General features: G+C 64.0%; 404 protein-coding genes, 7 tRNA genes, 3 rRNA genes, 6 pseudogenes and 5 riboswitches (2 of these 425 only partly in view). Of the genes and pseudogenes, 220 read left to right on the top strand and 200 right to left on the bottom strand.

Features of this window, described 5'->3' with window-relative positions:
* Together ABD742_RS20045 and ABD742_RS20040 are read left to right on the top strand one after the other, a co-directional pair.
* On the top strand, positions 1 to 255 hold the 3' end of the coding sequence (locus ABD742_RS20045) for an ABC transporter ATP-binding protein (RefSeq protein ID WP_234754942.1). The gene continues 432 nt to the left of window position 1, outside the view; only the last 255 of its 687 coding nucleotides appear in the window; its start codon lies beyond the left edge, outside the window; the stop codon is at positions 253 to 255.
* Positions 256 to 257: 2 nt separating this feature from the next.
* On the top strand, positions 258 to 1,784 hold the full coding sequence (locus ABD742_RS20040) for a DUF6297 family protein (RefSeq protein WP_234754946.1): 1,527 nt from the start codon (positions 258 to 260) through the stop codon (positions 1,782 to 1,784).
* Between the two features lie 94 nt (positions 1,785 to 1,878).
* Here the strand turns inward: ABD742_RS20040 and ABD742_RS20035 are convergent, their stop codons facing one another.
* The 6 genes from ABD742_RS20035 to ABD742_RS20010 form a co-directional block, all read right to left on the bottom strand.
* Positions 1,879 to 2,808, bottom strand: a complete 930-nt coding sequence (locus ABD742_RS20035) for a hypothetical protein (RefSeq protein WP_234754941.1) — start codon at positions 2,806 to 2,808, stop codon at positions 1,879 to 1,881.
* Between the two features lie 158 nt (positions 2,809 to 2,966).
* Positions 2,967 to 4,223 (bottom strand): tRNA guanosine(34) transglycosylase Tgt, encoded by a 1,257-nt coding sequence (gene tgt, locus ABD742_RS20030; protein ID WP_372460992.1) that lies wholly within the window; start codon positions 4,221 to 4,223, stop codon positions 2,967 to 2,969.
* Positions 4,224 to 4,352: 129 nt separating this feature from the next.
* Positions 4,353 to 5,078, bottom strand: a complete 726-nt coding sequence (locus tag ABD742_RS20025) for an SRPBCC family protein (RefSeq protein WP_234754940.1) — start codon at positions 5,076 to 5,078, stop codon at positions 4,353 to 4,355.
* A 61-nt stretch (positions 5,079 to 5,139) separates the two neighbouring features.
* Positions 5,140 to 6,210: a DUF6707 family protein gene (locus ABD742_RS20020; protein WP_234754939.1), complete on the bottom strand. Its 1,071-nt coding sequence runs from the start codon at positions 6,208 to 6,210 to the stop codon at positions 5,140 to 5,142.
* Between the two features lie 89 nt (positions 6,211 to 6,299).
* The gene (locus tag ABD742_RS20015) at positions 6,300 to 6,839 is read right to left on the bottom strand and encodes an NUDIX hydrolase family protein (RefSeq protein WP_234754938.1); all 540 of its coding nucleotides are present in this window, start codon (positions 6,837 to 6,839) and stop codon (positions 6,300 to 6,302) included.
* 304 nt (positions 6,840 to 7,143) lie between these two features.
* Positions 7,144 to 7,818, bottom strand: coding sequence for a VOC family protein (locus tag ABD742_RS20010; RefSeq protein WP_234754937.1), 675 nt, complete (start codon positions 7,816 to 7,818; stop codon positions 7,144 to 7,146).
* Positions 7,819 to 7,878: 60 nt separating this feature from the next.
* Here ABD742_RS20010 and ABD742_RS20005 point away from each other — a divergent pair, with 60 nt between their 5' ends.
* The gene (locus ABD742_RS20005) at positions 7,879 to 8,484 is read left to right on the top strand and encodes a YdeI/OmpD-associated family protein (protein WP_234754936.1); all 606 of its coding nucleotides are present in this window, start codon (positions 7,879 to 7,881) and stop codon (positions 8,482 to 8,484) included.
* 2 nt (positions 8,485 to 8,486) lie between these two features.
* On the opposite strand, the gene ABD742_RS20000 is transcribed toward ABD742_RS20005, so the two are convergent.
* Together ABD742_RS20000 and ABD742_RS19995 are read right to left on the bottom strand one after the other, a co-directional pair.
* Positions 8,487 to 8,996, bottom strand: a complete 510-nt coding sequence (locus ABD742_RS20000) for a hypothetical protein (protein ID WP_234754935.1) — start codon at positions 8,994 to 8,996, stop codon at positions 8,487 to 8,489.
* On the bottom strand, positions 8,993 to 10,204 hold the full coding sequence (locus tag ABD742_RS19995) for a glycoside hydrolase family 76 protein (protein ID WP_234754934.1): 1,212 nt from the start codon (positions 10,202 to 10,204) through the stop codon (positions 8,993 to 8,995). Before ABD742_RS19995 ends, ABD742_RS20000 begins: the two co-directional genes overlap by 4 nt.
* A 110-nt stretch (positions 10,205 to 10,314) precedes the next feature.
* On the opposite strand from ABD742_RS19995, the gene ABD742_RS19990 reads away from it, so the two are divergent.
* Both ABD742_RS19990 and ABD742_RS19985 read left to right on the top strand, forming a co-directional pair.
* Positions 10,315 to 11,106, top strand: coding sequence for an SDR family NAD(P)-dependent oxidoreductase (locus tag ABD742_RS19990; protein WP_234754933.1), 792 nt, complete (start codon positions 10,315 to 10,317; stop codon positions 11,104 to 11,106).
* Entirely contained in the window at positions 11,103 to 12,365 is a 1,263-nt protein-coding gene (locus ABD742_RS19985) for an acyl-CoA dehydrogenase family protein (RefSeq protein WP_234754932.1), read from the top strand. Before ABD742_RS19990 ends, ABD742_RS19985 begins: the two co-directional genes overlap by 4 nt.
* 132 nt (positions 12,366 to 12,497) lie before the next feature.
* On the opposite strand, the gene ABD742_RS19980 is transcribed toward ABD742_RS19985, so the two are convergent.
* The 3 genes from ABD742_RS19980 to ABD742_RS19970 form a co-directional block, all read right to left on the bottom strand.
* The gene (locus ABD742_RS19980; RefSeq protein ID WP_234754931.1) at positions 12,498 to 12,830 is read right to left on the bottom strand and encodes an L-rhamnose mutarotase; all 333 of its coding nucleotides are present in this window, start codon (positions 12,828 to 12,830) and stop codon (positions 12,498 to 12,500) included.
* Positions 12,831 to 12,896: 66 nt separating this feature from the next.
* On the bottom strand, positions 12,897 to 14,291 hold the full coding sequence (locus tag ABD742_RS19975) for an MFS transporter (protein WP_234754930.1): 1,395 nt from the start codon (positions 14,289 to 14,291) through the stop codon (positions 12,897 to 12,899).
* A 221-nt stretch (positions 14,292 to 14,512) separates the two neighbouring features.
* Positions 14,513 to 15,613, bottom strand: coding sequence for a LacI family DNA-binding transcriptional regulator (locus ABD742_RS19970; RefSeq protein ID WP_234754929.1), 1,101 nt, complete (start codon positions 15,611 to 15,613; stop codon positions 14,513 to 14,515).
* Between the two features lie 169 nt (positions 15,614 to 15,782).
* Between ABD742_RS19970 and ABD742_RS19965 the strand changes: the two genes are divergently transcribed.
* Genes ABD742_RS19965 through ABD742_RS19955 form a run of 3 tightly spaced genes read left to right on the top strand, consistent with a single transcriptional unit; the run spans position 15,783 to position 19,020 of the window.
* A complete protein-coding gene (locus tag ABD742_RS19965) occupies positions 15,783 to 16,952 on the top strand; it encodes a Gfo/Idh/MocA family protein (protein ID WP_234754928.1) in 1,170 nt (389 codons plus the stop codon).
* Positions 16,952 to 18,166: a dihydrodipicolinate synthase family protein gene (locus tag ABD742_RS19960; RefSeq protein ID WP_234754927.1), complete on the top strand. Its 1,215-nt coding sequence runs from the start codon at positions 16,952 to 16,954 to the stop codon at positions 18,164 to 18,166. The genes ABD742_RS19965 and ABD742_RS19960 overlap by 1 nt, the downstream gene beginning before the upstream one ends.
* A 14-nt stretch (positions 18,167 to 18,180) precedes the next feature.
* Positions 18,181 to 19,020 (top strand): sugar phosphate isomerase/epimerase family protein, encoded by an 840-nt coding sequence (locus ABD742_RS19955; protein WP_234754944.1) that lies wholly within the window; start codon positions 18,181 to 18,183, stop codon positions 19,018 to 19,020.
* Between the two features lie 79 nt (positions 19,021 to 19,099).
* Here ABD742_RS19955 and ABD742_RS19950 read toward each other — a convergent pair whose 3' ends face one another.
* The 3 genes and pseudogenes from ABD742_RS19950 to ABD742_RS19940 all read right to left on the bottom strand — a co-directional run bounded on the left by ABD742_RS19950 (position 19,100) and on the right by ABD742_RS19940 (position 24,117).
* Positions 19,100 to 20,851, bottom strand: a complete 1,752-nt coding sequence (locus tag ABD742_RS19950) for an IS1634 family transposase (RefSeq protein ID WP_344788433.1) — start codon at positions 20,849 to 20,851, stop codon at positions 19,100 to 19,102.
* A 217-nt stretch (positions 20,852 to 21,068) separates the two neighbouring features.
* Positions 21,069 to 23,161, bottom strand: a pseudogene (locus ABD742_RS19945) (DUF6807 family protein).
* A gap of 119 nt (positions 23,162 to 23,280) precedes the next feature.
* On the bottom strand, positions 23,281 to 24,117 hold the full coding sequence (locus tag ABD742_RS19940; RefSeq protein ID WP_234752309.1) for a DUF1684 domain-containing protein: 837 nt from the start codon (positions 24,115 to 24,117) through the stop codon (positions 23,281 to 23,283).
* 292 nt (positions 24,118 to 24,409) lie between these two features.
* Here ABD742_RS19940 and ppc point away from each other — a divergent pair, with 292 nt between their 5' ends.
* Together ppc and ABD742_RS19930 are read left to right on the top strand one after the other, a co-directional pair.
* Positions 24,410 to 27,208, top strand: coding sequence for a phosphoenolpyruvate carboxylase (ppc, locus tag ABD742_RS19935; RefSeq protein WP_234752311.1), 2,799 nt, complete (start codon positions 24,410 to 24,412; stop codon positions 27,206 to 27,208).
* Between the two features lie 194 nt (positions 27,209 to 27,402).
* The gene (locus ABD742_RS19930; RefSeq protein WP_059388561.1) at positions 27,403 to 27,708 is read left to right on the top strand and encodes a hypothetical protein; all 306 of its coding nucleotides are present in this window, start codon (positions 27,403 to 27,405) and stop codon (positions 27,706 to 27,708) included.
* Positions 27,709 to 27,727: 19 nt separating this feature from the next.
* On the opposite strand, the gene ABD742_RS19925 is transcribed toward ABD742_RS19930, so the two are convergent.
* The gene (locus ABD742_RS19925; RefSeq protein WP_234752313.1) at positions 27,728 to 28,351 is read right to left on the bottom strand and encodes a DedA family protein; all 624 of its coding nucleotides are present in this window, start codon (positions 28,349 to 28,351) and stop codon (positions 27,728 to 27,730) included.
* 57 nt (positions 28,352 to 28,408) lie between these two features.
* On the opposite strand from ABD742_RS19925, the gene ABD742_RS19920 reads away from it, so the two are divergent.
* Entirely contained in the window at positions 28,409 to 28,936 is a 528-nt protein-coding gene (locus ABD742_RS19920; protein ID WP_234752315.1) for an O-acetyl-ADP-ribose deacetylase, read from the top strand.
* A gap of 28 nt (positions 28,937 to 28,964) precedes the next feature.
* Here ABD742_RS19920 and ABD742_RS19915 read toward each other — a convergent pair whose 3' ends face one another.
* The 3 genes from ABD742_RS19915 to ABD742_RS19905 all read right to left on the bottom strand — a co-directional run bounded on the left by ABD742_RS19915 (position 28,965) and on the right by ABD742_RS19905 (position 32,381).
* Complete coding sequence (locus ABD742_RS19915; protein ID WP_234752317.1) at positions 28,965 to 29,405, bottom strand: SRPBCC family protein; 441 nt, start codon at positions 29,403 to 29,405, stop codon at positions 28,965 to 28,967.
* A 227-nt stretch (positions 29,406 to 29,632) separates the two neighbouring features.
* Positions 29,633 to 30,580, bottom strand: coding sequence for an RluA family pseudouridine synthase (locus ABD742_RS19910; RefSeq protein ID WP_234752545.1), 948 nt, complete (start codon positions 30,578 to 30,580; stop codon positions 29,633 to 29,635).
* A gap of 55 nt (positions 30,581 to 30,635) precedes the next feature.
* A complete protein-coding gene (locus tag ABD742_RS19905) occupies positions 30,636 to 32,381 on the bottom strand; it encodes an alkaline phosphatase family protein (RefSeq protein ID WP_344788825.1) in 1,746 nt (581 codons plus the stop codon).
* Positions 32,382 to 32,532: 151 nt separating this feature from the next.
* On the opposite strand from ABD742_RS19905, the gene ABD742_RS19900 reads away from it, so the two are divergent.
* Entirely contained in the window at positions 32,533 to 33,165 is a 633-nt protein-coding gene (locus tag ABD742_RS19900) for an ArsR/SmtB family transcription factor (protein WP_234752321.1), read from the top strand.
* Complete coding sequence (locus tag ABD742_RS19895) at positions 33,158 to 33,850, top strand: SRPBCC family protein (RefSeq protein ID WP_234752323.1); 693 nt, start codon at positions 33,158 to 33,160, stop codon at positions 33,848 to 33,850. Before ABD742_RS19900 ends, ABD742_RS19895 begins: the two co-directional genes overlap by 8 nt.
* Before the next feature lie 98 nt (positions 33,851 to 33,948).
* Here the strand turns inward: ABD742_RS19895 and ABD742_RS19890 are convergent, their stop codons facing one another.
* A complete protein-coding gene (locus ABD742_RS19890) occupies positions 33,949 to 34,524 on the bottom strand; it encodes a TetR-like C-terminal domain-containing protein (RefSeq protein ID WP_234752325.1) in 576 nt (191 codons plus the stop codon).
* Between the two features lie 92 nt (positions 34,525 to 34,616).
* Between ABD742_RS19890 and ABD742_RS19885 the strand changes: the two genes are divergently transcribed.
* Positions 34,617 to 35,111, top strand: coding sequence for a DUF4188 domain-containing protein (locus ABD742_RS19885; RefSeq protein ID WP_234752326.1), 495 nt, complete (start codon positions 34,617 to 34,619; stop codon positions 35,109 to 35,111).
* Positions 35,112 to 35,216: 105 nt separating this feature from the next.
* Here ABD742_RS19885 and yczR read toward each other — a convergent pair whose 3' ends face one another.
* Positions 35,217 to 36,701, bottom strand: coding sequence for a MocR-like transcription factor YczR (yczR, locus tag ABD742_RS19880; RefSeq protein WP_234752328.1), 1,485 nt, complete (start codon positions 36,699 to 36,701; stop codon positions 35,217 to 35,219).
* Between the two features lie 59 nt (positions 36,702 to 36,760).
* Here yczR and yczE point away from each other — a divergent pair, with 59 nt between their 5' ends.
* On the top strand, positions 36,761 to 37,381 hold the full coding sequence (gene yczE, locus ABD742_RS19875; protein WP_234752330.1) for a membrane protein YczE: 621 nt from the start codon (positions 36,761 to 36,763) through the stop codon (positions 37,379 to 37,381).
* 99 nt (positions 37,382 to 37,480) lie between these two features.
* On the opposite strand, the gene ABD742_RS19870 is transcribed toward yczE, so the two are convergent.
* The 10 genes from ABD742_RS19870 to ABD742_RS19825 all read right to left on the bottom strand — a co-directional run bounded on the left by ABD742_RS19870 (position 37,481) and on the right by ABD742_RS19825 (position 50,522).
* Complete coding sequence (locus ABD742_RS19870) at positions 37,481 to 38,407, bottom strand: Fpg/Nei family DNA glycosylase (protein ID WP_234752332.1); 927 nt, start codon at positions 38,405 to 38,407, stop codon at positions 37,481 to 37,483.
* 11 nt (positions 38,408 to 38,418) lie between these two features.
* Positions 38,419 to 43,446 carry a DNA glycosylase AlkZ-like family protein gene (locus ABD742_RS19865; protein ID WP_234752334.1) on the bottom strand — a complete coding sequence of 1,676 codons (5,028 nt, stop codon included), beginning with the start codon at positions 43,444 to 43,446 and terminating at the stop codon, positions 38,419 to 38,421.
* A 58-nt stretch (positions 43,447 to 43,504) separates the two neighbouring features.
* Positions 43,505 to 44,143 (bottom strand): DUF4232 domain-containing protein, encoded by a 639-nt coding sequence (locus tag ABD742_RS19860; RefSeq protein WP_234752336.1) that lies wholly within the window; start codon positions 44,141 to 44,143, stop codon positions 43,505 to 43,507.
* A 105-nt stretch (positions 44,144 to 44,248) separates the two neighbouring features.
* A complete protein-coding gene (locus ABD742_RS19855; protein ID WP_234752337.1) occupies positions 44,249 to 44,977 on the bottom strand; it encodes a YcnI family copper-binding membrane protein in 729 nt (242 codons plus the stop codon).
* Positions 44,978 to 45,063: 86 nt separating this feature from the next.
* Entirely contained in the window at positions 45,064 to 45,687 is a 624-nt protein-coding gene (locus tag ABD742_RS19850; RefSeq protein WP_234752339.1) for a hypothetical protein, read from the bottom strand.
* Positions 45,688 to 45,751: 64 nt separating this feature from the next.
* On the bottom strand, positions 45,752 to 47,005 hold the full coding sequence (locus ABD742_RS19845; RefSeq protein ID WP_234752340.1) for a hypothetical protein: 1,254 nt from the start codon (positions 47,003 to 47,005) through the stop codon (positions 45,752 to 45,754).
* A 72-nt stretch (positions 47,006 to 47,077) separates the two neighbouring features.
* Positions 47,078 to 48,277 carry a cation:proton antiporter gene (locus ABD742_RS19840; protein WP_234752342.1) on the bottom strand — a complete coding sequence of 400 codons (1,200 nt, stop codon included), beginning with the start codon at positions 48,275 to 48,277 and terminating at the stop codon, positions 47,078 to 47,080.
* A 39-nt stretch (positions 48,278 to 48,316) separates the two neighbouring features.
* A complete protein-coding gene (locus ABD742_RS19835) occupies positions 48,317 to 48,712 on the bottom strand; it encodes a hypothetical protein (RefSeq protein WP_234752344.1) in 396 nt (131 codons plus the stop codon).
* Complete coding sequence (locus ABD742_RS19830; RefSeq protein WP_234752547.1) at positions 48,705 to 49,277, bottom strand: SRPBCC family protein; 573 nt, start codon at positions 49,275 to 49,277, stop codon at positions 48,705 to 48,707. The genes ABD742_RS19835 and ABD742_RS19830 overlap by 8 nt, the downstream gene beginning before the upstream one ends.
* Positions 49,278 to 49,370: 93 nt before the next feature.
* Positions 49,371 to 50,522, bottom strand: a complete 1,152-nt coding sequence (locus ABD742_RS19825; RefSeq protein WP_234752346.1) for a sulfite oxidase — start codon at positions 50,520 to 50,522, stop codon at positions 49,371 to 49,373.
* A gap of 482 nt (positions 50,523 to 51,004) precedes the next feature.
* Between ABD742_RS19825 and ABD742_RS19820 the strand changes: the two genes are divergently transcribed.
* The 3 genes from ABD742_RS19820 to ABD742_RS19810 all read left to right on the top strand — a co-directional run bounded on the left by ABD742_RS19820 (position 51,005) and on the right by ABD742_RS19810 (position 52,656).
* On the top strand, positions 51,005 to 51,607 hold the full coding sequence (locus ABD742_RS19820) for a DUF1214 domain-containing protein (protein WP_234752348.1): 603 nt from the start codon (positions 51,005 to 51,007) through the stop codon (positions 51,605 to 51,607).
* Between the two features lies 1 nt (position 51,608).
* Positions 51,609 to 52,262, top strand: coding sequence for a DUF1254 domain-containing protein (locus ABD742_RS19815; protein WP_234752350.1), 654 nt, complete (start codon positions 51,609 to 51,611; stop codon positions 52,260 to 52,262).
* Positions 52,263 to 52,350: 88 nt separating this feature from the next.
* Entirely contained in the window at positions 52,351 to 52,656 is a 306-nt protein-coding gene (locus ABD742_RS19810) for a hypothetical protein (RefSeq protein WP_234752352.1), read from the top strand.
* 173 nt (positions 52,657 to 52,829) lie between these two features.
* Here ABD742_RS19810 and ABD742_RS19805 read toward each other — a convergent pair whose 3' ends face one another.
* Together ABD742_RS19805 and ABD742_RS19800 are read right to left on the bottom strand one after the other, a co-directional pair.
* On the bottom strand, positions 52,830 to 53,471 hold the full coding sequence (locus ABD742_RS19805; RefSeq protein ID WP_234752354.1) for a dihydrofolate reductase family protein: 642 nt from the start codon (positions 53,469 to 53,471) through the stop codon (positions 52,830 to 52,832).
* A gap of 88 nt (positions 53,472 to 53,559) precedes the next feature.
* Positions 53,560 to 54,444, bottom strand: a complete 885-nt coding sequence (locus ABD742_RS19800; protein WP_234752356.1) for a methyltransferase family protein — start codon at positions 54,442 to 54,444, stop codon at positions 53,560 to 53,562.
* A gap of 208 nt (positions 54,445 to 54,652) precedes the next feature.
* On the opposite strand from ABD742_RS19800, the gene ABD742_RS19795 reads away from it, so the two are divergent.
* Positions 54,653 to 55,126, top strand: a complete 474-nt coding sequence (locus ABD742_RS19795; protein ID WP_234752358.1) for a MarR family winged helix-turn-helix transcriptional regulator — start codon at positions 54,653 to 54,655, stop codon at positions 55,124 to 55,126.
* On the opposite strand, the gene ABD742_RS19790 is transcribed toward ABD742_RS19795, so the two are convergent.
* The 10 genes from ABD742_RS19790 to ABD742_RS19745 form a co-directional block, all read right to left on the bottom strand.
* Positions 55,123 to 55,395, bottom strand: coding sequence for a hypothetical protein (locus ABD742_RS19790; RefSeq protein WP_234752360.1), 273 nt, complete (start codon positions 55,393 to 55,395; stop codon positions 55,123 to 55,125). The two genes, ABD742_RS19795 and ABD742_RS19790, sit on opposite strands and share 4 nt — an antisense overlap.
* Before the next feature lie 406 nt (positions 55,396 to 55,801).
* Complete coding sequence (locus ABD742_RS19785; RefSeq protein ID WP_234752362.1) at positions 55,802 to 56,584, bottom strand: SRPBCC family protein; 783 nt, start codon at positions 56,582 to 56,584, stop codon at positions 55,802 to 55,804.
* A 21-nt stretch (positions 56,585 to 56,605) separates the two neighbouring features.
* On the bottom strand, positions 56,606 to 57,457 hold the full coding sequence (locus tag ABD742_RS19780; RefSeq protein ID WP_234752364.1) for an FAD binding domain-containing protein: 852 nt from the start codon (positions 57,455 to 57,457) through the stop codon (positions 56,606 to 56,608).
* Positions 57,454 to 59,823, bottom strand: coding sequence for a xanthine dehydrogenase family protein molybdopterin-binding subunit (locus tag ABD742_RS19775; protein WP_234752366.1), 2,370 nt, complete (start codon positions 59,821 to 59,823; stop codon positions 57,454 to 57,456). The genes ABD742_RS19780 and ABD742_RS19775 overlap by 4 nt, the downstream gene beginning before the upstream one ends.
* Positions 59,820 to 60,332 carry a (2Fe-2S)-binding protein gene (locus ABD742_RS19770; protein WP_234752367.1) on the bottom strand — a complete coding sequence of 171 codons (513 nt, stop codon included), beginning with the start codon at positions 60,330 to 60,332 and terminating at the stop codon, positions 59,820 to 59,822. Before ABD742_RS19770 ends, ABD742_RS19775 begins: the two co-directional genes overlap by 4 nt.
* A 90-nt stretch (positions 60,333 to 60,422) precedes the next feature.
* Positions 60,423 to 61,589, bottom strand: coding sequence for an XdhC family protein (locus ABD742_RS19765; RefSeq protein WP_234752369.1), 1,167 nt, complete (start codon positions 61,587 to 61,589; stop codon positions 60,423 to 60,425).
* A complete protein-coding gene (locus ABD742_RS19760) occupies positions 61,582 to 62,715 on the bottom strand; it encodes a vWA domain-containing protein (RefSeq protein WP_234752370.1) in 1,134 nt (377 codons plus the stop codon). The genes ABD742_RS19765 and ABD742_RS19760 overlap by 8 nt, the downstream gene beginning before the upstream one ends.
* Positions 62,716 to 62,719: 4 nt before the next feature.
* Positions 62,720 to 63,616 (bottom strand): AAA family ATPase, encoded by an 897-nt coding sequence (locus tag ABD742_RS19755; RefSeq protein ID WP_234752372.1) that lies wholly within the window; start codon positions 63,614 to 63,616, stop codon positions 62,720 to 62,722.
* A 43-nt stretch (positions 63,617 to 63,659) separates the two neighbouring features.
* Complete coding sequence (moaA, locus tag ABD742_RS19750; protein ID WP_234752374.1) at positions 63,660 to 64,697, bottom strand: GTP 3',8-cyclase MoaA; 1,038 nt, start codon at positions 64,695 to 64,697, stop codon at positions 63,660 to 63,662.
* 109 nt (positions 64,698 to 64,806) lie between these two features.
* The gene (locus ABD742_RS19745) at positions 64,807 to 65,493 is read right to left on the bottom strand and encodes a DUF2848 domain-containing protein (RefSeq protein WP_234752375.1); all 687 of its coding nucleotides are present in this window, start codon (positions 65,491 to 65,493) and stop codon (positions 64,807 to 64,809) included.
* Positions 65,494 to 65,640: 147 nt separating this feature from the next.
* Here ABD742_RS19745 and ABD742_RS19740 point away from each other — a divergent pair, with 147 nt between their 5' ends.
* Positions 65,641 to 67,032, top strand: a complete 1,392-nt coding sequence (locus ABD742_RS19740; protein WP_234752376.1) for an MFS transporter — start codon at positions 65,641 to 65,643, stop codon at positions 67,030 to 67,032.
* Between the two features lie 77 nt (positions 67,033 to 67,109).
* On the opposite strand, the gene ABD742_RS19735 is transcribed toward ABD742_RS19740, so the two are convergent.
* On the bottom strand, positions 67,110 to 67,766 hold the full coding sequence (locus ABD742_RS19735) for a GntR family transcriptional regulator (RefSeq protein ID WP_234752377.1): 657 nt from the start codon (positions 67,764 to 67,766) through the stop codon (positions 67,110 to 67,112).
* Positions 67,767 to 67,798: 32 nt separating this feature from the next.
* On the opposite strand from ABD742_RS19735, the gene ABD742_RS19730 reads away from it, so the two are divergent.
* Positions 67,799 to 68,593, top strand: a complete 795-nt coding sequence (locus tag ABD742_RS19730; RefSeq protein ID WP_234752378.1) for a carbon-nitrogen hydrolase family protein — start codon at positions 67,799 to 67,801, stop codon at positions 68,591 to 68,593.
* An 11-nt stretch (positions 68,594 to 68,604) separates the two neighbouring features.
* On the opposite strand, the gene ABD742_RS19725 is transcribed toward ABD742_RS19730, so the two are convergent.
* The 3 genes from ABD742_RS19725 to ABD742_RS19715 form a co-directional block, all read right to left on the bottom strand.
* Positions 68,605 to 69,144: a DUF2087 domain-containing protein gene (locus ABD742_RS19725; protein WP_234752380.1), complete on the bottom strand. Its 540-nt coding sequence runs from the start codon at positions 69,142 to 69,144 to the stop codon at positions 68,605 to 68,607.
* Positions 69,145 to 69,249: 105 nt separating this feature from the next.
* Positions 69,250 to 71,703, bottom strand: a complete 2,454-nt coding sequence (locus ABD742_RS19720) for a glycoside hydrolase family 32 protein (protein WP_234752382.1) — start codon at positions 71,701 to 71,703, stop codon at positions 69,250 to 69,252.
* Between the two features lie 1,641 nt (positions 71,704 to 73,344).
* Entirely contained in the window at positions 73,345 to 74,517 is a 1,173-nt protein-coding gene (locus tag ABD742_RS19715; protein ID WP_234752384.1) for an acyltransferase family protein, read from the bottom strand.
* 318 nt (positions 74,518 to 74,835) lie between these two features.
* On the opposite strand from ABD742_RS19715, the gene ABD742_RS24415 reads away from it, so the two are divergent.
* Genes ABD742_RS24415 through ABD742_RS19685 form a run of 5 tightly spaced genes read left to right on the top strand, consistent with a single transcriptional unit; the run spans position 74,836 to position 77,617 of the window.
* Positions 74,836 to 75,957 carry a methylated-DNA--[protein]-cysteine S-methyltransferase gene (locus ABD742_RS24415; RefSeq protein ID WP_372460948.1) on the top strand — a complete coding sequence of 374 codons (1,122 nt, stop codon included), beginning with the start codon at positions 74,836 to 74,838 and terminating at the stop codon, positions 75,955 to 75,957.
* Positions 75,954 to 76,688 (top strand): 2OG-Fe(II) oxygenase, encoded by a 735-nt coding sequence (locus tag ABD742_RS19700; protein WP_234752386.1) that lies wholly within the window; start codon positions 75,954 to 75,956, stop codon positions 76,686 to 76,688. Before ABD742_RS24415 ends, ABD742_RS19700 begins: the two co-directional genes overlap by 4 nt.
* Complete coding sequence (locus ABD742_RS19695) at positions 76,685 to 76,966, top strand: Ada metal-binding domain-containing protein (RefSeq protein WP_234752388.1); 282 nt, start codon at positions 76,685 to 76,687, stop codon at positions 76,964 to 76,966. Before ABD742_RS19700 ends, ABD742_RS19695 begins: the two co-directional genes overlap by 4 nt.
* Positions 76,930 to 77,109, top strand: coding sequence for a hypothetical protein (locus ABD742_RS19690; protein WP_234752391.1), 180 nt, complete (start codon positions 76,930 to 76,932; stop codon positions 77,107 to 77,109). The genes ABD742_RS19695 and ABD742_RS19690 overlap by 37 nt, the downstream gene beginning before the upstream one ends.
* Positions 77,110 to 77,164: 55 nt before the next feature.
* On the top strand, positions 77,165 to 77,617 hold the full coding sequence (locus ABD742_RS19685) for an ester cyclase (RefSeq protein ID WP_234752393.1): 453 nt from the start codon (positions 77,165 to 77,167) through the stop codon (positions 77,615 to 77,617).
* Positions 77,618 to 77,792: 175 nt separating this feature from the next.
* Here the strand turns inward: ABD742_RS19685 and ABD742_RS19680 are convergent.
* Positions 77,793 to 77,882, bottom strand: a tRNA-Ser gene (locus ABD742_RS19680).
* A 116-nt stretch (positions 77,883 to 77,998) separates the two neighbouring features.
* Here ABD742_RS19680 and ABD742_RS19675 point away from each other — a divergent pair.
* The 3 genes from ABD742_RS19675 to ABD742_RS19665 are packed head-to-tail and all read left to right on the top strand — an operon-like array spanning position 77,999 to position 80,692.
* The gene (locus ABD742_RS19675; RefSeq protein ID WP_234752396.1) at positions 77,999 to 79,024 is read left to right on the top strand and encodes a zinc-dependent alcohol dehydrogenase; all 1,026 of its coding nucleotides are present in this window, start codon (positions 77,999 to 78,001) and stop codon (positions 79,022 to 79,024) included.
* Between the two features lie 2 nt (positions 79,025 to 79,026).
* Positions 79,027 to 79,422: a 6-pyruvoyl trahydropterin synthase family protein gene (locus tag ABD742_RS19670; RefSeq protein ID WP_234752398.1), complete on the top strand. Its 396-nt coding sequence runs from the start codon at positions 79,027 to 79,029 to the stop codon at positions 79,420 to 79,422.
* A 49-nt stretch (positions 79,423 to 79,471) separates the two neighbouring features.
* Positions 79,472 to 80,692, top strand: a complete 1,221-nt coding sequence (locus ABD742_RS19665; protein WP_234752400.1) for a DNA glycosylase AlkZ-like family protein — start codon at positions 79,472 to 79,474, stop codon at positions 80,690 to 80,692.
* Between the two features lie 23 nt (positions 80,693 to 80,715).
* Here the strand turns inward: ABD742_RS19665 and ABD742_RS19660 are convergent, their stop codons facing one another.
* The 3 genes from ABD742_RS19660 to ABD742_RS19650 form a co-directional block, all read right to left on the bottom strand.
* Positions 80,716 to 80,994, bottom strand: coding sequence for an acylphosphatase (locus tag ABD742_RS19660; protein WP_234752401.1), 279 nt, complete (start codon positions 80,992 to 80,994; stop codon positions 80,716 to 80,718).
* Positions 80,991 to 81,377, bottom strand: coding sequence for a VOC family protein (locus ABD742_RS19655; protein WP_234752403.1), 387 nt, complete (start codon positions 81,375 to 81,377; stop codon positions 80,991 to 80,993). Before ABD742_RS19655 ends, ABD742_RS19660 begins: the two co-directional genes overlap by 4 nt.
* Before the next feature lie 69 nt (positions 81,378 to 81,446).
* The gene (locus ABD742_RS19650; RefSeq protein WP_234752405.1) at positions 81,447 to 82,403 is read right to left on the bottom strand and encodes a LysR family transcriptional regulator; all 957 of its coding nucleotides are present in this window, start codon (positions 82,401 to 82,403) and stop codon (positions 81,447 to 81,449) included.
* A gap of 105 nt (positions 82,404 to 82,508) precedes the next feature.
* Between ABD742_RS19650 and ABD742_RS19645 the strand changes: the two genes are divergently transcribed.
* Positions 82,509 to 83,672, top strand: a complete 1,164-nt coding sequence (locus ABD742_RS19645) for a TDT family transporter (RefSeq protein WP_234752407.1) — start codon at positions 82,509 to 82,511, stop codon at positions 83,670 to 83,672.
* A gap of 159 nt (positions 83,673 to 83,831) precedes the next feature.
* On the opposite strand, the gene tadA is transcribed toward ABD742_RS19645, so the two are convergent.
* A complete protein-coding gene (gene tadA / locus ABD742_RS19640; RefSeq protein ID WP_184740910.1) occupies positions 83,832 to 84,341 on the bottom strand; it encodes a tRNA adenosine(34) deaminase TadA in 510 nt (169 codons plus the stop codon).
* 23 nt (positions 84,342 to 84,364) lie between these two features.
* Here tadA and upp point away from each other — a divergent pair, with 23 nt between their 5' ends.
* Positions 84,365 to 85,000 (top strand): uracil phosphoribosyltransferase, encoded by a 636-nt coding sequence (gene upp, locus ABD742_RS19635; protein WP_234752409.1) that lies wholly within the window; start codon positions 84,365 to 84,367, stop codon positions 84,998 to 85,000.
* Between the two features lie 103 nt (positions 85,001 to 85,103).
* Here upp and ABD742_RS19630 read toward each other — a convergent pair whose 3' ends face one another.
* The gene (locus tag ABD742_RS19630; protein WP_234752411.1) at positions 85,104 to 85,811 is read right to left on the bottom strand and encodes a TetR/AcrR family transcriptional regulator; all 708 of its coding nucleotides are present in this window, start codon (positions 85,809 to 85,811) and stop codon (positions 85,104 to 85,106) included.
* Between the two features lie 101 nt (positions 85,812 to 85,912).
* Here ABD742_RS19630 and ABD742_RS19625 point away from each other — a divergent pair, with 101 nt between their 5' ends.
* The 3 genes from ABD742_RS19625 to ABD742_RS19615 all read left to right on the top strand — a co-directional run bounded on the left by ABD742_RS19625 (position 85,913) and on the right by ABD742_RS19615 (position 88,637).
* Positions 85,913 to 87,382, top strand: a complete 1,470-nt coding sequence (locus ABD742_RS19625) for an MFS transporter (protein WP_234752413.1) — start codon at positions 85,913 to 85,915, stop codon at positions 87,380 to 87,382.
* A 145-nt stretch (positions 87,383 to 87,527) separates the two neighbouring features.
* Positions 87,528 to 87,905: a VOC family protein gene (locus tag ABD742_RS19620; protein WP_234752415.1), complete on the top strand. Its 378-nt coding sequence runs from the start codon at positions 87,528 to 87,530 to the stop codon at positions 87,903 to 87,905.
* Positions 87,906 to 87,959: 54 nt separating this feature from the next.
* A complete protein-coding gene (locus tag ABD742_RS19615) occupies positions 87,960 to 88,637 on the top strand; it encodes an HAD-IA family hydrolase (RefSeq protein ID WP_234752416.1) in 678 nt (225 codons plus the stop codon).
* Here ABD742_RS19615 and ABD742_RS19610 read toward each other — a convergent pair.
* The 13 genes from ABD742_RS19610 to ABD742_RS19550 form a co-directional block, all read right to left on the bottom strand.
* Positions 88,572 to 89,639: a LacI family DNA-binding transcriptional regulator gene (locus ABD742_RS19610; RefSeq protein WP_234752418.1), complete on the bottom strand. Its 1,068-nt coding sequence runs from the start codon at positions 89,637 to 89,639 to the stop codon at positions 88,572 to 88,574. The two genes, ABD742_RS19615 and ABD742_RS19610, sit on opposite strands and share 66 nt — an antisense overlap.
* The gene (locus tag ABD742_RS19605) at positions 89,636 to 90,913 is read right to left on the bottom strand and encodes a neutral/alkaline non-lysosomal ceramidase N-terminal domain-containing protein (protein ID WP_234752419.1); all 1,278 of its coding nucleotides are present in this window, start codon (positions 90,911 to 90,913) and stop codon (positions 89,636 to 89,638) included. Before ABD742_RS19605 ends, ABD742_RS19610 begins: the two co-directional genes overlap by 4 nt.
* Complete coding sequence (locus tag ABD742_RS19600) at positions 90,910 to 92,073, bottom strand: N-acetylglucosamine-6-phosphate deacetylase (protein WP_234752420.1); 1,164 nt, start codon at positions 92,071 to 92,073, stop codon at positions 90,910 to 90,912. Before ABD742_RS19600 ends, ABD742_RS19605 begins: the two co-directional genes overlap by 4 nt.
* Positions 92,070 to 92,834, bottom strand: a complete 765-nt coding sequence (locus ABD742_RS19595; RefSeq protein WP_234752421.1) for a sugar isomerase domain-containing protein — start codon at positions 92,832 to 92,834, stop codon at positions 92,070 to 92,072. The genes ABD742_RS19600 and ABD742_RS19595 overlap by 4 nt, the downstream gene beginning before the upstream one ends.
* Entirely contained in the window at positions 92,831 to 93,580 is a 750-nt protein-coding gene (locus tag ABD742_RS19590) for a 6-phosphogluconolactonase (protein WP_234752422.1), read from the bottom strand. Before ABD742_RS19590 ends, ABD742_RS19595 begins: the two co-directional genes overlap by 4 nt.
* Complete coding sequence (locus ABD742_RS19585) at positions 93,577 to 94,842, bottom strand: AGE family epimerase/isomerase (protein WP_234752424.1); 1,266 nt, start codon at positions 94,840 to 94,842, stop codon at positions 93,577 to 93,579. Before ABD742_RS19585 ends, ABD742_RS19590 begins: the two co-directional genes overlap by 4 nt.
* Positions 94,839 to 96,371 carry a sodium:solute symporter family protein gene (locus ABD742_RS19580; protein ID WP_234752425.1) on the bottom strand — a complete coding sequence of 511 codons (1,533 nt, stop codon included), beginning with the start codon at positions 96,369 to 96,371 and terminating at the stop codon, positions 94,839 to 94,841. The genes ABD742_RS19585 and ABD742_RS19580 overlap by 4 nt, the downstream gene beginning before the upstream one ends.
* Positions 96,372 to 96,567: 196 nt before the next feature.
* A complete protein-coding gene (locus ABD742_RS19575) occupies positions 96,568 to 98,688 on the bottom strand; it encodes an ArnT family glycosyltransferase (RefSeq protein ID WP_234752426.1) in 2,121 nt (706 codons plus the stop codon).
* 6 nt (positions 98,689 to 98,694) lie between these two features.
* Positions 98,695 to 100,755: an ArnT family glycosyltransferase gene (locus ABD742_RS19570; RefSeq protein ID WP_234752427.1), complete on the bottom strand. Its 2,061-nt coding sequence runs from the start codon at positions 100,753 to 100,755 to the stop codon at positions 98,695 to 98,697.
* Positions 100,752 to 102,122 (bottom strand): bifunctional glycosyltransferase family 2/GtrA family protein, encoded by a 1,371-nt coding sequence (locus ABD742_RS19565; RefSeq protein WP_234752429.1) that lies wholly within the window; start codon positions 102,120 to 102,122, stop codon positions 100,752 to 100,754. Before ABD742_RS19565 ends, ABD742_RS19570 begins: the two co-directional genes overlap by 4 nt.
* Positions 102,123 to 102,281: 159 nt before the next feature.
* Complete coding sequence (locus tag ABD742_RS19560; RefSeq protein ID WP_234752430.1) at positions 102,282 to 103,037, bottom strand: aggregation-promoting factor C-terminal-like domain-containing protein; 756 nt, start codon at positions 103,035 to 103,037, stop codon at positions 102,282 to 102,284.
* Positions 103,038 to 103,039: 2 nt separating this feature from the next.
* Positions 103,040 to 103,213: riboswitch (cyclic di-AMP (ydaO/yuaA leader) on the bottom strand.
* A gap of 164 nt (positions 103,214 to 103,377) precedes the next feature.
* Positions 103,378 to 104,856: a sensor histidine kinase gene (locus tag ABD742_RS19555; protein ID WP_234752431.1), complete on the bottom strand. Its 1,479-nt coding sequence runs from the start codon at positions 104,854 to 104,856 to the stop codon at positions 103,378 to 103,380.
* Between the two features lie 12 nt (positions 104,857 to 104,868).
* Positions 104,869 to 105,609 (bottom strand): response regulator transcription factor, encoded by a 741-nt coding sequence (locus ABD742_RS19550; protein ID WP_234752432.1) that lies wholly within the window; start codon positions 105,607 to 105,609, stop codon positions 104,869 to 104,871.
* A 336-nt stretch (positions 105,610 to 105,945) separates the two neighbouring features.
* Between ABD742_RS19550 and ABD742_RS19545 the strand changes: the two genes are divergently transcribed.
* The 3 genes from ABD742_RS19545 (at position 105,946) to ABD742_RS19535 (ending at position 109,028) form a co-directional block, all read left to right on the top strand.
* Complete coding sequence (locus tag ABD742_RS19545) at positions 105,946 to 106,818, top strand: hypothetical protein (protein WP_234752564.1); 873 nt, start codon at positions 105,946 to 105,948, stop codon at positions 106,816 to 106,818.
* A 663-nt stretch (positions 106,819 to 107,481) separates the two neighbouring features.
* Positions 107,482 to 108,351 (top strand): winged helix-turn-helix domain-containing protein, encoded by an 870-nt coding sequence (locus ABD742_RS19540; protein ID WP_234752433.1) that lies wholly within the window; start codon positions 107,482 to 107,484, stop codon positions 108,349 to 108,351.
* Positions 108,352 to 108,497: 146 nt separating this feature from the next.
* On the top strand, positions 108,498 to 109,028 hold the full coding sequence (locus ABD742_RS19535) for a SixA phosphatase family protein (RefSeq protein WP_234752434.1): 531 nt from the start codon (positions 108,498 to 108,500) through the stop codon (positions 109,026 to 109,028).
* A 23-nt stretch (positions 109,029 to 109,051) separates the two neighbouring features.
* Here ABD742_RS19535 and ABD742_RS19530 read toward each other — a convergent pair whose 3' ends face one another.
* Positions 109,052 to 110,011 (bottom strand): LysR family transcriptional regulator, encoded by a 960-nt coding sequence (locus tag ABD742_RS19530; protein WP_234752435.1) that lies wholly within the window; start codon positions 110,009 to 110,011, stop codon positions 109,052 to 109,054.
* A 72-nt stretch (positions 110,012 to 110,083) separates the two neighbouring features.
* On the opposite strand from ABD742_RS19530, the gene ABD742_RS19525 reads away from it, so the two are divergent.
* On the top strand, positions 110,084 to 111,025 hold the full coding sequence (locus tag ABD742_RS19525; RefSeq protein ID WP_234752437.1) for an EamA family transporter: 942 nt from the start codon (positions 110,084 to 110,086) through the stop codon (positions 111,023 to 111,025).
* Here ABD742_RS19525 and ABD742_RS19520 read toward each other — a convergent pair.
* The 12 genes from ABD742_RS19520 to ABD742_RS19465 form a co-directional block, all read right to left on the bottom strand.
* Positions 110,998 to 111,567 (bottom strand): hypothetical protein, encoded by a 570-nt coding sequence (locus ABD742_RS19520; protein ID WP_234752438.1) that lies wholly within the window; start codon positions 111,565 to 111,567, stop codon positions 110,998 to 111,000. The genes ABD742_RS19525 and ABD742_RS19520 overlap by 28 nt on opposite strands.
* Positions 111,568 to 111,629: 62 nt before the next feature.
* Positions 111,630 to 112,286, bottom strand: a complete 657-nt coding sequence (locus tag ABD742_RS19515; RefSeq protein ID WP_234752551.1) for a TetR/AcrR family transcriptional regulator — start codon at positions 112,284 to 112,286, stop codon at positions 111,630 to 111,632.
* A 2-nt stretch (positions 112,287 to 112,288) separates the two neighbouring features.
* A complete protein-coding gene (locus tag ABD742_RS19510; RefSeq protein WP_234752439.1) occupies positions 112,289 to 114,325 on the bottom strand; it encodes a YhgE/Pip domain-containing protein in 2,037 nt (678 codons plus the stop codon).
* The gene (locus ABD742_RS19505) at positions 114,322 to 115,041 is read right to left on the bottom strand and encodes an ABC transporter ATP-binding protein (protein ID WP_234752440.1); all 720 of its coding nucleotides are present in this window, start codon (positions 115,039 to 115,041) and stop codon (positions 114,322 to 114,324) included. Before ABD742_RS19505 ends, ABD742_RS19510 begins: the two co-directional genes overlap by 4 nt.
* 75 nt (positions 115,042 to 115,116) lie before the next feature.
* Positions 115,117 to 116,577 carry a dihydrolipoyl dehydrogenase family protein gene (locus ABD742_RS19500; protein WP_234752441.1) on the bottom strand — a complete coding sequence of 487 codons (1,461 nt, stop codon included), beginning with the start codon at positions 116,575 to 116,577 and terminating at the stop codon, positions 115,117 to 115,119.
* 61 nt (positions 116,578 to 116,638) lie between these two features.
* A complete protein-coding gene (locus ABD742_RS19495) occupies positions 116,639 to 117,325 on the bottom strand; it encodes an N-acetylmannosamine-6-phosphate 2-epimerase (protein ID WP_234752442.1) in 687 nt (228 codons plus the stop codon).
* A 30-nt stretch (positions 117,326 to 117,355) separates the two neighbouring features.
* The gene (locus tag ABD742_RS19490; RefSeq protein WP_234752443.1) at positions 117,356 to 118,315 is read right to left on the bottom strand and encodes an ROK family protein; all 960 of its coding nucleotides are present in this window, start codon (positions 118,313 to 118,315) and stop codon (positions 117,356 to 117,358) included.
* A 562-nt stretch (positions 118,316 to 118,877) separates the two neighbouring features.
* Positions 118,878 to 119,795, bottom strand: coding sequence for a dihydrodipicolinate synthase family protein (locus ABD742_RS19485; RefSeq protein WP_234752445.1), 918 nt, complete (start codon positions 119,793 to 119,795; stop codon positions 118,878 to 118,880).
* Positions 119,796 to 119,832: 37 nt separating this feature from the next.
* A complete protein-coding gene (locus ABD742_RS19480; protein WP_234752447.1) occupies positions 119,833 to 120,639 on the bottom strand; it encodes an ATP-binding cassette domain-containing protein in 807 nt (268 codons plus the stop codon).
* A complete protein-coding gene (locus tag ABD742_RS19475) occupies positions 120,636 to 122,810 on the bottom strand; it encodes a dipeptide/oligopeptide/nickel ABC transporter permease/ATP-binding protein (RefSeq protein ID WP_234752449.1) in 2,175 nt (724 codons plus the stop codon). Before ABD742_RS19475 ends, ABD742_RS19480 begins: the two co-directional genes overlap by 4 nt.
* 2 nt (positions 122,811 to 122,812) lie before the next feature.
* Entirely contained in the window at positions 122,813 to 123,769 is a 957-nt protein-coding gene (locus ABD742_RS19470) for an ABC transporter permease (RefSeq protein WP_268819332.1), read from the bottom strand.
* 135 nt (positions 123,770 to 123,904) lie between these two features.
* A complete protein-coding gene (locus tag ABD742_RS19465) occupies positions 123,905 to 125,545 on the bottom strand; it encodes an ABC transporter substrate-binding protein (protein WP_234752450.1) in 1,641 nt (546 codons plus the stop codon).
* Between the two features lie 362 nt (positions 125,546 to 125,907).
* Here ABD742_RS19465 and ABD742_RS19460 point away from each other — a divergent pair, with 362 nt between their 5' ends.
* Positions 125,908 to 126,636: a FadR/GntR family transcriptional regulator gene (locus tag ABD742_RS19460; RefSeq protein ID WP_234752452.1), complete on the top strand. Its 729-nt coding sequence runs from the start codon at positions 125,908 to 125,910 to the stop codon at positions 126,634 to 126,636.
* A 318-nt stretch (positions 126,637 to 126,954) separates the two neighbouring features.
* Here the strand turns inward: ABD742_RS19460 and ABD742_RS19455 are convergent.
* Positions 126,955 to 127,028 (bottom strand) — tRNA-Arg (locus ABD742_RS19455).
* Between the two features lie 283 nt (positions 127,029 to 127,311).
* Here ABD742_RS19455 and ABD742_RS19450 point away from each other — a divergent pair.
* The 3 genes from ABD742_RS19450 to ABD742_RS19440 all read left to right on the top strand — a co-directional run bounded on the left by ABD742_RS19450 (position 127,312) and on the right by ABD742_RS19440 (position 132,660).
* Entirely contained in the window at positions 127,312 to 129,138 is a 1,827-nt protein-coding gene (locus tag ABD742_RS19450; RefSeq protein ID WP_234752454.1) for a phosphoenolpyruvate carboxykinase (GTP), read from the top strand.
* A 269-nt stretch (positions 129,139 to 129,407) separates the two neighbouring features.
* Positions 129,408 to 132,035, top strand: a complete 2,628-nt coding sequence (locus tag ABD742_RS19445) for a PEP/pyruvate-binding domain-containing protein (RefSeq protein ID WP_234752455.1) — start codon at positions 129,408 to 129,410, stop codon at positions 132,033 to 132,035.
* A gap of 1 nt (position 132,036) precedes the next feature.
* Entirely contained in the window at positions 132,037 to 132,660 is a 624-nt protein-coding gene (locus tag ABD742_RS19440) for a TetR/AcrR family transcriptional regulator (protein ID WP_234752457.1), read from the top strand.
* Between the two features lie 48 nt (positions 132,661 to 132,708).
* Here ABD742_RS19440 and ABD742_RS19435 read toward each other — a convergent pair whose 3' ends face one another.
* The 4 genes from ABD742_RS19435 to ABD742_RS19420 form a co-directional block, all read right to left on the bottom strand.
* A complete protein-coding gene (locus ABD742_RS19435) occupies positions 132,709 to 133,869 on the bottom strand; it encodes a globin domain-containing protein (protein ID WP_234752459.1) in 1,161 nt (386 codons plus the stop codon).
* Positions 133,870 to 134,023: 154 nt separating this feature from the next.
* Positions 134,024 to 134,473, bottom strand: coding sequence for an RrF2 family transcriptional regulator (locus ABD742_RS19430; protein ID WP_234752461.1), 450 nt, complete (start codon positions 134,471 to 134,473; stop codon positions 134,024 to 134,026).
* Positions 134,474 to 134,497: 24 nt separating this feature from the next.
* A complete protein-coding gene (locus ABD742_RS19425) occupies positions 134,498 to 134,950 on the bottom strand; it encodes a hypothetical protein (RefSeq protein WP_234752463.1) in 453 nt (150 codons plus the stop codon).
* A gap of 26 nt (positions 134,951 to 134,976) precedes the next feature.
* Positions 134,977 to 136,395 (bottom strand): phosphomannomutase/phosphoglucomutase, encoded by a 1,419-nt coding sequence (locus ABD742_RS19420; protein ID WP_234752465.1) that lies wholly within the window; start codon positions 136,393 to 136,395, stop codon positions 134,977 to 134,979.
* Positions 136,396 to 136,519: 124 nt separating this feature from the next.
* Here ABD742_RS19420 and ABD742_RS19415 point away from each other — a divergent pair, with 124 nt between their 5' ends.
* Complete coding sequence (locus tag ABD742_RS19415) at positions 136,520 to 138,691, top strand: RecQ family ATP-dependent DNA helicase (RefSeq protein WP_234752466.1); 2,172 nt, start codon at positions 136,520 to 136,522, stop codon at positions 138,689 to 138,691.
* Positions 138,688 to 140,127, top strand: coding sequence for an MFS transporter (locus ABD742_RS19410; protein ID WP_234752468.1), 1,440 nt, complete (start codon positions 138,688 to 138,690; stop codon positions 140,125 to 140,127). The genes ABD742_RS19415 and ABD742_RS19410 overlap by 4 nt, the downstream gene beginning before the upstream one ends.
* Positions 140,128 to 140,381: 254 nt before the next feature.
* On the opposite strand, the gene ABD742_RS19405 is transcribed toward ABD742_RS19410, so the two are convergent.
* Both ABD742_RS19405 and ABD742_RS19400 read right to left on the bottom strand, forming a co-directional pair.
* Positions 140,382 to 140,469 (bottom strand) — tRNA-Ser (locus tag ABD742_RS19405).
* Between the two features lie 140 nt (positions 140,470 to 140,609).
* On the bottom strand, positions 140,610 to 142,871 hold the full coding sequence (locus tag ABD742_RS19400) for a prolyl oligopeptidase family serine peptidase (protein ID WP_234752470.1): 2,262 nt from the start codon (positions 142,869 to 142,871) through the stop codon (positions 140,610 to 140,612).
* A 59-nt stretch (positions 142,872 to 142,930) separates the two neighbouring features.
* On the opposite strand from ABD742_RS19400, the gene ABD742_RS19395 reads away from it, so the two are divergent.
* Complete coding sequence (locus ABD742_RS19395) at positions 142,931 to 144,934, top strand: FAD/NAD(P)-binding protein (protein WP_234752472.1); 2,004 nt, start codon at positions 142,931 to 142,933, stop codon at positions 144,932 to 144,934.
* A 138-nt stretch (positions 144,935 to 145,072) separates the two neighbouring features.
* On the opposite strand, the pseudogene ABD742_RS19390 reads toward ABD742_RS19395, so the two are convergent.
* From ABD742_RS19390 to ABD742_RS19380, 3 genes and pseudogenes are all read right to left on the bottom strand, one after another.
* Positions 145,073 to 149,571 (bottom strand): annotated as a pseudogene (locus tag ABD742_RS19390) (ExeM/NucH family extracellular endonuclease).
* Between the two features lie 280 nt (positions 149,572 to 149,851).
* Positions 149,852 to 150,631 (bottom strand): VOC family protein, encoded by a 780-nt coding sequence (locus ABD742_RS19385; RefSeq protein ID WP_234752474.1) that lies wholly within the window; start codon positions 150,629 to 150,631, stop codon positions 149,852 to 149,854.
* A 138-nt stretch (positions 150,632 to 150,769) separates the two neighbouring features.
* Complete coding sequence (locus ABD742_RS19380) at positions 150,770 to 151,648, bottom strand: undecaprenyl-diphosphate phosphatase (protein WP_234752475.1); 879 nt, start codon at positions 151,646 to 151,648, stop codon at positions 150,770 to 150,772.
* A 109-nt stretch (positions 151,649 to 151,757) separates the two neighbouring features.
* Between ABD742_RS19380 and ABD742_RS19375 the strand changes: the two genes are divergently transcribed.
* Positions 151,758 to 152,414: a potassium channel family protein gene (locus ABD742_RS19375; protein WP_234752476.1), complete on the top strand. Its 657-nt coding sequence runs from the start codon at positions 151,758 to 151,760 to the stop codon at positions 152,412 to 152,414.
* 136 nt (positions 152,415 to 152,550) lie between these two features.
* Here ABD742_RS19375 and nirB read toward each other — a convergent pair whose 3' ends face one another.
* Positions 152,551 to 155,172: a nitrite reductase large subunit NirB gene (nirB, locus tag ABD742_RS19370; protein WP_234752478.1), complete on the bottom strand. Its 2,622-nt coding sequence runs from the start codon at positions 155,170 to 155,172 to the stop codon at positions 152,551 to 152,553.
* A 279-nt stretch (positions 155,173 to 155,451) separates the two neighbouring features.
* Between nirB and nirD the strand changes: the two genes are divergently transcribed.
* Positions 155,452 to 155,826, top strand: coding sequence for a nitrite reductase small subunit NirD (gene nirD, locus ABD742_RS19365; RefSeq protein WP_234752479.1), 375 nt, complete (start codon positions 155,452 to 155,454; stop codon positions 155,824 to 155,826).
* A 185-nt stretch (positions 155,827 to 156,011) separates the two neighbouring features.
* On the opposite strand, the gene ABD742_RS19360 is transcribed toward nirD, so the two are convergent.
* Positions 156,012 to 156,099, bottom strand: a tRNA-Ser gene (locus ABD742_RS19360).
* Between the two features lie 114 nt (positions 156,100 to 156,213).
* Here ABD742_RS19360 and ABD742_RS19355 point away from each other — a divergent pair.
* From ABD742_RS19355 to ABD742_RS19320, 8 genes are all read left to right on the top strand, one after another.
* Entirely contained in the window at positions 156,214 to 157,197 is a 984-nt protein-coding gene (locus ABD742_RS19355) for an NAD(P)H-quinone oxidoreductase (protein ID WP_234752480.1), read from the top strand.
* 35 nt (positions 157,198 to 157,232) lie between these two features.
* Positions 157,233 to 157,814 carry a PadR family transcriptional regulator gene (locus ABD742_RS19350; protein ID WP_234752481.1) on the top strand — a complete coding sequence of 194 codons (582 nt, stop codon included), beginning with the start codon at positions 157,233 to 157,235 and terminating at the stop codon, positions 157,812 to 157,814.
* A gap of 34 nt (positions 157,815 to 157,848) precedes the next feature.
* Positions 157,849 to 158,337, top strand: coding sequence for a GNAT family N-acetyltransferase (locus tag ABD742_RS19345; protein WP_234752482.1), 489 nt, complete (start codon positions 157,849 to 157,851; stop codon positions 158,335 to 158,337).
* On the top strand, positions 158,334 to 158,987 hold the full coding sequence (locus ABD742_RS19340) for a bacterial proteasome activator family protein (RefSeq protein WP_234752484.1): 654 nt from the start codon (positions 158,334 to 158,336) through the stop codon (positions 158,985 to 158,987). The genes ABD742_RS19345 and ABD742_RS19340 overlap by 4 nt, the downstream gene beginning before the upstream one ends.
* Before the next feature lie 8 nt (positions 158,988 to 158,995).
* Complete coding sequence (locus ABD742_RS19335; protein ID WP_234752485.1) at positions 158,996 to 159,448, top strand: hypothetical protein; 453 nt, start codon at positions 158,996 to 158,998, stop codon at positions 159,446 to 159,448.
* 117 nt (positions 159,449 to 159,565) lie between these two features.
* Positions 159,566 to 160,405, top strand: a complete 840-nt coding sequence (locus ABD742_RS19330) for an aldo/keto reductase (RefSeq protein WP_234752487.1) — start codon at positions 159,566 to 159,568, stop codon at positions 160,403 to 160,405.
* A 381-nt stretch (positions 160,406 to 160,786) separates the two neighbouring features.
* The gene (locus ABD742_RS19325) at positions 160,787 to 161,854 is read left to right on the top strand and encodes a matrixin family metalloprotease (RefSeq protein ID WP_234752488.1); all 1,068 of its coding nucleotides are present in this window, start codon (positions 160,787 to 160,789) and stop codon (positions 161,852 to 161,854) included.
* A gap of 196 nt (positions 161,855 to 162,050) precedes the next feature.
* Complete coding sequence (locus ABD742_RS19320) at positions 162,051 to 162,575, top strand: adenylyl-sulfate kinase (RefSeq protein ID WP_234752554.1); 525 nt, start codon at positions 162,051 to 162,053, stop codon at positions 162,573 to 162,575.
* A 14-nt stretch (positions 162,576 to 162,589) separates the two neighbouring features.
* Here ABD742_RS19320 and ABD742_RS19315 read toward each other — a convergent pair whose 3' ends face one another.
* The 3 genes from ABD742_RS19315 to ABD742_RS19305 all read right to left on the bottom strand — a co-directional run bounded on the left by ABD742_RS19315 (position 162,590) and on the right by ABD742_RS19305 (position 170,330).
* Positions 162,590 to 163,072, bottom strand: coding sequence for a DUF7793 family protein (locus ABD742_RS19315; protein WP_234752489.1), 483 nt, complete (start codon positions 163,070 to 163,072; stop codon positions 162,590 to 162,592).
* A gap of 501 nt (positions 163,073 to 163,573) precedes the next feature.
* Entirely contained in the window at positions 163,574 to 164,695 is a 1,122-nt protein-coding gene (locus ABD742_RS19310; protein WP_234752491.1) for a hypothetical protein, read from the bottom strand.
* Positions 164,688 to 170,330, bottom strand: coding sequence for a VWD domain-containing protein (locus tag ABD742_RS19305; protein ID WP_344788790.1), 5,643 nt, complete (start codon positions 170,328 to 170,330; stop codon positions 164,688 to 164,690). The genes ABD742_RS19310 and ABD742_RS19305 overlap by 8 nt, the downstream gene beginning before the upstream one ends.
* Positions 170,331 to 171,726: 1,396 nt before the next feature.
* Here ABD742_RS19305 and ABD742_RS19300 point away from each other — a divergent pair.
* From ABD742_RS19300 to ABD742_RS19290, 3 genes and pseudogenes are all read left to right on the top strand, one after another.
* A pseudogene (locus tag ABD742_RS19300) lies at positions 171,727 to 172,245 on the top strand (transposase); the annotation flags it as partial.
* A gap of 575 nt (positions 172,246 to 172,820) precedes the next feature.
* Entirely contained in the window at positions 172,821 to 174,284 is a 1,464-nt protein-coding gene (gene ltrA / locus ABD742_RS19295) for a group II intron reverse transcriptase/maturase (RefSeq protein ID WP_234752498.1), read from the top strand.
* 116 nt (positions 174,285 to 174,400) lie between these two features.
* Positions 174,401 to 175,201: pseudogene (locus ABD742_RS19290) on the top strand (ISL3 family transposase); the annotation flags it as partial.
* 322 nt (positions 175,202 to 175,523) lie between these two features.
* On the opposite strand, the gene ABD742_RS19285 reads toward ABD742_RS19290, so the two are convergent.
* Positions 175,524 to 175,736: a hypothetical protein gene (locus tag ABD742_RS19285; RefSeq protein WP_234752500.1), complete on the bottom strand. Its 213-nt coding sequence runs from the start codon at positions 175,734 to 175,736 to the stop codon at positions 175,524 to 175,526.
* A 195-nt stretch (positions 175,737 to 175,931) separates the two neighbouring features.
* Between ABD742_RS19285 and ABD742_RS19280 the strand changes: the two genes are divergently transcribed.
* Both ABD742_RS19280 and ABD742_RS19275 read left to right on the top strand, forming a co-directional pair.
* On the top strand, positions 175,932 to 176,390 hold the full coding sequence (locus ABD742_RS19280) for a DUF805 domain-containing protein (protein WP_234752502.1): 459 nt from the start codon (positions 175,932 to 175,934) through the stop codon (positions 176,388 to 176,390).
* 106 nt (positions 176,391 to 176,496) lie between these two features.
* Positions 176,497 to 177,648, top strand: a complete 1,152-nt coding sequence (locus ABD742_RS19275) for a hypothetical protein (RefSeq protein WP_234752503.1) — start codon at positions 176,497 to 176,499, stop codon at positions 177,646 to 177,648.
* A gap of 200 nt (positions 177,649 to 177,848) precedes the next feature.
* On the opposite strand, the gene ABD742_RS19270 is transcribed toward ABD742_RS19275, so the two are convergent.
* The 5 genes from ABD742_RS19270 to ABD742_RS19250 all read right to left on the bottom strand — a co-directional run bounded on the left by ABD742_RS19270 (position 177,849) and on the right by ABD742_RS19250 (position 180,986).
* Entirely contained in the window at positions 177,849 to 178,964 is a 1,116-nt protein-coding gene (locus tag ABD742_RS19270; RefSeq protein ID WP_234752504.1) for an acyltransferase family protein, read from the bottom strand.
* A gap of 298 nt (positions 178,965 to 179,262) precedes the next feature.
* The gene (locus ABD742_RS19265) at positions 179,263 to 179,916 is read right to left on the bottom strand and encodes a hypothetical protein (RefSeq protein WP_234752506.1); all 654 of its coding nucleotides are present in this window, start codon (positions 179,914 to 179,916) and stop codon (positions 179,263 to 179,265) included.
* A gap of 144 nt (positions 179,917 to 180,060) precedes the next feature.
* Complete coding sequence (locus tag ABD742_RS19260) at positions 180,061 to 180,360, bottom strand: hypothetical protein (RefSeq protein ID WP_234752508.1); 300 nt, start codon at positions 180,358 to 180,360, stop codon at positions 180,061 to 180,063.
* A gap of 68 nt (positions 180,361 to 180,428) precedes the next feature.
* A complete protein-coding gene (locus ABD742_RS19255; RefSeq protein ID WP_234752510.1) occupies positions 180,429 to 180,761 on the bottom strand; it encodes a hypothetical protein in 333 nt (110 codons plus the stop codon).
* Between the two features lie 78 nt (positions 180,762 to 180,839).
* Entirely contained in the window at positions 180,840 to 180,986 is a 147-nt protein-coding gene (locus ABD742_RS19250; RefSeq protein ID WP_234752512.1) for a hypothetical protein, read from the bottom strand.
* A gap of 94 nt (positions 180,987 to 181,080) precedes the next feature.
* On the opposite strand from ABD742_RS19250, the gene ABD742_RS19245 reads away from it, so the two are divergent.
* Positions 181,081 to 182,007, top strand: a complete 927-nt coding sequence (locus ABD742_RS19245) for a hypothetical protein (protein WP_344788783.1) — start codon at positions 181,081 to 181,083, stop codon at positions 182,005 to 182,007.
* Between the two features lie 221 nt (positions 182,008 to 182,228).
* Here the strand turns inward: ABD742_RS19245 and ABD742_RS19240 are convergent.
* Positions 182,229 to 182,301: transfer RNA gene (locus ABD742_RS19240), tRNA-Thr, on the bottom strand.
* Between the two features lie 222 nt (positions 182,302 to 182,523).
* Between ABD742_RS19240 and ABD742_RS19235 the strand changes: the two genes are divergently transcribed.
* Positions 182,524 to 183,267 carry an HAD-IA family hydrolase gene (locus ABD742_RS19235; protein ID WP_234752516.1) on the top strand — a complete coding sequence of 248 codons (744 nt, stop codon included), beginning with the start codon at positions 182,524 to 182,526 and terminating at the stop codon, positions 183,265 to 183,267.
* A gap of 184 nt (positions 183,268 to 183,451) precedes the next feature.
* Positions 183,452 to 184,291 (top strand): endonuclease domain-containing protein, encoded by an 840-nt coding sequence (locus tag ABD742_RS19230; protein ID WP_234752518.1) that lies wholly within the window; start codon positions 183,452 to 183,454, stop codon positions 184,289 to 184,291.
* Positions 184,292 to 184,416: 125 nt separating this feature from the next.
* Here ABD742_RS19230 and ABD742_RS19225 read toward each other — a convergent pair whose 3' ends face one another.
* From ABD742_RS19225 to tmk, 3 genes are read right to left on the bottom strand one after another with little or no spacing between them, the layout of a single operon-like run.
* On the bottom strand, positions 184,417 to 186,024 hold the full coding sequence (locus ABD742_RS19225; RefSeq protein WP_234752519.1) for an alpha/beta hydrolase: 1,608 nt from the start codon (positions 186,022 to 186,024) through the stop codon (positions 184,417 to 184,419).
* Positions 186,025 to 186,073: 49 nt separating this feature from the next.
* Positions 186,074 to 187,222, bottom strand: a complete 1,149-nt coding sequence (locus tag ABD742_RS19220) for a DNA polymerase III subunit delta' (RefSeq protein WP_234752521.1) — start codon at positions 187,220 to 187,222, stop codon at positions 186,074 to 186,076.
* Positions 187,219 to 187,899: a dTMP kinase gene (tmk, locus tag ABD742_RS19215; RefSeq protein WP_234752523.1), complete on the bottom strand. Its 681-nt coding sequence runs from the start codon at positions 187,897 to 187,899 to the stop codon at positions 187,219 to 187,221. The genes ABD742_RS19220 and tmk overlap by 4 nt, the downstream gene beginning before the upstream one ends.
* Positions 187,900 to 188,037: 138 nt before the next feature.
* Here tmk and ABD742_RS19210 point away from each other — a divergent pair, with 138 nt between their 5' ends.
* Together ABD742_RS19210 and ABD742_RS19205 are read left to right on the top strand one after the other, a co-directional pair.
* Positions 188,038 to 189,222 (top strand): trans-sulfuration enzyme family protein, encoded by a 1,185-nt coding sequence (locus ABD742_RS19210; protein ID WP_234752525.1) that lies wholly within the window; start codon positions 188,038 to 188,040, stop codon positions 189,220 to 189,222.
* Positions 189,223 to 189,232: 10 nt separating this feature from the next.
* Positions 189,233 to 189,571 (top strand): DUF2516 family protein, encoded by a 339-nt coding sequence (locus tag ABD742_RS19205; protein WP_234752527.1) that lies wholly within the window; start codon positions 189,233 to 189,235, stop codon positions 189,569 to 189,571.
* Positions 189,572 to 189,694: 123 nt separating this feature from the next.
* Here the strand turns inward: ABD742_RS19205 and ABD742_RS19200 are convergent, their stop codons facing one another.
* Positions 189,695 to 190,507: a class I SAM-dependent methyltransferase gene (locus ABD742_RS19200; RefSeq protein ID WP_372460951.1), complete on the bottom strand. Its 813-nt coding sequence runs from the start codon at positions 190,505 to 190,507 to the stop codon at positions 189,695 to 189,697.
* A 143-nt stretch (positions 190,508 to 190,650) separates the two neighbouring features.
* Between ABD742_RS19200 and ABD742_RS19195 the strand changes: the two genes are divergently transcribed.
* Positions 190,651 to 191,397 carry a phosphoglyceromutase gene (locus ABD742_RS19195; RefSeq protein ID WP_234752528.1) on the top strand — a complete coding sequence of 249 codons (747 nt, stop codon included), beginning with the start codon at positions 190,651 to 190,653 and terminating at the stop codon, positions 191,395 to 191,397.
* A 72-nt stretch (positions 191,398 to 191,469) separates the two neighbouring features.
* Here ABD742_RS19195 and phoU read toward each other — a convergent pair whose 3' ends face one another.
* Positions 191,470 to 192,123, bottom strand: a complete 654-nt coding sequence (gene phoU / locus ABD742_RS19190) for a phosphate signaling complex protein PhoU (RefSeq protein WP_234752529.1) — start codon at positions 192,121 to 192,123, stop codon at positions 191,470 to 191,472.
* Positions 192,124 to 192,329: 206 nt separating this feature from the next.
* Between phoU and ABD742_RS19185 the strand changes: the two genes are divergently transcribed.
* The gene (locus tag ABD742_RS19185; RefSeq protein ID WP_234752558.1) at positions 192,330 to 193,535 is read left to right on the top strand and encodes a sensor histidine kinase; all 1,206 of its coding nucleotides are present in this window, start codon (positions 192,330 to 192,332) and stop codon (positions 193,533 to 193,535) included.
* The gene (locus ABD742_RS19180) at positions 193,532 to 194,212 is read left to right on the top strand and encodes a response regulator transcription factor (protein ID WP_059388662.1); all 681 of its coding nucleotides are present in this window, start codon (positions 193,532 to 193,534) and stop codon (positions 194,210 to 194,212) included. The genes ABD742_RS19185 and ABD742_RS19180 overlap by 4 nt, the downstream gene beginning before the upstream one ends.
* Positions 194,213 to 194,319: 107 nt before the next feature.
* Here ABD742_RS19180 and ABD742_RS19175 read toward each other — a convergent pair whose 3' ends face one another.
* The gene (locus ABD742_RS19175; RefSeq protein ID WP_234752560.1) at positions 194,320 to 194,895 is read right to left on the bottom strand and encodes a hypothetical protein; all 576 of its coding nucleotides are present in this window, start codon (positions 194,893 to 194,895) and stop codon (positions 194,320 to 194,322) included.
* Between the two features lie 295 nt (positions 194,896 to 195,190).
* Between ABD742_RS19175 and ABD742_RS19170 the strand changes: the two genes are divergently transcribed.
* From ABD742_RS19170 to rlmB, 5 genes are all read left to right on the top strand, one after another.
* A complete protein-coding gene (locus tag ABD742_RS19170; protein WP_011690592.1) occupies positions 195,191 to 195,673 on the top strand; it encodes a CarD family transcriptional regulator in 483 nt (160 codons plus the stop codon).
* A gap of 177 nt (positions 195,674 to 195,850) precedes the next feature.
* Positions 195,851 to 196,633, top strand: a complete 783-nt coding sequence (gene ispD, locus ABD742_RS19165; protein WP_234752530.1) for a 2-C-methyl-D-erythritol 4-phosphate cytidylyltransferase — start codon at positions 195,851 to 195,853, stop codon at positions 196,631 to 196,633.
* A 23-nt stretch (positions 196,634 to 196,656) separates the two neighbouring features.
* Positions 196,657 to 197,166 carry a 2-C-methyl-D-erythritol 2,4-cyclodiphosphate synthase gene (gene ispF / locus ABD742_RS19160; protein WP_372460954.1) on the top strand — a complete coding sequence of 170 codons (510 nt, stop codon included), beginning with the start codon at positions 196,657 to 196,659 and terminating at the stop codon, positions 197,164 to 197,166.
* 57 nt (positions 197,167 to 197,223) lie between these two features.
* Positions 197,224 to 198,687, top strand: coding sequence for a cysteine--tRNA ligase (gene cysS / locus ABD742_RS19155; protein WP_234752534.1), 1,464 nt, complete (start codon positions 197,224 to 197,226; stop codon positions 198,685 to 198,687).
* Positions 198,688 to 198,766: 79 nt separating this feature from the next.
* Entirely contained in the window at positions 198,767 to 199,762 is a 996-nt protein-coding gene (rlmB, locus tag ABD742_RS19150; protein ID WP_234752536.1) for a 23S rRNA (guanosine(2251)-2'-O)-methyltransferase RlmB, read from the top strand.
* Positions 199,763 to 199,887: 125 nt separating this feature from the next.
* Here rlmB and ABD742_RS19145 read toward each other — a convergent pair whose 3' ends face one another.
* Positions 199,888 to 200,700: a carbon-nitrogen hydrolase family protein gene (locus tag ABD742_RS19145; RefSeq protein ID WP_234752538.1), complete on the bottom strand. Its 813-nt coding sequence runs from the start codon at positions 200,698 to 200,700 to the stop codon at positions 199,888 to 199,890.
* Between the two features lie 280 nt (positions 200,701 to 200,980).
* Here ABD742_RS19145 and glgX point away from each other — a divergent pair, with 280 nt between their 5' ends.
* Entirely contained in the window at positions 200,981 to 203,089 is a 2,109-nt protein-coding gene (glgX, locus tag ABD742_RS19140; protein ID WP_234752539.1) for a glycogen debranching protein GlgX, read from the top strand.
* A 96-nt stretch (positions 203,090 to 203,185) separates the two neighbouring features.
* On the opposite strand, the gene glgP is transcribed toward glgX, so the two are convergent.
* The gene (glgP, locus tag ABD742_RS19135; protein WP_344788772.1) at positions 203,186 to 205,804 is read right to left on the bottom strand and encodes an alpha-glucan family phosphorylase; all 2,619 of its coding nucleotides are present in this window, start codon (positions 205,802 to 205,804) and stop codon (positions 203,186 to 203,188) included.
* A gap of 131 nt (positions 205,805 to 205,935) precedes the next feature.
* On the opposite strand from glgP, the gene ABD742_RS19130 reads away from it, so the two are divergent.
* From ABD742_RS19130 to ABD742_RS19085, 10 genes and pseudogenes are all read left to right on the top strand, one after another.
* Complete coding sequence (locus ABD742_RS19130) at positions 205,936 to 208,014, top strand: alpha-1,4-glucan--maltose-1-phosphate maltosyltransferase (RefSeq protein ID WP_308193869.1); 2,079 nt, start codon at positions 205,936 to 205,938, stop codon at positions 208,012 to 208,014.
* Between the two features lie 5 nt (positions 208,015 to 208,019).
* Entirely contained in the window at positions 208,020 to 209,816 is a 1,797-nt protein-coding gene (gene treS, locus ABD742_RS19125) for a maltose alpha-D-glucosyltransferase (protein WP_234752541.1), read from the top strand.
* A gap of 1 nt (position 209,817) precedes the next feature.
* Positions 209,818 to 213,504, top strand: a complete 3,687-nt coding sequence (locus ABD742_RS19120; protein ID WP_234752543.1) for a 1,4-alpha-glucan branching enzyme — start codon at positions 209,818 to 209,820, stop codon at positions 213,502 to 213,504.
* 496 nt (positions 213,505 to 214,000) lie between these two features.
* A 16S ribosomal RNA gene (locus ABD742_RS19115) occupies positions 214,001 to 215,522 on the top strand.
* Positions 215,523 to 216,124: 602 nt separating this feature from the next.
* Positions 216,125 to 219,262 (top strand): 23S ribosomal RNA (locus ABD742_RS19110).
* Between the two features lie 170 nt (positions 219,263 to 219,432).
* Positions 219,433 to 219,549 (top strand): 5S ribosomal RNA (rrf, locus tag ABD742_RS19105).
* Together the 16S, 23S and 5S rRNA genes form the textbook arrangement of a ribosomal RNA operon.
* A 510-nt stretch (positions 219,550 to 220,059) precedes the next feature.
* Entirely contained in the window at positions 220,060 to 220,554 is a 495-nt protein-coding gene (locus ABD742_RS19100; protein ID WP_234751353.1) for an SRPBCC family protein, read from the top strand.
* A pseudogene (locus ABD742_RS19095) lies at positions 220,445 to 220,993 on the top strand (GNAT family N-acetyltransferase); the annotation flags it as partial. The gene ABD742_RS19100 and the pseudogene ABD742_RS19095, both read left to right, overlap by 110 nt.
* A 54-nt stretch (positions 220,994 to 221,047) precedes the next feature.
* Positions 221,048 to 222,466: an FAD-binding oxidoreductase gene (locus ABD742_RS19090; protein WP_234751603.1), complete on the top strand. Its 1,419-nt coding sequence runs from the start codon at positions 221,048 to 221,050 to the stop codon at positions 222,464 to 222,466.
* Positions 222,467 to 222,599: 133 nt separating this feature from the next.
* Positions 222,600 to 223,901: an MFS transporter gene (locus tag ABD742_RS19085; protein ID WP_234751355.1), complete on the top strand. Its 1,302-nt coding sequence runs from the start codon at positions 222,600 to 222,602 to the stop codon at positions 223,899 to 223,901.
* A 202-nt stretch (positions 223,902 to 224,103) separates the two neighbouring features.
* On the opposite strand, the gene ABD742_RS19080 is transcribed toward ABD742_RS19085, so the two are convergent.
* The 6 genes from ABD742_RS19080 to ABD742_RS19055 form a co-directional block, all read right to left on the bottom strand.
* A complete protein-coding gene (locus ABD742_RS19080) occupies positions 224,104 to 225,327 on the bottom strand; it encodes an amidohydrolase family protein (protein ID WP_234751357.1) in 1,224 nt (407 codons plus the stop codon).
* Positions 225,328 to 225,351: 24 nt separating this feature from the next.
* Positions 225,352 to 226,374, bottom strand: coding sequence for an ABC transporter ATP-binding protein (locus ABD742_RS19075; RefSeq protein WP_234751358.1), 1,023 nt, complete (start codon positions 226,372 to 226,374; stop codon positions 225,352 to 225,354).
* Positions 226,375 to 226,382: 8 nt separating this feature from the next.
* A complete protein-coding gene (locus tag ABD742_RS19070; RefSeq protein ID WP_234751359.1) occupies positions 226,383 to 227,429 on the bottom strand; it encodes an ABC transporter ATP-binding protein in 1,047 nt (348 codons plus the stop codon).
* Entirely contained in the window at positions 227,426 to 228,427 is a 1,002-nt protein-coding gene (locus ABD742_RS19065) for an ABC transporter permease (RefSeq protein ID WP_234751360.1), read from the bottom strand. Before ABD742_RS19065 ends, ABD742_RS19070 begins: the two co-directional genes overlap by 4 nt.
* 83 nt (positions 228,428 to 228,510) lie before the next feature.
* Positions 228,511 to 230,235 carry an ABC transporter substrate-binding protein gene (locus tag ABD742_RS19060; RefSeq protein WP_234751361.1) on the bottom strand — a complete coding sequence of 575 codons (1,725 nt, stop codon included), beginning with the start codon at positions 230,233 to 230,235 and terminating at the stop codon, positions 228,511 to 228,513.
* 42 nt (positions 230,236 to 230,277) lie between these two features.
* The gene (locus tag ABD742_RS19055; protein WP_234751362.1) at positions 230,278 to 231,321 is read right to left on the bottom strand and encodes an ABC transporter permease; all 1,044 of its coding nucleotides are present in this window, start codon (positions 231,319 to 231,321) and stop codon (positions 230,278 to 230,280) included.
* Positions 231,322 to 231,494: 173 nt separating this feature from the next.
* On the opposite strand from ABD742_RS19055, the gene ABD742_RS19050 reads away from it, so the two are divergent.
* Positions 231,495 to 232,166, top strand: a complete 672-nt coding sequence (locus tag ABD742_RS19050; RefSeq protein ID WP_234751363.1) for a GntR family transcriptional regulator — start codon at positions 231,495 to 231,497, stop codon at positions 232,164 to 232,166.
* Between the two features lie 9 nt (positions 232,167 to 232,175).
* Here ABD742_RS19050 and ABD742_RS19045 read toward each other — a convergent pair whose 3' ends face one another.
* The 4 genes from ABD742_RS19045 to ABD742_RS19030 all read right to left on the bottom strand — a co-directional run bounded on the left by ABD742_RS19045 (position 232,176) and on the right by ABD742_RS19030 (position 237,266).
* Positions 232,176 to 233,585 (bottom strand): DUF4032 domain-containing protein, encoded by a 1,410-nt coding sequence (locus ABD742_RS19045; protein ID WP_234751364.1) that lies wholly within the window; start codon positions 233,583 to 233,585, stop codon positions 232,176 to 232,178.
* Positions 233,586 to 233,684: 99 nt separating this feature from the next.
* Positions 233,685 to 234,767 (bottom strand): ABC transporter ATP-binding protein, encoded by a 1,083-nt coding sequence (locus ABD742_RS19040; RefSeq protein ID WP_234751365.1) that lies wholly within the window; start codon positions 234,765 to 234,767, stop codon positions 233,685 to 233,687.
* Between the two features lie 194 nt (positions 234,768 to 234,961).
* Entirely contained in the window at positions 234,962 to 235,786 is an 825-nt protein-coding gene (gene otsB, locus ABD742_RS19035; RefSeq protein WP_234751367.1) for a trehalose-phosphatase, read from the bottom strand.
* A complete protein-coding gene (locus ABD742_RS19030; RefSeq protein ID WP_234751368.1) occupies positions 235,776 to 237,266 on the bottom strand; it encodes an alpha,alpha-trehalose-phosphate synthase (UDP-forming) in 1,491 nt (496 codons plus the stop codon). Before ABD742_RS19030 ends, otsB begins: the two co-directional genes overlap by 11 nt.
* 179 nt (positions 237,267 to 237,445) lie before the next feature.
* Between ABD742_RS19030 and ABD742_RS19025 the strand changes: the two genes are divergently transcribed.
* Both ABD742_RS19025 and ABD742_RS19020 read left to right on the top strand, forming a co-directional pair.
* Positions 237,446 to 238,324, top strand: a complete 879-nt coding sequence (locus ABD742_RS19025) for a DsbA family protein (protein ID WP_234751369.1) — start codon at positions 237,446 to 237,448, stop codon at positions 238,322 to 238,324.
* A gap of 242 nt (positions 238,325 to 238,566) precedes the next feature.
* Positions 238,567 to 238,640: transfer RNA gene (locus ABD742_RS19020), tRNA-Thr, on the top strand.
* Positions 238,641 to 238,729: 89 nt separating this feature from the next.
* Here the strand turns inward: ABD742_RS19020 and ABD742_RS19015 are convergent.
* The 4 genes from ABD742_RS19015 to ABD742_RS19000 form a co-directional block, all read right to left on the bottom strand.
* Positions 238,730 to 239,944, bottom strand: coding sequence for a site-specific integrase (locus ABD742_RS19015; protein WP_234751371.1), 1,215 nt, complete (start codon positions 239,942 to 239,944; stop codon positions 238,730 to 238,732).
* Between the two features lie 25 nt (positions 239,945 to 239,969).
* Complete coding sequence (locus ABD742_RS19010; protein WP_234751373.1) at positions 239,970 to 240,182, bottom strand: helix-turn-helix domain-containing protein; 213 nt, start codon at positions 240,180 to 240,182, stop codon at positions 239,970 to 239,972.
* Positions 240,183 to 240,294: 112 nt separating this feature from the next.
* Positions 240,295 to 243,969, bottom strand: coding sequence for a MobF family relaxase (gene mobF / locus ABD742_RS19005; protein WP_234751374.1), 3,675 nt, complete (start codon positions 243,967 to 243,969; stop codon positions 240,295 to 240,297).
* A 513-nt stretch (positions 243,970 to 244,482) separates the two neighbouring features.
* On the bottom strand, positions 244,483 to 244,695 hold the full coding sequence (locus ABD742_RS19000; protein WP_234751376.1) for a hypothetical protein: 213 nt from the start codon (positions 244,693 to 244,695) through the stop codon (positions 244,483 to 244,485).
* Positions 244,696 to 244,772: 77 nt separating this feature from the next.
* On the opposite strand from ABD742_RS19000, the gene ABD742_RS18995 reads away from it, so the two are divergent.
* On the top strand, positions 244,773 to 245,447 hold the full coding sequence (locus ABD742_RS18995; protein WP_344788762.1) for an HAD family hydrolase: 675 nt from the start codon (positions 244,773 to 244,775) through the stop codon (positions 245,445 to 245,447).
* 217 nt (positions 245,448 to 245,664) lie between these two features.
* Positions 245,665 to 246,309 carry a hypothetical protein gene (locus ABD742_RS18990; protein ID WP_234751380.1) on the top strand — a complete coding sequence of 215 codons (645 nt, stop codon included), beginning with the start codon at positions 245,665 to 245,667 and terminating at the stop codon, positions 246,307 to 246,309.
* 184 nt (positions 246,310 to 246,493) lie between these two features.
* On the opposite strand, the gene ABD742_RS18985 is transcribed toward ABD742_RS18990, so the two are convergent.
* Together ABD742_RS18985 and ABD742_RS18980 are read right to left on the bottom strand one after the other, a co-directional pair.
* A complete protein-coding gene (locus ABD742_RS18985; protein ID WP_234751384.1) occupies positions 246,494 to 247,270 on the bottom strand; it encodes an AbiU2 domain-containing protein in 777 nt (258 codons plus the stop codon).
* 227 nt (positions 247,271 to 247,497) lie between these two features.
* Positions 247,498 to 248,136, bottom strand: coding sequence for a hypothetical protein (locus ABD742_RS18980; RefSeq protein WP_234751385.1), 639 nt, complete (start codon positions 248,134 to 248,136; stop codon positions 247,498 to 247,500).
* Between the two features lie 342 nt (positions 248,137 to 248,478).
* Here ABD742_RS18980 and ABD742_RS18975 point away from each other — a divergent pair, with 342 nt between their 5' ends.
* Positions 248,479 to 249,012: an ankyrin repeat domain-containing protein gene (locus ABD742_RS18975; protein WP_234751386.1), complete on the top strand. Its 534-nt coding sequence runs from the start codon at positions 248,479 to 248,481 to the stop codon at positions 249,010 to 249,012.
* A gap of 89 nt (positions 249,013 to 249,101) precedes the next feature.
* Here ABD742_RS18975 and ABD742_RS18970 read toward each other — a convergent pair whose 3' ends face one another.
* The 6 genes from ABD742_RS18970 to ABD742_RS18945 all read right to left on the bottom strand — a co-directional run bounded on the left by ABD742_RS18970 (position 249,102) and on the right by ABD742_RS18945 (position 254,340).
* Positions 249,102 to 249,521, bottom strand: coding sequence for an SMI1/KNR4 family protein (locus tag ABD742_RS18970; protein WP_234751387.1), 420 nt, complete (start codon positions 249,519 to 249,521; stop codon positions 249,102 to 249,104).
* A 180-nt stretch (positions 249,522 to 249,701) separates the two neighbouring features.
* Entirely contained in the window at positions 249,702 to 250,607 is a 906-nt protein-coding gene (locus ABD742_RS18965) for a hypothetical protein (RefSeq protein ID WP_234751388.1), read from the bottom strand.
* A 1,056-nt stretch (positions 250,608 to 251,663) separates the two neighbouring features.
* Positions 251,664 to 252,146, bottom strand: a complete 483-nt coding sequence (locus tag ABD742_RS18960) for a hypothetical protein (RefSeq protein ID WP_234751390.1) — start codon at positions 252,144 to 252,146, stop codon at positions 251,664 to 251,666.
* A complete protein-coding gene (locus tag ABD742_RS18955; RefSeq protein WP_234751392.1) occupies positions 252,143 to 252,547 on the bottom strand; it encodes a helix-turn-helix domain-containing protein in 405 nt (134 codons plus the stop codon). Before ABD742_RS18955 ends, ABD742_RS18960 begins: the two co-directional genes overlap by 4 nt.
* A gap of 553 nt (positions 252,548 to 253,100) precedes the next feature.
* Positions 253,101 to 253,772, bottom strand: coding sequence for a recombinase family protein (locus ABD742_RS18950; RefSeq protein WP_234751394.1), 672 nt, complete (start codon positions 253,770 to 253,772; stop codon positions 253,101 to 253,103).
* Positions 253,723 to 254,340 (bottom strand): hypothetical protein, encoded by a 618-nt coding sequence (locus tag ABD742_RS18945; RefSeq protein WP_234751396.1) that lies wholly within the window; start codon positions 254,338 to 254,340, stop codon positions 253,723 to 253,725. Before ABD742_RS18945 ends, ABD742_RS18950 begins: the two co-directional genes overlap by 50 nt.
* Positions 254,341 to 254,511: 171 nt before the next feature.
* Here ABD742_RS18945 and ABD742_RS18940 point away from each other — a divergent pair, with 171 nt between their 5' ends.
* Together ABD742_RS18940 and ABD742_RS18935 are read left to right on the top strand one after the other, a co-directional pair.
* Positions 254,512 to 256,023 carry an AbiJ-related protein gene (locus tag ABD742_RS18940; protein ID WP_344788756.1) on the top strand — a complete coding sequence of 504 codons (1,512 nt, stop codon included), beginning with the start codon at positions 254,512 to 254,514 and terminating at the stop codon, positions 256,021 to 256,023.
* 883 nt (positions 256,024 to 256,906) lie between these two features.
* Positions 256,907 to 257,806, top strand: a complete 900-nt coding sequence (locus ABD742_RS18935; protein WP_234751400.1) for a hypothetical protein — start codon at positions 256,907 to 256,909, stop codon at positions 257,804 to 257,806.
* A 161-nt stretch (positions 257,807 to 257,967) separates the two neighbouring features.
* Here the strand turns inward: ABD742_RS18935 and ABD742_RS18930 are convergent, their stop codons facing one another.
* The 3 genes from ABD742_RS18930 to ABD742_RS18920 form a co-directional block, all read right to left on the bottom strand.
* Positions 257,968 to 258,120 (bottom strand): hypothetical protein, encoded by a 153-nt coding sequence (locus ABD742_RS18930; RefSeq protein ID WP_234751402.1) that lies wholly within the window; start codon positions 258,118 to 258,120, stop codon positions 257,968 to 257,970.
* Positions 258,121 to 258,242: 122 nt separating this feature from the next.
* On the bottom strand, positions 258,243 to 258,404 hold the full coding sequence (locus tag ABD742_RS18925) for a hypothetical protein (protein WP_234751404.1): 162 nt from the start codon (positions 258,402 to 258,404) through the stop codon (positions 258,243 to 258,245).
* Between the two features lie 699 nt (positions 258,405 to 259,103).
* Positions 259,104 to 260,042, bottom strand: coding sequence for a hypothetical protein (locus tag ABD742_RS18920; protein WP_234751406.1), 939 nt, complete (start codon positions 260,040 to 260,042; stop codon positions 259,104 to 259,106).
* Between the two features lie 464 nt (positions 260,043 to 260,506).
* Here ABD742_RS18920 and ABD742_RS18915 point away from each other — a divergent pair, with 464 nt between their 5' ends.
* Both ABD742_RS18915 and ABD742_RS24410 read left to right on the top strand, forming a co-directional pair.
* Positions 260,507 to 261,013 (top strand): GNAT family N-acetyltransferase, encoded by a 507-nt coding sequence (locus ABD742_RS18915; protein WP_344788753.1) that lies wholly within the window; start codon positions 260,507 to 260,509, stop codon positions 261,011 to 261,013.
* A 252-nt stretch (positions 261,014 to 261,265) separates the two neighbouring features.
* Positions 261,266 to 261,505 (top strand): GNAT family N-acetyltransferase, encoded by a 240-nt coding sequence (locus ABD742_RS24410; RefSeq protein WP_425547588.1) that lies wholly within the window; start codon positions 261,266 to 261,268, stop codon positions 261,503 to 261,505.
* A gap of 134 nt (positions 261,506 to 261,639) precedes the next feature.
* Here the strand turns inward: ABD742_RS24410 and ABD742_RS18910 are convergent, their stop codons facing one another.
* From ABD742_RS18910 to ABD742_RS18900, 3 genes are all read right to left on the bottom strand, one after another.
* Positions 261,640 to 262,806, bottom strand: a complete 1,167-nt coding sequence (locus ABD742_RS18910) for an alkaline phosphatase family protein (protein WP_234751409.1) — start codon at positions 262,804 to 262,806, stop codon at positions 261,640 to 261,642.
* Positions 262,807 to 262,940: 134 nt separating this feature from the next.
* A complete protein-coding gene (locus tag ABD742_RS18905; protein WP_234751410.1) occupies positions 262,941 to 265,001 on the bottom strand; it encodes a phosphocholine-specific phospholipase C in 2,061 nt (686 codons plus the stop codon).
* Between the two features lie 124 nt (positions 265,002 to 265,125).
* Complete coding sequence (locus tag ABD742_RS18900) at positions 265,126 to 265,983, bottom strand: phosphatase PAP2 family protein (protein WP_234751411.1); 858 nt, start codon at positions 265,981 to 265,983, stop codon at positions 265,126 to 265,128.
* A gap of 107 nt (positions 265,984 to 266,090) precedes the next feature.
* Here ABD742_RS18900 and ABD742_RS18895 point away from each other — a divergent pair, with 107 nt between their 5' ends.
* Positions 266,091 to 267,701 carry a phospholipase D family protein gene (locus ABD742_RS18895; RefSeq protein WP_234751412.1) on the top strand — a complete coding sequence of 537 codons (1,611 nt, stop codon included), beginning with the start codon at positions 266,091 to 266,093 and terminating at the stop codon, positions 267,699 to 267,701.
* Positions 267,702 to 267,748: 47 nt separating this feature from the next.
* On the opposite strand, the gene ABD742_RS18890 is transcribed toward ABD742_RS18895, so the two are convergent.
* The 3 genes from ABD742_RS18890 to ABD742_RS18880 form a co-directional block, all read right to left on the bottom strand.
* Positions 267,749 to 268,054: a hypothetical protein gene (locus ABD742_RS18890; protein WP_234751413.1), complete on the bottom strand. Its 306-nt coding sequence runs from the start codon at positions 268,052 to 268,054 to the stop codon at positions 267,749 to 267,751.
* Positions 268,055 to 268,654: 600 nt separating this feature from the next.
* Positions 268,655 to 270,055, bottom strand: coding sequence for a dihydrolipoyl dehydrogenase family protein (locus ABD742_RS18885; RefSeq protein WP_234751414.1), 1,401 nt, complete (start codon positions 270,053 to 270,055; stop codon positions 268,655 to 268,657).
* The gene (locus tag ABD742_RS18880) at positions 270,052 to 271,293 is read right to left on the bottom strand and encodes an amidohydrolase (RefSeq protein WP_234751415.1); all 1,242 of its coding nucleotides are present in this window, start codon (positions 271,291 to 271,293) and stop codon (positions 270,052 to 270,054) included. The genes ABD742_RS18885 and ABD742_RS18880 overlap by 4 nt, the downstream gene beginning before the upstream one ends.
* Before the next feature lie 78 nt (positions 271,294 to 271,371).
* Between ABD742_RS18880 and ABD742_RS18875 the strand changes: the two genes are divergently transcribed.
* Complete coding sequence (locus ABD742_RS18875; protein ID WP_234751416.1) at positions 271,372 to 271,845, top strand: GNAT family N-acetyltransferase; 474 nt, start codon at positions 271,372 to 271,374, stop codon at positions 271,843 to 271,845.
* A gap of 74 nt (positions 271,846 to 271,919) precedes the next feature.
* On the opposite strand, the gene ABD742_RS18870 is transcribed toward ABD742_RS18875, so the two are convergent.
* Entirely contained in the window at positions 271,920 to 272,543 is a 624-nt protein-coding gene (locus ABD742_RS18870; RefSeq protein WP_234751417.1) for a PadR family transcriptional regulator, read from the bottom strand.
* 205 nt (positions 272,544 to 272,748) lie between these two features.
* Here ABD742_RS18870 and ABD742_RS18865 point away from each other — a divergent pair, with 205 nt between their 5' ends.
* Both ABD742_RS18865 and ABD742_RS18860 read left to right on the top strand, forming a co-directional pair.
* On the top strand, positions 272,749 to 273,228 hold the full coding sequence (locus tag ABD742_RS18865; RefSeq protein ID WP_234751418.1) for an SRPBCC family protein: 480 nt from the start codon (positions 272,749 to 272,751) through the stop codon (positions 273,226 to 273,228).
* An 8-nt stretch (positions 273,229 to 273,236) separates the two neighbouring features.
* On the top strand, positions 273,237 to 273,524 hold the full coding sequence (locus tag ABD742_RS18860) for a YciI family protein (RefSeq protein ID WP_234751420.1): 288 nt from the start codon (positions 273,237 to 273,239) through the stop codon (positions 273,522 to 273,524).
* Between the two features lie 512 nt (positions 273,525 to 274,036).
* Here the strand turns inward: ABD742_RS18860 and ABD742_RS18855 are convergent.
* Positions 274,037 to 274,651 (bottom strand): PepSY domain-containing protein, encoded by a 615-nt coding sequence (locus tag ABD742_RS18855; protein ID WP_344788748.1) that lies wholly within the window; start codon positions 274,649 to 274,651, stop codon positions 274,037 to 274,039.
* 99 nt (positions 274,652 to 274,750) lie between these two features.
* Here ABD742_RS18855 and ABD742_RS18850 point away from each other — a divergent pair, with 99 nt between their 5' ends.
* The 5 genes from ABD742_RS18850 to ABD742_RS18830 all read left to right on the top strand — a co-directional run bounded on the left by ABD742_RS18850 (position 274,751) and on the right by ABD742_RS18830 (position 278,419).
* Positions 274,751 to 275,158, top strand: a complete 408-nt coding sequence (locus ABD742_RS18850) for an amidase family protein (protein ID WP_308193853.1) — start codon at positions 274,751 to 274,753, stop codon at positions 275,156 to 275,158.
* A 59-nt stretch (positions 275,159 to 275,217) separates the two neighbouring features.
* The gene (locus ABD742_RS18845; protein WP_344788746.1) at positions 275,218 to 276,867 is read left to right on the top strand and encodes an ATP-binding protein; all 1,650 of its coding nucleotides are present in this window, start codon (positions 275,218 to 275,220) and stop codon (positions 276,865 to 276,867) included.
* Positions 276,864 to 277,535, top strand: coding sequence for a response regulator (locus ABD742_RS18840; protein ID WP_234751424.1), 672 nt, complete (start codon positions 276,864 to 276,866; stop codon positions 277,533 to 277,535). Before ABD742_RS18845 ends, ABD742_RS18840 begins: the two co-directional genes overlap by 4 nt.
* A gap of 87 nt (positions 277,536 to 277,622) precedes the next feature.
* A complete protein-coding gene (locus ABD742_RS18835; RefSeq protein ID WP_234751425.1) occupies positions 277,623 to 278,105 on the top strand; it encodes an SRPBCC family protein in 483 nt (160 codons plus the stop codon).
* Positions 278,102 to 278,419, top strand: a complete 318-nt coding sequence (locus ABD742_RS18830) for an ArsR/SmtB family transcription factor (RefSeq protein WP_234751427.1) — start codon at positions 278,102 to 278,104, stop codon at positions 278,417 to 278,419. Before ABD742_RS18835 ends, ABD742_RS18830 begins: the two co-directional genes overlap by 4 nt.
* Before the next feature lie 20 nt (positions 278,420 to 278,439).
* On the opposite strand, the gene ABD742_RS18825 is transcribed toward ABD742_RS18830, so the two are convergent.
* Positions 278,440 to 278,754 (bottom strand): hypothetical protein, encoded by a 315-nt coding sequence (locus ABD742_RS18825; protein WP_234751429.1) that lies wholly within the window; start codon positions 278,752 to 278,754, stop codon positions 278,440 to 278,442.
* A gap of 117 nt (positions 278,755 to 278,871) precedes the next feature.
* Between ABD742_RS18825 and ABD742_RS18820 the strand changes: the two genes are divergently transcribed.
* The 9 genes from ABD742_RS18820 to ABD742_RS18780 all read left to right on the top strand — a co-directional run bounded on the left by ABD742_RS18820 (position 278,872) and on the right by ABD742_RS18780 (position 286,987).
* Positions 278,872 to 279,690 carry a COG4705 family protein gene (locus tag ABD742_RS18820; RefSeq protein ID WP_234751430.1) on the top strand — a complete coding sequence of 273 codons (819 nt, stop codon included), beginning with the start codon at positions 278,872 to 278,874 and terminating at the stop codon, positions 279,688 to 279,690.
* A 148-nt stretch (positions 279,691 to 279,838) separates the two neighbouring features.
* The gene (locus ABD742_RS18815; protein ID WP_234751431.1) at positions 279,839 to 280,999 is read left to right on the top strand and encodes an extracellular solute-binding protein; all 1,161 of its coding nucleotides are present in this window, start codon (positions 279,839 to 279,841) and stop codon (positions 280,997 to 280,999) included.
* Complete coding sequence (locus ABD742_RS18810) at positions 280,996 to 281,958, top strand: ABC transporter permease (protein WP_234751432.1); 963 nt, start codon at positions 280,996 to 280,998, stop codon at positions 281,956 to 281,958. The genes ABD742_RS18815 and ABD742_RS18810 overlap by 4 nt, the downstream gene beginning before the upstream one ends.
* On the top strand, positions 281,958 to 282,821 hold the full coding sequence (locus ABD742_RS18805; protein WP_234751433.1) for an ABC transporter permease: 864 nt from the start codon (positions 281,958 to 281,960) through the stop codon (positions 282,819 to 282,821). Before ABD742_RS18810 ends, ABD742_RS18805 begins: the two co-directional genes overlap by 1 nt.
* Before the next feature lie 49 nt (positions 282,822 to 282,870).
* The gene (locus tag ABD742_RS18800) at positions 282,871 to 283,932 is read left to right on the top strand and encodes an ABC transporter ATP-binding protein (protein WP_234751434.1); all 1,062 of its coding nucleotides are present in this window, start codon (positions 282,871 to 282,873) and stop codon (positions 283,930 to 283,932) included.
* Positions 283,929 to 285,476, top strand: coding sequence for an inositol monophosphatase family protein (locus ABD742_RS18795; protein ID WP_234751435.1), 1,548 nt, complete (start codon positions 283,929 to 283,931; stop codon positions 285,474 to 285,476). Before ABD742_RS18800 ends, ABD742_RS18795 begins: the two co-directional genes overlap by 4 nt.
* Positions 285,457 to 286,308, top strand: coding sequence for a DUF6454 family protein (locus tag ABD742_RS18790; protein ID WP_234751436.1), 852 nt, complete (start codon positions 285,457 to 285,459; stop codon positions 286,306 to 286,308). Before ABD742_RS18795 ends, ABD742_RS18790 begins: the two co-directional genes overlap by 20 nt.
* Before the next feature lie 56 nt (positions 286,309 to 286,364).
* Complete coding sequence (locus tag ABD742_RS18785) at positions 286,365 to 286,541, top strand: hypothetical protein (protein ID WP_234751437.1); 177 nt, start codon at positions 286,365 to 286,367, stop codon at positions 286,539 to 286,541.
* A gap of 143 nt (positions 286,542 to 286,684) precedes the next feature.
* Positions 286,685 to 286,987 (top strand): DUF4193 domain-containing protein, encoded by a 303-nt coding sequence (locus ABD742_RS18780; protein ID WP_028266109.1) that lies wholly within the window; start codon positions 286,685 to 286,687, stop codon positions 286,985 to 286,987.
* Between the two features lie 123 nt (positions 286,988 to 287,110).
* Here ABD742_RS18780 and ABD742_RS18775 read toward each other — a convergent pair whose 3' ends face one another.
* The gene (locus tag ABD742_RS18775; RefSeq protein ID WP_234751438.1) at positions 287,111 to 288,562 is read right to left on the bottom strand and encodes an HNH endonuclease; all 1,452 of its coding nucleotides are present in this window, start codon (positions 288,560 to 288,562) and stop codon (positions 287,111 to 287,113) included.
* Between the two features lie 571 nt (positions 288,563 to 289,133).
* Between ABD742_RS18775 and ABD742_RS18770 the strand changes: the two genes are divergently transcribed.
* Positions 289,134 to 289,679: an AMIN-like domain-containing (lipo)protein gene (locus ABD742_RS18770; protein WP_234751439.1), complete on the top strand. Its 546-nt coding sequence runs from the start codon at positions 289,134 to 289,136 to the stop codon at positions 289,677 to 289,679.
* Between the two features lie 87 nt (positions 289,680 to 289,766).
* Here the strand turns inward: ABD742_RS18770 and ABD742_RS18765 are convergent, their stop codons facing one another.
* The 5 genes from ABD742_RS18765 to ABD742_RS18745 form a co-directional block, all read right to left on the bottom strand.
* Entirely contained in the window at positions 289,767 to 291,332 is a 1,566-nt protein-coding gene (locus ABD742_RS18765; protein ID WP_234751440.1) for an APC family permease, read from the bottom strand.
* A gap of 286 nt (positions 291,333 to 291,618) precedes the next feature.
* Positions 291,619 to 292,005, bottom strand: a complete 387-nt coding sequence (gene fliW, locus ABD742_RS18760; protein WP_234751442.1) for a flagellar assembly protein FliW — start codon at positions 292,003 to 292,005, stop codon at positions 291,619 to 291,621.
* On the bottom strand, positions 292,002 to 292,889 hold the full coding sequence (gene flgL, locus ABD742_RS18755) for a flagellar hook-associated protein FlgL (RefSeq protein ID WP_234751444.1): 888 nt from the start codon (positions 292,887 to 292,889) through the stop codon (positions 292,002 to 292,004). The genes fliW and flgL overlap by 4 nt, the downstream gene beginning before the upstream one ends.
* Before the next feature lie 3 nt (positions 292,890 to 292,892).
* Positions 292,893 to 294,314, bottom strand: coding sequence for a flagellar hook-associated protein FlgK (flgK, locus tag ABD742_RS18750; protein ID WP_234751445.1), 1,422 nt, complete (start codon positions 294,312 to 294,314; stop codon positions 292,893 to 292,895).
* A 66-nt stretch (positions 294,315 to 294,380) separates the two neighbouring features.
* The gene (locus ABD742_RS18745; protein WP_234751446.1) at positions 294,381 to 294,881 is read right to left on the bottom strand and encodes a flagellar protein FlgN; all 501 of its coding nucleotides are present in this window, start codon (positions 294,879 to 294,881) and stop codon (positions 294,381 to 294,383) included.
* A gap of 300 nt (positions 294,882 to 295,181) precedes the next feature.
* On the opposite strand from ABD742_RS18745, the gene ABD742_RS18740 reads away from it, so the two are divergent.
* The 16 genes from ABD742_RS18740 (at position 295,182) to ABD742_RS18665 (ending at position 308,206) form a co-directional block, all read left to right on the top strand.
* Positions 295,182 to 296,048 (top strand): flagellin N-terminal helical domain-containing protein, encoded by an 867-nt coding sequence (locus ABD742_RS18740; RefSeq protein WP_284982081.1) that lies wholly within the window; start codon positions 295,182 to 295,184, stop codon positions 296,046 to 296,048.
* Positions 296,049 to 296,165: 117 nt separating this feature from the next.
* Entirely contained in the window at positions 296,166 to 297,545 is a 1,380-nt protein-coding gene (gene fliD / locus ABD742_RS18735) for a flagellar filament capping protein FliD (protein WP_234751448.1), read from the top strand.
* A gap of 12 nt (positions 297,546 to 297,557) precedes the next feature.
* On the top strand, positions 297,558 to 297,998 hold the full coding sequence (fliS, locus tag ABD742_RS18730; protein ID WP_234751449.1) for a flagellar export chaperone FliS: 441 nt from the start codon (positions 297,558 to 297,560) through the stop codon (positions 297,996 to 297,998).
* A complete protein-coding gene (locus tag ABD742_RS18725; protein ID WP_234751450.1) occupies positions 297,988 to 298,284 on the top strand; it encodes a hypothetical protein in 297 nt (98 codons plus the stop codon). Before fliS ends, ABD742_RS18725 begins: the two co-directional genes overlap by 11 nt.
* 133 nt (positions 298,285 to 298,417) lie before the next feature.
* Positions 298,418 to 298,759: a flagellar basal body rod protein FlgB gene (locus ABD742_RS18720; protein ID WP_234751452.1), complete on the top strand. Its 342-nt coding sequence runs from the start codon at positions 298,418 to 298,420 to the stop codon at positions 298,757 to 298,759.
* Positions 298,759 to 299,151: a flagellar basal body rod protein FlgC gene (locus ABD742_RS18715; RefSeq protein ID WP_234751453.1), complete on the top strand. Its 393-nt coding sequence runs from the start codon at positions 298,759 to 298,761 to the stop codon at positions 299,149 to 299,151. Before ABD742_RS18720 ends, ABD742_RS18715 begins: the two co-directional genes overlap by 1 nt.
* The gene (gene fliE, locus ABD742_RS18710) at positions 299,151 to 299,492 is read left to right on the top strand and encodes a flagellar hook-basal body complex protein FliE (protein ID WP_234751454.1); all 342 of its coding nucleotides are present in this window, start codon (positions 299,151 to 299,153) and stop codon (positions 299,490 to 299,492) included. Before ABD742_RS18715 ends, fliE begins: the two co-directional genes overlap by 1 nt.
* Entirely contained in the window at positions 299,492 to 301,126 is a 1,635-nt protein-coding gene (fliF, locus tag ABD742_RS18705; protein WP_234751455.1) for a flagellar basal-body MS-ring/collar protein FliF, read from the top strand. The genes fliE and fliF overlap by 1 nt, the downstream gene beginning before the upstream one ends.
* The gene (gene fliG / locus ABD742_RS18700; RefSeq protein WP_234751456.1) at positions 301,123 to 302,151 is read left to right on the top strand and encodes a flagellar motor switch protein FliG; all 1,029 of its coding nucleotides are present in this window, start codon (positions 301,123 to 301,125) and stop codon (positions 302,149 to 302,151) included. The genes fliF and fliG overlap by 4 nt, the downstream gene beginning before the upstream one ends.
* Positions 302,141 to 302,755 carry a FliH/SctL family protein gene (locus tag ABD742_RS18695; protein WP_234751457.1) on the top strand — a complete coding sequence of 205 codons (615 nt, stop codon included), beginning with the start codon at positions 302,141 to 302,143 and terminating at the stop codon, positions 302,753 to 302,755. The genes fliG and ABD742_RS18695 overlap by 11 nt, the downstream gene beginning before the upstream one ends.
* On the top strand, positions 302,752 to 304,083 hold the full coding sequence (locus ABD742_RS18690; protein WP_234751459.1) for a FliI/YscN family ATPase: 1,332 nt from the start codon (positions 302,752 to 302,754) through the stop codon (positions 304,081 to 304,083). Before ABD742_RS18695 ends, ABD742_RS18690 begins: the two co-directional genes overlap by 4 nt.
* Entirely contained in the window at positions 304,080 to 304,505 is a 426-nt protein-coding gene (gene fliJ, locus ABD742_RS18685; RefSeq protein WP_234751461.1) for a flagellar export protein FliJ, read from the top strand. Before ABD742_RS18690 ends, fliJ begins: the two co-directional genes overlap by 4 nt.
* Positions 304,502 to 305,179, top strand: coding sequence for a C40 family peptidase (locus tag ABD742_RS18680; protein WP_308193854.1), 678 nt, complete (start codon positions 304,502 to 304,504; stop codon positions 305,177 to 305,179). Before fliJ ends, ABD742_RS18680 begins: the two co-directional genes overlap by 4 nt.
* Complete coding sequence (locus ABD742_RS18675) at positions 305,179 to 306,537, top strand: flagellar hook-length control protein FliK (protein ID WP_234751463.1); 1,359 nt, start codon at positions 305,179 to 305,181, stop codon at positions 306,535 to 306,537. The genes ABD742_RS18680 and ABD742_RS18675 overlap by 1 nt, the downstream gene beginning before the upstream one ends.
* A gap of 16 nt (positions 306,538 to 306,553) precedes the next feature.
* The gene (locus tag ABD742_RS18670; protein ID WP_234751464.1) at positions 306,554 to 306,991 is read left to right on the top strand and encodes a flagellar hook assembly protein FlgD; all 438 of its coding nucleotides are present in this window, start codon (positions 306,554 to 306,556) and stop codon (positions 306,989 to 306,991) included.
* Between the two features lie 42 nt (positions 306,992 to 307,033).
* The gene (locus ABD742_RS18665; protein ID WP_234751465.1) at positions 307,034 to 308,206 is read left to right on the top strand and encodes a flagellar hook protein FlgE; all 1,173 of its coding nucleotides are present in this window, start codon (positions 307,034 to 307,036) and stop codon (positions 308,204 to 308,206) included.
* Between the two features lie 143 nt (positions 308,207 to 308,349).
* On the opposite strand, the gene ABD742_RS18660 is transcribed toward ABD742_RS18665, so the two are convergent.
* The 3 genes from ABD742_RS18660 to ABD742_RS18650 all read right to left on the bottom strand — a co-directional run bounded on the left by ABD742_RS18660 (position 308,350) and on the right by ABD742_RS18650 (position 311,658).
* Positions 308,350 to 309,579 (bottom strand): S53 family peptidase, encoded by a 1,230-nt coding sequence (locus tag ABD742_RS18660; protein WP_234751466.1) that lies wholly within the window; start codon positions 309,577 to 309,579, stop codon positions 308,350 to 308,352.
* A 149-nt stretch (positions 309,580 to 309,728) separates the two neighbouring features.
* Positions 309,729 to 310,982, bottom strand: a complete 1,254-nt coding sequence (locus ABD742_RS18655) for an FAD-dependent oxidoreductase (protein ID WP_234751467.1) — start codon at positions 310,980 to 310,982, stop codon at positions 309,729 to 309,731.
* 7 nt (positions 310,983 to 310,989) lie between these two features.
* Entirely contained in the window at positions 310,990 to 311,658 is a 669-nt protein-coding gene (locus tag ABD742_RS18650; RefSeq protein ID WP_234751468.1) for a TetR/AcrR family transcriptional regulator, read from the bottom strand.
* Between the two features lie 101 nt (positions 311,659 to 311,759).
* On the opposite strand from ABD742_RS18650, the gene ABD742_RS18645 reads away from it, so the two are divergent.
* From ABD742_RS18645 to ABD742_RS18635, 3 genes are all read left to right on the top strand, one after another.
* Positions 311,760 to 312,824 (top strand): NAD(P)-dependent alcohol dehydrogenase, encoded by a 1,065-nt coding sequence (locus ABD742_RS18645; protein WP_234751469.1) that lies wholly within the window; start codon positions 311,760 to 311,762, stop codon positions 312,822 to 312,824.
* A gap of 102 nt (positions 312,825 to 312,926) precedes the next feature.
* Entirely contained in the window at positions 312,927 to 313,337 is a 411-nt protein-coding gene (locus ABD742_RS18640; RefSeq protein WP_234751470.1) for a (R)-mandelonitrile lyase, read from the top strand.
* Between the two features lie 215 nt (positions 313,338 to 313,552).
* Complete coding sequence (locus ABD742_RS18635) at positions 313,553 to 315,034, top strand: arylsulfotransferase family protein (protein WP_344788731.1); 1,482 nt, start codon at positions 313,553 to 313,555, stop codon at positions 315,032 to 315,034.
* Positions 315,035 to 315,052: 18 nt separating this feature from the next.
* On the opposite strand, the gene ABD742_RS18630 is transcribed toward ABD742_RS18635, so the two are convergent.
* From ABD742_RS18630 to ABD742_RS18615, 4 genes are all read right to left on the bottom strand, one after another.
* Entirely contained in the window at positions 315,053 to 316,504 is a 1,452-nt protein-coding gene (locus ABD742_RS18630; protein WP_234751472.1) for a purine-cytosine permease family protein, read from the bottom strand.
* Positions 316,505 to 316,586: 82 nt separating this feature from the next.
* Positions 316,587 to 317,387: a carbon-nitrogen hydrolase family protein gene (locus ABD742_RS18625; RefSeq protein ID WP_234751473.1), complete on the bottom strand. Its 801-nt coding sequence runs from the start codon at positions 317,385 to 317,387 to the stop codon at positions 316,587 to 316,589.
* A gap of 46 nt (positions 317,388 to 317,433) precedes the next feature.
* Entirely contained in the window at positions 317,434 to 318,783 is a 1,350-nt protein-coding gene (locus tag ABD742_RS18620; RefSeq protein WP_234751475.1) for an APC family permease, read from the bottom strand.
* Positions 318,784 to 318,793: 10 nt separating this feature from the next.
* Positions 318,794 to 319,672, bottom strand: a complete 879-nt coding sequence (locus tag ABD742_RS18615) for a carbon-nitrogen hydrolase family protein (RefSeq protein WP_268819223.1) — start codon at positions 319,670 to 319,672, stop codon at positions 318,794 to 318,796.
* Positions 319,673 to 319,765: 93 nt separating this feature from the next.
* Between ABD742_RS18615 and ABD742_RS18610 the strand changes: the two genes are divergently transcribed.
* Complete coding sequence (locus ABD742_RS18610; RefSeq protein ID WP_234751477.1) at positions 319,766 to 320,527, top strand: FadR/GntR family transcriptional regulator; 762 nt, start codon at positions 319,766 to 319,768, stop codon at positions 320,525 to 320,527.
* Between the two features lie 135 nt (positions 320,528 to 320,662).
* On the top strand, positions 320,663 to 322,144 hold the full coding sequence (locus ABD742_RS18605) for a purine-cytosine permease family protein (protein ID WP_234751478.1): 1,482 nt from the start codon (positions 320,663 to 320,665) through the stop codon (positions 322,142 to 322,144).
* Here the strand turns inward: ABD742_RS18605 and ABD742_RS18600 are convergent.
* The 3 genes from ABD742_RS18600 to ABD742_RS18590 are packed head-to-tail and all read right to left on the bottom strand — an operon-like array spanning position 322,141 to position 324,731.
* Entirely contained in the window at positions 322,141 to 322,983 is an 843-nt protein-coding gene (locus ABD742_RS18600) for an IclR family transcriptional regulator (RefSeq protein WP_234751479.1), read from the bottom strand. The two genes, ABD742_RS18605 and ABD742_RS18600, sit on opposite strands and share 4 nt — an antisense overlap.
* Positions 322,984 to 323,041: 58 nt before the next feature.
* Entirely contained in the window at positions 323,042 to 323,926 is an 885-nt protein-coding gene (locus tag ABD742_RS18595; protein WP_234751480.1) for a hypothetical protein, read from the bottom strand.
* Between the two features lie 19 nt (positions 323,927 to 323,945).
* A complete protein-coding gene (locus ABD742_RS18590; RefSeq protein WP_234751482.1) occupies positions 323,946 to 324,731 on the bottom strand; it encodes an alpha/beta fold hydrolase in 786 nt (261 codons plus the stop codon).
* 170 nt (positions 324,732 to 324,901) lie between these two features.
* On the opposite strand from ABD742_RS18590, the gene ABD742_RS18585 reads away from it, so the two are divergent.
* Genes ABD742_RS18585 through ABD742_RS18570 form a run of 4 tightly spaced genes read left to right on the top strand, consistent with a single transcriptional unit; the run spans position 324,902 to position 328,056 of the window.
* Positions 324,902 to 325,684, top strand: coding sequence for a phosphatase PAP2 family protein (locus ABD742_RS18585; RefSeq protein ID WP_234751483.1), 783 nt, complete (start codon positions 324,902 to 324,904; stop codon positions 325,682 to 325,684).
* A gap of 10 nt (positions 325,685 to 325,694) precedes the next feature.
* Positions 325,695 to 326,348 carry a DedA family protein gene (locus ABD742_RS18580; protein ID WP_234751485.1) on the top strand — a complete coding sequence of 218 codons (654 nt, stop codon included), beginning with the start codon at positions 325,695 to 325,697 and terminating at the stop codon, positions 326,346 to 326,348.
* 5 nt (positions 326,349 to 326,353) lie between these two features.
* Positions 326,354 to 327,028, top strand: coding sequence for a response regulator transcription factor (locus ABD742_RS18575; protein WP_234751486.1), 675 nt, complete (start codon positions 326,354 to 326,356; stop codon positions 327,026 to 327,028).
* Between the two features lie 11 nt (positions 327,029 to 327,039).
* Positions 327,040 to 328,056, top strand: coding sequence for a sensor histidine kinase (locus ABD742_RS18570; RefSeq protein ID WP_234751487.1), 1,017 nt, complete (start codon positions 327,040 to 327,042; stop codon positions 328,054 to 328,056).
* A gap of 5 nt (positions 328,057 to 328,061) precedes the next feature.
* On the opposite strand, the gene ABD742_RS18565 is transcribed toward ABD742_RS18570, so the two are convergent.
* Positions 328,062 to 329,513 (bottom strand): HNH endonuclease, encoded by a 1,452-nt coding sequence (locus tag ABD742_RS18565; RefSeq protein WP_234751488.1) that lies wholly within the window; start codon positions 329,511 to 329,513, stop codon positions 328,062 to 328,064.
* 177 nt (positions 329,514 to 329,690) lie between these two features.
* On the opposite strand from ABD742_RS18565, the gene ABD742_RS18560 reads away from it, so the two are divergent.
* Positions 329,691 to 330,965, top strand: a complete 1,275-nt coding sequence (locus ABD742_RS18560; RefSeq protein ID WP_234751604.1) for an MFS transporter — start codon at positions 329,691 to 329,693, stop codon at positions 330,963 to 330,965.
* Position 330,966: 1 nt separating this feature from the next.
* On the opposite strand, the gene ABD742_RS18555 is transcribed toward ABD742_RS18560, so the two are convergent.
* Together ABD742_RS18555 and ABD742_RS18550 are read right to left on the bottom strand one after the other, a co-directional pair.
* Positions 330,967 to 331,539 (bottom strand): MOSC domain-containing protein, encoded by a 573-nt coding sequence (locus ABD742_RS18555; RefSeq protein ID WP_234751490.1) that lies wholly within the window; start codon positions 331,537 to 331,539, stop codon positions 330,967 to 330,969.
* 646 nt (positions 331,540 to 332,185) lie between these two features.
* Entirely contained in the window at positions 332,186 to 333,100 is a 915-nt protein-coding gene (locus ABD742_RS18550) for a patatin-like phospholipase family protein (RefSeq protein ID WP_234751492.1), read from the bottom strand.
* A 303-nt stretch (positions 333,101 to 333,403) separates the two neighbouring features.
* Between ABD742_RS18550 and ABD742_RS18545 the strand changes: the two genes are divergently transcribed.
* Entirely contained in the window at positions 333,404 to 334,588 is a 1,185-nt protein-coding gene (locus tag ABD742_RS18545) for a DDE-type integrase/transposase/recombinase (protein WP_344788725.1), read from the top strand.
* 42 nt (positions 334,589 to 334,630) lie between these two features.
* On the opposite strand, the gene ABD742_RS18540 is transcribed toward ABD742_RS18545, so the two are convergent.
* The 4 genes from ABD742_RS18540 to ABD742_RS18525 all read right to left on the bottom strand — a co-directional run bounded on the left by ABD742_RS18540 (position 334,631) and on the right by ABD742_RS18525 (position 339,215).
* On the bottom strand, positions 334,631 to 335,797 hold the full coding sequence (locus tag ABD742_RS18540; protein WP_234751495.1) for an ABC transporter ATP-binding protein: 1,167 nt from the start codon (positions 335,795 to 335,797) through the stop codon (positions 334,631 to 334,633).
* On the bottom strand, positions 335,794 to 337,404 hold the full coding sequence (locus tag ABD742_RS18535) for an ABC transporter permease (RefSeq protein ID WP_234751497.1): 1,611 nt from the start codon (positions 337,402 to 337,404) through the stop codon (positions 335,794 to 335,796). The genes ABD742_RS18540 and ABD742_RS18535 overlap by 4 nt, the downstream gene beginning before the upstream one ends.
* A gap of 4 nt (positions 337,405 to 337,408) precedes the next feature.
* Complete coding sequence (locus ABD742_RS18530) at positions 337,409 to 338,464, bottom strand: iron ABC transporter substrate-binding protein (RefSeq protein ID WP_234751498.1); 1,056 nt, start codon at positions 338,462 to 338,464, stop codon at positions 337,409 to 337,411.
* Between the two features lie 178 nt (positions 338,465 to 338,642).
* Positions 338,643 to 339,215, bottom strand: coding sequence for a Chromate resistance protein ChrB (locus ABD742_RS18525; protein ID WP_234751500.1), 573 nt, complete (start codon positions 339,213 to 339,215; stop codon positions 338,643 to 338,645).
* A 195-nt stretch (positions 339,216 to 339,410) separates the two neighbouring features.
* Between ABD742_RS18525 and ABD742_RS18520 the strand changes: the two genes are divergently transcribed.
* The 10 genes and pseudogenes from ABD742_RS18520 to ABD742_RS18475 all read left to right on the top strand — a co-directional run bounded on the left by ABD742_RS18520 (position 339,411) and on the right by ABD742_RS18475 (position 346,533).
* On the top strand, positions 339,411 to 340,526 hold the full coding sequence (locus ABD742_RS18520; protein WP_234751502.1) for a COG4280 domain-containing protein: 1,116 nt from the start codon (positions 339,411 to 339,413) through the stop codon (positions 340,524 to 340,526).
* A 141-nt stretch (positions 340,527 to 340,667) separates the two neighbouring features.
* Positions 340,668 to 340,922, top strand: a complete 255-nt coding sequence (locus ABD742_RS18515; protein WP_234751503.1) for a flagellar FlbD family protein — start codon at positions 340,668 to 340,670, stop codon at positions 340,920 to 340,922.
* Between the two features lie 3 nt (positions 340,923 to 340,925).
* A complete protein-coding gene (locus ABD742_RS18510) occupies positions 340,926 to 341,753 on the top strand; it encodes a motility protein A (RefSeq protein WP_234751504.1) in 828 nt (275 codons plus the stop codon).
* Complete coding sequence (locus ABD742_RS18505) at positions 341,750 to 342,547, top strand: OmpA/MotB family protein (protein WP_234751505.1); 798 nt, start codon at positions 341,750 to 341,752, stop codon at positions 342,545 to 342,547. Before ABD742_RS18510 ends, ABD742_RS18505 begins: the two co-directional genes overlap by 4 nt.
* 81 nt (positions 342,548 to 342,628) lie before the next feature.
* Positions 342,629 to 343,069, top strand: coding sequence for a helix-turn-helix transcriptional regulator (locus ABD742_RS18500; RefSeq protein ID WP_234751507.1), 441 nt, complete (start codon positions 342,629 to 342,631; stop codon positions 343,067 to 343,069).
* Between the two features lie 171 nt (positions 343,070 to 343,240).
* Positions 343,241 to 343,650 (top strand): annotated as a pseudogene (locus ABD742_RS18495) (TOBE domain-containing protein).
* Positions 343,647 to 344,459, top strand: coding sequence for a molybdate ABC transporter substrate-binding protein (modA, locus tag ABD742_RS18490; RefSeq protein WP_234751508.1), 813 nt, complete (start codon positions 343,647 to 343,649; stop codon positions 344,457 to 344,459). Before ABD742_RS18495 ends, modA begins: the two are co-directional and overlap by 4 nt.
* A gap of 66 nt (positions 344,460 to 344,525) precedes the next feature.
* On the top strand, positions 344,526 to 344,936 hold the full coding sequence (locus ABD742_RS18485; RefSeq protein WP_234751509.1) for a VOC family protein: 411 nt from the start codon (positions 344,526 to 344,528) through the stop codon (positions 344,934 to 344,936).
* Positions 344,937 to 345,108: 172 nt separating this feature from the next.
* A complete protein-coding gene (locus ABD742_RS18480; RefSeq protein WP_344788720.1) occupies positions 345,109 to 345,810 on the top strand; it encodes a GAF and ANTAR domain-containing protein in 702 nt (233 codons plus the stop codon).
* Between the two features lie 9 nt (positions 345,811 to 345,819).
* Positions 345,820 to 346,533 (top strand): GAF and ANTAR domain-containing protein, encoded by a 714-nt coding sequence (locus tag ABD742_RS18475; protein WP_234751513.1) that lies wholly within the window; start codon positions 345,820 to 345,822, stop codon positions 346,531 to 346,533.
* Between the two features lie 21 nt (positions 346,534 to 346,554).
* Here ABD742_RS18475 and ABD742_RS18470 read toward each other — a convergent pair whose 3' ends face one another.
* A complete protein-coding gene (locus ABD742_RS18470) occupies positions 346,555 to 346,776 on the bottom strand; it encodes a hypothetical protein (protein WP_234751515.1) in 222 nt (73 codons plus the stop codon).
* 233 nt (positions 346,777 to 347,009) lie between these two features.
* Here ABD742_RS18470 and ABD742_RS18465 point away from each other — a divergent pair, with 233 nt between their 5' ends.
* The 10 genes from ABD742_RS18465 to ABD742_RS18420 all read left to right on the top strand — a co-directional run bounded on the left by ABD742_RS18465 (position 347,010) and on the right by ABD742_RS18420 (position 355,457).
* The gene (locus tag ABD742_RS18465) at positions 347,010 to 347,906 is read left to right on the top strand and encodes a flagellar motor switch protein FliM (RefSeq protein WP_234751517.1); all 897 of its coding nucleotides are present in this window, start codon (positions 347,010 to 347,012) and stop codon (positions 347,904 to 347,906) included.
* Positions 347,903 to 348,634 (top strand): flagellar motor switch protein FliN, encoded by a 732-nt coding sequence (gene fliN / locus ABD742_RS18460; RefSeq protein WP_234751518.1) that lies wholly within the window; start codon positions 347,903 to 347,905, stop codon positions 348,632 to 348,634. The genes ABD742_RS18465 and fliN overlap by 4 nt, the downstream gene beginning before the upstream one ends.
* Positions 348,635 to 349,087, top strand: a complete 453-nt coding sequence (gene fliO / locus ABD742_RS18455) for a flagellar biosynthetic protein FliO (RefSeq protein ID WP_234751520.1) — start codon at positions 348,635 to 348,637, stop codon at positions 349,085 to 349,087. It abuts the gene before it with no gap.
* Between the two features lie 62 nt (positions 349,088 to 349,149).
* Positions 349,150 to 349,959: a flagellar type III secretion system pore protein FliP gene (gene fliP, locus ABD742_RS18450; protein WP_234751605.1), complete on the top strand. Its 810-nt coding sequence runs from the start codon at positions 349,150 to 349,152 to the stop codon at positions 349,957 to 349,959.
* Positions 349,959 to 350,234, top strand: a complete 276-nt coding sequence (gene fliQ, locus ABD742_RS18445; RefSeq protein WP_078106307.1) for a flagellar biosynthesis protein FliQ — start codon at positions 349,959 to 349,961, stop codon at positions 350,232 to 350,234. The genes fliP and fliQ overlap by 1 nt, the downstream gene beginning before the upstream one ends.
* Position 350,235: 1 nt before the next feature.
* Positions 350,236 to 350,994, top strand: coding sequence for a flagellar biosynthetic protein FliR (locus ABD742_RS18440; protein ID WP_234751521.1), 759 nt, complete (start codon positions 350,236 to 350,238; stop codon positions 350,992 to 350,994).
* Positions 350,994 to 352,097, top strand: a complete 1,104-nt coding sequence (locus ABD742_RS18435) for an EscU/YscU/HrcU family type III secretion system export apparatus switch protein (RefSeq protein WP_234751523.1) — start codon at positions 350,994 to 350,996, stop codon at positions 352,095 to 352,097. Before ABD742_RS18440 ends, ABD742_RS18435 begins: the two co-directional genes overlap by 1 nt.
* Positions 352,098 to 352,176: 79 nt before the next feature.
* The gene (locus tag ABD742_RS18430; RefSeq protein ID WP_234751524.1) at positions 352,177 to 354,225 is read left to right on the top strand and encodes a flagellar biosynthesis protein FlhA; all 2,049 of its coding nucleotides are present in this window, start codon (positions 352,177 to 352,179) and stop codon (positions 354,223 to 354,225) included.
* Positions 354,203 to 355,204, top strand: coding sequence for a hypothetical protein (locus ABD742_RS18425; protein ID WP_234751525.1), 1,002 nt, complete (start codon positions 354,203 to 354,205; stop codon positions 355,202 to 355,204). The genes ABD742_RS18430 and ABD742_RS18425 overlap by 23 nt, the downstream gene beginning before the upstream one ends.
* 4 nt (positions 355,205 to 355,208) lie before the next feature.
* On the top strand, positions 355,209 to 355,457 hold the full coding sequence (locus tag ABD742_RS18420) for a carbon storage regulator (RefSeq protein WP_234751526.1): 249 nt from the start codon (positions 355,209 to 355,211) through the stop codon (positions 355,455 to 355,457).
* Positions 355,458 to 355,784: 327 nt separating this feature from the next.
* Here ABD742_RS18420 and ABD742_RS18415 read toward each other — a convergent pair whose 3' ends face one another.
* On the bottom strand, positions 355,785 to 356,384 hold the full coding sequence (locus ABD742_RS18415) for a hypothetical protein (RefSeq protein WP_234751528.1): 600 nt from the start codon (positions 356,382 to 356,384) through the stop codon (positions 355,785 to 355,787).
* Between the two features lie 175 nt (positions 356,385 to 356,559).
* Here ABD742_RS18415 and ABD742_RS18410 point away from each other — a divergent pair, with 175 nt between their 5' ends.
* Positions 356,560 to 357,393: a sigma-70 family RNA polymerase sigma factor gene (locus tag ABD742_RS18410; RefSeq protein WP_234751530.1), complete on the top strand. Its 834-nt coding sequence runs from the start codon at positions 356,560 to 356,562 to the stop codon at positions 357,391 to 357,393.
* A 41-nt stretch (positions 357,394 to 357,434) separates the two neighbouring features.
* Here ABD742_RS18410 and ABD742_RS18405 read toward each other — a convergent pair whose 3' ends face one another.
* Positions 357,435 to 358,976 carry an MFS transporter gene (locus tag ABD742_RS18405; RefSeq protein ID WP_234751532.1) on the bottom strand — a complete coding sequence of 514 codons (1,542 nt, stop codon included), beginning with the start codon at positions 358,974 to 358,976 and terminating at the stop codon, positions 357,435 to 357,437.
* A gap of 82 nt (positions 358,977 to 359,058) precedes the next feature.
* On the opposite strand from ABD742_RS18405, the gene ABD742_RS18400 reads away from it, so the two are divergent.
* The 6 genes from ABD742_RS18400 (at position 359,059) to ABD742_RS18375 (ending at position 367,882) form a co-directional block, all read left to right on the top strand.
* On the top strand, positions 359,059 to 359,607 hold the full coding sequence (locus tag ABD742_RS18400) for a TetR/AcrR family transcriptional regulator (protein WP_234751534.1): 549 nt from the start codon (positions 359,059 to 359,061) through the stop codon (positions 359,605 to 359,607).
* 188 nt (positions 359,608 to 359,795) lie between these two features.
* A riboswitch (glycine riboswitch) is annotated at positions 359,796 to 359,893 on the top strand.
* Between the two features lies 1 nt (position 359,894).
* Positions 359,895 to 360,002, top strand: a riboswitch (glycine riboswitch).
* A 52-nt stretch (positions 360,003 to 360,054) separates the two neighbouring features.
* Positions 360,055 to 362,907, top strand: a complete 2,853-nt coding sequence (gene gcvP, locus ABD742_RS18395; RefSeq protein ID WP_234751535.1) for an aminomethyl-transferring glycine dehydrogenase — start codon at positions 360,055 to 360,057, stop codon at positions 362,905 to 362,907.
* Between the two features lie 12 nt (positions 362,908 to 362,919).
* On the top strand, positions 362,920 to 364,053 hold the full coding sequence (gcvT, locus tag ABD742_RS18390) for a glycine cleavage system aminomethyltransferase GcvT (protein ID WP_234751536.1): 1,134 nt from the start codon (positions 362,920 to 362,922) through the stop codon (positions 364,051 to 364,053).
* Between the two features lie 533 nt (positions 364,054 to 364,586).
* Positions 364,587 to 364,970, top strand: coding sequence for a glycine cleavage system protein GcvH (gene gcvH, locus ABD742_RS18385; protein WP_234751537.1), 384 nt, complete (start codon positions 364,587 to 364,589; stop codon positions 364,968 to 364,970).
* Positions 364,967 to 366,304 carry a serine hydroxymethyltransferase gene (gene glyA / locus ABD742_RS18380; protein WP_308193856.1) on the top strand — a complete coding sequence of 446 codons (1,338 nt, stop codon included), beginning with the start codon at positions 364,967 to 364,969 and terminating at the stop codon, positions 366,302 to 366,304. The genes gcvH and glyA overlap by 4 nt, the downstream gene beginning before the upstream one ends.
* Positions 366,305 to 366,451: 147 nt before the next feature.
* Positions 366,452 to 367,882: an L-serine ammonia-lyase gene (locus ABD742_RS18375; protein WP_234751538.1), complete on the top strand. Its 1,431-nt coding sequence runs from the start codon at positions 366,452 to 366,454 to the stop codon at positions 367,880 to 367,882.
* Here ABD742_RS18375 and ABD742_RS18370 read toward each other — a convergent pair.
* The gene (locus ABD742_RS18370; RefSeq protein WP_234751539.1) at positions 367,863 to 368,027 is read right to left on the bottom strand and encodes a hypothetical protein; all 165 of its coding nucleotides are present in this window, start codon (positions 368,025 to 368,027) and stop codon (positions 367,863 to 367,865) included. The genes ABD742_RS18375 and ABD742_RS18370 overlap by 20 nt on opposite strands.
* Positions 368,028 to 368,260: 233 nt before the next feature.
* On the opposite strand from ABD742_RS18370, the gene ABD742_RS18365 reads away from it, so the two are divergent.
* Positions 368,261 to 369,334: a lipid II:glycine glycyltransferase FemX gene (locus ABD742_RS18365; RefSeq protein ID WP_234751540.1), complete on the top strand. Its 1,074-nt coding sequence runs from the start codon at positions 368,261 to 368,263 to the stop codon at positions 369,332 to 369,334.
* 78 nt (positions 369,335 to 369,412) lie between these two features.
* The gene (locus ABD742_RS18360; protein WP_234751541.1) at positions 369,413 to 370,891 is read left to right on the top strand and encodes a threonine/serine exporter family protein; all 1,479 of its coding nucleotides are present in this window, start codon (positions 369,413 to 369,415) and stop codon (positions 370,889 to 370,891) included.
* Between the two features lie 38 nt (positions 370,892 to 370,929).
* Here the strand turns inward: ABD742_RS18360 and ABD742_RS18355 are convergent, their stop codons facing one another.
* A complete protein-coding gene (locus ABD742_RS18355) occupies positions 370,930 to 371,769 on the bottom strand; it encodes a siderophore-interacting protein (RefSeq protein ID WP_234751542.1) in 840 nt (279 codons plus the stop codon).
* Between the two features lie 15 nt (positions 371,770 to 371,784).
* On the bottom strand, positions 371,785 to 372,552 hold the full coding sequence (locus tag ABD742_RS18350; protein ID WP_234751543.1) for a uracil-DNA glycosylase: 768 nt from the start codon (positions 372,550 to 372,552) through the stop codon (positions 371,785 to 371,787).
* A 136-nt stretch (positions 372,553 to 372,688) separates the two neighbouring features.
* Between ABD742_RS18350 and ABD742_RS18345 the strand changes: the two genes are divergently transcribed.
* The 6 genes from ABD742_RS18345 (at position 372,689) to ABD742_RS18320 (ending at position 378,528) form a co-directional block, all read left to right on the top strand.
* Positions 372,689 to 373,024, top strand: a complete 336-nt coding sequence (locus ABD742_RS18345) for a DUF3263 domain-containing protein (RefSeq protein WP_234751544.1) — start codon at positions 372,689 to 372,691, stop codon at positions 373,022 to 373,024.
* Between the two features lie 49 nt (positions 373,025 to 373,073).
* Entirely contained in the window at positions 373,074 to 373,694 is a 621-nt protein-coding gene (locus ABD742_RS18340) for a LytR C-terminal domain-containing protein (RefSeq protein ID WP_234751545.1), read from the top strand.
* A 139-nt stretch (positions 373,695 to 373,833) separates the two neighbouring features.
* Positions 373,834 to 374,037, top strand: coding sequence for a cold-shock protein (locus ABD742_RS18335; RefSeq protein WP_234751546.1), 204 nt, complete (start codon positions 373,834 to 373,836; stop codon positions 374,035 to 374,037).
* Positions 374,037 to 375,386, top strand: a complete 1,350-nt coding sequence (locus tag ABD742_RS18330) for an ABC transporter substrate-binding protein (protein ID WP_234751547.1) — start codon at positions 374,037 to 374,039, stop codon at positions 375,384 to 375,386. The genes ABD742_RS18335 and ABD742_RS18330 overlap by 1 nt, the downstream gene beginning before the upstream one ends.
* A 297-nt stretch (positions 375,387 to 375,683) precedes the next feature.
* Positions 375,684 to 377,312, top strand: a complete 1,629-nt coding sequence (groL, locus tag ABD742_RS18325) for a chaperonin GroEL (RefSeq protein WP_234751548.1) — start codon at positions 375,684 to 375,686, stop codon at positions 377,310 to 377,312.
* Between the two features lie 136 nt (positions 377,313 to 377,448).
* Entirely contained in the window at positions 377,449 to 378,528 is a 1,080-nt protein-coding gene (locus ABD742_RS18320; RefSeq protein WP_234751549.1) for a ribonuclease HI family protein, read from the top strand.
* A 103-nt stretch (positions 378,529 to 378,631) separates the two neighbouring features.
* Here ABD742_RS18320 and ABD742_RS18315 read toward each other — a convergent pair whose 3' ends face one another.
* The 4 genes from ABD742_RS18315 to ABD742_RS18300 form a co-directional block, all read right to left on the bottom strand.
* On the bottom strand, positions 378,632 to 378,922 hold the full coding sequence (locus ABD742_RS18315) for a WXG100 family type VII secretion target (protein ID WP_234751550.1): 291 nt from the start codon (positions 378,920 to 378,922) through the stop codon (positions 378,632 to 378,634).
* A 149-nt stretch (positions 378,923 to 379,071) separates the two neighbouring features.
* Positions 379,072 to 380,553, bottom strand: a complete 1,482-nt coding sequence (locus ABD742_RS18310) for a sensor histidine kinase (RefSeq protein ID WP_234751551.1) — start codon at positions 380,551 to 380,553, stop codon at positions 379,072 to 379,074.
* A 2-nt stretch (positions 380,554 to 380,555) separates the two neighbouring features.
* Positions 380,556 to 381,266, bottom strand: coding sequence for a response regulator transcription factor (locus ABD742_RS18305; RefSeq protein ID WP_234751552.1), 711 nt, complete (start codon positions 381,264 to 381,266; stop codon positions 380,556 to 380,558).
* Between the two features lie 84 nt (positions 381,267 to 381,350).
* Positions 381,351 to 381,986, bottom strand: coding sequence for a LysE/ArgO family amino acid transporter (locus ABD742_RS18300; protein WP_234751553.1), 636 nt, complete (start codon positions 381,984 to 381,986; stop codon positions 381,351 to 381,353).
* Between the two features lie 69 nt (positions 381,987 to 382,055).
* Between ABD742_RS18300 and ABD742_RS18295 the strand changes: the two genes are divergently transcribed.
* Complete coding sequence (locus ABD742_RS18295; protein ID WP_234751554.1) at positions 382,056 to 382,964, top strand: LysR family transcriptional regulator ArgP; 909 nt, start codon at positions 382,056 to 382,058, stop codon at positions 382,962 to 382,964.
* 90 nt (positions 382,965 to 383,054) lie between these two features.
* Positions 383,055 to 383,276: a hypothetical protein gene (locus ABD742_RS18290; RefSeq protein ID WP_234751555.1), complete on the top strand. Its 222-nt coding sequence runs from the start codon at positions 383,055 to 383,057 to the stop codon at positions 383,274 to 383,276.
* A gap of 33 nt (positions 383,277 to 383,309) precedes the next feature.
* Here the strand turns inward: ABD742_RS18290 and ABD742_RS18285 are convergent, their stop codons facing one another.
* From ABD742_RS18285 to ABD742_RS18275, 3 genes are read right to left on the bottom strand one after another with little or no spacing between them, the layout of a single operon-like run.
* Positions 383,310 to 384,953 carry a DNA repair helicase XPB gene (locus ABD742_RS18285; RefSeq protein ID WP_234751556.1) on the bottom strand — a complete coding sequence of 548 codons (1,644 nt, stop codon included), beginning with the start codon at positions 384,951 to 384,953 and terminating at the stop codon, positions 383,310 to 383,312.
* A 10-nt stretch (positions 384,954 to 384,963) separates the two neighbouring features.
* Positions 384,964 to 387,426, bottom strand: coding sequence for a helicase-associated domain-containing protein (locus ABD742_RS18280; protein ID WP_234751557.1), 2,463 nt, complete (start codon positions 387,424 to 387,426; stop codon positions 384,964 to 384,966).
* A gap of 49 nt (positions 387,427 to 387,475) precedes the next feature.
* Positions 387,476 to 387,691 carry a hypothetical protein gene (locus ABD742_RS18275; protein ID WP_234751558.1) on the bottom strand — a complete coding sequence of 72 codons (216 nt, stop codon included), beginning with the start codon at positions 387,689 to 387,691 and terminating at the stop codon, positions 387,476 to 387,478.
* Positions 387,692 to 387,934: 243 nt separating this feature from the next.
* On the opposite strand from ABD742_RS18275, the gene ABD742_RS18270 reads away from it, so the two are divergent.
* Genes ABD742_RS18270 through ABD742_RS18260 form a run of 3 tightly spaced genes read left to right on the top strand, consistent with a single transcriptional unit; the run spans position 387,935 to position 390,229 of the window.
* Complete coding sequence (locus tag ABD742_RS18270; protein ID WP_059388199.1) at positions 387,935 to 388,318, top strand: cold-shock protein; 384 nt, start codon at positions 387,935 to 387,937, stop codon at positions 388,316 to 388,318.
* Positions 388,319 to 388,325: 7 nt separating this feature from the next.
* Positions 388,326 to 388,901, top strand: a complete 576-nt coding sequence (locus ABD742_RS18265; protein WP_234751559.1) for a DUF3027 domain-containing protein — start codon at positions 388,326 to 388,328, stop codon at positions 388,899 to 388,901.
* A gap of 44 nt (positions 388,902 to 388,945) precedes the next feature.
* Complete coding sequence (locus ABD742_RS18260; RefSeq protein WP_234751560.1) at positions 388,946 to 390,229, top strand: MFS transporter; 1,284 nt, start codon at positions 388,946 to 388,948, stop codon at positions 390,227 to 390,229.
* Between the two features lie 91 nt (positions 390,230 to 390,320).
* Here ABD742_RS18260 and serC read toward each other — a convergent pair whose 3' ends face one another.
* A complete protein-coding gene (gene serC / locus ABD742_RS18255; RefSeq protein WP_234751561.1) occupies positions 390,321 to 391,451 on the bottom strand; it encodes a phosphoserine transaminase in 1,131 nt (376 codons plus the stop codon).
* Between the two features lie 351 nt (positions 391,452 to 391,802).
* Here serC and ABD742_RS18250 point away from each other — a divergent pair, with 351 nt between their 5' ends.
* The 10 genes from ABD742_RS18250 (at position 391,803) to ABD742_RS18205 (ending at position 404,262) form a co-directional block, all read left to right on the top strand.
* On the top strand, positions 391,803 to 392,498 hold the full coding sequence (locus ABD742_RS18250; RefSeq protein WP_234751562.1) for an iron-dependent transcriptional repressor DtxR: 696 nt from the start codon (positions 391,803 to 391,805) through the stop codon (positions 392,496 to 392,498).
* 126 nt (positions 392,499 to 392,624) lie between these two features.
* Positions 392,625 to 392,832: riboswitch (cyclic di-AMP (ydaO/yuaA leader) on the top strand.
* A gap of 2 nt (positions 392,833 to 392,834) precedes the next feature.
* Positions 392,835 to 393,653: a M23 family metallopeptidase gene (locus ABD742_RS18245; RefSeq protein WP_234751563.1), complete on the top strand. Its 819-nt coding sequence runs from the start codon at positions 392,835 to 392,837 to the stop codon at positions 393,651 to 393,653.
* A gap of 145 nt (positions 393,654 to 393,798) precedes the next feature.
* Positions 393,799 to 393,965, top strand: a riboswitch (cyclic di-AMP (ydaO/yuaA leader).
* Between the two features lie 5 nt (positions 393,966 to 393,970).
* The gene (locus tag ABD742_RS18240; RefSeq protein WP_234751564.1) at positions 393,971 to 394,735 is read left to right on the top strand and encodes an NlpC/P60 family protein; all 765 of its coding nucleotides are present in this window, start codon (positions 393,971 to 393,973) and stop codon (positions 394,733 to 394,735) included.
* A 248-nt stretch (positions 394,736 to 394,983) separates the two neighbouring features.
* On the top strand, positions 394,984 to 395,484 hold the full coding sequence (locus tag ABD742_RS18235) for an HNH endonuclease (RefSeq protein WP_028266173.1): 501 nt from the start codon (positions 394,984 to 394,986) through the stop codon (positions 395,482 to 395,484).
* A 37-nt stretch (positions 395,485 to 395,521) separates the two neighbouring features.
* A complete protein-coding gene (mobA, locus tag ABD742_RS18230; RefSeq protein WP_234751565.1) occupies positions 395,522 to 396,154 on the top strand; it encodes a molybdenum cofactor guanylyltransferase in 633 nt (210 codons plus the stop codon).
* Between the two features lie 31 nt (positions 396,155 to 396,185).
* Positions 396,186 to 396,473 carry a DUF6457 domain-containing protein gene (locus tag ABD742_RS18225; RefSeq protein ID WP_234751566.1) on the top strand — a complete coding sequence of 96 codons (288 nt, stop codon included), beginning with the start codon at positions 396,186 to 396,188 and terminating at the stop codon, positions 396,471 to 396,473.
* Complete coding sequence (locus ABD742_RS18220) at positions 396,470 to 397,795, top strand: molybdopterin molybdotransferase MoeA (RefSeq protein ID WP_234751567.1); 1,326 nt, start codon at positions 396,470 to 396,472, stop codon at positions 397,793 to 397,795. The genes ABD742_RS18225 and ABD742_RS18220 overlap by 4 nt, the downstream gene beginning before the upstream one ends.
* 62 nt (positions 397,796 to 397,857) lie before the next feature.
* Positions 397,858 to 400,194 (top strand): FdhF/YdeP family oxidoreductase, encoded by a 2,337-nt coding sequence (locus ABD742_RS18215; protein WP_234751568.1) that lies wholly within the window; start codon positions 397,858 to 397,860, stop codon positions 400,192 to 400,194.
* A gap of 1 nt (position 400,195) precedes the next feature.
* On the top strand, positions 400,196 to 401,071 hold the full coding sequence (gene fdhD / locus ABD742_RS18210) for a formate dehydrogenase accessory sulfurtransferase FdhD (protein ID WP_234751569.1): 876 nt from the start codon (positions 400,196 to 400,198) through the stop codon (positions 401,069 to 401,071).
* A gap of 164 nt (positions 401,072 to 401,235) precedes the next feature.
* Positions 401,236 to 404,262, top strand: coding sequence for an alpha-mannosidase (locus ABD742_RS18205; RefSeq protein ID WP_234751570.1), 3,027 nt, complete (start codon positions 401,236 to 401,238; stop codon positions 404,260 to 404,262).
* 151 nt (positions 404,263 to 404,413) lie between these two features.
* On the opposite strand, the gene ABD742_RS18200 is transcribed toward ABD742_RS18205, so the two are convergent.
* The 5 genes from ABD742_RS18200 to ABD742_RS18180 form a co-directional block, all read right to left on the bottom strand.
* A complete protein-coding gene (locus tag ABD742_RS18200) occupies positions 404,414 to 405,241 on the bottom strand; it encodes an amino acid ABC transporter ATP-binding protein (protein WP_268819206.1) in 828 nt (275 codons plus the stop codon).
* Positions 405,228 to 405,893, bottom strand: coding sequence for an amino acid ABC transporter permease (locus ABD742_RS18195; protein ID WP_234751571.1), 666 nt, complete (start codon positions 405,891 to 405,893; stop codon positions 405,228 to 405,230). Before ABD742_RS18195 ends, ABD742_RS18200 begins: the two co-directional genes overlap by 14 nt.
* 15 nt (positions 405,894 to 405,908) lie before the next feature.
* Complete coding sequence (locus ABD742_RS18190; RefSeq protein ID WP_234751572.1) at positions 405,909 to 406,727, bottom strand: amino acid ABC transporter substrate-binding protein; 819 nt, start codon at positions 406,725 to 406,727, stop codon at positions 405,909 to 405,911.
* Between the two features lie 246 nt (positions 406,728 to 406,973).
* Positions 406,974 to 407,681 carry a hypothetical protein gene (locus ABD742_RS18185; RefSeq protein WP_234751573.1) on the bottom strand — a complete coding sequence of 236 codons (708 nt, stop codon included), beginning with the start codon at positions 407,679 to 407,681 and terminating at the stop codon, positions 406,974 to 406,976.
* The gene (locus ABD742_RS18180) at positions 407,678 to 408,403 is read right to left on the bottom strand and encodes a hypothetical protein (protein ID WP_234751574.1); all 726 of its coding nucleotides are present in this window, start codon (positions 408,401 to 408,403) and stop codon (positions 407,678 to 407,680) included. The genes ABD742_RS18185 and ABD742_RS18180 overlap by 4 nt, the downstream gene beginning before the upstream one ends.
* A 208-nt stretch (positions 408,404 to 408,611) precedes the next feature.
* Between ABD742_RS18180 and ABD742_RS18175 the strand changes: the two genes are divergently transcribed.
* Complete coding sequence (locus tag ABD742_RS18175) at positions 408,612 to 410,282, top strand: ABC-F family ATP-binding cassette domain-containing protein (protein ID WP_234751575.1); 1,671 nt, start codon at positions 408,612 to 408,614, stop codon at positions 410,280 to 410,282.
* Positions 410,279 to 412,192 carry an ABC transporter ATP-binding protein gene (locus ABD742_RS18170; protein ID WP_234751576.1) on the top strand — a complete coding sequence of 638 codons (1,914 nt, stop codon included), beginning with the start codon at positions 410,279 to 410,281 and terminating at the stop codon, positions 412,190 to 412,192. Before ABD742_RS18175 ends, ABD742_RS18170 begins: the two co-directional genes overlap by 4 nt.
* Before the next feature lie 192 nt (positions 412,193 to 412,384).
* Here the strand turns inward: ABD742_RS18170 and ABD742_RS18165 are convergent, their stop codons facing one another.
* From ABD742_RS18165 to ABD742_RS18140, 6 genes are all read right to left on the bottom strand, one after another.
* Positions 412,385 to 413,317, bottom strand: a complete 933-nt coding sequence (locus ABD742_RS18165; RefSeq protein WP_234751577.1) for a GGDEF domain-containing response regulator — start codon at positions 413,315 to 413,317, stop codon at positions 412,385 to 412,387.
* Entirely contained in the window at positions 413,314 to 416,628 is a 3,315-nt protein-coding gene (locus ABD742_RS18160) for a response regulator (RefSeq protein WP_234751578.1), read from the bottom strand. Before ABD742_RS18160 ends, ABD742_RS18165 begins: the two co-directional genes overlap by 4 nt.
* Positions 416,625 to 418,658 (bottom strand): glycosyltransferase family 2 protein, encoded by a 2,034-nt coding sequence (locus ABD742_RS18155; RefSeq protein WP_234751579.1) that lies wholly within the window; start codon positions 418,656 to 418,658, stop codon positions 416,625 to 416,627. The genes ABD742_RS18160 and ABD742_RS18155 overlap by 4 nt, the downstream gene beginning before the upstream one ends.
* A 148-nt stretch (positions 418,659 to 418,806) precedes the next feature.
* Positions 418,807 to 419,223: an NUDIX hydrolase gene (locus ABD742_RS18150; protein WP_234751580.1), complete on the bottom strand. Its 417-nt coding sequence runs from the start codon at positions 419,221 to 419,223 to the stop codon at positions 418,807 to 418,809.
* Positions 419,220 to 419,675, bottom strand: coding sequence for a DUF6314 family protein (locus ABD742_RS18145; protein ID WP_308193859.1), 456 nt, complete (start codon positions 419,673 to 419,675; stop codon positions 419,220 to 419,222). The genes ABD742_RS18150 and ABD742_RS18145 overlap by 4 nt, the downstream gene beginning before the upstream one ends.
* A 1-nt stretch (position 419,676) precedes the next feature.
* A tRNA-Arg gene (locus tag ABD742_RS18140) sits at positions 419,677 to 419,749 on the bottom strand.
* A gap of 156 nt (positions 419,750 to 419,905) precedes the next feature.
* On the opposite strand from ABD742_RS18140, the gene ABD742_RS18135 reads away from it, so the two are divergent.
* The 3 genes from ABD742_RS18135 to ABD742_RS18125 all read left to right on the top strand — a co-directional run bounded on the left by ABD742_RS18135 (position 419,906) and on the right by ABD742_RS18125 (position 422,904).
* Complete coding sequence (locus ABD742_RS18135) at positions 419,906 to 420,670, top strand: DUF998 domain-containing protein (protein WP_234751581.1); 765 nt, start codon at positions 419,906 to 419,908, stop codon at positions 420,668 to 420,670.
* 277 nt (positions 420,671 to 420,947) lie between these two features.
* Complete coding sequence (locus ABD742_RS18130; RefSeq protein ID WP_234751582.1) at positions 420,948 to 421,394, top strand: DUF7793 family protein; 447 nt, start codon at positions 420,948 to 420,950, stop codon at positions 421,392 to 421,394.
* Complete coding sequence (locus ABD742_RS18125) at positions 421,384 to 422,904, top strand: putative bifunctional diguanylate cyclase/phosphodiesterase (protein WP_234751583.1); 1,521 nt, start codon at positions 421,384 to 421,386, stop codon at positions 422,902 to 422,904. Before ABD742_RS18130 ends, ABD742_RS18125 begins: the two co-directional genes overlap by 11 nt.
* Positions 422,905 to 422,964: 60 nt before the next feature.
* Here the strand turns inward: ABD742_RS18125 and ABD742_RS18120 are convergent, their stop codons facing one another.
* Entirely contained in the window at positions 422,965 to 423,261 is a 297-nt protein-coding gene (locus ABD742_RS18120; protein ID WP_234751584.1) for a hypothetical protein, read from the bottom strand.
* A 170-nt stretch (positions 423,262 to 423,431) separates the two neighbouring features.
* Between ABD742_RS18120 and ABD742_RS18115 the strand changes: the two genes are divergently transcribed.
* The gene (locus ABD742_RS18115) at positions 423,432 to 424,469 is read left to right on the top strand and encodes a hypothetical protein (RefSeq protein ID WP_234751585.1); all 1,038 of its coding nucleotides are present in this window, start codon (positions 423,432 to 423,434) and stop codon (positions 424,467 to 424,469) included.
* A gap of 37 nt (positions 424,470 to 424,506) precedes the next feature.
* Here the strand turns inward: ABD742_RS18115 and ABD742_RS18110 are convergent, their stop codons facing one another.
* Positions 424,507 to 425,133 carry a hypothetical protein gene (locus ABD742_RS18110; RefSeq protein ID WP_234751586.1) on the bottom strand — a complete coding sequence of 209 codons (627 nt, stop codon included), beginning with the start codon at positions 425,131 to 425,133 and terminating at the stop codon, positions 424,507 to 424,509.
* A 33-nt stretch (positions 425,134 to 425,166) separates the two neighbouring features.
* Here ABD742_RS18110 and ABD742_RS18105 point away from each other — a divergent pair, with 33 nt between their 5' ends.
* The 8 genes from ABD742_RS18105 to wsfD all read left to right on the top strand — a co-directional run bounded on the left by ABD742_RS18105 (position 425,167) and on the right by wsfD (position 433,811).
* Positions 425,167 to 426,009 (top strand): inositol monophosphatase family protein, encoded by an 843-nt coding sequence (locus tag ABD742_RS18105; protein ID WP_234751587.1) that lies wholly within the window; start codon positions 425,167 to 425,169, stop codon positions 426,007 to 426,009.
* Positions 426,010 to 426,502: 493 nt separating this feature from the next.
* On the top strand, positions 426,503 to 427,651 hold the full coding sequence (gene wecB / locus ABD742_RS18100; protein ID WP_268819208.1) for a non-hydrolyzing UDP-N-acetylglucosamine 2-epimerase: 1,149 nt from the start codon (positions 426,503 to 426,505) through the stop codon (positions 427,649 to 427,651).
* 130 nt (positions 427,652 to 427,781) lie between these two features.
* Entirely contained in the window at positions 427,782 to 429,068 is a 1,287-nt protein-coding gene (locus ABD742_RS18095; RefSeq protein ID WP_234751588.1) for a PVV-CTERM domain-containing choice-of-anchor G protein, read from the top strand.
* 46 nt (positions 429,069 to 429,114) lie between these two features.
* The gene (locus ABD742_RS18090; RefSeq protein WP_234751589.1) at positions 429,115 to 429,300 is read left to right on the top strand and encodes a hypothetical protein; all 186 of its coding nucleotides are present in this window, start codon (positions 429,115 to 429,117) and stop codon (positions 429,298 to 429,300) included.
* Between the two features lie 97 nt (positions 429,301 to 429,397).
* Positions 429,398 to 430,759 (top strand): XrtP-associated glycosyltransferase, encoded by a 1,362-nt coding sequence (locus ABD742_RS18085; protein WP_234751590.1) that lies wholly within the window; start codon positions 429,398 to 429,400, stop codon positions 430,757 to 430,759.
* Positions 430,759 to 431,334 carry an exosortase S gene (gene xrtS, locus ABD742_RS18080; protein WP_234751591.1) on the top strand — a complete coding sequence of 192 codons (576 nt, stop codon included), beginning with the start codon at positions 430,759 to 430,761 and terminating at the stop codon, positions 431,332 to 431,334. The genes ABD742_RS18085 and xrtS overlap by 1 nt, the downstream gene beginning before the upstream one ends.
* Positions 431,324 to 432,184 (top strand): septum formation family protein, encoded by an 861-nt coding sequence (locus ABD742_RS18075; protein ID WP_234751592.1) that lies wholly within the window; start codon positions 431,324 to 431,326, stop codon positions 432,182 to 432,184. Before xrtS ends, ABD742_RS18075 begins: the two co-directional genes overlap by 11 nt.
* Positions 432,177 to 433,811, top strand: a complete 1,635-nt coding sequence (gene wsfD, locus ABD742_RS18070; RefSeq protein ID WP_234751593.1) for a glycan biosynthesis hexose transferase WsfD — start codon at positions 432,177 to 432,179, stop codon at positions 433,809 to 433,811. Before ABD742_RS18075 ends, wsfD begins: the two co-directional genes overlap by 8 nt.
* Here the strand turns inward: wsfD and ABD742_RS18065 are convergent.
* The 3 genes from ABD742_RS18065 to ABD742_RS18055 are packed head-to-tail and all read right to left on the bottom strand — an operon-like array spanning position 433,808 to position 436,790.
* A complete protein-coding gene (locus ABD742_RS18065; protein WP_234751594.1) occupies positions 433,808 to 434,464 on the bottom strand; it encodes a helix-turn-helix domain-containing protein in 657 nt (218 codons plus the stop codon). The two genes, wsfD and ABD742_RS18065, sit on opposite strands and share 4 nt — an antisense overlap.
* Positions 434,452 to 435,597, bottom strand: coding sequence for a hypothetical protein (locus ABD742_RS18060; protein WP_234751595.1), 1,146 nt, complete (start codon positions 435,595 to 435,597; stop codon positions 434,452 to 434,454). The genes ABD742_RS18065 and ABD742_RS18060 overlap by 13 nt, the downstream gene beginning before the upstream one ends.
* A gap of 11 nt (positions 435,598 to 435,608) precedes the next feature.
* Positions 435,609 to 436,790 (bottom strand): sensor histidine kinase, encoded by a 1,182-nt coding sequence (locus ABD742_RS18055; protein ID WP_234751596.1) that lies wholly within the window; start codon positions 436,788 to 436,790, stop codon positions 435,609 to 435,611.
* 179 nt (positions 436,791 to 436,969) lie between these two features.
* Here ABD742_RS18055 and pcrA point away from each other — a divergent pair, with 179 nt between their 5' ends.
* The 11 genes from pcrA to ABD742_RS18000 all read left to right on the top strand — a co-directional run bounded on the left by pcrA (position 436,970) and on the right by ABD742_RS18000 (position 451,302).
* The gene (gene pcrA, locus ABD742_RS18050) at positions 436,970 to 439,495 is read left to right on the top strand and encodes a DNA helicase PcrA (protein WP_372460939.1); all 2,526 of its coding nucleotides are present in this window, start codon (positions 436,970 to 436,972) and stop codon (positions 439,493 to 439,495) included.
* A 284-nt stretch (positions 439,496 to 439,779) separates the two neighbouring features.
* On the top strand, positions 439,780 to 440,949 hold the full coding sequence (gene sucC / locus ABD742_RS18045) for an ADP-forming succinate--CoA ligase subunit beta (RefSeq protein ID WP_234751598.1): 1,170 nt from the start codon (positions 439,780 to 439,782) through the stop codon (positions 440,947 to 440,949).
* 12 nt (positions 440,950 to 440,961) lie between these two features.
* Positions 440,962 to 441,864 carry a succinate--CoA ligase subunit alpha gene (gene sucD / locus ABD742_RS18040; protein ID WP_234751599.1) on the top strand — a complete coding sequence of 301 codons (903 nt, stop codon included), beginning with the start codon at positions 440,962 to 440,964 and terminating at the stop codon, positions 441,862 to 441,864.
* A 404-nt stretch (positions 441,865 to 442,268) separates the two neighbouring features.
* A complete protein-coding gene (locus tag ABD742_RS18035) occupies positions 442,269 to 442,673 on the top strand; it encodes a tautomerase family protein (protein ID WP_234751600.1) in 405 nt (134 codons plus the stop codon).
* Between the two features lie 210 nt (positions 442,674 to 442,883).
* Positions 442,884 to 443,918: a 5-dehydro-2-deoxygluconokinase gene (iolC, locus tag ABD742_RS18030; RefSeq protein WP_234751601.1), complete on the top strand. Its 1,035-nt coding sequence runs from the start codon at positions 442,884 to 442,886 to the stop codon at positions 443,916 to 443,918.
* Positions 443,915 to 444,844 (top strand): Cgl0159 family (beta/alpha)8-fold protein, encoded by a 930-nt coding sequence (locus tag ABD742_RS18025; RefSeq protein ID WP_234751602.1) that lies wholly within the window; start codon positions 443,915 to 443,917, stop codon positions 444,842 to 444,844. Before iolC ends, ABD742_RS18025 begins: the two co-directional genes overlap by 4 nt.
* A 20-nt stretch (positions 444,845 to 444,864) precedes the next feature.
* Positions 444,865 to 446,793: a 3D-(3,5/4)-trihydroxycyclohexane-1,2-dione acylhydrolase (decyclizing) gene (iolD, locus tag ABD742_RS18020; protein ID WP_234751610.1), complete on the top strand. Its 1,929-nt coding sequence runs from the start codon at positions 444,865 to 444,867 to the stop codon at positions 446,791 to 446,793.
* A 50-nt stretch (positions 446,794 to 446,843) separates the two neighbouring features.
* Positions 446,844 to 448,355: a CoA-acylating methylmalonate-semialdehyde dehydrogenase gene (locus ABD742_RS18015; protein ID WP_344788684.1), complete on the top strand. Its 1,512-nt coding sequence runs from the start codon at positions 446,844 to 446,846 to the stop codon at positions 448,353 to 448,355.
* A gap of 109 nt (positions 448,356 to 448,464) precedes the next feature.
* Positions 448,465 to 449,376, top strand: coding sequence for a sugar phosphate isomerase/epimerase family protein (locus ABD742_RS18010; RefSeq protein WP_234753181.1), 912 nt, complete (start codon positions 448,465 to 448,467; stop codon positions 449,374 to 449,376).
* 31 nt (positions 449,377 to 449,407) lie between these two features.
* Positions 449,408 to 450,421, top strand: a complete 1,014-nt coding sequence (locus tag ABD742_RS18005; RefSeq protein ID WP_234753182.1) for a Gfo/Idh/MocA family protein — start codon at positions 449,408 to 449,410, stop codon at positions 450,419 to 450,421.
* A gap of 8 nt (positions 450,422 to 450,429) precedes the next feature.
* A complete protein-coding gene (locus ABD742_RS18000) occupies positions 450,430 to 451,302 on the top strand; it encodes a sugar phosphate isomerase/epimerase family protein (RefSeq protein ID WP_234753183.1) in 873 nt (290 codons plus the stop codon).
* A gap of 44 nt (positions 451,303 to 451,346) precedes the next feature.
* On the opposite strand, the gene ABD742_RS17995 is transcribed toward ABD742_RS18000, so the two are convergent.
* From ABD742_RS17995 to ABD742_RS17975, 5 genes are all read right to left on the bottom strand, one after another.
* Positions 451,347 to 451,757 carry a hypothetical protein gene (locus ABD742_RS17995; protein ID WP_234753184.1) on the bottom strand — a complete coding sequence of 137 codons (411 nt, stop codon included), beginning with the start codon at positions 451,755 to 451,757 and terminating at the stop codon, positions 451,347 to 451,349.
* On the bottom strand, positions 451,757 to 453,466 hold the full coding sequence (locus tag ABD742_RS17990) for a SulP family inorganic anion transporter (RefSeq protein WP_234753185.1): 1,710 nt from the start codon (positions 453,464 to 453,466) through the stop codon (positions 451,757 to 451,759). Before ABD742_RS17990 ends, ABD742_RS17995 begins: the two co-directional genes overlap by 1 nt.
* On the bottom strand, positions 453,463 to 453,843 hold the full coding sequence (locus tag ABD742_RS17985; RefSeq protein WP_234753186.1) for an ArsR/SmtB family transcription factor: 381 nt from the start codon (positions 453,841 to 453,843) through the stop codon (positions 453,463 to 453,465). Before ABD742_RS17985 ends, ABD742_RS17990 begins: the two co-directional genes overlap by 4 nt.
* 156 nt (positions 453,844 to 453,999) lie before the next feature.
* On the bottom strand, positions 454,000 to 455,019 hold the full coding sequence (locus ABD742_RS17980; RefSeq protein ID WP_234753187.1) for a sugar phosphate isomerase/epimerase family protein: 1,020 nt from the start codon (positions 455,017 to 455,019) through the stop codon (positions 454,000 to 454,002).
* On the bottom strand, positions 455,016 to 456,194 hold the full coding sequence (locus ABD742_RS17975) for a Gfo/Idh/MocA family protein (protein WP_234753188.1): 1,179 nt from the start codon (positions 456,192 to 456,194) through the stop codon (positions 455,016 to 455,018). The genes ABD742_RS17980 and ABD742_RS17975 overlap by 4 nt, the downstream gene beginning before the upstream one ends.
* 158 nt (positions 456,195 to 456,352) lie before the next feature.
* Between ABD742_RS17975 and ABD742_RS17970 the strand changes: the two genes are divergently transcribed.
* The 5 genes from ABD742_RS17970 to ABD742_RS17950 form a co-directional block, all read left to right on the top strand.
* Positions 456,353 to 457,363 (top strand): LacI family DNA-binding transcriptional regulator, encoded by a 1,011-nt coding sequence (locus tag ABD742_RS17970; RefSeq protein WP_234753189.1) that lies wholly within the window; start codon positions 456,353 to 456,355, stop codon positions 457,361 to 457,363.
* A 169-nt stretch (positions 457,364 to 457,532) separates the two neighbouring features.
* Positions 457,533 to 458,528 carry a substrate-binding domain-containing protein gene (locus tag ABD742_RS17965; RefSeq protein WP_234753190.1) on the top strand — a complete coding sequence of 332 codons (996 nt, stop codon included), beginning with the start codon at positions 457,533 to 457,535 and terminating at the stop codon, positions 458,526 to 458,528.
* Between the two features lie 64 nt (positions 458,529 to 458,592).
* On the top strand, positions 458,593 to 459,651 hold the full coding sequence (locus ABD742_RS17960) for an ABC transporter permease (protein ID WP_234753191.1): 1,059 nt from the start codon (positions 458,593 to 458,595) through the stop codon (positions 459,649 to 459,651).
* A 13-nt stretch (positions 459,652 to 459,664) separates the two neighbouring features.
* Positions 459,665 to 460,609: an ATP-binding cassette domain-containing protein gene (locus ABD742_RS17955; protein WP_234753192.1), complete on the top strand. Its 945-nt coding sequence runs from the start codon at positions 459,665 to 459,667 to the stop codon at positions 460,607 to 460,609.
* Between the two features lie 95 nt (positions 460,610 to 460,704).
* Positions 460,705 to 461,373, top strand: the 5' portion of a protein-coding gene (locus ABD742_RS17950) for a Gfo/Idh/MocA family oxidoreductase (RefSeq protein WP_234753193.1). Its footprint extends 327 nt past the window's final position; 669 of the gene's 996 nt are visible here — the first part of the coding sequence; the start codon lies at positions 460,705 to 460,707; its stop codon lies beyond the right edge, outside the window.

Raw genomic sequence — 461,373 nt, 5'->3', positions numbered from 1 at the left:
CTCCTCCTGTCCTCGGCGTTCATCCGTCCCTTCGAACTGCTGGTCCTGGACGAACCGGAGCAGCGGCTCGATACCCGCATGCGCGGCCTGCTCGCGCAGAGGATCGCCCGGACTGCCAAGAAGAGTGCCGCCGTCGTCATGGTCACGCATGATGCGGACGTCGCCCAGGCGGCGTGTACCCGTGCCGTAATTGTCGACGACGGCGGTGCACGCGTGGTTAGTACGGACGAGGCCGTGGCGAGGATTCGCCGGTGAGCATGTCCATCGCTGCCGTAGCGCAGCCGGAGTTCGTGGACTTCGACCCCGAGCGTGCCACACGCAAGGTCATTCGCCCGCGCGGCCAATCCTTGCTGTCCAGGCTCAACGAACTGTATATCCAGTTCCTGACGTTCGGCGTCGGCCTGATCTACGCGACAGGCCTCCTCAACGGGCTCACTGCCGCGGCGGAGCATGGCTTCGGCGGCCACCTGATTTCGGCCGGCTATGGTGTAGTTCCTGTTGCATACGGTCTAGTGGCCGGGTTCGGGCTTCTGGGCCTGGCGGCCTATTGGGTGTCGGGCAGGCTCGGGCCACTGGCCATCACGGCGAATCAGCGGCACTGGTGGTACTCGCTTGCTATCGACCGCGAACCGCTCCTAGCCCGAGGCTTGCGGCGCGCAGTCTGGGCTGCCGCCGTCGTCGGGGCCCTCACCACCATTCCTGTGGCAGTCATCAGCGGCTCGAACGCGGTGGTGTTTGCGGGGCGGGTCCTGGCAGGGGCCTTGACCGGCGCGGCTATCCTCGTGCTGGCCGCGTTCGCCCAGACGCGCTTGGCAGCGCCGGGCCTGCCGCAGACGCCCGCCCGGCAGCAAGGCCGGGCAACCTCCTGGCTGTTGGCGACTGCATCGGCGGCACTCGGCGCGATGCTGTTCGGGACGCTGCAAGGCAACTGGATCTTCGCCGTCGCCCCTGCTTTCGCCGTGGTTGCCGCGGCGCTTGGCATGCGCAACAAGCTCTCCAGCGTCCGCACGACATCGCTGCTCAAGGCGGGGTCCGCGAGGGGACATGTCCAGGCTGCGCTGACGCTCATGGACACCGGGGAGCTCAGTGCCTCGCTTTCCAGCGGCGGCAAGCGGAGCCGGATCAAGCTCCCGGGCACGCCCCGCACCGCAGCGGGCGCGCTCTTCCACGCGGAAGCAACCGTGCTCGCCCGACAACCCGGCCGGCTGTGGCGCTGGGGGCTGGGTCTCGCCGTCGTCCCCTCGACCGGGCTGGTCCGGACGTTCGATTCACCGATCATCCTGCTTCCCGTCCTGCTGGCCGCCGCGATCTTCTCTTCCACAGCGGCTGCCGGGCCTCTTTGGCAATTACGCATGGCTCCCAGCCTCGACGCCCTCCTCCCGATTTCCAGGACGGCCTCGCGTTGGGTCCACGTCGCGCTGCCGGTCATGCTGATGGGGTTGTGGACGACGGCGGCTGCCGGATTCTTCGTGCTGGCGGGCGGTTTCCGGGTGGAGCTCCTCGTCCTGGGCGCGGCGGCGGGCGGCGGTTTGGGCGCGGGGATGCTGCGGCGAGCCTTCCGCCAGCAGGAAGACCTGACCAAATTGGTGTACCTGATGCAGCTTGGACGTAGCGGACCCGCCATGCTGGGAACCAGGATCCGGGGCTACGTACTGTGCCTCTTCGCCCTGGTGCCTTTGGCTTTGGGCATGCTGTTCAACGCCCCAGAAGTGCTGGTGGTGCCCGCCGTCGTGCTCAATGCGGTTCTCCTGGTGATCGGCGTGACGACGGCGGACCGCCCCTGAGGAGGCTCCGCGGCGCGAGCTCGCCGGTACGGTGCCGGATCGCCGGAGAGTTCCGGCGACATGGGCGCGTTCCGGCGAGCTCGACGGCGGCGGGCTAACGACGGAGGGCGTTCAGTATCCGGTTCTTGAATTCCTGCTCGCGAAAGAGGTGCTTCCATTCCACGCGGACGAAACGCCAGCCGTCTTCGCTAAGGGCCTTCTCCCGGCGCCGCTCTTGGAAAATCACCTCGGCTGTTGGCTTGAAATCGAAGTACTTGACCTCGCCATCGAATTCCAATGCGACCTTGTCCTTCCGCCAGGCAAAGTCGAGCCGATGCCGCCCTGCCCGGCTCTGCACCTCAACCTGCGGTTCGGGCATCGGCAACTTCAGCCGCGAGATCAGTTCGCGGCACAACTTTTCGCCCGCCGACTCGGATCGTGGATCAGCGTTGAACAGGGCCTTTCGAAGGTTCCTGACCCCGCGTCGGCCATCCAACGCGTCGGCCATTGCCTGCAATTGGGCACGATCTGCGCCGAGCCTGAGTGCATGGTCCATGATCACCAGCGACTGCTTGTAGCTGAGTAGCATCGAGCAGTCCACCACTGTCCGCTCCAAAGACGTGACTCGCAAGTCCCCGATTGTCACAACGTCCGTCTCGTCGAAAGGCCGGGTGTGACCGCGGACGTCCTTGCCAAGGCGCTCGCTGGACGGCCGGACCCTCAGCAGGATGTGGATGAGGTCGTCGACATTCCAAAGGAAGAGGCGGTGCAGCCGCGCCGCCGAAGTGTGGCTATATACGAAGTCTCCCGCCGACGTCGTGAGCGTTCCATGCGCATGCGCGTAGATCAGTTGCGTGCTTCGGAGCCAAGCGGATTGCTTCTGCCAGAGCGCGGCCCGGATGTAGCATCCGTACCGTAGCCGGACAAGCTTGCCGTGACGCACCAGGACCTGGATTGCGCGGGAATTCAGCCCATGTGCGTGGAGTTGATCGGTGCGCCAAAGGTTCCCCCTTTCCGGGAGCGAAGGCGGCTGAGAAGGGGTCATTCATCCAGCCTCGCTGGCCGTCTGGGCGCACGGAAGCCGCTTGGTCGGCTATGTGGAAAACGCCGGCTCGCCGGAACGGTGCCGGTTCGCCGGAACGCTCCGGCGAACCGGCACCGTTCCGGCAAGCCCGGTGATCTCGACGGGAGGCGGCGGGAAACCTACGAGTAGTACTGCCCCAAGGTCTCGGCCTTGAACTCGAAGAAGTCCCCGGATTCGATGGCCAAGCGGGCGTCGTCCACCATCTTCACCACGAAGCGTTCGTTGTGGATGGAGATGAGCGTGGCCGAAACCATCTCGTGGGCCTTGTACAGGTGGTGGATGTACGCCCGCGAATAGTTGGCGCACGTGTAGCAATCGCAACCATCCTGCAGGGGTCCGAAGTCCGATTTGTAGCGTGCCCCGGAGAGGTTGTACCGACCGGACGGAGTGTAAAAGGCAGAGTTGCGGGCCACTCGGGTGGGGGAGACGCAATCGAAGGTGTCGGCGCCGTTTTCGATGGCTGTGAAGATGTCGTCCGGCTCGGAGATGCCCAGGAGGTGGCGAGGCTTGTTCTCGGGAAGTTCCTCGTTGCACCAACGCACGATGGTGCCGAGGTTTTCCTTTTCCAAGGCGCCGCCGATGCCGAAACCATCGAAGGGCATCCCGCCAAGGTCCCGGCAGGCCTTGCGGCGAAGGTCCTCGTACTGCGCCCCCTGGATGACGCCGAACAGGGCTTGGTAGGGTTTGCCCACCCGGGAAGCTGTCAACCGCTCATGCTCGACGACGCAGCGCTCGGCCCAGCGACGCGTGCGCTCCAAGGATTCCTCTTGGTAGCCACGGGAGTTCTGCAGGGTGGTCAGCTCGTCGAAGGCGAACATGATGTCGGCGCCGATCTTGTGCTGCACCCGCATGGAGATCTCCGGGGAGAAACGGTGCCGGTCCCCGTTCAGGTGCGACTTGAACCAGACGCCGTCCTCGTCGACATGGGCCAGCCGCTCCTTGCCCGGGGCCACGGCGTCGTCAGGCCCGGACGTATCCACGGAGGTCATGTCGATGACCTTCTTGAACCCCGAACCGAGGCTCATCACTTGGAATCCACCCGAGTCCGTGAACGTGGGCCCGTCCCAGTTCATGAACGCGCCGAGCCCCCCGGCAGCGTCCAGAATCTCCGGTCCCGGCTGCAGATACAGGTGGTAGGCGTTGGCCAGCAAAGCCTGCGCGCCGAGTTCCTTCATGGATTCGGGCAGCACTGCTTTGACCGTGGCTTTGGTCCCGACGGCGATGAACGCGGGCGTCTGGATCTGGCCATGGGGTGTGGTGATGGTTCCGGTGCGGCCCAGGAACTCCCCGCGTTTGCCGTTCCCCTGGCGGCTGTCGCCGTCGGCGTTCAAAAGGCTCGACGACGGCGGGCGCGTTTCGCTGAGCCGCGCACCCACCTCGAAGGAAAACGCGGACTGCCGGGCAGCTGCGAGGGTGGAAGGATCGGACTCGGAGCTGGATCCGGGGTTGGTCAGGGAAGAATCGGCTGGCACCGTTACAGTCTGCCAGCCCCGGAGCGTGAATCGTCAGTGCGAATGCACCTCTGTGGGGTAGTTCTCAGCCTTCCAGCCGTCCCAGTGGGAGCGGATCGAGTCCAGGCTGGCGGCACCCAGGTCGTACGTCGAAGCGATCACGATAGTGCCGCCGTCGGGCCTTTTCTCCGGAATCACCGGCTGGTCAGCCACAATCAGCAGCCCGTCACCGTGCTCCGCGTAGCTGTGCACGGTGAGTCCCACCTGGTGGTTGCTCCGGAACCAGACCTTGCCGGAGAGGGCCTCGCCCGTGGGGAGCGTGAGCGAGTACTCCTGCCCAGGAGCCGGGACGTCGGCCAGGCCGAGTTTCTGGATGCCGGAGCCGCTACCGCCCGGCAGGGAGACGAAATGCGTACGCCGGTGCCCGTGTGGATGGCGTTCCAGGGCGAATCGGAGCTGGTGCAGGAACGTCAGCCAGCCTTGGGTGATGTCCTCGTCCCACGCGGCCCATTCGGAATCGTGGTCCAATGCGGCCCGAGTTACGCGGACCTCGGTGCCTCCGCTGACCGGGGTGAGGTCGAAAACATCCCCGCCGTTCACGGTGAGGCTTGTGTGGTCGGGATTCTCGACCACGGCGGTGCTGAAGTAGATTTGGTTGATTTCGTCGCCAAGCTCATCGGCCTCCCAGCCGTGCCATTGAGCCACGAGCGACGGTTCGCGCAGCGAAGTCCAAACTTGCTGCGCGTCGGCATTTACAACAACGCTCAGATTGTTCGTCATGGCCCGAATCTACCGCCGTTGGAGCGAACGCGACAGGTCTTGCGAAATCCTCCGATAGCGCCTAAGCCCGCACGGCCTCGAGTTCGTTCGCGATCCGGTGATCGAGTTCACCTACGCCGAGGGTGTTCGAGCCGCCGTGCGAGCGCAGGAACAGCAGGGTTTCGAGCCGGAGCAGCCGCCATTCGCGCTCGGCATCGCGGTTGCCGTTGTCGATGGAACGGAAGATTTCCTTGTCGTACAGGTTCGGTTCGTTGAGCCCGCGCTGCCGGACTTTGGCGGCGATCCGGGCCTTGAACGGGTCTGTCTCGATGGTGTCCGGCGCTTGAAGGAGTTGATCGTAGACTTCCGCGCGTTCCGCTTGGCCGAGCTCGCGGCAAATGAAGCTGGAAAGCGCGAGGGAACGTTCAACGGACATCCACCGGTCGCGGTTTCCGTCGTAGGGGAGCACGTTGAGAATATCGGCCACCGCGAGGGCGTGGTCCGGATCCCGCAGTTCGATGAAAAGATCGTGGGCCAGGTCGCTCAGATCCCGCAGGCAGCTCCCCGACTTCGTATTGATGCCCTTCACGAGGCGTTCGCTCAGTACCGAGACGCCGTTCCTGCCGGGGTGCGCTTCGGCGGCGGCGGCCACGACGTCCTCGGGGGAGTCGGTCGGTTCAGGGATCAGGGCGAGCTGCGCGGGATCCGGCGCCGTCGAAGGCATAAGGGACCCGCTGACAGTCGGTTCCACCGCAGGCAAAGGAGGTACGACGACGGCGGGAACGGCTTCCGCGGGTGAGTCACCGGCGTCGGGCGTACCGCCGTCGGGCGCGTCGTCGGGTGTACCGCCTTCGGGCGCGTCGCCGGGAACCGGCTCCGCAAGCGTGGCCGGATCTTCCGTGGGAAGCGCGTCGTCGTCGGGAACGACAGCTGCTTCACCCACCGCGACGCTGGACCCGATCGCGATCCGCACGCTCCCGCCGTCGAGCGTGGTCACCAGGATGAGCGCGGGCGCGCCAAAGTCGTCGTGTTCGAGCTCGATGTGCGTGATTTCCTCCGCGGGACCATCCCCAGGGAGGAACAAGTAGTCCCCGATTTGCAGGGCCCCAGCCTGCTTTTCACGGTACTGCTGGTCGGCCGGGCTGTGAGTCATCGGAAGTCCTTTGGTTCTCTTGGGGTCCGCCCAACAGTCTATAAAACGCACCCAGCAAATCGGGGAGGTGGCTACTACCCGCGCTGCCGCTACTGTCCGACGCCGGCGAAAGCCAAAGCCTGGCGGACCAGATTGCCTCGGCCGCCGCTGAATTCCTGCTGGACGTCGTCGCTGAGGATTTCCTGCGGAGTCATCCACGTCAGCTCAAGGGCGTCCTGGCGCGGTTCGCACTCGCCGGTCACGGGGATGACGTAGACGAGGGACACGGCGTGTTGGCGGTCGTCCGTGAAGCCGGTCTGCGACGGCGCCGGGAAGTACTCGGCCACCGTGAACGGCACGGGACTGACGGGCAACTGGGGGAAGGCCAGCGGCCCGAGGTCCTTTTCCATGTGCCGCAACAGCGCGGCCCGGATGGTTTCGCGGTACAGCACGCGGCCGGACACGAACGAACGGACCATGGCGCCGTCGGCGTCGCCCTGCAGCAGGGTACCTACCTCGTTGACGAATCCGAGTGGATCCAGACGCACGGGAACCGCCTCCACGTAAACCATGGGGAGGCGGCCGCGGGCTTCGAAGAGGTCTTCATCGGAAAGCCAGCCGGAGTACGGGTCAGGGGTACGAACACTCATGGTTAAGTTCTACCCCATCCCATGCCGTTCCATGCCGCACGAATCAGAGAGCCAGGATTGCGTCGAGCCCAAACCGGGAACGCTCGCTCACTTATGTGGCCAAAATCGGTGTCCCTTCTGCAGATGATCTGAGCGAGCGTTGGGGGATATACCGGTTTAGGTGAGCGAGCGTTTGGGAAAAGGCCGGTATAGGTGAGCGAGCGTTAGGGAAAAGGCCGGTTTAGGTGAGCGAGCGTTGGGGGAAATACCGGTTTAGGTGAGCGAGCGTCGGGGGAAAGGCCGGTATTGGTGAGCGAGGGTGTGGTTAGAAGGACCCGGCCACAGTGATGGTTCGGCCGAGCGGGGCCTGGATCGTGAGAAGCGAGCCGGCCAGGGCGAAGGCTGCCCTGAGTCCGGCGGCGGTGAGCCGGGCTTCCAGAGCTGCGAGGTCGCCGTCGTACTCGAAAGCCAGGCTTCCCGCAGCCGTCTCCGGAGACTCCCGGACCAAAAGGATGCCGCCGTTCTTCGTGCTGAAATCCGCGAGGTCCGCGGACGCATGCCGCGGCCGTGCGCCGATGTTGCGCAACTCCTGCGCGGCCCCTGGCACATCCGGCGTGAGCCAGGTCCCGACGACGGCGAGCCCCGGATCCGCTTCCGGGCTGGTCGTGCGGCTGCTCGCCTTATCGGCAAGGAACGTGAAGCCGTCCCGGGCGGTGACGCGGACGGCCTGCCTGCGATCGGCGTCGAACAGTTCGGCGCGGGTTCCGTCCGCAACGGTGCGTCGGGCGAACTCGGCCAGATCTCCGACCTCGACGCCGAATACCGTAGTGCCGTCGTCGGGCGAGCCAGGGGAAACACGGTGCAAGGCCACCCGCCCGGAGCCGGCGTCGAACTCCACCCAATCGCCGTGGTCCTCGACGCACACGAGGCCCAGCGCCACAAGAAGGTGCTTCCAAGCGGCGACGTCGGACGTGAACTGGACGGGTCGGACACGCAGCATGGATCCTCCGCAGAAGTCAGTGGGCTTTCGCCACAGCCTAGCTGGCACCAGAATGGGGCCATGGCTGTTGAACTTGAAGAACTGATCGTCAAAGACGCTGCCGAATGGCGGTCCTGGCTCGAAGAGCATGGCGGCGATAGCCCCGGCGTATGGCTCGTGCTGCACAAGAAGGGCGGCAACGTGACGGAGCTCGATTACGCCGCTGCCTTGGACGAGGCCCTTTGTTTCGGTTGGATCGACGGCCAAGGCAGAAGGCGCGACGACGAAAGCGTCTTCCAGCGCATGACCCGTCGCGGCCCCAAAAGCCCATGGTCCAAACGGAACGTCGGGCACATTGCCCGTTTGGAAGCTGAAGGCAAGATGACCCCGGCCGGATGGGCCGCCGTCGACAGCGCAAAGGCGGACGGGCGTTGGGAAGCGGCCTACGTGGGCCAAGCGGACGCGGAAGTCCCGGAGGACCTCGCTGCCGCCATCGCCGCAGTTCCCGAAGCCCAGGCGATGTTCGATGTGCTGACCGCGGTCAACCGCTATTCCCTGATCTACCGCACCAACTCGGTGAAGAAGGCGGAAACTCGGGCCAGGAAGATCGCTGGTTTTGTCGAGATGTTGGCGCGACAGGAGACTCTGTATCCGCAGAAGAAAAAGCCGGCGCCTGTGGGGGAGTAGCCTTACTCGGGCTTCTCGGCGGACAGCGCGACGATCCAGCCTGGGGTGTCTTCCCCGAGTCGCCGGTCCAGCAAGACCCTCGCCTTGGCGGCGGCTATCTGGACTTTGCGGTCTTCAGCGTTCACCGAGGCGGGACGCTGCGAGGGGGCGAGGGCTCGGGTTTCGGATGCCTTGGCGGCTGCCAGGAGCTCATCCTCCGTGCCGACTTTGAGGAGCGCGAGTTCCTCCCGCGAGGCGAGTTCGCTTTGGCCCAGAATCTCGATGGCCTTCTGGCCCATTTCGGCCTCGGAGCGACTGCGGGACAGGGACGCATCCAGCGCCCATTGAGCACGGCGCCACCACTCGGACCTGTTATCCGCCCGCGCCTTCTGCCGCAGGGACAGGAGGCCCACGATTGCGGCAACGATCGCCGCGACAAGGACAGCGAGCGGACTGAGCGCTCCAAGGATCTGCCACCATTCCGCCGACGGAGCGACCACGGTGACAGGCAACGGACTCGGGGACGGGTTCACAGCTCCAGACTAGGCCCCGGCACTGACAATAACTGGACGCGCGCGGCGGCTTCCAGCACCATCCACGCCTGCAGTTGGGTGGAAAGCTCGACGGCGGTGCCCGCCGGATACGTCCCGGCGGCCGGACGCTGTGGTTCCGCCGAGAAGATGAGCCAGCCGGCGTCGTCGTCGTACTTTCCGGACGTCCCGTGGGCAGCGTAGGCGCGCACAGTCCGCCCCGCCCAGACCGCCTCCGCGGTGTCGAGCACTAATTGGCCTGCGGTAGCGCGGGTGGGCGCGGGCAAGCGCACATCCCCAGCGGCGAGGGCCAGGTATCTGACGAGGATTCCGGTGAAGAGTCCGCCGTCGCCGGCGCCTTCACCGCGAAGAACGAGTTTCCCCTGAGTGTCAGGCCCACAGACGGTCAGATGTTCGGCCACCGAGCCCACCAAGGCGGCCGCGCGTGCCAGGTTCGCATCCCCACCCAGCTCCAACAAGGCGCCGAGCACTGGGCCTTGGTTGTAGGTGTAGACCTCTTCCGCGAGGACGAGCTTGCCTTCCTTGATCCAAGCCCCGTCGAGGTACAGGCCGCGGGTGGGTTCGAAGAGCGTCGCGTCGAGCCAGTCCAGGAGCCCTTGGGCCCGCTCCGGCTTGCCGGTCCGGGCGAAGTGCAGTGCCACCGGCGCCGTCGCCGGGGTGTTCTTGAAATCTCGTTTGGTGCTCCAGAAGGTGCCGCCGCCCATGTCGTCGGTGGAGGCCGACTCGAATTGCGGAGAGAGACTTTTCTGCAAGCGGGCGTTGCGTCGACGGCCGGGCTGGTGCGCCTTTTCGGCCAGGGCGTCCAGGCGCAGGACGGCGAGGGCGAGCCATGCCATGTCGTCGTAGTAGCTGTTGACGTAGCGCAGGAAATTGCGCAAGCGGACAGTGGTGACCAGGCGTGAAGCGAGCCGGCCAGCGCTCGGGCGATCACCGCCGTTGAATCTTGATCCCGAGGCCAGTTCGCGCAACCCGGCGTCCACGAGGCAGTCGACGTAGTGAGCCTGCCACCAGTAGTTCCACGGCTGACCCGGGAAACCGTTGGAGGGCTGGATCGGCGTAGCAAGATGTGTTCCGGGAAGGGAAAGGAGGCGCCGCCCGAAATGCCGGGTCACCGAACGTGCGCCGTGGTCGGCTCGCGCGGCCCAATCCGGTGTTCCGGTGGTGCCCTGCGGGGCGTCGGGGGCGGACATGGTGACAGCCTAACGCCGCGCGCTTGGCCGCAGGCCCCTCCGCAGTGCACAATCAAAGTGATTCAGTTAACATTCATTAACGGATTTTGGTTCTGCATCAAGGAGGATGGATGGACATCAAGGGCGCAGTTGCGTTGATAACCGGCGGGGCTTCGGGACTGGGGGCCGCAACCGCAAGGCGATTGCTCGACGCCGGAGCATCGGTAGTGCTGCTTGACCTCCATTCCTCTCCCGGAGAGGCTCTCGCTGCCGAACTCAATGCCTTGGGGGCCGAGGGCAGGGCCTTGTTCGTCCCCGCCGACGTCACCAATGAAGAGCAAGTGCAAGCCGCCGTCGACGCTGCCGTCGCGCTGGGCCCGCTCCGGATCCTGGTCAACTGCGCCGGCGTAGCAACCCCGGGCAAGGTGCTCGGCAAGGACGGCGTGCTGCCGCTGGAGAACTTCAACAGGGTCATCCAGATCAACCTCGTGGGCACCTTCAACGTGATCCGCCTGGCCGCCGCCGCAATGGCCCAAAACGAGCCTGCGTCCACCGAGCTCGGTGGCGAGGAACGCGGCGTCATCATCAACACAGCCTCCGTGGCGGCTTTCGATGGACAGATCGGGCAGCCTGCATATGCCGCGTCCAAGGGAGCCGTGGCCGCGATGACGTTGCCCCTGGCCCGTGAATTTGCGCGCTCGCTGGTGCGGGTCATGGCCATCGCGCCGGGCATCTTCGAAACCCCGATGCTCGCCGGCTTGCCCCAGGACGCGCAGCTCTCCCTAGGCCAGCAGGTACCCCACCCCGCACGTCTTGGCCGCCCCGCCGAGTACGCCAACCTCGTGGCGCACATCGTGGAAAACGCCATGCTCAACGGCGAAACCATCCGCCTCGACGGCGCCATCCGGATGGCACCCAAGTGAGCCAGGCGCACAAGGTGGCGGCCGCTGTGGAACACTCGGCGGGTTCTTTGCCCTCCTTGCCTGGGGCGGACTTTTTCGATTTCGAATCGCTCCTCAGCGTCCAGGAACAGCGCAAACTCAATGAGCTCCGGGAATTCCTCGCCACCGAAATCGCGCCGTATGCCAAGGATTGGTGGGACAAGGCCGAGTTCCCGGCGCACATCCTGCCCAAGCTCGCGGCCCTTCGCCTAAGCACCCCCACGCACCGCGGCTACAGCAACCTGTTCGCCGGGCTCGTGATCGCGGAAATGACCCGCGTGGACACCTCTATTGCCACGTTCTTCATGGTCCACCACGACCTCTTCATCGAGGCGCTCTACGAGTTCGGCTCCAAGGACCAGCAGGACCGGTACCTCGACGACGCCTCAAACCTCCGGACCACCGGAGCGTTTGCGCTCACGGAACCGGATCACGGTTCCGACGTGGCCGGCGGCCTGCAGACGGTGGCCCGCCGGGTCGCCGGGGGAGCCGACGACGGCGGTGACTACTGGGTGTTGAACGGCGCCAAGCGCTGGATCGGCAACGGGACGTTCTGCGATCACATGTTGGTCTGGGCCCGGGACGAAGCTGACGGCGCCGTCCGAGGCTTCATCGTGGACGCCACGCTGTCCGGAGTGACGCGCACCAAGATCGAGAACAAAATCGCCCTGCGCACCGTGCAAAACGCCGACATTGTCCTCAAAGACGTGCGGATTGCCGAGGCGGATCGTTTCGCCGGGATCAACAGCTTCGCCGACACCAACCACCTGCTGCGCGGATCCAGGCTCATGGTGGCCTGGCAGGCTGTGGGGCAGCAGTTGGCGGCGTTCGACGTCGCCCGGAAGTACGCGCTTGAACGCCGGCAGTTCGGCCGACCGCTGGCGAAGTTCCAGCTCATCCAGCAGCAATTGGTGGACATGCTCGGAAATGCCGTGGCCAGCATGGGCATGATGGTGCGGATCGCCCAGCTGCAGGAGGACATCTACACGGACAGCAAGGGAGTGCGGCACGGCGGAGCCCAAATGGCACAGGTGGCCCTGGCCAAGGCGTACTGCAGCGCCCGGATGCGCGAAACCGTGGCGATGGGCCGGTCCATCCTGGGCGGGAACGGCATCGTGACCGATTACCGGATGGCCAAGATCTTTGCCGATGCCGAGGCGATCTACACCTACGAAGGATCGTTCGAGATCAACTCGCTCATCGTGGGCCGGGCCGTGACAGGGGTTTCCGCGATCGTTTGAGGGCTTTTTTGGCGGGGCGGGCTCGCGGTGGGGCTCGATTCCGGCGCCGGGGTCGCAAAACCGGGGCTTGTTTCCCAGGCCGGAGCTTGAAGCGCGGCGATGGGAAACAAGCCCAGGTTTGAGTCCGAGGCCTCAACCTCCGGACAATTGGTCCTCGAGATTGAAGATTTCCGTGAGTTGGACGAATCCTTGGTCCGGCGTCCATTCGTCGTCTTCGAACAGGAGCGCCATTTCCGCTTGCCAACGGGCATTCACATCAGTCAAGGCCATGCGGGCACGTGCCGCGCCGAAATCGTCGCATTCCACGTATCCCACCAGCAGCCCGTCGTCGGCGAGGAACAACGAGTAGTTGTTCCAGCCGGCCGCCTTGAGTTCACGGAGCATCTCCGGCCACACGGCCGCGTGTCGGCGTCGATATTCGGGAATCTGGCTGGGTTTGACCGAGGAACGGAAGCAGACGCGCATATGGATTCTCCTCTTCTGTGAATCGTTTCATTCAAAGGCCGCGATTCGCCCTCGTAATCGCTTGGGTTACCGGGCGCCGCTCCGAAGCTGGCGGTACTCCTCGCGGGCAACGGGCGTCGCGTTCGCCGTCCCCAGTTGGTTGAGCGGGATACGGTAGGTTTCACGGGCCGACCAGGCAGCCACGGCGCCGATGACACAGATTCCGAAACAGATGGACCCGATGATGATCGGGACATCCGCCGATCCCGGCGGGGCGATTGCCGCGAAGATGCTCGGAAGAAACGCGGTGATGACGAGGCCGATGTTCTGCGAGATGGCGAATCCCGTGACGCGGGTGCGGGCGGGGAAGAGCTCCTGGAAGAAGCTGGCGAAGGTTGCATTCCAGACCTGGTACAGCGTGCCCCACATGATGATCGAGAGGACGATCGTGAGCAGTACGTTGTTCTGGCTCACCGCGTACAGGTAGGCGTAGGCCAGGACGCCGGAACTCAACGAGCCGAAGATCATCAACGGCCGGCGGCCGAACCGATCCGACAGATCTCCGAACAAGGGGATAAGGGCGAGTGCGACGACGTTGGCCAGGACCGGGATCCAGAGGTAGACAGTAGTACTCATCCCGACGCCGTAACCCGGCTGGGTGGCGTACGCCGCACCGAAGACCGCGACGGTGACGCCGACGACGTTGACCAAGGTCATGCAGATTGCCCGGACCACGTCCAGGCCGCTTTCCCGCAGAACGCGGACGATCGGCATCTTCGGGATGTCCTGGTGCGCCTTTTCCTCAGTAAAGATGGGGGTTTCTTCGACCCGGCGGCGGATCATGTACCCGGCGAACACCACGAGGGCGCTGAGGAGGAACGGAATGCGCCAGCCCCAGGATTTGAACGCTTCATTGGAGAGTACGGCGGAGAGCGGGAGGAAGACAGCCGCGGCAATGATCTGTCCGGCCTGGGTGCCTTGGAGCGCGAAGCTTGCGTAGAAGCCCCGGCGGCCGAACGGCGCGTGCTCCACGATCATGGCGCTGGCGCCGCTCAGCTCGCCGGCCACCGCGAAGCCCTGGATGAGACGGACGGCAACCAGGAGGACGGGTGCCAGAAGCCCGACCTGGCTATAAGTCGGCAACAAAGCGACGGCGAAGGTCGACGCGCCCATCATTAACATGGCGAGGACCAGGACGTTCTTCCGGCCGTGCTTGTCGCCCCATTGTCCGAGGACGAAGGCACCAATCGGGCGAGCCACATAGCCCACGGCGTATGTGCCGAGCGAAGCGATCAGCGCAACAGTCGGGTTTCCCGCGGGAAAGAAGACGCCCGGGAAGACGAGCGCAGCGGCCTGCGCGTAGATGAACCAGTCGTAGTACTCAAGGGCGCTGCCGATCCAGCCGCTGGCTGCCGCTTTCCTCGTGGTGCTGGACGGTCGCGGTCCGGTTGAACTTCGCTGCCTGCTCGCGTCGATCTTCATATTGTCCTCCTTTGGACAAGTCGTTTTGGGCCACTGGAAGGGCCTTCCCGTCTTTGGGTCTGGTTTCCAGCAGGAGGGCGGCGCCATCGCAAGAATCGGTCTAAATTTCCGCTTGGTATGCGCTTTCCCAACTGGTAAGCGCTTTCCATGAGACACCCGCGCGGCCCCGCTGTCAAGGGGAAATTGTTGCGCCGGTCACACCCGACCCTCGGGAATTGTCCTTACGCCGAGGGCGACGTTTCGGTGCTGCGTCGCAGCACAACCGCGCCCGTGACGGCGGAATGGGTGCTGAGCTCTTCGCCCGCCTCACGCTCGTTGGAGCTTCCGAGGGTGGCGAGCCTGCCGATCTCTTCAAGCGGCAGGCTCACGGTGGTGAGGGCCGGGCGGAAGTCGCGCAAGGTTTCAATGTCATCGAATCCCGCAATCAGTGCATCGCGGGGGATCCTCAAGCCCTGGGAGCGAAGCGCGGCCACTGCGCCGATGGCCATCACGTCGTTCGCGGCAAAAATGCAGAGCCGGGCCCCGGGGGCGCCAGCCGATCGCCCAGCCCCCGCTGTTTGTCCGGCTTTGATCCGGGTTGCGAGCTGGAGTCCGGCTTCGTAGCCGCCCTCGCGGTCGAATCCGCTGCGGATCACCTCGGCCTGCTGCCGTCCGGCGTCAGTCAGACCTCGCTGGAATCCCCGGATGCGGTCATCTGATGTCAACCGTCCTTCCGGGCCGCTGATGATGACGAAGTCGCCGTGGTTGCCGGCGGCGAGTTTGGCGGCGAGCTCCGCAGCCAGTTCTTCGTTAGGAACGGAAACGACGTGGTAGCCGTCCGTTTGGGAGGCTCCGATGATGCCGTGGCCCACGACGCCGACCTTGCCGCCATTGCGGCAGTACCGGTCGAGTTCAGCGGCCAATTCGGCGTTACCGCCCTTGTCGCCAGGCTGGGTCGATCGCGATCCCGCTATCACGATGGAGTCCGCCCTGCGCGCGGCGAAGGCGGCGACGGCGGCCCGTTCGTCAGTGGGTGTGCCCTCGGTCGTGGCCAGGAGAACCATCTTGTGTTGTTCCCGTGCGGCAGCCTGGACGCCGCGGGCTATGGCCGAGAAGTAGGGATCGGCGATGTCGTGCACAATCAGCCCGATCAGCCCGGAGCGCGCTTTTGCGAGGCCCTGGGCCTGGGCATTCGCGATGTAGCCGAGGGTGTCGGCCGCCTGCCGGACGCGCTCGGCGATCTCCGGTGCGGGTGTCCTGGCAGAACCATTGAGTACCCGGGAGGCCGTGGCGGGGGAGACGCCGGCCAGTTTGGCCACTTCGGACAGCGTGCTTGCAGTCACGGACAACTCCTCTTCAAAAGCCTCGGTCTCGGGCACTTTCAGCAACATCCGATTATTGCAGTCCTGACCAGCCTCGGGAAAGCGATTGCCAGACCCGGAGCCGCGTGTCATCATGAATGCAGTGGGAATGCGCTTTCCCACTTCATTCACTTTCCATTGAAGAGGACTCATGGGCTACGAAACAAAGACGATCCGCATCGCCATGAACGGCATCACCGGCCGGATGGGCTACCGCCAGCACCTGCTGCGTTCCATCCTCCCCATCCGGGACGCCGGGGGCTTTACCTTGGCGGACGGCACCCGCGTCCAGGTTGAACCGATCCTGGTGGGCCGCAACGAAGCGAAAATCCGCGAACTCGCCGAACTCAACAAAGTCTCCGAGTGGTCCACCGACCTCGACGCAGTCATCAACGACCCCACGGTCGACGTCGTTTTCGATGCGTCGATGACCAGCCTCCGCGCGGCGACCCTGAAAAAGGCAATGCGCGCCGGGAAACACATTTTCACCGAGAAGCCGACGGCCGAGACGCTGGAAGAAGCCATCGAACTGGCCCGGATCGGCAAGGAATCCGGCGTCACGGCCGGCGTGGTGCACGACAAGCTTTACCTGCCGGGCCTGGTCAAGCTGCGCCGCCTCGTGGATGAGGGTTTCTTCGGCCGCATCCTCTCCATCCGCGGCGAGTTCGGCTACTGGGTCTTCGAAGGCGACATCCAGGCAGCGCAGCGCCCGTCCTGGAACTACCGCAAGGAAGACGGCGGCGGAATGACAACGGACATGTTCTGCCACTGGAACTACGTCCTGGAAGGCATCATCGGCAAGGTCAAGAGCGTCAACGCCAAGACCGCCACCCACATCCCGACCCGCTGGGACGAACAGGGCAAGGAATACAAGGCCACGGCCGACGACGCGTCCTACGGCATCTTCGAGCTTGAGACCCCTGGCGGAGACGACGTCGTCGGCCAGATCAACTCTTCCTGGGCCGTCCGCATCTACCGCGACGAACTCGTGGAGTTCCAGATCGACGGCACGCACGGCTCCGCCGTGGCGGGCTTGAACAAGTGCGTCGCGCAGCAGCGCGCCCACACCCCCAAGCCCGTCTGGAATCCGGACTTGCCCGTCACGGAGTCCTTCCGCAGCCAGTGGCAGGAAGTCCCCGCCAACGCCGATCTGGACAACGGCTTCAAGCTGCAGTGGGAAGAATTCCTGCGCGACGTCGTTGCCGGCCGCGAGCACCGCTTCGGCCTGCTTTCTGCTGCCCGCGGCGTGCAGCTCGCCGAGCTCGGCCTGCGGTCCAACGACGAGCGCCGCACCATCGACATCCCGGAGATCGAGCTCTGATGACTTCCCTTCTCCTCCCAAACAACGACGGCGGGACCCGCCTCTACAGGTTGCAGCCGGCCACGTCGTGGGCCAGGCCGACGGCGCCGCTGACGTCCCGGCGCGCCTATGCCGCCGCGCACGTGATTCCGGAAGCGACAGCCGACAATACCCCGGGCGCCCCGGCGCACTTGGACTGGGACGCCACGATGGCGTACCGGCACGAGCTGTGGTCCTACGGCCTGGGCGTTGCTGATGCCATGGACACCGCCCAGCGCGGCATGGGCCTGGACTGGGCCGCGACGCAGCAGCTCATCAAGCGAACCGGCGTCGAAGCGGCCTCCGTGGTGGCGTCAGGCAACGCCGCCACCGCTGGCAAGACCGTCCGGGATCTCGTGTCCTGCGGCGCCGGAACGGACCAGCTGGACCTCGCCTCTGTTCCCGAGGGTCCCTCCGGTATCAAGGCCGTGCTGGACGCGTACCGCGAGCAGATCGCCGTCGTGAGCGAAGCCGGGCCGAAGGTCATCATCATGACGTCCCGGGCGCTGGCCAAAGTGGCTGCAAGCCCCGGGGACTATCTGCACGTCTACTCCACGCTCCTCACTGAAGTGGACCAGCCGGTCATCCTGCACTGGCTCGGGACCATGTTCGACCCCGCATTGGCCGGCTATTGGGGCTCTAACGACGTCGCCGAAGCAACTGAAACCTTCCTTGGCCTGATCCGCGATCACGCGGACAGGGTGGACGGCGTGAAGGTCTCGCTGCTGGACGCTTCGCATGAAGTTGCCCTGCGCTCAGCCCTTCCGGCGGGCGTCCGCCTCTACACCGGCGACGATTTCAACTACCCGGAACTGATCGACGGCGACGGCGCCCACCACTCGGACGCGCTGCTGGGCATCTTCGCCGCGATCTACCCTGCCGCTTCGGTGGCGTTGCAGAAGTACGACGCCGGCGACGCTGCGGACGCACGCGCCATCCTGGACTCCACCCGCGAACTGGGCAAACACATCTTCAGCGCCCCCACGTTCTACTACAAGACCGGGATCGCCTTCATGTCCTGGCTCAACGGCAAGCAGCCCGGATTCCAGATGGTCGGCGGACTGCATTCCGGCCGCTCGGTGGTCCACCTGGCGCGCACCTTCGAACTCGCCGACCAGGCCGGGCTCCTGCGCGATCCAGCGCTGGCCGCCTTCCGGATGTCCGATTACCTTCGCATCAACGGAGTGGGCGCATGAGCGACTTTTCGCGACTGTCGGACTTTTCAAGATTGTCACTGAACAGCGCCACCACCAAGAAATGGACGCTCGCCGAAGCCGTGGACGGCTGCGTCCGGGCCGGAATTCCGGCGATCGGACCGTGGCGGGACATCGTCGCCGACACCGGCTTGGACAAGGCCGCCAAGCTGATCAAGGACGCCGGACTTCGCGTCTCGTCCCTCTGCCGGGGCGGTTTCCTCACAGCGGCCGACGCCGAAGGGCAGGCGGCCGCCCTGGCCGACAACCGGGCGGCCATCCTGGAAGCCGTGGCGCTGGATACGCGGGAGCTGTTCCTGGTGGTCGGCGGGCTCGCGCCGGGCGAGAAGGACGTCGTCGCAGCCCGCCGTCGCGTGGTCGATCGCCTAGAGGACCTGGTGCCCTTCGCCGTCGAGCACGGGGTCCGGCTGGTGCTTGAACCCCTGCACCCGATGTACGCGGCGGACCGAGCCCTCATCTCGACCCTGGGCCAGGCACTCGACCTCGCCGCACCCTACGACGCAAGGGCGGTCGGCGTCGCCGTCGACACCTTCCACGTCTGGTGGGACCCCGAACTGAAGCAGCAGATCCAGCGGGCCGGCCGGGAGAACCGGATCGCGTCCTACCAAGTGTGCGACTTCAACCTCCCCATCGCTGCCGACGCGCTGCTCTCGCGCGGCATGATGGGAGACGGCGTGATCGACTTCGCGACGATCGGCAGCTGGGTGCGCGACGCCGGCTACGCTGGCGACATCGAAGTGGAAATCTTCAACCAGGACATCTGGGACGCCGACGGCGACGCGGTCCTGGCAGCCATGAAACAGCGCTACGCGGAGCTCGTGCTGCCGTACGCCTAGACCGAAGTTACGTCCGTGATGACGTGCGAAATCCCCGCCTCGGCGGGGATTTCGCTGTTTTCGGGGGCTGGGGTTCTGTCTACTTGATGTGGATGGGGATGGGCTCTCCGATGAGGTCGAAGGCTTGGCGTTGGATGGGGGTCGGGATCGCGAGGGTTGGAATGACCGGGAGGTCCTGGGCGGTGCCGTAGCGGATGTCGTTTCGGGTCAGTGTTCCGAGGTGCTCGAGCAGAGCGCGGAAGCTGTAGGCAGGGTGTCCGTCGCTGGATGTGCGGGTGGATGCTTTCTTGTCCGCCGCTTCCGAGCGGTTGGCCGGGGCGACGGGGTCAGCCGGTGCCGGGCGGTCTTCGTCGGTGAAGGTCAGGGGCGCCCAGGCCCGGCGCAGGTGCCAGACGAGGTAGGCGGCGAGCATGCAGATGAACACGTGGGCGCGGACCCTGGTTTCGGTCCAGTGGTGGATCGGGCGCAGGGACAGGTCGATGGACTTGATCGAGCGGAAGTCGCGTTCGACGCCGGCCAGCGACTTGTAGGTCGCCACGACCCTTGCCGCGTCCATTGCGGCAGCGCCGACGGACGTGCGGATGATGTAGATCCCGTCCAGGGCGGCCTCGGCTCTGATCTGCTCCTCGTTGCGGGCATAGCCGAAGGCGTTGTCCTCGATGGTGAGGGTGTAGTGCTTTTCCATGTTGTACTTGCCGATGACCTTGCCCGCCCTGACCCCGATTTTCCCGGCTCCGCGGATCCGGCCGGCCTCGGCAGCGGCGGCGATTTTCGCCAGCTCGGCGTCGGTGGCCTCGAGCAGCTCGCGGCGTTTGCGGGTTCGTTCGGCGGCCAGGGCCGGGTTGCGGCAGGCGATGAGCCGTTCGCCGGGATAGTCCGGGTGGGTGATCTCGGCCAGGTTCGTTTCATCGAACAGGGACATCTGCAGGGGCCCGTCATCGGCGGCCAGGGCCTTGATAGACGGGGCCCGCAGCGCCGTGACCCAGCCGAGGCCGCCGAGTTCCTTCAGCGCGGCGATACGGGCCGAGGTGATCATTCCGCGGTCCCCGACCATGACCATTTCCTGAAGCCCGAAGGTCGTCTTCATTTCCTGGGCGATAGCTTCGAACGCGGCCGGGTCCGCGGTGTTCCCGGCCACGACCCGGACCGCGACGGGCCGGCCGTCCGGCTCGGTGAGCAGCCCGTATTCGATCTGCGGCAGGCCCTTCTTCCCGTCGCGGGAATAGCCCCGGGCGGCCAGCTCGCAGTGGTGCCCGGTGACCCAGGAGGAGGACAGGTCGAACAACGCCAGCTTCTTCGGGTTCGCCTCCGGGGACAGGTGCCTGGTGGCCAGGGTCTTTTCGATGCCCTGCTGCCGGGCCGCCAGCCAGTCCATCGCCGCGTAGACCTCGTCCGTGCCGGCACCGTCCACCCCGAGGTCCTGGGCCAATGTCGTGTCCGCCCACCACCGGGTCGTGGCCAGCTTCGAACCAGGACGGCACACCCTGGCGATGATCAGGGCCAGGGCCAGGTCCCGCTGCTTCGAGGCCGGGCCCAGCAGTCCCGGGAACCCCAGCGCCCCGGCCTGCGCGGCCACCGCGGCGACGTGCCCGTGCGGCAGGGACCGTGTCACCGTGGCAGCGCTGCCGGCCGGAACGAGCTGTTCGCCCTTGAGCCCGGCCTCGATCAGATCGACCACGTGCTCGGGCAGGGCAGAGAGGTTGGCCACGGTCTCATTGCGGACCTTGCCTTCCTGGCGGAAGGTCCGGCGCAGGTAGGCCGACCGGTAGTCACGGACCTGGCCGTGCTTGTCCGTGTGGGACTTCCGAACTCTGACTACGTGAACAGGCATGTCTCGCTGAGTCATACCAAGACAATAGCGTGATTTTCCTCAAGTATCGGGTATGACTCGCCCAATATTCTGTCTACACATTCCGGCAGAAAAGAGGCCTTCCGCCCGGAAACACAACAAATCCGGGCAGAAGGCCTTCGTAACTTCGGCCTAGACACCCTACGCAAACGGCGGGGGCTCAGTTTGAACTGAACTGAGCCCCCGCCTTTCTGCGTGCCTATCCTGCAGCGGAAGCCCTACCTGCCGTCAGCTCGGCGACCTCGGCCGGAGACAACTTGGCGTCGACGATCCACACGGTGAAGGAGCGGAGCAAGGATTCACCTGCGCCGAGCTCCACTGGCCGGTCCCAGGCCACGGCCGAACCCACTGCCGGGTAATCCGCCATCCGGACGAACCATGGATCCTGTGCCTCAGCCGGGCCGGCGAACACCAGAGTGGCGGGGCCTTCTGGAAAGTCCGCGGCCCAGGCCAGCCACGGCGACGCCAAGCCGTGGACTTGGGGTTCACCGGCCCTCTCCGCTGTGAAGACTTCTGCCCCGGCGTACGCAGGCAAGCGCCAGAAGAAGCCGCCGTAGCCGCTTCCGCGGGCGCCGTTGGAGCCGGGGCTGCCGAGCGAGGAGTCGACGACGGCGGTCAGTTCTGTTCGTAGCTCCAGTTGCCACGTGCGGTGGTCAAGCAGCCTGGACCGGGTGGTGCGGCGTTCGCGGAGAAGTTCGGCGCCGTCCGGTGCCTGCCAGCTCAATTTCTGCTCCAGCAGGCCTGCCACGGACATTGTGGAGCGTTCGATGATGCGGCCGTGGTCTTGCCGTTCTTCGTAACGGCCGGCAGCGCGGGTGTACGTCTTGCCGCCCCAGAAATTGCTGCCGTTCACATCCTGCAAGGCGAATCCCGCGCCAAGATGCCAGGGGTGGTCGGCGGGCAGATGGTCGGTGACCTTGACTCCGGCGAGTGTGCGGACCGGGTGCAGATAGGGCCGCGGGGAGAGCCGGGCGGCCAGGCCGGCACCGCTCTGCAGGGTTGCCAAGACGACAGCGGCCTGGCCGGTCTTTATCGCAGGGGCGCAGGGCTCACCGCCGTCGGGCAGGCTCAAGAGCGGCCTTCCGGCGTCGACGGCTGGCCGCGCCCACGGCAAGCCAAGTTCGCTGAAGGTGGCGTGCGCCGCCGTCGCGCGTTCCAGGGCGTCTTCGATTCCGTCGATCACCGCGCGGGCTGCATCACCCTCGCCCTCCCAGGTGACGTACTTCTCCGGGATCAATGCGGGAGATTCTGCGGTGCGGATGGCCTCCAGGACCTGCATGAAGGCGCCGCTGTCCGCGAGCGGGCTGATGAGCGGCGCGCCGGTTGCGGGACCCGGCGTCGAGCGCTCCAGGCGACGATGCTCCAGCAGGTCCTCGGTGAGGTCCACCCGGCTGTAGACCGTTTCGCGCGTCCCGGCGGCAGAGCTGATTGTGAGGCGGTCTTCGGTGTAGTGGAACACCGCCTTGCCGTCGCTGCCCTGCAGGGTGATGTACGGTTCCAACGATTCGGCGGCGCAGAGCGTGAGCGCGCACGTGATGGGCAGGCCCGTGGCTGTGCGGATCCGGATCACGGAGGTGTCGTCGGATTCGATGTCATTGGCGCGGTACAGGTCTGTTTCCACGGAGGCAAGATCGTCCACGGTCCGTGCCCCGGCGATCCTCAGCGCGGTGGCGATGGCGTGTGCCAGCGGGTTGGTCGCCACCCCGTCAACAACGTCGATGCCGTCCAGGCTGCGTTTGCCCGCCCAGCGGGAGCGCTTGTAATAGGCGCGGTCACGCACCCAACGCCCGGTGGCCGAGATGCCCAGAAGAGAGCCGATCTCTCCCGCCGCAAGCAGTTCCTCAATGGCCTGGAGGCCGCGGGATCCGAGGCTCTGGAAGCCGACCTGGACGCTCCTGCCGGCCGCAGTGGCGGCTTCCTGCAAACGATTGAAGTCGGCGAGCGAAGCGACCGGAGGCTTCTCGAGGTACAGATCGGCTTGGGGAAGCGTTGTGAGGGCGAGCTGTGCGTGCGTCTGGATGGGTGTGGCCACAATGACCAGGTCCAGCGCGGGGGTTCCCGCCAGAAGATCGTCCAAGTTGCTGAAGACAGCAGTTCCGGGCGGAAGCGCCCGGGGGCAGGCGGATTCGGGTCGGCTACGGCAACAAGGCGCACGACGCCGTTGGCCTGGAGCCTTTCGAGGTTCTGCAGGTGGTGCGCGCCGAAGCCGTGGACCCCCACGAGGGCCACTCTGCTCGCCTCATGGCTGGGCTGTTTGCGTTCTGCCGGGACGGGCGTGGACAGGGTGCCCATGGCTCTCCTCATCTATCCCCGGGGGCGGGGTGCTGACGTCGGTGTCGTTCCAGGAGCGCTTGGTAAGCGCTTTCCAAGAAGAGTGTACCGTTCCTTATGGGAGATGTAACGCCCTGCGTTTAGACGATCCGGCCTGCCGGCAGTTTCTCCCCGGCCTCGACCGCCACGTCGATCGAATTTCCCGCCACGGGCATGGGGCAGGTGCCGTACGGGGTGAAGGCGCTGGGGTAGTTGATGGCGCGGTTGAAGTCCAGCACGACTGAGCCATCGTGCCGGGGGCGCGAGACGGCCAGCTTGCGCCACTCGTCCGTGGTGTTGCCGTTCGTTTCGTCATGGAAGGTGACGGTGAGGGCTCCGAGCTTCTCGGCCTCGGCGTGCAGGCGGATCTCGTGGGGAAGGCCCGGCGCCCGGAAAACCACCTCGCCTACGGATCGGTGCACCCCGTCCACCAAGGGGTTGGCTGTCCCGATCGGAACATCCACCGGTTCGGGGTATTCCTCGAACCGGCCTCCAAGCACCCAGTCCGGGTTGTATTCATAGGTGGGAACGGCGTCGAACTCCGTCAACACCGGCGAGGAGTTGTCCCTGGTGCGGATGGCGTACTTGTCCGCGCGCATGGCCAGTTCGACCACCACCTCCGTGCCGTCTGCGCCGCCGAACTGCACCCACATGAGCGATTCCTCGTCCTGGAGGGTAGCCGAAATCGTGCCGTCCACGGGAGCTCCCGTCTCCGCGAGCGTGAGTCCGTCCGCCGCGCTCGCGGTGAGTGTCGCCGTCGTGCCGTCCGTTGACCAGAGCCCCGGGACGAGCTCGACGGCGGCGGGTGCGGATTCGAGCCACTGGAAGGAGGTGAGGGTCAGCCAGCCGTGGTCCGCTGCGAGGGCGGCGTTGCGGCCGTTGCGGAAACGCTGCCAGCGTTCCAGCTGGGCGTTGCTTGCGGGGCCTGTTGCGGTCATGGTTCCTCCAGCGGCTTGGGCGGTGTTCGTTGGCTTAACCATGCACCGGTCCCGACCATTCCCGGAACCCAACTGACTCGCATTAGATGCCGTTTTGAGCGCTGAAAACGACATCTAATGCGAGTCAGTTGGGGCAGGCAGGGCGGACGTGCAGAGTGAGCATGACAACATTTGAGACGGATTGCCACCCCCTCAAGAGCTGCGGGTAGGATTCCCTTGGAAATATCAGTAATCCGGCTCACAGTATCCAGCGCAGTGTACGGGCCACACCCAACGCCAGAAGGTATTTTTCATGGTTGACACTGCACATCTCAGCACCGACCTTGCCGCGGAACTGCGGGCCGATGTCCGCCGCGTCTCCACGCTTCTCGGGGAGTCGTTGGTCCGCCAGCATGGCCCGGAGCTGCTCCAGCTCGTCGAGCAGGTGCGCCTGCTCACCAAGGAATCCAAGGAAGCCGCCCGCGGCGGCGCCGACGCCACAGGTCCGTGGAGCGCGCACGACGTCGTCGCCCAGGTCCGGGAGTTGCTCGCATCATTGCCCCTTGAGGAAGCTACCGAGCTGGTCCGCGCCTTCGCCTTCTATTTCCACCTCGCCAACGCCGCCGAGCAAGTGCACCGCGTCCGCGGACTGCGCACCCGCCAGGAAAAGGACGGCTGGTTGGCCAAAGCCGTGGCCGAGATCGCCGATGAAGCCGGAACCCAGGCCCTGCAGGACGTCGTCAATGAGCTGGACGTTCGTCCTATTTTCACCGCGCACCCCACCGAAGCCTCCCGCCGTTCGGTGCTGGACAAGATCCGAAAGCTCTCGGACGTGCTGGCAGAATCCACTGTTGAGGGCACGGCCGCCCGTCGTCGACAGGACCGCCAGCTCGCCGAGATCATCGACCAAATGTGGCAGACCGACGAACTGCGCCAAGTCCGCCCTACACCGGTAGATGAGGCCCGCAACGCCATCTACTACCTGAGCAGCATCCTGACCGATGCCATGCCGGAAATGCTCACGGACCTTTCCGAGCTGCTGGGCGAGCACGGCGTGGTGCTGCCGGCGCACAACGCCCCCATCCGCTTCGGTTCCTGGATCGGCGGAGACCGCGACGGCAACCCGAACGTCACCGCTTCCGTCACGCGCGAGATCCTGCAACTGCAGAACCAGCACGCCGTGCGGATCGGTATCTCGATGATCGACGAACTGATCTCCATCCTCTCCAACTCGACGGCCCTGGTGGACGCGGAAGAGGACCTCCTGGACTCGATCGCCGTCGACCTCAAGAACCTGCCTGGCCTCGACAAGCGCATCCTGGAGCTGAACGCGCAGGAGCCCTACCGCCTCAAACTGACCTGCATCAAAGCCAAGCTCATCAACACGGGCCGCCGCGTGTCTGCATCCAGCCACCACGAACCCGGCCGTGACTACGCTGGCACCTCGGAACTCCTGGCAGAGCTCGAGCTGTTGGAAACTTCGCTGCGCAAGCACTCTGCCGTGCTCGTGGCCGACGGCGCGCTGGCCCGCGTCCGCCGTGCGATCGCCTCCTTCGGGCTGCACTTGGCGACCCTCGACATCCGCGAGCATGCCGACTACCACCACGATGCCGTCGGGCAGCTGATGGATCGGATCGGCGTCGGAACTCCCTACGGCGAGTTGAGCCGCGCCGAGCGCTTCGAGCGGCTGAGCGCGGAGCTGGCTTCGCGCCGTCCGCTGTCCGGCCACCCCATCAAGCTCGACGGCGACGGCGACCGCACCTACGACGTCTTCCGCAGCATCCGGCACGCCCTCCAGACGTACGGGCCCGACGTCGTCGAAACTTACATCATCTCCATGACGCGCGGCGCGGACGACGTCCTGGCCGCCGCGGTGCTGGCCCGCGAAGCCGGACTGATCGACCTGTTCGGCGCGGCTCCGTATGCCAAGATCGGCTTCGCCCCGCTCCTGGAGACCGTGGAGGAGCTGCGTGCCTCGGCCGAAATCGTGGACCTACTGCTCTCCGATCCGTCCTATCGCTCGCTGGTTCGGCTGCGTGGGGATGTCCAGGAGATCATGCTGGGATACTCGGATTCGAACAAGGAGTCCGGCGTCATGACCAGCCAGTGGGAGATCCACAAGACTCAGCGGAAGTTGCGCGACGTCGCCGCCAAGCACGGCGTGAACGTCCGGTTGTTCCATGGCCGCGGCGGTTCTGTGGGCCGTGGCGGCGGACCGACCTACGACGCCATCATGGCCCAGCCGAACGGCGTGCTCGAAGGCGCCATTAAGTTCACGGAACAAGGCGAAGTCATCTCGGACAAGTACTCCCTGCCGGAGCTCGCCCGCGAAAACCTGGAGCTCTCGCTGGCCGCCGTGATGCAGGGTTCCGCGCTGCACCGCGCCCCGCGCACTTCCGACGACGAGCGCGAACGTTACGGCCAGGTCATGGAGATCATTTCCGACGCGGCGTTCGCCCAATACCGCACCCTGATCGACGATCCTGACCTGCCCGCGTACTTCCTGGCCTCGACTCCGGTGGAGCAGCTCGGATCCCTGAACATCGGCTCACGACCCTCCAAGCGCCCCGATTCCGGCGCCGGACTGGGCGGTCTTCGTGCCATCCCGTGGGTGTTCGGATGGACCCAGTCGCGGCAGATCGTTCCAGGCTGGTTCGGCGTGGGCTCAGGTTTGAAGGCTGCCCGCGAGGCAGGCAACACCGCTGAGCTTGCGAAGATGATGAAGCGCTGGCACTTCTTCCAGTCGGTGATTTCCAACGTGGAGATGACCCTGGCCAAGACAGACATGGACATCGCCGGGCACTACGTGTCTTCGCTGGTTCCGGAAGAGCTGCACCACCTGTTCAAAGCAATCCGCACTGAGTACGATCTCACGGTTGCCGAAGTGGAACTCCTGAGTGGGGAAACCGAGCTCCTGGAAGCGCAGCCGACGCTCAAGCGTTCCCTCGAAATCCGCGACCAATACCTCGACCCCATCAGTTACCTGCAGGTGGAGTTGTTGCGCCGCGTCCGCGAAGCTTCCATTTCCGGCGCCGAGATCGACGAACGCCTCCAGCGGGCCATGCTCATCACCGTCAACGGCGTGGCCGCCGGCCTCCGCAACACGGGATAACCTCACCCCCCTTCCTTCCGACGCTCGCTCACTTATGTTGGTGTTTTTAGAAACGCCCGCTCACATCATGTGAGCGAGGGTGCGGCCGGAAGGGCTTGTTTGTGAGCGAGGGTTGGGTCCTTGAGACGCTCGTTCACTTATGTGGGCGTTTTTCGGAACGCTCGCTCACATCAGGTGAGCATTAGGGTTGAGGGATGCCGTCGTTCCAGACCAAATTGAAGATCACCGGGCTCAAGCCAGGCAATCCGCCGGAGTCGGTGATGGCCGCTGCGCTCGAGGCCTTGGAAACGCGTCACCATGTCGAATCCAATCAGCTGGACATTGTTGGCGGCGTCGCCCAGATCAGCCTCCGCTTCCTGGTGGAGCCGCGCGACTATCCGGGCGAGAACAGCGAGGCCCGCGCGTCGGCAGCCATGATGCGCGACGCCGTCGAACGCGTAGCGCTCACAGGGAACCTTTACGTTCTGCGCCGCAAGCGGGGGAAATGGTCGCCGGTTTGAGCCCGACGTCGGGACGCGCCTAAAGGTGCGGCGGCTCGCCTCGCTCGTCCACCGGCGAGCGGCCGCCCCGGCGACGCGTGACGATCACGCCCACCACGACGCCGATCAGCAGCCCCACGCCGACGCCGATCAGTGAGCTCGCCCAGAACGGAAGCTTCGTCGTCGAGCCCGCAAAGTAACCCAGCCCGGCTTGCCACGTGGCCCACAACAGACCGCCCAAGCCAGCGCAAAGACTGAATCCGCGGGAGGAAACCTCTGCAATCCCGGAAGCGGCCGACGCAGCAAGCCGCCCACCGGGGATGAACCGGGCACCGATGATCGCGCCGTAGGTGGAGGAGCGCCCGGCCCTGGCGATGGCCCGGTGGATGCCTTGATGGACTTTGCGGCCCCAGGCCCGGCGGTCCAGGACATGTCCCAGTCGGCGCTTGAATAATTGGAAAACGATCATGTCCCCCAGCCAAGAGGCGACGGCGGCCATCAAACCCACCAGCCACAGATTGACCCGGCCCTCCGCGGCCAGCGCGCCACCCGTGATTACCAGCATCTCGGACGGGATGGGCGGGAAGATCGCATCGCCCACCACCATGGGGATGATCCACACATAGATCGCGGCTCCCCAGCCTTCGGCCGTGGTGATGTCCATGGGCACAAATTACCCCACTTTGGTGCATCCGCCGGGGTGTCGTGCAAGACTGGCGCAATGCGGCTCGAAATCCTGCAAGGTGACATCACCACGCGCGACGTCGATGCGATCGTCAACGCTGCCAATTCGTCTTTGATGGGCGGCGGTGGAGTGGATGGCGCGATCCACCGGGCCGCGGGCAGGGAGCTCCTGGCCGCGTGCATGCAGGTGCGTGAGCGATACCCGCACGGACTGCCGGTGGGCCAAGCCGTGGCCACCCCCGGGTTCAAATTGCCTGCCCGATGGGTGATCCACACTGTGGGTCCCAACCGGCACGCGGGCCAGAACGATCCGGAACTGCTGGCGTCTTGTTTCCGCGAAAGCCTGAAAGTGGCAGCGTCCCTCGGGGCGAGTTCCGTCGCGTTTCCCGCAATCAGCGCGGGGGTCTACGGTTGGGACGCGCGCGAGGTCGCCACAGTAGCGCTCGACGCCGTCAGCCGGTTCGACGCCGAAAGCTCCAGAGGGCTGGAACTCGTCGAATTCGTGCTGTTCAGCGCCGCGACGACGGACGTATTCCGGAGCGTGTTCACGGCTTCGGAAGGGTGAGGGAAGCCTCGGGCTTCCGCGAGTGGCGTCAGGCGGGTTGCGCCTCTAGCACGGACTTCAACTGCCCGAGCTGTCCGACTTCCGACTCCATGGTCTTGGTGATCATCGAGCTCATGAGCTTCATGAAGCCCTTGGGCTGGAGATCCAAGGCAAAGCGTACGATCGTGCTGCCGTTGTTCTCGTCCAGAGTGAAGGACCCTGTTGGGCGGGCGGGGCCGGCAATAACCTGGAAATCGAGTCGCTTGCCCGGCTGGGCTGCGGTGATCTCGTAGTCGCCAGCGATCGTGCGGCCACCGGGGCCAGCCATCGACTGGGAGTACACGGCACCTTTGTTGCCTGCTTCTCCACTTGCGAGGGCGACAGTCTTGACGGCCGGACGCCACAGCTTATTGTTCAGCCCGTCCGCCAGGAAGGCGTAGACGTCGTTTGCCGGGCGGTTGATCGAGACTTCGTTTTCAGCGTGGGCCATGTGGTTCCTTTTCGCGAGACCGAACACCGCCCGCGGTTGTCGGGCCGGCAAAACTGAGCCTATACGCCCAGTCCGGTTGGCAACGCGGAAACGCCATTGTTTCGCCGCCGGGCTTTGGTCACCCGCGTTCGTCACCCGACGCTCGCGCTCACCTATGTGGGTGTTTGGCCTGACGTAGATTTAGGTGAGCGAGGGTTCTAGAAAAAGGCCCCATAGGTGAGCGAGGGTCAGGCGGGGTGGGCTTCGCTTAACTCGAGGTGGCTCCGGTATTCCACGGCTTGCTTGCTGATGGGGTCCACGAAGCGGATCCCGCGGGCGAGCAGCTGCAGGGGCTTGGAGTAGTCGTCCGGGGCTTTGTCCAGGAGTTCGGGGTAGAACGCGTCGTTCACGATTCCCAGCCCGAGCGACGCCATGTGCACGCGGAGCTGGTGGGTCTTGCCGGTGTGGGGCTCGAGCCGGTACAGCGCTCGGCGAGCGGTGCCGCCGTCGTGAGTGCCGCCGTCGAACGTTCTCAGCAGCTCAATGCGGGTTTCCGCGTTGGGTTCGCCGTCGATGACTTCCGCGAGAAGGTAGCTGCGCGATTTGGTCATGCGGTTGCGCACGACGGCGGGGAACCCGACGGCGGGAAAGCCTGCGGCGGGTGCCGCGGCGGAGACGCACTCGTACTCCTTTTGCACCTGCCGTTTTTCGAAGAGCACCTGGTACTTGCCGCGGGTCTCCGGGTTGGTGGAGAGGAGCAACACTCCGGCGGTCATGCGGTCGAGCCGGTGCATCGGGATGAGGTCCGGCAGGTCCAGCTGGTTCCGGAGCCGGACGAGCGCCGATTCCTGGATGTAGGTCCCGCCCGGGGTGGTGGGCAGGAAATGGGGTTTGTCGACCACTAGGAGGTGCTCATCCTGGTGCAGGATGTTGATCTCTACGGGCATCCGGGTCTCCGGCGGGAGGGTGCGGTAGTACCAAATGAAGGTGTGTTCTTCGAGGGGGGTGCGGCGGTCAAGGGGCGCGCCGCCCTCGCCGACGATTTCGCCGGCGTCGAACCTATCCTCGATGCCTTGGGGGTCGATGTGGCCCCAGCGGTGCATCATGTAGTCCATCGCGGTGTCCCAAGGCCCCTCGTCCGGGAGGCGCAGACGGGTGGCGTTGACGCCGTCGCGCACTGGAAGAGGGGATTGCATCACCGGTCTATTCTACCGGGGCTGCAACAAGGGCCGCCCCGGGGGCCGCTAACACCTAGTACGTTGTGCCGCCCGGCAAGATGACGGGTTTGATGGGCTGCTGGTTGAAGTCGAAGTCGTTCACCAAATTGCCGAGCTGGGGGTTTGCCTCACGGACGCCGGGCCGGGGATCCGGCCGTCCGTCGGTGGCCGGGTCGAGGCGTTGGCCGTGGAGGAAGTCGTCTTCGATGAACTTCGCGTAGGCGTCGTGGCTGAGGATCTGGTGGTCGATGTTGCCCTGTTTGGCGTAGGGGCTGATGACGATGCCCGGGACCCGGAGGCCGTAGCCGTTTTGGTCGACGGTGGGCGGGGTGACGTGGTCATAAAAACCGCCCCAGTCATCCCACGAGAGGAAGATGGCGGTGCTGCTCCAGTCCGGGCCCGACATGACGGCATTGATCAGGCCGGTGACGTAGGCCTGTCCGGTGCTGACAAGCGCTGGCGGGTGTTCGCTGACGGCTCCGGTGGGGTCGATCCAGCTCACGGCAGGCAATGTGCCCTTTTGGGCGGCAGTGTAGAAGTTGGTGAGGGACTGGATGTTGCCTAACTGGCCGTCCTGCTTCACGGTGTCGAAGTAGGGCAGCGGATTCCAGATGCCCGGTGTCTTCGCGTTCTGGGCTACGGGAGCGCAGGACATGGCTGCGTCGTCTTGGCAGTCGGGCTCGGTGCCGTTGAAGACGTAGTAGGCCCAGGGCACGTTCTGTTTGTGGAGCAGGTATGTCAGATCGGTCCAGGCGTAGTCAGGGGGAGCAAGCAGTTTGGCGGCGGCCAGCAGCTTTTGTTTGAGCGCTTCGGGGAGGGTTGCTTTGTCGATCGCAGCTTGGCAACTCGTATAGGAATCCGAGCCGGCGCAGTTTTGCGTGATGAGGGTGTGCAATTGCGCGGCGATGTCCGGGGTGATCCCGGCCGCCGTGAGTGCGTCCTGGCAGGCCTTGTTTTGCAGGCCGGTCCGGCATTTGCCGATGAGTGTGGACTGGATCGCGGAGGTAAAGTCCGGTGGACTGCCCGGATTCTGGAGCGCGTTCACGCAGGATTGCGGGTCGCCCGCCCGGCTGCATCTGGCCGACCATTCCGAGACCATGTACAGGTGCTCGGGCAGGCTCCAGGAGGCGTTGGGTTCGAACATGTGGTCCTGCAACGTGAAGTCTTTGGCATACGCCCAGTAGTTGGGGATGTCGCGCGCGTCGTGATACCCCATCACGTCGCTTTGGGTACCGCCCGCGCAGCCTGGGGCGTTCGGGGCACAGTTGGTAGAGGCTTTCTCGGCTTGCGCAATGAAGCCGTCCATTTTCCCGCCGTCGATGTCCGCAGTGGCATTGCCCTGGCTGTGCGGGCCACCGGAGTTCCGGTCAGAGGGGTCGTAGTACGGTTTCACGCACGAGCCGTGGGCCGGATCCGGGACGCATACCGCGGGGGAACCGTTCTGCATCGGAATCCCGTCCGCTCCGGGGAACGTGCCGAAGTAGCTGTCGAACGAGCGGTTCTCTTGCATGATGACGATGACATGCTGGATCTTCGAGATCCCGGTACCCACGGCCGAGGCGCCCGCCCCGGCCCCGGCGTCGCCAGCCGCCCCGGCCGCCACCAATGACCGGGACCAGGAGGCGCCGAAAAAGACGGCAGCGCCAACAAGCGCGATGACCGCGACGATCGACAAAGCAGCGAGGGCAGGACGCCGTATCGCCCAGTCCCGAATCCGCCCCCTGCGACGCCTGAGTGGCCGATCGGCTCCAGACTCAGCGGACGGACTACTAAACCTCATGTTGCACCTCGCGGACAGTGATACCGGCAGGGTACTCCTTGGCTGACCGCTGCGGTACAGGCCGGCACGGCTCCCTCTGACGGCGTCCAGCAACCATCCGACGAGAAAAAAGTTCTTGACAAGAAAAGTTGTCGGTAGGCACAATGGAAGCATGTTGGACATCGAAGTGATCGAGGATCCCGCCGCGGCGGAAGCGTCGCTGGACCCGATCCGCACCCGCATTCTGCAGGAGCTTGTCGAGCCCGGTTCCGCCACCCAGCTGGCGGTCAGGGTGGGCCTGCCCCGGCAGAAAGTCAACTACCATCTCAAGGCCCTTGAGCGGCATGGGCTCGTCGAGCTTGTGGAAGAACGGAAGAAGGGTAACGTCACCGAACGCGTTTTGCGCGCGACGGCGGCGTCGTACCTGATCTCGCCGGTGGCGCTTGCATCCGTGGCGCCGGATCCCCGACGCTTCTCGGACCGCTTTTCCGCCTTCTGGCTCCTGGCCCTCGCGGCCCGGACGGTCCAGGAGATGGGCAAGCTGATAGCGGGCGCGGCCGCGGCCAAGAAGAAGCTTGCGAGCTTCGCGATCGACGGCGAAATCACCTTCCGATCGGCGTCGGACCGCGCCGCCTTTGCCGAGGAACTCGGCGTCGCGGTGACCCGGCTCGTGGACAAATACCACGACGGCGGTGCTTCGGCAGCGGCGAGCGGCGCACGCAAGCACCGACTCGTCGTCGTACTTCATCCCGCACTCAAGACAAATACGCAGCACTCTCCAGAAAAGGAACAGGGCAATGACTGACAACCGTGAATTCGAAATCGTGGCCGACACCGAACTGCCCGGCACTCCTGAACGGGTCTGGCAGGCTGTCACACAGGACACCTCGGCCTGGATGTTTCCCACCGATCAGTGGCCGGCCGTGAAAACCGTGGACGAATACCCCAGCCACCTTGTGACCCGGATGGACGGGCCGGACGGCTGGTTCAACCAGCTGGAGCACGTACTCGAACCGCTCGACGGCGGCCGTGCCAAGCTGCACTATGTCCACAGCGGCATCTTCGCGGACAACTGGGAGGGTCAGTACGACGGCGCCAGCAAGCACACCGAGTTTTACTTGCACACTCTGGGCCAGTACCTTCAGTACTTTGACGGTAAGCCCGTCGTCTTCACGGACATCCAAGGCCCGGCGGCCTCGCAGACGCCCGACGGTTTTGTGCAACTGAAGAAGGCCCTCGGTGTGGACGGTGTTGCGCAGGGTTCAACGGTTGAGGTGGACGTCGACGGCGTGGGGCGGCTGAGCGGGGAGCTCGACTTCACCAACCAGCACTTCCTGGGCCTGCGGACCGCCGACACGCTCTACCGCTTCTTCGGCCGCAACTCCTTCGGAGCCCCCGTGGGCATGACGGTGCACGATTTCAGCGGCAGCGGCGATTCCGAACTGACCGCCAAGGCCTGGGGCGGGTTCCTGGAGAAGGTGTACGCCTAGGCCTGCGGCCCGCCCAACTGACTCGCACTTGTTGTCGTTTTGAGCCCTCTAAGCGACAACAACTGCGAGTCAGTTGGGCTGGGGGAGGTGAAACCGGCTCAGGCTGCCCAGCCGCGTGCCACGGCATCCAAGGCCGCGGCGTAGATCCCTTCCCATTCGGTTCCGGGGGCGTCCATGTTCGCCAATTCCAGGCTCACGAGTCCGTGGACCTGTCCCCAGATGGACATGGCGATCGTCGTGGCCTCGGCTTCGCGGACGGTCCCCGCTTTCTGCGCGGCGGTCACGGCTTCCATCAGGGGAAGCATGGCTTCCGAGGCGACTGCCGGCGTCGGGCTGCAGTCCACATAGCTGGCAAGTGAGCCGCCAAACATGAGCCGGTACAAAGCCGGATGCTCCAGTGCCCAGGAACGGTAGGCGAGGCCCAGACCTCGGAGCCCACCGCTTTCGGCGAGCCGTTGCGAGTCGCCGAAGGAGCGGAATCCGTCGTCGACGGCGGCCGTCAGCAACTGGGCCTTGCCGCCGAAAAGCGAGTAGATCGCGGTGGTTGAGGTCTGGGCGGCTGCGGCAACGTCCCGGAGCGTGACTCGCGCGGGGCCATCCCGGTCGACGAGTTCGGCCGTTACCTGAAGAAGCCGCCCCCGGACGAGCTGGTCATGAACGATGGGTCTTGCCATGCTTCCAAGTGTTTCATAACATTGTTTCATAACGACGTTACAAAACTCGAAGAACGGAATTTGAGCTACCGTTCCCAGACCGAAGGATTCATATGGCACAGGAAATCTTCCCCGGACGCTTCACGGCGGACACAGGGCGCGAGTCGGTGACCGTATTCCTCATCGGAATGCGGGCCAACCGTTGGTGGAAGATCGGCAAAGTGGCGCGCGTGGCATCGGCAATGCCCACCATGCTCCGCCATCTCGCAACACATCCAGAGTCCGGAATGCTCGGCTGCGAACAGTGGTTCGGGCGCACCACCATGCTGCTCAGCTATTGGGAGAGTCCCGAGCATCTGAGGCGCTTCGCGGCGGACAGGGATTCGCCGCACTTGGCGCCGTGGCGACGATTCATGAAGGAAGTCGCGGGAAGCGGTGACATTGGCGTGTGGCACGAAACCTATCAGGTGCCGGCGTCGGGAATTGAGGTGGTCTACAACGGCATGCCGCAGTTTGGCCTGGCCAAAGCCACCTCGCATGTCCCGGTCGGTCCGGGCACCAACACCGCAAAGCAGCGCATGGGCTCCTCCTCGGCACCGCACGAGTAACGTGGCCCCGTGCAACCCAACTGACTCGCAGTTAATGTCGTTCTGAGCCCTCAAAACGACAACAAATGCGAGCTAGTTGGGTGGGGGAGCGGCGGTTTAGGCGGGCTACGCGACGGCGGCGGCTTCCTTGGGTGCCTTCAAAGTCCTCCGAAGCTGCGGCGATGCGTCGATCCTGGCTTGGGCATCGCGCAGTGCCAGCACCGCCGTCCCAAGTCGGGTCGGCGCGAGGGTGTACGGAACACGCATGAAGTGCTCGAAAGCGCCGCCGACGCCGAAGCGCGGCCCTGCCGCCAGCCGCACGCCGAAGTCCGGAGCGACGACGGTCAGAGCGGTACTCGACGGCGTGGGCAATCTGCACCATGCCGTCAGCCCGCCGCGCGGACGTTCCACGTGCCATTCGGGCAGGTGCTCGGCCAGTAGTCCGAGGAGCGCTTCGCGGTTCCGCCGCAGCTCCGCTAGCCTGGCGTCCAGCGGTTCGGTGAAGGCCCGGAGCAGCCGAACCCCAGCCAATTGCTCGACGATGGGCCCGCCCAGATCCATGGTGGTCCGGGTCTGCACGAAGCGGCTGATCAGGTCCTCATCAGCCCGGATCCACCCTGTCCGGAGCCCGGCCCAATGCGATTTGCTGAGCGAACCGATGGTCACCACGGCCGGACTGAACGCCGCGAGCGGCGAGGTGCTGACGTCGTCGAGGTTCAGCTCCCGCAGTGTTTCATCCACCACCAGAACAGTGCCCGTTCCTGCCGCCTCGCGGACCAGGCGGCGGCGTTGAAGGTTGGACATGATCCGCCCGGTGGGGTTGTGGAAGTCCGGCACGAGGTAGGCCATGGCCGGGCGTTGGTGGCGCATCGCGGCCACCATGCCGTCGATATCCCAGCCGCCGGACGTCGGCTCCCCGCCACCGCCCGACGTCGGCTCCGCGGCAGGCGGCATCGGCACCGGAACCGTGCGGGAGCCCGAAGCGCGGATTGCGTCGAGAGCGTTGGGGTAGCTGGGATGCTCCACGAGGACCTTCTGTTGCCGCCCGGCGAGGGTCTTCAAGATGATGTTCAGCGCGTGCTGGGCCCCCGAAGTCACCAGTATCTGCGCGGCCGCGGTGGGGATGCCGGCTGCCGTGTAGCGGTCTGCGATGGCTTCCCGGAGGGGCGGGAGGCCGACGGCGTCGTAGCCAAACCCGGGCAACAGCGCCGGGAGGTCAATCAACGCATCCGCGAAAGCCCGGTGCACCACCTCGCCCGTGGCCGGCAGTGAAGCATAGGCGAGGTCAAGAATCCCATCCGGAACGGCCAGTCCTGGTCCGCTGACTGGAACCGTCCGGTGCGGAATGCCCGTCCGACCCCTGCTGCCCTGGCCGCCGCTGAGGAACCCTTGCTCGCGCAGGCTGGCGTAGGCGGCAGTGACGGTGGTCCGGCTGACGCCCAACATGACGGCAAGTGCGCGCTCGCTGGGCAGTGCGACGTCAAGCGGGATGCGCCCGTCCATCACCAAAAGGCGTACGACGTCGGCAAGCTCGCGATAGGCGGGAGCGGCCCCACTGTTCCACGGGCCGAGGAGACGCGCCATGGCTGTGGGGTTCAGGGATCCGGGCATAAGACCAGTATCGCAAACTGGCTATGGAAAGCAATGCCAGTTTTCGGGAGCATGGTTTCATGATGACCCGCAGAATCACCCAGCTCCTGATCGGCCTCGCAATGTACGGGATCTCCCTGGCCATGTTCATCCGGGCCGGCCTTGGCCTGGATCCCTGGGATGTGTTCCACCAGGGCGTCGCGGGGAAGATTGGATGGAGCATCGGCACCGTCGTGGTGGTTGTCAGCTTCCTTGTCCTTCTCCTCTGGATCCCGCTGCGGCAGATGCCCGGTTTCGGAACCCTCGCCAACGCCGTGCTGGTGGGTGTCTTCGCGGACATCGGCCTGGCCCTGATCCCCGCGTTCTCCCACCTGGGTGGCCAGATCGCCATGCTCGCCGGTGCCGTGGTCCTCAACGGCATCGCCTCCGCTTGCTACATCGGCGCACGCCTTGGCCCGGGTGCCCGCGACGGACTCATGACGGGACTTGCCCGCCGCACGGGCTGGTCCGTGCGCTTGTCCCGGACTTTGATCGAGGTTGTCGTTCTCGGTGTCGGCTGGCTGCTGGGTGGGTCCGTCGGCGTGGGAACTGTGGTCTACGCGCTTGCGATTGGGCCTGTGGTTCAGCTGTTGCTGCCGCTGTTCACGGTTCCGGTGAAGGCTCCCCAGGCTGCCCCGGAAGCTGTGCCCGCCGCTTCGTGACGCGGATTCGTCCTGGCGACGCGCCGATTTCCTGACGCCCCCGGAATTCGGGTGTCGCCAGGGAATCTCCGCAGCGTCAGCCGCGCGAATCCTCCAGCGTCAAGGAGCGGGCTGGCATTCCGGGCAGAAGTAGATGGTCCGGTCTTCCAACCCCGACGCCGGTCCCAGCAACCCGCGGCGAATGGGCGTACCGCAGCGAAGGCACGGCTGGTGCTCGCGGCCGTACACCCAAAAGCCAGAGCGGGGAATCCCCCGGACTCCAGGGAACGCGGTGCCACGCGTCATCCTTCGACCCGGTCCTAAGTTGGCCTCGAGCAGGTCCTTGGCTTCCCCGAGCATCCGTGTCAGGTCCGGCACAGCCGATACCGGCGCGGCCGGATGCACCCCAGCCAGGAAACACGCCTCGCAACGGTAGATATTGCCGATGCCGGCGAGGTTCCGCTGGTCCAACAGTGCGACGCCGATCGGTGTGTCCGGTGCGGCCCGCAGGCGACGGACCGCCTCTTCAGGGTCCCAGCCCGGCCCGAGCAGATCGGGGCCAAGGTGCCCTACTACGCGCTTTTCGTCCGGGGTCGGGATTACTTCCAGGATTCCGAGGGAGAAGCCGACGACGTCGGCCGTCGCCGTGCGGAGGACGCACCTGGCCGTGTGGCCCGGTTTCCTCCAGCGGCCGCCGGGGGCATAGACCTGCCAGCTACCCTCCATTTTCAAGTGCGAATGGATGGTCAGGGCGCGCCGGGGCCGTCCGGCCGCCACCGAACCGGCCTCACCCGGCGAAGCTGCCGCCGAACCGGCCTCACCCGGCGAAGCCGCCGCCGAACCGGGCCCGTCCGGCGAAGCCGCCGCCGGCTCCAGCAAGCGCATGAGCAAGTGCTTTCCGCGTGGCACCACCTCGGACACGGTCCATCCGGCCAGGTTCAGCGTGGCAAACCTGGGTACCCGGAAGTCCGAGGAGACAAGTGTCTGCCCGGCAAGGGCCTTGTGCAGCTCCGCGGCGGCCCGCCAGATCGAGTCGCCCTCAGGCACGGATCCCCACTTCAGGCACGGATCCTCAAACCCTTCGGCGTGGAGTACGCCCCGGCAGCCGCAAGGGCAAAAGCCGCGGGCGTGTCCAGGAGGTCATGGCCATTAACCTTCTCCATGATCAATTTGTCCACTGCTCCCCGGCGGACCACGCCTACGAGCGCCGCAGCGGCAGCCGCCAGGACGGCGTCGTCGTGGCTGAAAGTAAGCAGGGTCTTCCCACCGCGTTCGACGTACAAAACCAAGGCGCCGTCGACTATCACCACCAAGGCCCCTGCCTTCCGTCCCGGACGGTGACCCGATCCGGCGTCGACGGCCAACGCGGGCCACGGGAGGGCCGCGCCGTACGGGTTTGCGGGATCGGTTGCGGCGAGGGCCAAGGCGACAGGCTCGGCCTTGGCGAGTTGGGCATCTTCAGTGAAGGAGCGCAATCGGTCCACCGTCGCCGGTACGGCAAACTGGGCTGCTCCGAGGTGTTCGATGAAGTAGCCGCGGCGGCACCGCCCGGCTTCTTCGAGGCGCGCGAGGACCTTGTACATCAACCCGAATCCGCCCACGATGTTCTCCACCATGACGGAGCCGCGGGTTACGACGCCGTACCTGTCGAGGAGGAGTTCGGCGGTCCCGCGTGCATGGATCGTGGGGTCGAGCTCACGAGCGGGCAATGCCGACCAGCGTCCAACGGCGAGCGGGGGAGTCGGAGCTGTTCCGGTGACCGAGCCGTAGCGTCCGCCCGTGAGTCCTGGCGATCCCAAAAGCCCCGTGCCGTGCGAGCGGCCGAGCCTGCTCATGCGCAGGGACCTGGACCGCGGCGGCCGCGCGGGCTGCTTGTGTGCGGTGCGGCCGCCCGCAATCATCGCGCGGACGGGGGCGAAGGTGTCGCCTGTGATGCGGCCGGCCCAGACGAGATCCCACAGGGCGGCGACCACGGCGTCGTCGCTGAGGACAGCATCCATGCCGCCCGCAACCTCGGTGAGTTGCCGGAAGAAATAGGCGCCGCCACCGGTCTGCAAGTATTCCAGAAGGCGGAGCTGGGCATCGCCGGGCTCGAAATCAGGGTCCGGGTTGAGCGTCAATTCCGCGGCTTCGGCCACGTGGAGGCTGATCCAGCCGTCGTTCCCGGGCAAGGACCCGGCTCCGGACCACAAGACTTCGCCTGCGGCCATGAGCTCGTCCAACATGGCTGGCTGATAGTCGGAGATCCGGCTGGACAGCACTAAGGGCTCCCAGGCCGACGCCGGAACGGGGACGCCGGAGAGCTGATCGACGGCGGTCATGATGCCGTCGAGCCCGCGCAGTGCCGGGGCACCCCGGGAACGGCCGCCAGAAGGCACGGACACGTTTTGCCAGGCTGGCAGGAACCGGCCATACGCAGCAGCGTCCACCGGCTCCACTTCGGCGCGCAACGCGGCCAGCGAACGACGCCGGAGCTTGCGCAGCACTTCGGAATCGCACCACTCGCTACCAAATGGGACTCCCCGGAGAGGGACAGCCGGGAGTTCCGGCGCATCCAACAACTCGGCCCCCGCATCGGGAACCGTGTCCGGCGCACTCGGGTGCGGGCGGAACTCGCCCTCAACTACACGGCCGTCCGCCGCCAAGCGTTTCAGCGCGGTGCTCACGACGGCAACACCCAGTCCCAGTCTCGCGGCAGCTTCCTCGGCCGTGAATGGTCCGTGGGTTCGTGCGTAACGGGAGACCAGGTCCCCGAGTGGATCGTGGACCGGCTCGATGAAGGCGAGCGGCACTCCCATGGGCAGCGGAACGCCGATGGCATCCCGGAGCCGGGCCGCATCTTCGATGGCCGCGAATCGTTCGACGCCGCTGAGCGTCACTGTGAGCGCGCGGTTGGCCTTGCGCAACGCGGCCAGGTGCGAGGTGGCCGTTAGATGCAACGCGGGCAGATCCGGGGAACTATCCGGGGAGGCTTCCACCCCTTCGGGCTGCAAACGGGCAGCCACTTCTTCGATGCTCAGGGGGCCCAGCAGGCGCAGCAAGTCTGCGACGCCTTCCATGCCACGGACCCGCCGGTCCAGTGCCAGCCGCTGGAGCTCGAGCTCAGTGGCCTCAATGACCTTCGCGTCCAGGAGCTCGCGCAGTTCCACCCTGCCCAGGAGCTCGTTCAGGAGCGTGGAGTCGAGGGCCAAAGCCGCGGCCCTGCGTTCGGCTAGCGGAGAATCGCCCTCGTACAGGTACTGGGCCACATACCCAAAGAGCAGCGACTTGGCGAAGGGGGAGGGCTGCTGCGTGGTGGTCTGAACCAAGCGCAGTTCCCGGCGTTCGATCGAAGCGGCAATGTCTTTCAACGCCGGGAGGTCGTAGACATCCTGCAAGCATTCGCGCACGGTTTCGAGGACGATGGGGAACGAAGGGTATTTCTTGGCGACATCCAGCAATTGCGCCGAGCGTTGCCGTTGCTGCCAAAGCGGCTGCCTTTTCCCAGGATTCTGCCGCGGCAACAACAGCGCACGCGCGGCACACTCGCGGAAGCGGGAGGCGAACAAGGCACTGCCGCCAACCTCCGCCGTCACGATCTGCTCAAGTTCCTCCGGATCGAACAGGAACAGCTCAGCCCCAGGGGGTTCGTCTTCCATCATCGGCACCCGCAGCACGATGCCGTCGTCGGCGGCCATGGCGGAACCGTCCAGCCCGTAGCGCTGCTGGAGCCGCTGCCCGACGGCGAGGGCCCACGGTGCGTGGACCGGCATGCCGAAGGGGCTGTGCAGCACCACGCGCCAGTCGCCGAGTTCGTCGTGGAACCGTTCGACCACGAGCGTCCGGTCATTGGGCACGACTTCCGTGGCCTGCTTCTGCTCGCCCAGATACTGGAGCAGGTTGCCGGCGGCGAAGTCGTCCAGCCCGGTGGCCTTGCAGCGTTCCAGCGCTGGACCTTGATCCGAAGCGGAGAGCTCACGCACGAATGCGCCGAGCGCGCGGCCGAGATCCACCGGCCGGCCCAAGGAATCGCCTTTCCAGAAGGGGAGTTTTCCGGGCTGGCCGAAGGCGGGCGAGACGAGGACACGGTCGTGCGTGATGTCCTCGATTTTCCAGCTGGTGGCACCCAAGGCGAAGATGTCCCCGACGCGTGATTCGTAGACCATTTCTTCGTCGAGTTCGCCGACGCGTCGGCCGCCTTTGGCAGCGCGCGACGCCGGACTGGGCTCTTGTGCGGACGCCCCACCGCTCTGGCCGGAGCCAGAGGCAGAACCGGAACCGGAACCCGTGCCTTCGGTCTCGGTGCCGATGATGTACACGCCGAAGAGCCCGCGGTCGGGGATGGTTCCGCCCGAGGTCACGGCAAGGCGCTGTGCTCCCGGGCGGCCTTCGATGGTCCCGGCGTCCCGGTCCCAAATGATGCGCGGACGGAGCTCGGCGAACTCGTCCGAGGGATACCGTCCGGCCAGGAGGTCCAAGGTCGCTTCGAAAGCGGAGCGGGGCAGCGTCGCGAACGGAGCGGACCGGCGCACAGTGGCGAACCATTCCTCGACATCGATGCTTCCCAGCGCGGTGGCGGCGACTGTTTGTTGGGCGAGAATGTCCAAGGGGTTGGCGGGAACATGGAGGCGTTCGATCTTTCCGCTTAGCATCCGTTCCACGGTGATGGCGGTGTGGACCAGATCTGCCCGGTGCTTGGGGAAGAGTACGCCTTCGGAAATCTCACCCACCTGGTGGCCGGCGCGGCCTACCCGTTGCAGTCCGCTGGCCACCGACGGCGGCGACTCGACTTGGACTACCAGGTCCACCGCGCCCATGTCGATGCCGAGTTCCAGGGATGACGTGGCTACAACACACCGCAGCCGTCCCGACTTGAGGTCGTCCTCGATGAGTGCCCGCTGGTCCTTGGATACGGAACCGTGGTGCGCGCGGGCCAGGACCGGATCGGCGCCGCTCGTGCTTCCGGCCTGGGCCATCATGTGGGCGGGTGTCGCCGTCGAGGACGGCAGCCCCGAGGGTGGCAGCCCCGGGTCCAGCACCGAATCCGCCCCCGAATCCGCCGCCGCGGAAAACACATCCACCGCCATGAGTTGGCGCTCCGCGTAGATCTCGTTCAGCCGGGCTGTGAGTCGCTCCGCGAGACGGCGGGAGTTGGCAAACACAATGGTGGACTGCTTCGACAGCACAAGGTCAACGATCTTCTCCTCAACATGCGGCCAAATGGACGCTTGGGGCTGGAGTCCGGAGGCTGGCCCGGAGTCGAAGGCGCCCGCAGCTCCCGCCAGGTCCGACATGTCCTCCACAGGAACGCTGACGCTGAGGTTCCAGTTCTTGTGCGACGGCGGTGCGACGATTTCCACGGGTGCCGAGCCCGCGAGGAACTGCGCGACCAGCTCGCGCGGTTCCACGGTGGCCGAGAGACCGATCCGTTGGGCGGGTTTCGGCAACAACGCATCGAGCCGTTCCAACGACACTGCGAGGTGCGCGCCACGCTTCGTACCTGCAACTGCGTGGACCTCGTCGACGATGACGGTGTCCACCTCGCTGAGCGTTTCCCGGGCTTTGGACGTCAGCATGAGGAACAAGGACTCGGGCGTGGTGATGAGGATGTCCGGCGGGTGGCTGAGCAGCGCGCGGCGGTCCGCCGTCGTCGTATCCCCTGAGCGGACGCCGACGCTCACAAGCGGGGCCGGCAACCCGAGCCGTTTGGCGGTCTGCGTGATGCCGATCAGCGGCGAGCGGAGGTTCCGTTCGACGTCGACGCCGAGTGCTTTGAGGGGTGAGATGTACAGGACGCGGGTCTTGCGCTTGGGGGCTTTGGCACGGGCGCGGCCGCTCGCTTCCTCAAGCACCGGAAGGGCGTCAGCGGAAACAGTAGGGGACACCGACAAGAGCCGGTCCAGCGCCCACAGGAATGCCGCGAGCGTCTTGCCGGAACCGGTGGGTGCCACCACGAGGGCATGCGATCCGGAAGAAATGGCTTTCCACGCACCGTCCTGGGCAGGTGTGGGCGCGGAGAAAGCACCGAGGAACCATTCGCGCGTGGCACGGCTGAAGCGGTCCATGGCCGTATTGCCAGGACCGCCGGGTAGCTCCTGCTCCTGCATTCCTCCATCATGCCTCACGGCACCGACACAATAAGGAACAGCGGCTAAACCCCGCCTCCTACCCCGCCTGGAATGCCTGGACGGTCAGGAGGTTGATATTGGTGTTGCTGCAGGCCGTGCGTTGCTGCGGGATGAACAGCGAGGCGGTGTCCTCGGGTGGGTAGACCCGGAAGCCGGCGGCAGGGGCCTGGGTGCATTCGGGGTAGTTGCCGGCCTGGGTGTAGCGGAGCTGGGCGAAACCGGCCTTCCCCGGAGCGAGAACCACTTGTGTCACAGGCTGGGAGTCGTCGCGGGCGGCAGCCGCGCCGATCGGATCGCCCGTGGCTCCAGACGTGAGTGAGACGCCCGGGAAGCCATTGAGGACGCAGGGTTCCGTGCCGGAGTTGGTCAGTATGAGTTTCATGTAGACGCTGCCTGCCGCTCCGCCCCCTGTGGAGTCGACAGAAGCTGTCAGCGAGCCCGCTTTGCAGAGAGCGACGCCGGATGCCGTCGTCCCGGTGCTCGATGGTGTGGCGCTGCCGCTTGAAGTAGGAGTACTCGAGGCCGAGGCCGACGGTGACGACGAGGCCGAAGCCGTGTCGCTGGGTACGGCTGAGCCCGAGGGCTGTGCCTGGCTTTGGAAACAGCCGGAGAGCAGGAATACCGAGGCTGCTGCCATCGTGAGCAGGAGACCGTTCTTGACTCGCATATTCGTCATGCGCACAGCATTTCGTCGTCATTTGCCGGAGTCAACTGCGGCGCGGCAGCGGCGCCGGATTGGCGTCCGGATCGTGATGTTCCGGACGCCGACCCAGCGGACCCGTTACTTGGACACTGAAGCCTTGGCGGAACGGCTGCGGAAGAAGGCCGCGCCACCCAGCCCCAGCCCTGCTACGCCGGCGATCAGGCCGGCCCAGCTGCGCGCCTGTGAGCCGTCGTCGGTCACGGAAGCTGCCTGCTCTGTGGAGATTGAAGCAGCCATGTGACCATCACCCGCGGCCGCGCCCGCGGCTGTGACGGACACCGACGGAGCCGGAGCCTTCAGCGAGTGCGGGTCCTGGCCGTCCTTCGGGATTTCAGCCCAGTTTGTCTGCCCCAGCTCGCAGTTCTGGAGCGTGGGGAAGTAGAGGGTCCTGCCAGCGGTGTCCGGCAGCTTCACGGACAGGACCAGCGCGTCGCGCAAGTGCGGGTCCAGCGGGGCCTTGGCCGTGTAGACGATCTGGCTGGTGCGTTTGGTGATCGACGTGCCGTCGGCCAGCTTCTTGGGCTCGGGCAGCGTCTGCGTCACCTTCTCGACCGTCCAGTTGGGGTTCACCGTGGGCGTGGCGTCCGTCAGTTCCTCGGGGAGGTTGATGGTCAGCTTGGTGGTGCCCGAGGTGTCGCAACCGTGCGGGACGCCGAAGGTCAGCAGCGCGTACGAGTTGGCGGTGGTTTTGTCCGGGTTGATGGAGACGTGCGCAGAAGCGCCTGCGAGGCCGGCCATCATCAGTGCGGCGGTGCCGCCGGCGATTCCGGTGGCGGAGAGGGCACAGCGGAGTGAGGACTTGTTCATGGTTGTTGCCTTTCAACGGGCGCGCGAAAGCGCGCCGAGGTGCGGGGGATGTGCCCGTCACCAGTTGAAGGCGGTGCCGGGCGGAGTCAGGAGGGTACGACGACGGCGGGCGGGCCGCGTCTGCTGTCTTGCCTGAGGTTCCGCCACGGTCGGGGGATGAATACGGCAGGTGCGCTGAACGCAACAGCTGAGCTGCCGGTGTCGGGCCTGAAGATCAGGAGGATGAGCTGCAGGAGGGGACGGAGCCACGCCTCGAGCTGCCATAGCGTCTGCTCGCCCTTGGCAAGGAGCAATGCCGAAGCGGCGGTGGCGAGGGCGTGTCCCGTCAGCATCAACCAGCTGAGGGGAGTGTCGACCTCGTGAAAATGCACCGTTTCAGCGCCCAGCGGCGGGGAAAGGTGCTCGGCCGCCAGATGGTGTGCCGGTGATCCCGGAGCCGGGACGGTGAGCGGACCGAATGCCGTGAAGGCTTCATGCAGGACCAGCTGGCCGGCTCCCAGAAGCGCGGCAATGACCGGCAATCCGAGCCTGAACCGGGTGGCAAGCGTGGTGACGAGCCCGGTCAATGCGAGGACGGCCAGCAAGACCGGCGCGACGGGAAGCGCACCGCCGGAGAGCACGTGGGCCCCTGCCGCGAGGGCAACAATCGCAACCGCCAGGGCGCCCGAACGCATGGCATGGAAAGGTGTCCGGGCATGCGATGCGCGCACGGAATCCTCCCTCGGTAGCCTTCAAGCGGGTGGTTGACCGTCCAGTACCGGCTGGTCAACCCGGTCATTCTACCGGTGGTTCGTGGCCGGTTGGCTGTCGGATGGGTCGTGTGACGGGCCCGGCTCGAAATCGTCCTCCATGGCAAGAACCAGGGCGAGCGCCGGGATCACGCACTGGATGACCACCGGGGAAACGGTGTAGTGGGTGTCGACGTTGACGAGACCAAGATCGGCGAGGCTGGCCAGTTCGCGGAGCGCCCGCATAGCCTCGAAAGCGGGCAACGCGCTGTCCGCCGATTTGTTCTCTGCCGCCCTCTCGAGTTCGTCCGCACTGACGGGCTCTCCAGTGGTTCCCTTCAGTAGGACGCTGGCTAGAGTTGCATTTGTCCCGTGGACCTTCCTCCGACATGCTGCCCGAATCCATCACAGCACTGGCAAGGAATACCGTGAGGAACTCACGCCGAGTCTGAAGTCTCGAATCCAGGTCCGGGGAGTGCCACGATTCTGCGCCTGCGCCGGGCGCGGCACGCGTCGATCCAATCGACAGGACATCGATGTCCACCAGCGCAGCCCAGATTTCGCGCAGCACGGGGACCTCGTGCATGGAGCCGACTTCAAATGACTCAGGATCGCCGTCGCCGTCGCCTTGGCCCTCCGAGAGAGGCCGTTTCCCGGTCCTTTTCCCTCTGGCCTTCACTCCTACTGCTCCGGCAGCACCTTCAATGTCCTTCAGCCGGAGCACGCCGGTGCTGGTGACATCCTTTCCGGCTCCAAGCCACTCCAGCAAACGTCTGGTCAACTGGAGAACCGGGAGTTCCTGGAACGCCCGGTCCTGCTCTTCGTCGGAGAGCTCCGGGATGTCGCCAGGAAGATCCATTTCCCCGGCAGCTTCTTCGCTGAGGAGCATGTGGACGACGAAATAATCTTCCTCGGTCCCCGACCAGAGGCCCGTTTCAAAGAGGAATTCAACGTAAAGGTGCAAGTAATCGAAGATCTCGACAAGCGCCTCATCGCTGTCAGACTCGTCAAGCATGACGGCAAGGGCAAGGGCTGCGTCGTCCAAACTGTCGGGGTCAAAGCTGGTTGCAGAGCTTTCTTCGCTGATCGCGTGGTTTGCCGTGATGAAGAGTTTGACTATCTGCAAGCACTGAAGGGCGTCTTCGGCGTCACTAAATCTTTCGTACCAGCGAACGAAATCCGGGGTAAAGGAGTCGACTACGCGATGGTTGAGGACCAACTGCAAAGGCATTTTCGGGGCCGACGGCACTGCCTTCAGGTGCCCGCCGCGGGCCTTTGGCTTTTTCGTTTTCCGGCTCATGGCCACTCCTTTAGTTCCCGGGCTCATAACTACCGCATTGACGTTACCCGAACCAATACGCGGCTTGAGGAATCAAGCAGTTATTGCCGGACCGCCTTCCGACGGCTTGCCTGCCGGGCCTTTGCCTGCCGGATCCGGCGCGGCCTCCGAAAAGCTGCGAGCCGCCCGCGAGCCCGCGATGGTGCTCGCCCCGATGCTGATGAGGGCGCCGAGGATCATGGCGGCGGCTTCTCCCGGCTCCAGCAAATGCAATTGGGAGCCGATAGTGGCGGCTGCAACCGGTACTCCCAATTGGGACGACGCCAGCACTGCGAGCGGCAGGGGCTGCCCGAGGGCCCGGAGGCTCCCGTGCACCACCAGCGTGCCGAAGCCAAGGCAGATCCCGAGGAGGATCATCCGTGGGCTGCCCGCGAGGGTCCGCAGGTCAAGCGATGCGCCCAGCCAAACGAAGAACACCGGTCCCAGGAAACCATCGCTCACGGCGAAGAGCTGGTGCGCCAGGCGACGGGGTTCGCCCACCGCGGAGACCACCAGGCCGAACGAGAACCCGGCCAGCATGATGGAGACGTGGCCCAGGACTGCGAGTCCTGAAAGTGCGAAGAGTAAGGCCAGTTGGATCCGCAGTTCCAGTGCGAACTTCCGGTCCTCGGACATGTCATGCAACCGTCCGCGGTTGCCGCTGTCCTCCAGCCAGCGAAGCACAAAGAACAAGACCAGCGCGCAAGCCGCGACGATGGCTGCCCCCACGGCTGCCCGGCCGGCGTTAGGCGGGTCAACGGCTAACGGAAGCGCCACAATGCAAGCGATGTCGGCGATCGCCACTTGCGCCGTCGTCGTCAGGACCTTCGGCCCTGTCAACCGAAGCGAGTCGACGATCGGCAAGACCAGCGCTGCGGAGGAGGACGCGAGCAGAACGATGTAGAGGGGAGCGTGTCCGGTGCCGAAGGCAAAGGCGATGACGACTCCGACGACGGCGGCCAGCACCGCGGCGACGCCGGCGCGCAGGGCGCCGCTACCCAGGGCAGGGCGGATGGCTTTGTCCCGCACGGGGACATGCGTTCCGGCGACGAACATGATGAGGGCGAACCCGACGTCGGCTACAAAGGTGAAGGTGGGATCCGAAGAGTCCACCAGTCCCAGACCCGTGCGTCCGATCACGATGCCCGCCAGCAACTGCCCCAGCACAACGGGAAGGTGCCATTTCCGGGGCAGCGCCAGGAGCGGACCGAGGAGCGCGACCGTGGCGATCAGCGCAAGCTGAAAGAACGACACGTTCCTCCTTCTTCGGGCATCGCGGTTGGCCTGCGGTGGTTACCGGGGCGCATCAGCCAGTTTCAGGGGAATGTCCGTGTTTTCGTTTGTGTAGTAGCTTGCGCACACCCGGTGATATCCATCGGCCACCTGCGCAGGCATGCCCGTGGCCAGATCTCCCCGGACCATCAGGATGGGCGAGAGCTTCTTGCCCTCCTTGATCTTCTTCAGGTCCGAGGCCACGTGGGCGTTGTCTTCCGGGAGCAACGCCAAGCGGGCCGCCCGGAGAATGTCCTTGGCCTTGCGGTGCTGGATGGGCGCCTCCTTGAGGGCGGCGACCACCGAGGCCACCACGTGGTCGGATTCCAGCAGGGAAAGGTAGTCTGCGGCGCTCGGATAGTCCTGGTCCTCGGGCTCCAACAACCAGCGGACTTCGCCCTTGTTATCGTCAGGCATGCGTTGTACTCCTTGGCCAGCGGTATCGGCTTGCAAACCTAGGCGGCGCCGGACGGGGGACCTTGGAAAGGTCCGTGCCGGGACGTCGTCGTCGTAATTCAAGGGCGAGGCTTTCTTGACCGCGGGCCATCGCCCAATGGTGATTCGCGGCAAAAGCGGGCTTGAGCAGCCAGCTTAGTCTTCGGAGCAGAGGTTTCGATGTACTGACCCGCCAGTCATAGGTGACCGCCGTTTCCGGGCCGTCCTGTTCGAAAGTCCAGCGCCCGGTACCATGCAGGTCACCGCTCGCCGCGATCGCGAAACCTCGCTCCGTGATGGGTTCGGTGACCGTGAACCTCCAGCGAAGCGTGTAAGGCAGCCAACCTTTGGAGTGCAGGGAGAAGGCTTTTCCCGTACCGTCCGCATTTCCCGGATCCAGCGGAACAACCCTCAGATACACCGAAGGCCACCAGCGGGGCAGTGTTCCGGCGTCGCCCAAAATATCCATGACCTCATGCGGGGTCCCCGCGACGCGCCAGACCGTGAGGAACTCGTAGTCGGCGTTGCTCTTGGATGTGCCGCCCATTGCTGCCTCCAGGGCGCGGATGGATAGTGGACTCACAGTACTCATGCCGTCGCACCCGGTCAACGGCCCGGCTTCGGCGTGCCCGCGGGCAGGTTACTGCCGGACGGTCACAGTCAGCCGTTGGATGTCATTGTTTCCCATGCCTTGATAGTTCCACTCCGGCGCCTCTGGCTGGGTCTGCCCGGTGGAATCCGTCGCACGGCATGCCAACTCGTGGGAACCGGGCGTTGCGATCCACGTGAACGTCCATCCGCGCCACGCATGCCGGCCGGTGGGAGCCTGAAGTTCGGCCTGCTCCCAGACCCCGTCCACACAGACTTCCACGCTGTCCACGGTTCCTTTCCCGGACCAGGCCCGGCCGCTCAGCTGGACCGGTCCAGCGTCCACGGTGCGTTGCCGCGTGAAGAAATCGGGAACGCCGGGGGGAACCATGAGGGAACGGACTTTGATCCGCTGGACGGGCTCGCCGGTGTCGTCTGCGTCTTGGGTATAGCGGTAGGAGTCGAGCTGTTGGTAACCGTCGAAGCTGTGGTCTATTGCCTCGATGGACTGCAGCCATTTGACGCTCGTCATCCCGTACCAGCCCGGGACGAGCAGCCGGACGGGGTAGCCATGCTGCGGTGGCAGTGGCTGGCCGTTGACCTCGTAGGCGAGCAGGACGTCGTCGGACATTGCTTCCGCGAGCGTCAGGCTGCGCGCGTATTGATGCTCCACACCGCCCTGGATCCCGCGGTCCGCGCCCGTGAAGACGAGCTCGACGGCGTCGGGTGACACGCCGGCGTCGAGCAGCAACGGAGCGAGCGGGGTACCGGTCCACTCGGCGGTGCCCACTCCACCCTGGTCCCATGGTTGGCTCACGGGCCGCGGTTCCAGCCGCGAGCGGCCGTTGCCGGCGCACTCCATTGTGACTGCCTGGGTGCGGCGCTCGCGGTGCTGTAGGTCAGGCAGGGTGTACTCGTGCGGATGGTCCACGAGCCCGCCGATATTCAGCCGCCACGAAACGGGATCGATCTGGGGAACGTCGAAATGGACCAGGAGATAGTGCATGCCCAGCGGTGTGACGGGCCATCGGAGCATTTCCAACGGCAAGGCGTGGTTGCGCGAAGCCAGTTGCAGTTCTTCGCGGGTGATGGGACCGGTTGTTGGGCTGGCCGGTGCGGTTGGTTCTGTCGGAGCAGCGGGGGCGGTGGGGGCCGGGGTGGCAACAGCGGCGCCTTCCGCTGTGCGGCGGGTATTGACGCTCATGCTCCCAGTATGGGCGCCCGGGACGGTAGTGTCACTGGAATTTGCCCTGGGCAACGAGGCGCCTCTCGGAAGCGGGGCTTTCGGGACGTGTGCGCGCTCGGCGACGTGGGCGCGCTGCGGGCTGCGGTCCGGAGTCCGCGTCCGATGTCGGGCTGTTGGGAAAGTATTCTTCATTGAGTTGGTCTTTGGCGCTCGCGCTCCTGGACTGAGACAGATTAAGAAGGAGAGCCTCCATGAAGAACCGAGCCCCACGACTCGACGTGAGTGGTGTTCTCCTTGTTTGGGCCCTGATCTTCGGGCTTTGGCAACCTTTTGTATTGTGGCGGGGGATTGTCGCTGCCGTATGTTTGATCGTCGCGCTGTGGGGTTTTGTTGCTTGGTACCGGCGTCGTCTTAGGCAAGGGCGTTAGCGCACTTAATTGCAGGGCGGCTGGCGGTGCGGAAAAGCGCTCAGCCCTTTAGCTCAGTGGTAGTTTGCGGTTATGGCTAATGCCCTCGCGTGGTTCTCACAGTCCGGTGTCGTACAAGGATTGATTCTCGGGGCCGTGCTGGCGTTCTTGACGGCGATCCTCGTGATGAATGCCGTGGGGAGGGCGGTCACAACGACTGTCAACGGTTGGAGTGCCATCCGCAAATGCGGCCAGCCCGGCAACGGAGTCCTCGTGCGGGCCGCCTGCGCCAAAGCCCTTCCCATCGTGAATGTGTTTGAGGAGGCCGCGTATTGGACGACCACGGTGGATGGCTCAGGGCAAACGCTAAGCGGCGGGCATGGATACGTCCTGCATTTTCCTGCCGGGAAACTCCCCCCGAGTGACGCCTTCTGGTCGCTCACTCCGACCGATACCGTCGGGTATATGGTGAACAATCCAACAAACCGCTACAGCGTCGGTGACCGTTCACCTCTCGCGGAGAACGCCGACGGTTCTGTCGATATCCATCTCCAACATGAGGCTCCGGACGGGCACGAGCAGAACTGGCTGCCAATTCCATCCGGGAAGTTCAAGCTGATGTTCCGCGTATATCTGCCTGGCGCGGCGATTCTCGACGGCACGTACCAATTGCCGCGCATTGTCAGGGCGCAGTGAGATGAACCGGCTCATCTTGAAGTACGGACGTCCACTTACGGCCGTCATTCTGGCGGTCTTCGCTTGGGTCATCTACCGGCGGATCGCCAACGGGGACGGGATCATTCCACTCGTCATAGCGGCAGTCATCGTCTGGGGGCTCGGCGCACCCGCGTTCATCTACCTCTGGCCGCGACTCACGGTCAATGGATACAAGAGGGCGATTCTCAAGCATGGGTTCGGTGAGGGCCCGATCCCCGTCAACACGCTGTACGCCGTGCCCGGCACCTCTTCGCCGTCGACGTCGCGCGGGAGTCTTATGGCAACCGGAGCCGACGATTTGCTCTACGTCGGCGGCTGGCTCGACGTGAGCAAGGGGCCTCAAGTCCTACACGTACCGGACATGGCAGGGCGCTACTTCAGCGTGCAGTTCACCGACCCGTCGGAAAGCACAAACTTTGCCTACGTCGGCAAACGCACGACGGGAACCAAAGCCGGCGACTATGTTCTCAGCGGGCCTGGATGGAACGGAACCGTACCGAACGGCATGACGCAGATTTCTTCGCCAAGCCATTCCGCGCTCGTCATTGGCCGTGTCTTCGTCGAAAGCGACAGCGATCTTCCGACCGCTTACGCGCTTGCGAAGAAAATACAACTCGCGCCGCTGAAACAGTAGCGGTCGACGTAACCGGCAAGGTACGACGGCGAACGGCTCGCCGATGACTTGCCGAAAGTCCCTTTTCAGGACACCGGAGGAGATCAGAATGTCTGCAACGCTCAAGCTGACGCACAGGACCATCGGGGTGGAAGTCCGGCGCGGCACGTACGAGGCCATTGTCGACGGGAAACATGCCGGGGCTGTCGAACTGAACGAGACAATCGACATAACGGTCGAACCTGGACATCACACCCTGCAGGTCCGAAATGGCCGAAATTCGAGCAGGACCAAGTCTTTCGACGTCGCCGAGGGCGAGATCGCGAGATTCCGGTGCGGCGGGAAGAGCCCCCTACCGATCTTTCTCTTGTCTTTCGCCGTTCCCAGCCTGGCGCTCACGCTCAAACGGGAGTAGATGCAGCCCATTCAGGAACCGGAGCACTCCTCTTCGGTGGGTGCCTCGCGGTCGGTGTGGAGGTTCGCGATCAACCTTTCGAGGCAACCCGCGCACTCGTACCCGATGCCCTTGACCTCCGCGCCTGGCTTGCCTCGTCAAACTGGTATCCGGGCGCGTGACCAGCTACCGGGTTATCGGCGAAAGGTGACGTGGATGATGCCGCTTTCGGCGGTCTCTGACGTGACGGTGTATTCGCTTTCCAGCCCCCGGAGATCGTCCCAGAGCCGTATTCCGCTACCGAGCAGGATGGGTGTGATCGCGACGTGTAGCCGATCGACAAGTCCGGCACTGAGGTAGTCGCGCACAACGGTAGGGCCACCTCCGATACGCACATCCTTTTCACCCGCGGCACTGAGCGCTCGTTCAAGCACTTCTTCGGGGCTGGTATCTACGAAGTGGAAAGTTGTTCCGCCGGCCATCGTGATGTCAGGGCGGGGCGTGTGAGTGAGGACGAATACCGGGACGCGGAAGGGCGGCTCGTCGCCCCACCAGCCCTTCCACTCGGGGTCATCGGGGAAGTTATGGAACCCGAACATGCCGGCCCCCATAATCTCCGCTCCGACCCCCTCGAAGTAGGCCGCTGCGTATTTGTCGTCGACGCCGGACGTTCCTTCTCCACTCGTGTCATGCAAGACCCGCTCACGGAACGTGCGGGTGGACGTATATGCCTCAACCAGGCGGCCCCAATCCGACCCGAACGGATTCTCCGGAGTTGCGTCGGTGGTCGTGGCGAAACCATCCAGCGAGATATTCAGGTCAACTCGAACAGCCATGGTGAAGGTCCCCTCAGATCAGTGGTTGCGTTATGCAATCACCATACTGGTGGTGAGATCATCGGCACGGAAGAATTCACGGGAGAAATCATCGTTTGTGAGAGCGGGTCCTCCACACCCGCGGTACCCAGCAGCGCACGGCGTCGCGGTATTGCCGGAATTCTTCGCCGAACCGTTCCTCCAGGTCAGATTCCTCGAGCGGCCTGACAACGTAATTCCACACCAGCGAGCCGACGACGGCGTAGGCCACCACCAGCCATGACTGCAGGATGACACCGACTGCGGCGCCCTGGAGAATGCCCGCGGCCGCCATTGGATTACGGATCCAGCGATACGGACCTGCGATGACCAGATGGTTGGGCATTGCCGATGGCAGAGGCGTGCCGTCTCCTAATGTCGACATCGCTACGGCCGCCGAGATGCCAAGGGCGCTGGCGAGTACCAGCACCGTGACACCCACAGGAGGTGCAAACGACGGAAACGGGAGTGCCACGGCCCAGCGCTGTTCGAGAAAAGCAACCGTAAACGGAATCACCGCCAGGAAGAACCCCCAGAAGAGGACAATTTGCCCGAATGTTGAGACCACGTGGGTTGCGGCGGTCGGTCGGGGGATTGCGGGACGGAATGCGAACGGACCGCGGATGATCCACGCTGTCGGTACACGCCCGAGCAAGACAAGGCAGAGCGCGATCAGCGAACCCACAGTCGCAGCGCCCATGCCTAGTACGCCCCAGCCCGCTTCGGTTGTGACGGTGGCGTATCCCGCCAGCGCGACGGCGACAATACCCGTCCAAGCGGTACTCACCACCGCGGCGGCCTTAACGCCAAATGCCGCGATGGCCGAGGCCATAACAAACAAAGGAATGTCGAAGACGGCAACCGCAACCGGGCCGAGGTTACCGAGGGTCGCCTCGCGCACAACCGGCGACAGGAAAACTGCGGCCCACCACGAAAAACCGGCAATCGCCTGCATGGCGAAATAAGCTCTGCCCCACCAAACTGCTCCGCCCCGCCGAATCAAGGGCGTCACGGGCTCAACCCAAACATCCGTAGTCCCCATCGAAGGCAATTTTGGCCTCAGCCTACCGAATTCGAACGCTGGGTCCGTCTAGAGGTGACCGCCGCAGGAGTAGTAAACCCCTCAACCTCCACAAAATCCCCTCACGGCTACAATGAGATATATGCCGGACATTGAGCGTTGGCCCACCGGACGGTTGCTGTCCACGGCGGCCCGGCTGGTGGAACACGCTTGGGACGAGAATCTCAGGGCGATCGGCCTCACCCACGCCGGTGTCATCGCCCTGGAGGTTCTTTCAGCCACCGGCCCTATCACCCAGACCGCGCTCGCGCAGATCGTCCGCGTGCAGGCCCAGACCATGGGGCAGACCCTCAGCAGGCTCGAGGCCCACGGCCACGTAAGCCGCCGTCGAAGTTCCGAGGACCGCAGGGTACACGTCGTTTCGCTGACCGACGCCGGCAGGGAAGCGCTTGAGCGGGCGGTCGAATCGGAACAACAGGTTCTTGCCCAGGTGTCGATCGATACGTCGATGTTCAGGCAGGAATTGAAAACAGTCGTGCGCGAACTGGCAGACCGACAAGCACCAGGGGGAGCCGGCGCCGGCGCCACTTTAGCCTCCGCGGCACGGGAAGACTAGTCCGAGGAAACCTCGATGGCGGAGCGCCCACCGGGCGTAGGACCCTCACCCCGCTCGGACCGCTCACCGCGCGCGGACCGCTCACCGCGCGCAGCCATCTCATCCAGGACCGCGTCGTACCAGGACTTGACCCCGAACTCAGGCTTCCCGACGTCGAGCAGCCTGAAGAGAGCGTCGGCCAAAAAGTTGAGCTCCACAACGGACAACTTCGCAAGCCCCTGGACTGGGTCCAGTTCGCCTTCCAGGCATGAGATGAGGAGCGCGTTCACAGCGCGGCTCCAAGCGTGGGGGCAGCCACGTAAGAGGACTTGGAAGGGAAGTGGGTCCGGCGGGTCATGGGGTCACTCCATGGAATGAGTTCCTAGGGCCGCTGCATAACCCACCCTGATGATATCGACACGCCGAGGCGCGCGGTAAGCGCGCCGCGCCGCCCGAATGCGGCATCCACGCAGCCTTGCAATGGCTTCCTGTGAGCGAAATTAGTTCGACGATCCATGGACGCCGTCGGATTTTGCTGGATCATTCTCTTCGCCCAAGTTGCCGGTCCCGTGATTCCGCGGGCCCGGAATTTGTCCATTCGAATGATTGAGCAGAATCCGACATCCGAGCGAAGACGATCCTGGGACGGACATGACGCGCCCGGGATTTACACACGTTTTGTCCTATAACCCGCGTTCAGTCCCTCCTGCGTCGCCGGACAAGCCAAACCACCAGGGCCAGGACAGCGGCGGCGCAAAGCACGGGGCCGAAACGGCGCACCAGCACCGGCCACACGGCCGAGCCAAGATCCAATTCCGACGACGGCGCGATTGGCGCGGACGGCGGTGGAGGTGCAGCCGCGGCCGCGGACACAGGTGCCGCCGGAGGCTCGGTCACCGACGCTGCAGGACCCGCGGCGGGGGGCCCGACGGCGGCAGGCCCGACAGCAGCCTCCCCAGGCTCCGCTGCCCCAGCCGCCCCGGACTCTGCAGACGCAGCCGAGCCTCCGGCGGCGGGCTCGATATCGCTTGGAGCCCCGCCGCCCGCCTTCCCGATCACGCACTGGACAAACTGCTCCAGCAATTTGTCCGAGATGTCCTGGATGACGCCCCGGCCGAATTGGGCCGGTTTGCCGGTGACGTTCATATCCGTGGTCACGTCCACGGAGGTGCCGTCGCCGTCGCGCGTCAGGACTGCAGTCACGGTAGCGCCAGCCGTGCCGTTGCCGCGTTTATCCTTGCCCGTGGCCGAAATGACCACCGTATGCGTCTCCTGGTTGCGCTCGAGGAATTCGCCGGTGCCGGTGTAGATCATGGCGATCGGCCCGAGCTTGACCTTGACCGTTCCAGTGAACTGCTCGCCGCTCACGGACGTGAGGGTCGCCCCTGGGAAACAAGGCGCGATGTCTTCCAGTTGGTTGAAGGAATGCCAGGTGTCCTCCAGCGAACTGGGAACCACGAAGTGATGTTTGAGTTCCACGTCTCCCTCCGCCCGTTTCCGCTAGAGCCCGGCGGCCGCGAAGACGGCCCGCTTGGTCAGGACTTCGGCCAGGTGGCGGCGGTAGCCCGCGTCCCCATTAAGGTCGCTGGCGGGATCGGTCCCCTCGGCAGCGTGTGCGCTCGCGGTGGCGATCGCTTCCCGGGTCAGCGGGGCCCCCGCGAGTGCCTGTTCGACGGCGGTCGCCCGCAATGGCGTGCTGGCCATGTTGGTCAGGCCGATCCTGGCCTCGGCGATGGCGCCGCCTTCCACCCGGACCATCGCGGCCACAGAGACGATGGACCACTGCTGGGCCACGCGGGTGAATTTCTCATAGTGCGCGCCCCACCCGGTGTACTTCGGCACCCGAATATGGGTGAGGATCTCGCCGTCGTCGACGGCGGTGGTGAAGTACCCCTGGAAGAAGTCCGCCGCTGCCACCCGGCGTTCCCCGTTCGGACCTGCCAGGATGAACGTCGCGTCCGCGGCCAGCACCGGCGCGGGCATGTCGCCCGCCGGGTCTGCGTGCACCAGAGCGCCGCCGAACGTGCCGCGGTGGCGGACCTGCGGATCCGCGACCGTCGCCGCGGCCTTGGCCAGCAAGGGCACGTGCTCGGCAATAAGCGGGTCGGTGGCGATCTGGTGGTGGGTCGTCATGGCTCCGATCAGCAGAGCATCACCGTCGTCGCGGACCCCGGACAACTCGACGATCCGGCCCAAGTCGACCACCATTGCCGGGTCGGCCAGGCGCAGCTTCATCACGGGGATCAGGCTTTGGCCCCCGGCCAGCAGCTTCACGTCGCCGGCGTCGGCCAGCACGCTCAGCGCTTCCGCCACCGTAGCCGGAGCGGCGTAATCGAATGCGCTCGGAATCATTGCACACCTCCGGTCGTCTTGGCTTCTTCAAGGGCGGCCCACACGCGCGACGGCGTACAGGGCATCTTGATGTCCTTCACTCCAAGGTGCCGTACCGCGTCCAGCACTCCGTTGACAATGGCAGGCGTCGAGGCGATGGTTCCCGCCTCGCCGACTCCCTTGGCCCCCAACTGGTTGGTGGTCGAAGGGGTCTCGGTGCGCGCCGTCGTGAAGTGCGGCAGATCCGGCGCGCCGGGCACGAGGTAGTCCACGAACGAGCCCGTGACCAGGGTCCCGGCGTCGTCGTGCACGGCCTCCTCATAGAGGGCCTGCGCGATCCCCTGCGCCAGGCCGCCGTGGACCTGGCCCTCCACAATCAGCGGATTGACCACCACCCCGACGTCGTCCACGCAAACGTACTTGCGGATAGTGACCTGTCCGGTCTCGGTGTCCACTTCCATGGCGGCCAGATGGGTGCCGTGCGGGAAGGAGAAGCTCTGCGGATCGAAGGTGGCATCCGAGTCCAGATTGGGCTCGAATCCGTCCGGCAGGTTGTGCGCCGAGAAGGCGGCGAAGGCGACTTCACCGAACGCCGTGGACTGATCAGTGCCCTTGACGCTGAACTTGCCGTCCGCGAACTCGATATCCTCCTCGCTGACCTCCATCATGTGCGCTGCCAGAACCTTGGCCTTCTCAATCACCTTGTCAGCCGCGGCCAGCACCGCCATGCCGCCGACGGTCAGCGAGCGGGAGCCGTAAGTGTCCAGGCCCCGCTGGGAGATCTGGGTATCACCGTGCAGCACCTCGACATTTTCGAACGGCACGCCGAGCCTGTCCGCCACGAGCTGGCTCCACGCGGTTTCGTGGCCCTGGCCGTGGGGGGAGGTGCCGGTGACCACCTCGATGTTGCCAGTGGGCAGCACGCGCACCTGGGCGTGCTCCCAGCCGCCGGCGGCGTAACTGAGCGCGCCAAGCACCCGTGACGGAGCCAGGCCGCACATTTCGGTGAACGTGGAGATGCCGATGCCGAGTTGGACGGGATCGTTGGCCTCGCGGCGCCTGGCCTGCTCTGCCCGGAGTTCGTCGTAGCCAAAGAGCTCCAGGGCCTTCGCCGTGGCCGCCTCGTAGTTGCCGCTGTCGTATTCGAGTCCGGTGACAGTGGTGAAGGGGAATTCCTCGTGTTTGATCCAGTTCTTTTTCCGTACTTCCAGGGGATCCATGCCCAGTTCGACGGCGAGTTCATCCATCAGGCGCTCTATCGCAAAGGTGGCCTCCGGCCGGCCTGCGCCGCGGTAGGCGCCAGTCCACGCCTTGTTGGTGAAGACGTTGTTGCATTCCAGTCGGTATGCCGGGAACTTGTAGATGGCGTTGTACATGAACGCGCCAAGGATCGGGATGCCCGAGCCGATCAGGCCCAGGTAGGCGCCCATGTCCGCCAGCAGCTGGATGTCCAGCCCGGTGACGATCCCGTCCTTCGTGGCCGCGAGCTTCACCTTCTGCACTTGTGCCCGGCCGTGATGCCCGGACTGCAGGGACTCGCTGCGGGTTTCGGTGTATTTGCAGGGCTTGCCGACCCGCCGGGCTGCCATAAGGGTGATGAATTCCTCCGGGATCACCGTCAGCTTTCCGCCAAAACCGCCACCCACGTCGGGGGCGATCACACGCACCTTGTTTTCCGGGATTCCCAGCGTCAATGCCAGAATCAGCCGCAGAATATGCGGTATCTGCGTGGACGACCACATGGTGATTTGCTCACTCGTAGGGTCAACCACGATCGAGCGCGGTTCCATGAAAGCCGGGATGAGGCGCTGTTGATAAAAAGTGCGTTCGATGAGGACCTCGGCGTTCGCCAACGCCTCGGCGATCGGCTTGCCTGTGCCGGCTTCGCCCGAGTCAAACACCCACGTCGCCGAGAGATTGGAGTCCAGGCTCGAGTGGGCCAGCACTTTGTCCGTGAATGCTTCCTCCAGATCCAGGACCACCGGAAGTTGGTCGTAGCTGACGTCCACGAGTTCGACGGCGTCCCGCGCCGCCGCGGCGCTGCGGGCAACGATGCAGGCCACTACCTCGCCGGCAAAGGCCACCTCGTCGACCGCGATCGATGGGAACGCGGGTGCCTTCTGGTCGGCGGTGACGGGCCAGACGTTGGGCAGGCTGCCCTGTTCCGCGGCCAGATCGGCTCCGGTGAGCACAGCGACGACGCCGGGTGAAGACTTCGCAGCGGAGGCGTCGATCGACGTGATCTTCGCATGGGCGAACGGGCTGCGGACCATTGCCAGATGCAGCATGCCGGGCAGCGTCATGTTGTCGGTGTACCTGGAGCGCCCCGTGATGAGGTGGGCATCTTCCTTGCGGAGGCGGGGCCTGCCGACTTCGGCGATGGTCATGCCACACCTGCCGTTTCCGATTCGTCGCTGTCTGAGGACACCGTGCCGTCAGCGGCGGACTGCACCGCGGCAACGATGTTCTGGTACCCGGTGCACCGGCAGAGGTTCCCCTCGAGGCCGTCCCGGATTTCCTGCTCGGTGGGGTGTGGGTTTTCGGCGAGAAGGGACGCCGATTGCATGATCATGCCGGGCGTGCAGAAGCCGCATTGCAGCGCATGGCATTGGTGGAAGGCTTGCTGCAGCGGGGCGAGCTTGCCGTCCCGGGCCAGGCCTTCGATGGTGGTGACGTTGTGGCCGTCTGCCTGAACCGCGAACATGGTGCAGGATTTGACGCTGACCCCGTCCAGATGGACGGTGCAGGCGCCGCAGTTGGTAGTGTCGCAGCCGATCAATGTGCCGGTCTTGCCAAGCCGTTCGCGCAGGTATTGGACCAGCAGCAATCGTGGCTCGACATCGTCTGTGTAGCTCACATCATCGACTTCGACGGTGATCGTCTTGGAACTCGCCATTGGGATCTCCTGTCGCTTGGAGGACGAGCACGACTGCCCGGCATCCAGTCCTGATGTGACACAGGTTACTCCTCGAAGGAGGCGAGCGCCCTAGCCCGGCTTGAGTTCGTACCCCGCATCTTCGTGGCCCGCTTCAACCGTGGGTTCGTGGTGGATCCGGGCCTCCATGGTGCTCAATCTTCCGCCACCGCCACCCCAGTGCAAGGCAATGATTTCGGCGGCGATGGAGACGGCTGTTTCCTCCGGGGTGCGGGATCCCAGGTCCAGGCCGATCGGGCTGGAGAGCCTGGCCAATTCGGCCTCGGTCAGGCCCGCTTCGCGCAGCCGTTCCAGCCGATCGTGGTGCGTGCGCCGGGATCCCATCGCTCCCACATAGGCCACGTTGTGGCGCAGCGCCAACTCCAGCAGTGGCACGTCGAATTTCGGATCGTGGGTCAGTACGCAGATCACGGTGCGTTCATCCACTTGGCCGGCACTGATCTGCGCCTGCAGGTAGCGGTGGGGCCATTCCACTACTACCTCGTCCGCCTGGGGGAACCGGGCAGCCGTTGCGAAAACCGCGCGTGCGTCGCAGACCGTGACCCGATAGCCCAGGAAGGTGCCTTGTTTCGCGACGGCGGCGGCGAAGTCAATCGCGCCAAACACCAGCATCCGCGGCTGCGGGGCGAAACTGAGGGCGAAAACGCGCATGCCCTCCCCGCGCCGCTGCCCGTCCGGTCCGTACATGAGCGTGGCGTTGCGGCCTGCTGCCAGCAGGCCCTGGACGTCGTCGGATACCGCATGATCGGCACGCTCGCTGCCCAGGGAGCCTACGAACCCATCAGGACGGACCACCAGATGGCGGCCCAGCCAGGCCGGATCGGGGTGTTCGATCACGGTGACGATGGCAACGGGGCGGCCGGCACCGACGTCGTCCGCCACCTGCGGCAATTCCGGGAAGATCTCAGTGGAGACCGGCTCCACAAAAATGTCCAGGATCCCGCCGCAGGTCAGGCCGACCTCGAACGCGGCGTCGTCACTGATGCCGTAGCGCTGGAGCACTGGCCGGCCGGACTCGACCACCTTGGTGGCCAGTTCGTAGAGCGCCCCCTCGACGCACCCGCCGGACACCGAGCCGACCGCGCTGCCGTCGGCGTCGACCATCATGGCGGCCCCGGCCGGCCGCGGCGCGGAGCGGAAGGTGCGCACCACCGTTCCGAGTCCTACTGTGTGACCGGCCGCCATGGCGGCGACCAGATCGTCCAAGACCTCACGCATTGGCAACCACGTCCAACAACTCCTCGAAACTCTGCATTGAGTGCCCCCCTATAAAGAAGTCAACGTGCGGCAGCACCGCCCTGATTCCCCGTTGCAGGGGCTCGTACCCCGCCTTGCCGCGGTGCGGATTGGACCAAATGATCCGCCTCGCCAGATGGTGCAGCCGCTCGGCCTGGCGTCCCAGCAGTGCAGGGTCTCCCCGCTCCCAGCCATCGCTGGCAATCACGACGACGGCGCCGCGCACCATCACGCGCTGGCCCCAGCGGTCGTTGAACGCTCGCAGCACCTCTCCAAGCCGGGTTCCGCCGGACCAGTCGGGGACGGTGCGGCCGGCGAGGGCCAGGGCATTGTCCGGGTCCGGCACCCGCAGTGCGCCCGTCACACGGGTCAGGCGGGTGCCAATCGTGAATACCTCCATCTGGCGCGGAGCGGCTTCCACTACCCGGTGGGCCAAGCGCAGCAGGCTGTCCGCGTAGGGTGCCATCGAGCCCGAGACGTCGATCAACCAGACCATCCGGCGGATTTTGCGCGGAGCCCGGGCGCGGCGCAGCGGCCCCGGTTCCCCGCCGCGGCGCAGTTGGTCGCGCAAGGTCCGTACGCGGTCGACGTCGCCGTGCCGGTCGAGGTGTTTCCGCCGGGTCTGCCGGGTGGGCAAGCGCACCGGGAGCTCTTCGAACATCCGGTGCAGCAGCGCCCGTTCCGCGTCGTCCAGGACGGCTACATCGCGGTGCCGCAGCAACTCCCGGCGGCTGGCGAGTGCCCGCAACTGTTCCCGCCGACCTTCCGGGCCGCCGTCGTCGTTATCCAAAGCGGCAGCGCTGACGGACGTCGCGGAGTTTTCCAGGCGTTGGGCGGCTGAATGTTCCACGGCGAACCAGGCCTCGAACGTCCGCTGGTAGGCGGGCAGATCCTCCGGCGAGGCACACAATGTGGCGCGGCCGGCCCAGAACACGTCCGAGCGGCCGTCCACGGCGAGCCTGCCAACGGCGTCGACGAAGCTGCGCGAGCGGTCCGCGGTCACTTTCACTCCAGCCGCACGCACCGCTCCAGCAAAGGCCAACAGGATCTCTTCGGCGCTGTGGCCTGTGCTCTGGGCTGCCCGGGGGCTCTGTCCTGCCGGTGCCATGGGCTCAGCCGAGCATCCGGGCCAGGGCCGCCGAGACGCGCTCGGTGTCCTCGCGGTACTTGCACAGCGCGCCGATGCTGGCCGCGGCCGAAGCCAGATCAAGCTCGGCCCGGCCGAGCTGGTGCAGCGCGCGGGCCCAGTCCAGGGTTTCGGCGACGCCGGGAGGCTTGAGCACGTCGTCGGTGACCCGGATCTGCTGGACTGCGCGCACCACCTGCTCGGCCAGCAGCGCGGGCACCTGGGGGAGCCGGGTGCGCACGATTTCCACTTCGCGGGCCAGCCCGGGGTGGTCGATCCAGTGGTAGAGGCACCGGCGTTTGAGCGCATCGTGCAGGTCGCGGGTCCGGTTGGAGGTGAGCACCACGATCGGCGGGGTATCAGCCTTGACCGTGCCGAACTCGGGAATGGAGACCTGGTAGGTGGAGAGCACTTCCAGCAGGAACGCCTCGAACTCGTCGTCGGCCCGGTCGATTTCGTCGATCAGCAGCACGGCCGGGCTCTGCTGGAGCGCCTTGAGGATGGGCCGGGCCAGCAGGAACCGTTTGTCGTAGAGCGAGCTTTCCAGCTCGGCCACGCTCAATCCCGCGCTCATTCCCGCGCCGCCGCTGGCCTCAACGCTGCGTAAGTGCAGGATCTGGGCGGTGAAGTCCCAGTCATACAGCGCCTGCGAAGCGTCGATTCCCTCGTAGCACTGCAGGCGGATCAGCGGCAGCCCGAATCCCTCGGCCAGCGCCTCGGCGAGGGAGGTTTTGCCGGTGCCCGGTTCGCCCTCCAGCAGCAGCGGCCGTTCCATGCTCAGGGCGAGGTAGCCAATGGTGGCCAGGCCTTCGTCGGCGAGGTAGCCGGTGGCGGCTAGCATTTCGGCCAGCGCTGCGGCGGAACTGATCGACGTCTGCGTCATGGCACCAGCATAGGGTCACTGGCGGGGGCGCGGTCCGGCTGGGCTACCCGCCGATGTACGACATCTCGATCTTGTGAGCCGCGGCGTCCTTGGGCGTGTGTGAACTGCGCAGTTCCGAGTAGCGGTCCGTGCGGCCGCCCCACAGGGCGGACAACGCCGTCGAAAGCTCGACGTCGGACGCGCCGCCTCTCAGGAGTGCCCTCAGGTCCGTGCCGGTTGTGGCGAAGAGGCATGTGAACAGCTTCCCGTCGGCGGAGAGCCGGGCACGGGTGCAGCCGCGGCAAAAGGCTTGGGTCACGCTGGAAATGACTCCGATTTCGCCGCTGCCGTCCGCGTAGCGCCAGCGATCCGAGGTCTCGCCGGGGTAGTTGGGCGCCACGGGCTCCAGCGGGAACGCCGCGCCGATGCGGGCCAGGATCTCGGCGGAGGGCACCACTTCATCCATTTTCCAGCCGTTGGACGCACCCACGTCCATGTACTCGATGAACCGCAGAATAAAGCCGGATCCCTTGAAGTGGCTCGCCATGGGAAGAATGTCCTGGTCGTTCGTCCCGCGCTTGACTACCATGTTGATCTTCACGGGCCCGAGTCCGGCGGCCTGGGCAACGTCCGCGGCGTGAAGGACCTTCGCCACGGGATAGCCGACGTCGTTCATGGCCTGGAAGGTTTCCTCGCGGAGGGAGTCCAGCGAGACCGTCACGCGGTTCAGTCCGGCATCCTTGAGGGCCTGCGCCTTCTGCGCCAGGACCGAGCCGTTCGTGGTCATGGCCAGGTCCGGAGCCAGCCCGTCGGGAGTGCGCAACCGGGCCAGCATCCGGACCAATTCCTCGATGTCCTTCCGCAGCAGGGGTTCCCCGCCGGTCAGCCGGATCTTCCGCACCCCGTGCCCCACCGCGATCGACGCCAGCCTGGTGATTTCCTCAAACGTCAGCAGCTGATCCCGGGGCATGAAAACGAAATCCCGCCCGAAGATCTCCTTGGGCATGCAGTAGACGCAACGGAAATTGCATCGGTCCGTGACGGAAATCCGCAGGTCCCTCAAGGGCCGGTGGAAGGTGTCGGTGATGGAATTGGCGTCCATGCAGCGCCCTCCCAACGCAGTAGTAGTGCCAACCGCTTGTGCCTCTCCCAGCGTATGCCCGGTCCCGCGCGCTCACAATGGAGGAGGCTGAACGACGGCGGAGCCGGACTCAGCCGATGGGCTCCGCCATCTGCTCCACAACATACTGGGCGTCCACCGACGTGCCGGTCACCGGATCGGTCATTTCCACCTTCCAGCTGCGGGCAAACTGGTCAACCCCATGTTTCATTGCCACCGTGCCTGAAATGAGGACGGTGCCCGGCTGGTCCAGGCCGCGCTCTGCCAGGACCTCCAGCCAATAGTCCGGGCTGAGGAGCGCCTCCAGCGAACTGTCCTGGATCAGGGTGTCCGGAGTTTCGCCGTCGCCCACCCAGCCCTTGAGCGTGATGCTGTCCAAATGGTCGCGGACATCTTCCAGGCGCCAGGCCTTGCGCCCCAACACGTCCGGGCTGGCGTTCTTGCTCCAGGCCACGCCGTGGACCTCGAGCTCGCGATCCGTGTGATCGCACGCCACTGTCAGGAGCACGTCCTCATCGGTGATCACGAGCGCCCATTCCGCTTCACCCGAGGTCCTGCCGTGCTGGACGCGGACTTCCGAAACCTGCTGGGCCAGGTACGGCGACACGGGGTACAGCGCCGGCGTGGTTGCGGGGCCGGGAACGCCAAGTTCGGCCAGCTCGGCGATGTGGGCCTGCACTTCTTCCTGCTCGCGCCCCGCGTAGCCGGCGTTGAGGAGGTGCTTGACCTGGACGTTCCTCGTGGTGCCGTCGGGAAGTTCAAAGCTCAGAGTCGTCATTTTCTGTCCATCCTTTGCGTGTCCTGCTGGAGAAATTTTTCAAACCGGAAACCGGAAACAGTCGCCAATGTACAACCAGTATGCGTAATGTATACATTTAACGCCAGTGTGGCAGGCGTCACCGTAAACTTCTCGTGGAGGAAACCCATGGCCAACGTCCCAGTTCCGGCTTCCGGCGCAGCGCCGCGTCCAGGAAAGCCGACGCATCCCAAAGGCCTGTACAAGGCCTTCGCCGCAAGCCTCACCGGCACCGCGCTCGAGTGGTACGACTTTGCCGTCTACTCGGCCGCAGCCGCCGTCGTATTCCCCATCGTCTTTTTCCCGTCATCGGATCCCTTGACCGGGACCATCCTGGCGTTCTCCACCTACGCGGTGGGCTATGTCTCCCGTCCTGTGGGCGGCATCATTTTCGGCCGGCTCGGTGACCGCATCGGCCGCAAGAAGGTCCTGGTGACAACGCTGATGATCATCGGCGTCGCCACCGTTCTGATCGGGGTGCTACCTGGCTACGGCAGCATCGGCATCTCGGCCCCGATCATTTTGGTATTGCTGCGCTTCGCCCAGGGCGTGGGCGTCGGTGGCGAATGGGGCGGCGCAGTGCTGCTCTCCAGCGAGTACGGCGATCCCCATCGGCGCGGTTTCTGGGCTTCCGCGGCCCAGGTCGGTCCGCCGGCCGGCAACCTCCTGGCCAACGGCACGCTGGCCGTCCTGACCGTTACCCTCACCGAAGCGCAGTTCATCAGCTTCGGCTGGCGCATCGCATTCCTGGTCTCGGCCGTGTTGGTGGGGTTCGGTCTTTGGATTCGGCTGAAGCTTGAAGATACCCCGATTTTCAAGGCCATTGAGGCCCACGGTGAACAGCCCAACGCTCCGGTCCGCGAAGTCTTCAGCAAGGAACTCCGGCCGCTCGTCGCTGCCACCCTGTGCCGGGTAGGCCCGGACGTGCTGTACGCACTGTTCACTGTGTTCACCCTGAGCTACGGGATCCAGGCCCTCGGCTATGACCGCAGCCAGGTCCTCACTGCCGTATTGATCGGCTCGGCGTTCCAGCTGTTCATGATCCCGCTGGCCGGTGCCGTCTCTGACCGCTTCAACCGACGCCTCGTCTACGGGATTGCGGCAGTGGTAGGAGCTGTCTGGACTTTCGTCTTCTTCGGCATCCTGGGCGGGCACAGCGAGCCGCTGCTGATCGCGGGAATCGTCCTGGGCCTCATGGCGCACTCCTTCATGTACGGGCCGCAGGCCGCCTTCATCGTTGAACAGTTCTCACCGCGGCTGCGGTCCACCGGAAGTTCGCTGGCCTATACCTTCGCAGGCGTGATCGGCGGCGCCATCGCACCCTTGATGTTCACGCTGTTGCTGTCCCAGTTCGGCACCTGGATTCCGGTTGCCATCTATGTGGCCGTGGCCGCCGTCGTTACTTTAGTGGGGCTGGCGCTCGGCCGGGACTCCAACACCGTGGAGGATGAGGACTACCGTTTGCTGCTGGAAGGATCGGCGGCAGCAAGCCAACCGTCCGCCGTCGCGGAATCCCGCTGACGCTGACCGTCCGGAGAAGTTGTCACGTCATGCCTTCGAAAATCCTGACAACGTGCCTTGGGCGGACAGAAAGTCCCTCAGGTGCGGAGCAGAATATCCCGGGTCACAGCCAGGTGATGGTCAATGGCTTTCTGCGCCTTCGCCGCGTCGCCGGACATCAGGGCGTCGAGTATGTCCTGGTGTTCGGCGCACACCTGCTCGCGTCGGCCTCCGGTACGGAACAGCGCGGAGACGCCTACCAGAATCTGCCGGACGTGGAGCTTGCTGTACGTCCGGGAGATGAGCTCATTGCCCGCCGCGTCAATGAGCTGCTGGTGGAACAGGGTGTCCAGGCGGATAAACTCACGGGCCGCTTCCGGGCTCAGGTCCTCGGGAAGCTTTGCCTGCTGGTCAAGGGTTTCCTGCATCGTCCCGGCGGGAACCCGGCCTTGCTCGATGACCAGCCGGGCGGCGTGGCTTTCAAGGATCCCGCGCAGTTCCATCAATTCAGACATCTCCCGGCCGGTCACCGGAGGAACGTAAGCTCCGCGCTGAGGAATCAGCTCCACCAAGCCGTCCGAGACGAGCAGCAAGAGCGCCTCACGCACCGGCGTACGCGATACGCCGATTTCCGCGGCCAGATCCTGCTCATTCAGGAACTTCCCCTGGACTTCGGGGTCGATCAGGATATTTTCACGCAGGTACGCGTACGCCTTCTCGCGGCCGGACGCCGCAGTCCCCGAACTTTTTCGCATACATTATGTATACAACAATCTGGAGTAAATTCATGCGTTTAGCCGTGGCACAAATCATCACGGGAGCCGATGTGGCTGCCAACCTGGAACTGATCCGAGAATACGCCACCCGTGCCAAGGCCGCTGGAGCCGAACTCGTGGTCTTTCCTGAAGCAGCCATGCGCGCTTTCGGCAACAGCCTGGGCGACATCGCCGAACCGCTGGACGGACCGTGGGCCTCAGCGGTCCGCAGCCTTGCACGGGAGCTGGATATCGCCGTCGTCGCGGGGATGTTCACCCCCGGCGAGGGCGGACGGGTCCGGAACACGCTTTTGGTCACCGGCCCCGGGGTGGACACGTCCTACGACAAGATTCACCTCTTTGATGCATTCGGCTTCGCGGAGTCTGATTCGGTCGACGCCGGCACCTCGCCCGTAACCTTCGAACTCAACGGCACCGTGTTTGGCCTCGCCACCTGTTACGACGTGCGTTTCCCTGCCCTCTTCACTGTCAACGCCCGGTCAGGAGCGCAGGTCAACATCGTCTGCGCCTCATGGGGCGCCGGCGAAGGAAAAGCCGAGCAGTGGGACCTGCTGGTGCGGGCCCGCGCCGTGGACAGCACCACCTTCGTCGTGGCGTGCGGCCAAGGCAATCCCGCGAGCGTCGGTCTGCCCTCCACCGGCACGGCGCCTACGGGCATAGGGCACAGTGCTGTGATCTCGCCACTGGGTGCCGCGGTGGCCGCCCTGGGAGAAATGCCGGAACTCGCCGTCGTCGACATCGATCCGTCAACCGTCGAAGAAGTGCGGGGCAAGCTTCCGGTCCTGGCGAATGCCCGGTATCTATAGCCGCGCGGAGACTAGGGGCCGCCGTCGCCGTCTTCGACGGCCAGCCAGTAGGCCGAGCCATCCGGCGTGCGGTTCACGATGCCGGAGTCAACAAGGTACCGCCGGAGCATTGGCACGTCTCCAGTGAACCGGGCGAGGCGTTCGTTGAGCTCCCGTTCTGCCACGCGCCCGCCGGTGTCCAGGATGCGCGCGGCTACCCAAGCGAGAAGCCCGAGTCGGTCTGCCTCCCGCGCGGGGTAGCGATCGATGCGACCGTCTGTCGTCAAGAAGCGCTCGACGCCGGACGGGCTGGGCGTCGACGAGAGGGCCGCCAGCGCGTCCCGGGAGACATGCTCGCGAATGCGGTAGCGGACACTGCCTTCGGTCTCAACCGTTTCGACCAGCCCCGCTTGGTTGAGGAGCGTGAGCGCCCGTGCGAGTTTCACTGGCGAGAGCGAGCCGCCCGGGGTTTCGCCAACGCTGATCTCAGCGAAGACCCTCCGGGCTTGGGCGTTCGCAAGTGCCGCGAGCAGGCGCCGCGCATCCGGCGTCGTCCATGAGTCGCTCCCCATGGGCCCAGCATAGGCACAAATGGACGCCTAGCAGACACGGCCACCGGGCAGAATACCCTCGCGCTCGCTGCCCTCCCGCGGTTCTCACGGGAGGGCAGCGCGTGGTTAGGCAGCTGGGATGTCTTCGAAGGTGACCTGGTCCAGCAGGACATGGCCCCAGCTTCCCGTGCCGTTGTCGACGACCTGGAGCTGGGCGCTCTGACCGATGAGGTCGGAGACGTTCCACGACGTCCATGCGAGGTGCTCGCTGTTCTGGCCCGTCGCGGTGCGAACGACTTGACCGTTGACGACGAGATTCACCGTGGTCTGATTGTCCGGCTCACCTCCAACCGCGTTCGGCGCGCTGCTGAACACAATCTGGTCCACCATGACGTGGCCCCAGGATCCGGTTGCGTGGTCGATGACCTGGATTTGGGCTTTCTGCCCCACGAGCGTGTGGACGTCCCAGTTCACGTTCGACATCGTCGATGAATTCTGGCCCGTTGCCGTGCGGACAACTTGCCCGTTGACGAGGAGGTTCACCGCAGCGGCACCCGACTGACCCCAGGGGTGGTTTCCTCCCGCGATGAGGAAGTCTATATAGTCCCGCGTAATCGTGAATGTCGGCGACGTGATCGCGCCCGTGGCGGCATCACCTCCTCCGACGTACGTATCGAGGACCTTGGAGCCGAGCTGATTCGGGAGGGATTCCGCCGTCGGGCCTTGGCCAACGTAGCTGCCCGACGCCGTCCACCCCGCACCCCACGTCGCGCCCTCGAAGTCGGCGAAGACGTCTGAGGGCCTCGGGTTGTTCCCGCCTCCGGCGAGGAAGTTGACGTAGGAATGGCCGATGGTGAACGACGGCGAGGTCAGCGTTCCGGTCGACGCGTCGCCGCCGTTGAAATTGTTGGCGAGCCTGTTCCCGAGGTAGCCCGTGACGGGTTGCTGGTTAGGGAGCGTCCCGGTGGCGGGCCCGGCACCGAAGGCCGCTCCCGCCGTCGTCCATGGGCCATAGGTGCTGCCTTCGAAGTCGGCGTACGGCGCGGCGGGATTCGCCTGCTCGGTGATGTTGGCGAATTCCGTGATCGAGAGGTTGGCGAAGTTGGCGCTGCCGCCGATCGTGAAAAGCGAGATCCCCGTGTCCGACGACGTGAAGAAGTCCTGGTTCGAGAGCGCGATCCGGCCGTCGTCGGCGAAGACCTCCACGCTGCCGTGGTCCACGAGGATCCGAAGGTGTACGGACGTCGCACCCGAGGCGAGCGGCGCCTGGGACTGCTGGTACGTACCGAAGGAGTAGGGCACTTGGTCTTGCGCGGAGCGATCGACGTAGAGGTTGCCCCCGTAGACGCCGATGTTAGTGTGCCGGCTGCCGTCCTTGTTCTCGCCGACGGAGATACCGACGTTGTTCAAGGTGGCCCAGCTGACGTCCGCGTCGAGCTCATAGGCCGAGCCGTGGTAGTCGAGGGTTGTCCGTCCATTGACGCTGGCGTTGGCGGGCTTCACGGTTTTGGTGGCGTAGTTGGCCAGATTCGGCGTCGGCTGGGATATAAGGCTGTAGACACCGCTGCCCTCGGACTTGAGGCTGAGCTGGCGCACCACGGACATCTGGCCGTTGTAGTTGTCGGTGGAGTCAGTGGGCACGGTGTGCGGCGCGTAGTGCCAGTTGTTTATCCAGCCGATCGCGTATCGGGAGGTGTCGGGATTCGCGGCGTCCGGCCACGTCACCGAGGCATACCAGTCATTGCCCCAGTCGAGCCACTGCGGGTCCGTCTGGTCCGCGACGAAGGCCGAGCCGTTCCACGTGCCGGTCCAGTAGGCGTACGTGTCCGGCTTGCCGCTGTAGTCGCCCTGCATGCTCCCGGCCATGATCCAATGCCACGAACCGTCGTTGGCTTTCATCTGGAAGATGTCCGGGCACTCGACGCCGCCGATGTTCGGGGTGGTGTAGCTGAAATCCGTCTGGTGCGTCCAGGTCTTGAGGTCCGGCGACGTGTAGAACGTGATCTTCTGCTGACGGCCGATCGCGGCTACCCACGTCGAGTGCGCCGCGTCCCAAACGATCTTCGGGTCGCGGAACCAATCCGAAGCGTCCGGGTTGGCGATGACCGGTGCGCCGTACTGCGTGAAGGTGGACCCACCGTCGGTCGAATACCAGAGGTATTGCGATTGCTGGAACGCGTCGCCGTCGGTCGGTTGCGTGGCGAGCGCGACGACGGCCCCGGCTCCGAAGCCCGCGGTGTTGTTCGTATCGATCACCGAGGATCCGGTCCATACGGGGAAATTGCTCTGGAGCGGAAGGGCATCGCCTTGGTCGTTGAACACTACAGTGTCCGACGACGTCGCATGTCGCCACCCGCCGGGGCCGTTGTCCTGGTTGCTGTGAAGGTAATACAGGTTGTACTTGCCGTTGAGATAGATGGGCCGCTGAGGATCGCTCAGCCATCCCGACGGGGGAGTCATGTGGTAGACGGCGCGCATTGGCGGTGCGGTCGCGCCGCCGACGGCTCCCGCGCCGGGGATGTCCCCGGTAACCATGGTGGTCGTGAAAAACATCGTGAGCGCGCCGAAGAGGGCGAGCATGCTCGCCCTCTTCGGCAGCCTCCTTGCTGAGTGGGCCATAAAATCTCCGGGTCTCGGTGAGGACTACTCGACCGCCGATAGCTCTGCGTCGAGCCACTGCACACGGCGTTGTTGAGCAGGCGGGGGAGTTCGTGGTGGAGTCGGTCTTGTGATTAAACGCTTAATCACGGCAAGAATAGCTGGTGAGGAATCTTTGATCAAGCGTTTAAGCGGATTGCTTTAGTTGACTGCGCGGATGGCGAGGCGGCCGGCCGTATCGACTACGGCCTCTCTCAGATCCGTCGAGAATTTCCGTAGTGGTGTCGGCCGGTGTTACGCGCCCTGTAAAGACGTCATTTTGGGTGGCGCTGAGCGCTCGTTGTGTTGGCGCGGATCTTCAAGAGGCTATGCCGCGATAGCGAAGGTTTCGACGGTTCTGAAGTGGTCCGCCGGATTCCATTGCGGACTTTCCTAAAAAGTCCTTTGACCTGTTTATTAAGAGATCTTGTCGATGCTCACTCCGTCATCTATTCTAGATATTCTCCATTTGTCTTTACTATCGGGGGGTAGGTGTGACTTTGTGGCATTTTCGAAGTTCCGGCATTGCAAAAGCCAGGACACGAAGATCTTCTGAACTCGCAATTGCCTTACTGGCCGCCATCGTAAATGTCGAAGGTGCCGGCGAGATCAGCCTTGAAGTTATCTAATTCGCCTCCGGCGCCGATCTTCAAACAGGATGGCGCTGTCTACTTGATCTTCATTCGCCCGTCAGAGTTGCCCGGCAGGGCGGCTGAGCATTTCTATGTCACCGTGGGAGACGCTGGAATCTTTACAGCTGGGCCAGACGGAATTTTTCCAATAAAAACAGTGAAGTCAATGACGAAATCCTGACTAAAATTTCCAAGCATGAGGTCAAAAGCATAAAATAGTTAACATTCGGAACGGCCCGTTGTCCTGAAGTGAAACTGATGCTGAAGTGGCCAAATGGTTCTCATCTTCCCGTCAGTTTTTGAGTAAAATTGCAAAGAGTACAACTCTTGTTGGAAGTATTCATCCCGGTTCTATTGCGAGATAAATGAGCAAATTATCAAACTATCAAGATTTTCGCGTCGGGTACGCACAGCCCGGAAGTTTGGGCTGGGCGCGGTTTGCGTTGTCTTGACTGTGGCTGCAACGTCGGGATGCGCATCATCGCAGGGCGAACCACCCTGCTTGCCTCCAAAGTTTTCCGTAAATCCCGAGGTCGCAAAGGTGGGTGACGAGCTAACGATCAGCGCGCCCGACGCCCGGTGCAATCCGCGCTACGGTGCCAATGCTCTCGTCGACCTCGACATTAAGGACGCTGCTGGTACCAAGCTCGTCGAAAAGACGGCGCCAATGAGTGATAAAGGGGGCTTCACTTTCACTTTTGTTCTCCCCCCAGGAACCGCCCCAGGAGAGGCTACGGTAATCGCTATGCCTCACAACATCGATTGGTGCGATGACACTGGACGCAACAACCGCGTAAGCGCCAACGCCACTTTGCAGCGCGCTTCCTGTGCCGTCCCAGAGAAATCATTCACCGTAACACCCTAGTGGCGTGTGTTTGCCGAGGACTTCCGCGGGGATTTAATCAGGCGAAGGGGTGGGGGCGATCGTTCCATCCGTTGATGAACGCACTAATCATGCTCGTGGGGTCATAGCACCGGCGTCCCGCGCGGTTGTCGATGGACCTGGAGTGGTCGTGGCAGCGCGGATGGCGAGGCGGCCCATGAGAGCGCGCCGGATCCGCTGGCTTGGCTGTTCGACCGCCACACAGCTCAGGAAACCAAGGGGCCAGGCCGCCACGAGGGCGAGTGCGGCAAACCCGAGCACGGGAACATGGGATGCCGTGTGGGCGGCGGCGAGGAGCTGCTGGATTGGCCACCCGTAGATGTAGATCCCGTAGGAGATGTCGTAGCGCGACCCGATGGCGGACATGCTTCCGATTGAACCGATCGACAGGACGAGGTAGGCAAACGGCAATGGGGCGAGGGCTGTACCGTACCCGGTGGCGAGGGCGCCCCAGACTGCCAGTGCGGCGAGAAGGCTTGGCGCCGCACCGACGCGGACCCTGTGCCTCTGGGTGGCAAGGAGGGATCCTGCCATGAAGATCGCGAGCAGCGGGAGGACGAATTCGGTGCGGTTTGGTCCGAATCCGCCTGCGAGGAGCTTTCCGAAGACTGCGCCCGTCGATGCGGCAAGGAGCAGGAATATTGCCGTGGCCGTGCCTCGCCTGCTCTCCGGAATCCTGCGAAGCAGGAACACGATCGTGGCGACGATGACGTAGCAGAGCCCTTCCCAGGTGAGAGTCCATAAGGGGCCGTTCCAGTCAAAGCGGTCATGGTTGCCCCAGAGGGACGTCCCGATGGCGGGTGTGTCCATCACGCCGATGCTGAGCGCCAGGGCCGCGCCGAGGAAGGCCAGGGCTCCGCGCGGATCGTAGGTCCCGTGTGTCAGGAGCGCGCCAACCGGCGCGGCCACGAAGGCAACAATAAGCGCAGCGACCGCGAGAGCCGGGTAGATGCGGGTGAGGCGGGCTGCGGCGTACTCGAGCACCGTGTTCGAACGTTCGGCACTGACGGTGATGAGATAGCCGGAGATGGCGAAGAAGCCCATGACGCCTGCAGTGCCGAGCTTGATCCCGTAAAGCGAGGATTCCGGGCCGTAGCCGCCCAGCCACCAGGAGTGGGAGACGATCACGGCTGCGGCGAAGACCAGGCGCAGGGCGTTCAGCGAGTTTCGACCGGAGCCCAGTGCGTTACCTAGGGTGCGGGCGCCCAGCATGGCCAGGCTCGGACCGTCGCCGGCCCTCATTGGGGTCCTGATGGGCTTGTCATCTCTTTTTGGGACCCAAAGGCTGGTCGGGTGACCTTCTCGAGTGTGATGTGTGCAACATTCGTTCTGAATCTACACGAGTAGATTTGTAGGGGTCAAGTGGCTGCCACTTTCCTCCCGGTTCTTAATGTCTGATGCGAAACAATGAGTAAATGGGAAAACTGTCAAGGTTTTCGCTTTACATCTCACGTTTTCAACCCGGTGCCCGTCTTCACAGCAGACAGAACGGCAGAGACGGAAGGAAAGAGCAATGAACATCACGACAGACTCGCCTTGGCCGTATTCAATGAGATCAACATGAAGCATCCGTTCGAGACAGTGGTCGTGCAGCACGGCGTTACCGTGCTGCGGGTCTGTCGCGCGCTTTTGGAGGTGCATGACGCGGATGACGCATGGTCGGAGACATTTCTTGCCGCGATGCGTGCCTACCCGGACCTTCCAGAGACTGCGAACGTCGAAGCCTGGCTGGTCACGATCGCGCGCCGGAAAGCCATTGACGTCCACCGTGCTGCGAAGCGAATCCCCTTGCCTGTGGCGGAGCTGCCTGAGGCTCCGACCGCGTTGGGAATTCCCGGCGCGGATAACACCGATGTGTGGATGTACGTTGGCAAGCTCCCTGAGAAACAGCGGCAGGCGATCACCTTCCGCTATCTCGTCGGGATGTCGTACGCGGAGATCTCGACAATTCTCGGCGGTACAGTCGAGGCCGCACGAAGAGCCTCGGCCGATGGCCTCAAGAACCTCAGAAGGAACTATCCGGGCGCGCGGAGCCAGCCAGCCAGAGCTGGCGAAAGGGGCAAGATCATGAGTGACATCCAGGGTGATGACACCCTCACGGGCTTGGCAGCGCCCATCGACGCCGAGAAGTTGGCGGTGCTGCATCGCCGACTGGAGGTCGCGGCACAAGCGGAGGGCCTCCTCGACGTTGCCTACACGACCGTGGACAGTCCTGTCGGGAAGCTGCTGCTCGCAGCCACACCGACAGGACTTGTCCGGGTCGCGTACGCGGTCGAGGACCACGACCGTGTCCTCGAATCGCTGTCGGAGAAAATCAGCCCGCGCATTCTGCGTTCCCCGAAACAGCTGGAGGTCGTGGCACGTGAACTGGACGAGTACTTCGAGCACCGCAGGAAGCGCTTCGATGTACAGCTGGACCTGTCGTTGTCAGGTGGCTTCCGCCAGCTCGTCCAGAGGCACCTGCCGGACATCGGCTATGGCCAGACCCGCAGCTACAAGGAGATGGCCCAGATGGTCGGCAACCCGAAGGCAGTCCGTGCCGTCGGCACCGCTTGCGCGACCAACCCCCTCCCGGTCGTCGTTCCGTGTCACCGCGTGCTGCGCACCGATGGGTCCCTCGGTGGCTACATCGGCGGCCTGGAGGCCAAGACGATGCTGCTCGAACTGGAGGCTGCAGCATGACTGGCGGAGAAATTTGGGCGGACAACCCGTGGCGTGATCGAGTCGAGTCGGCTGACTGGTCGGTCGTAGCTGATGAGATAAACGAGTACGGCGGGGCACTTCTCCCGCAGTTCCTAACGCCCGGGGAGGCCGCGGAGATTCGTGACCTGTACGAGAGCGACGAGCTGTTCCGCAGCACGATCAACATGGGTCGTCACCGTTTCGGCGAGGGCCAGTACCGGTACTTCTGGACTCCCTACCCCGAACCCATTGAGCGGCTGAAGCAGGCGCTCTACCCCCGGCTGCTGCCTATCGCCCGCGACTGGTGGACGAAGCTTGGTCGACCAACTCCGTGGCCGGACACGCTCGACGAGTGGCTGCAGATGTGCCACGACGCCGGTCAGACCAAGTCCACGGCGATCCTGCTGAAGTACGGCGAGAAGGACTGGAACGCCCTTCATCGCGACCTTTACGGTGATCTGGTGTTCCCACTCCAAGTGGTCATCAACCTGAACGAGCCGGGCGTGGACCACACCGGCGGCGAGTTTCTGCTGCTCGAACAACGCCCCCGCGCACAATCGCGGGGCACGGCGACCCTGCTGCCCCACGGACACGGCTACGTGTTCACCACCCGCGACCGGCCTGTGAAATCGGCTCGCGGCTGGTCCGCCGCGCCAGTACGGCACGGCGTCTCCGCCATCCGCTCCGGCGAGCGTCACACACTCGCCCTGGTATTCCACGACGCAGCATGAGCATAGTGAAGAACTACACGCTCACCGGGGCCGATGGCCGCCCCTACACATCTCCGATCAAGGGCACGTGGGGCGGTCACCGCGGTGGGAAAATCTACGGACGCCTCGATTGCCCCGCCGCTCTACGCGCGATCGCACGTGGCGGGTACGCCAAGAATCGCCTGTTCTTCGCCGACGAAGCCACCGCACTCGCCGCGGGCTATCGGCCATGTGGAGCCTGCTGCAAAGACCGCCACCAGGCATGGAAGAAAACAACGACCGCCGGGCCCTCCACCTAGTCGGGCTCCATAACCTGCCCGGAATCGCCGGGGTCACCCGCGAAGCTGAACCCTGGCACCTCGACACCGACGGCCGTATCGCCACCGGCGCAAGGACCTGGCTGTTTTCATCTCACGGATTGCCCACCGCGAACGTCTTCTAGATATCGGCGGTCACCCTTGCTCGCCGATTCCCTCATACGAGACTAGGAGAACACCATGTCGGTTGAAGAGAACAAGGCTATCGTCGGACGCTGGTTTACCGAGTTCTGGGGCAGTGACTTCAACCCCGCCGTCATCGACGAGCTCGCCGCCCCCGACATCCGCTTCCATTACTCGCTGCACAAACCCATGACTGGCCGTGACGAAGTCCGTGACTTCGCGACCCGCTTCCGTAGCGCATTCCCAGACCTCAACTTCTGGGGCACCGCCGACCTCATCGCCGAAGGCGACTACGTAGTTGGCCAATGGGAGGGAGGAGGCGTCCACACCGGCCCCATCGCCTTCGATGACTTGCCCATCGGCTCCGTACCTGCCGCGTCCGGCAAGAGCATGAGGTTCACCGGCACGACCGTACTCAAGGTCGTTGACGGCCTTATCGTCGAAGAGGTCGGACTTGATGATGGCGTGAAGGTCCTCCAGCAGCTCGGGATCATACCGCTCTTCAAGTAAGTCTCGTCCGCGTCTACCACGGCAAGGGCCGGGCATCGCGCCCGGCCCTTCGCCTGCTTCCGGCCTGGACCCAGCCTGAAGACTTTGTTACTGCTGCGTAACCGCAGGGGTCTCTCCGCGCAAAGCAAAAGGCCCCCGATCCCTTGTAAACAAAGGGAACCAGGGGCCTTTCAAGTGGCGGTGACGGTGGGATTTGAACCCACGTTGGCTTTTACACCAAACAACATTTCGAGTGTTGCACCTTCGGCCGCTCGGACACGTCACCAACTGAAATAGGGTACCGGAGTGGAGGCCTGTTCCCCAAAACGGACGAGCTGCATCCACTTAGTAAGCAGGCTTCCCTTCCCCAATCGCAGGCGCAGGACTAGATTCGCAAGCACGATGACTCTTCCACAACGCGCGCCGCAAAACACGCACCCTCAAACGGCCTTGGCCTACTGGACCGTTGGCCCCTGCCAAGGCGAACTACGGAGCGAGGAACTTCCGGCTCCGGCCCAGGGTGAGGCTTTGGTCCGTGCCTTGTACTCCGGAATCAGTAGGGGAACCGAGCTCGTGGTCCATGAAGCGCACGTCCCTCCACGGATTGCGAAGAAGATGCGGGCACCCCATCAAACAGGAGATTTTCCCGCGCCGGTCAAGTTCGGCTATCTGTCGGTTGGCGTTGTTGAAGAAGGCCCGGAAGACTGGATCGGCCAGAACGTCTTCTGCCTGCACCCGCATCAGGACCGCTACGTCGTGCCGCTCACCGCACTCACGAGAATTCCGGAAGGCGTGCCGGCCCGTCGGGCTGTGCTCACGGGTATCGCGGAGATCGCCCTCAACGCCCTGTGGGAGGCCGGCCCCCGCCTCGGTGACAGGATCGCCGTCGTCGGTGCCGGACTGGTGGGCGGCATGACCGCAGCACTGCTGCGCAGCTTCCCGCTGGAGCGCTTGCAACTGGTGGAGACGGATCCGGGGAAGCGCGGGTTCGTGGAATCCTTGGGCGTGGAGTTCGTGCTTCCGGACGATGCAAAACAGGACTGCGACATCGTGTTCCATTGCTCGGCCACGGACGAAGGACTGGCCCGTAGCCTGCAGCTCGCGGGTGACGAGGGCGAGATCATTGAGATGTCTTGGTACGGGGACCGGAAGGTCTCCCTGCCGCTGGGGGAGGACTTCCATGCCCGGCGCCTCTCCATCCGAGCCAGCCAGGTTGGAGTGGTTGCACGTTCGCGCCGGCACCGCCGCACCTCAAGTGAGCGGCTGCAACTGGCCGTCTCTCTCCTGCGGGACTCGGTGTTCGACGCGTTCCTCACGGGAGAGTCGCAGTTCGAGGTGCTGCCGGAGGTTTTCCAAGGTTTGGAAAACGGCGAACTGGACGATCTCTGCCACGTCATCAATTACCCCGAAAAACGGAGGAAAGCGTAGCGATGTTCACCCTCACCGTCCGCCGGCACTTCATGATCGCCCACAGCCTTCCGCGGGAGTCGTTCGGCCCGGCGCAGGGACTCCACGGAGCCACTTTCGTGGCCGAGATGACGTTCCGCCGGGCGGAGCTGAATGACGACGCGATCGTGCTGGACATCGGCGTCGCCGGAACCATCCTGGACGAGGTCCTGGCCGGCCTCAACTACAAGAACCTCGACGAGCACCCGGACTTCGCCGGACAGCTCACGACGACGGAAGTGCTGGCCCGCTTCATCGCTGAGGCAGTCGCGGCGAAAGTCCGCAAGAGCGACGACGGCGGTGCGCTCGCCGGCGTCGACGTGCTGTTGCGCGAGCATCCCGACGCCTGGGCGGGCTTCTCGTTGGATTTCGAGCGATAGCTCGCGAGGGACTGCCCCGGATGGCGGGCAAACGGTGCAGAATGGGGCCATGACGTCCGCCGTGCTTTCCACCCAAACGCTCACCCCGGAACTCCTCCGCGCCTGGGCGTGGCACAGGCAGGGACTGGACGGTTCCCTCTCCGGCAAGACGTCCGAGGAAGTCCTGGACCGCGCCGGTTGGGCCCGTTCCGTGGGCGGCGCCAACCCTTACCTGACGCTCTTTGCCCGGGCCGGGATCAGGCGCGAACAGGTGGACCGGGACGTCGCCGAGCTGAGAATCCACGAGCTCCCGACAGCCCGCGGATGCACCTACGTCCTCGGCCGGAACGACTTCGCGTGGGGCCTCCAAGTCGGCCGGGACGCCGCGGTGGCGCCGTTCAAGGTCCTGGCCCGGCTCGGCGTCGAACGCGGTGAGATCACCCTTCTCGAAGAGCAAGTGCTGCACACCCTCATGGAATCCAGCGACCCCATGGACCCGAAACAGCTCAGGGACGAGCTCGGCGAGTCCGTCCGCAGCCTCGGCGAAGAAGGCAAGAAGAAGGGTGCGTCCACCACCCTCCCCACGGCCTTGGGCCTCCTGCAAGCCGACGGACGCATCCGCCGCGTCCCCGTCAATGGCCGTCTCGACCAGCAGCGCTACGCCTACACGTCGTGGATGCTGCCGCCGAGCCCCATCGACGACGACGCCGCCCGCGCGCGCTTGATCGAACGGTACCTGCGCTGGACCGGCGGAGCGACGTTCAAGCAGAGTCAATGGCTTACGGGCTTCACCGTCGCGCAGAGCAAGGCGGCGCTGGTGGCCGTCGGCGCCGTCGAAGTGGCCACCGCGACAGGTGAGCCGCTCTGCATGCTGCCCGACGACGTCGAGCACCTTTCCGCGTTCAGGGCACCGCAGGAGCAGCAGATCCAGCTTCTGGCCGGGACGGACTCTTTGGTGCTGTTGCGCAGGAATTCGGCGGACATGCTGGCTGAAGGGGATCGGGGCCGGAAGGTCCTGGACACCACGCTTGCGCTGCAGGCGGACCTGTCCGACCACCCGATCCTGGACCGGGGAAGAATCATCGGACTGTGGCAATACGATCCGGGTAAGGAACGGATCGCCGCGTGGACCTTCGACAAGCCCAGCGCGGCAGTCACTCAGCGGATCAGTGAGGTGGAGAGTTGGATCCGCGAGGACCTTGGGGATTTCCGCTCGTTCAGCCTGGACTCCCCGGCATCGCGGCAGAAACGCATCGAAGCCCTGGACAAGGCGAACGCCGCAAACGCCTAGGGCTCGGTTCAGTCTGGGGAGGCTCAGTCCACCCAGAATCCGGAGAACTCGCCGGTGGCTTGCGTGAACGTGGCATCCACGTGTTTCACCCGGCCCGGGGCATCCCGGGATTGCAGCCATTCCAGCAAGGAGTCCACGGCGTCGCGATCACCTTCAGCGATTACCTGCACCGAGCCGTCCATCTGGTTGGCCGCCTCTCCGGACAGTCCCAGCATCCGGGCTTGGTGCATTGTCGAGTAGCGGAAACCGACGCCCTGGACGCGGCCGGTCACTGTGGCCGTGACCCGCACCATGGAACTCATGCGGCACCCGATCCATACGGTCGCGTGATCGCCTCCAGGAAATGCCCGTCCGGATCGGCGAAGTAGACGCCGCGTCCGCCGTCGTTGTGGTTGATCTGCTGGGGGCGGGACCGCGCAGGGTCCGCCCAATAGGCGATTCCTTCGGCCTGGATCCGGGCGAAGATCCCGTCGAAGTCGTCCTCACTGACCAAGAAGGCATAGTGCTGGGGCGAGATGGGCCGGTTCGCCGTGGCGAAATCGAGGGCCACTCCATGGTCAAAGGACACAGTCATGAAGGACCACACGGGTTGCGGCTTCGGCAATCCAAACATGTTGGCGAGGAACTCCGCGGAACGGCGCTTGTCCGTTGCGTAGACGATGGTGTGGTTGAAAGAGACGGTCATGAGGTCCTCCTCAGGTGTGCTGTCTGAGACCATCTGACGTCGAACACCCCGCAATTTCAAGGGCGCTGGCTACGCCCGCGGTTTCACCGGGGTTGCGCCGGGCCTCGGGCGAGCGGCGATAGCGGCGAGGTCTCGCGCAGGGCCGGGAGGCGGAGTATTGCCGCTCAGCCAGACCGCCGTGAGTGTGCGGCGCAGCAGCACCCCGCGCACAGGCACGACGACCAAGCGCTGAAGGACGACGTCATCCCGCACCGCGAGCGCACTTAGCACGGCAGGAGCCGTTCCTGCAGCCACCGCCGAACGGACTGCCGCCGTCGTCGGCAGTTCCACTAGGGGAGGGGCCGACGGCGGTGCGCCGGCCGCCGCGAGCACGTATTCCAAGGCGTCCCTCGTCCCGCTGCCGTGTTCCCTGGTCACCAGCGCGGTACGGGCCAGTTCGGCGGCGGTGACAGCAGACTTTCGCCGCGCCCACGGGTGGTCCGGCGCCACTACAAGGACCAAGTCGTCTTCTTGGACGCTGGCGGTGCTCAGGCCTGGCGGCAGATGCGGACTCTCTATGAACGCGATTTCGGCGTCCCCGGAACGGACGTGGGCCGCAGCGGTCTCGCTATTGGAAACCGTCAGCTCCACGACGGTAGGGGTGGCGCCGGTGCCCTCCTGTTGTCGGCGCAAGGCAACCAGCCAATGGGGCAAGAGATGCTCGGCGATGGTCTGGCTCGCTGCAACGTGCAACTGGCGGAGACTGTCCGAACGGATCGATGCGATTCCGGCGTCGAGCCGTTCCGCCGCGGCGAGGACCTCGGCCGCCCATCCGGCCACCAGAACGCCGGATTCCGTCAGCGTGGAGCCGCGGGGCGTGCGGGTCAGGAGCGGGGCGCCAATCCGTCCCTCCAGGGCTCGCATCCGGGACGAAACAGCCTGCTGGGAAAGCCTTAGCTGCTTGCCGGCTGCCGAGAGGCTCCCCAGCTCGTGCACTGCGGCGAGCATTTCCAGCGCGGAGAGCTCGGGGACACTGGAGCTAAGCACGGCTTCCCTCCTGTGGTGTTGACCAGTCAGGTACAAGTGCAGCTTGTACCCTGACAAGTCTATGCCCACTACTGCGGGGCGACGGGAACCGGAAACATGGATGGCATGGGAAAACTTTCGGACCTCTTCGCCAACCTTACGCCGAACTGGTTTGCCAGCATTATGGGCACCGGAATCGTCGCAACCGCAGCGGTGACGCTGCCCATACAGTTCCCGGGTTTGCGCATCGCAGCAACCGTGCTTTGGGGCGTGGTCTTTCTCCTCCTGATCCTCCTGACTGCCTCGACCGTGGTCCACTGGGTCCGCCATCGCGAAACGGCACTTAGCCACCACAACCACCCAGTCATGGCGCACTTCTACGGCGCACCGCCCATGGCCATGCTCACCGTTGGCGCGGCCACCTTGCTGCTTGGCAAGGACGTGATCGGCGAGCGATTGGCGCTGGGCATCGATGCGGGACTCTGGATCCTCGGCACGGTTCTCGGACTGGCAAGCGCGGTTGCCGTGCCGTACCTGCAGTTCACCCGGCACAACGTCACTGCGGCGGATGCCTTCGGCGGCTGGCTGATGCCGGTGGTTCCTCCCATGGTCTCGGCGTCCACGGGGGCTTTGCTGCTGCCGTATGTTCCTTCCGGGCAACTGGGGTTGACGATGCTCATGGCCTGCTATGCGATGTTCGGCCTCAGCCTCATGGCCTCCCTGATCATCATTCCCTTGATCTGGTACCGGCTGGCCCTTCACAAAGACCTGGCGGCCTCTGCCGTCCCTACCCTGTGGATCGTCTTGGGACCGCTGGGACAGTCCATCACGGCGGCCAATCTGCTGGGTTCCAATGCGCATCTGGTTGCGTCCGGGACGCTGGCATCTGCGTTGGAAGTGTTCGGGGTCCTTTATGGGGTGCCGGTTTTGGGTTTTGCGCTGATGTGGGCAGCCCTGGCGGCGGTCATCACTGTGCGCACCCTGCGCAGGGGTTTGCCGTTCTCACTGACTTGGTGGTCCTTCACCTTTCCGCTCGGAACCTGTGTCACGGGCTTGAGTGGTCTCGCTGCGCACACGCACTTAGCAGTCTTTGAGGCAATGGCCGTCGGGGGCTACGCGTTGTTGCTTGGCGCCTGGGCCGTTGTTGCCACGCGGACGTTCCACGGAAGTGTCGTCAAAGGAGTGCTCTTCCAAGCTCCTGGGGGTGCCGCTCCTGTAGGTGCCGCTTCTGCGGGTGTGGCATCCTGCTCGGTTGTTGGTTCCTCGTTTGGCCTGCCTCGTCGGGCATGACGGCGTGGCTGTCGCGCCCACGCGACAGGCCTGCATTACGTTGGATTTTGCTGGATCATTCCCCATCCCAGGTGTTGTTCACCGCGTGATTCCAGGGGGCTTAGGTTTGTCCACTCGAATGATTGAGCAGAATCCGACGCGGGTGTGCCTGGGCGGCTGCTATTTCCGGTGGGCTGCGAAGAAATCGCGGAGCAACGCTGAACATTCGTCCTCGCGCACGCCTGCGTAGACCTCCACCCAGTGGTTGAGCCTGCGTTCCCGCAAGATATCGAACACGGATCCGGCGGCACCGGCCTTCTCATCCCAGGCGCCGAAGACCACCCGCGGAATCCGTGCCAGCACAATGGCTCCGGCGCACATCGCACACGGCTCCAGCGTCACGACGAGGGTGCAGTCCTCGAGCCGCCAGCCGTCTCCGCCTTCGCCGAGCTCAAGGGCGTGGCGTTGCAGGGCGGCGGCCGCTTCGCGGATGGCGACGATCTCGGCGTGCGCCGTTGGGTCGCCGTGCGCTTCCCGTTCGTTCCGGCCGGCACCCAGCACGCCGCCGTCGGGCCCTAAAACGACGGCGCCGATCGGCACATCCTCCGTATCCAGCGCCCGCCGGGCCTCGTCCAGGGCCAGACCCATCCAGGCCGCGTGCTCTGCGTGATAAGGCTCGTTGGTGCTCATGCCTCAATGATAGTTTTGGAGTCATGCGCACACTCGTCGTGGACCACCCGCTGGTCGCTCACAAGCTCACCGTTCTGCGGGATAAGAACACTCCTTCACCGGTCTTCCGGCAACTCACCGAAGAGCTCGTCACCCTCCTGGCCTACGAGGCCACCCGCGAGGTCAGGACCGAACCGGTGGAAATCGAAACTCCTGTGACCAAGACGATTGGTACCGCCTTCACCAAGCCGACGCCGCTGGTGGTTCCCATTCTGCGCGCGGGCCTCGGCATGCTCGAGGGCATGACCAAGCTGGTCCCCACTGCCGAAGTGGGCTTCCTGGGCATGGCCCGCGACGAAGAGACCCTGGACATCATCACCTACGCCGAGCGCCTCCCCGAGGACCTCACCGGCCGCCAGATCTTCGTCCTGGACCCCATGCTCGCCACCGGCGGCACCCTGCGCGAGGCCATCAAGTTCCTCTTCAAGCGCGGCGCGTCGGACGTCACGTGCATCTGCCTGCTGGCCGCGCCGGAGGGCCTGGCCAAGCTCGAAGAAGAGCTTTCCGAGGCCAACGTCAAGATCGTTCTCGCCTCGATCGACGAGAGGCTCAACGAAAAGGCCTACATTGTTCCGGGCCTGGGCGACGCCGGAGACCGCCTCTACGGCGTAGCCGGCTAGCGAGGCCATCCGCGAATTCGTGGGTGCGGGCCGTGGGCTGCGTTCCGGAACGCAGTCCACGGCCCGCACCCACGGTCTCGGCCCGGACGGCGCAGCCCGAGCCTCACCCCGCCCGGCGCTGCGCCTTGCTTGCCTTGAGCACCATGGGCAGCTTGGACCGCAGGGTGCACTCAAGCAACTCCTCGGCGGTCTCGTCCTGTTCGTAGACTTCGGGCAGGCGGATGCCGATCAGGGTGTTCATGAGCATGCCCTGGGCAAGGAAGTCGCGGGAGGTTTCGGGGGACAGGCCTGCTTCGTCCCGCACCAGGCGGTAAATATCCAGGAATCCTTCCCTGGCACGTGCCCCGATGGCGGGTTCATGGCCTGACACGAAAGCTTGCATGAGCATCATGAGGATCCCGCGGTCCTCCACCAGATCCGCGTAGGCGATGGCCATGAGCTGCTTGAGCTGTTCCGGTCGTCCGCTGCCGGCGGCAGGATCAAGGTGCTGGAGTTCTTCGGCGAGTTCTCCGGCGTCGTACGCCGCGATGACGTCGCGGAATGCGCGCAGCAACTTGCCCTGGGCGCGGTCCAAGGCCTCCAGGAACAGAGTCTCCTTGGTGCCGAACATCCGCACGACGTATGGCTGGCTGATGCCCGCAGCCTTTGCCACCTGGTCCGTGGTGGAACCGGCGTAGCCACGCTCGGCGAAGACGCCGGTGGCGGCTTCCAGGATCAGTTCGCGCCGTTGAGCCGCAGGTATACGTTCGGCAGTTGCCTGGCTGGTTGAGCCGCTTTCCGGGGCGCCTGTGCCCGCTGTTTTCTTCACCACACTTGACATGTTATCAGCTGATAACTAACTTGGGCCTTTAAGTAATCATTCGATTACAACAAGTCGAAAAGCGGCACCCTCAGCGACCCCGTGGAGTCATCATGAAACGCACCATTCCCGTCTGGTTGGCCATTGTGGCGGCCTCCCTTCCCGTCTTCATGGCCACCCTGGACAACCTTGTGGTCACCAATGCACTGCCCGTGATGCACAAGGCCCTCGGCGCGAGCGTCGAGGAACTGCAGTGGATCGTCAACGCCTACTCCCTGAGCTTCGCGGCGTTCATGCTGCTGGCCGTCGGCCTGGGGGACCGCTTCGGCCGCCGCCACGTCTTCATCGCCGGTCTTGCCATCTTCACCCTGGCTTCCGCAGCGGCAGCCGTCAGCACGGATCCGTTGCAGCTCATCGCGGCCCGCGCAGTCCAAGGTGTTGGTTCCGCGGCGCTCATGCCGCTATCGCTCACCCTGCTGGTGGGCTCGGTCAGCGACAAGCTGCGCCCGCTCGCCATCGGCATCTGGGGCGGAGTCTCCGGCCTTGGTGTCGCCCTTGGGCCGCTGATCGGCGGCGCCGTGGTGGAAGGCTGGAGCTGGGAAGCGATCTTCTGGCTCAACGTTCCCATCGGAATCCTGTCGATTCCGCTCGCGATCTTCGCGCTGCCGAACGGCTTCGGCGCACGCGTCCGCGCCGACGTCGTAGGCCTTCTTCTCTCCGGACTGGGCCTCTTGGCGCTCGTCTTCGGCATTGTCCGAGGGAACGACGCCGGCTGGTCCAGTGCCGAAGTGCTCGGCGCCTTGATCGGTGGCGGGGTCCTGCTGCTCGCCTTCGTTCTGTGGGAATCCCGCGTCGCCGCGCCGCTGCTTCCGCTCCGGCTCTTCCGCGACCGTAGCTTCACCGTGGCCAACCTGATCGGCCTGACCTTCAGCTTCGGGATCTTCGGGTCCGTCTTCATCCTCATCCAGTTCCTGCAGGTGGTGCAGGGCCACGGACCCCTCGCGGCCGGCGCCATGACGATGCCCTGGACGTTGGCCCCCATGTTCGTCGCACCGCTGGCAGGCCTGCTGGCACCCCGGCTTGGCACCAGGACCCTGATGATCACGGGCCTTGCGCTGCTCACAGCCGGCATGTTCTGGCTGGCCGGAGTCCTTTCCGCGACCGTCCCGTACGAAACGTTGGTGCCAGGCTTTGTGGCCGCGGGAATCGGGATGGGCCTGGTTTTCGCCCCGATGTCGACGTCGGTGCTCGCCAACATGCGCGCCGAGGACCACGCAAAAGCGAGCGGCACCAACTCCACGCTCCGCGAGATCGGTGTAGCACTGGGCGTAGCCGTTCTGACGGCAGTTTTCACAGGAGCCGGCGGCAAACTTACTCCCACGGGCTATGTGGACGCGGCCATTCCCGCCATCTACGTTGGGGCGTCCGTCCTAGTCCTGGCCACCCTGGTGGCATGGCTCCTTCCGTCCCGCGCCCGCGCACGCAGCCTGGCGGCTCAACTCGCCGCAAGCGAGGCTGAAACCGAAGCTGGAGCGGGCGCCCGGGCGGGCATCGTCGTCGAGCCTTCCCTGCAAAACGCCTAGCCAGGTCCCGCGGATTCGCGGGTGTGGGCCGTGGGCTGCGTTCCGGAACGCAGCCCACGGCCCACACCCACGGTCGAGGCGTTGCCGCGGAGCCGGAGCGATTGCCCCCTACCGGTTTTCCGGCTCCGCCGATAGCCTTTGGCGCATGGACTGGAAACTTGAACTTGTGTTTGTCCCTGTGTCCGATGTGGACCGCGCCAAGGATTTCTACGTCAACAAAGTGGGCTTCAACGCCGACTACGACGAGCGGCCCATGGATGGCATCCGCTTCGTCCAACTGACTCCGCCTGGCTCGGCCTGCTCCATCTGCATCGGCGAGGGCCTGAACGACGCCCCTCCAGGGACCGCCCCCAGCCTGCAGATGGTGGTGGGGGATATCCAGGAGGCCCACAGCCAGCTCAAGGCCAACGGCGTGGAAGTCAGCGACATTGACATCCAGGATTGGGGCCACTTTGTCTACTTCGCCGATCCGGACGGCAACAAGTGGGCCGTTCAGTACATCCCCAACAGGCCCAACGGCTAGGACTCACACTGTAAAAGTTGGGCCGAGGACCAGCTTCAACGGCAGGATGGATTCATGAACCTGCCTGCTGAAGCCGTGAAAACCCTGACCGTCCGGGCTGTCCTGTTCGATATGGATGGCACTTTGGTGGATTCCACCGCGATCGTGGAGCAAGTGTGGAGCGAATTCGCCGGCCGGTATGGACTGGACATCGACGAGATCCTGCGGACTTCACACGGGGTCCAGGCCAAGGACACGGTGCGCCGTTTCGCCCCGGCCGGAGCTGACATCGACGCGCTCGCCGAGGAACTCGGCGAGATGGAGCGGACCCGGACGGACGGGATCGTGGCGTTGCCCGGAGCCGGGGAACTGCTGCGGTCCTTGCCGGCCGACGCCGTCGCCATGGTCACCTCGGCCGATCGGATCCTCGCCGGGGTGCGCATGCAGGCAGCCGGACTCGAGATGCCTGCGACCACTGTCACCTCCGAGGCCGTGACCCGCGGCAAGCCCGACCCTGATGGCTACCTCAGGGCCGCGGCGCTGCTGGGTGCCGAGCCGGCCGACGTCGTCGTGTTCGAAGATGCCCCCGCGGGCATCGCTTCCGCCCGTGCGGCCGGCATGCGGACCGTGGTGGTGGGCGACGCCGGCGGCGAGGCAGCGGATGGGCTGTGGCAGATAGCGGATTACTCAGCTGTCACTGCCACGGCCAGTCTGGACGCTTCGGGTCGCCGGGTAATCGAGCTCCGGTTCTAGCGTTAGCGGGCTGGACGTAGGCCGGACCGGTCCTGCTGTTCCCCTGAGGACGAGGGTTCCTTCGAAGATGATCCTCGCTCCGGGCAGGCTGGTTGAGCCTGGGTTCTCGGATAGGGCAGCGACGGCGCGCCGGGCTGCTGCACCGACATTGACCGCGATCGTCGAAAGTGCAGGAAACGTTGTGGTCGCGAGGGTGTCGTCGCATCCGATGACGCTCAAGTCCTTCGGGACGTCCACGCCTGCGGCAGCAAACCCGCCCATCAGGCCGTGCGCGATGACGTCGTCGAAAGCGATGACTGCGGTGACGCCGGACACTGCCACCGAATCGCTGAGAGCCTTCGCCGCTTCGTAGGTGCCCGGATCCGCGCTGAAGTGCGTGACCTCGAGGGCATGGACCTTCGAGAAGTTGTCCACGGCCGAGCGACGCTGCTTGTTTGCCCAAGATTGTGGTGGCCCGCCGACGTAGGCTACGCGACGGTGGCCGAGCTCGGACAGGTGCGTCAGCGCGGAGCGGATGGCCGCCGTGGTGTCCAGCAGTACCCGGTAGGTCTCCTGAACATCGCGGTTGATGAAGGCCACGCGCTGGGAATCGGCGATTTGCCGGATGCGGGCCGAAGCGAGCCGGGATGAAACGACGATCAGCCCTTCAACCTGGGGCGCCATCCGTGAGATGAGACGGTCTTCGCGATTCGGGTCTTCATCCGTGTCCGCCAAGAATACGGATAGTCCGAGGTCGCTCGCGTAGTTTTGAGCCGCCCGGACCAGCGGAGGGAAGAACGGGTTGGCAATGTCCGGCACGATGAGTCCGATCGCCCCGGCACGACCTGTCGAGAGGGCGCGTGCGTGATGGTTCGGTACGTAGCCGGCGGCTTCGGCAGCTTTTTGTACCAGCGCCACCGTCTCCGGTTTGAGGAGGTTCGGCCGGGTAAAGGCCCTCGACACGGTTGAGGGAGCGATGCCGAGTTCGGCCGCCAACTGCGTGATGGTTGGACGGCCTGTCATTGGAGCTCACCCATGAGTTCCAATGCGGCCTGGATCAGCGCTTCGGCACTGCCAGGCGCGAAAGGGGCCGGCATGCCGTAGTAGCGGTGCGCGTCCTCCACCTCGTATCCTCCGAAATCATATTCATCAGCGGTCGGGAAGTATCCTGGGCACCCGTTGGTGTAGCCGGTGACGAATACGGGCCCCTCGACCCGGGAGGCGATGGCTTCCGTTGCGGCCAGGAATGGTTCTCCGGGTAATCCTACGAGGGTCAGGCCCTGCCAGTTGAAGACGCTCACCGGGGCCTCCCAGGACATTTCCTCTTCGGGACTGCGGTCCATGGCCCACTGCTTCCACGCGTTGAGAAGGGATCGCCGGCCCGGAGCTGCCGAAACCGCTTCGGCCTCCCACTGCCGGCTCAACTCCGCGGGCGAAACCGCATCGCGCGAATTCATTGCCACGCTGATGGTCCTCCGGGCGGCGGAGGTCTTCCCGGAATCGGAGACGGATAGGAGCGGGGTCCCCAACACGGATGCGGCCACATGTTCTCCGATCTTGCGCGCCTGCTCCATCGTCCTGCCGGCGGAGCCGGAAAGCGTGTACGACGCGTCGGCGGGATGGCCCGAGTTGATGTCCCCGGCGGTCCCGGGCAGGAAAAGGGCCACTGAGCCGGGGGAACGTTCCTCCAGGACCCTCCTGGTGAACGCCGGGTAATCGCCGCTGATGAGCCGGTTTTCCGGACCCAGGACCACCGGGTGGCAGGGATAGAGAACAATCCAGGCAACCACTTCTCCGCTTGCGTCGTTGAAAGAGGCAACCTGGACTGGCGGATCCACGGCACGTTCGGGATGGCGTCGGTTCCTGGCAACGTCCACTCCGCGAGATTGGCCGTATTGCAGGGTCGCCGGCCGCTGGGAGGCCACGGCGGCCTCCGTGGCCTCGCGGCAAGCCAAGACGATCTCCTCCAGGAGCCGCGGATCATGGCCTCCGAGCCGGCCCGGCATGACGCACGGGCCCGCGTGCGTGTGGGTCGCGGTGATCGCGACACGTTCCGGCATAAGCGGCAAACCGTGTGCGATGCGGGTGCATGTGTCTTCATGGAGGCCGCATACATCCACAGTGATCCAGCAGGTGTCATCGACGGCCAGCGCCCGGATGGTTAGGGGATCGTGGACGCCGGTGCTCGGTTCCGTCCTAGCCGCGAATCCGGCCATTGGGGTACCTGCGGGCGGAAAGATCTCGACGACGGCGGCGCCGACTCGCAGGACGGCCTGCTCGGGTTGGCTGGTACTCATTCCGGTTCGCCCGATACCTTTCGACCGCCTTGGATAACCGCGGTAATGGTCCCTGCTTCGGGTCCGCCCGCGGTGATCAGGACAAAATCTGCCGGGGAACCGACTTGAAGGTGGCCGAGCCCCGGTCGGGTACCCGGGATCACCCGGGCGGGAGTGGACGTCACCATTTTGAGGGCTTCCGATAGATCCAGGCCGACATTTCGGATCACGTTCCGGAAACCGTCCGGGAGGGTAGCGGCGGCCCCTGCGAGCAGATCCGTGCCCACATGGGAGAGCCTCCCGCCAGGGGCAAGATCCACGAGGCCGCCCACGGAAGTACGGTGGCGGCCTGGCTCGCTGCCGGCCAGCGCGGTGCTGTCCGAAACCAGATAAGCGCGTTCGGGGGTCTTGGCTCTGATCATGACTTTCAGCGTATCGCTGGGCAAGTGGTGGCCATCCGCTATGAGTCCTGCCGTGAGGCGGTCGTCAGCGAGTTGAGTCCACAGGGCATTGGGGTGCCTGGGCAGGGTGGTGGCTATGCCGTTGCCTAGATGGGTGGCCAGACTGGCTCCCGCGGTGATGGCAGCCGTGATTTGTTCAGGACTCGCGTGCGTGTGTCCGATGGCCACATGGACGCCGAGTTCGCGGATTTGGGCGATCTGGGCCGGCGCGTCGGGCGTATGGGGGGAGACGGTGACGATGCCGACCATTCCGCTTGCGCGAAGCCAGCGCCGGACCTCCTGGACGTCCAAGGGGCGCACGAAGTCGGCGTCGTGGACACCCCGGGGACCGTCCTGATCCGAGATGAACGGGCCCTCGATGTGGACGCAGGGGATGGCTGCCCTGGTGCTTGGATCAATTTCGCAGGCCCGGTTGATCTGTTCGAGCGCGCCGGTGATTGCCTCTTCCGACGCTGTCACGATGGTTGGCACCCACGTCGTGACGCCCAGCTTCGCCAGCTCCGCGCTCATGTCGATGATGGTTTGCGGCGTGACGTCAGCGGCGTTGACGTCTAGTCCGCCGTAACCGTTGACCTGGCCGTCGATAAACCCCGGTGCGATGACGGGCAGCCCCTGGTCCGGATCGATCTCCCGCACCGACAGGATGGTCGTGTCGTAGGCGATTTCTATGTTGGTCCCCCGGTGGGGGTCTTTGCCCACAATGGTTTTCGGGTGTGTCACAGCTTGCGTACCCGTCCTTTGAAACGTGAAATGAATTGCTGGTTGGCTGCGTCCCCGCCTGGAGCATTTCCCGATCTCCACAATGGCGGCTCAATCCCGATTTCGTTCAGCTTGCTGATAGTGGACATCATGAGCCAGTTCAGGGTGAAGGCATTGGCGAACGTGGACACAGCTGCTGTTTTTTCCTGTGCCCCGGGGACCTTCATGACGGCGTCTCCGACAGGAACCTTCGTGTCGATGTGGTGGTCGACCACGTCGTGCAGATTCAGCTTTTGCGGATGCCGTGCGGGATGGTCACTGGCTGTTTCCTCTGCGTGCTCCCGCGAGGAAACGCCGATGGTCTTGACCGATAGTTCACGTGCCGTCAGTGCCGCGTCGATGAGGGCACTGTTGATGCCGTACGCGTTGACCAGGATCAGGACGTCCCCTGGTCCGAGGCCCGCATCCTCGATGACGATCCGGCCGTAACCCGGAGTCCGTTCCATGGCCATTGACCGGAGGGCGCCGCTGGAGAGCAGGGTGCCTTCGTCCAAAATGGCCGAGACGTGCATCAACCCGCCTGCCCGGAAGAACACCTCCTGGCTCGCCAGGTTCGAGTGACCGCCTGGGCCGTAGATGTGTACCAGTTCGTCCTTGGCCACCTGGGCCGCGAGAATGCCGGCGGCGATGCTGATGTTTTCGGCTTCTTCCAGGCGGATGCGCTCAAGGAGCTCGGTGATTTTTCCGAGGTAGTCCTGCGAGAGCTGCTCACTTGCGTTCATCGCGGATCGGATTCGGCGTCGAGGTAGATGGTGACGTTGGGGTGCGTGCGAAGCGCAGTACCGGGATGGTCTCCGCTGACCGGCTGGCTCAGCGTGTTGTGGACGGCCATCCTTTTGGCAAGACCGGGCACGGAAGCGATGATTTCGGAGGCATGCAACAACCGCGGGATGGAGACGGTGATGGCGCGCTGCGGAACGCCGTCGACACTCGCGAAATGCCCTTCGTCCACCTGTTGTTGGCGGCTTACCTGGTCCAGGTTGATGACGCGGGCGGGCAGCGGGTCAGTGAGGTCGGCCGGGGGATCGTTGAAGGCAAGATGGCCGTTGACTCCCAAGCCCAGCAGGACGAGGTCAAAGGGATCTTGGCCCATCAGCGTGCCATAGCGCTGCGCTTCCTCTTCGGCGGGGTTCCCCGGGTTTATGCGGTGAAAGGTGGTCGACGGAAGGTGGCTGAAGAACTTGCGTTGCAGCCAGTTTCCGAATCCTTGAGGTGCGTCCGCCTCGAGCGCGAGGTAGTCGTCCATGTGGAAACACGTTATGCGGGCCCAATCGATGCCGGGTTGCTGGGCGAGCGCCTGAAGCGTTGCCTCCTGGCTGGGAGCTGCCGCGAGCATCAGCCGGACCTGCCGTTGGTTCCGGAGCGCCCTGCGTAGCGTTTCCGCTGCGTGCGCGCCGGCGTGTTTCCCCAGTGCGGCCCGGTCCGGGTGTGTGGAAACGGCGGGGCTGTAAGTGGTCTGTGCTGTCATGTGTGTGTCCTTCGGGTTTCTAGTTCAGTAGTCAGGAGGAGTGATCGGGCTATATGGAAGGGGTCCTTGACTGGCAGCGCCACCACCTTGTCGAGGGGCTTTCCCGCGCGGTCGCGTATTTGCAGCCACTCCTGGCCGGAGGGGTCCGGAAATGTGTCGAGGGTGTAGGACCAGATTCGCTCATGCCAGTCCAGGAGGTCGGGACGCCCGAAACGCTCGGCGAGCAGCCTGCTCGCGTAGAGGGCCTCAACCTGGACCCACCAGAGCTTGGTGTCCCATGTCTGGGTCACCAAGGTTTCGTAGGTGTCGTTGCCGAGGAGCCTGCCCCGTGGTTCTGCTCCGGTGCCGTCGACGTATCGGAAGATGCCGCCGTGCTGGTCATCCCAGCCGGCTTCCAGTGCCCGGACGGCAAGGTCCGGTAGCCAGTCCGGAATGTGAGGTGCGAGATCAGGCATGATCTCGACTGCTTCCATGACCATCCAGAGCATCTCTAGAAGGTGACCGGGGGTTCGGTGGCGGGCCAGGAGGGTGTCCAGGTCATCGCTGCTGTCGGGTCGGTATTCCCACCAGGAGTCGGCCTTCCACATGCCTTCAGAGGTGCCGTCGCCGAGGAGCTGGGACAGCGCGGCACCGGCTGTGTCGGCGCTTTCAGCAGAGCCGCTGGCCAAATGCAGCTGGGCGCCCACATTTAGTAGCAGCATCAGCCCGGCCGCGTCCTTGAATCCGGCCCGGACGGGGTATGGCTCGGACGGAGCGTTCCGGGCCTCGATTCTTTCTTCGGCGTGGGCGAGAAGTGCGTGGGCTGATTGCAGCCACCCTTCACGTTCCCGCTCTGAAGCTTGGGGAAGCCGGGCTGCACCCGCCAGGCCCAAGGCCGCAAAGAGGTCGGCCAGTACACTGACCGCGATCTCCCCTTGCGGCCCGGACGGTAGCGCCTGCCCTTCAGCCGATGTGCGGTATGCCGTCACACTGCCGTCCAGGATGGCGTGTTCTTGGATGAACCTGGCCGTTTCAATCGACAGAGTGGCCCACAACCGGGGATCTTCGCCGATGATTCCGGCCTCGCTGTCCAGCGCAATCCTTGAGCAGAGCCAGGCCCAGCGGCCTTGGGACCACGTATATTTTTCGTTCGAAAGCAATCGTCCTGAGTTGGAAAAGCAAGTGAAAACCCCGCCGATTTTCCTGTCGACTCCGTTCTCGAGCCACCAAGGGAGGACGCCCTTGAGCAGCTGATTCCGTATTTCGGATCCGGTTGTGCTCATGCGACGGCGCTTTCAACTGGAAGCGATACGGCCGGCTCAAGGTCGCGGTCAAGGGACTCGACAAGGGCGTCGGAAGCCTCGTTGTGCCAAGGGCGCAGCCAGCCGAAGACGCAATAGACGATCGCGGACGCAAGCACCGGGGCGGCCACGTTGATTGTCTGCGCACTGGCCGTGCCCAGGCTCGCGATGGGAGCGGCCAAGGCGTACTTTGCGAGTGCGAAAACGATCAAACCGGTGGCCCAGGAGAACAAGGCTGCCGATGGGCCGCAGCGCCGGAATGGGCGCAGCATCCCCAGCAGCATGGGAACGGCGATTGGCCCCACCAAGGCCCCGAACCAGAGGATTATCAGGCCCAGGACGCCGCCGAATGAATCCGCGCTCAGGGCAATGACCATCGACAAGCCGATGAACAGGAAGGTGGAAATCCGGCCACCCAGTAGTTCCGCACGCGAAGTCAGGGGCCGCCGGGAACCGCGCAACGCAGGGATGATGTCCCGGATGACGACGGCGGAAATCGCGTTGGCGTCCGAAGAGGTCATGGCCATGGTGTGTGAGAACATTCCGGCGACGACCAACCCCACCAGGCCGACCGGCAGCAGCTGCTGGGTCAGGAGCGCATAAGCCTGATCCGGGTGCGTCAGATTGGGCAAGATCAGGGGCGCGGCCCACATGGGGAAGAAGAGCACCAGTGGCCACACGAGATAAAGCGCGCCCGAAAGCAGGACTGATTTGCGGGCCGCTGTGCCGGACGGGGCGGCAATGAAGCGTTGAGCCAGATTCCAGGTTCCTCCGTTGTAGGAAATGGTGCTGATCAGGCAGTAGGCGAGGAAGAATCCGATGGTGTAGTCGCCGGCGAATGGCTGCGAGTGGGAGGCCGGCAGCCGCGACCAGATTCCGGCGATCGAGGAAACGCCCCCAAGTTTGGCCACGGCGAAGATGAGCATCGCAATGCCCGCCACGGACTGGATGATGAATTGGCCCATATCGGTCAATGCGTCCGCCCACAAGCCGCCAATGGTCGAGTAGATGAGCGTGACCCCGCCGACGATCAGGATGCCGACTGCAATCGGAACCCCGGCGAACACGTTCAGGAGGATCGCACTAGCCGCCCACTTGGCGGCTACGTCGAAGACTTTCAACGCAGCACCGGACCAAGCCAGTACTTGCTGAGCGGGCAGGTTGTAGCGCGTGGCCAGGTATTCGAGCGGGGAGATGATTCCGAAACGCTGCCTCAGGCGCGGCCAGCGCGGGGCGAAAAAGACAGAGCCCACAAGGCAAGCGATGGTGATCGTGAGCGCCCACCAGACATACAGCGCGAAACCGGTGGTGTAGGCGATGGCGGCGTAGGCCACGAAGACAGCAGCCGAATAGCCGGACATGTGGTGGGAAATTCCCGCCAGCCACCACGGCATCTTCCCACCGGCGGTGAAGAAGTCGGCAGCGTTTTTCACTCGACTCTTGGCCCACCAGCCAATCCCTATCATGACCACGAAGTAGGCCCCTAAAACGAGCCAGTCGGCGAAATACATACATCCTCCTTGATGCGATGAAGCTTGGAAACAGGATCTGCAGTGGCGTCCACTTTTCTATGCAAACGTTTGCAAAACAAGGGGTTTTTTGAAAGTTTTCTTCTGGGGACCCCGAAAGCGGCAAACGGGGCGTGGCAGATCGCGGATTACTCCGCGGTCACTGCCACAGCCCGTCTGGACGCTTCAGGACGCCCACTCAGCCAGCCAGTGCGTACACCGTGGTCCCGCCGATGCTCTGTGCCTGGAAGTTCGCAGCCACCCATTGCGCGATCTGGGCAGGGGCTTCCGATCCGCTGTTCGCCTGCATGGTCCCGCCGGCGATGAAGTAGTGGATCTTGCCCTGCGCCACGAGCTGTTGGAACTGTTCGAGCGTGGGGGACGGGTCGGTGCCGTTGAAGCCACCCACCGCCATGACGGGCAGTTCGGTGGCCAGCTGGTAGCCTGCGGCGTTGTTGGAGCCCACGACGGCGGCCGCCCACGTGTAGTTCGAGGCGCCGGATTTGAGCGCGCCAACCATTTCCGACGACGGCGTGGTGGCGCCGAGCAGGCCGCCCATGCCGCCGCCTTGCCGGTTCCCGCCAAAGCCGCCGCCCTGGGCGCCCGGCTGCCGGAGAGCTTGCGGGGGAGTGTTCTGGGCCGCGTTGTTCTGGCCTGTGTTCTGGCTTGCGCCGTTTTGTCCGAAGCCGCCCTGTCCGAAGCCGCCCCGGCCGCCGAAGCCGCCGAACGTGGTCGTCGGACCGGCGCTGGGGATTGCGCCGCTATGCGTCACGGAGGCGGTTGAGATGGAGTACGCCAGTGGGCCGGCGAGGGAGGCCGCGAGGGCGAGCACCGCCGTCGTGCGCTGAAGAATGCGGGAGGTGAAGCGTCCCGAGAGCAGCAACCCGGCCGCGGCTGCCAGCGCACTCAGCAGCACCGCCCAACGCAGCCCCGGACCATAGGCGGTGGTGCTGCCCAGGAGGTCGAAGGCCACGAATCCCGCTGCCGCCACTGCTACGGCGAGCATGACCGCGGCGACGAGCTGCGCGCGGTGCTGCCACAAAAGCGCGACGCCCAAGCCCGCGAGCCCGGCGATCCCCGGGGCCAGGGCTACTGCGTAGTAGGGATGGATGATGCCCGCCATGAAGCTGAACACCAACCCGGTGACAAGCACCCACGCGCCCCACACGATCACCGAGGCACGGACGCCATCCGTGCGCGGGGCACGGCGCCCCAGCCACAGGAGTCCCGTTCCGAGGACCAGCACGGAGGGGAGCAGCCACGCGATCTGGCCGCCGAACTCGCTGTTGAACATCCGGAACAGCCCGGGAACTCCCCAGCCGTTGCCGCCCCCGACGCTGCCGGTCTCCTGGCCACTGAGCCTGCCCAGGCCGTTGTAACCGAGCGTCAGTTCGAGGATCGAGTTGTTCTGGGAGCCGCCGATGTACGGCCGCATGTTCGCCGGAATGAGTTCGACGACGGCGAGCCACCAGCCGGCCGAGACCACCATGGCTGCCCCCGCCGCAAGCAGATGAAGGAGACGACGCCCCACTCCACCCGGCGCGGCAACCACGTACGCCACGGCAAATCCAGGAACCACCAGCAGGACCTGGAGTTGCTTGGTGAGGAAGCCGAAGCCCAGAAACACGCCGGCCAGCAGGAGCCAGCGCAGCTTGTTGTCCTGGATGGACCGCAGCGTGGCGTAGCCGGCGGCCGTCATGAGCAGCACCAGCAGGGCGTCCGGGTTGTTGAACCGGAACATGAGGGTGGCTACCGGGGTGATGGCCATGACGACGGCGGCCAGCAGCCCGGCCCGGTGGGCGAGCCGTGGATTGCCGGTGGCGGGGGCCGCGGCCCGTCGGACGGCGAGATAAAGCAGCCATGCCGTGGCAACGCCCATGAGTGCCTCGGGAACCAGGATGCTCCAGGAGCTCAGCCCGAAGATCCGCACCGAGAGGCCCATGATCCAGAGCGACGCAGGCGGCTTGTCCACCGTGATGGAGTTGGCGGCGTCGGAGGATCCGAAGAACCACGCGGCCCAATTCTGCGAACCGGCCTGGGCCGCTGCGGAATAGAACGGGTTGGCCCATCCGGAAGCGCCGAGGTTCCAGAGATACAGGACCGCCGTTGCGAGGAGCACAATGCCGAGCTCCACGCGGTGCCGCAGCGTATGCGGGCCATGGTTGGGGCGGGACTTTCGGGACTGTCGCGACTTTCCGGTCAGGCCGGGCCGGCCGCCCCCTCCCTGGGGAGCGGCCACTTCCGGCGGCTCCACCAACCGCGACGGCGGAACCGGCTGCCCTCGCTTGGAACCGGTATCTGTGAAATGCGAAGTGGTCATCGGGATCTACTTTGTCAGCTTGTAGACGGTGGAGCTGCCCACCGTCTGGGCTTGGAAGTTGGCCTGTACCCAGGAGGCTACCTCGGAATTGCCGCCTTGGCCTCCGAATCCGCCGCCGCCACCCATGCCGCCTCCTGCGATGTAGTAGCCGATCTGTCCCTTGGCCACCATGTCCTGGAACTGTGCCAGCGTGGGGTAGGGATCGCCGCCGTTCCAGCCACCGAGTGCGATCACGTTGGTGTGGGTGGCGAGCTCAAGGCTTGCGGCCTGGGTGGCGCCGGAGACGATCGCCGACCACTTCGTGGTGGTGGACGTCAGCAGAGCGGTCAGTCCGGCGTCGGCCGTCCCCTCGGAACCGGGTCCTCCCGCGGCCTGGCCCGCGCCACCAGCGGCGCCAAACCCTCCAGCGCGGTTTCCGAAGCCGCCCATGGCGGAACCGCTGGGTCCCGACGTCGGGATGGAACCGGAGTGCGCGGTAGCCGCCGTCGCGAGCGTCCACGCCGCGGTTCCGAGGCCGCCGGCCAGAAGGGAAACGACGACGACGGCCGCGGCCGCTGCGTTCCGGAACCGGCCAGCCGGCCGCAGTGAGTCGAGGCGAAGCAGGATTGCCGCGGCCGCCACCACACCCAGGACGACGATCACGATGCGCAACCAAGGAAGCCATGAGGCGTCGCGGCCCAGGAGAACCGCGGACCAGGCCGAACTACCGAGGATTACCACGGCCAGGACGATCCTGGCCGGCCAATACCCGCGGCCACGCCACAGCTCAACGCTGCCAATGCCCACCAAGGCTGCGATTGCCGGTGCGAGGGCTACCGCGTAGTAGGGGTGGACGATGCCGCTCATGAAGCTGAAGACTCCCGCCGTGACCAGAATCCACCCGCCCCACAGGATAAGCGCGGCACGGGTACGGGAGGCCCGCGCTTCCCGGCGGGTGAACCATAGGCCGGCTGCCAGCAGAATCAGTGCAGCAGGGAGAAGCCAGGAGACCTCACCACCAAAGCTCGTGCCGAACATGCGGGTAATCCCGGCTGCTCCACCGAATCCGCTGTTGCCGCCACCGCCGCCGAAGGCGCCGAGGCCGCCTCCGCCAGGGGCCCCGCCTCCGCCGGGTGTCCCTTCGCCCGAGCCGGTGATGCGGGACAGCCCGTTGTAGCCAAACGTCAGCTCAAGGAAGCTGTTGGTTTGCGAACCTGCCATGTAAGGACGTGCCGAAGCCGGGGTCAGCTGGAACAGAGCAACATAACTGCCGGCCACTACTGCGATGCCAGTCAACGCGCCGAACAGGTGCACCAGCCTCCGCCGCAACGGGGTGGGGGCGGCCCAGAGATACGCGAGTCCCAGTCCTGGAACAATCAGGAATCCCTGCAGCATTTTGCTCAGGAACGCGAGGCCCACCACGGCGCCCGCTGCGGCGAGCCACTTCCAGCCTGCGCGTTCGATGGCACGGGTAGTGAAGTAGGCCGCGAGCACCAAGCACAGAGTCAGCATGGCGTCGGGATTGTTGAAGCGGAACATGAGCGCCGCCACCGGGGTCAGTGCCAAAGCGCCACCGGCCAACAAGCCAGCGCCTGGTCCGAAGACCCGCTTGACCGTCAGATAAAGGAAACCGACGGCGGCGACGCCCATCAGCGCCTCGGGAACCAGCATGCTCAGGGGCGAGAAGCCGAAGATCCGGCCCGCCAAAGCAGGGATCCACAAAGAAGCCGGGGGCTTGTCGACGGTGATGGCGTTGCCGGCGTCGAGCGAACCGAACAGAAACGCCGTCCAGTCCTTCGTGCCGGCCTGGATGGCCGCGGCGTAGAAGGAGTTTCCATAACCGGTGGCCGCAAGGTTCCAGAGATACAGGAAGGCGGTGGCTACGAGGAGCCCGGCGGCGGACGGCCGCACCCAGCGGGGCTGCCGGCCAAAGGCATATCGCTTCCAACGGGGCGTGGCATCCGGGGTTGACGGGCCTGCCGAGTGACGGCCCTGCGGTCCGTCCGCAGTCCCGAGGGCGGCGGGAACCTCGGCGCCGGCACTTCCGGCGGCGGGTCCCGTGCTTGCGGGAGTAATCGTGGAGGTCATGATGCTGCCGTTTCTGTGCGCGTTTTGGCTTGTGTCGTGGGTGCAGTCGCCTTCGCTGCAGGCTGCCGGAAGACCCAAAGGCGGAACAACAGGAAGCGGACTGCGGTGGCGGCGAGGTTCGCCGCAACTACGGTGAGGAGCTCGCCCCAGCGGTCCGGCGTCGTCGTACTGTGCACCAAGGCGAGTGCCCCTGAAGTGAGCGCGAGGCCGATCCCGAAGACGATCAATCCCTCGAAGTGGTGCCGAACGGGATTGCCGCCCTGGATGCCGAAGGTGAAGCGCCGGTTGGCGCCGGTGTTGGCGATGGCCGTGATGAGCAGCGCCAGGAAGTTGGCCAGCTGCGGGTCCATGAAGCCGCGGCAGAACAGGAAGATGAGCACATAGGCGAGGGTGGACGCGGCGCCGATCGCGGCGAACCGGACCAGCTGCCCGAAAAGGCTGCTGCGCGGGTTCTGCTCGGCGGTGCGGGACGACGCCGGGAGCGGCCCGCGTGCAAGTGCTGCGCGCAGTTCCGGAATGGGGATGCGGCCCGAGACGAGATCCCGGGTGAGCCGGACCATGCCGCGGATGTCGGCCAGGGCAGTGCGCACCACGTCGACGCTGGAATTGGGATCGTCGATCCAGTCAACGGGAACTTCGTGGACCCGGAGGCCGCAGCGTTCGGCGAGGACCAGGAGCTCAGTGTCGAAGAACCACGAGTTGTCCATGGTGTGCGGGAGGATCTGCTGTGCGACATCTGCCCGGATCGCTTTGAAGCCGCACTGGGCATCGCTGAAGCGGGCGCCCATGAACGAGTGCAGCATCAGGTTGTAGCTGCGCGAAATGAACTCGCGCTTGGGGCCGCGGACAACCCGCGAGTTGCGGGTCAGCCGTGTGCCAATGGCGAGGTCCGAATGGCCGGAGATCAGCGGCGCCAAAAGGGGCGCCAGTGCGGCGAGGTCCGTGGAAAGATCCACGTCCATGTAAGCCAGAACCGGCGCCGGCGATGCGAGCCACACCTTGCGCAGGGCGTTGCCGCGTCCCTTCTCCTCAAGATGGACAACCGCGAGCTCAGGCAGTTCCCTGGCCACGCGCTCCGCGATTTTCAAGGTGCTGTCCGTGCTTGCGTTGTCGGCCACGGTAATGCGGAAGCCATGCGGGAAGGATTCGCGCAAATGGCCGTGAAGCCTGCGCAGGCACTCTTCGAGGTCGCGTTCCTCGTTGAAGACGGGGATGGTGACATCGAGGACGGGGACGGCGGTGTGGGTGTCGACGGGGGCGCGCCGCGCTGTGCTGGGTTGAAGGGGGGTGTTGGGTGGGATGGGAAGGCCCGGCGGCACCACCGCGGGGTCCTTCAGGGTTCCGGAGGTGGATTCGATGAGAGTCATGTATTCAGAGTGCCGTTGCAGAATATGAAGGCTTTAGGCGGAACCTGTGACGTGGCTGTGGATGTATGGCCGGTGTGGCGAATCACATGCCTGGCCAAAATACGTCGAGGTCCGCCCCTGGAGGGACGGACCTCGACGTACTTGTGCGTGGCTCTTGGTCTAGTACCAGTTGTGCGCCAGGTGGAAGGACCACGCCGCGGACGGCGATCCGTAGCGTTCCTTGATGTAGTTCAGGCCCCAGCGGATCTGCGTCTGGTAGTTGGTCTGCCAGTCGGCGCCTTCTGATGCCATTTTTTCGCCCGGCAGCGATTGCCCAATGCCGTAAGCGCCACTGGAGGCGTTGGTGGCAGTGGTGCGCCAATCCGATTCCTTGTTCCACAAGGTGAGCAGGGCGGACATCTCGCCCTGACCCCAACCGTAGGATGGAAGGATGCTTGCGGCATAAGCCTGTGCGCCGGAGGGATCATCGACGGCGACAGGTGCGGCCGGGGCTGCTGGAGCGGGCGGTGCCGCGGGCGCGGCCGGTGCGGCGGCCTGCGGTGCGACGGCGGCCTGCGGTGCGACGGCGGCCGGAGCGGGGGCAGGTGCCTGGCTCGGCGTCGGCGCGGCGCTCGGCTTGGGGCTTGCGCTTGCGCTCGCCGACGGCGTGGCGGCGGCCGATGGCGTGGCTGAGTTATCCGCCGCGCGGGATTCGGACGTGCGGCTCATGTCCTGGGCATTGATGGCTTGTCCGGCGGCCTGGGTGGCGGCACCTGCACCGAGGAACACGGCAACGACGCCGGCAACAACTGCCATGCGCTGGCCGGTGCCGAGATTCGAGGCGGCTCGCCTCAACGTGGAACGTGACTTGTTTCTCCGGGCAGGTTCGCCGCGGTGGCGCGCAACAGGGCGCGACTGATTCCTGGAATCAGACATGGTGATTGCCTCTCGACGCCTGCGGAGTTAGCTGTCGGATTCGGATGAGGTCATCCGGCCGTGGCCACTGGGAATCGTGGCGGTACGGCTTCACCCCTAGGGCTGGCTCAACATGAGCGCTTGCCCGGAGACCTGGGTCCCCCGTCTCTGCCTGGATTTTTGGGCACCGGGGAGTGGCAGAGCTCGGCGCCTACCCGGCGGTGGCCGGAATGATCCCGCGCACCCATTCGACGGTACAGGAGGATTTTACTTAAGTCACATTTAGGTAACGGAGATCACGACGTCGGTGCGTCGACTTGCGCCCGCCGCGCACCGGCGTCGCGCCCTCCTGGGCGGCCGTTCAGGCCGTGGCGGTCCTGAGCGCCGGAAGCCGCACCGCAAATTCCGTCCGGCCGGGCCGCGACGCCACTTCGACGGTGCCTCCATGCGCCTGGACAATGGATTCCACAATCGACAAGCCGAGCCCGGAGGTGCCCTCGGAACCGGAGCGGGCGGCGTCGGCACGGGCAAAGCGGGAGAAGATCCTGCCCTGGAATTCCGGCGGGATGCCCGGCCCGTTGTCAGTCACTGTCACCACGGCGCTGCCATCGGCGGAACGCATGACGCCCGTGACCACGGTGGTTCCCGCCTCCGTGTGTTTGCGGGCGTTGGAGAGCAGATTCGCCAAAACCTGGTGGAGTTGAGTGGTGTCGCCGCGGACCGTGAGGGGCTCGTCCGGGAGCTTGAGCTGCCAGATGTGCCCTGGGGCCATGACCTTCTCGTCGCTGACGGTCTCGATCACCAACTGCGTGAGGTCCACATCGGTGAACTCGGGGGCCTTCCCTTCGTCCAGCCGGGCCAACAGAAGGAGGTCCTCAACGAGGGTGGTCATGCGTTCGGACTGGCTCTGCACCCGTCCCAGCGACTTGCGCCCGTCCTCGGTGAACGTCTCGGTCATGCGCAAGAGCTCGGTGTAGCCGCGGATGGCGGTCAGCGGAGTGCGCAGTTCGTGCGAGGCATCGGCGACGAACTGGCGCACCTTCGTTTCGCTTTGCTGGCGGGCTTCGAGGGCGCTCGAGACGTTGTCCAGCATCAGGTTCAAAGCATGGCCGACACTTCCCACTTCCGTGCTCGGGTGGGCCGCCGACGCCGGAACGCGCACCGCGAGTGCCACCTCACCGGCGTCGAGCGGAAGTTTCGATACCTTCGTGGCGACGTCGGAGAGTTGCTCCAGGGGGCGCATGGTGCGGCGGATCAGCACGGTTCCGGCCAGTCCGATCAGGACCAGTCCGCCCAAGGACACCAGCACCATGGTCCACACGAGCGAGGCCTCGGTGTCCTCTTTCGAGGCGAGTGGCAGCCCCGTGATGACAACATCGCCGTAAGGAGTTTCGGTGGCCACCAGCCGGTAGCCGCCATTGGACAGGGTGCGATCAACCGGGCGGCCATCGGGCGGGAGCGCGGACAGGATTCGAGCGTCGCTGGGCGACAACGGCGCACGGGTGGCATCGGAGGACAAGAATCCAGCATCGCTGCTCACCTGACCTGCGAGAATACGCGCATTCAGCGTGCCGATGCTCTGGCCCCGGGGGTCCAAGGGGTCCGGACGGCCGCCCGGGTTGCCTTGCGGCGGGCGGCCATGGGAGGCCTGCATCAATTGCTGGTCGAGCTGCTTCGTGAGGAACACGTCCATGGAGGCGTAGCTGACCACCCCGACGGCACCGCAGATGGCCACGAGGAGCGCCATGGAGAGAAGGATCAAGCGCGTGCGCAAGTGCCAGGTTGAAGGATTGAACCAACGATGGTCGGTCTGGCGGGGGATACCCGAGAGTGCGGACATTCGACGCCCCGGCTATTCGGCAGGCTTGATGACGTAGCCTGCTCCGCGCACGGTGTGGATCATGGGCGGGTGGTTGGCCTCGATCTTCTTACGCAGGTATGAGATGTAAAGCTCCACGATGTTTGCTTGCCCGCCGAAATCGTAGTCCCACACGCGGTCGAGGATCTGAGCCTTGCTGACCACGCGTTTGGGATTTTCCATGAGGTAGCGCAAGAGCTCGAACTGGGTCGCCGTGAGCGGGATGTCTTCGCCGCCACGGGTAACTTCACGCGTGTCCACGTTCAGGGTCAGGTCGCCTACAACCAGCTCGGCAGTGTCCATCGCGGCCACTCCCGAGCGCTGGACCAGGCGGTGCAGGCGTAGCAGGACTTCCTCCATGCTGAAGGGCTTGGTGACATAATCGTCGCCGCCGGCGGCCAACCCGACGATGCGGTCCTGCACGTCATCCTTGGCGGTGAGGAAGAGCGCGGGCACCTCAGGCGCAAAGGTGCGGATCCTGCCGAGCAGCTCAACGCCGTCGAACCCTGGAAGCATGACATCCAGCACCAGGACATCCGGACGGAAGTCCTTGGCGAGCTTTACCGCAGCGGGACCGTCGCCGGCCACCGCCACCGACCAACCCGCCATGCGCAGGCCCATGCTCATGAGCTCGGCGAGGCTGGGTTCGTCGTCCACCACGAGGGCACGGATGGGGGAACCGTCCGGGTGGCTGAGCTGCGGAAGGTTGTTGGTCATGGAGTGCGAGGATGCCATGGGACAACTCTCCAATCTGCCGGTTTGCCAGTGCTTTGCCGTTGCTGTGAGCACCCTGTGAGTCCCAGCCTAGCCACCTGTCCGGAGGTTGTGCCGGTTCGGGGAGGAACGGCGTCGGATTCTGCTGGATCATTCCTCAGTCCGGAGGGGCAATCCGCGTGGTTACGGGCCCCGGCACAAGCTCGCCGCGAATGATCCAGCAGAATCCGACACAACACTGCGGCAGGTCACAGGCAAGCCTGCAGTTCGACACAGCCAATGCACAGCAAAGCGGCTGACGCTGTTTGGGACAAGAACAATCACGACCAAACAGTCTCGATTTCGATGGAGAACACCATGGATCAGCAAAACAACCCCTCCGTACCTGGTTCCGAGCCGGAGAATGGGCACCCGCAGCCGGTGATCCGCCCCCTTGATGATTCCGGCCAGCCTGCCCCCGGGCAGCCTGCCGCCGGGTGGGGTGCTCCGCAGCCGCCGGTGAACCAGCAGCCTGCCGCCGGGTGGGGTGCTCCGCAGCCGCCGGTGAACCAGCAGCCTGCCGCCGGGTGGGGTGCTCCGCAGCCGCCGGTGAACCAGCAGCCTGCCGCCGGGTGGGGTGCTCCGCAGCAATACAACTCCGGACAGCCCCAACCTTCGTTTTTCAAGAATTGGAGCCTGAAGAAGGGGCTCATTGTTGGCGGCGTCGCGGTCGTGGTCGCTGCGGCGGCAGGAGCCGGTGCCTACGCCGCCGGAAACGGGACCGCTGCGGCGGATACCACCAATGCGCAGGGACCGGGTGCCGGGCAGAACGGCCAGGGCGGATTCGGTGGCCCAGGCGGCACGAACGCAGGTCCGGGCGGGCTCGGGGTGGGCATGGGTGGCCTGAACGCTGCCGTCCACTCGGAATATGTGGTCCTCCAGAACGGCAGCTACGTCACCATGGCAGGCCAGCTGGGTACGGTCACTGACATCTCGGCGAGCTCCATGACCGTCAAGAGCGATGACGGATTCACGCGAAGCTATGCCCTCGGAACGGACGTCGTGGTAGCGGAAGGCGTCCGGCAACGCGGAAGCGGAACCACCGGCACCACCCTGACCCTCGCCGATGTGAAATCCGGATCCAGCGTGAGGGTCACTTCGCTCAAGGAGTCCGACAAGTACACGGCACAGTCCATCCAGATCGTCACTGCCACCACATCAAGTACGCAAGGGACCGGCACCACCAACTAGTGACGGGTGCTTGTGTCCGTCGTGACCTTCTTTTCCCCGCTTTGGCCTCAGAATCACGCAACTCGCCGTGTCGCAAGCGCTTTCCGAATTCAAAGAAGGTCACGACGGCGCGTCCGCGCAGCGCTGCAACCAGCGCCCTAGCAGACGATTTGCCCAAGAATTTTCATGAGACGCAGATTCGGGATTGGACAAGGGTTGTTTCATATCTCGAGATTCAAAGGCAAGCGCGTGACGTGACTTAAGATTCAAAAAATGATCTTTCCATCAAATTTTATTCGAATATTGCGCTCATAACGGCCATTGTGACGAACGAGAATGGGTCACATTTGGACATGTGTGAATTGTGATGTGCGGCACAATAGTCCGATTCGTCTCAAAATGTGGACGCTTCCGCCCTTTGTTACTTGCAAGTTCCCTTTGTTACGTTGCACACTTCAAATGTGAACAAGAACTCAACAGCATCTGCAGCCGCAGCGATCGAGCCCAGCACACCCGCTGGTATTTCGATGAGCTGTTGTCGAATGCATGCCTAACTTAAGACCCCAAGAAGTTTCAGGCATTCGCCCCCTGCCCAGCGTCGGGCGCCCCTCCCCATCTCATTGCGGGGACCAGACCAGCATTCGAAGCCGCGATGACGGCTATTCACTTTGAGGTAAGCAATCCATGTCAGTTGCATCCGGATACGTCCACATCTCCGTCCGTAACGCCAATAAGGCCGCGTCGAACGCCGGCCTGCGTCCCGGCTTCGGCAACCGCCCGGCCTACGCCCAGCCCGCACCGCAGGGTGGCAGCCAGGCGCCCGGTTACGTCCCCCAGGGCTACAACCCCAACTCCTACGGCCAGCTCCGCGCTGTTCCCGCCAACGAGGCCTCGCCGATGACTGCACCCACGCCGGTCCTGGCTCCAGCGGATCGCTCCATCCGTCCGGTTGCCAACGACAATGTGGCCCGCGGGTTCGTGCTCTACATGGGCATCGACGAAGATACCGCTGCGGCCGCCGGAACGTCCATCGCCAAGCTTGCCCAGGAAATCCGGGCTTACGCACAGTCCCTCGTGTCCGGCGCCGAGAGCTACGCCGCCGTCGCGGTAGCCCCGGCCAGCGCGCCTGGTTCCGCGCTCGACGTCGTCCGCTCGACTTTCGGTGACCCGACCGTCGGCAACCGCCAGCGCGCTGAGGCGCTCCGCCCGCAGCCTGCCCAGGAAGCCCGCCCGTCCGGCGTGTTGATCGACCTCGCCCGTCGTGAGGTACACCTCGATGGCGAATCGCTGAACCTCACGTTCAAGGAATTCGAGCTCCTCAACTACCTCGTCGAGAACGGCACCCGCACCGTGGGTCGCGATGAACTCCTTGAGGGCCTGTGGCGCAACGCCGAAGAGGTCCCCAACGAGCGCACCATCGACGTCCACATCCGGCGCCTCCGCTCCAAGCTCGGCCGCCTCGCAAACACGGTCCGCACCGTACGCGGCCAGGGCTACCGCTTCTACGAGCACCCCGAGGTCATCGTTTGGGCCGCTCCGGAATACTCGATCTAGTCTCCACGCGCTCAAGGCGCCCGCTCCCTGTCTAGGGGGCGGGCGCTTTCGCTTCCGCGGGCCACCCAACTAGCTCGCATTTGTTGTCGTTTTGAGGGCTCATAACGACAACAAATGCGAGCTAGTTGGGATAGTAGGGTGGGGGGATGAGCGAGCATCACATTAAGCGGCTGGTGATCATGCGGCATGCGAAGTCGGACTGGCCCCTTGGGGTGCCCGATCATGAGCGACCCCTTGCCGAGCGTGGCCACCGGGAGGCCCCCCTCGCCGGAAAATGGCTCCTCAAGCATCACGTGATTCCGGACTTCATCCTGTGTTCGTCTGCCCTCCGGACCCGGCAGACCTGTACTTGGGTGTGCAGCGAGCTGGGGGACAAGGCCCCGACGCCGAAACTCGAGGACGACCTGTACGCCGCGTCCGCGCAGCGGATGTTGACTGTCATCAACCATGTGCCGGAAACCGTCACGACACTCATGATCTTCTCGCACATGCCCGGCGTTCAGGACCTCGCGATGCACTTGGCTTCCCGCGACTCGGACCATGACGCCTACATGGATGCCGCGACGCGTTACCCGACCAGTGCCATGACGGTGATGGAACTCGAAAAGCCGTGGGCTGAACTCGATGGGCAGGATGCCCGCCTGACCCACTTCGCAGTGCCACGCCCAAAGAAGTAGCCCCCTCGCGGGGATAGTCCGAGCTAGCTCACGTCGAGTTCCGCGGCCACATCCTGCAGCAAGCGCACCACGTGGCGGATGCTGGGGCTTGCCGTCATGGTCTTCCGGTATACGATTCCCACTTGGCGTTGCTGCATCGGATTGACGACTGGCACTGCCACCACTCCAGCGGGGAGCTCGGGCCTGCCGAGGCGCGGCACGAGCGCCACCGCAACACCCTGCTGGACCATCGCGATGTGCGTGGAAAAGTCGGGGTCGTAGATGCGGATGTCCGGCACGCGCCCCAGGCCAGCGAAGATCGCCAGCAGCGCCTCATTGCAGATGGCACCGGCCGGCGTGCTGATCCAGCGTTCGTCCACCAGATCGGAAGGCTCGACGGCGGTCCGGCCGGCCAGCGGGTGCGCTGAGTTCAGCAGGACGTCGGCGGTGTCCAGGCAGAGGTCCTCGTGGATCATGTTCTCCGGAATGACCAACGGCACTGAGTGCCAGTTGTGCACGACGCCGAGATCGGCTTCACCGGTTGCGACCCTTTGGACCGCCTCGCGCGGGTCCTCGGCCACTACCCGGATTTCAAGCCCGGAGCCGCCAAGCCCGGAGCTCCCCGCGGCCGAAGATCCGGCGGCAACAGCCTGGGCCGCGCCAAGTTTCCGCAGCATCGGACCTACCAGCCCGCAGCAGGCCGTCGAGAACCCGACGAGCCGAAGCACTCCGCTCGGCTTCGCGGGGTCGGCAAGCAGCGTGGCCTGCAGTTCTTCCAACTCGCCCAGGATCCGGCGTCCGTACTCGGCCAGTGCCATGCCGCGGTCGGTCAGCAGTACGCCGCGTCCGTGGCGCTCCAGGACGGTCACACCACTTTGCTTCTCGAGCTTCTTGATCTGTTGGGAGACCGCCGACGGGCTGAAGCCCATAGCCTCCGATGCCGCCACCACCGAGCCTTGCTGTTCCACTGCTACGAGGGCCCGTAGCGCCGCAATCTCAATCATGAAGCAAACGTACATGATCTGATGCAGAATTCAACGCTGGTGCTTCATCCTCTTGACTGTCAGAGTTGAATCGTGAATATCCGACACTCAGCACTCGCCGTCCTTGTCGCCGTCCTCTGGGGCCTGAATTTCGTCGCGATCGACTTTGGCCTCCATCCCGGTAACGGGAGCGGTGGCGCGGCGGATGTGCCGCCGCTGCTGTTCGTGGCCATCCGCTTCGTCCTGGTGGTGTTCCCCTGCATCTTCTTCGTCCGCAAACCGGACGTCAGCTGGAAGGCGATCATCGGCGTCGGGCTGTTCATGAGCGCCGGGCAGTTCGGCCTCCTCTACCTGGGCATGGCCCTTGGCATGCCGGCCGGGCTCGCCTCCCTCGTGCTGCAGGCACAAGTGCTCCTGACGGTGCTGTTGGCGGCCCGGTTCCTCGGGGAGCGGCCGAGCAAGCGCCAACTGACTGGGGTGGTGCTCGGCGTCACCGGACTTGCTTTGGTGGCGGTGGGTCGAAGCTTGGTGGCCCCGGTGGTGCCGCTCATGATTGTGCTCGCGGCGGCGTTGTCCTGGGCTGCGGGAAACATCATCGCACGCAAGGCGAAGGCGGCCTCAGGACTGGGGCTGGTGGTCTGGTCCGGGGCCGTGGTCCCGTTGCCGCTCCTGGCCTTGTCGCTGATCGTGGACGGCCCGGCCGCCGTCGTCGGGACCCTCACCAACCTTCAGCCTGCGACCATCCTGAGCGCCCTCTACACTGCCATTTTCGCCTCGCTGGTGGGCTACGGCATCTGGAACCGGCTGCTTAGCCTCTACCCGAGCTCGGCCGTGGTGCCTTTCACGTTGTTGGTCCCGGTGGTGGGAATGACCGCCGCGTGGCTGCTCATCTCAGAGGTCCCGACGACGGCGGAACTTGCCGGCGGCCTCCTCCTGCTGGGCGGCGTGGCGACTGCCGTGCTGCAGCGGCGCGCCAAGCCTGGGAATGTGGCGGCGCCCGAAGTACGTCAGCGCTTGGGGGCGGGCTTGCGCTGAGCCGGCGATCCCGACGTCGGGCGCTTCACGGCCCCCGACGCCGGACGGGCCGCCGGGCGCTGGGCGGGCCTGGCAGGTGCCGGGGAAGGACGCGAAGCAGGCCGGGGCGCGGGCCGTCGGGCAGCCGGGCGGGGCGCCGCTTTCGCACGGTTCTTGCGGGATGGCCATACCGCCCCCACGAACAAGACCAGCAGGGAACTGCAGCCGGAGAGTGCGGCGAGGTAGAAGTAGATGTCCGAATCTTTGGTGCTCACCGCGCTGCCGAGGGCATTTTCATCCTGGTTGAAGGCGAGGCCCCACATGCGCAGGAAAGCGATTCCGAACGCGATGAACAGGATCGTCGAGATCGCTCCGAGAACCAGCATGAAATACCTGCGACGGGTAAAAACCTCGGCGACGCACGCCAGATAGCCGATCGCCAAAACCCCGAGAAAGGTGTACATCACGGTTTCCTCAAGGGTGATGGCGAGGAGCACCAGCAAACCAGCGGACACCACGGCAGAGATGACCGCAAGCTTTCCACTGTTCCCCATGTGACCCATGGGATTAATCATCCCTGACGGCACGCAGCGCCACGCCCCAAGACGCGGCAGTTGCCATACCGTTACCGCAGCACGTAGCCGCGCATGATGGTCATAATGGCCGCTATGCTCTGTTCGCGGGTGCGCTCGGGGTTGTACGTCTGCCGGTCAAGGCCCACCACGAAGATCGCTCCGAACATCGCCGCCTCGAGGCTGCCCCGGGCAATGCCAGTGTCCACGGGGTACGTGGTGGCGACCTTTTCGATGGCTGCGCCGATCACGGCCAGCAACTCGCTGCGGAGTTCGACGAAGAGCTTGCCCCATTCACTCGGCGACCGCCAGTTCTCGCTGATCCAGAGCCGCGCGAAGGACGGGTAGTCGTCCATGAAGTCCATGGCTTGCCCGAGCATGGCTTCCATGGCCTCGAGCGGATCGGCGTGCAAGCCTTCGATGGTCTGGAGCCGCCCGAGCATGATGTCGACGCCGTGGCGCAGCAACTGGGCGATCAGATCGGACTTGCTGCCGAAGTTGTAGTAGACCGTCCCCTTGGACACCCCGGCTGCGGCCGCGATCTCGTCCACGGTGACGCCCGCTGCGCCGCGCTCGCCGATCAGCTCCATGGAAGCGTCGAAGAGTCGCTGCTTGGTCGCGTTCGTGCGTGCCGGGCGGAGCTTCTTCTCCGGAGTTTCCGGGCCCCGGGCCTCCGGTCTTGGGAGCCCGGAGACGTCCGGCTCTTGCATGCTCATACCGCGATCTCCGGCTTCAGGGTCTTGAGGGTCCAGAACTTGTGCTTACGGACAGCCAGCGTGGAAAGCGCAGCTCCCAGCACAGTGTAGCCAAGCAGGCCCAGGACTATCGGCCAGATCATGGACAAGTCGCCGCCGTAGATCAGGTGCCGCATGCCGGTCACCACGTAGCCCATCGGCATAATCTCGTGCACCACGTGCAGCGGCATGGGGGTGGTTTGCCACGGGAACGTTCCGCCGGAAGACACCAACTGCAGAACTAGCAGGATCAGCACCACGAACTTTCCAGGAGTCCCCAGCAAAGCCACGATGCCCTGGATAAGGGCGGTGAACGCCATGACCGCGGCCAGCATGAACAACCACATCCACACCGGGTGCGCCGCGTTGAGGCCCAGCCCCAGGTCCACCACGAGGGTGAGGATGCTGGCTTGCAGCACGGACACGACGAAGAACGGCAGCCAGCCGCCGACGGCGATTTTCCACGACGGAGCGTTCGAGGCCAAGGCCCGCTGCGTGATGGGACGCATCGCCTGGACCAGCATGAACACGCCGATCCAGAGGGACAGCGTCAGGAAGAACGGCGCCAGGCCGGCGCCGTAGGATCCGGCCTTGGCCTGCGAAACATTGTTGACCGCGACCGGATCCGCGATCACCTTGGAAACCTCGCTCTTTTGGGAGTCGTTCGGGTTCGGGACCTTGCCTGCGCCCTTCGCCAACTCGCTCGCCAAAGTGCGGGATCCGTCCGCCGCCGTGGCGGCACCGCTGGCAAGCTGCGCCGCGCCGTCGTCGAGCTTTGCCGCACCGTCCGCGAGGGCCGAGGTGCCGTTGACGGCAGACTGTTCACCCGCCGCCAGCGTCGCAGTGCCGGAGCTGAGCTGGTCCGCGCCCGCCGAGGCCTGGCCGATGGCTCCCGTCAGCGACGGCGTGGCGCCCGCAAGTTTGGCGGCGCCCGCACTAACCGCGGCCGATCCGTTGGAAAGCTGCTGGATCTGGGCGGCATCCGCCGAGATCTTGGCTTTGGCGTCGGTGACCGGGCCGGACGCGGCGGCAGTGTCGAAGTCGGCCAGGATCTTGTTAGCCTGGTCCTGCGTGATGACCCCGGCGGACACGAGCCTTGCGTTCGAGGCTATAACGCGGTCCCGCGCCTCGGCGTCGAACGCTGAAAGCTGCCCGACGACGTCCTGGACTTTCGTGTTCAGCTGCGCGTTTCCGGCGGCGACTTGAGCGGCGCCGTCGGCGAGCTTTTGTGAGTCGGCCGGAAGGGACGCGGTCTTGTTCTTCAGTTCCGTGAGCCCCGCGCTGAGCTGCCCGGCACCGCCGTTCAGCTGATTGGCGCCGTCGCGCAGCTTGTTTTGGCCCGCCAGGAGCTCGGACGCGCCGCTGCTGAGCTTGCTGGTGCCGTCGTGGAGTGTGGCCGCGCCGTCGCTGAGCTTGCCGACGCCGTCGGCGAGTTGGGAGGCTCCGTCGGAGGCTTTGACAATGGAGGCGTGGATGGTGCCGAAGCCTGTGAGGAGCTGGTTGGCGGTTTCCTCGCCGACTTCCTTGGCCACGGTGGAGTGCACCGCGGTGGTGAGTTTGTCGACGATGGTGCTGAGGAGGTAGTTGTTCGCGTCGTTGGTGGTGACGTTGAGCATCGCCTGGTTGGCGGCGTCGAAGCTTCCTGGCGAGACCAGGTTGGCCGAAAAGTCCTTCGGAATCTTCAGGGCGAAGGCGTATTTGCCGGATTCAACGCCGGCGTCGGCTTCTGCCGTGGTGGTCACCCTCTGCCAGTTGAAAACGTGGCTCTGCACGAGGCTGTCGGCAACCTTCTGGCCTGCCTGCAGTTCGGGACCGTTGGCCGGCTGGGCTCCCGCGTCCTCGACGACCAGGGCGGCGTCGATCTGGTTGAGATTGCCGTAAGGGTCCCAGTTCGCGTAAAGATACACGGCTCCGTAGAGCAGGGGCACCATGGTCAGGGCGAGGATGGTCAGCTTAGGCAGGAGCCCGCCGGTCATGCGCTTGAGTTCGGAGCGGGCCAGCCGCAGAACAGTCACTTTGCGGTCCTTTGCAGGGTTTCGAGTACTTCTTCGGGATCTTCTTGCGCGTCGTCGAAGGGTTCGGCGGCCGGTTCGGCGGGTGCCGTATGCGTGACCGAGTTGCCGATCACCGCGGCCGGGCCGTCCCAGTTGTCCGGGAGGGCAGAAACGACGGCGACGACGGCGAGCGGCCGCCCGGCGTCGTACGCCAGCTGTTCAAGCCGGGGGAGCCAGTCCACGGTGTTTGCGCTGTGCCGGTCCGGGGAGTCGAGCACCAGGAGGTCGAGGGCAGGGTCCGCAAGGGCCAGGGCAGTCAGCAGCTCGAGGCGTCGGTCCGCAGGGAGCTGCTCAATCCACAGCCCGGCGATGTCCTCGAAGCGGTTGACCTTGAGCCACGGCTTGCTGAGGAGGGCGCCACGGTAGCGGCGGGGGATGAGGGAGAGGTCTTCGGTGACGAGGTCGCGGACGCTCAAATGCTGCTCCGGCTCGTTGACGCCGGGAGCGTCAATCAGGGTGCTCGCTGCCCGGACTTTCTTGGTCTTTGCCGAGTTGTCCCAGCTCAGGAGGCCTTTGCTGGGTTTCATTCGGCCGCTCAGCGCAAGTGCCAATGCCGTGCGCTGGTCCTGACCGTCGCCGCTGACCAGGAGGAGCTCCCCGCGCCTGGCTTCGAGGGAAGTGGGGGGCAGGAGATCGTCCCGGCGGCCGTCGATCTGGAGTTGCTGTGCAGACAGCACAATTGGACCTTTCGCAGAACCTGTTATCTGCTCCAATCGTAACTGAACTGACCAGTCAGTTCAAATAGACTTCCATTACAGTCCGTACTTCTCCAACAGGCGCAGCCACACCTCGCTGATAGTCGGGAACGACGGCACCGCATGCCACAGCCGGTCCAACGGGACTTCGCCCACAATCGCGATGGTTGCGCCGTGCAAAAGCTCGGCTACTCCAGGCCCGGCGAACGTCGCGCCCACCACGACCTTCCGGTCCTCGTCCACCACGAGTTGCGCCCAGCCTTGGTAATTCTCTGAATGCAGTTGGGAGCCGGACACGTTGATGGCGATTTCCACCGAGCTTGCGTTGATGCCCTTCTGCAGCGCCTGCTTGAGGTTCGGGCCCACGGATGCCACTTCCGGATCCGTGAAGACGACGCTGGGGATCGCGTATTCGTCGGCCGTCTTTGCGAGGGAACTCCACGGTTGCGGGGTGCCGTGGAGGGTTCCCTTGGCGCGGGCCACGATGGCGTCGCCTGTAGCCCGGGCCTCGTACTTGCCCTGGTGGGTGAGGAAGACGGATCCCGCGGCATCGCCGGCCGCGTAAAGCCACAGCCCGCTGGTGCCGTCGCTGGCGGCACCCTCAACCAAGCCGCTCGAGTCCGTGGTGAGGCGCAAAGCCCTGCCCTCCTCGGCGTCGAGCCCTACGTTCTCGAGTCCCAAGTTGTCCAGGGCTGGCCGCCGCCCCGTGGCTACCAGCAATTGATCGCAGGCCAGGACGGTCCCGTCACCGAGCGTGACGCTGAAGGAATGGTCCGCGTTGTGTTCGACCCGAGTGGTGTCTGTCCCGAGACGGAGATCGATGCCGTCGGCCCGGAGCCCCGCCGCAACCAAATCGGCGGCTTCCTCCGGGAACGCGCTCAGCAACCGGCCGCGGGCAACGATCGAAACCGACGAGCCCAAGCGGGCGAAAGCCTGGGCAAGTTCGACGCCGGCGACTCCGCCGCCCAGCACCACGAACCGTTCGGGGATGTGTTGGACGGAGGTCGCACCGCGAGTAGTCCAATAAGGGACGTTGCGCAAGCCGTCGATTTTCGGGATGAGCGGTGTGGATCCGGTGGCCACCACCACGGCGTGATGGGCCTTGAGCGAGTAGCTGTTGCCGTCCTTGCCATCCACTTGGACTTCGCGGGGGCCCGTGATGCGGGCCCGCCCCCGGATGAGTTCGATCCCGGTGTCCACGAGCCATTGCACCGCGCCGTCGTCCTGCCATTTGTTGGTGAAGTAGTCGCGATACTTCAGGACCGGTGCGGGATCCAGGACCTTTGTGACGGAGTCCGATGCTCCGGGCACTGATTGTGCTGTGTGCAGGGCAGTTCCAGGCCGAAGGAGCGCTTTGGACGGTATGCAGGCCCAGTAGGAGCATTCCCCTCCGACGAGCTCAGCCTCCACGATGGCCGCGGTAAGGCCGCCCCGGACCACCCGGTCTGCAACGTTTTCACCCACCGCCCCGGCGCCGATCACGATGACATCGAATTCCCGGATATTCTCCTCAGCCATGGGAGAAGCCTACGCCCGGACACAGGCCGGGATCAGGGACCCGGCGACGGATTCTGCGCGCTCAGGCGTGCATTGCACTCTTGAACCACCCCGTGATGCTGGCCGGGTGGGTAATAGCGGTACCGACGACGACGGCGAACGCCCCGGCGTCGAGGGCTTGCCGGGCTTGTGCGGGGGTATGGATGCGGCCCTCGGCGATAAGCGGCTTGCCCAGTCCTGCGCCGGCGATCTCAGCGAGAAGCTCGAGATCGGGGCCGTCTGTCTTGGGACCTTCCCCGGTGTACCCGGCCAGCGTGGTGCCGATCAAGTCAGCACCGGCTTCGACGGCGGCCACCGCATCAGCGTAGGAACCGCAGTCAGCCATGACCAGGGCATGCGATTCGGCGTGGATTCCGTCAACGGTTTGCTTGAGGGTCAAGCCATCGGGACGCGGGCGTCGCGTACCGTCGATAGCCACAACGTGGGCGCCGGCGTTCGCGACGGCGAGAGCATGCCGGAGTGTCGGGGTGATGAACACGCCGTCGTGCCCGTCCTTCCACAGCCCGATCACCGGAACCTCCACAGCTGTGCGGGTGAACTGGACGTCCGCGAGGCCCTGGACCCGGACCGCCGCGGCACCACCGATAACCGCCGACGCCGCCACCTGGCCGGTCGTCCGGGGATCGCGCATGGGCTCGCCCGGGTAGGCCTGGCAGGACACGATCAACTGCGAGCGGAGGGCTTCGAGGCCATCGAGGGTCAGCATCATGGGGTGTCTCCTTGCGAGGGTGTTTGGGTGTCAGTTAAGAACGAGTTTGGCCGCGCCCACAATGGCCGCGGTATTGCCTAGCGCCGCGCGAAGCACTGGAATGTCAGCAAGCGGGGTCATCAGCTCTTTGCGCAGGGCGCGTTCCATGGGTTTCCACCAGAAATCTCCTGCATCTGCCAAGCCCCCTGAAACCACTACCGTCTCCGGATCGAGGATGTTGACGAGCCCGCCGATCGCCAGCCCGGCAGCACCTGCGCCCGCGCCGATGGCTTTGACGGCGGCAGCACTGTCAGCCGAGGCGGCAGCATCGCCGCCGTGAGCCAAGGCAAACACGGCACGGGTATCCGGGACCTCGGGGGAGCCCCCGAAGCGGACGAAGGATTCATGGATGGCCGGGCCGGAAGCAATCGCCTCGACATGGCCCGAACCCCCGCACACACACGGGAGGGCCTTGCCCTCGTAATAGGCGTACGGGGAAGCAAAGTGCCCCACGTGCCCACCCACGTAGTGGTGCCCCAAAACAGGCGAGCCGTCCAGCACAAAACTGCCGCCAACACCCGTCCCGAAAGCCACCATCAGGGAACTCGAAGACCCCGCAGCCGCCCCACGCCACGCCTCACCAAGAGCATGCGCGTGAACGTCGTTGACCGCACTGACCGACCCCCGGGGCAAGCCAAGGAGTTGCGCCAACCCAGCCGTCAACCTGGTCCCGGCCCACCCCAGGATCGCATCAGTCGCCGAAACCACTTCACCATTCACGGCATCGATGACCCCGGCCGAACCCACGCCAACACGCCCGACGTCGATTCCCTCGCCCGCCGCCCGCCGCATGAGCCGCCCCACGAGTGCCGCAGTCGCCCTCAAAATGGCGTCGCCCCCGCCCCGATTCAGCGTAGGAATCTGCTCCGAAAACAACACCTCCCCGTCGGCCCCCACAACCCCCGCGGCAGTCTTCGTCCCACCAAGATCAACCCCGACCACGTACATCATGTTTGTCCTCCGGATCGTTCGATTGCTGGGTTTGAGCCCGCGCGTTGCGGTTGCGTTTGTGGTCAGTTGTGGTTGCGCCGGCGCCTGGCTGCGGTTTGTCTATGGTCGGGTTAGCTGTGGCTGGGACAGCGCGGACCCATCATTTCGCCGGCGCTTAGACACCTCCCGACGTCGCCTTCCGGTCGCTGGGCGACCTTCAGACGACTCTGGTCGGCGATGCGCGCCTACACGAAACAATGCGCCCGCGCTTTGCGCTGTGGACTCGCCGATCGGGACCTGCCGCTCACTGCCGCCTCCGGCGGCACAGTGCGGATCCCGGCCCCGCCGCAACGGTTCCGCGATCGCCCGAGTGGCGGAGGGACGGTTTTGTGTAGTCCCGCATCGCCGACCAAAGCATTTCGGAAGTCGCTCAGCGACTGTAGCAGTGCGTCGGGAGGTGTCTAAGGGACGGCAAAACTGGTCCTGCGGCACGACCCGACCAAGGCAACAAGCACAGGTGGGGTGACGTCAACCCGCAAAAGGTGACCTTCGGGAACCCGCTCAGGCCGAACGGCGCCGCCCCTTAGACCAGGTCGTTGCGCTCGAGGATCGTGCGGATTGCGGAGGTTTCTTCGGCGTTGAGGGAGAGCATGGGGGCGCTCATCGTGTTGGATTCGATGATGCCCATGATTTGGAGGGCCGTCTTGAAAGCGCCTAGTCCTGCTGCTCCACCGGAGACTCGGCCGTTGGGGGTGTAGACGATGTCGAAGAGGTCGGCCAGGCGGTCTTGTTCGGCGGCGGCTGCGGTCCAGTCTCCGTCTTGGGTGGCGTCGAACAGGCGGCGGTAACCTGCGGGGTCGACGTTGCCGAGGCCGGGGACTACACCTTGGGCGCCGGCGAGGAGGGCGCCGTCCACGACAATTTCGTGGCCCGTGAAGATGTCGAAGTTGGGGATGTCCTTGGCTGCGAGGACGAGTTGGCGGAAGGAGACGTCGTCGCCGGACGAGTCCTTGACGCCCGCGATGACGCCGTCGCGGCCCAGGCGGACCAGGAGGTCGGTGGGCAGTTTGAAGTGGGTGCGGACGGGGACGTCGTAGGCGAAGATCGGCTTGTCGACGGCAGCGTGGATGCTGCGGAAGTGGGTTTCGGTCTCCTGGGCGTTGCCGATGGCGTAGTACATGGAGGTGACCACGATTGCGTCGGCGCCGAGGTCCACAACCTTGCGAGCTTCTTCGATGACGCGGTTGGTGGTTTGTTCGTTGGCACCGACGATCAGGGGCACCGCACCGGCGTTCGCGTCGGCGATCGTGGAGACGACGAGTTCGCGCTCCTCGTTGGTCATGTAGGGGACCTCGCCCGAGGAGCCCAACACGAAGAGGCCGGACACGCCGCCGTCGAGCAGGTGCTTGGTGACGTTCTTCAGGGACGCGGTGTCAACGCGGCCGTCTGCGTGGCGGGGGGTGATGACCGGGGGAATGACGCCCTGGAACTGAGTAGACACAAAAATCTCCGTTGCTTGGATCTGGATGGGAAAAAATTTAGGTATGGAGCAGGCTGGGCGCGGCGCCGAGCAGCTTCTTGGTGTAGTCGTTGCTGGGGTTGTCGAAGACCTGGGCGGCCGGGCCTTCCTCGACGATCTGTCCGAAGTACATGACGCAGATGCGGTCGGAGACGTAGCGGACGGTCTGGATGTCGTGCGAAATGAACACCATGCCGAGGTTCAGCTGGGTTTTCAGGTCGGACAGCAGGTTCAGGACTTGGGCGCGGACCGAAACGTCGAGGGCCGACGTCGGCTCGTCCGCCACGATGATGTCCGGGTCCAGCGCGAGGGCGCGGGCGATCGCCACGCGTTGGCGCTGTCCGCCGGAAACCTGCGACGGCGTGACCTCGGCTGCCGATTGCGGCAAACCGACGAGGGCCAGCAGTTCCTTGACCTTGGCCGAACGGGACGCGGCGTTGCCGATGCCGTGCACTTGCAGGGGATCGGTGAGGATGTCCTGGATGGTCATGCGCGGATTGAGGGCCGTGGCCGGGTCCTGGAAGACCACGGATACGGCGCGTCCGAATTCCTTGCGCATCCGGGCGTTCCGTTTGATGGCCGGCTTGCCGTGGAAGAGCACCTGGCCCGACGTCGGGGCCTGGAGTCCCACGAGCACTGATGCGAGCGTGGACTTGCCGCAGCCGGACTCGCCGACGATGCCTACCGTTTCGCCTCGGCTGATGCTGAAGTCCACGCCGTTGACGGCCTTGACGATGTTGGGCCGGAAGAGGCCGCCTGTGCGTGCCCGGTGGTGGACCTTGACGTCCTTGAGCTCGATGACCGGCTTGCCGGTTGAAACACTCACTTTGCGTCCTCCTTCAGGTGGCTGGCCCAGTAGTGATCGCGGTCTGTTCCGCCGCCGGCGGGTTCAACAACGGCGAGGACCAATTGCTGGTTCGGGTCGGCGTCGGGCCTCAACGAGCGCGCCGCAAAGCGGTCGCCGGGAGCGAAATCGCGCGGCGACGGAACGGTGCCGGGGATCTGGTGGAGGCGGACGGCGTCGGCCTCGATGGAAAGGACTGCGCCCAACAGGCCGCGCGTGTATTCATGCCGCGGGTTCTGCAGGAGCTCCGAGGCCTGTGCGGATTCGACCACCTGGCCGGCGTACATGACTGTGATCCGGTGCGCCAGGGAGGCAACGAGGGCGAGGTCGTGGCTGACGAAGACCATGGCGAAGCCGAGCTGTTCGCGCAGTTCGTTGAGCAGTTCCACTACCTGCTTCTGGACGGTGACGTCCAGGGCGGTGGTGGGTTCGTCTGCCACCACGATCTTCGGCGAGCGGGAGAGCGCCATGGCGATCAGGACGCGTTGGCGCTGGCCGCCGGAGAGCTCGTGCGGGTAGCTTGCAAGTGTGCGGACGGGATCGAGCTTCACCATCTCCAGCAACTCGGCAGGGGTCTTGCGGCCGCCGCGCCTTGTCAGCTGGGTCATTTGCTCCTTGATCTTCATGGACGGGTTGAGCGAGCTCAACGCATCCTGGTAGACCATGGCGATCTGTTCGCCGCGCAGGCCTTGGTAGGCCTTGGCGTTGCTGTGCTTTGAACCGGAATCCAGGAGTTCCTTGCCATCGAAGGTGATGGACCCCGTGATCTCGGCGGTCTTTGGCAGGAGGCCCATGATCGCGAGCGACGTGATGGACTTGCCGCAACCGGATTCGCCCACCAGACCCATGGTTTCCCCTTCGCGGACGGTGAAGGAGACGTTGTCCACGATCGCGGTTTCGCCGAAGCGGCCGGGGAAGCGGATGGACAGGTTCTTGACCTCCAGCACGTTCCGGGCGTCGGCGGGGACCTGGGGGAGCCGGTCCGTGCGCTTCGCCTCGATAGACGCAAGGAGTTCGAGTTCCCGATTCAGCGCCGACATGGGGTCGAGGAGCGCATGCGGATTCTCCGTTGCGAGCCTCGGATTGTTCAGGACACGAGGATCGTTCAGGATGGACGCCGCGTAGTCCTCTTCGGAGAGCGGATCGTCGTTGGCGGCGCGAACGCCGTCGAGCTCGTGCTGTTCCACGACGGACGACTGGGCTACCGACGTCGCGATCTCGGTATCGACGACGGCGCCCGCCACTGCCGCGCCCGCAAAGGCCGCGGCAGCACCGTCGTCGTCCTTCACCACCGGAGCCTTGCGCAGCTTCGGGTTCACCATGGCATCGGTGAGGCCCTCGGCGAGGATGTTCAGCGCAAGCACGGTGAGCAAGATCGTGAGGCCGGCGAAGGTCGTTGCCCACCAGCCGCCGGAGAGGACCAGGTTGCGGCCGTAGGAGATCACGTTGCCCCACGACGGCGCAGGATCCTGGACGCCGGCGCCGAGGAAGGACAGCGAGGCTTCGAGGATGATGGCGTCGGCCACCATGACCGTGGCGAAAACCAGCACCGGGGCCGCGGTGTTGCGGACAATGTGCTTGAGCAGGATGTAGGGGCGGTTTGCACCCATCACCCGTTCGGCACGAACGTAGTCTTCGCCGTATTGGGCGAGCACGTTGGCGCGGACCACTCGGGCAAGCTGCGGGGTGTAGATGATGGCGATCGCCACGATGATGGTGGGTACCGAGTTGCCGAACGCCGCCAACAGCACGGCTGCGAGGGCAATCCCAGGGAATGCCATGAGGATGTCCATGAGTCGCATGATGATCTCGTTGACGGCCTTGCTGGACGTCGCGGCGAGCGATCCGAGCACCGCGCCGACGACGATCGCGAGGGCCACCGCACCGAGGCCGATCATGAGCGAAGACTGTGAACCGTAAAGGAGCCGGGAGAAGACGTCGCGGCCGAGGCGGTCGGTGCCGAAGAAGTGGTCGCCGTCGGGGGCTTGCGCAGGAATGAACGTTTCCAGGGGATCGTGTGGCGCGATGACCGGCGCGAAGATCGCCGCCAGGGCGATGACCACTAGGAACAAGAGGGCAAAACGCGATCCCCACGGGAGGGACTTGAAGCGGACGCCCGGGGCGCTGAGCCGTTCAGCAAGTTTGCTGCGCATGGCTATACCGTCCTGATTCGGGGGTTGATGAGCAGGTACAGGAGGTCCACCACGATGTTCACCAGAACGAAGGTGACCGAGATGGTGAGGACCACGCCCTGGACCAGGTTGACGTCCAGGTTGGTGATGCCGTTGAGGATCAGTTGGCCCATGCCGGGAAGGGCGAAGATCATTTCAATCACGACGGCGCCGCCCAGGAGGTAGCCGATCCTAAGTCCCAGCACGGTCACCGGAGTCACTAGCGCGTTGCGCAGGACGTTCCGGGAGACGACCTCGCGGTAGGGGACCCCGTTGCCGATGGCTGTCCGGACGTAGTCACGCTCGAGTTCCTCCACCATGGACGTGCGGACCACGCGGATCAGGGAAGCGGAGACCGGAATCCCGAGCGCGAGGGCCGGGAGCGCCATCGAGTTGAGCCAGCCGCCGAAGCCGGACTCCGGCGTCGCGATTCCACCCGAGGGAAACAGCGGGTTGTCACCGAGCGCGAACCACTGGATGAGCAGGATGCCAAGCCAGAAGGACGGGGTGGCGATAGCCGCGATGGAGAAGATCCTGACCACCTGGTCCTGCCATTTGTCGCGGTAAAGGGCGCCGATGATGCCGAAAACCAAGGACAGTACGACGGCGATGATCACGCCGAGGAAGGTCAGCTGGAGGGTCAGCGGGAAGGCCGAGGCGATCATGCTTGCCACCGACTTGGAGGGCGGGGTGGTCACGCCAAGATCGAGCTGCAGGAGCCTGCCCAGGAAGCGGAAGTATTGGACGAACAGGGGATCGTTCAGGCCGTTGTCCTGGCGGTACTGCTGTTTGGCGGCCTCACTGGCGCCTTCGCCGAGGGCCGAGCTGGCCTGGTCGCCCGGGGCTGCTTGAAGGACGAGGAAGACCAGCAGCGTGATGCCCAGGATCATCAAGGGCAATGCTGCGAGTCTGCGTCCAAGCAGACGCAATATCATGACCAATTTGTTCTCCGGTTGCTTTGGTGCGGCCGCTGCGTGGCGGTCCCGCGGGGTAGGCCCAACTAACTCGCAGTAAGTGTCGTTTTGAGCCATCTAAACGACAACAAATGCGAGGTAGTTGAGGTTGAGTGCGGCGGGCTAGGAGGTGCGGCCGACGCCGATGAAGGAAAGTCCCGTGGTGGGCAGCGGCTTGAAGCCTGAGAGTTTCTTTTCGTCCCACGCGCTGGGGAGCTGGCGGTGGAAGAGCGGGTACAGCGGGACTTCATCGGAGACGAGGTCCACGATTTGGCCGGTGATCTTCTTCGCATCGGCGGCCGCGGCCTGCGAGCCCTTATCCATCAGACCCTGGAGGGTGGCGCTTTCCGGAGTGGTCCAGTAGGCGCGCTTGGCCATCCAGGTGGCGCCGGAGTAGAACCAGCTCAAGAGCAGGTCTGCGTCATTGCCGAAGACAGAGGGGTCGCCCGGGGCCGCGACCACCGAGAAGTCGGCCTTGCCCACCCTGTCTGAGTACAAGGCGCCGGACTGGAGGTTCTTTGCGGTGACCTTGACGCCGGGGATCTTGTTCCAGGATTCCAGCATCAGCGGGGCAACGTCTTTGACCCAAGCAGTATCCGTGGTGAGCAGCTCGAATTCGAGGTTGCTCACGCCGGCCTCCTTGAGGAGGTCCGCGGCCTTCTGGGGATCGTAGGAGTAGACGTTCTTGGCTTTGACGTAGTCCGGGTGGCCCTCCTGGAAGTACGACGACGCGGCCTTGGCATTGCCGAACAAGGCCTTCTTGATGATGGCGTCCTTGTCCAGTCCATAGTGGAGTGCCTGGCGGACCAGCTTGTTGTCGAACGGGGCCCTGGCACAGTTGAACATCAGGAACAGCATGCCGAAGGACTGCACGGATTCAACCCGGGTCTTGGACTTGAGCCCGTCCATGTCCAGGTAGGGGACGTCTTCGATCGCCTGGACGCGTCCAGACTGGGCTGCCGTGACACGGGCTGCCGCATCCGAGAGCAGCAGCCAGGTCATGCCCTTGGCGAGTGCCGGCTTGGGGCCGTTGTAGTCGGCGAATGCTTCGAAGACGATCTTGTCGTCCTTGACGGCCGAGACTAGCTTGTAGGGGCCGGAGCCGACGGGCTTGGCATCGAATCCCTTCTGATCGGCCGATGCCAACGCCTTCGGAACCACCTTCACCACGGAGATTCGCGGTCCGAAGCCCGGGAAGGGGTATTTCAGAGAGAACTCGACCGTCTTGGCATCGAGGGCCTTGACGTCCTTGATGAACGGGATGAACTGGGAGAACAAGGACTTGTTGGCCGGGTCCATCACGCGGGTGAAGGAGTAGACAACATCGTCGGTGGTGACAGGGGTGCCGTTGTGGAACTTGGCACCGTCGCGGATGGTCACCTGGTACGTGGTGTCGTTGACCTTCTTGGGGTCGCTCGCTGCCAGCGCGTTGTAGGGCTCGCGGGTGGCGGGGTGGAGTTCCACGAGGCCTTCGAAGATGTGCAGGTTAGCGGCCTGCGGCGTGGCGCCGGAGGACGTCATCGGGTCGAAACCCGTGGACAGGGCATAGGAGATGCCTGCTTCGATGGTGAGATCCTTGTTGACGGTCGCAGTGTTGTTTGCTGCGCCCGTGGTGGTGGAGGCAGGACCGCCACATGCGGACAGGCTGGCCGTGAACGCTGCCGCGGCTCCAATCGCCCCGGTCAGCTTGAGGAAGTTGCGTCGGCTGGCGTCGCTGACCAGCGGCAGGTTGTTAATCGTGTTGCTCATAAGATGCCTCACCATTCAAGTTTTCTGGTTATCGGATGTAGGACATCCGATGCTCGTAAAGAAACTGTAAGGGTGGTCACATGAAGTCGTCAAGCGAGATCTGGATCACTAGTGACCCGAGGAGCGGCCGCGGCGCTGCCGGCGGTGTGCTCCCGATGGGCGCTGCGCCGCGGTTCACCTTGCGAGGTTCGGACTGGGGCTCGGTCAAAAATAAAGGCGAACATCTATCAAGGAGATGGGACATCCGATATTGTATGTTGCGAAGCACTATATCCACGGTGGGCGCTAGGCTCACCTCAACATTAACACTGCACTGATTCCTTGTCCCCGGTCCTGAAAGGGTCCGGCCAAGGATGGGTACTTTTGCAAGGAGAGCCATGACCACTTCCGGTGTCGTTCCGCAGGCGCGGTTCAGCGCACAGGCCCGGCTCAGGGCCCTCCAGTCGGACATTATGGAGTTGATCCTCGAACGCGAGCTCGAGGCGGGCGATCCTTTGCCGACGGAAAATGAACTCTCCGTGGCTTTGGGGGTAGGGCGCAACACCCTGCGCGAATCCCTGAAAGTCCTGCAGGCCCTGGGTGTCATCGAGATCCGCCACGGCTTTGGCATGTTCGTCGCCCCCAGCAACTTCGAGGCGCTCGCCGACGGCCTGACGTTCCGGGGCCGCTTGTCGCTGCGCCACCAAGGTCTCGAAGCGCTGCAACTCGTGGACGTGCGCCAGGCCCTCGAATCGGGGCTGATCGGCTCTTCCATGGACGTGATGACCGCCGAACAGCTCGCCTTGATAGAAGAAGCCGTCAAGCAGATGGAGGAGCTCGCACACGGTGGCGAGAACTTCGTAGCCGCCGACGCCGAGTTCCACCGCCGGCTGTTCGAGCCGCTGAACAACGAGCTCCTCATCAACCTCATGGGCGTTTTCTGGAAGGTCTACCGGAAGATCCACGTGGAGATCGGCTCCGACAACGAAGATCTTGTAGCCACAGCGGCCATGCACCGAGGCATCTACACCGCCGTCGCAACCGGGGACAAGACCGCCGCTGCCGAACTGCTCAACCGTCACTTCGACGGAATCCGTCGTCGCATCAGCGAGGCCGTCGCAGTCTAAGGACTGGCACCCAAGCGCAAGGGCCGCCGTCGTACTTTTCGCGAAGTACGACGGCGGCCCTTGGCTTGTGCGCGGCCGGTCGCCTGGAGGCCTGCTCGGCGGTACGCGTCGGATTCTGCTGGATCATTCCCCTTGCTGCAGGTCCCCGTCCGCGTGATTCCAAGGGGGCCGGCCCCTGGCAGCGGCAATGATCAAGCAGAATCGTACGTGGTCGCACTGGCTTCCACTTGGGTGAACAGCAGTCGGGCCATAGGGCAAACCCGGGTTCGGAATTTAACGAAAAAAGACCCGCACCGGGGCCGGTGCGGGTCTTCATTGTGCGCCCAGAGGGATTCGAACCCCCGGCCTTCTGTTCCGTAGACAGACGCTCTATCCAGCTGAGCTATGGGCGCATCTTGGTGATTCTCGGGAGTTTCAAACTCGTTCCCCCCTCGAACCTCAATAAACTTTACGCGAGATCCCTGTTGGTGCCAAATCGACGTGGTGTAATCTGCCTAACTAGACCGGTCTATGTGACCTTAGTCACTAAATTCGGCGTATCCCTGACGCGGATCCTTGATTTTTAGGGGTTTTGCTCCGGAATGGTCAAGAGATCCCATGTCCGAACCCAGATTGGTCTACTCCGCGACCCCTAGCATTTAGGACACACCACTGAACCCGAGGAAGGGAACCACGATGGGCGATCTGGCGCGACTGCCGCTGCTTGAGAAGGCACCTACTACGCATGCACGCCTGTTGGCCTGGGTGGAGGAAGTAGCCGAGCTTACACAGCCGGACCGCATCCACTGGGTTGACGGCAGCGAAGCGGAATACAAGAAGCTGACCGACGAACTCGTCGCGGCCGGCACCCTGAAGAGGCTGAACCAAGAGCTCTTCCCCAATTCTTTCGCTGCATTCTCCGATCCCGCGGACGTAGCCCGCGTGGAAGAGCAGACTTTCATCTGCTCCGAGAAGGAACACGACGCCGGCTTCACCAACAACTGGATGGCTCCGGCCGAAATGAAGCAGAAGCTTCGCGCGCTGTTCGCCGGCTCCATGCGCGGCCGCACCATGTACGTCATTCCATTCGTCATGGGCCACCTGGATGCCGAAGATCCGAAGTTCGGCGTCGAGATCACCGACTCCGCCTACGTTGTTGCCTCGATGCGCATCATGGCGCGCATCGGTACGGACGTCCTTGAGCGCATCACGCAGACCGACGCTTTCTTCGTCCCCGCGTTGCACTCCCTGGGCGCTCCTTTGGAAGCCGGCCAGGCAGACGTCGCATGGCCCTGCAACCCCGACAAGTGGATCGTGCACTTCCCGGAGGAGCGTTCCATTTGGTCCTTTGGCTCGGGCTACGGCGGCAACGCCCTCCTCGGCAAGAAGTGCTACGCCCTGCGCATCGCGTCAGTCATGGCCCGCGACGAAGGCTGGCTGGCCGAGCACATGCTCATCCTGAAGCTGACTTCGCCTGAGCAGAAGACCTACTACATCTCTGCGGCGTTCCCCTCCGCCTGCGGCAAGACCAACCTCGCGCTGCTCGACCCCACCATCAAGGGCTGGAAGGTGGAGACCCTCGGCGACGACATCACCTGGATGCGCTTCGGCAAGGAAGGCGAGCTCCGCGCCGTCAACCCCGAAGCAGGCTTGTTCGGCGTCGCTCCGGGCACCGGTTGGGGCACCAACCCCAACGCCATGCGTGCCATCGCCAAGGGCAACAGCATCTTCACCAATGTCGCGATCACCGACGACGGCGGCGTGTGGTGGGAGGGCATGACGCAGGAAACTCCGGCGCACCTGACCGATTGGCAGGGCAACTCCTGGACTTCTGGCTCCGACAAGCCGGCGGCACACCCGAACTCCCGTTTCTGCACGCCGATCGACCAGATCGACATGCTCGCCGAGGAATACTTCAGCCCCGACGGCGTGGAGCTCTCCGCGATCCTCTTCGGCGGCCGCCGAAAGACCACCATCCCGCTGGTCACCGAGGCCCGCGACTGGACCAACGGCATCTTCATGGGTTCCACGTTGTCCTCCGAGACCACCGCTGCTGCGGCCGGTGCCGTTGGCGTTGTACGTCGCGACCCCATGGCCATGCTGCCGTTCATCGGTTACGACGCAGGCGACTACCTCAACCACTGGGTCAACCTGTCCGCCAAGGCCAACCCGGAGCGACTGCCCAAGATCTTCCTGGTCAACTGGTTCCGCCGCACGGCCGAGGGTGGCTTCGCCTGGCCCGGCTTCGGTGACAACGCCCGCGTCCTCAAGTGGGCCATCGAGCGCCTTGAAGGCAAGGCCGACGCCGTCGAGACTCCCATCGGCTTCGTGCCGACCGGCGAGTCCATCGATCTCGAAGGCCTGGACATGACCCCCGCCGAGGTGGAAGCCGCAGTGCGCGTCGACGCCTCCGAGTGGAAGACCGAACTGGCATCGATCGAGGAATGGTACGCGAAGTTCGGCGGTTCCCTGCCAGCCTCGCTCCTCTCCGAGCTCGACGGCCTGAAGGCCCGCCTGGCCTAGGTCCCACCGCCTCCCTTGCTTCGCTCCGCTCAGCCAGGGAACCCTCCCCGCTGCCTCCCCAATCTCGCAAGCTCGATTGGGGCCCCTCGGCAGCGTGGGCTCAGGCGGCGGAGGCCCCTTTTACGAACGGCGGTTCCGCACTGACGAGCGGGACCGCCGTCGTCGTCTCCATCCGTTGCCGAGCAGCTAAAGCGAGAGCATTGTGCCGCGATTGGCGCGAGAGTAGCTTTTAGAGAACCAGCAGTTCTCTATTTCCGGGGGTCCGGGCCATGGACGATTCCCAGCGGCACACAAAAGAGTCCGCTCTGCCGTCAGGACCGCATGACGGGCCCAGGACGACCGGACGGATCACCGCCCCCTTGGCCGATTTCGGCGTGGGGGATGTCGCCGTTGCCGGTGGAAAAGGTGCCGCGCTGGGGGAATTGGTGCGGCAAGGCTTTCCGGTGCCGCCAGGCTTTGTCATCTCCACGGGCGCGTACTTGTCCTTCCTGGCGGAAACGAACATTGGGGCAGCGCTGGGCGGCTTCCTGTCCGTCGAGCCCGATGAAGCTCCCGACGGCGGCGTGCCCGACGGCGGCGACGGCACCGGTGGTGCCGGCGTTGCGGCCCTCCGGGCACTTTTCGCTGCGGCGGAAATGCCTGGCCGGCTGCGGCAGGAGATCCTCGATGCCTACGCGAGGCTGGGCGGCGGGGCGGTCGCGGTCCGGTCCAGCGCCACGGCGGAGGATCTTCCGGGAGCCGCGTTCGCCGGCCAGCAGGACACCTATCTCAACGTGCTGGGCGGGGACGATGTAGTCCAGGCAGTCGCCAACTGCTGGGCATCGTTGTGGACGGATCGGGCCATTGCCTATCGCCGACGGCAGGGAATTGATCCGCACGAGGTGGCCATCGCCGTCGTCGTACAAAAAATGGTGCCGGCCGCCATGGCGGGCGTCCTGTTTACGGCGAACCCGGTCACGGGCGAGCGCGGCGAGATGGTGGTGGACGCGAACCCCGGGCTGGGGGAGGCCGTGGTCTCCGGGCGGGTGACGCCGGAACACTATGTGCTGGACGGCTCGGGAAAAGTGCTGAGTTTCACGCCCGGTGGTCGCGAGGTGGTGATCAGCGCGGCCGAGGGCGGCGGCACGCAAGAAAGCTCCGGTACTCGAGGTCCGAAGCCCGGGCTCACCGCAAGGGAACTGGCGGAACTGGCCATGCTGGGAAAGAAAGCCCATCAGCATTTCGGCCGGCCCCAGGACATCGAGTGGGCGGCGGCCGGCGGAACGCTGTACGTACTGCAATCGCGGCCGATGACCGCTCTCCCGCCCCAACCTCCCGTCCTCAACGCAGTCCAACGTCGGGTGGGACCGTTTTTCATCGAGATGTTCCAGGAGCGGCCCTATCCCTTGGATGTATCCGGCTGGATGAGTCGGGGAATTCTCGCCATGCTTCACGGCATGGCCGGGAGCGTGGGCGTCGTCTTCCCTGCAGTGGAGAAGTTGCTGCCGGAGGAAGACGGGGTTGTGGTGCAGCTCATCCCGCCGGCGCCGCGCCCGACCATCCGAACGATTGCCGCGCCGGTGTCTTTGCTGCGCCGGGCGAGGCGATTCAAAGCCGGCGTCTGGACCCGGGATCCTCGATTCTCTCTGTTCATCGACAACATTGAAAGGCTGAACGGCCAGGACCTCGGCCCGCTGCGGTGGCGTGCGGTCGTTGCATTTGCGGGGGAATGCTTCGCGGCGATGCAGGGCATCACGGCCTTGCGGGTCTCCTACCTGCCAGGCATCCTGGTGCCGGTGCTGAAGATGCGTTTCATGCTCTTGTTCCTGGGCAAGACAAAGCTGGCGCCTGCGCTGATCGCGGGGGCGGAAACCCGGACGAGCCAGGCGAACCGGGCTCTTGAACGGCTCGCTTCCATCGCGGCGGACGATCCCGGGCTGTCCCGCGCGCTACTTGATTCAGGACCCCGCGAGCTCCTGGAGTTGGTGGAAAATGAGCCCGAACATCGTGCATTCAGCGAGGCTTTCGCGGCGTTCCAGCTCGAGTACGGCCACCGCGAGACCATCAGCGTTGTCCTCAGCAGTTCGCCCACGTGGTCCGATGCACCCGAGGTGGTTCTTGGTCTCGTGAAGGCCTTGTCCGGAGAGCGGCCCAAAATAGTTGACCAGGCCGGGAATGCGCTTGCGGAATTGAAACGTCATCCGGCTCTCCGCTTCGAACCGCTGCGGCGGAGGGTGCTCGCCGCCGTCGAGTCCGCCCAAGCCGGAATGGCGTTCCGCGAGGACAGCCACTTCTACGCCACCAAAGCCATCCCGCCGATCCGCCGGGCCTACCGGGAGCTCGGCCGCCGGCTGGTGATTGCCGGCGTGATCGAAAAGCCCGACGAAATCTATCACCTGCGGTTCGAGGAACTGGAGTCCATCACAGACAACGACGACGGCGCGCTGCCGGCTTCACTCCGTGACCGTTTCCGGCCGCTGGTGCTGGCTCGCGCGGCAAAGCGGCGCGAGCTCGAAGGCATCCCGCTGCTCGATCCGGCTTTGCTCTTCGGCCGAGGCCGCCAGGGCCGCCAGGTGGAAGGAGTCCTCGTCTCCGGCACTGCAGCGAGCCGCGGCCAAGCGAGCGGGCCGGTCCGTGTGATCCATGGACCCGCCGAGTTCGGACGGCTGCGCAGCGGAGAGGTCCTCGTCTGCCCGTACACCAATCCCGCCTGGACGCCGTTGTTCCAACGGGCCGCCGCGGTTGTGGTGGACGCCGGCGGGCTCGGCTCGCATGCGGCGATTGTCGCGAGGGAGTACGGAATTCCGGCCGTTATGGGCAGCGGTTCGGGCACCAGCACCTTGGCCGACGGGCAGCAAGTACTCGTGGACGGAACCCTGGGGGTTGTCCTGCCAGCCGCTGCAGCGGAGGGACCTTGAGATGACGGGGCATCGGGACCAGACGGGGGTGCGGGACCATCGGAAGCTGCCGCGCCGCCGCGGGGCTGTCCTGAATAGTGCAATCTTCGAGGCAGTCCGGGCAGAGATTGCCGAATCCGGCTACGCGGCGTTGACCATGGACAGCGTGGCTGAACGTGCAAGGGCGAGTAAAGCTTCGCTCTATAGGCGGTGGCCCGGACGCGCGGCCTTGGTTCTCGAAGCAGCCTACGATGCCATGCCCGGCCCGGCGTCCGCGCCGGACACGGGTAGCCTGCGCGAAGACGCCCTGGCGATACTGCGGCTCGTGGCCCAACAACTCGAAGGGGCAGTGGGGCAAGCCATGCGCGGGCTATTGGGGGAGGCGCTGCAGAATCCCGCGGTGGCAGCTGAGGTCCAGGAGTACGCCCGCGGCAACGTAGCAAAGACCATGCGGGCCATCATTGAGCAGGCCGCGGCCCGCGGCGAATGCGATGCCAGCGTGGCCACGGAGACAAGGATCGAGGCCGGCCCTGCCTTGCTGCGGCAGCGTTTCATCTTCTCTGGACTGCCGATTGATGACGATTTCTTAGTGCACGTGGTGGACGAGGTGATGCTGCCGCTGTTGCTGGTTGGGCCGCCCAACTGACTCGCAGTAGGTGTCGTTTTGGAGCCTCTAAACGACACCTACTGCTAGCTAGTTGGCGAGCCAGATATCCGGTCCGAAGACTTCGTAATGAATCCTCGTGGCGGGGATTCCGGCGTTGATGGCTTCGTTGCGGATGTGCTTCATGAACGGCAGCGGTCCGCACAGGTACAGCGAGGCGTCGGCTGGAAGGTCCACTTCGCGAAGTGACATGAAGCCCGTTTTGGACCCGGCCTGCGGTTCCTCCAGCCAGAGCTGGAGTTCCGCACCATCCAAGCGCTCGACGTCGTCCGTCATCTGGCCGCGCAACGCCCAACTGTCCAGATTGCTCTCGGCGTGCAGGACCAGCACTTGGCGGTCGGAGCCGGAATCGGCGAGCGAGCGCAGGATGGAAGCCGTGGGCGTGCAGCCTATGCCCGCCGAGGCGAGGACCACGGGACCGTTGCCATCCTTGAGCGTGATCTCGCCGTAGGGATTGGAGATCTCCAGGACATCGCCCGCCTCAACGGTGTTGTGCAGCACGGGCGAGACCTCGCCGCCGTCGTCGATCTTTGTCGTGAAGCTGCGGCTGGTGCCGGCGTCGCCGGAAAGGGAGTACTGGCGGACCTGGCGCAGGCCGTCCGGGAGTGTGACCTTGACGCTGATGTATTGGCCCGGCAGAGCTTCGGTGATCGGGGTGTCGTCGGCCGGCTCCAGGGTGAAGGTCGTGGACCCGGTGCCAGCGGGAGTTTTGGACGCGACCTTCCATGGGCTCCACATCCTGCCGTTGGCCTGCGCTGCGTAGAGTCCCTTTTCGAGCTTGATCAGCGCGTCCGCCATGAGCCAATAGACCTCTGTCCAGGCTTCGGCGATTTCAGGGGTGATGACTTCTGCCAGGTCTTCCGCGATGGCGGCGAAGAGGTGCTCATAGACCACCTGGTACTGCGGCTCGGTGATGCCGAGTGAAGCGTGGCGGTGCGCGATACGGGACAGAACTGTTTCCGGCAGGGTTCCGGGGTTGCTCACCAGATGGCTTGCAAAGGCGGCGATGCTTCCAGCGAGGGCCTGCTGCTGGTTGCCGGAGCGCTGGTTCGAACGGCTGAACAGCCCATCGAGCAGTTCGGGGTGCGCAGCGAAGAGCCGGGAGTAGAACTTGGGGGTGATGTCACCAATCCGGGCGCCGACGAGCGGCAAAGTGGCCTCGATGACGGGGAAGGACTTGTCCGAGAGCATACGTACTCCTGTCGTAATGGCCCGTGGGATGCATACGGACCGGGGCCAATACTTGTATCTAGAATGCAAGTATCTATAGCTAACTTCTACACCTCGTAGAAGTAATTGGCTAATCGACAGCCTGAGATGACAGAGGCCCCCGGGGGCGCCGGGCTTACAGCCCGGGGCGTAACCCGATCGCCTGGAATGCCGGCGCCATTTGCCGTAGGCGCGGCAGGGAGGACACGACGACGTCGTCCAGCTCCCGGTAGAAGGCTTCCCTCGCGCGCGCCAGGGCATGACGCAAGCCGCATTCGGTGATCAGGGGGCAGTCACCATGGGCGGATTGGCACTCGGCGGGGTCGAGCCTGGTATTCAGTTCCCGCAGGATCTGGCCAACGGTGGCTTGCCGTCCGGCGGCGCTGAGCCGGGATCCGCCCTTGCGGCCGCGCTCGACGTCGATGAGGCCCAGCTCCCGGAGCCGAACAATGGCCTTGCTGACGTGGTGGTAAGGAGTCCCCACGGTGTCCGCGATGTTCTGGGTCGTCAGGAGTTCACCTGCGGGCGCGGACGAGAGAACCAGGAGCGCACGCAGGCTCACATCCGCGAAGGCATTGATCTTCATGCCCTCAAGCTTACGGAGTAAGGTCTAGTCCACCCATACGAGGGGTTCATTGGTGTCGGCTTCGGCGTTGTCAAAGGTGAAGCCTTCGGCGGTCTGGACGTAAGGGACAACGGCTGCGAGGAGACCACCGCTGCGATGCTCAGCCGCGGCGTGGATCCCGTCGGAGCCGTGTTCCGGAAGGATGACGTCGCTCGCAATCGCCACCGCGCGGTAATCGTCACGGCCTTGGCGCAGCAATTCGAGGATGTCTGCCAGCATCGACTCTGTGTCGACGTTTCCCTCGTCGTCCGGCTCTTCAGGCGTTACGAAGACGATCCGAAGTTCGTGGTCCTCGGCGAGCGTGACTGCGAAGGGCAGGAAGCCGCCGTTTTGTTCCAGGTGTTCCTGCGCTGTTGCCAAGGCGGCCCCAAGCGTTTCACGCACTTCGCGGAGTTCGTGCGCCTCTATGCTTTCGAGGCCGTTGATCTGGGAATTCACGCTGCTGCTCGCCTTCGGGGTTCCGGCTAGGACCGGACCAGTGCGAGGACGCGGTCCCGTACCTTTTCCATGGTGGCAACATCCTTCGCCTCGGCGTTCAGGCGCAGGAAAGGCTCCGTGTTGGACGGTCGAAGATTGAACCACCAGCTGCCGTCCTTCGCGGTGAAGGTGCTGCCATCCATGTAGTCCACGTCAACGTCTTCGCCATCAAAATCGGCGCGGACCCGCTCAACGGCTCCTGCCTTGTCCTCGATTTCGGAATTGATTTCACCGGAAGAGACATAAGGCTCGTACTGGCGGCCAAGGTCGGACAGTGGGCCATCCTGCTCGCCCAATGCCGCCAAGACGTGCATGGCCGCGAGCATGCCGGTGTCCGCATTCCAAAAATCGCGGAAGTAGAAGTGCGCCGAGTGTTCGCCGCCGAAGACGGCTCCTTCCTCGGCCATGATTGCCTTGATGAACGAATGCCCCACACGTGTGCGCACAGCCCTGCCACCATCCGTCTCCACGAGCTCCGGGACTGCTCGCGAGGTCAGCAGGTTGTGGATGATCACGGGGGTTTCTTCACCAGCGGCCTGTGCGCGGGCGATTTCCCGGCGCGCAACCATTCCGGTGATGGCAGACGGGGATACCGGTTCGCCCTTCTCGTCGATCACGAAGCAACGGTCGGCGTCGCCGTCGAACGCCAGGCCGATATCCGCACCGTGCTCGATGACTGCGGCTTGCAGATCGCGCAGGTTTTCGGGCTCAAGCGGATTGGCGGGGTGATTCGGGAAAGAGCCGTCCAGCTCAAAGTACAGCGGGACGATCTCGAACGGCAGGGCCGGAAGCAACTGGTCACCAAGCACCGCGGGAGTGGTCAGGCCGGCCATGCCGTTTCCGGCGTCAACGACGATCTTCAGCGGACGGGAGCCCTTGAGGTCAACCAGGCTTCGCAAGTACTCGGAGTAGTCCTTCAGGACATCGCGGGTGCTGATCTTGCCTGGGACATCTGCAGCCGGGATGCTTCCGTTGTTGAGGTACTTCTCCGCCAGCGCCTGGATTTCCTTGAGGCCTGTTTCGGAGGAGATCGGCTGGGCGCCGGCCTTGGACATCTTGATGCCGTTGTACTCGGCGGGGTTGTGGCTCGCGGTGAACGTGGCGCCGGCCGCATTGAGGGCACCGCAAGCGTAGTAGAGCTCGTCGGTGGAGATGAGGTCCAGGAGTTCGACATCGGCACCGCGGCGGGCGGCGCCGTCGGCGAATGCCTTGATGAACTCGGGAGACGACGGGCGCATATCGCCGCCAACCAGCACAGTCTCCCCGGCGAGGCCGAGTGTGTCGACGAAGGCCGCGCCGACGGATTCCACGATGTGGGATGTGATGGATTCGCCGACGATTCCCCGGACGTCATAGGCCTTGAAGGAAGCCGAGAGGTCAAATGTCTTGTTCTGCTCGCTAGTCACGCGCTCAATCTTACTGTGGAGCGAGGTGGTCACTGCGCCGGCACGACATCTATGTGGAAAACGCTTGTCCACATAGATGACGTCCCGGGTTCTAGCTGTCTGCGGGTGCTGGAATACTGAAGGAATGCCCAACAACCCGGATGCTGCCCTACTCGCAGCAGAACAGTCCACCACCCGGCTGCAGGCCCTTGAAGTACTGAAGGAGCTTGTGGGAAATGCGGACGCCCGCTTCCACGACGGCCAGTATGAGGCGATTGAGGCCCTCGTCGACGCCAGACGGCGCGCTTTGGTTGTGCAGCGGACGGGCTGGGGCAAGTCGGCTGTGTACTTCGTCTCGTCGTTGTTGTTGAGGCGCCGGGGCGCAGGGCCAACCCTCATCGTTTCGCCGCTGCTCGCACTCATGCGGGACCAAGTGGCGGCAGCCGCACGTGCCGGGGTGCGGGCCGTAGCGATCAACTCCGCCAATCAGCTTGAGTGGGACAACGTCCGCGAACAACTGGCCGCGGACGAGGTGGACGTTCTTCTGGTTTCGCCCGAGCGGCTCACCAATCCTTCGTTCCGGGAAAACCAGCTTCCCGAGCTCATCCGCCGTACCGGTCTCCTGGTGATCGACGAGGCACACTGTATTTCGGACTGGGGGCACGATTTCCGTCCCGACTATCGGCGCATCTCCGATCTCATCGAGCAACTGCCCGGCAGTGTTCCGGTGCTTGCCACCACAGCGACGGCCAACTCCCGGGTAGTCCATGACATCGAAGAACAACTCGGCGCCGGAGTACTGACCATCCGCGGTGAGCTTGGCCGGGAGTCCTTGCGGCTGGGTGTCTTGAAGCTCGCCGACTCGCGGGATCGCCTTGGCTGGTTGCTGACCCATCTGGCAGACATGCCAGGCAGCGGAATCATCTACACACTGACCGTTTCGGCCGCTGAAGACACCGCCCGGTTGCTCTCCGAGGCAGGCCACAACGTCTTGTCCTACACCGGGCGGACGGACCCCGCGGATCGTGAACGGGCGGAGCAACTCCTCAAGGACAACGAAGTGAAGGCGCTGGTGGCCACCTCGGCGCTAGGGATGGGCTTCGATAAGCCGGATCTCGGGTTCGTCATACACCTTGGTGCCCCGTCATCGCCGGTCGCTTACTACCAGCAAGTTGGCCGCGCCGGCCGTGGCGCCGCAAATGCCGATGTGCTCCTCCTGCCCGGATCCGAGGACCGCGAGATCTGGCAGTACTTTGCGACTGCTTCAATGCCCTCGGAGGAAAAGGCCGCGGGAGTCCTCAACGTCTTGGCCGAATCCGGCTCTGCCTTGTCCACGGTTGCCCTCGAAGCACGGGTGGACCTGCGCCGGACGCCCTTGGAACTCCTGTTGAAGGTCCTGGCCGTGGATGGAGCGGTGGAGCGCGTGGGCGGTGGGTGGAGGTCCACGGGACGTCCGTGGATCTACGACGCCGAACGCTACGCCCGCATCGCCGAGGCCCGGGTGGACGAGCAGGATTCCATGGTGATTTACCAGGACACCGCCGGATGCCGTATGGAATACATCACCGCGGTCCTCGACGACGAGTCCGCGCGTGCGTGCGGCCGTTGCGACAATTGCGCCGGCAGATGGTTCCCGGCGGACGTGGCAGCAGCCGCCGCCGACGCCGCCGGGCAGACCCTTCGGCGCGCGGGTCTTGCGCTGGAACCACGGCTCCAATGGCCCAGTGGCATGGACCGGCTGGGCGTGACGGTGAAAGGGAAGATCAAGCCGGAGGAGTTGCTGGCCGAAGGGCGCGTCCTGGCCCGCCTGACCGACCTCGGCTGGGGTGGTGCCCTCCGTGAGCTCTTTGCCGCCGGTGCGGTTGACCGCGAGGTCGAACCTGCCATGTTGCAGGCCTGCGTACAGGTCTTGCGCGAATGGTCTGCCGGAGACGGCCGATCCACCGGGTGGAGCGGCCAAGGGCGTCCTGCAGCCGTCGTGAGTATCCCGTCCAGGAACAAGCCGGCACTGGTCGAATCCTTGGCCCGCGGCATAGCCGGCATCGGCCAGATGCCGTATTTGGGTTCCCTTCAACTCCAGCACGGCGGACCCACGGGCGGCCGCGGTGGCAACAGCGCCTATCGGCTGGCCGGTGTCTGGGAGCGCCTCGTGGTGGGTCCCGAACTTGGACAGAGCCTTGCGTCGCTAGGCGGTCAAGGCATCCTCTTGGTCGACGACCTGGCGGACAGCCGCTGGACGATGACCGTTGCCGGCCGCGCCCTCAGGCAAGCCGGGGCAGTATCGGTGTTGCCTCTCGTCCTGGGTCAAGCAGCGTGACCGGCGCGGTCCCGGACGTCCAGTCCGAATCCAAGTGGCAGCCACGGCTCGCTTTGCTGGTTGCCGCCACCTTCTTCATGGAGTTCCTTGACGGAACAGTCCTTACTACCGCCATGCCGAGCATCGCGGCCGACTTCAAAGTGGTCTCGGCCGATGTCAACATCACGATGACTGCCTACCTGGTGACTGTGGCCATGGGGATTCCTCTCAGCAGCTGGCTCGCAGAACGCTTTGGTGCACGCCGTATCTTCTGCCTGGCGATCGCCGTGTTCACCGTGGCGTCGCTGTTGTGCGCGGCCAGCCAGGACCTCACCCTGCTGACCTTGAGCCGGGTGGCGCAGGGGGCCGGCGGGGCCATGATGGTGCCGGTCGGGACTCTCGTAGTGCTGCGGGGCACACCCAAGTCGGAGCTTCTCCGCGCCACGGCGTTCCTTGTGTGGCCCGGGTTGCTGGCCCCCGTTTTGGCGCCGCTTGTGGGCGGAGCTTTCACTACCTATCTTTCCTGGCACTGGATCTTCCTGATCAACGTACCGCTGGGGCTTGCTGCGTTCATCGCAGCCCTGAGGCTGGTTCCGCGTACGGGAGGCGATGCCGGCCGGCGGCTCGACTGGCGGGGGCTCGCGCTCACCACCTTCGGCGTCGGATCGCTTGTGGTGGGCCTTGAAGGGGTTGGCGGCCATGGCGCGGGCGTGGTCCCTGCGGCCTTGCTATTTGCTGGAGCACTGGCTTTGGCCGGAGCGGCCTGGTGGATGCTCAAAGCCAAGGCTCCGCTCTTCGATCTCAGGGTTTTCGCCACGCGCACATTCCGGGCCACCTCCACCGGAGGATTCGTCTACCGCCTGACCATCAGCTCGGTACCCTTCCTGTTGCCGCTGTTGTTCCAGGACGGCTTTGGCTGGGATCCACTCAAATCCGGTGCCATGGTGGCCGCCGTGTTCATCGGCAACATCGGCATCAAGCCCGCCACAACGCCCATCATTCGGCGGTTCGGCTTCAAGCCTGTGTTGGTCTTCGCCTCTTTCGCGTCGGCCGTCACCTTTGCCGCTTGTGCAGCGCTCAACTCAGGGACCCCGGAACCGTTGATTTTTGCCTTGCTGCTGGCCAGCGGGGCCTTCCGTTCGATCGGATTCTCTGCGTACGCCTCCGTGCAGTATGCGGATATCGTCCCGGGTGAGCTTCCCTCGGCCAACGCCGTGTCAGCCACGTTGGTGCAACTGGCCGCGGGTGCCGGTATTGCCGTGGGTGCGCTCTTTCTGCGCCTCTTCGACCATGTGTCGATCTTCGGCGACGGCCCTTCTTCGGCGTACCGTGGCGCCTTCCTCGCCATGGCTGCCGTGATGCTTTTGAGCACAGTGGACAGCATCACGCTGCACCGGCACGCCGGAGCTGAAGTCAGTCGCAGTGTTGTGAGCAAACCCGAGAAACGGCGGGGCTAGGGCCGGCTCCGCAAAAATCACAGACCACGTCCGAGGCCAGTCGGCCTCCGAAACCGGAGCTTGTTTCCCATCCGGCAGTCACAAGGGCCGGTCTGGCAAACGAGCGCCGGTTTCGCCAGACAGGCGGCCTGGAGCGGAATCCGGAGTGTGCCCATGAACCTGGGATTTACACACGTTTTGTCCTATAAACCCATGAAAGCTCCGCAAAGGGCCCGGGAACGCAAAAGGCCCCGGTCAGGGACCGGGGCCAAACGCGGAGACGGGGGGATTTGAACCCCCGGTGGAGTTGTGCCCCACACTTCATTAGCAGTGAAGCCCATTCGGCCGCTCTGGCACGTCTCCAGTTGCTATTGCTAGCCAACCAAGGATACGCAGAACTGGGCACCCAGTGCAAAACGGCGGCGCGGACCGCCGTCGTGCGCTTCGCCGTCGCCTGTCAGACCTCGCGCGGACCGCCGTCGTGCGCTTCGCCGTCGAGGGCGCTAGTGCCCCGAGCCCTCCTTGCCCGCAAGCGCCCGCCACAGGAAGTGCTGGCTGCGGGCTTGGAGCGAGGCTGCCTGGCGGTTGTCCGAGGCTCCCGCGTGACCGCCTTCAAGTGCTTCGTGGAACCACACGTTCGGGATGCCCATTGCCTGCATCCGGGCTGCCATCTTCCGCGCCTGGACCGGGCCGACACGGTCATCGGAGGTCGCAGTCCAGATGAACGTCTCCGGATAGTCCACGCCGTCGCGCAGCAGGTGGTAGGGCGAGAAGGTGCGGATGTACTCCCACTGTTCCGGGACGTCGGGGTCGCCGTACTCGGCAATCCAGGAGTAGCCGGCCGAAAGCTTGGTGTAACGGCGCATGTCAAGCAACGGGACGCCGCAGGAGATCGCTCCGAACAGCTCCGGGTACTGGGTCAGCATGTTGCCCACCAGCAGTCCGCCGTTGGAGCCGCCCACGCAGCCGAGCCGCCGCGGACTGGTGACGCCCCGCGAAATGAGGTGTTGCGCCACAGCGGCGAAGTCCTCGAACGCGCGGTGTCGGTTCGCCTGCAAGGCTGCGCGGTGCCAGGCGGGACCGTACTCGCCGCCGCCGCGGATGTTGGCTACGACGTAGACACCGCCACGTGAATGTGCCGCGGTGCCGTCTTCGGTCGTGATGCTTTCGCTCCGGCGCTCCAGCCAGGCGCGACCGATGGCTCCGCTGTAGGCCGGGGTCCTCGAGACTTCGAACCCGCCGTAGCCCGAGAGCTGTGTGGGGTTCTCGCCGTCGAGGTCAAGATCTTTGGACGCCACCTGGAAATAGGGCACGAGCGTGCCGTCTGCCGAGGTGGCGAAGTGTTGCTGGACCTCGTAGTCCGCCTCGTTGAAGAACGACGGCGAGGACTTCACCACCGTGTGCGTGCTGGACACCCCGCCGTCGCGGCCTGCGTCGAGGCTGTAGCTGGCGATCCCGGGGGACAGGGTGCCGCGCATGAGCGTGGTGGGGGTGGTGAAGCCCGTTGCCACGAGCCAGTAGTCATTGCCGGCGTCGTCGCCTTCTGCTTCGTCCTCGTCGTCGACGGCGTAGGCATTCACATCGTGCAGCGGCGGGCACGCATCCAACAAAGTCGAGGCCCATCCGCCGGCGGAGTCCTTGCGGGCTGGGTCGAGCACCCTGATTTCGGAAGAGACGTCGTGCAGCAAGTTCAGGAGGAGGTAGTTCCGGGTCCAACTCCACGACTGGAGCGACGTGTGCTCATCCGGGGTGAAAAGCACTGTGAAGTCTCGCGCCCCGGACAGGTAGCCCTCAAAGTCGGCGGCCAGCAGGGACCCGGCGGCGTAGGTGGTTCCGTCTATGTCCCAGTCCTGCCGCGGACGGAACATGAGCCATTCGCGGTGGGAACTGAGGTTGACGTCAGTGGGGACATCAATGGCCAGCCACGCGTCATCGCGCAGCACGGAGGTGGTCCGGTTGAAGAAGTCGATCCAGTCCACGGCGAATGTGCGTTCGAAACCCGGGGTGGAGTCGTGGGCGACGAGGGCCATCATGTGGTCTTCGGGGATCTCGAAAATCCGCTCTGCTTCAGTCAAGGATTGGCCGCGACGGAGCTTCACGCCTGTGCGCGAGTAGGACGAGCTGGTTTTCGGCAGGCCGTCGGCGGTGGTGGCAACGAGCAGGGTATCGGCGTCGAGCCAGCTCACGTTGCCCTTCGCGGTCGGAAGGTCGAAGCCGCCTGCGGCAGGGTCCACGAAGGTGCGGGTCTCGACGTCGAACTCGCCGTGGCGGTTGGCGTCACCGCCGTCGGGGGAGAGGGCGATGATGGCGAGGCGGTGCGGTTCGCCTTCGGCCGGGCGCAGGAAGTTGGCACCGTGGAAGACCCACTCTTCGCCTTCAGCGGCGGCCAGCGCATCGATGTCGAGCAGCACGTCCCATTGCGGGGCGTCGCTGAGGTAGCTTTCCCATGTTGTCCGGCGCCAGAGGCCCTTGGGGTTCTGCTGGTCTTTCCAGAAGTTGTAGTAGTGCTCGCCACGCTTGTTGACCATGGCGATCCTGTCCGTGGAGTCCAGAACCTCCAGGATTCCGGCTTCCAATGCGGTGTAGTCGGCGTCGTCGAGCAAGTCTTCGGTGCGGGCATTTTGCTCCCGCACCCAGGCAAGCTGTTCCTCGCCGTGAATGTCTTCGAGCCAGATATTCTCGTCGACAGGTTCGGGGGCGATTGCGGTTCCCTGGGCAGTTTCGTTGTCGGGCGCGGGCGCTTGATCAGCTGCTGTGGTGGTCATCCTTCATCCTAGAGTGACTGTCTGAGAAGGAAGCAAGTCACAAGAAGTTAGGCTTGGGCGTGGGTAAATCGCAGAACATTCGGGTGGGGCTGATCGGGGCAGGTCCCCGCGGCACCAGTGTGCTGGAGCGTTTGCTCGCCAATTGGGCCGCGACGGAAACCCAAACGCGATCCCTGCACATCGACGTCGTGGACCCCTATCCTGCCGGCCCCGGGCACGTCTGGCAGCCCGATCAGTCCCGGCTGTACCTCATGAACACGCAGTCGTTCTACCCCACGCTGATCCCCGAGGACGAGCGACTCGCGCCACCCCTGGCCGGGGGCTCCTTTGAGCAGTGGCGGGCGGGGCAGCGGTCCGGGGGCGGCCCGGATCTGAGCGCCGAGGAACGCGCCGAACTTGCCGCCCTCGCCTCCCACGACTTTCCCAGCCGCGCCCTTTACGGGCGGTATCTGCGCTCGACGCTGGAGGAACTGCTGGACCGTGTCCCGGCCGGCGTTGAAATCGCCTTTCACCGAAGCAACGCCGTGGCGGCGCGTCCGCTCCCGGGCGTCCGGGCGGAGGGCGCACCGGACGGTTCACCGGGCGAGCCCGCGGGCGGAGGGTTCGACGTCGAACTCGACGACGGCGCTCGGCTCACCGTGGATTCACTCGTCCTCGCGCTGGGCCACCTTGAGTCCAGGCTCAACCCGGAGCAGCGTTCGTTCAGGGAGGTGGCGGCGGAGCTCGGGCTGCTGTACGTGCCGCCCGCCGCACCTGCCGATGTGGACTGGGCACTCGTCCCGGACGGGGAGACGGTCCTGGTCCGGGGCATGGGCCTGAATTTCTTCGACGTCATGGGCCAGCTGACCGAAGGCCGCGGGGGACAATTCGTGCCCGCTGAAGAGGGTCTCCAGGGGGAGCTCAAGTACCTGCCTTCGGGTCGTGAGCCGAAGATCATCGCGGCATCCAGGCGTGGCACTCCGTACCGGGCCAAAGCCGGGTTGGACGGTTACTATCCCAAGTCCGTGCGCTTGCGGTACCTGACCGAGAGCGCAGTCGAACGCTTCGCCGCGGCCGGAATCCAACCTGGCTTCGAGCACGATCTTTGGCCCCTCCTGCATCGGGACGCCTTGTGGGCCTACTACTCAACGTTGGTCGTGGCGGAACCCGTGGCCGTGTCTGATGCGACTGAATTCCTGGCTGCCCTCGAAGACTTGTTGCAGCCACACGCGCATGCCACCGGGCGATGGGAAAACCAAGTTGCGGAGTTGGTCTCCACCCACGTTGCAGCGTCGCGCCGCCTTGACCTTCTCGGCCTCGCGGCGCCCTTGGCCGGGCGTTCCTTCGCGTCCAGGAAGGAACTCGACGCCGCCGTCGTGGACTATCTGGACGACGACGCCCGCCGCTCCGCGCTCGGAGAGTCAGATCCCGTGAAGATGGCCATCGGCGCCTTGCATACGGGACGGGCGATCCTGAAGAGCGCTGTGGCCGACGGCGGTATTACGGACGAATCGTGGGTGGGCGAGCTGCGGGGCTGGTTCGAATCCTTCGTTGAGGGACTCGCGAGCGGTCCTCCCGCCCTGCGCGCCGAACAGTTGGCCGCTTTGGCGCGTGCCGGCGTCGTGAGTTTCGTTGGCCCGGATCCGCGATTCAGCGTCGACCGTTCCCAGCGCGTCTTCCGCGCGGTATCTGCCTGGGTGCACGACGACGCCGCAGAAGCCAGGACGCTGATTGAGGCTATGTCTCCAGCGAACCGGGTGGGCGTGAGTGTTTCTCCGTTCCTGCGGCAGTTGCTCGCCGACGGGTTGGTGCGGCCCAAGGTGATGATGACCGCCGAGGGAACGCCGGTGCAGACCTCCGGGTTGGACGTCCAGCCGCACCCCTACCGGCTGGTGGGCGCCAACGGTTCCGTGACTCCGGGGATGTACGCCCTTGGCCTGCAGCTTTCCTCCACCCAATGGGGAACGGCCATCGCCGCGGAAGCCCGGCCTTCCGACGGCACCGGTTACCGAAGCGGCCAGCGGACCCTCCACGACGCGGACGAAATCGCCAGGGACATGCTCGGCCTTCCCCTCGAAAAATGAGCATGTTCCCCCAAGAAAAATGAGCATGCTCCCCGCCCGTTCCGACGAGTGGACATAAGCCTGATATGTCCACGCGCAGGGGCCGGGGGAGAGCATGCTCATCCGGGGTTGGCGCCGCGGCTAACCCCTAAGCGGTGGCTAGCCCCTAAGGCACTTCTGGTACTCAAGCCACGCGAAGGCGTATTTGATCCAGCCGAGCACGTCGTACCACTTGCTCGGCATGACCGGTGCAGTGCACTTCGGAGGCAGTGGGGCGGCAACCTTGACGGCGGCCTTCACCACGGTCCCGGACTCGACGGCGGTCAGCACCAGCGTTCCTGTTCCGGGCGCCGCTCCCGCGGGTACCTTGACGTTCACTGTGGCAGCATCGGAAGCGACGCTGACCGTTCCCAATTGTGTCGCGACGCCCTTGGCATCCGTGAAGACTGCCTTGAGCGAGGTGTTTTGCGGGCTGCCGAGCGAGGTCAGGTTCAGTTTGGAGACGGCCAGGGCCACGGCGTCACCGCTCCTCAGCTCTGCCGTCGTGGTGTTCACGACGGCAACGGAACGGCGGGCGAAGTCCGGTGACACCGGATTGTGTGCGCGCAAGTACTTGATCCACGCCTCACGATCCACCAGTCCTGAGTCCTTGGTGTTGCTGCCTTCCTTGAAGACCCGGAAGTTGTCGCCGCCAGCGGCCAGGAAGCTAAAGGTCCCGATCCGGTACGACTTCGCGGGGTCGATGAGCGCACCGTTCACCCGGATAGAGGTGATCCGGTCGCCCGCCGCACGGGCGGCGTCGAAGGTGTAGTTCACATTCTTGGAAACGCCCAGCTGCAAGTACGGACGGCTCGGTACGGTGCCATCGGCGTTGGTCTGCCACTGCTGCTCAAGAAGCGACTTGAACTGGGTGCCCGTCAAGGAGGTGGTCCAGAGGTTGTTCACGAAAGGCAATACTGCATTGGCCTCCGCGTACGTGATGGTGCCGTCGGGCGCGTAGTAGAGCTCGTTGCGCAGACCGCCGGGGTTCACGACGCCGATCTCAGCCCCGCCAAGTTCGGTTGCCTTGAGCGTATCCACCAGTGAATCCGCCACCAGGTTGCCCAGGGTGGATTCGCTCGCCCGGTCATCACGCTTGGGAGTCCCTCCCGTGGGGTCCGGCGTGAACGCCGTCGTGATATCCGCGGTGACCGCACCAACCGGCTGATTGCCGACGACGGCGGCGTCGGCCAGGGCCTTGTCGACGATCGCCTTGACCTGTGCGGCGCGAGGGTAGGTTCCGGACATGTCCGTTGTGGAGCGCTTGACGTTGCCCGCGGTGTAGGCGGTCACGGCCATGCTCTTGGTATCTACCGTCAGCGTGATGCGGCCGACGTTTTCGCCGTAGTTGCCGGTCTGCACGATCGGGCGGCTCTTGCCCGTCGGCTGGCCGTTGGCGTCAAGGATCGGTGCGTCCCAGGCGTATTCCTTGTGGGTGTGGCCGGTGAAGATGGCCGCCACATCAGGTGTGGTTTCCTTCACGAGCTTGGCGAACGGCCCGCCCGCAGCAACTTCCTGCTCGATCGTGGCACCTTCCGGGGTACCGGCTCCGGCGCCGTCGTGGATTTCCGCGACAATCACATCGGCAAGCTTGCCGGCCTTGATCTTGGCGGCAACGCGGTTGACGGCGTCCACAGGGTCACCGAAGTCAAGGTCCGCGATTCCGGCCGGGCTGACCAGGGACGGGGTTTCCTGCGTCACCGTGCCGATGACGGCCACCTTGACGCCGTTCATGTCCAGAACGGTGTATTCCGGCAACACCGGGGTGGTGGTGCCTTTCTGGTAGACGTTGGCACCCAGGATCGGGAACTTCGCGTTGTTGCCGCCTGCGATGACGCGGTCCCGCAAGTCCGCCCATCCGCCGTCGAACTCGTGGTTGCCCGCCGCGGACACCTTGAGCTCAAGCGCGTTCAGCACATCGATCGTTGGCTGGTCCTTGGCCACCGCCGAGGCGAAGAGGGACGCGCCGATGTTGTCTCCCGCGGAGATGAAGGCGGTTGAACCGGCCGCGGCACCGGCCCGGAGCTGTTCGAGGGTGCTGGCGAACAGGACGGTGTTGCTGTCGATGCGTCCGTGGAAATCATTGATGCCCAGGAACTGCAGGTCCACGCTGGCCGGGGTGGTCGGCAGGTTCAGGCCGACCACCACGGGGTCGTGGTCACTGGCCCGGAACTGGTCCGCGGCGTAGTAGTTGCCCACGTTGTTGTTGTATCTGCTGTACTCGAAGGCGACCGACTCCACCGAGTTGATGTTCCAGATGTCGGTTCCCGTCACCACTTCATGAGCGGAGGGGGAGGCCAGGATGTGGTCGAGGGAGCCGACCATTCCGCCGAACAAGTACGAGTGCTTCCCGGTGCTTGTTTCCAGATCCGCGTAGCCGGCCCCCGTAAGGACGTTGATCGGGTCTTCTTTGGAATAGGCGTTGAAATCGCCGATGAGGAACACTTTGTCGGTGCCCTTGGAGGACTTCAACTGATCGGCGAAGGCCAGAAGCGACTGTGCCTGCTTGGTGCGGGCAACGTTGGAAGCGCCTTGGCCCTTGTCGGTGTCGTCCGGTGTTACTGCTGAGCCCTTGGACTTGAAATGGTTCACGATCGCGATGAACTTCTTGTCATCGCTGGCCCCCACGGGCTTGAATACCTGGGCGAGGGGCTTGCGTGCGCTGGCGAAAGCGACGGTGTCGTTGTGGATGATCGACTCGCCCAGTGGTTCGGCGCTGGCCTTCTTGAAAATGAAGGCCGTACGGATCATGTCCTCGTCGCCCAGCGGGGGAGCGTTGGCAGGTGTGCGGACGTAGTCCCAGATTCCCGGGGTTTCAATGTTGAGGGAATCCACCAGCTTCGCGAGGGCATCGTCGCGGTTCTTGCCGAATTGTGCCGAGTTCTCGATCTCTTCCAAGGAGACGACGTCGGCGCCGGACTTGGTGATTGCGGCGACGATCTTTGCTTGCTGGCGCTGGAGGTTCTCCGCATTCGCCGCGCCGCGGGCGTTGCAGCCGTCCTTGACCGTGATCGGGTTTCCGTCCCGGTCGGTGTAGTAGGTGCAGCCGCTGAGCTGGTCACCGGTGGTGGGGAAGTAGTTCAACACGTTGAAGGAGGCGATCTTTAGGTTGCCTCCCACGTTTGCCGGGGCCTCGGGCCGGCTACCGGTGAAGCTGACCGGCTGCACGGAGTCTGCGGTGGCCGGGGTCAGTTGGGAGAGCGGTTGGAATTTCCAGGCGTTGTTCCCGTAGCCGAGGATCACGTTGGTACGGAAGGTCGCAGCCGATCCGACCCGTACGGGATCGCTCGTTGTGAGGTAGGGGAGTGCTTGCGCCTTCGTGGAGGCGTCCTTGAGGAAGTTGGTGGACGCGCCGTCGTCGAGCTTGATGCCGCGCAGTGCGTTATCCGCAACCACGGCGTTGTATTCCGCTGAACCATAGTTTGCTACGGCAGTTGGCTGGAGCAAGGGGAGGTCCCTGCCGCCAGGCCGATTTCGCCGTACTGGTTCAGTGAATAGTTGTCCGTCACGGTGAAGGTGCCCTGGGGTGCCAGAAGCATGCCTTCGTAGCGCTCGCGGGTGGCTTCGTCGGCTGGCAGCGTGAAGTTGCTGGGCTTGACTTCAGGCGCCGCTTCGCTGAGCTTCTTCACCCCAGCTGCGTCCGCGGTGAGCTGCGTCTGGTTGGCGAACTCGCTCACCGTGCCGGTGAGTTCGAGGTAGTCGCCGATCTGGGTGCTTTCCACGGTGTACGGCGAGTACACGAAAATCGCGTCCGACGCAGTCCTGGCCGCCGGATCAGTGTCGCCGCCGGTTCCGGGGGTCTGCACGTAGTAGCCGTTGAATCCGCCCGTTGCGTAGACGGCAGTGACCTTGCCGCGGGTGGTGACCGTGGCACCTGTGAACGGGCTGGCCGCTCCTGTGCCTTGGATTTCCGCAATGGTCTTGTTCTCCGGCCCGGTGGTCGGAGGGGTTGTGGCCCCTGCCGCCGTCGGGGTGATGGCGGCGCTGAGGCTTAGGTCGGCGGCGTTGTTGTTGGTGTCCGCTCCGTTGCTCCGGTTCAGGCTCCTGACATCAGCGTTGTTTGCCGGTGCGGTGGCGGCTGCCGTCTCAAACGTATTCGAGGTCCCGTAACCGAGGAGATCGGCTACCGCAGGGTTGCCCACTACGGAACCCGTGGGAAGCGGGTTCACAGCAGTGCCTTGCTTCGCAAGGACGATTGTTCCGGCACTTCCGCTGGGGTTGAGCGTGCCGGAACCGTCGACGTCGGCAGTCGGCAATTCTGCCGCCGTCGAGGTTGCGCTGTTGCTGGCGCCCTTGATGAGGAAGTATCCCTTGGCCGGGATGTTGCCGGTGAGGGGAGTGATGAAGGTGGGCGGATTGACGTTGCCCGCCGCGCGGTATTGGAGCGACCAGCCGCTCAGGCTAACGACGGAGTCGGAGTTGTTGTACAGCTCCACGAACTTGTTCCGGAACGCAGCTCCGGCGCTGCCTCCGCTGAGATAGGCCTCATTGATCACCACCGACGGGCCTGTTGCAGGGGGTATATCGGCTGCCAAGGCCGGAACGGTGGCGAGCGGGGCTGCAAGCAATCCCGCCGACACCACCAGACCGACTAGAAATTTCCCATTTTTGAAATGCATCAGCTCTGACTTTCAATTGGCCGTGTGGGGCGCAGTGGAAGACGCCCGTCGTGTGCGTCGGCGGGCGGTGAACCGGGCTTTACTCCGGTGGGGATATCACGCTCGGCATCACATCAGGCGTGAGTGAATACCGAGTTGCCATATGGTGACGGCACAAACAAGAGAGAGCATGCCCTCCCTTTGAGGCGGGGAGTGGACATAATCCCAATATGTCCACTCCCCGCGTCGTGGGGAGAGCATGCTCTCTGGTGGGTGGCGGCCTGCGCCTAGCGGGTGGGGCTTATGCAACCTGGTTTTGGATGAGTTTGAAGATCGCACCCGTCGGGTCGGTCAGGGTGGCCATCCGGCCGTAGGGAGTGTCCTCAGCCGCCTGGACGACGGTAGCGCCCAGGGCGGTCGCCTGTTCGATCGTGTCATCGACCTTGTCCACCGCGAAGTAGACGCCCCAGTAGGACGGCACCTCGGCCGGGAGGAAACCGGAGGCGTCCATGATGCCTGCCTTGGAGTCGTCGCCCGCCCCTAGCGTGGTGTAACGGAACTCCGGAGTGTCGCCCACGACAGTCGTTTCCCAGCCGAAGACGTTCCGGTAGAAGGCGACTGCCGAGTCGTACTCCTTGGCGAAGAGCTCGTGCCAGGCGGGTGCGCCTGTTTCGGCAGCCAGCTGATAGCCCTTCATCCCGCCGAACTGCCAGGCACCGATGGCTGCTCCGGAGGAATCCGCGTACATGGCCATGGTTCCCTGGTCAGGCACTTCCATGGGTTCCATGTAGACCTGGCCGCCGTTGGCGACGGCCGCTTCGGTGGTTGCCTTGATGTCGTCAGTGCGCAGGTAAGTGGACCAGACATCGGGCATCTGGGCCATGTCTTCCTGCTTCTGCATGATCCCGGCCACCATCTTGCCGTCCTTCGAGGCCGTGATGTAGCCGCCGTACTTTTCCTGGTCCCCGGTCTCGTAGGTCCAGCCGAAGAGCGTGTTGTAGAAGGACTTTGCCTTCTCCGGGTCCGAGGTCATCAGGTCGATCCAGCAAGGTGAACCGGGGGTGATGTCAGGCGTGGGCATGTTTTCTCCTGTGTCGTTACCGCGGTTGTTGCCACGGTTTCATGAGTGGGTGGTGGAGACAGACAAAACCCTATGCGGGGCCTCTGACAGTTTCAATGCCTTGGGGTCAATGCCTTCGCTCGATGCCTTCGGCGGAAGCTAGCCCATGACGAGCATCAAGATGAAGTAGATCGCTCCGCCGACCACCGAGTAGATGGCGAAGGGCGTCAGGGTCCGGGTCTCAAAGAAACGAAGCAGGAACTTGGTGGCGAACCATGCGGCGACACCCGCGCACAGCGCCCCCACCAGGAACACGCCACGCTCGTCGGCCATGGCCGGGGTGAAGAGTTCAGGCAGCTTCAGCACGGCGGCGGCGCCGATGATCGGCGTAGCGAGCAGGAAGCTGAACCTCGCAGCATTTTCGTTGTTCAGCCCGGACAGCAAGCCGCCGGCCATCGACGAGCCGGAGCGGGAGATTCCCGGGATGAGGGCGGCTGCCTGGGCGGTTCCGATTGCCAAGGCGCGTTTCCACGGGAGGGTGGCGATTTCGGCGTCGGAAGCTGTTGCGGTGGCTGGTTCCGCCGCAGCACGGCGGCTGTCCCTAGTCCGCAGACGCTCGGCCGCAAAAAGGATGAGACCGTTGAGCACCAGGAAGGCGGCAGCGATCAGCGGCGAACCGAAGAGGTTCCGAATGGGCTTTTCCAAGACCAGACCGATGATTCCGGCGGGCACGGTTCCTACCACGAGGAGCCAGCCGAGCTTCGCATACGTGTCTGACGGAGCAATCTTCCTGTCCCGGATGGAACGGCCAAGACCCTTGGCGATTTCAATCCAGTCCCGGAGGAAGAAGAAGAACAGCACAATTGCCGTAGCCAGGTGGGTGGCTATGAGGAAGTTCAGGAATTCCGGCGCCTTCTGGTCCAGGCCCCAACCGAAGAGTTTGGGCAAGATGACGCTGTGGCCGAGGCTGGAAATCGGGAAGAGCTCGGTGATTCCCTGCAGCAGGCCCATAACGATGGCCTGGATCATATTAATCATAGGTTCGATCCTAGCCAGTACCGGTTACTGGGAGATGAACGTTAGCTGGGAGGCAGCCGAGTGCGAGCAGGTGAACGCGGTCAATAGGGTAGGTGGCTAATATCGACGAATGACCCAAGAGCGATGGCGGCAGGTTTCCGAATGGCCCATGGTGGCGGCAGCAGTGCTGTTCCTGGTGGCCTATTCGTTCCAAGTGATCGCCAATCTCAGCGAGGCCCAATCCACCGTCGTTGACACCATCATCTGGGTCACCTGGCTGGTGTTTGCCTTGGACTACGCGATGTGCCTCGTCTTGGCGCGGCGTCGCGCCCAGTGGTTCGTGCGGAACCTGCACGAATTGCTGATTCTGGCCCTCCCGGTCCTCAGGCCCTTGAGGTTGTTGCGGCTCGTGACACTCCTGAAGCTGCTCCATCGCACGGCCGGGAACGCCATGCGGGGCCGCATCCTCACTTTTGTTCTCGGGTCCGCGGCCCTCCTGACGTACTGCGGTGCGCTCGCCGTGCTTGATGCGGAGGAGAACGCCGCGGGCGCCAACATTACCAACTTTGGCGACGCCATCTGGTGGGCGATGGTCACCATCACTACTGTCGGCTACGGGGACCACTACCCGGTCACGGTTGTGGGCCGCTGCGTTGCCGGAGGCTTGATGGTGTGTGGAATCGCTGTCTTGGGCGTCGTGACCGCTTCGGTTGCCTCGTGGCTCGTTGAACAGGTCTCATCCGGAGCTGCGGCGGCCGCGACAGTCGCCGAGGAGCCCATGAAATAGGAGATTCGCCGGTTGGCTGAGCAGGTCGAACGCCTCAGCGCGATTCTGGAAAACGCCGACGGCGAGCTAGGGGGCGGCGTCGTCGGAGCCCGCGGCGACCACTCGCCGTCCCCGTAGCTCGCCGTAGGGTGCGTTCTTAGTGCTCGCGTCCGCGGACGGGGATGCTCGCGGAAGAAATCAAGACCGCGCTTTTCTCTTCGTTGGTCGCGGGGCGGATCTGGCCGCGTTCTGGAACAAAGACGATGGCCTCGTCTTCGTGCTCGGGGGCGTTGACGAAGGAACGGAAGCGGCGGAGCCGTTCCGGGTCCTTCAGGGTCGCGGCCCACTCGTCCTCGTAGGACCCGACGTGCTTGGCCATGGCGGCTTCGAGCTCGTCGGCGATGCCGAGGGAGTCGCCGACGACGACCTGGCGCACGTGCTCAAGGCCGCCGTCGAGTTCTTCCTGCCAGCGGGCGGTGCGCTGGAGCCGGTCCGCGGTGCGGATGTAGTACATGAGGTAGCGGTCGATGTATTTGATCAGGGTGTCGTCGTCCAAGCCGGCGGCGAGGAGTTGGGCGTGGGCGGGGTTCGCTCCGCCGTTGCCGCCGACGTAGAGGTTCCAGCCCTCCGATGTCGCGATCACGCCGACGTCCTTGCCGCGGGCTTCGGCGCATTCGCGGGCGCAGCCGGAGACGCCCATTTTGAGTTTGTGCGGGCTGCGCAGGCCGCGGTAGCGCAGTTCCAGGTTGATGGCCATGGCGACGGAGTCGAGGACACCGAAGCGGCACCAAGTCGAGCCCACGCACGATTTCACGGTGCGCAGGCTCTTGCCGTAGGCCTGGCCGGACTCCATGCCTGCGTCAATGAGCTCGCCCCAGATGAGCGGGAGTTGTTCGAGGCGGGCGCCGAACATGTCGATCCGCTGCCCGCCGGTGATCTTCGTGTACAGGCCGTACTTCTTGGCGATCGTGCCGATGACAACGAGCTTGTCGGGCGTGATCTCCCCGCCCGGGATGCGCGGGACCACGGAGTAGGTGCCGTCTTTTTGCATGTTGGCCAGTGCGCGGTCGTTGGTGTCCTGCAGGGTGCCGCGGCCGGCGTCGAGCACGTACGCGGAATGCTGCGAGGCGAGGATGGAGGCGATGGTGGGTTTGCAGATGTCGCAGCCGGCGCCGGTGCCGTATTTGGCCAGGATGTCTTCGAAGGAGTCCAGTTCCAGGACGCGGATGGCGTCGAAGAGTTCCTGGCGGGAGAGGCTGAAGTGCTCGCACAACGCCTTGGAGACCTCGATGCCGGACTTTGTCAGTTCCCCTTCGAGGAGTTTCTTGAGCATCGGCACGCAGGAGCCGCACTGGGTGCCGGCGCGCGTGCAGGCCTTCAGTTCGCCGAGTTCCCGGACGGGGGCGTTGCCCTCGCAGGAGCCGCAGCCGTTGATGGCGTCGCGGATGTTCCCGGCGGGGACGTTGTTGCAGGAGCACAGGGTCGCGTCGTCGGGCAGTTGGGTGTCCGGGGCGTCCCCGCCGCCGGCGGCGGTCAAATAGGCGCCGGGTTCGGCGGGAAGTTCGCGGCCGAGCAGGGGGCGCAGGCTCATGTAGGGGGTGGCGTCGCCGACGAAGATGCCGCCGAGCAGGGTCTTGGCGTCGTCGGTGGTGACGATCTTCTGGTAGACGCCCCGGGCCGGGTCGGCGTAGACGATCTCCAGGGAATGCTCGGTCTTGGCGAACGCGTCGCCGAAGCTGGCCACGTCCACGCCGGAGAGCTTGAGCTTGGTGGCGGTGTCGAAGCCGGGGAAGGTTGCTTGCCCGCCGTGCAGGCGGTCGGCCACGATCTCGGCCATCGTGTTTGCCGGCGCCACGAGTCCCAGGCACATGCCCTCGAAGTTCGCCACCTCACCGATGGCGAAGATTCCAGGGATCTCGGTCTCGCAAGCATCGGAAATGACCACACCGCCGCGCTGGCCAAGCGTGAAGACCTGCTCCTCGCCCTCCGCTGCACGGAAGAGTTCATCGCGCGGCCTGACCCCGATCGCGACGATCACGATGTCGGCGTTGATGATGCGGCCGTCGGCCATGAGGACTCCGGTGACCTGGCCGTCGTCGTCGGACAAGACTTCGGACGGGAACACGCCGCCGTGGATTTCGAAGCCCTTGTCTTTGATGAGACGGCCCAGTGCCTGGCCGGCGCCTTCGTCGAGCTGGGTGGTCATCAGCCAGGACGCGCCGTCGATGACGATCGGGGTGGCGCCCAACCGCTCCGTGCCTGCGGCCGATTCGAGGCCGAGGAGACCGCCGCCGATGGTGACCGCGTTGACCTTGCGGCCAAGTTTTTCCGTAAGCTGCGTGATGGCCTCGTTGATGGCCCAGACGTCTTCGAGCGTGCGGTAGACATGTGTGTGCTCGGCGCCCGGGATGGGAAGGCGGGCGGCATTCGAACCCGTCGCGACCACGAGGGCGTCGTATTCGTAGCTGTTGCCGGCCGCGGTTTCCACGGACTTGGCGTCGGGGTTGATCTTCACCACCCGCTCGCCAGTGCGCAGCTCCAGGGCATCGTGGTCCCACATCGACGCGTGCCCGAGGGTGAGGTCGCAGTCCACCTCGATGAGCGCCTTGCTCAGCGTGACCCGGTCATATGGAAGATGCGCTTCCTCGGTCAGGACCGTGACGTGCCAGCCCTCGAGACCGCGGGTATGCATGGCATCGGCAAAACGGTGGGCCGCAGGGCCTCCGCCGGCGACGACAATGCGGCGCGGGTTCTCTAAAGGGGAAGTATGTCCGGTCACTGGCGGCCTTTCGCATGTGCCGCAGAACCGTCATCCGCGACTTGTCACTTCAGACTAAAGACACGCAGTTTCGCTTCAGTTTCCCTTTTGTTTCGGGGGCTTAACTTCGGCATCACGGTGAGGATTGCGGCGAAGTGAGGTCTCCTTTACGAGCAGGACACATTGATTGCATTCCGGCGAAACATGGCGGGCCTACCGTGAAGTTGTGGCCGCAAACGGCCCGTGCCGGATGGCGGAGTTGGATCCGCCGGACCGGCAGGCTAAGCGATAGGGGCTGAAATGACCGTAATTCTGGATCGGGAAAAACAACAACAGCGGAGTGCGCCGACCGCGTCCGGCTGGCACCGCGTCTGCGCGATCGACGAGCTGGAACCGGCCTGGGGCGAAGCTGCCCTTGTCGGAGGCAAGCAAGTAGCGCTTTTCCGCACCACGCCGGATGAGGTCCTGGCGGTATCCCAGCAGGACCCGGCAACGCTGTCCAACGTCATGGCGCGGGGAATCGTCGGTTCCCGGGGCAGCCGTCCCACCATCGCCTCACCGCTTCACAAAGAGGTCTACGACCTTGAAACCGGCGAATGCTTCACCAACCCCGAACTGCGGCTCACAAGCTACGCCACCCGCCTGGTGGACGGATACGTCGAAGTAGCCGTCTAGGCTGCTTCAGCTCCCGACGCCGATTCCGGCCGGTTCCGTCCGCGGAACCGGCCATTGGCGTTTCTTAGGGGTACCCCGCAAGGGCGAGGGACCGCGAACCAGCGGGTTTAACGCAAAAGAGGCCGGCCACGGAATCCGAAGATTCGCATGAACCGGCCTCTCAACTGCGCGATCGCCGCGCCACGCGGAAGGTAAGGGATTTGAACCCTTGGTGCGGGGTTACCGCACACTGGTTTTCAAGACCAGCTCCTTAGGCCGCTCGGACAACCTTCCCTGCCTAGTAGTGTTTCATAGGGAGTTGGCTGCGCCAAAAACCTGCCGCCGCGATTAACGCGGTTAAGGTGTCTGAAAGGCCAACTGCACTGAGCAAGGGATCGGGAGCACTCTATGAAAGCCGTCTACATCTCCAAACCGGGCGGGCCTGAGGTTCTGGAAATCCGCGACGTCCCCGCTCCGGTTCCCGGCCCCGGCGAGGTTCTCATCGACGTCGTCGCCGCCGGTCTAAACAGGGCAGACGTCCAGCAGCGCCGCGGGTTCTACCCGCCACCACCGGGAGCATCCGAAATTCCCGGCCTTGAGGTCTCCGGCAGGATTGCCGCGTTCGGGCCCGAGGTGAGCAAGCCCTTTTCCGTGGGCGACAAGGTAGTGGCCCTGCTTTCGGGTGGCGGCTACGCGCAGCAGGTTGCGGTCCCGGCGGAGCAGGTTTTGCGATTGCCCGACGGCGTGGATCTGGTCACCGCCGCATCCTTGCCGGAAGTAGCCGCAACGGTTTACTCGAACCTCATCATGACTGCCCAGTTGCAGGCCGGTGAGACGGTACTAATCCACGGCGCCACTGGCGGCATCGGCACCATGGCCATCCAACTCGCCAAAGCGTACGGTGCCACGGTCGCGGCGACTGCCGGCACGGCCGAAAAGGTCGGGACCGCGAAAGCCTTCCTCGGGGCCGACATTGCCATCAATTATGCGGAAGAAGATTTCGCCGAAAGCCTCAAGGCGCAAAACGGCGGCAAAGGCGCAGACGTGATTCTCGACGTCGTCGGTGCCAAATACCTGCAGCAGAACGTGGAAGCACTCGCGGACTACGGCCGGCTGGTGGTGATCGGGCTGCAGGGTGGCGTCAAGGGTGAACTCAACCTCGGCCAGTTGGTCAGCAAACGCGCGGCGATCATCGGCACAGCGCTGCGTCCGCGGCCGGTCGCCGAGAAGGGTGTCATCATGAACGCCGTCCGCGAATCGGTCTGGCCGATGCTGGCCGACGGCCGGATCAAGCCGTTCGTGGCCAAGTCGTTCCCCTTGGAGCAGGTCCGCGAAGCCCACGAGTACTTCGATTCCGGCGAGCACATGGGCAAAATCCTGCTGCTGCTCTAGCGGCTCCCGCCAAACCGGCAGTACGAAGGAGAGCGATGTCCATCCGGTACAGCATCCTGGCATTGCTTCAGGAGCAACCACGCTACGGCTACCAACTGCGGGCGGCGTTCGAGGAACGCACGGGAGCCGTCTGGCCGCTGAACATCGGACAGGTGTACACCACGCTGAACCGGTTGGAGCGCGACGCCTTGGTCCGCAAAGAGGGCGACGACGGCCGCGGCCACGTGCTTTTCAGCATCACCGACGCCGGGACCGCAGAGATCCGCCGATGGTTTTCAACTGCAGTGGATCGGGGGGCTCCGCCGAGGAACGAACTGGCCATCAAGTTGGCGCTGGCCGTCACGACGGCGGGCACAGACGTCCCCGCGCTCATCCAGGCTCAACGTGAGATTTCCCTTCGGGAACTGCAGGAGTACACCCAGGACCGCAAGGACTTGGCTGCCAACCAAAAAGTGGCAGATACGGCCAGGCTGCTCGTCTTGGACTCCCTGATCTTCCATGCCGAGGCGGAGGCCCGCTGGCTGGATCTTTGCGACGCCAGGCTGGTCCAGCAGGCCAATGGCGCCAGCAACGGCATGCTGGGAACCGTCCGCTCTGCGGGGACACCCACGGCATAGACTTCTCCGCAGGGGAGGTGCTGACATCGAAACATTGACGAATGCCGACGTCCGGATCCGGCTGCTCGGCCCCGACGACGCCGACGCGCTGATGCGCTTGGCGGAAACGGATAACTTGTTCGACGAGGATCCTTCAGTCGCGCCGTCAGGGGCGTTGACGTACGACGCCGCCCGCTCTTTTTTGGGCGACCCTACCGCGCTGTTTTGGCTGGCCGAGCTCGGCGGTGGGTTAGTGGGATTCCTCCACTGCTGCATTCAGCGCCGGCGCAATGCCGGGCCTTGGGCCGAGCTGCTCCTCATGGAAATGGGGACTCATATGGAGTGGCGCCGCCGCGGTATCGGCCGCTCCCTCGTGGCCGTCATGGAGGAGTGGATGCGGGAACACGGGATGGAAGAAGTCTGGGTCCCCGCCAACCTCTATGCCACGGGCTTCTACGAAAAATGTGGTTTCGCTAAGGACGAAGGCGAAATACTCGTCAAGGCACTGGGCGGAGTTGCGGCCCGTGAGAGTATGAACGCATGAGCGATCAGGACGACACTCAACCCAGTGGTGAGAGTTTCGACGACATCCCGGTGGAGGGCACAACCTTGGACGCTGGCACGGCACAGAGCACGTCTGAAGCGGGTCCCCAGGCCGACGGCAAGCCTGGCGTCAAGAAGGGCAGCACCCTGCAGGACCTCGTCGACGAACCAGCCAAGGTCATGCGGATCGGCACCATGATCCGCCAGCTCCTCGAAGAAGTGAAGAGTGCCCCCTTGGACGAGGCAGCACGCGGACGCCTTGCCGCGATCCACGAACGCTCCATCAAAGAGCTGGAAGAGGGCCTCGCGCCGGAACTTGTGGAAGAGCTGGAACGCATCAGCCTCCCATTCCCTGAACACGCCACGCCCTCTGACGCCGAACTACGGATCGCGCAGGCCCAGCTTGTCGGTTGGCTCGAAGGGTTGTTCCATGGAATCCAGACCGCCATTGCTGCCCAGCAGGCGGCCCGGGAGCACGCTGTCGCCCAGCTGCAGCTTCGCCAACTGCCGCCAGGAACCATGATCGCCCCCGGCGTCGTTATCGGCGAAAATGGTGAACCGCAGCGTGCCCACCTTCCCGGCAAGGAAGCGGAACCCGGCAAGCAGCCTCGCGTCGAAGACCCGGACCGTCACCCGGGCCAATACCTCTGAGCGCTGGATTGGGATTCTTTGGGGCCGTCCGACAGGGACGGAAGGATGATGCTGAACTTGGCAAAGGACTGTGGAGGCGTGCCCACGATCGCTTCCATCGCGGCCTTGACCGGTACCACCAAGTGCTTGAAGGCGTAGAAGACGAACAGCTTTACGTCGAACTCGTGGCTATTGCGAACGAACTGGCGGACTTGTCGTCCAGGGTACGTGCCATCTGCGTCGAGGCCCAGCTCCGTGCGCCCAGTGACGGGCTGGACATTCCCGGATCGCTCGCCGACGTCCATCGTGCGCTGTCCAAAGCGGGGAACTCTCTTGCCACGACGGCGGAGGCGGCCGCGATGCTGCGTCTCGCCGTCGGGCCCGTTCCTGTGGGAGCCGTTTCGGTGCGACGACGCGCTGAAGCCGTTTACGAGCATGTCGAAGAAGCCGAACGGCTACTGAAGGCCAAAGCCGGCTCGTAGGCAATCGGCGATTTAGGTGCAGACGCGTCTATTCCCACATAACAACTATTAAGCGCCTAGCTTAGAGGAGCAGGAATCCGTAGCCACCCGGTGTGAGCGGCTGGCAGGATGGAAGCCATGACTTCGTCACCGAACCTTACTTTTAACGACGGCAACTCCATTCCCCAGCTCGGCTACGGGGTGTGGCAGGTTGAGGACGATGTAGCCGAAAAGGTGGTGCGTCAGGCCTTCGAAGCCGGCTACCGCCACATCGATACCGCCAAGATCTACGGCAACGAGGCAGGCGTGGGACGCGCCATCGCATCCTCCGGCCTCAAGCCCGAGGAAATCTTCATCACTACCAAGTTGTGGAATGCGGACCAGGGCTACGAGTCCACGCTCGCGGCTTTTGAAGAATCCATGAGCCGCCTCGGCCTGGAAACCCTTGACCTGTACCTGATCCACTGGATGCAGCCCAAGCAGGACAAGTTCGTGGACACCTGGAAGGCGCTCATTGAGCTCCAGAAGCGCGGACGCATCAAGTCCATCGGCGTCTCCAACTTCAGCAAGGAAGGTCTGCAGCGCCTGATCGACGAGGCCGGCGTTGTTCCGGCGATCCACCAGATCGAACTGCACCCGTTCTTCAACCAGTCGGAACTCCGGGAGTTCGCCACGGCACGGGGCATTTTGACGCAGGCCTGGTCGCCTTTGGGCCAGGGCGGCGAGCTCCTTGAGAACGCCACTATCGCCGAGATCGCTGCCAAGCACGGCGCCACCCCGGCGCAGGTGGTTATCGCCTGGCACTTGGCGATCGGCAACGTCGTGATCCCCAAGTCCGTGACCGAGTCCCGGATCCAGGAAAACTTCGCAGCACTTGGCGTCACCTTGGATGAGGCCGACATTGAAGCCATCAACGGCCTGGACCGAGGCGCCGAAGGCCGCATCGGACCGGATCCGGCAGTCTCAGACTTCGCATAGTTCTCGACTCGCGTAGTTCTCAACTCGCGTAGTTTCACAACTCGCGTAGTTTCACGACGGAAGGCCCCGCACATAACAGGTGCGGGGTCTTCTTGTCTTAACTGCTAAGCGGGCTGATGATCGTGGTGTGATCGGCTCTTGGGGCCGTTGTATCCGCTCATCTTCATTCCCCAGTGGGTGCACTTTGCACTGCGCAATGACCTTACGGGCGCGTGGCTTTTGGCAATTAGCGTGGCTGTACTACTTGTCGGGATGGGGTTTCTCGTCAGCGACTTTCGCCGGACGGGCCGGTTCCTGGCACGCACGGAGGGGGCCCACTAACACGCGGCAAGGCCCGGATGTACATGAGGTCCCCACTTACCTGAGAGATACACTCTGACGATGGGGGATTCGAGGGACGGCGAAGACAACTACGGGCAGGTCACCGGCGGTTCAACACCTGACCCACGGAAAGTGCCGGAGCGTATTCCGCTCTGGAAGCTTGAAGAAATGTTGGGGGACCGTGCCCCCTCACCGGGTGCCTGGCGTGAAGCGCCGTCTGCTCCTGCCCCGCGACCCAAGCGGCGGGTTGCCAGAACCATTTCTGTCCTGATCGGTACGGCTGGCCTCTTGGCTGGGTTCTATTTTCTGTCCCCCTTCGTACCCGGACTGAACGGACTTGGTGGCCTGCCCGGCATTGCCAATCCGGGGGTGATCCGCCCCCAGGCATCGGGCGGCGCTGCCGCGGGTGACCTCCCGCCGGGCGCCACGGCCCTCCAGGCAAAGGATCATCCACCGGCGGGTATCGGGGAGAACCCTGGCCCGCTCGGGCAACACGCACCGTTGACAGTGACCAGCAAGTCGTACGCGTTCCTGCATTCGCGCGACGACGGCAAACCCGTCACCTACGACCCGTGCCGGGCCATCCACTATGTCACCCGCCCCGACAACGCGCCGGCCGCCGGAGCCGAGCTCATCCAGGAAGCCATCACTTCCATCTCCCAGGCAACGGGCCTGACCTTCGTCAACGACGGCGAAACGGCCGAGGCGCCATCCGCGGACCACCGGTCCTACCAGAAGGAACGATACGGGGACCGCTGGGCTCCTGTACTCATCGCCTGGGAAACCCACGCCGAACAACCGAAATTCACGAATCCTGCACAAGGAAACACCGTCATGGGCCTGGGTGGCAGTGAAGCAGTCAGCTTCGGCAATACCGGCTTCACCTACGTCAGCGGGCAGCTGGAACTGAACGGCCCTGCACTTCAACGAATGTCCGAAGAACTCGGAACGGAACAGGTCCGGGCCGTGATCGAGCACGAGCTCGGTCACGTGGTGGGCCTGGACCATGTCAATGACCCAAGCCAGATCATGAATCCCTCCGAGACTCCAGGAGTGGTGACGTTCGGGGCGGGGGACCTCACGGGGCTCTCCCTCCTCGGTCAAGGAAAGTGCCAGCCCACCTTGTAGGGGAGCGGGACAGGGACTGCCGCGCACATAGGTGGCATGAGAAACCTGATGCGGATCCGGCCGGGTAACATTCGCGTCGTTCCCCAAGAGGTGCCACGGGAGAACCGGTCGGTCGCTGGGGTGACCCTCGTTGATTCAGGGCAGAACGAAACGGTCTGACCTCCGCGTGCTTTTGGACAATACTCAAGGGGTGAGCATGGAGAGTGAGGTTCTTTTCATCGGTGGCCGATCGGGTGCCGGTAAGAGTTCCGTGGCGTTTGAACTCCATGCCCAACTCACCGCCCTGAACGTCAAACACTGCGTTATCGAAGGGGACACCCTCGATCTGGCCTTCCCCCATCCGTGGGAACACCATCTTGCCGAGCGTAATCTGGCAGCTGTCTGGGCAAATTACCGGGATCTTGGCTACCGGCGGATGATCTACACGAACACGGTCAGCGTCCGGTTCACACACGAGCTGGCCGCGGCCATGGGAGATGAACCACGAATCATTGCTGTTCTGCTGACCGCCACCGATGAGACCGCCTCGACCTACCTGCGCGGGCGCATCCAGGGCAGCGACGTGCAGGAACATCTTGACCGCGGGAATACCGCTGCACGGGAGCTTGAGCTCCTGACCCCGGACTGGGTGCACCGGGTCCCCACGGACAACCGCAGCGTTCAGGACATCGCCACCGACCTTTTGCCGCTTATTGGATGGCGTTCCAAGCCAAACAGCTAGTTGATGCGCTGCCCTCAGCCCTCCAGAAGTTCCGGGATCCGCTTGGCACGCAGGGCGCGGAGCCACCCCAGGGCATCTTGTTCGTCGGAGAAATACCGGGTCGGGCACTGCGGTGCAGGGAGTCCGTGCCTGCCGTGTGCAATGACACGGTCCACCGGAGTGCTGCCCAGGATCGCAAAGGCCGTGATGGTGACGGCTTCGCTGAAGAATCGGACGGCGTCGCGGCTGACAGACTCGACGCCGATGACCTGCAGCAGTACCGCGGCGCCCTTTCCGCCGGTCAGAGCCAAGTACCGCTCCCGGACAAGAGCTCCGTCCTCTGCGGTAATCCGGCCCCCCGGGCGCAAAGTGATCCGGAGGATCCCTTCGCCTGCGTCCTCAAGCCTGACGTTTTCGTGTTCTGAACTGAACCACGCGCCACCGCCGTCCGCGTCGGAAACGGTGTTCACCTCTGCGTGCAGGTGTAATTCGCCCTCGGACTGGACAAGCGGCGTCATCAAATCCCCCAGATGCGATTCACTGCGACCCCATTGACGCGGTCCCCGGATCAGCAAGAGCCGGGTGCAGATCACAATACCTTTGAGGATGCCCGGCGTCCATGAATAGTAAGTGTGCGGAGTTTTTTCGCGCGTGCGTGCTGCCTGACGCCGTGGGCCTGGGAACTGTCTTTCGTCGGGTCCCGGAAGGGATAGCGCATCGCGGTAAGAACACAGTTGACTGGCTGAGGTGTGCGGTGGAGGCTGTGAGGACATCCACAGTAAGGGGGCCAAGGATGAAGCATCCACGCACTTTGGCCGCGGTCGCAGTGCTGCTCGGGTTTAATTACGATGCGAATTTCAGGCGCAGGACACTAGATCCTCGCCCGATTTCCCAATGGGCATACCGTCCACACATTCGTCCATCGTGCGACAGCCGCGCAATAAAGCCCTACCCAGTGAACCACTGGCTCACTCGTGCTCGTGCCGGGAACGTCGCTGGGCTCAAGAGGCACCTTCTGGTCAGGCCCATTTGGACAGGAGAGCTTTGTTGGCTTCCCGTCGGAGGTGCAGATCTTCCGGAGGAGTTTGATCTGGGGCTGCCCACCAGTCGCTGAGGTTGTCGACGGCGACCATTTTTCGGCCTGCGTCGAGGGGAGTGACGTGCCAGCGGTCCGCCGGCTGCAGGTCGGGGTGGCCGGGTCCGAGGACCTGCACGGCGAAGATCCCGGGAAGGGATTTCCTCACGAATCCGTGGTCGGCGCTCAAAACAAGATCGTGGGGGTTGGGGATGTCCGGGCGTCCGGGGTGCGCAACTTGGGTCATCATGCTCCCGGCGGTGACGAGCCCGAAGAGGACGCGGGTCATCTGGGCGTAGTCATAGAGCGGCGCCAAATCCGCGAGGAGCCTCATGACAGCTTCCCCGGCATCGTCCTTGCCCTTCTTGATCTCGGTGCCGGCGAGGATCCATCCCTCGCCGGTGAACTTCACGTACCAGTCTCCGTTGGCTGTGGGGAACAGCAGGTCGGCCCATCCGATGTCTTCGCACAAGCGGGTCAGCAGGCCTGCGACCTGGTGTGGTTCGCATTGGGTCATTGTGAAATGGATGCCGGCGAGGATCGGGCCGGTCGCGTTGGCCGCGGCCCAGCCGGTGATCCGGTCCACGATATTCTTGAACGCTGGGCTGTCCACAGCCCACCGGTCCAGGTTCTTCTTCACGGACCGGAAGGCGAGGGGCGTCTCGTTGTTGTCCAGGGCCGCGTCGACCGAGCAGATCGCGGCGCAATAGGCGTACCGATTCGTGTGGGGTCTGGGGCCGGGACGGTCGGCGCATGCGGTGATGGTGCCGGTGAAGCCGAGGGGCGCGATCGCGTCGGCGATCATGTGCGCAATCTCCACGGCATGCCGGGGAGCCATGACGGGGTGAAAGTAGATTGCTGTTCCCTTGTTCACCTCGACCGCGTGAAACCGCTGGTCGGGGTGCCCGGGCATTCTGATGCTGGCAATGGCGTTGTCGATGTCGGAAGCTGAGGGTGGGTTCGCTCCTTCATTCGGAGCGCAGAGGAATCCCTGGGTGAATAACGCAGCCGTGTTGACCCTGCGGATCTTGACCTCGTCGACGGCGATGCCAGCATGTTCACCCATTGACTGCCCCGCTGAAGCTATACGTGCCGTAGGAGTTGCGGGTTATGTCACTGGCCATCTCGAGCCGGTAATCACCAGCCGGGAGAGCCACGGTCTTATTCCCCGAGGCGCAGTAGTCACCGGCGACTTTAGCTCCGCTGGCCACGGAAGTCACCTGCCAGGTGAGCCCGTTCGCGTACGGATTGGCGGGGTTGCTCAGACACGTCACCCAACTGATACTAAGGGTTTTGCCCCCGGTGGCGACGGTGAAGGTGTAGAAGTCCTTGGACCCTTTGGTTTCCAGGTTCCCGGCACCCGCGGCGGGAACCCCGTCGCTCACCGTGCTGCCGTCGAGAGGGATGGTGAAGGTCTGCGGGTCGGGGACGAAGAATGCCGCCAGACTGTAGGTGCCGTAGGACTTGCGGGCGATGTCGGTGCCCATCTCGAGGCGGTAATCACCGGCCGGTAATGCCACGGTCTTGTTCCCGCTGCCACAGTAGTCTCCGGCGACCTTGGCACCGCTGGCGATCGAGGTCACCTGCCAGGTGAGCCCGTTCGCGAAGATGCTATCGGGGTGGCTCACGCAATCCCTGTTGAAGTCCAGGTACAGGGTCTTGCCCCCGGCGGGCACGGTGAAGGTGTAGAAGTCTTTGGATGCCTTGGTTTCCAGGTTCCCGGCACCGGTTCCCGGGACGCCGTCGCTGATTGCACTGCCGTCAAGAGGAAGCGTGAAGGTCTGCGGGTCCGGGACAAAGAACGCCGACAGACTGTAGGTGCCGTAGGAATTGCGGCTGATGTCGGTGCCCATCTCGAGGCGGTAATCACCGGCCGCCAAGGCCACGGTCTTGTTCCCGCTGCCGCAGTAGTCCCCCGCGACCTTCGCCCCGCTTGCCACGGACGTGACCTGCCAGGTAAGTCCGTTCGCGAAGATGTTGGCAGGGTGGTTCACGCAATCCCTGTTGAGATCCAGGTACAGGGTCTTGCCGCCGGCGGGCACGGTGAAGGTGTAGAAGTCCTTGGAGGCTTTGGTTTCCAGGTTCCCCGCCCCCGAGGCGGGAACCCCGTCACTCACCACACTGCCATCGAGCGGAAGGGTGAAGGTCTGCGGGTCCGGGACGAAGAACGCCGCCAGGCTGTAGGTGCCGTAGGAATTCCGGCTAACGTCCGTGCCCATCTCCAGCTTGTAATCACCGGCCGCCAAGGCCACGGTCTTGTTTCCGCTGCCGCAATAATCCCCGGCAACCTTCGCCCCGCTCGCCACGGACGTGACCTGCCAAGTGAGCCCGTTCAGGTACCCGTTCTCGTTGTTGCTGATGCACGACCGGAAGTCCAGGAACAGAGTCTTGCCCCCGTCCGGGACGGTAAAGGTGTAGGCGTCCTTGGAGGCCTTCGTTTCCAGGTTCCCCGCACCTGTCCCAGGTACGCCGTCACTCACAAGACTGCCGTCAAGCGGGAGGACGAAGGTCTGCGGGTCCGGGACGAAGAACGCCGCCAGGCTGTAGGTTCCGTAGGAATTCCGGCTGATGTCGGTGCCCATCTCAAGCCGGTAGTCACCGGCCGCCAATGCCACAGTTTTGTTCCCGCTGCCGCAATAATCCCCGGCGACCTTCGCCCCGCTGGCGACCGAGGTCACTTGCCAGGTGATCCCGTTCAGGTACGTATTGGCGGGGTTGCTCAGGCACGACCGGAAATCAAGGAACAGGGTTCTGCCGCCGGTTGGGACGGTGAACGTGTAGAGGTCTTTGGATCCTTTGGTTTCCAGGTTTCCCGCGCCGGCCCCGGGGACGCCGTTGCTCACGGTACTTCCGTCGAGCGGGAGGGTGAAGGTCTGCGGGTCGGGCACGAAGAACGCCGCCAGACTGTAGGTGCCGTAGGAGTTGCGGGTGATGTCGGTGCCCATTTCGAGCCGGTAGTCACCCGGCGGTAGGCCAACGGTCTTGTTCCCGCTGCCGCAATAATCCCCGGCGACCTTCGCCCCGCTGGCGACCGAGGTCACCTGCCATGTGAGCCCGTTTAAGTACTGGTTCGCGTTGTTGCTGATGCACGATCGGAAATCAAGGAACAACGTCTTGCCCCCGTCCGGGACGGTGAAGGTGTAGGCGTCCTTGGACCCCTTGGTTTCCAGGTTCCCCGCACCGGTTCCTGGGACGCCGTCGCTGATTGCACTTCCGTCGAGCGGGAGGGTGAAGGTCTGCGGGTCGGGCACGAAGAACGCCGACAGACTGTAGGTGCCGTAGGAGTTGCGGGTGATGTCGGTGCCCATTTCGAGCCGGTAATCTCCGGCCGCCAAGGCCACAGTTTTGTTCCCGCTGCCGCAATAATCCCCGGCAACCTTCGCCCCGCTCGCGACCGAGGTCACTTGCCAGGTGAGCCCGTTCAGGTACGTATTGGCGGGATTGCTCAGACAGGACCGGAAATCAAGGAACAGGGTTCTGCCGCCGGTTGGCACGGTAAACGTGTAGAGGTCTTGCGAACCTTTGGTTTCCAGGTTTCCCGCGCCGGCCCCGGGGACGCCGTTGCTGACAGCGTTCCCGTCAAGTGGGAGGACGAAGGTCTGCGGATCCGGGACGAAGAACGCCGCCAGACTGTACGTGCCGTACGAATTCCGGGCGATGTCCGAGCCCATCTCCAGCCGGTAATCACCTGGCGGGAGGCCAACGGTCTTGTTCCCGCTGCCGCAATAATCCCCGCCCATTCTGACTCCGGTGAAGCTGGACACAACCTGCCAGGTGAGCCCGTTCAGGTACGTATTGGCGGGGTTGCTCAGGCACGACCGGAAATCAAGGAACAGGGTCCTGCCCCCGTCCGGGACATTGAAGGTAAAGAGGTCAGTTGAGTTCTTGGTCTCCAGGTTCCCAGCACCGGATCCCGGGACGCCGTTGCTGACCGCGCTCCCGTCAAGTGGTAGGGCGAAGGTCTGCGGGTCCGGGACGAAGAACGCCGACAAGCTGTACGTGCCGTAGGAATTCCGGCTGAGGTCGGTGCCCATCTCAAGCCGGTAATCACCGGCCGCCAAGGCCACGGTCTTGTTCCCGCTGCCGCAATAATCCCCGGCGACCTTCGCCCCGCTCGCGATCGAGGTGACCTGCCAGGTAAGTCCGTTCAGGAAGATGTTGTCGGCATGGTTCACGCAATCCCGGTTGAAATCCAGATACAGGGTCTTGCCGCCGGCGGGGACGGTGAAGGTGTAGAAGTCCTTGGAGGCTTTGGTTTCCAGGTTCCCCGCACCGGGTCCCGGGACGCCGTTGCTCACGGTACTTCCGTCGAGCGGGAGGGTGAAGGTCTGCGGGTCGGGGACGAAGAACGCCGACAGGCTGTAGGTGCCGTAGGAGTTGCGGATGATGTCGGTGCCCGTTTCCAGCCGGTAATCACCGGCCGCCAAGGCCACGGTCTTGTTCCCGCTGCCGCAGTAATCCCCGGCGATCTTCGCCCCGTTGGCCACGGACGTGACCTGCCAGGTGAGCCCGTTCAGGAAGATGTTGGCGGGGTGGTTCACGCAATCCCTGTTGAAGTCCAGGTACAGGGTTTTGCCGCCGGCGGGCACGGTGAAGGTGTAGAAGTCCTTGGATCCCTTCGTTTCGAGGTTCCCCGCACCGGTTCCCGGCACGCCGTTACTGATTGCACTGCCGTCAAGAGGAAGCGTGAAGGTCTGCGGATCCGGGACGAAGAACGCCGCCAGACTGTAGGTCCCCCAGGAGTCTCTCGTGGGATCTGTTGTCAGCTCCAGCCGGTAGTCGCCGGCGGGCAGGGCCACACTGGTGTTGCCGCTGCCGCAGTAGTCCCCGGCAACCTTGGCACCGCTCGCTGCATTCACGACTTGCCACATAAGCCCGTTCAGGTACTGATTCCCGTTGTTGCTAACACAGGACCGGAAATCCAGGAACAAGGTCTTGCCTCCGTCAGGAACAGTGAAGGTGTAGGCGTCCTTGGAGGCCCTGGTTTCCAGGTTCCCCGCACCGGCCCCGGGGACGCCGTCGCTGATTGCACTGCCGTCAAGAGGGAGTGCGAAGGTCTGGGGCGGGATCAGTTGTTCGGTGATGTCGATGTTGTCTATGCCGATTGCTCTGCTCGCCGTTAGCGCGATGCCGCTTGCTGTGAGCGAGGCTTTGAGGGTGGGAGTCAAGTGGGGCAGGTTGACGCTGACCCGGTATTTCTTGAATTGGTCTCCGGAGGCGAGCTGCCCTGTGCCAGCCGGAGTCGCGTTGGTCACCGATGAGAGACTGCTTGACCACACGCTTGTGCCGTCGATGTTCAGGGCCAGTGAAGAGTTGACGCCGTCCCAGGTGCCGAGCGTGAGTAGATCAAAGGCAACGGTGAGGGAGTTGTGCGCGGGCATGTCGGTGACAGAGAATGCATAGGGTCTGTCGCCGGAAAGGGGGCCCGCGATGGTCGAGGTCGCGGGATCGGTTGAAAGCCTGTAGGGATCCAAATTCGGGGCAACCGCGCTTTCAAAGTCTTCGCCGAGGTGGCCGTTGGAGTCGAACGTTTTTGATCCGACGAGTGAACTGGCGGGGGCTTTGACCTGGGCCGCAAGGGCTGTGTAGGTCGGCGCGTCGCCGCTGAGGATTACGTCGCTGATGCATCCGCTGAGGGCCGGACCTTCCTCGACGTTGGCCTGGTGGCAGGAGTTCTGGGCCGCGGTGATGACGTCGGCGCTGTAGTCGGAGACCTTGACAATGTTCTGGGGGTAGCTCGTGTCGGTGAACGTTGCGGTTGATTGTCCAGCGTCGTAGCTGAAGAGCGAGGTTGCATCGGTGATGCGCCACGAGTCGGCGAAGGACCCGTGCAGGGCTGCTGCGCTTGGATTTGCTCCGAGGTTCCAGCCGCCTCGGGTGACGAAGTCGTCGCCTTTGATTCCGTTGTTGTTGCCCAGGAGTCCCCTGGTCGAGATGGCAGGCGGTACGTGGATGCGGACATTTGAGGATTCGAAGGTGAGGACCGGGCGGTCTGTCTGGCCCGGCCAGACGGCGGCGTATGCGTTTCCGCTTCGGAACACTGCCGAGCCTGCTCCGAAGTAGACGTACGACCCGTCGGGAATGTCCAGATGGGTGCCTTCGACTGTAAGCCCTGTGCTGGAGAGGATGACTTTCTTGCCGTTGAGGACAAAGGCAACCGCGTCCGTGGTCGATACTTTCCCGCCGGAGAGCCCCTTGAAGCGGGCCTGTACTCGGAAGTCGTACGGTACGTCGTCCTGCGCCGACTGGACGAGGTCGAATTCGCCAACCGACTGGACGTCGAAAGCTGTTCCGTCGAGGTTGACCAGGTGCGGGTCGCCGAACGCGGTTTGAACGCCCTGGGCTTTGAGCCAATCCATGAGCATCAACTGCGTGGGGAGATCAAGGGGGCCATCAGGCGTTCTTACACCGTCGGAGCCAATGCAGAGCCACGTGCAGGATGCTACATGCAATACCGATTCGACAAGGTCCGCGAACCTGCGCAGCGGCAACGTACGGAGCCACAGCGGCTCCGGTTGGGAGCCGCCTCCGATAGTCCCGATCAGGGGGAGGACCATCGGATAGGTCCTGGGCCAGGTGTCGAAGTCCTGATCCAACCATTGGACGTCAAGAACGCGCGCCGGTTGGTTGCAGTCTTCACGGGCTTTGCCGGGTGTCACCATCAGCGCGCCATCTGCGGGTTTCGATACGGCGTATTCCACATATTGCTCGCTGCCGTCGGGACAATTCCCAAGGTGGATCTTGAAGGCGTCCGTGTAGGGGCGTGTTATTGAGGAGAGTTGCGCCGCATAGGACGTGTCCTGTTGCGACAGATTGAACAAGCGGACGTAGTTATTCGCCTGGTTTTGGGCGTCCGTTGCGGTGCCGTACCAGGCGCCTTTCGCTTCGAGAATGTCAACCAGCTTGGATGGGGGGGGTGGGGTTCGGGTTGTACTCGACGATGTCGCTTCTGCGTGTGAGGCTTCCGTCCGGCAGGCTCATTTCCCACTGGATCCCCGGATTAATGCCGGAATAGTAGTGGATACTCTGGGATGCCATGCTACGCCCGTAGATATATCGGGCCTGGGCAATGGCTTCCGCCCCTTTGCCTGTGGCACCACACTGGTGAAGTTGGTACACGGCATTGTAATAAAGCAGCCCGGCGTTGAGGCCCTTGTAACAGTCCGGTTTGAGATTGAGGCTCCGGGTCACCCTCGCGGTTCCTGCAATGCACTGGAGGCTCGCCACTGCATCCCCGTCTAAGGAGTTTGGACTGCACGCACTGCCTTTGATCAGATCCAAGGGAGCCGCGCCTGTTGGTACCGGGACTATTGTTGGTCTGGCCGTTTGTGGAGCAGCAGTGGCATTCGCGGGTACCGGGGAAACACCGAGTATCCCGGCGACCACAACCGTAGCGGCAATGCCGGCAACGATCCTTCTGAGTACCGAAACGCAGACCGAGTTAATATGCTGATTGCAGGCGCGCACTTGCCCCCCAATAAGTGTCGTAAATGGAGGCATCGATCGCGAGTGATGGTGGTCGGGCCTCTGGGACTGCGCAAATTCTTACATTGAAACGGTGCTTATGTAAATAGGTTTGCGAAAGTCCAAGTCCCGCGCATTTCATATTCCCGAGTAAGCAGCAGGTGGAAAGAATGCCCCACCAGCTCGCCTGTGATGTGAGATCTGGCGCCGGGGGCGTTCAAATCCGGGGATGTAGTGCCTGCTTGAGGGGTTTAAGGACTCTCCGATTTTGCGAAAACATAACTATCGACTGATGCTGGCCAAGTGGAAATAGAGTGGCATCCGAACTAGGAACGCATCGAACGAGTGACTCACACTCATGCGTTAGCAAATATTCAACGTATAGGCTGTAATCGCCCGAGTTCTATTAAGCATTTGAGTAGTTCTAACAGTTTGAAAGCCTCATAGGTTTCAAATAGTGCAGACATGCATGCAAATGATTGCAGACTGGGAGAATTCAGTCGAAAGAGTTGCCCGCATTAGTGGCTCATCGCATTTGAGGGTGTAGCCGGGGTGGGCGCGTCGGTGGCCGGGTAGGGGTCGAGGTCTTCCGATGATGGAAGTTCCTACACTGCCCATCCGAAAGACCTCGACGTGTCCCACGCTACCTTCCTGCCTCCTGACCTGACCACGTTCTGCCGGCTTGATGAGCTTGGGCTGGAAGCTGCCGGGCAGCTTCTCGCCCCTGGCCGGGCGGTGTTGGAATGCCGTGCTGTTGATCCGGATGACTGGTGCCGTTCCTGTGGTGCGCAGGGCATCGCCCGCGGCACGGTCACGCGGCCTCTCGCGCACGAACCATTGGGCTGGCGGCCCACGACGCTGCTGGTGAGGGTCCGCCGCTACAAGTGCACCGGGTGCGGCCGCGTGTGGCGGCAGGACATCTCGAAAGCGGCTCAGCCCCGGGCGAAGATCTCCCGTCGAGGGCTGCGCTGGGCGCTGGAGGGCATTGTGTGCCAGCACCTTACCGTCGCCCGTGTCGCCGAAGGCCTGGGCGTGTCCTGGCATACCGCGAACAGCGCGATCCTTGCCGAGGGCAAGCGGGTGTTGATCGAGGACCCGGCCCGGTTCAACGGGGTGGCCGTGATCGGGGTCGATGAGCACGTCGTGCGCCACGAGGCGCTGTTGTTTCGGATGGAGGTGAGAGACCTGCATCACTTGGTCGTCGCAGCGGCCGGGTGAAGCTGGCGGCAGTCCGTCCCCGGGGAACGCCGGGGATGGATGGGAGCAGCCGCGACAAAGTCAGGGCGGTCCGGTACTACCGGACGGGCCGTGCCTGGTGAGCAAGACGGGAAGGTGTACGCAAGGAACCGGTGTCGTGAAGCCTCTTCATCATCGACCAGCTCGAACCCGGTGGATCTGGGCTGGTGTGCGGTGCGCACCCATTTCTCGTGGTCATCAGCCAGATGACCGTGGGGTGGGGAACTGTCAGAACGGTGGTATGTGTCGGGTCTGGCAGGTCGTGGTGAAAGTCTGCGGCGTAGCCACGACGAGACCGCAGGGGCAAAGCCGGGCGCCTCGCCCGTCGACCGAACAACAGTGAACGTGGGAACCACCTGTGTCCACTCCCTTTGGGATAGGCGCGTTGCCGGCCGAAGGGCTCAGGTGGGGCGGAGCCGTCGTAGTACTCCGAGGCCGGGAGAGCCGGTCGCATGGGGAAGGGCGGCAGCGAGAGGAAGCAAGGAGGGACTGTGATATCTGAAGATGCGCCGGTGAATACCGACGCCGTAGTCTGGCCCGAGGAAGCCTCGGCTCAGGCAACGGTACGGAAGATGCAGACCAAACTGCATTGTTGGGCGGCCGGGGATCCCGGTCGCCGGTTCGATGATTTGTACAACCTGGTCTGCGACCCGGCATTTCTGGTAATGGCGTGGAAACGCGTCGCGGGCAACGCCGGGGCGCGGACCCCGGGAGTCGACCGGGCCACAGTGGCTTGGATCGCTTCCCGGATCGGGGTTGAGGGATTCCTGCAGTACGTTCGTGACCATCTCAGGGCGCGGACGTTCCAGCCGGTCGAGGTACGTCAGGTTGAGATTCCCAAACCGAGCGGGAAACTGCGCAAGCTGGGGATCCCGACGGTGACCGACCGGGTGGTGCAAGCTGCCCTCAAGCTGGTGCTGGAACCAATTTTCGAGGCGGACTTCCAGCCGTGCTCGTATGGGTTCCGGCCGAACCGGCGCGCGCAAGATGCCATCGCCGAGATCCATCACTTCACCACCAAGCGGTATCAATGGGTGCTGGAGGCCGACATCGAGGCGTGCTTCGACATGATCGATCACGTCGCGTTGATGGACAGGGTCCGGGCAAGGATCGGCGACAAGCGTGTGCTGGGGCTGGTGAAGGCGTTCCTCAAGGCCGGGGTGATGACCACCATCGGTACCCACGAGGCCACGCACACCGGCACCCCGCAGGGCGGAATCTTGTCCCCGCTGTTGGCCAACGTCGCCCTGTCCGCGCTCGATGACCACTTCATCCGGGCGTGGGAACAACAGATGGCGACAGAGCCCCAACGGCAGCGCCGCAAGCGACACGGTCAGGCGAACTACCGTCTGGTCCGGTACGCTGACGACTTTGTCGTGCTCGTTACCGGGCAGCGGGAACACGCCGAACGGTTGCGGCAGGAGGTGACAACCGTGCTGGCCCCGATGGGCCTGCGGCTGTCGCCGGAGAAGACCCAAGTGGTCCACATCGACGACGGGTTCGACTTTCTCGGCTTCAACATCCGCAGGATGCGCAAACGGGGAAGCAACAAGTGGTTCGTGTATACCCGGCCCTCGAAGAAGGCGATCGCCTCGATCAAGAGCCGGGTGAAGACCATGACGTACAGATCGACCCTGCACAAAGAACCCGGATACCTGATGGACTATCTGGGTCGGGTGCTGCGAGGGTGGGCCAACTACTTCCGGCACGGAGTATCCAAGGCCACGTTCTCCGCGATCGACTCCTATGCGTGGGAGCGGATCACGGCGTGGCTACGGAAGAAACACCGTATCGGATGGCCAGAACTACGGCGCAGGTTCTGCCTGCCCGGAACCTGGCGGCTCGCCGTTGACGGGACAAGGTTCAAGGGCGCAGCCAGCGTCACTGTCATCCGGTACCGCTACCGCGGCTACCGGATTCCGACCCCGTGGACACCCGCAGCCCCCACGGGCTGAGCGACAATCCTCACGTGGAGAGCCCGGTGCGGTGAGAATCGCACGCCGGGTTCGGCGGGCGGTCCGGGGAAACGGAACGGCAGCAATGCCGTCACCGCGCCCCGGGCCGACCCAACTGGCGGCACACCCGGCGCGGGGACAAGTACGTCACGGTCATCATCGACCTCACCCCGGCCCGCGACAGGACCGGCCCGGCACGGTTGCTGGACATGATCGAGGGCCGCTCGAAACAGGTCTTCAAAGCTTGGCTTGCCGAGCGGCCGAAGGCCTGGCGGGACGGGATCGAGGTCGTTGCGATGGACGGGTTCACCGGGTTCAAGACCGCAGCCGCCGAGGAGCTCCCGGACGCGGTCGAGGTCATGGACCCGTTTCACGTCGTCCGGCTTGCCGGCGAGACCCTGGACAGGTGCCGCCAGCGTGTCCAGCAGCAGACCATTGGTCACCGAGGACGGTCCGGGGATCCGCTCTACGCAGCCCGCCGGACCCTGCACACCGGGCACGATCTGCTCACCGAGAAGCAGAAAGACAGGTTGGAGGCCCTGTTCGTTGCGGACAACCACGCCGAAATCGAAGCGACCTGGGGTATCTACCAGCGCGTCATCGCCGCGTACCGCGAACCTGACGGCACCCGAGGCAAAGAGCTCATGCGGGCAGTGATCGGCGCGATCAGTGCCGGCGTTCCCGCTGCGCTGACCGAGGTCATTACGCTGGGCCGGACGCTGAAACGCCGCGCAGGGGACGTGCTCGCGTACTTCGACCGGCCCGGCACCAGCAACGGCCCCACGGAAGCACTCAATGGCAGGCTCGAACACCTCCGCGGCTCCGCCCTCGGCTTCCGGAACCTTGCCAACTACATCGCCCGATCACTCCTCGAGACCGGCGGATTCAGACCCCGGCTACACCCTCAAATGCGATGAGCCGCATTAGTCCTCTTCTCAGCGAAGTAGTCGAATTTAGCCCACCTGCAAGCGGCCCCTACCACCCCTTGGCACCTACCTCATCGTTTAAGTCAACTCTCGCCAGTCGCTGAGCTCTATTGGGCACACCATCTGAGCAACACGCCTTCGCGGTCAGCTCACCTCCGTCAACCAGGCGTTCTCGGACGGCAGGGGCCGTGTTGGTGATGGAGGGCCCGCAATGCGCTGGCGCTGCCTGGACGACTTGGCGGCACCGAGCCTCGACTTTCACCGCTTACCTGCCGAGCTTAACTCAGCGGTTCGGGCAGCCATCCCGAGGTGATCACTGCATCAGGGCACGAAACGCTGACCCCATGGTCGGACCATCAAAAAGGCTCCAATTGGTGCGCGGCAATCCGATCTTCAGATCGACCGCGGCATTACCTGGGCTGTAGCCATAGTTGAACCTGACTGTTCCCAATGCCGGCAGCAATTGATGATCGGACCCATCGACGAAATCCAGTTCTTCCATCTGGGCATCGACAGTGTCGTGCACAGGGACATCTTGGGCCAAGATCATTTCCGACAGCCGCTTTGGTCTATGCAAGGCGAGGTAAGTCCGCGGGACCAAAATAGTTATGGCTTCAAGTTACTGCCCCGACACGCCGCCGGATTTCATCTGCCGGACAGCTTTTCAGATGGTTTCGGCCCCTACGATAAGCCTCATCACTCGTTCTACGAAGGAGTTCCATTGTCGTACCCGCAGCAACAGACCGTCCCTGCCGGCGCCGTCCCGCTTTGGTACCCGTACTACGGTGCGCCGATCGGTGAGGCAGCACGCCGGTTCTTCAAGAAGTACGCCACCTTCACCGGCCGGGCCAGCCGCAGTGAATACTGGTGGTGGGCCCTGATCTCCGGCGTCGTCGCCATCGTGCTGAACATCATCGTCTCCGCGGGCGCGACCGTCAGTGACTCCGGAGCCATGGTCCCGGGTCCCGGCGCAGTCATCGGCTACATCCTCCTGGGCATCTGGGGCCTGGCCACCATCATCCCGTCCCTGGCCCTCGTCGTCCGGCGGCTGCACGACGTGAACTTCAGCGGGTGGATGATCCTTATCGGGCTCGTTCCGTTCCTTGGAGGCCTGGCACTGCTGATCTTCATGATCCTTCCGTCCAAACCGGAAGGCCAGCGCTTCGACGTACCCGCCTAGACTCGGTTAGCGGAGATACTGAAGGCCACCGGCATCGTGCTGGTGGCCTTTGGCGCATCGCCCATAAGAACAGCCACGGCACCTACACCCTCAAAGGAAGCCTGATATGAGCGCTGATGACGGCCAGGCCCTGATAGTTGATGTGCCTGGGGTGCGCAGGGCAGTCAAAGCCAGCATTCTCGGCACCATGGCACTCCTCTTTGAATGTACCAACGAGCCCGGGAAGACGCTGGACCTTCTCCGTCACGCATATGAGGCGGCTTCCGAGCTTCTGCCTGAACCACTCCCTGTGGCTCCCGTTGCCCACACCTCCAAGGGGGCGGTCGCGATCATCGATGAACTGTGGGACATCAAGCGCGCACTTTTGGTCCTCAACGCGATCGCGGCCGATCTTCGGAGCTCCGGGGCCGAAGGACGGCTAGGCCCCTGGAAGCAGCCACGCATCGGTAAAGGAGCGCCTGAAAGCGAGGACAGATGCATCACAGCAGCTCTGAGCCCTGTCGGCACCCAATGGCTGAAGCCTGCACCGGCAGGCCGGCCCCGGTGGGGCGGGGACCTACGCTGGCGTATTGAGGACGGCACCCTCGAGCGGATCCTTGACCATGCCCTGTCCTGGTGCCAAGTCGACGGAGCGACGTCGTTCTTCCAAGTCGCCTTGAACCGCACGATCTGCCTGCCGGATGAACGCCGCGGCCTCTTTGCCGCCGCGTACGCCTCGGTCGGGGCAGCCAGTTTCATCTGCTACAAGGATTCGAACAATGTCAGGAAGGTCGACTTCTCCAACGAAGGTTACGTTCTCTACAGCATGAGAAACACCAGCCTCCCGCGCGAGCAGGTAGCTAGTTCACTGGGCGGCGTGCTTGCGGATCTTGCCGATGATTTACAGTACGGACTCGTCAAGGTATCAAACTGGACCGTGAGCACATTCAAACAGGTGCTCGCCCATGGATGGCGTGACCATAATGATGACGCTTTCAATTCCATCGAGTACGCCCACCCTCTACTGGATCATCTCGTCCCCGGCCCGTACGGCATCCAGCTTCTGGGCCCGCTGCACGACAAACAGTCTTTCCCACCCGACTGGCAGCTCTCACCGGCCGGGACCGACAGGGTCCTGGCAGTCCATCCCGATGCCGACGCGTGGTTCTCGCAGGACAGGCCGGACCCCGAATATGTGGCTTCGGGTCGGGAATCGCTCGGGAAAATCCTGTTCACGGACGAGCTCGGACTGCAACTGATGAGAGCCAGCTACGAGTGAATCTTCTCGACTGAGTGTCGAGTCAGCGGGCAGCTGACCCCGGATGTTGCCCTTCAAGGCCGTTGATGGTGGTTCTCCATGGTTGCCTTCGTTCATCAGCATCTCCGCGAGGTTGGCCAGGACCTGGTCGCCGGCGTCGAGCGTGTAGAACAACAAGGTCGATCTCCCGGCATCAGCAACGAGAGTGGCGCCCTGACGGCCTACGGGACCGGCGTCATAGTAACGGTCCAACCGCAACTGGGTGCGGGACCCGTGATGACGTCTAGGTAGTAATCGGTGGCTTTGAGGCCATAGACGTTGTTTGTTCCCGAAGCCTCATGGTCGGCAGTGAAAGCCTCAGGGTCCCTCAGACTGTCGGCTCCACTTTTTAGGGTGGCGCTGTAGTAGCAGGAGCCGAGCGTCTTCCAGCTGACGGAGTAGTCGCCTTTGAGAGCGACCTTTTTTGACGCCATTTGGCCGTCTCCGGAAATCGTCACTGCCGCTGCAGTGGGGGTTGTTCCCGCTGTGGGCGCTGCCGACGGCGTTCCGGACATATTTTGAGGGGCGTTCGCAGTGGGTTGAGCCTCCAGCTGACTGATTTTCGATTTGGCTGCGGCAAGTTCTGATGAACTTCCAGAGGCAAGGACGGTCCCGCTGCGGTGCGACAGCTTGATCGGCCTCAACGCCAGACAGGCTCCGAAGATCAGACCAAAGGCGTTCGTGTCCAGGGAAAAATAGGAGCGGTCAAAGGTAAACATGCCCGAAGCCACTAGGCGCCAGACGGCAAGAATGACGGCGAGCAAGACGACTGCCCAGAACACCTTCGCTTTCGACAGCCAGCGCAATGCCGCCAGCACCAGTATCGCGGGCCAGATCAGATAGAACTGCTCTTCGACCGCCAGAGACCAGGTGTGACCGAGAACCACCATCGGGTCGCCCGTGGCGCGAACAAAGTCGCTGATGTAAAAGAACGTGGACAATGATGAGCCGAGCAAATCCCAGCTGAGCCGCGGATCCCGCAGTAGCCACAGAGCGATCGGGGTTAGGAGCAGGAGGGCTGTTAGGGCCGGCAGGAGCCGAAGCGCACGCTTCAAGTAGAAGTCGCGAAAATCTACGGACCCGAACCTATCGCGTTCACGGATCAGGATTCCGGTGATTAGGTAGCCGGACAGAACAAAGAACAGTGTTACGCCGACCATCCCGCCGAGCGGGAACCTACCAGCCGACGCATGGCTTGCAAGCACTAGCAGGATCGCTACACCGCGCAGGCCATCGAGAGCACCGTTACGTCCCGGGGGGACGAAAACCAAATCACGCAGACTTCCCCGAATGTCCAAGACTTCCCCCAATATTGAGACCGGATGTTTGCTCCCACAATATGGCCAATATATATGGCCTGGTTGCGTGACCGTTTGGCGTAGGCGCGAGCCGACTCGTATTCTTGTCCGATCCGGCCGCGCCGGATCCGTGCCGGTAAGCGGCCCTGTGGGATTGGGGTAACCGGCAAACCAAGCGGGCCGTGTACCCGCGCCCACGACTACACACCATCAGCCCCTCGCCGTCCCCTGACGGTGAGGGGCTATTTCGTGTGTAACGTAATCCCGGGGAAGTTGAGCCAGTGGTCTTGCAGCATCTCTACTTTCCGGCTGCTTGGGGAAAGAGAAAGTGCAGCACGCCTGATGTGAGCACGGTCGTCACGATTGACGCCGCAAAGCTAATCCATGCGGCCTGCCGCCGAATCTTCTTGTCATGTTGTCGCTGCTTGAGAGTGGCCTTCGTGATTGTGTCAATGACCGGGTAGCGGCCGCCTCGAGGTGGCTTCACGCTCTCGCACGCGCGACGAACCCGTTCGCTTAGAGTTGACACCGTCAGCTGACGGATTGCGCCGGAAGCCGCAACCTTGTCTTGCAAACCGTTGCCAACGTAGATGGTCAGATACCCAACGCCGGGATTTTCCTTCATGAACGCCTCGTTTGCAATGCGAACCCATGCAAACGAACCGCTCAACGTGACGGCTTCTGGTCCGGGGTCTTCCGTAAATGCAGCTATCCAGATTTGGTTGAGGTCCGCGTCGGCTGTTTGCTCGATTTCACTGAGTGTCTTGGGGTTGTAGCCCTCAAAGGTAAACCGTGCCACGCCTCCTTGTTCGGTCATCACATCAGCAATCGCCTGCAGGTCCTCCATGCTCCGGAACTGGACCGGGCGCAGGTAGCTCCACGAGTCGCCGCCGTTCTTCCAGCCGTCAGCGTGGTCCCCCATCTTGCGAAGCCAATTGGCTAAAAAGCCCATCCTCGTCCTTCCCCTCAACGACTGTGCCGCACAACTGACATCGGGTTCGATTCTAGGGACAGATGGCTGGCCAACGACGTCGTTGTATGCCGAGCCTGAATGACATGTCCGGCACAATGCTCACTGGGAGCCTTCCTGCGGCTCTCAGTGCACTCTTGGGTCGATCGTCCGGCGTCGCACCTTGGATGCTTCCACCCAGACTTCTTTGCGGCCTTCGTAGTAGTCCATCGGCCAGGGCACTGACACCAGCACATGCACCTTCGTCCACCCGTATGCGAATGCTGGCACCTCGTGGCTTTGCCCGTTGTTGTAATCCAGCATCACGAACACGGGCAGCGGCTCCTTGGGCCTCGTCGCGCCATCCACGGCCGCAGGATCCACCGCCGGCACGACAGGCGTGGGCCTGTGCGCGTGCGGCGGCTGCCAGAACTTCTTTTCCTCCACAGCCAGAGTCTGCCACCGCGGACAGACAAACGGGGCTCGGCGTAGGTGGACGCTTTGCGCCGTAGGCGTCAAACTGTCTCCGCTGCGATGCCGACCTTCTGATAGAACGTATTCGCCAGCTTCGCGATCCGAGCAGCATCGAACTGCGCGGCGCCGATCCTCGGCGTCACTGTCGCTGACACGTGAGGCTGCCCGTCGATCCCGATGGCAACCTGGACCATCCATCGCTGGCCCCAAGTCATCAGGGAACCGCCCGTCCTGAACGAGACCATCTTCATGGCGTGTACCGGCTCAACTTTCTTATACGGTCCCGCCTCGACAACCTTCATGACGGCACCGTAAACAGCATTAACGGTGCCCGGCACCGCAATATCGAATTTCTGCTGGGCGTTGGCGTTCATGGCATGGTCCCCTTTGTTGAAAGCAATGTGGCGCCTGAGCGCACCACTCGACCACATCCTAGACTGCGGGCAGGCAAATCAGTCTGCTTTGCGGATCGCAATCATGCGGCTGCCCTCGGGCACCTGAGCCCTGGCCGCGGCTAGGGGTTCCTCATAGGTCGCAGCCGTCTCGGTGACATGGCTGAAGCAGCCGTCTGGCGCCTCGATGGTGCACGTAACTTCCACCCCGAAAGTCTATTAGGTGGGATCCCACACTCCGTCAACCGATCTAGGGCCGCGTCGATGGTTTCGCCAATAGGCCTCCTGAGAAGATGTACAAGTGAGCAACGGGCCCAGACGTCACATCGTCCCAGCAAATAGCATTGGATTCTTCTCCACAACGGAATCAGGGCACCGAAGAGACCGCAGGATCTACTGCCGTCTCAAGCGGAATTCAAGAACATTTGCAACCACGCCTGACAAGATCGGATGGTCGCGTACGGTCTACGGCGCAGGCAAAGGTAGGCGCTTTGATCACGACGGTTACTTTGCAAAATTTGAACCGTTGAACAATGATTCCGTCACCGCGCTCCTACACGAAGAAGGCGCTTGGAAGAACGCCGACCAATGGATCAACCTTGTTGCCTATGTAGCATCGAGGATTACGCGGAACCCTGACCGCGAGTTGAACTCTGCAGAGGAGTTTGCGAAATGGAAAGGGGGCGGAAGCATCGGCTATCCCTTGAATTTGCAAAGGCTCTCGGCTGCAGCATTGCGTTGCCGCTGGGAGTTCATCACAAGTCCGGCCCAGGATTTCGTGCTGAATGACCGAGGCTTCGTTGGGATCAGGCATCCGGGGTGGCAAGCGCCGGCACTGTTCGTTCCCCTGCGCCGCGATTCTGCCGTAGTTATAGGAGGCGGCGCTCGCCACCGGAAGCAACTCGCTTGGCAGAACGGTGGTTGGAGGATCTCGATTCCAACCACGACGATCGACAGCGAGTTGACCCTCAAACTCAACGCAATGTCTTGGATTGGGGCGCGAGAAGAGTGTTATGCGGCCCGGCCGCAGCCACTTGAGAACGCTGCAAAATATCACCTCAGCGTCCCAGATGAGGTTAAGAACCTGGCCCTGGCGAACGACTATGTCTACCCCATCCTGGGGAGCACACTTGATGAATGCGTGGCGGATGAAATGTTGTTGCTCAGACTCTTGGGAGGCATCCGGGTGCGGGAAGATTCAGACGATCCAACAAACCTTTGGATCTAGACCAGATGGCCGCATTGCCGCGATCCCAACCCACCGGGCCTCAATCAAGGCTTGGCGAATCTGGGCAAAACACCATGTGCGCTCCTGTGCCGAAACATGCCGGGTGAGAGGGGTTGAGTACACCCATGGGTACACCAAGGCCGTTTTTGGCCGCTCTTGCCAACCAAAGCAAGAGGCCCGCATCCCTTGTGAATACTGGGATGCGGGCCTACTCTGTTTCGAGCTTCCTATCAGAATCGAACTGATGACCTTTTCATTACGAGTGAAACGCTCTACCGACTGAGCTAAGGAAGCACCGCGTTATCGTCCGGGTACCGGCTGAATCACGCAAGATACAACTGTAATAGAGTCACCTCGTCCGGGTCAAAACAGCCCCGGGCGGAGGTCCCGTGGCACCGTTGTTGCGGAATTCATCCGCTCGTCGCGCCGGGTTCAGGCCGTCGTCGCGGACCAGGGGCAAGCTGGGCGGACTAACGTGGCCGCACGATTTCGGTCATCAACCAGCGAAGGGGCGCCATGAGCATGGACAGCAGCAAGAGGATCAACGCGGACGACGCTGGGGCGCACCGTGCGCAGCGGCTCCGGCTTGCTGTCTTGGACATGGTGGGCACCACGATTACGGACGATGGTCTTACTGAGCGTGCGATGTCCCTCGCCCTGCAGGAGACCGGCGTTGAGCTTGGTTCGCCTCGCTTCGAAAGCATGCTCGGCTACGCTCGCGACACCATGGGCTTTTCCAAGTTGACCGTTTTCAGCCACCTTTTTGAAGAAGCTCAACGGGCCGAGAGCGCCAACAAAGCCTTCGAGCGCGCCTACGATGATCTGATTGCCGACGGCGGCGTGCGGGCTATTCCAGGTGCCGAGGAAACCATCGACTGGTTGCGGGACTCCGGCGTGAAAGTCTGCCTGGCTACGGGCTTCGGCCGGCACACCCAGAACATGGTGCTTGAGTCGCTGGGCTGGATGGGGAAGGCGGATCTGAGCCTGTGCCCTGCCGACGCCGGCCGCGGTCGCCCTTACCCGGACATGATTCTCACGGCCGTATTGGCCCTTGACCTGGATGATGTCCGCGAGGTCGTCGTGGTGGGGGACACGAGCTCGGATATGTTGTCCGGGGTTCGCTCCGGCGCCTCCGCCGTGGTGGGCGTGCTTACTGGCTTCCACTCCGAGGCGGCTTTGCGCGCGGCCGGCGCCACCGCCGTCGTGCCCTCAGTCAAGAACCTTCCCGCGCTGCTGGAGCCCCGCGCCGCACGGCTCTAGCGCCGGGTCCTCAACGATTTACCACTTTTGGACCGGTGTCGGCCACGCGGAAGCCGTCAATCCGCCACCTCCGCCGTGGAGGGCTGCCAAAAGTGGTCAGACGTGGCGGGCCAAAAATATGAAGTTGTCCACATACGCGTATTGAGGGCTCCGCAGCAACCCTGCACCCAGGCATCGTGGAGCCATGGATCTCATAACTGCCCTTCGTGCACGGGGAGGCGTGGCCATGCGCAGGGACCTCCTCAACGCGGGAGTCGGCGCCTGGCAGCTCAGAACTGCGGCACGGCGGGGCGGAGTGGTGGTTCCGTATCGCGGCGTCGTGGCCTTGGCGGGTGCGCCTCCGGAATTCGCTGAGGCCTTTCGGTACGGAGGTGTCCTCACATGCATCTCGGCTGCCCCACATTATGGACTTTGGCAACTGCATCCGACCACCGAGCTCCATTTGGTCTGCGGTAACGGACTACCGCGCGACGGCGTAGTGCTGCACCGGAGCGCTTCGTTGCCACCCTTGCGAGGCCGACCGGTGGCAGCTCTTGCCGATGTGCTGGTGCATGCCTTGCGATGCCGGCCGCCAGCTGAAGCGTTGGTCATGGTTCAATGTGCCGTTGCACGTGGCGACATAACCGTGGAGTTCCTACGCAGAAACCTGCCCGGCAATCGGAACGGCCGGGCGAGGGACGTCTTGGATCTCGTGCGCCGGAGAGCCGATTCCCTCCTTGAACCACTGGCGGCCATGCACTTCCATCAGGCTGGAATCGCTTTCGTGCAGCACGTGGAACTGCCCGGCGTGGGGGAGGTCGATTTCGTCGTCGAGCGCTTCTTGATCGTTGAGCTGGACGGCAAGACGCACTTCGAACCCAGGGCCATCAAGAGGGATCGACGCCGGGACAACACTTCTGTTGCCGGCGGCTTCACTGTGTTGAGGTACTTCTACGAGGACGTTGTTCACTACCCGGAGGCCATGGTCGCGGAAGTGCAGGCCGCCATCCGGGCCCACTATTCCGGGCTACGCCTCAACAAATGACCACCTTTGCGAGCATCTGGGACCAAACATCCGCGCAGCGGCGGGGATGGCCGTCTCAACCCAGCTCCAAAAATGGTCAGAAGTGGCGGCCGCCACGCCCCCCACACAACAGAACCACCCAACAGTCAGCACATAGTCCCGTCTGAAGGTACCTTTCCATCCACGAAGTAGTTGTCCACGGCGTCGGACACGCACTGGTTCGAGCGGCCGTAGGCGGTGTGGCCTTCGCCCTTCCACGTCACGAGGGAAGCGTTGCCGAGTTGTTTCCGCAGCGAACCAGCCCAGGCGACAGGCGTCGCGGGGTCCCCGGTGGTGCCTACAACCACAATCGGCGCCGTGCCGGTGTACTTGACGGGAGCCGGGGTGTGCACCGGCTTGTAGGGCCAGTCCTTGCAGTTGATGCCGGTGTAGGAGAAGTAGTAGCCGAAGGTGGGGGAGAGCTGCTTCAGCCGGGCTTCCTCGGAACGCATCCCGGCCGTGTCCGTGACCATGGGGTAGTCAAGGCAGTTGATGGCGTTGAACGCGAAGGCGGTGTTTGACGTGTAGGTGCCGTTCGGATCCCTGTCCGCGCCGAAGTCGGCAATCCGAAGCATGAGCGACACGTCGCCCTTGAACGCGGCCACCAAAGCCTGGGTCAGGACGGGCCACGATTCGTTGTCGTAGAGCGGGGTGAAAATACCGCTGACGAAGGTCGCCCCGGTGACCAGGCGGCCGTCCTTGGCCCGTTTGGGATTCTGCTCGACGTCGGCAATGAGGTCCCGGATCTGCTGCACGCCATTATCGACGCTGCCTGTGAGGGGGCATCCGGACTTCGCCTGGCAATCCGCCACATAAGTACGGAGCTCCTTTTCAAACGCCTCTGCCTGCCCCGCGGTGAGGTCCTCGTTGTTGAGGGACGGATCCACTGCGCCATCCAAAGCAAGCTTGCCGACGTTGTCCGGGAACAAGGACGCGTAGGTGGCGCCCAGGGACGTTCCGTAGGAGAAGCCCAGGTAGTTGAGTTTTGCGTCGTTCAGCACGGCGCGGAGGATGTCCATGTCCTTGGCGGAACTGGCGGTGTCAATGTGCGGCAGTGCGGGCCCGGACTTTTCCACGCACTGGGCATTCATGGCCTTGGTGTCGGCCAGTGCCGCGGCGATGCCCTGGTCAGTGTCATAGTTGTACACCTTCTCGCGGGAAGCGTCCCGCTCGGCGTCGCTGAGGCACGTCACCGGCGCCGACCGCTTGACGCCACGGGGATCGAATCCCACCAGGTCGAAACTGGACCGCAGCTTGCTGGTGAAGTGCGTCTTCGCCGCGTCCCTGACGAAGTCGTAGCCTGAAGCGCCGGGGCCGCCGGGATTCACGAGCAGCGAACCCTTCTTTGTGCCCTGGCTCTGGAGCCGGATGGCAGCGATGGAGATGCTGCCACCATCGGGTTTGGCATAGTCCACCGGCACTTTGATGTTTGCGCACTGGAATCCCTGCTCACAGGACGTCCAGTTCACTTTTTGGGAGTAGAAACTCTCCAGTCCTGCCGGCGCCGCGGCTGCGATGGACGCGTCCGGGGTGCTGACATTGCCGCTGCCGGAGCCGTTGCTCGCGCCATCGTTGGGGACCGGCACGGAGAACACGCAGCCGCTCAGCAGCAGGCTGGCGGAGACCGTGGCAGCGACTGCCGCTGCCGCCCGCCGCAGTGAGGGGAACCGTGTCCTGGAACTGGACCCGGCGGGCCGGCATCGTGCGGGGGTCATGCGTTTCTCCTCAGGCTGGGGAAGCGTGCTGTACTTCTAAACTATCCGGCTATTGCTGAATCAGGCTGCTCGCCATGGACTCGACGGCCAACAGCGGTGCCACGTTGGTCGTGGTGATCCGCACGCGTGCCTTGTTGATGGCATCCATTCGCGCCAAGGTGATCTCAGGCGTCGAGCCCGCCGCGTAGGCCTCCAGTTCACTCCTGAGTTCAACGTTGACCAACTCCACGGCGTTCCCCAGCTGGATGACCAGGACATCCCTGTAGAAGGACAGCAGATCCGTCAGGGTACGGTCGAGGGAATCTGTGATTGAGCGCTTGGCACGCCGTTTCTGGTCGTCCTCAAGCTGCCTCACCTGGCTGCGCATCGACGGAGGCAGGGTGCCCGACTCCGGAGCGCCCAGGCTCGCGAGCAATGCAACCTTCTCGGCGGCATCGCGTTCGTCGTTGGAGCTGTTGGCCTCATCAGTCGCGATCTTGACCAGCTTTTCGGCCATCATCACGGCGGCAGTGACGCCCCGCAGGCCCAACGGGAACCGGACAGTTTCCATCCGGCGCTCCCTGGCCTCCGGATCGCGGGCCAGCCGACGCGCAATTCCGATGTGGCTTTGGGCAGCGCGGGCGGCCCGGTCCGCAATGGCGGGGTCGACGCCGTCGCGCCTCACGAGCAGGGCGGCGACGTCGGCAGCCGGCGGAATGCGGAGGCTCACCGGGCGGCAACGCGAGCGGATGGTGACCAGCACGTCCGCGGGCGACGGCGCGCACAGCATCCAGATGGTCCGGGGCGTGGGTTCCTCGATGGCCTTGAGGAGTACGTTGGTGGTGCGTTCGGCCATACGGTCCGCATCCTCCACCACAATGATGCGCCAACGGCCCGATGCCGGCCGGTCGCCCGCCTTGGACACCAACTGGCGGGCTTCTTCGATGGTGATGGTGACCTTCTCCGTGCGGACAAAGGTCACGTCGGAGTGGGTCTCGCCAAGGATGGTCCGGCACGATGCGCATTCGCCGCAACCTCGAAGTGCGACGTCGTCCTTCTCACAGTTCAATGCCGCCGCGAATGCCTTGGCCGCGTTGGAACGGCCCGAACCCGGCGGTCCGGTGAACAGCCATGCGTGCGTGAGGCCTTCGCCTTGGGCGGCCGCGCGCAACTGTGCGACGACGGGCGCCTGGCCCTGGAGCTCGTCCCAGACGCTCATGTGCGGCTCCCAAGTAAGTCCTGCACGCGACGTAGAATCTGTGCGGCGAGGTTCTCGATTGCGTCGTTGGCGGGCAGCACGAGGTACGTCTCCGGGTGTGCATTTGCCAGTTCCAGGAACGCGGCACGGATGCGGGCGTGGAAATCGTCCGGTTCCGACTCGAGCCGGTCCTCGGCAGCGTCTCCGGCAGTTCTGCGGTCCCGGCCATCGCCCGGGTGGACGTCCAGGAGTACTGTCAGGTCCGGCTCGAGGCCTTCGGTGGCCCATTCGTTGAGCCGCCTGACGTCCACGGTGCCGAGATCCCTGCCGGCACCCTGATAGGCGACGGAGGAGTCTATATAGCGGTCCGTGATCACCACTGAACCCTGTGCCAAGGCCGGGCGGATGACCTGGTTTGCATGGGCAGCCCGGGAGGCTGCGAACATAAGGGCTTCGGTCCGGGGATCGATAGTGCCGTGGCCGTGGTCCAGCACGAGGGAACGCAGCTTTTCGCCGATCGGTGTGCCTCCGGGCTCGCGAGTGCGCAGCACGGAAAAGCCGAGGGACTCGAGCGCCTCTGCCAGGCGGGCGGCCTGCGTGGACTTGCCGGCCCCGTCTCCGCCCTCGAAGGCGATGAAGAGTCCCGGGCGCTGGTTCGGCGGGGGGCTCTGGTCCTGCTTGAGGCGCTGCGTAGTCACGGATCTAAGCGTACAGAGGAACACTGACAGTGCCCGACGACGGCGCTCGCCGAACCGCGCGGGACGAACCCTGCCGCTCGGCGAGACTCAGCCGTAACACCTTTCCAGCGCCCGCTCCCCGCGCCGTAGGCTGGAGCAATGAGTCTTTCCCGAGAGCATGCCGCAGATCTATCCCCTGACACTGTGGTGGTGGCGGCAGGCCGTCCCGAACGAAGCCATGACCAGCCCGTCAACCCGCCCATCGTTCTGTCCTCCACGTACTTCGGAACGGGAGCATTGAGCGACGGGGACCGCGGCTACGGACGCTATGCCAACCCCACCTGGGATCCGTTCGAGGAAGCGCTGGCCCAGCTGGAGGGCGCCGAGCTGCCCGGCTTGCTCTACGCCTCGGGCCTGGCCGCAGTGAGCTCCGCGTTGTCACTCGTGCCGGCGGGCGGAGTCCTCGTCATGCCCACGCACAGCTACGCAGGATCTCTCGTCATGGCCACCGAACTCGCGGCCAAGGGCATCCTTGAACTCCGGACCGTTGACATCGCGGACACCGATGCCGTCAAGGCCCAGCTCGCCCCCGCGGATGGAAAAGCAGCCAGCATGCTGTGGATTGAAAGCCCCACTAACCCCATGCTGGGCATCGCCGACGTACGGGCCCTGGCCACCGCTGCCCAGGAGGCTGGCGCCATCGTGGTCACGGACAACACCTTCTCCACGCCGCTGGTTCAGCAGCCCCTCGGCCTGGGCTCCGACGTCGTGCTGCATTCGGTGACCAAATACCTGGCGGGACACTCCGATGTCGTACTCGGTGCCTTGGTTACCTCGAATGCGGAGCTGCGCGCGGAACTCCTGCACCACCGCATCATCCACGGCGGCATCGCGGGTCCCTTCGAGGCCTGGCTCGCGCTCCGTGGCCTGCGCACGCTGGCACTCCGGATCGAGCGCTCGCAAGCTTCCGCGGCAACGTTGGCCGAGCGGCTGAGCACCCACCCGCGCGTCGAGTCCATCCGCTTCCCGGGCCTGCCCGACGATCCCGGCCATGAGCGGGCCAAGTCCCAGATGAAGGGCTTCGGCTCCATCCTGTGCATCCAGTTGGCCGGGGACGGAACCCGCAGCGGTGTCGACGCAGCAGATCAACTGGTTCGTGCCTTGCGGTTGTGGATCCCCGCGACGTCGCTGGGCGGGGTCGAGTCCCTCATCGAACGCCGACGCCGGCACACCGCCGAGCCGCTCAGCGTGCCGGACAACTTGGTCAGGATGAGCGTCGGGATCGAGAACGTCGAAGACCTCTGGACGGATTTGGAGCAAGCGCTCACGTCGCTTGACCGCTAGGCTTGTGGGCGTGGACGGAAAAATTTTGATTTCATACATCCAGAATGGGATTTGGTTCATTCTGGGACTGGTTGCCTTCGCTTTGGAGCTGTGGGCGCTGGTCGATTGCCTGCGCCACAAACCCTCGTCCTTTGAGGCAGCATCGAAGCGCACCAAGACCTTCTGGCTGGCCCTGACCGGCGTCGCCGCGGTGATCGGCGGACTTTCCCTCCTGGGTGGCGGCGGCGGCTTTGGCATCTTCGGCATCGCTGCCGTCACCGCGGCGTGCGTCTACTTGGCGGACGTCCGTCCCGCGGTGACGGAAATCGGCAACAGCGGCCGCAACCAGGGGCCGTACGGTCCCTGGTGATCCCCACCGGCACCCTAAGCTCGCAAGCTCGCTCAGGGAACCCTGCCGGCGTGGGCCCAACCACAGGCTCCCAGCCTTCGCAAGCTCAGGCCGGGGCCCTCGCCGGCGTGGGCCCAACCGGAACTAAGCCGGGGCCACCGCTGACCAGTCGACGGTGAGTTCCCCTAGGCGCCAACGGGACGTTCCGTCCTGAAGGGGCCAGCCGGCGTCGCGCATTGATTGGCACATAGCGGTCCACCGCTGCTTGTTGCCAAAGGACGCAAGCGGTGCGGCTTCCAGCCAGGCCTGGTCCAGGGCATTCAGGAAAGCGTGAATGCGTTCCCCTGGGATGTTGCGGTGGATAAGTGCCTTGGGTAGGCGTTCTGCCACGTCGGAGGGGAGTTCGAAACCGCCGAACCGCATGGACAGGCTCAGACTCAGCGGCCCGTTCGGATCCAGCGCAACCCACGTCACTCTGCGGCCGATTTCGTCACACGTGCCGTCGATGAACAATCCCTGCGGAGCCAGCCGCGACTGCACCAGCGCCCAGATCCCGGCCACATCCGATTCCTCGTATTGCCGCAGCACGTTGAAGGCCCGCACCAGCACCGGATTGCCCGGAACAGGAACCTCGAAACCGCCCACGTGGAAACTGAGCCCGGGCCTTTCCAGGGATTTCGCGACCCGGACGCGCGCGGGTTCGATCTCGATCCCGCACACGCGGACGTCGGGGCGGACTGCCTGCAGCCTTTCGAAGAGTTCGACGGCGGTGGCCGGGGAAGCGCCGTAGCCCAAATCCACTACCAAGGGGTCGACGGCGGAGCGTAGCCGCCATGCCTGCGGGCCCGCCAACCAGCGGTCCAGACGGCGCATGCGGTTGGGGTTGGTGGTGCCCCTGGTGATGTTGCCGACGGGTTTGCCGCGTCTTCCCTGCACCCGCTCTGCTTTTTGCACCACCGTCCCACTTTATCCTCCGACGCGGGGTCACTTACGGCCCATCCGACGCACAAACACCGGCGCTAAGTGACCCCGCGTTGCGGTCAAGGGGTAAGGGCGTAACGCCGGGCAACGGCAGGGCCTGATCGCTTAGGATGAAAACCATGACTTACAAGCTGATTCTGCTGCGCCACGGCCACAGCGACTGGAACGCCAAGAACCTGTTCACCGGCTGGGTGGACGTCGACCTGAACGACCAAGGCCGCGAGGAAGCAGCGCGCGGCGGAGAGCTCCTGGTCGAGAACAACATTCTCCCGGACATCCTGTACACGTCCCTGCTCAAGCGGGCCATCAACACCGCGAACATTTCCCTCGACAAGGCCGACCGCGGCTGGATCCCGGTCAAGCGTGACTGGCGCCTCAACGAGCGCCACTACGGTGCACTGCAGGGCAAGGACAAGGCCCAGACCCTTGCCGAGTTCGGCGAAGAGCAGTTCATGGAATGGCGCCGCAGCTACGACACCCCGCCGCCCGCGCTCTCCGATGACAGCGAGTTCTCCCAGGTGAACGACGTGCGCTACGCGGGCCTCGGCGATGCACTCCCGCGCACCGAGTGCCTCAAGGACGTCCTGGTCCGTCTCCTGCCGTACTGGGAGTCGGACATCAAAGAAGACCTCAAGGCTGGCAAGACAGTCCTGGTCACGGCCCACGGCAACTCCCTGCGCGCCCTCGTCAAGCACCTGGATGGCATAAGCGACGAAGACATAACCGGTCTGAACATCCCTACGGGCATCCCGTTGGTCTACGACCTCGACGAAAACTTCCAGCCGATCAACCCCGGCGGAACCTACCTCGACCCAGAGGCCGCGGCGGAGTCCATCAAGGCTGTCGCTGCCCAAGGCAAGAAATAAGTTTGAGAGAACGACGGTGGCCGGCCCACCTCGCAAGGTGGGCCGGCCGCCGTCGTTTTCTGTTAAGGCTGGCTAGAAGCCTTCCGGCTGCCATTCACCGGTGACCAAGTAGGTCACCTTGCGGGCAACGGAGACGCCGTGGTCGGCGAAGCGCTCGAAGTAGCGGCTGGCAAGGGCCACATCCACTGTCGTGGCGGCAGCCTCGGCCCAGGCGGGATCTGCGATTGCCCTGAAGACGCTCAAGTGCAGGTCGTCTACCCGGATGTTGAGCTTGAGGATGTCCCGGGCAACTTCCAGGTCGCGTGACTCCAGGAGCAGGGTGACCTTCTGGACGATTTCGAGGTCGAGGCGGGCCATGTCCTTGAACGTTGCCGTCAGCTGCTCGGGGATGACCGTGGCCGGGTAGCGCAAACGGGCCAGCTGGGCCACGTGCCGGGCGAGGTCACCCATGCGCTCCAGGGATGCGCTCATCCGAAGGGAGCCAACAATCATCCGGAGATCGCTTGCCACGGGGCCCTGGAGGGCCAGGATGTCGATCGCCCGTTCGTCGAGGCCGTTCTGCAGGAAATCGATCCGGGCGTCGGCGGCAATGACATCCTGGGCGAGATCTACGTCGGCACCTTCGAATGCGGTGGTCGCGTTCTGGATCGCCTCAGTGACCAGTTTTGAGATCTCGATGAGGTCCTCACCGACCTGGATGAGCTCCTCCTGAAAAACCTTGCGCACGGTGGCGTCCTCTCCTTGGAAATCTCCTCCGCACCCTTCTGGCGGCGCGAAAATCATCACAGCTAACTACGGTCCAACTAGTAAGGGTGGCAGTGGTCAATGAACGATTGCGCACCTTTAGGTGAACGTTAGCTGAATCGGGGCCGTTTGGTGACCGTTCCATATTTTGCAGTGTTTTGAGCGCATAAGCTAGATCCGTGGATCCAGTGCTCATCGGTGTCATCGCAGGTCTAGTCGGCCTGTCGTGCGGCGTCTTTGGCGTGCTCGCGTTCAGGCTCAGTGAACGGCAGCGAAAGATCGTGGATCTGGACGTCACGGAGCCCCTGCTTCCGGAGGGAGCCGCGGAGGTGCTGTCCGTCGTCGGACGCGCTTTCGTGGTGGTGGACGCGATCGACGGCGTGGTCCGGGCCAGTCCTGCGGCCTACGCATACGGGCTCGTGAGGGGCCACACGGTGGTGCACAAGCAGTTGCTGGACATGACCGCAAAGGTGCGGCGCGACGGCGTGATCCTGGAGAAGACTTTCGAGTTGCCTCGCGGCCCACTGGGCAAGGGAACCATTGTGGTGCAGGTGCGGGCAGCCATGCTCGGATGGGAATATATCGTCCTCCTGGCCGATGACCGTACCGAAATCACCCGGACCGAAGAGATCCGGAACGACTTCGTGGCGAACGTCTCGCACGAACTCAAGACGCCGGTGGGTGCTATCTCCCTGCTGGCTGAGGCGCTTGAGGCAAGCCCGGACGACGAAGAAGCCGTGCGTCGCTTCGCGAAGCGCATGCACAAGGAATCGACACGCCTGGCCGCACTGGTGCAGGACATCATTGAGCTGTCCCGGCTTCAGGGCGCCAACGTGGCACAGCAAGGGCACGCCGTGGATATCAATACGGTGATCGCCGAGTCCGTGGATCGTTCGCAGCTCCCGGCTGAGCTCAAGAACATCAAGATCGTAGTCGGCGGACGCTCGGAAACAATGGTGTTCGGCGACCAGGACCTGTTGGTGACCGCCTTGCGGAACCTGATCGACAACGCCATTCGTTATTCGCCGGAGAACACCCGTGTGGGAGTTGGGGTCCGCGCCAAAGAGGGCGTGGTGGCCATTTCCGTTACAGATCAGGGTGAGGGTCTCAGCCCCGAGGACCAGGAGCGCATCTTCGAACGCTTCTACCGCGTGGATGCGGCGAGGTCCCGGCAGACCGGGGGAACAGGTTTGGGACTGAGTATCGTCAAGCACGTAGTGTCCAACCACGGCGGCGAGGTCACCGTCTGGTCCCAGCCAGGCCAAGGTTCCACTTTCACCATCCGCCTTCCGGAAATGGAAGGCCAGGAGGACGACGACGCCGGGGCGAAGCCCCGAAACGTGATTCAAACGACGGGCGCTGTGCGCGCCCTAGAGCAAGGAGCTGGCGCTTGAGCAGGATTCTGATCGTGGAGGACGAAGAGTCGTTCAGCGACCCCCTGTCCTACCTATTGGGCAAGGAAGGCTTCGATGTCCAGGTTGTGGACAACGGCAGTGACGCCTTGGTGGAGTTCGACCGCAACGGGGCCGATTTGGTGCTGCTGGACTTGCAGCTTCCGGGGACCCCTGGCACTGAGGTTTGCAGGCAACTGCGCCAGCGTTCCAGCGTCCCGGTCATCATGCTGACGGCCAAGGACTCGGAAATCGACAAGGTGGTTGGCCTGGAGCTCGGCGCGGACGACTACGTCACCAAGCCGTACTCCTCCAGGGAACTCGTGGCGCGGGTGCGTGCTGTGCTGCGCCGGCAAGGCGAGCCGGAGGAACTCATCACATCCACCGTGCAGGCCGGTCCGGTGCGTATGGACATCGAGCGGCATGTAGTGAGCGTCAACGGCGAACAGGTATCGCTTCCGCTGAAGGAATTCGAACTCCTTGAGATGCTCCTTCGCAATTCGGGCCGGGTGCTCACCCGCGGACAGCTGATCGACCGCGTCTGGGGTTCCGACTATGTGGGCGACACCAAGACCTTGGACGTCCATGTGAAGCGCTTGCGCAGCAAGATCGAGCCTGACCCCTCGGTTCCCCGCTACCTCGTGACGGTTCGGGGCTTGGGCTACAAGTTCGAGCCGTAGGAAGCCGCGCGGGTAGAGCACCCTGCAAGAGCAAAGACAAAAGGAAGGGCTCCCATCGCGGGAGCCCTTCCTTTTGTCTTTGTGGCGCCTGTCTTTGTGGCGCCGGGCTAGTGGCCGGTGGCGCTCGGCGTCGGGGTCGCGCTGCTGCTTGAGCCGGTGGAACCGCTGCTTGGGGTGGCGGAACCGCTGACCGAGGGGCTCGGAGAAGCGGAAGCGGTGGGGAGGTACTTCGCGTATTCCTTTAAGGAAGCATCCAGGACCGGGAACTGCACGGTCCGGGAATCGGAGCCGGTCTTGATGGTCACGGAAGCCATGGAACCAGGTGCTCCGCCGCTCGTGCTGAGAACTGCGGCGTCCGTGGTCTCGTTGAGGTAGGTCTGGGACTTGGCCTTGACCGGAATGGTCGCCTGCGACCCGCCGGCGCCACTGATGGTCAGGGTTGCATCGCTTGAGGAGGTGTTGAACACGGCACCAATGACGCGTCCGGGCTTGTTGGCATCCGTGGAGACGATGAGCATGTTGCGCAGCTGAAGCGGACCGAGGTCTTCCCTGACGCCGTCAGACGGAGAATACTGCTCGTTGGTCTGCTGGGGGTTGATATAGCCACAGCCGGTCACGGACAAGAGACCGATGCTGATGGCGGCCGCCGCCATCGCCAGTTTGCCGCGCTGGACACGGTTCATCGCAGTAATGCGCACGACACGTACTCCTCTAAGAGTCATTGGAACACTTTTCAGCCATAGCCTATCGGCAAACTAGCAGGAACAAGGATTCCGATCACCATTGTGGCGGCCCTCCGGAAGGAGTAGGGTCATCCGGAACGCTGTGTCCTATGCACTTTTATGCCCTCCCGTCAAGAGGGTGCCGGAGGGCCGAAAAGGCCATTTTCCGCGTATTTACAGGGCTCGGGACCCCTTTCCGTGCCAATCGTATGCCTTAAGCGTGATAAACTGGTCTGCGGGAAAGGGGAAAGTCCACATGGTTTTTGAGGTCGGCGAGACAGTAGTTTACCCTCACCACGGTGCAGCAAAAATTGAAGAAATCAAGATGCGCACTATCAAGGGCGAAGAGAAAATGTATCTCAAGCTCAAGGTGGCTCAGGGTGATCTGACCATTGAAGTTCCAGCAGAAAACGTAGACCTTGTTGGGGTCCGCGACGTAGTGGGCAAGGAAGGCTTGGAGCACGTATTTGACGTTCTCCGTGCCGAGTTCACTGAAGAGCCCACCAACTGGTCCCGTCGCTACAAGGCAAACCTGGAGAAGCTTGCTTCCGGCGACGTCATCAAGGTTGCAGAGGTCGTCCGCGATCTTTGGCGCCGTGATCACGATCGCGGCCTTTCCGCAGGTGAAAAGCGAATGCTGGCCAAAGCCCGTCAGATTCTGATTTCAGAACTGGCATTGGCTGAGAAGACCGACGAAGAGAAGGCCGCAAGCGTTCTCGACGAAGTTCTGGCTTCCTAACAGAGATTCAAAGATTTGAACCCCGGTGGCAACCTGCCGCCGGGGTTTCCATTTGCCCAAAAGCCTTACTGCCCGTTCCAAAGCCCAAGTAACTCGCAGTAGGTGTCGTTCTGGGCGCTCAAAACGACACCTAATGCCAGCTAGTTGGGCGGGTGGGCACCACGTAGGCTTGGGCGCATGACTACACCATCCCAGCGCGAGGCCACCGCCGTCGTCGTCGTTGCGGCAGGCTCGGGGGAGCGCCTTGGCTACGGCATGCCCAAGGCGAAAGTTCCGCTGGGCGGCGAAACGATCCTCACCCATGCCCTTCGCGGCGTCGCGGCGGCGGACGTTGCCCGCCAGATCTGCGTGGCCGTCCCCGCAGGGGACCTGGAGCTGCGCGAGCTTTGCGAGGAATTCCGGCAGGAACTGGGCGTTGACGGTCCGCTGATCACAGTGGTCGACGGCGGATCCACCCGTGCCGCTTCGGTCCGCGCCGCCCTTGGGGCGGTCCTTGAGGGAACGCGCGCCGTGCTGGTTCACGACGCCGCGCGTGCGCTGACTCCCGAACGGGTCTTCCATCGCGTTGCCGTGGCGCTCTCGTCGGGCGCCAAGGCGGTTATCCCCGCCATTCCGGTGGTGGATACCGTCAAGATGGTTGCGGAAACTGACGGGGACGACGCCGGAATCGCGCCGGAGATCGTCACCGGAACCGCCCCGCGCGAACAACTTCGTGCGGTGCAGACTCCGCAGGGATTCGACTTTGAGACTTTGTTGCGCGCCCACGCAGCGGCCGCGACGTTCGACGATGAGCAGGCGGCGGCAGTCACGGATGACGCCATGCTCGTCGAGCTCCTGGGCGTGCCGGTCCACGCGGTGCGGGGCGCCAGCCAGTCGCTGAAGATCACCACGCCGTTGGATCTCATCATTGCCGAAGGCCTGCTGGAAGGGCCGCTCGGAGTCCGCTGGGTGGAAGGCTGATGGCAGCCTCGCAAAACGCGGCCATGATTCTGCCGCGCACGGGCATCGGGGTGGACGTGCACGCCTACGCATCTGAGAACGATCCGCAGCCGTTATGGCTCGGCGGGCTGTTTTGGGAGGGGGAACGCGGACTTTCCGGGCATTCCGACGGCGATTGCGTCGCCCATGCAGCCGCTGACGCGCTCTTCTCCGCTTGCGGCATTGGTGATCTCGGCACGCATTTTGGCACCGACCGTCCCGAGTTCGCAGGTGCGTCCGGGGTGAAACTCCTGGGGGAGGCGGCCAGGATTGTCCGGGCTGCCGGCTTTGAGATCGGCAACGTGGCAGTGCAGTTCGTTGCCAACAGGCCAAAGTTCGGGCCCCGGCGTGAAGAGTCGCAACGTGTCCTCAGCGCCGCCGCAGGAGCTTCGGTCAGCGTCATTGCGACCACCAGCGATGGCCTCGGTTTCACAGGGCGTGGCGAGGGCATCTCCGCCGTCGCCACTGCACTCGTCTACGCCGTGCCGGCAGCGCCACAAAGCGAAAGCGACTAAACAGCGATAGATCGCGTGCGACGAAGCCAGATGGTGCGCATCCGCTAATCTGGAGCGGTGACCCTGCGCTTTTACGACACCGCATCCGCCGAAGTCCGCGACTTCGTTCCCCTTGAAGCCGGCAAGGCCAGCGTCTACTACTGCGGTGCCACGGTGCAGGGGATGCCGCACGTGGGGCATGTCCGCTCGGCGATCGCCTTCGACCAGTTGACCCGTTGGCTTGAATACCGCGGCCTGCGTGTCACCGTTGTCCGCAACGTCACTGACATCGACGACAAGATCCTCGCCAAGTCAGCGCAGTCGTTCGGCCCGGATTGGGCAGAGGAACCCACAGCCAAGGCCGAGGAAGAATGGTGGGCCCTGGCCTACCGCTACGAACAGGAATTCGAGCAGGCCTACGACGTCCTCGGAGTTTCCCGCCCCACCTACGAACCTCGTGCCACCGGCCACATCCCGGAGATGCACGCCCTCATTCAAAGGCTCATCGACCGAGGCCACGCCTACCCTGCGCTGGACGACTCCGGAGACGTCTACTTCGACGTCCGCTCCTGGAGCAAGTACGGCTCGCTGACCCGCCAGAACATCGACGATATGCAGGGGGCCGCCGACGTCGAGCCTCAATTCAGCAACAGGAAGCGCGACCCGCGCGACTTTGCCCTGTGGAAGGGCTACAAAGACGGGGAGCCGACGACGGCGAGCTGGGTTTCACCGTGGGGAACCGGCCGGCCGGGTTGGCATCTTGAATGCTCCGCCATGGCCACGAAGTACTTGGGCCAGCAGTTCGACATCCACGGCGGCGGATTGGACCTCCGCTTCCCGCACCACGAGAACGAGATGGCACAATCGCAGGCTGCGGGTGACGGATTCGCCAACTTCTGGCTGCACAACGGCATGGTCACCTATGAGGGCGAAAAGATGTCCAAGTCGGTGGGCAACACGGTGAGCCCCGAAGAAATGCTCGAGCTCGCAAGTCCGCGCGTTGTCCGGTACTACCTTGGCCAGGCGCAGTACCGCTCCATCCTGGACTACCGGCCAACCTCGCTTCAGGAGGCCGCGGCTGCCGTGGAGCGCATCTATGGTTTTGTCGCGAAGGCTTCCAAGAAGTTCGGCGGCGACTTCGCCGCGCACCCTGAGTCCAGCCTCGTGCCCGATGCCTTTGCTGCTGCCATGGATGACGATCTCAACGTCCCGCAGGCCCTCGGCGCCCTGCACGAGACTGTCCGGGCCGGGAACACCGCTCTGGCGTCCGGGGACGACGCCCGGGCCGAGCAGGCGCTCCAGGCCGTGATGGCGATGACCACCGTGCTTGGGCTGAACGACGTCCGCGGCGAAGTCCAGGAGAACTCCGAGACGGCCCAGGCCCTTGAGGTCCTCGTGGAAGCCCAGCTGCAGGCGCGCGCCGAGGCGCGGGCCAACAAGGATTGGGCGGCTTCCGACGCGATCCGCGACACTCTCGCGGCAGCCGGCATCGCCGTCGAGGATGGCGCCGATGGGGCCAGTTGGAGCCTGAAACGGGACTGAGATTCGGTCGTCGTCCCGATTTAAGTTGATTCAGTAGACTTGATTGCAGACGTACTCAACACAATCAAGGGTGGAATTCATGGCCAACAACGGTCGCCGGGCTGTCAAGAACAAGAAGGGCCCCACCACTGGAACCGGTGGCCACGGTCGAAAGGCCTTGGAAGGCCGGGGTCCAACCCCCAAGGCTGAGGACCGCGAGTACCACAAGGCGTACAAGAGCAAACAGCTTGCCGAGCGCTCCGCGGCCAAGCGCACGGCCGGGGGCGCCAGCCGCTCCAACCCGGGCGCCCGCTCAGGCCCGAAGGGCCGCGCTACCGAGGAAGTAGTCACCGGGCGCAACTCCGTGGTGGAGGCGCTGCGCGCCGGAATCCCCGCGAAGGCGCTGCACGTTGCCATTCGGATCGAGATGGACGACCGCGTCAAGGAGTCCCTCAAGCTCGCTGCCGAACGTGGCATCCCGCTGCTGGAAACCGGTAAGCCCGAGCTGGACCGCATGACCGAAGACGCCGTCCACCAGGGCCTCGTACTGCAGATCCCGCCATACGAATACCAGGACGCCTACGACCTCGCCGAAGAGACGGTCACCAAATGGAAGAAGGGGTACATCCCCAACGCGCCCCTCTTCGTTGCGCTCGACGGCATCACCGATCCCCGCAACCTGGGCGCCATCATCCGCTCCGTTTCCGCCTTCAGCGGCCACGGCGTGATTGTCCCGGAGCGCCGCTCAGTCGGCGTCACCGCTTCGGCTTGGAAGACCAGCGCAGGCGCGGCGGTCCGCGTCCCCGTGGCCCGGGCGGCCAACCTGAACAACGCGCTCAAGCAGTTCAAGCAGATGGGCATCTTCGTGCTGGGCCTGGATGGCGACGGCGACGTCTCGCTGCCGGATCTCGCGCTGGCCACCGATCCCGTGTGCATTGTTGTCGGTTCCGAGGGCAAGGGCCTCAGCCGCCTGGTCCGCGAAAACTGCGACCAGATCATCTCCATCCCGATCGACTCCGCCATGGAATCGCTCAACGCCTCCATGGCCGTGGGCATCTCCCTGTACGAAGTCTCAAGGCAGCGCGCCACCAAGTAGCCGGTTGGGTGGCGGCACGGATGCCGGCCGCGCCGCCAACGCTCGCTCACTTATAGCGCCAAATACAGCAACGCTCGCTCACTTCTTTTGGTGAGCGAGCGTTGCTGTTCCCTTTAGAAGTTCCTTTAGAAGTCGCGGCGGTTCGCCAGGACCGGGAGCTTGACCCGCGCGTCCTCGACGACGGCGGCATCCAGCTCCGCGAACAAGAGGCCGGGTTCGGCGTCGAGCTCTTCCAGCACGTTTCCCAAGGGGGACACCACGACGGAGTGCCCTACTCCTGTGGGCGCCGCGCCCTTGGGTTCACGACCTTGGCTCGCTGGATCGCCCTGACCGCAAGCAAGCACGAAGGTCGTGGTGTCGATAGCCCGGGCACGCGCGAGCAGCTTCCACTGTTCCGCCTTGCCCGGCCCGGCTCCCCAGGAAGCAGACACGATATTCACGTCGGCTCCGCGGTCGGCATTGGCGGTGAAGAGGGCCGGGAAACGGATGTCGTAGCACGTGGTCAGGCCAAAGGTGAGGCCTCCGGCGTCGAACGTCACTGGATCCGTGCCGGCGTCGACGGTGTCCGATTCCGCAAAGCCGAAGGCGTCGAAGAGGTGGATCTTGTCGTAGCTGGTGTCCACTCCGGGCCCGGTGGCGATCAGGGTGTTCCGGACCTTGCCGTTGCTGCTGCCGTCGGAGGCCAGCCCGGGAGTGAACATTCCGGCCACGATCACGATCCCAAGATCCTGGGCGATCTTCCGCACCTGGCTGGCCCATGGCCCGTCGAGGGGCTCGGCGATGTCGAGCAGGGAATTCCCGAACGCCCGCATGGTCGCTTCAGGGAATACCACGAGTTCGGCGCCGCCCTCCTTGGCCCGGCGGGCGTAGTCTTCCAACAGGATCAGGTTGTCTGCTAGCTCGCGGCCGCTGATGAGTTGAGCAAGAGCGATTCGCACAATTACCTCCACATTGGTGTATAGCCAAAGTATGCAACGAGCGCGCTGAGGATACGAACTCATGCGCGTGGGCGGGCGTATTCGGTGCAACCGACACAATCCGCTCAAACCACCGGTTTCACGAAAATCGCAACGAGCCGGGTGATTCGACGTTTCAGCAGGTGAGCGGCTTGTTTGCGTTCGCAGGGGCCGCCGGCTTGGTTCCGACCGCCGGGCGTGGGCACTGTCATATGGGCCGCGGGCAGGGGAGAATTGGCGTCGGAGACTAAACTCTCAACTAATGGTTATGCCGATTTTTGACACAGCATCTACAGTGGACGCCTCGCGGCCGTCGCCGCTCGGGCTGAGTGTTCCGCTGCCTGGGAAGTCCGACCGCGACACCCCCTCGCCGGACCGGGTCAACGTCGCCGTGTGGGCCCCCGGACTCACACGAGTCGAAATCGCCTACAAAGCCCCCGGCGACTCCTGGAAAGTCCACACGCTGCCCAACCTTGAGGACGGCGTGCACCACGGGATCGTGGACGGGCTGCCGCCAGGCACCCGGTACGGCTTCCGCGCAGCAGCCCACGACGACGCGATTCCATTGTCGGTTCCTGCTCCGGACTTTGACGCCGACGACGCCGAGCAGCTGTTGCTGGATCCCTACGGTCAGGCGGTGCACCAGCGCCGGGAGCTGCTGACCTCCGTGCGGATGGAATCGGCTTTCGATTGGGGCGACGATCGCCTGCTTCGCACGCCGTGGCGGGACACCATTGTCTACGAGGCGCACGTCCGCGGCCAAAGCATGCTGCACCCGGACATCCCCGAGCACCTCCGCGGCACCTACGCGGGCATGGCACACCCCGCCATGATCGAGCACTTCCACTCATTAGGGGTGACGGCCGTTCAATTGCTGCCCATCCACTTCCACATGGACGAGCAGCACCTGCAGTACTTGGGCCTGACCAATTACTGGGGATACAACACCGCCGCGTTCTTTGCGCCACACGCCGACTACGCCACGCAAGCCGCCCAGCAGGCGGGCCCCCACGCCGTCCAGGACGAATTCAAGGGCATGGTGAAGCTCCTGCATGCAGCGGGGATCGAAGTGATCCTCGACGTTGTCTACAACCACACGGCGGAAGGCGGGCCCGACGGCGATACCTCTAGTTTCAGGGGCCTGGGCGAGCGGCAGTACTACCGCCACGATGCCCACGGGCGTTACCTTGATACGACCGGCTGCGGAAACACCCTTAACTTCGCCGAACCCAGGGTGGTGGACCTGGCCATTGATTCGCTGCGGCATTGGGCGGACGAATTCCATATAGACGGCTTCCGTTTCGACCTTGCCGTGACGATGTGCCGCAATGCGGGCAATGAATTCGACCCTGAGCACCCATTCTTGAAAAGGATCGCCCAGGACCCGGTGCTTTCCAAGACCAAGCTCATTTCCGAACCATGGGATGTGGGCTATGGCGGCTGGCAGACCGGGCGGTTCCCCGAGGGATGGGTGGACTGGAATGATCATTTCCGCGACGGCGTGCGCCGTTTTTGGCTCTCAGAGCGGGCCGCTGCCGACGGCGGGATGTCCGGAAGCACCATGGGAGATCTCGCCGACGCCTTGACGGGCTCGGCCCGGGTCTTTGAACCTTCAGGACGCTCCAGGCTCGCCTCGCTCAACTTCGTCACGGCCCACGACGGCTTCACCCTTGCCGACTTGGTGTCCTACGACCGTAAGCACAACGAGGCCAACGGCGAGCAAAACCGCGACGGGCAGACCAACAGCCTCAGCTACAACCACGGATTCGAAGGCCGCACGGAAAATGAGACAATTCTCGCTGCCCGTGCCCTTTCGAAGCGGAACCTCATGACCACGTTGATGATCTCCATTGGCGTACCCATGATCACCGCTGGCGACGAGCTCGGACGCACACAGCAGGGAAACAACAACGCCTATTGCCAGGACAACCCCCTGACGTGGATCGACTGGACCCAGACACCCGAATCGCATGACATGCTGCGGAGCACCAAACGGGTGATACGGCTCCGGAAAGAGTTCCTGCAAGCCCAGGACGCCGGCTTCCCGGACAGCGGGACGGGCCTGGATTGGTTTGATGAAAAAGGCCAGCCCATGACGGCGGCCCGTTGGCACGATCCCTCCCTGCGGATTGTGCAGCTCTTGGTGAGCTCTGAGGGCGGCGGTTACCGCGGCTTGATCGTGATCAACGGCAACAAGGATGACAAGAAGGTCGTCCTGCCCAAACTGCTCGCCGAATCGGGAACGGGGAGCCGGATGTTCGAGCTACGCCTGACGACGTCCGAGCTCAATGACCGCAGGCAAGGAGCGCTGGTCGCGGCAGGCGAGCGGGAAGTCGTCCAAGGCAACACCATCAACGTCTACCGCACCTAGGGACACCGCGAAGAGCTATCAGCCACGCCGTCAACGAGGTCTTCCCGCAGTAGCGCGACTGGCTGGGCGGGCGATGCCCGCCCAGCCAGCTTGTCACTACGCGTTGACGATCAGCCCCAGTTCGGCCTTCGAGGCCAGGGAGGGGTGCTTCGGGAAGACCCGGACGGTGTAGCCGAAGGATCCGGAGCGGTTGATCAGGATGGAACCGGTAAACAGGTGGCGCCCGTTGCCGAGGTCCTCGAACGAGCTCAGTTCGGCCACGGTGATGTCCTCCAGTTCATCGCTTTCTTCAGCCCGCCCGTAAGCCACCTCGACGCTGACGTCGTCCGGTGTCAGGGTATGCAGGGCGATGTAGGCGTTGACCTGGAGGGTGTCCCCGATCTGTGGTTCTTCGGAGACGCCGATGGAATCGACGTGTTCGACGATCAGCTGCGGCCAGGCGTTGCGGACCTTGGTGGTCCAGGCCGCCAGTTCCTTCGCTTCCTTGAACGAGCCAGCCACGGCATGGCGTCCCGATTCCGCCGCCGGGCGGTAGAGGGTGTTGACGTAGTCCTGGAGCATGCGGTCGGCCGAGACTGCCGGGCCGAGGTGGGCCAGGGTGTGCTTGATCATGGACACCCAGTGCGTCGGGATGGCTTCCGGGCCGGACTGCGATGGCCCGGCCGCGCCGGCGTCCGCGGAAACCGTGGAGCCGTAGAAGCGCGGGGCCACCTGGGTCTCCAGGAGCTCGTAGAGGGCGGCGGCTTCGATGTCATCGCGTTCGGTCGGGGACGCGTCGTTGTTGGCGGTCGGGATCGCCCAGCCGTTCTCGCCGTCGTACATCTCATCCCACCAGCCGTCCAGGACCGAGAGGTTCAGGGAACCGTTGATCGCCGCCTTCATCCCGGAGGTCCCGCAGGCCTCCAGGGGCCGGAGCGGGTTGTTCAGCCACACGTCGCAGCCCGGGAACAGGGTGCGGGCCATGGCGATGTCGTAGTTGGGCAGGAACACGATCCGGTGCCGGACGGCGGGGTCGTCGGTGAACTTCACCAGGTCCTGGATCATTTTCTTGCCGGCGTCGTCCGCGGGGTGGGACTTGCCGGCGATGACCAGCTGGATGGGGTGCTGGGGGTGCAGCAGCAGCGCCTTGAGCCGGGCCGGGTCCCGGAGCATCAGGGTCAGGCGCTTGTAGGTGGGCACACGCCGGGCGAAACCGATCGTGAGGACGTCCGGGTCCAGCACGGTGTCCGTCCAGCCCAGCTCGGCATCGGCCGCGCCGCGCTTCTTCCACGCTGCCCGGAGCCGACGCCGGACATCCTCCACGAGGGACACGCGAAGTTGACGCCGCAGCGTCCAGACGTCCTCGTCGCTGACGTTGTAGGCGAGATCCCAACGGCCCATGGCCTCGGCCTCGCTTCCAAACTGCTGGCGGGCCAAGGCAGAGATGCGCGGGTCCACCCAGGTGGGTACGTGGACGCCGTTGGTGACGGAGGTGATGGGGATTTCGGAGTGGTCGAAGCCTGGCCAGAGCCCGGAGAACATCTCGCGGGAGACCACGCCGTGCAGTTTGGCCACGCCGTTGGCCCGCTGGGCCAGGCGCAGGCCCATCACGGCCATGTTGAAGACCGCGGGGTTGCCGCCGTCGTAGTTTTCCCGGCCGAGTTCCAGGACCTTCTCCACCGGCACGTCCGGGGCCAGGCCGGCGTCGAAGAAGTGCCTGATCTGCACGGCCTCGAAGCGGTCGATGCCGGCCGGAACGGGGGTGTGGGTGGTGAACACCGTGGACGCGCGTCCGGCGGCCAGGGCCTCGGACCAGCTCAGCGGGGCCTCGGAGGACATGAGCTCCTGGATGCGTTCGATGCCCAGGAACCCGGCGTGGCCTTCGTTGGTGTGGAAAACTTCCGGGGCCGGGGTGCCCGTGAGTCGCTGGTAGACGCGCAGCGCCTTCACCCCGCCCATGCCCAGCAGCAGTTCCTGCTGCAGGCGGTGGTCACCGCCGCCGCCGTAGAGCCGGTCCGTGATCCCGCGCGCGGCGTCGTCGTTGGCCGGAACGTTCGAGTCGAGCAGCAGCAGCGGCACGCGCCCGACGTCGGCACGCCAGATATGCGCGTTGAGCTTGCGTCCGTTGGGCAGCGGCAGCGAGATCGTCACGGGCTTGCCTGTGCCGTCCTCGGACGGTTCACGCAACAGCGTCAAGGGCAGGCCGTCCGGGTCAAGGACCGGGTAGGTTTCCTGCTGCCAGGCGTCCCGGGAAAGGGACTGCTTGAAGTAGCCCGCCTGGTAGAGCAGCCCGACGCCGATCAGCGGCACGCCCAGGTCCGAGGCGGCCTTCAGGTGGTCCCCGGCCAGGATCCCGAGGCCGCCGGAATACTGCGGGAGCACCTCCGTGATGCCGAACTCGGGCGAGAAGTAGGCGATGCACGCCGGGGCGTCAGGACCCAGGCCCTGGTACCAGCGCGGCTCGCTCAGGTACCGGTCCAGGTCCGCAGCCGCGTGCTGGACACGCTCTACAAGTTCATTGTTGGAAGCAAGTTGGTCCAGCTGATCGCGGCTGATCGACCCGAGGAGGCTGATTGGATCGTGACGGCTCTCCTCCCACAATTCCTGGTCAAGGCTCGCAAAGAGTTCACGGGTAGGCCGGTGCCACGACCAGCGCAGATTCATCGCGAGACGCGCCAGTGGCTGGATCGGATCGGGGAGCAGGGTACGGACGGTAAACCTTCGAATTGCCTTCACGAGCGTCACACTAATCCACTCGGTGGACGGCAGGAACAGCTTTCGGTTTCTTTTAGGTAAATGACACATTGCGCGGAAGAGTCTGGGGTACCTCTTCGCAAAATGTGATTTTTCTCGCTAACGTCGAGGTTGTGACCACTACTGCAGCACCGCGATCCAGCTCAGCATCCAAGTCCAAGCAGAAGACCGGTATCACCGAAGGTCTCAGGTTCGGCAGATTCCCCATCACGGCCGTGCAGCCCGTGATCGAGGAAGGCCGGTTCCCGGCCAAGGCCTTGCCTGGTGAAGACTTGGTGGTCGGCGCCACGGTCTTCCGTGAGGGCCACGACCAGCTGGGGGTGAGCGCCGTCCTGCTGGACCCCAAAGGCAAGGAACGCCAACGTGTCCGGCTCGCCCCGGCGCCGGGTGAGCGCGGCAAGGGAACCGACCGTTGGGAGGGCCTGCTGACCCCGACGGCGCCCGGAGCCTGGACCTTCGCAATCGAGGCCTGGCACGACCGCTACGGCACGTGGCACCACAACGCGGAAGTGAAGGTCGAGGCCGGCATCGACGTGGAACTGATGCTCGCCGAGGGCGTGGCACTGCTCGCGGAGGCGGCAGGCGAAAGCACGAGAAGCGGAGCGGACAAGCGCATCCTTCGCGGTGCCTCCGAAGGCCTCGCCGATACTTCGAAGACTGCCGAGGAGCGCCTTGCCACCGGCTTCAGCGCAGAGGTCGCAGCCGTCGTCGAGCGCCAACCGATCCGCGAACTGGTGACTGTCTCGGGACAATACCCGCTCCTCGTGGAGCGTGACCTCGCCGGCCGCGGGGCCTGGTACGAATTCTTCCCCCGCTCCGAAGGCGCCGTTTTCGATCCCACCGCGGGAACGTGGACTTCAGGCAATTTCACGACGGCGGCCAAGAGGCTCGACGCCGTTGCGGACATGGGCTTCGACGTCATCTACCTGCCGCCCATCCACCCGATTGGTTTCCAGCACCGCAAGGGACGCAACAACACCTTGACTCCGGGTCCGCAGGATCCCGGCTCGCCGTGGGCCATCGGCTCCGAAGCCGGCGGCCACGACGCCATCCACCCGGAATTGGGATCGTTCGAGGATTTCGATGCTTTTGTGGCCCGCGCCAATCAGCTGGGTCTCGAGGTGGCGCTGGACTTGGCGCTGCAGGCCGCCCCGGACCATCCCTGGGTGAAGACCAACCCGGAATGGTTCACCACTCGGGTTGACGGCAGCATCGCCTATGCCGAAAACCCGCCCAAGAAGTACCAGGACATCTACCCGCTGAACTTCGACAACGATCCCGCCGGTCTGTCCAAGGAAATCCTGCGGATCGTTTTCCTCTGGGTGAGCCACGGCGTGAAGATTTTCCGTGTGGATAACCCCCACACCAAACCGGTGTGGTTCTGGGAATGGCTGATCGGCAAGGTGAACAAAAAGCACCCCGACGTCGTTTTCCTCGCCGAGGCGTTCACGCGCCCCGCGATGATGCACGCCCTCGGCCGGGCAGGTTTCCAACAGTCGTACACCTACTTCACGTGGCGGAACACCAAGGCCGAACTGGAATCGTATTTCCAGGAAGTCAGCCACGAATCTCCGGCGTACTTCCGACCCAATTTCTTCGTCAACACCCCGGATATCCTCACCGAATACCTCCAATACGGCGGTCCGGCTGCGTTCCGCATCCGCGCAGCACTGGCAGCCACGGCCAGCCCGCTCTGGGGCGTCTACGCTGGATTCGAGCTGTACGAGCATGTGGCGCGTCCCGGTGCCGAAGAGTACATCGACAACGAGAAATATGAGTTCAAGGACCGCAACTGGGATGCCGCAGCGGCTTCCGGGCACAGTCTCGCCCCATACATCACGCGGCTTAACGCCATCCGGAAGACCCACCCCGCCCTGGGTGACCTGCAGAACCTGACTTTGCATCACAGCACGGATGACGCCACCATCGTGTTCTCCAAGCACAAGACCTTGGCTGACGGCAGCAAGGACACCTTGATCATTGTGGTCAACGTCGATCCCCACGGCACCAGGGAAAGCACCGTGACCCTGGATCTCTCCGCTCTTTCGCTGGATCCATCCGACTTCACCGCTAACGGACGATTCTGGGTGGATGATTTGGTCAGCGGCGAAAGCTGGGAGTGGGGCGAGTACAACTATGTCCGACTGGACGCCCATGTAGAACCGGCACACATTCTCAATATCCGGAGGTAGCCTTAGTGAGCTTTAATCCGCAGGGTCAGAGTCAGTACTTCACGCCGAAGAACACTTTCGAGCTGAATGCCCCGGGTCTTCAACATGACCCTCATTGGTATCGGAAGGCTGTTTTCTACGAAGTGCTGGTGAGGGCCTTCGCGGATGCGAATGGCGACGGTTCCGGTGACTTCCACGGACTGATCGACAAGTTGGATTATCTGCAGTGGCTCGGGGTGGATTGTTTGTGGCTGCCGCCGTTCTTCGATTCGCCTTTGCGAGACGGTGGTTACGACATTTCCGATTACACGTCGGTGTTGGACGAGTTCGGCACGATCAGCGACTTCAAGCGGCTCGTGGCCGAATCCCATGCGAGGGGCGTCAGGGTCATCATCGACCTCCCGCTGAACCACACCTCGGACCAACACCCTTGGTTCCAGGAGTCACGCAAGAACCCGGATGGCCCGTTCGGCGACTTCTACGTGTGGAGTGACACCGACGAGAAGTACCAGGACGCGCGCATCATCTTCGTGGATACGGAAGAGTCGAACTGGACGTTCGATCCGATCCGCCGGCAGTTCTTCTGGCACCGGTTCTTCGGCCACCAGCCCGACCTGAACTTCGAAAACCCCAAGGTCATCGAGGCCGTTCACGACGTCGTGAAGTTCTGGCTGGACCAAGGCATTGACGGATTCCGGGCAGATGCCATCCCGTACCTCTTCGAAGAAGAGGGCACCAATTGCGAAAACCTGCCGGCCACCCACGGCTTCCTGCGGGACCTTCGGAAGATGGTGGATGAGAACTACCCGGGCCGTGTGATCATCGCCGAAGCCAACCAACCGCCGCACGACGTCGTCGAGTACTTTGGCACGGAGGAAGAACCGGAGTGCCACATGGCTTTCCACTTTCCCATCATGCCGCGCCTTTACTACGCGCTCCGCGACCAGAAGGCCGCCCCTATTATCGAGACACTGCGGGACACCCCGGGAATCCCGGCCGGCGCGCAATGGGGCACCTTCCTGCGCAACCACGACGAACTCACCCTGGAGATGGTCACCGCCGACGAACGTGCCGCCATGCTGGGCTGGTACGCGCCGGACCCGCGAATGCGGGCCAACATCGGCATCCGGCGCAGGCTCGCCTCCCTGCTGGACAACTCCCGCTCCGAGATCGAGCTGATCAACGCGTTGCTGCTTTCCCTGCCCGGCAGCCCCTTCTTGTACTACGGGGATGAAATCGGGATGGGAGACAACATCTGGCTTGACGATCGCGATGCCGTCCGCACCCCGATGCAATGGAACCCGGACCGCAACGCAGGTTTCTCCAATGCCGATCCCGGAAAGCTCTACCTGCCCGTCATCCAGTCGCTGGTCTACAACTACAGCATGGCGAACGTCGAGGCCGAAGCGGCCCATTCCGGCTCGCTCCTGCGCTGGACACGCCAGATCCTGAGCGTCCGGAGGAACCACGCGGTCTTCGGGCTAGGCGGCTACCGGAACGTTCCGGCAGACCACGAGGTGGTTCTTGCCTATTTGCGCGAACTCCGGGATGACAATCCGGAAGGCGAGGATGCCGAATCCATCCTTTGCGTTTTCAACCTGTCCCAACATCCGGTTGCTACCACTTTGGACATCCCTGAATACGCCGGAAGAGGCCTAAGGGATGTGTTCGGCGGCCAGCCGTTCCCGGGAATCGGGGCCGACGGCTCCCTGACCCTCACGCTCGGCAGCCACGACTTCTTCTGGCTACGGATACGTTCGGCGGGTTCCACCGGATCCTCGCCGTACACCCAGGCCATCCCAGTGCTCTCCATCGAAGGCTGACATGAGTCAAATGGCGCCCACCACGGTCCTGGCCTACCTGCTCAAGGAATGGCTGCCCCGGCAGCGCTGGTTTCCGGTCAAGGCAGGGTTATTCGAACTGGATTTCGTCGGCTCGTTCGCCCTTGCCGCGCCAGCCCCCGGGACCGGCCTGGAGGTCCAGCTCATCTCCGTCGCCTACGCCACGGCCGATGGCGGGAGGCAGACCGACATCATCCAAGTACCGCTCAGCTTTCGTTCCGCGCCCTCGGCCGCCTTGGCAACTGCCTTGGTTGGCCAGATCGGCGGAACAAGCGATGAGGACCCGCCGGTCTGGGTATACGACGCCCCCCACGATCCTGACTTTGTGACGGCGTGGCTGGATCTCATCCGGGGTCAGGCGTCCGCCGAGCCCGGAGAGGGGGAGTGCACCGCGAGCGGTCACACGGTGCCGGGCAGCCTGAGGCTGCCCACTGCCTCAGGATCCGTGCGTGTCTCTTCCGGTGAGCAGTCCAACACTTCAGTGATCGTCGACGACGGCGTGTCCGCGGCGATCGTGAAGATCTTCCGGGTCCTGTCGGTCGGCAAGAACCCCGAGGTGGAGGTCGGCGCGGCCTTGACTTCGGCGGGAACGAAGGAAGTGCCCTCGACGCTCGGCTGGATTACGGGAACATGGGAGGTACGGACACCCCTGGGCCGGCACGGCACAGCCTCGGCGGATTTCGCCGTTGCCCACGAATTCCTTGCCGGCGGGCAAGACGCTTGGCGCCTCGCCGTCGACGCTGCGGCATCAGGCAAGGACTTTGCCGCCGAAGCCCGGCAGCTGGGCCAGGCGACTGCCACCGTGCACCTTCGGCTCGCGGAAACCCTCGGAACCGCCCGGGAACGCGTTCCCGGCCAGGACATCGCGCCCGAAGTAGCCCGGCGCGTCCGCCAGTCGTGGGCTGAGGCCGGCACCGCCGTCGGGCCCCATGAACAGCAGCTCGAGGCACTCCTGACGCAACTGTCGGGCAAGGAAGCCGGGACGCTGCAGCGCATCCACGGAGACCTTCACCTGGGCCAGATCCTCTTGGTGCCCGGCACCGCGGGCGAAGCGGCCCGGTGGGCGATCCTGGACTTTGAGGGCGAACCCCTGAGGCCGATCGAACACCGTAACATTCCAGACGTTCCCCTGCGGGACGTCGTCGGAATGCTGCGGTCCTTCGACTACGCGGCCGGTGCAGCCATCCGCGAGAACCCGGGCGCCCGGGTTCCCGCCACGTGGGTTGACGACTGCGCCGAGGCGTTCCTGGCCGGCTACAGCGACATCACCCCTGGAACTATTGACCGCCGCTCGCCGCTGTTTGTGGCATTGTGGCTGGACAAGGCCTTGTACGAGGTGATCTACGAGCTGCGGAACAGACCGGACTGGTTGCCCATTCCGGTCAATGCTTCGCGGCAGCTCCTCGGAAACACGAGCCCCGGCACGGATGCCGCGGCGACATCGGAAGGTAAGGAAATGACAGGCTCAGCACGTACCGAACGGCCCCGAGTCCCGCTGTATGTGGACGCCGCTACCCTGGGCCGGGTGGCCGCTGGTGCGCACCACGCCCCGCACTCGGTGTTGGGCGCCCACCTTGACGACCACGGTCACGTCACGATCCGCACGGTCAAGCACCTCGCGGCGGAGGTAACTGTAGTCACGGAAGCCGGTTCGACCCCGATGACCCACGAGACCGACGGGATCTGGGTGGCGGTCCTCGAACCGCTGCAGCACGGCCACGTGCCGGACTACCGCCTGGACGTTGTGTACGGCGATTCCGCGCCGGTGACGATCAATGATCCGTACCACTACCTTCCAACCGTCGGTGAGGTGGACCTGCACCTCATCGGAGAAGGCCGGCACGAACGGCTCTGGGACACACTGGGAGCCCACGTCCAGCACTACCGCTCCCCGCTCGGCGATGTGGACGGCGTCTCCTTCGCCGTCTGGGCGCCCAACGCGCAGGCAGTCCGCGTCAAGGGCGACTTCAACTCCTGGGACGGGCGTGAGCATGCATTGCGCTCACTCGGGTCTTCAGGCGTCTGGGAAGTCTTCATCCCGGGCGTTGTAGCAGGGGCGTGCTACAAATTCGAGCTACTCACCAAGGCCGGCCATTGGGTGGAGAAAGCCGACCCGCTCGCCTTCGGCACCGAAGTTCCGCCCTTGACTGCGTCCCGCGTGGTGGAGTCCGGCTACCGCTTCAAGGACGACGCCTGGATGACGGCGCGCGCCAACAAGGATCCGCACAACTCGCCCATGAGCGTCTACGAAGTCCACCTTGGTTCCTGGCGCCTTGGCCTCGGGTACAAGGAGTTGGCCAAGGACCTCGTGGAGTACGTGAAGTGGCTTGGTTTCACCCACGTCGAGTTCATGCCGGTGGCCGAGCACCCCTTTGGCGGTTCATGGGGTTACCAAGTCACGTCCTACTTTGCTCCGACCTCCCGCTTCGGGCATCCGGATGAGTTCCGGTTCCTGGTCGATTCACTGCATCAGGCGGGCATCGGCGTGATCCTGGACTGGGTCCCCGCGCACTTCCCGAAGGACGCCTGGGCCCTTGCCCGTTTCGACGGCGAACCACTGTACGAACACTCCGATCCCCGGCTCGGTGAGCACCCGGACTGGGGCACGCTCATCTTCGACTTCGGCCGTACCGAGGTCCGCAACTTCCTGGTCGCGAACGCCCTGTACTGGCTTGAGGAATTCCACATCGACGGGCTTCGGGTGGATGCCGTTGCCTCCATGCTCTACCGTGACTATTCCCGCGAGGAAGGGGAGTGGTTCCCCAACGTCCACGGCGGACGCGAGAACCTGGAAGCCATCTCCTTCCTCCAAGAGGTCAACGCCACGATCTACAAGACCCACCCAGGGGCCGTGACCATTGCCGAGGAATCCACGGCGTTCGCCGGCGTCACCGCGCCGACCAACCATGGCGGCCTGGGATTCGGCCTCAAATGGAACATGGGCTGGATGCACGATTCCCTCAAGTACATCTCCGAAAACCCGGTGAACCGCCGCTGGCACCACGGTACGGTGACGTTCTCCATGGTCTATGCCTTCACTGAGAACTTCCTGCTGCCCATCAGTCACGACGAAGTTGTGCACGGCAAGGGATCCATGCTGCGGAAGATGCCCGGCGACCGCTGGCAGCAGCTCGCCAACGTGCGGGCGTTCATGGCGTACCAGTGGGCGCACCCGGGCAAGCAGCTCATCTTCATGGGCACCGAATTCGGCCAAGAGGCCGAATGGTCCGAACAGCACGGGCTCGACTGGTTCCTTGCCGACATCCCCGCGCACCGCGGGCTGCAATTGCTCACCCGCGAGTTGAACACGCTGTACAGCTCGACGCCGGCCCTGCATGTCCGGGACAACGAGCCTGGCGGTTTCCAGTGGATCAACGGCGCGGACGCGGACCGCAACGTACTCACCTTTATCCGATGGGACCACGACGGCAACCCGCTGGTTTGCGCCGTGAATTTCTCGGGAGGCCCGCACCAGGACTATGTGCTCGGCGTCCCGTCTGCCGGCGCATGGCAGGAAGTACTCAACACTGACGCCGACGTGTACGGGGGCTCGGGTGTGATCAATAGTGGTGAACTGCTTGCCACCGCACCCGGGGCGGAGGGACTGCCTGCTGCACTGACCGTCACCTTGCCGCCGCTCGGAGCTTCCTGGTTCGCGCCTGTGGGGTAGCTGTTCTGCTTGTCTGAGGGTGAAGGGTCCGGAAGCCTTGAGTTTCCGGGCCCTTTGCATGGATCTTGCGGGCGGTTGCCGAAGCGCAGGAAGCCGCCTGGCGGGAGTTTTGCCTCCCCGGAGAACTGGTGGTATAGTTAGTACCCGCGCTGCTCCCCAGTGGAGATCGGTGAAGTTGACTGACGTTCCTCGTGAAGATCAAGTCAAGAACGCTGATTTGACTAGGAGGCAAGCAGCCGGTAAGTTTGGGAAGTTGCTCCGGAGCGATCCTGGACCCTGTTGTGGGTGTGGGTGGTGCCGGGTGTGTCTGTTGTTTGAGAACTCAATAGTGTGCCAAGTTTGTTGATACCGATTTGTTTTTATGAATTGGTTGTTTTGGCTGGTTCTGTGTCGCTTCGGTGGTGCGGGGCTGGTTTTTTACAGCTGGTTTCAAATTTTGTGCAGCTCTTCCGTCGTTATTTCCGGTGGTTGTGGTTGTGTCTGTTTTTGTTTTACTTCAACGGAGAGTTTGATCCTGGCTCAGGATGAACGCTGGCGGCGTGCTTAACACATGCAAGTCGAACGATGATCCGGTGCTTGCGCCGGGGATTAGTGGCGAACGGGTGAGTAACACGTGAGTAACCTGCCCTTGACTCTGGGATAAGCCTGGGAAACTGGGTCTAATACCGGATATGACTGCTCCGCGCATGCGGTGGTGGTGGAAAGCTTTTGCGGTTTTGGATGGACTCGCGGCCTATCAGCTTGTTGGTGGGGTAATGGCCTACCAAGGCGACGACGGGTAGCCGGCCTGAGAGGGTGACCGGCCACACTGGGACTGAGACACGGCCCAGACTCCTACGGGAGGCAGCAGTGGGGAATATTGCACAATGGGCGGAAGCCTGATGCAGCGACGCCGCGTGAGGGATGACGGCCTTCGGGTTGTAAACCTCTTTCAGTAGGGAAGAAGCGAAAGTGACGGTACCTGCAGAAGAAGCGCCGGCTAACTACGTGCCAGCAGCCGCGGTAATACGTAGGGCGCAAGCGTTATCCGGAATTATTGGGCGTAAAGAGCTCGTAGGCGGTTTGTCGCGTCTGCTGTGAAAGACCGGGGCTCAACTCCGGTTCTGCAGTGGGTACGGGCAGACTAGAGTGATGTAGGGGAGACTGGAATTCCTGGTGTAGCGGTGAAATGCGCAGATATCAGGAGGAACACCGATGGCGAAGGCAGGTCTCTGGGCATTAACTGACGCTGAGGAGCGAAAGCATGGGGAGCGAACAGGATTAGATACCCTGGTAGTCCATGCCGTAAACGTTGGGCACTAGGTGTGGGGGACATTCCACGTTTTCCGCGCCGTAGCTAACGCATTAAGTGCCCCGCCTGGGGAGTACGGCCGCAAGGCTAAAACTCAAAGGAATTGACGGGGGCCCGCACAAGCGGCGGAGCATGCGGATTAATTCGATGCAACGCGAAGAACCTTACCAAGGCTTGACATGAACCGGTAACGCCTGGAAACAGGTGCCCCGCTTGCGGTCGGTTTACAGGTGGTGCATGGTTGTCGTCAGCTCGTGTCGTGAGATGTTGGGTTAAGTCCCGCAACGAGCGCAACCCTCGTTCTATGTTGCCAGCGGTTCGGCCGGGGACTCATAGGAGACTGCCGGGGTCAACTCGGAGGAAGGTGGGGACGACGTCAAATCATCATGCCCCTTATGTCTTGGGCTTCACGCATGCTACAATGGCCGGTACAAAGGGTTGCGATACTGTGAGGTGGAGCTAATCCCAAAAAGCCGGTCTCAGTTCGGATTGGGGTCTGCAACTCGACCCCATGAAGTCGGAGTCGCTAGTAATCGCAGATCAGCAACGCTGCGGTGAATACGTTCCCGGGCCTTGTACACACCGCCCGTCAAGTCACGAAAGTTGGTAACACCCGAAGCCGGTGGCCTAACCCTTGTGGGGGGAGCCGTCGAAGGTGGGACCGGCGATTGGGACTAAGTCGTAACAAGGTAGCCGTACCGGAAGGTGCGGCTGGATCACCTCCTTTCTAAGGAGCACCATTATCATTCCCGTGGTTGCCGCATGGTGGCTGTGGGGGTGTGTGGAAGCAAAGCCCATTGCGCAGGCGTCTGTTCTGCGGTGGGTGCTCATGGGTGGAATATCAGCAGATAGCGGCCGGTTGGTTCTTTCCCGCCCCTAGTACGGATGCTTTCGTTCCTTTTGGTTCGGGTGTCTTGGAACGGTGCGGGTGGGGGTGGCCGGTTTTCGTGTTTGGCACACTGTTGGGTCCTGAGGCAACAGGGCCGTGGCGTGGGGTGCGTGGCCTGTTTGGGTTTGCGTGTCTTTTGTCGCGGGTTTGGGTGTTTCTGGTTTCCTGGCTGCATGGTCCGTGCGTTGGTGGCCGTCCCTGTTTTTGGGGGTGGTTGGTGCGGGGGGTGTGGTACGGGGTTGTTGTTTGAGAACTACATAGTGGACGCGAGCATCTAGGCACGCGCATGGTCATTGCTTCCTTTCGGGGGTGGTGGGGTGTGTGTGTCTTACAGCAATTTCTTTTTATGAACCTGGATCCGGCCGCGTGGTGCATCCTTTCGGGGTGTGTGGCGTGGCGTGGTTTCCGTGGTTCTCTCGAGAAGTTTTTTGATCTTGTGTGGTCAAGTTTTTAAGGGCACACGGTGGATGCCTTGGCATTAGGAGCCGAAGAAGGACGTAGGAATCTGCGATAAGCCTGGGGGAGTTGATAACCGAACGGTGATCCCAGGATGTCCGAATGGGGAAACCCCGCCAGACGCGTTTTTCGTGATCTGGTGACCCGCATCTGAACACATAGGGTGCGTGGGGGGAACGCGGGGAAGTGAAACATCTCAGTACCCGCAGGAAGAGAAAACAAGAGTGATTCCGTTAGTAGTGGCGAGCGAACGCGGATGAGGCTAAACCGTTCCATGTGTGATAGCCGGCGGGCGTTGCATGGGCGGGGTTGTGGGACTTTCCGTACTGGTTCTGCCGGACCGGTGGGGTGAGAGTGCAGACATAGGTGAACGGTCTTGAAAGGCCGGCCGGAGAGGGTGTTAGCCCCGTAACCGTAATGTTGTGTGCCGCCTGGAGAGGATCCCAAGTAGCACGGGGCCCGAGAAATCCCGTGTGAATCTGTCAGGACCACCTGATAAGCCTAAATACTTCCTAATGACCGATAGCGGACCAGTACCGTGAGGGAAAGGTGAAAAGTACCCGGGAGGGGAGTGAAACAGTACCTGAAACCGTGTGCTTACAATCCGTCGGAGCAACCTTGTAGTTGTGACGGCGTGCCTTTTGAAGAATGAGCCTGCGAGTTAGTGTTACGTCGCGAGGTTAACCCGTGTGGGGTAGCCGTAGCGAAAGCGAGTCTGAACAGGGCGAGTGTAGTGGCGTGATCTAGACCCGAAGCGGAGTGATCTACCCATGGCCAGGTTGAAGCGACGGTAAGACGTCGTGGAGGACCGAACCCACTTCAGTTGAAAATGGAGGGGATGAGCTGTGGGTAGGGGTGAAAGGCCAATCAAACTCCGTGATAGCTGGTTCTCCCCGAAATGCATTTAGGTGCAGCGTTGCGTGTTTCTTGCCGGAGGTAGAGCTACTGGATGGCCGATGGGCCCTACAAGGTTACTGACGTCAGCCAAACTCCGAATGCCGGTAAGTGAGAGCGCAGCAGTGAGACTGTGGGGGATAAGCTTCATAGTCGAGAGGGAAACAGCCCAGACCACCAACTAAGGCCCCTAAGCGTGTGCTAAGTGGGAAAGGATGTGGAGTTGCGAAGACAACCAGGAGGTTGGCTTAGAAGCAGCCATCCTTGAAAGAGTGCGTAATAGCTCACTGGTCAAGTGATTCCGCGCCGACAATGTAGCGGGGCTCAAGTACACCGCCGAAGTTGTGGATTTCAGATAGTAGACAAGCCTTCGTGGTTCAGTCGTCTGGAGTGGTAGGGGAGCGTCGTGTGGGCGGTGAAGTCGCGGTGTAAACCAGCGGTGGAGCCTACACGAGTGAGAATGCAGGCATGAGTAGCGAAAGACGGGTGAGAAACCCGTCCGCCGAATGATCAAGGGTTCCAGGGTCAAGCTAATCTGCCCTGGGTAAGTCGGGACCTAAGGCGAGGCCGACAGGCGTAGTCGATGGACAACGGGTTGATATTCCCGTACCGGCGAAGGACCGCCCATGCCAAGCGGGGGATACTAACCGCCCGGAGCCTGCCCAATCACCCTTGTGGTGTGCGGGTTTTGGCCGAGCGCGGGACCTGATCCCGGGAGGTAAGCGTATTAACAGGTGTGACGCAGGAAGGTAGCCGGGCCGGGCGATGGTTGCCCCGGTCTAAGGATGTAGGGTCAGCGATAGGCAAATCCGTCGCTGTGTCTTTGATGACGTTCCTGAGATCTGATGGGACCCCCGTCATGGGGGGATCCGGTGATCCTATGCTGCCTAGAAAAGCATCGGCGCGAGGTTCTAGCCGCCCGTACCCCAAACCGACACAGGTGATCAGGTAGAGAATACCAAGGCGATCGAGAGAATTATGGTTAAGGAACTCGGCAAAATGCCCCCGTAACTTCGGGAGAAGGGGGGCCCCAACCTTGAACACCACTTGCTGGTGGGAGGGGATCGGGGCCGCAGAGACCAGGGGGAAGCGACTGTTTACTAAAAACACAGGTCCGTGCGAAGTCGCAAGACGATGTATACGGACTGACTCCTGCCCGGTGCTGGAAGGTTAAGAGGACCGGTTAGCCGCAAGGCGAAGCTGAGAATTCAAGCCCCAGTAAACGGCGGTGGTAACTATAACCATCCTAAGGTAGCGAAATTCCTTGTCGGGTAAGTTCCGACCTGCACGAATGGAGTAACGACTTCCCCGCTGTCTCAACCATAAACTCGGCGAAATTGCAGTACGAGTAAAGATGCTCGTTACGCGCAGCAGGACGGAAAGACCCCGAGACCTTTACTATAGTTTGGTATTGGTGTTCGGAGTGGCTTGTGTAGGATAGGTGGGAGACGTTGAAGCCCGGACGCCAGTTCGGGTGGAGTCATCGTTGAAATACCACTCTGGTCACTTTGGACATCTAACTTCGGCCCGTGATCCGGGTCAGGGACAGTGCCTGATGGGTAGTTTAACTGGGGCGGTTGCCTCCTAAAAAGTAACGGAGGCGCCCAAAGGTTCCCTCAGCCTGGTTGGCAATCAGGTGTCGAGTGTAAGTGCACAAGGGAGCTTGACTGTGAGAGAGACATCTCAAGCAGGGACGAAAGTCGGGACTAGTGATCCGGCGGTACATTGTGGAATGGCCGTCGCTCAACGGATAAAAGGTACCTCGGGGATAACAGGCTGATCTTGCCCAAGAGTCCATATCGACGGCATGGTTTGGCACCTCGATGTCGGCTCGTCGCATCCTGGGGCTGGAGTAGGTCCCAAGGGTTGGGCTGTTCGCCCATTAAAGCGGTACGCGAGCTGGGTTTAGAACGTCGTGAGACAGTTCGGTCCCTATCCGCTGCGCGCGCAGGAAATTTGAGAAGGGCTGTCCTTAGTACGAGAGGACCGGGACGGACGAACCTCTGGTGTGTCAGTTGTACTGCCAAGTGCACCGCTGATTAGCTACGTTCGGATGGGATAACCGCTGAAAGCATCTAAGCGGGAAGCTCGCTTCAAGATGAGATTTCCATGCACCTCGTGTGTGAGAGGCCCCCAGCCAGACCACTGGGTTGATAGGCCGGATGTGGAAGACAGGACCAAAGACTGTTGAAGCTGACCGGTACTAATAGGCCGACAACTTACACCACACAAACACGATCACTGCTTGCGTCCACTATGTGGTTCCCGAACAACAACCCGTTCCGGAACAAACCACAACTGAATAACAACACCACCAAACCCCTCAAACGGGTTTGGACAAGTTGTAACCACCAGTCTTCCCGCCCCGCACCCCGTGCGGCGGACCGGGTAACAGGGTTACGGCGGTCATAGCGTGGGGGAAACGCCCGGTCCCATTCCGAACCCGGAAGCTAAGACCCACAGCGCCGATGGTACTGCACCCGGGAGGGTGTGGGAGAGTAGGACACCGCCGGACAACCATTAACGGTCCAGGCCCCGACACCACGTGTCGGGGCCTGAACCATTTAACACCCCAACCCCAGGCCAGGGACCCGGCCTCACGGGCAAACCCCGGCTCACGTATGAGCCGGAAAACCCAAACCCCGGCTCACCCATGAGCCGGAAAACCCAAACCCCGGCTCACGTATGACCCGGAAATCCGAAACCCCGGCTCACGTATGACCCGGAAATCCCAAACCCCGGCTCACCCATGAGCCGGGCCGGCCCCAGCCCCCCACCCACCCTCAGCAGAAGTGAGCTAGCGTCCGGCCAGACCCCGGTATATGTGAGCTAGCGTCCGGCCGGAACCCCCTGTATGTGAGCGGGCGTCCGGCCAGGACCCGGTATATGTGAGCCGGCGTCCGGCCGGGACCCCCTGTATGTGAGCTAGCGTCCGGCCGGGACGCCATGTATGTGAGCGGGCGTTTGTGGGGGAGCGCGTTGGGTCCGGAGTCGGGGGCGTCGCTGGGCGGTAAAGTTGGTGCACATGGAGAGCCTCTTTAGTCACCTCGCGCCGGACTCCGAACCCCAGCCGGAGCAACCCGGTGATCTGGACCCCGTGGTGTGCACCGTCGTCGTGCCTTCGTCGGTGGCGCATGCTTTCATGGGCTTCACTGATCACCCGCATCTCTGGTGGCCGATGGAGGACCACAGCGTCTACGGGGCGGGCTCGCACGTTGAGTTCGAGGAGAATTTGATCCTGGAGACGGCTGACGACGGACGTACCTCGATATGGGGGACGATCGACGATTGGCAGCCGCCGTTGTCCTTCCATGCGAGTTGGTATCCGGGCAGCACCGCGATGTGGTCCACCGAACTTCGACTGGCCTTCCGCGCGGTTGACGGTGGCACGGAGGTTCGCCTGGTGCACGATGGCTGGGAAGGCGCCGAACTCCCCGCCCAGACCCGTGCAGACTACGCGGCTGACTGGCCTGGAGTTCTTGATCGCTATGTCCGATTCATGGGCGGCGGAAGTGAATAGAATCCGTCGGCTCCAGGCGGCTGACTGGCAGTTGCTTCGCGACGTCCGGTTGGAGATGCTGTCGGACACCCCGATGGCCTACGTGGAGAGCCTCGCCGCCGCTCGGCGCCAGACTGACACTCAATGGCAAGAGCGCGCGGCCACGATGTCGAGCGACTCGAGCATCACCCTCGTCGCGGATGACGGCACGGACAGTAGCCGGATCAGCGGACTCATGCGCGTCGTCATCAAGCAGCCACAGGATCCTAGCCAGGCTCTGCAAGCCATGCTGATCAGCGTCTACGTCGCACCTGAACACCGTGGCCTGGGCCTGGCTGACCAGTTGCTTGATGAAGCTTGCGCCGTGGCTGGCGCCGAGCTTGGAGCCGGCGTGATTGAACTGGGTGTCCACGAGGATAACTCCCGTGCCAAGGCATTCTACGAGCGGCACGGATTTGAATACACCGGTGCCAGCCGGCCGTATCCGCAGGACAAAGCCAGGTTGGAAATCGTCATGGCCCGCAGGATTCCGCCTTCCGGGCCGATCCAGCAGAGCAAAAGCCCCGGCGGGTTCATCGATGAGCTAGCGGCCGCCCTTACCCCGGAGCAAGTCGCCGTCGACGAACAGACACGCACCACCTATGCGGCAGACCTAGGACCGGTCCTGGACTTGCAGCTGCCTGTGGCTGTGGTGTTCGCCCAATCCGTTGAAGACGTGCAGCTCGTGGTGCGCAGTTGTGCAAAACACGGGGTTCCGATTGTTGCCCGCGGCGCCGGCACCGGGGTTTCCGGTGGCGCCCACGCCATCCAGGGGTGCATCGTGCTCAGCCTGGAACGCATGAACCGCATCCTGCGGCTCAACGCGGACGATGAGACCGCCGTCGTCGAACCTGGCGTGGTGAACGCTGACCTGAACGCCGCGGCGGCTGAACATGGACTGATGTACGCGCCGGACCCTGCGAGCTACAAAATGTCCACGATCGGCGGCAATGTGGCCACGAACGCCGGCGGCTTGCGCTGCGCCAAATACGGCGTGACCAGGGATTCGGTGCTGGCGCTCGACGTCGTCCTGGCCGATGGCTCGCTCATCCACACAGGGCACCAGACCTTCAAAGGCGTGGCTGGCTACGATCTCACGGCACTGTTTGTGGGCTCCGAAGGCACCCTGGGAATCGTGGTGGGCGTGACGGTGCGCCTGCGCTACCTGCCCCGAGACGTACAGACAGTCGCGGCCTTCTATCCGGACTTCCGCGGTGCCGCCGCGGGCGTCCTGGCGGTCGGAAGGGCGCGCGTTCAGCCCGCCATCATGGAAATGCTCGACGCCGGAACGCTGGCCCAGCTCGACGAACTGTACGGCTCGGACCTCGGACAACGTGGACAAGCGCTGCTGCTGATCCAGACAGATGGTTTCGGAGCTGCTGCGGAGGCAGCGCTGGTGCGGGAAGTGCTTGCGGCCGGCGGAGCCACGGTGACGGCGGAATCGAATGCGGAAGCCGAACGCCTCATCGACATGCGGCGCTCAAGTCGAGGCGACGAGGTGGACAACGAATACCGGGTAGGTGAGGACGTCGCCGTCCCGAGGTCGCGGCTTGTCGACTACGTGGCCGCGCTCGAGGCCATGGCCGCCACCCACGATGTCCAGCTCAAGGTGGTGGCACATGCCGGCGATGGCAACCTGCACCCCACCTTCTGGGTGGATCGTGTGGACATGGAAGTGGACACCGATGCCATGTCCCGCCTCAACAAGGCCCTGGACGACTCCATCGATGCCGCGCTGGAGATGGGCGGAACCATCACCGGTGAACACGGGGTGGGGCAGTACAAGCTGCGCTGGCTCGGACTTGAGCAGCCCGGGCCCATCCGCGAGTTGCAGCATCGCATCAAGGAGCTTTTCGACCCGGCCGGAATTCTCAACCCCGGCAAGGCCATCTAGACCTCTGGTATTCCAAATCTGATCACCAGGATCTAGCGTCACACTTAGCTGCCATTTTCACGCCAGTTTACTTTGATTCCCGATACCCCTAATCTTATTTGGTATACCAAGGTGGATTCCAGGGAGGCAATCAATGGGACAAGCACACCCGTCGCGCCGCGGTACTTCCGCGAACCCCGTTCGGAGGACCGCCTGGGTACTCGTTGCACTGGCGCTTGTCTCCATCAACCTTCGTCCGGCCATTACGACGATCGCCGGTACGATGGGGCAGCTGCAGGCAGGCTTCGGACTCGACGCGCATTTGCTGCCGCTGCTCGGAGCCTTGCCTGTACTTGCGTTCGGGGTCTCGGCTCCCTGCGGTCCGTGGCTGGCCCGTCTCCTGGGCACCGGAAGGGCCGTGGCGGCGGCGCTCTTGGTACTTGCCGCCGCGCTGCTTGTCCGCGTACTCGTGCCCGGACTGTTGTTGCCCGGAACGTTCCTGGCAGGGGCATCCATCATGACCGCCAGTGTGCTCGTGCCACAGATCGTCAAGGCCAATCGCGGTACCGGGTGGTGGACGGGGCTGTGCACCATGGGCTTCGGGCTGGGCGCGGCGCTCGGCGCAGGACTCGTCCAGCCGCTGCAGCAAGCGCTTGGCGGAAGCCTCGCCTGGGCGCTGGCCGTCTGGGCCGTTCCCGCCTTGCTAGGGGCCGCGTTGATCCACCGCACCGGTCAAACAGTCGCACGCCCGAAGGGAACCGGCGGACCGGCGTCGGGCACTGGTATACAGGAGACGACGACGGCGGGCGGCGCCGCGGGGGAAGCCGGCACCATCCCGCTGCGGAAGCAGCGGACGGCCTGGGCCGTGACCGCCTTCTTCGGGCTGCAAGCCATGCTGTATTTCGCCGTTACCTCGTGGCTAGCGGTGTTCCTGGTGTCGAAGGGCCAGACCGCGGCCGACGCAGCAGGGCTCTTGGCGTGGTTCAGCGTCGCAGGGCTGCCCGCGAGCCTGCTGGCCCCCGTTCTCGCGGGGCGTCGCGCGGTTCTGAAGGTTATGGCGCCCGGCTTGGGACTGCTCGTCGCGGCAGCTTTGATAGGAGTGTTGACTGCGCCTGTAGCTTTGCAATTCCTCATGGTCGGACTGTTGGGTATCGTCCAGAGCGCCGGGTTCGGGCTGGGAATGGCGCTGGTCGTCATCCGCTCGGCAGGGCCAGAGAGCGCCGGCAGCCTGTCCGCCATGAGCCAGGGCTTGGGCTTCGCGTTGGCCTCCCTGGGGCCTTTGGGGGCTGGACTCCTGCATGAGTGGTCCGGCGGCTGGGGCGTTCCCTTCTGGGCCCTGGCGGCGGAAGCGGTGCTGCTCGCGGTGGCCGGTTTCCTCACGGTGCGCGGGCGCGCCGTGTCCGTAGCAACCACAGAGACGGAGCACCTTGGCGAGCCCGCCGCCGTCGGGCGCTAACCAATGGGGGCAGTGCGCAAACCAAACCACGCACGGGCCTCCCACTCGGCCCATCTGACTTGCAGTAGTTGTCGTTATGAGCCCACATAACGACAACAAATGCGAGGTAGTTGGGCATACGCTGCCGTCGCCCTCCGATACACGCAAACCAAGAAAGTGGCCGGTCCCTCAAACGAGGGACCGGCCACTTTTTTATTCGGAATTAGATGAGCTCGAGCTGCTCTGCCACGACTTTGCCGCGGTGGATCACCGTGCGGTCGGTGCCGCGGTCCATAACGGCGGAGGCGACCGTTTCGCCGTCGAGCAGCACGAGTTCGGCAGGATCGCCGATCTGGACGCCGGGGCGGTGTGCCGTGCCCTTCAGGCGGGTTGCGGACGGATCAAGGATGCTGGCGCCGCCCACCGTGGCGATCGCGAGGCAGTGCTCGATGAGCTCGTCCTTGCGGAAGCCGTGGGTGAAAGCGAGCTGCCATGCGCGGTCGAGCATGTCCGTGTTGCCGTAGGGGGACCAGTAGTCCCGCTGACCGTCCTCGCCCAGGCCCATCCGGACGCCGGCTTCGGCGAGCAGGGGGATGGGCAGCTGGCCCGCCACACCGGCGGAACCCGGCGCCACGGACGCCATGGAGATGTCCAGCTCGGCGAACTCGTCGATGAGGCGGCGCGTGGTGGCTTCGGAGACGCTGCCCAGCTGGTACGCGTGGGACATTGTGACCTTGCCCTGCATGCCCAGGGCGCGGGTGCGCTCGATCACCAGGTCAGTGCTGAAGACACCGAGCTCGCCGGGCTCGTGGAGGTGGATGTCGATGGGGACCTGGTACTTTTCGGCCAGTCCGAAGACGATGTCCAGATGCCGGGCGGGGTCGCGGTCGAGGCTGCAAGGATCGATGCCTCCCATGACGTTGGCACCGGCCTTGAGTGCCTGGTCCATGAGGGGTACGGTGCCGTCCTCGAGGAGGAGGCCGGCCTGCGGGAACGCGATGATGTCGACGTCGGCCTGGCCCTTGAACTGCTCCTTGGCGGCCATCACGGCATCGAAACGCTCGAGGCGGCAATCGACGTCGATCTGTGCATAGGAGCGGACGCGCGTGGTGCCGTGCGCGATCATCCGGCCGAGGGTGTTGTTGACCCGTTCCTGCAGCGGAACCTCGGCGTTGCGCCAGTTCTGCCGATCGTTCATCATCATGGTCCACACGCCCGGCCCGCCTGTGTGCTCCCGGAACGGCAGGCCGATGCGGGTGGAGTCCAGGTGCACGTGGACGTCCGAGAACGACGGCACGAGGAGGCGGCCGCGGCCCTCGACGACGGTGGCGTCGCCCGCGGCACGCGTCGGGTCATGCGGTTCGACGCCGGTGATCTTGCCGTCCGTAATGAGGACGTCGCTCAATGCTTGACCCCAGGGGCGGACGGCGCGAATCAGGGTGTTCAATGTGTTGCTCCTTTGATATTGGATCTATTGCACCCCAGCGAGGGCTGCAGATTCCAGACCTGCGTGATGGCAGGCCGGCGCAGCCGCGCTGGCGGGTCGGGGGATTTCGCTGATGCAGCGTTGCTGTTGTTCCGGGTCCAAGGTGCCGAACAACGGACACCGGGTGCGGAAGACGCAGCCGCTGGGTGGGTTTGCCGGCGAGGGTAGGTCTCCCCGCAGCCGGATCTTTTGCTGCTGGCGGGCTGCCCGGGGATCCGGCAAGGGCACGGCGGACAAGAGCGCTTGCGTGTAGGGATGCCGGGGATCCCGGAACAGCTCCTCCCGGGCTCCTTGTTCCACGATCTTGCCGAGGTACATCACCGCCACCTCATGCGAGATATGGCGGACCACGGAAAGATCGTGCGCGATGAAAATGTATGCCACTCCGGTGTCCCGCTGGATTTCCTGCAGCAAGTTGACCACCTGTGCTTGTACTGAGACATCGAGGGCGGACACGGGTTCGTCGCACACAATCACGGACGGGTTCAGCGAAATGGCGCGCGCGATTCCCACGCGCTGGCGCTGGCCGCCGGAGAACTCGTGTGGGAAACGGTTGTAGTGCTCAGGCTTGAGGCCTACTTGTTCGAGGAGTTCCCTGACGCGGTTCTTGAGGCCGCCGGCCGGGTTGATCTTTTGTGCCAGCATCGGCGCCGCGATGGCCGTGCCCACGGTTTGCCGTGGATTGAGCGAGGCGAAGGGGTCCTGGAAGATCATTTGGACCTTGCGGCGGAAGTTGTACAGATCGTGGCCGCCCAGCTGGCTGATGTCCACGCCGTCGATCAGGATCCTCCCGCCGGTGGGATCCATGAGCCGCGCGACCATCCGTCCGGTGGTCGACTTTCCGCAGCCGGACTCACCCACGAGCCCCAAAGTCTGGCCGCGCGCGAGACTGAACGAGACGCCGTCGACCGCTTTGACAGTCTTGGACCCCTTGGGGGAGAACAGCCCGCCTTTGATGGGGAAATGCTTCTGGAGGTTCTCCACCTGGAGAATTGCCTGCGTGTCCATGACGGGTCCTAACGCGTATTCCGAATGGTGACGATCTGGGGGCCGCTCAGGTGGCAGCGCTTGCCGTGGCCGTCCTCGATCACGAGTTCCGGCCGCTGGCTTGCGCACACTCCGTCGCCGGCGAGGGCTGCGTATTCGCACCGGGCGTTGAAGATGCAGCCTTTCGGGAGGTCAAGGAGCGACGGTGGCTGGCCCGGAATGGGGTTGAGCCTGCCCGAGGAACTGCTCAGCGTGGGCATCGATTTGAGCAGGCCGAGTGTGTACGGGTGCTGTGTGTCGTAGAAGATCTCGTCCACTGGGCCCGATTCGACGCACTGCCCGCCGTACATGACCAGCACGGAATCGCAGATTTCGGCCACCACGCCAAGATCGTGGGTGATGAGGATGAGGGCCGAGTTCGTTTCTTCCTGGAGCTCGGACATGAGGTCGAGGATCTGTGCCTGCACGGTGACGTCCAGGGCGGTGGTGGGTTCATCGGCGATGAGCAGTTCCGGTTCGCAGATCAAGGCCATGGCGATCATGGCGCGTTGGCGCATGCCCCCGGAGAAGTGGTGCGGGTATTCGTCGTACCGCTGCTCGGGGCTGGGAATGCCTACCTTTCCAAGCATGTCGACGGCGGCTGTGCGGGCTTGCTTCTTGCTCGCCTTGTTGTGGACGAGGTAGGCCTCGGCGATCTGATGACCCACAGTGTAGAAGGGATGCAGGGCCGAGAGCGGATCCTGGAAGATCATGCCGATGTTCCGGCCGCGAAGTTGTCGCATGCCGGATTCGGGCAGCGTCACAAGGTCCTTGCCCTGGAACAACGCCTGGCCGGTGACGCGGGCGGAGGTTCCCTTGAGCAGTCCCATGAGCGCCTGGCTGGTGACCGACTTGCCGGACCCGGATTCTCCGACGATGCCGAGGGTCTGCCCGCGCTCCAACGAGAAATCCATCCCGTTGACGGCAGAGACAAGACCGTCGTCGGTGGGGAATTTTACCGAAAGGTTGCGGACGTCCAGGAAGGCGCCGGTTCGCGTGGCCGGCTGACCGGCCGGACTGGGTTGGAGCTGGGTCATTGGAGCCTCACTCGGGGATCGATGGCAGCGTAGGCGAGGTCGACAACGACATTCGCGACGATGACGAAGAAAGCAGCCAGCATGGTGATGGCCATGGTGACGGGGAGGTCGCCGGAAATGGCGGCCCGGACGGCCGTGAAACCGAGCCCCGGGACGGAGAAGATCTGCTCGGTGAGGACCGCTCCACCGAGGAGGAGTCCGATGTCCATGCCAAGCATGGTCACGACAGGAGTGATGCCGGCCCGCACGCCGTGCTTGAACGTCACTGTTCGGGGCGCCAGGCCCTTGGCGCGGGCCGTGCGGATGAAGTCCTCGCTGAAGGTCTCGATCATGTTGGTCCGGGTGACCCGGATGTACGCCGCGCTGAAAAGCACCGCGAGGGCAACCCAGGGCAGGAAGTAGTTGAGCACCCAGGCCCCCGGACCATGCGGACCGAAGGGGCTGTTGATCTCGTTCGTCGTGAAGGGTAAGAGGTGCAACTGGTTGACGAAAACCAGCAACAGGAACAAGCCGGTGACGGGGATTGGTAGCGAGACACCAATGGACGCTGCGCCGACGATGAACTTGTCCGTAGCAGATCCCTTGCGAAGGGCGGCGAGCAAACCGAGCCCGACGCCGGAAACGGTCCAGAGCACGAGCGCGCCGACCGCCATGGAGAGCGTGTAGGGCAAGGATCGGGCGATGATGTCCGAGACGTTTTCATTGGTTTGGAACGATTTGCCGAGGCACGGCCACTGGCAGGTCGACTCGGCTCCGGGAGCACCGATCATCCGGGTCGAGACCAAACCGCGCATGTAGTCGATGTACTGGATCAGGAAAGGATGGTCCATACCAAGGGCCACGCGGGCTTCCGCAATGCGTTCCGGAGTGCACTCCTGGCCGCAAGCGGCGGACGCAGGATCGGCGGGTCCGAGCTGGAATAGCGTAAAGGTGATGAAGCTGACGGCGATGAGAAGCAGGATCAGGGAGCCTGTCCGGCGAAAGATGAATCTGATCATGGTGCTGGTTGCGGGCCGCCCGGTAGTCGCCGGACGGCCCGCCTCCCTTCTGGGCTGAACCTGTTTGTGTGTATTAGGCCTGGTTAGTGCTCGACCCCGACGATCGAGAGGTCGATGCCGCCGAAGAAGTAGCCCACTTGGGCATTGCGGATGTTGGAGCCCACCACACTGTTGGTGTGGCTGCGGACGAGCGGGATGATCGGGTAGGTCTTCAGGGCCTTGCCGAACTCCTCAGACCACTTCTTGCCGAGTTCTTCCGAGGTCCCGGCTGTGTTCCGGAGCCCGAACATGGCCTTCGAAATCTGCGGATCGAAGTAGCGCGAAGTGTTGGAGAAGCCGTAGCTGGTGCCGTCGTTGTTGGGTCCGAGGATGGGATCGGCTGACGTACGCACTGACGCGGGGTCGGCGCCGCCGCACCATCCCGAGCGCGCAATGTCCGGCAGCTGGTCACTGGCCAGAACGGAGTAGTAGTTCGGAGCCGGGATCGGCACGAGCTGGACGTCGATGCCCAAGGCCTTGAGGTTCTGCTGGATCACGGTGCCCGTGTTCTTGTAGGCATCCCGGTTGTTGGCATACCCGTAGGTGAGGGTCTTGGGGTAGTTCTTGCCTTCGAGGAGCTTCTTGGCTTCCTCCAGCTTGGGCTTGCCGGTGGGGTCGATCTCCAGGTCCTGGGCTACGTAGCCGCGCATCTTGGCGTTGAGCGGGGTCTGGGTGAGTTCACCGAAGCGACGTCCGCCGTACTGGACGAGGATGGACTGACGGTCCAGGGCCAGGGCGATCGCCTTGCGGACATCGGGATCGGAGATCTTCTCTGTGTTGAGGCTGAGGACGTCGTTGCAACCGAGCAGTCCCGAAGCAACACGGTCTTTGACCTGGGCATCAGCCAGCTTGGCCGAATCCGAGGTCTGCAGTGCACCGTTGGAGTCCAAGGTGAGCGCATTGGGGTCGGAATTGGCCAGGAGCTGCTGGCTGATGGTGGCCTGCGAGGTGGAGAGCGAGAAACTGAAAGTGTCCGGAAGCGCCGATCGGTTGGGATCGGTGGACGGATCCCAGTTCCGGTTGCGCACCAGTTTGAGCGACTTTCCGCGGCTGTACGAATCAACCATGTACGGGCCCGACGACACCGGGTGGTTGGTGTAGTCCAGCTTGGTGTCCTTGTCCTTCGGGACAGGTGAGGTGTTGGAACGGGAGGCCAAAGCCGGGAACTCGGCGAACGGCTTCTTCAAGTGGAAGACGATAGTGCGTTCGTCGGGCGTTTCAACGGCCTTGAGGTCAGCGGAAGGATCCTTGTACGGCCCCTTGTAGCCGCCGGCGTCGAGCGCTGCGTTGAGCTCTTGCGGGGCCTGGGTGTAAACGTCTTGGGCGAACGTGCGTTCGATGCCGTACTTGACATCGGCGGAGGTGATGGGGCGGCCGTCTTCGAACTTGACGCCCTTCTGGAGGGTGAACGTCCAGGTGAGTCCGTCTTTGGACACCTGGCCCGTGTCCGTGGCGAGGTCCGGAACGATGGTGGGCGGCTGGCCGGCCGTCTCCTTCGCCATGGTGAGGTTCCTGTAATACAGCTGGCCGACGTTTGCCGTCTGGACGTAGTTGCTGTTGCCTGGGTCCAGGGTTTGGAAGTCCGATGACATCAGGACGTTGATGTTGCCGCCCTTGGTGGTGAAACCGGGCTTGACCACTTCGGGAGCCTGCTCGGTGCTTGAAGCGCCTGATGCGGCAGTTCCGGGCTGGTTCTGTCCTGCCGCGCAGCCTGTGGCAGCGGTGGCGATCAGCACGGCAAGGGCCAGCGCTCTGGTGGGGGTATTCATTGTGCTCCTCATAGGGGTGGGTGGAACGGATATGAAGGGGGATTAGTGGCGTGATGCCTTGGGGTCCAGGGCATCGCGTACGGCGTCGCCGAGCAGGTTGAACGCCAGGACGGTGACGATGAGCATGGCGCCGGGGACTGCCAGGAACCAGGGATCGCTGAGGTACCAGTTGCCAGATTGGGCGGCGTTGAGCATCTGGCCCCACGACGGCGTGGGGTCCTTGACGCCGACGCCGAGGAAGGACAGCGCGGCTTCTGCGGAGATGTTCGTGGGGATGAGCATGGTGGCGTAGACCAGGACGACGCCCATGACGTTGGGAATGATCTGCCGGAACAGCACGCTCAAGTGCGAGGCACCGAAGGATCGCGCGGCCTCGACGAACTCGCGCTCGCGGAGGCTCAGCACCTGGCCACGGACGATGCGGGCGAGGTATGCCCAGCCGAAGAAGCCCAGGATGATCACGAGTGAAGCCATGGGGAGAAAGCTGCCTTGGCCCAGCGGGGTGTCCCTGAGCCGTGACTGCAGGATGGGTGTCAGCGAAAGGACCAGCAAGAGGTGCGGGAAGGCGAGGAAGAGATCCATGATCCGGCTGATGATGGCGTCCGTTTTGCCGCCGAAGTAGCCCGCGGCTGCACCGATCACAGTTCCCAGGACCACCGAGACCGCAGTGGACAGCAGGGCAATGGTGAGGGATACCTGGCCACCGTAGGCAAGGCGAGCAAACAGGTCGCGGCCCAAGCCGGGTTCCACGCCCAGCCAGTGGCTTGCCGAGGGGTACATGTATCCGGGCAGCGGCAACCCGGGAGTCTGGAGGTCGTCCAGGACGTCGGGGCTCGTGTTGGACGTGAAGGGATCGTTGCCGGACATGGCACTGAGCAGCGGGCCGAGGATGGCGAACAACATGATGGCCACCACGAAGCAGAGGCTCAGCAAGGCAATCTTGCTCCGGCGGATCCGCAGCCAGGCCGTGGCCAGGAGCGACCGCGCCTCGGCGGTGGGTCTATTCGGGGCCGGGCTGGGGGACGGACTCGCAGCCGTAGCTTCGACGGTGGACTGTAGCTGGGTCAACGGGGGTGCTCGATTCATGATCCAAGGAGTAAGCTCCGGACTTTTTGTATACCAAAAATAGAGTAGAGCACGTTCGATGGGATGTAAATCACAAATAATGCACGGTCTGGAATACCAAACAGCTTATTTTCCGCCCGTGTATGCTCGGGTGGAATGCAAGACGATGGGGAAGGGAAGGGTGGCCGAAGCCGATGCCCGAAACGCTGACTGGCCGCGATGACGAAGCCCGGGCCGAACAGGTCTACCAGCTGGTTCTTGAAGGAATCGTGGCGGGGAGATACGAGCAGGGCGTGCGGCTGCGCGAGCGGGAGCTCTCCGAGCTTTACAACGTTTCACGAATCCCTGTGCGGGAAGCCATTCAACGCCTTGAGCAGGATGGTTTCGTGGAAACCTTCCCGCGCAGGGGCGCGGTGGTGCGCCAATTGACGCTCACCGACGTCAACGAACTCTTCGACGTGCGGCTCTGCCTGGAAACGTTCGCGGCCCGCATGGCGGCCGTCCGCGTCGCGGCGGGCGAACCGGGGGGTCGCCTGCAGGAACTCCTCGACGACACGAGGCAAGCGATCGACGACGACCGGACCGACGACGTCGTACGCCTCAGTGCTGCGTTCCACGCCGAAATGGTCCGATTGTCCGGCAACCGGCTGCTTATCGAATCGGTCAAACCGTTGTTTGGCCGCATGCGCTGGATCTTCGGGCTCGCCCACAACCGCAGCAACGAACTCCAGCGCGACGAGCACATGGAACTGTGCAACGCCATCCTCGGCGGCAAGGCCGATCTCGCCTACACCTTGGCGTATTCCCACATCGAGCTCGGGCGGGAACCCGTGCTTAAGGGACTTGCGGAGACGCTGGAGCCCTAAACCCCCGCGTTAGTCGTCCGAATCCGGGTATTCGTCCTCGTCGTAACGGGATTCCTCGGTTTCAGCTTCGAGGATCTTGAGCAGCGCCGTATCCGGATTGAGCATGATGGCGGCTTCGTCACGCCGGTGGCGCAGCACGGTGTCCAAGTAGGATTGCACCGCTTCCGCCAAGGGGATGTAGCTGTCCTGCTTCTGGCTCATGTACCAGCGGTGTTCGAGGACTTCGTGGACCACCTCCGCCGGCTCGAGCTTGCCCGCGAGGTCGCGCGGGATGGAGCGGACGATAGGCTCGAAGATCTGGCTGACCCAGGTGTGGGCGCTGATTTCTTCGTCCATGTCCGGGTTGTTGTCCGCCCGGAATGAATCCATGTCATTGAGCAGCCGGCGGGCCTGGTTCTCCTGGGCATCCAGGCCAGTGAGGCGGAGCAGGCGCCGCTGGTGATGGCCGGCGTCGACGACCTTGGGCTGGAGCTGGATGGTGGAGCCGTCCGCGGTGGTCTTGATCGCGTATTCCTCGACGTCGAAGCCGAGTTCGTTGAGGCGGCGGATGCGTGCGCCCACGCGCCAGCGTTCGCCGAGCTCGAACGATTCCTTTTCGGTAAGTTCGGCCCATAGCCGGCGGTACGAGTCCATGATGAGTTCCGACGTCGCTACGGGGTCCACCTTCTCTTCGATCAGGCCGCCTTCGAGCAGGTCCATGAGCTCCCCGGCGATGTTGACGCGGGCAATCTCCAGATCGTACTCGCGCTGGCCCACCGATAGATCGGGGTACAGCTCGCCGGTCTCGGCGTCCACCAGGTACGCGGCGAACGCGCCGGCGTCGCGGCGGAACAAGGTGTTGGACAAGGAAACGTCGCCCCAATAGAAACCGATCAGGTGCAGGCGCACCAGCAGCAGCGCTTGGGCGTCGATAAGCCTTGTCAGGGTGTCCCGGCGCAGCATCTGGGAGAAGAGCGCCCGGTACGGCATGGAGAACTTGAGGTGCCGGGTGACCAACACGGGGTTCAGCGGCTTGCCGTCAATGGTGGTGCGGCCGGTGATGACCGCAACCGGCGCGACGCAAGGCACATCCATCCGTGCCAGCTTGCGGAGCATGTGGTACTCGTGCCGGGCAACGTGTTCGGACGTTTCCTTGATGGCGATGACGGAACCGGCCAGGTGCGCGAAACGCACGATGTGCCGGGAAATGCCGCGGGGTAGGGCGGCCAGGTTCGCGGCAGGCCAGTCCTCGAGGGCGATGTGCCAGGGCAAGTCCAGGAGTTCGGGATCCGCTGCGGCTGCGGTGATGTTGAGGGACCCGATCACACTCGCCGGTGGCGCGATGTCATTGGCACTGGCAGCCTCGGTGCGCGGGAGTTTGCCGATCTGCGCGTAGTCGGTGGGTTCGTCATGCCACTTGGCACCGCTTTGCTCGGTCATGAGGTCAATTCTTCCGTATGGAGGCTGCTGTTAACGACGACGGCGGCCCGTCCACTCGGAAGGGCCGCCGTCGGTTCGATATTAGGGTGCCGGCGGGGATTAGTCGCCCAGGCGCAGGCCCGACTTGGTGTCGAACAAGTGCACGTGGCCCGACTGCGGACGAACGAAGATGGACTCGCCCTTCATCGGGGGGCGGCGGCCGTCGACGCGGGCCACGATGTCGTGGCTCTTGCCATCAAGCGTGGTGTGGCCGTAGACGTAAGCGTCAGCGCCGAGCTCTTCGACGACGTCAACCTCAACTTCAAGGCCTTCGCCGGCACCAACGGTCTCGAGGTCTTCCGGACGGGAACCGAGCGTGACGGTCTTGCCGTGTGCCTCTTCGAGGACATCGTGCGGGACCGGGTAAACCGTGCCACCGAACTGGACGCCGCCGTCGACGACGGGCAGTTCCAGCAGGTTCATGGCGGGGGAGCCGATGAAGCCGGCAACGAAGACGTTCTTCGGGCGGTCGTACAGGTTGCGCGGGGTGTCTACCTGCTGCAGCAGGCCGTCCTTGAGAACAGCGACGCGGTCACCCATGGTCATGGCCTCGACCTGGTCGTGGGTCACGTAGACCGTGGTGACGCCGAGGCGGCGGGTCAGGGACGCGATCTGGGTGCGGGTCTGGACACGAAGCTTGGCGTCCAAGTTGGAAAGGGGCTCATCCATGAGGAAGACCTGCGGGTTACGGACGATTGCGCGGCCCATGGCAACGCGCTGACGCTGGCCGCCGGAGAGCGCCTTCGGCTTGCGGTCCAGGTAAAGCTCGAGGTCAAGAAGCTTGGCTGCTTCGCGGACACGCTCGGCGCGCTCTTCCTTGGAGACGCCGGCGATCTTGAGTGCGAAGCCCATGTTGTCCGCAACCGTCATGTGCGGGTACAGAGCGTAGTTCTGGAAGACCATGGCGATGTCGCGGTCCTTCGGCGGGACGTCCGTGACGTCGCGGTCACCGATCAGAATGCGGCCGGAGTTCACATCCTCAAGACCTGCGAGCATGCGCAGCGAGGTGGACTTACCGCAACCGGAGGGTCCAACGAGGACCAGGAATTCGCCATCGGCGATGTCGATGTTGAGCTTATCGACGGCGGGCTTATCTGTGCCCGGGTACAGACGCGTAGCGTTATCAAAAGTAACTGTAGCCACAGTTATCAATCCCTTCACCGGCAGGTACGTGCCGGACGATCCGTTGTGAATGGTTCATGTTTATTCAGTTGGACTCCCCGCCCTGGGCTAGGCCCGGGCAAGGGAGACTGAGTGACGCCGCACGGAAGTTGTGCGTCACATCACAACCAAGAGTATGGCAGTAACTTCCGGCATTCGCCCAAATGTTACGAATGTCACATGTGAGATGAGTCTCCGGAGACTTCGCGGCGACGTTCGCGAAGGACCGCCTCCAGGAGTTCGGCGACGTGCACAGGGGCCTCGACGCGGAACTCGGCCTGCGTGAAATCCAGCCCGACTTTGACGCCGACATCGCCCGTGCCAAGCCTGGCAAACGCGTCTTCGTCCGTCACGTCGTCGCCGGCAAAGAGGATCCCGCTGGCGGAGGTGGCTTGGCGCAGGAACTCGACAGCCTCGCCTTTGGAGGAATGCACCACGGAGGTCTCAAGGACCCGCTTGCCGTTCTTGAGGAAGACCCCTGGCCGGCCTTCAAGCACCGCCCGCGCGGCCGCGACAGCGTCCTCCGCCACGTCATCGGCGGCACGCCGGGTGTGGAGCACGACGCCGGCGGGCTTGTCCTCGAGGACGGTCCCCGGAGCTTCCTGCGAGATTCCGGCCAGGACCTCGCGGACTTCGGCGAGGAGCTCCCTTTGGGCGTCGTCGAGCCGAAGCTCCGCCGAGCCGGGGCCCATCCAGGCCTCCGCGCCATGGCTGCCTATCAGCAGCGTCGCCTCGGGAGGCGAGGCGACCGCCCGCAGGCTGGCCAGTGCCCGCCCGGAGATGAGCGCCGTCGTCGTCCTCGGAAGTTTGGCGAGTTCAGCGAAAGCGGCGGCTGAGCGCTGGAGCGGGCGCGCGGCGTCGGCGTGGTCCACGATCGGGGAGATGGTGCCGTCAAAGTCCATGGCCACCAAAAGGTGCTCGGTACCCGCGATCCTGCGGACGGCGTCCAGCAGCTCGGGCGGCAGGCTCAGAGGGGGAGTGGCTGCTGTCTCAGGAGTCATCGCGCACCACGATCTCTGCCAGGGCCGAGAGGAATTCGGCGGACCAATGATCGACGTCGTGGTCGAGGATTTGCTTGCGCATGGACTTCATCCGGCGGCGGGATTCGTTCGGGGGCAGGTGCACGGCCCTCATGATCGTGTTCTTGAGCCCGTCGATGTCGTGCGGATTCATGAGGAGCGCTTGCTTGAGTTGATCGGCCGCGCCAGTGAACTCACTGAGGACCAAGGCGCCCGTGTTGTTGGTCCGGGCAGTGACATATTCCTTGGCCACGAGGTTCATGCCGTCGCGCAATGCCGTCACCAGCATGACGTCGGCGGCAAGGTACAGGGCCACCATCTCCTCGATCGGGTAGCTGTGGTGGAGGTAGCGAACGGCGGTGTTCTGCATCGTGTCGTAGCTGCCGTTGATGTGGCCCACGGTGCCTTCAATTTCCTCGCGCAGGAGCCTGTACTGCCGCACGCGCTCGCGGCTGGGGCTCGCCACCTGGATCAGTGTGGCGTCCTCCACGGTGAGCCGTCCTTCCTTAAGGAGTTCCTCAAAGGCCTTCAAGCGGTGGGGGATGCCCTTGGTGTAGTCAAGGCGGTCCACGCCCAGGAGGATGGTTTTGGGGTTGCCGAGGTCCTGGCGGATCTGCCGGGCACGTTCGATGATGTCCGGGCGCTCCGCGAGTTCGCTGATCTGATCCACGGCGATGGAGATCGGGAACGCCTGTGCGCGGGCAATATGGGTGATCCGGCCATCCGGTCCTTTGACGTGGATCTGTTGCTGTTTGACGCTTGCGCCAATGAAGCGGCGTGCCGAGCGCATGAAGTTTGCCGCGTCACTGGGGCGTTGGAAACCCACCAGGTCAGCGCCGAGCAGGCCTTCGATGATGGCCTGGCGCCACGGCAATTGGGCGAAGATCTCCGGCGGCGGGAACGGGATGTGGTTGAAGAAACCGATGCGCAGGTCCGGGCGTGCCTGGCGGAGCATGCTCGGCACGAGCTGGAGCTGGTAGTCCTGAACCCACACAGTGGCTCCGTGGTCCGCGTATTGGATCACGGCGTCGGCGAACCGCCGGTTGACCCGGCGGTAGCTGTCCCACCAAGTTCGGTGGAACTCCGGCGGGGCAATGACGTCGTGGTAAAGCGGCCAGAGGGTGGCGTTGGAGAAGCCTTCGTAATAGAGCTCGACATCGTCCGTGCTGAGGTCCACGGGAATCAGGTCCATGCCACCGTGGCTGAAGGGCTCCAACGCTTCGTCCGGGGCGCCGTGCCAGCCCACCCACGCGCCGTCGGTCTTGGTCATCATCGGCGCGAGGGCAGTCACCAGGCCGCCAGGGGAGCGGCGCCAGCCTTCCTCGCCGTTTTCCCCGTCATCGCTGGGGTAACGGTCCACCGGAAGGCGGTTGGAGACCACCATGAAATCGTGTTTCCGGGCCTTTGGAGCCTGATTGCCTTCGGGCTCGCTGTCGATTTTTTCGCTTGCCGTTTCTTGCATTGCTGCCCCCTGGGGTTGCTTGTGACTCACCTCCCACCCTACCGGCGGGAATCATCAAGGACACTTGCTCGTTCCTCAGACTGGAGCCGAAGACCCCAGCAAAGCTGCCAGTCTTCTCCCGTAAACTGGCCCCGTTGCCATTGCTACAACCAACGCCGTCGATCAATCACGAGGAACTGATGAGCCCCGCAAACGAACCACGCCTGTCCAAGGCAGAGCGCACCGCCCAGGCCCGCGAAAAGGCCCGCGAGATCCGCGAAGCTCAGCTGAAGAAAGACAAGCGCAACAAGTTGCTCATCGGATGGGGCATTGTGGTTGCCGTCGTGGCGATCCTCGCGGTCATTGCCCTCGTGTTCACCCAGAACATTGTGAACAACGCCCCGATTGCCGATCAGGGCCCGACGCCGGCGAACGCCAACGTGCACGGCGGCGTGACGCTGCTGAAGGGCACCGATGTGACGAAGGTGGCCGCCGGCACCGTTAGCCTCGCGTCCCTGCCGTCAGCCCCGGCCACCGCGCCCGCCACCGTGACCGCTCCAGGCGCCGAGGCTGAAGCCGGCAAGCCGGTCAAGGTCGTGGCCTACATCGACTTCATCTGCCCTATCTGCAAGAACTTCGAGACCACGTACAGCCAGCAGCTGACCCAGTTGCGCAACGACGGCAAGATCACCCTGGAGTACCGTCCGTTCGGCTTCCTGGACGCCAGCTCCAGCACCAACTACTCCTCCCGCGCCGCCAACGCCGCAGCGTGCGTGGCGAACACGTCACCGGACAAGTACTCGGCGCTCGTGGACCTGCTGTACGCACAGCAGCCCGCCGAGGGCAGCCCGGGCATTTCGGACAACGACCTCAAGAAGTTGGCCACGCAAGCGGGATCGGCCAACATTGACTCCTGCATCGACAACAAGACTTACCGACCGTTCATCAAGGTGGTCACGCAGGAGGCCAAGAATATCGGGATCTCCGGCACGCCCACGGTCTTCGTCGACGGCCAGCAGTGGGATAACAAGACGGACTTCATGACCGTCCTGAATGCGGCTATCGCGGCGAAGAAATAGTTCTCCCGGCCTAGGCCTCCCCTCCGCTGGGCGCGGCTGCTGTCGTGGGACGGGCGTGAGGGCCAGCGACGGCGGTGCCGGCGCTGGTTACCGGTGCTGGCGACGGCGTTGGCCCTCGCGGAATTTCCGTGGGCGGGAGGTCTTGGGCTACCCTTATCTAGCGCTCGCGCGCACAAGCCCCGGTCCGCCGGGGCATTTAGCTCCGGCTAGTCCGGGGCATTAGTCCCGGTTTACCGGGGCGCGCCTCCTTAGCTCAGTTGGCCAGAGCACCGCTCTTGTAAAGCGGGGGTCGTCGGTTCGAATCCGACAGGGGGCTCTTAGTTTGGCTCTGACCTGCGGGTATGTTGATTCTGGTCAGAGCCATTTGAACTTTTTGACGCCGGACTCACCTTTAACTCACCTAAATCAGATTTGGAGGCCGGTCTTGCCAGGCGCTCCTGGTCCCCCGTTGGCTGCGTCGAAGGCGCCGAGCACGGCCCGTGTGTCGATCGCTTCTTTGTATTCCTCGACGTAGTGCTTTCGGGTCATTGACACCTTGGAGTGCCCTGCCTGGTAGGCGGCCGTTTCGGCGCCCATCGTCCGTGCGATGAGAGTCGCGTTGGCCTTGCGGAACGTTTTGAACGTCACCCACGAGTATCCGATTTCGTCTGCCGCTTTGCGCCAGGTCTTGCCGACATTGTTCGGATCGCACACCGTTCCTGTGGATGAGGGAAAGACCAAGTCCAAGGGATTCCCAGTGGCGTTGCTGCGTTGCCTGAGCTGTCGCCTTCGAAGCGACTCGGCGAGATTTGGCGGTATGGTCACGTAGCGGAATCCATGCTCGGATTTTGGGTGGTCTTGAATGGTGACACCCCCGGTGGAAGTACGGATGACTGTGGCGTGGACATGGACGGTCGGCGGGTCTGCGTGGAGGTCGACATCAGCCCAGGACAGTGCGAACAGTTCGCCTGGGCGTAAGCCTGTGGTGATGAGGACGTCGGCGATTTGGTGGAGTTCCTGGGACCTCGTGCGGCCAAGCACCGATCCCTGTTCCCAAGCAATGAGCTTGGTCCTCAGATCCAGAAACTGTTCCGGATCCAGGGCCTGAGGCTTTGCCGCCCGACTTCTCGGGATAGAGATTCCTAGGACCGGATTGATGCTCACAGCGTCGTGGCGCAGCGCAATTTTGAACATCGACGACAACACGGCCCCGCAAGTGCGGGCCGTAGCCGGCCCGGCCGCGTCGACAACATTTCGAATGAAGTGATCCACGACGCCTGGCGTGGTCTCTCCAATGCGGACAGAGCCGATTCCAGGCAGGATGTACTTCTTGACGCTGAATGCGTACTTGTCTTTGGTCCGCGATGCCTTGTCCGAGCGTTGCAGCTCTGCCAGGTAGACCTCTGAGAGGTCGCGGATCTGGTCTGTTGCGCTGATGAGGGCGTTGCCTTGGGTCTGCCTTTTTTGCAGTTTGATTTGGAGATTTCGCCGTGCCGCTGCGGCGGATGGTCCGCGGGCTTCGATTTTTCGCGTTTGCCCGTCGAGGTCCCGGTATCTGGCCCGTGCACGCCAGCTTCTTGCTGTTGCCCGGTCAGTGCGGATGAGACCCCATGTTCCCAGGGGCAGTGGGTATCTGCTCATTTATCGCGTGCAGGTTTTGGGCCGGTTACGGCTCTGCGTGCAGCGACAGCCAGGCAACGAAGTCGCTTTGCCTGATTCGCAGGTGCCTGCCGATGCGGTATGCGTGTGGCCCGATGTGCTTGGCCCGCCACTGGTAGAAGGTCTGTTCGGGGATCTGTAGCTGTGCGCAGATCTCCTTCGGGGTTAGCCACTGTTGGTCAACCTCGACGGGCTGGTTGCGATTTGGCGTCGTCGTCATTGGAGTCTCCGTGGTCTTGGTCACCTGACATACGGTCAGGCTCTGTTCCCACTTCATGGGGGACAAAGGTGCAGACGGCATGACCGTGCGGAGGAGCAGAGTGATCTTGATGTCAGAGCTGCCAACCGACAGTAATGGGGCTGATCTGTGGGGAGATCGAATCTTCCAGCCATGGACCGGGTTGTTGTTGCCGGTTGGCTTGGGACGAAGCCCGGTCGGCAACGCGCTTGAGGTGTTCGTACTGCGATGACTGTTCCCAATCGTGGTCTGCCGGTGCAGGTCCCAGAGGGAGGGGTGAGTCGTCGATACCCCAGCGGTCCCTATAGATGGCAACCCTGGCGACCAGGCGGGCGGTGTCTGTCGCCGTCACGTTCGGCGGGAGCGTTTGGAGGAGTTTTCGTTTCCATTCAGTGTCCTGCGTCAAAGCGGCCGACGCGACTTGCTTGGCCCGCTGCCTGATCTTATGGGTTACTTGGTTGACCATGTCAGCGAGGTCGGGCCGGTTGGTATGAAGTGGTTCGGGGATGACGGCACGGTCGCCGGCCGGTATGCGGGATGAGAAGTCGACGAGCCGGGCGTGCAGAACCGCTGCGACGTCCTTTGCACCGCCGCTTGTTTCCAAAGCGGCCGTGACAATCCGCTGAGCCCCGGGCCGGCTGGCCGCGGTCGCTCGGCGCCAGGATGCGACGGCCGCGCCCCACGAGGGGGATTGTCGCAACAACTCATCAATCTCCGGAGCGCGCGCCTTGATGAACCTTGTCAGGTCTTCGGCGGCTGCGATCTGGGCGAGGTAGTCGTATTCGGCGCTGAGCCGTTCCAGGCTGTCGGCGCTGGACGGTTCGGCGTCGCGGACTTCGTGGGCGGTGCGTTCGGCGCCTTCTGCCGCGAGCACTTCGGCGAGGATCTCCTGCCATTGCGGTTGCAGGGAGGGGTCCAGCGGTTCGTGGTCGGTGGGGTCGTTTTCGCCGACGTACGCGTAATTGCCGCCGCGTCCGCGCGTCATGCTGACGTAGAGAAGCTCGCGGGTGAGACGTCCTTGGGTGACGACGGTGTGGCCGGTGTCGACCGTGATTCCTTGGGAGCGGTGGGCAGTGGTCGCGTATCCCAGTTCCAGGGCCGACTCGACATACTCGCGGTGCAGTGTGACGATGGCACCGGTGTCCCTCCGGACCGCCACCAGCGAGCCGTCGCGCCTGCCGACACGCACGACGTCGAGCAGAGTGCCGTTGCGGATGAAGTCACCGTTGCTGTCGGCAACGGTGCGGTCGTTGCGGCGAGCGATGACCGTGTCACCGCGCCCGGCCCACAGCGCGTCCGCCAGGAGTGCTGTCTGTTCGGCGTCTACAAGACCCTGGATCACGCGGTCCGCCTGGGCGCGTTCGTTGAGCATGCTGACGGTGTCGTTGTCGGCGGCAATCAGGATGGACGACCTTCCCGCACGGATGTCGGACTGCCAGTGCAGATATGCCTGACCGACCATGTCCAGATAGGTTCCGTGCCTGATCCTCTGGTGCTGGGCATAGTCGCTGATGGCTGCGACGTCCCCGGCACGGAGCTTCAACGAGGCATCCCGTTCCCAGGCGTTCTCGAAGCGCCAGATGGTGCTCAACCGGGCGGTCTTGCCCTGGCGGTCCAGCCAGCCCAGGACACCGCCGGCGTCGATGGCATCCAGCTGCCCCGGATCACCCACCAACAGGACCTTTGCTCCGGCGTCCCGGGCCTGTTCCACAAGCGCGGCGAGCTGAAGGGTCGACACCATCGAGGCCTCGTCGACGACAACCAGCTGGTTCGAATGGAACCGCCACCGGTCCTGATCGGCGGAGAGCCGAGCGGCTTTCTGTGCGAGCAGAGCGGTCTGCGGGCTTGACTTAGCCACAGGATTGGTGAGCCGCCGCTCTGCATCGAAGAACCGCTCAGCCCGGCGACTGGCCCCCTCACCGGCGGACTCGTACAGCCACTTGGCGACATTCTCCGCGACCATGGACAGTTCCCGCCCGAGAACCTCGGCGCTCGCCGCCGCGGGCGCCAATCCGACTACGCTGCCGGGACCGAACTCTGCTTCCCAGGCTGCCTTGACCGCGCCGAGGGCGGTGGTCTTACCCGTTCCGGCGGGTCCGACGACGGCGTCGAGCCGGTTTCCGCTTAGCAGGATCTGTGCAGCGGCGGCCCGCTGGTCGTCGTGCAGCCCGAATTTGCCGTGGTGCTGGTAGCCGGCGAGTTCATCCATGGCGACCATTGGCCGGACGGCTGGGCCGCCGTCGTCGTTCCTTGCTTCCATGACGGTCTCCTCGCACGCGAGGGTGGTGGCGTCGGTGTAGAGGCGGGACCCGTGGAAGTCGAAGACGCTCCGCCTGCCGAGACGCAGATCGGGCTGCGCGTCCGCGGGGACGCTGTACCGGTAATCGTTCAGGGGGACTGATTGGGTTTCGGCGGCGGTGGCGACGGCGTCGATCAGGGAGTTCCGGTCCGCCGGTGTGTGGCAGCGGATCGCGACGCAGACCCGTTCGGCCTCGGCGAGGAGGTTCCAACGGTTCCAGGTGGCGCGCTTGGTGGCGACCCGCTCCCGGGTGAGCGACGCGACGGCGTCCACCCACTCGGCGGTGAAGTCTGACGAGCGGTAAGGGGCAGTCCGTGACCTCCGGACGGTGTTGGCCAGTATGAGTCGGGGGTCGAAGCCCGTGGCTTCGGCGCGTGCCCGCCACTGTGCGGAGAGTTGGTGCAGGGGCGCGATGGTCTCGGCTTTGGGGGTTCGTGTGGAGAGAGTTGCTTGCTGGCGGAGCTTGATGGTGGTGGTCGCCGTTGGGGGAGTGTCGTGGGCCTCGGTCCATGCGGCTACCAGGCGGTCGGTTTCTCGATCGATGAGGCGGGAGCGGTGGGAGAATTCGCGGATCAATGTGTCGTGGACCCCGGTGAGCTGCGGGCTGGGGTTGTGGGTGCTGGCCTCGGGCTCCCGGATGCTGATGTCGGTCCCGAGGTGGCGGTGGAGGGAGTCGAAGAGCAGACCGTTGTAGTGTTCGCTGGCGGCAACCGCGGCCTTGTAGAGCGTCCTTGAGTCGAGGGTGACCCAGGCGCCGTCGGTGATCCGCTGGACGCGGTTGGCGATGACCAGGTGCGTGTGCAGCTGCGGGTCCCCTGAACGTGACTCCCAGTGGTCGAAGGCGGCGGCGATGGCTCCCGTGGTGCCGATGCGGGCAACGCCATTGCGTCCGGATCTTGTGTGGATGACGGACTCTTCCAGCCATTCCAGGGTGGCGGTGACGGCGTCGTGGTGGGTTTGAAGGATCTGGTCTTGGAGGGCCCGGGGGCTCAGCGCCCAGAGCACGGAGACTGATTTGGGGACGCTGAACGTCAGATCGAATCCGGCGACGGGCCGGCGGGTGCTGGTTTGTCCTTGGGTGTTTTGGGCGATGGTGGGTTGGCCGTGCGGGCGGCCCAGGGGAGCGCCGGTGTCCGGATGGACGGTTTCGTCGAAGATGGCTTTGGCATCGGTTTCGGTGACTGGGTCGCCGCGGGCTCGGGTGATGCCGCCCAGGCCGCTACCGAGCCAGCGTCCTGGTGGTGCCCCGGCTTTCATGTAGTAAGTGGTGGCGTCTCGGGGAGTGGGCGAGACGTCATCCATCATCGTGGTCTTGAACAGGTACCTCAGACCCGCCTGCGCGGAGAGCCTGGCGATGGACATGGTCATGGCCGTCTCCGTGTCCGCCGTCGGCGGTCTCGCTGCCCGTTGCCGCAGCTCGTAGAGCAGAATCGCTGCGAGGTGCGAGACTGTTCGAAGTCTTGACCACATTCACCGCAAGTCTTCCCATTCACGTCGGTTCATCAACAACGAGCCCGTCTGCTACATGACACACCGTTAGCCGATGCTCACGGCTCTAGCCTTGGGTGCCAGAGGTGTACGTGATGCGGAAGTATCTTCCGCGGGCCGAGGAGTGAGAATTGTGGTGCCGCTTGGCGACGTCTCGTTACATTGGTGCGGGTGAGCCCGTAGAAGTGTATGACGCTGGGCGGAGCACGACGGCCTAGAGAGCAGGATGCTCGCCGCGCCAGATGCGCGGCGCCTTTCGCAGGCAACTCTGCGGGACATCGTGACCGATTACCTCGCCAGTCACGGTCCTTTCCCAGACGGCATGAGTGTCGAGGTCGCGCGCCGGGACGGCTCTGGCTGGGAGCAGGCCGTCGTCGTGGAGCGAACGGGCACCGATGAACGGGCCGTCGAGTAGGACGACGGCACCCAGGCCTGGCGCGATCACAGCGAGCTGCGTCCACGCCGTTAACGGTCGTCGGTACCTCGATTTTTCAGCTAAGAGCCATTGTCGGGCAGTCGATTCCTGAACTGTGCGATTTGCTCGTCTCGCTTCGCCTTCCGATTGACGAAGATTGATGAGGCAGCGCCGAGGGCTCCGGCCGCGACAAGGAACAGAACGCCGATCCATCCCAATAGCTGGTAGATCACCCAGCACATCAGCAGAAACCCCACCACCCCCCAAATGGCGCGATTCACCTTCTTGCTCATGGCTCATCCTATTGACCGGGTAGGGACTTCCGCGACACGGATCGCGCCGGAGGCACGCGCCTGTTTTGATGGCCCGTGTGGCAGTCTTCTTCTTTGATGGTGACCAGGGGCTGTGGGATTTCCAGGCGATGATGCGGCGGGCACTGGCAGCGACGATCGGCGAGCTCCGCAGGCTTCGGCCCGGGACCGGAGGAGACATGAGTGTCGAGGCGTTCCTCACCGACAGGGAGGTCGTCGCGGAACGGTTGCGGGGCCGCGTGACCAACCTCGAGCACGTGCGGTTCGAGGCCTTCAGGCAGAGCCTCGCCCGCCTGCGATTGCGGGACGACGAGCTAGCGGCCTATCTCAACGAGTTTTACCTGCAGCGTCGCTTTGCGGATGTGATGTTCTACAACGACGTCCTGCCAGTGCTGGCAGAGCTGCGACGAAACCACCATGTCGCCCTCTTGTCCAACGGTAACTCCTACCCGAAACGCCTCGGCCTGAAGGATTACTTCCAGGCCGCCGTCCTTTCACAGGAGCACGGCGTCGAAAAACCAGATTGCCGGATCTTCGACATCGCTTCGGACCTGTTGCCCGGGGAACCGCGGATCATGGTCGGCGACTCACTGGCCAATGACATTGCAGAAGCCCAAGCCGCAGGTTGGACCGGGGTCTGGCTCAACAGGGAAGGCGCCCCGAGCCCGAAAGCTGTCCCAGACCTTACGATTCGAAGCCTGCGCGAACTTCTCCCCATAGCGAAGGCCTTGTGACTCTGCATCCCTACTTGGGATCCTTGAACGGACAGTCCGTGTGGGCGGTGGTACGGGAAATGTTTAGCTTTTTGGCCGTTCCCTAAGTTTTTCGTCAATTCCCATGCTGTTGGCTTATGGGCGGAGATAGCTCAAGATTTGAGCATCAGGCTCAGTGGCATCGGCGGAGGACTGCCGGGGGCCCTTGCATCTCGACTCGTGCCCAGGGAACCGGACGATGACCGGAATCGACGATCTCATACCCAAGTCCGAGGACCGTTGGGACACCGCCACAAGAAGAGCACAGGGAATTGCAGACCTGGGTCTCGGCGGTGCCCTGAAGACGTACTACACGCTCTATTTCCCGGCCGGGGTAATTATCCTTGTCGCGGTGGGGACAGTGGGCGGGATGCTGGTCTTCGGAGGCGTCCCGGCGGACTGGCCGTCATTTTTGCTGTTAGGTTTCTTCCTCGCGTGGCTGGGTGCCGCCATCGGCGGACTCATTTACAACGCGAAGAAGATCCGGCCCGCAGTGGAACCCGGCAGGATAGCCGTGCTGCTCTCCCTGGAGGACGAAGAGCGGAAAGACATCCGGCGCCAGGTTCTCGGGAAGACCCCCGTTGATCCGGAGCATCTTCTCGTCTCGCGGGCCGCCGCTGTGCAACTGCGAAAGAATGTCGCCACACAGCTGATCTGGATGTCCATGTTCCCGCTTGTATTCATTCCCCAAGTCATACGAGGAGCAGGGTTCATCGCATGGTTCATGGGGGCTGGCGTGGTTGTCTTGGTGATTGGGACGATGTTCGTTGTTCGCGACTTCCTGCGTGCTGGCAGGTTCCTCGCCAGGACAACGGAACCGGGAGACCCGGACGCAGCCCAGTGACGACAACAGCGGCCGGCCGTAGCCTCCGTTTCGACAACTACCGCCCGCTGCGCCGTACGGAGCGGCGCCCGGTAAGGGATCTTCTACCGGACACTTGCCAAGGAGTTTCGGTTGGTCATGAATTCAATGAGCCCGAGGTGCCCTCGAAAGACTCGTTGACACGAAGTGGGCGATGCTCTGGAGCCTATATGTCAGGACCGCCCAGGTCTCGTTTAGGTTCTGCCGTAAGCCAAGGTTCGTAAAACACCCGGGTCCATGGAAACTGAAAGATCGGAGGCCCTTCGATTCGATCACTCGAGGTCAGAAGAAGAAAAAGGTACTTTTTCAGCAGATCGAAATGAAGGTCAAGGGCAGCGTCGACGTCGCCGTATGAGGGAAGGTCAGCAGTCGGCCTCAGTTGAGCGTGCGCGACATGCTCATTGACATACTTCTCAACCTTCTTTGATGCTTCACGCAATGCCGCCAGATCCGCGGAGGGAATCGCTCCCTCCAGATGCCCTTGATAGTGAGGATCAGCGATTCGGGTGAAGGTCTGATCCAAGTGAAGTGCGATGGCAACCTGCGTTCCGCCTATGTACCATTCTCGTGTGACTCGGTGCGGCTGCTCCGCCAGCCGTGTCAACAGTTGAGTGAAGGATTCTGTCCTCGAATCTGCATCCACCATCTTCCGAATCCCCAGCGCCGCTGTTGAGGCGTAGAGTTCACCCACCCATTGCGCGAAATACGGCTGTGCGTGCGCGACTGGACTTCTCTTAGCGGCCTCAAGGAAGGTGTGCCAAGTTGCTCTGTGCCTAAGGAGGTTTGTGACCTCATCGTCGATTCTGCTGATCAGCTCACTCCACTTTCGTGGTGGGGCCTTCTCGATGCGGGTCCTAGAAGCCAGGTCGGCGCGGCCGTACTCCTTGGCCAAAGCTGAAAGCTCAATCCGGGGCTTCCAAGATTCTGCTTGCTGGTTGCCCATACGGCCGTACCCCCATCAATTCGTTAGACCATCGAGGCCCCGTCATTAGTTCCAACCGTGCGTTTCGAGTATGTCCGCATAGCTCCCGAGCCCGGATTGGCGCAGGTACGGCGGGCCAGCGGACGCCGCACTCAAGTTCATACGCTCCAGAAGCCCTCAAAACCCAAGACGTAAAGAGGCCGCTCCAGCGACCGGAGCGGCTCCCTTCTACCACCAATGCGCAGCCCTCAGCCCTCCGAACCGCTCATCTTGGGGAGCGGAATCTTGCTCAGGATGTCCCGCTCTGCCTTGATTGCGGCGATGCGCTGCTGTATCGGCCCAAGGTCCGCGATCCGCGTGTTGTGACCTTCCACTGCATCGCGGTGTTGGTCGAGGTGCCAATTGACGCTACGCAGCACCTCAGCGAAGCTCTTGCCGATCTTCTCTGGGTCGGGGGCCTCTCCCGCCGGGTTGACGAATTCAACCGTGAGCCTGCGCCCGGAATTGTCTACGTGGCCGGCTGGCGGGTTAAGAGTGTATGTCGTCGGACGGATCGAAAACAGTCCAGCATCCCCGGTAAAAGGGACAGCGAGCCGGTACACCTTTACAGACCTGCGCACGTCATGGAATGAGTACTCCCGGCCGAGGTTCACGGTCCTGTCGACGGAGTCCGGCGTGCCGTCTGGCTCATGGATTCTGAGGCCCATGACTCCATGGCGTTTGAGGAGTTCAGCGGCTACTTTATCGGGCGATGTTGCCAGAAGACCGCCGGGATTCCATCGCGCCAGATCCTCGGCGTAGTCGTTCATCTTCGATGTCAGGAACTCCGCGATCCCTTGTCCCGCAAACAGGGTCCTGACTCGCTTGTTATCCACTGGGATGTCCATACGTATCCTTGCTCTTAGTAATTGACTGCTCGGAAGGAGGGACCTAGAGTTTCGGACTGGAATAGTTCGGGCCCTAGGCCCCTCGGAGGCCGGGCGTTGACGCGCCCGGCCTCCACCTTTAAATGTGACAGCCGGCAGACCAAATTACAACGTTGGGATTTAGCCGCAGGCTGCGTACGCAACACAGCATGCCGTCGGGCTCGCGGAGGAGGCTTGCTTGCGGCCTCAGGGGCGTCCTGTGTCCGTTGAGGGATCCTTTACCGGACGCTCTGAACAAAATCTGTCTGCAGGGATTGGGGCGCACCTCCGAACGAGCAGCGAATCTTGGTGGATGCTTAGACCATGCCCTCGAAGCCGAGCACCCCACGCACCTTGGGGTTCGCCGTGTGGAGCGACAACGTCGCCCTTGTCCGCGAACTGCTGGACGCCGGTGCTTCTGTTGACAATTACGGTTCTGACACAGCTGCCGATGTGACGCCGTTGATGGAGTCGGTCGACGAGCTTGAGCCCTTCTATGACGCTTCCAGGCTGGTTCTGACGCGGCTTCTCCTGTCGGCCGGTGCTGATGTAGCTACGCGCGACAACACCGGACGCACTGCCTTGCACTACGCTGTCGGAGCTGGTCGCAGGGCGGTCGAGGTTCTCCTCGCGGCCGGTTCGGATGTAGACGCCGCCGGTGACGGAGGGGCCACACCGCTACACGAAGCGATCGTCCGCGGGAATGTCTCAGCAATCGAAGCCCTCAGTCAGGGTGGCGCGAATCGCAGCGCCCGAGACCACGCAGGTCGCACACCCGCGGACCTGCTGTCCGAGAACAAGGATGTCTTCACATCTGAGGAACTCGCTGCCGTGAATCTTCTGCTTGAGTCCACCTAGTCTGCGCCCGTTCGACGTTCGCGAGACGCTTATCTACGGTTCGTGACGTTGCCGGGGACCCGGCGTTGCGTCGCGATAGATCGTGCTCCTCAGACCTTGAGTGTCCCGGTCATCCAATCCTCGAGGTAGCGCATGACGGTCGGTGCGACCCATACACGGCTGTCATCCACGTGGTTCCAGACGTAGATCTCGTGATTTCCGGTGAGAGAGACGGCGAACTGGTCACCGTTGCCAGCGTCAGCAAAGAAGACGAGTCCCGCGAAGGGCATATAGAGCCGCCGGAAGTCTGAATTATTCCGGAAATAGGCGTTGTCCTCAGCAATTCGGTGCGTGGGCCAAAGCAGGCCCAGACCGTACTCACCCTCGATGCCATTCGTCTCTGCCAGGAGTTGCCGAAGTTGGTCAGGGAGCTTGTACCCTAGTTGGGCTTCGCACGCTAGAACAGCGTCCGCCGCTGCAGGGGCACCGAAAGCTGCCTTACCCCAGTGCCGAATCTGTTCCACGAGCATGCCACCATCATGCCGCACCGGGTTCCGGGCCGCTCCCTCACGGCAGTAGACGTCACCGTCCGTCCGTTGAAGGATCGATCACCGCACCCTCGGTGCCCGATAGCCGAACGTTGAGCCGGCTCTTTGCAGGCGGGGCCCGGTGGGCCATTCTCGTTGCGGAATGCTGCACGGCCTCACTGGTTATGAAAGGCCACCTTTTTTGAAGAGGTCCGTCCACCGTTTCCTCCGCGGGCCCGTGCGGGCACGCGTCAGTTCACGCATCGCCTCGTAACGGGGTTGGTACATGAATACGCCGAACCAGCTCCATTGAACCCCGGACACGATGACGTCGCCACTCATCACGGACCCGTCGCGGTATTCGCCCGCCGGAGGCCGGGGAATGCCCTTGGCGATCACCTCACCGATGTCCGCGCTGAACGCTGAGGCTTTCTGCGCTGTAAGGACACTAAACAGTTCCGGCCGTATCCTGGCCGGTCCTTGCTTGAAAGGATTGGGGACTTCACTGTCGGTAAACAGGGGCGGCGCGGTGGCCATGAACTCTCGCGTCGGCAGCTCTCCTGCGTCCTCCCATAGCAGCAGTTCCACTACCGGGTTTTCGGTGCCTTTTGGCCAGCCGGGTTTATGCCCTACCACCACCACGATCGCGCGCTTACCGCCCGGAGACCGCAGCAGGACAGCATCACCGACGTCAAACGCCACACCGTGCGGCACGGGACGCTTCAAACGCTTCGGTGCCGGCTGCGGTCCGGCCAGCTTCCTCCGTAGCCTCTCCAGCACTTGCTGCCGCTGTTTCGCCAGGCCAGGATCCTCCTCTTCCCAGCGGGCAACGTCGCCCCCGCGGTCAAGGATGTCCAGTGCCGTGTCCCGCACGTCGGGACGGAGTCGACCTGTCTCATGCTGGGCCGCGGCCAAGGCAAGCCAAAACACCACACCGTCGTCCGGGTCGTCCGCCTGCGCCGCATAAGAATTGATGAGCTTTGCCGTCAGTTCCTCGGGAGGGACTCTGCCGAGGATCCCCTCCCGCCAGTCCGCACGCACATCAGCGGCCACGTCATCGGAAAAAATCGCAGTACCCCAGCTACCCATGAAGACAGCATAAACACGACCACACAACCATCACCGACCTCAGAGCCCGACGAATTTCACAGACGGCCTGTCCAGCGCAGAGCGCCGGCCAGTTTCATTTGAGCATCCCTCTGCGAACGCGACACAGTTCGCTCCGAGGACGATCCTAATCGGCGGTGCGTTTGACAGGCCCTAGAAGCTTGACCGAGCCCACTGTTCTCCCAATGCGGATCGCTCCGCTTCTTCGTTCGGGCCTAGGTCGAGGACCTCAGAGACTGACGGGTCCCTATCGATTACATGGCCGATGCCAACGACTCGGTACACGCCCGCATCATCTGGATGCTCATCTCCGCAGAGCGCGCACCAATCCCCGTCTGGCCGGGCGACATAGAGCACCGGCCTAATTCCGTCGAAGACATCAATGCACACGTAGCACTTCGTCTCATGAGGCAGACCCTGCGGTAGAAGTGGGTGCTTCACAGACATGCGCCCCTCGTCGGGGGTACTGGAACACGCCCGGCAGACAATCCGTTCCCCGGCTTCATGCCGCAACTATCGCACGCGTCAATCTTCCTGCGGCTCAACGAAGTTGCGACGCGCGGGACACAAATGCACACTATTTCGCGCATGGCCTTCCCCTTCTTGCCTTTCCTGAGGCTGCCCGTAAGCCGGTCGATCACCGTGCTGCGATGGCCCGCTCGCCACTCCGCACAATTGCTGGTCACGACTACGTACGTAGGACCCGCACGATCAAATGCACGGCGACGTATCAGGGGCCAGGTAATGCTGGTGCTTATTTATGAGGCTTTGGAGCAACTCCGCACCTGTGCGCAGTTCATGTTGGTCGTTCATGAACGCCGTCGAGCTGGCCCAGAGGACTTTCTCCCGGATGATCCCGGCCAAGCCTGCGGCATTCGTATAGTGCCAAACAATTCCCTCCGGCCAGCTTTTGCTTGAGAGCAGGTCAGGAAAACCGTGCGAATCGGGCAGGCCGAAATGGGCTCATTCGCCAAGAATAGGGCGTCAGACACGGACCCGACCAAACTGAGATTTGGCCGGGTCACCTGAAGTCAGAGACTAGACCACGTCCTCCTCGACATGGGGAGTGGCAGTTGCCTCTAATGAGCGATGCTCACCCTGAGTAGTGTCGTCATCGCTGCTAGTTCGTTCCTCGAGGATGGTGACCTCAATTTCTGGAGCCTTCCACGGGATGTCAAACTTTTCGTTCAACCCGAGCATGCCAATGATGATGCCCGCTTGCTGGCGGCAAAAATCGTAAAGGGTTTCTAGGGCCTCAGAGCCCTCGACTGCCAAGGCATAGTCCCTATCAGTTTCAGCAGCCCCGGTATCCAAGAAGAGAGAACCGATAGTAACGGTGAAACCGGCTTCCTTGTTTGCGCCATGTAATGTGCCGATAACTACCCGACCGGCTTCAACGACTTCTTCCTTGGAGTAGGCGGCCGTCCACTGCAAGTGGTCCTCTGCTTCATGGTCGGAATGTGCCTCCACGCTGAGGACTTTGGGGTCCACGAGAATGAAGGCCCTATTGAATTCAGTCATGGTCTCGGCCGCACCAAGTCCTTGATACGGTCCACATTCTGGTGAGTTTCGTGGACGTGCCGGGTTCGAGGTCCGCCGCTGTTGATATAGGCGTCTCGAATCAATTGTCCGCGGGAAGGAGTAGTAACTGGCTCCTCGACTTCGATGTCGAGCGCCAGGCGCGCGCCCAGAACATGCAGTGTCTTGGCTAGATTTCGAACTGTGATGTTGCGGTCTCCCGAGAGTCTGGCCGTGATTTCACTGCGGGGAACTCTCAGTAATCTTGCTAGATCAGAGCGACCGACCTGTGCCTTTTCCATCGCGAGGGCAATCAGCTCACTAGCATCCACCATCGCGGCTTCCTCGGCGTAAACCGCCTGAAACGTGGCGTCCCCGACAGGGAAGACGTTTGAGGTCTCCATATTGCCCCTCCCCTTCAATTCCACTCCCAGAAGATGTTGACAGCCTTCTGGATTTCCCTATTCACTCTGCTATCGGCCGGCTTGGGCCGCCCATGAGTCGCGTACCAAGTTACGTGGTACCGGATCAGATACAGCCTGTACTTGTCCGCTTTAAGCTCGAAGATATCGAGCTCGTCGCGTTTGGCAAGGTGTCGAAGATTTTCTGGGCTTTTGATGTTGTGATGGTCGCGTAGACGCTCGAAGTACCGAAGGTACTTCGCTTGAAACCGCCGGTCCAAACTGCCCAGGAATTCCTCTGCATCGCATGCCCCCGACCTACGAACCATCGCCAGAACGGTGTCGCAATCTGGCAACAGTCGCTTACAGTGTTCGTGTTCAGTCATAACTGAACAACCGCTTTCAAGGTATCACACGCACCAAAGCTTCGACATATCGTTCTGATCACGCTTCTTAGGCTCTTCCCCATATAAGGCCCCATGACTGCAGTTGGCCGAGGCATAGGGCCCAATCATAGTTCCTCGCCGGGCGCAAGTGGCGTGAGAAGGGCGGCAAATTATGCTGTGCCCTTGGGCTTTGATGGCACAAGCTGGCGGCCGATGCTGCTTTTGTTGAGGTGTCCGTAGATCGTTGAGCGCGGGACTTGAAGCAGGTCGGCAATGCGTTGGACGGTGTGGCTCCCGGCGTCGTAGAGCTGTTCGGCGTGATTGGCTTGGTCGGGCGTCAGTTTCGGACGTCGGCCTCCGCTTTTTCCCCGGGCGCGGGCGGCCGCGAGTCCGTCGCGGGTATTGCCGATAATGAGCTCGCGCTGGAGTTCAGCCAGGACGGCGAGCATCCCGAACATCGCCCGTCCTTCCGCGGTGGCGGTGTCGATGCCTTGCTCCAGGACACGCAAGCCCACGCCTCGTTCCCGAAGGCCCGCCCCGAGAGTGACAAGGTGCAGTACCGAGCGTCCGAGCCGGTTGAGGCGGGTGAAGACGAGCTGGTCGCCGGGTCGGTTGGCCGACGCGAGCGCTTTATCAAGCTCGGGCCTGCTGGCTTTGGCGCCACTGGCGTGATCGATGTAGATGTTTTCAGGGTCGACGCCAGCACAGATCAGTGCATCTGTTTGGTGGTTAGGGTTTTGCTCTACGGTGGAGATCCGCGCGAATCCGATCAGGGAGACGCCTTTGGTTGATTCAGGACTGCGACTTAGGGCCGCCGAGCCAGTAGAGCGCAACGTCGACATCTCTCGCAGTCCAGGCGTTCCCATGCTGCTTCGCGATCGACCGCAGTTCTTCTACCAACTCCATGTAGCGCCCGTACCTGCCGCGCAAGAGCGGACGATGCAAAATGTTCAATCCAGCTCGGGCGCGCCGGTCGTACACAGCCATGCGCTCGGGTGCTGCTGCCAGCAGGAGAGCTGATGCTAGTGCGTCCCCTGTTCTGAAGCCAGGCAACGGCTTCAGCTCCCCCCGACCAGCCGTAGCCGCTTGAGGTACGGAGAGCGAGACGTCGGTAACGGCGCGCACCGCCTTCTCCGTCACCGCCCGCACTTTCGGTTCTTGCCATGTCATCAGATCGTTGACCCAGGGAGTATTTGCACGGAGGCGCTTCCAGAACAGCAGGGTCCCGATATCGGCCTTACCGATGCTGCCGCTCGCCTGAATTCGGTCAGCGACTTCCTTGAGCACTTGGTCGTATGCCGGCGATGTAGCCGCCAAATAGGCGCCGTGGGCTGCGCGAAGTGTCTCCCAGACCTGCGAGTCGTCCACGGCGTGGGGCGTTTCGTCCTGCTCGTCCATAGCTGGAAGCATGCCACACACGTTGCCAGTCGTCCGGCCGTGACGAGCAGGCGTGGCAGAAGATGAATATGCGGGCCAGTGCGGGGGAGCCCGATGCTGGGATTGTCCCAGTCCCAAGGAAGTGGGACGGCGTCCCAGCGCGCCGTCGTCCGCACAGCTCAGCGTGGGTTGAGAGAATCAAGTATGGCTTCTATCGAATACATTCCTGCACGGCTGCGAAGCGCTTTTCGTGAGCAGGCGCGGGGGATTGTCATGCATGACATCGAGAGGATGTGGCAGGACGAGGGATTCGCTCCCGGGTCGGGTCAGTCCTTCAGCGGCGTGCGAATGTCTCTTTGGTCTGATTATGAAGCTTCGGTGCGATGGTCAGATTGGGAGCACGTTTCAAGAGTGCTCAGGGTCTATGAGGGGGCTATTGCCATGGCCACGCCTGACGACCGCGAAAGGCTTGCTGGATTGTTGATCCGCGAGGGATTTCGGGTGGGTAAAGCTGGCCGGATTGAATACGTCGGAGCGGGTAACAGGATCACCGAGGTGACTCGGACTCGAATTTTGGAGTATTTAGAGAAGACGTCTGGAGGCCGAAACTGGGCCGGGCGATTTGATCCACCCGAGTTTTTGAGGAGACTCTACGATCTCGCGGCGATGCCGAGTGAAGACCCACGATTCGAGAATGCCGAGCTGGATGTTTGGCAGCATTGCGTCAACAATGACGACTGGGACTTCGACTGGGTGTTCAACGATTCTAGGTTCGAGTTGTCCTCTGATGGCATGCTGTTGAGGTTCCTTGCAGAAATGCTGCATCCAGCAGTCCGTACCAACCCAGAAGAAGTTGCTGCTCTTGTTGGCGGTCTCAACGAGGCACTGAGGCCGGATGGATACGAGCTTTACGAGAAGTCCACTGTCAGCGGCCGTCCGCTCTATGCATGGCGAAACCTTCAAAGCACCATAGCCCGGCTAGAAAAATCTGGACGTGACTACGCTCTCAAGTCCATTGGTGAGGGATCCTACGCGCACGTGTACAAGTACAAGGACGATGAGTACGGCATGCATGTAGCCGTGAAAAGGGCTCGCCGGACACTGAACGCAACAGAGCTGGCCAGGTTTAGGGCTGAGTTCGACGTCCTCGCCAGCCTCAGTTCCCCGTACGTGCTGACTGTGTACCGATACAACGAGTCTGACAACAGCTACGCCATGGAGTACTGCGACTACGCACTGGGCAAGTACATCGAGGAAAACAATAACAAGGACAACTTTGGCTTTGCGAAACGTAAACGCATCGCCCTGCAGTTCCTTTATGGAATCAGTTACCTTGCCGTCAAAGAAGTCCTGCATCGAGATTTGAGCTTTACGAACGTTCTGGTCAAGACGTACGACGCGGGCGTTGTTCAAGTGAAACTGTCTGATTTTGGGCTACACAAGACCCAAAAGTCGCTGTTGACCCGGACAGGCACTGAAATGAAAGGGACAATCCTTGATCCCACACTGGACAGCTTTAAGGATTATTCACTAGCTAACGAAATCTACGCTGTCGGGCATGTCCTTTCTTTTATCTTCACAGGACGCAAGGCGCCCCACGTTCGGGGAGAAAACCTCGGCCGTGTCGTTCGACGTTGCACAGACCTGAACTTGGAAGCTCGATACAAGATTTTGAACGAGATCATCAATGAGGTGATGGGCCTTACGGAAGTTTGATCCTCAGATACAAGGAATCCCGTCGGCCGGGCGCATGGAGTTCAACACGGTGCTCCAGACTCTCCTACGCGCCTACCGGGTGTTCCGGTTCTAAGAAAGTGGGACGGTTGTAGTTGGGATGTTTCCGGTGCGCGATTTACTCGCGCGGCCGTTGCGGGTGCTGGATAGTCTTGCTAGATGTACCCCGTTATTTTTCTTGGCGCCGTATACAATTTTGTCGGATTCCCAATGAAGCTCTCCGACGACGACTCGTTCCTCACTTGGACAGGGATCGTCACCCCTTTGTTCGCCGCCCTGGCGTCTCTCTCAGTTGCGATAGTGTCTGTTGTCATCGCCTCGCAGGCGCGAAACATTGCTAAGAGCTCCGAGGCCGCTCGGGTAAACGCTGAGTCAGATCGGGTGAATTTCGAGCAACAGCTAAGGTTCGACGCTGCCCTCAAAGATCTCTACGTGGGATCTCGCAACGAATAGAAGCGCTGAGAGCCCACGATGCTGGTGTCAGGGCGAACATGCTTAATTTGGGACGCGGTGGGCCAGGTGTAGCCGTGCCAGCACACCCTCCAGTCTCTTCTCTGCTTGCCCTGATTGCAGCAGCACGATTGGATGCCCAGGAGAATGAGCCTCTGGACCTCTTAGAGTCCGTTGCCGCGTGTGCGAATGACGTTGCGCAAGCAGGAGGTCCTACGCCCGAACCGGAAACTCGTGACGAAAGAGAGCACCGGGCAGAAAGGGAAGTGGACTCGTGGGGGAGGCTCTTGAACTACGTCGATGAATGGCGCCATTCAGGCACCGATACCCGCGAATCGATACTGAGTGAAATGGAAGCCGCCAGGAAATGAGACACCGGTCATGGGAACTTTTCCGGAGCTGCGACAATAAGCGGATGACACCCTCTGATTTCTACACGGACCGTATGAACGGCCCGGTTCCTCGGACGCACGACACGCTTCCTAAGGCGACCGCCGAGGGCCTTTACAGCTTGTTTAGGTCCAAAGCGCGGGCGCATTGGCTCGCTCAGCATTTTCCCGAACACTGTGTCGACGGCAACACAATCAGCGGTACCGATCTGGATGCGCTGTGGAGCAATGTGCGAGCGGTGATCCCCGAGTTCAAAGTAGCGTCGTCGCCTTTTGGGTTCCAGGAGACACAGTCTGACGGAGTCCTGTTGGACTTGACGGAATACGCGGCGACCCGGGTTGCGAGGCCTATTCCAGGCCGGTGGCACGAATACATGAAGCACTTCGAACTGGACTTTGCTGAAGCTCCAGGCCGAAAGGAGTTTCGCGACGAGGTCAATCAGATCCTTCGGCGTGGAGGAACAATGTACGAGTTGGACGCTGGAGGGCGGATTGTCCGTATCGGAAGCCCTGAGGTGCAGCAGGTTATCGGACAGATGGCGCCGGCAAGCGGTGATTCGACGCTGGACGGGCTCCTGGTGCAGGCCAAGGGTCTCTATCTCTCCCGGAAGGAAGACGACAGGGCGCTGGCCCTAGAAAAGCTTTGGGATGGCTTTGAACGACTGAAGACAGTAGACGTCTCCGGTAACAAGAAGCAGAGCTCCAATGTGCTGCTGGACAATATCACCAGTGCCGAGTTCCGTGCGGTCACCAGCGCCGAGATGATTGCTCTTACGGCTGTGGGCAACCAGTTCATGATCCGTCATCACGAGACCGACAAGCACCCGGTGCCCGAGGAGGCGCAGGACTACCTTTTCGCCCGGATGGGTTCGCTAATCGTCTTTCTCCTGAAAGCTAGCAACCGCCTGGCCGACTTGAATCGGTAGTGCCCAGCGGACGTGGGATGTATAGCTAGCAGCCGGACCTGGCCGAGGGTGCGGATCCCGCCGTTGCTACCTCAATTCTTTACGAGGGGGTGGACGTCGGAACAGGAACGACCGCGCGTCGTGGTTGGGAGGGCGGTCCAGGAGCCTGGTCTTCCGGGCTACTAGGGCCTGTCTGATCCTTGGTTATTGCGCCTCCGCTGGTGCAGTTGCACCAGGCACGCCTCGTAGCCGGCCATCACTTCGTCGAAAGAAGATAGTTGCAAGCCGTCGTAGGCGGCGGCAGCGTCGAGCGGATCGGGTAGCTCCTCCTCCACGGAACATCACAGGGGCTCGCAGCGCAGCCCGTCCCATTCGAGGGTGGCCACAGCCCAGGGACGCACCGGCGGGGAGCCCGTGATAACTGCGGATTTCAGCGTGTCGGTTAGAAGGTTGCGGGTCACAGCCCGCCACGCCTCGAGGAAAGGACCCTGAGCATCTCGATCCGCTCGTCGTCCTTGCCGTCATAAGCAAAGAACAGGTCCTTGGACAGTGCGTTGCACTCTTCGGCGGACTGCACGAGCGAATGGGCGACCCGGACGCGGGCTGAAATAGTCTTCAAGAACGGGCACGCGCGTGCCCTTTCGCGATGATTCAATCAGTTTCTACTCTGTGCCACCCGCCGGTGGTGACGGTGGGGATCGCCGCCCGCAACCCCGGCGGTAGCCCCCTGAGCGCCTGAGAAGCCGGCTTGGCTCCCAGGTGATATTCCCGTGGTGCCCCGGCCCCGCGCATCTGTGTGGGTGACGTCCCGGCTGAAAAGAACCAGGCCACGACGGCAGGCGAGCCGCCGACGCCAGGCCTGGACCATGGGGAAGCCCCGCGTTAGTCGCAGGTCTCCACATTCCGCTCTGAAACTCGGAGGGTGCCCCTAATCCTCACTTTGGGGCAGCTTTAGGTGTATCGGGTCCACCACTGCTGGGTCTCGTCGTTCCTTGGTGCCAGACGTCGGCTGTGGAGGAGATCGTCGACCATGAAGGACCAGCGGGAGGCTGCGGAAATCCCTCTCGGCGGACAGGAGGAAGTATCGGCTGTGAGGGTTTTGGACGGGTAGCGGTCGGGCATCACTGGCGGAACCATTGCGACCGACTCACCTTTAACTCACCTTAATGAGCGGCAACCAATGACAAATCATCGCCCATCATTGCCCGCAAAAACCCCTAGATTCCGGGGGAGAGCGACCATATTCCCGGCGCGCAGAGGCGCCTGGGCCTAAAGCGGGGGTCGTCGGTTCGAATCCGGCAGGGGGCTCCGATTGTGGCTAAATGGCTCTGCTGATGCGTGCCACGCATATGCGGCCGTTGTCCTGCCTCTGGATGAGGGCCAGCCGTTTGCCGTCCGCGATGAGCTTAAGGGTGACTTTGTCGCCTTTACTTGCAGGGCCGATCGGGCTTGAGAATCGGTAGAAGATATAGAACGAGCGCCGGTTTCCTGCGTGGTCCTTCGCTTCGAGGCGGATCGTGACGCCGTTCCGGGCGGCGGTCTTCCGTGCGACCGTGACCTCGACCTGACGCCACTGGGCTCCGGAGGCAAGTAATTTGCGGATTCCGCCATAGTCTCCTAGCTCATTCCTGAGTACGAGGGCGATTGCGGTCGGGAGGATCAGCAGAAATATGCCCATGGTCACGGGATCGGGATGGTTCGCGTCGTTGGCGCCGTCGATCCAGATGTCATGCGGATCGGCTGTGTCGACGTCGATCGTTGTCCGGAACCCGGGCCCGGGCAGAGTATTGCACTTCGCGTTGACTTTGGCGACGCTGTGCAGCTGGTGGCCGTTGACGGTGTAGTCGACGTCCAGCTGACACGAGGAAACGCGGCGTGCCGAGGTATCGGTTTGTGCCGTGACCGTCCCGTCGTTCTTGGTGTAGCTGGCGAGTGTGTGTTTGATCCCCGCGATGATGGCCCATCCGAGCCAAGCTGAGACCAATGCGATGACGACGACAGCGGCGGCTCGTTTGAGCCAAAGCCCCCTGCGAAGCCAACTTCCTTTCCACGTCGGGGGTGCGGAGTCCGGCGGTATGGTGGCCTGCAACCGAGTGCTCTTGGTGAGCTGGACCCATGGTCCCGTCGCCTCGCTGCCCCTGACCGCCGACGGAGCTTCGATGGTTTCGCGTGCAGAGTGCCGAGGGGTTCTGAGTGGAAGATTGCCGAGCTCGGACGAGGTCAGGTTCGCCTTTGCCGTGAACCATGTGCGGGACATGGCGCTCGTGTTCCACTCGCTCTCGACCTTGCGCGCCGCATCCGAGCCTGTCAGCGTTCAGGGCAGATACTGGCCGGTTCCGAATGCCCCCGGAACCAATGATCCTTCGGAAACGAGCTCTTTGATCGCATCCAGGGTGAATTCCCTAGCCTGTCGATGATCCGAAAGAAGACCACTGCCCCTTGCGAGGGCGACTAAGTCGGAGGCGCTGAGCCACCGGTCAGCGGCCGCTGCCATCAGCGGCTCCCGAAGAGCGTCGGCCTTCACGCGGGCACGTCGGCAGGAACATCGCCTGGAGCCCGAGCCGAGTTGTGTCCAAAGATGTGGGTCATTGCGTTTCCCCCGCCGCGGATGCTTCCCCGTTCTTACGGCAAACTATCGCATAATCGGGGAGCGGCCGAAACGGCGATCTGGTCTAATGTTGACCGATGATTGAACCGCGCCAACTTAGTGAAAGCGTCAGCATGCGCGTACTGCGCATAAGTGATGCGGCTGCGCTCGCAGCCGCATATGTGCGCAACCGTGACTACCTTTCACCCTGGGAGCCAATGCGGCCCGAGGAGTACTACACCGTAGATTGGCAGTCCTCGGACATTGCCAACCGCCTCGTCGCGCAAGAGGCAGGGGAGGCGTATCCGCTCGGGCTGTTCGACGGCGATCGACTCGTCGGCCGATTCAACATGGCAGGAATCGTCCGCGGTCCCTCCCAGAGCGCGGGCCTGGGTTACTGGGTGGACGGCGCCTACGCGGGCCGCGGACTGGCGTCGGCGGCAGTCCACGCGATAGTCGAAATGGCGCGCGACGAACTCGGACTGCACCGCATCGAGGCGAGCACCCTTCTGCACAACGCTGCCTCGCAGCGCGTGCTGCTTAAGGGCGGGTTCCAGCAGATTGGCATGGCGCCGCGATACCTGCAGATTGCCGGAAAATGGCAGGACCACAATCTCTACCAAGTGGTCCTTCACGACTAGAACCGTATACGGGCTCGCCAAGTACGCTATCGCCATGCAGATTCGTGAATGCACCCTCGACGACCTGGCGCAGGTGAATTCGCTCTGTGACGCCAGTGAGCGAAACCGCTGGACCCGCGACATGATCGCCCCAAGGAGCGACCGATTCATTTTGGTGGCCGTCGCACAAGGTGAGGCCATCGGCGTAGCCAAGACGCATTTCCACTCGGATCCGGAAGGCAGCTCGCCCGCAGGCCACTATCTCGGGGGGGCGTGGTGGTCGCTCCTGAGTTCCGACGACGAGGGGTCGGTTCTGCCCTCACCCTGGCGAGGTTGGAATGGATCTGGTCCCGGGCGTCGATCGCTCACTACTTCGCAAACGAACACAACACGGCATCCATCAAAATGCACGAGGCTCTCGGCTTCCAGCTTGTCGCCCGATTCCCGGAGATTCGCGGAGTGACCGCGGACGACGGTCGGTCTGAGCTCATTCTCTTCGAGGCGTCCCGGTAAGCGATTGGGTTCCGTCTCGCATAAGCCCGCCGAAAACTTCAGGCATGTCGACGGCGGTCCCGGTCACGACAAAACGGACGGCCTGCCCGCACAAGTGTGCGGGCAGGCCGTCAGCTCTTGAACGCTTTGAAGGGTCAGGGGCGGAAGAGTTCCTCGAAGGTGCCCGAAGTGGTGGGTGAGCAGGTGTTCGCCAGGCAGCCCAGGTGCCACAGGTGCTGGACCGTGGAGAGCAAGGTGTAGTGGTCGGAGAGCTGGTTCGTGGTCTTGTGCGGGCCTTCGGCCGAGTTGATCACGATCATTGGTGCGTGGCCGCCGCCCAGGACCGCGCCGTTCTGTCCGACCGGGCTGCCCGGGCCGCCCGTTGAACCCGAGTAGTCGTTCTCGTCCCAGGCCAGGACGATGCTGGACTTGCTCGTCTTCCACGTTGGGGAATCCATGATCTGCTGGACGGTCTGCTTGACGTAGGCGTCGCCGAGCTGGATCGCGCCGTGGTCGAGGCCGGAGTCAGGGTAACCGCACTGGGGCAGTCCAATGAGGGCTGCTCCGGAGGGTGAGATCCCGTGCATGTCGTGGCACTGGTTGGGACTGATCCAGACGAAGTTGGGCACGTTGCCGCTCGCGAGATCGGTCTTGAGGTTGTTCTCGAGCGGCACGATGTTCTGCAGGCGCGGGCTGCCCGGGTAGTTGATGTCCGAGAAGTACATGAACGGGTTGTGCTTCTGGGCGTACAGCTTGACCGTGGTGGAGCCGATTGTGGGTGCGTATTCGACCTGGGAGCCGGCGCTCGGGAGGTTCTCCATGTATGCCTTCCAGCTCAGTCCCTTGTTCTCGAGCTGGTCGACGATGGTCTGGCCGGAGAACATATGCGGAGTCGCGGAGGCGCTGGCCGCCTGTTCTGGCGTGAGCTGCCCGGTGACTCCTGTGTCGCTGGAACCGGGTACGAACTCTTCGGGGGCGCACGTGACATTCGCGCCCGCTTTGCAGTCGTCCCAGATTCCTTGGAAGCTGCCCGAGATCGCTGAAAGGTAGTTCGGGAGGCTCGGGTGGGTGACGCCGTGGTAGTTCGCCGCGGTGTTGTAGCGCTGCGCGAGCGTGTTGATGTAGGGCGCGTCGGCGGTGTTGCCGATGATCTGGTCGTAGCCGTGGTTCTCCATCATGATGACGAAGACGTGGTCAGGACCGTTGGCCCCTTGCCCGCTCGCTTGGGCGACGGAGCCGGACGTGACCTGCGCCGTGGCGGGGGCAACCGCGCCGACGACTGCGGCGCCTGTGAGCGCGATGGTGGCTGCAATGGCAACCATGGCTCCTGCCTTGCGGCTTTTCAGCACATTGAGCATTGAAATTGTCCTTTCGGGTTGCGCTCCAGTCGGAGCGCCCATAGTCGGGGTGAAGCAGCGGGGTGAAGAACAGTTGGCGACGGGTGGGCGACAGTCCGTCATCGGCCGAGCTGGGGGTCGGACGTGAGCGCCCGGCCGTCGTCGAGGCGCCCTGCGAGGACCCGCACGAGCTTCGGATCCGCCGCGGCGGTGAGCTTGAGGTCGTACCAGCCGCCTTGCGCCGGGATCACCACGGTCTTGGCCTGGCCCGGGTTGAGCGCGAGGGCCTGCGACCCGGCGCCGTATGCGTCCGTGAGCGTGAGGGCGGCCGCGGCCGGGCCAGCGTTCTCGATCCGGAACTGAGCGTGTCCGGACACGCCGTCGCGGGTGACGGTCGCCCGGATGTCCGCGGCCGCCGTCGTGCCCGCGAAGCGGCGGTACCAGCCCGCCGGGCCGTGCATCTGCACGTCGTACTCGGCGCCAAGCGCCCACGACGCGTCGAGGGTCGCGCCCGCTCCGATCGTGTACGAGTACGGGCCTGCGGGAAGGAGATTCGAGCGGACCTGCACGTGTGCGCCGAGCGCCCCGGCGTTCGACCAGTGGGCGGAGAGCTTGCCACCGGCCACCGAGACCGCGACGTCGAGTGCGTACCCGAGCGGGCGCGACGGGCGCGTGCCCTTCTCCTGGGCCGGCATCGAGTTGACTGCGGGAGGGGTCGGCACATAGCTCGGGTGCCGATTGTGGTCGGCGGGCTTGAATGCAGAGGTGTCGGGCAGGGCCGGGGCCGCGCCGCTGTTCGCCGAGAAATCGAACGCGCTCGTGAGGTCGCCACACACCGCGCGGCGCCACGGCGAAATGTTAGGGGACTTCACGCCGAAGCGTGACTCGAGGAACCGCACGATCGAGGTGTGGTCGAACGTCTCCGAGCAGACCCACCCGCCCATGCTCCAGGGCGAGACGACGAGCATCGGCACGCGTACGCCGAGACCGTAGTGGCCCGGGACGTCGGCGATGCCGGAGAACGTCATCCGGCCGTCGTACCACTCGCCCTCGGTAGAGACCGTGGATGCGCCCGGGATCTGCGAGGTGTTGGGGTGCGGCGGGACGACGTGGTCGAAGAAGCCGTCGTTCTCGTCGTACATGAAGAACACGGCCGTCTTGCTCCAGACGTCCGGGTTGGACGTGAGGATGTTGAGGATGTTCGCCGTGTACCAGGCTCCGAAGTTCGGCGGCCAGTTTGAGTGCTCGGTGTATGCCTCGGGGGCCACGACGTAGGAGACCTGGGGGAGCTTCCCGCTCGCGACGTCCTCGCGGAAGATCCGGAACAGGTCGTCGCCGGCCTTCGCGTTCGTGCCGGTCAGCGCCTTCTCGTAGAGCGGGCTGCCGGGCTTCGAGTTCTGGTACTGCGTGAGGTATAGGAGCGAGTTGTCGCCGTAGTTGCCGATGTGCGCGTCGCCCGTCCAACCCCAGGAGCCCGCAGCCGTGAGGCCGTCGCCGACGTCCTGGTACACCTTCCAGCTCACGCCGGCCTTCTCAAGCTCCTCGGGGTACGAGCTCCACGAGTAGCCGACCTCGGCGTTCCAGAGATCGGGGCCGCCGGCCTCGTAGTCGTTGCCGTCCCAGCCCGTGAACATGTAGTAGCGGTTGGGGTCCGTGGGGCCGAGCAGCGAGCAGTGGTACTGGTCGCAGATCGTGAACGCGTCCGCGAGGGCGAAGTGGAACGGGACATCGCCGCGCTCGTAGAACGCCATCGTGGCCTCGGACTTGGCGGGGAGCCACTTGTCGTACTTGCCCACGTTGAAGGCCTCGTGGGTGAGCTTCCACGAGTGGTCGAGGTCCTCCATGAACTGCATGCCGAGATTCGGCGCGGTCGGGTGGTAGGGGAGGATGTCCCGCATTCCGTTGTTCTGCGCGAACGCGTCCTTCCCGCTCGGGAGGATAGCCGGATGCGGGTCACCGAACCCGCGTACGCCCTTGAGCGTGCCGAAGTAGTGGTCGAAAGCGCGGTTCTCCTGCATGAAGACGATCACGTGCTCGACGTCTTTGATCGAGCCGGTGGCACGGTTGGCCGGGATGGTCGCGGCGCGCGCGATGCTCTCGCCGAGCATCTCCGCGATTGCGGTACTCGCCGCGGTAGCCCCTGATAGTTGAAGAAAACGTCGACGGTTGAGACCTGACATGAGCTGCTCCCAGTGCTTGGCTTTGCTGACGAAAACCCCCGACCGACTCTTCCAGCACTAGGCAAAGGCTAAGTGCCGGAAAAGCAAACTTTGGACAACATGCGGGGAGGCGAGCATGTGGCTTTCATCTGCCTTGAGCATCGCCCCGGGGGTGGCTGGGCTTTTCGGTCTTTCGGGCGGTGAGATAAAGACGGTGGGCGGTGATGACCAGGACCAGCCAGGCGGCGCCGAGGGTCCAGGCTGCCAAGACATCGGTGAGCCAATGGTGGCCCAGGAACACCCTGCTTAGGCCGATGGTCAGGGCGAAGAGGGCCGCAGCGGTCACTGTCCATGCGCGGGCCCGGCGGGAGCGGCAACGCAGGATGACCAGGTAGGCGACGATTCCGGCGATCACGAACGAATTCAGCGAATGTCCACTGGGAAACGAGGGGGAATACTCGTAGGGCGGCACGGCATCGCTGAGTGGGGGCCGGGCACGGCCGATGAGCTGCTTGCCGGCGATGGTCATGAGGAGGGAGCCGGCCGCCGCGGTCACAATGAGGATCGCCGGCGTCCAGGAACGGCGCCGGAGGACCAGCACGGCGGTGGCGATCACGGCCAGGATCGGCATCCCGATTCCCCCGCCCAGATCGGTGTAGGCAGTGGCGGTGGCGTCCAATGCAGGGCTGCGCAAGGTCATCGCTGCCTCCAAGACCGGGTGGTCCAGGGCGGCCACGCCATCTGCTTCTGTCACCGCCTCGTACACCCCGCCGGTCGCGAAGGCCAGCAGTGATGCGACTACGGCTCCGGCAGCCAGGATCAGGATCAGCGCACCGTATGGGCCGAGACGGGCACTGAGGCGTTGTGCGCGGGAAGCGAGCCACCTTCCGGCGGGGGTCTTCCACCGGGCCAAGTCAGTGTCACCGACGAACCGGTCGTCGATGAGTTCGCCTTTCCCTCCGGCTGACTCGTCGTCGGACGTGCCTTGGGGGTGAACGCCCATTGTCTTCCGCCTCACATCGTGAATGGATTTGATCAGTAAGGTTACCTTCTAGGCTGTTTGAAGACCGGACACCAGAGGATTGGCCTCGCCCCCGGAAGGAGCACTGAGTGGACAGTGAAGCTGGCACGTGGTTCCTGAGTCGCGCTGAGCGCGGGAATCTGGCCACAGACGTGCACTCAGGCGGTGCCGGGTCTCCGGCGTGGTCGGAGGGCAACCTCGTGCGTCCCCTGATTCATGGCGCGAGCTACTTTGCCCGACTGCATGAGGAACTGACTGCTCTGCAGCCGGGAGACCGTGTGTGGTTCACCGACTGGCGTGGCGACGCCGACGAGCGGCTGCTGGCCGACGGACCCACGATCGGAGACTTGCTCGCGGGGTTGGCCCGCGCGGGGGTGGAAGTGCGGGGCCTTGTCTGGAGATCCCACGGAGAGCGGGTATCGGCCCCGATGAGCGGCCGATCCAACGAGCTTCTCAGTCGCAAGATCAACGACGCCGGCGGGGAAGTGTTGCTGGATCAGCGTGTCCGCCTGTTCGGCTCCCATCACCAGAAAATGTTCGTCATCCGCCGTCGTGACGATCCATCGCGGGACGTCGCGTTCATTGGCGGGCTCGACCTTTCCCACAGTCGACGGGACGACGCCGATCATGCGGGAGACCCGCAAGCGGTGACCGTGGATCCCCGGTACGGGAAACGTCCCCCATGGCACGATGCCGCGCTCGAGCTGCGTGGCCCCGTGGTCGCGGATGTCCTGGCAGTGTTCGCTGAACGGTGGAACGACCCCCACCCACTGGACCGACGGACCCCGTACCGGATGCTGCTGCAACGCCTGGCCCGTATGCCCCGGCACCCCGAACCGCTCCCGGCCGCTGCACCGCCGCCGCCCGCGGCCGGCCCCCATGCCGTGCAGCTGCTGCGCACCTACGGTGTGAAACGTCCCCCGTTCCCGTTCGCGCCCGAAGGGGAACGCAGCGTTGCCCGCGGATATGCGAAAGCCTTCGCCCGCGCCCGCTCGCTGATCTACATCGAGGACCAGTACCTTTGGTCGACCGAGGTCGCAGCCGGAATCGCAGAGGCCCTCGGACGGAACCCCGACTTGAACGTGATCGCCGTCGTGCCCCGCTACCCCGACTCCGACGGCCCCCTAGCAGGACCGCCTAGCCGGATCGGGCAACTTCGCGCCCTCAGCATGTTGCGCCAAGTCGCATCCGACAGGGTCGGCGTGTTCGACCTGGAGAACAGCTCCGGAACTCCGATCTACGTCCACGCCAAGATCTGCATCATCGACGACGTCTGGTTCACCTGCGGCTCAGACAATTTCAACCGCCGGTCCTGGACCACCGACAGCGAGCTCACCTGCGCCGTATTCGACACCACTGCCGACAACGGGGAGCCGCCCGGCACTGACGGTCACGATGCTTCCCGGCCGCTCGCCCGCCGGCTCCGGCTCCAACTCTGGGCAGAACACCTGGGCATGGACCAGAACGATCCCCGACTTCATGACCCGGCGGCTGGGCTCAAGCTTTGGAACACCGCCGCCGACGTTCTCGACTACTGGCATGAAACCGGGAGTAGCTCACCCCGCCCCACCGGAAACGTGCGGCATCACACCCCCGAACCCGTTTCGGCCCTCCAGCGTCTCTGGGCGGATCCGCTCAGCCGCTTCGTCGTGGACCCGGACGGCCGTCCCCGCAGGCTGCGCGGCACCACCCGTTTCTAGACGGGCATGGTCGAAGTGCCCTCCAGCGCGTTCATGGCCGCCCGGATTCAGGCGGCCATCACAGCGTCGGCGGATGACCGGACGGAGATGTTGACATCAGACTGTTGGGGATCGATCAGGGCCGGAAGTCGGCGGGATTGCGAGCAGCGGCGGAGCGCTTCCATGGCCGCCGGGTCGACGTTGGCCCCGCTAACGTCGATTTCAAGGGCCAGACCATGCATGAGGGCGTTGGCCCGCCTCGCGACTATGTAAAGGGCGTGGAGGCTCCGGGAGGTTAGCCGTCCATGGGCTGTGATGCGGACCTGGGCACCATCGATGTCCATTTTTACGAGAAGCCGGATTTTTTCGGTCATGAGTCCTCTTCCGATCAGGAACCGCGACGCTGCGGCCCGGAACAAAGACTAAACGGAGGATGTGACGCAGGCAACAGTTACCTCCGTTTGCGGCCTAACTGATTGCGAACCATCACTTCTGACTGGCCCATAGCTCTTCAGGGAATCCTGGCATAAGGTTTGACCCACTACCCGCTGGCTGCCCCATTGGGTTCATACGCACGATGTGGGCGTCCGGGCATGAACTTTGAACGCGGGATCTGGCCGACGCCGATTCCCGAATGATGAAGACGTGAGGGAGAAACATGACGCTTGCTCGTGCTGGACATCGAATGGCCACTCATCGTCCCTGTGTTCCCGCAACGCCGCCCAGGGTGCCGGCCTGTGGGCAGTGCGGTCCTGGGTTTCCTTTGACCTTCCATGAGTATGTTCCGGCGGTCTATGCGGTCGATGGCAGCGGATTGCGGCCGCCGTCGGCAAGCTACAGCTGTCCAAGATGCGGTACAAAGGACAACCATCAGGTTCCGTCGGGCTGGGCCCCGCCTGAGTGGCAGTGGTACTCCTGAGCCGCGTCGCTTAACGCATGGGACGACGGCGGGAGGCCCCGCCGTCGTCCGCTGTTCAGTCTTCAAGGAAAGCTGGCGTGAACAGTAGGTTCAGGCCCTCTGCCATGGTCGGATGGGTGATGACCGCATCGCGCACGGCGGCGTAGTCCAGTCCTGCAAGTATTGCCATCTGCACCGCGGCAATGACTTCGCTGGCTTCGGCGCCTAGCAGGGCGGCGCCCAGAATCCTGTTGGTCTCGCGGTCTATGACCGCCTTCCAGATACCCTCCAGGTGTCCCACGGTCCGGGCCCGGGGAATGGCCGAAACCGACATTTTGGCGATGCGGACCTTGTAGCCTGCGTCCCGGGCGTGTCGCTCGCTCAGTCCAACACGGCCAAGTTCGGGGGTCGTGAATACGCTGTAGGGGATCAGCCGGCCGCTGGTGCTGCGTGGCTTGCCAGCGCCGTTCCTTGCCGCCAGGTTGGTCTTCAACACCCGGTAGTCGTCATAGGAGGCATGCGTGAACTGGGGCGTCCCTGCGGCGTCGCCTGCTGCCCACACTCCTTCTGCCGTGGTGTGCAGCTGATCATCGACCCTGATGAATCCGTGGTGGTCAAGTTCCACGCCGATACCTTCGAGATTGATGCCGTCGGTCATTGGTTTGCGTCCCACCGCCACCAGGATGTCATCGGCGGTGACGGTGTCACCGGAGAAGAGCGTCACGGTAACGGTTCCGTTTGCGGCGCGGCTGATCCGTTGTGCCCTGGTCCCCAGCCGAACGGTTATGCCGGCGTCAGTGAAGTTCTGTTCGATGGCAGCGGCGATGTCCGGGTCCTCCCGAGGAAGCAGTTGCCCGCTGCCCTGGACGACGGTGACTTTTACCCCGATGGTGTTGAGCAGATCCGCGAATTCGCAGCCGACGTATCCGCCGCCAAGGATGATGATGCTCTCCGGCAGGGATTCCAGTTTCAACAGGGTGTTGCTGGTCTGCACTTTCGATTCCGGCAGGCCCTCGATGGTCGGCAGGAGCGGTTCGGTGCCGAGATTCAGTACGACGTCGGTGCCTCGCAGAGTGCGCACGCCGCCGTCGTTCAGGGTCACCTCGACCGTCCGGGGAGCGACGAACTTCGCCTCGCCGAGAACGAACTCCATTCCTGATCCAACGAAGGAGGACAGCTGGCCCTTGACCATGGTCTCCACGACGTCTTCCTTGCGGTGGCGCAGCAGTTTGAGCTCCATGAGCGGGTCCTCGGCCCCGGAAATGCCAAATTCGGCGGCCCGGCGGATGGTTTCCAGTACCCGGCCGCTGTTGATGAGGGTCTTGGTGGGGATGCAGGCAACATTGATGCACGTCCCCCCGATCATCGAACGTTCGATCATTGCAACGTTCCTGCCCGCCCGGGCCAAGTCCATCGCCAGGGTTTTCCCGGCCTTTCCACCGCCGACCACCAGCAGGTCCACGTCCTCGGGGCTCATGGTGTTGCGCCTTCCGTCGCCAGGTAAGACAGTGCTGAGACCACGTGGGTTTGGACGCCAATGGACAGAGTCGGATCGATCACCGGCGCGAAGAGCGGGGAGTGGTTGGCCGGAATGTCCCGGGCTACTGTTCCGCGTTCGACGGCGGCCCGGTAGGTTTCGGGATCCACGCCGCCTAGGAGCCAGAACGTGTATGGCACCCCGAAAGCGTCCGGAATGCGGCTGAAGTCCTCGGACGCGGTCTGCCGTAAGGCCTGGCGCACGGAGTCCGCCCCGAAGTGGGCGGAGAATGCGGCCCGGACCTTCTCTGTCACGGCCTCGTCGTTGCTGGTGAGCGGGAATTGCTCGTAGTACTCGAAATCAGGGTCTTGCGGTGATCCGGCGGCGGAGCACTCGCCCTTGACTATCCGCTCAATGGCCGCGAGGACGGACGCACGGACCCGGGTGTCGTAAGTGCGGATGTTGAGCAAGAGGGTAGCTCGGTCCGGGATGATGTTCGACGTCGCTCCGGCGTTGAACGCCCCCACAGTGACAACCGCGAAGTCGCCCGGCTTGGTCTCCCGCGAGACGATGGACTGCAGCCTGATCACGATCGAAGAGGCCAGCACCACCGGGTCAACGGACATGTGTGGCATCGAGCCGTGCGCGCCCTTCCCGTGCACGGTGATCTTGAGCGAGTCCGCGGCCGACAGGACTGGGCCGGCCGTGGTGGCGATCCTCCCCGCCGGGATCGGCATCACATGCTGGGCGAAGGCGACGTCGGGCCGCGGCACTTTGGCGACGAGTCCGTCGTCGACCATCGCCTGGGATCCAGCCCCGATCTCTTCGCCAGGCTGGAACAGCGCGATGTACGTCCCGGACCATGCCGCGCGCCCGTCGGCCATGAGCTTGGCTGCGCCGAGCAGTCCGGCGACATGCAGGTCGTGCCCGCACGCGTGCATGACCCCGTCGACGGCAGACGCATAAGGCAGCCCGGTAGCCTCGGTCACCGGTAGCGCGTCCATGTCTGCGCGGGCAAGCACTGTTGGGCCGTCCCCGTTTGCGAGGATACCGACGACGCCGGTGCCCCCGATGCGTGTTACGGCATAGCCGAACGCCGCGAGTTTCTCCTCGAGGAGCATCGAAGTCCCATGCTCCTCGAGGCTTAGCTCGGGGTGCCTATGCAGATCGATGTACGTATCCCGGATCCAACCGAGCTGTGCTTCAAGGCCTGCCAGGACTGCTTCGCAACCGCTCATGGACCACCGCTCTCAGTAGCAGATCGGAGGAACCAGCATAGACCCAGAAACCGAACAGGGGGAGTGTAAATTGAGTCGATGATTCACGTTGAGCCCGACGATCCGGCACGCGCGGATGTCAACCAACTCCTGAGCGAACACCTGGCGGACATGTTCGCCACATCGCCGGCCGAAAGTGTCCACGCGCTGGATCATTCGGCGCTTTCCGCGACGTCGATCACCTTTTGGACGGCCCGCGACGGCGGCACCCTCCTCGGGTGTGGCGCGCTCAAACTCATTGAATCCTCGGACGGCGCAGCGAAGCACGGCGAAATCAAGTCGATGCGCACCACGGCCAGTGCGCGGGGGCGGGGCGTCGCCACTCTCGTGCTCAAGCACATCCTGGACGAAGGCCGAAGCCGAAACTACGAGCACATTTTCCTGGAGACAGGAACCGAGGACTATTTCGCTCCCGCACGGCGCCTGTACGTCCGCAACGGATTCACCGAGTGCCCACCTTTTGCCGACTACACCCTGGATCCACACAGCGTTTTCATGGAACTCCGCCTCTGAGCGAACGGAACTCAGCAGACGTTTCCGAAGCCGCGAGCAGGTCACTCCGCGTCGCGGCTTCGGGAGGGGCGGTACTAGTCAGCGAGGATGTGGTAAAGCGCTCGCCGGGTTTCGTCGATCTTTTCCATGGCCGCCGTGCGTTGTTCGTCGGTTGCGGCGAAGCGGAATTGGTGGATAACCCCCATAAGCTTTGCCACGCTCTGGTGAAACGCGGGTCCTGATCCTTCTGGATCGATGTTCCACGCATTTTCCAGCTCCTCGGCGTGCTCCGCTACGTATGCTTTCCCTGCATCGGTGAGTGTGAACTCGGTGCGCCGACCTTCGCCGACGGGTGCAATGAGCTCCTCGTCAACGAGCTGCTGCAGCGTCGGATAGACGGAGCCCGGGCTTGGGCGCCACGATCCGGACGTCTTCTCGGCAATCGTCTTGATGAGTCCGTATCCATTGGATGGCGCTTCGGCCAGCAGGGAGAGGATCGCGAAACGAACGTCGCCCTTATTGGCCCGGCGCTGGCCGCCGGGACCAAAGCCCGGGCCAAAGCCCGGCCCGAAGCCCGGTCCGAAACCGCGGCCCGGCCCAAATCCGCGGCCAGGTCCGAATCCGCCGTGTCCGTGGGGTCCGCGACGGCTCCGGCCGCGTCCGAAGCGTTCCATGTCCGGACCGCAATCTGTGTGCTTGTTGTCGTGAATGCCTTTCATAACGGCATCGTCCTTTCAGTGTTGTCTGGGTTGCCCTGAGGCTCGCAGTTTGTTCTGCGATAGTTAACGATATATCGCTGACTGTCGTTAAACTAGACCCGTATTTTGCGCGAGCTGGGCTGCGACGCCGCCCGGGGATACCCGATCGCTCCGACGACGGCCCCTCGGAACTTAGGATGGTCGTGAACGAGATTGAGGACACTGAATGGGTGAACAACTTACGACCATCGAGGTCGAAGAATTCCTGCCGTATTCGCCTGCCAAGGTTTGGCGGGCGCTGACGGAGCCCGGGCTGATCGCCCGCTGGTTGATGGAAAACGACTTCAAAGCAACCGTCGGGCACCAGTTCCAGATGCGCGGGATTCCCGTTCCGGCAGTCGGTTTCAGCGGCTTGGTGGCCAGCGAAGTCCTTGACGTCGAAACGGAGAAGCTACTGCGTATCTCATGGCGGGACGCACACTCCGGAAACAGCCTCAACAGCACGGTGACCTGGTCAATCACCGCGGAGGACCCGGGCACCCGGCTGTCCCTCGTCCACGACGGGTTCGATCCCAACGAGCCGACGCATGTGGCATCGCACCGCATCATGAGCGGGGGATGGCGAAACCACGTGCTCCCGCGGCTCGGTCAGACCCTGGCCGAACTCGACAGCCCCGAACTCGACAGCCCTGAACTCGACAGCTAAGGCAAAAAATGCAATTCGTCGTCTTCTACAGCTCGGATCCTTCGGCACTCCCGGGACTCCAGGCCGTCTACTCCAGGCACGTTGAATATATGCAGGCGTTCGCCGCCGAGGGCGGCCTGATCGGCATCGGGACTTTCAACAACCCCGCCGTAAACGGTTCGATGGGCATCTTCACCAGCAAGGAAAGGGCGGAGCAGTTCATCGCGGGCGATCCTTTCGTCCTGGAGGGGCTTGCCGTACCGAGCGAGATCCGGGAATGGAACGCAGTCATGTTCAGCTCACAGGGTCCCGCCTGACATTCGGTCAACTTCCGCGCACCTCAGCGGCAAGTCTCCATAACAGGCTGCGGCGCCTTAGGTTCGATTCCCCACGCGGCCCGGTGTAACGCGGTCGCGAGCCAACCCCGCAGTCGAGCCAGCCGCAGGCGACTTGCCGGGCGTGCTGGAACAACCGGTGCCCCGGGCAAAGCACTGCGGCTGTCATTGTTCACGATGCTGATGACTGCGCAAGCCATCATCAACGAAAATTCCATAGTCATCTTCTTCTCATCTAAACGTGGAGCCCTGAACTGGTAGATCAGTTTTGCGGCTGGAAGAAACCCGAATACTCAAAGGCGGAACCGCCGTCGTTCAAGGTTCTGTTAAAGACGCTAAGCGCTCCGGATGACGATGTCAGCAGCTGTGCCGCTCCCTGCTTTTCCTAGGATTGACGGTCCCACCCTCACCGTGCGCGGGCCGGGCGATATCGAACAAATGGGCGGATACGGCTGGCTGCCGTATGCGCCCACGGTGCTTGGTTGGGTTGGGAGTTAGTGACCGGGGCCGCCGGTTTCGGTTGCGGTGATTTTGAAGCTCGCATCGAGCTTGACGGTGGCGTGCGTGCCGTCCGACTTCGTGATGTGGGCTTCGTAGGCGGCGCTGCCGTCGTCTTCGGTGGTCATGTTCTCCACCGTGGCGCCGGAGTTGGCGGCCAGAACAGCGGCCTTGACCTTGCTCGCGGTGTCACCGCTGAGGTCGGTTTCGTTTCCGTGGTTGCCATGGCCGCCCTTCCCGCCTCCGGGGCCGCCGGTTTCGGTCGCGGTCACCTTGAAGCTCGTATCGAGCTTGACGGTGGCGTGCGTGCCGTCCGACTTCGTGATGTGGGCTTCGTAGGCGGCGCTGCCGTCGTCTTCGGTGGTCATGTTCTCCACCGTGGCGCCGGAGTTGGCGGCCAGAACAGCGGCCTTGACCTTGCTTGCCGTGTCGCCGGTCAGGGCCGTTTCGTTTCCGTGCGTGCCGCCGTCCGTGGCGGGGGCGGATGGGCTGGCGGTCGAGGTGTCGGTAGTTGCGGCGTTGGCCGGCAGGGCCATGGCGGTGAGGGCTCCGCCGCCTGCGACGGCGCCGATCAGGGCCGCTCCCACTGCGATTTTCCGGACTTTGTTCACGATGTTGCTCCTTAGAGGTTCAACTCCGAGGGGTTCGAAGCTATACCCATCCTCGAACCCCACACTTTGGCCCCTCTATACCTGTGCTGTGCCTGAACTGTGACAATTCCGCCTGGCTCACAGGATCCGAAAGCGTGGCACCACGCGCTGTCCATCAGCAGGCTGGCCGGTTCCGAACGTCGCTCGAGACGGACTGCCATGGACTTCGCCGGAGTCCAGGCATTGGTGTCTCCGACGCTGCCGTCCATCGCGCCGATCGAGGCGGACATGTCCCATTCGCTGACCGGTTCAACAGGCAAGGACTCCCTCTCCAGCGCGCTCATGATGCTTTCACCGGCCAACCTCACCGGAATGCCCGGACTGAGCATCCCCTGCGGATTCGCCGGAGGACAACCGGTCGGGATGCACTTCCTGGGACGGGAATTCGCGGAGGCAGACCTCTTGGGCATCGCGCACGTCTATGAGAAACACACCTCGTGGCACACCAAGGTGCCGGTCCGCGGCTGAGCCGTAGTAGCCGTGAACTTTGTCACATAAGCTACAGGGAGAGTAGGAAGAGGTTGGCGGTGCATCCAGAGTTGCGTGGCTTGCGATTTTTCGGCGCGCGCTGGAAGGCGCGGCCGCTTGCCTCCCAGATCCTGGTGTGGCTGCTCTGCATCCTCTTTGTGACAGTCACTTTGGGCGCGCTTCTCTACACCCAGATCAGCAACCAGACCCTCGAGGACCAGTACCGGCTCCGGGCACTGGGGATCGCGACGACGGTGGCGCAAATGCCGGAAATCGTGACGTCGCTGGGGAACGGGGATCCAACGCACTCGATTCAGGCGATTGCGACGAAGGTCCAGTCCCAAGCGCAGCCGGACTACGTCGTCGTCACCGACCGGAAAGGTGTCCGGTACTCCCACCCCAATCCGGGCCTCATTGGACAGACCCTGGAAGAACCCGTAGCCGTCCTGGACGGGCAGACCCATGTCGGCATCGACAAAGGCAGCCTCGGCGACTCGGTCAACGCCAAGGCGCCGGTACGCGCGGCGGACGGGACCGTCGTCGGGCAGGTCTCGGTGGGAATCCTGGAGACCACGGAAAGCAGCGAACTCGCCAAACAGGTGTTGCTGATTGCCGGCTATTCGGCCGTAGTCCTCGTGATCAGCGCCATGGGCTCCGCCCTGCTGGCGCGCAGAATCAAGCGGGTCACTTTCGATCTCGAACCGGTGGAGATTGCGTCCCTGTTGCAGGAGCGCGAAGCCCTGCTGCACGGCATCCGCGAAGCGATGATCGGCTTTGACGACGACGGCCGGGTCACCGTCATCAACTCCGAGGCGCGCACCCTGCTGCACCTGGAAGAAAACGTGCTGGGAGAGAAGATCGAGGATCTTCTGCCCGCCGGGAGGCTTCGTTCCCTGCTGACCGGACAGATCAGCGGTACCGACCAGATCGTGATCACCGAGGACGCCTTGCTGGTGGTGAACCGGATGTCCGTTGCCTTGGCCGGGAGGAGCATAGGCTCCGTGGTCACCCTGCGCGACCGCACGGAAGTTGAAGGCCTGGTGCGTGACCTTCGCTCCGTCGAAGGCCTGATGGAGGCCCTGCGTGCCCAAGAGCATGAGTACGCCAACCGCCTCCACGTGGTGGACGGACTCCTGGAACTCGGAGACGTGGACCAGGCGCGGAATTTCGTCTCCCGGATTTCGGACACCTCGCGCTCGCTTGGCGAGGGCTTGCGCTCGCGGATCGAGCCGCCGGAGCTCGCGGCCCTGCTGCTCGCGAAAATCACCGTGGCTGCTGAGCAGGATGTCGGGATCTCGGTGACGGACGACTCGCAGCTGCGCCAACCGTTCCTCGAAACCCAAGCGCTGCTGACGATCGTCGGGAACCTCCTGGACAACGCCGTCGAAATCCTCGCCGAGCAACCCGCGCCGCGCGAGGTGACTATCCAGCTGGACGATTCCTCGGGCATTTTCATTTGCGTGACCGACAATGGGCCCGGTGTTCCTGCAGCATTGGTGGGCACGATCACCGCCGACGGGTTCACGACCAAGGAACCGCGGCCGGGAATGCGTCGTGGGATAGGCCTTGCGCTGGTGAGCAGGATCGTTCACCGTGCAGGAGGCACGATGGATGTTTTCCCGGGCCCGGGGGGACGCTTTGAAATCTGGTTGCCGGAACCGCACATGGAATCCGACGCCCCGGTCATGACAGGAAAATCAATCGAATGATCCGGACCTTGGTGGTCGACGACGACTTCCGCGTAGCGCGCATCCACGCCAGCCGCGTGGCCAAAATCGAGGGATACGAATGCGTCGGTGAGGCCCACACCGCGGCGGAGGCCAGGGAAGCGGTGCGGCTGCTCAAACCAGACCTGCTTCTCCTCGATGTCTACCTTCCGGATGAAGACGGAATCAGCCTGTTGAGGTCGCTTCAGGGAGCCGGCGAAAAGCTCGACGCCGTCATGATCACCGCCGCCCGGGACCTTGAGACCGTACGGGCTGCCATGCGCGGAGGAGCGGTGTACTACCTCGTCAAACCGTTTGGCTTCGAGCAACTGCAAACCCAGCTCGAGGCCTACCGGCGCTGGCGGCAGGAGTCAGAGTCCCGGACCGTGGCCGACCAGGCGACCGTGGACCAGCTCTTCAGCCTGCGCCGGACGGCTCCTCCCGCCAAAGCACCCCGGCGCCTGCCGCCCACGATGCAAAAGGTCCTCGATATGGTGGTTCACTCCACGGAACCCTTGGGCGCATCGGAGATTGCGGGCAGCGTCGGAATCAGCCGCCCCACGGCCCAGCGCTATCTCAGCGAACTCGAACGCAAGGGACTCATTGACCTGCATTTAGCCTACGGATCGACGGGGCGCCCGGTGAATACGTACCTGCCGCGCAAGGGTTGAGGAATCTGATCTGCAACCTAGGGGTTGCTCTTTCGAAAAGTTAATGCAACTCTGTAGTTGCAGTAACTGACTGAAAGGAACAGAATCATGACTATGACTGCAAACCAGGCCTCTGTCGTCGACGCCGGCGAGTTCACTGTGAGGCGCACCATCACCATCGCCGCACCAATCGAGAAGGTTTGGGCCGCGATCACCGAGGCCGAGCACATTGCGCGGTGGTTTGGACAAACCGCCGTCCTCGATGAGGTCGCCGTCGGTGCCGGCGGTGTCTTCTCTTTCGAAGGATACGGCGCCTTCCCGGTGCTGATCGAGGAGCTCGACCCGCCGCGAATGATCGCCTACCGCTGGAGCAACGACGACGCGCGCGGCACCCAGCCGGCCGAGGTCGACCCTGACCACTCGACCGTGTTCCGCTTCACGCTTGAAGCGCTCGACGGCGGAACGCGGCTCACCGTCGTCGAGACCGGCTTCGACACGACGAGCGATCCGGCGTTCAACATGGAGAGCCACCGCCAGGGCTGGGACTCGGAGCTGGACGAACTGGCAGCTTATGTCGAGGGTGGGTCGTGACCACGAGCACCCTGGTTCCAGTGTTCGCCGCGCTCGGCGACGAGACGAGGTGGAGCATTCTGGCTGCCCTCGGCGAGGGCGACGCATCGGCGTCGGCCCTCGCCGGGCGGCTCCCGGTCACCCGACAAGCGATCGCCAAGCACCTCGCGGTGCTGCAGGAGGCCGGACTCGTTGAATCGGTGCGCGTCGGCCGCGAACTGCGCTACAGGGTGCTCGGCTCGCAGCTGAGCGAGACGGCACGCAGCCTCGATCGCATCGGCGCAGAGTGGGACCGCCGCCTGGCCGCGATCAAGCGCATCGCGGAGGGGCTGTAATTCTTCGACAACGGGCGCGTCTAAGTTGAGCGTCGGTTGCGCGCTTGGTGCGCCAGCTGGATGAAGCCATAGATGAAGGCGGCCTCGATGAGCACCATCAATCCGAGCCACAGCAACTCGCCCGTGCCGATAAAGTCAATGATCCCGACAAGGACGAGCACGGTTCCGAGGACCAGCGCGTAGACGGCGAAACCGAAGGCCACTCTTGCGCTCCGCACGCCCGTCTGGAAGCCAAAACCCAAAGGTTCTCCTCCCGGATAGCCCTGGACGCGATCGTGTCCCGCGGGCTTGAGCCTGTCAAACTCATCCCAAGGATCCAGATCCTGATCGGCCATAGTTCCATTATCCCGCGAATCGGGCCGGTTTGCTTGAGGGGTTGGTTGCCGTGTCAGGCCGCGGCGCCACGCGTCACATTCGGGAAACGCTCGGGAAAGCCCTGAACAATGGGGGCCATGATGCCCGAAGAACTCACCGCTAGCCCGCGGGTCAAGGACACCCTGGCTGTTGGCGGACAACTGCAAAACGCCGTCTCCCGAGCCTCCGCCTCGAAAGTACCCGAGGTGACAGTCCTGTTCTGGGTAGTGAAGATCCTCACTACCGGGATGGGCGAAACTACGTCCGATTTTCTTGTCCACCGTTTCGAACCCGAGATCGCTTTGGGCCTCGGGTTCGCGGCATTGGTGATTTCGTTGGTTCTGCAGTTCCGGGTCCGCCGGTATATCCCCTGGGTGTACTGGACCGCCGTCGCGATGGTCAGCGTGTTTGGGACCATGGCTGCTGACGCCGTTCACGTCGGGCTTGGCGTCCCCTACCTGGCGTCGACGCTGTTCTTCACCGTGGCGCTCGCCGTCGTTTTCCTGCTCTGGCACCGGAGCGAAAAGACCCTCTCCATCCACAGCATCACCACCCGGCGTCGGGAGTCCTTCTACTGGGCTGCGGTGCTGACAACCTTCGCACTTGGCACGGCCACTGGAGACCTGACCGCCTACACGCTGGGCCTGGGCTACCTTGCCTCAGGCATCATGTTCGCGGTTGTCATCGCTGTCCCCGCACTGGCCCGCTGGCGTCGCCTGCTGGCTGCGATCCCGGCCTTCTGGTTCGCGTACATCCTGACCCGGCCATTGGGGGCGTCCTTCTCTGACTGGACCGCTGTTTCCCCCGACCGAGGGGGACTCGACTGGGGCACCGGCCCCGTCAGCCTGGCCCTGGCCGCCGCGATAGCCGTCCTGGTCACGTTCCTGACGATGAATTGGAAGCGTGCCCTCAAATAGGGCTGATGTTCGCATGTCCTGACATATTTGCGTTAATTCTGCCTCCGGTTAACCCCGGATTCATGGGCCATGACCCACTCCTTCACCTTGCCCTTGGATGGTAGTTCCTGCCCTTGGGGGACTTTCCGGTTCAAGATGAAGGAACACCATGACCAACCGCTTTCTAGCAGCGGCCGCCGTCGCCGTTGTTGCAGCCACCGCTGTGACCGGCTGCGCTCAAAGCAGTACCGCTTCGGCCCAGAACAATGGCGCCAGCGCATCCCCGGACAAGACGATCACCGTGTTCATCAGCGGGGACACGAACGTCCAGAACCTGTGGGAGAAGAGCCTCGTTCCCGCCTTCGAAAAGGCCAACCCCGGCTACAACGTTAAGGTCACCCTCGATCTGCACGGCGAGCACGATGCCCAGACCCTGGCGAAACTGACCAGCGCCACGGAGCAGAACAAGGAACCTGATTTCGACCTCGTCGATGGCGGTTTTGTCTCCAAGGCCTCCGCAGCCAATCTGCTGACCTCCGTGAGCTCGCAAACGATTTCCGCCCTGAACGATGTCCCGCAGGACGTCATCAAGGCCGGCGGCACCGGTGGCATCCCGTACCGCGGCTCCGCGGTGCTCCTGGCATATGACACCAAGACAGTTGGCACTCCGCCGAAGACCCTTGACGAACTGCTCGCTTGGATCAAGGCAAACCCGGGCAAGTTCACCTACAACTCGCCTAAGTCGGGAGGGTCCGGCGGTGCATTCGTTGCCACCGTTCTGGACAAGTTCGTCCCTGCCGACGCCCGCGCCAAGATGACGGTGGGCTACGAGAAGGACCTTGAGAAGTACTGGGACCAGGGCTTCGCGACATTGAAAGACCTCAACTCGTCCGTCTTCCAGAGCGGCGTCTACCCCAACGGCAACCAGCAGACCCTTGATCTGCTCGCGAAGGGACAGATCTCCATGGCTCCGGTGTGGTCTGACCAGTTCATCACCGGCTTGACCAACGGCCAGATCCCGTCCACCGTGAAGGCCACCCAGATCAGCAACCCGTCCTTCACGGGCGGTGCCGCCTACCTCGGCATTCCCAAGTCCTCGCCCCGCCAGGAAGCGGCGCTGAAGCTTGCCAACTTCGTCCTCTCGCCCGACGCGCAGACCATGATCATCAAGGAAATGTCCGGTTTCCCGGCCATCAGCCTCGACAAACTGCCGGCTGATGTGAAGGACAAGTTCAAGGACGCAGACACCAACAACCTGCGCAAGGGCTACTTCGACCAGATGGGCAAAGACCTGAACAACCTCTGGGACCAGAAGGTTCCCGGCCAGTGACAACCACGCTTCAAAAGCCGGCGGAACTGCAACAAACAGTTCCGCCGGCTGGTGCCACGCGCCCCAAGCGACTGGGCCAGCGCGCCGTCGGGTTCTTCATGGCCCTCCCGCCGATCCTGTTGATCGCACTCTTCGTCGGCTTCCCGATCATTCTCGCCTTCGGCTTCAGCATCGGCCTGACCGGCGGGTTGAACCACACCATCGCCACCATTGGCCAGAACGTGCACGAAGCAGACGCCTGGTGGGGAACCCTGGCCGCGTACCAGGAAATGTTCACCAACAAGCGGTTCCTCGGGGACCTTCTGGTCACCGTCATCGTGACGCTGGTCAGCACGGCAACAGTCATCTTCCTGGCCATGGGCATTGGCCTCTACCTCAAGCTCAAGGGCGGTCGAATGGCCCGCCTCCTCTCCGGACTGGCGATCGTGCCGCTCTTCATCCCGGTAGTCATCGCCTCGTGGGCGATCCTGACCTTCTATTCCGGCACGGGCTTCCTTCGGAGCGTCTTCGCTCTCTTCGGGCTTGACTTCCCCGTGTGGGCGTTCACCATGGTCACGGTCATCATCGGCTCCGTCTGGACGTCCCTGCCGTTCGCTGTGCTCATGGTCTCCTCCGGGCTGCAGTCCGTGCCGAACGCCATGATCGAAGCTGCGCGCGACGCCGGTGCCGGCTCCTTGCGCACGATCGTCTCAGTGATCGTTCCCATGGCGGCCGTTCCCATCATCATCGCGACGACGTTTACGGCCATTGGAATTGTTGGATCGTTCACGGTCCCGTACTTCACCGGGCCCAATTCACCGAACATGCTCGGAGTGGACATGTCCAACTACTTCTCTGCGTTCAACCAGCCCCAGCAGTCCGCCGTCATGGCCTTTACCGTCTTCCTGATTGCCTCCGGAATCGCCGCGCTCTACGTGTGGGCTAACTTCCGTTCCGCCAAGGAACAGGGGAAAGTCTGATGGCTATCTCTACCGGATCGCCCGTTGCTTCCCGCACCCGCCGGCCCCTCACGTTGGACTCGATTGTCCGCCGTGCGCTGGTGGGCCTGTTCGTGGTGCTCATGGTCGTTTTCATCCTGGGACCCCTGCTCTGGCTCGGTGTCCGCGCCTTCGCCGGTAACTGGACCTTCCCCAACCTCCTTCCCGATGACTGGACTTTGCGCTGGTGGCAGGTTGTCGTCAACGACGGCGCGCTCGGCATCGCGGTCCAGAACTCCTTGTTCTTCGCCCCGCTGACGGTCCTGGTGTCTGCGATCATTTGTTTGCCCGCGGCTTACGCCTTCGCCCGCTTTGACTTTCCCGGACGCCGCTTCTTCCTGATCAGCCTGTTCGCTACCAACGCCTTTCCCAAGATGGGCTTGTTCGTCACCCTTGCGGCGCTCTTCTACGCCTTGAATTTGATGAACACCATTTTGGGAATCCTCGTGGTGCACGTATTGGGCACGGTGGTCTTCATGACGTGGATCCCGGCGGCGGCGTTCGCTGCCGTGCCGCGAAACCTGGAGGAAGCAGCCCGCGACGCCGGAGCCTCCAAATTGCGCGTGTTCGCCTCCGTGACGCTCCCCATGGCGCTGCCCGGGATTATCGTCGCGGCGGTGATGTCCTTCCTGGCGTCCTTCGACGAAGCACAAGGAACGTACTTGGTGGGTGCGCCGGCCTTCATGACCATGCCCACCCAGATGTACAGCCTCGTGCTGAACTACCCCACCCAGGTGGCTGCCGTCTTCTCCATCCTGCTGGCCATCCCCTCCGTGGCCCTCATGCTCGCGGCGCACAAGCACATCCTCGGCGGCCAGCTCGCCGAAGGCTTCCAGATTAAATAGCGCCCCGCGCCCAACGTCAGACAGAGAACCCATGACAATTCATGAACCATTGACTGAACCACCTGCCAGCAGCACAAAGCCGGGAACTCCGGCGTCGGACGGTGGCCTGACCATCCGCGGCCTCCACAAGATCCTGGGCGGCCGCACAATCATCGACAACCTCGATCTGTCGGTAAAGGAAGGCGAACTGGTGTCCTTGCTGGGGCCCTCCGGCTGCGGCAAGACAACGACGCTGCGCATGATCGCCGGCTTCCTCGAGCCGGACTCCGGCTCCATCGAGGTGGAGGGCCAGGAAGTCTCCCACTTGGGCGCCGAGAACCGCCCGAGCGCGATGGTGTTCCAGAACTACGCGCTGTGGCCCCACATGACCGTGGCCAAGAACGTCGGCTTCCCGCTGAAGCTCCGCAAGATGTCCAAGGCCGAGATCAAGGACAGGGTGGAAGCCGTCCTGGAGTTGGTCAGCCTTTTGCACCACAAGGATTCCAAGCCCCCCCGCATTTCCGGCGGCGAGCAGCAACGCGTGGCTTTGGCCAGGGCACTGGTCCAGGAGCCGAAGCTCTTGCTCCTCGACGAACCCTTGAGCAACCTGGACGCGAAACTGCGTGTCAAAGTACGTGAAGACATCCGCAAGATCCAGCAGGAACTGGGCATCACCACGGTCATCGTCACCCATGACCAGGAAGAAGCGATGTCCATGTCAGACCGGATCGCCGTCATGAATGCGGGCCGGATCGAGCAATACAGTACCCCGGAAACGCTCTATGCCCGCCCGGAAACCGAGTTTGTAGCCACCTTCATCGGCAGCATGAACCGCCTCGAGGGTTCGCTCAACAACGGACTCATCACCGCGGGCCCGGACATTCTCGGGATCCGACCCGAGGACGTCATCCTGGCAGACGCGCCCTTCGCAGATGCGGTCCCGGCGACCGTCGAGAGGGTCGTCCCACGCGGACACTTCCAGGAAGTATACGTGCGCAGGGCCGACGCCCAGCTCCGCAGCTTCGTCAGCGGCGAGCTCATGCAGCCAGGCCAACAGACCTATGCCGGGATCCGCAAAGCTATGACCTTCCGGGACGGACGCCTCGTGGCAGAGGCAGGTGCCGCACATTGAGCAACACCATTGACACTAAAAGGACCCGCGCCACGGCCCATCGGGGCGACTCCAGCAAACACCTTGAGAACACGCTGCCCGCCATCGCCTCAGCCATCGAGGCGGGTGCGGACCTCGTGGAAGTGGACGTTCGGGTAACGAAGGACGGGCGGGTGATCCTGCTCCATGATGCCTCGCTGCTTAGGATCTGGAGCCTCGACGCGGACGCTGCAGACGTCGGCTATGACCGAATCAAGCAACTGGGCGCCGGCGAGGAGCGGATTCCCCTGCTTTCCGAAGCCCTAGAGCTTCTCCGCGGCCGCCGGTCAATCTTGCTCATCGACATGGACGAGCCCGGCCCCGCGGGGGCGGCTGCCGCCGTCGTGCGCGAAAGCGGCATCGAAGTGGCCTGGTGCGGGAACCTGGACGGAATGCGGATCATCCGCGCCCTCGACCAGGACGCCCGGATTTGGCTGCCCTGGAGCAAGAGGACCGCCCCGCCGGAAGAGCTGCTGGCCGAGCTGAAGCCCGAGTTCGTCAATTCCGAGCACGTGGTTCTCAGCAAGCACATGGTCGAACAGATCCACGCCGCGGGAGCCAAAGTTGCATGCTGGACCGTGGACGACTTGGAATCCATGCGATGGGCCTTGGGACTCGGCGTGGATTCGATCACGAGCAACCAACTGGACCTGCTGCAAAGCGCCATCGCGGAAGACCCGCAGGCATGGGCTTCGGCCCAGGCTCCCGGAGGACTCGCCGGAGATGAGGTTCTTGAGTCCCGGAAAGTCGCGTTGGAACTGGCCGAATGGGCCGTCGGGTACATGCGCGACGCCGATCGCGGCCAGGTCTCGACCAAGGCGCACCCCGCTGATCTGGTCACGGAAGTCGATGTCGCCGTCGAGCGCCATGTCCGCGAAGTGATTGCCGCCCGCCTTCCCGGCCACACGGTGGTGGGCGAGGAAATGGGCGGAGTCGCAGTGCCAGGCGCACCGTGTTGGTACCTTGATCCCGTCGACGGAACCACCAACTACGTGAACCACATTCCCTGGACCGCGTTCTCGCTTGCCCTGGCTGTGGACCGCAAGCCCGCGGTGGCCGTCGTCGCAGATCCCTGGCGTGGCGAGATTTTCGAGGGGTGGGCCGGTCATGGTGCCTGGCTGAACGGAACGCCGCTATCGCTGGCTCCTGCGGGAGTTTCGACGGCGGCCCTGGCCGGAACCGTGGTGGCGACCGAACTCGCGGGGCACTTGCCGTGGCCCGGAATGCTGGAACTGCTCGCCGAGCTCGGCGAACGGCACAGCATCATGCGGATCATGGGGTCAGCCACCATGACGGTGGTTGGCGTAGCTGCCGGGCGTGGTGCGGGGGCCATCATCGGGAGCTTCAGCCCGATCGACCACCTGGCCGCGACGCTCGTTGTTCAAGAGGCCGGAGGCATCGTCCTCAATTCCGAAGGCGAGATGGACACGTTCCCGGAACAGGGCGGGATCCTTGCGGCCCGTCCGGAATACTCTGCCGAGCTATACGAACTGTGGAGCCAGGCACATGCCGACGCCGGCAATTGAGCGCCTCGCCGACGCTGTCTCCGCTCTTGACCGGCGAAGCCGCTTCGAACTGGTTGATGAGATCCGCCTCGACTTTCCGACCCACCACCCGCAGGGCATGGCCTTCGCCAAGGGGCTGACGTTCTTGTCGTCCGTTGAGATCCACAAAGCGCCGCGCCCTGCGGCGGATCCGGCGCTGCGCACTCCCGGGCGGGGGACCGGGCACGTGTTCGTCCTCGGTGCAGGCGGCGAATTGATCCGCGACATCCACCTGGGCGAGGACACCGTCTACCACCCGGGTGGGATTGATTTCGACGGCCACCACGTGTGGGTGTCTGTCGCCGAATACCGGGCCGGGAGCAGAAGCATCGTCTATACGATCGATCCGGACGCCTTCGAGGTCCGTGAGCGGTTCCGCGTGGATGACCATATCGGCTGGATCCTCCGCGATCCCGGACTGGACCTGGTGTTCGGCGGAAGCTGGGGTTCCCGGCAGCTCTACACCTGGGATACGGAAGGTCGCCTGGTGGACGAATGGGAGAACCCCGGCCACTTCGTCGACTATCAGGATGCCCAGCTCCTGGGTCCGGGACTGCTGCTGTGCAGCGGGATTTCGCTGTTGCCGCAGGCCGATGGCACCACCCTCGAACTCGGGGGCCTGGCCCTGGTGGAACCGCTGCGGCAAAGGATCACGTGGGAGGCGCCTATCAGTGTGTTCAGCGGTGCCGGTCACGTCATCACACGCAATCCTGTCGCCGTCACCGCGGATGAATCCGGACTGCTGATTCACGCTGCGCCGGATGACGGGGACGACGACGGCGGTACGCGGATACTGAGCTACAGGATCATTTAACACAGCCGTGACAGACCGGAAACCGGTCCTGAACGGGGCCTCGATAGCGTGGCCGCATGATCGTATCCATCATGTCCAAGATAAGTGCCTGGATCGAAGCTGCCTACTTCTACGACGCCGCCGAGTTGGGGGCTTCCGGAGCTACTGAAACCACCCGCTACGGTTGGCTCCCGGCCCTCAGCGGGGTGGCTATCGCCGACGCCCAGGCGCGGAAAATACGGGCCGCGGAGTAGCGCAAACCCCGGGATTCCGGGGTTTTTGAGTGGCCAAATGTCTTGTTGAACACACTATTCGTTGATGGCGTGTACTATGCCCTAAACTGCTTCACTGAGGTGCCTGAAATGGCACTATGCAGCAACGAAAGTGAACCACAACAATGGCTACCGATTACGACGCCCCACGCAAGACCGAAGAAGAGTCTCCCGCCGAATCGCTCGAGGCCCTTCAGGCATCGCGCGGCTCCGGTGCCCAGACTGCTGTCATCGATGTCGACGAGAACGACACAGCCGAGGGCATCGACCTTCCGGGCGCCGATCTGTCCGGCGAAGAACTGACCGTCATCGTTGTCCCGGAGCAGTCCGATGAATTTACGTGTTCATCGTGCTTCCTGGTCCGTCACCGGTCGCAGATCGCACTGGAAAAGAACGGCCTCAAGTACTGCCGCGACTGCGAAGGCTAAACCCCGCACGCAAAGCAGCCCCGCCCGACTGGAAACCAGCAACGCCAAACCAGCCGGGCGGGGCTTTTGCATGCCTGCGGGACCGCCGTGCCTGCGGCGCCGATGTGCCTGCGGCGCGGCCCCTCAGGCGGCTTGGAGTTCGGTGGCGTGGGCGTACTTGAGGGCTTTGGCGTGGTGTCGTAGCTTGCGGCGGTGGCGTCTGGAATGCGGGGCGGTATCGGGTCGGTCTGTGCCTTGTATCCCGGTACCGGGCAGGGGCGGGGCTGTGGAGCGGTAGTGGTGTCCGGTGGGGGTGCGGATTTCAACGACGTGGCGTGTCCCGGGGGCGGTTTTTGCTGTCCAGCCGGTGAGTTCTTTGGTGTGGTTGCAGGCTTCGCATAGGCCCGCCCCGTTACTGAGGCTGGTGGGGCCGTCGTCGTGCCACGGGACGATGTGGTCGAAGTGCCTGATCGGTGCATCGCAGTAGGGGGTGCGGCAGGTGTCGTCGCGGGCCTGGATGAAGCGCCCCATGCCTGCCGGGAACAGCCGCGCCCTCGAATCGGCGGCGACAAGGTCCCCGGATCCGGGGGCGGTGTAGAGGCGCCGGAGCCAGAGCTTGAGTTCTTGACCGCCCTCAGGGTCGCCGGTGAGGATTGCCCGTGCCCAGGCGGCCGGCACGATCCCGTAGCCGGGCAGGCGTGCCGGCTCGGCATCGCCCTGGAACAGGGTCCGGTCGGTCATGACGAGCTGGACCTCCACCCCGCTGATCCCGCCTGGGGTGCCGGTGATGCGTTCGACCAGGGCGTCTGCCATGATCTGCCCCCGGCTCCGGGTCTCTCCGGACGAGCGGAGGGTGTCGGCGTGCCGGGACAGGGCCGCGTGCACGGCCACCCCCTGGGCGACGGGAAGCAGGGCGGTCAGGTAGGTCATGGTGTCCGGGGCCGGGCGCAGGCTGACGTGCCGTTCGGTCGCGGCGTGGCCGGCACGCTGCGTGACGGAGCGGGGGTCCCGCCGGTAGGCCGCGGTCCGGGCCGCGGCGATGATGGCCTTGTCTCCGGCGCCGTCGAAGGTCCCCGTGTCCGCGGCGAGCTCCTCGTCCACGGCGCAGCGGTCCTCGGCGGCCAGGCAGGCGGTTTCCTTCACCAGCAGGGTCGCGCGCCATTCGTTGAGCTGTCCGGCGTCCAGGGCGGCCAGGGTGTGCGGCATTTCGGCCACAAGCGCTTTGGCGAGGCCGTGGAGCCGGGATCCGCGGGCGGGAGACTCCCGCCGGGCCAGGGCCACCTGCGCCGCGACCCCGCGTCCCTGCTCCTCGGCCGGTACACCGGCCGCCGCCTCGGCGCTGCGCTGGGCGGCATCGAACGCGACCGTGATCCTCGCCTGCAAACCCGCGGCCGCGGACTTCAAGTCCTCCAGGGCACGCAACTGGCTTATCAGTTCGGTGCCCCCGCCCGGTTCGGTGCTGCCGGCGTATGGCCGGAACGAGGCAACGGCATCGATCAGATCCCGCACCCAGGCATCTGACACAGGAGCATCCGGACCCGCGCCGCCCGACAGCGCGCCCGCTCCGATCAGCTGTGTTCCCCGAATCCCGGCCATAAACCAAGCATTTCAGGGACCTACGACATTATTAGGCCGAAAAGACCCGTCCAATCGAAAGAACTTAGAAAAAATTTGAAGAACTGCACAGGACTGGCCATCGATAGGGAGCGGTCGACCCGGCGGAACCTAGGCCGAAGCCAAGACTCCGAACCGCGTTGGCACGTCGCTCGCCCAGCCCGGGGCCGGCGCCCTGTTTCGTCCGGGGTGCGACCGGCGGGTGCTCCTCATGAGTCGTCGTCTTCGGCGAATCATAGCTGCGTCATCGTCTCGACAGTGCCGTCGACCCCTGGTCCGCGGCCACACCGGCCGACGAAGACGCCGATTGAACAGCCGCTTGGCTCGAAGCCACCGCTCCGGCGTCGTTATCCCTGATAACGAACTGAGGCCAGAAACCACCCCGAAACCCCGGAAAACCGAGGAAACCAGGCCCCTGAATCACGTCCCCGTGACCCTTAGCTGGGTCCGCTAACAGTTGGGCGCCGAAGCGGATACGAAGCTCCTGAAAGGGCCCCGACGCTCCTACGCTTGAAGTATCGGATCGCTCAAGCACTCAAGGGGATGGGCCCAAGTGAGAAAGTTTCATGCGTGGTTGGCGGCATTTGTAGTGGCCGCCGGTCTTGGTCTCGTGGCTCCAGGGGCGGCGTCCGCAGCCCCTTATTGCGGGATCGTCTGGGGATCGTTGGCGAAGTCCAACCCCGCGCTGACCCAGGCACAAGTGGTCAATGTCAGGACGGGCCAGCAACCCTGCTTTGACCGCCTGGTGATCGACCTGAACGGCGCCGTTGCCGGCTATTCAATCCGCTACGTTCCACAAGTACCGCACGACGGCTCGGGACTTCCCGTCGAACTGAGGGGCAATGCGTTCCTGCAAGTCACGGTTAACGCCCCCGCGTACAACTCCGGCGGCAATGCCACATACAACCCGGCTGACAAGAACGAGCTGACGAACGTCACGGACTACAAGACCTTCCGGCAAGTGGCCTTCGCTGGCAGCTTCGAGGGATACACCAGCCTTGGCCTGGGTCTTCGCGCCCGGCTCCCCTTCAGGGTCTTCACGTTGGCTGGTCCGGGAACGGGATCGCGCCTGGTGATCGACGTCGCCCACATGTGGTGAGCGGCCCGCGGGAACGCAGGCCAACCGACACACAACAAAAGCCCTGCTCCGGGTGATTCCGGAACTGGGCTTCTGCCGCGCCGAGGGTTACTCGGGTACCACGAGGGCTGGCGTATCCTTGCGGAGGGTTTCGCCGCGGAAGAAGCCGGGCCGAACGCGGGCCATGACCACCATGACCACCGCTCCGAGCGCCAGGATGCCGATGCCGATGATGAACACGAGGCCGACACCGAAGATCTCGGAACCGCTGCCGAAGGACGGAGACCAGCTGTCCACCGCCGTCTGGATGAAGACGAGGGTCAGCACGACGCCACCGATCACCGGGAAGAGCAGGCGCATGAAGAAATTGCGGACGCTGCTGAACACGCTGTGCCGGAAGTACCAAGCGCAGGCAAAAGCGGTCATTCCGTAGTAGAAGCAGATCATCAAGCCCAGGGCCAGGATAGTGTCGTTGAGGACGTTCTCGCTGACCACCTTCATGATGGCGTAGAACCCGCCGGAGATAGCCCCGGCCATGATGGTTGCATAGCCTGGAGAACCGAAGCGCTTGCTCACGGTGGAGAACTTCTGCGGAAGGGCGCCGTAGTGACCCATGGCGAGCAGGCTTCGGGCGGGGGAGGCCATGGTGGACTGCAGGGACGACGCTGTGCCCGCGAGTACGGCCAAAGACATCAGGATGGCCAAGGGGCCCATCACGGGGGAAGCCAAAGCGGCGAAGATATTGGACTGGTTGTCCGGGTTGTTGAGGCCGATGCCGTCGCCGCCAACGCCTGCGACCATCATCGTTGCGACGATCACCGCGACGTAGAGTCCCAGGACGGCGATGGCCGTGGTGGTTCCAGCTCTGCCGGCAGTACCCTTGCCGCCCTTGGTCTCTTCATTGACCGTCAGGCAGACGTCCCAGCCCCAGTAGACGAAGACCGCCAGGGACATGCCGGCAGCGAACTGCTCAAAGCTGCTGATCTTCGTGGGGTCGAACCAGTCCCAGCTGAAGGCGATGGCGGTGGGGGTGTCGCCGGAGGAGGCGTGGGTGAGGGCCATGACGATGAACACGCCCAAGACCACTACCTGGAATCCCACCATGGCGTACTGCACGAGTTTGGTGGCGTGCAGGCCCCGGTAGCTGACCCAGACGGCAAGTGCCACGAAGGCCAGGCATGTGGCGATGTTCAAGGGCTTGTTGGAGGTGAGGTCGGCAAGATCGGGATTGCCGAAAACCTGGGCGAGGAAGAGGTAGAAGAAGTCCACCGCGACGCCTGCCAGGTTGGAGAGGACGATGATGTTCGCGGCCAGCAGCCCCCAGCCGCCCATCCAGCCGATGAACGGGCCGAAGGCCTTGGTGGCCCACGTGAAGGTGGTGCCGCTGTCGGGAGAATCTGCGTTGAGCTCGCGGTAAGCGAACGCCACGAGGATCATCGGGATGAACGCGACGATGAAGATCGCAGGCAGTTGCAGGCCCACCGCGTTGACCGCCGGGCCCAGTGAGCTGGTCAGGCTGTAGGCGGGTGCCACGGAGGAAATACCAAGGACGACGACGGCGAGGAGCCCCAGCTGCCCCGTCTTGAGTCCTTTGCCGCTGATGCCGTGTTCGGTGCCGGCGGGATCGTGGGCCTCCACGGTTTTCCTTGCGCTTGGGCGGGTTATTTGAGTCATGTGCTTGGCTCTTTCTAGATGGCCGAGAGGTGTCGCTGTGTGATGCCGGGGCATCCGGTCATGCAGATTGTTCTCTAATGAGACGGGAGTCACTAAATGAATGACGTTCATTTAGTATGGACGCGGAGAAGCCTTGGCGCAAGTGTTATTGCCAAACAATTTTGGTTCGGGGTGGATCATCTGAGCGAGCGTCTGCCGGAAACGGCCCAAAAGTGAGCGAGCGTCTGTCGGAAACGACCCAAAAGTGAGCGGGCGTCGGCTTTCAACAAAAGGGGGCGGGTGCTGCTTAGGCGCTCAGCTCGGCCCGGAGGGGGTATTCCTTGCTGTCAAGGAGAAGCTGCGTGCAGCGTCCGGTTTCCGGGTTCAGCACGATGGGGGCCGCGAGATTGACCGTGGTCTTTTCCGGAGTCGGGTTGACCACTACCAGGGTGGTTGCCAGCTCAGCCCGGTCCAGCCCGAGATCCTCCAACGTCGAGCGGGGGATGGCGGGCGCGTAGTCCGGAACGTAAACGGCGGCCTCGGCCAGGAACATCCGGATGCGCGGGCTGGCCGACTCCATCGCGTAGAGTCCGGGGGCGCCGTCGATTCCCCGCAAAGCGAAGCCGTCAGAAGCTTCAAGCCCCGGCATGGGCGCGGTGAAGCTCAACTCCCGGGAAGCCTGTGCCGTGCTCATTTGAGGAAATCCATGAGCGTGGGCTGGAGTGTCTTGGCGGTGACCGCGAGGGCAACCTGATAATTGGTTTCCTGCAGCTTCAAGTCCATGACGACCTTTCCGATGTCTGCGTCTTCAATTCCGGAGCGCTGTGCGTCGAGCGACGCCTTCAGTCCATCGACGGAATCCTGGGCGCGCATGAGTTTGGTCTGCCTGGCACCGACGTCCGCGCGTCCGTTGACGACCGACTTGATCTTGTCACCGATCGCCGTCAAACGGCCGCTGACATCCGCACCGGAGCGGATATCCGCGACGACGTTGCTCACCAATGCGAAAACCGAACCGGCGCCGTCACCGAAGATCGCACCGCCGTCGGCGTCTACCCGCACCGTCTGCGTTGCGTCAATCCGCCGTTCTACTGTCCCGCCTGGTGTTCCGTTGTACGCAGGCGGCGCGGCGCTGCTGAATGCGCCAGCGGAATCGGAACTTCCAGCGAAGACGTTGCGGCTCAGGTACTGCGTGTTCGCCTGGGCGAGGAGGTCCTTGTTGAGGCCTTCGATTTCGACGGCGATCGCCTCCTTGGCGGTGCTGTTCAGGGAACCGTTGGCAGCCTGGACCGTGAGGTCCCGGACCCGGTTGAGGATGTTGGTGGCTTGACCGAGGGCCGCGTCCGCGGTCGTCAGCCAGCCATTGCCGTCGTTGATGTTGTTCGAGTACTGTCCGGCGGCGCTGAGCTGGCTTTTCGTAGCGAGCAGGTTCGCCGTGGCCGCGGGATCGTCCGAGGGCCTGGTGATGTTCTTGAGGTTGCTGGCCTTGTCCTGCAGCGCGGCGAGCTTGGACTGCCCGGCCTGCAGGTTCAACTGCGCGGCCGCGGACATCGTTTGGTTCGTGACACGGTTCAGCATGGCTTACCTTCCCACCAATCCGGTGTGGTTGATCAGGACGTCGAGGGCTTCATCCACGGCCGTCATCGCCCGGGCAGCCGCTTGGTAAGCGTGCTGGTTGCTCAGGAGGCTGATGTTCTCCTCGTCGAGGCTGACGGACGCCCCGGAGGAACGCTGCCCGACGGCGGCAGTGCTCGCCGCGTCGGCGAGCCGCTGGTGCTGCTGTGCCGATTGGGACGCCGTGCCGATTCCTGTGACGATTCCGGACCACAAGGCGTCAGGGGATCCTTGCCCGGTGCCGATTTGGGCAACGGCATCCGCGATCTTGCCGTCGAGGGCGCCGGAGGCGGGGCTGCCGGTCGCGATTCCTGCGGCGCTCGTCGGGACAACGGTGAGTGACAAGGCTGCCGGGGCACCAGGGGTGGTCGCGAAGAAATCGAGGCTTGAGGCACCGGTGGTGGACAGCCCGGTGCGGTGCACGGCATTAACGTCGTTCATGAGTTTGGTGGCGAACGCGTTGTAGGAAGCGGCGGCCTCGGAGATGGCGCCTCCCGCGCCTCCCGACGCGGCGGGGGCAAGGAGGGAGACCGCGCCGGCGAGCTTTCCGCCGTCGAGGGGGACCGCCACACCGGGGCGATCGGCCCATTCCAAGTGCACCGCTGAGCCCGGCGCGCCCATGCTTGCCTGGCCGCTCAAAGTGAGGTCGCGGTGCGAAGTACCCGAGACGATGGCGTTGCCGCCGACGAAGACATCCACCGTGCCGTCGGCGTTGTCCCGGACGGTTCCACCCGCGAGGGAGGCAACGGTTTCCGTCACCTTGTTGCGGGCGTCGATGATCTCATTGGCGGAGCCGCCCGAGGCTGTGACGGAACGGATGGTTGCGTTGAAACCGGCCACCCGGGCGGCGGCATCGTTCAGGGTGGCGACGGTGCTTTGGGCTTCTCCGCGAATCCGCGTCCACTGTGAATCCAAGGCCTTGTAGCCAGCCGACACGGTATTGGCGAGGGTGGTACCGGCTTGCAGCAGCACTCCGGCCGGGGCTGCTTCGCCCGGGTGGTTGGAGACTCCCTGCCAGGAGGACCAGAAAGTCTGCAGCGCCGTCGATATTCCAGCGGACCCGGGCTCGTTCAGCGAGCCTTCGAGTTGCTGGAGTTCGGTGGAGCGATAGCCGGCGTAACCGGCCTGGGCGGCGCCGGAGCGCACCCCGGCATCGAGGAAGCTGTTGCCCAGGCGGGCGATCCCGTCCACCGACACGCCTTGACCGGCCTGGGCGCCCGCTGCGAAGAGGCCCGTGCGCGCGGGTGCGCCGACGGCCGATTGCTCGATCCGCTGCCTGGTGTACCCGTCAGTGCCGGCGTTGGCGATGTTCTGTCCGGCAACGTTGATGCCTTGCTGCGCCGCGGTGAGGCCCAGGTAGGCCGTATTGAGTCCGCCGAATGTGCTCACTGCTTTGTCCTTTGGGTGATCCGGGCCCTTGGTGGTCCGGCCTTTTGTTGTCCGGCCGTGTTCCGGTCAGAATTGCTGGTCGAAAAGGCGGGACGGGGTTGAGTCCGCGGTCCTGCCCTGGGAACCGGTCCGCCCGTGGGAGTCGTAGGTCCCGGCCGCCGGCTTCAGATCCGCCATGGTTTCCTGGGTGGAACGGACGGCAGCGCGAAGGAACTGCTCGTTTGAATCGCGTAGTTCCTTGATGGTGGCGGTCTGCTGCTGCATCGCGTTCAGGTGCGAGGACAGGACATCAGCCCAGGCTTCTTCCGGAGCGGACGAGGCCAGCTCGCCCAGTGAAGATTCGGCAGGCAAGCCCCATTGCTCTGCCACCGCCGCCACTTCCACCGCCCTTGCAAGCCCGGCCTTGGACAGGTGTCCCAGGACCTGTTCCACTTCCCGAGTGCCATGCGGCAACCAACGGGATTTGCCCGCCGTGAGGAGCAGTTGCTCTTCCTCCAGCTTGAATGTCAGCAGATCCAGTAGCTCACGTTCTCGCCACAGCAGGGCCGACAGTTCATGGATGGCCATGTCGGGTCAACTCCAGTTCCGGGTTGGTTTCTCGGGTGCGTTGCCGCGGGAAAGCACTTCCCCTGTGCCTTCGCCGCGTTGAAAACAACTATCGGCTGCCGCGGCCAATGCGTTAGGCGTTGTTTATGCATGATTTATTCACTTTGTCCAGTCAAGTGACGCGCGGTGGATCTTGTGGCCCGCGGCAAATTTTCCTGCGGCTTTTTGCTAACCAAAGGCGACCGTTGTTCCGATAACCAGAAGTGACAGGCCACGGACGGCCTGGGAGTACCAGCAGACCCAATCATGGAGGAATACATCATGGGCATGGCAATCAACACAAACCTGATGGCGAACAACGCTTACGGCAACCTCAACCGCACGCAGAACGACGTGTCGAAGTCGATGGAGAAGCTCTCCAGCGGCCTGCGCATCAACCGTGCAGCTGACGACGCAGCAGGCCTGGCAATTTCGGAAGGCCTCAAGTCCCAGGTCAGCGGCTCGGCAGTCGCCGCCCGTAACGCCCAGGACGGCATCTCGGTCATCCAGACCACTGAAGGTGCACTGACTGAAGTCCACTCGATCCTCCAGCGCATGCGTGACCTCGCTGTCCAGGGCTCGAACGACACCAACAACGCCGCATCCCGCTCAGCGATCAAGGGTGAAGGTGACTCGCTCGGCAAGGAACTGGACCGTCTCACGCAGTCCACCCAGTTCAACGGCATCGACCTGCTCAAGGGTGCGGCTGGAAACAGCGGCGCGGCCCTGAACATCCAGGTCGGCACCGGCGGTAGCGCCAACGACAAGATCGCCGTGAACCTCGGTGACGTCGCAACCGCCGTCGGAACCGGCGCTACGGGCCTCTCCGGCGCCGCAGGTGCTGCAGGCTTCAAGGTGGACACGAGCGCCAACGCCCAGCTCACCATCGCTGCTGTTGACACCGCCATCGCGGCAGTTTCGGCTCAGCGCGCCGACTTGGGTGCAACCCAGAACCGTTTGGAGCATGCCACGAAGACCCTCCAGGTCTCCGGTGAAAACCTGCAGGCGGCCGAGTCCCGCATCACGGACACGGACATGGCTTCGGAAATGGTCAAGTACACCAAGGCCAACATCATGTCCCAGGCCGGCACCGCAATGCTGGCCCAGGCCAACCAGTCCGGCCAGGGCGTTCTCTCGCTCTTGCGCTAAAACCTTCCGGTAGCAGACCGGTAATAAGCGAATGGCGGCCAGGGCGGGAACACCCCCTTGGCCGCCATTCGCGTCCGGATCCCGCCCACATAACCAACCCATCCGGAAGGACCAAACGTGGCAAGCTCGATCGACGGCCTCGCCAGCGGCTTGAACACCACCTCCATCATTAATTCGCTCATGGCGGTGGAGGCACAACCGCAGACACAACTGAAGACGAAGCTAGCGTCAGACCAGACGATGATTTCGACCCTTCAGTCGCTCAACTCGAAGTTGTCATCACTGAAGGATCTCGCGAGCGGCGACTCGGCCGTGAACGCCTTGAACTTGTTTAGCGCCACCACGAGTTCGCCGTCGCTCAGCGCGACGGCGACCACCTCCGCGACCGCAGGCTCCATCGACGTCACAGTCACCCAGCTGGCCCAGAGCCAAGTGGACGTCACCGCAGCCATGAGCAGCTGGCCCACGGACGGCTCGGGTGCCCCCGCGCCGCTGACGCTCGTCGACTCCACGGGAAAACAGACCGAGCTCACGCCCGCATCCACCTCTCTTGACGACGTCGTAACGGCAATCAACGCCGCGTCCGGCCCGGCTCGTGCCGTGAAGGTCCCGGCAGGCAACGGAGCCTACCGCCTTCAACTGACCGCAACCACCTCAGGCGCGGCTGGAGCCTTCAGCGTCTACCAGGGCACGGCAGCGCAGGTGAGCGCGGGCACCGCGACCGACCTGATGGCGGACCCTTCCGCCGCCGTCGTCAAGGCCGCCCAGGATGCCAAAGCAACCCTGTACGCAGGCACTCCGGCGGCACAGACAATCGCGTCCGGAACCAACACCTTCACCGACTTGCTTCCCGGCGTGTCAGTGACGGCCTCCGCCGTCACCGCAGCACCGGTGACCGTGAACATTGCGAGCGACTCCGCAGGGATCACCAAAAAGGCAGGGGACTTGGTGAACGCGGTCAATGACGTCCTCGGCTTCGTGTCCATCTACAGCGCGGTGACCCAGACGACCGACGCTAATGGCGCCTCAGCGGCCAGCGGCGGGATCTTCAGCGGCAACAGCGGTGTCCGCTCGGTCAACGACCAAGTCTTCTCAGCCATGTCGATGCCCGTGAACGGGAAGTCTCCCTCCGAATACGGAATCAATGTCACGAGGGATGGAAACTTCACCTTTGACGCGGCCAAGCTCCAATCGTCCTTGGCTTCGGATCCGGCGGGGACGCAGGCAGCGCTCCAGACCATTGCGTCCCGGGTGTCCGACGCTGCCACCAGCGCTACCGATCCGTTCACCGGCTCGGTAACCGCCCTGATCAAGGGGCAACAATCCGAAGTGGCTGACCTGGGCAGCCAGATTTCGGACTGGGACCAGCGCCTGGCCACCAGGCGGCAGACCCTGCAAACCACGTACAACGCCATGGAAGTCGCCCTTGGCCAACTCAACGCCCAGCAATCATGGCTCACAGGCCAGATTGCCGGCCTTTCGAGCTCAACGAAGTAAGGAGCGTAAAGCATGACCTCCACAGCCCTCCGCGCCAGCCAGCTTTCCCGGTACAACGACGACGCCGTCCTCTCGGCCCCGCCGGCCAGGCTCCTCACGATGCTTTATGACCGGCTGCTCCTGGACCTGAACCGCGCCCAGTTCGCCCAGGAGAATGCCAACTGGGGTGTCGCAAGCGAAAACCTGCTGCATGCCCAGTCGATCGTCACCGAGCTGTCCTCCACCCTGAAGACCGATGTTTGGGATGGGGCATCCGGGCTGCTGAGCATCTACCAGTACGCGATGGAAGCCATGATCGGCGCAAACATCTACCGTGACGTCAACCGGACCAAGGAATGCATTGTGCTCTTGGAACCGCTCCGGCAAGGCTGGCACGACGCCGCGTCGCAGCTGCCTGTCCAGGCCACGGTATCCGGCACGGCAAGGACGAACGGCACGCTCGGTGTGGGCTGATCCGGTTCAGGAATGGTCCGGAATCCTGGACCGGCTTGAAGCAAACATCGCCTTGGCCGTCTCCGGCGGCGAGCCCGAGCCATGGAATCCGCCCGCCGAGGCCGAGACCGGACCACTTCCTGAAGAGCTGGCGGACCGGGCGCGCCGGATCCTGGACGCGCAGCTGGAGTCCATGGCCATGCTCGGCAAGGTCCGCAACGACGCGCTCGCCCACTTGGACGCCCTCAACGCCGTCCCGGACAGCCAAAGTTCAGCCCGCCCGCTGTTCCTCGACGTGCAGGGCTGAAGAGAAGTATCGAAAACAATCCCCTAATCGGCTAACGGATGCCCCGTGCTTGCCGATGGTGGAAGTTGAGCAGGGATGCTCGATGCACGGCCACGGATCGGCCTCTTCATACTATTCGCGAAGGCAGGCCGTCGTGTTCGAGTCAGTGACTTCTGTTGCCCTTGGTAGCGCCCTGGACGGGCTCTCATTGCGCCAGCGCACCATTGCCAACAACATCGCCAACATCAACACGCCGAACTACCACGCCAAAAGGGTCCAGTTCGAGGACGCACTTGCGGCCTCGGTGAGCGCCGGAGACGGGCAGGCCGCGCCCACAGTCACTACCTCCCAGGAACCCACCCAGCTCAACGGCAACAACGTGAACCTGGACACCGAAACCCTCTCGAATGTGGACACCGTCTTGCGCTACCAGTTCGCCTCCCGGGCCATCGGCGAGCAATTCACCGCACTCCGCACAGCCATGAGGACCAGCTGATGACTTTCGACGCGATCGGGATTGCCGGCTCCGCGCTGACTGTCCACCGCAAATGGCTCGACGCCGTTTCCGACAACCTGGCCAACATGAATACCGTCACGCGCACCAGCGGCAAGGCGTTCCAAGCCCGCTACGTCGAAGCCGCCGAGGGCAGCGACGGAAACGGCGTGTACGTCAAGAGCACCCCCCAAGGCAGCGCAACCGGCAGGCTCGTGTACCAGCCTGACCATCCGCTTGCCGATGCCCAGGGCTATGTCCGTTACCCGGACATCGACCTCGCCGAACAGATGGGTGCCCTGATTGTGGCGCAACGCGGCTACCAGGCCAACGCCCAAGTGGTGGACCGCGCCCGTGAGACTTACCAGGCAGCGCTTGAGATAGGAAAATCCTGATGGCTTTGGACCCGATCGGCGCAATTCAAGGCGGCGGGGGGCTTTCCGTGCAGGGCGTCACCGGCACCGGGTACCTGGGCGGCACCGGCAACGTCAGCGGAACCGCCGGGGCGGCGGGAAGCAACGGCTTTGCGACGGCGCTGACCGGTGCCGTGGACAACCTCCAGTCCCTGCAATCGACGTCGAACCAGCTGGCAGTATCAGCGGTGACGGGCAACCTTGACGACATCCACAAGGCGACGATCGCTGCCACCCGCGCCCAGATCACCATGGAGCTTGTCTCCACGGTACGGAACAAGGGCGTTGACGCGTTCAACGAGATCATGAGGATGCAGGCCTGATGCCTCCACAGATTGCCGCCTTCTTCCGCAAGATGGGCGATGGATTCAAGGGGTTCACTGCCGGGCAGCGCACCATCGCCATCATCGGCATCGCCGTTCTGGTGCTCGGCGGAGTAGCCCTGTCAGCGTGGTTGGGCAAGCCGTCCTACTCGCCTTTGTTCTCCGGGTTGAAGGACACGGACGCCAACGGGATCGTGGAGCAGCTGCGCAAGGACAATGTCCCGTACGAGCTCAGCAACGGCGGTTCCACCATCCTGGTTCCCGATGACAAGGTCAACGATGAACGGCTGAAAGCAGCCGCCGCGGGCCTTCCGGCGGCCGCGGCCACCGGCTATTCACTGCTCGACAAGCTTGGCGTGACCTCGTCCGAGTTCCAGCAGTCGGTAACCTACAAGCGCGCGCTCGAGGGCGAACTCGCCACCACCATCCAGGCCATGGACGGAGTGAAGACAGCGGCCGTGCAGTTGGCCATTCCGGCCAAAACAGTGTTCGTTGACAAGGCTCCCGACGCCACGGCATCCGTGTTCGTGGAAACGCAGCCGGGTGTCACCCTGTCTGCCGATAAGGTCCAGGCGGTTGTGCACTTGACGTCCGCCGCGATCGAAAACCTGAAGCCGACCAACGTGACCGTGGTGGATTCCCAAGGCAACGTCCTCTCCACTGTGGGAGGGGGAGCCACTGGTTCCGCGTCCAAGCAAGCCGCCGACTACCAACAGCGCACGTCCGACTCGGTGAAGGCCGTGCTGGACAGGGTAGTGGGACCGGGCAACGCCACCGTCGCCGTCGCCGCCGACGTGACCGCCGAGTCCGCGCAGCAGCGCAGCGAGACGTTCTCCACAGCCAAGGATGCCTCTCCGCTGAGCGAGACCACCAAGACCGAGAAGTACACGGGAACCGGCGGCGGCGCCTCCGGTGTCCTTGGTCCGGACAACATTGCCGTGCCGGGCGGAACCAACGGCAATGGAACCTTCGACTCCAGCGACACCACCAAGAACAACGCCGTCAACAAGGTCACGGAAGACCGCACTATTCCGCAAGGCGCCGTGAAACGCCAGACCATCTCAGTCGCCATCAACCAGTCGGCGGCGGCGGGACTCAACGTCAACTCTGTCAAGGCACTCGTCACTTCCGCGGCCGGCGTCGACCCCACCCGCGGCGACGTAGTGACGGTTGAAGTGCTGCCCTTCAGTACATCGGCTGCAGACGCGGCGGCTCAAGCACTGGGCGCGGCCAAAGCGCAAGCCGACGCCAAGCAGCAGTCGGATTTGATGAACACGCTCATCCTGGCCGGCAGCATCCTCCTGGCAGTGGTAGCGCTGATTGTGCTTGTGCTGATCCTCCTGCGGCGCCGGCAGCGCCGCGAACCGGTTGACCTTGGCGAACGGCTTGACTACGAAATGCTGCCCCAAGCCGTCTCCACACCGGCGCTCGAAGGACCGCCCGCCACGACGGCGATCGAACTGCCGCCTGCGCATCCCGTTCCGGCGTTGCCGATGCATGCGTTGCCGATACCAGGCGCCGAGGCTCTCGACGGTGAGCGGCGGCGGGCCCAGATTGAGGCCATGGTTGCCGAGAACCCGGCCCGGACCGCCGATTACCTGCGTGGGCTCATGGATGAAAGGCAGTCGGTATGAGGGCCGGGGAGTTGGACGTAAGCGGCTTGACCGGTGCCCAGAAGGTGGCCGTGGTTCTGATGCAGATGAGCCCTGGCAGCGCAGCTTCCGTCATGACCCAGTTCTCCGAGTCCGAGGCCGAGGACATCGCCGCCGAGATCGTGCGCTTGCGCCGCGTCTCCTCATCCGTGGCGGACCGCGTCATGACCGAGTTCCACGACCTTGCCGTTAGCGGACGCCGCACGGCCCGCGGCGGCCAGGAATTCGCCGTCGGCCTCCTGGAAGCGTCCTTCGGCGCGGACAAAGCGGCCGGTTTCATGGACCGTCTCGCGTCCACCATGGCCGGGAAGTCCTTCGAATTCCTGGAAATGATGGATTCCGGCCAGCTCCTGGCCCTCATCGACGGCGAGATGCCGCAGACCATTGCCTTGATCCTGGCTCATTTGCGGCCGGGCAAGGCTTCCGCTGTCATGGCCGGCCTGGGCGACGTGCAGCGGAGCGAGGTGGCCCGTTGCATCGCCACGATGGGAATGGCTTCGCCGGAGGCCGTGGGCATCGTGGCCGAGACCCTCAAGGTTCGCGCCGGGGCCGTCATGTCGCAAAGGAAGTCGAGCGAAATTGTCGGGGGCATCCAGCCCCTCGTTGACATCATCAACCGCTCCGACATCAACACCGAACGCTCCGTGCTGGAAGGCTTGGAAACGCTCGACCCTGAGCTGGCCACGGAAGTGCGCGCCCGGATGCTGACCTTCGTGGACATCGTGAAATTGGAACGCCGCGACATCCAGCAGATCCTGCGTGGCGTCAATGCCGAAGTGCTCGCTGTCGCCATGAAGGGTGCCCCAGCAGTGGTGCTCGAGGCCGTACGCACCAACGTCTCCGGCCGCAACCTCGAAATCCTGGAAGCCGAGATGGCTTCCGCCGGGCCGGTGCGCGCCTCCCAGGTTGAAGAGGCCCGGGCAGAAATTGTCCGTTCCATCCGTGAGCTGGAAGCCGAAGGCGCCATCGTCGTCCGGCGCGGCGAAGAAGACGACTATGTCTACTGAGGCTGAACTCCAGCGGGTGGTCTTTCCGGACATCCAGCCGGCCGCGCGATCGCGCAAGGAGGACCGGGGCTACACCCAAGGACACGCGTCAGGTTACGCAGCCGGGATCCAGGCTGCAGCTGCGGAACAGCGCCGTCTGCGCGAACAGTTTCACGCCGAACACCGCGCAATGCTCGACGCCGGACGCCTGGCTGTGGCGCAAGCCGTCCGCGTGCTCGAAGCTGCCGCCGCCGCGTCCCAGCAGCGCCGCGGCGCTGTGTTGGAGGAAGCGCAGGACGTCTTGGCAGCCAGCGCGATGGAGCTTGCCGAAGCCCTCCTGGGCTACGAACTCAACGACGGCGGGAACACCGCCCGCGCCGCGTTGGCCCGAGCCCTGGCAACGGTCTCCGACGTGCAAACGGTAACCACTGTCCGCCTCCACCCGGCGGACCTTGCCGCGCTGGACGCCGTCGACGTCGGGAGCGTGGCCGGCGTTGAACTCAAGGCCGATGCCGCACTGAACCCCGGCGATGCGATCGCGGAATATCCGCAGGGTTGGCTCGACGCCCGGCTCAGCACCGCTGTGGACAGGGCCAAGGCAGCCCTGCTGGGGAACGACGCATGAGCATTACCGGGTACCGGCCGCACGCGGACCGTTTCCGCGTAGCCCTCGCCGCCGCGGCACCGCAGCGAGTGGGCACCGTGACGTCCGTGCTGGGCCTCGGCCTGGAGGTCTCCGGGTTGGACTGCGCGGTGGGGGATCTGGTGACCGTGGGCGAGGCGCCGGGGCTCGACGCCGAAGTGGTCGCTTCGGTCAGTGGCGCCGTGCGATGCATGCCGCTGGGACGGTTGACCGGGGTGGCCGCGGGAGATCCGGCACGTTCCAAGGGCGCTCCCATCCTGGTCCCTACCGGCCGCGGCCTCTTCGGGCGCGTCTTGGATGGGCTCGGGCGTCCGATCGACGGCAAAGGCCCCTTGCCCGCCAGCCCCATGGTCCCTCTCGACAATGAAACGCCGTCGGCTATGCACCGCGCCCGGGTGGACACCCCGCTGCAGACCGGCGTCCGCGTCCTGGACACCATGGCCACTCTTGGCCGCGGCCAGCGCATGGGGCTGTTCGCGGGCTCGGGCGTCGGGAAGTCCTCGCTGCTGTCCATGATCGCCCGCGGCACGGATGCCGAAGTCTCCGTGATTGCCTTGGTGGGGGAGCGCGGACGTGAAGTGCGCGAGTTCCTGGAAGACGACCTGGGCCCCGAAGGCCTGGCCCGCTCCGTGGTGGTTGTTGCCACGTCCGATGAGCCTGCCCTCATGCGCCTGCGCGCCGCCGTCACGGCCACCCGGATTGCCGAATCGTTCCGCGAAGCCGGCCAGGACGTGGTGCTCATGATGGATTCGCTCACCCGCGTAGCCATGGCCCAGCGCGAAATCGGCCTGTCCGCCGGTGAGCCGCCCGCCACCCGCGGCTACCCGCCGTCGACCTTTTCCGTGCTGGCCCGGCTCCTGGAACGCGCTGGGACCGCCGAAACCGGTTCCGTGACGGGCATCTATACGGTGCTCGTGGACGGCGACGACCACAACGAACCGATCGCCGACGCCGCCCGCTCCATCCTTGACGGACACGTGGTCCTGGACCGGAAGCTCGCCGTCACGGGGCACTTTCCCTCGGTGGACGTCCTTGGATCGGTGTCCCGTGTGGCCTCCAAGGTCAACTCCGCTGACCGCACGGCGCTCGCGGCCTCCTTGCGCAGGGTCCTCGCCGCGCGGCGCAGCGCCCAGGACCTGATCGACGTCGGCGCCTACCACCGCGGCAGCAATCCCTTGGTTGACGCGGCACTGGAGCACGAAGCCGCCATCAATGGATTCCTGCAACAGAGCATGGACGAATCCACACCATACAGCGAGTCCTGGCCGGAACTCTTCCGCCTCTCAGCAAGCCTCGAAGGAGCCGCGTGAACCGTCAATTCTCCCTGGCCGGGCTGTTGCGCCTGCGCCAGACACAGCAGGACGCCGCCGCCAGTGGACTGGCCCGCGCCAACTCCCGGACCGCATCCTTGCGATCCCGCCGGGCCACGGCCCGGGAGGAGCTGGCCGAGTCCGCCGGAGCCGCTGGAAGCTCCGCGTCGCTCTTGGCCATCGCGGCCTCCCGCGCGTCCGCGCAAAGCATGTTGGCCGAGCTTGACGCCTTGGCCGCCAGTGCGGAGGCCGAAGCCGCAGAGGCCCGCGCGGAATACACCGAAGCCAAGCGTCGCGCCGTAGGACTCGAGAAGCTCGAAACCCGCCATGGAGCCGCCTTCGAGGCTTCCGCGCTACGCGCCGAGCAAGGGGTCCTGGACGAGATCGCGTCCTCCGCTTGGCACCGGAAGGCCACCTCATGAGCATGACCGAGGCCATCGGCCGCATCCAGAGCATCGAGTCGATGTTGCAGCAACTGAGCCAAGGCGTCCGCCCACAGACCGCGACCACAGGGACAACGGACTCTTCCGCGGGCACCGCCTCTTCCACGGACGCGGCGTCCTTCGCTCAAGCGTTGAGCTCCGCCGTCGGGGGCACGACGACGCCTGACGTGAGCCAGCTTGCTTCTTCTTCGGGGCTCGACGGCGCTGCCGCCCTCTCCGGCCTTACGGGCCTCTCCGGTACCGCGGGCACGGGGGCGCTTTCGGGTGCCGGCACCGGCGCTGTCACGGGCGATGCCGTAGTGGCCGACGCCAAGAAATACGTGGGTGTGCCCTACGTTTGGGGCGGCACGAACCCCTCGGTGGGCATGGACTGCTCCGGCTTCGTGCAGCGCGTCTTCAAGGATCTCGGCGTCGACCTGCCGCGCGTCGTCAGCGACCAGATGCGGCAAGGCACCCCCGTGGCGTCCTTGGCCCAAGCCAAGCCCGGCGACCTGCTGGTCAGTTTCGGCGGCGAACACATCTCCATCTACCTCGGTAATGGCAAAGCGATCGACGCGCCCGTGCCCGGCCAGACCATCCAGATCCGCGATGCGTGGGAACAGCAGTCCAATCTGACCGCCATCCGCCGCATTGTCCCCGCGGGAGGCTCGTGATGCAGTTGCCCCCCGCCGGCGCGGCTTCTCCGCGTCCGGCCGTTTCCGGCTCTCCGACTGTGCCGCAGCCTGGCGCCGCCGCCGGTTTTGAGGCCGTGATGAACGGCGTGCTGGCGTCCGACTCGAAGACCTCCGATGGGACCACACAGCAAGCGCCCGACGGCGGCGCCCAGGGAAAGCCTGCCGCCGACAGCCCCGGGACGGTCGCCCGAGCCGCCAAACCGGAAGCATCGAAGGTCGCCAAGGACACGGTTGATGCGGCTGACACTTTGGGTGCGGTGGGTGCGGTTGATGCGGCCAGTGCGGTGGCCGCTGTTGTGGGCGGACTCGCGATGGCCGGAGTCGCCCCGGAGACCGCTGCTTTGCAGGCGAGCGGACCGGGCGTTGCTGTGCCGGTCAAAGAAGGTGTCGTTGACGGTACAGCCCCAGCCAAAACGATTGCTGGCACCTCGGAAACAGCAAGTCTTGTCGTTGGGATGCCTGCGGGCAGCACTCAGGCGGCGCCGGCTGTTACTTCCTCCCCGGCGCCCGTGATCCCAACTCCCACCGTGCGGGCTGCGCCGGTCGGGAACCCTGGTCAAAGCTCACCCCAGCCTGGTCCGATTCCGACCAGCCCGCTGCCCAATAGCCCGCAGCCGGCTGGCACCCTGCCTGCCAACCCCATGCCCGCTGGCCTCGAACCCGGGGTCAACGTGACCGCAGCCCGGTCACACGAGTCCGGCACCGCCGTCGTACTTCCCACGGGGAAACCCGCGACGCAACAGGATCCGCAGCCGGTCCTCGGGCAGGCCGCCCCGGGCGCCCCGATACCCGGGCTTCCCGCGGGGATTCAGGCCGGAATTCCGGGGCTGGTGCAGCCCGCTTCGACACTCCAGCAAGCCCCATCGACAGCCGCGCCAGGCATGGCAACGCCCACACCCCAGGCAGACCCGGCGAAACTGCTGCCCCAAGTGTCCGGGCCGCTGTTCTCGCTGGCATCGGCAGCGCCCGGCGCGCACGTCATGATCTTGAAGCTGTCCCCGGAAGACCTCGGTCCGCTGACGGTCCGGGCGCATATCGAGGGCGCAGGGGTGCGGATCGAATTGTTCGCCCCCGGAGACGCCGGCCGTGAGGCTGTCCGCAGCATCCTGCCGGAACTACGGCGGGGACTCGGGGAGTCAGGCTTCGGCGCCAGCCTCGACCTGTCCGAACGCAACGCTCCCGCCGATGCCGGTGCGGGCGGCTCGGACCCCCGGGACCGGCGCCCGGCGGAAAGCCCTGCCTTTCCCCGGGGCAGCGACGGCGAGTCGGTTCGCCTGCCGCGGACCGCCATCGTACTTCCTCGAAGCAGTACCAGCAGCCTGGACATTCTCGTCTGATGAAGGAGAGCCAATAGTGACCATCCAAGCCATCGCGGCAAGCAGCGGAGTCCAGCCTGGAACCACCGCTGGAACCACCGCGCCCAAACCCGCGCAGACCATGGATTCGAGCATGTTCATGTCCCTGCTGGTGACACAACTGAAAAACCAGGACCCGAGCGCCCCCATGGACACCAACCAGATGATGAGCCAGACCGTCCAGCTGTCCATGATGGAGAAAATGACGGAGCTCACCACCGACGCCAAGGAGAGCTTTTCGCTCCAGATGCGCAGTGCTGCGGCACAAATCATCGGCCACAACGTCAGCTACGCGCTCGCGGACGGGACGAAGGGATCGGGCGTCGCGAGCTCGGTTTCCTTTGCGGCCGGAACCCCCACCGTGGCGGTCGGGGGAGTGAACGTTCCGCTCGATTCGATCAGCGGGATGACGGCAACATCCTCGCCCGCCGCCTGACGCTCCACAATCTCCCCGAACCACCCGAAGAAAGGCAACACCATGCTTCGTTCGCTGTACTCCGGAATCTCCGGCCTCCGTGCCCACCAGGCGATGCTGGACGTCACGGGAAACAACATCGCCAACGTGAACACGGCCGGCTTCAAGGCTTCCTCCACCCAGTTCCAGGACACGCTGTCGCAAATGACCCAGGGCGCGGGCGCCCCGCAGGCCGAAACCGGTGGCACCAACCCCGCCCAAATCGGTCTCGGGGTGCGCGTGGCGGGAGTCAGCACCAACTTCAGCCAGGGTTCATCGCAGAACACCGGGCGAGCCACTGACATGATGATCTCCGGCGACGGGTTCTTCATCACGAGCAAGGCCGGCCAGCAGCTCTACACCCGCGCCGGTGCCTTCGACATGGACGCGGCCGGCCGCCTCGTTAGCCCCGACGGCGGCATCCTGCAGGGCTGGTCCGCCGCCAACGGTGCGGTGAACCTCGGAGGTCCCGTTGGCCCGATCGCACTCTCGCCCAACACGACGTCGGCCGCCGTCGCCACCACCAAGGCCTCGCTGGACGGCAATCTGCCGTCCGACGTAGCCGTGGGGACCAGCGTCGAGCGCCAGGTCAAGATCTTCGGCGCCGACGGTGCCTCCCGCAGCCTGACGCTGACGTTCAGCCGATCTGCGGGCGGCTGGGATGTGGCCGGGGCAGATGCGAACGGCGCCACAGGCAACTCGACACTTACGTTCGCGAACGGCGCGCTGACCTCGGGCGGTGCCATGACCGTCGGCGGCATAACAGTGGACATGTCCACTGTTACCGGCTTCGCCGCCATGAGCACACTTACGGTCGGCAGCCAGAACGGTTCCGAGGCAGGCAAGCTGGAGTCCTTTACTCTCGGCGGCGACGGCTCGCTCATCGGCTCGTTCAGCAACGGTGCCAAGCAGGTTCTGGCACGCGTGGCCCTCGCCCGCTTCACCAACCCCGGCGGCCTAGAGAAAGCCGGTAGCTCGACGTACGTGGCCACCGCCAACTCCGGCGCCGCCCAGTTGGGCGCCCCGGGCGACGCCGGACTCGGCACCTTGACTGCCGGAGCCTTGGAGATGTCCAACGTGGATCTCTCCCAGGAATTCACCAACCTGATCGTGGCCCAGCGCGGCTTCCAGGCGAACGCCCGCATCATCACGACGTCGGATGAGGTTCTGCAGGAGCTGACGAACCTGAAGCACTAGGGGTGCTTGCTGGGCCGCGTCACGCCACGCACTTTTTTGTCGCCCGGACTTCGCCGAAGCCCCGGAATCCCGGGCTTGCGGTCCGTTGGTGGCGCCGAAAACCTGCTCGGCGTGACGCTGCCCTTCAGTCATTGCTGCATAACTTAGAGGCCGGCGACCCCGTTCGGAGTGCCGACGCCCGTGGGTCCGTCCCATCCGGTGCCGGACAGGCACCATTGGCTCGTGGAGCAATTGCCCGTCGAACCCGAGGCGACGTCATTGAATGTCCCGGAGTTTGTGTACGGGAGGGAGTTGGCCAGCGCCGTGGAGCTGCCGGAGTTTCCGGAAAGCGCATACACGGCTGCGATCAGCGGTGAGGACAAGCTCGTGCCTCCATACTGGGCCCACGACGAGGTGGTACTGCTGCTCGGCGCATAGACCGCCAATCCGGTCTGCGGATCTGCGACGGCGGCGACGTCCGCAGAGGCGCGCTTGCCGCATCCCGTGCCGAACGTAGCTGCTGCCGGCAACGCGGCATTGACACTTGAGCATCCGGATCCCGAGCCGGACCAGGCAGACTCGCCCCACCCGCGTGTGCTGGTGTTCTTGACCAACGATGTGCCTCCCACCGCGGTGACGTAACTCGAGGAAGCGGGGTAGGACGAGCCGGAGTACCCGTTGTCACCGGTTGACGCCGTTACGGCGATGCCCGGGTGGTTGTAGTACGCGCCGTAGCTGGAGTCTGAGGAATCCCCGCCGCCGTAGCTGTTGGAAATCGCCGCGACGCCTGGTTGTTTGGCGGCCGTTGCCACGGCTGTACCAAGATCGCTGATACTGGCCGTTGTAGCCTGCACAACGAGGATCTTGCAGTCCGGGCACGCTGCCGAGACGGCGTCGACGTCGAGGGCGGTTTCGTCGGCCCATCCGGAATTGAACCTTGGAAGCTTGCTGCCGCCGTTTTGGTCCTTGATGGTGAGGCAGCCGTTGCTGACCGTGCATGCCGGAAGACCGAATTGTGAGCGGTAAACGCCGAGATCGCGTTCAAGGTTCGGATACCCATAGGCATCTACGATTGCGACGGTCCGGCCGCCGGACTTGAGGCCAGCGATGTTGTAGGCGCTCTGTATATCCGCAGGGGTCTTGCCCGTGGCGGGCGGCGTGCTCGAAGCGGGCTTGGCTTGTCCTCCTTGCGCCAGCGCCTTCGCCGGGGCCGTCGAATCATCGACGTATTTGAGCGCAAAACACGACGCAGCGCCGCTTGGGACATCGGCGCAGACCCTCTCCGCATGCCAATTAGCGGACGGAGATGGTTGGGCAACTGCCGCCGGCGCTGTTGCCGAGACCGCACTCAGCAATAGCAACAACGTCCCGGAAACGCTAAGAATCTTCTTCACGAAACCTCCCTGAGGATCAATAAGATCCGAGTTGACAGAAAAGTCAACTCGGCGTGACAAGCTTCGCACCAAACACCACTCTTGTCACCCACGTCACATCCACCCCCGTGGTTTCATGAGCCTCAGCGGAGCGGAGATCCACCATTGGGTTACCGCTGGCTGGCGTGATGAGGGCTGCGGATGTGTTCGCGACGGAAGCCGAGGCCGACGATGCGGCCCAGTAGACGTTTGACCGGTGGCATGTGGCTGATGAGCCGCATGAGTTGGATGGGTGGGTTTGTTTGGGCGAGGCGAGCGAGCTGGCGGGTCTGCTGTCGCTGCAAGGCCTGTGCAAGACGTACCGCGGGTTCGCGTCGTCGTTGCAGGCGCTGGAGGTCCGCGACGGCGATGGTGCCCCTTTGCAGCGGTACTGCGAGGTGATTGGCCGTGGCGACGGCATCGGCGATGGCGTAATTCACGCCGGCGGCGCCGGCCGGTGACATGGCGTGCGCGGCGTCGCCGATGCATAACAGGCCGGGCTGGTACCAGCGGCGCAGCCGATTGGAGCGCACCGAGAGCAGCTTGATCTGGTCCCAGTCGGTCAGCGCGGCCAGGCCGGCGGCCAGGAATGGTGCGGCATGTGCCACCCGGTCTCGGAACGCGGCCAGGCCCGCGGCCTGAACCTGCGTGAGTGTTCCTTTTCCGATGATCGTGCCGCACTGCCAGTAGTCGCCGCGGTCGATGGCGAGCACGATCTGCCCGCCGCCGAGGTAGCCCAGGGTCGGCGGCGCATCCTGGCTGCGTGGCACGCGGAACCACAACACGTCGATCGGCATCGCGAACTCCCGAACAGGCAGGTCCGCGTGTTCCCGGATAACGGAGAACCGGCCGTCACACGCAACCGTGAGATCTGCGCGGATCTCCACATCGCCTTGGGCGGTGCGCGCCCGTACGCCGATCACCTGGTCGCCGCGGCGCAGCAGACCGGTTGCCTCGGTACTCATTTCCAGTCGGAAGGCGGGGTATTGCCTGGCCTGGGCGGCCAGAAAGTTCAGGAAGTCCCACTGCGGCATGAACGCCATGAACTTGCAGCGGGTGGGCAGGTGCCGGAAGTCCACCAGCCCGAAGGTCTGTCCGTCGATGCCGAGGCGAAGTTCCGGTATCTCTGTGTGCGGCAGTCGCAGAAACTCTTCCAACAAACCCAGTTCGGCCAGTACGTCGGTGGTCGCCGGATGGATGGTGTCGCCCCGGAAGTCACGGAAGAAATCGGCGTGCTTTTCGAGCACCGTCACCTCGACGCCGGCGCGGGCCAGCAGATAGCCCAGCATCATGCCGGCCGGTCCACCGCCGACCACACAACAGCGCGTGTCCCAAGAACGTGAACCAAGAACGGGACCGGGTGTGGTTTCGGATTCGCTGGGCATCTCTAGCTCACCTCATCGAGCGGCTGAGGCCGTCGAGGATGAGGTTTAGCCCGAAGTTGAATTCGTCCCCGAAATCGTAGCCGGGCTTGAGGACGTGTTCGGTGGCGATCTCGATCATGTGGGGGTATTGCCCGGTCGAAAAGCGTTCAACGATCGGCGCTGTGATCTCAGCGGCGGTGTCCTGGCCGTCAAAAGGCAGGGCGGCTTCCTGTAGCGCGAATCCGTAGATGTAACTGTCGAGCAGGGCGTAGGCATGGGCTGTCATCTGAACGGAAAAGCCTGCTGCCCTCAAAGTCGCCAGCGTCGCTTCGTGGTGGCGCAGGTTGGCTTCGCCCGGGGATGAACGGCTTTCCAGCAGCCCGACCGCCCACGGATGGCGTTTGAGCGCGCTGCGCACCGCGTGGGCCCGTCGGTACATTTCCTCCCGCCAGTCGCCCGCGGGGGAGGGAAGTTCGATTTCGCTGAAGACCATGTCCACGATGCCATCCAGAATCTCATCCTTATTGGCCACGTAGTAGTAGAGCGACATGGGCTTGGTTTCCATGCTTTGGGCGAGCGAGCGGATGGTCAGCGCTGCGATTCCGGACTCGTCGGCGAGATCCACAGCGCAGCCGAGCACCCTTTCGCGGCTCAGCGGAAGGCGCCGCCGGGGGAGGGGCTGTGCAGTGTCCGGCATCGGGACTCCTTGGGCTCTAGCGGTTTAGTACATTGTACGATAATCTCTTTTAGTACAGCGTACGAAAAGCTACGCACCCCATTGACTGGAAAGGAACGGCCATGACCTCTGGTCAGCATGCTGCGGAGACTCCGATTTCGGGCGGCTCGCCCGCGGCGCAGCCGCATGCGTCCGGCACGATGCGGGCCATCGTGCAGGAGGCTTACGGCTCCGCCGACGTCCTGCACATGGCGCAGATTCCCACGCCGAAGATTGCCGAAAACGAGGTGCTGGTTCGGGTCCACGCCGCGGGCCTCGACCGGGGGACCTGGCATGTAACCCGGGGCCTGCCCTACGCGCTGCGCCTGGCCTTCGGCATCCGCGCCCCGAAAAACCCCGTCCCCGGGCTGGACCTGGCAGGCACGGTCATGGCGGTCGGAGCGGCAGTGACCCGGTTCGCCGTCGGGGACCACGTCTTCGGGGTCGGGAAGGGCACTTTCGCCGAGTACGCGACGGCCCGCGAAAGCCAGCTCGCGCTCAAACCGGCGAACATCAGTTTCGAACAGGCCTCGGTGGTCCCGGTTTCCGCCTGCACTGCGCTGCAGGCTCTTCGCGCCGCGGGCCAGGTAGCGCCGGGACAGAAGGTGCTGATCCTTGGCGCCTCGGGCGGAGTAGGCAGTTACGCTGTTCAGCTCGCCAAAGCAGCCGGGGCCGAGGTCACCGGCGTTTGCAGTACAGCCAAAATGGACCTGGTGCGCTCGCTCGGCGCCGACCACGTCCTCGACTACACCAAGCAGGACTTCGCCGACGGCACTGAACACTATGACCTGATCCTGGATATCGCCGGAAACCCCACCCTGGCTCGCCTCCGCCGGGCTCTCACCCCTACCGGCACGGCCGTTATCACCGGCGGCGAAGAAGGCGGCTCCTGGACGGGCAGTATGGACAGGCAATTCATGGCACTGGCGCTGTCTCCGTTCATCAGTCAGCGGTTCGCCATGGTCATGGCGACGCAAGGCGCTGCAGACCTCGAATATCTTGCCGGGCTCATCGACGCCGGAACCCTCACCCCGACTGTCGACCGCAGCTATCCTCTGGAGCAGGTTCCGGACGCCATGCGCTATTTCGACGCCGGCAAAGTGCGCGGGAAAATCGCCATCACCATCCAAGAAGCCCAAGGCTACTGAAGCAGGCACTGGCAGTACCCGGTATAACAGGCACTCCCACGCGGACGCGGGGACTGGTTTTCTTGAATCAGTCAATCACGGCACTAGCGAAAGGAAGACACGATGAAGCTCGTTCCCCCTACCCCCACGGCCAAAGCCCCGCAGGAGAGGTTCACGGGAGATGTCTACCTCAACTCCCTCCACAACGGCGAGGCCCCTTCGCGTCTCGTGGCGGCGATGGTCCGCTTCACCCCCGGCGCCCGTACGAACTGGCATTCCCACCCCCTTGGCCAGACCTTGCACTGCACCGACGGCGTCGGATTCGTTGCTAGCCGGGACGGGAGTGTGATCCTCATGCGCGCAGGGGACACGGTCCACACGCCGCCCGGCGAGGAACACTGGCACGGCGCCACCCAAGACAACATGATGTGCCACCTGGCTTTGGTGGAGCACGACAACGGGGAGAGCGCCACGTGGCTTGAACCCGTCAGAGACCAGGACTACGAAGCCGCGCACGCCCAAGCCAGCCGATAATCCTGCTCTGCGTGACGCCCGGACAGCCCGCACCACACACTGAGTTCCCGCCCCGCCCTCTTACAGCAAACTTGCAGCTTCTGTCCGGTTTCCGCACTGTGTTCCGGTTCTATCCTGAGGGGGTGGAGCAGAATACGGAGTCTGGGAGTGGTGAGCGGGACGACCGTGAGTCCCACTTCAGGTTGAGCCGGCGCGGGTTCCTTGGCGGTGCGGGGATGGCAGGCGCGGGATTGCTCGCCGGACTCGGCATCGCCAGGACAGGCGTATTGCCCGGAGGCACGGCCCCGGTCAGCGCAGCCACACCGACGCCGGTGGCGTCACCCTCGCCGTCGGCGGGCAGCACGGCTTCCGCCCCTGCGATCCGCAGCTTCGTTTCCACCGCTTTGACCGCTGCCCGCGTTGCCAGTTGGGCTACCGGGCCTACGGGCGCTGGACTGCTGTTCGTGGGACCGATGGGCCACGGCACCAACGGGCTGATCATGGACAACCACGGGGAACCGATATGGATGGAACCCACAGGTTCCGGCGTAACGGACCTTCGCGTGCAAGCCTTCGAAGGCCAAGCGGTACTGACTTATTGGACGGGAATCGGAACCGGTGGACATGGTGCAGGAAAGGGCGTCGTTAGGGACGTCCACTACCGCACCGTGGCCGAAGTGAACACAGGCAACGGGCTCCAAGCGGATCTGCATGAGTTCACCATCACCCCCGCCGGGACGGCGTTGATGATCTCCTACCCGACCGTCCAGCACGACCTGACGTCGGTGGGCGGACCTGCGCAGGGCTACATGTTTGATTGCCATGTCCAGGAAATCGGCATCCGTTCCGCTAAGGTCCTCTTCGACTGGACGGCCTCGGACCACATCGACCTGACTGAGTCCTATGTGCGCCCGTCCGACAACCCCAAGGCCGACGGCTCCGACGCCACGAAAGCGTTCGATCCTTTCCACCTCAATTCCGTGGACGAGAGCGGAGACGCACTCCTTGTTTCGTCCCGCCACACGCACACCGCCTATTTGATCGGCCGCTCGGATGGGAAGATCCGCTGGCGTTTGGGCGGGAAACGCAGCGACTTCTCGATGACTCCGGAAGCTGTCTTCGCTTGGCAGCATGATGTTCGACGCCGGCCCAACGGCATCATCAGCATGTTCGACAACCATTACAACCAAGGGACCACCGGGACGTCGCGCGGGCTTCTCCTCTCCGTTGACGAAAAGGCGCGCACCGCCGTCGTCAGGCAGGAGTTCAGCAGGGGCGGCCACCGGGGCGACGCCGAAGGGAACCTGCAGTTCCTGGACAACGGGCACGTCCTGGTGGGCTGGGGAGCGGACCCCGCGGCTACGGAATTCACTCCCGATGGGAAGGCGGTATTCGAGGCGACAGGACTGGGCGACGCCTCTTACCGCACCTACCGCTCGCCATGGACAGGCCGGCCGGACACCGTCCCCGACCTGGCCGCGGTGCCCGGCAATGGGTCCACCATGCAGCTTTACACCAGCTGGAACGGCGCAACCGAGGTTGCCAAGTGGAGGTTCCTGACCGGAGCCGGCCCCGGGTCCCTGTCCGAGGCAGTGACGGTTCCGCGTCGGGGCTTTGAAACGTCGACGGCGGTGGCCGCCGCGCCGAGGGCCGCCGTCGAGGCTTTGGACAAGTCCGGCAACGTTTTGGCGACGTCCACGGTCATCGCCACCGCGTGATCCCCGTCTAGAACGGTGCTACGGCAATATGTGGTCGTGCGCGGCCGCCTCCAGGGCGTCGGCTTCTGCCTTGGCCAAGCGGGTCTCTGCCTCGACGTCGATACGCCGGGTCATCAGCCAATACAGCCCAGCGGAGACGGGGAGCCCAATAAACAGCGAGATATCGGCGCCGTCAAGGGCATGGGCTATGAATCCGACGAAGAGCTTGCCGGCGGAGAAGAATGGAATCATCAACACAAAGCCGACGAGGTAGGAGATGATGCCGGCCCAGCCCCAGCGTCGGTAGATCCCGTCCGGCTTGAAGATCTCTGCGATGGCGTAGTGGCCCTTGCGGACGATGAAGTAGTCGGTGAGGTTGACCGCGGTCCACGGAATGAAGAAGTACAGCACCAGCAGCAGGAAGTCGTTGAAGTTGGCGAGGAAGTCGGCAGAGGCAAGGTTCGCCAGGACCACGGAAATGAGGGCGGTGATGGAGATGGTGATGATCCGGATCCTCAGCGTCGGACGGATCTGCCGCAGGCTGTCGATGGACGATATGAGGGTCAGCGATCCTCCGTACATGTTCAAGGCAGTCACGGAAAGCAAGCCCAACGCGGCGACGAACAGCGCGATGCCGCCGAATCCGCCGAAGAGCTGGTCGGCCGTGGATTTGATCGAGCCGATGGTTTCGAAGTTCTCCCCGGCTGCGGCGCCAATGTAGGCGCCCAAGAACATCACCCAAATGCCGCCGAGGGCGCTGCCCCAGAACGTCCACCGGAAGGTGCCCCGTCCGCTGGACGGCGGGAGGTAGCGGGAGTAGTCCGAGACGTAGATGGCCCAGGAGATCTGGTAGCCGGCCGCAACCCCCAGCTGACCCAGGAACGGCACCAGATGGAAGTCGGCCAGGTTGTATGCACCGGCGGGTATGGCCAGCTTTACGGCTGCAATGGTGAGCAGCGCCAGCATGACGATGGTCAGGTACGTCAGGTAGCGCTCAAACGCGTGGATGAGGTCGTAGCCGAACAAGGCGATGACGACGGCAAGAATGGTGACCACCCAGAACCACAGGTTTTGGGATCCGAAGTTCACCGACTCCGCGATGGCTTGGCCGGCCAGGATGGTGTTGAAGATGTTGAAGCCCGCGTACTGCAGATAGGCGAAGAGCCAAACCAGCAGGGCGCCGATATAGCCGAACTGCGGCCGGGACTGGATCATCTGTGGCAGGCCGAGCTGGGGGCCCTGCGAGGAGTGCGCCGCCATGAACAGTGTGCCGACGAGCACCCCGATGGCGATCGCGAGCAGCGACCAGATCAGGTTGCCGCCGGTGGTGATGCTGATCAGCCCCACCGCCAGGGTGGCGATCTGGGCATTGCTGACAAACCACAACGGCCCGATGTGCGAGACCTTGCCGTGCCGCTCGTTCAATGGAACGTAGTCGATCGACCGGACCTCCAGTCCGCGGCCCGATCCTTTGTCCGTGGTAGTGCTCATGGCGCTTCTCCTTCGATGCGTGGGTGCATCTTGACTTTGGTTTAGCACAGAGTGGGGCGGCCTAGAAGAGGTCACGAGATTCCTAGTGGATCCGGTGGTGCCGCCATGTGGGGAACTGCTCCCGGGCTGCCTGGACGGCATCCGGTGAAATGTCCAGCGTCGCGGTGGCCGGCTCCGTGCCGAGGCCATGCAGGACAGTTCCCAGGGGGTCAATGAGCATGCTGTAGCCGATGGACACCGGCGGAGTCTGGGAGACCGCCGCCACGTACACGCCGTTCTCGATTGCCCGGGCCTTGGCCAACGTGGCCCATTGCTCGGTCTTGGCCGTGCCGGGAACCCATGAGGAGCAGACGAGGAGCACCTCGGCCCCCGCATCGGCCAGGATGCGCGCCAACTCGGGGAAGCGCAGGTCGTAGCAGGTCATCAATCCGAAGGTCATGCCGCCGCAGGAAAAAGTGACAGGCACTGGCTCAGGCGCGGCTTTGATGTAGTCCGATTCGCGGAATCCTTGGCAGTCAAACAGGTGGATCTTCCGGTAGCCTGCAAGGCGGGAACCGTCCGGACCGATGGCCAACAACGTGTTGAAGGCCCGGTCCCGCTCCCCGGATCCGTCCCGTTCCCGGGACGCTTCCAGGAGGCCCGCGACGACGGCGATCCCGTAGCGTGCCGCCGTCGCCTGGAGCTTGGCAGCCACCGGGCCGTCAAGGGGTTCGGCCATGTCCACGAAGCTCTGGTCCACCCGGCTTTTCTCATAGCTCGAGTACTCCGGAAACACGATGAGGTCAGAGCCCTCGCGGGCGGCCCGGGCACAGTAATCCGCGATGAGGTCGAGGTTGCGGTCGACGTCCGTGCCGGAATCGATCTGGGCTAGGGTGATGCGCACGCAGTCCTCATTTCTCAGTGTTCCGGCAGCACGCCGTGATCTGTCGTCACACCAGGGCGGCTTCTTTTTCCTCCATCACCATTTCCGGCGGTGCCTTCCGGAACCCCTTGGTGATAATGCCCAGTACAACGACGCCGACGCAGAGCCAGATCAGCCCGAGCGTGATGGCATTCGAATCCAGCTGGGTGAGCAGGAAGCCGTCGATGATGGCGCCGATCGCCGGCATGACCACGTAGAACAATACGCTGAGCCGGTGCCCCGAGCGTCGTTGGCGCAGGTAGTAGGCAATGACCGATATGTTGACGAGCGTGAAGGCCGTAAAGGCGCCGAAGTTGATGAACGACGTCGACGTGGCAACGTCCAGGAACATGGCGATGAGTCCCACCGCCCCGGTGATGACCAGGTTGAACACCGGCGTGTGGAAGGACTTGTTCAACGCCCCGAAGACCTTCTTCGGCAGGACTGAATCCCGGCCCATTGCGTAGAGCAGTCGTGAGGCGCTGGCCTGTGCCGCGAGTCCGGAGGCAAACTGGGACACCACGAGTCCGGCCAGGAAAACCGCGCCGAAGAATTGCCCGCCGATCTTCAGGGCAATGTCCGACGCCGCCGAGGCCGAATCGTCGAACACCCCGCCGGGGTGGATGAGCTGGGTCGTGTATGACACGACGACGAAGATCGCCCCGCCGATGAGTGCGACGAGCATGATCGCTTTCGGCACCGTCTTCTTCGGCTCGATGGTCTCTTCGGTGAGGGTCGACACTGCGTCGAAGCCAAGGAACGAGTACGCGGCGATGGCGGCTCCGGCGGTGATCTTGTCGAAGCTCGACGTGTCGTTGAAGAAGGGAGCGGTGCTGACCAGGGCGCTCGCGCCGGAGGTTGAGACCAGGGTTCCAACGGACAAGGCAACGAAGAGGACTATCACCAGAAGCTGAAAAGCCATCAGCAGGTAGTTGGCCTTGTCCGCCACCTTGACGCCAACCACGTTGAGCAGTGTGGTGATGGCGATGAACGCGACGATCCAGACCCCGATGGGAATGTCGGGGAACTGCGCCGTGAGGTAGGAGCCCCCGATTAGCCAGATGACCATCGGCAGGAACAGGTAGTCCAGCAGGACAGCCCAACCGGCCAGGAATCCGATCCGGGAATCGATGGAGCGCCTGATATAGGTGTACGCGGACCCGGCCACGGGATAGGCGACAGCCATGCGTCCGTAACTCTGCGCGGTGAAGAGCATGGCGACCATCGCCACCAGATAGGCGGACGGCGATGCTCCGCCGGTGGCTTCGGCGATCACGCCGAATATCGCCAGCACGATGAGCGGGGTCAGGTAGGCCAGCCCGAACAGGACCAGCGAGGGCAGTTTCAGGGCGCGCGTGAGGCTCGGTTGCGTAGTCACCGGTGGTTCCTTAGGAGTTGGAGGACCGCGGGGTCCAAGTAGTCGGGTCGATGCGGCCTTGGTAGACGGGCAGCTCGATGGCCGGTTCGCCGGGACGGAATTGGGACCAGGGACGGTTGAGGTTCTCAGTCCCGTGCGTGCGGACATGCTCGACGGCGGAGAGGTCCAGTTCCGGGGCGAGAAGGGTGGGGGCGTCGTCGTCGGCCTCCGCTATGGTGTTCCCCTCGGGGTCGACGATCAGGCTGAGGCCTTTGCCTGTAGGGCCAGCGCAATTGACGCTGACCATGAAGACCTGGTTCACAATCGCATTTGCCTTGGCAAGGACGAGTTCTTGCTTGCGGTCCGGCGTCGTGGTCTTGACGACATTAAGGATGACCTCGGCGCCCATCCACGCCAGTTGGCGGGTTACCTCGGGAAACCATGCGTCGTAGCAAATGTTCAGGCCCACCCTGCCGATCCCCTCCAGGTCAACGGTCGTGAATCGATCGCCAGGATCGTAGGGCTCAAAGGGGCGCCAAGGAAAGACCTTTCGGTAGTAGCCGGCAAGCTCGCCTTCCGGGGAAAGGACCAACTGGGTATTGAACAATTGCCCCTCGGGGCCTCGTTCGCAGACGCTGCCCGGGACCAGCCAGATACCCAAATCCGCTGCGAGCTGCCGCAGCTCGTTGACGCGGGGGCCGTCCAGCGGCTCGGCTGAGTCCTGCAGCACTTCCGTGCGCTGCAGGTCCGGGTTGGAATCCCCGAACAAGTGCAGCTCGGGGAAGACCACAAGCTTGCTATGCGGTTGGATCGCGACGGCGGCGGCGACCTCGGCGGCGAAAGCCTCGATCGGCTCGCCGATCAGCCGGGGTGACGCTTGGGCGGCGATGAGGGGAAGGATGCGTTGCAATGGTTTCTCCACGTTGTCGTTGTGACTCGCCTCATATTAGATCATAATGATCAAATAAAAGGAAGGTGGATTTTGCCCCGTAAAGTAGCGGATATGACCCGTCAGCTCGAGGACGCCACCGGCGACTCACCCATCGATGCTGCCCCTTTGCTCGGAATCGACCGCAGGAGCGCAATCGACGCCGTGCGGCTGCGGATCGGCATGGCCATATCCTTGGGGCTGCTTCAGCCGGGGGAGAAGCTGCCCGACCAGCAAGACGTCGCGCTGGGCCTATCGGTTAGCCCGATCACCGCTCGCAGGGCCTTGGCAAGCCTTGCTGATCAGGGCGTCGTTGTCCGGCGGCGCGGACGCGGGGGCGGCACCTTTGTCGCGGACGAGCCACCGCAGAACGTGCTAAAGCAGCTCGCTGCGTCGCCCGCAGAATCCCTTGCGGTGAACCGGCTGGTGGACCGTCGGCTGCTGTTCGAATGCGCGGTCACCCACTTCGCTGCAGTCAATGCCACGGCGGCACAACTTGATGAGCTCGAGCGGCTTACCCATGAAATGGCCGGATCGACCAATTGGTCGGAGTATCACCAGGCCGACGAGATGTTTCATCGGCTTGTCGCGGTGTGCTCGGGCTTGGGAGCTGCGGTCGAGGCCTACAACGAGGCATTGGCGGAGCTCTACGCATACTTCATCCCGTATCCGATCGAATTTCTCCATGAGTCCAATCGGGACCACGTTGCGCTAGTGAACGCCCTTCGGGTCGGCGACGATCGCGGCGCGGTGGAGGTATCGCGGCGGCACGTGGACGTGTTGCACAAGACGATGTTCATGGGCCTGGCCGGCCGCGGCGACCGCCAAACGGGATAAATCACAACTCTGGCCTTATCGTCCGGGATATCGGACGAAAGATGGGCACCTTTCCGTGATCACTGTCACCTTGCGTGCTCTGATTGATTCTCAGTTGGGGACATCGGACTTCGGTTGTCAAAGTGAGGATCAGGCATGCAGGCCACAGGAAAAGCGCGAACGGGTGGGCCGCGCGTTGAGCGTCGTTCCATCGACTTTGTCCCGGAAAATGAACGCCATGGTTCGCCTGGCCAGCAGTTCACGCTCTGGTTCGGGGCGAACATGCAGATTACTGCCATTGTCGACGGCGCCTTGGCAGTACTGTTCGGCGCGGATGCGCTGTGGGCGATCATCGGCCTCCTGGTCGGAAACCTCTTGGGCGGCGCAGTCATGGCGCTCCACGCGGCCCAAGGGCCGAAGCTCGGCTTGCCGCAGATGATTTCCAGCCGGGCGCAGTTCGGAATCTTCGGGGCGGTGATTCCCTTGGTACTCGTGGTCGTGATGTACGTCGGTTTCGCTGCAACCGGTACCGTCCTCTCCGGACAGGCAATCAGCCTCATCCTTCACACGGGCACTCCGGCCGTGGGCATGATCGTCTTCGGGGTGTTGACCATCATCGTGGCGACCCTGGGCTACAAGTACATCCACATGTTGGGCCGCATTGCGACCGTCGTGGGTATCCTCGGCTTCACTTACCTGGGTATCAGGTTGTTGACCAGCCAGGACGTCGGAGCACTCTTGGGAGGCGGCGGTTTCGAGTTCCCCACCTTCCTGCTCGCCATTTCGCTTGGCGCGGGGTGGCAGCTGACGTACGGTCCGTATGTGGCCGACTACTCCCGGTACCTGCCTTCCAACACCCCAACACGCAAGACCTTCATGTCGGCGTACCTCGGCACAGTGATTGGTTCCCAGTGGTCCATGACCCTGGGCGCGCTTTTCGCTGCCCTCGCATTGCCCAAGGGCGCACGGTTCCTGGACGGCCAAGTCGCTTTCCTCGGGAATTTGAGTGGCGGCGGACTGATCGCGGTGGTCATTTACCTGGTCATCGTGACCGGAAAACTGACGGTCAACACGCTGAACGCCTATGGCGGCTACATGACCATGCTTACGTCGGTCACAGCGTTCACCCGCAAGTCAGCGGTAGCTTCATGGACCCGGTTCGCGTATGTGATCGGCTTCATCGGACTCTCGGTACTCATTGCAGTCCTTGCTTCCCCCGACTTCGTCGCCAACTTCAAGAACTTCGTCCTTCTCCTGCTGATGGTATTCATCCCCTGGAGCTCCATTAACCTGGTGGACTACTACCTGGTTTCCAAGGAAAAGGTAGACATTCCGGCCCTCTACGACCTGAACGGGCGCTACGGGCGTTGGAACAAGACCGCGCTGTTCAGCTACGCGATCGGCATCGTCGTCCAGATCCCGTTCCTGGCGCAGACCCTCTATACCGGCCCGATGACCGACCTTCTGGGCGGGGCGGATATCTCCTGGCTCGTAGGCCTCGTGGTCACGGCAGTCGTGTTCTACCCGCTGGCGAAGAGGAACTCCAACGCTCCGGCCGAGATGGTTTACCCGACGGAACCCGGCTCGGAGGCGGTAGCTCCGCTGGCCGGCTCAGTGCCGAACACCGCAGCAGTTTAGGCTTGGGTGCCGAGCCTGCGGGAAATCTCCCTGGCGCATCTGGTCACTTCCGGAATCCACTCCCGCGCGACGTCTTCAATGCGGACCGCCCGTTCCTCGGCGGTCTCGGCGTCTTTGGCCCGGTGCCGGGTGGATCGACCTGGAAACGCCCGGTTCGACACCGTCAACGTCACGCTGGCCACCGGATAGCGTTGGCGGTCGAGGACGGCGACGGCCACAGAGGAAAACCCCTCCGTGACCTCGTCCTGCTCCCAGGCGTATCCAAGCGACCGTGCCCGCGCCAAGAGATCCTGCAACGCGGGCAAAGATTGCGGGCCGTTGCTGTGGCGCTCCGCGAAGGCCTCCGGTCCCGGGAAAAGCGCAGCCACCTGGGCCGGGTCCATCTGGGCCATCATCGCCCTGCCGCTGGCCGTCAGGTGGGCCGGAAGCCGGACCCCGGTGTCGGTGACAAGGGGGCTTTGCCGCGGAGCCCGCTCCTCGATCACGTAGACGACGTCGCGCCCGTGCATCACGGCAAGATGGGCAGTCCGGCGGGTCCGGGCGACGAGCCGGGAAAGAGGGAACCGGGCAATCCGCTGGATCGGAGCTTGCCGCGAATACCCTGTCCCCAACTCATGAGCGGTCACTCCCAAGGCATACTTGCGCTCCTCGGGAAGGTGAACCAAAAAGCCGTCATCGATCAGCGAGGTAATGAGCTGATACGTGGTTGACCGGGGCAAGCCAACATCGCGCGCAATGATGGACGCGCTGACCGGGCCGGCCTGGCCTGCGACGTATCTAAGAACCGCCAGCACCTGGGCCGCAGCCGGTGCCTTGGGCCGCACGGATTGACTATACATTGTCCTAGAATACGCGCCGGAATGTCCGGTATATCGGACGTTGAGGCCACGCTCCGTTCTAGGACAATCCCTCCAAGCGGGCCCGCGCGGTTTCCGCGGTCCTGCGTTCCCGGGCGGCTAGCCGCACTGCCAGTTTGCGGTTCCGCTCGGCCAGGGTGATCGCCCACTCCGTCGCTGCAAGCTCCTGCTGCAACGCAGCCAGCTTGTCTTTGGCAGCTTTGACTTCGACGGCGAGTTGCTCGCTCCGGCGCACGGCCTCGGACTTTTCGCGCTCAGCCCGGGCGAGTTCCAAGTCGGCCTTGTCCGCATTGCGCTCAGCCTCCACGAGCGCAGTTTGTGCCTTCTCGCGTTCACGCTCCGAGTCAGCGCGGCCGCGCTGGGAGTCTGCCCGCCCGCCGTCGTCGGGCTCTTCTTGGGTGGTACCCGCCGCGGGAAGTGCGCCGGCAATCGCCACCGCGCCCGAGAGGTCCACGGGTTCCAATCCGTTCGTGGCGAGCGAACGCACCAACTGCCCGCTGCGGAGCTCCGCGGCAGCTCCGGGATCCGTCATCGCGGCCCTCAGCGTGGCCTCGATCTCCATCGCGGCGGCGCCACTGACCTTGACACCAAGGCCTTCCGCCACTGCCCGGGCCTGTTCGACGGCGGCGCCCAGGACGCGCGGGCGCTGCTGGCCGAGCGTGCGGAGGCGGTCGTGATCCTGCTGCTCCTGGGCCCTCCCGAGCGACGCCCCGAGTTCCAGGACGCCCGCGAATTCCTTGGTGCCGTGCCGGACGAGCATGTTGACGGCCCACGCCGCCGTCGAAGGCTTGGGCAACTGGGCGATCTGTTTCGCCAGTTCGGCGTCCCCCGCGGACTTGGCTTCCTTGGCCCGCGCAGTGCGGGCCGCCGTGAACGCCGAGGGAACCAGCGTGTAGAGCTCGACGGCGATCGCGGCCAGGTCCATCGTCTAAGCCAGCGCCGTACTAACCGGCCAGGAACTCAGCGAGTGCGTCAGCCATGACTCCGGGTTCCCAGCCGTGGTTGGCGCCCGGAATGGTGGTTTTGCGGGCACTCGGGATGTTGGCCACGATGGAGTCGGCCGCTTTCGGCATGATCGGGATGGTTTGCTCGCCGACGATCGCAAGGGTGGGCTGAGTGATGCCGGACCACAGCTGGGCGCGTGGCGCGGATTGGGTCCACGCGAGGGATTCGGCGTCGGCGGAAAGGCTCGGGCCCATTCCGAGCATGATGGGCCATCCCGGACTGTTCTTGGCGCCGGCCAGCCACTCCGGCGGCATGTCCTTCATGTAGTACTCGATGGTGCTGGCCTTGTCGCCGGATGCGATCCGTTCCTGGAGCCCGGCGAAGAATTCGGCCCCGCCGGTGCCGAGTTCATCGCTCAGGGGAGTCTCCCAGAGCGCCAGTTTCGTGACGGGTAGGCCTGCTGCCGCCGCTGCCAGGGAAATCGAGCCACCGGAAGAGCTCCCGAAGAGCGCAGCTTTGCCTCCTGCGATGTCGATGAGCGTGGCGAGATCGTCGATATTGTCCTTCAAGCTGAATGACGGAGCCTCGGCGCTTTCCCCGCGGCCGCGCCGGTCGAAGTTGAGGACCGTGAACCCCTTGCCGGCCAGAAGCTTGGCCATTTCCACGGTGTTGGGGTCGAAGCCCCTGAATTGCATCGCACCGCCAACCAGGACAACCGCAGGGCCCTCGCCGTATTGGTCATACCCGATGCGGGTACCGTCTTTCGAGATCGCAAATTCGGACATCCCGGATCCTTCGTTTTGGCGGACAGTAGGTTCCTAACTCTGGGGCTCAGTCACTTACGGGTCAAGGGGAGAAGGGCGCTGAGCAGGAGTTCTTAAGAGCTTCTTAAATGCCGCGCGCGAGAGTGGAAGCAGGCCGCGCAACGGCCGTCACCCCCCGAACCGGAGATTTCATGCGATCACACGCCAAGCAGAACACTTCCACGGAAGGCCGCAGTTCCGCCGTCGTCCGTCACAGTGTGCCGTTGCTTCCGCAGCCCAGGTACTGGCTTCTGTGGGGCATTGCCCTCGCCGCGGCAGTCCTTGCCATTGGCTTCAGCGTGCAGTCGGTAGCGGGCCTGACCACCAACGAATTCGGCGTTGACCAGGAACTCAGCCGCCATCACGTGGGGGCACTGACCACCGTGGCCATGGCACTGAACTTCCTCTTCGCCCCCGTAGCGGGAGTGTGCATTGTCCTGGTGATCGGCTTGTACGTTTTCCTGGTTCGGAAGTCCTTCGTGCGGGCGGTCATGTTTGTGCTCTTCGCATGTTCGGGCTGGGTTGCCAGCGAGGTGTTCAAACTCATCGTTGCCCGCCACCGGCCCAATCCTGCGCTTCTTTTCGACCCCCTGGCCCCGGAAACGGGTTCCAACAGCTTTCCCAGCGGCCATACCGCCTTCGCCGTAGCGCTCGCCTTCGCCTTGTACTTCCTGGTCAGGGGCACCCGATGGGGCGTCTTCACCGCGTGGGCCGGCGCCGTCTTGGCCGTAGTGGTGGCGTGGTCCCGGATCTACATCGGAGTCCACTACCCCAGCGACGTTGTGGCGTCATTCCTGGCCACCAGCGCCATAGTCATCGTCTTGGCCGGGCTCTGGAACCGGTACGTACCGCGAGTCATCGGGCGGCTGCCGTTTGGCGTTGCGTCAGAAGCAACCTCGTCAGAAGCAACCGCAACCCAAGCACACGGATCCTGAGGAGGACCCCATGCACGTACTTTCTGCCATGCCCGCATTCCTTGATCCCACCACCCTTCTTCAGGGCTTGGGTCCCGCGGCGCTGGGCGTAGTGGCGCTGATCGTCTTCATCGAATCCGGACTCCTTTTTCCCTTCCTGCCCGGTGACTCTTTGCTGTTCACTACCGGCCTGCTTCACCAGCAACTGCAGCTTGAACTGCCCGTGTTGATCGCCGTCGTATCGGCCGCCGCCATCGCCGGAGACCAGATCGGCTACATGCTCGGGCGCAAGTTCGGACGGCGCTGGTTCAAGGATGATGCCCGGGTCTTGAAGACGGCGCACCTGGACACGGCCGAGGAATTCTTCAAGCGCCGTGGCGGCCCCGCGATCGTCTTGGCCCGCTTTGTCCCCATTGTGCGGACATTTGCCCCGCTGAGCGCAGGCATCGCCCGCTACAACTACAAATCCTTCACCCTGTGGAACATCGCTGGCGCCGTCATTTGGGCAACCTCCGTGACACTCCTGGGCTCCTGGCTGGGCCACTATGAGTTCGTGGCCAAGAACATTGATGCGATCGCCGTCATCATGGTCCTGATCTCCGTCCTGCCGTGGGGAGTCGAGTTCCTCAAAAAGCGGCGCGAGGCCAAGGTGGGCGCCGCGAACGGGCATGCCGGGGAAGAATAGACAGCATGACAACAGCTGAGCGGCCGTCCCTCCTCCTGGTCGAAGACGACGCCGCTCTGGGGCCGCTCATCAGCGAACTCCTGGAGCCGGACTTCTCCGTTCACCTGGCTGTCAATGGGCGCGACGGGCTCCACCTCGGCTTGACCCGGAGTTGGGATGCGATGGTCATTGACCGGGGGCTGCCCGTCATGGACGGTATCGACTTGATCAAGGCCCTTCGGGGCAAGGGGATCGCCACCCCGATCCTCATCCTGACGGCGCTCGGTGCCACCGATGAGAAGATCCGAGGCCTTGATGCGGGGGCTAACGACTACATGAGCAAACCGTTCGACGCCATGGAGTTGGCCGCCCGCTTGCGAGCCCTCACCAGGACATACGCCCAGCCGCCCCAGACTCTGGGAATCGGGGACTGGGAGCTCGACGCCGGTGCCCGTTCCATGCGCTCTGTGTACGGTTCCGTGGTCACCCTGACGGCGAAGGAAGCCGGGCTTCTCGAAACCTTGGCCGGCGAACCCGAACGTGTCTTTACCCGTGAAGACCTCATCAACACCCTGTTCCATCCCACGGACCAGCCGGGCGTGATCGACACCTACGTCCACCACCTGCGCCGTAAGATCTCCAAAACGGTGATCCGGACGGTCCATGGCCTCGGATACCAGATCGGCGACCCCCATGACTGAGAACAATCCCCATGACTGAAAACCCGGACCAGGCGACGCTCCGCAAAGCCTCCCTCAAGATCGCGGTGCGGATCAGTGCGGCTTGCGCGATTTTGGTTCTTTGCCTGCTGGCGGCCGCCGCGATCTACCTCTTCAACCAGGCACAGCATCCAACGCTGCCTGGACCAGGCGAAACCGACTCGGTCTACGCGTATCTGGACACAAAAGACCTCCTGAAAGCGATGATCGTTGCCGGCATTGCGGGGATCCTCCTTGCCGGTGCCATCGGCTGGCTCAGCGCGCGGAGTGCCATCAGGCCCCTGGGGGAAGCGCTGGCATTGCAGCGACGGTTCGTCCAGGACGCCAGCCACGAATTGCGCACACCCCTGGCCATCCTGGATGCACGGGTCCAACTGGCCCAGCGCGATGCCCCCGCGGACTCAAGGACCGGGGAAGCACTCGCCCGCATCCGCAATGACACTGCGACCCTCACCGGCATCGTCAACGAATTGCTTGTGGCAGCCACCGGCTCGCCTCCGGATGCCGCCGCAGAGCCGAGCGATCTCGCCAAGTTGGCGGGCGCCGTCGTCGAGAGCTTGCAACAGCTCGCGGCGGAGAAGAACGTCCGCGTCACCCTGACGGAAAAGGACCGCCCCTTCGCCCTCATTGACAGCAATGGCTTCCGCCGGGCCCTCCTTGCCCTGGCCGACAATGCGCTGGCGCACACTCCCGCTGGCGGCCACGTCGGGATCACGACGGCGGTGCTCGGCAACCGCGCGGTGGTCACCGTCTCGGATTCCGGGGCAGGGATCAAGGGAGTGGACCAGACACGGATCTTTGACCGCTTCGTGAGGACACACAGCCCCGAAGGCGCACCGGGCCAGCGCAGCTTCGGAATCGGCTTGGCGTTGGTCCGTGAAATCATCACCGGGGCCCGCGGCACCGTGGAGGTTGAGCGCAGTGGTCCGCGGGGAACGATCATGAAGATCACGCTGCCACTTGCCCCGAAAGACACGGTTCCGAATGAAACGGCGCCAGGCTCGGCATAGCTTTCTCAGGCGGCTTGGAGTTCGGTGGCGTGGGCGTACCTCAGTGCTTTGGCGTGGTGTCGTAGCTTGCGGCGGTGGCGTCTGGAATGCGGGGCGGTATCGGGTGGGCCTGTGCCTTGTATCCCGGTACCGGGCAGGGGCGGGGCTGTGGATCGGTAGGTATGTCCGGTGGGGGTGCGGATTTCGAGGACGTGCCGTGTCCCGGAGCTGGTTCTTGCTCTCCAGCCGGTGAGTTCTTTGGTGTGGTTGCAGGCTTCGCACAGGCCCGCCCCGTTACTGAGGCTGGTGGGGCCGCCGTCGTGCCACGGGACGACATGATCGAAGTGCCGGATCGGTGCGTCGCAGTAGGGGGTGCGGCAGGTGTCGTCGCGGGCCTGGATGAATCGCCGCATGCCTGCCGGGAAAAGCCGCGCCCTCGAATCGGCGGCGACAAGGTCCCCGGTTCCGGGGGCGGTAAAGAGGCGCCGGAGCCAGACTTTGAGTTCTTGACCGCCCTCAGGGTCGCCGGTGAGCAGTGTCCTGGCCCAGGCCGCGGGGACGATGCCGTAGCCGGGCAGGCGTGCCGGTTCGGCATCGCCCTGGAAGAGGGTCCGGTCGGTCATGACGAGCTGGACCTCCACCCCGCTGATCCCGGCGGGGGTGCCGGTGATGCGTTCGACCAGGGCGTCTGCCATGATCTGCCCCCGGGACCGGGTCTCCCCTCCGGCGCGGAGGGTGTCGGCGTGCCGGGACAGGGCCGCGTGCACGGCCACCCCTTGGGCGACCGGCAGCAGGGCGGTCAGGTAGGTCATCGTGTCCGGGGCCGGGCGGAGGCTGACGTGCCGTTCGGCCGCCGCGTGGCTGGCACGCTGGGTGACGGAGCGCGGGTCCCGCCGGTAGGCCGCGGTCCGGGCCGCGGCGATGATCGCCCGGTCGCCGGCGCCGTCGAAGACTCCCGTGTCGGCGGCCAGTTCCTCATCCACGGCGCACCGGTCCTCGGCACTCAGGCAGGCCGTTTCCTTCACGAGCAGGGTCGCCCTCCACTCGTTCAGCTGCCCGGTGCCCAGGGCGGCGAGGGTGTGCGGCATTTCGGCCACGAGGGCTTTGGCGAGTCCGTGGAGCCGGGATCCGCGGGCGGGGGATTCCCGCCTGGCCAAAGCAATCTGGGCTCCGACGCCGCGTCCCCGTTCCTCGGCCGGGACGCCCAGATCCTTCTCGGCGCTGCGCTGGGCGGCATCGAATGCGACCGTGATCCTCGCCTGCGCGGCCGCGGCCGCGGACTTCAGATCCTCAAGGCCGCGCAACTGGTTTATCAACTCGGCGCGGTCGCCAGGTTCGGTGCCGGCGGCGTCGGGCCGGAACGAGGCAACGGCATCGATCAGATCCCGCACCCAGGTACCTAACACCGGAGCATCCGGAACCGCGCCGCCGGACGGCGCGCTTGATCCGATCAGCTGTGTTCCCCGGTTCCCGGCCATAACCAAAGCATTCCAGAGGGGTCTGACATTTTTAGGCGGGGCAACCAATCCAGCGAAACGATCGAATGATCGTCAGGACTTCCTGAGTTCCAGTCCCGCCCGGGTCTGGCGGGGATAGCCGAAGCAGACGAGAATGGCCTCGTGGTTCCCCCTCGTCCTGGCGGGGACAGCACCTTGATGAACCCCGCCGCCAGAAAGATTCAGAGCATCTTTCTCACGTTGACCCTTGGCAATACCCTTGCGGCTTCGTTCATTTGGGGGATCAATACCCTCTTCCTGCTGGATGCGGGACTCAGCAACCTCGAGGCCTTTGCGGCGAACGCTTTCTTCACGGCCGGGATGGTCGTCTTCGAAGTGCCCACTGGAGTGGTGGCCGATGGTTGGGGACGCCGCGTTTCGTTCCTTCTTGGCACTGTGACACTGGCCGGATCCACCTATCTCTACTTTCTGCTCTGGCAGCTTTCCGCCCCGTTCTGGTGGTGGGCCGTGGTATCGGTATTGCTCGGTCTGGGCTTCACTTTCTTCTCGGGTGCGGTGGAGGCCTGGCTCGTCGACGCGTTGCGCTTCACCGGATATGAGGGCGGCTTGGAGACGGTGCTCGGTCGCGGACAGATGGTGTCGGGTGCCGCCATGCTTGCGGGCTCAGTGGCTGGCGGGGTGATCGCGCAGGCCACCAACCTGGGCGTGCCGTTCCTGATTCGCGTGGGCGTGCTCCTCGCCATGTTCGTCGTGGCCTTCTTGCTCATGCGCGACGTCGGGTTCACCCCCGAACGCTCTGCCCATCCCCTCAAAGCGACCCGCGCCGTACTCGACGCCTCGATCGAGAACGGTTTGAAAAATCCGCCCGTAAGGTACGTGATGCTGGCAGCGCCGTTCAGCGCCGGCGTCGGGATCTATGTGTTCTATGCCCTGCAGCCGTACCTGCTTCAGCTCTTCGGTGACCGGCGCGCGTACTCCGTGGCCGGGCTGGCGGCGGCCATCGTGGCCGGAGCGCAGGTGTTGGGCGGGTGGCTTGCACCGCGTATCCGGCGCCTCGTTCGCAAACGCACTTCGGTGTTGATTCTGAGTGGAGTGGTGAGCGCATCGATTCTAGTGGTGCTCGGGTTCACGGGTGTTTTCTGGGTGGCCCTTGCCTTGTTGACGTTCTGGGCCATGGTCGACTCGGCGGCCACACCGGTACGGCAGGCCTACGTGAACGACATGATCCCCTCGAAGCAGCGGGCAACAGTGCTTAGCTTCGACTCGCTCATGGCCTCGAGCGGCGGAGTGGTGGTGCAGCCGCTGCTCGGCCGGGCGGCGGATGTGTACGGCTATTCCACCTCATTGGCGATCAGCGGCGTCATCGAGCTGATCGCAGTGCCGTTCCTGGTGGCGAGTCGTCGGCAGGGCTCTTCGGCCGATCAGGCCAGCTCCTCGATCGCCACATCCGACGCGGAACCCCGTAGGAATTGACCTACGGAAGCCGTGAAGCCCGGAGCAGCGTGGCCTGGCCGGCCTTGTCGGGGTCAAGCGGTACGGGGCTAATTAGCACAGCTGGGCCACGATGCAGAATGCCATCCGAAAGCGGTTGGCAGCGCACGCCGCCCCGGCCTCGCATGGCGGCGTGCGCGCCCGGAGCCAGGACTTGGTCCATCCAAGCGCAGGGGTGGGCAGGCCGTCCGCCCCGGAACCGTACAAGGCCGCCGCCGGATTCCAATGCGAACTCCCCGCCCAACAGGGGAGCCAGGTGGGCTCCTCTCAGGACTACGTTGCGGCGCGTGAGGAGCGGGTCAAAGGGTGCGACGCCCAACTCAGCAGCCATCGCTTCGAGAGACTCGATGGCTATCAAGGTGACTGCGGCATCCATGTGCGCGGCCTTGCCGAAGAACCGGTCACCGACGATGCCGTTGCCGCTTACGACGTCGACCTGCTCGGCATCCGTGGTGGGCACCTCGGCGGCACCATCGCGTGCACGACCGAAGTAGGCGTGGCCGGATGACACGAGAAGATGCAGGATCTCCACGTCGTATCTGTAGCTTGCGGTCATGCCATAAGGCTATGCCTGTCCCGGAGTCAGCAACCCCGGGCGTTCTAATCTGAAACCTTGAAAGCTAGTTCTTGCGACGCTGGAAATCAGCGAACGCTCCGATGCCGGTTCCAACAAGGGCGATACCCACAAGTATTGCCCACCATAGTTGCATACTCCCGGCGGCCTTTATGAATAGCAGAACCGCTACCAGCGCAAATAGAAGCAGGGAAATAGGAATGTCGCGAGTATCTTTAGGAGTCAAAACACGCTTCCTTGATCCACGACCCCACTGGCGACAAGCGCGACAAGTAGAAGACTTCCGATTGAACCTAGCTTAGATCTGTTTGACATGGATCACCTTTCAGAGAGAGGCAGGTGCTTCACGATCAAATTATGCATATGAGGCAATGAGGCAAGAGTTTTATGAAACAGGTCGAGGGAATTGTTTTTCGCCACTAAATTTATGACTTTTGACCACTCAATTTCAGGTATCCATCACTCAATAGGATCAAAAAATCTTGACATTAATGCGATTCTTATGATCGAGGATGTAGCCGGGGACTGAGCTGCGAAGGTGACCGAGGCGGCGGTTGACCGCCTCGGTCGGCCTCCTAGGCATGAACGGTTGTCGTCACGCCTACAGCGTCAGTAGGGTTCGATCCACTCAGCTCCAGAACTCGGCGAGCTGCCCGGCAAGGGCTATGCCTTGCTCGTAACCCGCCTGGGCCGCGGGTGGACGCAGCGACAGATCCATGGCATTGGCGCCGAACATGTGCTCGGAGTTGCTGTCCGGGAAGATCGTTTCGACTCTGCTGCCGTGTGCGCGGAGTTCGTCGACCTGCGTTTCGAGATGCGTGCCCCAATCCAGCGGTTGCAATGACCTGCCGCCGAAGGGCGAGAGCACCAGGACCCGCTCGTATCCGGCTGCCAGATCGGCATTCTCGGCGTTGGATCGGTAACCGCCGTCGATGTATCGGTTGTCTCCGATCCTGTAAGGCATACCACTGGAACAGCTGGCGGCCACGGCGTCCGCCAGGCCGACTCCGCAGTCGCGGTCGAACGCGACGGGTTCACCGGAACGGGCATCGACCGCCGTGATGAGCACCGTCCGTTCCGGCCAGTGCTGGCTGGGTAGCCGCGCGGCGACGGTGGTGCGCCATTGTGTTGACCAGGAGCCATCCGACGCCGCATCCATCTCGAGCGCTGCCGCGCCCAGTCGCCGGCGCATGTCAGCCACGTCCTGGGCATCGGCGATGATCTTGTTGATCCGCTCCAGGTGGTTCACTACTGGCCTGGCCGGTGCGCGTCCCGGTCCGGACCCGACTGGAGCGGACCGTTGCTGTGGAACAGCGTCAAGGATGGCAGCAAGCAGTTCAGTCGGGGTTGCGCCAGCAATCTGGGCTGCGGCCGTCGATCCGGCCGACGTGCCGACGGTCACATCGGTGTCGGTCACGTCCAGCCCGGCTTCGAAGAGGCCGGAGATGACGCCGATCAGCCAGGCATTGCCTGTCGATCCGCCGCCGCCGAGGACCAACGCTCGCTCGCGGGAGTGTAAAGATGAAGAAGGTGTTGTGCTCATGGGAGTCGCCTTTCGCGAATTGCCTGTTTGGCGCTCCCGGTGGCGACTAAGTCAGTCGCGCGATCGTGGACTGCAGGGGAGCACCCATTGCGGATACTGCGTTCATGGGACTCACCTCCTGCTGATAGATCACGATCGCCGCAACGCTAGCACGCCCGCGACGCAGTGTGCAACGGGCCGCGTTGACTCATTGAAAACCTCGCGTAGCCGGATACGTTGCCTCATTTGAAAACCTCCGCGTAGCGGCGTGGTTCGCAGGTGTGGCGGCGGTTGGGGGCTATGCCCGTTTTCATGGAGCTAACGATGGCCCAGCGGCAAGCTGTGACGAAGAAGAAGGCCCTCGCCTATAAGGGTGCTGATCGTGCCGGGAAGTCCCGGATTCTGGACGAACTGGTCGAGCTGACCGGGTGGCACCGCGACTACGCCCGGGCGGCGTTGCGGGACGCCCTGGTGTTGAAGATCGTCAGACCACGCCCGGGCAGGACCCCGGTGTACGGGCCTGATCTGCTGCCGGCCCTCATCAAGTGCTGGGCCGTGCTGCGCGCCCCTGCCGGCAGGCTGCTGGCCCCGATGCTGGCTGTCCTGGTGCCGCTGCTGCGCCGGGACCGGGAGCTGGAGCTGACCGATGAACAGGCCGGACTGCTGATGCGGATGAGCGCAGCGACCATCGACCGGAAACTCGCCGGCGAACGGGCGAAACTTTTCCCCCGGGGACGGTCCCATACCAAGCCCGGATCGCTGTTGAAATCCCAGATCCCGGTGAGGACCTGGGCGGAGTGGGACGATGCCGTGCCTGGGTTCGTTGAAATCGACCTGGTCGGGCATGAAGGCGGTGTGGCGTCCGGACAGTTCTGCTTCACCTTGACCGTGACGGATATCGCGACGGGATGGACGGTAAACCGGTCGGTTCCGAACAAGGCCCAGAAATGGGTGTTCGCAGCCCTGCAGTACGCGCTGGGCCGGTTCCCGTTCCCGATCCTGGGGATCGACTCAGACAACGGGTCCGAGTTCATCAACGACTACCTGCTGGCCTACTGCCACGCGCACGAGATCACCTTCACCCGCTCCCGGCCCGGCAACAAAAACGACGGAGCCCACGTGGAGCAGAAGAACTGGGCCAGGGTCCGGGAACTGGTCGGCTACCTGCGCTACGACACCGCCGCGGAACTGGCCAAACTCAACGAGATCTGGGAGCTGGACCGTGTCTTCACCAACTACCTGCTGCCCCAGCAGAAGCTACTCTCCAAGCAGCGGCACGGCGCGAAAGTCACCAAGAAACACGACGCCCCCGCCACACCCCACCAACGCGCGATCCGGCATGAACGGATGCACAAACGCCCGGTCATCCAGATGAACGCCGCCTTCAAACGCATCAAGCCCGGAGCCCTCTCACGCCAGATCCTGGCGCTCACCGGGCAGCTGGAAACACTGGCCTTAGCCAAGAAACCAGCACCCCTCAAACCCGTCAACCGCGCCTGGAACCACTAGGCATCCCGGAGGCTCTTCAATGAGGCAACAGGCGGGCCGGCATCAGGTGCCAGCCAAATCCTCCACAGGGAACGCCACGCCTTCGCCCACCACGCGGAGGCACAGTTCCGTGCCGGGCTTGGTGATGGAAGCGTTCCAGTGCCGGATGGTGATGATTTCGCCACCTCCCGGGTAGACCAAGGATGCGCCGGCCGCCGCAACGCGCGGAGCGAGCTTGATGCGCACCGTGGTCTCCGGGCCGAAGTAGTCGGTATCAACCACGACGCCGCGGATGGGACCATCGGGCGCAATCCGGATCTGTTCCGGGCGGAGCATCAACTGTACGAGGCCCTGTGCCGGGGGACGGCGTACGGGTATGCCTCCCAAGGAACACGTGGCCAGGGAGCCTTCCATCCACGCGTCCAGGATGACGGCATCGCCGAGGAATTCGGCCGTTGCCCGGTCTGCGGGGCGCGTGTACACAACGAACGGGTTGCCGATCTGCGCCAGCTTGCCGCCGCGCATGATCGCCACTTGATCCGCGAAGGACAGGGCCTCGGCTTGATCGTGCGTCACCAAAATGGTGGTGACCCCGGCTTCGTTCAGGACCTTCGCTACGGCGCGCCGGGTGGCCACGCGGAGGCCTGCGTCGAGCGCGGAGAACGGTTCGTCGAGCAGCATGAGTTGCGGTTCGCGGGCCAGGGCCCGGGCGAGTGCCACCCGTTGCTGCTGGCCTCCCGAGAGTTGGTGGGGCCGCCTCTTTGCCATGTCTGCATCGAGGGAAACCATGTCGAGCAACTCCTGGACGCGCGTCTTCACGGCGCGCCGGCCGCCGTCGAGCGCTGACTTGTCCAGCCCGAACGCGATGTTTTGCCCCACCGTAAGGTGCGGGAAGAGCGCGCCGTCCTGGGCAACATAGCCAACATGCCGCTTGTGGGCGGGTACCCAGATCCCGTTCCCGGCTACCTTGTTTCCGCTCAGGCTGATCGAACCGGTGTCCGGGTGTTCAAAGCCGGCGATCAAGCGCAACAGGGTGGTCTTGCCGGAACCGGAAGGCCCGACGATGGCGGTGGTTCCACCCTTGGCCACGGAGAGGTTCACGCCCTTCAGCACGGCCTGCGAGCCGAAGTTCTTGGTGACCTCGGCGATGTCCAGATGTGTGTTGGTGGTGGGAGCCACCGAAGCCGCTATGCGGGGTGACGGAAGCCTTGAGGGGGATTGTTCGGTCACTGTCCGGCTACTTTCTTGGACTGTTGGAAAAGCAAGTACGTCATGGGGGCAGACAACAGGATCATGAGCAAGGCGTAGGGTGCCGCGCCCGAATAATCGATCTCGCTGCTCTTGCTCCAAAACTCGGTGGCCAGGGTGTGCGTGCCGTTGGGGGATAGCAGCAGTGTTGCCGTCAGTTCGTTGACGATGGCGAGGAACACCAGCGCAGCCCCGCCGGCGGCGGCCGGAGCTGTAAGGCGCAGCGTCACTTTCAAGAAGGACACCAGCGGGGCCTTGCCGAGCGATTGCGCAGCCTCGTCGAGTTCCTTGGGGGCCTGGGCCAGTCCGGAACGGATGTTGACCAGGGCCCGCGGCAGGAACAGCAGCACATAGGCAGCAATCAGGACCCCGGACGTCTGGTACACGCCCGGAACCATGCGGATGCTCACGGTCACAAAGGCGAGGCCCACCACGATGCCGGGCAGGGAACTGGTGACGTAATTGGAGAGTTCCAGCATCTTGCTGAACCAGCTCGGGTGCCGCACGGCCAGATAGGCCATGGGGAAGCCGACGACGATTGTCGCCGCGGCGCCCGCGGTGCCGTAAGCGAGGGTCTGGAGCAGTGCCGGAAGGAATTCGTCGGCTGACCAGACGCGGGCGCCACCGGCCAGCACCCAGCGCAGGACAAAAAAGATCGGCAATCCGAAGGCCAAAACGGTGAGGGCAAGCAGGGCGAGCTGTGACGGAATCTGGTAGTGGTGCAGAGGAAGCCTGGTTGGCTTGGCCTGGGCGCCGGAACCGATGCGGGCGTAGCGTGCGTTACCGCGGCTCCTGACTTCGGCCAGGAGCAGGATGAGGCAGAAGAACACCAGGACGCTCGCCAACATGTTCCCGGCGGTGCCGTTGAACGTGGATTGGAACTGGGTCATGATCGCGGTGGTGAACGTGTCGAAGCGGATCATCGCGAACGCGCCGTATTCGGCCAGCAGGTGCAGCGACACCAGGAGCGCGCCACCAGTCATGGCGATCCGTAGTTGAGGCAGGACAACCCGGAAGAAGATGGCCCACGGTCCCAAGCCAAGGGAGGCTGCGGACTGCTCAATCGCGGGGTCGAGGCGCCCAAGCGTCGCCGCCGCGGGAATGTAGACAAGGGGGAAATAGGACAGCGTTGCGATGAGTACGCCGGACCAGATGCCCTCCAGCGAGGGGACTGCGGTCACCCACGCATAGCTGTTGACGAACGCCGGGATGGCCAGTGGGGCTGCCAGGGCCACGGCCCACCAGCGATGTCCCCGAAGTCTGGTCCGCTCCACGAGCCACGCGCCACCGACTCCCAACACCAGGCATATGGGCACCGTAAAGACCACCAGCATGACGGTGTTGAGGAGCAGCTCGCCAACGCGCGGCCGGAAGATGAGCGCGACGGCGGTGTCCCACCCCGTCGCGGCCGTCATGTAAGCGACGTACCCCAGCGGGATGAGCGAAAACAGTGCGATCAGCACGGCCAGGAGGGATATTGCGGAAACGCCGAAAGGCGGGCGGGGGCGCTTGCCCCTGCCCGCCGTCGTCGTGCTCGCCGAAGCCCCGGGAATTTCCGGGGAGATGCGGGCCGATAGATCAGTGGTCACAGAATTACAGCAGTCCTGCCTTGGTCATCAGGTCGGTGACCTTTGCGGAGTTCAATTTGGCCGGATCCACGGCGGGAGCTTGCAGATCCTTGATGGGAACGAGTTTAGCGTTCGAGTCCACGTTGGAAGCGATCGCGTATTCGTAGGAAGTGCCGTTCTTGAGGACTTCCTGGCCCTGCTTGCCGGTGATGAACTTGATGAAGGCCTGGGCAGCTGCGGAGTTCTTGGAGGATTTCAGCACGCCGCCGCCGGAGACGGACAGGAAGGCGCCCGGGTCCTGGCTCTTGAAGAAGTACGGGGTGACCTTGTTGGAGTTCTCGCCGGTCTTGGCCTGGTCGCCGTAGTAGTAATAGTGGTAGATCAACGCGGCGTCGACTTCGCCGGCGTTGACTGCCTTCATCGCAGTGCTGTTGCCCTTGTATGCCTTGAAGTTGTCCTTCATGCCTTTGAGCCACTCCGTGGTGGCGGCCTCCCCCTTTTGTTCGAGGAGGGCCGCAACGATGGCCTGGAAGTCAGCGCCCGACGGCGAAGCGGCCCACCGGCCCTTCCACTCCGGCTTGGCCAGATCCAGCATTGACTTGGGCAGCTTGTCGTCGCTGATCTTGGTCTTGTCGTACACCAGGACGGTGGAGCGGGCAGCAATGCCTGTCCACTTGTTGGTGGACGGACGGTACTCGGCCGGGACCTGGTCCACGGTGGCCTTGTCGATGTCGGCAAAGAGGCCGGCGTTCTCAACCTGGGCCATGGCGGGGGAGTTCTCCGTGAGGAAGACGTCGGCCGGAGATGCCGCGCCTTCCTGGACGATCTGGTTGGAGAGCTCGGTGTCGGAACCTTGGCGGACCGTGACCTTGACGCCGGTCTGCTTCGTGAACGCGTCTACCCATTCCTTGGTCAGGGTGTCGTGCTGGGCGTTGTAGACGGTGATTTCGCCGGCCACTTTAGTGGAAGTAGCAGTGTCGGTGGCTGCGGAGGAGGCGGTGCCGTTGCCGCAAGCGGCCAAGCTGAGGGCTGCAGTGGCGGCGAGTGCGATGGCGGTCAGCGCATTTGCGCGAATCTTCATGAGGGCTTCTTTCTGCGAGCAAATCCAAGGGAGCCCGGGGGAAGGAACTGCGGGCTCACAGCTTGAAACTTTAGGTTAGCCATACCTAAATTTCCATCCAGAATGCCCCATCGTGACCGGAATCACATGTATTACGCAAGATTTACATGACCTAATACGCGGGCAGTGGACGTGCCGCTCAGTGCGCCTCGGATTCTTCTGAGTAGACCCTGCTTGCGTAGTCCTCCAAGGCCTGTGCGCATTGGGCCAGGGCGGCATCCGCCTCAGTGGAACCAGGTGCCTGGAAGGTGTCACGCGCCCGGATCTTGGCGAGCCAGTTGACGAGCTTTGTGTAGTCGACCTCGTTTTCCTCGAGCTCGGCATACGTGAAGTGGTTGGCCTGGTATTCCTTCTCGATCCCGGCGAGAAAATCCTTGCAACGGTCAACGATCTCGTCGTATTCATCGGTGCGGGCCGATTGGTAGAGGTTCAGGATGTGGGAGTCGCCTGCGATGACGGTGGAAGACATCAGGATTGCCGTTCCGGGCATGTCAAGGATTTCGTGGCGCAGTTTCTGGAGTGCCCGTTCCGCTGCCGGTGACTTCGGGAGCGCTGCGATCGAGTTTTGCAGATAGACGGCGCCCAATCCTTTGAGCCGCCGCCAGACCGCTGCCCGCAACCGGGTGGGCTCGGAGGGGACGCGATAGACGAGGATCAGCCATTCGGCTGCCTCTCCCGCGTCCGGAGTATCGGTCGATTCGGCAAGGCGCATGTTCGGATTCTATCCGCCGCCGCCCCGCCACCACTCTGTGGCTCCCGTCTGGCTTTCCAAAGGCGTCAGGGGCGGGGTGTTGACAGCCCTTAACTTTTCATACACCAGAACAGTAGAATCTGTTATGAGCCTAAGGTCACGATCATTAGGTTGATGATCTAACAGCGGTTACAACTTCGAAAGAGAGCGACACCCTTGAATACCACTGCGTTGCTGCTGTCCGTCTTCCTTGCCTGTTTGGTCGAAGCAGTGGAAGCTGCCACCATCGTCCTGGCGGCAGGCACGGCCCGTGACTGGCGTTCAGCCCTTTCCGGCGTCGGCGCCGGCCTGGTTGTCCTGGCCGCCGTCGTCATCGTCTTCGGGCCCGCGATCGCCCTGATTCCCTTGGACGTCCTGCGCATTTTCGTCGGAGGGCTCCTCCTTGTCTTCGGCCTCCAGTGGATGCGCAAGGCCATCCTTCGCGCCAGTGGTCACAAGGCCCTCCACGACGAGGACGAGATCTATCGTCGGGAACTTGCCGCGGCAGAGTCCGCGTCCGGTGGGTCCCGCTTCGGAGTGAGCGATTGGTACGCCTTCACCCTCTCCTTCAAAGGCGTCCTGCTCGAAGGACTGGAAGTTGCGTTCATCGTGGTCACCTTCGGCAACATCCAAGGTCAACTCGGACTGGCCGCGTGGACCGCCGCAGCGGCAGTTGTCCTGGTGGCCGTGGCGGCGATCATCGTGCGCGGACCCCTTTCCCGCGTGCCGGAGAACACCATGAAGTTCATCGTCGGCATCATGCTGACGGGCTTCGGCATCTTTTGGGGCGCCGAGGGTGCAGGCGCCGTGTGGCCCGTGGCTGATCTTTCCCTCCTGGTCATCATCCCGGCCTTGGCTGTCATCGCGCTGGCGATCGTGCTTGTGCTTCGCCGCCGCCCGTCCAAAGCAACGCCCGCCGCGGTGTCCGCGCCAGGCCATTCCGACCCGGGCTTCAGCGGTGCCATCCCCGACGGCGGTTCTCCGGCGGGAGCATCCTTGGAATCAGCTGATCCGGAAACCGCCGCAGCGCGGACCCGCACCGTGACCGCCGGGGCGACCCCTCCTGAAGGGCCACGCAAGACCTCGGTGGTGGAGTCGCTGAAGCGGTTCGGCTTGTTCTGGTACGACTTCATCATTGGCGACGACTGGAGGGTGGCCCTTGCCGTAGCCGCGTCCTTCGCGGTCACCGCGGCGCTGAGCTCCGCGGGAGTCGCGGGAAGCTGGTTGGTGGTCCCCGCCGTCGCGGTTTTGACGCTTCCCATGGCGCTTTCCCGCTTGGTCCGCAAGTCCTGACCGCGGTCGATGGACCCGGGCTGATGGGGTAGCTGGAGAGACGCAGATCGGCTGCAAGCTAACGCAAGCGTGCCGCTGGCCGACAGTAGGAACTGAACCGCCCTCCTACAAGCGCCTCCCTAGCTAAAGCAGAAACGGCCCATGATCGTTGTCACCCGCCTGAACGGCACCCGCTTTGCCGTGAATCCGGACATTATTGAACGGATCCACGAGAGCCCGGACACCCACCTGGTGACGCTCGACGGCGCTACGTACGTTGTGCGGGAAGGCCTCGCGGAGGTAGTGGAACTGATTGCGAATTACCGGGCCTATATTCTTCGGCGGGCACAGGATCTCCCCACCGTGACGGGCTATCCCTTGAGCCTCGTGCGCACACCGGACCCGGACGGAAGGTAAGCCATGGATCCCTCAACAATAATCGGCCTGTTCCTGGCCTTCGGCTCGGTGGTCGCCATGGTGACCCTCGAAGACGCCAACCTCATGGCCCTCCTGCTTCCCGCGCCCATGGTCCTGGTTTTCGGTGCCACCCTGGCCGTAGGTCTGGCCGGGAATACCTTCCGGGACACCGTGCGGGCGTTCAAGGACCTCCCCAAAGCGTTCAAGGGAAAGACGGACAAGCCGCAGGACAGTATCGACCAGCTGATCGGCTTTGCCGAGAAAGCCCGGAGCGAGGGTCTTCTATCGCTTGAAGAAGCGGCTGTGGACGAGAAAGATCCCTTTCTGGCCCGGGCACTCCAGAACATCGCCGACGGTACGGATGCTGAAGAGCTGCGCATCCTCATGGAAGACGAGATCGATTCCAAAATGCGCAGCGACCACGTCTCTGCCAAATTCTTCGCCAGCTTGGGCGGTTACGCACCAACCATCGGCATTATCGGCACGGTGGTATCCCTGACCCACGTCCTTGAAAACCTCTCCTCCCCGGATCATCTGGGACCAATGATCGCCTCCGCTTTCGTGGCTACCCTCTGGGGTTTGTTGTCCGCGAACTTCATCTGGTTGCCGTTCGCCTCGCGGCTCAAACGACTGTCCGAGCTCGAAATCGAGCGGATGACCCTCCTGATGGAGGGCATCCTGGCGGTGCAAAACGGGACCCAGCCTCTCCTGCTCGCCGAACGGCTCCGTGCCATGGTTCCCGCAGACAGGCTCGGCAAAGCGAAATCCGCAAAGAAAAGCGACGACGACGAAGCCCGCCCCGGCAAATTCGCTTCGTCCAAGGCGGCATGAGGTCCCGGCGCCGCCGCGGTTCTCCTCCGGCGGAAGAACACGTCGACGAACGCTGGATGGCTTCCTACATGGACATGGTTACGGTGCTCATGTGCATGTTCATCGTGCTCTTCGCAATGTCCACCGTGGACCAGGCCAAATTCGACAAGCTCCGCAATTCGCTGGCCACGGGTTTCGGCACGGTGGCCAGCCAGAAGGTGGACACCGCCACCGGGACCGTCGTTCCGCCGGAATACACAAGCGCCGACGCCCAGGGATTCTCCAACCTGGACCTGGCCCTCAAGGAAGCGGACCGGCTCACCGCCTTGCGCGACGAGATGAAGTCCAAGCTCGACGCCGCGGGGCTGGGTGCCAATGTGCAGTTCCAGATCAGCGAACGCGGACTCACGGTGAAACTCGTAGGATCGCAGACCTTCTTCGAACCCGACCGGCCGGAACTCACGCCCCGCGCGAGCGAGGTTCTTGGCATGATTGCACCTCCCATGGCCAAGGCGGCCCTTGAGGTCATGGTCGAAGGCCATGCCGCCAACGGCGTCACCTCGTACCCCTCCACGTGGGAGCTCTCTTCGGCGCGCTCCGTCAACGTCCTGAGGTACCTCGTCGACCATGGGGGCATTTCGGCAGGGCACATCGGCGCCGTCGCGTTCGGATCCGCCAGGCAGGTCAACGATGATTCCACCGAGGCGCTGATGGAGCTCAACCGCAGGGTCGACGTCGTCGTCCTCTCGGATAAACCCGAAGTAGTCCGCGCCCTCATCCCCGAGGCACTCAAGGCGAGGGCCGGCGGCCAATAGGGCGGCGCGCTTGTCGCGGCAGGCGACCGGACGGCGTCGGGATCCGTGGAAATGACCAGCGCGCCGAGGTACGCTCGTGGCATGACCCCGGAAGACATCGCCAGGCTCACGTACTTGCGCAAGGCCCGCGACCTGATCGACCGCGAGTACGCCAAGCCGCTCGACGTGCCGACCATGGCCAGCCATGCGTTCATGTCACCGGCGCACTTCTCGCGGCAGTTCCGGGCCGCTTATGGCGAGACCCCTTACAACTACCTCATGACCCGCCGCATCGAGCGGGCGATGGCGCTCCTGCGCGGCGGAATGAGCGTGACCGACGCGTGCATGGAAGTCGGTTGTACGTCGCTTGGCTCCTTCAGCTCGCGTTTCACTGAACTAGTCGGGGTGCCGCCCAGCACGTACCGCGCCCGCGAACACCTGGCCGTGGCAGCCATGCCTGCGTGCGTGGCGAAGATCCGCACGCGGCCCAGCCGGAACGAAGCGAACAAGCGCCGGGAAGCGCTTGCGGTCGCCGCCGACTGACCAGCTGAAGCCGTAGCAGGCCAACATACGCCAGAGGTTCCGCCCCCGATGGGGTGGGACCTCTGCTGCGTCCGGGACGTCTACTAGCCGGGACCACCGGAAATGTCGGCCACATTTGATTTGCGGAAGATACATGCCGTCACAACCGCATTTGAGGATTATTCTGAAGCCATGCCAAATATTCGAGTATCTGAAGCAGCTCGGTTCCTGGGCGTCAGTGACGACACCGTCCGGCGCTGGACCGAGAACGGCATCCTGACCCCCGTCAAGGATGATTCCGGGCGGCTGGCCGTGGATGGGCTGGAACTTGCCCACGTCGCGAGGGACCAGGCCCAACTGCCCGAGGATCCCACCCGGGTGGGCCGTTCGGCACGCAACCGCTTCGTCGGCCTGGTCACCGGCATCACGGCCGACAAGGTCATGGCACAGGTGGAACTCCAATGCGGTCCCTTCCGTGTCGTCTCCCTCATGAGCAGCGGGCGGTCCGGGAGCTCGGGCTCGAACTCGGCTCGGTCGCCACAGCCGTGGTCAAGGCGACCACCGTCATCATCGAAACACCCCAAGGAAAGAGCATCATATGAGGATCACCCGCAAGCCTTTCGCCGCGCTGCTGGTTGCCGGCGCGCTCGCGGCCAGCCTGGCCGGCTGCGGTTCAGGCAGTCCCGCCAGCACGGTAAGCAGCGGATCCGCCAGCGCCAGCGCAACGCCAAAGCTCTCCGGTACGGTGACGGTTTACGCGGCTGCCTCGCTGAAGGCAACGTTCACCAAGCTGGCCGGCGAATTCGAGTCTGCGAACCCGGGCACCAAAGTAGCCCTGAGCTTCGCCGGGTCTTCAGACCTCGTCACGCAGATCACCCAGGGCGCTCCGGCGGACGTTTTTGCCTCGGCAGACACGAAGAACATGGCCAAGCTCTCCGACGCCAAGCTGCTGGACGGAACGGCCAAGAACTTCGCCACCAACGTCCTGACCATTGCCGTCCCGCCGTCCAACCCGGCGTCGATCAGTTCCTTCGCGGACCTGGCCAAGCCGGGGGTCAAGGTGGTTGTCTGCGCCAGCCAAGTACCCTGCGGCTCCGCAGCCCAAACCATCGAGAAGGCCACCGGCACAACCCTGAAGCCCGTCAGCGAAGAGTCTTCCGTGACTGACGTCCTGGGCAAGGTCGCCTCCGGGGAGGCCGACGCCGGACTCGTCTACGTCACCGACGTCAAGGGCGCCGGGGACAAGGTCAAGGGCATCACCTTCCCCGAGTCCGACAAGGCCGTCAACACATACCCGATCGGCACCGTCGGCACCAGCAAGAACAAGGACCTGGCCGCGGCTTTCATCGCGCTGGTGACAGGAAGCGAAGGCAAGAAGGTTCTCGGCGACGCCGGCTTCGGAACGCCGTAGCCCCCTGGAAAGAAGCGAGCAGGATTCGAGAAGCGCTCGTCAACGCTCCCGACTAACGTCGTTGCCATGACTATTTCACTGCAGTACTCACACATCACTGTCAACGATCCCGACGAAGCACTCACTTTCTACCGGGACGCCCTCGGCCTTGAGGTGCTCAACGACGTCGCGCAGGGCGGATTCCGTTGGGTGACGCTCGGCAGCGCGGACCAGCCGGGTGTTGAAATCGTGCTTTCCGAGCCGCACGCGGGCCGGTCCAAGGCCGACGGCGACTCCCTCCAGGAGCTGCTCACCAAGGGCGTCCTGGGGCCGATCGTCTTCCGCTCCGACGACGTCGACACGCTCTTCGAGAAGGTCAGGGCTTCCGGCGCGGAGGTCATGCAGGAGCCGATCGACCAGCCGTGGGGTCCCCGCGACTGCGCCTTCCGCGATCCTTCGGGCAACATGGTGAGGATTTCGCAGGCTCCGGCCGCGTAGCTTGACCTGCATGCCCGGGCATGTTGGGTCTATTCTTAGCGGTGAAGACCAGCTGTTCTGGTTCCGCGTGCAGCCGGATTCTGCCGCAAAGGAAGATTCGGGGATCTGAGGCTCACCATGGATGCTGCACACGCCGCCCTGGAGTTCTCCGCGCCCCGCCAAGGCACCTTCCATGGTTGACCCCGGCGTTGCAGGGGGAGCTCTTGGTGACGCTGATCTGTGTACACCGTTTCTGACCCAGCTACCCGTGAGCGGGGCTGCCGTGTCCATGTTCGGCGGGGCCGCGTCGGAGACCCTCGTGTGCGCGAGCGATCCGCTGGCGGCCAGGCTAGATGAGCTGCAGTTTGATTTGGGGGAAGGTCCAAGATGGGAAGCCTTGCATACCAAGCTCCCGGTTCTGGTCCCCGACGTGCGATATTCCCACCCGTACTCGTGGCCGGTTTTTAGCAAAGCAGTCCTGGAGACCGAAGCTGCGGCGCTGTTTGCGTTCCCGCTGACCCTGGGCGCTTTGGATCTCGGGGTTGTAGAGCTCTACCATACGAAACCGGGGAGCCTGAGCTACGCCGATTACTCGACAGCATCGGTCCTCGCCGGCCAGACGGCGTGGCACTTATTGCGACGGGTTCTGTCGGTGAACTCGCCCGACACGGACCCCGCCGTGGAAGCCGCGTTGATGTCCCGGCGGGAAATCCACCAGGCCACGGGAATGGTCCTGGCACAATCAGGGAGTTCCGCCGCGGACGCACTTTTATTGATGCGTGCCCACGCGTTCGCGCATGCGCTGTCCTTGCGCGAAACGGCCGAGGCAGTGCTACGGGGAAGCCTGAGTTTTGCTCCGGGGAATGACACCCATGGCAGTCGTGGTCTGCAGTAATATGGCGACATGGTGACGATAAGCCGTGCCGAGCGCGTCAGTGCGGCCTTCGTAAAGATCACGAACACGTTGGTTGCCGACTATGACGTGCTGGACTTGCTCCATGCGCTTGTCGAGGCATCCGTGGATCTGCTCGATGCCGCCGCTGCCGGGTTGCTGCTTGCTGATCCGCACGGCGAGCTGCAGGTTCTGGCCTCCACCAGCGAGCGAAGCCAGCTTGTTGAAATTCTTCAGCTGCAGGCGGGCTCCGGTCCTTGTGTTGAGTGCTACCGGACAGGAACGCCGGTGGTCGTGGAGGACATACGCTCCTTGAGCGGCCAATGGCCGGAATTCCGGGAGGCCGCCCTGTCACAGGGATTCCGTTCTGTCCACGCAGTACCGATGCGCGTCCAAGGCAGAACCATCGGAGCCATGGGTCTTTTCGGCGAACATTCCGGCGCCTTGACGCCGGAGGACGTTGCCATCGGCCAAGCGCTGGCAGACGTCGCGACCATCGGCATCCTGCAGGAACGCACCATCCGCGAATCGGCGGTGGTCAACGAACAGCTGCAGCGCGCCCTGAACAGCCGGGTCCTCATCGAACAGGCCAAAGGGGTCATTGCCTACACTGCCGGAGTGGACATGGAAGAGGCATTCGGCCGCTTACGCTCATTTGCACGCGCCAACAACCAGAATCTGCATGACACGGCGGCGCGCGTCATCGACCGGACCCTGACTCTCTAGGCGCCAAAGCCGTCCGCCGGGCTATGGTCTCGTGACCGAGCGAATCCGGAGAAATTCCTGGTTGGACGCTAATTCGATGCCCAGCGCCGCCGCCGAAATATCCTCGAGGGCGTCAATCATCGATTCAAACGCAGCCCCGTTTCCGGGTTCCGAAGCCTCATCGCCGAATTGGATCGACCGGAAGAACGTAAAGCGCGCCACCTTTATTTTCAGCTCCGAGATGAGCTCCTCGATCTCCGCCAACGGATAATCCCGCCAAATTTCGGAGTCTGGTGGGGCAGAGGGGTGCCTGGCGTGAGAGGTGCGTGTGCTGGGGGCGCCTGGCATGATTTGTGATGTCCTCCTGAAGCGTGCGCCGACAAGGGCGCTGCCAGGGTCCGGGGCAACACGCCCAGCCTATCCGACATCCAGTCACGCGGAAAGGCTCCGATAATTAGTCCCTTACGCTCACACTTTCCTTGCCGATAGTGGCAACCGTGAGCGAACAGGAAGATCAATCGGCGGGACGGCAGCGCACCGTGGACGTCTATGACTTCCGGAGGCCCACCACTTTGCCGCGCCAGCACAGCCGCGTCCTGGAAGTCGCCTTCGAGACGTTCGCCCGCCAATGGGGAACACAGCTCACGGCCAAGGTCCGCGTGAAATCCACCGCGACCCTGGAACAGCTCATCATGCAGAGCTACGACGAATACGCCGCGTCCCTCCCTTCGGTCACCTCGATGGTGCTCTGCCGCATTGAGGGCAGCGAGTCGCGGCTGGTCATGCAGTTTCCTGCTACGGCGGCATTGTCCTGGGTCACCCGCATGTTGGGTGGCGCCAGTGAGACGGCGGTCCCGGACCGGAAGTTCACCCAGATCGAGCAGGCGCTCATCAGCCGCATGGTGGAAGACGGACTGGAGGACCTGAGCTATTCGCTTGGCGCCCTGCTGACCACCCCGGTGCGCATGGACGTCATCCAGTACAACTCCCAGTTCGCCCAAGCCGCTGCTCCGGCGGAGCTCATGATCGTGGCTTCATTCACCGTGAAGGTGGGCGAAAGCCTTGCCGCAGCCAGTCTCGCGATGCCCGCAGACGTCCTCCTTTCCGGGCTCGGCGACGTGAATCCCACTGTCCACAGTCGCGACGCCGAGGCGCTGGTCCGCGCCCAGGTCACCCAGGTGCCGGTAGACGTAGCCATCCAGTTGAGCCCCACTCCGGTGACGCCGGTGCAGATCCTGGGCCTCGCCGTCGGGGACGTCATTCCGCTGCCGCATCTGGAGAACCGGCCGTTCGACGTCGCCATCAACGGCACCCGCCTGGCCACCGCAGCACCGGCCCGCAACGGCTCCCGTGCAGCCGCCGTCATCGTAACAATCGAGGAGAACCAGCGATGAGCATCACCCTGACCCTGCACGAGTCCGCGGCCGAGCGTTTGGCGATGCAGTTGCCGACTCCTGCCACGCTTCAGGTCACCGGCATCGTCCCGCCCCAGGCCGCTGCGCCATATGCACCCCTGGCGATCACGGCCACTTTCGTGGGTGCCGTGACCGCGGACTTCGCACTCCTCCTCACGGACCGTTCCTTCCTGGCCGCTGCCGGCGGCGGCTTGAGCGGCGTCGTCTCCGCCGTCGACATCTTGCGTCCGGCGATGGAACACGCAGCCGACGCGTTCGACGCCGGCGTGCTGGGGGAGTTGCGCGAAGAAGACGCCGCCGGGCTGCTGTCCGACTCCGAAACCGCTGTTTTTGAACTGCGCCAGTCTCCCTTGTCCGACGGCGGGCAGGCGTTCGGCTGGTTCGCCGTCCGGGTCCGCGAGCACGGGACCGTGCGGGACACCGCCGCCGCACGGAACGCCCAGTCCGGTGCGGTTTCGGCCCGCCTCGGACTGATCAGCAACGTCGAAATGGCCCTCACCGTGGAAATCGGCCGCACCCGTATGTCCGTGCGCGACGCCCTCGCCCTGGAACCGGGCAAAGTGATCGAACTGGACCGCTCGGCCGGTGCACCCGCGGATGTCCTCCTCAACGGACGGCTGATTGCGCACGGTGAAGTCGTCGTCGTGGACCAGGACTACGCGGTGCGCATCACCCGCATCCTGGACGTCGCCGAGGGAATCTACTAGATGGATTCGCTCATCCTCGGGCTGCGCGTGCTCGTGGCCCTGGGTGCGGTACTGGGGCTCATATGGGTCCTGCAGCGCCGCCTTCTCAAAGGAAAGACCAAGGGCCGACGCCGGGCCAACACCACCTTGACGGTGGTCAGCCGGCAGACTGTCGGCCAAAAGGCCTCCGTGGTGGTGGTCGACGCCGGCGACAGGCGCTTCCTTTTGGGTGTCACCGAGCACGCCATCAACGTCCTGCACAGCGGCGACGTCCCCGTGGAAATTCCGGAGAGCCCTCCCGCACCCGAGAGCTTCGCCGACATCTTCCGCGACGCCGGTGGCAGTGGACTCACGCGCCGCAGCGAGATCCACCGCCGCAGCGAGCTGGACAAAGCACAGCCAATGCACGGCTCCATCCTTGCCGGTTCCACCTGGCGGCAGGCCGCCGCGGCCATCAGGGGACGCCGGAATTGATCCTGACCCTTGGGCCTGCCGATGCCCGCCGCACCGGCAGGATATTGCTTGCAGTGAGCAGGATGCTTCCCGCGGTGCTCTGTGTCCTGTTGCTGACGGCACTGTTCCTGTGGCTGGGCATGTCCACCGGGCATGCGGCACCGGTCAGCCCGACGCCACCCACCGCGCCCGCAGTTCCCACCGCACCGGCCCAACCGTCCAACGGCAACGTCAGCATCAATATCAATGGGCTGGACGGAAAGCCGTCCACCGCAGTGGTGACCCTGATCGGGATCACGCTGCTCTCCGTGGCTCCTGCCCTGCTGCTCATGATGACCTCGTTCACCAAGATCTTCGTGGTGCTCGCCATGACCCGCAACGCCTTGTCCCTCCCGTCCATCCCGCCCAACCAGGTGCTGGCCGGGCTGGCGCTCTTCCTGTCCCTGTTCGTGATGTGGCCCGTGATTTCGGAGATCAACAACGTCGGGATCCAGCCCTACCTGAATGGCACGCTGGACTTCAACGGAGCCGTTTCGGCCGGATCCGCGCCGCTCCAGCACTTCATGGTGGCCCACACCCGGCAAGAAGACATTGCCCTCATGACCCGGGCAGCCAAACTGGATAACCCGGCCAACCCGCAATCGGTCCCGTTGCAGACCCTTATCCCGGCGTTCATGATCTCCGAGCTCCGGGCAGCGTTCATCATCGGTTTCGTCATTTTCATCCCGTTCCTGGTGATCGACCTGGTGGTCTCGGCGGCGCTGATGTCCATGGGCATGATGATGCTTCCGCCCGTGATGATCTCGCTGCCCTTCAAGATCCTGCTGTTCATCCTGGTGGACGGCTGGGGACTCGTGATCACCGCCCTGATCCAGAGTTATTCGAGCGGCTGATGGATACCAACGCAGTCCTGGACATTTGCCTCCAGGCCCTGATCCTCGCGGCCAAGCTTGCCGCGCCCGCCTTGGTGACCGCGCTGGTGGTGGGACTCGCCATTTCCCTCCTGCAGTCCATCACCCAGCTTCAGGAAGCCACCCTCTCCTTCGTGCCCAAGGCAGTCGCCGTGGCCGTGGCCTTGGTGGTGTGCGGACACTGGATGATCACCGAGGCTGTCTCCTTCACCAATGAGCTCTTTGCCCGGATACCCGGGCTGATCGGCGGAGCGTGAAGTGGAGCTCCCCTTCAACCAGTCCTGGCTTGAGGTCCTGTTGTTGGCCTCCGTCCGGATGACGGCCTTCTTGGTGGTGGCCCCGCCCTTCTCGCACCAGGCAATTCCGCTGCGCATCAAAGCGATGCTCGGCATCGGTTTGGGGCTGGCCGTTTCCCAACGTCTTTCGGTCGGCTACACCTCCAAGGACACCGCTGGCTTCATCACGGCCGTCGTTCTCGAGCTCGTGACCGGCCTGGTCCTTGGCTTCCTCGTCCTGCTCGTCTTCGCGGCCATCCAATCGGCTGGCAGCCTGATAGACCTCTTCAGCGGGTTCCAGATGGCCCAGGGCTTCGATCCCCAGATGATGATCAACGGTGCCCAATTCACCCGGCTGATGCAGATGGCCGCCCTGGCACTCCTTTTCGCCTCCGACGGCTACCAGCTCGTGATCGGCGGCTTGACCGGTAGTTTCACGGCCTTGCCGCTGGCCGGGGGACTGGACATGGCACAGCCTGTACACGCGATGATTTCGGCTGTCACCGGGATGTTCCTTTCCGCGGTGCAAATCGCCGGACCGCTCCTGGTGGTGCTGGTACTCGCCGACATCGGCTTGGGGCTCCTCACCCGCGTAGCGCCCGCCCTGAACGCCTTCGCCCTGGGGTTCCCGCTCAAGGTCTTCATCACCTTGGGGCTCGCAGGGTTCCTGTTCCTGGCACTGCCGCGGCTCGTTGCCATGCTCGCCGAGCAAGCGGCGAACACATTGATGGGGGTGGGCTGATGTCGGATTCACAGGAGAAAACCGAGCAAGCCACTGACAAACGGATGCGGGAAGTCCGGTCCAAGGGGCAGCTTTCCCGCTCGCAGGACCTCACCTCCTGGCTCGCCGTCGGGTCCGCGGCAGCCATGATCCCGTCCACCATCGAGCGTGCCTCCAACGCCGCGGCTGACCAACTCTTCACCGTCCGCGGAGTCATCGCGAACCCCGAGCCTGCCAAAGCCGTGGCAGCGCTCGAAGCCGGGTTCGGTTCCTTGGCCCAGGTGCTGGGGCCGTTGTTCGTGGTGGTCATGGTGGTAGTGCTGGCCGGATCCGCGTTGCAGGGCGGCATCCACTTCAAGAAGTTCCGCGCTGAGTTTGAACACTTCAACCTTGTCGGCGGCCTCAAGCGGATCTTCGGTGGCCAGGCACTGTGGGGCGGCCTGAAAGCGCTCCTGAAGACCGCCGTCGTCGGGCTTGTCCTCTACGCCGTAGTGCAGGGGCTCATCCCGGTGCTGCTTACCGCAGGGGGACTGCCGGTGTCCGGCATCCTGTCGGCAGCGGCCGGGGGCATCGGTTCGTTGATCCAGTTCGCCGTGCTGGCGGGCCTGGTCCTGGCCGCAGCGGACATCTTCGTGGTCATGCGCCGCAACCGCAAGAAGACGCGCATGTCCAAGAAGGAAATCAAGGACGAAAACAAGAACAGCGACGGCGATCCCCTCATCAAGTCCCAGCGGCGCTCGCGCCAATTGAGCATGAGCCGGAACCGCATGATCGGCGCGATCGCGGACGCCGACGTCGTGATCGTCAACCCGACGCACGTCGCCGTAGCGCTGAAGTACGACGCCGGCAAAGCGGCACCGCGCGTGGTGGCCAAGGGAGCGGGGGTGATCGCTGCCCGTATCAGGGAAGAGGCGGAGGCGAAATCGGTCCCGATGGTCCAGGACATCCCGCTGGCGAGGGCACTGCACTCGGCCTGCGAGCTGGGCCAGGAAATCCCCGTGGAGCTGTACCGGGCCGTGGCGGGAGTCCTGGCGTTCGTCATGTCGCTCAAGGCCAGGGGAGCGGCACGCGGAATGCATCGATTGCCGGGCGTGGCAGGAACCATGGCCGGAGCCCACGCATGAGAGGGCGTTCACGCATGAGCCGGGGCCCTAACCCCCGAACCGCACCCAGCAAGCACCCCACCCCGGACAGGACACAGCAATGAACAACAGATTCGCCAGGCTCACCGTGCCGGTGGGAATCGTGGGCATCGTGCTGCTGCTGGTGGTTCCCGTTCCGGCGCCGCTGCTGGACTTCCTGATCGTCTGCAATATCCTGCTGGCCCTGTTGATCCTGCTCACCAGCATGTTTGTCAAGAAGCCCCTGGACTTCTCCGTCTTCCCGTCCTTGCTGCTCGTGGCTACGCTGTTCCGGCTGGGGCTCAACGTCGCCTCCACCCGGCTGGTCCTGGGGCAGGGCTTCGCCGGACAAGTGATCGACGCTTTCGGCAAGGTCACCGTGGGCGGGTCCATGATCATCGGCGCCGTGGTGTTCCTGATCCTGGTGGTCATCCAGTTCGTGGTGGTCACCAAGGGCGCCGAACGCGTGGCCGAGGTGGGGGCACGGTTCACCCTGGACGCCATGCCCGGCAAACAGATGGCCATCGACGCCGACCTCAACGCCGGCCTCATCACGGACGCCCAGGCCCGCAAGCGCCGCGCCGAGGTGTCCGCCGAGGCCGACTTCTACGGCGCCATGGACGGTGCCTCGAAGTTCGTCAAGGGCGATGCCATCGCGGGCATCATTATTATCATCATCAACTTCGTGGGCGGCATTGCCATCGGCGTGCTGCAGCGCGGCATGAATGTCGGCGACGCGCTGAACTCCTACGGCCTTCTGACCATGGGCGACGGGCTCGTTACCCAGATCCCGGCCCTCCTCATGGCCGTCTCCACGGGCATGATCGTCACCCGGTCCAATGCCGAAGAAGACATGGGTCGCACGGCCTCCTCGCAGCTCATGCAGTCGCCCAACGCCTTGCTCATCGCAGGACTGGCCGCAGTGGCCATGGCACTTATCCCCGGCATGCCCATCGTGCCCTTCCTGCTGGTGGGCGCTGCCCTGCTGTTCGGTTCGAGGCGCCTGGCGGCGCAGCAGAAGAAGCAGAGTGAAGCGGAGGACGCCCAGGAAGCAGCCACCCTGAGCTCCGAAGAAGACCCCAACGAGCGGCTCATGCAGGACATGCGCGTCCACCCCCTCGAGATCTTGTTGGCTCCTGACCTTGTTGACATGGTCTCCGGTGCCTCGGACGACCTCCTGGCCCGTGTCCGCTCTTTGCGTCACAAGATCGCCATGGAGTTGGGGATCGTGATTCCGCCCGTCCGAACGCGCGACAACGTCGAGCTGCCACCGGCCACCTATGCCATCCGCATTGCCGGGGTGGAAGCCGGACGCGGCACCGCGCCGTCGGGCAAGTTGCTGGCCCTCGGCGATTATCTTGACGCCCTGCCCGGTACCTCCACTGTGGAACCGGTCTTCGGGCTGGCCGGAAAGTGGATACCCACCGAGATGCACCACAGCGCCGAAATGACCGGGGCAACCGTGATCGACCGGGTTTCCGTGCTGGTGACCCACTTGTCGTCGATCGTCTCGGCCAACGCCGCAAGGCTCCTCACCCGCGAGGACGTCAGGGTGCTGACGGAAGGCGTGCGCAAACAGAGCCCGGCCGCCGTCGAGGAACTCATTCCGGGGCTCATGTCCTTGGCCGAAGTGCAGCGGGTGCTGCAGGGACTCCTCGAAGAGCAGGTCCCCATCAACGATCTTCCCCGCATTTACGAGGCCCTTGCCCTGCGAGCCAAGGTTTCCACCGAGCCCGAGGCTTTGGTCGAAACAGCCAGGCAATCCCTCGGCCCCGCGCTCGCAGCCAAGTTCCTGGACGGCTCGGTGCTCAATGTGATCATGATCGATCCGCTCCTGGAACAGTCCATGCTCGAAGACATGCGCCCGGCCGAAGGGGGTACCCAGATCGTCATGAGCCAAGCACGCTTGGACGCAGTCCTGGCCTCTGTGCAGTCTTCGGTGGAGGCCGCGGCAAATGCAGGACGGCAAGCTGTCCTGGTGTGCGCCCCGGCGTTGCGGCCCGCAGTCCGGCGGCTCGTGGCTGCTCCCGACGGCGGTGTTCCCGTGTTGTCCTATCGCGAAGTAACGTCCGCGAACATCCAGATCGAAACCGTGGGGGTGGTCCGCCATGCCGAAGCAATACAAGCTTAAGGGCGCATCCCTGGACGCCATCAGGGTGAAAGCCGAGCAACAGTACGGTCCCGGGGCGCGGATCGTCTCCGCCGAGAAGGTCACCAATCCGGGGATCGCCGGGCTCTTCGCAGCCAATCGCTACGAGGCTACCATCGAGGTTCCGGCAGAGGGTTCCACCCAACTAGCTAACAGTAGTTGTCGTTTTGACGGCTCAGAACGACAACAAGTGCGAGCTAGTTGGGATGCCCACCTTGGCGGGGAGGCGCAGATTGCCGGGGCGGCGCATCTAGGCGCGGCGGCGTATGCGTTGCAGGGGCCCGCTATCGCCGCGCTCCTGGAGCAAGCCGACGCGGCCGAGATGGAACTGCACCGGCCCGCGGCAGCTGTTTCAACCGCCTCCCCGGATTTCGCCGGGATGTTGGAGCAGTTAGGCAAGGAATTCCAGGCGCCAGCCGTCGCCGTCGGGCACGCCGTTCCTGTGCCCGTACCGGCGCCACTTGCCGGCAGCGGCAACCTGATCATCCTGCTTGGCCTCGCCGACGACGCTCTGGGACCAGCGCTGGAAATGTCCATCGCCGAGGGCGGTTCCGACGTCCGGACGGCCGGAGCGTTGACCGCTTTCGGGCACCTTCACGTGACGGGGCGTCAAGGCGCGACGGCGGCGCGCGCCCAAGCGGTGCTCACCGGCCAAACCGTGTTGGTGGCGTACGGACTCGGCAGGCCGGGCGAAACCGTGACGGCTGCGGCGGACATCGCAGCCCTCGCCGCAGACCAATTGTGGCTGGTTGTTGACGCTGGGCGGAAAGCGGAAGACACGGCAGCGTGGGTCCGCGCGCTTTCCGCCGCTCTCGCCGCTGAACGTGTCCGTGTCGACGCCCTCGCTGTTTTCGGCGCGTCGGAGACGGGAAGTCCCGAGACCGTCAACGGACTCGGTTTTCCCATCGGGTGGGTGGACGGCAAGCCCGCCCGCGTTGCAGTGCTCGGAAAGGTAGATTGAGAGCATGCTGGTACTGACACGCAAGCCGGGCGAACAGATCATGATTGGTGAGGACATCGTCATCACCGTCATGGAAGGCCGCGGCGACGGCGTGCGGATCGGGATCGAGGCGCCCCGCGGGGTGTCCATCCAGCGTCGCGAAGTGGTTGAGGCGATCGCCGCGGCCAATCTCGCTGCTGCCCAGGCCGGCCCCGAAGCCGAGGAGCTCGTTGCCGGGCTGCGTCCGCCTGTCCGGAAGTCGAAGGCGGATTAGGCGCGCGCAAGTCATCCAAGTTGTCTACAAGAATGCGATCTGACTGATTGCGATGAAGATTCGGACGATTGACGAGCGGGACATGAACTTGATCTGTGTCGATCCGTCTTTCCGAGTAATAGACGTCTGGCTCGACCCCGACAGTGGTGCTTGGGACAAGTCGCAGGCTTTCGATATTTCGTCTAGCAGCCTCTTGGAAGTACTTGAGTGGGCGAAATTGGACAGGCAATCGTGCAACTTTTCGGAGGTTTACGCCTACGATGCAAACCCGAACTCGGGACAGCCAGCTTTATTCTCTTGCACACTGTCGTCCATCGGTAGCCGTCGCTACTCCAAGCCCAGGAACTCCTTGAGGAGCGGCAGCGAGCAATCCCTCGTTACGGCCAAGGCCCGTTCGATATTGGCGTTTTCGGCGAGCAGCATCACGTCATCCGCCGTGTCGGCCTCGGCGACCGCTCCCGGCGCTGCTGGGGTCCCATCGTCGCCGGGTTGCACGGAGCCAAGCGACGGGTTCCCGGCCTGTGGCCCCGTCAGGAGAGCCTCGACGTTGGCGGCCGCGGTTGTTTCGACTTGCTTGAGCATCAAGACGAGTTCACGGTGGTGTTCCTGAAGCAGTTCCGGCCAGATTCCGGGCGGGGCCACCGAAGCGATCATCGGCAGCGTGGCGTTGGCCGATAGGTGCCATTCGATGGCCAGGGCCGACGACTCGATGTTCCGGGCAAGGGTGTCGAACCGAAGGTTTTCCAAGACCTTTTCCACGTCAGCGGCAGCGAATTTCAACCAAGGCCAGTTGCCTGCCCGAACGTGCAGCAACTGTGTTTCGAGCCGGTACAACAGCAGTTCCAGCTGTCTCCGCTCGCGCCACAGCATCGCCGATAGCTCATCCGCCCCCACGGTTCCCCACTCCCCGGTTTGGCCTGCGAACATGAATCCGAGGCCTCTTTTGTATCTTTTTCATGAGCGTACACGCATTGTTATTTTTCAGATGGTATGTTCACTGAATACATGTCTGTTCCATGTAATCTTCGGCACGTTGCATCGTCTCAGCAGCTCGCCCATGAAGCCCCTGGAATCAGACTTGGCAACTCAATAAACAGGTCTCATGGGGGGACTAATTTTGAATCGCGAAGAACGCAACGAGCTGGTGCTGCAGCACTTGCCACTCGTTGGCTACTTGGTGTCGGAGCTCTGCGCGAGAGCTTCTCATTTGTCGCGCGACGATTTCGCATCGGTAGGGTCCGTGGCGTTGATAACGTCCGCCGATTCCTTCGATCCGAACCTCGGAGTCCCCTTCGGCGCATTTGCGCGCCGCCGGATCGTCGGAGCCTTTGCGGACGAGATGCGGGCCAGTGATTGGGCCACGCGATCAGCACGCAAACGCATCAAGGAAACCATGTCGGTCCAGGAGACGCTGTCCGGCGTCCTTGGCCGCACACCTTCGGTGGCCGAAACCGCGTCAGCCCTGGGTGTCGAACGCAGCGTGGTGGAAGCCGCGCTGGCCGACGCCGCACGGACACTGTCGCCACTGGATGACGTCGTCGTCGACACTGTCGCAGCGGACACAATCTCCCCGGAGCACTCAGTCCTCGCCGATGAGCGCCTCAAGTACCTTCGCGCCGCCGTCGACGCCCTGCCGGAAAAGATGCGTTACGTCGTCGAGGAGATCTACTTCGGGGGGCGGACCGTCAAGGAACTCGCCGAGGAACTCGGTTCCACGCACGCTGCGGTCTCACAACAACGCGCCGAGGGCATCCGCCTCATGCGCGATGGACTTTCCGCCCATTACGCGGACGATCCCGAACAATCCTTCGAGCCCCAATCGCGCATTACTGCCCGACGCCGGCACGACTACCTCTCGACGCTTGCCACCGCCACTTTGGGCGGAATCACACGTAGTTTCAGCTCGCCTGATGCTGCCTTGAACCGGGCCGTCTAGACTCCACGCGCAGGGCAATTGTGGTTGAAGGCAGCCTTGGCCTACTTTGCGGTCGGCACGCGGCGGAGCACGACGGCGGCAAGGACTGCCGCTCCCGCCATCAGTACCAGCCCGATCGCTGCCGTGATGTGGACGCCCGATTCGAACGCGGCTCGCGCGGCGGCGGCCAGGGCGTCGCCCAATGGCTGGGGCAGCGTGGCCGCGGTGTCCACGGCTCCGGCGAGCGTCTCCCTCGAGCGTTCGGCTGCGTGGCCGGACAATTCGCCCGGAAGCAACAAGTGGTGTTGGTAAGACGCTGTCAGGATGGAGCCAAGCACGGCCGTGCCCAGCAATGATCCGAGTTCGTAACCCGTTTCGGAGATCGCCGATGCCGCGCCCGCCTTGTCGGCGGGAACCGCGCCGAGGATCAGGTCGTTGGAGATGGTCTCCGCCGAGCCGACCCCTATGGCCAGCAGCAGGAGTGCCGTCAAAAGGTACCCCGGACCCTGGCTGTGGTTGCCCAAGGCGGCCACGAGGTATCCCACTGCGCTCAGCGCCAAGCCCGATGCCACCACCAGGCCCGGGCGGATCCGCTTGACCAACGGAACCACCACCAGGCCCGCCACGATGGTGGCCAGCAGTGCCGGAACCATCGCGATCCCCGCCTGCATGGGGGATTGGCCTTCCACGAGCTGCAAGTGCTGCGCGAAGAAGTAGATGAAGCCCGTCATGGAGAACAGGGACAAGACGTTGGCCGTGATGGCCGTGCTGAACACCTTGTTCCGGAAAAGCCGTACGTCCAACATGGGCGATGCCAAAGAGCGCTGCCTGCGGACGAAGACGATTCCCATGGCCAGGCCGGACGCCATGAAGGCCGCGGGTCCAGGGCCAAAACCGTGCACGGCGGCCTCCTTGATGCCATAAACCACGGGGGCCATCGTCAAGATGGACAGCACGACGCTGGGAACGTCCGGTTTGCCCGGGTTGCGATCCTTGGACTCCGGAATGAGGGACGGGCCGAAGGCGAGCAGGGGCAGCAACAGCGGCACTGCAACCAGGAACACGGCTCCCCACCAGAAGTGCTCCACGAGCCAGCCACCGAAGATCGGCCCGAGCGCGGCGCCGCCGGAGAATCCCGCGGCCCACACGGCGACGGCGAGCCGGCGGCGGTTAGGGTCCGGGAAGATGTTGCGGATCAAGGACAGCGTGGACGGCATGAGCATGGCGCCGAAGATGCCCATGCTGGCGCGTCCAGCGATGAGCCATTCAGCCGACGGCGCGAAGGCGGTGGCCGCGGAAACGGCGGCAAAGCCCGTGCTGCCGATCAGCAGCAAGCGCCGGCGGCCGATCCGGTCTCCCAGGTTTCCCATGGACACCAACAGGGCTGCGAGAACCAGCGGGTACGCATCGACGACCCACAGCAGCTGCACGCCCCCGACCTCCAACGAACGGGCGATTTGCGGCAGGGCAAATGTGAGTGCCGTATTGTCCACAGCCACCAGCAGCACGGGGAACATCAGGAGTGCCAGGGCAGCCCAATCGCGCCACGGGGCGGATTGGATCGAAGGGGTGCGGGGGTGCTGGGTTGTGGACGGCGTGAACATGAAGATAACTGTACCGTCTGGACGGTATAGTTTCAATCTGACTTATAAAATTACCGCATCGAACTAAGGGATGATGGACACCATGCCGCGAAAACCTATTGCCCGGGACGCTGTCCTGGATGCCTTTGAAGCCCTGCTGATCGAGGTGGGGGAGCGGGCTGCCACCCTGGACGCCGTCGCAAAGCGTGCAGGCGTCTCCAAGGGCGGCTTGCTCTACCATTTCCCCAACAAGGAAGCCATGATCGGTTCCTTGCTTGAACGCATGGACGGGCTTGCCGCGCTGGATATCGAGGCAATGAAGGCAGCACCCGAAGGCGCGGCCGCGTTCTTCATCAAGTCTTCCCTCTGGGCGGATACTCCCTTGGACCGGGTGTTCGTGGCAGCTACGCGGCTCGCGGAAGTGGCGCATGAAGAAACCCGCAGGCGCTTCGCCGGGATCCAGCAGCAATGGCTCGATGTGCTGGCCGAGGAAGTGGGGCCCGAAATGGCCAAAGCGGTCCGGTATATGGGCGATGGACTTTACTTCAACGCAATGCTTGAGGGCGGCGCCGGTGATACGGAAGTCAAGGCCAGCGCGAGGAGCGCCGACGTCGGTGCGCTGCTGGCCGCCGTCGAACGCCTCCGTGACTGAGTGGGGCCCAACTAACTCGCAGTTGTTGTCGTTTAGAGGCTCCAAAACGACATCTAGTGCGAGCTAGTTGGGAAAGCCGGGCGGGGTCGGTGACCACATTTGCGGTCGCGGGCAGTCCATAGGACAATTGAGAGTTGTGGCAGCCGTCACCGGCAACCACGATCGATTCACATAACTGAATAAGCCTTTGATCTGCGGCGGGAGAGTCCTGCAGGCAAGTGATGCAGGCGCCGTAGGAGCAAATCCTCCCCAGGAATCTCTCAGGCCCACGCACCGCCGCGGCAAGGCAACTCTGGAAAGCAGCACGCTGACGCGTGCTCACCGACGGTGCAAGCGAAACAGTGCCACAAGCACGGTTCCGCGGAAACTCTCAGGTCCAATACAGAGCGGGGAGGAACCCGATTAGCTGTGGCGTACCCTTCGCCGCCTTATTGATGGAGTTCCTTCGTGACGGTTAGTTCAACCTCCACTACGTTCGTTGACCGGCATATCGGCGCCCGCCGCCAGGCCGACATTGACATCATGCTCAAGTCTGTTGGTTACGACAGTGTCGATTCGCTCGTAGACACCGCGGTTCCCAATGACATCCGCCAGGACGTCGCACTGACGCTCCAGAACGCCCTCAGCGAGGTGGAAGTTCTGGCTGAACTTCGCAAGCTGGCGGCCAAGAACAAGACGGCCGTGCAGATGATCGGCCAGGGCTACTACGACACCGTCACTCCGCCAGTGATCCGCCGCAACATCCTCGAATCCCCGGCCTGGTACACGGCCTACACCCCGTACCAGCCGGAAATTTCCCAGGGCCGCCTCGAAGCCCTGCTGAATTTCCAGACCATGGTCCAGGATCTCGTGGGCCTGCCCATCGCCAACGCCTCCCTGCTGGACGAAGCCACCGCCGTGGCGGAGGCCTTCCTGATGATGCGCCGTGCCAATAAGAACAAGACGGCCCATGACGGCAAGACCGTCCTCGACGCCGACTGCCTGCCGCAGACCATCGCCATCGTGAAGGGCCGCGCCGAGGCGCTGGGCTTCGAGGTGGAGATCGCGGACCTGTCCCGGGGCCTGCCCGACGGCGACATCAACGGCATCGTGCTGCAGCAGCCGGGCGTTTCGGGTCGGGTGTTCGACCATGCCGCCGTGATCGCCGCCGCCAAGGAACGCGGTGCCCTCGTCACCGTCGCCGCGGACCTGCTCGCCCTCACCCTGATCACGCCTCCGGGCGAGCAGGGCGCCGACATCGCCGTCGGCTCCACCCAGCGCTTCGGGGTGCCGTTGTTCTTCGGCGGCCCGCACGCCGCGTACATGGCTGTCCAGAAGGGCCTCGAGCGCTCGATGCCGGGCCGCTTGGTGGGCGTTTCCAAGGACGACGCCGGCACTCCCGCTTACCGCCTGGCGCTGCAGACCCGCGAGCAGCACATCCGCCGCGAGAAGGCGACGTCCAACATCTGCACCGCGCAGGCCCTGTTGGCCATCGTTTCCTCGATGTACGCGGTCTACCACGGCCCCGATGGCCTGAAGGCGATCGCCGAGACCGCCCACAACCACGCCCGGACCCTGGCGGCGTCCTTGAAGGCCGCGGGCCTTGAGGTCCTGCACGGCAGCTTCTTCGACACCGTCACCGTCCGGGTCCCGGGCAAGGCTGCCGCGATCGTTGCAGCCGCCGAGGCCAAGGGCATCAACCTGCGCGGCATCGACGCCGACACGGTCGGCGTCTCCGTTGACGAGACGACGACGGCGACCGTCCTCGCCGACGTCGCTGCGGCGTTCGGCGCTTCGCTCGCAGGCGGGGGAGAGGGCTTCGCCCTGGAGGCCGCCGTCGAGCGTTCTTCCGACTACCTTCAGCACCCGGTGTTCAACACCCACCGTTCCGAGACCCAGCTGCTGCGCTACATCCGCAAGCTTTCGGACCGCGACCTGGCGCTGGACCGCACCATGATCCCGCTGGGTTCGTGCACCATGAAGCTGAACGCCACCGCGGAGATGGAAGCCATTTCCTGGCCGGAATTCGCCTCGATCCACCCCTTTGCCCCGGATTCCCAGACCGAGGGCTGGCGCGAACTGATCGAAGATTTGGAAGCTGACCTCACGGAGATCACGGGCTATGACCAGGTCTCCATCCAGCCCAACGCCGGTTCCCAGGGCGAGCTCGCGGGCCTGCTGGCCATCCGCGGCTACCACCACTCCCGCGGCGAGGCCCAGCGCAACGTCTGCCTCATCCCGGCTTCAGCCCACGGCACCAACGCCGCCTCGGCAGTACTGGCCGGCATGAAGGTGGTCGTCGTGGCCACCGCGGCCGACGGCACCATCGACCACGCGGACCTGCAGGCCAAGATCGACGCCAACAAGGACGTCCTTTCGGCCATCATGATCACCTACCCCTCCACGCACGGCGTGTACGACGCCGACGTCCGCGAAATCTGCGACTCCGTGCATGCAGCCGGCGGCCAGGTGTACGTTGACGGTGCCAACCTGAACGCCTTGGTGGGCCTGGCCCAGCCGGGCAAGTTCGGCGGCGACGTGTCCCACCTGAACCTGCACAAGACCTTCTGCATCCCGCACGGCGGCGGCGGACCGGGCGTTGGCCCGGTCGCGGCCAAGGCGCACCTTGCACCCTTCATGCCCGGCGATGCCAACAACGCAGCCCATGAAGACGGGCGCGGCGTGGCCATTTCCGCCTCGCGTTACGGTTCCGCGGGTGTGTTGCCGGTTTCCTGGGCCTACGTGAAGCTCATGGGCGGCGAAGGCCTCACCGAAGCCACCAAGTCCGCGCTGCTTGCCGCGAACTACATCGCCTCGCGCCTCAACGAGTACTTCCCCGTTCTCTACACCGGTGAAGGCGGACTCGTGGCCCACGAGTGCATCCTGGACCTGCGCGAACTGACGGCCCGCACCGGCGTCACCGCAGAAGACGTGGCCAAGCGCCTGATCGACTACGGCTTCCACGCTCCCACCCTGGCGTTCCCGGTCGCGGGCACCCTGATGGTGGAGCCCACCGAGTCTGAGGACCTCGGGGAGATCGACCGCTTCATCGAGGCCATGATCACCATCCGCAAGGAAATCGACCAGGTTGCCCACGGCGACTTCACGGTGGAGAACAGCCCGCTGCGCCACGCACCGCACACCGCGGCCGCCGTCGTCTCCTCGGACTGGAACCGTGAGTACTCCCGCGAACAGGCCGTCTTCCCGGTCCACCACCTCAAGCAGGACAAGTACTTCCCGCCCGTCGGCCGCATCGACGGCGCCGCCGGCGACCGCAACCTGGTCTGCTCCTGCCCTCCGATCGAAGCCTTCGAGAACTAAAGGACTGACGCAATGACTGAGAACTACACTGCGCTCTACGAAGAGCACAAGAAGCTCGGCGCTTCCTTCACCGATTTCGGTGGCTGGCAGATGCCCCTGAAGTACTCCTCCGAACTGGCCGAGCACCACGCAGTCCGCCAGTCCGCAGGCCTGTTCGACCTGTCCCACATGGGCGAAGTCTGGGTCACCGGCCCGGACGCCGCGGCCTTCCTGGACTACGCCTTGGTGGGCAAGATCTCCGCCATGTCGATTGGCAAGGCCAAGTACTCGCTGATCTGTCAGGAAGACGGCGGCATCATCGACGACCTCATCACCTACCGCCGTGGCGATTCCAAGTTCCTGGTGGTTCCGAACGCCGGCAACGCTCCCGTGGTTGCCGAGGCGTTGGCACAGCGCGCTGCCACCTTCGACGTCGTCGTCGAGGACGCCTCCGCGGCAACCTCGCTGATCGCCGTCCAGGGCCCCAAAGCGGAAGAAATCCTCCTCCGTTTGGTCCCGTCCGAACAGCACTCGCTGGTCACGGAGCTCAAGTACTACGCCGCCGTCGAGGTGCCCTTCACGTTTGCCGGGAGCACCACGGAACTGCTGCTTGCCCGCACGGGTTACACGGGCGAGGACGGCTTCGAAATCTTCGTGGACAACGATGCCGCTGCCGCCCTGTGGCAAGCAATCGCTGCAGTTGCCGAGGACGGCGAGCTGATCCCCGCCGGCCTGGCCTCGCGTGACTCCCTGCGTCTCGAAGCGGGCATGCCGCTCTACGGTAACGAGCTCTCCCGCGAAGGCAACCCCTTCTCGGCAGGGCTGGGCCCGGTTGTCTCGCTCGCCAAGGAAAGCGACTTCGTGGGCCGTGCTGCCCTGGAGTCCCTGAAGGCTGCGGGCGCCGGTTCAACCAGCGGCCGTAAGCTGGTTGGCCTCAAGGGCCTGGGCCGCCGCGCCGGCCGCAGCCACTACCCGGTCCTCAAGGACGGCGTGGTGGTCGGCGAAGTCACCTCCGGCCAGCCCAGCCCCACCCTCGGCTACCCGGTCGCGCTGGCCTACGTCGACGTCGAACACGCTGAGCCCGGCACGGCCCTGGACGTCGACCTGCGCGGCAAGTCCGAGCCCTTCGAAGTTGTCGCACTGCCCTTCTACAAGCGAGCCAAGTAGGTCGTCTCGCCTTAAGCCCGTCGGATCCGGGGGTGGCTGGGAGCCGCGGGACGGAAGAATCCTCCGCGTGCTCGGTCGCGAAGACGCCCGCTGAGCGGACGTGTCGCTTCCTTAGACGCACGCTTCCGGATCCTCCCGGCCGGCGGCGGCTCTCGGCTCACCGCGGGTTCAGTTTCAGTCCGGCACCTTTGGCTCGCTTTCGAAAGCCAAAGGTGCTGGATGATGGGCCACCTGCCGCAGCTTGGCCTACAGAAACTGAATCGGCCCAGGGGAAACCACGGGGCACCCACTAAACCCGAAAGGGCCAGCGTTCTTTTCCGGAACTGTTGGCCCCGAAAACTGAACTGGCGGAGGGCGGGTGACGGGATTCCGGCAGCGTGCGTCTAAGCTGGGGCCCCGCCGTCAGGGTTCCCTGACCGAGCTTGCGAGGTTAGGGAGACGGTGGGGAGGAACGAGCGAGCACGCCGAGGAATTCCGTCATCCGCCACCCAACCCGACCACAATTTGTTTTAGACCAACGCAAAGGAAAAAACATGGCAAAAGTTGCACCTGAACTCCAGTACTCCGACGAGCACGAGTGGGTTGCCCGCGAGGCCGGCAATCTTGTGTCTGTCGGTATCTCCGCCGTGGCCACCGATGCCCTCGGCGACATCGTGTACGTTGACTTGCCCGAGGTCGGTTCCGCCGTGACTGCGGGGGAGACCTGCGGCGAGGTTGAGTCCACCAAGTCCGTTTCGGACCTGTACTCCCCGGTGACGGGCGAAGTCACGGAAGTGAACTCCGCCGTCGTCGACGATCCTGCGCTGATCAACAACGATCCCTACGGTGCTGGCTGGCTCTTCAAGGTCGCCGCGCAGTCCGACGGTCCGCTGCTTTCCGCTGAAGAGTACGCTTCCAAGAACGGTGGCGAGCTGTGAGCGCCGCGACCGGGGCCGCAGGTACCGAGAACATTGTGTTCGAGCAGGTTGTTTCGCCGAGCCTGGACACGGTGTTGTCCGAGCTGGATCCGGAGATCGCGGCGAAGATCGACGATGAGCTGAACCGCCAGCGTTCGGGCCTGGAAATGATCGCGTCCGAGAACCACACCGCCGTGGCCGTCATGCAGGCGCAGGGCTCGGTCCTGACGAACAAGTATGCCGAGGGTTACCCAGGCAAGCGTTACTACGGTGGCTGCGAGCACGTGGACGTCATCGAGCAGTTGGCCATCGACCGTGTGAAGGCGCTCTTCGGTGCCGGGTACGCGAACGTGCAGCCGCACTCCGGCGCCCAGGCAAACGCCTCGGTGATGCACGCCCTGATCAAGCCGGGCGACACGATCATGGGCCTGAACCTGGCCCATGGCGGGCACTTGACCCACGGCATGCGGATCAACTTCTCGGGCCGCCTGTACAACGTTGTCCCGTACCAGGTCCGCGAAGAGGACCACCGGATCGATATGGCCGAAGTGGAGCGCCTGGCGCTCGAGCACGAGCCGGCCCTGATCGTGGCCGGCTGGTCCGCCTATGCACGCCAGCTGGACTTCGCCGAGTTCCGCCGGATCGCCGACCTGGTGGGCGCGTACCTCATGGTGGACATGGCGCACTTCGCCGGCCTCGTGGCCGCCGGGCTGCACCCGTCGCCGGTCCCGCACGCGCACGTGACGACGTCGACGACGCACAAGACCCTCGCCGGTCCGCGCGGCGGCATCATCCTTTCCAACGACGCCGACATCGCCAAGAAGATCAACTCCGCGGTCTTCCCGGGCCAGCAGGGCGGTCCGTTGGAGCACGTGATCGCCGGCAAAGCCGTGGCCTTCAAGATCGCCGCGTCCCCGGAGTTCAAGGAACGCCAGGAACGGGTCCTCGCCGGCGCACGGATCCTCGCCGAGCGCCTCGTTCAGGATGACGTCACCGCCAAGGGGATCAACGTGATCTCCGGCGGCACCGACGTCCACCTGGTCCTGGTGGACCTGCGCAACTGCGAACTCAACGGCCAGGAAGCCGAGGACCGCCTCGCGGCGATCGACATCACCGTCAACCGCAACGCCGTGCCGTTCGACCCGCGCCCGCCGATGGTGACGTCCGGCCTGCGGATCGGCACCCCGGCACTGGCCACCCGCGGTTTCGGTGAGGCGGCGTTCCGTGAAGTTGCGGACATCATCGCCGAGGCACTGATCGCCGACGCCGACGCCGACCTCTCCGGTCTGCGTCACCGCGTGGAGGCACTCGCCGCCGCGCACCCGCTCTACCCGGGCGTTGCGAACCTCAGCTGAGGTTCTCCGGACCCGGAGGAGGCCGGGCATCCGGCAGCATGCGTCTAAGGGAGCGTCACGTCCGCTCAGCGGGTGTCTTCGCGACCGAGCATGCAGAGGATGTCCGGTTCCCTCCCCACCCGACCACAACTAACTAAGGAAACCGACATGGCTGTTGGCGTCTTCGATCTTTTCTCTATTGGGATTGGTCCTTCGAGTTCGCATACCGTGGGGCCGATGCGGGCTGCTGCGGTCTTTGCGAGCGAGCTGGAGGAGTCCGGCGCCCTGGAACGGGTGGCCTCCCTGCGCGTTGACCTGTACGGTTCCCTGGCCGCTACGGGCCGCGGGCACGGCACCATGACCGCGGTGCTTTTGGGCCTGGAGGGCTACCACCCCGAGGAGATCCTCCCCGAGGAAGTGGAGGAACGGCTCGCCTCGATTGCCGAAACCGGGACCCTGAACCTTGGCGGGGCAGTCGACCCCGAATCCGGGGTGGCGTTGCCGTACGGGGAAGCGGACATGATCCTGCACCCGCTCACGGTCCTGCCCCGGCACACGAACGGGATGAAGTTCTCTGTGTCCGACGCCGAGGGCGAGGTGCTGCACGAGGCCACGTTCTTCTCCGTGGGCGGCGGCTTCATCGTCCGCGAAGGCGAAGAGGACGCAGCCCAGAAGGAACTGGAGGAGTCCAAGAAGGAACTCCCGCTGCCCTTCCGCACCGCCGCCGAACTCATGGGCCGCTGCTCCTCCAAGGGGCTCGGCATTTCCGACATCATGTTCATCAACGAACGCGCCTCCCGGACCGAAGAGGAAATCCGCGAAGGCCTGCTGCACATCTACTCCGTCATGGAGGCCTGTGTTGAAACCTCCCTCAAGCGCGAAGGCGTGCTGCCCGGCGGACTGAAGGTCCGCCGTCGGGCCCCCGACTGGCACGAGCGGCTCCTGAAGGAAACCAAAGACCAGGACCCTGAGTACCGGGACCCGAAGTACTGGCAGGAATGGGTGAACCTGATCGCCCTGGCCGTGAATGAGGAAAACGCCTCGGGCGGCCGTGTGGTCACCGCGCCCACGAACGGTGCCGCCGGGATCATCCCCGCCGTGCTGTACTACGCCCTGCATTTCGCCCCCGGCATGGACAAGGCCACGCAGCAGGACCGCGACGACGTCGTGGTGAAGTTCCTGCTCGCCGCGGGCGCCGTCGGGGTGCTCTACAAGGAGCAGGCCTCGATCTCCGGCGCCGAAGTCGGCTGCCAGGGCGAGGTCGGCTCCGCTTCCTCGATGGCCGCCGCCGGCTTAGCCGAAGTCATGGGCGGCTCCCCGGGACAGGTGGAGAATGCGGCCGAGATCGCGATGGAACACAACCTGGGCCTGACGTGCGACCCGATCGGCGGACTCGTGCAGATCCCGTGCATCGAACGCAACGCGATCGCCGCGGCGAAGGCCATCAACGCCGCGAAGATGGCGCTCTGGGGCGACGGCACCCACCGCGTCTCCCTGGACGAGGTCATTGTGACCATGCGCGAGACCGGCAAGGACATGTCCTCCAAATACAAGGAAACCGCCATGGGCGGCCTCGCCGTCAACGTCGTCGAGTGCTGACCCCCGCTTCCTGATGTTCGAGGCGGCGGGCACCGGACGGCCAGGCAGGGCCGAGCAATGCCGCGGATGCCATGGCAGCGAATACCGACCAAAAGCTGTTGCTGCGGCCGGTGGAGAGCGGCGGAATGGGGCGGTAGACGATCATCGGATCCTCCTGGTTTGGCTTTTGTTATAACCACTTTCCGCCGCCGGAATAGTTGTGGACTTTGGGGAACCTTTGCGCCGCCTGTGAGAAATCGAAGGGGCCCCACGTGGAGGCGTTGGAACGGACCAGGCTGTAGCTCCCCCTGGGGGCCGATAGACTTGAGGTTGAACGCCTGCCTGCGCCGCACACCGGCGCCTGCTGCCTCAAGTAAGCAACTGATTGGACACGGCCCCTTGCGAGAATTTACCGCACGCTTTGCCACCGCCGAGGAGATCGAACACTGGGACAAACACGTCACGGCCAATCCCAACGGCGGCAACCTCCTCCAATCCGAGGCATTTGCCGACGTAAAGCAACACTTCGGCTGGAAGCCCTTGCATCTCGTGTACGAGACTGCGGACTACAGCAGCTACAACCTGGTCCTGGAGAAGTCGTTTCCACTGCTCGGCAAGCTCTGGTACCTCATCAAGGGCCCTGACGTTGCCGGTGTCGAGGACATTCCCGGGATCATCCAGGCCAACCGGGAATTCGTGAAGCGGGACAAGCTCGGGGTTTTCGCCGTGAAAATCGAGCCGGACATCGTCCTCAGCGGCGAAGCGCGGGACGCGATCGAGGCCACCGGGGTCGTCAAGACCCCCAACCTGCAGCCGAACGACTCCACAGCCTTGTTGGACATCTCTCCCGAGGAAAACCAGCTGCTGCGCAACCTCCATTCCCGCGGCCGCAACGCCGTTCGCCGGGCCATCCGCGAAGGGGTTGAAGTGCACACCATGGAACCCACGGAAGAGAACTTCCGTTCCATGTATGCGCTGATGACCAACACCGTCGAGGCGAAGTCCCAAGTGCGGGTCCGTGAGTTCGGGTACTACCGCCAGTTCTGGACCAACTTCATCGAGCGCGGCCAGGGCAGGCTCTTGTTTGTCTTCGAAAACGGTGTCCCATCCGTCGGAGCCTTCGTCATCAACTATGGCCGGAAGGGCACCTACAAGGACGGCGGATCGCTGCAGAAGCGCGCGCAGTACGGCGATTCGCACTTGGTCCAGTGGACAGCCATCAACCAGGTCAAGGAACTGGGTTGCACTGAGTACGATTTCTGCGGCACTCCGCCCGCGGACCGGCTCAAAGACACCTCGCACCCGTTCCACGGACTTGGCCTGTTCAAGACCAGCTTCAGCAAGACCGTCACCGACTTCGTCGGCTGCTATGACCAAGTCATCAGCCCGCTGAAGTACAAGCTGTGGACCGCTGCCGGGGAGCGCATCGCGCGGCAGATCTACACCCGCCGCACGGGCCAGCAGTTCTACTAGAATCGCAGCGCCACCCCGCCTGCTGCATGTGCACCGCACCGTATTTGGAGGAACCACGCCCTTTGGAGGAACACCCGCGTGACTGACCGCCCCGACAACAGGCCCAACACGGACGGCTTGCCCAAGACGCAGCCGCTGAAGCCATCCCAGGTGCGCCAGAATGTCAACGCCAAGCGCATGCTTCGCAGGCTCGTGCAGGGCGAGAATCCTCCCACCGCCCCGATGAGCATCGTCGATCGCCTGGCGGGCAGTCCCTACGCCAACCCCATCATCCACGTGGGCGGTGTTGACGCTTCGGCCCGCAAGACCATCGACTTCGCGCTGCACATGGCCGAATCCATGTTTCGTTACGGAGCCGGTGCCCTGGAGGTCGAGACCAGCATCATCGCGGTCACGGCGGCACTCGGGTTGAAGAACATCGAAGTGGACATCACCAACCAGTCAGTCCAGATCAACTACGCGCCCAAGGACCAGACCCCGCTGACCCTGCTCCGGGTCGTCCGTTCCTGGACCAACAACTACGCAGGTTTGGCCCAGGTGCACCAGCTCGTCACGGATATCGTGGCCGGCGGGGTGGGCAGGGCCGAGGCCGTGCGGCGGCTGGATGAGATCATCCGGAGCAGCAAGCCCTTCCCGCGGTGGATGGTCACCATGGCGTTCGGCGTCTTCTCCGCTGTTTTCGTCGGGGTACTGGGCGGGGGACTGGGAGCGTCCGCTCTGGCATTCGTCTCCAACATGCTTGTCAATCTCGTGGCCCGTCAATTGGGCAAGTGGCGCACGCCTGACTTCTTCGTGACCGCGGCGTGCTCCTTCCTGGTCACGTTCATCGCGCTCATGCTCCACTGGGCCGGGGCGGACATCCCGCCGTCGATCGTCGTGGCGGGAGGTATCCTCTTGCTCTTGCCAACGGGCCGGCTCGTCTCTTCGGTGCAAGACGCCATCAACGGATTCCCCGTGACTGCGGCGGGACGTTTCCTGTCCACGATCCTGACCTTCGGCGCGATCGTTGCGGGCATCGCCGTCGCGGTGGTTGTGGGTGACCTCATCGGCAGCGTCGCGATCGACGTCACGCAAACATTCCCCGAGGCGTATCCATTGTGGGGCCAGGCCATCCTGATCGCCGTGGCCGTGATTGCCATCGGCATCACTGAACAGACCCTGCTGAAACTACTGCTCCCGACGGCGGCAGTGGGCTTGGTGGGTTACTTCGTCTTGTGGGGGGCCTCCAACCTTGGCTTCGGAGACCGGCTCTCTCCGGCGATTTCCGCCGTGATCATCGGCCTGCTCGCCCGAATGGTGGCACTCAGGCTCGGGGCCCCGCAACTGGTGGTAGCCGTTCCGGCAGCCCTCATCCTGCTCCCCGGGTTGAAGATATTCCGTTCCATGTATGTGTTGACGGTGCAGGAAGCGGATGTCTTGCTGGGTTCGGGCGGCATGCTCAACGCGGGAGCGATCGTGCTGGGCGTGGCCGCAGGAATCGTGCTGGGCGACAACCTGGCCCGGCCGTTGACCAAGGGCCTGGCCAGCAACGAGCGCCGCCGTGTCCGCCGGCGGTAGCCCGCCGCGCCCGGAGGGCCACCCGGCGGACACAGCCCCTAGATCTGTCCGATCGGGAGTTTCTTCTCCGCCTGGAAATCGTCCTCAACGCGTCCCTGGGCCCAGTATCCGGAAAGCGATACTTGGGAACGCTCCAGCCCACGCTGCTTGAAGAAGATGTCCCGCAGCCCCTTCATATAGCCGCGCTCACCATGCGCAAACACGTCGACGCGGCCGGGCAGCCACTCGGCTTCGCCCAAGGCATCAAGCAGGATCGAGCTTGATCCTGCCGGGACCCCGGAGCGAAGAAGCCAGCGCAACTCCACGCCGTCGGGCGCCGTGATGCCAAGGATGTCGGCGTCGCTATCGACTTCGAGGTAAGCAAGGCCCTTGGCGTCGGCCGGCAGGGATTCGATCGCCGCGGCAATCGCCGGGAGCGCAGCGTCGTCGCCCGCGAAAAGGTACCAGTCGGCGTCGGGCGCCGGGTTGTAGGCGCCGCCGGGACCCGTGAAAACAAGCGTGTCTCCGGGCTGGGCTGCGAGGGCCCACGGGCCTGCAAGGCCCTCGTCGCCGTGGACCACAAAGTCGATTGCCAGTTCCTGCGCAGCTTGGTCCACCCAACGGACGGTGTAGGTGCGGGTGTAGGGCCACTGTTCGCGTGGCATGGTCTCGCGGATGGCCCAAAGATCCAGGGGCAGCTCATAGTCGACGCCGGGCTGCGGGAACACGATCTTCACATACCGGTCCACGAAGTCGTTGTTCGCATAACCCGCAAAACCGGGTCCACCGGCAATGATGCGCACCATGTGGGGCGAAAGCTGTTCCGTGCGCAGCACAGTCAGGTTCACTTGGGGGCGGGCATTGCGGGATGCAGACGACGTCGCGGGCAAAGATGTCATGTAGGCAAGCCTAAGCTAGGGCAGCGGTGGAAGCTCCCAGATGACGGGATCTGCGCCTTGCATACGGAGCAGGGCGTTGGCCCGGCTGAACGGGCGCGAGCCGAAGAAACCCCGCGACGCGGAGAGCGGGCTGGGGTGCGCGGAAGAGATCACAGGGGCGCCTTCAAGCAGTGGCTGAACGGCTTCAGCGTCCTTGCCCCACAGGATCGCGACGAGCGGACTCCGCTGCCCGGCAGTGGTGCGGCGGCGGGCGACGGCGGTGACCGCCGCCGTCGTGATGGCCTCCCAGCCTTTGCCCCGGTGCGAGCCGGCCGCGCCGGCCGCGACACTGAGCACCCTGTTCAGGAGGAGTACTCCCTGGCCCGTCCAGGCCGAAAGATCGCCGTGGACCCGCGGCGGTAGCCCCAGATCGGACTCCATCTCCCGGTAGATGTTTGCGAGGCTGCGGGGGATGGGCCGGGTTGGCCCGGAAACCGCGAAAGAGAGCCCGACGGCGTGTCCCGGCGTTGGGTAGGGGTCCTGGCCCAGGATCAGCACCTTGACGTCTGCCAGAGGCTGCCGGAAGGCACGAAGGATGTTGGACGCTGCAGGCAGCACGTGGGTTCCGCGGCCGGCCTCGGCCGCCACGAAGGCCAGCACCGAGCGCAACTCGTCCTCGACGCCGGAGAGCGCCGCAGCCCAGTCCGGTGCCATGAGATCCTCCAAGGCCATTCCCGGGAGTGCCTCGAACCCGGCGGAGTGATCCTCGGATTCAAGCTCAAATAACGCTTCTTCGCCTGCCACCCAGCCATTGTCCCTGTCCCAAGGCCCTGGCGGAAAGCGGCGCCGGGGAAGTCGGCGGGGCAAATGACATCGGTGTTATTCGCCCGTTACCATGGGCGGGGGACATTTTTCAGTCAATGCGTCGAAGGAGTGTGTCGTGGCAGAACCCGCACGGGAACCCATGGCGTCCGAAGCAACTGGATTGGTGCTCGAAGACCTGTCCGGCGGACTCCGCAGCGACTCGCCGCTGGGCGAGCGTGAACAGCAGATGCTCGCCCTGGAGAGGCAATGGTGGAAGTACGCCGGGGCCAAGGAACAGGCCGTCAGGGAACTCTTCGATCTCTCCGCGACCCACTACTACCAGCTGCTCAATGCCCTCATCGACACCGAGGAAGCACTGGCGCACGATCCTATGCTGGTCAAGAGATTGCGTAGACTACGTATGTCACGTCAGAGGGCCCGCACAGCGCGCCGTCTCGGTTCCGACGCATAGAGCACACGCTGATCCCCCAGCAAGCAAGCAGCAAGGACAAGGCTTCACCATGACCAAATTTGCCCGGGATGAATTCGACCGTGTCCCGCAGAGCTCATCGCGCCAAGGTGTCCACAGGCTCGTCGCGTCCGCTTCCCGGCCCGCCCTGTGGCCGGTGCTGCTCCTGGGCGGCATCGCGCTGGCCGTAGGCCTCGTTGCGTTCCTCGTCCTCCCGAAGCTTGGCTTCACCTCATCGACGACGCCGCAAGCCGTCGTCACCGCGGACGCCTCCAAGCAAAGCGCCGCGGCGTCACCTTCCGCAAGCAGCTCTGCGCAGGCATCCAGCCAGCCGAGCCCGGGCGACACTCCGTCCAGCGCCCCGACACCCACTGCAGCAACCCCCAGCACGGCGCCATTGGACAAGACGGCGGCAGTCGCGGTCTACAACGGCACCACCACTGGTGGCTTGGCTGCCCGCGTGGCCGGCCTCGTTCAAGGCGGGGGCTGGCCGTTGTCCACCGTCGCAAACTGGGGCGGCATGCCCCAGCAGACGTCGTCCGTCTTCTACAAAGGCGCAGCCCAGAAGGGCAATGCCGAAGCCCTCGGAAAATTGCTGGGCATTTCCAACCTTGTGGACAGCGCAGAATTCCAGCAGCCCGTGGTTGTCATTCTGGGCCCCGGCTACAAGTAGCAACTCGGTTACGCCTCAATAACATTGCGGCTACCCGCACCCATGGTTGCGCTACGGCAACGTGACTGTGGTTACAGTAGTTGTGAGCTGGCCCGGAGATCCCGGAAGCCGGCCACTGCTAGTTGAAAGTGTGGGGATCATGGCTTTGGGAACCGTCAAATGGTTCAATGCCGAAAAGGGCTACGGATTCATCACCGTGGATGAGTCCGGTGACGAAATCTTTGTGCATTGGTCCGCCATCCAGATGGATGGCTTCCGTGCGCTCGAAGAAGGACAACGGGTCGACTTCGAACTGGGCGAGGGCCAGAAGGGCCCGCAGGCAGAAAGCGTGCGGCTTATCTAGTGGGTGTTTCGGCAACAGGGCTGTCCCAGCCCTTTGGAACCCAGCCCCTTGGAGGACGCCGGTCCCGGGTAGTTTCTCTTCTTGCAGGCTTCGCAGCCTTGGCCCTTGGACTGGCCGGATGTTCCGCCCCCATCGGCAACGCCAGGCTCAGCTCCGTTACCCCGAGCGGCGACGGCGTCCTGCGCGTCGGCGTGATTCTGGACAACACCGGTAGCTCCGCATTCCTCAATGAGTCCGAGCTGGCGGCGGCCAAGTTGGCTGTCAAGCAGGTCAACGACGCAGGCGGATACAAAGGCCACCCTGTCGAGTTGCTTCCGGCGTCGGCGGCCAGCGAAGGCAGCAGCGCGGCGGCCTTCACTGCCGATACCGCGGCGCAAGCCAAGGCGTTGCTCTCGGCCCACGCCGACGTCGTTGTCGGGCCAACGGATTCCAGCCATGCTCCCGCCGCCATCGATGTGCTGTCTCCCGCCCGGATTCCGCTCATCTCGCCGGCCAACACGGCGTCGGGGCTGAGCAGCTACAAGAATGGCGGCTTCTACTTCCGTACTTCGGCCGCTGACGCCGCACAGGGCAGCGTTTTGGCGAAGCTTGCCCACGACGCCGGCGCCAACAGGATTTCCGTCCTCCACGAAGCCGGGGACTACGGTACGCGCGTCTCCGGAGCGGTCATGGACGCTGCCCGCGGCCTCGGAATGAACGCCGTGTCCAACGCGGAATTCACGCCTGGCAAAGCAGCTCCCGCCGCGGCGGGCATCAAGTCCGGCACGCCGGACGCCGTCGTCGTGGTTGCCCGTGATGGTGCCCAGGGCGCCCTGGCCGAGCTCCTGAACGCGGGGCTGAGAGGCAAGAGCCTGATCCTGAGTGACGGTGCCATCCGCCAATATGGAACAGCGCTCGGTGCCGGCGGCCTCGACGGCGCGCTGGGAATTCTTCCAGGCGTCTTCCCGAGTGCGGAGTTCCAAGCCGATCTGACTGGCATCGACCCCAAACTCAAGGACACGACGTACGCCGCCGAGACGTACGACGCCGTCACCCTCGCGGCGCTTGCGGCCGCAGCGGCGGGCGACGACGCCGGTGGCTCGATCGCGGCCTGGCTCACCACTGTGTCCGGCGGGACGCGTCCGGCGTCCGGCGATGCGGCAACGAAAGAACGCACGTCCTGTACGTCATACAAGGACTGCCTCGAGGTGCTGAAGGGGCCCAAGCTCCCGGATTACGACGGCGAGTCCGGCACCATCGGGTTCGACGCCAACGGCGACGTTACCTCGTCCAATTACATCGTCTTCACCTACGGAGCTGACAACACTGCGCGCGTGAGCGGCAAGGAGACCGCCTCGCGGACTCCGTGATTGGCTTGAGCCCGTAGCGAATTCCCATGGCGTGGCGAGTAGTTTCCGGCCCTTGCTGCTTGCACTCTCCTCGGGTGAGTGCTAATTATTGATTAGCACTCACAAGCACTGACTGCTAATTCTTCGCGGCTCCGGCCGTAGGGAAATAGTGGCGGTGCCTGGGAGAACAAAGAAAACCTTGCTGGGGTGAGGTCCGGAGCACGCGGCGTACAGAGGCCGAATGTGAAGGATCGTCCGTCGCGGGCACCGCAGTGAAGGCACCTTCTTAACGACTGTCCCGAAAGGACTACCGCCGTTATGGCCAAGATCATTGCATTTGATGAAGAGGCGCGCCGCGGTCTCGAGCGGGGTCTGAACATCCTCGCCGACGCCGTCAAGGTCACCCTCGGCCCGCGTGGACGCAACGTCGTCCTCGAAAAGAAATGGGGCGCCCCCACGATCACCAACGATGGCGTTTCCATCGCTAAAGAGATCGAACTGGACGACCCGTTCGAGAAGATCGGCGCAGAGCTGGTCAAGGAAGTTGCCAAGAAGACGGACGACGTCGCTGGCGACGGCACCACCACTGCCACCGTCCTGGCCCAGGCCCTCGTCAAGGAAGGCCTGCGCAACGTAGCTGCCGGCGCCGACCCGCTGTCCCTCAAGCGCGGCATCGAGAAGGCTGTTGAAGCCGTTATCCGCGAGCTGCTCGCCTCCGCCAAGGAGATCGAGACCAAGGAAGAGATCGCAGCCACGGCTTCCATCTCCGCCGGCGACTCCGAAATCGGTAACCTCATTGCTGAAGCCCTGGACAAGGTCGGCAAGGAAGGCGTCATCACGGTCGAGGAGTCCAACACCTTCGGCCTGGAGCTCGAGCTCACCGAAGGCATGCGCTTCGACAAGGGTTACATCTCCGCTTACTTCGTCACCGACGCAGAGCGCCAGGAAACGGTCCTCGAAGACCCGTACATCCTGATCGTCAACTCCAAGATCTCCAACGTGAAGGAACTCGTTGCGGTCCTGGAGAAGGTCATGCAGTCGAACAAGCCGCTGCTGATCATCGCCGAAGACATCGAGGGCGAGGCCCTGGCCACCCTGATCGTCAACAAGATCCGTGGCACCTTCAAGTCCGTTGCCGTCAAGGCTCCGGGCTTCGGTGACCGCCGCAAGGCACAGCTCGCCGACATTGCGATCCTCACCGGTGGCCAGGTAATCTCTTCGGAGGTCGGCCTCAGCCTCGAGAACGCAACCCTCGAACTGCTCGGCAACGCCCGCAAGGTTGTTGTCACCAAGGACGAAACCACCATCGTCGAAGGTGCCGGCGACGCCGACGCTATCGCCGGCCGCGTGGCACAGATCCGTGCCGAGATCGAGAACTCCGATTCCGACTACGACCGCGAGAAGCTGCAGGAGCGCCTGGCCAAGCTGGCCGGCGGCGTTGCAGTCATCAAGGCCGGTGCCGCAACCGAGGTAGAGCTCAAGGAACGCAAGCACCGCATTGAGGACGCAGTCCGCAACGCAAAGGCTGCCGTTGAAGAAGGCATCGTCGCCGGTGGTGGCGTTGCCCTCATCCAGGCCGGTGCCAAGGCATTCGCGAACCTGCAGCTCGAAGGCGACGAAGCAACGGGCGCCAACATCGTCCGCGTTGCCATCGACGCTCCGCTCAAGCAGATCGCTTACAACGCTGGCCTCGAGCCGGGCGTTGTCATCGACAAGGTCCGCGGCCTGCCGTCGGGCCACGGCCTGAACGCTGCAACCGGCGTTTACGAGGACCTGCTGGCCGCCGGCGTCAACGACCCCGTAAAGGTCACCCGCTCGGCTCTCCAGAACGCTGCCTCGATCGCTGGTCTGTTCCTGACCACCGAGGCCGTTGTTGCCGACAAGCCGGAGAAGAACGCTCCGTCTATGGGTGGCGGCGACGACATGGGCGGCATGGGCGGCTTCTAAGCCCCCGCGCCGGCTCACTAGCCACACGCACGACGACGGTCCCCGCCTCAGGTGGGGGCCGTCGTCGCCGTTTAACGACGCTCGCTCAGGGTCTCGCGGTCCGGGAGTGCCGGGGTGGTCTGGCAGGATGGAAACCATGACGATTATTGCTGCCGCCGATGGTTCTGCCCTCGGCAATCCCGGGCCTGCCGGTTGGGCCTGGTACGTGAACGACTCGTGCTGGAGGGCCGGCGGGTGGCCGCACGGAACCAACAACCAGGGCGAGCTCATGGCGGTGCTCGACCTCTTCCGGTCCACGGCACATGTTCCCGATGAAGAGCTGAAGATTCTCTGCGACAGCCAGTACGTCATCAATTGCATCACCAAGTGGATTCCGGGATGGAAGCGCAAGGGCTGGCGCAAAGCGGACGGAAAGCCCGTCTTGAACGTCGATCTCCTCAAGGACATCGACCAGGCCATTGTTGGCCGCAAGTACACGTTCGAGTGGGTCAAAGGCCACGCCGGCCACGACCTCAACGAGGCCGCCGACGATCGCGCCCGTGCGGTCGCCACCGCGTTCCAGCAGGGAACAGCCGCTCCTGGCGGACCGGGCTATCCGGGAGCTGGTGAAGCTGCACGGTCCATGCCCCGAACGCCATCGGCCCGCACGCCGTCAGTCCGCACAGCGCCTGTGGAGGCGCCCTCGCTTTTCGATGACGACCACGACGACGCCGATGCCCCGGATGAAGACCTCACATTGTTCGGCGGTCAGGACCTCTTGAGCGGGTCGTCCTTGCCTAACGCGCCGGCGGTGTTCACGGAGCAGGCGACGTTCATCGAGCCCACGTTGTTCGCCGGTGACGACGAAGAAGCGGTCCTTGGCCAGGCCGGCGGGCGCTCGGACGAGGAAACGGTCATTCTTCTTGAGAGGGAGCTCCTGAGGCCCGACGTCAGGGGAGACCTTGGGCGTACGGGGATCCTGCTCCACCCGGACTTCACTGAGATTGGCAGCTCCGGACGTGTCTGGTCCCGCGACGAGCTCATGATGGCGTTGGAGGGCAATCCAGGCGAAACCGCGGAGGTAGAGATGATTTCCGCAGATCGCCTCTCCAGCAACACCATGCTGCTCAGCTACAGAAGTTATGGGCGAACCGGCTCGGCATTGCGGAGTTCGATCTGGTTGCTGGATGACGGCCGCTGGCGTTTGCGCTTCCACCAGTCGACGCCGGAGAAGTAACGGCGCAGAAGCAGACGGACCCCGGACGCAACTGGACCCTTGAAAACAACTAGATCCCGGCGGGAGGGTAGATTAGCGGCCCGCCGGGATCTCCCAGCCTTTCTTAGTAGCTGAACCGCCGGGTGTTGCCTTGCTCGGTCTGGAGGTAGCTTGCCGCGGCGGAGGACAGTGCCAGGTTGATGGATGCCAGTGAGGCCTCCACCTTGCTCTGGGTCAACGTCCACTCCGAGACGAGGACCTGGAAATTGTTGGCCGCTGATCCCTTCCAGGTGGCTTGGAGCTCGTCCAGGCCACGTTTCATCGCTTGGACGTCGGCGCTGATGCGATCCACAGTGGCTTTGACGCTGGCGGACTTGAGCTGGAGAAGTTCTGTATCGACGGATATAACGCTCATAGGGCGTTGCCTTTCAACTGAAGGGGTCCGCAGGTGCGGCTGGCTTGTGGTCCACACAATGAGCCTAGAAGCCGTCACATGGCGCAGGCAGAGCCGAATCTCCCTATGTGGACAACTCGCAAAATCAAACCGCCCAGCCTAGAAAACTGCTAGTCGGAGATCTCCGCCTCGGCAATACCCGCATCTTCAGGCACCTCGGACACGTCGTCCTGGAAGGGGAGGCTGACAATCAGGGTGGCCCCGCCGCCGTCGGTCTCTTCGACCCTGACGGTACCGCCGTGGGACCCCACAATTGCCGCAACGATCGCGAGACCGAGCCCGCTGCCGCCGGTCTCCCGCGTGCGTGAAGTGTCCGCCCTGTAGAAGCGCTCGAAGATCCGGGGCAGTTCCTCGGCCGGAATGCCGCTGCCGTGGTCCCGGACCTCAAGAACGGATAACGGACCACCGGGCGTGTTCCGCACCCCGACTGCGAGCTCAATCGGCGTTCCTTCGGGGGTGTAGCGCAGGGCGTTGCCCACCAGGTTTCCGAGAACCTGGCGAAGCTTGGCTTCGTCACCCTGGACCGGGGCAGGCGCCGCCGCTCCGCCGTCGAGCCCCGTGAGCGAAATCTTCCGCTCGCCGGACGTTGCGAGTGAGTCCACGACGGCGTCGTTCGCCAGCAGGTGCAGATCGACCGGCTTGAGCTGTAAGGGACGTTGTTCGTCCAGGCGGGCAAGCAGGAGCAGGTCTTCCACCATGGATCCCATCCGCTTGGCTTCGCTCTCGATCCTGCCCATCGCGGTGCCCACATCTTCCGGCGTGGCAAGGGCGCCGTGGCGGTAGAGCTCGGAGAAGCCGCGGATGGTGACCAAGGGGGTCCGCAGTTCGTGGGAGGCATCGGCGGCGAATCGCCGCATCCTGGCCTCGGAAGCCGCCCGGGCCGCGAAGGACGCCTCGATGTGGGCGAGCATAGCGTTGAGTGAAGCACCCAAGCGACCGACTTCGGTGACAGGGTTTTCGACCTCCACGCGGCGTGAGAGATCACCGGCAGCGATAGCAGCTGCCGTCTTTTCAACGCGGGAGAGGGGACGGAAGGAACGTGCAACAGTCCAGGTGGCGATGAAGAACGCGAGCACCAAGGTCAAGAGTCCGACGCCGACCACCACGAGGGTAGCGTGTTCCATGACTCTGTCCACGGGGGACAGGGGCAGCCCGACGATCACCACCGCGTTTTGCCCGGTCCGGTTGTCCACGACGTTGACCGCCACCACACGCCAATCGCCGCCGGCGGTGCCGTTCACCTGGAAGGGTGCGTAATTGCGGTTCTTGGCTTCAACCGGGCTGATGGTGGCGATGCTCGGCCGGTCGGTCTTGCTGCCGCCGAAGGGATAGGGTGGCTGGCCCTGGACGTAGAGCGTCAGGGAATAGTCCGTGGGCACGGCAGGGCCCGCCTCAGACAGGTTGGCGAAAGATTGCTGTTGCTGGGCGATCTGGACAGCAGCCTTGAGCTTGTCATCCACTTGCCCTTGGAGGTAGCTCTTGACGAGGGTCAGCGTCCCGGCGCCCGTGGCGGCCAAGGCAAGGAGCAGCAGCCCCATGATGATGGCGACCAGCTGCGACCTGAGGGAGGCCGACTTCCAACGGTTGAACAAGGTCAGCGCTTCTCGGCCGTCCGCAGTACGTAACCGACGCCGCGCTTGGTCTGGATCAAGGCAGTGGCATCCGGGTCAATATCCACTTTGCGCCGGAGGTAGGAAATGTAGGACTCCACGATCGAGGCGTCGCCGTTGAAGTCGTATTCCCAGACGTGGTCCAGGATCTGCGCCTTGGAAAGCACCCGGTTGGGGTTCAGCATGAGGTAGCGCAGCAGCTTGAACTCGGTGGGCGACAGCTCGATGATGGTGCCGCCGCGGCGGACCTCGTGCGCGTCGTCGTCGAGCTCGAGGTCATCCACGCGGATGACGGCGTCGTCGTCTTCCATCGGCTGCGTGCGGCGTAGCACTGCGCGGATCCGGGCCACCACTTCATCCAGGCTGAAGGGCTTGGTGACGTAGTCGTCGCCGCCCACGGTCAGGCCCGTGACCTTGTCTTCCGTGTCGTCCTTGGCGGTCAGGAACAAGACAGGGAAATGCTTTCCGGCGGCGCGAAGGCGGCGGGTGACAGTGAACCCATCCATATCGGGGAGCATGACGTCCAGGACCGCGAGGTCCGGGGCGTGAAGTTCGGCGGCAGCGAGCGCTTCGCGGCCGTTCGACGCCGCAACGACCTCAAAGCCAGCAAAACGCAGCGAGGTGGAGAGCAGCTCACGGATGTTGGGTTCGTCGTCGACGACGAGGAGCTTGGCTTCGGGGCCGTTCTTTTTCATACCATTCATGATGCTCCCAGTTTCTGGGAGTTGACTGGATGCTTGTTGTGAGAATTATCGGGGTGTCGTGGTTGCGGGCCCGGGCTAACTGCCGAGGGCCAGGCCGACGCCGAGTCCCACCATGGTGACGGCAATCCCGCCGTCGAGGAACCGCCACGACGCCGGGCGCGCAAAGAAGCCGCGCAGCAGTTTCGCGCCGAACCCGAGTGAACAGAACCATAGAACACTGCCCAGCATGGCTCCGGCGCCGAACCACCACTGCAGCCCGGGCCCTTGCGCGTTCGCCACGGATCCCAGGAGCAACACGGTATCCAGGTAGACGTGGGGGTTGAGCCATGTCAGGGCCATGACAGTTGCCAGCGCTGCCGCCAGTCCGCTTCGGCCGGCGCCCGAAGGCCCGGGCTCAGCGGACACGAGCGCTTGCGGCTTGAGGATCCGCCGTGCCGCCATCACGCCGTACGTGACCAGGAATGCCGCACCGACATAGCGGAGAACGACGACGGCGGCAGGCGCCGCGGTGAGCAGGGCGCCTGTGCCGAGTACCCCGGCCGCGATGAGTGCGGCGTCCGAGATGGCGCACACGGCAACGATTGCTCCGATATGTTCGCCGCGGATTCCTTGCCGGAGGACGAAAGCATTTTGGGCGCCGATGGCAACAATGAGGGCCAGGCCTGTGCCGAGGCCCAAGCCGGCAGCGTGGAAGACGTCGGGGGAGTTCATACTTCGAGGCTAAGTTTCACCTTCAACATTAGTCCAGCTAAATATTCTTAGGTATCGTAAGATGGTCTTATGGCCAGATTCTCTTCTGAACAGCTGCACACGTTCGCCGCCGTGCTCACGGAAGGTACCCTCGACGCCGCTGCCCGATCACTGAACATCACGCCGTCGGCGGTCTCCCAGCGCCTCAAGGCGCTTGAACAAGCATCCGGCAGGGTATTGCTGCAGCGCAGCAATCCGGTCCAGGCCACGGAGTCGGGACACGTAGTCCTCAGGCTGGCGCGGCAGCTCGCCCAGTTGGAGGCTGACGCCGAACTAGAACTGGGCCTGCCCGGCGAGTCGCCGATGGTTTCGGTTCCGATCGTGGTCAACGCGGATTCCTTGTCCGTCTGGTTCCTCAAGGCCCTTACCAGGGTCCCCGCGGCGCTGAACGCTGTCTTTGATCTTCACCGGGACGACGAGCAGTATTCCACGTCCATGCTGCGCGCCGGAACGGTGATGGCCGCCGTGACCGCGACTCCCGAGCCGGTGCAGGGCTGCCGCGTGGAGCCTCTGGGGAGCATGCGATACCGTGCCGTCACCACCCCGGAGTTCAGGGCGCGGTGGCTTCCCGACGGCGCCGATGTCGCCTCGCTGCGCGCGGCTCCGGCCGTGGACTTCGACCGCAAGGATGAATACCAGCACCGTTTCCTGGAACTCTTGGGCGGCGCTGGCCGTGGGATGGAGCCGGCAGGGCCGCGCCACTATGTTCCGTCCAGCCAGGAGTTTGCCGAGGCCATTCGCTTGGGTCTCGGGTGGGGACTGCTGCCTGAATCGCAATGCGGCCGGGACATAGCCGATGGGTATTTGGTGGAACTCGCGCCTGAGCAGCCCTTGGACGTTCCCTTGTACTGGCAACGGTGGCGGGCGCCGTCGCGGATCTTGGACGCCGTGACTGAGGCGGTCCGGAGCACCGCCGCGGAAGTGCTGCGCCGGGCCTAACAAGCGGGCCCGAGGCAACGTTGGCGGCCAAAAGCCAACACGCCGCGTGCACAGTCCTAAATTGTCGGAGCCCCGTTTCACACTGGAGCCATGGAAAACAAACAAGCCCCGCTACCTCAGAACATCGAGTTCCATGTCAGCTACCTGGACACGCTCTCTGGACGCATCGAGCTCGAAGCGTTCAGCGACCGCTCCGCCGCTGAACGCTTCGCCGATGCGCAGCTCAAAGACGAAGACTCCTGGGCTGTCGTCGACGTCGTCGTGCTGCAAGCAGCGCAGCAACAGGAGCGCGCGCAGCAGCTGGTTGCCTAGCCCTAAGTTGACTAGCCCCTAAGGTGCCTAGCCCTACCCGGCGGGTACGTCCTTGGCGTCCATGATCCGGTAGGCGTAGCCCTGTTCGGCGAGGAAGCGTTGCCGTTTGGCAGCAAAGTCCTGGTCGAGGGTGTCCCGGGCCACCAAGGAGTAGAAGCGTGCCGCACGGCCGTCCTGCTTGGGCCGAAGCAAGCGCCCCAAGCGTTGAGCCTCTTCCTGGCGGGAACCGAACGATCCCGATACCTGGATCGCCACGGAAGCCTCGGGCAGGTCGATCGAGAAGTTGGCCACTTTGGACACCACGAGGGTCTTGATGTCACCGGCGCGGAAGGCATCGAACAACTTCTGCCGCACCTTGACGGTGGTATCGCCCTTGATCACGGGAGCGTCCAAACGCTCGCCGATCTCATCCAACTGGTCGATGTATTGGCCTATCACCAGCAGCTGCTCGCCTTGGTGCAAGGCCACGAGCTGCTCCACCAAATGGGTCTTGGTCTCCGACGTCGCGCAGAGCCGGTATTTGTCCGCATCCTCCGCCATCGCGTAGGCCACGCGCTCGTCCCGGGGCAGGTCCACCCGGACTTCCACGCAGTCCGCCGGCGCAATATAGCCCTGGGCTTCGATGTCTTTCCACGGTGCGTCATAGCGCTTGGGGCCGATCAAACTGAAGACCTCACCCTCGCGACCATCCTCACGCACAAGCGTCGCAGTGAGTCCCAGACGACGGCGGGCCTGCAGGTCCGCGGTCATCCGGAAGATCGGAGCCGGCAGGAGATGAACCTCGTCGTAGATGATGAGTCCCCAGTCGTGCCCGTCCACGAGTTCCAGGTGCGGGTAAAGGCCTCCGCGTTTCGTGGTCAGGACCTGGTAGGTGGCGATCGTGACGGGCCGGACTTCCTTGACGGCGCCCGAATACTCGCCGATCTCCTGCTCCGTCAGCGACGTCCGCTTGAGAAGCTCGTCCTTCCATTGCCGGGCCGCGACCGTGTTGGTCACCAGGATCAGCGTGGTGGTGGAGCTGGTAGCCATTGCTGCGGCCCCCACCAAGGTCTTGCCCGCACCGCAGGGCAGGACGACGACGCCGCTGCCGCCCGCCCAGAAGTTCTCCGTGGCAAGCTTTTGATATGGCCGCAGGTGCCAACCGTCCTCGTTCAGGGCGATCAGGTGCGGAGTGCCGTCCACGTAGCCAGCGAGGTCCTCGGCCGGCCATCCGAGCTTGAGCAACAATTGCTTGAGCTGTCCCCGCTGGGAGGAATGCACCACCACGGTTTCGCCGTCGATCCTCGGCCCCAGCAAGGGTGCGATTTTCTTGGCCCGGATGACTTCCTCGAGTACGGGGTGGTCGGTGGTACGCATGACCAATCCGTGCTGCGGGTCCTTTTCGAGGCGCAAGCGGCCGTAGCGCGACATCGTCTCTTCGATGTCGATCAGCAAAGAGTGCGGCACCGGGAAACGGGAGTAGCGCAGGAGCGTGTCGAGGACTTTTTCGGCGTCCAGTCCTGCGGCGCGCGCATTCCATAGGCCTAAAGGGGTGAGCCGGTAGCTGTGGACGTGTTCGGGGGCGCGCTCCAGCTCGGCGAACGCCGCAATCGCATGCCGTGCCTCGGTAGCGAGCTCGTGGTCGACTTCCAGCAGGATGGTTTTGTCGCTCTGTACGATCAGCGGACCGTCGCTCACTATTGCTTCCTCACTTGCGCGGATCGCCCGCGGGCTCCACATCGATGATGCGATGGATGGACAAGACTCTTTCGGTATCCCTGGCGGCGTCGAATACCCTGACGCGCCCTCCCGACACTGATACCGGAACAACGGTCTCTGTATTGGAATTCCCCAAGCCGTCCACCACGTTCATGGTGACCGCTTGCTTCAGCCGGATGGCCCTCTGCAGGGTTTCGAGTCCCAGTTGCGTTGCCGCCTCGCCGGTCACTTCGCTGTGGACCGCGCGATGGTGCCTCAGCACCGCGAGCTGGGCGTCGACGTCGTCGTCCGGCGGGGCAATGCGGGGAGCCGTGTAAACAGGGCGGACGCCCCCTGCCACCGCCGTCGTCCTTTTATAGCGCACGACGGCGGTCTCCGCCTCCTGCACGGCAGGCGAGAGTCCCAGCTCGCGCAGCACTCTCGCGGTCTCCCGGGGGCTCGCGGCGGAGGTCAGTACTGTGGGGGCGATCCTGACAAGTCCCAGGCTTGCGGCTCCCGGCTCCCGAACGAGCTCGGCGATGGCGGCCTCGTCGTCGCTTTGGATGAAACTGGGGCTGCTGGCGACGCGCAGCCGGCCGTGCCGCGAGGCGATGTCCTTGATCAAGTAGCGGAGCGGCTGGGGAACATCGGTGGCGGAGTGGGTGCGCAGGAACGCGAGGATGGTCTCCGCGTCCTGGCCGGCGTCCAACGCGCGCCGGATCGAATCTCCGGAGAAGCGGAAGATCGTGGCCGGACCCTGGCCTTCGGCGTCGGCAATCAAGAGCAGTTTTTCGCTCAGTTCAGGTGCCAGGTAACCCGGGGCGACGGCGGTCAGGTCTGCTTGGAGCAGGACATGGTTGACCGCGGCCGGGAGGTGTTCGCCGAGGACGCTGAGGGCCAGCTCGGGCTGTTCGGTGGCGATCGCCGAACCAAGCTGCGTCAAGGCTCCCGAGCCCATGAGCCCCAGGAGTTCGGCTTCGTGCAGGATGCCGCGGACAAGGGAGCTGAACCGCCGCGACATCCGGGGCTGGGCCCATTCCGCGCGTTCCATGACGGCTTCGGCGTTGAGCACGGGAGCCTTGCCGTCCGGTGCTTGTACCTCGAGGCTGAGCTCTTCGAGGATCTCCAGAATCCGTTTGCGGACCAGCGGGGCGTCAGGGCGTTGGGCCTCGGCGGACAGGGCATTGATGGAACCTGCCGGAGAGCCGGATCGCGGTGCCGTGGTGGCCGGCCCGGAGAGGGTTTGTCCCACGAGGGAAGGAGCGCGCTCGCTGGCGAGCCAGGCGTTGACCAGCCAGAGCCACTGATCCTGGCGGGGGAGCGTGAGCCATTCCACCGATGGCGGTTGCACCCAGGTGGAACTGTCCACATCGAGCCGCAGCAATCCTGACAAGGCACTGAGCTCGAGGACCAGGGCGGTCTCGGACAACCCCAGGCGGAGGCTGTCGGCCAGGCGTTTGAGTTCACGCACACCTACCCCTCCGCTGCGCAGGGTAACCACCGGCTGCTCGCGGACCGCGTACAGGAGTTCACCCACCAGCCGGAGTACTTCGGCGATGGCACCCATGGCGGCATTCCGGCGCAAGGCAGCACTCGTCTGGCCCAGCTCCGGCACGGGAGGCTTCAACGTGAAGTGGTCCACGATCGCGCCGCCGCGCAGGGACAGACCGACGCTGTGCGGGAGCTCAACGTGCCCGGCGTCCAAGGGGACAAGCAAACCTCGGGCCAAGAGCCAGTCCACGGGACCGACGTCGCGGCCTTCATGGAGCACGGAAGCCTTGCGCTGGGCCTGGGGAACGGCGCCCATGGCCCAACTGCCGAACTTGTTCAAAAGGGGACGCGTCCGTACGGGTGCCTCGGACAGGATGTGCTGAAGGTTCTCCGGTGTCGATGTCCAACGTTGCAGCGCCAACGCCGCGTCCATGGGCGTCGTGGCGGCCAGGATATTGGCGCCGCTCTGGTGGAGTTCGGCAACAAGATGCACCACCCGCTGGGCGAAGGCCGGTTGCAGCCGCACCAACTCGGTGTAGCTGCGGCCCAAACCGGCCGGGTAGATGCCGATGACGTCCTTGAGGCTGCCCACCGGCAAGTAGAAACGCTGACGGCCTGGATTGTGCACCGTGGCCGGCGGATCGGCCCGGTGGATGAGGGCCAGTTCCTGGAGCTTGTTCAGGATCGGCTCGAGAGCGGCAAGGGTGGCGCCATTGATGCACTTCTTCAGTCCCGCCGCGGAGACGCTGTGGCCAGTGTCCGTGTTGGTGCACAGGTGGAGTGTCTCCAGTACCTGCATCTCCGGTTTGTTGAGCCGTTCCAGGGCGCGCTGCACGCTGACCCGGGCACTTGCCCGCGCCGCGAGTGCAGCGAAGTCCGGGACCACAGGGGAGATGAGGTCCGGCCGCGCGGCAAACAGGGCCCGCAGCGAATCATCGCTGCGCGCTTCCAGTTCCTTGCTGAGCGCGCGAATAAGGGACATCAGTTCAACGTTACAGCCAGCCGGGTCCGCCGTCGGGCTTTCCGGCTGCTCATTGACGACGCCGTGCCCACACAGAGTCAACCACCAACGCGGCCATCAAAATGAAGGCGAGCGGAAGCCCGTAGAGAGCGGTGGAGGTGACCCAGACCGGTGCCACGCCGTTGGCGAAAGCGACGGCCATGACGGCGGCTACGGCCGCGAGGGAAAGGACTGCGACGACTGCGGCAACGATCGTGAGCGGGCGGCGGAAGTCGTGGGGAATCATGGAAGCAACGCTAACAGTCCCGGGCCGCATCCCCTGTTCCAGGCCAGGATGCAGTCCGGTTGCGGACAAAAGACGGCGGGACCTGCCTGCGGGGTCTCAAAGCGCGAATCCGTGGCCGGGCAGGATAACCTTGAAGCAATAGACCAACACGGTCCAGGCAGTTACCCCTATTCCCGCAGTATCCTGCGGATGCGGTGGCGCGCCGGCTGTGTCTCGCAAGTAAGAACGAAGAAGGTTGATTACGTGCCCACCGGCAAGGTCAAGTGGTATGACAAGGAAAAAGGCTTCGGATTCCTCGCAGCAGAGGACGGCCAGGAAGTGTTTCTGCCCAAATCCGCACTGCCCGAAGGCGTAGCGGATCTCAAGGCGGGCACCCGGGTTGAGTTCGGCGTCGCCGACGGTCGCCGGGGCGCCCAGGCGCTTGGCCTCCGCGTGCTGGACAAGTTGCCGTCCATCGCCAAAGCCAAGCGCATGAACGCCCGCGAGCTCGCTCCGGTAGTCCAGGACCTCGTCTCTGTCCTGGACAACCTCTCTGGCACGTTGTCCGCCGGTAAGTACCCTGAAGGCGCCAAGGGCAAGGCCATCGCCGCCGCCCTGCGCAAGGTTGCCGACGAGCTGGAAGCCTAAACCTGCCATGACATCGGAATCCGCTGAAGCCCGTCCTGAAGAAAACGGCACTGGTGCCGCTCCGGCAACGGCTGGTCCCGGTGCTGAGCGGAAGCCGGCAACGGCGAAACCCCGCACCGGCCTTCCTGTGTGGCGCGTCGGCAAGCCCGACGCTTTCCTGGCGGCCGCTGTCGACGTCGCCCGCAATGCGGTGGAGACGATTGCCAAACCGGGTGAAATCGGACCGCATATTGCCGCGCGCTCCGAAGGCGAACGCGTGGTCACGCACCTGTTCGAATCGCGGCTGGCCGGCTACGGTGGTTGGCAGTGGTACGCCGTCGTGACCCGCAACTCGCGCTCCAAAGTGGTCACGGTCAGCGAGCTTGGCCTGCTGCCGTCGGAGGACTCCATCCTCGCGCCTGAATGGGTGCCTTGGGCAAAGCGCGTCCGTCCGGAGGACGAGGCTGCCGAGGCTGAAGAGTTGGCGGAGGAGGCTGGCGTCCCCGTTGACGAGGACGACGACGGCGGCCCCTCCGGTGAGGACGTCGCCGCCTCCGGTGACGAACAAGAGAACGACGACGCCGACGACATCGAGGCTGACTAGCCCTTGACGGACCCGGCGAGTGAATTCCCTGAAGGTGGCAACTGATGTCCACCTTCAAATCGCTGGGTGTCCTTAACTACCGCATTTGGTTCATTGGTGCCCTCATTTCCAACGTCGGCACGTGGATGCAACGGACGGCCCAGGACTGGCTGGTCTTCGCCCATCTGAGCAACCACGATGCCGGCGCGATGGGCGTGACCTTGGCCCTCCAACTGGGTCCGCAGCTTTTCCTGGCCCCGTGGGCCGGACTGCTTGCCGACCGCTACAGCCGGCGCAGCCTCCTGGTCATGACCCAATCGGCCATGGCGGTCCTGAGCACTGGCTTGGGACTCCTGGTTCTGAGCGGTGCAGCGCAGTTGTGGCATGTCTACGTGTTCGCGCTCTTGCTTGGTGTCGTCTCGGCACTTGACGCCCCGGTTCGCCAGACGTTCGTGTCGGAGCTGGTCAAGGACGACTATCTTTCCAACGCCGTTGCATTGAACAGCGCATCCTTCAACGTTGCCCGCATGATCGGTCCCGCCGTGGCCGGCGTGTTGACGGTGGCAGTGGGGCCGGGCTGGGTATTCATGATCAATACCCTGACCTTCCTCGCAATGCTTGGCGCGATCCGGGCCATTCCCCTTTCCTCTTTGCGCGTCCAACCCCGGGCCGCCGCGGGCAAGGGCCGCATCCGCGAAGGGCTTCGCTATGTCCGCAATCGCCCGGACATCGTGGTTGTCCTCGTTGCGATTTTCATCATGGGCACGTTCGGCCTGAACTTCGTCCTCTTCATCGCGGCCATGGTCGGCACGGAGTTCGGCATGGACGCGGGAGCATTCGGGCTCCTCAACTCAGTCATGGCGATCGGTTCCGTCGCAGGAGCGTTGCTTGCAGCCCGGCGCGGCCGGCCGCGGATGCGGCTCATCTTCGCCGCGGCGGGCGGGTTCGGAATCGCGAGCGGACTGGCTGCCCTGGCGCCGAATTACGCCATGTTTGCCTTGGCCCTGATTCCCTGCGGACTGTTTGCCCTGACCATGATCACGAGCGCCAACGGCTACGTGCAGTCCACCACGGAACCTGTCATGCGCGGCAGGGTCATGGCACTCTACATGGCCATCTTCATGGGTGGAACGCCCATCGGTGCACCGTTCGTCGGATGGGTATCCAACGTGGCCGGACCCCGATGGGCTGTGGGCGTGGCCGCCGTCGCGGGCGGCAGCACCGCCGTCGTCGGCATCGTGTGGATCATCCGCGCGCGCCAGCTGCGCCTCCGTTTCGACAGCAGCGCCCGCGGCATGCGGTTCTTCCGCATTGAGTCCCAGGGCGCGGGTCCAGCCAATGGCCTTTAAAAGGGGCAGCACTGTTAAAGGGGCCAGCGCCGCCCGGGATCCCCACCCGGACGACGCCGACCAGTCCTGACCGCGGGAACGCAGCAGGCCCTTACTTCTTCAGTTCGCCCACCACGAAGTCGATGCTGGCGAGCAATGCAGAGACGTCGTCCGGCTCGATGGCAACGAAGGTAGCGATGCGCAGCTGGTTGCGGCCCAACTTGCGGTACGGCTCGGTGTCCACGATCCCGTTGGCGCGCAGGACCTTGGCGATGGCCGCGGCGTCGATCGAATCATCGAAATCGATCGTGGCGATGACATTGGAGCGGTCCTCGGCCTTCGCGACGAACGGCGTGGCGTACTCGGAGGCCTCGGCCCAGTTGTAGATGCGGCTTGCGGAGTCCGCGGTGCGTCCGGACGCGAAGTCCAGGCCACCGCTCTTGTTGAGCCACTGGACCTGGGCATCCAATGTCACCAAGGTGGACAGGGACGGCGTGTTGTAGGTCTGGTTGAGCTTCGAGTTGTCGATAGCCGTCTGCAGGTCGAGGAAATCGGGGATCCAGCGGCCGCTTGCCTTGATGCGGGCGGCGCGCTCCAGGGCGGCGGGGGAGAAGAGGCCGAGCCACAGGCCGCCGTCGGAGGCAAAGTTCTTTTGCGGCGCGAAGTAGTAGACGTCGGCCTCGGCAACATCAACATCCAGGCCGCCGGCTGCGGACGTCGCGTCCACCAGAACCAAGGCGCCGTCGTCGCTGCCCTGGACGCGCTTGACCGGAGCGGCCACACCCGTCGAGGTTTCGTTCTGCGGCCACGCGTACACGTCCACGCCTGCCTCGGCCTGGGAAACCGGTCGGGTGCCTGGCTCGGACTTGATGATGGACGAAGCTTCAAGGAAAGGTGCCTTGTTGGTTGCCGAAGCGAACTTGGAACCGAACTCACCGAAGGAGAGATGCTGGGCCTTCTTTTCGACCAGGCCGAAGCTGGCGACATCCCAGAACGCGGTGGAGCCTCCGACGCCGAGAATCACCTCGTAGCCCTCGGGCGCACGGAAGAACTGGCTAAGTCCCTCGCGGACGGAACCCACCAGGTTCTTGACGGGTGCCTGGCGGTGGGAGGTACCGAGGATCGTTGTCGAGGCGGCGGACAGGGCCTCGATCTGCTCCGGGCGGACCTTGGAGGGCCCGGCGCCGAAGCGGCCGTCCTTGGGCAGCAAATCGGCGGGGATAGTGATGCTGTTGTCGCTCACGGGATGCTCCAATGGTGAAGTAGCGGCCTAGATGGGTCGTGGCAGGTGGCAAGCTGCCCCTTCGACTCCCCAATTCTGCCTGACGCCGGAGGCGGGGGCAGAACCGACGGTGTCATAGTCCGCCACGTGGAAAGCATTTGTTCCGCCGGCTCTGGACGGGACAGTGGACGGGACGCTGGACCGGGCGCTGGACGGGGGCGCCGGAATTATCCGGAGTAATTCCAAATAAGCTAAGCTTGGAGCTGGCGCCCGGACCGGGACCGCCGGCGGTTCGGCCACCTGTTCGACCACTGAGGCGGCTGCGGTACGGTGGAAAATACGCAAGATACTGCGCTCGAGGAGCTGAGCTGGATGACGGATCTGATCGATACCACTGAGATGTATCTTCGGACCATTTTGGAGCTTGAAGAAGAGAACATCGTGGCTCTTCGCGCACGCATCGCCGAGCGCTTGCGGCACTCCGGCCCCACCGTTTCCCAGACGATCGGACGGATGGAGCGCGACGGCCTGGTGATTGTGTCCGATGACCGGCACCTTGAGCTGACTGAAACGGGCCGGAAACGCGCCACCGAGGTCATGCGCAAGCACAGGCTCGCCGAACGGCTCCTGGCAGATGTCATTGGACTGGACTGGGCTTACGTCCACGATGAAGCGTGCCGCTGGGAGCATGTCATGAGTGAGCGCGTGGAACGGCGGCTCTATGAGCTGCTGGACCACCCCACGGAATCGCCGTATGGCAACCCCATTCCCGGACTCGAAGCGCTGGGTGGAGTCGCCTCCCACGCCTTTACGGATGGCGTGGTCAACCTTCTCGACGCGATGAACGAATACTCACCTGAAAACCGGGTCACCGTCAGCCGCCTGGCTGAACCGATCCAGGTGGAACCGGAACTTCTGGTGCAGCTGGACGAGGGCGGAATCCGCCCCGGAGCCAGGGTTTCCCTGGAACGTGTGGGGGAGTACATCTCCGTTCGCGTGCCCAATATCGACGGCGCGCTGGAGCTGCCGCCTGAGGTAGCCTCGCACGTGTTTGTCACGGTCGCCTAGCCGGCCTGGCGAGGCGGCCAGCAAAGATAACGAAATTATTACCGCGGGGGCTTAATCCCCTATAGTTTATTACTGGCGCCGATACCAAAGCGTTACCTGATCCGAAGCCGAGTTCTGCCAGCGGATCAGGTGGATTAGTCCATTCACTGGCAGAAGCGGAGGAACCACCATCGGCTGTCGAAAGACGGCCTTGGGGTGAAGTCCGCAGCGGAAGTGCAAACAGCGCAGGGCCCCTTCGGTAGCTCTGCGCTTCGCGCCCTTCACGCGGACCGGGTCCACGATCTCTCTGGCCCGAATCCGACAGCTAACTTCGCAGGCTTGCCAGAGAGGAAAACCTTGACTACGCAGAACACCAGGGGCCGCAGGCGCGCGTCCGGTCCTACTGCTGAGCTGCGGAGCGCAAGCGCCGTCGAGCACGATCGGCCCCGCGATCCCCATCGCGAACTTCGCCGCCGCAAGGGTCCTTTGCGGCAGATAGCCGAGTTCGCTGCGGCGAGCGGGGCGGGACAGAAGGCCGGAGTGGCCCTTGCCGCGACGGGCCTCATCCTGACGGTCGCCATGCCGGGCACAAGCGCCATGACGGCCACGGCCGAATCGAGCCAGGCCGCCTCGGCGGTGGGCACCCAGCCTGAGATTCCGGCCGCGGCAAGCGCCACGATCGACTTCAGCCGTGCTGCGGTTTCCACCACGGCGGATCCGGACAGCAAACTCAAGCAGCTCTTGAGCGCGCAGTCCGTCGGCACCATCAAGACGTCGTCCTCCAAAGGCACCCTGGGGGCGCCGCTGGACACACTGACCACGGCCTCGCCTTTCGGCTATCGTGTGAATCCCATCACGGGCGGCTTGGGGGAGTTCCACCGGGGCCAGGACTTCGTGGCCCAGTGCGGCACCCAGGTCCATGCTGCCGCCGCCGGCAAGGTCACTTTCGCTGGCTGGCATCCGTATGGCGGCGGAAACCGCATTGTGGTGGACCACGGCAACGGCCTGGAAACCACGTACAACCATTTGTCTTCGTTCAACGTCCAGGTGGGCCAGACGGTCAGCCGCGGCGATGTCATCGCATTGAGCGGCACCACCGGCGCCTCTACCGGCTGCCACCTCCATTTTGAAGTCATGGTCAACGGCGACGTCGTTGACCCCCTGGGCTGGCTGTAGCCAATCCGATGGAAGCCTCTCGCATGCTTGTCACGCTCCGTGACCTGAATGTGACATTGAGCCAAAACTCATGTACCGTCTAAGACGCATCAACTTTTAGAGAGTTGATGCACTCGAGTGGATTGCCTAGCTCTGCCACTGCTCGAGGTTCCGTTCGCAAAACATCGTCTGGCAGAGGCGGGGGACCCACTTTTGGTCATCTTCACCGATGGCCTTGGGGTTAAGTCGCACAACTTCCGAGAGGGAGAAGTGTGGCCGGATGACTCCCATCCGAATCCGACAGCTTACCTCGCGGGCATAGGGAGAGGCCTCTTAACGTGTCTTCACGCTCTACTGTTGCGCGCCACCGTGCCGCGGTCACCAAGACCAACTCGCTTGCCGTTATCGCTAAGACTGTCGGCAGCAACGCCGGTGGCGTAGGCCGTCAGGCAGCTGTTATCGCAGCTGCTTCCGGTCTGGTGCTCACTAGCGGTATCGCAGCCAACGCTGCAGAAACCAACGTCCCTCGCGAGTCCACTTCGACCTCCGCCCTGGAAGTCCAGTCCATCGCCCAAGCCAGCATTTCGGCCGACTCCTCCGTCGCCATCAAGTACGAGCGCCCGGCGGTCTCCACCGAAGCTGCTCCGGTTGTCGCAGCTCCGGTTGCCACGCAGGAAGCTGCTCCGGCTACGCAGGCTGCAACGGGTGCCGCTACCGGCTCCTCGACGCTCTCTGTCACCGCTGCTGTTTCACCTGCAACGAAGGTTGCCAGCGGCAAGGGCGCAGCAATTGCTGCCGCAGCTTACGCACAGCTTGGCGTTGCCCAGGACTGCACCGCCCTGGCTTCGAACTCCCTGGCCGCTGTTGGGATCAACTTCCACGGCTGGCCGGCAGACTACCTCTCTCTTGGCCGTACGGTCAGCGCTGCTGAAGCGCAGCCGGGAGACTTGGTCTACTACCAGAACGGTGGCATGGGCATGGCCCACATCGCCGTTTACGTCGGCAACGGCATGGCGGTCCACGGCGGCTGGAACGGTGGCACCACCGCCCTTTACAGCGTCAACGTCGGCTCCGGCCCGGTCTTCATCCGCGTTGGTGGCTAAATAGCTCCGGCTACATAGCTTCACTGGAACATCCCCGCTGGTCCGCCCGCGGGGATGTTCTGTTTTAACCAGCATGCGCTATGTGTCCGGCACGTGAACTTTGACCGACACTGCCCTGGAACTCCGGCAAGGATTCGTTGATCTGGCCTCCGAGTGTTTACTCTTAGGTTGTCGATCCACAGCCCGTACATGCAGAGGGCAGCCGGCCCTCGCGCCCCTGACGGGTGCGGCCGTGAAGAGGTACGTGCATGCGCACACTCGTTCTGAATGCTGGATATGAACCGCTGGCGGTAGTAACCTTCCGCCGGGCGCTGGTCCTTGTGCTCACCGGAAAAGCGAGCGTAGTGGCCGAAGGCGACGAGCCTGTCGTCGGGCCGCAGGAGATTCTCGGACGTCCCTCCGTGATTCTGCTCAATCGCTACATCCGGCCGAGGTACAACACCATCACGGCGGTTACACGCCGCGGCGTCTTGCGCCGTGACGGTCACCGCTGCGCCTATTGCGGGAAAGCAGCCCACACCATTGACCACGTCCACCCCAAATCCAGGGGCGGCGCGGATTCCTGGGAAAACCTGGTGGCAGCGTGCTTGCGCTGCAACAACGCCAAGAGTGACCACACTCCAGCCGAGATGGGCTGGAAACTGAGGTTCACGCCGGCGGCGCCCACCGGGACTATCTGGCAGATCAAGGAGCTTGAGAAACCTGCGCCTGCATGGGATCCCTTCCTCCTGCCTGAATCGGCGGCCTGAACCGGAATTGAGCCTGCTTCCCGGGTAATCTGGGCGAGTGGACTTTGATGCGGTGATACTGGCGGGTGGCAAGTCCTCCCGCCTCGGCGGCGTGCCCAAAGCCCAGTTAAGGTACGACGGCGCCACCCTCCTTGAGCGTGCCGTGGCGGCCGTGTGCGGGGCCGGGAGGGTCGTCGTCGTCGGGCCGGATCCCGGCACTTTGCCGGACGGCACATTGACCGCGCGGGAGGACCCGCCCTTCGCCGGACCGGCTGCCGCGATCGCCGCCGGACTCGCCGCGCTAGAAGCGCAAGGCGGCGAAGGGCAAGAAGAGGTGAGCCCGTCCACTAAGCACGCGCCCTGGGTCCTCGTCCTGGCCTGCGATATGCCCCTGGCCGCCGCCGCGGTTCCGGTCCTGCTCCGGGTACTTGCCGGCCACGAAGAAGCGGAAGGGGCCATGTCCGTATCCGCCGATGGCCGGAAGCAGCCGCTGCTCGGGATCTACCGGGTATCCGCTCTGCAACGGGAGGTGCAGGCTGCGGCAGAACAGGGCGGCCTGGCCAACGCCGCGGTTTTCCGGCTGCTTGCTAGGCTTGATCTGCTGGCCGTGCCTGTCCCCGCCGGGTCCACCGATGACGTGGATACCTGGGACGATGCCGCGGCGCTTGGAGTGGACGGCGACCTGCCGTGACAACAGCTGTACCGGACAGTGGAGGCGGATCGTGAAGAGCCAGGAAGAAACGCTTGAGGAATGGTGCAGGAGCCTGCTGCAAGCATATGAGCTGGAAGACGTCGAGATCGACATCAACGAGATCCTTTCCTTGGCGGGCGTTGCAGCCCATTCAGTGGTCCGGCCGGCGGCTCCCTTGACCACCTTCATTGCGGGCTTCGCGGCCGGACTCGCTGCGGGTTCGGGACAAGCGACTGAAGCTGCGTCGATGGATGCCGCGATGGGCCTGGCACGCACGCTCGCGAAGGACTACACGAACCCCGGAACCGACGCCGGATGACGGAAGCCCCCGAGCATGTCCCGCATGCCGACCACTTGTGGGCCGAGGCGCGCCAACTTGCCTTCGATAGTGCCACGCCCATTCCCGCCGCACCGGTTGCGCTGAAGGACGCCATCGGAAGGACCTTGGCCTCGGATGTCCACGCCCTGCAAGACCTGCCGCACTACGCGTCCTCGGCGATGGATGGCTGGGCGGTCAACGGCAGCGGCCCATGGATCCTCGCGGAAGCCGGCCATCGGCTGGCCCCACACCAAGCGAGCCCGATCGCCACCGGCGGCCTGATCCCGCCGGGGGCCAAGGCCGTGCTGCGGAGCGAGAGCGGGGTCCTGGCCACGGACGAAGATGGCTTACCGCTGCTCGCGCTCGGCGGGAACGCGAAGCCGGGCGAACCGCGCAACGGCCAACATATCCGCAACGCGGGAGAAGAAGCCGCGGCAGGCGAGCTGCTGATCAAGTCGGGCGTCGTCTTGAACCCGGCCCATCTCGCCCTGGCTGCCCTGGCCGGGCGTGATGAACTCGACGTGCTGGGCAAGCCCCTCGTGAAAATGCTCCTGACCGGCTCCGAAGTGGTGACCGCAGGTGTCCCGGCCCCCGGCCGGGTGAGGGATACCTTCGGTCCCCAGCTTGGCGCCGTCGTCGAACTCCTTGGCGGGATCCGCGGCGAGCAAATCAAGGTGGGCGACTCCTATGACGAGTGGCTCTCGGGCCTTGAAGAAGGCGAGCTGTCACCGGACGCGCCTCCCGCCGACGTCGTCATCACCACCGGGGGAACCGGCCGTTCGGGCACGGACCACTTCCGGCGGGCCATCGCGGAGCTCGGCGGCCGCTTGCTGATTGATGGAATTGCGATGCGTCCGGGACATCCTGGCGTTTTGGCTGAACTGCCGGACGGGCGCTTTGTCCTGGGTCTCCCCGGCAATCCGCTCGCGGCCATGATGGTCCTCTTCACGATCGGCGCACCGCTTCTCGCTGGACTGGGGCACAGGGCGCTGCCGGAGGTCGGCGAGGTTCCTTGCGGTGCCATACTCGACGCCGACCCCGGGCGCACGCGCTTGCTTCCGTTCAGGTTCGTGTACGGCTTGGCCTCGCCGGCCCCGCATGCGGGTCCCGGGATGATGCGCGGCCTCGCCAGCGCGGACGGAATCATGGTGGTGCCACCGCACGGCGTGCAACTGGGAGAGGCAGTGCCCGCTTTTCCGTTGCCGTGGGGGCCGCCGCTTCCCCTGCCGAAGTCCTCGGAGGATAAAACCAAGAAGACTCCTGCCAAGCCAGCCCGCAAGGTTTCGTCCGGTCCGGTGGACTGGAGCGCCCTGACGGGCTGAAAGTTTCCGGTGCCGAATGGACCCGGGTGGATTAGCGAGTCAGGCCTTGCAATGATGGGGGCATGAACAGGCATGCTCCCGAGCAGGACATCAACGAAGATGACCTCCAGATCCACCCACCCAAGCGCTCCGCCGCAGGCATCAAGGCAGTCACCGTGGCATTGGAACGCGGTTGGGCCCAAGCGGGCGTCAGCCGGACCGTCAAGTCAATGCTTCGCGTCAACCAACGGGACGGCTTCGACTGTCCCGGCTGTGCCTGGCCGGAGTCCATCACCGGCAAACGCAGTCCAGCCGAGTTCTGTGAAAACGGGGCCAAGGCAATTGCCGAGGAGAGCACCACGCGCGTTGTCGACGCGGAGTTCTGGGCCCGGCACTCCCTGGCCGAGCTTGAGGACAAGACCGAATATTGGCTCGGCAGCCAAGGCCGCATTGCCGAGCCCGTTGTTATCCGCCCCGGCGACACACACTATTCGCCGATCAGCTGGACGGATGCTTTCGCCCTGATCGGCGAGCACGTGATCGCCACCACGCCGGACCGCTGCGTTTTTTACACCTCCGGGCGCACGGCCAACGAGACCGCGTTCATGTACCAGCTGTTCGCCCGCAGCCTTGGCACCAACAACCTGCCAGACTGCTCGAACATGTGCCACGAGTCTTCCGGGAGCGCCCTCAACCCGACCATCGGGATCGCCAAGGGCACAGTCTCACTGGAAGACATCCACGAAGCGCAACTTGTGCTCGTTGTAGGCCAGAATCCGGGCACGAACCACCCGCGCATGCTCTCCGCCCTGCGTGATTGCAAGAACAACGGCGGCAAGGTTGTCGCGGTCAATCCTTTGCCGGAAGCCGGGCTCCTGAACTTCAAGGATCCCCAGTCGCTCAACGGCGTGGTGGGCGGTGGCACGGACATCGCCGATGAATTCCTGCAGATCAAGGTAGGCGGCGACCTTGCCTTGTTCCAGGCGCTGGGCCACCTCCTGCTGGAGGAGGAGAAGCGGCAGCCGGGAACAGTGGTTGATCGCGCCTTTATCGACGCGCAGACCGACGGCTTCGAGGCCTACGCCGAGGCCCGGGCGGCGCTGGATTGGGTCGAGACGGAACGCGCCACGGGCTTGAGCCGCATCGAAATCACCAAGGTGGCCGGCATGCTGGCCGCGTCGAAGGGCACCATCATTTGCTGGGCGCTGGGCCTGACCCAGCAGCCCCACTCGGTGGATACCCTGCGGGAAATCATCAACCTGCTGCTCCTGCAGGGAAACTTCGGCAAGCGTGGCGCCGGCGCCTGCCCCGTCCGCGGCCACTCCAACGTGCAGGGCGACCGCACCATGGGCATCTGGGAGAAGCCTTCCGAGGGCTTCCTGGCAGCCCTGGACAAAGAGTTTGGATTCACCACGCCCCGGGCACACGGATACGACTCCGTGGAAACCCAACACGCCTTGGAGAAGGGCGAGGTGGACGTGTTCGTTTCCATGGGCGGCAACTTCGCCGCGGCAGGCTCGGACACCGTCGCGCTGGAGGAAGGGCTCAAGAGGGCCGGGCTCACGGTGCACATCTCCACCAAACCCAACCGCGCCCACGTGGTGCACGGCAAGACCTCCCTGATCCTCCCTACCCTGGGCCGAACGGACACGGACGACAAACACCCGGGCGGACGGCAGATCCTCTCCGTGGAAGACTCCATGTCCGTCATCCACACCACCCAAGGCCGCTTGACCCCGGTCTCGGAGCACTTGCTCAGCGAACCCGTCATCGTCGCACGCATGGCACAGGCGGTCCTCGGGGACAACCACCCTGTGGATTGGCGTGCCATGGCCGAAGACTATGACATCATCCGGGACCACATCTCCAGGGTGATCCCCGGCTTCGAGGACTTCAACGCAAGGGTGCGGACCAAGAACGGCTTCGTGCTGCCCAATCCACCACGCGACACCCGCACGTTCGCCACGGACATCGGCAAGGCACGATTCACCGTGAGCCCGCTGGAGTACCTGGAAGCCCCGGCCGGCCACCTGATCCTGCAGACAGTCCGCAGCCACGACCAGTACAACACCACGTTCTACGGCTTGGACGACCGCTACCGGGGCATTTCCGAAGGCCGTCGCGTCATCCTGGTCCACGAGGACGATCTAAGCGAACTCGGCTTCGAGGACAGGGACATGGTGGACGTCATCTCCACTTTCGGCGGAACGGAACGCCGGGCGGACAAGTTCCGGCTGGTTGCCTACCCCACGGCGAAGGGTTGCGCGGCCGCGTACTTCCCGGAGGCGAACGCCTTGGTCCACCGGGAGCTCGTTGCCCGTGAATCCAACACTCCCGGCTACAAGGCCATGACTGTGCGGTTCGTCAAGCATGGGGAAGCCGTCGAACACAAGGAAGCCGCCGGGACGGTGGGTATCTGAGATGGGACGGGTGACCCAGCGCCGCAAGGTGCACAAATTTGTCCTGGATGGCTCCGCCCAGGCGCTGGAGCACCCGGTCCGCTACCGCGAGGACTTCCTGGCGGTTGAGGAACCGCTCGAGGTGCGCCTGGGGCACATGTCCTTCTCGGTGACCATGCGGACCCCCGGCGACGACTTCGACCTCGTGGCGGGCTTCCTGGTCTCAGAGGGCGTCATCTGGGACGCTGCCCAGCTCATTTCGCTGCGTTTCTGCGCCGGCGAGGACGAGAACGGCGTGCAGACGTTCAACGTGGTGGAAGCGCAATTGCGTCCCGACGTCGTCCTTCCGGAGACCGGCCGCAACGTCTACACCTCCAGCTCGTGCGGGATCTGCGGCACCGACTCGATCGAAGCAGTGCGCAAGTCCTCACACTTCAGCCCCGCTGGCGACCCCCTGAGCATTCCGGTCGAGGTTCTGGCCTCGCTGCCGGACCGTCTCCGCGAAGCACAGGCGGTTTTCGACAAGACCGGGGGGGTGCATGCCGCCGGCCTCTTCAGAATCCACGACGACGGCACCGGCAGTGCTGCCGAGCTACTATGCCTGCGGGAAGACGTGGGTCGGCACAACGCTGTGGACAAGGTGGTCGGCTGGGCGCTGCGCGAAGGAATGTTGCCCCTGCACGGCACCGTCCTGCAGGTCTCCGGGAGGGCATCCTTTGAGCTGGTCCAGAAGGCGGCGCTTGCAGGAATCCCGGTTTTGGCCGCCGTCAGCGCGCCCTCCAGCCTCGCTGTGGAGCTCGCACAGGAGACCGGCCTGACCCTGGTGGGATTCAGCAGGGGGACCAGCCTGAACGTCTACGCGGGCAGTGACCGGGTGGGTGTTCCGGCCAACATTTAGGGACTTATACGGATAGCCGCCAATCACTTGGCTATTGTTCAGGAACAACGTAGATTTTATCCATCGAATGGAATCCGTTTCCTCCGGACAGTGACCTTGCTTAGTAGGCTGCCCATAACGGTAAGGAAGCAATCAACCCAGCCCAGCGCTAAAGGGGACTTCAATTGCACGACGACCGCCGGATCACCGAGAAGCGGCTCGAACGTTTTGTCCGGGAGCGCATAGCCCCTGCCATCTATGGCCGCGCACTGCCTCTTGAACTGAGCAGCTGGGATGCCCCCGGAGAGCCGGTTCCGGTCTCGGAAGCACTCCGCCAGGTCTTTGAACCCCAGGAACATGGTGCTGCGTGGGGCAAGGCCTGGAGCACCAAGTGGCTGCGCCTTCGGGGCGAGGTCCCGGAGGGCTGGGGAGTTGCCGACGGCACCACGGTGGAGATCGTCGTCGATCTCGGTTTCAGCATCGACGCTCCCGGATTCCAGTCCGAAGGCATCGCCTGGCGGCCGGACGGCACCATCATCAAGGCCATCTCTCCGCGCAACCAGCACGTCCCGCTGAAGCTTCTGGGTGGCGGCCTGTCGGTGGACTTCTACGTGGAAGCCGCCGCCAATCCGGATCTCAGCCAGGGATGGACCTTCGCAGCAACCCCCCTCGGGGACAAGCGCACCTCCGGAGACGAGCCCCGCTACCGGCTCGGACGCATAGCCATAGCCGAACTCAACGAGGTGGTGTGGGAGCTCCACCAGGACATCTGGACCCTCAGCGGGCTGATGCACGAGCTGCCCTTCGAACTGCCCCGGCGGCATGAGATCCTCCGCGCCTTTGAGCGCATGCTGGACGTCATGGACCCGGACGATGTTGTAGGGACCGCAGCCGCCGGCAGGGAGGCCCTCGCCGAGGTCTTGAGCCGGCCCGCTTACACCTCGGCCCACGAACTGCTGGCCACCGGCCACGCCCACATTGACTCGGCCTGGCTCTGGCCGGTCCGGGAAACCATCCGCAAATGCGCCCGCACGTTCTCCAACGTTGTCGCCCTTATGGATGAGAACCCCGATTTCGTCTTCTCCTGCTCCTCGGCGCAGCAATTGGCGTGGATGAAGGAGTTCTATCCTGAGCTGTTCATCCGGATCCGGGAGAAAGTGAAGGCAGGGCAATTCGTGCCGGTTGGCGGCATGTGGGTGGAATCGGACACCAACATGCCGGGCGGGGAGGCCATGGCCCGCCAATTCGTGGAGGGCAAGGGTTTCTTCCTGGAGGAATTCGGCATCGACTGCCAGGAAGCCTGGCTCCCTGACTCGTTCGGATATTCCGGGGCCCTCCCGCAGATCGTCAAATCCGCTGGTTCCCGGTGGTTCCTAACCCAGAAGATCTCCTGGAACCAGGTGAACAAGATGCCGCACCACACGTTCAATTGGGAGGGCATCGACGGCACGAGGCTTTTCACCCACTTCCCGCCCGTGGACACCTACAACTCCGAGCTCCACGGCCGCGAACTCGCCCATGCCCAGCGCAACTACCGGGAGCACGGCCGGGGCACCATTTCGCTGGTCCCCTTCGGTTACGGCGACGGCGGTGGCGGACCAACTCGCGAAATGGTTGCCGCAGCCCACCGGACGGCGGACCTGGAAGGCTCGCCGAAGGTGCGCATGGGAACCGCGAAGGAGTTCTTCACGCAGGCCGAGGCCGAGTACCGCAATCTCCCGGTCTGGGTGGGGGAGATGTACCTCGAGCTGCACAGGGGCACTTATACGAGCCAGGCCAACACCAAGCAGGGTAACCGCCGCTCGGAGCACCTGCTCCGCGAGGCCGAGCTTTGGTGCTCGACGGCGGCAGTACGGACGGGCGGTTCGTTCACCTATCCTGCGGCGGACCTCAAGCGCTTGTGGCGGCTTGTGCTGCTGCAGCAGTTCCACGACATCCTGCCGGGCAGCGCCATCGCGTGGGTCCACCAGGATGCGGAGCGGAACTATGCCGCGATCGCCCGGGAGCTGGAAGGCATCATCGCGGGTGCCGCCTCGGCCCTACTGGGCGAGGGAGAGACCATGTTCCTGCTCAATGCGGCGCCGCACGAGCGTAACGGCGTACCGGCGCTCGCCGCTGCAGAGGCGGTCCACGAGGATCGTCCAGTCAATGTCACAGAACGCGCCGGCGGTTATGTTCTGGACAACGGCATCATCCGCGCGGTGCTGGACGCCGACGGATTGCTGACCTCGCTCTCGGATTACGCAACCGGCCGCGAAGCGATTGCGCCCGGGATGTTCGGAAACCACCTTGAGCTCCACCGGGACACACCCAACGAATGGGATGCCTGGGACATCGACGAATTTTACCGCCGGAACGTCGTCTCGGTAGTCGAGGCGCGATCGGTGACGCTGGAAAGCGCGGGCTGGGACGCCGTCGTCGTCGTGGAGCGGATTGTGGGCTCCTCCACCATCACGCAGCGCATTTCCCTCGAAGCGGGAGCGGAGTCCCTCGGCATTTCCACCACGGTGGACTGGCAGGAACACGAGAAACTCCTGAAGATCGGTTTCCCGCTGGATGTCCGTGCTGACCGATCCGCCTCGGAGACCCAGTTCGGGCACGTGTTCCGGGCCACGCACACCAACACGTCCTGGGAAGCTGCCAAGTTCGAATTCTGCGCCCACCGCTGGATCCATGTGGCGGAGCCGGGTTACGGCGTCGCCATTTCCAATGCGTCAAGCTACGGGCATGACGTCACCCGGACCATCCGCGACGACGGCGGAACCACCACTAACGTGCGTGTGTCGCTGCTGCGGGCGCCCAAGTTCCCGGACCCCCGGGCCGACCTCGGTGTGCACGTCCTGGATCTGAGCATCCGGCCCGGTGCCAGCATCGGCGGCGCCGTGGAGGAGGGCTACCGGACCAACCTCAAACCGAGGCTGCTGGCGGGCGCGAATCCTGTGGAGCCGCTCTTCACGGTGTTCAACCAGGCGCTGGTCATCGAAGCCGTCAAGCTTGCCGAGGACGGCTCCGGAGATGTCATTGTGAGGCTTTATGAATCGCTGGGAGAACGCTCCACGGGCCTCATCACAGCCAACTTCGAATCCCGGATGGTGCAATCCGTGGACCTCCTGGAGCGCCCCGTTGAGGCTCCCGGAGTGACGCCCGGAGCGGGCGCCGCCGAATTGACCCTGCGCCCGTTCCAGTTGGTGACCTTGCGTTTCAGCCGCTGAGTTTTTGCACTCCGGTCCACCCAACTGACTCGCAGTTAATGTCGCTTAGAGTGGGCAAAACGACAACAAATGCGAGCTAGTTGGGCCTCCGCCGCCAGGGTTCCCTGGCCGAGCTTGCGAGGCGAGGGTGGCGGTGGGGACTAGTTGGGCCTCAGACGTCGTGCTGGAGGCGCTTGACGAATTGCTTGGTGCGTTCCTCCCGCGGCTCCCGCAAGACCTCCGCGGCCGGCCCGCGTTCCACCACCACGCCGCCGTCCATGAAGATGACTTCATTGGCGACCTGGCGGGCGAAGGCGAGCTCGTGCGTCACGATCACCATGGTCCACCCTTCGTCGGCAAGTTCCTTGATGACACCGAGCACTTCACCCACGAGTTCCGGGTCCAGGGCAGAGGTGGGCTCGTCGAAGAGCAGCAGTTGGGGTTTGAGGGCCAAGGCGCGCACGATTCCCACGCGTTGTTGCTGGCCGCCCGACAACTCGAAGGGGTAGGCGTCGCGTTTGTCCGCGAGGCCCACCCGGGCGAGGAGCCGCTCGGCCTCTGCCACTACTTCCGCCCGCGGGCGCTTCTGGACCTGAAGCGGTCCCTCGATGATGTTCTTGAGCACCGTCATGTGCGGGAACAGGTTGTAGTGCTGGAACACCATGGCGCTGCGGTCCCGGAGGGCGGCGATCTCGCGCTTACCCACGGTGCCGGCGAAATCGAGGGTCAGTCCTGCGCCGGACCCGCGGACTGTACCGGCGTCGGCGTCCCCGAAGGTGACCGTGCCGGCGTCGGGCACTTCGAGGCCGTTGAGCGAGCGCAGGACCGTCGTCTTTCCCGAACCGGAGGGCCCGATCAAGGCAACCACCTGGCCGCGCAGGACATCGATGTCGATGCCGCGCAGCACCTCGTTGCTGCCGAAGGCCTTGGCGAGGTCCCGGGCGGACAACACCAGCCCGGTGTTCCCCTGGGAGGCGTTGCTGGGCTCAGTGGGCGACATAGCGGTCCAATCTACGCTCCAGGGCGGACTGGCCCGTGGAGAGGACGAGGCAAATGACCCAGTAGACCAGGGCGGATTCGAGGTACAGGATCATGAATTCCTGGCTGAACGCGGCGATCTGCTGGGCGTTGCGGAAAAGCTCGGTGACCAGGATGAGTGAAGCCAGCGAGGTGTCCTTCACGAGGGAAATGAAGGTGTTGGACAGCGGGGGCACCGAGACCCTGGCCGCTTGCGGAAGGATGATCCGCACGAGTGTTTGCGCCCGCGACATTCCGATGGTGTGCCCGGCCTCCCATTGGCCCTTGGGCACGGACAGGATCGCGGCGCGGATGACCTCGGCCGCGTAGCCGCCCACATTGAGCGAAAACGCGATGATGGCGCTCGGCCATGGCTCCAGCTTCACGCCGAGGCTCGGGAGGCCATAGAAGATCACGAACAACTGCACCAGGAGGGGCGTCCCCCGGATCACGGAGACGTAGAAGCGCGCGACGGCCGAGAGCAGCCTGTTGGGGCTCAGGCGCAAGAGGGCAACGAGCAGCGCCAACGCCAGGCCAAAGGCAAATGAGGCCAGGGTCAGGGGGATGGTTCCCGTGACGGCGCCGCCGATGATTGGCCCGAAGGAACTCCAGACGAGGTCCCAGTTGAAGGTCATAAGTTTGGCCGCCGGCTACTTGGTGACGTCTGCGCCGAAGTACTTCTGGGAGATCTTGGCGAGGGTGCCGTCGGCTCGAAGGTCTGTGAGCGCTTTGTCGACTGCGGCCTTGAGTTCGGTGGATCCCTTGCGGAAGACCAGGGCGCTTTGCGTCTTGTCCGTCGTCTCCGCGGCGATCTTCAATCCGGAGTCCGGGGTGCTCTTGGCGTAGTCGAGGTAGGTCAGTTTGTCGTTGACCGTTGCGTCGACGCGGCCTTGGCGGACCAAGGTGGCGGCTTGTGCCCAGCCTTCGACGGACTGGACGTTGGCGCCTGCGTCAACTGCCATCTTGTAGAAGTTGCTGGTCAATGACTGGGCGGTGGTCTTGCCTTTGAGATCGGCGAAGCTGTTGATGGAGTTGTTGTCCGACTTGGTCACGACGACGCCATTGGAGATCGTGTACGGGGCCGAGAAGTCATACTTGGCCGTGCGCTCGGGGTTGATGGAGATCTGGTTGGCGATAGTGTCGAAGCGCTTGGAATCAAGGCCCGCGAAGATGCCATCGAACTGGGTTTCCTGGAAGGTTGCCTTTACTCCGAGCTTGCCGGCCACGGCCTGGGCGATTTCGACGTCGAAGCCCGTGAGGGGACCGGCCCCGTTCTCGTGGAAGCTGAACGGCCGGTACGTGCCTTCGGTGGCGATGACGATCTCGCCCTTGGACTTGATGGCGGACAGCGAAGTGTCTCCACCCGACGTCGACGACGGCGAGGAACCGCCGCCGCAAGCGGACAGTGCCAGCGCGACGGCGGCAAGTGCTGCGGACAGTGCGATGCGGCGAGTGGGCAGGCTCTTCATGAAAGCCATCTTAGTCACGGGACCGTACCCGGTTGCTGCGGTCGTACACGGAAGGACGCTTAAAAAGGCTGAGTGGGGGCGGTCCCCAACAGCCCGCCACCACTCATCCCCCCAAAAGTGCTCCCGCACGCGCCACGAACCCTGGAAACCCGTTCATTGATTCAAAGGTCAGGCTGCGTCGCCTTCACACATTCATAATTATGGCACGATATAATGGATTTATGAAAGAGGTTACGCGGTATGTTTTTACATTACCGTGCGGCGAGTCCGGCTGGCAACGATTTTGGACAGCCAGATGCCTCCCAATCCAATCGCAGTCGCCAAAGCGGCAGAGTAGTTGATGAGTGGCCGCAGCCACGTATTGGATAGCGGGATGAGCGGAAAGACCTGCGAAACGATCAGCAAATCGAGGCCCAGGAGCAATGTCGCGGAGGCGGCCCGGAGCAGAACCGGACCCGAGCCTCGAACGGACCGCCACATGCCCGGGATGAGGCATACGGCAACGTAGCCCGGGTAGAACCTGCCTAAGGCCGCATAAGTATCCAGGGCTGGCCCCGGGTCCAGGTCATTCAGGCCAACAGTGGAGTCCGAGGTGTCCATCGAGAAGAAAAAGAAGGCTGTGAGGACCGCGGTTGCCCCCAAAACGGCCAAGCCGATGGGTCCCCGGATGGCACGTTCCCCGCCGGGTGAAGCAAAGGCCCTCGCCACCTTGATGCCCATGAGCAGGAATGTTCCGTAGAGCATGAACCGAAGCAGCAGGTTACAGAGGTTGAAGTTGCCCAGCCAGGCGTCGATCAACATGTAAGGACCCTCGATGCTGAGAAGGATGTCGAGGGAAATCAGTGCGAACAGTACGAACATCATCCGGTTCTCGCCCCGGACGGCGCTGGGAATGCGAATGGCCGTCAAGATGAGGCAAATGAAGAGCGTGGCCCACGCCAACACGGTGGTCATCCCAGGTTCTCCCAGATTCTGTTGCTGTGGTCGAGCTCGTGCTCATGGCGGCGCAGGGCCTTGCCCAGGGCCTGCAGCCGCTCGCCGGCCAATAGGGCCAGTTCGCCTTCTGTCATCCTGTCCAAGGCCTCCCGCCGCGCTCCGGGGGACCATCCGGCCTCGGCCTCGGTGACAAGGCCGCTGGCCACGAGGCCTCCGGCCGGTCCGACGCCGGCCGCCCGGGACGTTGCCAAGGCCAGCTCCGGGGGCAGACGGTTGGCTGTCAGGTGCGCCGAGAAGTTCTGCGGTGCGATCCCGGTGGCGCCGCTCACCCGGTGGCGCAGCTCGCCGTCGTCGATCGCGTCCACCCAGTTCCTGACTGAACCCGGGTGCGGGGTTTCCGCCAGGACCAGGGGCGGGACGCCGTCCCGGGGGTCCGAGCGCTCGACGACTGCCCGCAGCAGATCCATGGTGGAGACCTGGCTGACGAGTTCCGCGTCAGTGGGGGGAACCGGGGTCCCGCGAAGCGCCGCGTAGGCCTCGAATTGTGCCAACGCATCGAAGGGATTCATGTCGAAGGCCCGGCTGATGCTCACGAGGGAACTCTCGGCCACCTTGCCGCGGACCAATTGCTGGGCCAGCGTGGTGCGTTTCACTCCCGAAAAGCGGCAGACATCGGCCGTGCTGGTGTTCGGGGCGATCCCGTGCAGCCAGCGTTGGAACGCCTTGGAAGGGAGGGACATGAACCACTTTCTGATAGACGGCTTCTTGCGGCAGGATTCTGGAAGACGGTTCCGGCAAGGACTGCGAGGTCGATTTTACGATGCGGGCACATTGAATTATGCTTGATTCTCGAACCCGCTGGTCCGCACACCCCCCAAGTACGGACCAGCGGGTTCTTCCATGCCCCGGTCTTTTCGGTCAGGAGCGGAGCAGTGAGAGGATAGACCAATGACTGCAACGCTTGTCGCCAAAGAGCTCTCCGGCGGCCACGGTCACCGTACCTTGTTCTCGAAGCTCTCCCTCACCGTCGCGCCAGGAGATGTCGTGGGTGTCGTCGGTGCCAACGGCGCCGGGAAATCCACCCTGCTGCGCATCCTCGCAGGAGCTGACCGCCCCCAAGAGGGCACGGTCAGCCTCGCTCCCAGCGACGCCTTTGTGGGCTGGCTGCCCCAGGAACACGAACGCACGCCCGGCGAAACTGTTGCCGCCTACATTGCCCGCCGCACGGGTTGCGCCCAGGCCACGGCCGAGATGGAAGCCGGCGCCGAGGGGCTCGCAGCCGGGACCGCGGATGCCGACGACGCCTACTCCTTGGCTTTTGACCGCTGGATGGCATCGGGTGCGGCGGACCTGGAGGACCGGATCCCCGCGGTGTTGGCGGAACTTGGCCTGGAATCCGGTCCGGATGCGCTCATGACGGGCCTGTCCGGCGGACAGGCCGCCCGCGTTGCCTTGGCGGCGCTCCTGCTGAGCCGCTTCGACGTCGTGCTCCTCGACGAACCCACCAATGACCTGGACCTCAACGGACTCGCCCGCCTTGAATCATTCGTCCAGGGCCTTCGCGGCGGCGCCGTGTTGGTCTCGCATGACCGCGAGTTCCTCGCACGCTGCATCACCAAGGTGCTGGAACTGGACCTGGCCCAGAACAGCGTGGCGGTCTACGACGGCGGTTACGATTCCTTCCTCGAAGAGCGGGCGGTGGCAAAGCGGCACGCGCGCGAACGCTATGAGGAATTCGCCAACACCAAGGCGGATCTCGTGTCCCGGGCCCGGACGCAGCGCGAATGGAGCTCACAGGGCGTCCGCAACGCCATGAAAAAGAGCCCGGACAACGACAAAATCCGCAGGGCGGCGAGCGTTGAGTCCTCCGAAAAGCAGGCCCAAAAAGTCCGGCAGATGGAGTCCCGCATCGCCCGGCTTGACGAAGTGGAAGAGCCGCGAAAGGAATGGCAGCTGCAGTTCAGCATCGGCCAGGCTCCGCGCTCGAGCTCCGTCGTCGCAACCTTGCGCGACGTCGTGGCCCATCAAGGCGACTTCACTCTGGGACCCGTCAATCTCCAGCTCAACGCCGGCGAACGCATTGGCATCACCGGACCCAACGGCGCAGGAAAGTCCACCCTCCTGCGGCTGCTGCTGGGGCTTCAACAGCCCGACGCCGGAGACGCCTCCATGGGTGCATCCGTGGCGATCGGCGAGATCGACCAAGCCCGCGGACTGCTGGCGGGGCACCTCACCCTGGCAGACGCCGTCGAATCCGTCCTGATCGAATGGAACTCCGCGGATGTCCGCACCCTGCTGGCCAAATTCGGCCTCAAGGCGGACCATACCTCCCGGACCGTGGATTCCTTGTCGCCGGGCGAACGCACCCGCGCGGCGCTCGCGCTGCTGCAAGCCCGCGGCGTTAACCTGCTGGTCCTGGACGAACCCACCAACCACCTCGACCTGCCGGCGATCGAGCAGCTTGAGGAAGCGCTCGACGGCTACGAAGGCGCGCTCCTGCTCGTCACGCACGACCGCCGCCTGCTCGAAAACGTCCGGCTCGATTCCCGCTGGCACCTTGACAACGGCACCGTGACCGAACTGCACCACACTTCCGGAATGGGGAATCACAAGCCATGAGCATGGATGGCGTCGCCTGGCGCTCGCTCTACAACATCACCCGCGCCAAGAGCGGCTCCCAGCCGTTCTCGCGGGAAACCATCAAGCGCGTGCTCGCTTTCGCGAAACCGTACCGCAACAAGCTGATCGCCTTCGTACTGGCCTCTATCGCCGGTGCGTTCCTTGCCGTGGCCACCCCGGTGCTGGCCGGCAAGGTGGTGAACGCGCTCATCGCCCATGCAGGCGTGGATGTCGTGATCGGGCTGGCCGCGCTCATCGCTGCGGTGGCCGTCGCCGACGCCGGGGTGGGACTGCTGACCCGGTGGCTGTCTTCCGTGATCGGCGAAGGCGTGATCGTTGATCTGCGGACGCGGGTGTTCGATCATGTGCAGCGCATGCCCATCGCCTTCTTCACCCGGACCCGTACCGGAGCCCTCGTCAGCCGGCTCAACAACGACGTCATCGGAGCCCAATCGGCCTTCGCGGGCACCCTCTCCGGAGTGGTCAGCAACGTCGTGTCCTTGGCCTTGACCCTCATTGTCATGCTCAACACCTCCTGGCTGGTCACCGTCCTGGCGATGGTTCTGCTGCCGATCTTCCTCATCCCCGCACGCAGCATGGGCTCCAAGCTGGCCGACCTCCGTCGTGAAGCCGCGTCCCACAACGCGGCCATGGGAACCCAAATGACGGAGCGTTTCTCCGCACCCGGCGCCACGCTCGTCAAACTGTTCGGCCGACCGGACGAGGAATCCGCCGAGTTCGCCCTGCGGGCCGGCCGCGTGCGGGACATCGGCGTCCGCACCGCCATGTTGCAGTTCACGTTCATCACTGCGCTGACCCTAGTTTCCGCCCTCGCCCTCTCGCTCGTTTACGGACTGGGCGGTTGGCTTGCGCTGAGCGGGCAGCTGGCGGCGGGCGACGTCGTCGTGCTGGCGCTGCTGCTCACCCGCCTCTACGCACCGCTCACCGCGCTGTCCAGTGCCCACGTTGAGGTCATGAGCGCGTTGGTCAGCTTCGAGCGGGTCTTCGAGATTCTGGACCTTAAGCCGCTCATCCAGGAGAAGCCCGACGCCGTCGCGGTGCCTTCGGGACCCGTTGCGGTGGAGTTCGACGACGTCCGCTTCGCCTATCCGTCCGCGGACAAGGTGTCCCTTGCGTCGCTCGAGGAAGTGGCGACGCTTGATACCCGCGGCGGTGAGGAGGTCCTGCACGGAATCAGCTTCCGTGTGGAGCCCGGTCAAACCGTGGCGCTCGTAGGGTCCTCGGGTGCGGGCAAGTCCACTGTGGCCCAGCTACTGTCCCGCCTGTACGACGTCGACTCCGGCGCCGTGCGCTTGGGCGGCCGCGGCCAAGGTACCGGCCTGGATGTCCGGGACGTCACGTTCGATTCCCTCCGGGCGACCTTGGGCATGGTCACGCAGGACGGCCACCTCTTCCATGAAAGTATCGCCTCCAACTTGCGGTTGGCCCGGCCCGGAGCGACGGACGAGGAAATGTGGGACGTGCTCCGGCGCGCCCGGCTCGAAGCCATGGTCCGCTCCTTGCCGGATGCCCTGGAGACCGTGGTGGGGGAGCGCGGCTACCGCCTTTCCGGCGGGGAACGCCAACGGCTCACCATCGCACGCCTCCTCATCGCCCAACCGAGGGTCGTCATCCTCGACGAAGCCACGGCGGCCTTGGATTCCACCAGTGAAGCCGCCGTCCAGGCGGCCTTGGGCGAGGCACTCGAGGGACGCACCGCCGTCGTGATCGCCCACCGCCTCTCCACCATCAGGGCCGCCGATGTCATCCTGGTCGTGGAGGACGGATCGATCGTTGAGCGCGGCACGCACGCCGAGCTCCTCGCCGCGGACGGTCGCTACGCGGAGCTGTACAACACGCAGTTCGCGGAGGCGACGGCTGTGGCCCAGGAAGCTGTTCCGGAGCTGTAGACGCGGGCCGTCTCCTCGTGGCCGGGTGTCAGCTCCGGGTTGCCGGGGCCGGCTGATTCGACCAGCCTCGACGGTGTCACGCTGAGCAACTTTTTAGCGCCCAGCGCTGGAGACAACCCCGGAAACTCGGGGGTTCGGGAGTCGATCACGGCCAATAACCTGCGCCGAGTGACGCTGATGGTGGCCGGGGTTTCAGCTCCGGGTGTGTTGACGAACTTCCGGCGCGACTTCCACGCGGTTCCGGCCGGCGGACTTGGCCGTGTACAACGCCATGTCGGCTTCTTTGAGGAGCCGTTCGCTGCTGACCCGGTGGTCGGGCACAAAGGCCGAGAGACCGGCGCTCAAGGTCAGGGTGCCCGAGGGGTTTCCGGAATGCGCAATGCCCAGGTCCCGCACGGCCTCCAGCGCCCGTGTGAGCCTTGTTTCAGCGCCGGATACCGTCTGGCCGGGCAGCAGGAAGAGGAACTCCTCCCCGCCGAAGCGGTAGATTCCGTCGCTTTCGCGCCCTTCGCCGGCAAGGGATGCCGCAACCGACTGCAAAGCGAGGTCACCGGCCTGGTGGCCGTAAAGATCGTTGTATCGCTTGAAATTGTCCACGTCACAGATGGCCAGGCTGTAGTCCGTTCCGTAGCGGCTGCTTCTGTAGTGCAGCTGTTCCAGGTCCTCTGAGAGCTTCAGCCGGTTGTGGAGCTTCGTCAGGGGATCGGTCCGCGCTTGCTCCGCGAGCGCGGCACGGTAGCGCGCAAGATCCGTATGCAGCGAAGTCACCCTTTGCGCCACCAGCAGCCGGGTATGCAAAGCGAACGGGTCAAGCGGCTTGGCCACGTAGTCATCAGCACCGGCCTTCATGCCCGCGACGACGTCCTCACGTGAATCCTTCGAGGTGACAAGGACAAGATAGGTGTAGGAGTCTTCTTCCGCGCTGCGGATGGCGCGGCAGAGCTCCAGCCCGTTGAGCCCGGGCATCATCAGGTCAGTCACGACGACTTGCGGCCGGTGTCGCTTGTACAGCTCCCAGGCGGAGCTGCCGTCCGCGGCCACGATGCATTCGTGGCCGGACTGCTCTACTGCCGCCTTCGCCACCAGGCGCGAACCGAAGTCGTCGTCCGCCACCAGGACCTTCATGAGGCCACCGACAGGGCGTGGTCCAACGCTTTGTCAACGAGGGCAAGTTCGGCTTCAAGGTCGGCCAGCAGCGCGGGATCGACAGGTTTGCCGCTTGATGAGCTATGTTCCAATTCCTCGCACATCCGGGCCGCGCGGGCAGCTCCGATGTTGGCTGCGGCGCCTTTCAATTTGTGGGCCACTTGCCTGAAAGCGTCTCCGTTTCCGTTGCCCAGAGCCCGCCGGAGTGCCTCCAGGCTCGGTTGGATGTCTTGCCTGAAGGCTTGGGCCGCGGCGGGCAGCAACCCCAGTCCGTCTGCCGGGCCGAGGTCACGCAACGTTTCCAGCCTCGCGGGGTCGAGTGCGGGTCCGGCACTTTCCTTCGGTGTTTCGGGTATCCATCGCGAGAGAACCTGGTCCAATTTTTCCACGTCAACCGGTTTGGTCAGATAGTCGTCCATGCCGGCCGCAAGGCAGCGCTCACGGTCCTCATCCAGGGCGCCTGCGGTCATGGCAATGACGGGGAGCCTTCTGCGGCCATCGTGCCGGGCCCGGATGGCCTTGGTGGCCTCGAATCCGTCCATGACGGGCATATGGCAGTCCATCAGGACCGCGGCATACTCCGTTGCCGCAGTCGCGGCGACTGCTTCGCTGCCGTCAGCTACGACGTCGGCCTCGTACCCGAGCTTCGCAACCATGCTCCGGGCGACGAGCTGATTGACCTCGTTGTCCTCGACGACCAAAATCAGGCCGCGCGAAGGTTGGCTCATGGTCACTGGGATTGCAGCAGAAACCATGGGAGCCGCGATCGGGCGTGTCGCGACGAGACGCATGAGGCGGTCGTAGAACTCGGAGCTGCGCACGGGCTTCGTCAACCATTCCTGGACCCCGGCGGCCACGAGTTCGGCTTTGTCCACATTCATGGTGGACGTCAGCATGATGATCCGCGTGGATGCAAGCGCGACGTCGGTGCTCAGTTTGTATGCCAGCTCCAAGCCGTTCATGTCGGGCATGCACATGTCCAGCACCGCAATGTCGAAGGGACGTCCGGCGGCGGCTTCTTCGCGGCAGCGGTCCAAGCCCTGTTGGGCGTCTCCGACAGCCTCCGGATTCATCCGCCAGCCCGCCAATTGCGCCTGCAGCACCAGCCGGTTGGTCGAGTTGTCGTCCACCACGAGCACACGGAGTCCGGTGAGTTGCTCGGGCGAGATCGACGGCGGAGCAGCTGCAGACTCGCTCACTGCCAGGGGAAGGGTTGCCCAGAAAGTGCTGCCGTTGCCCAAAGAGCTGTCCACCCCTATCTCGCCGCCCATCACCTCGGTAAGCCTCCGCGAGATCGCCAGTCCAAGGCCGGTTCCACCGTACCGCCGGGTGGTTGAGGCATCGGCCTGCGAGAACGACTCGAAGAGCCTGAGATGGTCTGCCGCCTCGACCCCGATCCCGGTGTCACGGACTTCGAAGCGTACCCGCGCGTTCGCGGATTCCTGCTCCACGAGCTTCACGCTAATGACGACTTCCCCTGAGGGGGTGAACTTCACTGCGTTTGAGGCCAGATTGAGCAGGATCTGCCTGATGCGGCCGGCGTCGCCCACCAGCATCGCCGGAACCTCCGGCCGGCAGTATGCAATCAGCTCCAGGCCTTTGGCTTGGGCGGCTTCGGCCAGGAGGACTGCGAGTTCCTCCACCAGGGTGCGTGGATTGAAGGGCGCAGGGTCCAGATCGACCTTGCCCGCTTCGAGTTTCGAGAAGTCCAGAATGTCATTGATCAGGGTCAGCAGGGCTTCGCCCGCCCCCTTGACGCCCTCGGCATATTGGCGCTGGGTTTCCTCCAAGGGGGTGTCCAGCAACAGGCCGGTTAATCCAATGACGCCGTTCATCGGTGTGCGGATCTCATGGCTCATCGTCGCGAGGAACTCCGACTTCAAGCGGCTGGCTTCCTCGGCGGCTTCCCGGGCCGTGACCAGCTCAGCTTGCGCGAGCCGACGTTCTGTGATGTCACGGGATATCGTGGCAACTCCGTGGATGCCGCCAGCACCGCGGATGGGGGACATCGTCAGGGAGATGGGCACAATGGAGCCGTCGCCTCGTAGTCGTTCCGTCTCGTAGCTGCGAGTTTCTCCGCCGGCTCCGATAGCCGCCATGAGGCTTTCTTCCTCGACCCGGAGATGATCCGGAATCAGGAAGGAAACATGCCTGCCAATTGCCTCAGCGGCGCTGTACCCGTAGATCCGTTCAGCCCCGGGATTCCAGCTGGTGATGACGCCGTCCGGGGTCTTGCCCATGATGGCATCGGCCGACGAGTTGACAATGGCGCCCAGACCTTCGAGTTCGGCAGTCCGCTGGGCCACCTTGGATTCGAGGTCCCGAGTCAGGGTGATGTCTTCAAGAACCATCAGCACCTGACGCACAATGGCCAGAGCCAGCACTATGAGTCCCACGGTCTGAAGGAAAGGGTCGCTGGGGCGCCCGACGCGTATGGGGGCCACCATGACCGCACCGAAGACCGGGACATAGGGCAGTAGTTCCAAGGCCAGCGTATATATCCGGCGGTCCGTCTGGGGGCGCGCAGAGTGTGGGACCAACGGTGCGAGGGCGATCAGCAGGAACGCCGCGATCCAGCCGGCCGCCAGGGGTGTTCCGGTGAGCCCCGTGACGCCGTCGGAGGTCAGTTTCGCGTAGGTACTGTCAGTGATCGCCAAGACGAGGAGCCCGCCACCCAGGCAGACCCACCTGAGGCGCTCACCTGGTGCCCTCCGCATGGTGAGCATGAGGACTATGGAGACCATCACGATGTCGGCAACAGGGTAGGCAAGGCCGGTGAGATAGACAAGGGTTTCCTGCCCTCCGGCCCTGTACATGGAACCGAGGACGGTGGCCCAGCTCATGAACAGCACGGCGGCGGCGATCACGGCCGCATCCAAGAGTGCACGCACGAAGGCAACGCGGGATGCCCGCGGGCGCGGAAACAAGAAGAGGGCGATGGCGGCCGGTATCGAATAACCGACGAAACCGGCGTCGGCTATCGAGGGGTAGGGATAGTCGTGGTCCAGGGTGAGTCCGAAGAACGTCCAGATTGATTGGGCCACGGCCCAGACGAGCGTGGCCAAGGCCATGAACCACCAGGCGCGGGCACTTTCGTCCCGCCGCCGGGCAGCGCGCGCGCAACTGGCTGAAGCGAGCAGTACGGCTGCCAGGATAGCGAAATCGCCGACGGTCTGTGCCGCCGACGTGCCTTGGTTGGCTCGGAGGCCCATGGCAAGGATGGCCACTGCGATACCGGCAGCGGCGATCATCCAAAGCAGCTTGGGGTTGCGCATTTTGTCTCCGCTCATGCCGACTCCCGGGTTGCGACGGCAGGGACGCCGGGGGGAAATCCGGGCAGGACACCATCAGGGGTATGGAACAGCCAGAGTGAGAGCCCGCGATACGCTTCCCAGTCCCGGTCGCGAACCCGCAGCGAAGCAGTGTGCTCTCCCTTCGAACTCGACCAGACCCGGACGATATCCAGGGGGATCTGTGCGGCTCCCGGGAGCTCCAAGAGGACGCGACCGGATTCCGGCAGCGCATCGGCCCCTACGCGAACAGCGGCGCCTCCCATGGAGATGTCCACCAGTTGGCCGGGGATCCCGGCAACCGTGACAGGCACCTTGACGGTGACCCTGTGGGCGCTCCTGCGTGATGAGGCGAATTCGGCGGCTCTGATCCGGAGCGTCCCCAGCACCAAGACAACCCCGGCAAGAACCAGCCAGACGCCGGCGGCAATCGTGGAGCCCGGACTTGTCCGCCAAGGCACCCAACCGAAGACTCCGGCGGTCGCATAGAGAATAATTGCGGCCACGATCACGATCAGCACAATGAGGATCCGCGGGGCCCGTCCGCGGAGCCGAAGTTCCGCAGCCCCTTTCGGGGTGACTTGAAACTCCAGGGACTTCCGGGAAACGAGCCACCAAAGGCAAGCCATCCCAACGGGAACCCGGAAAATCCGCAGGGCGAACGCCGTCGGCCAGTGGATCTGGTGGCGCATGAGTCTCTTTGCGCCCCACAACCTGACCCAGAACATGGCTGCGAAGGCTAGGGTGAACTCCACGGGCCCGGCGGTGGAGGTCTGGGCGCCTGAGACCATGACCGCCATGGGAATGATGAAGGCAATCAAAGTGGCAATTCCCTCCAGCCACCATAAAGTTCCGTTGATGTATTCGTGGAAGTTCCGCCAGGTCATCCAGCTCTTGGCGGCCCAAAGGCGCTCGTGGGTCAGGATCTGCATCGCGCCCATGCCCCAGCGTCGGCGCTGCAGCAGGTACTGATCCGCTGTCGCCGGGGCCAGGCCCACTGCCAGGGTCTGGTGGTGGTACACGGTCTTCCACCCTAGCCGGATGAGTTTGAGGGTCGTGTGCATGTCCTCGGTGATGGTCTCCGTGGCTACTCCACCCACCTCGCGAAGCGCCTTAACCCGGAGCAGTGACGTTGAGCCGCACCAGAACGGCCCTGCGCCGGGAACGTTGCGCGAAGGCATCAGGACGTTGAAGAACAACCCCTGTTCGCCGGAGATTCCGTCGTCGTCGAAGGCCCCTGAGTTGTAGAACGCCTGCGGCCCCTGGACGAGGGCGATTTCCTCGTCGGCGAACCATCCCAAGGTGGCTGTCAGGAACGTGGGCAGCGGCACGTGGTCGCAGTCCAGCACGGCAATGATGTCTATTGCGTCCTTGCCGGCCGCTTCCTCTGCTGCCATCAGGTCCAGTGCGTGGTTCATGTTGCCCGCCTTGGCATGGTCATGCTCGGTGCGGCTGACTACCCTCGCACCGAAAGCCGCGCACATCTCCGCAACCCACGGGCGGCTTCCGTCATCCAGCACCCACGTTTCGTGCCCCGGCTGAAGGGCGCAGGCCGCAGCGATGGTGGGGGCAAGGACCTCAACGGGTTCGTTGTACGTGGGGATCAACACTGCGACCCTCATGCCATTGGGTGGTTCGGCAACCGGCTCCGGCGCATAACAGTCGATGTTCCACAGCGTGATGGATTTCAGGACCAGCCCCGTCAGGGGAAGGGCCTCAAACGTCACCAGCGTCCAAGCGATGACAAGATCGCCGCCTCCAAGCGGCATGGTGAATGCGATCCGCCACGTCAGGTAGAGCAACAACGCTGCGATCGCAGCTATCCCACCGGTCCTGCCCATTCTGCGGGAACGCGGAGCCTCTGGCGCGGGAGAACCCAGTTGCGCCGCCCAGCCGGCCATTCCCGCCGTCGAGTAGTCCTTGACCTCCATAGGAGTGTCACGGAACCGCGGCGGCTCCCGGCGGACTTCCGCGCCGGATTCCGCGCCGACGTCTCCCCAGGCGCGTCGGCGCTGTTCAAGAGATTGCATGCGATCCCCCAGCTGGATCTGACAATGCAGCATGTATCAAGTTAAAACAAACTGTGCGATCACTATAGCCAGTTCTCACCGGATTTTCATGGGAAAACGGGGAAGTTCAGGAGCTGATACGCGCAGCTTTGTCCCGGTGCGGGCAGGCCTACTTTTTCGCGAGCAGGGGCAGGACGTGATCCGTCAGGAGTGGAGCCAAATCGTCCGGAAGTTCAGCAGAGAGATCCAGCCACCGGATCTCTGCGATCTCGGCCGAAGGATGGGCCTCCCACGTGCCTGGTGCGGTGAAGACGGTAGCCTCGATATCCGTGGCGGCCTCGTTGGCGGCGACGGCGAGCCAACGCCCCAAGGGCTCCAGATCGGCCGGGTCGACGTCGATTCCGACTTCCTCGGCCAGCTCGCGGGATGCCGTCTCCGCCGCGGTTTCACCTGGTTCGGGCTTGCCCCCGGGGTGCATGAACTTGTCCGTGCCACGCTTACGCACCGTCAGTAGCCGTCCGGCGTCGTCGTACACGCAGACCGCGCTGACGACAATCAGGTCCTTGGCTGGATTGTTGTGGGTCATTGCTCTCTCCTTAGCCGGGATTCGAGCAGCAAATCCTTGGCCGGTCCGTGGACGTCCCAGGTGTAGCTGAAAGCATCCGGCCCGTCGCAGAGGTAATTGACTTTGTAGTCATCGGGATCGCACCAGTGGCTGTCTTCGTTGGCGTGGTCGCGGAAGCTCATGCGATGGAACGGCTTCCCATCCGGGAAGTAGACGTCCATGGCGGCAGGGGAGTCAGAAGGGCGCAGGAGGTATTCGCGGAATGCCGGTCCCGTGTGGGTGGGCCAGGTCATGGTGCCGTTTTCGCGAAGGAGGAGCCCGCCGTCGGGGGTTCCTGAATAGCGCACGACGCCGGTGAACGTACCGCGGGTGCCGCTCGCCCGGTCCCACAGGGACCGTTCCACGGTCCAGCTGCCCAGCAGGTAGGCCCGCAGGTCTTGCGTCGGAGAAGAATCGCGCAGCTGGTCTTTCAAGTGCCCTCGATTGGAATCGAACCAACGACACCGGCTTTAGGAGAGCCGTGCTCTATCCACTGAGCTACGAGGGCCTGTGCGCGTGCTGGAAGCTCCGGGGAGCCGCTGGCCGGGCACGCATACAAGCATACAAGCTGCCGGGGCAGCCCTCGAACACCGAGGCCGGCAACACAGGCGGCGGCGACAAAGAGGGTGCGGCACGTGGGTGCGCTGGCGCTAGGCTGGCCCGCATGAGAGAGCAGATGACGGCGCCGGCCGCCTTCGGCGACCACCTCCCGGACCTGGGCACGGTCCGCTCAAACATCGGCGGCTGGGCCCAGTTGAGCGTGGTGCAGTATTTCGTCGCCGAATCGGCGGTGATCGAAGCCTGGCGGGGTCCCGAGCCCTACGATCGCCGGACCGGGTTCATCAGCGATCTTGGCGCGCTCAAGTGCGGGATCTACGAGCACCGCGACGTCTGTTCGCCCCTGCATCTGCTTATGAATGCCTCCTTTGTGGTGCAGGGCCTCGGGATGCTTCTCGGGGCGTTGCTGCTCAGTTCGGCGCTCCTGTGCATTGCAGCCCGTCCCGGCGTGCGCATCCTGCAAGGTGCCGCCTACCGCAAAGCTTGGCCCACCGCCGTCGCGGTCCGGGTCCTGGCGGGTATCTCCGGGCTGGGAACTGTGGTTGTTGGTTTCGTGCCGGAAGACCTTGGATCTCCCTTCCACCTTGTGGGCGCCCTCATGTTCTTCATCGGTGGAGCATTCGCACTGTTGCTCCTCGGGGTGCTCTGGCTGCCGCATACCGCCATGAGCTGGTTCATCGTGGCGTGCGGGACGTTGACGCTGGGCGCCCTTGTGGTCGGTGGCCTGACAAGGATGGATGTCCCCGAGCCTGGAACCCTGGAACGCCTGATGGCTTATCCGGTCACGATCGGATTTTCCGCCGCTGGGCTAGTGGTGGCGCAAAGGGTTCGGGAAGTACGGCGAACGGCGGCGCGGCTTGCAAAACGCTGAGTTTTCGCGGGTAGCCTCATGTCAGCGGGAAGGCAATCTTTGCATTATCATGAGTGCACTCACCGGAATGGCGCCGGACCGAGGGTTCCACGCAGTCTTGGCGCAGACCAGATTGACCGACACGGCAGAACATAGGACCCATGACTCATCAGCTTGTTCTGCGTCGTCCGGGACACGCAGGCGATATATTCCCCATAAGGGCAGCTTCCGAGCTCTCGGGTTGTGCCCTTCGGGACCCTCACGGGCCGATCGTCCGACGTCGGCAGGCCACGTAGCGATGAGCGCCCAGACACTGCCCGCCCGGGACTCCCGGCTTCCCGATGATGCCCTGGATGCTTCATCCGAAGACACGACGGCCCCTGCCGCTCAGATCACCGTTGACTTGGCGGCTGACGGGATTGTCGAGGTCACCTTGCCGCCCAACACTGTTGTCCGTTCGCGGGAAGCCCAGGCTGCCGCCGCGGCCGTCCGTGCTTTCGCGGATGGACGGAGGCTCCCGCTGCTGCTCACCGTGACCGGCGTACTGTCAGTCACGAACGACGCACGGCTGACCTACACGAATTCCGTGGTCGTCTCGGCATGTGCCTTGCTGGGGGAGAGTCCCGTGGATCGGGTGATCGCACATTACCTCCTGCGTGCAAGGTCGGACTCAGTTCCGGCACGGTTCTTCACCTCCGAGGCGGAAGCCCGCGAGTGGTTGAGAGAGCACCACCGTGAATCATGAGCCCCAGGACCCGCGGCTCCTTGCCCTTGTTGAAGGGGTCGTCCGGATTGCGGACGGCGACCTCAGCACGAGGATCCCGGTCTCCGGTCCGCGGGACGAAGTTGCTGCTGTCATTACCGGGATCAACCTCATGGCGGACGATCTTCAAGCCATCTACCAGGAGCTCGAGGAACGGGTCGAAAGCCGAACTGCCATGCTGCGCGAGGCCCAGATCGAACTCGAAAGGATGGCGCTCACTGATCCGCTGACACAGTTAGCCAACCGCACGGCACTCGAAAGGGCGCTGAGCCATGAACTCGTCGAATCAGAGCGCGGCGAGCTCCCACCTGCGTTGCTCGTTTTGGACTTGAACTCATTCAAGGGGATCAACGACACCTTGGGGCACGGCGCAGGAGACACCGTCTTGAAGGTCACCGCCAGGCGCCTGCTCGCCGCGGTCCGGGACACTGACATGGTGGCGAGGCTCGGCGGGGACGAATTTGCCGTCATGATGCCCAAATCCAATGCGGCGCACGCGCGGGGCGTTGCCAAGCGGATCCTCCGGGCCGTCGGTGAGAGCATCGACATTGGCGAAGTCCGGATCATCTGTGGAACCAGCATCGGGCTCCGGGTCGCCGAGCCGGGACAGTCTGTGGACGACCTCGTGATGGAAGCGGATACGGCCATGTATGCGGCAAAGGCCGAGCAGGGGAGCAGTGTCAGGGTTTTCGAGCCGGCTTTGTTGTACGCGCGCCGGCTCCAAGGACTCATGATCTCGGAACTGCGTGAAGCCATCCGGACAGATCAGCTGGTCCTCCATTTCCAGCCTGTTGTCGAGTTGGCCTCGGGCCGGATTGAAGGCGCTGAAGCGCTGGTGCGGTGGAACCACCCCGACAGGGGATTGTTGATGCCGGATGCATTCATCCCCCTGGCCGAGGAAACCGGCATCATCATCGATCTCGGCTATTGGGTTCTTCGACGGGCGATGCAGCAATTGCGCGAGTGGCAGGACCGCCCGGGCGTGGACGAAGACTTCAGTATGCGAGTCAATATTTCGACAACCGAACTGCAAAGCCTGGAATTGATCGAGCATGTGCGGGAAGTGCTCGCCGAAACCGGAGTGGAGGCATCCAAACTGGTCATCGAGCTGACGGAGTCAATGGCGTTGAACGGCAGCGACATCGATAAATACTCTCTGACCGGGCTCCGGCGTCTGGGTATCCGCTTGGAAATAGACGACTTCGGCACCGGCTATTCATCCATCAGCTATCTGCGGAGCCTTCCCGTCAATGTGGTCAAGATTGACCGCTCCCTCATCCAAGGACTGGGCGCAGACGACAAGGAAACGAACTTTGTGGCGGCGGTTCTCCAGCTCATTCATGCGTGCGGAATGCAGGCCGTTGCCGAGGGCATCGAAACGGCAGAGCAGGCTGCTGAGCTTGCCCGCCTGGGCTGCGCCAGTGGCCAGGGGTATTACTTTGGCCGGCCCATGGCAGCAGAAAAATTCGCGGAACTGCTGCGCGGGACCTGAACGGAGTCCCGGAGGCAACTGAAAGGCACCGGACCGTGGCCCGGTGCCTTTCAGGTGTAGCTAGTTGGAAGGGGTGGAGTTGGTGGTGGAGTTCGGCCACCAACCAGTGGCCTGAGGCGAACCCTGAGTGGTGGAGTTCGGCCACCAACCAGTGGCCTGAGGCGAACCCTGAGTGGTGGAGTTCGGCCACCAGCCAGTGGCCTCTGCCGAGTTCTGGGCGAAGTTCGGCCACCAGCCAGTGGCTATGGACGAGTCGTGTGAGGGGCTCTGGCTGCTGGCGGACACTGCTGCCGAGCCGGTAATTCCTGCGAGCAAGATTGCTGCTGCCGCGAGGAGGGCGGCGAGAGTTCTTTTCATGCGAAGCTCCTGATGTTATGTGACTGATGCGACTGGAGTGAACAAAGTGAAGCTAGCTCATTATAAGAGTAACGACACGCCGTGTCATCAGTGTTCGTCCACACGGTGCAGAAACATGCTAAACGCTCGCCTGAATCATCGGCGGAGTGTCTCAGAGACATAATGGAGCTATGGGAGAAAAGAAGGTTGCGCCTTCGTACGCCGTTGCGGAACTGCAGGCGAGAGGGCACCGGGCCAGCCACGACTTCGCCAAGGCTGCCGAAGGCGCGCGCTCGGCCGCCGATATTGCCCTTGATGAGGGCGATTCCGCCGGATGGTGGAACATGACTTTCCTTCAAGCAGAGAATCTTCTCGACGCAGGTGATTTCGTTGCGGGCACTGCGCTGGCGAGGTCCCTTTCCGAGGCACCATTGGCTGTGGCTTCACCCCAACACCGGGCCCGGGCACTCATATTAATGGCGAACTCCCTGCGGGGTGAAGGGCTCCTGGAGATGGCCACCTCGGCTGCGGCGTCGGCAGTTGGATTGGTCGATGATGACGCAGACATGGAAATCGACGTCCATGCCCGGCAGGCATTGATTGCCGCATTTGGCGAGTCCGGCAAGCTGGAGGAGGCCTGGGAGGAGTGTCTTTCCCTCTCAGCGAGAATCTCCGATGAAATGGATGACCAGCTGGCCGGCAAGGCGTACTGGGTCATCGGCAATGTGGCCTTCCTTTGCGACAAGGTCGATGAGGGCCTCCACTACCATGAGCTTGCAGCGGAAACCTTTTCCCCTTCGCGGAACCTTGATGTCTGGGCCAAATTCAACAAGGCATCGGCAGCGATGAGGCTGGCGGCGGAAGTGGCAGATGCGGCCACCCTTCGGTGCATTGAACGGGCGGAGCTTGCCACGGATGTCGTCGGGGGCACCGAAGAGGAAATTCTCCTGCTTCGGCTCAACCGCGCGCATTGGAACTATCTGGCGGGAGATGCCGGGGCGGCCCTTGTGCTGCTGGACGAAATCATGGGCCGCGCTGACCAGTTGCCCCCGCAGATGGCAGGCGAGGTCTACCTCTTGATGGCGCGGGCCCAAGCCGGTACCGGGAACAAGCAGGCAGCGAAGGAAAGCCTTGTCGAAGCGGCCGATCGCTTCGACAAAGCCGGTGCGCACCAGCGTGCCCTCCAAGCCCGGGAGATGCTCGAGCCGGGGGCCGGTTCGGAAGCCTGATTAGGACCAGGAGTGGCGCCGGCGGGCGGAGGCCTTGCTAGGCGCTCTTGGAACGCCGCCGGCCCAGGAACACAGCCGCGCCGCCAGCCACAAGGCTCAGCAGGAACAGCACCCAGCCCACAACGGTGAGCGTGGAAGCCAAAGCCACCTGGCCGGCGTCGGGCGTTGCAGATCCCAGCGCGGCGTCAACCGCCACGTTGCTCCACAAGCGGACCACCGCGAACAGCAGGGGAGCAGCCCACAGTGCCCAGCGCAGTGCTTTTCCGGCCACGTTGGTGCCAATGAGCAAAAGCCAGGTGAAGCCGAAGATCAGCGGAAACAGGGTTCCGGCGGTCTTGTGGATATAGCTGAGCTGGCCGCGGGCGTCGTCCGTCATGGCGCCATGCAATTGATGGACATAGTCGGTGGAGAACCCGCCGATGAGGGAATCGGGCATGGCCATGCCGCCGGACAACTGGGTCATCTGGTTCAGGGTCAGCAGGTGCACGTACCAGAACAGGAAAAGGCTGGCCACGACCCCGGCAATCACTATGAGGCGGCCGTTGTTCTGCGCCTTCCCGGGGGACCGCTGGGTGGTGGGATTGATCACCGACGGCAAGTGGTGCCGGGGGACGGCGGCATTGGCGCCATGCTTCTTGATGCGTTGGGCTGGGGTCTTGGCCATGTGATTCATTATCCCGCCACATAAGCTGGACCCATGACCACCGGCAGGCACTCCGCCACAGAACTTGATCCTTCGCTCGACGACTACGAACTCGCTGCGGCCCTGGTCCGGGAAGCCGGGCAGCTTGCCCTGCTGATGCGGATGGGCGGGTTGCAGGGAGAACGGAAGACCTCGGTTTCGGACGTAGTGACCGCCGCGGACCATGCGGCTGAGGCCTACGTCCTTGAGCAACTGCGCCGTTGCCGCCCGGGCGACGGTATCCTGGGTGAAGAAGGAAGCTCGGTGGCGGGAAGCAGCGGCCGCACCTGGGTGATCGATCCCGTGGACGGTACCTACAATTTCCTGCACGGCTCCACGTATTGGTGCTCGGCGATTGCCTTGAAGCACGACCGTCCGGCCTCACATGGGGTCGCCTCGGATGCCGACGTGATCCTCGGGGCTATCTATCAACCGGAGCTGGACAAGCTCTGGACCGGCGGCGAAGGCCACCCCGCCACCCTCAACGACGAACGGATCCCGGGACCGTCGGGAGCTGCCCTCAGTCAACTCGGTGCCGCGACCTACATCCACCCAACCTGGCTTGCAGATCCCCGGGCCGCCATGCCCTGGCACGCTGCAGCGGTGTCCGCAGCGTCACTGCGAATGTTCGGTTCCGGCTCCTGCGATCTCGGCCGCGTGGCCGACGGCGAGCTGGGATGCTGGTTCCAACACAGCTGCCCCGAGTGGGACTGGCTCCCCGGCAAGGCGATCGTCCGCGCGGCAGGCGGGGACACCGACGTCGTGCGGGTCAACGGCCTGGACTGGTTCCTCGCGGGAGGCCCGACGGCGGTCCGCGAGTTGCGTGCGGCGCTCACCTCGGTGCCGCAACTCGCCTGAGCATGCGCTCTCCTTGGTGTGAGGGGTGGACATAGTGCTGCGGTTCCTGTGAGCATGCGCTCTCCTTGGCGTGAGGAATGGACATAGTCCTGTTATGTCCAGTGGTTCAAGCAAGCAGGGGGCATGTCCCCTGGGGGCCGCGCGGAGTTTGTGCTGTCGTGGACATTTCACGCTGCGGTTCCTGTGAGCATGCGCTCTCCTTCGCGTGAGGGGTGGACATAGTGCTGTTATGTCCAGTGGTTCAAGCAAGCAGGGGGCATGTCCCTTGGGGGCCGCGCGGAGTTTGTGCTGCCGTGGTCATTTCACGCTGCGGTTCCTGTGAGCATGCGCTCTCCTTGGTGTGAGGGGTGGACATAGTCCTGTTATGTCCAGTGGTTCAAGCAAGGAGGGGGCATGTCCCTTGGAGGGGGATTGACCCTATTGGGGAGTACCCCTCGCACGGCGCTGGGCAGTTGCTAATCTCCGGACGGCAGCTCAAGCCCAGGGGGAAAATTTGGATAACCGCACTGTCCTGCTCGTTTACGGCACCCGACCGGAGGCCATCAAAATGGCGCCGCTGGTCCATGCCTTGCGTGCAACCGGCCGTTACAAGGCGCCAGTAGCAGTGACCGGGCAGCACCGGGAAATGCTGGACCAGGTCAACGCGCTCTTCGGAATCCACCCGGAGCATGACCTGAACATCATCCAGCCCCGCCAGACCCTTGCCGGGATCACGGAAAAGACCTTGCAGGGAGTCACGGAAGTCCTCCACGACGTCAGGCCGGACGCGGTAGTGGTCCAGGGAGACACCACCACCGCCATGGCCGCAGGGCTGGCGGCGTTCTACCAGGGAATTCCCGTGGTCCACCTTGAGGCCGGACTACGCAGCGGCAACCTGAATTCACCATTTCCAGAGGAAGCGAACCGCCGCTTGCTCGGACAAATCACCACGCTGCATCTCGCGCCCACCTGCACAGGCAGGGACAACCTGCTGTCCGAGGGCATCCCAGCGGAGAACATCGCGGTCACCGGAAATACGGTCATCGACGCGCTGCTGGGGACAGTCAAACGGGACGTTGAGTTTGCGGAACCCGCACTCCGCACCGTCACCGATTCAGGCCGCAGAATCCTGTTGGTGACTCTCCACCGCCGTGAAAACCTGGGCCAGGCCATGGTGGGCGTAGGCAGGGCGCTCGCGCGGATCGCGGCCCGGTGCCCCGAAGTGGAGATCGTCCTTCCCGTGCACCGGAATCCAGCTGTGCGGGAGGCGGTCCTGCCGGAAGTCGCGGGCGTCCCGAACATCACCATCACGGAACCCCTCGGCTACGTGCACTTCACCAAGCTCCTGAGCCTGTGCCACGTGGTCCTCACGGACTCGGGCGGGGTCCAGGAAGAGGCGCCGGCTCTCGGGAAGCCCGTCCTGGTGATGCGTGACAACACCGAACGCCCTGAGGCCGTGGCGGCCGGCACGGCGCGGCTTATCGGGACGGATGAGCAAACCATCGTGGACGCCGTCAGCGCCCTGATGGGGAACGACGCGCTGTATTCGGCGATGGCCACGGCAGTGAACCCCTACGGCGACGGCGGCGCAGCCGACCGTGCCGTGGCGGCCATCGACTCCATGTTGGGGATGGGTCAGCGACGCCCGGACTTCGTCGCTTAACCCATTCGGGTACCTTCAGGATGCGCTCGCCGAGCGCCTTGTTTACTTTCTCCACGGGGGGACGTGCGTCCTCCAAGGTTTCAGTTGCAGCGCGCCCGGCGTGATTGCAACTCTCACGAGGGGGCAATACTTGAAAACGAGACACAGGACATGGTCGGCCGCGGTGGGCGTCAGCGCCGTCGTAGCGCTGGGTTTCGGCCTGGTTGCGGCACCAGCAGCCACGGCCGGACCCGCTGACGTTATTTCCTCGGGCAGCGGACAGATTATCGACGGCAGTGTCCTTGCGATGCCGAACTTTGCGGGTGTGGCATCAAATGGCGCGGCAACGGCCCAGCAGATCGGCACACCGCCGTCCGGCCCGGCGGTCATTGAAAACAGCACTCCGCTGGATCTTTCCGCCGCCTTTGGCGTCGTGAACGTCGGTGCGGGAAACATTCCGTTGCTGGGCAACAACGGCATCATCCAGCTGGGCGCCGTCAGCCAGTATGGCAAGGCCGTCAATGACGGGTCCTCGGCGGCGTTTTCCGGTACGGTTTCAGGCGCACCAGGCCTCGTCAGCCTGCCCGGCGGCCTGCCGACGTCGGGAAGCCCCGGCATCCCGGCGGCTGAAATCAAAGCGGGCACGGCCAACATCCTTGGTGGCGCCGATCTCGTGAACCTGGATCTGAAGATCACTACGCTGGCCGCCGCCGCCAAGCAGGACCAGGGGGCAGCTCCCGCCGGCGCCTATTCCGTTGCCGGCGTATCGGCTGATCTTGGCGGAACGGTCATTGGCGGAGTCGCCGGCACGATTGGCACTGCCATCAACACCGCCAACCTTGTCCTGGGTCCCTTGGGCGTCACTGTGGCGAATCCTGTTGCAGCTGGCACGATCTCCATCACCGAGGCAGACCTCCTGGCCGTTGCCGGTGTGCCGAGCCTGAACGCCCTGCCCCCTGGCACGGACCTCGTTTCGTTCCTGCCGCAGGCTGTTGCCGCCAAGATCACCAGCCTGGTCAACTCCACGCTGGCCAGCGCGACCGCTGCGGTCAACGCCCTCGGACCGATTGCGCAGATCACGGCCGGCCCCGCACTGGCTGTCCTGACCACCGCCCTGAACGGCGTCGTCTCCGGAGTGTCGTCGACCATCGTGACCCCGTTGTCCAACGCCTTGACCGCATTGGTCTCGGCCAAGGTCAACGTACAGCAAACAAGCGGGGGCATCTTCACCGAGCGTGCGCTCCAGGTGGGTGTAGCGGGCGGCAGCATCGCCACTGTCAACCTGGCCAACGCCTCCGTGGGTCCGAACTTGCTGGCAGCAGCAATCCCGCTGGTCAACAAGGACACCTTGGCCATCAGCGGCGCAGCGGCATTGCTGGCATTTGTTTGCTGGTTGTTCTTCCGGGCACGCCGTCGGGCCGCGGTTCTGGCGGTCTGATTGTGCCAGCCCGCAACAAACAAGAACAACGGAAGGAACGTGCAACATGTACGGAAATAGCACGATGACAGGGGGAGCGGTGGCGGGCGGCGGAACGCTCGCTGTCACCGGAGCGCCGGCCCTTGGCTGGGTCATCCTTCTGGGTATTGCGTTGTTGATTGCCGGGTTCGTGGTCCTCCGCAACAGCAGGTTCAAGACCGCGAAGCGGGCTGCGGGCCGCAAGGATTCCTGACCGCATCATCCGCGGGGCGGCCCTACCTCAGGGGGCTGCCCCGCTTCAACTTTTCTTGAAACGGCCATATACGGCCTCAAAGCACTATCGGGGAGACATGTCAGTACTCGAGTCCGCGCAAGCTCTGGCATTCGTGCTGTTGGTGGTGTTCCTGGCCTACATCTGCGTGATCCTGGTTCCGTTCCTGCGCAGGACTCCCGATCCGGAGGGAACACCGGGAGGCTTCAGCTGGCACGTGTTCATTCCGTGCCGCGACGAGGAAACAGTGATTGGGAATACCTTGGCGAAGCTGCGGGGACAATTTCCCGAGGCTCACGTCTGGGTTGTGGACGATGCCAGTGAAGACGCCACGGCCCACATCGTGCAGAGCGCATCCGGGGCCGACCCCTTGGTTCACCTTGTGCGCCGTTTTCTCCCGGACGCCCGTTCGGGCAAGGGTGATGCGCTGAACGCCGCGTACCGGGCACTGGACGATTGGCTGCCTTCCGGCGTCGACCGTGAAACGGTGATCGTCATGGTGCTCGACGCCGATGGGCTCATGTCCGAAAATGCGTTCCGGCAGGCCGCCGGTCCGCTTGCCTTCGGGGATCCTGAGGTGGGAGCCGCGCAGACCGCTGTGTGGATGTCCAATGTGGATGACCCGGCACTTAAGACGGCTACTGGACTCGGACGTGTGAAGCAAGGCTTCGCCCGGTACCTCATCCTCATGCAGGACATGGAGTTCCGCACCACCATCGCCGCCATGCAGTCGCTCCGCCGCCACACCTTGACCGTTGGCTTAGGCGGCAACGGGCAGTTCACCCGGCTTTCCGCCCTCGACACGATTGCCAGGACCTCCGGGCAACCGTGGCACGGAGCCCTCCTGGAGGATTACGAGCTTGCGATCCACGTGATGCTGAGCGGCTACAAGACCGTATACATGCATGATGCCCACGTGTCCCAGGAGGCACTCCCGGGGCTTCGCCGACTGCTGACCCAGAGGACCCGCTGGTGCCACGGCGGAATGCAGTGCAGCAGCTACCTGGGGCGAATTTTCGAGTCTCCCTACTTCAGCAACATCGGGGCCATCGAATGCAGCTATTTCCTGGTCCAACCGTTCATCCAGATCCTCGGCCTGGTCTTGTGGCCCACGCTGTTCATCACGATGGTGGCCCAGGGCTCCCTGACGATGGGTGGCTTCCAGGCCTGGCTGGCAGCGTCCTGGTTCATCGTCCCGCTCATCGTTGTCACAGGCATCGCGCCGTTCGCCTTGTGGGGTCCCGTCTACCGCAAGCAGGCAGCCCCGGACAAGAGCCGCCTGGTGGGAGTCCTGTGGGGCGTCGGTTACTGGCTCTACATGTACCAGAACTACGTGTCCGTGTTGAGGGCAACATACCGCTTGGTCACGGGACGCCACGGCTGGGCGAAAACCCGGCGCAACAATGAGAACGACGCCCAGCTGTTAGCGAAGGAAGCCTAGTGTCCGCAAGTGTCGAGTACTCCGCAGACCCACAAAGGCCACCCGGTCCACGCGCCGCATCGATCCGCACGGGCCAGGGCGGGCTTCTCCCCGGCCTGGCATGTTTGGCGGCGGCTGTCCTGGCCATGCTGCAACAGGAAAGCATCCGTAGTTTCGAGGCCTGGGCCGTGGCCTGGGTGTTCGATCGGGTGCTCGGAGGCTCGTCCTACAGCGTCCGCGACATCATTTTCCACAACATCGGCGCTGGGCAACCGTTCGGCCTGATGGTGACCGGATTATGCTCCAGCGCGGTACTGATCGCTCCCGTCCTGGCCCTGTCCGGTGTTTTGTTCCTCATGGGCCGCATCGCGGTGCCACGATTGGCCCGCGCCGCCGCTTCGGCATTGCTGATTGTCGTTGTCAGCAACGGCTTGAGGTTCTTCATGATTGCTGGCGCACAGCAGGCCTGGGGCGAGCAGGGTTTCAGTATCATGCACCATTTCCTTGGTTCTTTCGTGGTGATCACCGGTTTTGCGGCGGCCATCATTGTCCTGGTCCGCGCAGGCAGGACCAGCCGGGGTCGGCATGCCGCGTAGCTGGGCGAAATGGGCGACATCGGGGGCTGCAGCGTTGCTGCTTGCAGGGATCCTGAGTGGATGCAACCAGACCCTTCCCGGGGTGCCCACCGGCAACCCGGCCGTGGGCGAGTGCCACCTGATTGTCTCGCCGGAACAATTCGACGCCGTCAGCGAACCGAGCCCGCCGGTTGCCTGCACGAAGGAGCACATAGCCCAGACCTACAAGGTCACGCAGGTTCCGGCTCCCTTGTCAGGGCAGGGAACAAGGCCGGGACAAGAGCAGCTCAAGGCACTCACCGCGCGGCTGTGCGACGTTGCCTCGCTCCGGACGTATCTCGGCGCCGGTGAACGCGACGGCACAACAGGGCTGGCCATCGCTGCTTACGCCCCGAGCCGGGACGACTGGGAACGCGGCGCCCGGGCCGTGCGTTGCGACGTGCTCCTGACCGCGAATGACGGCGCACCCCGGACTACCGCTCTGGATCTCAGGGGCGTGCTGGCTGGCCCTGACTCGGCCGCCTTGCGGCTCTGCTATCGGCAGGAACTCGCGGACGGCCAGTTGAGCGACGACGGCGCCGATGTTCCGTGTACCGAACCCCACACCGCGGAGGACATCAGCGCGTGGTTCAACCTGGAGAGCAGTGTGGCCACTCCCGCCGCGCGAAACGAGCGGTGCCTGCCTTATGCCTTGCAGTTCCTCGGCGCTGACGCACTCCCCGCCGGAATCACGCTGCGTCCGATCATCCGGACGGTGAACGGCGCGCACACGGTGCGGTGCGCCGTCGCGCCCTTGCAGTCCAATGTGCAGTCCAGTCCAGGCACCATCACCGGCACGCTCGCGCCGGCGGGAGGGCAGAGGCGTGGTTGACGCACGGCCGGATGTCCCGGAATCCGAACCGCCAACAAGGTTCGCCCCGGAACCGCTCCGTCGGAAGAGCGAGCCCGCGAGCCCGCTGCGCTCCGCGGTCGCCTACCTGGCCAGGACGTTCGGGCCGGGGGAGGTGGGGTTGGGCGAGGTGAGGTCGGGCGCGCCGGGGTCACCCCGCCTCCGCGGCGTTGCCCTGTTGTCCGGGACCCTTGCCTCGCTCGTCATGATCGTCCGCTTGTTCGTGCCCCAAACCGTTGGCATGGCCGAGCAAGGGGCCGGTCAACAACTGCTTTGTTCGCTGGGCGTTCGGAACCTCAGGCCGTGGGGCTACACGGACTTCACGAATTTCATCCATCCGAGCTGGGTGCCGCACCAGTACTTCGGTGAGGCTTGCGGCTTCACTGGATCCGGAGAGCCCGTCTATTCCTCACAATTGCTGCTCTTGTGGCTCGGCAAATGGCTCACGCCGGTGCTGGGTTGGGGACCGGGCCTGGATACGCGGGCGGTGGGGATTGTCTGCTGTGTTGTCTTCGGCGCCCTCGTCGCCGGATTCGTGGCGGCGTTGCCGGGCCGGAGACCGTTCCGGGTGCTGATCGCTGCGCTCGTCACGCTGCTCACGGCGGACGGGGTCTTCGCGGACTTCTTCGTGTCGCCCTACAGCGAACCCGCCGCGATACTCGGGACACTTGCCTTGGCGGTGGCGCTGCTTCGCTACTGGAACAGCGGAAGGCCACGCTGGGCGTCGGTGCTGATGGTGGTCTTCGCGGCCGCGTTCACGGTCTCGGCCATGCCGCAAATGGTGTCGTGGTTGCCGGCGGTTGCCCTGGCTCTCCTGTGGTTGCCTTCGGACGCCCGACGGCGGGCGAGCTCCGCGCGTCGTCGGTGGCAGGCGTTCGTGATGCCCGCGGCAGCCGTGGTCGTCATTGCGGGGGTTGCCGTGGCGTTCCTCGCGGTTGAGCCGAAGCGCGCTACCGAAGTGAATCTCTACCACACTGTCTTCGCGTCGATCCTGCCCGACAGCCCGGATCCCGTCGCGGATTTGAAGTGGCTGGGACTGGACCGGAGTTTCGTGACGGCCGTGGGCAGCACCATGGACTCCATCAATTCAGCGGTGCACAACCCGCATTATCCGCAGTTCGGGGAACAGATCAATCCTGGCAAGATCGCCACGTTCTTTGCCACCCACCCGGAACGCCTGATCGGCCTGGGGGAGCGGGGGATCAGCGCCCTGCTCACGCCCGAACTCAGTGATGCGGGATCGTACATGGCGGATTCGGGCCAAGGTCCCGGCGTCAAGGAACGCCGGGTGCCTGTTGTCCTGGGCCTGTACACGGCGATGAAAGCAGCACCGGTTGCGTTGCTTGGCCTCCACCTGTTGACACTACTATTGGGCCTCGCTGTTGCCGCTCGACGGAAGTCCGGAATAGGGCGCCTTGCCGTGGTGATGGTCCTCGGCTGCTGGGCGCAGTTCTGGGTTGTCCTGATTTTGGAGGGGCAGCCGGAGATCCACCGCCAGATGATTGTGGCCGGGTTCATGTCGGCGTTGTGCGTTCCGCTCTTGGTGGCGTTGGTGAGCATTCTTGCGTCGAAATCGACCCAGCCACAGTCGCAGCCGCACGTCCTTTAGCTCAGCCAGCCGTCTTTCCGAAGCTGTTCCTGAAGGCTGATGATGTTTCCCACGTTGAAGCCCGCGGCTGCATAGCGTTGACGGACCCGGTGCAGGTGGGACTTGACCGTCTGCTCGCTGATCGCCAAAAGCTCCGCCACGTCCCTGATGCTTCGAGGCGTGGGTCCAAGGTACAGCTCCACTAGCCGCCGTTCCCTGACTGACAACTCGACCCTCGTGCTGGCTGTTGACTCAAGCATGCCCTTGATATCCGGATGAAGGTATCGCCGGCCTGATGCCGCCGCGTGGATCGCGGCCGCGGTATGGCCAGGATCGGCGGACTTGGGCACAATGGCCAGCGCGCCTGCGTCGAGGGCTGAATTGATCGCCATCACAGGCTGCCGGTCCGCCAGCAGGACTACCTGCATCCCCGACGCCCTCAGCGAGGTGACGATGCCGGAAAGATTCGGGGCTTCGCTTCCGTGAAGTTCACCGACGACGGCGACATCGGCCTTGGCCGCCCCGTCACCTTGGGCTATGCCGCCTTCGGGAGGCCAGGAAGAGGCGCCGGCCAGGACGCGGATTTCCGGAGCGTTCATGAGAAGCCACTGCGACAAAGAGTCGATCAAGAGCTGGTGGCGGTCGATGAGCAGGACGCGGGTCAAGGTCGCCACCCCGCTGTGTCAACCACGATGCTGCAGCCTTCCCGGTCATTGCTCGCTTTTGCACGGCCCAGAGAATCCAGCTCAGTCCACAACAAAGGTGGGAGCTGATTCTTGTGGACTCCGCCAATGCGCCATGTCAGGCGTACACCGTCCTGGCCGGACTTCTCGGCAAAGAAGTGGATGTGGTGTGCCTCCCCTGGCCGTGGAGCGGCGCCGCCCCTGTGCGTGCCCCGCAACGTGGCGCCCACAGCCATCAGCATGGTGGCAGCCAGGATGGCCGGGCGTGAGCTCTCCGGCAGCTCTTCCACCACGTCAGTGGGCTGGGAAATGATGACGCTGCCGCCCAGGCCTTCCAGTTCCAACGCCTCTGCAAGCCAATTGTCGGACCATTCCTCCAGCAACAACTGGCGCAAATGACCCGCAAGCTCCCTCGCTTCCCGGGCCACCGCGGGGTCCAAGGGCACGGACGGTGCCTGCGCCACCTTGGCAAACATTTCATCGATCTGGGTCTTGGTGATCGCCAGTTCGAGCTCCCGTGCGGACGTTTTGGCGTTGATGGCCCGGGTCAGGGCGTCGAGCCGTCCGCTCAGGCCGCTCGCCCCCTTCCGCTGGATGGCTTCCCTGCGCAGCAAAACGCTCACAGTTCCGACCACACCGCGAAGGAGCGAAAGGAACAGGATGTTCGACATTGTTCGTGGGTCAGCTCCAGGAGTGAAGGCGTAGGGGGCTGAATTGACCGCCGCGGTCGCGAGCGTAAGGGCGACGAATCCACGAAGATTCCAGCGGTGGCACACAAGGAGGACCGCGACGGCGGAGAGCAGGGCATTCGCTCCGATCAGGGCGAGCCCCGGTTCCTGCACGGTGGCCAATGCCGCGCAGCAAGTGGAAGCGGTGGCCAGGACCAGCCACGTGCCACGCAGATTGGCCAGCCGGCCCCGGGGCGTAGCGGCATCGGATGCCTGGACGGCGACGAGGAGTCCCAACAAGTCGAGACCGGTAGCCAGGACGTGCCAGGGGGCAGCGCCCATCTTGCTGCCTGCTTCAAAAGCGAGGTAGGAATTGAGGATCCACAGCACGACGCAGGCTGTCGCCAAGATTCCACGGGACACGAAGAGGGGTCCCTCCACGCTGGTCCGCGACATAGCCCGCATTGTCATGCGGCCGCCGCTTCGAGCAGGATCGTGGTGCCCCGTCCAGGCGCGGAAAAGACCTGTGCGTGTCCACCGGCATCGCGCATCCGGGCGAGGACGGATTCCTTGACGCCCAGCCTGTCGGCGGGGAGCTTCGAAGGGTCAAATCCACAACCGGAATCGCTGACTACTACTGATAAGTGATCCGAGGTCCTGGAGAGAAGGACATCCACATGTCCTGCGCCGGCGTGCCTGTCGGCGTTCAGGATGCATTCATCCACTGCTGCCAGCAAGGCGGCCTGGACAGGTTCGGTCAGCGGTCCGGACATCCCGTGGATCTCCACGCTGAAGCCGTCCCGTGCCCGTTTCTCGGCGATCCGCCGCAGCCGAACGGCGAGGTCGCCGGGTTCCGGTGCCTCGGGGGGTGGCGAAGCGCCAAAGTCGACGCCGGTCCATCTTGGCAGCGCGGGTCGCGGTCGGGCCGTCGTTCCCAAGGAGGTGCCGGCGTCGAGCATTTCGCCCAGTTCCTTCGAGGAGAGCCCGGCGCCTTGGCGGCCGATCACGGTGAGGGTGCGCAAGGCGGTGTCGTGCAAATGCCTCGTGTTCCAGGCCACGGAGCTGCGCCGGTTCTGTGCCACGATGTTGGCTGCCACGGATTCCTGGCGCACTGCGAAATCTCCCCAATACAGGGCCAAAGCCCGCGGTCCGCCAAGCCGCATCGCCAAGGTGATGATCCAGGTCGCCGCCAGTATGAAAGCGCTCGCGGGACGGACGCCCACCGCCGAAGCGGAGAGAAGCGTGTAGCCCAGGACGAGAAGGAACGCGAAGGATGTGAACAGGATTGAGCGCCAGGTTTTGCGCATCGAGAGGACAAGGACGGAACTTGCCGAAAGGACCAGGGCGTAAGCGAGGAAAACGGGATTGAACTCGTCGCGTTGTTCGGAGCCCAACAGTTCCGCGAGCAGGATCAGCCCGAGCAGAACCGCCAGTCGCTGTGGCCACGCATCCGAGTGGAGCATCAGTGCGAAGCAGGCGAGGACCACGGCAAGGACAAGGTAGGCGCCCACGAATTCCCACGGCTCGAGCCGCTTGGCCGCAGCCAGGAAGAAGCTTGAGGAAGTGGTGATGCACAACCCCAGGAGGGTTCCGTATTTCGACACCACGCCGGGGCGGCGCGTAGTCCAAACCCCTCGTTTTCCCCGCATGCCGTTCCTTCGGATGTGTCCCTGAGCCAGCGAACTTGTAGCTTCCAAGAAGCATAATTGGGAGAGAGCTTCGCAACCGCGGTATTTCCCGCCTGAGCCGGTATTTGACGGATACCGAGGAAGATCATGCGGGTCCTCCGGTGTCAGGGCCACCGCCTAGACTGGTAAACACCATGGATATGTTGTTTGACCCGTACGCGGATGGCCCCTTCAAAGCTGCAAGCACAGCTGCCACCAAGGCCGCTCCGGCCATGCTTTCACGCGCCGGAAGCGGCGCTGCGCCTGGCGACTCTGCGCCCGGTGGGGGTGCGTCCTGGGGTGGCACGCTCGGCGGTGGGCAAGACCGGGGCCACTCGGGCTTGCCGTCTGCGGAGGCATTGCTCGAAGGGTTGAACCCCCAGCAGGAGGAAGCGGTCAAACATGCCGGCGGCCCCTTGCTGATCGTGGCCGGAGCGGGTTCGGGCAAAACGCGCGTGCTGTCTAACCGCATTGCGTACCTGATTGCCACCAGACGGGCCCACCACGGCGAGATCCTGGCCATCACCTTCACCAACAAGGCGGCCGCGGAAATGCGGGAACGCATCGAGGCCCTGGTGGGTGCCCGCGCCAAGTCCATGTGGATCTCCACGTTCCACTCCTCCTGCGTGCGCATCCTGCGGCGCGAAGCCACAAACGTGGGGTTGAAGTCCAACTTCTCCATCTACGACTCCGCCGACTCCTTGCGGCTCATCACTCTCGTAGCGAAGAACCTGGACCTGGACCCCAAGAAGTTTGCGCCCAAAGCCATCCAGCACAAGATCTCGGCCCTCAAGAACGAGCTCATCGACGACGACGCGTTTGCGTCGAGCGCCAACTACAACGAACCCTTCGAACAGGCCGTCGCCGAGGTCTTCAAGGGCTACACGCAGCGCTTGCGCCAGGCCAATGCCATGGACTTCGATGACCTCATCGCGCAGACCGTCTACATGTTCCGGGCCTTCCCCGCGCTCGCAGAGTCCTACCGGCGTCGATTCCGTCACGTCCTCGTGGACGAATACCAGGACACCAACCACGCCCAGTACGCATTGGTCCGCGAAATCGTCGGCGAGGGTCCCCAGGCAAGCGAGCTGACCGTCGTCGGCGACTCCGACCAATCCATCTACGCCTTCCGTGGTGCGGACATCCGCAACATCGTCGAATTCGAGAAGGACTACCCGGAGGCCCGCACGATCAAGTTGGAGCAGAACTACCGTTCCACCCAGAACATCCTGAGCGCGGCGAACTCCGTTATTTCGCGCAACCCCAACCGCCCGGACAAGAAACTCTGGACGGCCGAGGGCGACGGCGAGAAGATCATCGGCTACGTGGGGGAGAACGAGCACGACGAAGCCCAGTTCATCGCCAAGGAAATCGACCGGCTCCAGGACGAGGAAGGCCTGCGTCCCGGCGACGTCGCCATTTTCTACCGCACCAACGCCCAGTCCCGCTCCATTGAAGACGTCCTCGTCCGCGTCGGCCTGCCGTACAAAGTGGTGGGTGGCACCCGCTTCTACGAGCGCAAGGAAATCAAGGACGCCCTCGCGTACCTTCGCGTCCTGGTGAACGCGGACGACGACGTCAATTTGCGTCGCGTCCTCAACGAACCCAAGCGGGGAATCGGCGATCGTGCCGAAGGTGCCGTGGCGGCGCTCGCCGAACGCGAACGGACGTCGTTCATGACTGCGGCACGCAAAGCCGACCAGGCTCCCGGGATGGCCACCCGCTCCGTGAACGCGGTCCTGGGCTTCGTGAAACTCCTGGATGACCTGGCCGAAGTGGCCTCAGGTTCCGGGGCCGCAGCAGCTTTGGAAGCTGTCCTGGAACAGACCGGTTACCTTGCCGGGCTCCGCGCCAGCACCGATCCGCAAGACGAATCCCGCGTGGAAAACCTCGCCGAATTGGTGGCGGTGGTCCGGGAATACGAGCGCGACAACCCCGAAGGCTCGCTGGGTGAGTTCCTGGAGCAAGTCTCCCTCGTAGCCGATGCCGACCAGATCCCGGACGCTCCGGAGGGAACCTCCGAGGACGCTGCCGCCGCCGTGGCAGAAGCCAAGCGGATGGGCGTGGTCACCCTCATGACCCTCCACACGGCCAAGGGCCTGGAATTCCCTGTAGTCTTCCTGACCGGCATGGAACACGGGCTGTTCCCGCATCAGCGTTCCGCGACGGATCCAAAGGAACTGGCAGAAGAGCGTCGCCTGGCCTATGTGGGCCTCACCCGTGCACGGAAGCGCCTCTACGTGACCCGTTCGGAGGTCCGCAGCATGTGGGGCCAGAGCCAATACAACCCCGCCAGCCAATTCCTTGAGGAAATCCCCACGGGTCTCGTGGAGTGGAAGCGCGAAGGCACCTCCCGCCAAGTGAGCGGCTGGGGCAACGCCCCTATCGGTTCCGGGCGTTACGGCGGATCCTTCTGGGGCGCCGGAACGTCGCGCGGGGCTGCCGCCAGCGCGACGGCGGGCTTCAACGCCGACGTGCCGGCCGCCGTCGTACGCAGCCGTGTCCAGCCGCAAAAGGAAGTGGTCGCCGTCGTCGTGGGGGACAAAGTGAACCACACGAGCTTCGGCAACGGCACCGTGATCGGCATCGAAGGCGCCGGAGACAAGACCGTGGCGAAGGTGAAGTTCGACGTCGGGGAGAAACGGCTGCTGTTGCGTTACGCGCCGCTGACCAAACTGGATTCCTAGCGGCTCCGGGCGGCCTGCCGTCCTGGCATGACGGTGCCTGGACGCGCCGGAAAACCGCGTCATATAGCGGTTTTTCTACGGTCGATAGAAGTGTGTGCTTACTCACTTAACGGGTACTGTAGAACAGGCTGGCCTCCCCGGGGGGCTAAAGTTCGAGAGGAACTTGCGCAATGTGACCGGCTGCCTGGCGGCCGTTCGATGCGCACCTATCCGCAGCCGGTTTTCGCGGTCACCGTGGTTTCCGGCTGTACAGAAACTACTTCGACGTAGAAGGACACTAAACCGTGGACCTGTTTGAATATCAGGCGCGCGATATGTTCGAAGCGCACGGTGTACCCGTGCTCGCCGGCATCGTGGCGCACACTCCTGAAGAAGCAAAGGCTGCTGCCGAGAACATCGGCGGCGTGACCGTCGTCAAGGCGCAGGTAAAGGTCGGTGGCCGTGGCAAGGCTGGCGGTGTCAAGGTCGCAAAGTCCGCTGACGAAGCGCTTGAGCACGCCACCAACATCCTTGGCATGGACATCAAGGGCCACACCGTCAACAAGGTCATGATCGCCCAAGGCGCCGACATTGCTGAGGAATACTACTTCTCCGTCCTGCTGGACCGGGCCAACCGCAACTACCTGGCCATGTGCTCGGTTGAAGGTGGCATGGAAATCGAGCAGCTTGCTGTTGAGCGCCCCGAGGCACTCGCCAAGGTCGCCATCGATCCCGCCGTCGGAATCGACCAGGCCAAGGCCGACGAAATCGTTGCCGCTGCTGGTTTCCCCGAGGAACTGCGTGGCAAGGTTGCTTCCGTCATCCTGAAGCTCTGGGACGTCTTCAAGAAGGAAGACGCAACCCTTGTTGAGGTCAACCCCTTGGTCAAGACCGGCGCTGGCGACATCGTTGCCCTTGACGGCAAGGTCTCGCTGGACGAGAACGCCGGCTTCCGCCACCCCAAGCACGCTCACCTTGAGGACAAGGACGCGGCTGACCCGCTCGAGGCCAAGGCCAAGGCGCAGGACCTCAACTACGTGAAGCTTGACGGCTCGGTTGGCATCATCGGCAACGGCGCCGGTCTTGTGATGTCCACCCTCGACGTCGTGGCTTACGCAGGCGAAAACCACGGCAACGTCAAGCCGGCCAACTTCCTGGACATCGGCGGTGGAGCCTCCGCTGAGGTCATGGCCGCCGGCCTGGACGTCATCCTCGGTGACGAGCAGGTCAAGAGCGTTTTCGTGAACGTCTTCGGCGGCATCACCGCGTGTGACGCCGTGGCAAAGGGCATCGTCGGTGCACTGGCCGAGCTTGGTGTCCATGCCAACAAGCCGTTGGTTGTCCGTCTCGATGGCAACAATGTCGAAGAGGGCCGCCGCATCCTGGCCGAGGCCAACCACCCGCTGGTTACCCTGGCAGCCACCATGGACGAGGGCGCCGACAAGGCCGCCGAGCTCGCCAACGCAGCGAAGTAAAGGGACCTCACAATGTCTATTTATCTGAACAAGGACTCCAAGGTCATCGTCCAGGGCATCACCGGCGGCGAAGGCACCAAACACACCGCCCTGATGCTCAAGGCCGGCACCAACATCGTCGGTGGCGTCAACGCCCGTAAGGCCGGCACCACCGTGCTGCACGGCGACAAAGAAATCACCGTCTTCGGCACTGTCAAGGAAGCCATTGCGGAGACCGGCGCCGACGTCTCGATCGTCTTCGTTCCGCCGGCATTCACCAAGTCCGCCGTCGTCGAAGCCATCGAAGCAGGCATCGGCCTGGTTGTTGTCATCACCGAAGGCGTGCCGGTTCAGGACTCCGCCGAGTTCTGGGCACTCGCACAGGCCACGGTGGACACTGACGGCAAGCAGATCACCCGCATCATCGGGCCGAACTGCCCCGGCATCATCACCCCGGGCGAAGCCCTGGTTGGCATCACCCCGGCAAACATCACGGGCAAGGGCCCCATCGGCTTGGTCTCCAAGTCCGGTACCTTGACCTACCAGATGATGTACGAACTGCGCGACCTAGGCTTCTCCACCGCCATCGGCATCGGTGGCGACCCCGTCATCGGTACCACGCACATCGACGCCCTGGCTGCGTTCGAGGCTGACCCGGAGACCAAGGCCATCGTCATGATCGGCGAAATCGGTGGCGACGCCGAAGAGCGCGCAGCCGACTTCATCAAGGCCAACGTCACCAAGCCGGTTGTCGGCTACGTTGCAGGCTTCACCGCCCCCGAGGGCAAGACCATGGGCCACGCAGGCGCCATCGTTTCCGGTTCCGCGGGTACGGCACAGGCCAAGAAGGAAGCTCTCGAAGCTGCGGGCGTGAAGGTCGGCAAGACGCCGTCCGAGACCGCCAAGCTCCTCCGCGAGGTCTTCGCAACCCTCTAGGACACAACACCAAATCAGGGCCCACGGACGCGAGGGACCCGCCGCGAGCTTGCGAGCGGTGGGAGCGTCTGGGGATGGCGCCCGTCACCTTCCACGTGAAGGTGACGGGCGCCGTCGTTGTTTAACTGTTGGACGGCCGGGCGGGCGTTGCCACGACAAACGCTCGCTCACCTTTGGCGGCCTTTTCACAAACGCTCGCTCACCTTTGAAGGCTTTTGGCCCGACGCTCGCTCACATCTTGTGAGCGAGCGTTGGCGGTTAAAGCCGGATAGGTGAGCGAGCGTTGGTGGTTAAGGCCATATATGTGAGCGAGCGTCCATGTGGGAGGGGCGTCAGGGCCGCCCTCTTGTGATGCGATTCGATAGTTTGTTAGTATGTCAGGACAAACTATTCAAGGAGAGCAGATGCCCCTCGTCCGCATTGATGTCAACGAAGGCCGCACACCAGGGCAGCTCGGTGACCTTAGCAAGCGAATCCACGATGCCATCCTCGCCGAGTACGGCATCCCCGAGCGTGACTACTTCCACATCATCACTGAGCATCCCGCAGGCCAGATTGTTGCGCAGGATGCCGGCCTCGGTTTCGAACGAAGTACCGGCGTGGTCATGATCCAGATATTCACCCAGGGCGGGCGGAGTCGCGAAGCCAAGCAGTCCCTGTTCGCCGCCATCGCCGCCGGGCTCGGCGAGATAGGTGTCGCCGGTGAGGATGTCTTCCTTGGGTATGTGGAAAACAGTGCCGATGACTGGTCCTTCGGCTTTGGCCGCGCCCAGTATGTCACTGGCGAGCTTGCCGTTCCCGCACGGTAAGTCCGGTGTTTCGGGGCGGATTCAAGCCTAACTCACCGCGTGGTTTAGGCCATTACGTTTCGTTGTAAATATGTCAGTACAAACCTTTGACAGGACATGAATTCTGGTGCAAAGTAGTGGTTGTGGCCCCGCTCACTGCGGGCCGGCAAAAGCACCGGAGCTCTCACCGTCCCGCAAGAAGAGTTCACTACAGAAAGGTCCGCGATCACCGTGACCCACGAACTGCTCACCATCGGGCGCATCAGCGTTGATATCTACCCGAACGACATCGGTGTGGGACTGGAGGACGTGCAGTCCTTCGGCAAGTATCTTGGCGGCTCGCCGTCCAACGTGGCTGTTGCCGCCGCCCGCCACGGCCGCCGATCCGGCGTGATTACGCGAACGGGTGATGACCCCTTCGGCATCTACCTGCACCGCGAGCTGCGCAAGTTCAAGGTCGACGACGCATTCGTCACCCCGGTGCCGGGCCTTCAGACCCCGGCCACGTTCTGCGCTATCCAGCCTCCGCACGACTTCCCGTTGTACTTCTACGGCCGTTTCCCGACGGCGCCGGACCTGCAGATCAAGGCTGAGGAACTCGACCTGGAGGCCATCAAGGGCGCCGGCATCTTCTGGTCCACCGTGACCGGTCTCTGCCAGGAGCCCAGCCGTTCCGCCCACCTCGCGGCGCACGAAGCCCGGCCCCGCACCGGACTGGGCGAGGGCCAGTACACCATCCTGGACCTGGACTACCGCCCCATGTTCTGGGCGTCCGAGGATGAGGCCCGGGCAGAGGTCGCCAAGATCCTCCCGCACGTCACGGTGGCCATCGGCAATGACAAGGAATGTGCCGTCGCAGTAGGCGAGGGAACCCCGGACGAGCAGGCCGACCGCCTCCTGGCCGCCGGCGTCGAGATCGCCGTCGTCAAGCTCGGCCCCGAAGGTGTCATGGCCAAGACCCGCACCGAACGCGTTGTCTCTGCTCCTGTTCCCGTCGAGACCGTCAACGGCCTGGGCGCCGGCGACTCCTTCGGCGGCGCCTTCTGCCACGGCCTGCTGTCCGGCTGGCCTTTGGCCCAGATCCTGGACTACGCCAATGCCGCAGGCGCGATCGTCGCCTCCCGCGTCTCCTGCGCCGACGCGATGCCGACGCCGGAGGAAGTCACCTCGTTGCTCGCCGAACGCGGCCGCCTGACCCCGGCCGGCGCCGCCGGCACCGAGGCAGCAGCTTCCCACGCAGCAGTTTCCGAAGGAGCAACACGTTGAGCTTCAATGATGACCCCCGCCGTTACGAGCACCTCAGTGCCATCCGGCTTGAAGATCCCGACGCCGTTGCCCGCGCCGCTGCCGCACGTCGCCGCCACCCGGGCCTGAAGTACGGGACCCAGAACTTCATCGTGGCCGCCGACCACCCGGCCCGCGGCGCCCTGAGCGTCGGTTCGGACCCGGTGGCCATGGCGGACCGCCGCGATCTTTTGGACCGGCTGCAGATCGCTTTGGCGAATCCCGCCGTCGACGGTGTCCTGGCCTCGCCGGACATCATGGACGATCTGCTCCTGCTCGGCGCCCTTGAGGTCAAGCTTGTTTTCGGCTCGATGAACCGCGGCGGCCTCGCCGGGCTGGTCAACGAAATCGATGACCGCTTCACGGGCCACACCGCAGCCGCCCTGGACGCCCTCGGTGCCGATGGCGGGAAGATGCTCACCCGGATCTGCCTCGGGGACCCGGACACGGCGTCGATCCTGGAAGCCACAGCCAAAGCCGTAGACTCCCTCGCCGCGCGCAAGCTCATCGCGATGGTGGAGCCTTTTCTGTCCGTCCGTGAGGCGAACGGCAAGGTCCGCAACGATCTTTCCCCGGACGCCGTGATCAAGTCGGTCGCGATTGCGCAGGGCCTGGGTTCCACGAGCGCCTACACCTGGATGAAGCTCCCGGTCGTGGCGGAGATGGAACGCGTCATGGCCGCCACCACGCTGCCCACGGTCCTGTTGGGCGGAGATCCGGATGCGGGCCAGGATGAGGTCTTCGCCAGCTGGCAGGCAGCGCTTGCCCTGCCCGGAGTCCAAGGATTGACTGTGGGACGGACCCTTCTGTATCCGGCCGACGGGGATGTTGCCGGAGCCGTGGCCACCGCCGCCTCGCTCTTGAAGACGACAGAGCTGCTGAAGACACCTGCGAAAGTATCGGAGTAAGAGTAATGTCAACGCGCAGAATGACGGTCGCCCAGGCGGTTGTCGAGTTCCTGTCCAAGCAGTACACGGTGGACACCATCGGCGGGAGCGAGTACCGGGAGCGCCTGATCCCGGGCACCTTCGGGATCTTCGGACACGGCAACGTCGCCGGCGTCGGCCAGGCCCTCAAGCAGTACCAGCAGCTTGATCCGGCGATCATGCCGTACTACCAAGGCCGCAACGAGCAGGCCCAGGCGCACCAGGCTGTCGGCTACGCCCGGCACACCCGCCGCCGGCAGACCTTCGCGATCAGCACCTCGATCGGCCCGGGTTCCTCGAACTTGCTGACGGGTGCGGCCCTGGCCACCACCAACCGGCTGCCGGTGCTGCTGCTGCCGAGCGACACCTTCGCCACTCGCGCGGCTGACCCGGTGCTGCAGCAGCTCGAGCTGCCCTACGCCTACGACATCACGGTCAACGACGCCTTCCGTCCGCTCTCGAAGTTCTTCGACCGGGTGTCCCGGCCCGAGCAGTTGTTCTCGGCGTTCCACCACGGCTTGCGCGTCCTGACGGACCCGGCCGAGACCGGCGCCGTGACCATTTCGCTGCCGCAGGATGTCCAGGCCGAGGCCTTGGATGTCCCGGAAGAATTCCTGGCCGAGCGTGAGTGGCGGATCCGCCGGCCCGAAGCCGACGACGACGACATCCGCCGCGCGGCCGAAGCCATCCGTGCCGCGAAGCGTCCGCTAATCATCGCCGGGGGCGGCGTCCTCTACGCCTTCGCCAACGAGGAACTCGCCAAGTTCGCCGAACTGACCGGCATTCCGGTGGGCAACACCCAGGCCGGCGTCGGCGTCCTGCCGTGGGACCACCAGTTCTCGCTCGGAGCCATCGGCTCCACGGGCACGACGGCGGCGAACGCGATCGCTGCCGAGGCTGACTTGATCATCGGCATCGGTACCCGTTACGAGGACTTCACGACGGCGTCGCGCACTGCGTTCCAGAACCCCGACGTAAAGTTCGTGAACATCAACGTGGCGGCGATCGACGCGTACAAGCACGGCACCGTGCTGCCGATCGTCGCCGACGCCCGCAAGGCCCTCGTCAAGCTGAACCAGGCGCTCGGCGGCTACCGTGTCGGCGCGGACCTCGAGCAGAAGATCGCGGACGAGAAGAAGCGCTGGGACGGTATCGTGGACGAAGCCTTCGACACCCGCCACACGCCGCTTCCGGCCCAGAACGAGATCATCGGCGCCACCAACCGGGCCATGGATGAGCAGGACGTTGTCATTTGCGCCGCCGGTTCCCTGCCCGGTGACCTGCACAAGATGTGGCGCGTCCGGGATCCGTTCGGCTACCACGTGGAATACGCCTACTCCTGCATGGGCTACGAAATCCCAGGTGGCCTGGGCGTCAAGCGCGCCGCGTTGGCCGAGGCCGTCGCGGGCGGCAAGGACCGCGACGTCGTGGTCATGGTGGGGGACGGCTCCTACCTGATGATGCACACCGAACTGGTCACCGCCGTCGCCGAACGCATCAAACTGATCGTCGTCCTGATCCAGAACCACGGTTACGCCTCCATCGGTTCGCTCTCCGAATCTCTGGGCTCGCAGCGTTTCGGCACCCAGTATCGGGTCCTGGACAAGGAACAGCACTCCTTCGACGCTGGCGAGAACCTGCCCATCGACCTGGCCCTCAACGCCGAGTCCCTCGGCGCGAAGGTGATCCGGATCGAACCGGGCGAGAAGGTCATCGCCGAACTCGAACAAGCGATCCGCGACGCGAAAGCGGCACCGGAAGAAACCGGACCGATCGTCATCCACGTCGAATCGGATCCCCTGCTGGACGCCCCGAGCTCCGAATCCTGGTGGGACGTTCCCGTCTCGCAAGTCTCCGAACTCGAATCCACCCAGCAGGCCTACCAGACGTACACAGACCACAAAAACCGCCAGCGCAAGCTGCTCGGCTAACCCCCTCAAGCTTCAGACCTCTTCAAAGCCACAGACAAGGAAGTCCGCACATGTCGACGACGACCACCCTGACCACCATCAAGCATTTCATCAACGGTGTTGAAACCGCCGGCTCCGGCGACCGCAGCCAGCCGGTCTACAACCCGGCCACGGGCGCCGTGACCGCGGAGCTGCGGCTCGCGAACCGGGCCGATCTGGACGCCACGGTTGCCGCGGCGAAGGCCGCGGCGGAAAAGTGGGGCGATTTCTCCCTGGCCAGGCGCACCGCCGTGTTGTTCAAGTTCCGCGAACTGGTCGCCGCGCACGTGGACGAACTCGCGGCCCTGGTCACCGCCGAGCACGGCAAGGTCATTTCCGACGCCAAGGGCGCGATCGGCCGCGGCCTGGAGGTCATCGAATTCGCCTGCGGCATCCCGACCCTGCTCAAGGGCGACTACTCGGACCAGGTCTCCACCGGCATCGACGTGTTCTCCTTCCGCGAGCCGCTCGGCGTCGTCGCCGGCATCACCCCGTTCAACTTCCCCGTCATGGTGCCGCTGTGGATGGCGCCGATGGCGATCGCCACCGGCAACGCGTTCATCCTCAAGCCCTCCGAACGCGCCCCTTCCGCCTCGATACTGCTGGCCAGGCTGTGGAAGCAGGCCGGCCTGCCCGACGGCGTGTTCCAGGTCCTGCACGGGGACAAGGAAACCGTCGACGGGCTCCTGACCCACCCGGACGTGGACGGCATCTCCTTCGTCGGCTCCACCCCGATCGCCAGGTACGTCCACGAGACCGCGACCCGGCACGGCAAACGGGTCCAGGCCCTGGGCGGGGCGAAGAACCACGCGATCATCATGCCCGACGCCGACCTGGACAACGCCGCCGACCACCTGGCCGCGGCCGCGTTCGGTTCCGCGGGCGAACGCTGCATGGCCATCTCCGTCGCGGTCGCCGTCGGGGAGGCCGCGGAGCTGCTGGTCAAGAAGGTCGAGGAACGCGCCCTCGCGGTGAAGGTCAAGAACGGCACCGAGCCCGACGCCGAAATGGGACCGGTCATCACCCCGGCCTCCAAGGAACGCATCGTGCGGATCGTCACCGAAGCCGAAGCCGCCGGAGCGGCGATGGTCGTGGACGGCCGCGACCTCGTGGTCCCCGGCCACGAAGACGGCTTCTGGGTCGGGCCCACCGTGATCGACCACGTCAAGACCGGCATGAGCGCCTACACCGAGGAAATCTTCGGACCCGTCCTCGTCGTCGTCCGGGTGGAGGACCTGGACGAAGGCATCAGGCTCATCAACGCCAACCCCTACGGCAACGGCACCGCCATCTTCACCTCCTCCGGAGCGAACGCCCGCAAGTTCCAGCGCTCCGTCACCGTGGGCATGGTAGGGATCAACGTGCCCCTTCCGGTCCCCGTGGCCTACCACTCCTTCGGCGGCTGGAAGGCCTCGCTCTTCGGCGACAAGCACATCTACGGCCCCGAAGGCGTCTCCTTCTACACCCGCGGCAAGGTCGTCACCTCCCGCTGGCCCGAACCCACCCACGCCTCCGGCGCCTCCTACAACTTCCCCTCCAACTAAGTCCCCGCCACCCAACTAGCTCGCAGTAGTTGTCGTTATGAGCCCTCATAACGACAACAAATGCGAGTCAGTTGGGCCGGAGGAGAGCCGTTCGAACAAGGATTGAGAAATGACAGAGAACAAACTCATCATCGGCACGGCCCCGGACTCCTGGGGCGTCTGGTTCGCGGATGACCCCAAGCAAACCCCTTGGGAGCGCTTCCTGGACGAGGTGGCCGAGTCCGGCTACAAGTGGATCGAACTTGGCCCCTACGGTTACTTGCCGAACGATCCCGCCCGCCTCGCCGAGGAACTCAAGCAGCGCGACCTCAAGGTCACGGCAGGAACGGTCTTCACGGCCTTCCACCGCGGGCTGGACCAATGGGAGACCGCCTGGGAACCTGCCCGTAAGGTAGCCGAGCTCACGGCCGCCATGGGCGGCGAGCACATCGTGGTCATCCCGGCCATGTGGCGCGACGACGTCACCGGGGAAGCAGTGGAGAGCGGGGAGCTCACCGAGAAAGCCTGGAGCGACCTGTTCTCCGGCCACAACCGTCTGGGCAAAACCCTGCTGGAAGACTTCGGCCTCAAGCAGCAGTTCCACTCGCACGCCGATTCACATGTCGGGGCGCAGGCGGACATCGAAACGCTCCTGGCGTCCACCGATCCCCAGTACCTGAACCTGTGCCTGGACACCGGACACGCGGAATACTGCGGAGCCTCCAGCCTGGAACTGATCAAGAATTACCCGGACCGCATCGGCTACCTGCACCTGAAGCAGATCAACCCGGACGTCCTGAGACAGGTCAACGAGGAAAACATGACCTGGGCGGCAGCCAACCTGGCCGGTGTCATGACCGAACCGCCGAACGGCCTCCCGGACCTGCGTGCAGTCATCGAAGCCGTTGAAGGACTCAACCGCCCGATCTTTGGCATCGTCGAACAGGACATGTACCCCGTGTCCTTCGACGTCCCCATGCCCATCGCCAAGCGCACCCGCAACTACCTGCTCTCGTGCGGCTCTCGCACTACTGTGCAGTAGCACAGCAGCCCAGATACCTAAGGACAGAACATTGACTGACATTCTCCGCGTGGCCGTCATCGGCGCAGGCCGCATGGGCGCCGACCACATCAAGCGGCTCAGCACCCGCATCCACGGCGCCGAAGTGGCCGCCGTCGTCGACGTCGACCTCGCCCGCGCGCAGGCCGCCATCGCAGGGATCGACGGCGCCGTCGCCCTCGCCAGCGCCGAAGAGGCCCTCAACAACGGCGACGTCAACGCCGTGCTGATCGCCACCCCGGGCTTCCTGCACGAGGAAATCCTCTACAAGTCGCTGGAGAAGGGCTTCCCTATCCTCTGCGAAAAGCCGCTGACTCCGGATGCCGAGAGTGCCTGGAAGGTTGTCCAGGCCGAAACGGCACTCGGCCACAAGCGCATCCAGGTGGGCTTCATGCGCCGATTCGACGCCGAGTACGCCGCTTTGGGTTCCGTGATCCGCGACCGTGAACTCGGCGAGCTGCTCATGCTGCACCACCAGCACCGCAACCCGACCACCCCGCCGGGCTTCACCAACGAGATGCTCATCAACGACTCCGTGGTCCACGAATTCGACGCCATCCGCTTCTTCACCGGCGAGGAAATCACCTCCGTGCAGGTCCGCCTGGGCAAGGCCACGCGCAATGCCCCGAATGGCCAGCACGATCCCCAGCACGTCCTGATCGAGACCGAATCCGGTGTCCTGGCCGACGTCGAAATCTACGTGAACGCCAAGTTCGGCTACGAAGTCGCCACCCAGGCGTCCTTCGAGGACGGCATTGTGAGCATCGGCGGCGACGGCGGTCCTTACGTCCGCAGCGCCGGCCGCTGGGGCGGTAAGGTCACCCCTGGTTTCGAAGAGCGCTTCGGTGCTGCGTACGACGTCGAGGTCCAGGCTTGGGTTGACGCGGCACACCGCGGCGAAATCGGCGGTCCCACCGCCTGGGATGGCTACGCCACCGCTGCTTGCTGCGAAGCCGGCGTCGAAGCCCAGAAGTCGGGCGAAAAGGTCGCGGTACAGCTCAACACCAAGCCTGAACTGTACAAGTAGGAGTGACGATGAAGATTGCCCTCGATCCCACCCCGTTCCACCACAGCCACAATCTGCTGGAATTTCCGCGGCTAGCCGCCGATCTCGGCTACAAATACCTCCAGCTGACCCCGCACGCTGACTTCATCCCGTTCTTCAACCACCCCAAGGCCGACGACGAACTGGTCGGCCAGCTGAAGAAGGCCTGCAAGGACGCCGACGTCGAGATCGCCTCGGTGCTTCCCGTGCTGCGCTGGTCCGGGCCGGATGAAGACGCACGCGAGGCTGCCGTTCGCTATTGGAAGCGTGCCATCCAGATCACGGTCGATCTTGGCGTGCAGACCATGAACACCGAATTCAGCGGCCGGCCGGAGAAAGCTGAGGAGTCCGAAAGGGCCTTCTACCGCTCCATGGAAGAGCTTCTTCCGATCATCGAGCGTGAGGGCCTGGACGTCCTCATCGATCCGCACCCGGACGACTTCGTGGAGGACGGACTCGCCGCCCTGCGCGTCATCCGTGGCGTCAACTCGCCCAACATCGGCATGGTCTACGTTGCCTCCCACACTTTCCACATGGGCAACAAGCCGCTCGACATCATGCGGGCGGCGGGGGACAAGCTGCGCCTGGTCCACGTGTCCGACACCATGGATCACCACGGCTCCCACGGGTTGCGCTACATCACCAACCCACCCGGCAACGCCGTCCGCGTGCACCAGCACCTCAAGATCGGCGACGGCGACGTCAACTGGGATGAGTTTTTCGCCGGACTCAAGGAAATCGGCTTCCTGGACAGGGAGAACACCGTCATGGTGTCCAGCGTCTTCGCCGAGGACGATAACGCCAACGAGGTGTCCCGCTACCAGCTGGAAACCATGGGCAAGTACATCGCCAAGGCCCAGTAGGGGCGCCTGAAAAGGGAGGCGGCGATCTCTCTAGATCGCCGCAGCTACTGGAGCAGGGATGCCAGGCACGTGTTGTATCCGGCCAAGACTTCCTCGAAGCTGAGCAGTCGCGGCCTGTCGTAAACGGCGGTTGTTTTGGGAAATGCGGGGAGTTCTCCCGGGGACGACACCAGCGGTTCGCAGCTGCGCCCGGCGGTTTCCAGGGTGGCGATGCCCCAAGGGTGAACGGCCGGTGTCACGGCAATATCGATGGCGTTTAGCGTGTCGGTGAGGAGGTTGCGAGCGACCGACTTCCAGGCGGCAAGGAGGGATTCGCGGAGCATCTCGATCTTGTCGATGTCTTTGAGATCGTAGGCCCGGAGCAACTCTTTGGAGAGGGTGTCCCACTCTTCGGTGGACCGCACGAGCAGGTGGGCGGCCCGGATTTGGGCGCTGGCTTCGTTCAAGGAAGGCATTAGTCTTCTTTCAAGGTTGGCGTCTGTGGGGTCGCCTGCGGCTGGACCGGTTGCGGGTTCTTGCCGGGGTTGCGGGCGGTGCGTGCGCGGGCGACGTGGCTTCGGGCGTGTTCCACGGCGGGGGCTAGTTCGGTGAAGAGGTGTTTGTGGTGGCGAAGGGAGTCCAGGACCCCCACCTGGGTGACGAGTCGGAGGTGGCGCTCCTGGATTCCTTTGATCAGCACGGTGATTCCGCGGCGTTCCAGGGCCTGGACGATGTCGGTGATGGTTCTGGCCCCGGTTGCGTCCAGGATCTGCAGTTGTGACATGCGGATGATCACGACGTCGACGTTCCGGATGGCGCTGACCCTCTCCAGGACGCGTTCGGCTGCGGCGAAGAACAGGGCGCCGTCGAGCCGGAACACGGCGATGTGCTCGTCGCCTTCGTGGACCGGGCCGGGGATTTCCTCCCGGTGCACCCCGCTGGACCGGACCAGGGCACGCAGGGCGAAGAAGGCGGCGGCCGCGATCCCGATTTCCACGGCCTCGATCAGGTCGAAGGACACGGTGATCAGTGCGGTGACGAAGAACACGACCGTGTCGGCGCGGGTTGATCCGATCACGCTGCGCAGCGTTTTGAGGGAGACCATGCGTGTAGCGGTGACCATCAGCACCCCGGCCAACGCGGCAAGGGGGATGCGGGAAACCGGGCCGGTGGCCAGGTACACCACGGCCAGCAGGACCAGCGCATGGGTGATGGCGGCGAGGCGTGTCCGGCCGCCCGAGCGAATGTTCACCGCGGTGCGGGCGATGGCACCCGTGGCCGGCATGCCGCCGAAGAATCCGGACGCGACGGACGCCAGGCCCTGGCCCAGGAGCTCACGGTCCGCGTCGTAGGGGCCGGTATCGGAGATCGACGCCCCGACCCGTGCCGAGAGCAGCGACTCGATCGCGGCCAGGGCCGCGATCGTGGCCGCGGACCCGGCCAGCGCGGTGATCGTCGCCAGGTCCAGGGAAGGCATCATGGGGGCCGGCAGGGAATCGGGCAGGGCGCCGATCCGGGTCACGGGCAGGTCGAGGAGCTGCGCGGCCACGGTGGCGATGATGATCGCGATGAGCGAGCCCGGGATCCGGGGATGGATCCGCGGTGAGGCAACCATGATCACCGCGACCAGAGCTACCAGGGCAAGCGGAGCAAGAACCGAGGCTGGTGACACGGTGCCGATGGCCTGGATGGCCGAGATGACGGCGTTGCTGCTGGGCCCGGGCTTGGTGCCGAACGCAGCAGGGACCTGCTGCAGGAAAATGATGACCGCGATTCCGACGGTGAAGCCCTCGATCACGGGCCAGGGCAGGAGCGTCACGACCCGCCCGAGTTTGAGCAGCCCGGCGGCGACCACTATTACCCCGGCAAGGACCGAGACAGCGGCCAGTGCACCGAGCCCGTGGGCGGCGATGACCGGGCCCAGAACCACGACCATTGCGCCGGTAGGTCCGGAGACCTGGATATTGGAGCCTCCGAAAACGCCCGCGATCACGCCGGCGATTACGGCGGTGATCAGTCCGCTGGCCGCGCCCGCGCCGGAACTGACACCGAACGCCAGGGCCAGCGGCAACGCGACGATGCCGACGGTGACCCCGGCAACCAGGTCTCCTTTCCAGGTACGCGGCACCAGCGCGTAATCCTGCCGCGCGGGCAGGAAGGCCCGGGCCGCGACCAGGATCTTCATCGGGTGCCGGCCGCTGCGGCTGAGGCGGGTGCAGTCGCCTCTGAGGACTCAAGCTGCGCCCGGGTGGTGTGCAGCATGTCGTTGAGCAGCAGTCTCGCCACGGAGAGGAGTTCCGCGACCTGCGGGTACGCCAAGGTGTAGAACATCTGCAGCGCCCGTCGCTCTCCCTTGACGAGCTGATATCGGCGCAGTACCGACAGATGCTGGGACAGGTGCGAGGCCTCCAGGCCCGTTGCGGCCAGAAGCTCTGTCACCGAGACCTCGGGCGCCGCCGACAGCAGCTCCAGGACCCGGATCCTGACCGGGTGGGCCAGTCCCTTGAACAGATTGGCCTTCACCTCGTACAGCGGTGCCCGGAAATCCGCGAACTCTTCCATGACTGCTCCCTGCCCGCCAGCACAAACCGTTGCTTGACTATTTTATGGATTCATCATCCAGCATACCAAGGGCGGGAACGGAAAGCCCTGCATGACAACAAAGGAGGGCCCCATCCGATTTCGGATGAGGCCCTCCTTTGCTGTCCCGTGAACCTGCTATGCCGTCACGTTCAGCGACGCCGTGAGCGCTTCGTCGGCGTCCCGCAGGACCTTGGCTGCGACCTCGAGCCCTTCGATCCGGCCCAAGGAAGTGTCTTCGTGCTCGATGTTGACCAGCATGTTCGGGTCCACTTCATGCAGGGCACGCAGGAACTCGGTCCAGTAGGCGGTGTCATGCCCGCGGCCGAGCGCAACGAAGTCCCACGCGGAGTTCTTGGGCCACTCGTTTGCCCATTCGTCACCGCCGAGGTTCGTGCGGCTTTCGTCCGGCGAGAGGCGACGGAAGCTGTTGTCGAGGACGCCGTAGAGGGCGGCGTTCTCGGTATTGACGCGGACGTCTTTCGCGGCTGCCTGGAAAACCAGCGGGCCGAGTTCGCGGACCACGGCTACCGGATCCATCTGCTGCCAGAACAGGTGCGAAGCATCCAGTTCAACGCCCACATGGGTAGCTCCCGTGAGCTCGATGAGCTTGTGCACGTCGGCAGTGTTGAACACGATGTTCTGCGGGTGCAGTTCGAGGGCCACCTTGACGCCATGGTCAGCGGCCAGGCGGTCGGTCTCGCGCCAGAACTTCGCCGCGACGTCCCATTGGTAGTCCAGCACATCCAAAGCCGCCGAGTTCCAGGCGTTGACGATCCAGTTCGTCACGGTGGCTCCAGGCTCACCCCCAGGCAGGCCGGACATGGTCACTACCCGGTTCTGGCCGAGACGCTCTGCAAGCCGGATGGAGCGGCGGATGTCCTCGGCATGCTTCTCGCCGATCTCGCGATTCGGGTGCAAGGGGTTGCCGTTGCAGTTCAGTCCCGCGATCGCGACGCCGGTCCCCTCGAAGATGCCCAGGTAGTCGTCCCGCGCGGCATCCGAAACCAGGATGTCGTCCATGGTGGGCACGTGGACGGCAGGCAGGAACCCGCCTGTGTTGATCTCGATGCCCGTCAGACCCAGATCCGCGATGACCTTGAGGGCTTCGGGAAGCGGCCTGTCGTGCAGGATTGCGTTGTAGACGCCGAGTTTCATAGCGTGATGGTCTTTCCGTTGTTGAGTGCGGATTCCGTGACAGCGCCGAGCAGTTCCATGTTTCGCACGCCTTCGTCGAACGTGGCGCAGCGGGGGAGCGACTCGGATTCCGGCAAACCGGCAACCTCTTCGAGGAACGCGCGGGCCTGGTAGCCGAATGCGTCGTTCTGGCCGAAGCCAACCTCGGGGGCGTCCATTGCGAGGCCGCCGGCGATGTAGGGGTGGCCCGGGCCGAGGATGACCTGGCGGTAGCCGTTCTCGTTGCCGGAGCCATCGTTGAGGAACAGCTGGATTTCGGAGGGGCGGCGCTGGTCGAACTTGGCTGCACCGTTCTCGCAGAACACTTCGAAGTTGAGGCTGTTGGCGTGGCCTGCGGCAACGCGGGAAACTTCGAAGCTGCCGGCGCCGTTCTCGAACTCTGCGTTGAAGGCGGCGTAGTCGTCGTTCTCCACGGCCTCAAAGGTGTCGCTGACAGCGGCGTGGTCGTGGCCCATCACGGCGGCGAGCGGCAGGGGGCGCTTGTCGATGACGGTGCTGTGGCGCCCGCCGCTGATGGACTTGATGTCGCCGCACAGGAACTCGGAGACGTAGGCCAGGTGGCTCCCGACGTCGGCCAACGCGCCGGAACCGGGGCCGCCCTTGTAGCGCCAGCTCATGGGAGCCGACGGGCTGAAGCCGTAGTCGGTCCAGTAGCGTCCGCTGAAGTGCAGCACCTTGCCGAGGACGCCGGTGCGGATCAAGTCGCGGATGTAGGCAATGCCGGGCGTGCGGCGGAAGGTAAAGCCGATGCGCGCGATGCTGGAAGCGTTGCGGGCGGCTTCCGCCATGGCGCGGGCGTCCTCGATCGAGTCGCTCAGCGGCTTCTCGCAGAGGACATGCTTTCCTGCGGCCAGGAGTCCCTTGACCACCTCGCGGTGGAGGGAATTCGCGATGACGACACTCACGACGTCGATGTCGTCGGCTTCCGCGATCGCCTGCCATGAGGTGTCATTGCGTTCGTAGCCAAAACGTCGGGCGGCGAGGGACCCGAACTCTGCGTTCACATCGCCGATGGACACGAGGCGCACCGGCGGAAGCACGGGGCTGTAAAGGGCGGACGCTGCGCGGTAGGCCGCCGCGTGGGCCTTGCCGGCCATTCCTGCGCCGATGACGGCGACCCCTAGGCTCTCAGCCATTGATTTCTCCTTCGAAATTAAGCCTGGGTGCCGAACACCCCTTGCGGCATTTTGGAGCGCTACAATTTAGCACTGGACTCAAATCCTAATCATGTGAGTATGTCCTGTCAATGTCCTCCGAATACCCTTGACAACAGAGTGGAAAGGTTCCCCGAATCGTGAGTGCGACAAGTCCTAAATCCCGCCGCCCGACCATCTATGACGTTGCCAAACATGCCGGCGTCTCGCCGTCGTTGGTGTCCTTGGTCCTCCAGTCGCCGGAAAGGGTCAGTGACAAGCGCCGCCAAGCTGTCCAGTCGGCCATGTCTGAGCTCGGCTACCGTCCCAGCAGGGCCGCCACCACGCTGGCGAGCAATCGGACCAAGAGTATTGGCCTGCTCATTGACGACTACAGGAACCTTTGGTTCGTCGATCTCCTCAGGGGAATGGAGTCGGTACTTTCGGAGCTCGGCTACCACGTCACGCTGGCCGACTCCCGGCCCGGCGAGAACCGCATCAAGGAAGCAGCCGACGGACTTCTTGCCATGCATGTTGACGCGCTTGTCATCGCCGCAGAACCGAGCGAGTCCATGCTGGACCGGACATGGGTGCCCACGGTGGTGGCCGGGTGGCGCAAGGGGGTGCCGGCCGGTGCCGACCTCATAACGAACGACGACGACGGCGGAGGCGGCATGGCCGCTAACCACTTGTTGGGGCTCGGTCATACCCGCATCGGCCATCTCTCAGGGTCCGACGGCGCTTCAGCCCATCGGCGCGCCGGTTTCCGGCGGCAGATCCAGGCGGCCGGCGTCGAACTCCTGATTGCCGAGTCCAAGGGCACTTCGGAGGAAGATGGCTACGCCGCCGCTTCTTGGCTGCTGGATCACCACCCGGACACGACGGCGATCTTCGCGGCCAACGACACCATGGCCGTGGGCGCCTTTGCCGTCCTCAAGGCCAGGGGCCTGCGTGTTCCCGGCGATATTTCGGTGATCGGCTACGACAATTCCCCGCTGGCCAAGTCGAGGTACTTGGACATCACTTCCGTCGACAACCGTAGCGACCTCGTTGGCATCGACGCAGCGAACACGCTGCTCGCGAGGATTGAAGACCCTAGTATCAAGCCTGAGCGCACCCTGATTGATCCCGTCCTGGTTGTGCGAAGCACCACGGCCCGACCGGCTCCCTAGCCCCGATCTCACCGTGTTCGCGGGGGGCCAGGTGACCATCTCACGTAAAAACATCCTAATGTCAGGACAAAGTATTGACATCTGTGAGGCTAGTCACCATGATCTGTGTAGAGGGCTTTGAGCTCCTGCAGAGTGGCAGGGCCGTAACCCCTATCAAAGGAGATAAATCGTGAAGAAGTTTTCCTGGCGGAAGGCGGCACTTGTAGCGGCCGTCGTTCCGATGATGGCTCTCAGTGCTTGTTCCAGCCAAGGCGGGAAGCCAGCTGACAGTGCCAATGCCGCCGGAGGCGGACAAGCCGTAAGCACTCCGCGCATGAAGGTGGCGCTCATCACCCACGCAGCGGCCGGCGACACATTCTGGGACATCGTCCGCAAGGGTGCTGAGGAAGCATCCGCGAAGGACAACGTCGACCTCCTTTACACAAGCGACCCCGAGGCTGGGCGCCAGGCCCAGCTCGTCCAGCAGGCCATCGACCAGAAGGTTGACGGCATCGCCGTCACCCTTGCCACTCCGGATGCCCTCAAGGACGTCCTCAAGAAGGCCACCGACGCCGGCATCCCCGTGGTGAGCCTCAACGCGGGCGAGAGCGTCTCGGCGCAACTCGGGGCGTTTACCCACTTCGGCTCGAACGAGAAGCTCGCCGGCGAGGCCGTGGGAACCAAGCTTGCATCGCAAGGCTTCAAGCACCCGGTCTGCGTGATCCAGCAGCAAGGCCACGTCGGCCTCGAGGCACGGTGTGCCGGTGTCAAGGCGAAAGTGCCCGGAACGGAAATCCTTTACGTCGACGGCAAGGACATGACCTCGGTCCAATCCACCGCGACTGCGAAGCTCCAAGCAGCCAAGGACGCTGATGTCATCATCGGCCTGGGCGCACCGATCACCCTCACCCTCCTCAAGTCGGTCACGGACGCCAGCAGTTCCGCAAAGGTTGCCAGCTTCGACCTGAACGCGGACCTTGCCCAGAAGATCGTTGATGGCTCCGTGATCTTCACCGTGGACCAGCAGCCGTGGCTCCAGGGCTACATGTCCGTTGACTCCCTGTGGCAGGCCAAGCGCGGCGGCTTCAAGCTCGGTGGCGGCCAGCCCGTCCTGACCGGTCCCACCATTGTGGACAAGTCCAACGCTTCCGACGTCCTCAAATTCGCCCAGCAGGGCGTCCGCTAGATCCAGGATTCTGGCTGCGCGGCGGGCGACCGCCGCGCAGCCTGACCAACAAGGAGTTCTTCCTATGGCAAACACAGCAACCCTGCCGCCGGGGCCGGCTTCGGCCCCCGGCGATGAGCGGATCGGACGTCGGAGCCCGGTCCAGAAGTTTTTGGGGAGGCCCGAAGTCGGCGCCCTGGTGGGGGCCGTCGTCCTCTTCATTTTCTTCGCTTCGGTGTCGCAGACGTTCACGCAACCGAACGCGCTCGCCACCGTCCTGTATGGTTCCTCGACGATCGGGATCATGGCGGTGGGGGTGTCGCTGCTCATGATCGGCGGCGAGTTCGACCTCTCCACCGGCGTGGCCGTGATTTCCTCGGCGCTCACCGCTTCCCTGTTCAGCTGGTATTTCTCAATGAACGCCTGGGTCGGTGTCGTGCTGGCGCTCGTCGTTTCGCTCGGCATCGGTTTCATCAACGGCTGGATCCTGGTCAAGACGAAACTGCCGTCCTTCATCGTGACCCTGGCGACGTTCCTGATGCTCACGGGCCTGAACCTGGCCCTGACCCGCCTGATCGGGGGGTCCGTGTCTTCCCCGTCGATTTCCAAGCTGGACGGGTTCGACTCCGCCCACGCGGTGTTCGCTTCCTCGATCAGCATCGGCGGGGTCGAGGTGAAGATCACGGTGTTCTTCTGGATCATCCTGGTCGCGATCGCCTCCTGGGTGCTGCTGCGCACGAAGGTGGGCAACTGGATCTTCGCCGTGGGCGGGGACGCGAACGCGGCCCGCGCCGTGGGTGTTCCGGTGACCAAGACCAAGATCGGTTTGTTCATGGCGGTCGGTTTCTGCGGCTGGATCCTGGGCATGCACAACCTCTTCGCCTTCGACGCCGTGCAGTCCGGTGAAGGCGTGGGCAACGAGTTCCTCTACATCATCGCCGCGGTGATCGGCGGCTGCCTGCTGACAGGTGGTTATGGTTCGGCGGTGGGCGGGGCGATCGGTGCGTTCATCTTCGGCATGGCGAACAAGGGCATCGTGTACGCGCAGTGGAACCCGGACTGGTTCAAGTTCTTCCTGGGCCTGATGCTGCTGCTGGCCACCATCGTGAACCTCATCGTCAAACGCCGCGCAGAGCTCAAGTAAAGGGGCGGACCAAATGAATGCCAAACAGATCGACCAGCAGACCCTGCTCAAGGACGAGAAAGACCCGCTGACCCACACCCCCGTGCACCTGCTCTCCCTGGACGGGGTGGGCAAGCACTACGGGAACATCATCGCCCTGCGCGATGTGACGATGGCCGTGGACAACGGACGCGTCACCTGCGTGCTGGGGGACAACGGCGCGGGCAAGTCCACGCTGATCAAGATCATCGCCGGGCTCCGCCAGCACGACGCCGGGACGCTGCACGTCATGGGCGATGAGCGGAAGTTCAATTCCCCCCGCGACGCGCTCGACGCCGGCATCGCCACGGTCTACCAGGACCTGGCCGTGGTTCCGTTGATGCCGATCTGGCGGAACTTCTTCCTCGGCTCGGAACTGACCACCGGGTTCGGGCCGTTCAAGTCCATGGACGTCCAGAAAATGAAGGACATCACCCTGAAGGAACTGGCCGCGATGGGCATCGACCTGCGCGATGTGGAACAGCCCATCGGCCAGCTCTCCGGCGGTGAACGCCAGTGCGTCGCGATCGCCAGGGCCGTGTACTTCGGCGCGAAGGTGCTGATCCTGGACGAACCGACCGCCGCGCTGGGCGTCAAGCAGTCCGGCGTCGTGCTCCGCTACATCCTGCAGGCCCGCGACCGCGGGCTGGGCGTCATCTTCATCACCCACAACCCGCACCACGCCTTCCCGGTCGGTGACCGGTTCCTGCTGCTCAAGCGCGGCAAGTCCATCGGCTACTACGACAAGAAGGACATCACCCTGGACGAGCTCACGGCCCAGATGGCCGGCGGCGCGGAACTGGCCGAACTCGCCCACGAACTCGAACAACTCGGCGGACACACCGAAGCCCTCAAGGAAGTCCAAGCCGAAGTCGCCGGGGTAACCGAAGCTACCGACGTTGCCGACGCTTCAAAGGAAAACAGCCCACGGCACGCGTAGCGCGGACGGAGACGGGGGTCCGCCGGAAAACCGGATGGGCCCCCGCTCGCCGGCCACCGCGGGAATGTGCACGAAGTAGTAGACGGGAAGACAGCATGCCGATCCGGGTTGGCGTTATCGGCGCCGGTGTCATGGGCGCAGACCACATCAGGAACCTCTCCACCACCATCAGCGGGGCCGAAGTCACCTTCGTGGCAGACCTCGACGCCGGACGTGCGTCAGCCGCGGCGCCGCCATCCGCACGCATCACCACCGATCCTTCCGAGCTGATCAACTCCAGTGAGGTTGACGCCGTCGTCGTCGCTTCACATGACTCCACCCATGCCGGACTAGTGCTGGAATGCTTCGAAGCAATGACCCCGGTGCTGTGCGAAAAGCCGCTGGCTCCCACGCTCCTTGAAAGCCGCGAAGTGGTAGAGGCCGAAGCTGACCTCCTCGCCGCAACGGGTGCCCGGCTGCTGTCGATGGGCTTCATGAGGCGCTTCGACCCCGGCTATGTCGCCCTGCGCGAAGCCACCCGGGCACGCACCCAAGGCGAGCCTTTGCAAGTCCACTGCACTAGCCGGACCGTATCCGCGGGACCGGGCGCGAGCTCGGAATCCGCCATCACCAATTCCGCCATCCACGAGCTCGACATCATCCCTTGGCTGCTGGACTCGCCTATCACTGAGGTGTCCTGGCAAGCAGGGCGGAGTTCCCGGCACAGTACCGGTGACCTACGGGATCCAGCCTTCATGCTCCTGCGCGCGGCCGACGGCACCCTC

The organism is Arthrobacter ramosus (genome assembly GCF_039535095.1).
Taxonomy (GTDB): domain Bacteria; phylum Actinomycetota; class Actinomycetes; order Actinomycetales; family Micrococcaceae; genus Arthrobacter; species Arthrobacter ramosus.
This window is presented reverse-complemented; position numbering and strand designations above follow the sequence as displayed.

Coding starts and splice junctions, on each gene's coding strand:
- ABD742_RS20040 (WP_234754946.1), top strand. CDS start 258: ATGTCCATCGCTGCCGTAGCGCAGCCGGAGTTCGTGGACTTCGACCCC.
- ABD742_RS20035 (WP_234754941.1), bottom strand. CDS start 2,808: ATGACCCCTTCTCAGCCGCCTTCGCTCCCGGAAAGGGGGAACCTTTGG.
- ABD742_RS20025 (WP_234754940.1), bottom strand. CDS start 5,078: ATGACGAACAATCTGAGCGTTGTTGTAAATGCCGACGCGCAGCAAGTT.
- ABD742_RS20020 (WP_234754939.1), bottom strand. CDS start 6,210: ATGACTCACAGCCCGGCCGACCAGCAGTACCGTGAAAAGCAGGCTGGG.
- ABD742_RS20015 (WP_234754938.1), bottom strand. CDS start 6,839: ATGAGTGTTCGTACCCCTGACCCGTACTCCGGCTGGCTTTCCGATGAA.
- ABD742_RS20010 (WP_234754937.1), bottom strand. CDS start 7,818: ATGCTGCGTGTCCGACCCGTCCAGTTCACGTCCGACGTCGCCGCTTGG.
- ABD742_RS20005 (WP_234754936.1), top strand. CDS start 7,879: ATGGCTGTTGAACTTGAAGAACTGATCGTCAAAGACGCTGCCGAATGG.
- ABD742_RS19995 (WP_234754934.1), bottom strand. CDS start 10,204: ATGTCCGCCCCCGACGCCCCGCAGGGCACCACCGGAACACCGGATTGG.
- ABD742_RS19990 (WP_234754933.1), top strand. CDS start 10,315: ATGGACATCAAGGGCGCAGTTGCGTTGATAACCGGCGGGGCTTCGGGA.
- ABD742_RS19980 (WP_234754931.1), bottom strand. CDS start 12,830: ATGCGCGTCTGCTTCCGTTCCTCGGTCAAACCCAGCCAGATTCCCGAA.
- ABD742_RS19975 (WP_234754930.1), bottom strand. CDS start 14,291: ATGAAGATCGACGCGAGCAGGCAGCGAAGTTCAACCGGACCGCGACCG.
- ABD742_RS19965 (WP_234754928.1), top strand. CDS start 15,783: ATGGGCTACGAAACAAAGACGATCCGCATCGCCATGAACGGCATCACC.
- ABD742_RS19960 (WP_234754927.1), top strand. CDS start 16,952: ATGACTTCCCTTCTCCTCCCAAACAACGACGGCGGGACCCGCCTCTAC.
- ABD742_RS19950 (WP_344788433.1), bottom strand. CDS start 20,851: ATGCCTGTTCACGTAGTCAGAGTTCGGAAGTCCCACACGGACAAGCAC.
- ABD742_RS19940 (WP_234752309.1), bottom strand. CDS start 24,117: ATGACCGCAACAGGCCCCGCAAGCAACGCCCAGCTGGAACGCTGGCAG.
- ppc (WP_234752311.1), top strand. CDS start 24,410: ATGGTTGACACTGCACATCTCAGCACCGACCTTGCCGCGGAACTGCGG.
- ABD742_RS19930 (WP_059388561.1), top strand. CDS start 27,403: ATGCCGTCGTTCCAGACCAAATTGAAGATCACCGGGCTCAAGCCAGGC.
- ABD742_RS19925 (WP_234752313.1), bottom strand. CDS start 28,351: ATGGACATCACCACGGCCGAAGGCTGGGGAGCCGCGATCTATGTGTGG.
- ABD742_RS19920 (WP_234752315.1), top strand. CDS start 28,409: ATGCGGCTCGAAATCCTGCAAGGTGACATCACCACGCGCGACGTCGAT.
- ABD742_RS19915 (WP_234752317.1), bottom strand. CDS start 29,405: ATGGCCCACGCTGAAAACGAAGTCTCGATCAACCGCCCGGCAAACGAC.
- ABD742_RS19910 (WP_234752545.1), bottom strand. CDS start 30,580: ATGCAATCCCCTCTTCCAGTGCGCGACGGCGTCAACGCCACCCGTCTG.
- ABD742_RS19905 (WP_344788825.1), bottom strand. CDS start 32,381: ATGAGGTTTAGTAGTCCGTCCGCTGAGTCTGGAGCCGATCGGCCACTC.
- ABD742_RS19900 (WP_234752321.1), top strand. CDS start 32,533: ATGTTGGACATCGAAGTGATCGAGGATCCCGCCGCGGCGGAAGCGTCG.
- ABD742_RS19895 (WP_234752323.1), top strand. CDS start 33,158: ATGACTGACAACCGTGAATTCGAAATCGTGGCCGACACCGAACTGCCC.
- ABD742_RS19890 (WP_234752325.1), bottom strand. CDS start 34,524: ATGGCAAGACCCATCGTTCATGACCAGCTCGTCCGGGGGCGGCTTCTT.
- ABD742_RS19885 (WP_234752326.1), top strand. CDS start 34,617: ATGGCACAGGAAATCTTCCCCGGACGCTTCACGGCGGACACAGGGCGC.
- yczR (WP_234752328.1), bottom strand. CDS start 36,701: ATGCCCGGATCCCTGAACCCCACAGCCATGGCGCGTCTCCTCGGCCCG.
- yczE (WP_234752330.1), top strand. CDS start 36,761: ATGATGACCCGCAGAATCACCCAGCTCCTGATCGGCCTCGCAATGTAC.
- ABD742_RS19865 (WP_234752334.1), bottom strand. CDS start 43,446: ATGCAGGAGCAGGAGCTACCCGGCGGTCCTGGCAATACGGCCATGGAC.
- ABD742_RS19860 (WP_234752336.1), bottom strand. CDS start 44,143: ATGACGAATATGCGAGTCAAGAACGGTCTCCTGCTCACGATGGCAGCA.
- ABD742_RS19855 (WP_234752337.1), bottom strand. CDS start 44,977: ATGAACAAGTCCTCACTCCGCTGTGCCCTCTCCGCCACCGGAATCGCC.
- ABD742_RS19845 (WP_234752340.1), bottom strand. CDS start 47,005: ATGAGCCGGAAAACGAAAAAGCCAAAGGCCCGCGGCGGGCACCTGAAG.
- ABD742_RS19835 (WP_234752344.1), bottom strand. CDS start 48,712: ATGCCTGACGATAACAAGGGCGAAGTCCGCTGGTTGTTGGAGCCCGAG.
- ABD742_RS19830 (WP_234752547.1), bottom strand. CDS start 49,277: ATGGGCGGCACATCCAAGAGCAACGCCGACTACGAGTTCCTCACGGTC.
- ABD742_RS19825 (WP_234752346.1), bottom strand. CDS start 50,522: ATGAGCGTCAATACCCGCCGCACAGCGGAAGGCGCCGCTGTTGCCACC.
- ABD742_RS19820 (WP_234752348.1), top strand. CDS start 51,005: ATGGCTAATGCCCTCGCGTGGTTCTCACAGTCCGGTGTCGTACAAGGA.
- ABD742_RS19815 (WP_234752350.1), top strand. CDS start 51,609: ATGAACCGGCTCATCTTGAAGTACGGACGTCCACTTACGGCCGTCATT.
- ABD742_RS19810 (WP_234752352.1), top strand. CDS start 52,351: ATGTCTGCAACGCTCAAGCTGACGCACAGGACCATCGGGGTGGAAGTC.
- ABD742_RS19805 (WP_234752354.1), bottom strand. CDS start 53,471: ATGGCTGTTCGAGTTGACCTGAATATCTCGCTGGATGGTTTCGCCACG.
- ABD742_RS19800 (WP_234752356.1), bottom strand. CDS start 54,444: ATGCAGGCGATTGCCGGTTTTTCGTGGTGGGCCGCAGTTTTCCTGTCG.
- ABD742_RS19795 (WP_234752358.1), top strand. CDS start 54,653: ATGCCGGACATTGAGCGTTGGCCCACCGGACGGTTGCTGTCCACGGCG.
- ABD742_RS19780 (WP_234752364.1), bottom strand. CDS start 57,457: ATGATTCCGAGCGCATTCGATTACGCCGCTCCGGCTACGGTGGCGGAA.
- ABD742_RS19775 (WP_234752366.1), bottom strand. CDS start 59,823: ATGACCATCGCCGAAGTCGGCAGGCCCCGCCTCCGCAAGGAAGATGCC.
- ABD742_RS19770 (WP_234752367.1), bottom strand. CDS start 60,332: ATGGCGAGTTCCAAGACGATCACCGTCGAAGTCGATGATGTGAGCTAC.
- ABD742_RS19765 (WP_234752369.1), bottom strand. CDS start 61,589: ATGCGTGAGGTCTTGGACGATCTGGTCGCCGCCATGGCGGCCGGTCAC.
- ABD742_RS19760 (WP_234752370.1), bottom strand. CDS start 62,715: ATGGCACCGGCAGGACAGAGCCCCCGGGCAGCCCAGAGCACAGGCCAC.
- ABD742_RS19755 (WP_234752372.1), bottom strand. CDS start 63,616: ATGACGCAGACGTCGATCAGTTCCGCCGCAGCGCTGGCCGAAATGCTA.
- moaA (WP_234752374.1), bottom strand. CDS start 64,697: ATGGACGCCAATTCCATCACCGACACCTTCCACCGGCCCTTGAGGGAC.
- ABD742_RS19745 (WP_234752375.1), bottom strand. CDS start 65,493: ATGACGACTCTGAGCTTTGAACTTCCCGACGGCACCACGAGGAACGTC.
- ABD742_RS19740 (WP_234752376.1), top strand. CDS start 65,641: ATGGCCAACGTCCCAGTTCCGGCTTCCGGCGCAGCGCCGCGTCCAGGA.
- ABD742_RS19735 (WP_234752377.1), bottom strand. CDS start 67,766: ATGCGAAAAAGTTCGGGGACTGCGGCGTCCGGCCGCGAGAAGGCGTAC.
- ABD742_RS19730 (WP_234752378.1), top strand. CDS start 67,799: ATGCGTTTAGCCGTGGCACAAATCATCACGGGAGCCGATGTGGCTGCC.
- ABD742_RS19725 (WP_234752380.1), bottom strand. CDS start 69,144: ATGGGGAGCGACTCATGGACGACGCCGGATGCGCGGCGCCTGCTCGCG.
- ABD742_RS19720 (WP_234752382.1), bottom strand. CDS start 71,703: ATGCTCGCCCTCTTCGGCGCGCTCACGATGTTTTTCACGACCACCATG.
- ABD742_RS19715 (WP_234752384.1), bottom strand. CDS start 74,517: ATGAGGGCCGGCGACGGTCCGAGCCTGGCCATGCTGGGCGCCCGCACC.
- ABD742_RS24415 (WP_372460948.1), top strand. CDS start 74,836: ATGAAGCATCCGTTCGAGACAGTGGTCGTGCAGCACGGCGTTACCGTG.
- ABD742_RS19700 (WP_234752386.1), top strand. CDS start 75,954: ATGACTGGCGGAGAAATTTGGGCGGACAACCCGTGGCGTGATCGAGTC.
- ABD742_RS19695 (WP_234752388.1), top strand. CDS start 76,685: ATGAGCATAGTGAAGAACTACACGCTCACCGGGGCCGATGGCCGCCCC.
- ABD742_RS19690 (WP_234752391.1), top strand. CDS start 76,930: ATGGAAGAAAACAACGACCGCCGGGCCCTCCACCTAGTCGGGCTCCAT.
- ABD742_RS19685 (WP_234752393.1), top strand. CDS start 77,165: ATGTCGGTTGAAGAGAACAAGGCTATCGTCGGACGCTGGTTTACCGAG.
- ABD742_RS19675 (WP_234752396.1), top strand. CDS start 77,999: ATGACTCTTCCACAACGCGCGCCGCAAAACACGCACCCTCAAACGGCC.
- ABD742_RS19670 (WP_234752398.1), top strand. CDS start 79,027: ATGTTCACCCTCACCGTCCGCCGGCACTTCATGATCGCCCACAGCCTT.
- ABD742_RS19665 (WP_234752400.1), top strand. CDS start 79,472: ATGACGTCCGCCGTGCTTTCCACCCAAACGCTCACCCCGGAACTCCTC.
- ABD742_RS19660 (WP_234752401.1), bottom strand. CDS start 80,994: ATGAGTTCCATGGTGCGGGTCACGGCCACAGTGACCGGCCGCGTCCAG.
- ABD742_RS19655 (WP_234752403.1), bottom strand. CDS start 81,377: ATGACCGTCTCTTTCAACCACACCATCGTCTACGCAACGGACAAGCGC.
- ABD742_RS19645 (WP_234752407.1), top strand. CDS start 82,509: ATGGGAAAACTTTCGGACCTCTTCGCCAACCTTACGCCGAACTGGTTT.
- tadA (WP_184740910.1), bottom strand. CDS start 84,341: ATGAGCACCAACGAGCCTTATCACGCAGAGCACGCGGCCTGGATGGGT.
- upp (WP_234752409.1), top strand. CDS start 84,365: ATGCGCACACTCGTCGTGGACCACCCGCTGGTCGCTCACAAGCTCACC.
- ABD742_RS19625 (WP_234752413.1), top strand. CDS start 85,913: ATGAAACGCACCATTCCCGTCTGGTTGGCCATTGTGGCGGCCTCCCTT.
- ABD742_RS19620 (WP_234752415.1), top strand. CDS start 87,528: ATGGACTGGAAACTTGAACTTGTGTTTGTCCCTGTGTCCGATGTGGAC.
- ABD742_RS19615 (WP_234752416.1), top strand. CDS start 87,960: ATGAACCTGCCTGCTGAAGCCGTGAAAACCCTGACCGTCCGGGCTGTC.
- ABD742_RS19610 (WP_234752418.1), bottom strand. CDS start 89,639: ATGACAGGCCGTCCAACCATCACGCAGTTGGCGGCCGAACTCGGCATC.
- ABD742_RS19605 (WP_234752419.1), bottom strand. CDS start 90,913: ATGAGTACCAGCCAACCCGAGCAGGCCGTCCTGCGAGTCGGCGCCGCC.
- ABD742_RS19595 (WP_234752421.1), bottom strand. CDS start 92,834: ATGAACGCAAGTGAGCAGCTCTCGCAGGACTACCTCGGAAAAATCACC.
- ABD742_RS19590 (WP_234752422.1), bottom strand. CDS start 93,580: ATGACAGCACAGACCACTTACAGCCCCGCCGTTTCCACACACCCGGAC.
- ABD742_RS19585 (WP_234752424.1), bottom strand. CDS start 94,842: ATGAGCACAACCGGATCCGAAATACGGAATCAGCTGCTCAAGGGCGTC.
- ABD742_RS19580 (WP_234752425.1), bottom strand. CDS start 96,371: ATGTATTTCGCCGACTGGCTCGTTTTAGGGGCCTACTTCGTGGTCATG.
- ABD742_RS19575 (WP_234752426.1), bottom strand. CDS start 98,688: ATGACCACTTCGCATTTCACAGATACCGGTTCCAAGCGAGGGCAGCCG.
- ABD742_RS19570 (WP_234752427.1), bottom strand. CDS start 100,755: ATGACCTCCACGATTACTCCCGCAAGCACGGGACCCGCCGCCGGAAGT.
- ABD742_RS19565 (WP_234752429.1), bottom strand. CDS start 102,122: ATGACTCTCATCGAATCCACCTCCGGAACCCTGAAGGACCCCGCGGTG.
- ABD742_RS19560 (WP_234752430.1), bottom strand. CDS start 103,037: ATGTCTGATTCCAGGAATCAGTCGCGCCCTGTTGCGCGCCACCGCGGC.
- ABD742_RS19555 (WP_234752431.1), bottom strand. CDS start 104,856: ATGTCCGCACTCTCGGGTATCCCCCGCCAGACCGACCATCGTTGGTTC.
- ABD742_RS19550 (WP_234752432.1), bottom strand. CDS start 105,609: ATGGCATCCTCGCACTCCATGACCAACAACCTTCCGCAGCTCAGCCAC.
- ABD742_RS19545 (WP_234752564.1), top strand. CDS start 105,946: ATGGATCAGCAAAACAACCCCTCCGTACCTGGTTCCGAGCCGGAGAAT.
- ABD742_RS19540 (WP_234752433.1), top strand. CDS start 107,482: ATGTCAGTTGCATCCGGATACGTCCACATCTCCGTCCGTAACGCCAAT.
- ABD742_RS19535 (WP_234752434.1), top strand. CDS start 108,498: ATGAGCGAGCATCACATTAAGCGGCTGGTGATCATGCGGCATGCGAAG.
- ABD742_RS19530 (WP_234752435.1), bottom strand. CDS start 110,011: ATGATTGAGATTGCGGCGCTACGGGCCCTCGTAGCAGTGGAACAGCAA.
- ABD742_RS19520 (WP_234752438.1), bottom strand. CDS start 111,567: ATGGGTCACATGGGGAACAGTGGAAAGCTTGCGGTCATCTCTGCCGTG.
- ABD742_RS19515 (WP_234752551.1), bottom strand. CDS start 112,286: ATGCAAGAGCCGGACGTCTCCGGGCTCCCAAGACCGGAGGCCCGGGGC.
- ABD742_RS19500 (WP_234752441.1), bottom strand. CDS start 116,577: ATGGCTGAGGAGAATATCCGGGAATTCGATGTCATCGTGATCGGCGCC.
- ABD742_RS19495 (WP_234752442.1), bottom strand. CDS start 117,325: ATGATGCTGACCCTCGATGGCCTCGAAGCCCTCCGCTCGCAGTTGATC.
- ABD742_RS19490 (WP_234752443.1), bottom strand. CDS start 118,315: ATGATGTACGTGGTCGGGGTTGATCTTGGTGGGACGAAGACTGCCGCG.
- ABD742_RS19475 (WP_234752449.1), bottom strand. CDS start 122,810: ATGCGCAGCAAACTTGCTGAACGGCTCAGCGCCCCGGGCGTCCGCTTC.
- ABD742_RS19465 (WP_234752450.1), bottom strand. CDS start 125,545: ATGGTGAGGCATCTTATGAGCAACACGATTAACAACCTGCCGCTGGTC.
- ABD742_RS19460 (WP_234752452.1), top strand. CDS start 125,908: ATGACCACTTCCGGTGTCGTTCCGCAGGCGCGGTTCAGCGCACAGGCC.
- ABD742_RS19450 (WP_234752454.1), top strand. CDS start 127,312: ATGGGCGATCTGGCGCGACTGCCGCTGCTTGAGAAGGCACCTACTACG.
- ABD742_RS19445 (WP_234752455.1), top strand. CDS start 129,408: ATGGACGATTCCCAGCGGCACACAAAAGAGTCCGCTCTGCCGTCAGGA.
- ABD742_RS19440 (WP_234752457.1), top strand. CDS start 132,037: ATGACGGGGCATCGGGACCAGACGGGGGTGCGGGACCATCGGAAGCTG.
- ABD742_RS19435 (WP_234752459.1), bottom strand. CDS start 133,869: ATGCTCTCGGACAAGTCCTTCCCCGTCATCGAGGCCACTTTGCCGCTC.
- ABD742_RS19430 (WP_234752461.1), bottom strand. CDS start 134,473: ATGAAGATCAATGCCTTCGCGGATGTGAGCCTGCGTGCGCTCCTGGTT.
- ABD742_RS19415 (WP_234752466.1), top strand. CDS start 136,520: ATGCCCAACAACCCGGATGCTGCCCTACTCGCAGCAGAACAGTCCACC.
- ABD742_RS19400 (WP_234752470.1), bottom strand. CDS start 142,871: ATGACCACCACAGCAGCTGATCAAGCGCCCGCGCCCGACAACGAAACT.
- ABD742_RS19385 (WP_234752474.1), bottom strand. CDS start 150,631: ATGCCCACGCCTGACATCACCCCCGGTTCACCTTGCTGGATCGACCTG.
- ABD742_RS19380 (WP_234752475.1), bottom strand. CDS start 151,648: ATGATTAATATGATCCAGGCCATCGTTATGGGCCTGCTGCAGGGAATC.
- ABD742_RS19375 (WP_234752476.1), top strand. CDS start 151,758: ATGACCCAAGAGCGATGGCGGCAGGTTTCCGAATGGCCCATGGTGGCG.
- nirD (WP_234752479.1), top strand. CDS start 155,452: ATGACCGTAATTCTGGATCGGGAAAAACAACAACAGCGGAGTGCGCCG.
- ABD742_RS19355 (WP_234752480.1), top strand. CDS start 156,214: ATGAAAGCCGTCTACATCTCCAAACCGGGCGGGCCTGAGGTTCTGGAA.
- ABD742_RS19350 (WP_234752481.1), top strand. CDS start 157,233: ATGTCCATCCGGTACAGCATCCTGGCATTGCTTCAGGAGCAACCACGC.
- ABD742_RS19340 (WP_234752484.1), top strand. CDS start 158,334: ATGAGCGATCAGGACGACACTCAACCCAGTGGTGAGAGTTTCGACGAC.
- ABD742_RS19330 (WP_234752487.1), top strand. CDS start 159,566: ATGACTTCGTCACCGAACCTTACTTTTAACGACGGCAACTCCATTCCC.
- ABD742_RS19325 (WP_234752488.1), top strand. CDS start 160,787: ATGGGGGATTCGAGGGACGGCGAAGACAACTACGGGCAGGTCACCGGC.
- ABD742_RS19320 (WP_234752554.1), top strand. CDS start 162,051: ATGGAGAGTGAGGTTCTTTTCATCGGTGGCCGATCGGGTGCCGGTAAG.
- ABD742_RS19315 (WP_234752489.1), bottom strand. CDS start 163,072: ATGACGCCGCTTGTCCAGTCCGAGGGCGAATTACACCTGCACGCAGAG.
- ABD742_RS19310 (WP_234752491.1), bottom strand. CDS start 164,695: ATGGGTGAACATGCTGGCATCGCCGTCGACGAGGTCAAGATCCGCAGG.
- ABD742_RS19275 (WP_234752503.1), top strand. CDS start 176,497: ATGAGCGCTGATGACGGCCAGGCCCTGATAGTTGATGTGCCTGGGGTG.
- ABD742_RS19265 (WP_234752506.1), bottom strand. CDS start 179,916: ATGGGCTTTTTAGCCAATTGGCTTCGCAAGATGGGGGACCACGCTGAC.
- ABD742_RS19255 (WP_234752510.1), bottom strand. CDS start 180,761: ATGAACGCCAACGCCCAGCAGAAATTCGATATTGCGGTGCCGGGCACC.
- ABD742_RS19235 (WP_234752516.1), top strand. CDS start 182,524: ATGAGCATGGACAGCAGCAAGAGGATCAACGCGGACGACGCTGGGGCG.
- ABD742_RS19230 (WP_234752518.1), top strand. CDS start 183,452: ATGGATCTCATAACTGCCCTTCGTGCACGGGGAGGCGTGGCCATGCGC.
- ABD742_RS19225 (WP_234752519.1), bottom strand. CDS start 186,024: ATGACCCCCGCACGATGCCGGCCCGCCGGGTCCAGTTCCAGGACACGG.
- ABD742_RS19220 (WP_234752521.1), bottom strand. CDS start 187,222: ATGAGCGTCTGGGACGAGCTCCAGGGCCAGGCGCCCGTCGTCGCACAG.
- ABD742_RS19210 (WP_234752525.1), top strand. CDS start 188,038: ATGAGTCTTTCCCGAGAGCATGCCGCAGATCTATCCCCTGACACTGTG.
- ABD742_RS19195 (WP_234752528.1), top strand. CDS start 190,651: ATGACTTACAAGCTGATTCTGCTGCGCCACGGCCACAGCGACTGGAAC.
- ABD742_RS19175 (WP_234752560.1), bottom strand. CDS start 194,895: ATGAACCGTGTCCAGCGCGGCAAACTGGCGATGGCGGCGGCCGCCATC.
- ABD742_RS19170 (WP_011690592.1), top strand. CDS start 195,191: ATGGTTTTTGAGGTCGGCGAGACAGTAGTTTACCCTCACCACGGTGCA.
- ispD (WP_234752530.1), top strand. CDS start 195,851: ATGACTACACCATCCCAGCGCGAGGCCACCGCCGTCGTCGTCGTTGCG.
- ispF (WP_372460954.1), top strand. CDS start 196,657: ATGATTCTGCCGCGCACGGGCATCGGGGTGGACGTGCACGCCTACGCA.
- rlmB (WP_234752536.1), top strand. CDS start 198,767: ATGGCCAACAACGGTCGCCGGGCTGTCAAGAACAAGAAGGGCCCCACC.
- glgX (WP_234752539.1), top strand. CDS start 200,981: ATGGTTATGCCGATTTTTGACACAGCATCTACAGTGGACGCCTCGCGG.
- ABD742_RS19120 (WP_234752543.1), top strand. CDS start 209,818: ATGAGTCAAATGGCGCCCACCACGGTCCTGGCCTACCTGCTCAAGGAA.
- ABD742_RS19100 (WP_234751353.1), top strand. CDS start 220,060: ATGGAGAGCCTCTTTAGTCACCTCGCGCCGGACTCCGAACCCCAGCCG.
- ABD742_RS19090 (WP_234751603.1), top strand. CDS start 221,048: ATGGCCCGCAGGATTCCGCCTTCCGGGCCGATCCAGCAGAGCAAAAGC.
- ABD742_RS19085 (WP_234751355.1), top strand. CDS start 222,600: ATGGGACAAGCACACCCGTCGCGCCGCGGTACTTCCGCGAACCCCGTT.
- ABD742_RS19075 (WP_234751358.1), bottom strand. CDS start 226,374: ATGGACACGCAGGCAATTCTCCAGGTGGAGAACCTCCAGAAGCATTTC.
- ABD742_RS19070 (WP_234751359.1), bottom strand. CDS start 227,429: ATGACCCAGCTCCAACCCAGTCCGGCCGGTCAGCCGGCCACGCGAACC.
- ABD742_RS19065 (WP_234751360.1), bottom strand. CDS start 228,427: ATGATCAGATTCATCTTTCGCCGGACAGGCTCCCTGATCCTGCTTCTC.
- ABD742_RS19060 (WP_234751361.1), bottom strand. CDS start 230,235: ATGAATACCCCCACCAGAGCGCTGGCCCTTGCCGTGCTGATCGCCACC.
- ABD742_RS19055 (WP_234751362.1), bottom strand. CDS start 231,321: ATGAATCGAGCACCCCCGTTGACCCAGCTACAGTCCACCGTCGAAGCT.
- ABD742_RS19050 (WP_234751363.1), top strand. CDS start 231,495: ATGCCCGAAACGCTGACTGGCCGCGATGACGAAGCCCGGGCCGAACAG.
- ABD742_RS19045 (WP_234751364.1), bottom strand. CDS start 233,585: ATGACCGAGCAAAGCGGTGCCAAGTGGCATGACGAACCCACCGACTAC.
- otsB (WP_234751367.1), bottom strand. CDS start 235,786: ATGACTCCTGAGACAGCAGCCACTCCCCCTCTGAGCCTGCCGCCCGAG.
- ABD742_RS19030 (WP_234751368.1), bottom strand. CDS start 237,266: ATGCAAGAAACGGCAAGCGAAAAAATCGACAGCGAGCCCGAAGGCAAT.
- ABD742_RS19025 (WP_234751369.1), top strand. CDS start 237,446: ATGAGCCCCGCAAACGAACCACGCCTGTCCAAGGCAGAGCGCACCGCC.
- ABD742_RS19015 (WP_234751371.1), bottom strand. CDS start 239,944: ATGAGCAGATACCCACTGCCCCTGGGAACATGGGGTCTCATCCGCACT.
- ABD742_RS19010 (WP_234751373.1), bottom strand. CDS start 240,182: ATGACGACGACGCCAAATCGCAACCAGCCCGTCGAGGTTGACCAACAG.
- mobF (WP_234751374.1), bottom strand. CDS start 243,969: ATGTGGTCAAGACTTCGAACAGTCTCGCACCTCGCAGCGATTCTGCTC.
- ABD742_RS19000 (WP_234751376.1), bottom strand. CDS start 244,695: ATGAGCAAGAAGGTGAATCGCGCCATTTGGGGGGTGGTGGGGTTTCTG.
- ABD742_RS18990 (WP_234751380.1), top strand. CDS start 245,665: ATGACCGGAATCGACGATCTCATACCCAAGTCCGAGGACCGTTGGGAC.
- ABD742_RS18985 (WP_234751384.1), bottom strand. CDS start 247,270: ATGGGCAACCAGCAAGCAGAATCTTGGAAGCCCCGGATTGAGCTTTCA.
- ABD742_RS18980 (WP_234751385.1), bottom strand. CDS start 248,136: ATGGACATCCCAGTGGATAACAAGCGAGTCAGGACCCTGTTTGCGGGA.
- ABD742_RS18975 (WP_234751386.1), top strand. CDS start 248,479: ATGCCCTCGAAGCCGAGCACCCCACGCACCTTGGGGTTCGCCGTGTGG.
- ABD742_RS18970 (WP_234751387.1), bottom strand. CDS start 249,521: ATGCTCGTGGAACAGATTCGGCACTGGGGTAAGGCAGCTTTCGGTGCC.
- ABD742_RS18965 (WP_234751388.1), bottom strand. CDS start 250,607: ATGGGTAGCTGGGGTACTGCGATTTTTTCCGATGACGTGGCCGCTGAT.
- ABD742_RS18960 (WP_234751390.1), bottom strand. CDS start 252,146: ATGACTGAATTCAATAGGGCCTTCATTCTCGTGGACCCCAAAGTCCTC.
- ABD742_RS18955 (WP_234751392.1), bottom strand. CDS start 252,547: ATGGAGACCTCAAACGTCTTCCCTGTCGGGGACGCCACGTTTCAGGCG.
- ABD742_RS18950 (WP_234751394.1), bottom strand. CDS start 253,772: ATGTCGACGTTGCGCTCTACTGGCTCGGCGGCCCTAAGTCGCAGTCCT.
- ABD742_RS18945 (WP_234751396.1), bottom strand. CDS start 254,340: ATGCTTCCAGCTATGGACGAGCAGGACGAAACGCCCCACGCCGTGGAC.
- ABD742_RS18940 (WP_344788756.1), top strand. CDS start 254,512: ATGGCTTCTATCGAATACATTCCTGCACGGCTGCGAAGCGCTTTTCGT.
- ABD742_RS18935 (WP_234751400.1), top strand. CDS start 256,907: ATGACACCCTCTGATTTCTACACGGACCGTATGAACGGCCCGGTTCCT.
- ABD742_RS18920 (WP_234751406.1), bottom strand. CDS start 260,042: ATGTCCCGCACATGGTTCACGGCAAAGGCGAACCTGACCTCGTCCGAG.
- ABD742_RS18915 (WP_344788753.1), top strand. CDS start 260,507: ATGCGCGTACTGCGCATAAGTGATGCGGCTGCGCTCGCAGCCGCATAT.
- ABD742_RS18910 (WP_234751409.1), bottom strand. CDS start 262,806: ATGGTTGCCATTGCAGCCACCATCGCGCTCACAGGCGCCGCAGTCGTC.
- ABD742_RS18905 (WP_234751410.1), bottom strand. CDS start 265,001: ATGTCAGGTCTCAACCGTCGACGTTTTCTTCAACTATCAGGGGCTACC.
- ABD742_RS18900 (WP_234751411.1), bottom strand. CDS start 265,983: ATGGGCGTTCACCCCCAAGGCACGTCCGACGACGAGTCAGCCGGAGGG.
- ABD742_RS18890 (WP_234751413.1), bottom strand. CDS start 268,054: ATGACCGAAAAAATCCGGCTTCTCGTAAAAATGGACATCGATGGTGCC.
- ABD742_RS18885 (WP_234751414.1), bottom strand. CDS start 270,055: ATGAGCCCCGAGGACGTGGACCTGCTGGTGGTCGGCGGTGGAAAGGCC.
- ABD742_RS18880 (WP_234751415.1), bottom strand. CDS start 271,293: ATGAGCGGTTGCGAAGCAGTCCTGGCAGGCCTTGAAGCACAGCTCGGT.
- ABD742_RS18875 (WP_234751416.1), top strand. CDS start 271,372: ATGATTCACGTTGAGCCCGACGATCCGGCACGCGCGGATGTCAACCAA.
- ABD742_RS18870 (WP_234751417.1), bottom strand. CDS start 272,543: ATGAAAGGCATTCACGACAACAAGCACACAGATTGCGGTCCGGACATG.
- ABD742_RS18865 (WP_234751418.1), top strand. CDS start 272,749: ATGGGTGAACAACTTACGACCATCGAGGTCGAAGAATTCCTGCCGTAT.
- ABD742_RS18860 (WP_234751420.1), top strand. CDS start 273,237: ATGCAATTCGTCGTCTTCTACAGCTCGGATCCTTCGGCACTCCCGGGA.
- ABD742_RS18840 (WP_234751424.1), top strand. CDS start 276,864: ATGATCCGGACCTTGGTGGTCGACGACGACTTCCGCGTAGCGCGCATC.
- ABD742_RS18835 (WP_234751425.1), top strand. CDS start 277,623: ATGACTATGACTGCAAACCAGGCCTCTGTCGTCGACGCCGGCGAGTTC.
- ABD742_RS18825 (WP_234751429.1), bottom strand. CDS start 278,754: ATGGCCGATCAGGATCTGGATCCTTGGGATGAGTTTGACAGGCTCAAG.
- ABD742_RS18820 (WP_234751430.1), top strand. CDS start 278,872: ATGATGCCCGAAGAACTCACCGCTAGCCCGCGGGTCAAGGACACCCTG.
- ABD742_RS18815 (WP_234751431.1), top strand. CDS start 279,839: ATGACCAACCGCTTTCTAGCAGCGGCCGCCGTCGCCGTTGTTGCAGCC.
- ABD742_RS18805 (WP_234751433.1), top strand. CDS start 281,958: ATGGCTATCTCTACCGGATCGCCCGTTGCTTCCCGCACCCGCCGGCCC.
- ABD742_RS18790 (WP_234751436.1), top strand. CDS start 285,457: ATGCCGACGCCGGCAATTGAGCGCCTCGCCGACGCTGTCTCCGCTCTT.
- ABD742_RS18785 (WP_234751437.1), top strand. CDS start 286,365: ATGATCGTATCCATCATGTCCAAGATAAGTGCCTGGATCGAAGCTGCC.
- ABD742_RS18780 (WP_028266109.1), top strand. CDS start 286,685: ATGGCTACCGATTACGACGCCCCACGCAAGACCGAAGAAGAGTCTCCC.
- ABD742_RS18775 (WP_234751438.1), bottom strand. CDS start 288,562: ATGGCCGGGATTCGGGGAACACAGCTGATCGGAGCGGGCGCGCTGTCG.
- ABD742_RS18765 (WP_234751440.1), bottom strand. CDS start 291,332: ATGACTCAAATAACCCGCCCAAGCGCAAGGAAAACCGTGGAGGCCCAC.
- fliW (WP_234751442.1), bottom strand. CDS start 292,005: ATGAGCACGGCACAGGCTTCCCGGGAGTTGAGCTTCACCGCGCCCATG.
- flgL (WP_234751444.1), bottom strand. CDS start 292,889: ATGCTGAACCGTGTCACGAACCAAACGATGTCCGCGGCCGCGCAGTTG.
- ABD742_RS18745 (WP_234751446.1), bottom strand. CDS start 294,881: ATGGCCATCCATGAACTGTCGGCCCTGCTGTGGCGAGAACGTGAGCTA.
- ABD742_RS18740 (WP_284982081.1), top strand. CDS start 295,182: ATGGGCATGGCAATCAACACAAACCTGATGGCGAACAACGCTTACGGC.
- fliS (WP_234751449.1), top strand. CDS start 297,558: ATGACCTCCACAGCCCTCCGCGCCAGCCAGCTTTCCCGGTACAACGAC.
- ABD742_RS18715 (WP_234751453.1), top strand. CDS start 298,759: ATGACTTTCGACGCGATCGGGATTGCCGGCTCCGCGCTGACTGTCCAC.
- fliE (WP_234751454.1), top strand. CDS start 299,151: ATGGCTTTGGACCCGATCGGCGCAATTCAAGGCGGCGGGGGGCTTTCC.
- fliF (WP_234751455.1), top strand. CDS start 299,492: ATGCCTCCACAGATTGCCGCCTTCTTCCGCAAGATGGGCGATGGATTC.
- fliG (WP_234751456.1), top strand. CDS start 301,123: ATGAGGGCCGGGGAGTTGGACGTAAGCGGCTTGACCGGTGCCCAGAAG.
- ABD742_RS18695 (WP_234751457.1), top strand. CDS start 302,141: ATGTCTACTGAGGCTGAACTCCAGCGGGTGGTCTTTCCGGACATCCAG.
- ABD742_RS18690 (WP_234751459.1), top strand. CDS start 302,752: ATGAGCATTACCGGGTACCGGCCGCACGCGGACCGTTTCCGCGTAGCC.
- ABD742_RS18680 (WP_308193854.1), top strand. CDS start 304,502: ATGAGCATGACCGAGGCCATCGGCCGCATCCAGAGCATCGAGTCGATG.
- ABD742_RS18675 (WP_234751463.1), top strand. CDS start 305,179: ATGCAGTTGCCCCCCGCCGGCGCGGCTTCTCCGCGTCCGGCCGTTTCC.
- ABD742_RS18665 (WP_234751465.1), top strand. CDS start 307,034: ATGCTTCGTTCGCTGTACTCCGGAATCTCCGGCCTCCGTGCCCACCAG.
- ABD742_RS18655 (WP_234751467.1), bottom strand. CDS start 310,982: ATGCCCAGCGAATCCGAAACCACACCCGGTCCCGTTCTTGGTTCACGT.
- ABD742_RS18650 (WP_234751468.1), bottom strand. CDS start 311,658: ATGCCGGACACTGCACAGCCCCTCCCCCGGCGGCGCCTTCCGCTGAGC.
- ABD742_RS18645 (WP_234751469.1), top strand. CDS start 311,760: ATGACCTCTGGTCAGCATGCTGCGGAGACTCCGATTTCGGGCGGCTCG.
- ABD742_RS18640 (WP_234751470.1), top strand. CDS start 312,927: ATGAAGCTCGTTCCCCCTACCCCCACGGCCAAAGCCCCGCAGGAGAGG.
- ABD742_RS18635 (WP_344788731.1), top strand. CDS start 313,553: ATGGCAGGCGCGGGATTGCTCGCCGGACTCGGCATCGCCAGGACAGGC.
- ABD742_RS18630 (WP_234751472.1), bottom strand. CDS start 316,504: ATGAGCACTACCACGGACAAAGGATCGGGCCGCGGACTGGAGGTCCGG.
- ABD742_RS18610 (WP_234751477.1), top strand. CDS start 319,766: ATGACCCGTCAGCTCGAGGACGCCACCGGCGACTCACCCATCGATGCT.
- ABD742_RS18605 (WP_234751478.1), top strand. CDS start 320,663: ATGCAGGCCACAGGAAAAGCGCGAACGGGTGGGCCGCGCGTTGAGCGT.
- ABD742_RS18600 (WP_234751479.1), bottom strand. CDS start 322,983: ATGTATAGTCAATCCGTGCGGCCCAAGGCACCGGCTGCGGCCCAGGTG.
- ABD742_RS18595 (WP_234751480.1), bottom strand. CDS start 323,926: ATGGACCTGGCCGCGATCGCCGTCGAGCTCTACACGCTGGTTCCCTCG.
- ABD742_RS18590 (WP_234751482.1), bottom strand. CDS start 324,731: ATGTCCGAATTTGCGATCTCGAAAGACGGTACCCGCATCGGGTATGAC.
- ABD742_RS18585 (WP_234751483.1), top strand. CDS start 324,902: ATGCGATCACACGCCAAGCAGAACACTTCCACGGAAGGCCGCAGTTCC.
- ABD742_RS18580 (WP_234751485.1), top strand. CDS start 325,695: ATGCACGTACTTTCTGCCATGCCCGCATTCCTTGATCCCACCACCCTT.
- ABD742_RS18575 (WP_234751486.1), top strand. CDS start 326,354: ATGACAACAGCTGAGCGGCCGTCCCTCCTCCTGGTCGAAGACGACGCC.
- ABD742_RS18570 (WP_234751487.1), top strand. CDS start 327,040: ATGACTGAAAACCCGGACCAGGCGACGCTCCGCAAAGCCTCCCTCAAG.
- ABD742_RS18565 (WP_234751488.1), bottom strand. CDS start 329,513: ATGGCCGGGAACCGGGGAACACAGCTGATCGGATCAAGCGCGCCGTCC.
- ABD742_RS18560 (WP_234751604.1), top strand. CDS start 329,691: ATGAACCCCGCCGCCAGAAAGATTCAGAGCATCTTTCTCACGTTGACC.
- ABD742_RS18555 (WP_234751490.1), bottom strand. CDS start 331,539: ATGACCGCAAGCTACAGATACGACGTGGAGATCCTGCATCTTCTCGTG.
- ABD742_RS18550 (WP_234751492.1), bottom strand. CDS start 333,100: ATGAGCACAACACCTTCTTCATCTTTACACTCCCGCGAGCGAGCGTTG.
- ABD742_RS18545 (WP_344788725.1), top strand. CDS start 333,404: ATGGCCCAGCGGCAAGCTGTGACGAAGAAGAAGGCCCTCGCCTATAAG.
- ABD742_RS18530 (WP_234751498.1), bottom strand. CDS start 338,464: ATGAAGATTCGCGCAAATGCGCTGACCGCCATCGCACTCGCCGCCACT.
- ABD742_RS18525 (WP_234751500.1), bottom strand. CDS start 339,215: ATGCGCCTTGCCGAATCGACCGATACTCCGGACGCGGGAGAGGCAGCC.
- ABD742_RS18515 (WP_234751503.1), top strand. CDS start 340,668: ATGATCGTTGTCACCCGCCTGAACGGCACCCGCTTTGCCGTGAATCCG.
- ABD742_RS18510 (WP_234751504.1), top strand. CDS start 340,926: ATGGATCCCTCAACAATAATCGGCCTGTTCCTGGCCTTCGGCTCGGTG.
- ABD742_RS18505 (WP_234751505.1), top strand. CDS start 341,750: ATGAGGTCCCGGCGCCGCCGCGGTTCTCCTCCGGCGGAAGAACACGTC.
- ABD742_RS18500 (WP_234751507.1), top strand. CDS start 342,629: ATGACCCCGGAAGACATCGCCAGGCTCACGTACTTGCGCAAGGCCCGC.
- modA (WP_234751508.1), top strand. CDS start 343,647: ATGAGGATCACCCGCAAGCCTTTCGCCGCGCTGCTGGTTGCCGGCGCG.
- ABD742_RS18485 (WP_234751509.1), top strand. CDS start 344,526: ATGACTATTTCACTGCAGTACTCACACATCACTGTCAACGATCCCGAC.
- ABD742_RS18480 (WP_344788720.1), top strand. CDS start 345,109: ATGGTTGACCCCGGCGTTGCAGGGGGAGCTCTTGGTGACGCTGATCTG.
- ABD742_RS18475 (WP_234751513.1), top strand. CDS start 345,820: ATGGTGACGATAAGCCGTGCCGAGCGCGTCAGTGCGGCCTTCGTAAAG.
- fliN (WP_234751518.1), top strand. CDS start 347,903: ATGAGCATCACCCTGACCCTGCACGAGTCCGCGGCCGAGCGTTTGGCG.
- fliO (WP_234751520.1), top strand. CDS start 348,635: ATGGATTCGCTCATCCTCGGGCTGCGCGTGCTCGTGGCCCTGGGTGCG.
- fliP (WP_234751605.1), top strand. CDS start 349,150: ATGCTTCCCGCGGTGCTCTGTGTCCTGTTGCTGACGGCACTGTTCCTG.
- fliQ (WP_078106307.1), top strand. CDS start 349,959: ATGGATACCAACGCAGTCCTGGACATTTGCCTCCAGGCCCTGATCCTC.
- ABD742_RS18435 (WP_234751523.1), top strand. CDS start 350,994: ATGTCGGATTCACAGGAGAAAACCGAGCAAGCCACTGACAAACGGATG.
- ABD742_RS18430 (WP_234751524.1), top strand. CDS start 352,177: ATGAACAACAGATTCGCCAGGCTCACCGTGCCGGTGGGAATCGTGGGC.
- ABD742_RS18425 (WP_234751525.1), top strand. CDS start 354,203: ATGCCGAAGCAATACAAGCTTAAGGGCGCATCCCTGGACGCCATCAGG.
- ABD742_RS18420 (WP_234751526.1), top strand. CDS start 355,209: ATGCTGGTACTGACACGCAAGCCGGGCGAACAGATCATGATTGGTGAG.
- ABD742_RS18415 (WP_234751528.1), bottom strand. CDS start 356,384: ATGTTCGCAGGCCAAACCGGGGAGTGGGGAACCGTGGGGGCGGATGAG.
- ABD742_RS18410 (WP_234751530.1), top strand. CDS start 356,560: ATGGGGGGACTAATTTTGAATCGCGAAGAACGCAACGAGCTGGTGCTG.
- ABD742_RS18405 (WP_234751532.1), bottom strand. CDS start 358,976: ATGTTCACGCCGTCCACAACCCAGCACCCCCGCACCCCTTCGATCCAA.
- ABD742_RS18400 (WP_234751534.1), top strand. CDS start 359,059: ATGCCGCGAAAACCTATTGCCCGGGACGCTGTCCTGGATGCCTTTGAA.
- gcvT (WP_234751536.1), top strand. CDS start 362,920: ATGACTGAGAACTACACTGCGCTCTACGAAGAGCACAAGAAGCTCGGC.
- gcvH (WP_234751537.1), top strand. CDS start 364,587: ATGGCAAAAGTTGCACCTGAACTCCAGTACTCCGACGAGCACGAGTGG.
- ABD742_RS18375 (WP_234751538.1), top strand. CDS start 366,452: ATGGCTGTTGGCGTCTTCGATCTTTTCTCTATTGGGATTGGTCCTTCG.
- ABD742_RS18370 (WP_234751539.1), bottom strand. CDS start 368,027: ATGATCGTCTACCGCCCCATTCCGCCGCTCTCCACCGGCCGCAGCAAC.
- ABD742_RS18355 (WP_234751542.1), bottom strand. CDS start 371,769: ATGACATCTTTGCCCGCGACGTCGTCTGCATCCCGCAATGCCCGCCCC.
- ABD742_RS18340 (WP_234751545.1), top strand. CDS start 373,074: ATGACCAAATTTGCCCGGGATGAATTCGACCGTGTCCCGCAGAGCTCA.
- ABD742_RS18335 (WP_234751546.1), top strand. CDS start 373,834: ATGGCTTTGGGAACCGTCAAATGGTTCAATGCCGAAAAGGGCTACGGA.
- groL (WP_234751548.1), top strand. CDS start 375,684: ATGGCCAAGATCATTGCATTTGATGAAGAGGCGCGCCGCGGTCTCGAG.
- ABD742_RS18320 (WP_234751549.1), top strand. CDS start 377,449: ATGACGATTATTGCTGCCGCCGATGGTTCTGCCCTCGGCAATCCCGGG.
- ABD742_RS18315 (WP_234751550.1), bottom strand. CDS start 378,922: ATGAGCGTTATATCCGTCGATACAGAACTTCTCCAGCTCAAGTCCGCC.
- ABD742_RS18305 (WP_234751552.1), bottom strand. CDS start 381,266: ATGAAAAAGAACGGCCCCGAAGCCAAGCTCCTCGTCGTCGACGACGAA.
- ABD742_RS18300 (WP_234751553.1), bottom strand. CDS start 381,986: ATGAACTCCCCCGACGTCTTCCACGCTGCCGGCTTGGGCCTCGGCACA.
- ABD742_RS18295 (WP_234751554.1), top strand. CDS start 382,056: ATGGCCAGATTCTCTTCTGAACAGCTGCACACGTTCGCCGCCGTGCTC.
- ABD742_RS18290 (WP_234751555.1), top strand. CDS start 383,055: ATGGAAAACAAACAAGCCCCGCTACCTCAGAACATCGAGTTCCATGTC.
- ABD742_RS18280 (WP_234751557.1), bottom strand. CDS start 387,426: ATGTCCCTTATTCGCGCGCTCAGCAAGGAACTGGAAGCGCGCAGCGAT.
- ABD742_RS18275 (WP_234751558.1), bottom strand. CDS start 387,691: ATGATTCCCCACGACTTCCGCCGCCCGCTCACGATCGTTGCCGCAGTC.
- ABD742_RS18265 (WP_234751559.1), top strand. CDS start 388,326: ATGACATCGGAATCCGCTGAAGCCCGTCCTGAAGAAAACGGCACTGGT.
- ABD742_RS18260 (WP_234751560.1), top strand. CDS start 388,946: ATGTCCACCTTCAAATCGCTGGGTGTCCTTAACTACCGCATTTGGTTC.
- ABD742_RS18250 (WP_234751562.1), top strand. CDS start 391,803: ATGACGGATCTGATCGATACCACTGAGATGTATCTTCGGACCATTTTG.
- ABD742_RS18235 (WP_028266173.1), top strand. CDS start 394,984: ATGCGCACACTCGTTCTGAATGCTGGATATGAACCGCTGGCGGTAGTA.
- ABD742_RS18220 (WP_234751567.1), top strand. CDS start 396,470: ATGACGGAAGCCCCCGAGCATGTCCCGCATGCCGACCACTTGTGGGCC.
- ABD742_RS18215 (WP_234751568.1), top strand. CDS start 397,858: ATGAACAGGCATGCTCCCGAGCAGGACATCAACGAAGATGACCTCCAG.
- fdhD (WP_234751569.1), top strand. CDS start 400,196: ATGGGACGGGTGACCCAGCGCCGCAAGGTGCACAAATTTGTCCTGGAT.
- ABD742_RS18200 (WP_268819206.1), bottom strand. CDS start 405,241: ATGTCGCCCACTGAGCCCAGCAACGCCTCCCAGGGGAACACCGGGCTG.
- ABD742_RS18195 (WP_234751571.1), bottom strand. CDS start 405,893: ATGACCTTCAACTGGGACCTCGTCTGGAGTTCCTTCGGGCCAATCATC.
- ABD742_RS18190 (WP_234751572.1), bottom strand. CDS start 406,727: ATGAAGAGCCTGCCCACTCGCCGCATCGCACTGTCCGCAGCACTTGCC.
- ABD742_RS18185 (WP_234751573.1), bottom strand. CDS start 407,681: ATGACCACCGTGTTGGCGTGGGCCACGCTCTTCATTTGCCTCATCTTG.
- ABD742_RS18180 (WP_234751574.1), bottom strand. CDS start 408,403: ATGTCCCTCCCTTCCAAGGCGTTCCAACGCTGGCTGCACGGGATCGCC.
- ABD742_RS18175 (WP_234751575.1), top strand. CDS start 408,612: ATGACTGCAACGCTTGTCGCCAAAGAGCTCTCCGGCGGCCACGGTCAC.
- ABD742_RS18170 (WP_234751576.1), top strand. CDS start 410,279: ATGAGCATGGATGGCGTCGCCTGGCGCTCGCTCTACAACATCACCCGC.
- ABD742_RS18165 (WP_234751577.1), bottom strand. CDS start 413,317: ATGAAGGTCCTGGTGGCGGACGACGACTTCGGTTCGCGCCTGGTGGCG.
- ABD742_RS18160 (WP_234751578.1), bottom strand. CDS start 416,628: ATGAGCGGAGACAAAATGCGCAACCCCAAGCTGCTTTGGATGATCGCC.
- ABD742_RS18155 (WP_234751579.1), bottom strand. CDS start 418,658: ATGCAATCTCTTGAACAGCGCCGACGCGCCTGGGGAGACGTCGGCGCG.
- ABD742_RS18150 (WP_234751580.1), bottom strand. CDS start 419,223: ATGACCCACAACAATCCAGCCAAGGACCTGATTGTCGTCAGCGCGGTC.
- ABD742_RS18135 (WP_234751581.1), top strand. CDS start 419,906: ATGAGAGAGCAGATGACGGCGCCGGCCGCCTTCGGCGACCACCTCCCG.
- ABD742_RS18130 (WP_234751582.1), top strand. CDS start 420,948: ATGAGCGCCCAGACACTGCCCGCCCGGGACTCCCGGCTTCCCGATGAT.
- ABD742_RS18120 (WP_234751584.1), bottom strand. CDS start 423,261: ATGAAAAGAACTCTCGCCGCCCTCCTCGCGGCAGCAGCAATCTTGCTC.
- ABD742_RS18115 (WP_234751585.1), top strand. CDS start 423,432: ATGGGAGAAAAGAAGGTTGCGCCTTCGTACGCCGTTGCGGAACTGCAG.
- ABD742_RS18110 (WP_234751586.1), bottom strand. CDS start 425,133: ATGGCCAAGACCCCAGCCCAACGCATCAAGAAGCATGGCGCCAATGCC.
- ABD742_RS18105 (WP_234751587.1), top strand. CDS start 425,167: ATGACCACCGGCAGGCACTCCGCCACAGAACTTGATCCTTCGCTCGAC.
- ABD742_RS18090 (WP_234751589.1), top strand. CDS start 429,115: ATGTACGGAAATAGCACGATGACAGGGGGAGCGGTGGCGGGCGGCGGA.
- ABD742_RS18085 (WP_234751590.1), top strand. CDS start 429,398: ATGTCAGTACTCGAGTCCGCGCAAGCTCTGGCATTCGTGCTGTTGGTG.
- ABD742_RS18075 (WP_234751592.1), top strand. CDS start 431,324: ATGCCGCGTAGCTGGGCGAAATGGGCGACATCGGGGGCTGCAGCGTTG.
- ABD742_RS18060 (WP_234751595.1), bottom strand. CDS start 435,597: ATGTCGCGGACCAGCGTGGAGGGACCCCTCTTCGTGTCCCGTGGAATC.
- ABD742_RS18055 (WP_234751596.1), bottom strand. CDS start 436,790: ATGCGGGGAAAACGAGGGGTTTGGACTACGCGCCGCCCCGGCGTGGTG.
- pcrA (WP_372460939.1), top strand. CDS start 436,970: ATGTTGTTTGACCCGTACGCGGATGGCCCCTTCAAAGCTGCAAGCACA.
- sucD (WP_234751599.1), top strand. CDS start 440,962: ATGTCTATTTATCTGAACAAGGACTCCAAGGTCATCGTCCAGGGCATC.
- ABD742_RS18035 (WP_234751600.1), top strand. CDS start 442,269: ATGCCCCTCGTCCGCATTGATGTCAACGAAGGCCGCACACCAGGGCAG.
- iolD (WP_234751610.1), top strand. CDS start 444,865: ATGACGGTCGCCCAGGCGGTTGTCGAGTTCCTGTCCAAGCAGTACACG.
- ABD742_RS18015 (WP_344788684.1), top strand. CDS start 446,844: ATGTCGACGACGACCACCCTGACCACCATCAAGCATTTCATCAACGGT.
- ABD742_RS18010 (WP_234753181.1), top strand. CDS start 448,465: ATGACAGAGAACAAACTCATCATCGGCACGGCCCCGGACTCCTGGGGC.
- ABD742_RS18000 (WP_234753183.1), top strand. CDS start 450,430: ATGAAGATTGCCCTCGATCCCACCCCGTTCCACCACAGCCACAATCTG.
- ABD742_RS17995 (WP_234753184.1), bottom strand. CDS start 451,757: ATGCCTTCCTTGAACGAAGCCAGCGCCCAAATCCGGGCCGCCCACCTG.
- ABD742_RS17990 (WP_234753185.1), bottom strand. CDS start 453,466: ATGAAGATCCTGGTCGCGGCCCGGGCCTTCCTGCCCGCGCGGCAGGAT.
- ABD742_RS17985 (WP_234753186.1), bottom strand. CDS start 453,843: ATGGAAGAGTTCGCGGATTTCCGGGCACCGCTGTACGAGGTGAAGGCC.
- ABD742_RS17980 (WP_234753187.1), bottom strand. CDS start 455,019: ATGAAACTCGGCGTCTACAACGCAATCCTGCACGACAGGCCGCTTCCC.
- ABD742_RS17975 (WP_234753188.1), bottom strand. CDS start 456,194: ATGGCTGAGAGCCTAGGGGTCGCCGTCATCGGCGCAGGAATGGCCGGC.
- ABD742_RS17960 (WP_234753191.1), top strand. CDS start 458,593: ATGGCAAACACAGCAACCCTGCCGCCGGGGCCGGCTTCGGCCCCCGGC.
- ABD742_RS17955 (WP_234753192.1), top strand. CDS start 459,665: ATGAATGCCAAACAGATCGACCAGCAGACCCTGCTCAAGGACGAGAAA.